Raw genomic sequence first — 461,373 nt, 5'->3', positions numbered from 1 at the left:
GCACCAAATCTGCCGCGTTGTTCGTGGCGGTGTCCATCGCTTGCATGCGCGCGCTGTGCTCGGCGGCGAGTGAATCGAGCAGGGCGTAATACATGTTAAAGTGTATGAATTTTCTAGCCAAAGAGTCTAAAATCACGCCTTCTTCATCATCGGGTTCGACCACAATTCCCTCACTCTCTACCTTAGCCTCCTCAATTTGAGCGCTAAAATCTAAAGGCAGGATTGTTTGCACCTTCATCTCTTGAGAGATCATGTTTTTAAAGCCATTATGCACGATGATGACGCTATCGGTGAGCCCATTTAAGTAGTCTTGCACGGCATTATCCACAAACGCCGCTGCCCTGTCGGCATCAGGCGATGAGCTCAAATCCGCCGCCTTGTCTAATAGGTCAATCCCATTATAGGTGAAGAAAGCGATGCCCTTTTTGCCCACGCCCCTTAAACGCACCTTGACATTCTTGGTTTTGTAGCGGTTGATGAGACGCACCACTTCTTTAATGGTGGCGGCGTTAAAGCCCCCACAAAGCCCCTTGTCCGCCGTAACAAAGATGATGTCGATCTTTTGCACTTCGGGCTGTTCGAGCTTTAAGAAATACTGACTCTCAATGCTCTTAAGCCCCCTTGTTTTGATTTTGGCGCAAATGTCGGCAAAAACCTCGTTGAGCTTGGTCGCAAAAACCTTCGATCGGCGCGCCACTTCCTCAGTTTTTTTGAGCTTAGACGTGGAGACGAGCTTCATGGCCCTGGTGGTTTTTTGCGTGTTTTTGACACTGGCGATTTTCTTTCTAATGTCCTTTAAATTGCCGCCCATGCCCTGCCCCTAGAGAGAAAAGCCTAGCTTAAATTCTTCAATGGCACTTTTAAGCATGGATTCTAAATCCTTGTCAAGGGCTTTTTTTGTGCGGATGTCCTCTAGGATATTAGGATATTTAGACTCCAAGAAAGGATAAAGGCTAGATTCAAAATCCACAACTTTTTTAGCGGGGATGTCGTCTAAAAAGCCCTTAACCCCCGTATAAATCATCACAATTTGTTTTTCAATGGGTAGGGGCGAATAGGGGGGTTGTTTCAACACTTCCACCATGCGCTGTCCCCGTTCAAGTTGCTTACGGCTGGCCTCATCTAAGTCGCTGGCAAATTGTGAGAAGGCTTGCAATTCGCGATATTGCGCGAGGTCTAGGCGTAAAGTGCCCGCGACTTGCTTCGTACCTTTAATTTGTGCCGCCCCACCCACACGTGACACCGACAAGCCGACATTAATTGCCGGGCGGATACCGGAGTAGAAAAGGTCGGTTTCTAAGAAGATTTGCCCGTCTGTGATCGAGATCACATTGGTGGGGATGTAGGCGGACACATCGCCGGCTTGGGTTTCAATGATAGGAAGTGCTGTGAGCGACCCGGCCCCTTTGTCATCGCTCATTTTAGCGGCACGCTCTAACAATCTAGAGTGGATATAAAAGACATCGCCGGGGAAGGCTTCACGCCCGGGGGGGCGGCGTAAAATCAAGGAGATTTCGCGATAAGCCACAGCGTGCTTACTCAAGTCGTCATAAATGATTAAAGCGTGCCGCCCTTGATCTCTAAAATATTCCCCGATGGTAACACCGGCATAAGGGGCGAGGTATTGCATGGCGGGCGAGTCGGAAGCGGGGGCATTGACCACCACACTGTACTCCATCGCGCCGTATTCCTCTAATTTACGCACCACTTGGGCGACGGTGGATTCTTTTTGCCCGATCGCCACATAGATACAGATCACATTTTGGTCTTTTTGGTTGATGATCGTGTCGATCGCCACGGTCGTTTTTCCGGTTTGTTTGTCCCCAATGATGAGCTCCCTTTGCCCGCGCCCGATGGGCACGAGCGCATCGATGGCTTTAATGCCCGTTTGCAAAGGTTCATGCACGGATTTTCTATCCATAATACCCGGGGCTTTTTGCTCCACGAATCTAAAGGTGTCCGCCTCGATCGCGCCACGCCCATCAATGGGTTCACCCAAAGTGTTGATGACCCGCCCCACAACGGCATCGCCCACGGGGACTTTCATGAGTTGTTTGGTGCGTTTAACCGAAGTGCCTTCTTTAATGTTTTTGCCTCCGCCTAGCACGATCACTCCGATACAGCCCTCCTCAAGGTTGGAGGCAAGCCCGCGATCGCCCGTGTCAAATTCCACGACCTCATAGGACATCACATCTTTGAGTCCATAGACTTTTGCCACACCATCGGCGTAGGCGATCACCCGCCCCACTTGGGTGATGTTGATGTCTGGGGTGAAGTTTTCAATCCGCTCTTTAATGATCGCGCTGATTTCTTCGGCTTTGAGTTTTAGCATTTTCTCTCCTTTGTAGTTTACACCGCTTGCATGATGTGCTGTCTGAGCTGGTTAAAGTAATTCTCTTTGTAAAAGGCGATCTCCACTTCTAAATCGGGGATCACCAAACGCACGCCCTCTTTGGCTTGGCGCAAGGCTTTCAACTTAAGTGTGATGTTAAAACGGGCGGACACTTGCCCGGCGAGTTGTTGTACCTGTTCTAAAGACAGCTCTTGGTTGCTGTAAAGATAACCTTGGTAAATGTTTTCCTCTCTTTGGGCTTGGGCTTTTAGCGTGTTGTAAATGAGGGGCAACAATTCTAGTCGTTTATGTAAAACGAGTAAGCGCAACAAATTATGTAATTTGCCCCCCTTGTCCTCCAAAAAGCACTCCAAAATTTCTTGCTTTAGACTGTCGGGGTAGTGGGGGGAGTGGATCACCGCCAAAAAGTCGGGGTGGCTATACAGAGCGCATAAGGCTTCTAGTGTCTCCATGGCTCGGCTCAACTCTTGGGGGCTTAGGGCTTGGCGTAGGGCTTGGGTGTATTTGGCAGCGATCAACTCTAACATGGAGCAACTTTGTTGTGGATTAGGTGCATGTAAGTGGGGGTGGCAAGCTCGGCCTTAGCCCCTTCAAAGAGTTCGCTAAGCACTTCGGCAATGGCCTCTTGTTGCATACGATCGCCCTCTTTCTCTTGATTTAGCTGGTGGTTTCTGATCAACTTCTCGATGGTGGTTTTGGATTGCTGGTCGTATTTTTGGGCGAGTAAATACGCCTCTTGCTTGGCGTTGGAGATAATTTGAGTGGCTTGTTGCTTGGCTTCCTCTAGGGCTTTTAGTGCCTGTTCCTTCTGCTCTTTGGCGGCTTGGCGTTCCTCTTGGAGCTGTTCTAGACTTTGGGCGATTTTTGAGCGCCTTGTGGCTAAAATGTTCTTAAAAGCATTGCCCGTGAGATACCACAAAATCCCCATAAACAAAAGGAAATTGAGGATCCGCATCACAATGTCTGTATGCCCCAAAGGCGTAGCACTGGCGACACCTCCAAAAACCAAAACCCCAAGAAAAACGCGCTGTAACAAAGTCAACCTTAAATTTGAGATATTTTAAGTTTTAACAAAGCCTCTAAAGCGGGCAAATCACGGGCTAATTGTAATTTCAAATTACTTTTACTTTCCTTTAACTCTAGGCTGGCTTGCTCGGCTTGTTTTTCTAATTCCTCTTCCTTTTGTGCCACGACCGATTCGTAATTTGCCCTTGCGTTGTAAAGCGCATCCTGCAAGATTTTATCCGCTTGTGTGCGGGCATCTCTTAAGACGTTTTGGGCCTCTTGCTGGTAGCCTTGCACTTCCTCATGTAGTTGCTCAATGTTGCGCCTATCTTTAAGCATGGAGTCCTCCCGCGCGTCCATGTTGGCGAGCAAAGGCTTATACACCCCGCTATTAAGCGACACCAACAGAGCCAAAAAGGTGACGAAAACCACCGCCATTAAGTAGACATTGATTGAAATGCTCATGCGCCAAATCCTTTACCGATAAAAACTCTTATTCTAGCACGCTTAAGCTTGTTAGTGGCTTTAGCGCCGGGAGTAATAGACTTGCCCGGCAATCTCTAACCCGCCATCGGGGCGCATGGTGGCTTGAGATAGAGGGATTAGCCCACTTTCGTGCTTAAAAAACTGCCTGGAGTGCGTGTGCTTAAAGTCCTTTTTGTAAGCCTTAAAAATATCTGCCCACTTTGGAGCAGTTTCGATGCGCTCTAAAAACGCTTGCAACACCTCTTTAGCGCACACCGATAAAGCGGCGTGTTGGCTGGCGCAAATGTTTAGTCCAATCCCACAAATGACCATGTCTTTATGAATTTGGCTCATCACCCCGCCTACTTTGGCCTGCCCCACATACAAGTCATTGGGCCACTTCAGCCACACTTCTGTATGCCCCAGCGTGTGTAGGGTTTGCTTAAAAAGGTAACCAAAATACAAACTCAAGCTTTGTTTAGGGATGTTGGTGTCTACCATGCAAGCAAAAGAGAAAGTTAGAGCCTCATCTACACTCTCCCAAACCTGTCCACGGCTGCCTATGCCCGCACTTTGTTTTTTGGCCCACACACAAATGGGGGGTTTTAAATACCCGCTTTTGACCTGTTCGACTAAATAAATTTGCGTGGATGGTAAGCTCTCAAACTCTAACACTTGCACTAGGCTAAAATGTCCCCGACTTTTAGGCGTTTACCGCTTAAATACGCCCTAGCCCCGACTTTTTGCTTCCCAGGGGCTTGCAACTGGGCGATTTTTAGCACGCCCTTAGCACATCCGATCAAAACTCCCTCGCCATCTAAAGTCAAAATCGCCCCTGGTGGATGTTCTTCTTGAGTGCTTAAAAGCTCAAGTCCAAAGAGTTTGAGTCCGCTTTTTATAAACACCCCAGGCCATGGGTAGTAGGCAAGGTACTTTAAATAGATTGGGCGGGCATCGCTAAAATCCACCAGGCCATCGGCTTTGCTGATTTTTTTGCAATAAGTGGCTTGGCTATGATCTTGGGGTGTGGGGGTGATGTTTTCAAAGTTCTTAAGCACCTTTGCCATAAGCTCTGCTCCTAGCAAGGCTAACCTTGCACCCAAATCTTGCAGGTTATCGTCTTTCTCCTTTTCAAACGAAGCCACACCCAAGATGTCCCCCGTATCCATGTGTGCATCCATTAAAATCACGCTCACGCCCACGGTTTTTAAGTCGTGCAAAATCATTTCTTGCATGGGGCTTGCCCCCCGAAACTGGGGTAGAATCGAGCCGTGTAAATTCAAACACGGAACTAAATCTAGCAAGGCTTGGGGTAAAATCTTACCATAGGCCACCACCACGATTTTGTCGGGCTGCAAGTTGGCGATGGCCTGCAGAGTCTCTGCATCGATCTTGGCCGGCTCTAAAATGGGAATCTTTGGGTAATTTTCCAAAATAAAGGTTTTAGTGGCGCTGTCTTTAAGCTGGTGTTGCCGCCCAAAGGGTTTGCTAGGTTGTGTTACAAGCCCGACAATGTCAAAGCCCTCTAAAATGAGTTGGTGCAACACCACACGGGCAAATATGGGCGTTCCCATGAATAAAACACGCATTTTTAAAACTTAAAGTGGTTTAAAAGCCCTTTCTCAGATGGCTAAGGCACACAAGATATTTAAATGCTCTGCTGTGTTCCCACCCTGAAGCGTTGTCTAAATACCCCATTGCATAGGTCTAAGAAAAGGCAGACCGGATTATCTTATATGTTTGCTTACATTTTGATAAAATGACAAAAAGGTTTAAGGGTGCTGATGGAGAGATTGACGACTTGGATACTTGTGGTGATGGTTCTAGGCTTTTTGGCGGGTTGCACGGGCAATCGAGAGCAATTGCAGCGCTTCAACCAAATTTATTACAACGGCGCGCAGTTTAAAGAGGCCTACGCCTTTTCCAAAAAAATGGCACACAAAGACCACAGCAATGCCTTATTGTGGGACTTGCAACAGGGCATGAGCGCTTTAATGGCCGATCAATACCCGCAATCCATTAGAGCTTTAGACCTTGCTGAGTTGCGCTACGACCACCACCATAACCTCTTTAGCCGCTCTTTAGGCACTGTGGGGGCGGTGCTGGTGAACGACAATGTCAGGGCGTATACGGGTAATGTCTACGAGGGGGTGCTTCTTAACTACTACAAGGCGATAGACTACCTTTTAATGGGCGATCCTAAAGACGCACGGGTAGAGTTTAACCGCGCCAACGACCGCCAAAGACGGGCCAAAGAGTTTTACAATAAAGAGATCCGCAAGGCGGTTGAGAAAATGCAACAACAAGGCTCTAGACACCTAAGTGCCGAGCAATCCAACTCCCAAGTGCAAGAAATCCTAAGCAACGAATACTCCAACCTCAACGACTTCTATGCCTACAATGATTTGATCAACCCTGTGGTGTCCTATCTCTCTGGGCTGTTTTTCGTGGAGAACAACGACCTAGACAAGGGGCTAGACTACCTCAAAGAAGCCTATGGGATCAGCCACTCCACCACCATAGGCGAGGATTTATTGTTTTTCCAATACCCCTCTAGGCAAAGATTCACATGGATTTTTATAGAAGATGGCGAGCAGGCGACCAAAAAGGAGTTTAAAATCAATGTCCCCATACCCTTGCCTGATGGGATTTACGATGCGAGCCTAGCCCTCCCGCAGCTTAAAGATGGCGTAGACTTTAGAAGCGCGTTTAGCGTGCAAGTGGGCCAAAGACACAAAAAATTTGAAAACTTGCTGCTCTTAGATGCGCTCATCGCTAGCGAGTTTAAAAAGCAACTGCCCTACATCCTCACCCGTGCGCTCACCTCCACCGCCCTTAAAGTGGGGCTTGAAGCCGTGTCTAACCAATATTTGGGCGTGCTAGGCGGGTTGTTTTCCTCCATTTATGCGGCCGCCAGCACCTCTGCTGACATCCGCTCCCCCGCCCTCTTCCCCCATAAGTTTTATATCCTGCGCTTAAAAAACAGCACCAAAAAGCCCGTCCACATCCTAGCCGATGGACAGGAAATCTTTAACTTTAAGTTTGTGTCCTGCCAAGTAAGCATCCCCCCGCCCGAGTCTAAAGACTTTTGTGCCGGCCAAGACCACCTCTTATATATCCGTAGCTTTGAAGCTTCGGGGCGGGTGTGGAAGTTGTGGTAAATTGTCTATCTTGTGTTACAATGGACCTTTTGATGAAGGAGTTTTGCATGGTCTTTAAAAAATCTTGGATTGTGGCGTTTAGCTTACCTCTTTGTTTACAAGCCGTGCCTCATTGGTATGAAACCACCCCAAACAAACCGCAATTTTTCTATGGCAGCGGGGCAGGCAGCGACAAAGAGAGCGCCAAAGAAAAGGCGCTAAACGATTTAGCCAGCAACATCTCGGTGCATGTGTCCTCGCTGACCACCAGCACCACCACTAGAAACAACAGCAGGCTCGACAAAAAAGCCAGCCAACAGATTAAATTAGTGGTTGATTCGCTTAAATTGGTGCATGTAGACACCGACAAACAAGAGTGTCATAGGGACAAGTGCTACACCCGTGTGCGCATGGATAAAAACATGTTCTTAAATCTGCTCTCCAAGCGCTACGCCGACCTTTACAACACCCTAAGCCCCTTTAAGCCCGCCCAGGGCTGTGAGGGGATTTTTATCAAGGAAAAGCAGCAAATCCAAAGCCTCTTGGATAAAATGACCCCCATGCAAGAGATTTTAAGCGCCTATGGACGCGCCTCAGCCCCCTTAACCTCGTATCAAGAACTCATCAAGGCCAACAGCCCCAAACCTAGGGCCAACATCACCTTTGCCAATGGGGCAGATGCTGAAATCGCCGATGCGCTCACGGGGCAGTATGCCCGCTTTGTCAACCAAACCACCGCCCCGGGCTTTTACACCATCGACAATAGGATTTTCACCAGCCAGGGCGGGGGGCTCTTTCACATCGGGCTAGACATCAACATTAAAAACTGCCAAGGGGACATCATTTACTCCAAACACCTAAATGCCGACCAGCACAGCCGCGGGGATGCGATCGAGCGCATCAAAGCCCAAACCTTCAAACAAATGCGCAATTACCAAAACGGCGTGGGTGCGGGCACCGCCGATGTCAACTCTGACAACATGGACTTTTAGGGGGGGTCTTTCCAACTGGTCCTTTGCATTTTGAGCGTCTGCAAATAGCGGGCGTGGTTTTTAGACAGCAGGTTGCGGGCGTTTTCCTCGTGGTGCAAGTGGTAGGCGAGGGCAGAACTTCAGAGGCTTTAATGTGCCGTGGTTAAAGAGAAAACGGGCGACAAATTCGCTATCCTCCCGCCCCCAACCTACAAAGTTTTCATTAAAGCCTGCAATGTCTAAACAATCTTGCTTGCTAAAACCCATGTTGCAACTACGCACGCCCGGCACAATGGTGCGCGTGTTAAAAATTTTCTTTGTAACTTTGCGGTGCTTGTAGATGAGTTTGGCTAGGCTTAAAATGCGGCGGTTTTTCAAGGATTTTTTAGCGTAGGCCAGCGAAAAATCCCGGCACTCTAAAATTCTTTGGCTTTCTTTAGGGTTTAAGAGGATTCGCCCCCCTTGCGCTAAAACTTTAGGGCGGGCAAAGTGCATGTGGTCGTAGACAAACATGGGGGATAAAATCATGTCTGTGTCTATGACAATGATGTATTCACCCATGGCTTCTTCAATGGCGTTGTTACGATTTTTAGCGGCCCTAAAACCTAAATCCTCCTGCCAAACATGCCTTAAGGGCAAGTTTTTTTGAGCAAATAGGGGCTGGTAGCGCGCCATGAGGGCTTGAGTCCCTCTCCCCCCGTCATCGGCGATCAGCACTTCACTAGGCAAACAAGCGAGATTGAGCACCGAATCTAACACCATTTTTAAATGTTGCTCTTGGTTGTAAGTGGTGATGATGAGGGACACACTTTTAAAGTGGGTGTTTCTAAACGTACAAGCATGGCTCTTCATGTTCACTTTTTCGCCAATTATAAGGGAATTAAAGCTATAATTATAGCTAATTTTGTTGTAAAAAGGTTTCTTATGAATAAAGAGTTAGAGTCTCTAGGCAGCCACAGCGAGTCCAAAGAGTTTCAAGACTACATGCAAGAGTATATGCAAACTGAAGAGGTGGAACAAAAAGGTGTGCTTAGAGAGGGTGTGATCGTTTCTATCAACGAGCAAGAAGACTATGCAATGGTGAGCGTGGGGGGCAAGACAGAAGGGCGTTTGCCCTTAAGCGAAATTAGGGACACGCAAGGTGGGTTGCTCTTTGGGGTGAACGATACGATTCAGGTCTATGTGTCCCAAAAGGGGGAGCGCCCTAGCGTGTCTTATAAACGGGCGTTAGCCTTTGTCAAAAACCAAGAAAAAATCCAAGCTTTAGGGGAGGATTTTAAAGATAAAGTCGTAGAGGGGAGGATCGCTAGAGAAAATAAAGGCGGCTATATTGTTGCAGACAATCAAGGCGTGGAGTATTTCCTCTCTAAGGCGCAGTCGTCCTTAAAAAGGGATGCCAAGCACATCGGCAAGCATATTAAAGCCTGTATCACGGCGATCGACCCTGAAAACGCTTCGATTGCGATCTCACGCAAGCGCTTCTTTGATGTTTACAGCAAATACCAAAACGAGCAATCCCAAAAACTTGTCGAATCGGGGGCAATCTACACAGGTGTGGTTAAAAGTGTAACAAGCTTTGGCGTGTTTGTGGAAGTGGAGGGCGTAGAAGGCTTGGTGCACTACACTGAGATCACGCATAGAGGCTCAACCAACCCCGCCAAACATTTTAAAGAGGGCGATGTGGTGCAGGTGAAAGCCTTGTCTTACGATGAAAAGAAAAAACGCCTGCTTCTCTCCATTAAAGCCACCATGGAAGACCCTTGGGAGGAAATCCAAACCAAATTAAAAGTCGGTTACGCCATTAAGGTTGTGGTGAGCAACATTGAAAACTACGGCGTGTTTGTAGACATCGGCAACGACATTGAGGGCTTTTTGCATATCTCTGAAATCTCTTGGAACAAGGATGTCAAACACCCCAGCGACTATTTGGAACTCAACCAAGAGATCGATGTCAAAATCATAGAAATTGACAGCAAAAACCGCCGTTTGCGTGTGTCTTTAAAACAGCTCTCCGACAAGCCCTTTAATGAGTTCGTGTCTAAGCACCGCGTGGGCGATGTGATCGAGGGCAAAGTCACCACACTCACCGATTTTGGGGCGTTCATCAATTTGGGGGGCGTGGATGGCTTGCTCCACAATAAAGATGCGTTTTGGGAGAGCGATCAAAAATGCAAAGACCATTTTAAAGTCGGCGATGTGGTGAAAACCAAAATCCTTAAAATTGACAAAGACAATGAAAAAATCTCTTTGGAGATGAAATACGCCAAGCCCTCACCCACCGAAACTTTTAGCCAAAAACACCGTGTGGGCGACATTGTTGAGGGCAAGATCGTGGGGATGAAGGATTTTGGAATTTTTGTGAGTGTGGAGGGCATCGATGTTCTCATTAAGGCCGAGGATCTCTACCCCTTGAAAAAAGAAGAGCTCAAAATGGCGGATGTGGTGACAAGCGTGGTTGTGGCGATTGAAAAAGGCAATAACCGCGTTCGGGCGAGTGTGCGCCGCCTAGAGCGCAAGAGGGAGCAAGATCGACTCCACGCCTTCAATGCGGGTGACACCAAAATGACGCTAGGGGACAAACTCAGCGGGAAGTTCTAACTTGATCGATGAAGATCGCCAAGTTTCGTGCGTTTGTGCTGTGGTTTGTGGTGGCGGTGGCTCTATGTGTGGCGGGGTTTTTGGGCTATAAAATGTACCGCTCCAAGCACCATAAAACCCACGAAGCCTACGAGGAACACAGCATCCACACCCCTAAAGAGAGCACACATGTAAAGGCACATCCCAAGCAAGAACAAGAGCTAAAGGGGGTGTTTATCCAATCCTTGCACGAAACCCAACCCTCCGAAATCGAGCAAGAGGCTCCCCCCTACCTTTACCCATCCTTGCAAAAAAAGGTCGGCATTGAGTTTTTTGACAGCACCCCAACTCGCAAAATTTTGGTGAAAAACCTAGACAGCTATAAGCTCTTTTGTTTGCGTGAGATTTTAAAGACCGAACACATTGACTTTGCCCTAGATAAAAAGAAAACGGGGACGACTTTGATCATCTATTTGCCCCACGCCACACAGCAATTTTTAGAAGATTTGAAGTACTACCAAATCCCCTATAAACTTGACTAAAGGACAAACCATGCCAAAAATTGCCATTTGCGACCCCATCCACGAGGGGGGGGTAAGTCTTTTGCACGAACAAGCGGATTTAGAAGTTCTAGACTTTTCTACCCTTGATAAAAGTGCCCTACCCGAGACGATCAAAGAAGTGGACGCGCTCATCACCCGCAGCATGACCGCTATAAACGCCAATTTGTTGGCCCACGCTACGAAGTTAAAGGCCATTGTGCGCGCGGGCGTGGGCGTAGACAATGTGGACATTGATCTGTGCTCACAAAAAGGCGTTGTGGTGATGAATGTGCCCACCGCCAACACCATTGCCGCCGTGGAGCTCACCATGGCCCATATGTTAAACGCCGTGCGCCGTTTTCCCGGGGCGAACACGCAGCTTAAACACGACCGCCTATGGAAGCGGGAGGATTGGTATGGCACGGAGCTTTATGGCAAGAAACTGGGCATCATCGGCTTTGGCAACATCGGCTCAAGGGTGGGCGTGCGCGCACTTGCCTTTGGCATGGAAGTTCTCACCTACGACCCCTACATCCCCAAATCCAAAGCTACAGATTTAGGCGTGCTCTACACGAAGGATTTTAAAGACATCCTCGCTTGCGACATCATCACCATCCACACCCCAAAGAATAAAGAAACGATCAACATCATCGACAAGGAGCAAATTGCCCAAATGAAAGAGGGCGTGATCCTCATTAATTGCGCTAGAGGGGGGCTTTACAATGAAGAGGCGTTGTATGAGGGCTTGCAGTCTAAAAAAGTACGCTGGCTAGGAATCGATGTCTTCAGTAAAGAGCCGGGCATCAATAATCCCCTTTTAGGACTAGAAAATGTCTATGTGACGCCACACATCGGGGCAAACACCTATGAATCGCAGGAGCAAATCGCTAAAGAAGCTGCCCAAGCAGTGATCCAAGCCCTAAGAGGGAGTAGCTACCCCAACGCCCTAAACATCCCCATCCAAGAAAACATCGCCCCCTATGCCAAACCCTACTTACAGCTTGCCCAAAAGCTCGGCTTCTTTTGCGCCCAGGTGCATAAGGGAGCGTGGAGTGCCCTAGAGCTCACCCTAGCCGGCGCGATTTGTGAGTATGGCAATTCCTTACTCACCTTTGCACTTATGGGGCTGTTAAAACCTAGTTTGGGCGATAAAATCAACTATGTCAACGCCCCCCATGTCGCCAGTGAGCGCAACATCCATTTAAGCACCAAGACCCTAGAAGACGCAACCCCCTATACAAATCTCATCACCTTACAATTAAGTGCCCCAGGTTATGGCACCTACATCAGCGCAACCGCCTTTAGTGAGGACATTTTAAAAATCACCAACATAGACGGCTTTGAAATGGATATTCAGCCACAAGGCACCATGATTTTGTTTAAAAACACCGATAAACCCGGCGTGATCGGCAATGTAGGGCAGACTTTAGCCAAGCACAACATCAACATTGCCGACTTTAGGCTCGGGCGCAACGCAAAAGCCGAGGCTCTAGCCGTCATTTTAGTGGACACGCCCATCAGCTCCACCATTTTACACGACCTGCAAGAAGTCCCCCACTGCCTAGGCGTGTCCGTGGTTTCTATTTAGTTGCAAAAACTCGTTGCTAAACTCAAAGAGCGGGGAGATTTGCGGGTGTTTGACACACCCCTAGACATTTGCCTAGAAATCCCCCACATCGCCTACATTGAAGCCAAAAAGCCTAAAGGCGGGCAAGCGTTGTTATTCACACAGCCCAAAAGGGGCAACACGCCTTTAGACATCCCCGTTTTCATGAATGTCTTTGGATCAATTGAGCGCCTAGAGTTTATCATCAACCGCTCCATTGAGGACTGCCAAGCGCAACTAGAAAGCCTATTAAATTTGCAAAAGCCCAAGAGCTTTAAAGACCTTGTCCATCTAGTTAAAGACCTTTGCAAGTTGCGTTTCAGCTTGCCTCAAATTTGCAAGAACCCCCCACAAAGACAGGTGTTTCAAGGCGATCAAGTAGATTTAAACAAATTGCCCATTCTCACCACTTGGGAGCACGACGCAGCCCCCTTCATCACGATGGGGCAGATTTACACCAAAAGCTTTGATGGCAAGCACCACAATTTAGGGCTTTACCGCTTGCAAGTGCAGGGCAAAAACCGCCTAGGTTTGCACTGGCAAATCCACAAGGACGCAAACCACTTCTTCCACGCTTACCAAAAGGCCGGGGCGAAAATGCCCGTGAGCGTGGCGATCGGCGGGGATGCCCTTTACACTTGGTGCGGACAAGCCCCCTTGCCCTATGGGGTGTTTGAGCTCGCCCTGTATGGCTTGATTAGGCGAAAGCGTGCCAAGCTCGCCCCCTGCTTGACAAATCCGCTAGCCGTGCCCATGGATGCGGACATTGTGCTTGAGGGGTGGGTGGGAGCAGAGCGTTTAGAAATGGAGGGGCCTTTTGGCGATCACACGGGTTTTTACACGCCTAAAGAGCCCTACCCCGTGTTAGAAGTGCAGGCGATGCACTTGAAAGACAATCCCATTTACTTAGCCAGCGTGGTGGGTAAGCCCCCCCTAGAGGACAAATACATGGGTTACTTCACCGAAAGGCTGTTTTTACCCCTGCTTAAAAAAAGTGCGCATGGGTTACTGGATTATCACATGCCCGAAAATGGGGTGTTTCATAATCTAATCCTCGCCCAAATCGCGCCCAGCTACCCCGGACACGCCCACCAAATCATGCACCACTTTTGGGGCACGGGGCAAATGAGCTTTGTCAAGCATGCCATCTTTGTTGGCAAGAATGCGCCCAAACTCACCGATTACCCCGCCCTTTTTCGCCACATTTTAGACCACCTAGATTTAAGCCAAAGCCTATTTTCTCAAGGCGTGTGCGATGCCTTAGATCACGCCAGCCCCACCTACGCCTTTGGGGGCAAGTTGGGGCTAGTTGCCCTAGAGCCCACCCCACATCCTAAGACCCCCTTAAAAGACCTTGAGCTTTTAGCCCGCCTAAAAGAGCTCATGCCCCAAGTGCAGGATTTAAGGCAATACGGATTAGAGAGTAAAAACCCCATTGCCCTCGTGGGCGTGGCTAAAACCACCCCCCTAGTGCCCCTGTTTCACGGATTAGAGAGCTTAGCCCCTTTTGTGAGTGCCTTGATTTTTGTAGACAGCCACAAGAACGATTTAAACAACCCCTACATGCTCCTTTGGCGTGTCGTCAACAACATAGACGCACACCGCGACATTTGGCTAAACCCCCCCTTAATTTGCATAGACGCGACCGACAAGGGCGCGCTAGAAGGGCATATGAGAGAATGGCCTAAAGAAACAGATTGTTCTTTAAGCGTTTTAGAAAGCCTTGCTAAAAAGGGGCTCATCCCCCCTTTAAGCGACCCCTTGTATCACAAATACCACATTTACCACTCCCCAAAGGGCGCAAATGGAGCTTAAGAAACGCTTAGATCATCTCTTAGAGCGGATCGAAAAGGCACGCCTTGCTTACAGCCGCCACCACATTGTGCGTCTTGTGGCCGTGTCTAAATACGCCAGCCTAGAGCAGGTGCAAGGGCTTTATGCGTGCGGACAAAGAGCCTTTGGGGAGAATTACATACAAGAGTTTGGGCGCAAAGCCACAAGTTTGCAAGACTTGCCCCTAGAGTGGCACATGCTAGGGCACTTGCAACACAATAAAATCAACAAACTCCTAGAGCTAAAGCCCGCCCTGTTACATAGCCTGCACTCTTTGGAGTTGGCTAGGGCGATCAACACTAGGGCAAAAGAACCCCTAAATGCCTTGTTGCAAGTGAATATTGCAGGGGAAGTGCAAAAAAGTGGCGTGCCCCTAGAAAACGCTCTTGAAACCTACGCCCAAATTTGCCAAACATGCCCTAAAATCCATTTGCAAGGTTTAATGGCGATGGGACCTGTAAATGGCGATGAAGCCCAAATAGAGAAGGCTTTTAGCTTGGCTAGAAATTTGTTTGACAAACTCCCCAATGCCAAAACTCTATCCATGGGCATGAGCGGGGATTTTGAACTTGCCATCGCCTATGGGGCAAATTTGGTGCGTGTGGGGAGTGCCTTATTTAAAGACTAAAGGATATTTCATGTTAAGTTACGACTCGGCTCTTACAACCCTAGCCCACTACATTTTAGACGGCAAGATTCCCAAACACGCCACCCAAAGCGCAAGCCTAAGTTTAATCGACTCCATTGCCTGCGCTTTAATGGCGTTAAAAGACCCCGAATGCACGAAGTTATTAGGGCCTAGTGTCCCGGGGGCGGATTTTAGAAATCTTGGGGCCAAGGTGCTAGGCACGGCTTATCAGCTTGAGCCTGTAAGCGCGGCGTTTAATGTGTCTTGTATGGTGCGCTGGCTAGATTTTAACGACACTTGGCTGGCTAAAGAGTGGTGCCATCCTAGCGACAATTTGGGGGCGATTTGGGCGTTGGGCGATTATGTGAGTCGCTTGCGCCTTAGCAGACAAGAAAAGCCCTTAAAGGTTAGGGATATTTTGCACGCCATGGTGCAGGCCTATGAGATACAAGGGGTGTTGGCGATGGACAATTCCTTTTACGATGAAGGCTTGGACCACACGCTTTTAGTGCGTTTAGCCAGCGCGGGCGTGGGGGCAAAACTGCTAGGCGGGGGCAAAGAAGAGATTTTAAGCGCGCTCTCGCATGCCTTTGTGGATGGGGGGGTGCTTCGGGTGTTTCGCCACGCCCCCTTTAGCGCCACTAGGCAAGCGTGGGCGGGGGCGGATGCCACAAGTCGGGGGGCGCAACTTGCGCTAAGAGCCATGAGCGGGGAAATGGGCTGCGTGAAGGCTTTGAGCGCGCCTAAGTGGGGCTTTGAGGCGGTGTGTATGCCCCACACCAAAGACGGATTAGTGCTGAATAACTTAGGCGCGCATGTCATTGAAAATGTTTTGTATAAAATCTCTTACCCTGCCCTCTTTCCCATCCAAACCGCTGTGGAGTGTGCCCTCATTTTGCATAAACAAATTGCCCCCCGCTTGGAGGAAATCTCTAAAATTGTCCTCACTACCCAAGAGGGCGTGGAGAAAATCATGGCAGGCGGAGGGCAGGCTTACAGCCGTAAAGACCGCGAGTATAGCCTTGCCTACCCCATTGCCTACGCCTTGCTTAGGGGGCATTTAAAGGCGGATTCTTACAGCGACACGAACGCCAAGAACCCCTTTTTACAACAGCTCATGGACTTAGTAGAAGTGCAAATAAGCCCCACTTACACCAAAGAAGCCAAAGAACCCCATAAAAGGGCGATCCCCAACGCCTTGCAAGTCTTTTTTAAAGACGGCACAAGCACACAAAAAATTGAAGTGAAATACCCCCTAGGGCACCGCTTTAGACGCGAAGAGGGGCTCAAAGCCTTGATGCAAAAATGCCAAAGTGCTCTCAAAGAAATCTATCCCCCAAAAAAGACAGCCCAAATTGAAGCCCTTTTGGGCGATCTAGAGAGTTTGGAGAACATGGACTTTAATGGTTTTTGTGATTTATTAGCCTTTGTGTAGGACAATGGACCATTTCCTTTACAAGGATGTCCATGAAAAAGGTAGCACGGATTTACAAAGCCCCTCCTAAGCATTGGATGGGTAATGGCTTTTATGTGGCCACCATGTTTTCTTACAAAGAAACCTACAAAAATGTTGACCCCTTTTTGCTCTTAGACTACAATGCCCCCTACACCTTTAAGCCGAGTGCAGAGTGTTTGGGCGTGGGCCCACACCCGCATCGGGGTTTTGAAACCATCACTTTGGTCTATCAAGGGGAGATGAAACACAGCGACTCGCATGGCGTGGAGAGGTTGGTGCCTTCGGGAGGTGTGCAGTGGATGACGGCTGGCTTTGGAGTCTTGCACCAAGAGTTGCTCTCCAAAAAATTTTGCCAACAAGGGGGGGTGTTTGAAATGGTGCAAATTTGGCTGAATTTACCCAAAGCCCATAAAATGACCCCGCCCAAGTACCAAGCCATCAATCCAGAGCAAATCCCCGTAGCCCCTTTTAAAAAAAGCCAAGTGCGCGTGGTTGCAGGTGCGCTTAATGGGGTCGAGGGTGCGGCGCAAACCTTTAGCCCCGTCAATGTATGGGACATAGAGCTTAGGGGGTTTTTATCTTTGCCTATACCCCAAGAACACAATATTTTGATATTAGTGCGTGAGGGGCTGGTGTCCGTAGATCAGCAAGAGGCCAGCGCGCAACACCTCATCACTTTCCAAAAGGGTGGGCAGGGGGTGCACCTTGAGGCTTTAAAACCTTCCCAAGTGTTGGTGCTGACAGGCTTACCCCTAGATGAACCCATCGTGGGGCATGGCCCTTTTGTGATGCATAACAAAGCAGAGATCGAGCAGGCTCTAGAGGACTTTAACGCCGGCAAATTTGGCACACTTAAAGCAGGGCATGGAGACTAACAACAGCCCCTTAAAAGACGCGATTGTCGCCGAGTTGTGGGCGAAAATCCAAGCCGAACAAGACAAATTCCAAAAAGACATGGAGAGCAAAATTGAGAGTTTGGCGGCGCAGAATTTGGACTTAAACAGCGTCTTTAGGGTAGAAAGGCGTAATAGCGCACTGGCGTATAAATTAGTCGTCTTGCTAAGTTTCATTAGTTTGGCGTTGATTGTCGCCTTAATCATGCTCTTACCCCTAAAGAAAACCGAGCACCATTTTATAGACTTCGCCAACCAAGACAAGCACTACGCCATCATCCAAAAGGCAGACGGCAATTTGGCAAGCAATGAAGCCCTCGTGCGCTCTTTAGTGGGGCAGTATGTCCTAGATAGGGAGTCGATCAACCACATAGACGATCAAGAGCGTTATGAAGTGGTGCGCCTGCAAAGCAACCCACAGGTGTGGCAAGTCTTTGAAAGTTTAGTGGCCTCTAAAAACAGCATTTACACCGCCCAACAACTCACAAGGGACATCCACATCATCAACATCTCTTTACTCAAGCAGAGCAAAGAGCAGAACATCGCCCAAGTGCAGATCGTGGCAAAGCTCTTTAGGGCGGGCAGTCCCCTCACAGAAAAACGCTATAACATTGTGTTGAGCTTTTCTTTTAAGCCCCTGCCCGCCTTTGACACCGCCATGATGCCTAAGAACCCCACGGGCTTTGAAGTTACCCGTTACAGCGTGACTGAAATGCAAAATCTCAAGGCTCTAAAGCCCTAAGCCCCACTAGCTTTTAATGCCTCAGCTCGCCTTTGGCTACTTAAGACAGCTCTTGTTTGAGTAGCTGGTTGACGACTCCCGGATTGGCGTTTTTGAGTTTTTTGAGCACCTGTCCCACAAAGAAGCCAAAGAGTTTATCCTTCCCGCCTTTGTATGCGGCAACCTTGTCGGCGTTGTTCTCTAGCACCTCAGCAATGGCTTTTAAAATCGTGCTCTCATCGCCCACCTGCGCTAACCCTAGCTTATCTATTAAAGCATCTATGTCTTTGGGGCTTGCGCTTGTTTGTTTCATTAAAGCATCTAAAATCTCTTTACCTGCTTTGCCTGAAATGCGTTTGTTTTCAATGCGGAGCACCAAATGGGCGAGAGTGTCGGGTTTAATGGGGCAATCTTGCAAGGTTTGCTCGCCCTCTAAGCGCCCCAACAGCTCCACACACAGCCACGAGCAAGCCCCCTTCGCACTCGCTCCAAGCTCTAGCATTCTTTCAAAATAGGTCGCTAGCTCCAAACTCCCCACTAAAGTGCTTGCCTCTTCGGCTTTTAAGCCCAAACTCTCTATGTAACGCGCCTTTTTAGCCTCGGGCAGTTCTTTAATTTTGCGTCCTTCTTGTAGTAGGCTTTCTGGGATATATACGGGGCGCAAGTCGGGGTCGGGAAAATAGCGGTAATCGGCGGACTCTTCTTTGTTGCGCATAGACTGCGTGATCCCCTTAGCGGTGTCAAACAAGCGGGTTTCTTGCACGACTTCGTGCGCATAAGTCCCCCTTTCAAACGCCTCAATTTGGCGCTCCACTTCATACTCAATCGCCTTTTGGATAAACTTAAAGCTGTTTAAATTTTTAATCTCCACTCTTGTGAGTAACTTACTTTCCCCTTTAGGGCGGATAGACACATTGGCATCGCACCTAAAATTGCCCTCTTGCATGTTGCCATCGCAAATGTCTAAAAAGCACACAATGGCGTGCAGCTTTTTTAAATAGCTGATCGCCTGCTCGCTGTTGCGCATGTCCGGACAACTCACAATCTCTAAAAGGGGGGTGCCCGCTCTATTTAAATCCACTTGAGAGTGGTGGCTGGCGTGTATGTTCTTGCCTGCGTCCTCTTCTAAGTGTGCCCGCTCGATATGGATGCGTTTGAGCCCCTCTGGGGTTTCTATGTCTAAATACCCATTGGCGACAATGGGGCGATCGAATTGTGAGATTTGATAAGCTTTAGGCAAGTCGGGGTAAAAGTAATTCTTGCGGGCAAAGACGCTCTCTTGCGTGATGGTGGCGTTGATCGCCGTGCCAAAGGCGATCGCCTTTTTCACCGCCTCCACATTTAACACGGGCAAAGCCCCGGGCAGTCCTAAACACACGGGGCAGGTGTTGCTATTGGGCGTGTCCTTAAAACTGGTGGGGCAGGCACAAAAAATCTTGGTTTTCGTGTTGAGTTGGGCGTGCACTTCTAGCCCGATAATGGTTTCAAACATGGCAATCCTTGTTAATGGCATAAAGGCGCATTTTACCATGCAAAAATGACAAATCATGGCATAATAAGGGCTTATGTCAATGTTAGAGCCTAAAGAAGCTGTTGTTTTGTTGAATATGGGTGGCCCGAACAACCTTTACGAAGTGGAAGTGTTTTTAACAAACATGTTCAATGACCCCTATATTTTGGCGATTAAAAGCCCTTTTTGGCGCAAACTGCTCGCCTCTTTTATTGTCAAAATGCGTCAAGAAAAGTCCAAAGCTATTTATGAAAAAATCGGGCAAAAATCCCCCATAAACGAACTGAGTGCCAAACTCACACAACGCCTAAACACCCTTGATGCCACCCACCACTACACCTATGCCATGCGCTACACCCCCCCTTTTGCGCCCATGGTCTTTGCTGAGTTGCAAAAACAAGGCTTTGACTCGTGCTTGCTTTTTTCTATGTACCCGCAATACTCCACGACCACCACAAAGTCCTCCCTAGAAGACGCATTAAATGCCCTAAAAACCCTAAACTTCGCTCCCACTCTAAGCTGCATTGATCGCTTTTACACCCACCCCCTATAACCAAGCCGTGGTCCAAAGCATCACAGACACCATAAAAGGGCATGATGCAAAAGAGTTTGTGCTGATTTTTAGCGTGCATGGCTTGCCTGAAAGCGTCATAAAACAAGGCGACCCTTACCAAGCCGAATGTTTGCACCATGTAAGCCTGTTAAAACAACAACTCTTGCCCCTGCACTTTAAAAAAATCACCTTGAGCTACCAATCTAAAGTGGGGCCCATGAAATGGCTAGAGCCTAGCACTCAGCAAGCCATAGAAGCGCACCGCAAGGATAAAATCCTCATTTACCCCCTAGCTTTTAGCATTGACAATTCAGAAACCATTTACGAGTTGCAAATGCAATACCGCCTAGAAGCCATGCGCCTTGCTGTGCCTGAGTTTCTAGTCTGTCCGTGTTTAAATGACAACCTAAACTTCGCACAGGCGATTTTGGATTTGGTCCATAACGCCCCTAGAAAGCCTCTAGGCCCATGATTTATCTAAAAAAAGTTACAATGCCCCATTTTCTTAAAAAGGTTTTTTATGCGCCCGTTTTTTTTGCTCCCCCTGTTAGCTCTCTTTTGTCATTGCGCCCTCGCCGATGATAAGGTGGATGAGAGCATGCTAAGTTCAGGGGCCACTTCTCCTCAAAGCACTTTTAAAGAGAGCAACAACTTTGACAAACAAAGCTATGCCGGTCTAGAAGACATTTTCCAAGACACACAGGACATCCGCACTAAGGGCAAATACATGCTGCTTGTCTTTGGCAAAAATGGCTGTTCGTATTGCGAAATGTTAAAGCAAGACTTGAAGCACTACGCCAATCTGCGTGGCTACATTAAAGAGCATTTTAGCGCCTACTACATCAACATCAGCTACTCTAAAATGCACCATTTTGTCATCGGCCCTGCCGAAAAACCCAAAGAAACCATGCTAAGCACACAGGATCTCTCTTCCATTTACGATGTCAACTCCACGCCTACGCTCGTGCTGGCTGACCCGACAGGCAAGACCATTTATGAGTTGCCCGGCTACATGCCCCACGTGCAACTCTTGGCGGTGTTGGAGTTTGTCGGTAAGGGACTGTATAAGGACTTGAACGACAAGCAATTCATTGAGAAACTCAGGGCGTATATCCTTAAGAAAACACAAGAAGCTCGACATGCAAGTTAAAAAGATTTTTGGATTTTTCTTTGGCTCTTTTTGGGTGGCGATCCCGCTGTTGGTGGTTTACGCCACCGCCTGCGCTCTAGCGACTTTCATTGAAAACGACTATGGCACGCCGGCAAGCCGCGCGATTGTCTATGACACTTGGTGGTTTAGTGCGTTGCATGTGTATTTGCTCTTGGTGATTGTCGGCACTTTCATCACTTCTAAGGCGTGGCAAAGAAAACGCTACGCCAGTCTATTTTTCCACAGCTCTTTGGTGTTCATCATTTTGGGGGCGGGGGTTACCAGATTCTTTGGCTTTGAAGCGACCATGCACCTACGCACCAACCAAACGAGCGACAAAATCACCACCACCGACAGCTATTTAAATTTAACCCTCAGTAAGGATAATGCCAAACCCTTGCACTTCTCTTTAAAAACCACGCTTTCGCCCTTTTCGCGGTATTTACCCACCGCTGAGGTGATGGCCTATGGCAAGCCCTTACGCCTTGAGCCCATCAGCGTGCATAAAATGTCGCCTGAAAAAAGGGACAACAAGGCGTTGTTAGAGATCAAACTCAGTTATGGGGAGGCAAGCCACACCCTGTATATTTTGGGCGGACATGGCGTGGTGAGCCAAGATGAAACAACCACTTTAGATGGCATGCACATCGCGCTCAACTGGGGTGTTACTGAGCGCATTTTGCCCTTTAAACTGCATTTAAAGCGTTTTGAGTTGGAGCGCTACCCCGGTTCTATGAGTCCGTCTTCCTACGCCTCCCAAGTGGAAGTGTTAAATGCCAAGGGGCAAGTTGTCATGCCCTTTAAAATTTTTATGAACCATGTCCTAGATTATGGGGGGTATCGCTTTTTCCAATCCTCCTATGACACAGACGAGCAGGGCACGATTTTATCGGTCAATCGCGATCCGGGCAAGAATTTAACTTACTTTGGCTACGGCTTGCTCATGTCTGGGGCGTTGTTCCTGCTCTTTAGCCGACAAGGGCGCTTCCAGCGGCTTTCACGTTTTTTAAAAGCCCAGCACATTGTGTTGTTTTTATGTGTCTTGTCTTTAGGCACACTCGCGCACGCCAAAGAGGGCAAAATCGACATGCACGGGGGCAAAAGCACCCCCATCGCCCCCCCCATTGACAAAATGGCAAAGATTCAGCCCACGACCGCCCAAATGCATGCCAAAATCTTGCAACGTTTTAAAGATTTAAGGGCACACGCAAAAGGGCAGCTCACCCCGCTTGCCCGCCTACAAGTGCAGGGCTTTGAAGGGCGCATTAAACCCCTAGACACTTTGAGCATGGAGTTGATTCACAAAATCACCAAAGAAGATGGCTTTAAGGGCATGGACAATTTGCAGATGATGCTAGGCATGATGCTCTATCCCGATGATTACAAAAGCATTAAAATGATCTACACCTCCACGCCCAAACTTAGGGCACTCCTAGGCACACCGCTTAAAGATAAACGGGTGGCTTTTTTAGACCTTTTTGGGCCGCATGGCTACAAACTCCAAAACTTCGTGGAAGAAGTCAACCAAAAAGCCCCCAAAGACAGGGACGAATTTGACAAGGACATTTTAAAGCTGGATGAGCGGGTGAATCTTGTTTATTTGATTTTCAGCGGGAACATTTTAAAGATTTTTCCCGATCAAAGCGGCAATACATGGCTAAGCCCCGCCGATGCCGTGAAGAATGCCAACATTAAAATCTCCACAGAAGCCACACATTTTTTAAGGGATTTATTCAAGGGCTTTGATTTGGGCGTGGATCAAAACCAATGGGCGGGCGTGCATAAAACCCTAAACGACTTGCTCGCCTACCAACGGGCACACAGCAAACTCGCCCTAAGCCCGGGGCGTGTGGATTCTGAGATTCTCTTAAATCACAGCAATTTTTTCAACACGCTCATGTTCCCCTATTTGCTTTTAGGCGTGGTGCTTTTAGGCGTGGTGCTGGTGGCGATCTTTAAAAATAGAGCGGTGCCTAAATGGCTGCACTTGAGCTTTTATGGCCTCTTGTCGCTTTGTTGGTTGGCGCATAGCGTGGGGCTAGCCTTGCGCTGGTATGTGAGCGGGCATGCCCCCTGGAGCAACGCTTACGAGTCCATGCTCTACATCTCTTGGGCGGCGATGCTCTCAGGGCTCATTTTACGCTCCAACTTGGCGTTGTGCGCCTCTAGCTTTTTAGCCGGCATTGCCTTGTTTGTGGCGCATTTGGGCTTTATGGACCCACAGATCAGCAATTTAGTCCCCGTGTTGAAATCCTATTGGCTCAACATCCATGTATCTATTATTACAGCAAGTTATGGCTTTTTGGGGCTATGCTTCATACTAGGGCTACTCACTCTGCTTTTATTCTTGCTAAGAAGCGAAAAACGCCCCCACATCGACTCGAGTATTTTAGCTCTCAGTGCGCTCAATGAAATGGGGATGATCATGGGGCTTTTATTGCTTGCGGTGGGTAACTTCCTTGGCGGGGTGTGGGCGAATGAGTCTTGGGGGCGTTACTGGGGCTGGGATCCTAAAGAGACATGGGCTCTGATCTCCATTGCTGTGTATGCGATCATTTTGCACTTGCGCTTTTTGCGCTTTGAGTTCATGCCCTATGTGTTTGCGAGTGCCAGCGTGATCGGCTTTTACTCCATTTTAATGACCTATTTTGGGGTAAATTACTATTTATCGGGCATGCATAGTTACGCCGCGGGCGACCCCTTGCCCATCCCCACATTTCTTTACCCTCTAGTGGCGAGCACTTTTGTTTTAGTCTTTGTGGCTGGCTTGAAGCGCAAATTGCCGATGGCAAAGGTTTAAAACCTTGACTTTTAGATTTTTTTACATTAGAATTTAGGCTTTTATTCCTCTTTTTTGTGTTTGGCTTCCCTAAAATGAGGCTTGTAATTGTTGAAATAACCAAAAAGCATAAGGACCGCAATGGCGCATGAACACCATAAACAAAAGACCCACACCCCTGTGAGTGGATACCGCATTGAAGAATTGCGCGCTCAGCCCACAGAACGGCTATTAGAAATCGCTAATGAACTCAAAGTAGAAAACCCCCAAGAGTTTAAACGCCAAGATTTGATGTTTGAAATCCTTAAAAATCAGGTGTCTCAAGGCGGCTACATTCTCTTTACAGGGATTTTAGAAACCGCCGGGGATGGGTATGGGTTTTTGCGTGGTTTGGATGGGAGCTTTTCGGATAACCAAAACGACACTTATGTCAGCCACTCGCAAATCAAACGCTTTGCTCTGCGTAATGGCGACATTGTAACGGGGCAAGTGCGCGCGCCCAAAGATCAAGAAAAATATTACGCCCTGCTAAAGATCGAGGCGGTGAATTACCTGCCCCTAGATGAAATCCGCCACCGCCCACTCTTTGATAATCTCACCCCCCTATTTCCTACAGAACAGCTAAAGTTAGAGTATGAGCCGACTAAAGTGACAGGGCGCATGCTCGACTTGTTTAGCCCGATGGGTAAGGGGCAAAGGGCTTTGATTGTCGCCCCACCGCGCACAGGTAAAACGGAGTTGATGAAAGAGTTGGCGCATGGGATCACCTACAACCACCCCGAAGTGGAGCTCATCATTTTATTAGTCGATGAGCGCCCCGAAGAGGTGACAGACATGCAAAGAAGCGTGAATGGGCAAGTTTTTAGCTCCACCTTCGATTTGCCTTCTACAAACCACATACGCATTGCTGAGCTAGTCCTAGAGAGGGCAAAGAGGCGGGTAGAAATGGGTAAGGATGTGGTGATTTTGCTAGATTCGATCACCCGTTTAGCCAGAGCTTACAATGCGATCACGCCCTCAAGCGGGAAAGTGCTAAGCGGGGGTGTAGATGCCAATGCCCTGCATAAGCCCAAGCGCTTTTTTGGGGCAGCTAGAAACATTGAAGAGGGAGGGAGTTTGACGATCATCGCCACCGCCTTGATCGAAACGGGCTCGCGCATGGATGAGGTGATCTTTGAAGAGTTTAAAGGCACGGGCAATAGTGAAATTGTCTTAGCCCGCAGTATCTCCGATCGGCGCATTTACCCCGCCTTTGATGTCTTAAAATCAGGCACCCGTAAAGACAATATCTTGCTAGGCAAGGACACCTTAACGAAAGTGTGGGTGCTAAGAAATGTGATGCAGCAAATGGACGATGTGGAGGCGTTAAACTTCATTTACTCCAAAATGCAGACCACCAAGGACAACCAAGAGTTTTTAAAACTCATGCAAGAGGGTTCTTGAGAGTTGGGGTTTTTGACAGCGGGGTAGGGGGCTTAAGTGTTTTAGAGAGCCTGCTAAAAGCCCGTTTATTCGAACACATCATCTATTACGGCGACACGGCGAGGGTCCCCTATGGGCCCAAAGACCCCGCCACGATCGCCAAATTCTCTTTAGAAGCTTTAGACTTTTTCAAACCTCATCACATTGACATGTTGGTCGTGGCGTGCAACAGCGTGAGCGCGTGGGCCCTGCCAGCCATGCGTGCCAAAACGCAAATCCCCATTGTGGGCGTGATTGAGGCTGGGGTTTTAGCCATCACCCAAAGCACGCCCAAAGACACGCCCATTTTAGTGCTGGGCACCAAGGCGACCATCAGATCTGGCCGCTATGCAAGGGAGCTTAAAGAGCAGGGCTATGACTTCGTTGATAGCCTAGCCACGGGCTTGTTTGTCCCCTTGATTGAGGAGGGGGTGTTAGAGGGCGCGCTCTTAGAGGCGTGTATGCAGCATTACTTCGCCCCCTTAAAAAGTGCCCCTTCTGTCCTGGTTTTGGGTTGCACCCACTTCCCGTGGATTGCCACTCCCTTGCAAAACTACTTCACAAACCACTTCAACACCCCTGTGCGTTTAGTGCATTCCGGTGAGGCGATTGTGGCGCGCCTAAAAATCGCCTATGGATTATCCACAAAGCCTGACAACAGCACCCTTTTAGAGCTTCACGCCAGCGGAGATAAGGTGCTTTTAGAGCATTTGGCAAAGCCCTTGCATGCGCTGATTTAAATTCTTGGAGTCCTTTAAGCCTCTAATCCACCTTCAAGATCGCTAAAAACGCCTCTTGGGGCAGGTGGACTTTGCCAATGGCTTTCATGCGCTTTTTGCCCTCTTTTTGTTTTTCTAAAAGTTTGCGCTTTCTCGTGATGTCGCCCCCGTAGCACTTGGCGGTTACATTTTTGCCGACTGATTTGACCGTCTCCCTAGCGATGATTTTATTGCCGATGCTGGCTTGAATCGCCACTTCAAAGAGCTGGCGCGGGATCAGGGTTTTCATCGTTTCAACTAGAGCTTTGCCCTTTTCATAGGCTTTAGAGCGATCCACAATGATCGAGAGCGCATCCACCACCTCATTAGCCACGCGGATATCCAGCTTCACCAGTTGTCCCTCCCGATAGCCGATGGGCTCGTAATCAAAACTCGCATAACCCTTCGTGCAAGATTTGAGTTTGTCGTAAAAGTCCATCACAATTTCGTTGCTGGGTAAATCGTAGGTGAGCATCACGCGGTTTTGGTTTAAATACTCCATCTTGTCTTGTATCCCGCGCCTTTGGTTGAGTAAGCCTAACAAATTGCCTAGATACTCACTAGGCGCGATGATGCTCGCTTTGACATAGGGTTCTTTAATGTGGGCTATTGTGTTTTCAGGTGGGAGTTGGCTAGGGTTTTGCACCAACACCACTTGCCCGTCTGTCAAATGCACTTCATACACCACCGTGGGGGCTGTGGCGATCAAATTTAAATTAAACTCCCTTTCTAGGCGTTCTTTGATGACCTCCATGTGCAACAAACCTAAAAAGCCCACCCGAAAGCCAAAGCCTAGTGCCACGCTGCTTTCTGGCTCAAATTGCAAGGACGAGTCGTTGAGCTGGAGTTTTAGCAAGGCTTCGCGCAGTTCCTCAAATTGATCGCTCTCTATGGGATAGAGCCCAGCAAAGACAAAGGGTTTAGCTGGTTTAAAGCCCTCTATGGGCGCGGCTGTGGGGGTTTTGGCATCGGTGATGGTGTCGCCTACGGCAATGTCAGTGAGGTTTTTAGAACCCAAAGACACAATGCCGATTTCACCGCATTCAATCGAGTCGGTGGGGATTTTGTGTAGGGGATTTGGGTAGTACAGCCCTAAGACTTGGTGGGTTTTTTGATCGCCCATCACTAAGACCTCTTGATTGATGCACAGCCGCCCTTCTTTTAAGCGCACAAGAGCCAAAGCTCCTAAGTAGTTGTCAAACCACGAATCGTAGATCAACGCCTTTGTGGGGGCTTGTGGGTTGCCCTTGGGGGGGGGGACTTTAGCGATCAAGGTTTCTAAGAGTTCAGGGATGCCTAAAGCAGACTTAGCGCTCACGCAATTAGCCTGAGAACAATCTAACCCGATGGTGTCTTCAATGTCTTGTTGCACCGCCTCCACCTCAGCGTTAGGCAAGTCAATTTTATTGATGACGGGTAAAATCTCTAAATGGTTGTCTAGGGCAATGTAGACATTGGCGATGGTCTGAGCTTGCACGCCCTGGGTGGCATCCACGACCAACAACGCTCCCTCACAAGCCGCCAAAGACCTAGAAACTTCATAGCTAAAATCCACATGCCCGGGGGTGTCTATGAGATTTAAAATATAATCCTGCCCTTGATGGCGGTAGTTTAGACGCACGGATTGCGCTTTAATGGTGATGCCTCGCTCTTTTTCAATGTCCATGGTGTCGAGCACTTGGCTGGTCATTTCGCGTACGCTTAGTGCCTTACAGGCTTGGATCAAGCAATCAGCGAGCGTGCTTTTGCCATGGTCGATGTGGGCGATGATGGAAAAATTGCGGATATGCTCTTGCATAGACTCCCTTAAAAAGCGTTTTTAAACTTAGGATATGCAATAATACCCTATTGTGCCGAAAACGGAGTTCTCAAAGTGAAGATTTTTATCAGTTGCCGCTCTTTATTGCTCGGGCAAGTCTTAGAAAGCTACCTGCAAGAGTTCTTAGCCACTGAAGAAAATTGCGACTTTATCCTAAGCGACCACCCCGTTAAAAACCCCTACAAGGCAACCTGCCTCATCGGTTCAGACTCGAGCGCACACATTTTAACCCCCTTTACCAAAGCCGAGTTGCTTGAAAAGTTGCAAGAGTTTTACGCCAACAAAGCCCAAAGCGAGAGTTTGGAGCACAAGGTGCAATCTTTGTTGCAAGAATACACCTATAAACTGCTGGACTTGTTGCAGGATTACAAACGCTGATGCGCTTAAAAATCTTGGGCGGAGCGTGCAGGGGGCTATCCTTACAAATGCCAAGCAAAGCCACCACCCGTCCCACTAAGACGATCATCAAAGAGTCCTTTTTTAATGTCTTGCAAAACTCTGTTTTGCAAAGCACTTTTATCGAAGCCTTTGGGGGCAGTGGATCGATGGGCTTAGAAGCCTTAAGCCATGGGGCGCACGAAGCTCTAATTTTTGAAAAAGATCAAGAAGCCTTTTTGGTGTTGCAAGCAAACGCTAAGGCATTGCAAGAGCGCTTGCCAACCGCCTGCCTAAGTGCCATCCACGCAGATGTGTTTAGTACTCTAGCGGGGCATTTAAAGAGCCTAGAGCCAAAGGGTCTAGTGGTGTTGTATTTGGATCCGCCTTTCATACAGGGCATTTATGAAAGATGTTGGGCGTTGGTGGGAAGTTTAAAGGATTTGGAGCGGTTTTTGCAACATGGCTTTTTGTTGGTGTTCGAGCACTTGAGCGGGGCGTGTATGCCAAATGTGGCAAGCTTTAGTATAATCAAAGCGAGGACGTTTGGCAGGACGACTTTAAGCTACTATCTTTACACAAAGGAATAAACATGGCAGATGAGGTCAAAGAGCCTAAGAAAAATAAAGCTCTTTTGTTTGTGATCGTGGGTACGATTGTGGTGATGATCGTTTTAATCGGGGTGATCGCCATTTTGTTATTGAATAAGAACAACGAAAAAGGCGGGGCAAGGGGCGTTGTGAACGGCAAAATACGCCAAATGAGAGAAAACTCTAGATTAAACGAAAGTGGGGGGCAGTCGGATATCATGGTGCGCTCTTCGGACTACCTGACTTTGGGTCCACTTTTCTCCATAGAATCCCCCTTTATCGTGAATTTAATCACACAAAACGGACGGCGTTATTTAAAAACAAGCATCACTTTGGAACTTAGCGATCCTAAATTACTCCAAGAAGTTAAAGTCAAAGAAACGGCGATTAAAGACACCATCATCGAAATCTTGTCTTCTAAATCCATTGAAGAAATCAGCACCCTAAAGGGTAAAAATAAGCTCAAAGAGGAGATCCGCAACAACATCAACAGCTTTTTGATCGATGGCGTTGTGAAAAATATCTTTTTCACCGGCTTTGTGATTCAATGATTGGGCTTGACATTGTCGCTATTGAACGCGTAGCGTGCAGTGTCCGCCGCTATCAAGACCGCTTTTTAAACCGCTTTTTATCCCCGCAAGAGCAAGAACTTTTTCTTAAACCCGCCAGCATTGCTGGGGCGTGGGCGGCTAAAGAGGCTTGCTCTAAGGCGTTGGGGGTGGGTATAGGCTCTAGGCTTAGTTTTTTAGACATTAAGCTTTCTAAAAGCCCTTTGGGCGCGCCTTTAATCACTCTAGTCCCCTCAAAACTCGCCGCCTTTCACGTGAAAAGTTTGCATGCAAGCATCGCCCACGATGGCGGGTTTGCCGCCGCAGTGGTGTTTGTAGAGTTTCACGCTTAACCCCCTTCTTTTCCCCCATGTGCCAAAAGCCCACGATCTAAATATATTTTAGTCGTAGTAGTAGGGCATGTGAATTTGTGCCAAAAGCCTTTCTAACCCCGCTGTGAGCGGGCTTGCTGGCTCGGGAAAAAAATCACTTTCATGCACATGGCGGCACAAAAAAATAAATTTAAAGGGCTAAAACACCCCTAAAACCCCCCTTTTTCACACCATTTAGGCACATGGACACACCGCTTTAAGCACATGTGCACAAGACATGTGCTTAATTTCATCACATGCATGTGCCTAAAGCTTTTAAAAACCCCCACAAATCCCGCACACAAGGGCGTTTGCACATGTGCCTAACATGTGCCTAACATGTGCCTAAATGGTGACGGACATGTGCATTAAAAGTGCACAAAAGGGGGATTAAGCACATGGAGGCTTGCGTTGGTGCTTGGGGTTACCCACTCAATTTAAACTTGAAAACAAGAGGCCTTAAACGCCTTTTGGGGGCAAAAATTGAGGATTTGAGGGACTAAAATTTCTCTGAGGGCTTTCAAGGAATGCAGCTTTTTACCCCCCTTAACCCTGAAAAATCTCAGGGCGTGATGGTAGAACCCCACGCAAATTTTTCTTTGAGGATTTTAAAGTAATTGCGATCTAGCGGCTGGAGTAAGGTGGCGTGGCGTTTGGCGGCGTAGATGTTTAAGGCCTGTTTGGGCTTTAGGGTGTGGCGCACCTGCCCGTCTGCCACCACAATGCAAGCCTGGGTAGACAGCACCCTTAAACGCGCCCCAGCCCCTAAAATCAAGGGTCTTTCGCTTAAAGAGTGTGGGGCGATGGGGGTGATGAGGATGTTTTGGCACAAGGGATCGAGCACGCTCCCGCCCACACTGATGTTATAAGCCGTGGAGCCCAAAGGTGTGGCAAAGATGAGCCCGTCTACCTTGTAGGTATTGGCCAACACCCCGTCAATGAAGAGTTGCAATTCCAACATGCCATAGTAATCTTTCTTACTCACCACCAAGTCATTGGCGGCCAAAATGCGCTCTCTACCCATCTTACCCTCCAACATCAAATGCCTTTGGGCTTTGTAATCCCCCCTTTTTAAGGCTTTTAAAAACTCCAGCGCACCCTCTAAGTTCGTGGCGGTCAAAAAGCCTAAATGCCCCACATGCACGCCAAAGCAGGGCAAGTTCAAGGGGTGGCGCAGGGCGGCTAAAAGCGTGCCATCTCCGCCTAGGCACAGCAGAGCCTCGCTAGGGTTGTAGGCGGTGGGCGGCTCAAGGCTGTAGGGCATCTTCGCTTCGTTAAGGCAGTGTTCTAAAAGATTTAAGAGTTTGGGCTCTAGAGCAGGTTTTAGCAAAACATAAACATGGTTTATGGGTGTAGGGTGCATTGGATAACCACCGAAACCTTAAAAATGAAGAAGATCCCCAAGGAAACCCTAGGGGCTAAAAAGGAGGAGGTCTTGTGTCCTAACACGAAAGAACCTAAAAAGCGGTTAAAAAAGGTGCTCTGCAAAAACGAGAAAGCCCCAAGAAGCCTAAGCCTCTTGGGACCAAAAAGGAGGGGGACTTCGATATTAACCCACGAACGCTTAAAATTAACTTAGAAGGCATAGCGCATCCCCACATTGCCCGTGATGTTGATGTCTTGATAATCCAGCCCAAAGCGTGCCCCGATGCTGGCATTGATGTAAAAGGATCTAAATAAGCGAATCTCGCCCCCGGTGGTGAGCCCCGCAAAGGTGTTATACATCCCCCCATTGCGGTAACTCAGCATGTCGTCCCCGATGAAGCGCACAACCTTATCGCCCATGGAGTGCACGAACAAATCCCGCCCGATGCTCGCCAAGACAAAGTAGTAAGAATTTTTGTTGAAGTAATGGCGGCTCTCTAGGGCTAAATTCAAAGTCAGCACGGATTTATTGGCTGGATCGGCGTTGGCTCTAAATTGGTTGTAAAAGGGGTTGTTCATCGTGCCCTGCAAGCCAGATAGGCCAATGTAGTAGTAGGCCAAGCCGATTTGGGGTTTTAAAATCACCCTTTTGTTTCTAAAGAAAAAGTCGTAGCCGTAGTTGGCGCGTAGGTTGGTCGTCCATGTGCTGTAGCCGTAGCGTTGGTTGACAATGGAGAGAATGGGGTCTGTGGCGTTGATGTAGGCGTTGTTGTAGCCCCAAGTTTCGTTCGCACTGCCCGTGATCTCGTGCCGCCCTTTTAAGAACGCCCGGCTGTAAACCCCCACATTGACATTGTTGGACACAGAGTTGGTGATGTTGCCGTAAAAGCCGCTGTAACCATAGGCCGCATACCCGCCCACAATCACGCCCTTGATGAAGCGATCGTAACCCATGTTCACCCCATAGAGCGTGCCCGTGCCTCCAGCCACAAAGCTCGCCCCCCCCACGCCGGTGATCCATAGGTTATTTTTAAGCTTATTGCGCTGCGAGTAGGCCGTGATGATGTCCATGTCATTAGGCACGGCACTGGCAAACTTTTTGCCCTTCAGGCTCACTAAAAAGTCGTGGAAGTCGGGGAGTGTGTCGTTGCTTGCAAAGCTGGAGAGCTTGGCTAAGCGACTCATTTGCTGGGTGAAGGTGTTGATTTGCAAGAGCCTAGAGGTGGTGGCTTTGAGCGTGGGGCTTGCCACTAAGTCTATGCTGTTGGCGATGTCCTTAGCGATTTTGACCAATTGTGCTTGGGAGTTGTCCTCTAAGTAGTAGGCGGCAAATAGGGGCGTGTTCTTGGTATCGATGAGCAGTTGGTTCAGCCAACCCATCACCCCAGGACCTCCAGCATCGTAAACGGCACGCACACTGCCCTCACCCTGGATGTGGGCAATGTATTTTTCAATGTTGGGCATGCCGACATTTAAATTTTTATTAACCCCTAGTTTGATGTTGTCAAAGGCGATGGAGGCTTGGATGGTTTGGCCCTGGGCGTTTTGATAGCTCACCAACAAGCCCCGATCGGCGATCTTCACCGCCTGCCCATCGTAAACCAACCCATCGCCCTGTTTGTTAAGCTGCATGCTCTTGCCATTGATGTTTAGATAAGTGTAAAGGGTGAGATAATCCTTCCAGCTGTTGGGGTTAAAGTCTTGTTGGTATAAGCCATAGCGCATCCATTTTTGGCTGTCTAGCAGGGTGTAGGTGTTGGCCGCATCGCCTTGGAAGGTGATCATCGTGTTGCTGCTGGCATCTAGTGTGGCGACACCCTGCACTTGCACTAAGGGCGTGTTGGGGTTTGCGTTGGCACTATTGGCGCCATTAGCCCCATTTGTCCCGTTGCTTTGATTGCTGGCACTGCTGCCACTTATGCCATTATCTGCGCTTTGCGTGCCGCTATCTGCGCTTTGGTTTTGCGTGTTGCTGGTGTTGGCGATGGCACTAAAGCCCGCGTCTTGGATGGCTGCGTTGGTGCTTGCGCTTGGTGTGCCGCTGGCACTGCCTGGGCTTTGGCTATTTATGCTGCTGTTGGTGTTTTGTGCGCTTTGGCTATTGGCGTTATCCGTGCTTTGTGTGCCGGTGTCGGTGCTTTGGCTGTTGGCACTGCTGTTATTTGCGCTTTGATTTTGGACTTGATTTTGGCTATTGGTGCTGCCACTGGTGCCGCTGTTGGTGCCATTGTCTGCGCTTTGTGTGCCGTTAGCCTCCCCGCTGCTGGTGTCGGTGCTTTGGCCACTGGTGCTGTTAGTGCCACTGCTATTGCTATTGGGGTTAAGATTAAAGACATAGTCACCCTGGCTGTTTAACACCCCGCCGATGTTGATGCCCTGGGCTTGGGTGGTTAAGGTCGCGCCCGAATAAAGGGTCAAATCACCCCCGACATTGATCGCGTTGGTGCTTTGGTTATCAAGGGCTTTAACGATGCTTAAGTTATTCGTTTTTAAGGTGCTTGCCCCTTGCAAGTTCATGGTGCCGATGACATTAGCCCCCGTGATTCCCGTAAGGTCGATGAGCCCGCCTGTGTCGTTGATCGTGCCTAAGAAGTTGAAGTTTTGCGCGCTCACGGCCAGCGACTCGTATTGGTTGAGCGCGATCGTGCCCCCGGCGATGCTAAGATTTTCAAATTGGGCATTTAAGTTCAGCCCGTTTGTGGCGTTGAGGCTGGTAAGATCGATGTTGGATTGGTGGTTGGAGAAGAAATTGAGTGTGCCCTGATAATTGCTAAAGTTGATGTTGTTTTTGCCACTGAAGATGATTTGGTTGCCCGCAATGAAGCTTAAAGTCCCGCCCGTTTCGTTGCTGTAATTGCTGTTGTTGCTCAGCACATTTTCGTGGGCGGCGAAGTTGAAATACCCCTTCTCCCACAGCGCGCTAAGCCCCTTGGGTGCTAAGAGAGCCCCCACACCCGCTTTTTGCAGGGCTTTTTGGATATTAGAAGGCAGCACACTGCCTAGCCCATTGGCCCACAGCGCGCTAAGGCCCTTGTTGTCAATGATGCTGTCTAAGATATTGCTGACGGCTTTTTGGTTGGCTAGGTTTTTAAGGGTGTCCATCGTGTTCGCGCCTAGGACTTGATCCAAGACCTTGATCCCCACATCTTCAGCCATGTTTTGCAGGGCTTTGGGGGGGTTGAGCGCGTCCGCGATCGCCATGTTCATGATGTCGGTTAGGATTTGTGGGCCTAGCCATGACACGGTTTTGTTGATGAGCCCGCTGTTTTGCACAATTTGGCTAAAGATTTGCCCGAAGGTTGTGTCGTTTAGGAATTTTTGCATGGCCGTGGTGGCTTGCGGGGAGTTGGCCTGAGCTAGGGCCTGATTCAAGGTCATGCCCGTCATGGGTGCGATTTGATCGATTAAAGTTAAAAGCGTGTCTTTGGAGTAGAAGGTGTTGATGAGATGTTGCGCCCCCTGCACGCCCCCAGCAACGCCAAGCCCGGCTTTGGCTGCGGCTTTGGCTGCGGGTGATAGGGTGTCTAGCCCCTTGTCGATTTCGTTAGAGAGCATGCCATAGATCTTATCCTGCTCGCTCTGACTCAAACTGCTGATGAGCCCCCCGCTGCCAAGCAGCGAGCCCACGGTTTTGGAGCTCAAAATGTCTTTTAAGATGTTTGCCATGCCAGGGATCGTAAAGACCGCTCCCAAATCTTGAGCACTAAAGATTTGCCCCAAAGTTTCGTTAGCAATCGAGCCGGGCAAGGACAGCCCTTTAGGCACAAGACCATCTGCGCCTAGGCTTTTTTGGTAAATCAAATTGCCTAAAACTTCGCCAAGTCCGGGCTGGCCTAGGATTTTATCCAAGCCCTGCACGCCAAGCAGGGGGAAGATTTGATCCGTGCCCTGCGCTTCAATGTTGGCTTGGTTAAGCACTAGGTTCGTGGCGCTGTTAAAGCTCACCTCAGCAGAGCCCCCAATCTGCCACGCATTGCCACTGCCCACAGTCCCTGTGATGTAAATGTTTTTGGCATTAAATTGCGCCTCAATGTAGCCCAAATCCACCGCCGTTGAGCCAAATAACTGCCCTAAATAGGTGTTTCTAAGCTCTTGACAGCTAGGCCCGCTCGTGCAAGTGCCAGCATACCCATTGCCCCCAAACCACACCTTGCTGGTGCTGTTGACCTGCCCTAACTCTGTGCCCCCCACGACCAAATTGCCGTTTTGAAAAGTTTGGTTGATCTTGCTGTCAAAGCCGGCAATCACACTAAGCAACTCTTGCTTTTGCGCGGGGGTTAAATTGACTTGCACGCTGCCTAAGGCCTGCATCACCTTGGCCGGATCGCTCAAGTCGTTGAGCACCCCAGAGGCCAAGAGTTTTTCTAAGGTGGGCCATAGGGTGGAGGCGATGTTAAGCAGAGGCCCAAAATCCGCTTGGCTGATCCCCGCGTTGTAGATGTTGAGCGGGTCTAGGGGTTGGTTGTAGCCATTGAAAGTGCCCGGGATCTCTGGCTGGATTGGGTTGATTTTGGAGGTGGCGGGGGGGATAAACACCCCTTTAAAATTGCTGTCTAAAAAGAAAGTCCCCACGCGATCATCGCTGTAATCGTAATCGGTACCCACGATATTCTGCTTGGATTGTTTGTAGTAGAACAACTCGGGCGCGATGTTGAAAAGGTTGGTGGCGACAGGGTTGGGGTTGCTTGAGATCGTCACACTCAAATCCCCGTTTTCAATGCGCTCTGTGATGAGTTCGGCTCCATTTAAGGGGTTGGCAAAGCTCCAGCTGTTGTTTGCGGCGTTGTAGGTGGCGTTTTGGATTTGCATGCCATAAAAGTCAATTTTTTGGTAACCATCCGCCCCGCTGATGCCTTGAATGCTCTTAGCGTCCACGATGTTGTAGACTTTGGGCGCAGCCCCCAGAGCCGTAGACAAGTCCACATTAGAGAGGTCTAATAAGCCTGTTTTACTTAAATCAAACGTGCCCCCCACTTTGACCAGTGGAACGCTAGAGGGGCTGCTCACCCCCTTGAAGTTTAAAACCCCGCTCACGCCAAAGTTTTGGCCCACACTGAGCGGGTCTGTCCCATACAGGCTTAAATTGGTCGTCCCGCTGCTGCTAGCCCCCCCGCTGATGTCAAAGCTAGATGTGCCTTGCAGGGCGAAATTGGCGCTGTTCAAGGTGGCACTGCCCCCCACCTTTAAAGCGCTGTTGTTGAGGTTGACATTGCCCCCATTGAAGGTCGCATCGCCTGTTATGCTCGTGCTCGCCCCGCCATTTAAGATCATGTGTGTGCCCGCATTGAAAGTGGCCGCACCCAAAGTGGCACTTGCCCCTGCCCCGTTGACATTTAAGCTGGAAGTGTCGTTAAAGGTAACCGCGCCGCTGAAATTAGCCTGAGAGCCTTGATCGACATTGACATTCGCATTGTCAGCGAAAGTGGCGGTTTGTAAATTTGCTATCCCGTGGTTGATGAGGCTTAGCACCGCTCCATTGCTAAAGCTGGCATTGCCACTGACGCTTAGGGTGCTGTTGTCGGCATCTAGGGCACTATTGCCGGCAAAAGTGCCCCCATTGCTAAAGCTGGCAGTCGCCCCATTGTTGAGCAACACCGTACTGTTGTTGAAATTGGCATTTGTGCCAAATTTGGCATGGCTTTGTTCATTGAGGCTAAAGGTGCTGCCTGTGGCACTGAGAGTCCCCCCGCCCCCTTGATTGCTGTTTTCAATGTTTAAATTGCTACCCCGCCCCAAATAAAAATTGGTGTTGGTGAGGGCCACATTGGGCGAGTCTAGCGTTACCGCCGTTGCACTGCCCTGCACTTCACTGCCCGTGAAGCTCAAATTGCCATGTTGGGCACTGAAGCTAAAAAGTCCCCAGCTCGCATCGCTGAAGTTGGAGTTGAGGATGGACATGTTTTTGTCGGCAATGAAGTAGGCACTGGAGTGCTGGCTACTATTTGTTTGTATGCCCGGGAAGGCTGTGGCGATTTGGTCGTAGTTGAGCCCATCGGCGGTGAGGTTGTTGCGGGCGGTGTAGGTCATGCTCGCCCCCCCGCCTAGAGCAAAATGCCCCACTTTAATGGTGTTGGTGAGGTAAACATTGTAGGCGTCAAACGTGTCGGTGATGTAGCCCACATCGGCGATTCCAAACCAAATCGTGCCCCCCGTGGCCGCTGCGTTGGTGTTGTTGCCAATGATTAAAGTCCCCTCGCCTTCAACATTGTAATGTCCCCCATTGCCAAAAGACGTGTAAGTGCTTAGTTGGTCGCCATTGGGGTTGTTATAGGGGGAAGCCCCGATTTTTAAATTTGGGTCAATGTAGGCGACATAGTTCTGGGCGTTGTTCGTGTTGTAGTTGTAGGTCTTAAAGCCTGTTTTGATGCCATCGTCCCAGTATGTGCAATAGGGTGGTCCCTTTATAGGGATGGCGTTATAGGCACAACCCGGGGTCATAGTGTAGACATCTGGCCAAATATCTTGGATTTGGCTTAACAAGGTGAGTTGGATTTCATTATTGTTAAAGGTTTCTTTAACCTTAATGGGCGTAGCAAGGCTGCCAAACTCCACCGTCCACGAGTTATTGCCATCGCTCTGCGCGCTGATCGCATTCATCCCCTGGTATTGTACCAAGCCCCACAGCTCCTTGGCGTAGCTGTCATCGTTCCAGTTGATGTGGCTGCCCTGAAGCAGGGTATAGGCTTTGTTATAGGTCAGAGGGCTGCCAATATCAAAACGCGCATTAGAACCCAAAGTAACATTGCCGCCCAACGACTGAAACGGGCTGTTGGGGTTGTTGCTTAAATCCGTGGTGGCAATCGTGTTTGTGCCTAAAAAGGTCGTGTTTTGTGTGCCCGTGAAGCTATAAGTGCTGCCGATCCCCTCAAAGGTGTCGTTGTTAAAAGTGAGGTGAGAGACCTTAAAATGCGAAGTGGTGTCGCTTGTGGGGTCTAGAGTAAAGCTGGTGTCGTTGAAAGTCGCGGTGTTGGCGGTTACATTGAGAGATTGAGCGTTGATCGCGCTGGCAGGAGTCCCAGCCGTGCTAGGTGCGCCGTTTGCACTTGTCCCCATTGTGAGGGTGCTAGCCTGCATATTAATGGTGCTCATGCCATTGTTTAAGTTCGTGTTGGCGAGGCTTAAAGAATTGCTGGCATTGATGTTGATTTGGCTGCTATCCCCCGAAAAGGTGGAGTTGGTGAAGGTGTCGTTTTGGCCGTGGAAGTTAAAGACCCCCCCCGAATTATCTACAAAATTGCTATTAGTAGCGGTGATGTCCGCGCTTGCTTGAAAGTTGGCATTGGAGTGTTGGGTCCCGGCCTTGAGGTTTTGGTAATTGAGTCCGTCTAAGGTGATGTTATTTGTAGCGGTGAAGCTCACATTCGCCCCACCCCCCGTTTTCGCCGCATTGCCCGTTTGGAAGGTGTTTGTCATAAAAATATTAGCGGCGTTCAAGGTGTCTGTGATGTAGCCCACATCGATTTTATAAATCCCGCTAATCCCCCCCAAACGCACAATGCCCCCTGTGGCCGCTTGCTTGGTGTCGTTGCCAATCACTAAAGTGTTGTCGCTGCCTTGCACCTGCAAGTGCATGCCATTGCCTGCGCCTGTGTAGGTGCTTAAAGTGTTGCCATTGCTCCAGCCCTCTGCCTCTTTCTGTGTCGGGTCAATGTAGGCGATTCCATTAGTCCCTACATTTGTACTATAAGTTTTATAACCCCCATGGACGATGTCATCCCAATGAGGCCAACCGACACACCCCCCCCCAGCTGCTGGAGAACACCCGGGGGTCATGGTGTAGACATCCCACCAAACATCTTTTTCTTGGTTAAGCAGCGATAAGGTTAAAGACTTCGCTCCGAAAGTTTCCTCAATGGTCTGCCCGTCTAAGGACACATAATAAATGCCATTTTGCCCTTGTGTAACGCCTTGGGGCAGGCCTTGTGTCGCTAGGGTTGCGCTCTGTCCGCCAAATTGCACCATTTGCCATAGATTTTTGGCATAAGTGGCATCGCTTTGATAGTTGATGTCTTGGCCGCTTAAGAGGGTGTAAGTGCCCCCCTGCAGGGCGCTTATGATCTCTTGAGTGTTGCTTAAATCTAACAGGGCTTTAGAGCCAAAGCTGACATTGCCCGCATAGGTGCTAAAGGGCGAAGTGGCGACATTGCCCCCATTGAGGTAATTATTCGTAGCAATGGTGGTCGTGCCGCTAAGGGTCAAGCCCTGTGCGTTGAAGTGGTATTGCGAATAGCCTTCAAATTTATCGTTGTTTAGGGTGATGCTTTGCCCGCTTAAACTCATGCTTTGCGGGCTGTTGGCGTTGTTGAGCGGATCGTTAAAGAGCGTGTTAGAGACGCTTAAAGCCTGCGTGGCGCTTAGGCTGATGTTGGTGTTGTTGCCGACAAATTGGCTTGTGTAAGAGCTGTCGCTGGTGGGGTTTGCGCTGTTGGCACCGATGGTGAGGTTTTGCCCGCTTTTTAAACTGATGTTGCCCCCCGCCTGTTCTTTAAAGCTGGTGTTGTTGGCACTGATGTTGCCAGTCGTGGAGGCGATGGAAATGTCTGTGTTGTTGCCGCTAAAGCTCACCGCCCCGCTGACGGAGGAAACGCCGGTGTATTTTGTGCCTTGAGTGCTGCTGCCTAAGTTGATGCTGCTGCCATTGATGAGGATATGCCCCGCCGCTTGTTCGCTAAAGGTGGTGTTGGCAAAACTCATTTGCCCGGGGGTGATGTTGTTGGTGTTGGGGTTACCCGTTTCTGAATCTGTGCTGACAACACTAGGGTTTGTCTCATGGAACGCATTAAAACCGATGGTCGTGCCATTGCCGTTAAATTGGGCGTTGTTAACGCTGACCGTGGGGGTGCTGAAGTAGAGCGACCCGCCATCTGCGCTAAACTTGGAGTTTTGGATATTTAGGCTGCCTAGGGTTTTAAATTTATCCCACGAGTATTTATAGATTCCCGCCGAAACTTCCCCTCTATAGGTGGTGAATTGTAAGCCATCCATCGTGAAGGTTTTGTTCGCCATAATCCCAATGTCGCCCGTGCCATGTAGGTTGAATGCCCCTACACTTTGAGGTCCAATGGTGAAATTGTTGGTCATGAAAACATTGTCGGCGGTGAGGCTGGTGCTGGAGTGCTCAGTGCTGCCTTCATTTTGATCGAGCCAAACAATAGAGCGGGGGTCGTTTAGCCCCACAGCCTTAATTTGGTCATTGCCAATGACTAAAGTCGCATTGGCTGCCTGCACATCTGTACTAGAGCCTGTATTTGCCCCTGTGGCGTTAGCGGTTAGGGAGTTTAGGGGCAGACCGGGGAAGTTATAGCCCTTATCGCCATGGTTGTGAGAGGGGTCAATGTAGGCAATGCCATTTGGTTGCACAGCGGTCGGCACTTGCACGCCCCCAGGCCACATGCCATAAACATCTTGCCAAATGTCGTAACTGGGTGCATTTTGTGCGGGAGGCTGGGGCGGCGTAGTGCCGGGTGAACTTTGCGCAGTGTGCGTGCCGCCCTGTCCTTGTGTCCCTGAGCCTTGCCCGCCTGAATTGCTCCCCTGCCCTGAGTTGCCCGCCATGTTGTGCTGGTCTTGCCCTGGCGCGCCGCCTGCTGAGCCCCCTGGTGCGCCGCTGTCTGTGTGGGTCTTATTGCCTGAATCGCCGCTGCTTTGCGTGGTGTGGGTGTTGCCACCCGAATTGCCAGAACCCGCGCTAGAAGTGCCCGAACTTGCGGTGTGGCTGCCCTGTGTCGTGCTGCCTGTATTGCCGGTAGCTTGCCCTGTGCCACTGCTGGCTGTGGGGTTAGCTGGTTGCCCCGAAGTGGTCGTGCCTGTGCCTTGATTGCCCGCCGTGTTGTGCTGGTCTTGCCCTGACGTGCCGCTGTCTGCGTGGGTGTTGTCCCCGGAATTGTCCGTGCCTGAGCTAGAACCTGTGCCAGAGCTTGCGGTGTGTGCACCTTGCGTGCCCCCTGCTTGCCCTTCGCCGCTGTCTGCCGTATGTGTGCCCGGCGTGCCGCTGTCTGCTTTGTGGTCTGTGTCCCCTGTGCCTGCTGTGTGGGTGGTGTTGCCTTGTGGATTGCCCCCGCCCGTGCCGGCGATGTTGGGGCCACTTTGTCCCGAGCTAGGCGTGTTTGCGCTGGGGGTTTGGGGCTTATCTTGGGGTTTGGGTTTGGGGGGAGGGGGGGGACATATAGCGAAAAGGTGAGCGCATTTGCGCCAAAACTTTCCTTGATCGTTTCGCCGCCTAATGAAACATACCAAGTGTCGCCGCCTTGAGTGGCACCTCCCTTAAGGTTTTTAGCTAAAGTGGTGGCGGTGTTGCCAAATTGCACCATTTGGTACAAACTATGGGCGTATTGGGCATCGTAATCGATCTTGCTACCGCTTAAAAGGGTGTAGGTTTTGCCCCCTTTTAAAGCGTTTAAAATCTCGTTCTCATTGAGGCTTAAAAGCGACCCTTTGCTAAAATCCACATCTCCTAAATTCTTGGCAAAGGTGGTGTCGCCACTGATTCCAATACTGGTTATGCCGCTAAAGGTTGTCTGGGTGTTGCCGCTGAAATTATAGGCAGAATGGGTGTTAAAGGTCGCCCCGTCAAAAGTGGCGTTGGCGATTTTAAACACATTGTCCGTGCTGCCTGTGGTGTTAAAAGCCGTGTCCTCAAAATTGGCCGTGTTGGCGGTGATGTTGATGTTTTGGGCTTTTGTGAAATGGCTGTTGTTTTCAAAAGTGGCTTTGTTGTGGGCGGTGATGTTGACATCGGCAGTGGTGTTAAAATTTGTGCCGTTGAAGGTGTCAGTGTCGCCGGCGTTGATGTTGATGTTGCCTGCGGTGTTAAAGTTGGTGCTGTTGAAATTGCCATCGCCACTAGAGGCAATGTTGACATTTTGGTCTTGGCTAAAATTGCCATTGGTGAAAGTGGCGCTGTTGGCACTGATATTGACATCTTGGCTGTTGTTAAAATCCGTGTCGGTGGCGTTTAAGCTGTCAGCGGCTCCACTGCCCCCCGCCCCTAGGATTTTCACAGAGTTGCCATTGCCGGCAAAAGTGGCGGTGTTTAAAACGACACTTTGGCCCTGTAGTTGGATCGTCCCGTTTGTGTCGTTAAAGCCCGCTTGCCCCGCCTGGCCTGTGATATTTAGGGCTTTAGCGGCGTTTAAGGATATGGCGGTACCACTGCCCTCAAAGGTGGTGGTTTGATCGAGGCTGAGATTTTGCCCGCTGCTTAAGCTGATAGACCCCCCATTTTGGGCGCTAAAAGTGGTGTTGGCGGCATTGAGGGCCCCTGTGGCGGCGATGGAGAGGGCGGTGTTGTTGGTGGTGAAGCTGACTGCCCCACTCACCGCACCGCTCACGCTTTTATCATAAAGCGTGCCCTGTGTGCTCGTGCCTAGGGTGATGTTTTGGGCGTTTAACTTAACAGAGCCCCCGCTGTCCTTAAAGTCCGTGTTCGCGGCATTGATTTGTGTAGGGGTGTTGGAGCTTTGGCTGGAGGCATTGAGCGTGATTGTGGCATCGCTTTGGCCCGTGAGGTTGGCGTGGTTGAGCTGGATGTTTTGAGAGTTTAAAGAGAGAGCCCCGCCATTGGCGTTTAAGTTGGAGTTTTGGATGTTTAGGCTTTGCGTCCCTGTGAAGGTGTTTTGGTTGGTTTGCTGCGAACCTGTGGCGTTAAAATCTAGGCCATCCATGGTCATCGTGTTTTGGGCACTGATGTTTAAATCGCCCGAACCGCCTTTGCTAGAGCCGATGTTTAAATCATTGGTGAGTAGGACATTGGGGGCACTTAGGGTGGTGCTGGAGCTGTTGCCGGTCTTTTCGCTGGGGTCTAAATTGACACTGGCGCGCTGCTTAGCGTTTAAGCCGATGGCCTGCAGTTGGTCGTTGCCGATGACTAAGGTCGCGTTGTTGCCAATGATGGTGGTGTCAGTCGCCCCGCCGCTCACTTGAGAATTGGCACTTAAAGAATTGTCGCCTGGGTTATAGCCCGGGTCGTTGTGGTTGTGGGCGGGGTCAATGAAGGCCACACCATTGATCCCCACATTGTAACTTTGGGGAACATTAGGTTCGTTTTGCATGGGGTAAACCGACTTCCACACATCGGCGGCTTGCGACACATATTGCAAGGCCATGCTGTTGTTGCCAAAGGTTTCTAAAAAGCGCGCTGTGCCAAAGCTCACCATGTAGGCCTTGTCGGCTGCGGGGATATTGTAGGTTTGGTTGTTGAAGATGAACGCACCTGTCACTTGCTGTGCACTGCTCGCACTCTGCCCTTGGTAGTGGATGAGTTGCCACAAACGCCCGGCGTAGGTGTTTAAATAGTCTTGATTGCTAGCTTGGATGGCGTTTTGTGTGTCTAAGATCGTGTACGCTTTGGCGGGGTTGTTGAGCGTGTTTTGGATGTTAAACACCGCATTAGAGCCTAAAATGACCTGCCCGCTTAAAGCGGTGGCAAAGGGGCTTAGGGCTTGGTTGCCCTGTGCGGTGTCTAGGGTCGTGGTGCCTTCAAAAGTGGTTACTTGCCCCCCCTTGTTGTCAGCCTGAAAACTAAAAGTGTTGTCCCCGCTAAAGGTGGTGTTGTTGAAGGTCAAATTGTTGGTTGAAAAGGCGGCATTTGCCCCACTCACGGGGTCTATGTTTAGCGTGGTGTTGGTGAAAGTGGCGGTTTGGGCGTTTACCAAGAGGTGTTCGGCGTTGATGCCGCTAAAGCCACTGGCCCCAAAGGGGGGGTTATTGTTAAAATCTGGGGCACAGCTGCCATGTTTGCCATCGCAATCCATGTTGAGCGTGCCGGCATTGAGGCTAATGGTAGACATCCCATTGTTGATTTGGGTGTCTGTGAGGGTGAGGGTTTGTGTGCCGGTTAAACTGATTTGGCTTTGATCCCCGCTAAATTGACTGTTGTTAAAGGTGGTGTTTTGGGCGTTAAACTTCATGTTTCCACCGATGATGGCGCTAATGCTTCTTGTGTTGTCTATAAAAGTGGAGTTGCTGACATTGATGTTATTTGTGGCATTAAAGGTGGCAGAGGATTGCTCATCGCCAGCGATGCGCTCCCAATAGCGCAAGTCGTCCATAGTGAGGTTGTTAGAGGCACTAAAAGTGATGGTCGTCCCATGCCCGCCGTATTGAGCGGTGAAAATATTATGGGCATTTGCGGCAAGATTGTTGCCCGTTTGGAAGGTGTTGGTCATATAAATATTGTAGGCGTTAAACGCTCCCGTGATCGTGCCCACCGTGTGTGTATTCCCGCCGATAGAAATCGCCGCTTTGCTGGTCTGCCAATTTATGGGGTTTGCGGTGTCATTGCCTAAAACTAAGGTGTTGTCATTGCCTTTAATATTGACCCCAAAAGACGCGGGCAACCCATTGGGTGTTGTGTCTAGGATTTTGTAGCCATTGGTGGGGTTGGCCGCATTGGGGTTGATGTAGGCGACACCACCCGGGCCTACAGAAAAATCATGGGAGCCATTGAGGGGCAAAACCCCCGTGCCCCAAACATTGGTGGGTTGGAGCGAAAAAATCGAGATGGACTTAGGGCCAAAGGCTTCGCCAAAGATGTATTGTTTGCCCCCCTCATTGAAAGCGACATGGTAAATCGTTTCCCCATTGCTTTGGATTTCACTGGCCCCATCGCCACTATAAAGAGAGGCACTTTGATTGTTATAGCGGATGAGATTCCACAGAGCTTTGCCATAGCTTGAGGTGTTGATATTTCCTGTGGTGTTGAGGATACTATAAGAAGACCCCCCGGTTTGGCTGATATTACTTAAATTCTGTGTGATGTTAAAAATCGCGTTAGGGCTTAGAGTGATGGTGCTGGCGAGCTTGGTTAGAGGCGAATTATGGGTCAAAGTGATGGTGTTTTGGATGTTGAGGGTGCCGGTGTTGGTAACGCTGGTGTTGGCATCGTTGAAAGACACGTTATTGAGGGTGAGATTGCCAACATTAATGTTGATCGCACTGCCCCCATTTAAGGAAGTGTTGCTAAAGTTGCCATTTTGCCCCTTGAGTGCTAGAGTGTAACCATTTGAATTAAGCGTGGCGTTGTTGGCACCGATGCTTTGGCTGGCACTGATGCTTAAATTTGTATCCCTTTCAAGGTTTAGAGTTTGGGCTAAATTGATGTTGCGGGCGTTGATGGTGTCGTTAAAGGTCGCCGTGTCGTAATAATTTGTAAAGGTGTTGCTCCCTTGAGTCCCTACATTTAAAGTGGCGTTGTTAAGCCCAATGTTTAAACTACCCCCTTTCCATGTGAGTTGTGAGAGCAGATAAGTTCCGCTATTGTTGCTTGTGAGGCTTGCACCATCATTACACCAATAGCTGCCGCAATAATAGCCGCCACTGCCATAGTAAAACTCGCCGTTGTGGTGATTCCACATATAACCCACGATGTGTGTTTGGTTGCCTAAATCATAGGCTGCTAGAGCGTTGTAAGAAGTTATCGCCCCCACTACAAACGCCCCTTTAGAGAGAGCTTTAGACATGGGCGAGCTAGGGCGGGGCACAATTTTAGGGGCTTCTTTAAACGCAAAAACGCCGGCGCGCTCAGCTTGATTGGCCTTAATGCGCCTAGCGATGGCATGGCTAATTTTGAGAGAAAGTTTGCTAGGTTTTTTCATGCGCACCATTCTATCTAAAATTGGCTTGGCAAGAATTAACAGAATTTGGACGGATTTGCAAGGTTTGGCGCGGGGTTTAGCCAAAACGGGTTTAGTCCCCTCAAGAGATACCCCCTTTTTAGCTTGAGTGGGTGCACTGCCACGACTACCACAAGGGCTGTGGGTGTCTTTGTATGGGCTTCTTCCTGACAAGAAGGGCACCCACCACCTCCTCTAAACCCTAAGCTTGCGCCATGTCCCAAATGTTTTACAAATTTTACCGCCAAACCCCCATAAAAACCCAAAATTTGGAATAAACTTTGCTTTGGACTAGGCAATTCATCTAAAGGATCACCATGCTCCGCTCTTTATGGTCTGGCGTTAACGGGATGCAAGCACACCAAATCGCCCTAGATATTGAAAGCAACAACATCGCCAATGTCAACACCACCGGCTTTAAATACTCCCGTGCATCCTTTGTAGACATGCTCTCTCAGGTTAAGCTCATCGCCACCGCCCCTTACAAAAACGGCCTAGCGGGGCAAAATGACTTTTCTGTAGGCTTGGGCGTGGGCGTGGACGCGACCACTAAAATCTTCTCACAGGGCAATTTACAAAACACCGATGTGAAAACCGACCTAGCCATTGAGGGCGATGGATTCTTTGTCATCAGCCCCGATCGGGGGGTGACTCGTAACTTCACCCGCAGCGGGGAGTTTCTTTTTGACGCACAGGGCAGCCTAGTCACCACCGGGGGGTATGTGGTGCAGGGTTGGGTGCGCGATCCTAAAGACATGGGCTCTAAGGGGAGCGAAACCGACCTTTTGAAAATCGACAACACCAAACCTTTACAAAATATCCGCATCGACCCAGGGATGGTGATGCCCGCACGCTCCAGCACCAAAATTTCTATGCGGGCGAATTTAAACGCCGGCCGCCACGCCGATCAGATGGGCAACATTTTCATGCTCGACTCTTCTAGCCGCACCCCCTCTGATGGTGTGAAACCCCAGTACGACTCTTCCACGAATTTAACCCAAGTCGCCGAAGACATGGGCTCTTTGTTTAACGAAGATGGGGATGCCTTCTTGCTCAATGAAGATCAAGGCATTTGGGTGAGTTATAAAAACGCCACGATGAAAAGAGACATTCTAGCCACCAACCAAAACAGCACGATCGAGCTCAATGGGACCAAAATCTCTTTCACCAACGACTCGGCTGTGTCTAAAATCAGCACCCTCTCCGCCGCCCAAAACGCGATCAACGCTGTAAAAAATAAAACCGGCGTGGAAGCTTATATTGACAACGGACAATTACGCCTAGAGAATAAAAACAATCTAGAAGGCGACAAACATGTAAAAAACATCGTCATCACGGGAGCGGGCACGGGCGCGTTTGCGAAATTCGTCAAGGGCGATCAAGACATCACTGCCTTTAGATACCGCTACACCAAGGGCATCGATGCCGATTCGGCCACCGGGCAGTTTAAAACCACAGAAGATCTGCGGGCGTTGATGCAACACGATGCCAACATCGTTAAAGACCCCAGCCTCAAAGCCAACTACAAAGACTCTACTGCGTCTGTGTCTGTGAAAATCAACAAAAACGGCATGTTTGAGATCACCAATAAGGACGATGGCAAACCCCAAAAAGACAATTTAAGCATTTTTGTCACGAACTACACCTCCGCCAAAGTTACGAAAAATGTCCTCTTTGGCAAGACTATGGGGGCGCTCAACACCGCTTCACTCATTGAAGGCGGGGTGTCTACCTCCACTTCCAAACTCACCCACGCCACGCACGCCAGTAGTGTGGATGTCGTGGATAGTCTAGGCACCAAGCACACCATGCGCTTAGAATTTTATAAAACAGGTGGGGCGGAGTGGAGATTTAGAGTGGTTGTGCCTGAACCCGGGGAGATTGTCGGCAGCTCGCCCGAGCGCCCCAATGTGTTTGAAAATGGAGTCTTGCACTTCAATAAAGACGGCTCTCTAGCGGGCATGAACCCCCCCTTGTTGCAATTCAACCCCCACAATGGCTCGGATTCGCCCCAACGAATCACGCTCAACTTCGGCTCAACTGGGGCCTTTGATGGAATCACCAGTGTGGATAAAATCTCCGAGACCTATGCCATTGAGCAAAATGGTTATGTGGCGGGGGATTTAATGGATGTGCGCTTTGACAACAATGGGACCTTGCTTGGGGCCTTTAGCAATGGCAAGAGTTTAGCCCTAGCGCAAGTGGCGTTGGCAAACTTTGCCAACGATGCGGGCTTGCAAGCCGATGGGGGCAGCGTGTTCTCAGAAACCAGCAACTCAGGTAAGGCCTTGATCGGAGCGGCCAACACGGGGCGCAGGGGCGGGGTGTCTGGCTCTAAGCTGGAGTCGAGCAATGTGGATTTGAGCCGCAGTTTGACAAATTTAATCGTGGTGCAACGGGGCTTTCAAGCCAACTCTAAGGCCGTTACAACCTCAGATCAGATCCTAAACACCTTGTTAAATCTCAAGCAGTAGTTAGGGCATGCACGAGTATTCCGTCGTTTCTTCTTTAATGGATTTGTGCGAAACGCATGCTAAAAAGCACAACGCCACTAAGATTGAAAAAGTCGTGGTGAGTATTGGCGAACGCTGTGGCATGGATAAACAACTCTTCATGAGCGCGTTTGAAACCTTTAAAGAAGAGCTAGACATTTGCAAGGAAGCTGTTTTAGACATTGTCGATGAAAAAGTCGAGTTGGAGTGTTTAGACTGCAAGAAAACCTGCACGCCACCCAATTTAGAGTATGGGGTGTGTACGCATTGCGGTTCGCAAAGTGTGCGTCTAATCAAGGGCACACAAATGCAACTGCTGTCTTTGGAGATGGTGTGATTGATGCGATCTTTCAGGAATTCATCAAAAAAGCCCCGGACATGAAAGAGAGTTGGGAGGTGGTGCAACTTTTTGAGGAGGAGCGGCAGAAATTTCAAGAGGAGTTGCAAGCCTATGAGGAGGAGATCGAGAACGCGCGGGCGGTGCTGAGGGACTTGCGGGCCCAGATGGTGCAGACCAAAGAACGGGTCAAAGAGTTGCAGACCCTCCAAAAGAGCAAGGAAGAGGAAATCCAAGAGATCCGCCAAGAGTTGCTCTCGCATAAAATCAAGCGGGATTTATGGCAGCTAGAAAAAGACAAGCCCGAGCTGCAAGACACCGATGAGCCCCTGCCCCAGGCAGTGGAGGTCGTGGAGATTTATTTAAAAGACCACTCCATCGCAAGGGCGCGCCCAGCTAAACGCTACTTTAGCGACCAACTCTACCGGCAATACAGAGTCCTTTTAAGAGAAAACCATGTCCTTAAAGATCGCGTGTTTGGGCTAGATTTAGAAAACAGCACGCTTAAAATCGAATTGAGAGACCGCCAAACCCAAGACAAATTGCGGGCCCAAGACAAACCCGAAAAGCCCGATAAAGCCGAATGAAAATCTTAGTCAGCGCGCTAGAAGTGAGCTCCAACATCCACTTAAAAGCCCTGCGTCCCCATTTGCCCGAGGTGGAGTGGCTAGGTGTTTATGAACCCCTAAATGCAAAGGACAAGCCCATTTTATCGCCCCAAAATTTTTCTGTGATGGGTTTTAAAGAAGTCTTTGGCCGGCTCTTTTTTTTCTATAAAGCCCTTAAAAATATGGCACACTTGGCCGGACAAGCCGACCTCGTGCTGCTCATGGACTCGTCCTCTTTTAACATCCCCCTAGCCAAACGCATTAAAAAAGCCCATCCAACTAAGCCCATTTTATACTACATCTTGCCCCAAGTGTGGGCATGGAAGGCGTATAGAGCCCCGATCATTGAAAAACATTGCGACAAACTCGCCGCTATTTTGCCCTTTGAAACCAGCTATTACAAAAACAAGGCGCGCTTTGTGGGACATCCACTCTTAGATGAGATCAAGTGCCGAAAAACTGAGGTGGGGGGTGAGAGTGTGGTGTTCATGCCCGGTAGCCGTAAACAAGAGATCGAGCGCATTTTGCCTATTTTCGTGCAAGTGGCGCAAAAAATCGGGGGCAAAAAGGTCTTGGTTGTGCCCGCGAGCTTTCAAGGGCAGGATTTAAACGCCTTGTATGGCACAGATTTAAAGCTGTTTGAAGTGTCCTTTGATGCACATAAAAGCTTGTATGAAGCCTCATTTGCTTTCATTTGCAGCGGGACAGCCACCCTAGAGGCCGCGCTCATTGGCGTGCCCTTTGTGTTGGCTTACAAAGCCCGCCCCTTAGATTTTTTCATCGCTAAAAACTTAGTGCATTTAACCTGCATTGGGCTTGCCAACATTTTTTATAATGCCCTACACAATGAGAACCCGGGGCGGGGACAAACCATGTTGCACCCTGAGATCATCCAAGACGACCTCAACGCCCCCAAGCTCTTAGAGCTTTACAACACATTAGATCGGGAGAGATTCTTACAAGAGTCGCAAAAGGTCCGGACATATTTGCAACACGGGAGCGCGCAGGTTGTGGCCGCGTGGATTAGGCATGGTCTTAAGGATTAAATTTTTGTATAATCTCTTCTTCAGCAATCGTTAGGAGTCCGTATGGCCATCGCCCCCAAAAAACCCGTCAAAGCAGCCCCCCAAGATGCCCCCAAGAAGTTGCGCCGCGTGGGGCTGTTTGAAACCGCCCAAAACACGCAGATTGTGCCGGCGCGGGGATTGTTGCAAGGGATCAATGACATTGGGCAATTCATTGTTAAAATGAAAAAGCATGTCAAAATGGGCGAAAAGCCCGAAGTGGAGTGGATCATTGACCAAATTTGCGACCACTGCGGGGGCAAACTCCAGCACAACAAAGACCTAGCCACTTGCCCTTATTGCCATTGGTCGCTGCACATTGAGAGCCTGACTTACCGAAATGGCACGCCCAAAAAGCCCTTAAAGTGTCGTGTGGAGGGGCGCTCTTTGGTGGTCGACACTTCCATAGACCTAAACAACCCCTACCAATCTAGCTTTAAGGGAGATTTTAAAATCCGCTACCTAAACCACGCCTGCTTATACATTGAGGCAGGGGGGGTGAGCTTGATCACCGACCCGTGGCTTTTAGGCCCTAGCTTTTTAGGAAGCGGGTATTTAGAAAAGGCCAGCTGCAAAGAAGCCGTGCACTTGCTTGTGAAGGCAGATTTTATTTTTATTTCGTCTAACCGCTCCAGTTGCTTACACCCCCAAACTTTGGCCTTTGTGTCAAAAACAAAACCCTTCATTGTGCCTAATTTTGCGTCTAAGAGTGTGGAAAAGAGCTTAAAGGGCCTGGGCTTTAACAACATCCACCCGCTAGAATTTGCCGAGATTTACGAGTTTGGCTCGTTCTTCCAGTTTAGCGTGTTTACTCCCCCCGATGGCACGGAAGAGAGCGGGCTGTATCTGTGCTTGTCCGGGCATGACGTTATTGTCAACGCCTATGGGGGGTATCTCAATTCCTTTAATTTGCCTAGCGATCTCACTTTGCTTTGCACTGCTTTTAGTGGGGGGACTTCCGGCTTTCCCTTTTGCATCAACAACTACAGCGAAACCACGCAAAAGAGCCTACACGCCAGCCATTTAGAGGGGTTTAAAAACCAGCTAGGGCTTTTGATTGAGAACACTAAACCTGCCTATGTCATGCCCATTGCCACCCCCTACAACCAGGACGCCACGAGAGACAGCGCCATTAAAACCCTGAATCTCAAAAACCCCTTTAAAGAGGGGCAACAAATCTGCGAAACCCACAGCCGCAGCCACAGAGAGCAGCCTGTTAAATGGTTGCCCCCCGAAGACAGCCTAACTTTAGAGTTTAAAGAAAGCGACTTGGTGCAGTGGAGGGAAGATATCCATCCCCTTAAGAAAGAAACTCCACAGGCCTATGTCAACTTTTACATAAAAAAATTCACCTATAACCCCACAGAGCTGATGGAGTATTTAAAAGCGGCGGGCTACAAGGCTAAGCAAATTGTAACTTTTGTGCCGATGAATGAAACCTTTGAGCGGGTGGTTGCCCCCATTGTGCAGGCCAACTTTTCCACGCAAAACTTCCGCATTGTGCCTGTTAGAGCCATCGTTAAAGAACAAGAAGGCTACCGCACCTTGGTGTTAAGGGTACGGCCTGAGATTTTAGCCTGTGTGGTGGCTAATGGACTCCCCTTCGCTGAAATGGTTAGGGGCTTTCATTGCCGCATGGAGCGTAGCCCCAACGCCTACGAAGCCCATTTTTGGCACCACTTCAGCCATAAATACATCGCCCCCAAACCCTACACCATTGAACTTGCCAAAGGATAATGCATGTTTTTAGCCGACACAAGGGGCGGGCGTGAACTGCCCCTACTTAAAGCCCTAGCCCACCCCGCTAGCCCCACCAGGGGGCTTTACACCCTAAAAACAATCCCCAAACTTGATTTTGCCGCATGTCTGAATCATAGCTACCAAGAGCTCGCCGCTTACATTTGCGCTGCTTTGGGCTTAAGCGGGGACATGCTGCAACACGCCCTAGAGCGCTACAATAGTTTTAGCCAAACCCATGCGATTGCCCCCTTAAGGCTTTTAACACCCCACCTAGCGGTGCAAGAGCTTTACCACGGCCCCACGCTTGCGTTTAAAGATATGGCACTGCAACCTTTGGGGGCTCTGCTTGGTTCTTTAGCGAAAGACAGCCAAGAGAAGTTTTTAGTTTTAGTGGCGACCAGTGGGGATACAGGGCCGGCAACTTTAGCCAGTCTAGCTGGGCTTGAAAATATTAAAGTTGTATGCCTATACCCCGCCAAAGGGACAAGCCTAGTTCAGGCTTTGCAAATGCAAACCATGGACGCGCCCAATTTAAAAGTCTATGGCATTGAGGGCAACTTTGACGATGCCCAAAGCGCGCTTAAAAATTTACTGGGCGATGCCAAGTTTAACGTCCAACTCAAAGAAAAGGGCTTTTCTGTGGGCGTGGCTAATTCTGTGAACTTTGGGCGGGTGTTGTTTCAGATCGTCTACCATGTTTGGGGTTACTTGGAGTGGGTGCGCTCCCAAAACATTAAGTACGGAGATTTGATTAGGATTGTTGTGCCCAGCGGCAATTTTGGCAACGCTTTAGGGGCGTTTTATGCTAAAGAAATGGGGCTACCGATCGCAAAAATTGCCATTGTGTCTAATGCGAACGATGTCTTAGAAGAGTTTTTTAACACGGGGGTTTATGACATTAGCCATAGGTCTTTACAAAAGACTTATGCTCCCGCGATGGACATTTTAAAAAGCTCTAATGTGGAGCGTTTGCTCTTTGCGCTTTTTGGCTCTGAGCGCACCAAAGAGTGTATGCAAAATTTAGACATCCACAAACGCTATACACTCAGCGCAAGCGAGCTAGAGACATTGCAAGAACATTTTCAAGCGATAAGCTGTATGGATCACGAGTGCCTTAGCTATATCAAACAAGTTTACGCAGAGTTTGATTATCTCATTGACCCGCACACAGCCACCGCCTTTAAAGCCCTAGATTCGCTAAAAAGCCCCCTGCCTAGCGTGGTTGTTTCCACCGCTTCGTGGGGCAAATTCGCTCAAACCACTTGTTTGGCTTTAGAAAACAAGTCCACCGCAGATGATCAAGAAGCGCTGGAAGTGTTGGCTCAAAAAGGGATAACCCCTCCCAGCTGTGTTACAAGCCTACTACAAAAACCCCCCATCCATATAGAAGTGTTAAAAGTTCCTGAGATTGCGCGCCACATTCAAGCGTGGCTTTAAGAGAGAAGGTAAGGCCGTTATGCTAGGGGAGCGCAAGATGCCCCCTTAAAGTGTTTTTAATGTACCTCTCTCCACACTTTTTGTTTCCAAACGTAGGCGAGTAAGGTCATCACGGCAAAGAAAAGCATGATTTGGATGCCTAGCCCGTGGCGTTGGTGGCGTTTGCTATCGCCTGTTTGCTCTAGGTAGTTGATCACTTGTTCTTGGGCCTGTTTGGTTAACCCTATGCGGGGCATGGCTGTGCCGTGCAGGAGTTTTTGCGGATCGTTGATAAACACTTCTAATTTTTCACGCCCGAGTGAGCGGATCATCATCGACAAGTCGGGAGCGTTAGAACCTAAGTAGCGGTGCAAGTCTTTATGATCGGTGATCGCATAAAGTTTATCGTACTTGATGTCGTGGCAGCGTTGGCAGGCTTGCATAAAGACTTGTTGATCGGTGAGTTTCTTAGGCGCGATGGAAGTTAAATACGCCACAATGTCGGCTAGGTCTTGATCGCTAAACTGCGCGAAAGCGGGCATGGGATAGGGGTGGTCGTCTTTGTATTTATGTGTGAGTTTTGCTGCCTTTGTGGGGTCTTTGATGAAGTGGGCTAAGAACTGCGGATTTAGCACGCTGGCGATGTGCGACAAATCGGGGGGCACCACGCCAAAGCTCGCCCCGGCGCTGGCGTGATCCATGGGGGCGGGGATTTTTTGGCTCTCAAGGCTGTGGCATGCCACACAATTTTGCGCCACCAAGTCTTTACCCTTGCTTGCCACACCCTTGCTTAAATCAATGGGCTTTAAGTCTTTAAAGGCAAAGTCCGCGGGGGCGGTTTTTGGCTCCATGATCGAGTGTGCATAAGGCTCCACTCCATAGTAGAGTGCGCCGATCACCACGATGAGGATCGCTAAAATTTTCAACTCTTTCACTCTAGACTCTTTCTTTTCAGCCCGACTAATCAAGGGCAAAATGACAAAGAAAAGGGCCAAGAAGATCAAGGAAGCCACCAAGCCCACATATTTATTGTTCCCCACGGGCGGGAGCTTGCCATAGATCGTGAGCACCACCATATCCACCACCAACAACCAAAACCACACCTGAAAGGCTTTGCGTTGGTGGGCGGGTTTGACCACAGGGCTGTTGTCTAAGAAAGGCAATAAGAAAAAGATGATTTGCGCCACACCAAAGACCACAAGCCCCAAATTGCCGTTGAAAAAGAAGCCTCTCAACACTTCATAACTCCACAAGAAATACCATTCGGGGTAAATGTGTGTGGGGGTTTTTAGGCTGTTGGCGCGCTCGAAGTTGATAGGGTCCATCGCAAATTCGTAGTGGTAGCACACCAAGTAAAAGAAAAACACCATGAAAGCGCACACCACGAAAATGTCTTTTGACAAGAATACAGGCCAAAAGGGGATGACTTTAGATTCTTTTTTGCGCCCTTCCTTATATTTTTGTTCTTCGGCTTCAAAGTCCAACACCTCGCCCTCTTGATTATTGACATGGGGGATACGCAAAGAGTAGAAGTGCATGCCTATGATCATGATGATCACCACGGGCAACAAGAATACATGCAACATGAAGAAACGGGTTAAAGTCGCGTCCGCCACGACATAGTTGCCCCGAATCCACATTAAAAGATCGGGGCCGATGACAGGGATTTTGCCAAAGAGTCCGGTGATCACCGAAGCCGCCCAGTAACTCATCTGCCCCCAGGGCAACATGTAGCCGCTAAAGGCTTCTGCGCTAAAAATCACAAACAAGAGCATGCCGCTGATCCAAATCATCTCCCGTCCTCTTTTATAAGAGCCGTAGTAGATCGCCACGAACATGTGGATATAGATGATGACAAAAATCATGCTCGCAGCCGTGGCGTGGATGTGCCGCCACAACCAGCCAAAGGCGACTTCTTGCATGATGGTGAAGTTCACGCTGTCGTAAGCCAATTTCGCATCGGGTTTGTAATACATCAAAAGAAAAATGCCCGAAACCACAAGGACGGTAAAGAGTGTGAGTAAGATCACCCCCATTGCCCATAGGAAGTTGATATTTTTAGGAATCCAATACTCGGTCATCAAAACTTTAGTGAGTTTTTTAACCCCGAGTCGTTGGTCTAGCCAATCCACAACGCCCTCTGCTTTTTTAATTTCTGCCATATGCGATCCTTATGCTTTCATCATTGCTTGGTACTCAGGGCCCACTTCACCAAAGGTGATCTTGCTCCCGGCCAGCTTAAAGGGGGGATTTCAAAGGGGCGGGGGTGGTGTGCCCGGGATATTCACGCCATCGCTTGTGAAACGTCCCCCATGACAGGGGCATAAAAAGCCCTTGTCAATGGATTCAAAATTGGGGATACAACCCAAATGCGTGCAAATCTGCACCCCCACGGTAAAAACTCCGTCGTTGATCTTAAAATCCCGCTTGGCATCAAAGGGCATGCCCGCTTTCTTTTTGATGATATAAACCGGCTTGCCCCGCCACTCCACCGTGCTAAACTCACCCTCTTTCATTGCGCCCACATCGACACTTGTAAAACCCGCCGACACCACGCTGGGTAAGGGGTCCCATGTTTTTTTCATGGCCACTAGCCCCGCAAGCGCACCCGCTCCCGCCACGCCTGCAAGTGCCATGCTCAAAAAATCCCGCCGATTGATCTCAGCCATCATCGCTCCTCTAGCATTTTTACAAAACATGCATTTTACACTGCAAAACTTAATATTGCGTGTAGAATAGGGGTTTTAGGCCTTTAAATCCGCCCAGTTTTGCGCCAAACGCGCATGGCATTCTAGGGGGACTTTCAGCGGATAAACATTTTCCATGAGAGTTTTTAGCTCTGTGGCTAGGCTTTGGGCTGATTCTTTGGGCACTTCCAAAATGAGTTCGTCATGCACTTGCACGAGCATTTTAAGCTGTGGATAGTGCTCTTTTAGCGCCAACATGGCAAGTTTCATCAAATCGCTCGCACTGCCTTGAAATAGAGTATTTGCGCCCTCTCTCAAATAGTCGGCGACAAGTTTAGGACTTGCCCCCTTAAAGCCAAAAGCACGCACATGCCCTAGCAAAGTTTGCACCTGCCCCTCTTGTAAAATCCGCTCTTTGAGCTCGGTTAAAAAATCTTGAATCGTGGGGAAGGCTTGAAAGTAACGCTGTATGTGCTCTCTAGCTTCTTTTAGGCTAATGTCTAGCGTGGCGGCGAGCCGGTTAGCCCCCATGCCATAAATGAGCCCAAAATTAATCGCCTTAGCCAAAGGTCTTTGTTTAGGGTCGTTAAAAAGAGCTAGAGCGGTGTTGGTGTGGATGTCTTGACCTTCTTTAAAGGCGGCAATTAAATGGGTGTCCTTGCTAAAATGGGCGAGCAGTCTAAGCTCCATTTGCGAGTAGTCCAAACCTAGCAACACAAAGCCCTTTGGGGCGATAAAAGCCCGGGCAATTTGTTGTCCTAAAGGGGTGCGTATGGGGACGTTTTGTAAATTAGGCTTGCTGGAGCTTAACCTTGAAGACGCAGTGGTGGTTTGGTGAAAAAGGGTGTGGATTTTGCCTTTTATTTGGCGTTCTAATAGGGGCTTGACATAGGTGCTTTGGAGTTTAAAAATCTCTCTGTATTCTAAAAGCGTGCCTAGCAAACTAGACACACAAATGCCCTTGATGCTCTGCCCTGTGTAGGCTTGTTGCAAGGCTTTTAGGCTCGCTTCGTTGGTGGATAGCCCGGTCTTGATCTTCGTGGCGTGCTTGCTTGCGAGCTCTAAATGGGTGTAAAGAAATTGTGCCCATTGTTTGGAAGAGTTGGGGTTAATGTCCGTGTGGGCTCCAGCTTGTATGCGCTGCTCTAGCTGTGCTAGCGTCTGTTTAAACTCTGCGTCTAAAGCTTGCAAATAGTCTAAATCTAACAAAAACCCATGCTCTTGCATTTGGGCTAAAAGCGTGAGTAGGGGGTATTCTAGGTTATGGGCTAACTCCCACAAAGGGGGGTTTAAATTTTCTTTGTAGTGCCGGTAAGCCTTTAGGATCATTGGGGCGTTGTGGCGCATAGCCGCCGCGATTTGCGTTAAGTTGCCCTCTAGGGGGGCGGGTGCGCCCAAATGTAGGCTTAAAGCTAGGGCATTCAAAGAATTGTCTAAATAGCAATCCTTAAGCCACGCCAATAAGTGCACATCTTCAAAGCTCCCCCCCTTAAACGCCCCAAAACGCCCCAAACAGCTAAAAACCTCCTTCATGTCGTAGCCGATGAGTGAACAAGTGTAAAGCTGCTGCACTAAAGCCGGCGCAAGCAAATCGTTTAACAGCACCGCCATAAACTCCCCACCCAAGGGCAACACCCCGAGCAACACGCCCCCTTTAAGCTCTTTGGCTTGCACCACACAGGGGGGGCTTTTGGCGAGTTTGTCTAACACCTCTTGGCTGGAGTTTAAGGGCGTGCTTTGGGGGCTAATGGCGGCTTTGGGCTGGATTTGCTCTAACAGGCCAAACATTTCAAACTCCGCCAAAGCGTCTTGTATTTTTAATAGGGGATTTTCTGTGGGAAAATCGGGGGGCACTTTAAAGTCTAGTTTTAAATCACTTTTAAGCGTGGCAAGCTCTCTACTCAAAAAGGCCTGGTCTTTGTAGGCTCTTAAGGCACTTTGTAATTTGGGGGGGAGCTTGTCTAGGTTGGCATAGATGCTTTCTAAGTCCCCCCACTCTTGCAAAAGGGCAGCCGCCCCCTTTGCGCCAATGCCCCTAACCCCCTTGTAGCCATCGCTGCTATCGCCCACCAAGCCCTGATAGTCCGTGAATTGTTTGGGGTGTATCTTGTATTTTTCTAGGCAAAAATCCACGCCCCTCATGCTCTTGTTGCTTAAATCAAAGAGCACCACCCGCTCGCTCACAAGCTGGAAAAAGTCCTTATCTGCGCTAAAAATGCGGATATGTGGTGCACTAAAATGGCGGCACAAGCTGGCGATGACATCATCGCTCTCATAACCCGCCACGCTTAAAGCGCACAGCCCCATGCGCTCCATCCACTCAAAAATGATGGGGAGCTGTTCCTCCAAATGCGGGGGGGCTTGGCGGTTAGCCTTGTAGTCTTGGTGCAAGTCTTTGCGGTGGTTGCTGCCCCCCTCTAGGGCGAAAATCAAACCCTCGGCTTTTTGGTTGTAGAGTGTATGCACGATTTTGGCAAAGGCATTGAGCCACGCGGTGTTCAAGCCCTTTGAAGTGTGTAAGTCCTTTAAGGGGTAGTAAAATTTAAAGAGCAGACTAAAAGTGTCAACAAGGTGTAGGGTTTTCATGTTTTAGGCAATGGGTGAATAAATAGCGGTGTTCTTCAGGCAGGGCTTCGTAAATCTTTAAAGCTAGGGCGCGAATCTCCCAAAGGGCTTTGCTGTCTGTGCGTAGGTTTAAGAAGTTTTGCAAACTGCGGGCATTCAAGCTAAAGGCGAGGCTGGTTTTATAACTCTCTGGCATGGCAAATTTGGCGTAATCGTTTTTAATGTTTTGCACGATGAGGAGGCGTAAATTTTCTAAGGCTTGCACGCTCGCCCTATCCACCGCCTCCACTCCCGTAAAGACTAAAAACTTTTTGGCCCGCTCTAAATTTTGTGGCTCTAGGGGCAAAAAGCTCTCTTCGCTTTTGAGTTCTCTTAGCGTGTAACGGCTGGATTTGACAGAGAAACTAGCCATGCGATGGCGGGCTAACTCTTGCAAGCAACCCCGAGAAATGCCCTGTATGTCAAAGTTATAAAATAAATGCTCCAAAGTGGAGTTGTGGCGGTATTTGTTCGCCACGCGGTCGATGAGTTCTAAATCCTTGCGTCCCCCATTGTCGCTATAACCAAAACTCTGGTAACAAGTCCTGATGGCTTCGTAGCAACAAGATAGCGGCGTGGCGTGTTTTAAAAGCACTTGCATAAAATACCTTAGTTTTGGTTGAGTGGTTTAAAGCCTAGATATTTAGGCGTGTAAAGGGTGTTGGTGTAGGTGATCTGCTGGTCTTGCAAGGGTTCTTTAAAGTAGCGTTGCAAGTGGGGGTAAAAGCGTGTGAGCATGTGTTCTAAACAATCTACACTTGTGTAGCCCACCCAGTCGTATTTTAAATTGCTGTTTAATAAAGCCGCGGTTTGGCTCAAATAGGGGTTCAATGCGGCTAGGGCGTTGGTGATGTAAAGGTTTTGGCGGTCTTGTGGCTGGGTCAGCATGAACATGGATAAATTGAAGTTGATTTGCGAAGAGAGCAGCATTTGGGGGCGCTCACGGCTAGAGAGCATGCCTATTTGGCTTAAGAGCATGCCTGTTTTGACAATGGAAGTGTTGAAAAGCACCACGCCATTTTTTAGATAGCGGCGTTGTTTCCCAAGATCCTTGCCAAAAGTGCTCGCCTTTTTAAAAGTGATGGTGTCTTCATAGACCACATTGGCCCCCAAGTCTTTTAAGCTTTTGCTAAGCATCTCCCCCCGAAAGCTGTCATCGTTATAGACAACTAGGGGCCTGTGCTGGCTAAACTCTAAAAGCATCGCCACTTGTTTGGGAAAGTCAATCCCCCCAAAAATGAGCGTGGAGGGCAAGTCCATGCGCTTTTCTAGCTGGTGTTTATTCACCGTGGGGACAATGGTCGGCAGGTTTAGGGGCGTTTTAGCCACTAAATTTTGCACCCCCTCTTGGGTCAAAAGGGCGATGACAAAGGGAAACCCCTCTTTGGCAATATTTTGGTAAGTTTTTTTGAGGCTCTCAGGGTCTTCTTTTTGGCTGTCAAAGACTTTGAGCGTGAAGTCGTGATTTTTGAGAGACAGGTAAGCCAAAAGGGCGCTTGTGGAAGTGTCGGCGTAACGCCCTATGACTTTTTTAGGCACTAAAAGCGCGACTTTATACACCTCTCTGGCATTTTGCGCGTCCTCCACCTGTGGGTTTTGTGCACTCAAGGTGGGGTTTAAGAGGTCGTCTATGATGGTGTAATTGTCTTGCAGCTGTGCATCCTCTGTGTCTGCGGCGTAGTGCGCCATGAACGAAAATATCTGTCCGCTGGCATAGAGTTTATACAAACAATCGGGGCTACACGCCTCTAAGCTCACCACGATTTGGCGGGCGGGGGGATGGGCGATGGCAGGCGAGGGCGCGCCTTAGCTCCCAAAGTGCCTAGAAAAACTAGGCTTAAGAGCAAGCCCAAGGGGCTAGTCTTTGTGCTTTTTAAAGACATGGGGGCTTAGCATGTTGGCGGGTTGGAAAATCTCGTCTAGCTGTTCTTGGGTGAGGTATTTGCGCTCCAGCACAATTTCGTGGATGGATTTGCCGGTTTCTAGGGCTTCTTTGGCAATGGAGGCGGATTTTTCATACCCGATGTGCGGGTTAAGGGCTGTCACGATGCCGATGCTGTTAAACACATAGTCTTGACAAATTTTTTCATTAGCGGTGATGCCTAAAATACATTTATCCACCAAAGTGTGGATCGCCCGATCGAGCATTAAGAAAGAATGGAAAAGTTTATAAGCGATCACGGGCTCAAAGACGTTGAGCTGTAATTGTCCGCCCTCAGCCGCCATCGCCACAGAGAGGTCATTGCCAATCACAGAGAAACACACTTGGTTGACGACCTCGGGGATCACGGGATTGACCTTGCCGGGCATGATGGAGCTGCCCGGTTGCATTTTGGGTAGGTTGATTTCATTTAGGCCCGCTCTAGGACCTGAACTGAGCAAGCGTAAGTCATTGCAGATTTTAGAGAGCTTGATAGACACCCTTTTAAGTGCCCCGCTCACTTGCACATAGGCCCCAGTGCTTTGGCTGGCTTCAATGAGGTTTTGGGCGATGGTGAAAGGGCGGCCCGTAACCTCTTGAATTTTCTTTTCCACAATGCCCTTATAGTCGGGGTGGGAGTTGATGCCCGTGCCAATGGCCGTGCCGCCTAGATTAAGCACCCTAGTCCAGTTACGCGCATCTAGGACGTGCTGGATGTCCTTTTCCACCATGCACATAAAGGTTTCAAACTCTTGGCCCAAAGTCATGGGCACGGCATCTTGTAGCTGTGTGCGCCCCATTTTAAGGATATGGGAAAACTCTTTGGCCTTCACGGCAAACGCGTCTTTTAAGACTTTAAGGGTTTGAGTGAGTTTGTCTAGCCTTTCATAAATGGCAATTTTTAGGGCTGAGGGGTAGGTGTCGTTGGTGGATTGGGAGCGGTTGACATGGTCGTTGGGGTGGCAGTATTGGTACTCGCCTTTTTTATGCCCCAAGAACTCTAAAGCGAGGTTAGCGATCACTTCGTTGACGTTCATGTTAGTGCTGGTGCCCGCTCCGCCTTGGATCATGTCTACCACGAATTGATCTAAATATTCGCCGGCAATGATCTTATCGCAAGCGTGGCAAATCGCGTCTTTGATCTTTACATCGATCAAGCCCAATTCGGCGTTTGCCAAAGCCGCCGCCTTTTTCACTTGCGCGAAAGAGCGGATAAACACGGGGTAGTTGTAAAGGCGATCGTGCGTGATGCTGAAGTTCTCCACTGCTCGTATGGTTTGGATGCCATAGTACAGCTCATCATTAATTTCCATTTCGCCGATAAAGTCGTGCTCTCTTCTGGTAGCCATAAACTCTCCTTTGCTTAAAAATAAAGCGGTATTCTACCCACTTAAAATTAATATTAACACCAAAATCATGTTATCATAGCCCAAAAGCTAACCAATTCACTTTGAAGGATTTATTAAAATGCATGTAAGCGACATTCAAGAGCTCATGGCTGTCTTTGACAAGAGCCAAATCAGTTATTTTAAGCTCAAAATGGAAAATGTGGAATTGGTGCTAGACAAGTCGGGCAAAAGAAACGCCACCGCGATCGCTGTTGAAAGCACCCCGGTTGTCCCCCTACAAACCCCCACCGCCAGTGCTTGCGCGATCAACACCACAACTGGGGCTGCCAGCGTGGGGCAAAAAAGCAAAGAAGATTACATTTTATCGCCCATGGTCGGCACTTTCTACCACCGCCCCAGCCCCACCGCCAGCCCCTATGTGCAAGTGGGCGACACGATCAAAAAGGGGCAGGTGATCGGCATTGTGGAAGCGATGAAAATCATGAACGAGATCGAATCCGAGTGCGATTGCAGAATCCTAGCCATTGAAGTGGACGATGCGACCGCCGTAGAATACGGCACGCAGCTCATTAAAATTGAGAAACTTTAAGGCGTGGCATGGAGAAAGAGATTCAGCGCATTTTGATCGCCAATCGGGGGGAGATTGTGCTAAGGGCGGTGCGGACCATCGCCCAAATGGGCAAACAATCCATCGCCATTTATTCTAGTGCTGACAAAGATGCCCACTACCTCAACACCGCTGATGCTAAAGTGTGCGTGGGCGGACCTAAATCTGCAGAAAGTTATCTTAATATTCCTGCGATCATTAGTGCCGCCGAGCTCTTTGAGGCGGATGCGATTTTCCCCGGGTATGGGTTTTTAAGCGAGAATCAAAACTTTGTGGAGATTTGTACCCACCACGGGCTAGAGTTCATTGGCCCCAGTGCTGAGGTGATGGCTTTAATGGGGGACAAGTCCAAAGCTAAAGCGTGCATGCAAGCTGTGGGTGTGCCCGTGATTGAGGGTTCTAATGGGATTTTAAAGAGCTATGAAGAAGCGCTAGAGGTAGCTGAGCGCATCGGCTTTCCCATCATCATCAAGGCGGCCAATGGTGGGGGTGGGCGGGGCATGCGTGTGGTGGAGAAAGCCAGTGCGCTTAAAAATCTCTACCTAGCCGCTGAAACCGAGGCACTAAGTGCCTTTGGAGATGGGAGTGTTTACATTGAAAAATTCATTAAAAACCCCAAGCACATCGAGGTGCAAATCCTAGCCGACAAGCATGGCAATGTGATCCATGTGGGCGAGCGCGATTGCTCCACGCAACGCCGCCAGCAAAAGCTCATTGAAGAAACCCCAGCGTTGGTGTTGCAAGAAGAAGTGCGTCAACGACTCTTAACAACAGCGATCAACGCTGCCAAACACATTGGCTATGTGGGGGCGGGGACTTTTGAGTTTTTGCTAGATGCCAATGGACAGAATTTTTACTTCATGGAGATGAACACGCGCCTACAAGTGGAGCACACAGTGAGCGAAATGGTGAGCGGCTTAGATTTAGTGGAGTGGATGGTTAGAATCGCTCAAGGGGAAACGCTCCCCCCTCAAGAATCGATTGTCTGCAGGGGGCACGCCATAGAGTGCCGCATCACAGCCGAAGACCCTAAAACCTTCACCCCAAGCGCGGGTAAAATCACTTCTTGGATCGCTCCCGGGGGGATGGGGGTGCGCTTTGACACCCACGCTTATGCGGGTTACAATGTCCCGCCTTATTACGATTCGATGATCGGTAAATTGGTCGTGCACGCCCCCGATCGAGAGCAGGCCATCGCTAAAATGAAGCGGGCACTCAAAGAGTTTTTTGTGAAGGGGATCAAGACGACTAAGGATTTTCATTTAAGCATGCTAGATAACCCCGATTTTAGGCGCAATACCATCCACACGAAGTATTTAGAAACCCAAAACCAACCAAAGGAATCCTGATGTATGCGGATAAAATTAAAAGCATCGCTCCTTCACAAACCATCGCCATCACCACGCTGGCGCAGGAGTTGAAGGCGCAAGGCAAGGATATTTTAAGTTTCAGTGCGGGTGAACCCGACTTTGACACCCCCCCTTGCGTGAAGGAGGCGGCCAAAGCAGCGATCGATGCGGGCTTTAGCAAATACACCCCTGTGAAGGGCATCCCCGAATTATTGCAGGCCATCGCTAAAAAATTCCAAAATGAAAATGGCTTAAACTACGGGGCCGATGAAGTCATGGCAAGCAATGGGGCGAAACAATGTTTATTCAACGCTTTTCAGGCCCTCATCAATCCTGGCGATGAGGTGATCATCCCCGCCCCCTATTGGGTGAGTTACCCCGAGTTGGTTACTTATAGCGGGGGTAAAAATGTCTTTTTACCCACCGATGCCGCCACAGGATTTAAAATCACCCCCGATCAACTCCAAAAAGCTTTAACCCCTAAGACAAAAATTTTAGTCCTAACCAGCCCTTCAAACCCCACAGGCATGATTTACACCAAAGCCGAGCTGCAAGCCCTAGCAGAGGTGTTGGAAAACACCAAAGTTTGGGTTTTAAGCGATGAAATTTATGAAAAGCTGGTCTACGAGGGGTCTATGTGCTCTTTTGGCGCACTAGAGGGGCAATTAGAGCGCACCATCACCATTAATGGCTTAAGTAAGGCGGTGAGCATGACTGGCTGGCGCGTGGGTTATTTGGGCACTAAGGATAAAACCTTGTTAAAACACATGCTTGCCTTGCAAAGCCACAGCACCTCTAACATTAACTCAATCGCCCAAAAGGCTGCCCTAGCCGCCCTACAAGGTTGTGCAGATCAAGATATTGAAAAGATGCGCCTTGCTTTTAAAGAACGCCGCGACATCGCCTACGCGGGGCTTAATGAAATCAAGGGCTTAAGTGCCTTAAAGCCACAGGGGGCGTTTTATCTGTGGATACAAATCCCCGGACAGAACTCCATGCAGTTTTGCCAAACACTCTTGGAAAAACAGGGCATCGCACTCGTGCCGGGCAGTGCCTTTGGAGTTGAGGGCTTTGTGCGCATGTCCTATGCTTGTTCGCTAGAACAAATCAAAGCCGGGCTAGAGCGGCTTAAAAAGTTTATGGACGCATAAGTTTTCGCATTTATAAGAGAATCACTAAGCCTGGTTGTTTCAGGGGTGGCACCAACAGCTCCATAAACCCTAAACCCTAACAAGCATACAGTTCCCACGGAATTGTTTTTCCACTTGCCCCGCATTTGCGCGCATGCCAGTGCCAAACTCTTTTAACGATTTAAAACTTTTCTTGTACCGTAACAATTTTGCAGAATCGCGAGCATGGTTTCTCATTTTTGGACTTTTTTATTCAAACAATTCTTTGATTATCTAATTTTAATTACAATGAGCGCCATGTGGTTTTCAATGAGGAGTTTTCATTGCAATTCTTAAATCGTTTAAAGTTACAGGGCAAGATTATATTGATCATCTCCATCCCTATGGTTATCTTGTTGTTCTTCATGGGTTGGCAACTACACAGCACTTACAATGAGCTCAGCCTCAATAAGGATTTGGCACGCCAAATAGAAGTGTCTAAATATATATTTGCACTGGTGCACGAGATGCAAAAAGAGCGGGGGATGAGTGCAGGGTTCTTGTCCAGCGGGGGAGTGCAATTTGCCGACAAGTTGCCCGAGCAAAGGCAAAACACAAATGTTAAGTTAGAGGCACTTAAAAAATTTCTAGGCACGGTTTCTAGTCTAGGCGCGCATTACAGGCAGGCTGTGCAAAGAGGGCTTGATTTCTTAGATCAATTGCCCCAAAGGCGCGATGCGATGGAGACTAAGGACAAAAAGGCACTTGTCAACGACACAATCGCCTACTTTACAAAGGGCATTGACATGTTTTTGGACACTGTGCTCAATTCCATTAAAACCATCTCCAACCCTAAAATCTCTCACGCGGCGATGGTATATATCAGTTTTCTTTACGCCAAAGAGATGTCGGGACTGGAGCGCGCCACAGCCAACCGCATTTTTATTGCCAACGACCCTGCCGATCCGCAATACGCACATTTCATCGCCCTCGTCGCCAAACAAGAAGTTTTTGAAAAATATTTTCTATCCTTTGGGGACACGCAGAGCATCGCGCTTTTTCAGCGTATTTCCACAGACCCGAGCTTTAAAGAGGTGGAGAAAATGCGCCACATCCTTATGCAAAAATATTTAGTGGGGGGATTTGGCGTGAATCCCACACTTTGGTTTAACACCATCACCAAGAAAATTGATCTATTAAAGAAGGTGGAGGATAGCGTCAATGCGCACATCACAAAGCTTGATAAGACGGAGATTCTCAAAGAAACCCATTATTTTGAATTGTTGGCGATCTCTGAAACGCTGATCATCCTTGTAACAACGATCCTGGCTTTCTTGATGATGCGCTATATCTCCAAGAGATTGCAAAAGGTCAACAAGACATTAAAATACATCGTAGATAACAAGACTTTTACAGACAAAATTAGCATCGCCACCAACGATGAGATCGGGTTTATGGCCCACTCTGTGAATACTTTTATAGAAGACATGCGCGACATTTTACAACGAATCTTCCAGCAAGTGCAGAGCAACACCGCTGTTTCTAAGACCCTAAACACCATTTCCATAGGTCTAGACTCCAATTCCAAACAAATCGAACAAATTAGTCAAAACAACACAGATTTAAGCCACTCTAGCCGCCAGGCTTTAGACGATAGCTTGGCGATGTCTATCTCCACTAAAGAGCTTTTAGAGGGAGTTCTTGATAATGTGAGCGACACTAAAACGGCTGTGGCGGCCATCAACAAACATGTCCAAGACAATATGGCTAATGAAGAAAACGGCGTGGCACAAATGCAAGCTTTATCCGCAGAGGCACAAAACATACGCAGCATTTTAGACACCATCACAGACATCGCCAAGCAGACAAACTTATTGGCCCTCAATGCGGCCATTGAAGCGGCGCGCGCGGGCGAGCACGGGCGTGGCTTTGCGGTGGTCGCGGATGAAGTGCGGGCTTTGGCTGAGAGAACCAAAAACAGCACGACAGAGAGCGAAGCCATCGTGACAAATATCTTGGAGTCTATTGAAAAGATCAATGGGGAGAGAAAAAATAGCCTCCAATTAATGCATGCCCTCACCAAGCAATCAAGCGACATGCAAACCCATGTCCAGCAGCTGGCAGGTGTGATCGTTAATGTTGTGGATCAATCTTTGGCGAATCTAGACAACATCAATAAAATCAATAAGCACACGGCAAGCGTCCTTGAAAATGGGGACAAGATCGCCTCATGCGTGCAGGATTTGTTAAAAATCAACGATTCTATGCAAACGTCTTCTAACGAGCTCAACCAACAAACCAACGATTTAAACAGCTTTTTGAGCGTGTTTAAGATTTAAGCGAGCACCTGCTCTTAGTCTTGTAGGGCAAATAAGTACACGTTTCAAGCGAGCACTTCACAAACCATAACCCCCTTAAAATAAATGGGTGAGTAATAAGGCGCAAAACCCGCCACAAATCCCCGCTAGGGCATCATCGCCCACCACCCCAAGCCCCCCACCCACATCTCTATCGATCTTGCCAATCAAAGAGGGTTTGTAAATGTCAAAAAGGCGGAAGAACACAAAACTAGCGATCACGCCCAGCCAACTAAGGCCCGCAATCGCCATTGCCATCCACATCCCCACCAACTCATCGATCACAATTTGTTTGTCATCGTGGCTCTTGGTTTGGGCCTCGTAAATGTCAATTTGTTTAATGGCAATGAGCCCGATCAAAAGGGCGCATAAAAATAAAGTGTTGGCTGAGAGATATAAGATGGGTAAACCTAAAACCACTGCCACGACACTGCCCGCTGTGCCCGGCCCTTTGGGAAATTTGCCCGCGTAAAACAAGGTCAAAAAACATTCACGGCTAAAGAAGTTCAAGGTTTTCTCCAAATTTTAGACCCATTGTAGCATGTTTATGAAAAACATGCTACAATGAGGGGGGATTCATTTTCATAGGAGCTTGTATGCACAACCTAGCCGACACAGACTGGGGGGGGGGGGGTAACTTGCCAGTGTTGCCCCCATCTCTTCTCTCTCTTGCCTCTCCAGCATGTTGTTCTTGGCTATCTTGCCGTTTCTTGGTTGCCAGCTGTCAGTTCTCTAAATCTTGTGCTGTTCGATTATCGATTCTCTTTCTGTAAATTTTTCATAAAAAAGGATTAAAAATGTTTTTTTTGCCCTCAACCAAGCAAACACCTGAGCAAACACCTAAAAACAAAAGACACGCAGAATGCACAGAAAAAATCAATGCATTGACTGAGAAAAACCGAGAATTACGCGCTGTCTACAATGCCCTCGACCATTCTCTTGCCATCATTGAGTTCGATACGGAGGGCACAATCCTCAATGCAAATGACAATTTTCTCAAAATCATGGGCTACACCTTAGAGGAAATCAAGGGCAAACACCACTCTATGTTGTGCGATCCCAAATTGGTGTCTTCAAATGACTACCAAAATTTTTGGTATAAACTCAGAGCTGGACAATTTCAGAGGAGAACTTTTAAACGGATCAAGAAAGATGGTTCAGAAGTGTATTTAAAAGCCGCTTACAGCCCTGTCTTGGACGATCGGGGTGAAGTGGTTAAAATCATCAAAACCGCCATTGACATCACGGCAGGCGTTTTAGAATTAAACGATTTGCGTGCTGTTTATAAGGCCAACTTTGCTTCTATGGCCCTCATTGAGTTTGACATGGACGGCCATGTGATCAACGCAAACAAAAATTTCTTAGATCTCATGGGCTACACCTTGGAGGAAATTAAAGGCAAACACCACTCTATATTTTGCGATCCAGAGTTTGTCAAAAGCCCGCAATACGCAGAGTTTTGGGATCACTTAAAATCGGGGGAATTCACCAAAGGGACTTTTAAACGAATCACCAAGGCGGGTAAAGAGATCTATTTGGAGGCGACTTACAACCCCGTTTTTGACAGCGAGGGCGAGATTTACAAATTCATCAAGTTTGCCTTAGATGCCACCCACAAGGAGGAGAAAATCCACATGGTTTTGGAGTTGATCAAAGAAAACCAGCAGCTCACCAGCGATGGTAACCGCATGATTGAAGAAACCACAAGCAATATCCAAAATGTGGCTAGCACCATGAAAAACAATGTGCAATTAGTGGATACCCTAAGCACACAATCCGACTCGATCTCTTCCATCACCCAAACTATTAAAGACATTGCCGATCAAATCAACTTGTTGGCCTTAAACGCCGCCATTGAAGCGGCTAGAGCGGGCGAGCATGGGCGGGGCTTTGCGGTGGTGGCCGATGAAGTGCGTAAATTAGCCGAGCGCACCGGTAAATCTGTAACCGAGATTGCAGCGATCATCAGCTCCATCCGTGAGATCACGCAACAAGTGGTGGAGAACATCAGCAGCGGTGCAGATGAAGCAGAAAAGACCTGTGATCTTTCTTGTGAAACCCAAAATTTGATGGAAAAAATTAAAGCCGCCAGCGACCGGGTAGCCCAGGGCATGGGGGTTTCTGGCAAATAAGGGATAGGCAAGCGGTGGTATTTCTTTAGTATTTTTAGCCCATCATGCCCGGGCAATACGCCCTCCATTGGGACTGCACCAGCGTATGCGTGCCCCCAGAGTAGCGCAGTAAAAACCCATGGGATAAGCCCGTAGGCATTTGGCTGAAAGACCCCAACAACCCAGCTTTGCCAAACGCCACATTATGATACACATAGGCAGTGATGCCATCGACACGCTGGGCTGTATTCTGCTAGGCAAAAGCTACAACGACAAGTTGGGCATCATCCTTTCTTAGGGTCTTTGTCTGCAAAGGCGTTAAAGAAGTTCTTGGCTTGGGCAATGTTGCTTAAGAGGGCGTAGTCGTGTTACAGCTCTTTGGTGATGGTCTTAGCCCTTGTTTGCTCTTGTGTTTGCTCTTGGTAGTCTTGTAAACGCTCTTGCTCTTTGGCAAATTGCGCCTGAGCGTAGTTGTTTGTGAATAAGCTGGATAATAATCTCTCTTCGTCCACGAATTTACGCTTTAGGTATTTCTTCACATTCTCGGGCAAGTCCTTAAAAGCGATTTGGCTGTGTAGGGCCTTTTGTAAGAGATTTTCTAGCTTGAGTGTGTGGAGCTTGTAGGCTTTGGCATTTGTGTCTAGGATTCCTTGCTCGTTCACGTTGAAGTGGTCGAACTCTTGGGTCTTCTCTTGCAGCTCTTGTAGGCTCAATCTTGGGGGTTCTGGCTTTAATTTCTCTTGGCCTGCTTGGATGGCCTTCAAGTCGGCTAATTGCTGTGCCTGCATTGTGGTCTTCGTGTCCTCATTGGGGGCTATGGGCTTCACTTCTTGGGGCTCTTAGAGGGGCTGTGTGTGCCCGTGCGTATCTTCTGCTTGGCCGATCGGCTGTGCTAGGGCTGTTTGGGTTGTTTGTGCTGGGGGCTTGGTCTCTTGGGGGCTAGAGCTTGGGGCTTCTATGTTGTGGGTGAAGTCAAAGCCCTTAAAGTTATGGACTTTCTAGGGGTCTTGTGTCTATACTTAAGGGTTTATGGACTTTTTAAAGGATTTATATGCGTGTTGCTGTGAAGTTGTGGGTCTTGGTTTGCGTATTGTCTGTGTCTCTGTGGGCGGAGAAGAACGGATTTTTCATCGGTGGGGGGTTTGTCTACAACTACTTTAGCCGGACTTTAAACTTCACCATCCCCATTGACGGCACGCACACCTTAGAGCCCGTGGCCGACGAGAGCGCCACACACAGCCAGCAGCACAGCGGCACGCTCTATGGGGGGGAGATTGTGCTGGGCTACAAACAATTCTTTGGCAAGCCCAAACTCTTTGGGCTACGCTACTTTGCCTTTGCCAATGGCATGGGCGGGGGGTATGATTATTTGGGCTTTGATCGCCACGCCCAAAGGACAACAGCCACGCAAAACGCCGCTACATTTTTCTATGGGGCGGGGATTGATTTATTGACGAATTTTTACAATAGGGGCGATCACAGCTTGGGGCTGTTTGTGGGGGCAATGATCGGGGGGCAAAGCTGGCTTTTAGGCAAGGCGTATGTGGGCAAACTCTGCCAAACCCAAATCCCCACCCAGCCTAGAGATTGTGTGGGTGCGGATGCAGTGTGGAAAAACAACGCTGCGATCGCCAACTCTATGGGCAATGATGCGAAGTTCTATGAAATGCCCAGTTTTCAAGTGGCGGTGCAAGGGGGCTTTAGGGTGTAACTCTCTAAGCACCAAAGCTTTGAAATGGGAGCGCGCTTTCCCTTTTTAGAGCACACCTACTACACCGAGGAAGACAAAAACAAGTGGGGTATTTATGGCAAAAATGGCAAAGCCCGCATTTTTTTAAAGCGCGGGATCGCCCTTTTTGCGCATTATTTCTACACTTTTTGAGCAAAAACACGCCTAAAATACCTAAACTTTTTGAGATTTACCCCCTTGTGCTAGACTTTAGCTTTTGCTAAAGGGGCAGTATGCAACAACTAAAGGCTTTGCTTTGGGGTTTAGTGGCTGTTGTGGGGGCGGGGGCGGTGGGGGTGCTGGTACCTGCATAGGGGCGAGAGCATCAACACGCTTTGGCTGGTGTGTGCGGCGGTGTGTATTTATAGTTTGGGGTATCGCTTTTACAGCCATTTTGTGGCTTATCGGGTGTTGCGACTCAACGACAAGCGCGCCACGCCCGCATGTGTGATCAACGATGGGCGCGACTTTGTCCCCACACACAAGGTGATCACTTTTGGGCACCACTTCGCCGCCATTGCAGGGGCTGGGCCTTTGGTAGGGCCTATTTTAGCCGCCCAAATGGGTTATTTGCCCTCCATTTTGTGGATTTTGATCGGCAGTGTGCTGGGTGGCTGCGTGCACGATTTTATCGTGCTCTTTTGCTCCATGCGCCGCAATGGGCGTTCCTTGGGCGAAATGATTAAAGATGAAATGGGGTCTTTTGTGGGCTGGTTTGCCATGTTGGGGACTTTGGGGATCATGGTCATCATCATTGCCATTTTGGCGATGGTGGTGGTCAAAGCCCTCGCCCACTCGCCATGGGGGCTTTTTACGATCGCCTGCACGATCCCCATCGCTATTTTTATGGGGCTTTACATGCGCTTTTTGCGCCCCCAAGTGCTCGAAAGCTCGCTGATTGGCTTTGCGCTCTTGCTCTTAGCAATTTATTATGGCAAGGTGGTGGCTAATGACCCCACTTTGGCCTCTTACTTCACCCTTCAAGCCAGCTCTCTAGCGTGGATCATCATCGCTTACGGCTTTGTCGCCTCCATTTTACCCGTGTGGTTCTTGCTTGCCCCCAGAGATTATTTAAGCACCTTTTTAAAAATCGGGGTGGTGCTGGTTTTGGCTTTAGCCCTTGTCTTTGTCGCTCCGCCTTTGCACTTGCCTAGACTGACACATTTTATCGATGGGAGCGGGCCTGTTTTTGCGGGCGCGCTCTTCCCCTTTTATTCATCACGATCGCCTGTGGGACGATCAGCGGTTTTCACGCCCTCATTTCCTCGGGCACCACGCCTAAGATCATCGCCAAAGAGAGCCATGCCCGTTTAGTGGGCTATGGTTCGATGCTCATGGAGTCCGTGGTCGCCTTAATGGCACTCTTGATGGCAGGCATTTTGCACCCCGGGCTGTATTTTGCGATCAACGCCCCCCAAAGTGCGCTAGGCACGGACATCGCCACAGCCGTGCAGGCCATCAATTCTTGGGGTTTTAAAATCACGCCCCAAGAGATCGAGGACATCACGAAACACATCGGGGAGCAGAGCATTTTAAGCCGCACGGGGGGTGCGCCCACTTTTGCCATCGGGCTTAGTTTGCTCGTGTATAAGGTCGTGGGGCACCCTAGCGTGATGGCGTTTTGGTACCACTTTGCGATCCTCTTTGAAGCTTTATTTATTTTAACCGCCGTGGACGCGGGCACGCGCACCGCCCGTTTCATGATCCAAGACATACTAGGGCATGTCTATAAACCTTTAGGCGACACCAATTCTTACACAGCCGGCATTGTGGCAACCTTGCTAGCGGTGGGGCTTTGGGGGTATTTCTTGTACCAAGGCACGATCGATCCTAAAGGGGGCATTTACACTTTATGGCCGCTCTTTGGCGTGAGCAACCAAATGCTTGCAGGCATGGCACTCTTGCTTGGGACCACGATTTTATTTAAAATGGGGCGCTTTAAATACGCTTTGGTGAGCGCCTTGCCCGCCGCCTTCATTTTATCCATCACTTTTTACAGCGGGATTTTAAAGGTGTTGCCTAAAGGCACAGACCCTATTTTAAACAAAGTGTCGCATGTCGCGACCGCCCAAATTTTAAGCGCAAAACTCGCCCACGCTACAGACCCTAAGCAAATAAGCCTGTTCAAGCAAGCCATTTTTAACCACAGCATCGATGCCGTGCTTTGCGTTTTCTTCATGCTCGTGGCGCTCTTGGTGTTGGGGGCAAGTGTGCGCATTTGCGTCAACGCCTACAAGGGGCAGGTACAGCCGCCTTTAGCCGAAAGCGCGTTTGTGGCTGTGTCTTAATGCTAGGCATGTTAAAATAAACGAAAAATTTAAGGGATAGCATGGACATTCATAACAGTGATTCAGACATTGAGCAGTTTTTTGCCTTCTGCAAAGAAAAGGAAGTGGAGTTTGTGGATTTCAGATTCACCGATGTCAAGGGGACATGGAATCACATGGGCTATTACATCGGGGGTGTGGATAAGGACTTGTTGCAAAAGGGAATCCCCTTTGATGCGAGCTCCATCAAGGCGTGGCAGAGCATTGACCGCTCGGATATGATCTTAAAGCCCGACTTGATTCGCTACTTCATTGACCCCTTTAGCGCAGACATCACCGTGGTGGTCTTTTGCGATGTGTGGGACATTTACAAGGAACAAGATTATGAGCGCTGCCCTAGAAGCATCGCCAAGCGGGCACTAAGGCATTTACAAAATCTAGGCATCGCCGACATGGCTTACTTTGGGGCGGAAAATGAGTTTTTTATCTTTGACTCCATTAAAATCAAAAACAGCGCAAATTGCCAATATTATGAGATCGACAGCGAAGAGGGCGAGTGGAATCGGGATCGCAGTTTTGAGGGGGGGGTGAATTTCGGGCACCGCACGGGGCATAAAGGCGGGTATTTACCCACACCCCCCACGGACACGATGATGGATATTAGGGCAGAGATCGTGAAGGTTTTAAACCAAGTGGGGCTAGAAACCTATGTCGTGCACCACGAGGTGGCGCAAGCGCAGGGCGAGATCGGTGTGCGCTTTGGGGAGTTGGTGGAGGCCGCCGACAATGTCCAAAAGCTTAAATATGTGGTGAAAATGGTCGCCCACTTAAATGGCAAAACCGCCACCTTCATGCCAAAGCCCTTGCACGGGGACAATGGCAGCGGCATGCACACGCATGTGAGTTTGTGGAAAAATGGGGAGAATCTCTTTAGTGGCGATGTTTACAAAAACCTAAGCCAAATGGCCCTGCATTTCTTGGGCGGGGTTTTGCGCCACGCGAGAAGTTTAGCAGCCTTCACCAACGCGTCTAGCAATTCATATAAACGCTTGATCCCCGGCTTTGAAGCCCCTTCTATCTTGACCTATTCGGCGCAAAATAGGAGTGCGAGCGTACGGATCCCCTATGGGGTGAAAGGCAAGGCGGCGCGCTTTGAGTTTCGCTTTCCTGACAACTCGTCTAATCCCTATTTGGCCTTTGCCGCCATTTTAATGGCAGGCTTGGACGGACTAGCGCAAGAGATGGATCCGGGTGCACCTATGGACATCAACCTCTTCCAACTCACCCTAGATGAGATTAGAGACAAGGGGATCAAGCAACTCCCCCACACCTTAAGAAGTGCGTTAGAAGAGATGTTGGTGCATAAGGAGTATTTGAAAAAAGGGGATGTCTTTACCGAGGAGTTTATCCAGGCCTACCAAAGCTTTAAATTCCGCTCTGAAGTGTTCCCCTGGGAGAGCCGCCCCCACCCCTTTGAGTTTAAAACCACTTACTCTTGCTGATGCATAAAAGGCGGGGCAGGTCGTTTTACGATAATTTTAGAAAGTTTAAGGCAGTTATCCGCCTACTCAAAAGCCTTTGGCATTTGTTAAAAAAACATTGAGGGAGAACATGAAAAAAACTTCACTTTTATTGTTAGTGGGCTTGCTTGGACTTGGCTGTGCGCCTAAAGTCGTCGACAAACACGAACAGGGACCCCTTCCCTTTTCTTATTATGAAGAGCATGAAAAACCCCAGCCCAAAAACCACCTCTTGGTCTTGCTCCCGCCCTTAACGATCACCTTTAGCAAGACGGTGCCCGCCAGCATGCAGCAGGGCTTTAAAGATTCGATGCGCGATCAAATCCAAGAAATCCTAGAAAAACGCGGCTTTAGCGTGCAACAGGTGAAGATGCCCCTAACGCCCACTGAAAAAGAGCGGGGTTATGCGTTAGTGGAGGTGAGCGGGTTTGTCAAGGTGTTGGAGGACATTAGCCTACGCGAGGATCGGTTAAGAAATGGGGGGTTGGAGGGCAAAAACTCTAATTTATCCATGGGCTATTTGACCTTAAAGGTGCTCGAACCTAAGAGCCAAAAGCCTTTAAACATGACAAGCTTAGAGCTGCCCGGTTATCAAGTGCGCACCCCTGTAACCGTGCGTCAAGAGCGCGGCGTTTCTGGGGGGTATATGCCTACAAGTGTCGTGACCCCCATCCGTGGCGAGGGCTTTGACAGCAATGTTTACCAAATTTTAACGCAAATTTATGCGCAAGGGGTGCATAAAATCAGCCAGGCTCTAGACCCCGACCAGCTCATGGATTACCGCTATTTGGTCGACAAGTTTAAAAAGGGTCATTAGGAAAATCTTCGCGCAAATGGAAAATTTGCGCCCCAAAGTCTGTGTCTATCTCCACCCTTAAGCGCCCCTCGCAAAAGACCTCATAATCCATCTTTTCGCCCTGTGTGAGCACGAAGCTAGGCAGAATGGGCAAGAGGGCGCAGCGCCCCCGATTGAGGATGATTTTATTGATATGCACCCGCCTGCTTAGGGCTTTGATCTCTAAAATGTGTTTGGTCTGCCACACACCATAATCCCTGCTCCAAGAGGTGTAGGGCTGTTTTTGGCTAAAAAATGTGGCGCTTAGGGGGACTTTAGGCAACTGCACTTGCTCTTCTCTTAAGAGTTGCTCGCCGGTGGGTAGAGCCAAAAGGGGGCTTAAAAGCAAGCTAAAGGCTAGGGCTTTCAATCGTTGTTTCCGCTGATATTGTGGTCTAAAATGGAGTGGATTTTTTCCACATTTTGTTTATTGGTGTAAAAATAAATTTCTACCCGGTTGTTGTGCATGCGATCTTCTACGCTGTCATTAGGCATGATGGGGTTGTTTTGGCCATAGGAAGTGAAGGAGAGTTTTTGCGGGCTAATGCCATCCCTGAGTAAGGCGTGCATGACCTTGTAAGCGCGGCTTGCTGCTAAAGCGTAGTGGTCCTTAAAGCCGCTGGAGGCAGGTAGGGGGGTGTTGTCGGTGTAGCCACGCACATTCACCTCCACTTGATCAGGCAAACGTTGGATGATTTTGGCAAAGTTTCGGATCTTTTCGCGCATGGTGGCGTTGATCTTGTCGCTGTAGGGCTCTTCAAAGAGCAGGCTAGAGGGCAGTTTCAACACCGCCCCTTGATCGGTTTGCTCTAAAATCGAGCCCTCACCCACTTTGGTGATCGTGATTTGCGAGCGGCTGGAATGCTCTTTGGATTCCTTCTCTTGAGCCTCTACCGTGTTTTGGGTTTCACCGGGGGCGGGGGGATTGGGATCACAGGCTGCATGGCATCGGGCACGGGGGCGTAGTCAAAAATCTTGATAAATTCTTTCTTAAGGGCTTTGACTTTAGCCTTGTTGATCACTGAGATCGCATAAAGGGCGATGAAAAGCGCAAGCAACAAGGACAAAAAGTCCGCATAGGGCACCGCCCAGCGCTCCCCAGCGGGGCATTCTACTTTTTTTGCTTTCTTTGCCATTATTCAAACTGCGATTTTTTAGGCTCACCAGGAGCGATGTAGTTGAGTAACTTCATTTCTAAATCCCTAGGGTTGTCTCCATTGGCGATCCCGATGATGCCCTCTAAGATCACCACTTTTTCTTTCAAGATGTCCTTAGATTTGTTTTTAAGTTTATTGCCAAAGGGCCCAAAGAGGGCGTAAGAGCACATGATCCCCGTAACCGTGGCCGTGAACGCCCCCGCGATCCCTAGCGCCATTTCTTGGGGGTTGTCTAGTTTTTGCAAAGCCAACATCAGCCCCAACACCGCCCCCACCAGCCCAAAGGTGGGCGCGCTCTCGCCGGCGGTGATCCAATAGTGTGCCGCCCCGTGGTAATACTCTTCTAACTCTTCGATCGCCACATCTAGGCTCTCTTGCACGGATTTGATGTCCTTGCCATCCACAATCATAGAAAAGCCGTTGCGGGTGAAGTCGTCCTCAATCTGCGCCACCCGCGACTCTAAAGAGAGCACCCCGTCCTTTCTAGCCATGGTGGAGAGTTCCACGATGTTTTTGATCGTGTCTTGTAAATTCACCTTGGGGTTTAAAAACACAATCTTGATCTCTTTAAAGGCCGCTTTGACATGGTGGGCGTGGGTGCTCACCATTGCTGCGCACAAGGTCGTGGGGATGATGATGATTAAAGAGCTCACATGGATCACGTGGATGGGGTTGCCCCCCTCCAAAATATCCCCCACTGCAATGGATGTGATCGCCAAAAGCACCCCTAAAAGTGATGACAAATCCATGAAACTACCCTTTCTGTTTTTTTGCTATTGTGGATAATCCGTTAAGGTTTGTATGCCATGTTTGCCACACACCCGGCACTCTTCATGGCGTTGGACGGCGATTTTTCTAAAGTCCATGTTCTTGGTGTCCACGTGCAATAGCTGGTTGGTGAGTAGGGGGAAACCTAGAAAATATTTGATCGCCTCAGAGGCCTGAATGCAGCCCACGATCCCAGGCACCACCCCAAATAACCCCGCTTTAAACACGCTGTTTAGCTCCACATGCGGGGGCTTGTCAAAAATACAGGCAAAACACGCGCTCTTTTTAGGCAAGATCGTGATCGTTTGTCCGTGGTGTTTGAAAATCCCGGCGTGGCTTAAAGGTTTATTTGCTAAAACACAAGCATCGTTGATCAAAAACTTGCTGGCAAAATTATCGGTGGCATCGATGACAAAATCATACTCTTGGATTAACCCTAAAGCGTTGGCGGCGGTGAGTCTCTCAAAGTGGGTTTCTACTTGCACTTCGGGGTTTAGTGCCAACATTTTGCGCTCAGCAGACTTGACCTTGGCGCTGTGAATCTCGGATGTGGTGTGTAAAATTTGGCGCTGCAGGTTGTTTAACTCAATGATGTCAAAGTCCAACACCCCAATGCGCCCAATGCCTGCTGCCGCCAAATAAAAACAATTGGGCGAGCCTAGCCCGCCCGCTCCGATCACAAGCACACTCGCACGCAACAACCTTTCCTGCCCCTCCTCGCCCACATCTTCTAACATCAAATGCCGTTTATAGCGTTCTTTTTGACTCTCTGTCATGGCTTTCCTTAAGAAGTGATGTGTGCAATCCACGCAGGCATATGGGGCTGTTCGGCCTTAAGACTCGTAGCGCGCCCGTGCCCGGGGTAAATGGGGCAGTCTGGCCTCTTTAGTGCGTAAAAACGCTCTAAAGACTCTTTCATGTCTTTGGGGTTAGAGTAGGGGAAGTCGTAACGGCCGATGCTCCTATGGAAGATAAAATCCCCGCTAAAAAACACCCCCCACTTCGATGACACTACACCCCGGGGTGTGCCCGGGAAAGTGCCAATAAGTGATCTTAACCCCCTCCACCTCAAAAGAATGGCTCTTTTTATGCCCCTCAATGGGCTGGATGTCTGCCTCTTTGCAAGTGGGTTGTCCTAAATGGAAGCAATCCGTGGTGAGCATGAAAATGTCCTCTTTAGGCGCATACAAGGGCACATCCGTCCACTGCTCTTTTAAAGCGGCTGCGTCCCAAACATGGTCGTAATGCCCGTGTGTGATTAAAATCGCTAGGGGGTTTTTGGCCTGCTCTTGCACCCACGCGCCCGCCCCCACGCCCGGATCGATCACCAAATCGCCCTGTGCTAATTGCAAGACATAACAATTTGTCTGTGTGTTGCCAAAAGCCTGCACTTTGATTTTAAACATTTTTCCATTTTAGCAAAATTTGCCTAAAGTTCGTCCTAGCTGTTGCTACAATTTTAAACCCTAAGCGCGCTTTTAATCTGCCAAACACCCATTTTAAACTGCACCGCAAGATTCTTGCTTTAAACTCTTGAAAACTTGCCTTAAGGATTTGTCCGTGTTTAAATGGATGCTTCTAGTCTTGCAAAATTACTTCCTCTCGCCCTTCATTTTCGCCATTGCCTTGACTTTGGTTGCCATCATCGGCGCGTTTTTAAGCACGGGTCTAGGGTTTTTTGTGGTGCTTGGCAAGTGGGGGGAGAGTCTATTTTTGCTTTTAAAGTTCTCCATGCAAATGCTCTTGTTGCTGGCTACGGGCATCGCCCTAGCCAGAGCCCCGCTTGTCAACAAGTGTTTTAATGCCATAGCAGACAAAATCCATACCCCTAAAATGGCAATTTGGACCATCAGCTTTGTTTCGCTCTGTTGCTGTTGGCTTAGTTGGGGCTTTGGGCTGGTCGTGGGGGCGGTGCTCTCTAGGGTGTTAGGACGCAAGGTTAAAGGCGTGGACTACCCCTTACTGGTGGCGAGTGCTTACTCGGGCTTTTTAATTTGGCATGGCGGGTTGTCTGGGAGCATTCCGCTCAAAGTCGCCACAAATGACGGGGATTTAGGCAAACTTAGTGGGGGTGTTTTAAGCCAACCCATCCCCTTAAGCCACACGATTTTTTCTAGCTACAACCTTGCCATGGTCCTACTACTCTTGCTAGGGCTGCCCCTCATCAATGCCCTCATGCACCCCAAAATCCCCACCCCAATGGACCCCGCTAACCTCAAGGACACGCCGCCTAAACCCACCCGCATTGAGTGCTTTGCGCATCGCTTAGAGCACAGCCCCTTGTTGGGGTCGTTTTTAGGGCTCTTGGGTGTGGCGTATTTGGGGATTTACTTTTTGAATAAGGGCTTTGCACTCAACCTCAACACCTTGATTTTGCTGTTCTTGTTCTTAGGGCTATGCGCGCACGCAAGCCCGCATCAATACTACGCCACAATGGAGCAGGACTTAAAAAGCACGACCGGCATTGTGCTGCTGTTTCCCTTTTATGCGGGCATCATCGGGGTGATGGGGCTTAAAGGCGCAAATGGAGTGAGTTTTGCTAATGTCCTAGCCGATGCCTTCTCAAAAATTGCCACCCACGACAATTTCGCTCTGCTTAGCTATCTAAGCGCAGGGCTTTTAAACATTTTTATCCCTAGCGGTGGGGGGCAGTTTGCCGTGCAAGGACCTGTGTTGCTCCCTAGCGGGGCGGCTTTGGGCGTTGATCCCGCTGTAACTTGCATGGCAATCGCGTGGGGGGATGCGTGGACGAATATGATCCAACCCTTCTTTGCGCTTCCGCTGCTTGGCATTGCCAGCTTAGATGTGCGCCACATTGTGGGCTATTTGCTTGTGGCGTTTGTCTATGCGGGGGCGGTGAGTGCGGGCTGTTTGTATTTTTTGACCTAGGGGACTTTCTTGATGGATTTATGAATTTTGCCTTGATGTCCTTGAGCTTGCTTAAAATTGTGAAAGCCTGGCTCGACTCATTGTAGGGTAACCCTACACAATTGGTTGCCTTGCATTAGAATTTTGCATTTAAAATTACCATTTAAACATAGGCGTAGAGCAGAGTTAAAAAAGCAGGAGTGAAAGGCATGGCTTATGAATTTATCTAATGTCAGGATTGGCACAAAGCTCGTTGGTTTAATCATTGGGATTTTGCTGGTCATCTTTGTTATTCTAGCCTTAGTGATCACGCATAAGTCTTCTAAAACCTTACAAGAAGAGGCTTACAAAACCCTCTACAATGTTGCTGAGAGGCACGCCAATCGCATCATCCCCGCCTTTGGCCAAAGTTTTACCCTGCTAGAAACCCTGAGAGAGACGATTCAAACCTCCATTGCCGATCATTCCTTATATAAAGATGAATTATCTAATTTTACGCGCACTGCCTTTGACGAGGCCAATTGGTCAAATTATTTATTCCTCTACCTCCCGCGCGCGGTCTTTCAAGATCACGCTAAAATTCCCCCCCAGTCAGAAGGCACAAAACACCTTGATCCCAAAGGTCTCTATTTGGTTTTTGAGGACACCGATATGGCACACACAGGAGGGGTGATTTCCCTCTCTGCCCAACAGAGTGCCAGTCTTTTTAACAGCGCTCACATCCAAGAAGTGTTGCAGAAGAATCAAGACGCGGTGAGCGAGCCGATGCACATCAACGTTGCGGGCAAGGAGATAACCACCGTCATCGCCACCGTCCTCATTAGAAATAAACAAAAACAAGCGATAGGGTTTGTCAGCATTGCCATCGATCTTGCGAGAATGCGCCAAGAGATCATCTTAGACAAAACCAGCTCGGTTTATCGGGGCGACATCATTGCAGTGCTCTCCTCTACGGGCAGAGTCGCTGCTTTCCCAGACACCAAAATGATTGGCAAACCCTTGATTGAAGTCAATCCGGGCCCTTTGACAGAGGCCATTTTAAAAGCCGCAAAAGAGCGCAAAGAAGGGGTGTTCCCTTATGTCAATATTAGACACCAAGAATCCTTCATTGGATTGGTGAATTTTAAGGTGTGGCGTAGCATCGATCAGTTTTGGTCGGTCTTTATTGTCGCCACGAAAAAGGTCATTTTTAAGCCTAGAAACGAGCTTGCAAGACTCGTCATCGTGACCGCTGTTTGTTCTCTCATTGCCGCGGGGGTGTGCGTGGCGTTTTTGGCCAATAAAATCATCTCTGCGCGCCTCTCTGTCGTGTTGGAGGGCTTGGTTACTTTTTTTAGGTTTTTAAACCACGAAAAAGTCTCCCTGAAGCCCTTAAAGACGCAAAGCAATGACGAATTGGGGCAGATGGTGAGTGTCATCAATGCCAATATCCAAAACATCCAAAAATCTTTGCAAGAGGACGAGCAGGCAGTGTCCCAATCAGTCAGCACGGCTAAGATCATCGAGTCGGGCGATTTGAGCGCAAGAATCACACAAATCCCTGCTAACCCCCAGCTTAAAGAACTTAAAAATGTACTCAACACCATGTTAGACACCCTAGAGCGCAAGGTGGGGCGCAACATGGACACCATCAACGCCGTTTTTGAAGCTTACAAGAAATTTGACTTCACGGCTGAAATTCCAGAGGCTAAGGGCGCGGTGGAGATCACCACGAATATGCTAGGTCAAGACATCCGCGAGATGCTGAGTGCTTCTTTTGCTTTTGCCAAAGAATTGTCCTCCCAAAGTGCCATCTTAAGAGAATCCATGCAAGCTCTCTCGCAAAGCAGCGTGGAGCAATCCAACTCCCTAGAGGGGACGGCCAAACAAATTGCCCAAATCGCGGCTTTTATGCAAAACACCAGCACCCAAACCACAGAGATCACCAAGCAGGCTCAAGAGATCAAAAACATCATTGGCATCATCCAAGACATCGCCAATCAAACCAATCTTTTGGCCTTAAATGCCGCCATTGAAGCCGCTAGAGCGGGCGAGCACGGGAGGGGTTTTGCGGTGGTGGCCGATGAAGTGAGAAAATTAGCCGAGAGGACCGGGAAATCTTTAGGCGAGATCGAGGCCAATGCCAACTTATTGATCCAAAGCATCAATGAGATTGTTGCCAATGTCCAAGAGCAGGCCAGTGGGATTGAAGCGGTCAATGAAACGGTCGAGCAATTAGAAGTTGTGGTGCAAAAAAACGCCCAAATCGCCCAAGACACCGATCAGATCACCCAAAAAGTCAATGACATCGCTAAGGAAATTTTTGATGATGTCAATAAGAAGAAGTTTTAAGGCAGGAATGGGGCGACTTGAATGAGCCACTTAAAGACTTGCACCTAAGTCTAGTCTGTGGCTCTGTTTGCCCTCACCTAGTGCCTTGTGCGCGGGAGAACTTGGCCTTAATTTGTGTAAGTTTGCTTAAAAAGCGGTGGGCTTGCTTTGAAAGGGGGAGTCGGTGCAAGTGCTGCTTAGTTTAGCCAACCAACAAATGGCTTGGTAGTAAAGGGGCACGCGTAAATAGCGATCGTTAAACTCTAGCTCATCAAAGCCCATGCCAAAGTCGTAGACATTAAAGTCAATGCGCTCGTTTTCACCTGTGTGCCCCATACGCTTTTGGGGGAAGTCCAAGATACTTCTAAAAAAATGATACCCCTCTTCTCTAAAAGAAGTGCCAAAAACCACAGCACAGGAGTCTTCGGGTTTTGTGGTGAGCGTGATGTCGTATTGAGTGGCTAAAATGTGGTAGAAAAACCATGCCTTAAAATTTTTTAAGTTTTCTAAAGCATTTTTGCCAAACCAAAGAGAAACCCCGATTGTGAGAGGACTTTTAGTGGGTGGGGGTGGGGGCAAGCGGCTAGACTCAATAAGGCATCTAAAAGCGGGGCAAAAACGGGTAACCTTAAAGTTTTGCCGAGTATAGCATGAGTTTTGATAGGTTTTTGTTATAATGGGGGCTTATTTAGCCAAAGGATGGATATGCAAGTCTTCATCAACGGACAGGCCAAAGAGTTTGACAAACCTCTAAGCATCGATTCTGTCATTAAAGAGCTAGGCATTGAAGCGCAGGTGTGTGCGGTGGCTTTAAACGAGTCGGTGGTGAGAAAAGAGAAGTGGCACAGCACCCCCCTACAAGAAAACGACCGCCTAGAGTGTTTGCAGTTTATGGGAGGCGGTTGATATTGTTAAGCCCCCTTAACCCTTGGTTTAGCGTTATTGATCGCCTTGGCATGATGGTGTCGGCCTCTCTATTGTTGCTTGTGTTTGGTGATGGTGTCGGCTATCTTAAGCTTGGCTTATTTGGTCGCCCTTTAGAAATTTAGGGTTAATGGCTGTCTGCCTCTAAAACTTGATTGACGCTTGCCTTGGAGGAGTTGTTGGTTATCTTAGGGGAATCATCCCCTTTTGGGTCAGGTGTCGTGTTGAGCATTGCCTTGTTATCGCCCCCTTTCAATGGTGTTGAAAACCAGCTTTGTACTCGTTAAACTCCGTCGCTAAACCTATCTTTGAGCTTGGTTTGCTTGCCCTTTGTGGGGAATTGTGCGCCCTTTTTGGCGGGGTTTAGGCTAGCCGCTTGTATTGTTGCTGATGTGGCCCACAATTTTAGAAAACGCCCTGTTTGTTGCCGATGCTCACCACAAGACGGGCATGCACGATTTAGCCCATTTTTTAGAGCAGCTTAGGGCGCACCCGCCCAGCCAACTTTTTTTAATGGGCGACATGTTCCAAATTTTCGTGGGCAGCATTAAACACACCCACACCCCCCATATTTTGGAACAAATAGAGCACCTAAGTCGACAAATCCCCGTGTTTTACTTTGAGGGCAATCATGACTTGGGCTTAAGTGGTGTGCCCCAGCTCAAAAACACGACGATCTATCCCAGAAGTGCACAGCCGGTCATTTTCAGCCACAAGGATCAACTTTACGCCCTCGCGCACGGGGATCTATTTTTGGGCTTTGGCTATGGCCTGTATATCCGTTTGCTTTCAAACCCATTAAGTCTAAAAACCCTAGGGCTTTTGGCGCACATCAAGCCCCTTTACACGGCCATCAGTGCTCCCATTTATGCCAAAAGGATTAGAACTTACCCCCAAAGTGCTCTAGATTTCACCCACTTTGCCCAAGCGCGCCTAGAACGCTATGCCAAACAAAGCCCACAGACCTTAAGCGGTGTGATTGAGGGGCATTTTCATATCGGGCGCATGGACAAAGACTCTAAAGGCCCGCTGTATGTGTCTTTGCCCTCATTTTATTGCACTAAAGAGGTTACCAGATTAAGCAATGGAGGCTGGATCATTTGCCCTGCCCTAAGCCAAATACATCAATGCACGCTAAACTAAGAGAAAATAGGCTAAAATTTAAAGCCCTTTAAATTTTGTGAAATGGGGATGCACTTGACAGAACAAAATTTAAACACCGCCCTAAATTTAGGCGAGATCGAGCTGGTGGACTTTAGAATCTTCGGCTTGCAAGGCGATCAACCCTTCGAGGGCATTTATGGAATCAATGTGTCTAAGGTGCAAGAGATCATCATGATGCCTGAAGTTTTTGAGTGCCCCACGAATTTGGATTATATTTTGGGCGTTTTTGATCTGCGCTCTACGATCCTTCCCTTGATCGATTTGTCGCGATGGCTAGGCATTGTCGAGGATGAAAGCCGTGTGGTTGAAAAAGTTGTGGTCATCACGGAGTTTAGTGGTGTGAAAATGGGCTTTGTGGTGCACGCGGCTAAACGCATTCGGCGCATCGACTGGAGCAATGTGGAGCCCGCTGCTTTCAGCAACCAAAGCACGCTAAGCAAGGATAAGATCACAGGCACAACCAAGATCGATGGCGATAAAACGATGTTGATTTTAGACTTAGAGAGCATTTTAGACGACTTAGACTTGCATAGCCCAAAAGCTTCCAAACCGCCTAAAGAAAAGCAGGTCAGGCAGTTTGAGGGGATTGCGATGTTTGTGGACGACAGCAAGTCCGCCCGCACGATCATCAAGCACACTTTGTTAAAAATGGGTTTTAAAGTCGTGGAAGCGGTGGATGGCAAGGATGGGCTGGCTAAATTAGAGATGCTTTACGAGCAGTATCAAGACAAGTTGGATCAAAATTTAAAGCTCATTGTGTCCGATGTGGAGATGCCCAAAATGGATGGTTACCATTTTTTCTCTAAAATCCAAGCAGATCCTAGATTCTGCCAAATCCCCGTGCTGTTTAACTCTTCGATCTGCGATGATTACAGCGCGCAAAAGGCCTTGGATTTAGGGGTGAAGGGGTATTTGGTGAAGTTTGATGCCGATCGTTTCATGGACGAGGTCGCTAAGATTTTAGGGTAATCTTAAGTATAATAAAAGAATTTAAGAAAGAGGTGTTTTATGGATGATATGAAAGAGATCATGGAAGACTTTTTAGTTGAAGCCTTTGAGATGAACGAACAGCTCGATCAAGATTTGGTGGAGCTGGAACACAGCCCCGAAGACTTGGACTTGCTTAATCGCATTTTTAGGGTCGCCCACACCATCAAGGGCTCAAGCTCTTTTCTTAACCTAGACACCCTAACCCACTTGACTCACAACATGGAAGATGTCTTAAACCGGGCGCGCAAGAACGAATTAAAAATCACCCCCGATGTGATGGATGTCGTCTTGCGCTCGGTGGACATGATGAAAACTTTACTGGTGAATATCCGCAACACAGGTACAGATGCTAATGCCGGCCTAGACATTGAGGGGATCACTAAAGAGTTGCAGGCAATCGTGCAAGACCCCGAGCAAGCCGCTCCCACACAAGAAGCTAGCCCTGCGCCAGCTCCACAAGAGCAAGCTAAAGCAGAACAGCCCACAGCAGAGCAACCCAAAGAAGAGGCCAAGGCTGAGGATCAGACAGAGACGCAAGTTGAGGCGGGCCACGATGGCGAGCCTGACTACTCTAATATGAGCCCACAAGAGGTGGAGCAAGAGATCGAGCGACTCTTAAAATTGCGCCAAGAGGCGGATAAAGCCCGCCGGGCAGAGAAAAAGAAAGAAGAAGCACAAAGCACCACAGCCCCAAGTGCCCCCGCACAAAATGCACACCCCCAAAGCGCGCCTACCCCAAAAGCCGCCCCAAGCGCCCCTGCGCCTAAACCCGCACCAGCAAAACCCGCCCAAGCAGCCGCGAAGCCGGGCGCGCCTAAAAAAGAGGGTGAAAAGTCAGTAGCCATCGGGGTCGAGCAGACGGTGCGCGTGGATGTGGGGCGCTTAGACCACTTGATGAATTTGATCGGGGAGTTGGTGCTGGGTAAAAACCGCTTGATTCGCATTTACGGCGATGTGGAGGAACGTTACGATGGAGAGAAATTCTTAGAAGAGTTGAACCAAGTCGTGTCTTCGATCTCCGCTGTAACCACAGACCTGCAGCTGGCGGTGATGAAAACAAGGATGCAGCCCATTGGCAAGGTCTTTAATAAATTCCCCCGCATGGTGCGCGATTTGAGCCGCGAGCTGGGTAAAAGCATCACTTTGGTGATTGACGGGGAGGAAACCGAGCTAGACAAATCGATCGTCGAAGAAATTGGTGATCCTTTGATCCACATCATTAGAAACTCTTGCGACCACGGGATTGAAAAACCCGAAGATCGCAAAATGCTAGGCAAGCCCGAAACGGGACGGGTGGAGCTGAGTGCCTACAATGAGGGCAACCACATTGTGATCAAGATCAGCGATGACGGCGTGGGGCTAGACCCAGAAAAATTGAAAGCAAAGGCCATTGAAAAGGGCGTGATCACTGAGAGAGAAGCCGCCACCATGACGGACAAAGAAGCCCTAAATCTCATCTTTAAGCCCGGCTTTTCCACTGCCAAGACCTTAAGCAATGTGTCTGGACGGGGTGTGGGCATGGATGTGGTGAAAACCAATATTGAAAAACTCAATGGGATCATCGAGTTGGAGTCTGAAGTGGGCGTGCGCACCACACAAAAGCTCAAAATCCCCCTCACTTTGGCGATCATTCAGGCCTTGTTGGTGGGTGTGCAAGAAGAATACTACGCCATCCCCCTATCTTCGGTGTTAGAAACCGTGCGCATCAGCCAGGATGAGATTTACAGCGTGGATGGTAAAAGTGTGTTGCGCCTGCGCGATGAAGTGCTTTCACTTGTGCGCTTAGCAGATATTTTTAAGGTAGATGCGATTTTAGAGAGCTCTAAGGAAGTGTATGTCGTCATCATCGGGTTGGCCGATCAAAAAATTGGGCTGATTGTGGATTATCTCATCGGGCAAGAGGAGGTGGTGATTAAATCTTTAGGCTATTATCTCAAAAGCACGAAGGGCATTGCGGGGGCCACGGTGCGCGGAGATGGCAAGATCACCTTGATCGTGGATGTCGGCACGATGATGGAGATGGCAAAAAATGTCAAAGTCAATGTCAATAGTTTGATCAATGAGGCGCAAAACTCCAACGTCAAAAATAACCCCAGCGACTACATCGTCTTGGCGATCGATGACAGCAGCACGGATCGCGCCATGATGCGTAAATCTTTAAAACCTTTGGGCGTTACGGTGCTAGAAGCGACCAATGGCATGGAGGGCCTAGAAATGGTCAAAAACGCCGACAAAATGCCCGATGCCGTGTTGGTGGACATTGAAATGCCCAAAATGGACGGCTACACTTTCGCAGCTGAGGTGCGTAAATACAATAAGTTTAAGAACTTGCCCCTCATTGCGGTAACCTCAAGGGTTACAAAGACCGATCGCATCCGCGGCGTGGAGAGCGGCATGACCGAATACATCACCAAGCCCTACAGCCCCGAGTATTTGGCAAATGTGGTGAAACGCAGCATCAAATTGGAGAACTAAGGAGCGCGCATGCAAAAAGATACAATGACCTTAAAAGAGCTGTTTGAGAAGCAGAAAAGGGGGGGGCAAGATGAAAAACCCGAGGACAATGAAGAGGTCCTGCAATTCATCGGGTTCATCATCGGCAATGAAGAGTATGCGATCCCCATTTTGAATATTTTAGAAATCGTCAAGCCCATCGGCTACACCCGCGTGCCTGAAACGCCTAATTATGTGCTGGGTGTGTTTAACCTTAGAGGCAATGTGTTTCCTTTAATCAGCCTGCGTTTGAAATTTGGCTTACCCGCCGAAAAGATGAATAAGGACATGCGCTACTTGGTGGTGCGCCACAACGATCAAATCGCCGGCTTTTTCATCGACAGGCTTACCGAGGCGATTCGAATCAAACAATCCGACATCGACCCCGTGCCTGAAACTCTGTTAGAAAACAACCAACTGATCTTTGGCATTGGCAAAAGGGAGGATAAATTGGTTTCAATTCTTAAAGTAGAAGAGATACTCAAAAAGGATTTTTAGGTCGATGTTTGGAGTTGTGCTCGAGAAAGGGATGCCATGTTTTCTAAATTAGGGATTGCCGCTAAGATCATTGTGGGTGTGTGCGTGGTGGTGGTGTTGGGTATTACAACCATGGGGGTGGTGATCAGCAAACAGGTGAGGACTGTTACGCGTAACACCACCATTCAAACCATGCAGAGAAATGTCGATGAAAACGCCGCCCGCCTGCAAAGGGTGATGAATCGCATGTTTGAATCCATGAGCACTTTAGCGGAGAATCTCGCCTCCATTGATTTAACCCACAATGAAAGCGAAAGACAGCAGTTGATCCGAAAGTTTTTAAATAGCACCGTACGTGTGAAACTGGTTAGCGTGTCCGCTGTGGGTGATCCTAACGGTTCTTATATTACGAGCAAAGTGGGAGATACCCTAGAAACTTCCATTAAAAAGGATTTTTACAATCCTGGAATCACGCGTCAAGTGCTACAAGATGGCAAGATTCTTAAAACAAAACCCTATTTTAGAGAGATTGGTGGGCAAAGAATCTTCGGCTTTGAATTGGCGGTGCCTCTTGACAAGAATGAACATGGCAAAACTAAATTAGTGGGGGTGATGATCGCTTTTGTCAGCATTGATGGTTTTGCTGATATTGTCATGCGTAGCAAAAACGACACCTTTGTGATGCAACAAAACGGCTATTTATTGCTGACATACAACAAAAGTATTCAAGGCAAACTCTTGAGCGATGTCAATCGTGATCCTACGGCGGCACACTTAGTGGCGATGGTGCGTGAAAACCGCTCTGGGGCTATGGATTACCACGCCATCAGCACCAATAAAGATAGTTTTTTAGTGGTGAAATCCTTTGACATATTTAGCAAAATTGGTCCCGATGATTTTAAATTCAATTGGGCTGTCGCGCGGTTTGCAAGTAAAAAAGAAATCTTTGCAGCAGCCAGTTATTTGCAAAAATTGATTTTGGTCATGGGGTTAGTTGTGGTGGTGGTGCTGGTGGTGATCGTCTATTTTCTTGTGCGTTACCTCGTGGGCGATCGTATCGGAGTGGTTTCTAACACCCTGAGCAGTTTCTTTAGACTGCTTAACGACCCTAAAAACAATAAAGATGTGCACATTGTCGAACCTAGAATGCTCGATGAAATCGGGTATATGCAGCAATCCATCAACGAGAACATCTTAAAAATTCACGAAAGCACGAAAACGGATAGCGCCACGATTGAGAACATGCTTGCTGTGGTGCGCCACATCAAGGGGGGCAACTTCACACAACAGATCACCGCCACGCCCAACAACCCCGATCTCTTGCAGCTAAAAGAACTCTTTAACGATGTCGTGCTCTATTTGCAACAGCACATCGGTGCACACATGCAAACCATCAACGAGGCGTTTGAACGCTACAAAGCCCTAGACTTCAGCAAGGGCATCGTCAACCCTTCAGGCGATGTGGAAAAGTCCATCGATGCTTTAGGGGCTGAGATCACCAAAATGTTGCGCACTTCTTTGGACTTTGCCAGTGCCTTAACTAAGGAGTCGCAGGGCTTAAAAACTTGTGTGGATCAGCTCACCAACAGCGCCAACCAACAAAATAAAAGTCTGCACCAAACCTCTCAAGCTATTGAGAGCATCACAGAGAGCATTACAGGCATTAGCCAAAAAAGCGAAGAGATGATCGCCCAAGGCCAGGACATTAGAAATATTATAGAGATCATCAAAGACATCGCCGATCAAACCAACTTGTTAGCCCTAAACGCTGCCATTGAGGCCGCCCGCGCAGGCCAACACGGGCGGGGTTTTGCGGTCGTGGCCGATGAAGTGCGTAAACTTGCCGAGCGCACCCAAAAATCTTTGGGTGAAATTGAGGCAAACATCAATGTGTTGGTGCAAAGCATTGCCGACACTGCAGAATCCATTAAGGCGCAGAGCCAAAGCGTGGAGGGAATCAACGCCTCTTTGCAAGTCTTTAAAGAGGACACACAAAACAACCTTGATGTCGCCACCACTTCCTTAGAGGTCGGCAACAACATCGATCGCATTTCTAAAGACATCTTAGAGGATGCAAACAAGAAGAAATTTTAATGCAGATTCTCAAAAAGGTTCTTTGGGTTTTGTTCATTTTGCCCGTGGTTTTGGGTGGGGTCTTTGGGGGCGGGTATGTGTTTTACTTATGGCAGGAAGCAGACACCGACCTTAAAAAGGTGGTGGACTACAAGCCAGATCTCACCACCAAGATTTTAGACACCAAGGGGCGACTCATCGCCAACATCTACGACAAAGAGTTCCGCATTTACGCCCACTTTAACGAAATCCCGCCGCGCATGGTCGAAGCCTTGCTGGCCGTTGAGGACACCTTGTTTTTCGAGCACAATGGCGTGAATTTGGACGCGATCATGCGCGCCTTCATCAAAAACCTACGCAACCAAAAATACGCCGAAGGGGGCAGCACCTTAACCCAACAGCTTGTAAAAAACATGCTCTTAACCCGGGCAAAAACTTTGGATCGCAAACTTAAAGAAATGGTGTTGGCTTTAAAATTGGAGCGGGTTTTAACCAAAGAGCAGATTTTAGAGCGCTACTTTAACCAAACTTTTTTTGGGCATGGCTTTTATGGCATCAAAACGGCGGCTTTAGGCTACTTTAAAAAACCCCTAGCCCTTTTGAGCCTCAAAGAGATCGCCATGCTTGTGTCTTTGCCTAGAGCCCCCTCCTTTTACGACCCCACAAGGCGGCTAGAGTTTTCGCTGGCACGGGCTAATAGCATCATCAAGCGCATGTACGATCTAGGCTGGATCGGAGGTGAAGAGATGGACACGGCTTTAAATGAAGTGCCCAAGGTCTACCACACCACCACCACGCAAAATGTCGCCCCCTATGTGGCCGATGAAGTGGTGCGGATATTGGGTTTCTTGCCCGACCTTAAGACTGGGGGCTACACCATTAAACTATATGTAGACTTGGATTACCAAAAATTTGCCCGTGATCCTTGAAATTGGGCTACAAAAACATGCTCAAGCAGTTGCGCGAACAAGAGGACAGCACCCTTAATGGTGCGATGGTCGTAACAGATGTCAAAAGCGGGCACATCTTAGCCCTCGTGGGGGGCGTGGATCACAACAAGAGTGCCTTTAACAGAGCCACCCAGGCCAAGCGCCAACTGGGCAGTGCTGTAAAGCCCTTCATTTACCAAATCGCCTTTGACAATGGACTCTCTAGCGCATCTTTGATCCCCGATGTGGCGCGCAGCTTCAATAACCGCAATGGTGCGACCCCCAAACAACGCCACTGGCAGCCTAGAAACTACAACCGTAAGGTCAACGGCCTGGTGACTCTAAAAGACGCTCTCACCCACTCGCTTAACCTCGCCACCATCAACCTTGTGGACTATGTAGGCTTTGACACCATTTATCGGGATCTTAGCTCTTTTGGGTTTGAGGACTTGCCTAAAAACATGTCCATCGCGCTAGGCAGTTTCAGCATTTCGCCCTTGGAGGCAAGCATGCAATACTCGCTCTTCTCCAACTACGGCAACATTGTAGAGCCGGCCTTGATTGAGAGCATCACAGATTCTAGCGGGCATGATAAACCCTTAAAGCTCATCACGCCCAAAAGCGTTTTAGGCCCCTCTAAGGCCTTTTTGACCTTAGCGGTGCTCAAAAATGTTGTGGAGAGGGGCACGGGGCGCAAGGCACAGGTGCCCGGGCTAGAGGTTGCGGGCAAAACGGGGACTTCTAACAACAATGTGGACGCGTGGTTTTGTGGCTTTAGCCCAAGCTTACAGACCATTGTGTGGTTTGGTAGGGACGACAACACGGGCATAGGACACGCGATGACGGGGGGGATGGTGGCCGCGCCTGTCTTTGGCGACTTTATGAAAAAGGCCTTGAAGTTTGATCCAAATTTAAAACGGCATTTTGAAATTCCCGAGGGTGTGGTTGCCCAACGCATCAATGGAGAAACTTACTACACCATTAAAGGCACAGCACTTCCTAGCCAAAGTCAGGGCAACACGCCGCTTTTGTTCTAAAAATTTGGGGGCTTGACAAAGCCCTTAAAATAGTGTATCATTACACTTTTTGCGAATGACCCGTTAGCTCAGCAGGTAGAGCAATTCCCTTTTAAGGAATGGGCCGCTGGTTCGAATCCAGCACGGGTCACCAGGCTCCTTCATCTAGTGGTTAGGATACCACCCTTTCACGGTGGTTACAGGGGTTCAAATCCCCTAGGGAGTCACCACCCGGTCGCTTAGCTCAGTTGGTAGAGCGCCACCCTTACAAGGTGGATGTCATAAGTTCGAGTCTTATAGCGACCACCACGGAGCGGTAGTTCAGCTGGTTAGAATACCTGCCTGTCACGCAGGGGGTCGCGGGTTCAAGTCCCGTCCGTTCCGCCACTTCATTTTAAACCCCCTAAACTTTAGTAGACCCCTTCATCTAGTGGCCAAGGATACCACTCTTTCAAGGTGGAAACGGAAGTTCAAATCTTTCAGGGGTCGCCACCCCTATCAGCCCTTAAAACACCAATAAAAACCCTTTGTGGATTTTAGTTGTAGATGCTGTGCCTAAAGCCTGCCTACCAGGGGCATTCTAAGAATAAATCAAAGCCCGCTTTGTTGCGCAGTTCCCTTTTAAAGTCTAAATTGATCATGACTTCCTTGCTGTGGGCAAACGTGTCGATGAGTTGTTTTCTCACCACAATCCTACAACCCTGTGTGTCAAACTCATAGGGGATTTTGTCAATATCAATTTCAAAGCGTGTGGGGGTCTTTTGTCGCAAGACATAGCGTTGGTAGGGGGTGTTGATGCTGTGGTCTTTTTGCTTGGTTTGGGTGTATTCGTAAGTCTTTATACGCCCTTCGATATTTGTGATTTGGGTGGAGTTGTTGTTGAGTGCAAAGATTTGGGTTTGTCTTTTAGTTGAAAAGTCTTCGCCGCGCATGAATTTTTGCAGTTTGTAGGAAAAAATGTCTAAATACAGCTTGCCATGCGACTCTTCAATGCCGACTTCGCGCCCATTTAAGGGGTAGTAGTTTTCTTGTGAGAACACCACTTTTTTAGGCCCATTTGTCTTCAATTTGACGATCTGCGTGGTGTGGGTTTGGGTTGGGGCGGGGGCGCTTGCCCTTGTGCTTTGGAGATGGTTGTGGTTGACGGTGTTGGTGATGTCTTCTTTGTAGTTGAAGTTGTAGTTGATGGGCGCACCGCCATTTGGAGGTTGTCCGCATCCCACAAACACCCCCAAGCAACACGCCAACAACCAGTTCCCCCTTTGCGCCCAAATCCGCTCCATAAAAACCCTTTTTATTGCGCCAAACCCCTCGAATAGGGATGCAAGCGTTCTTTAAGTCAAATGCTACTAATATCGCCCCATTTAGTGGGTTTTTAACCCAACCGGCAACAACCTGCCATTTTATCATAATTTGCATTGTAAAAGGGTGGAGTAGAAGCGGTGAAAAGGTTTTAAAGCTTTTGGGGTCTATCAAATATCAAAAGGGGCAACATGCTTAAAATCGCCATTTTAGGCATGCCAAATGTGGGTAAAAGCTCGCTGTTTAATTGTTTTTTAAAAAGCCGCAGTGCCATCACTTCCAACATTGCCGGAACAACTAGGGACATTAAAAAGCAAACCTTTTTGCTCGCCGGGCATGGCATAGAGCTGTGGGACACAGGGGGCTTTGACCCCGCCCATGTCTTTGGGGACAAGATCGCCTCTTTCAATATGGGGGCGGTGCAAAACTGTGATTTAATCTTGTATGTCGTGGATGGCAAAGTCCCCCCCCAAGACGCGGACAAACGACACATTTTAAGTGTCCAAAAGCAAAATTGCCCCTGTTTTTTATTGATCAATAAAATAGACAACGACAACGAAGCCCTGAATGCCTATGAGTTTGTAAGCCTAGGTGTGCAAGATATATTCTTTGTGTCGGCCAGCCACAACAAGGGGCTTGACAAGCTCACCCAAGCCATATTAAAACACTTCAAGCTCAAGCCCCTAGAAGCCCCCCAAGTGCAAGAAACTCCCGAAAGGATCCAAGTGGGCATCATCGGGCGGGTCAATGTCGGCAAGAGTTCGCTTTTAAACGCTCTAGTCGCCAAAGAGCGATCTTTAGTTTCCAGCGTGGCGGGCACGACTATAGACCCTGTGGATGAGAGCATAGAGCACCAAGGACAAGAGATTTGCTTTGTAGACACGGCGGGGCTGCGCCAACGGGGCAAGATTGAAGGGCTAGAAAAGTTCGCCCTCGATCGCACCCGCAAAGTGCTAGAAAAAGCGCACATCGCGCTTTTAATCCTAGATGTGAGCGCGCCTTTTGTGGACCTGGATGAAAAAATTGCGTCTTTAGCCGAGGAGTTTCGCCTAGGAGTGGTGGTGGTGCTGAATAAATGGGATGTCCGCCACGCCACTTTTGAGAATATTTTACAGACCTTCAAGCACAAGTTTAAATTCTTGCAACACGCCCCCGTCATCACGGCAAGTGCCATTTCTAAACGCCATATTTCCCAAATCAAGGACAAAATCCTAGAAGTGCACCGCTATTTTTCCATGCGTATCAGCACCAGCACCCTCAATAAGGTGATTAGTGAAGCTACAGAAAGACACCCTCTGCCTAGCGATCATGGCAAGATTGTGCGTATTTACTACAGCACGCAATTTGCCTCTTGCCCGCCCCAAATCGCCCTTGTCATGAACCGCCCCAAAGCTCTGCATTTTAGCTACAAACGCTACCTTGCCAACACCTTGCGGGCGAAATTTGGCTTTCTAGGCACGCCCATTATTTTACTTGCCAAGGGCAAGGAAGACTCCATTAACCCATGAATACAAACTACTTTTTGGACTTTATCCACGCTAAGGACATTTGCAAGGCCCGTATTTTTTACGCCCTCAAGTGTAGCCCTAAAGAAGGGCGTATTTTGCAATACTTAGCCACGCAATATCTCAAAGGGCAGAGCGATATAGAAGTTGCCGACTTGCTAGAAACCCTGTTTAAGGCCAAAGAAGACAAAGCCTTGCCCTACTTGTCTTGCGTGAAAAATCTTTTAGATTTGGAGTGGGTGGTGCAAGAGAAGCGGGCAAGACGGCAAGAGGTGTTGCTCTTAGAGTTGTTTGACAGCGCGCTCTCTTTGAGCCACCACTTTTTTAAGCTTGCTGAAAACGGGCACACCAAGCACGCCTTTTTAGAGATCACGCCTTATAGCGACCATTTAGACTACTTCAACGATTGGTTTTTAAAGATTGAGATTTTGCAAAAAATCCAAAAGGTGGGCTTAAGGGGGCAATCCAAACTCCAAGAAGATTTATGCCTTTTGGAGCATAAAATCAACGCCCGTACCCAAGCCACGCAAAGCCCCCTAGCCGTGCAAAAGTTTTTAAACAAGCACCATTTAAATCCTAAAGAAACCTTGCTGTTCTTTGCGCTCTTAAAGGATGCTTACAATGCAAGAGACTTTATTAAGGATGAGGACACCCTCAACCAACACCAAAATCTCATGCAACTTTTGAGCGCAAATGGGGGTAGCAGTGTGGAGAGTGCGTATTTACTAAGCCCACTAAGCCCGCTGATTAAAAAAAAGATTATGGACTATGAAGAGCTTTTAGACCCCTTTGAAAATGGGCTCGTGCGCCAATTTTTTTTAAAAGACATCGTGCTTGAGACCATCACCGCCCCCACGCCCCCACGCACGAACACCACTTTAAAACATATCCTCAAAGACAGCGACATATTTGAGGTCCTTGAGCCTAAAGAAGGCTTAGACGCGGTGGTTTTAAGCCAGAAGACTAAAGAAACCCTAGAGATTTTACGCAAGCAAATAGACCCGCAAATGCAACAACGGTTAAAAGAGTGGGGGATTGAAAAGAAAAACCATAAGGACGTTGATGCCAAAATCATTTTCTATGGACCGCCGGGCACGGGCAAGACCATGAGCGCATTAGCCCTTGCCAAAAGCCTGAAAAAAGAAGTGTTGGGCTTTGATTGTTCTAAAATCCTATCTATGTATGTGGGCGAGTCGGAGAAAAATGTGCGTAAAATCTTTGACGACTACCAAAAAATCGCCAAGCAGTGCAAGAACCCCCCTATTTTGTTTTTAGACGAAGCCGACCAATTCTTAAGCACCCGCACCACCGCCAGCAGTGGGGCGGACAAAATGCATAACCAAATGCAAAATATCTTTTTGCACCAAATTGAAAAGTTTGAAGGGGTGCTCATTGCCACCACGAATTTATTAGAAACCCTAGACACCGCCTTCTCCCGCCGCTTTAACCACAAGATTGAGTTTAGACTCCCCACCTTCGAGCAACGCGTGCAACTATGGGAGAAGTATCTACCCAAGAACGCCCCCTACGCCCCGCCTGAAAATGCCAAGAGCCTAGCCAAAGAGCTCGCCAAACACGCCCTAAGCGGGGGACAAATCGCCCTAGTGGTGAAAAACACCGCCTACAAGGTCGCCACCTACCAAGATCCCAAGTTTAGCCTAGGGGATTTTGTGGGCGAGATTGTCAAAGAAAAGCGGGGCAATTTTGACACAACGAAAAATATCGGCTTTGGAGTGGGGCGGTGATTGAGAGTTTAGAAATCCTAGGTGGGCTTGTTTTTGCCAGGGCAAAACTGGAGTTTAGCCCGCATTTAAATGTCATTAGCGGGGCGAGCGGGAGCGGTAAAAGCGTGCTGGTGGGGGGCATTCTTGCTAGTGTGGGGCTTAGACCCCTGCAGGCTAAGAGCCTTAAGGCCAAGTGGAAGCAGGGCAAAATCCACGCCACCAAGGACAAAAAGAGTCTCTACACCCTAGATAACAAACCCACCACCAAAAAGGCATTACAAGAGAGTTTCACCCCCCTGATTTTACATATCTCCAGCTACAAGCAAGCCCAAGAGTTGCAACCCCATTTTCTTTTAAGCCTGCTTGATAGCTACAGCCCCCCCGACTTATTAGAGAGCTTTCAAAAGGGGTATGCTAAGTACCAAGAAGCCCAAGCACAGCTAAAGACCTTGCAAGCTGCGGGCGCGAACCTAGACCTGCAAGCCGAGTTGGCCCGCTTTGAGCTGTCTAAGTTGCAGTCGTTGGACTTGAGCGATGGGGCGTATGAGAGGCTATTAGAGCGCAAAAAAGCGCACCAAATGCAAGAAAAGCAGAGCATAGAGGTCAGAGATGCCCTAGAAGCCCTAGAGCAGGCGAGCAAAATCTCTAAGGCATTGCCTGAAAGCCAAGCCAACGCCCTAAACCAACTCTTAAGTGAAGCGCAAGACTTCTTGCTAGACACCCAGCACGCCCTGGAAGAGTTGGAGGCCCTAGACATTGAAGCCCTATTAGATGAGATCAGCCGTCTAGGGGGGGTGGTGAAAAAGTATGGGAGTTTGGCTAGGGTTAGGGAGAGATTAGAGCAACTTCGGGCAAGTTGCAAGGATTACAGCCGGCATCAAGAGTTGTTGCAAGAAAGCCAGCAAAATTGCGCCCAATTAGAACAAGAGAGTTTGCGTTTAGCCCTGCAACTTAAAGAGCAACGCCAAGCGCATTTAGCCCAAATGCAAGTGGATTTACAAAGCTACACCAACAAGCTCTTGTTAAAACCCCCCACCTTAGAGCTCAAAGCCACGCCCTTAAGTGCAAGCGGACTTGAAAGCCTAGAGCTCTGCCTTGCAAGCACCAAGAGCGCAAATATCAGCGCGGGCGAGTACAACCGTTTGCGTTTAAGCCTATTAGCCCTCAAGGCGCACAAAAGAGCCAAAGGAGGGCAAACGATTTTTGTAGACGAGCTAGACACGAATTTAAGCGGGCAAGAGAGTGCATGTGTGGCGGAGATTTTAAAGGAGCTCAGCAAGAATTACCAAATCATTGCCATCTCACACGCCCCCCATTTGCCCGCTTTGGCCGACAAGCATTTTTTAGTCTATCCTCACAACAAGCAGACTTGCGTAAAATCCCTCAATAAAGAGGAGCAGACCCTAGAGATCGCCCGCATGGTGGATGCCAACCTGGGTAAGGAGGCCATCGCTTACGCTAAAATGAAGTTAAAGCCAAGGCCATGATCTCTTATGCCTTGTTATCTGCCTTTGCAAACCTGCTAAAAGCGCAGCCCAAAATCACCATCCGCCACGCCCAACAGACTTTAAGCCTAGACACCCCAAACCACCCCTTTAAAGCCTGCATGCAAAAGGGCACTAGCCACATTTACCTAGACCCCACGCCTTTAGAGCTCTCAAAGACCCCTTTTAACCTTGCTTTAGAGCGTTATGCCAGCAATGCCAAAATCCTAGATTGCTTTTTAGAGAATGAAGACCGCATTTTAAAGATTGTCTTAGAGTGTGCCACAAGCTATAAAAAAGTCCAAAGCGTGCTGCATTTAGAATTTACGGGCAAGCACAGCAACGCCATTTTACTAAGCCCCCAGGGTGTGGTGTTGGAGGCCTTGCATTTTGTGTCGCTAGAGCAAAGTGTGCGCCCTGTGCTCAAAAACACCCTTTTAGCCCCCTTGAAAAACGCCCCTTTAAGCGCCCCCCCAAGAAGCCCTAGACACCCCCGCGTTGCTACAAGCCTTGCAAGACTTACACACGCAAACCACAAACAAACAATTAGAGAGCCAAAGAAAGAGCCTCAAAAACACATGGCTTAAGAAACAAGAAAGCTTAAAAGCCATTTTAAACACCCTCTCAAGCCCCAAAGAGCTAGAAACTTTAAGCCACCTCAAGCAACGCCAAGCGTCCTTAATCTTGTGCCACCTGCACGCACTAGAGCCTCAAAGCTTGTATCAAGGCGTGCTGTGTTTAGAAAATGAAAATATCCCCCTGCCTAAAAACTCTAGAAGCTTGAGCGATGCCGCCAATAAACTTTTTAAAGAAGCCAAAAAATGCCAACAAAGGGCACGCCACATTGCCACCCAACAAGAGAATTTAGAGTCCAAAATCGCCTTTTTGCAAGCCAAAATCGCCCTATTGCCCCAAAGCAACTTAGAAGATTTAAAAGTGCTTACCCCCAGCAAACAGAGCAAGCACAAAAAGCCGAGCAGTTGGGAGAGTTTTGAGATTGAGGGGGTCAGAGTGGGGATTGGGCGCAATGAAAATGAAAACCGCGCCTTGCTCAAGGCGGGGCGCAGTGGGGACACTTGGGCGCACATTAAGGACAAGCCCAGCGCACACATGCTGCTTTTCAACCACCCTAACCACCCCTCAGCTAGCCTACTTCACAAGGCCTGCCACTTGCTTGCCAAACTCGCTTACGCCAACGAGAGCCAGCAAGCCCTAAAAGTGGCGATCGACTACACGCAAAAAAAGCATGTCAAATTCGCCCAAAAGGGGGGCAATAAAGCCTTTGTGACCTACACACATTTTTCTAGTGTAGTCATTGCCCTTTAGGACACAAAGGGCATGATCAGGGTCTTAAAACCGTCTTTTTCCACCAAAAAAGGGTCGGTGTTTTGGTTGAGTGAAAGCGTGAAGTTCGCGCTTGTGGAGGTGTTTAAAGCGTCTAATAAGTGGCGGGCGTGGGCTTGTAACTCAAAGCCCTCTAGGGGAGTCTTGGCCTCTATGGAAGTGCTAGAAAAGCTCGGGCTCTCGTTTTCTAGCGACTCAAATTCTATGCGCTCGGGGTAAAACACAATTTTAGTCGTGGGGCTGAGCGCGCTTGTGATTTGGATGGCTTCTTTAAAGCTTTGGGTTTCTAAATCAAAGCTATGGGCGAACTCTTTAGGGAAAATCGCCTCGTAGTTGGGGTATTTGCCCCCAATGAGCTTAGAGTAAAGCACCATTTCGTCATTTTTAAAGAAGAGCATGCTTGGGTCTTTGGGCTCATAAAACATGTCAAAGTCGCTTTCAAAGAGCTTACTGATCTCTAGCATCGCCCGCTTAGGCAAAATGTACTCTGTCATGAGAGCTTGTGCGGGCATGTTGTCGGCATCCATGTGCACCAAGGACAAACGTCTCGTGTCTGTGGCAGCTAACTCTAAATTTTCTTTCAGCACCATTAAAACCCCACCAAATTCGTATTTGGAGGCGTTGGTTTTAATCACAGGGGCAAGCTTTTTAAAATACTCGCTAAGAGTACTGTCGCCAAAGTGCAAAAAGGGCAGGTTTTCGTGGCTAGGAAAGGCCGGAAAGTCGTTGCGGTCAAACAAGGGGAGTTTGAATTTAGAACGTTTAAAGCGCACATGCACAAAGTCGCTGTCCGCTTCTAAGCACAAATCCCCATTTTCTAGTTTAGAGGCAATGTCTAAAAAGTGCTTGGCGTTAAAAGTGGCGCTCCCTTCTTGAACAATGGCGGCTTCTAGGTGTAGGCAAAGCCCCATTTCTAGGTCGTTGGCTTCTAAACGCAGTCCCCCATTTTTGGCTTCTAAGCAAACGTGGGAGGCGATGTTGGCAAGGTCTTTGCGGTCCGTGAACGCCACCAAATGTTGCAATGCCCTTTCTAAACATGTCTTGTCAATGGTTAATTGCATCAATGTCCTTTATGTGAAAAGGGCCTATTGTAGCATAGATAGCTTAGGGTTGCACTAACTTTTGCGCCTCCAGGGCATGGTTGCAATTCACCCTAAATGAGTTGGTGATGGTGTTGATTCTAGCAGTGGAAGTGAACGCTTCGTGGCAGTGTCTCAGCGTGCGTAGGCGGGCTTTGGGGTGCTTTAAGAAGTGATCCACCGAGCGCACAAAGTCAAAATGAAACTCCATAGGGGCGAGCCTTTCGCTTGGTGTGCCTTCGCAATTGGAGCTACAATACCCACTTTGGGCGTGTGAAACACTAAATAAGCCTAAAAAAAGCCAAATGTAAAATCTTTGCATGTGTTGCCTTTCTCTTATTCTAACGCAAGTTTATGCACCAACAGCCAACGGGTGATGGCATACAGCAACCCTGCCTTGAAAAACTCTAGCCCCAAGAAAAGAGCGGTGGTGGAGGTATCTAGGAAAAAGAAATTCGCATAAAAGGCCAGGTAGCTGTCTTGCAAAATCGCATTTTTGGGGCTTAGAAGTAACTTTTGCAAGATTTGCGAGGGCAAAGAGAGCGCAAAGCTGATCCCCACAAAGAACACCAACCCCGTGAGCTTAGGGAGGCGTTTAAAATGCCCTATGTTTAACAAGGTCAGCACCAAGAGCAGTTTTAAATACAAGAGCAGCCAAAAGAGCAAGAACAGCCCCAAAGCGTTTAAGACATAGGGCAAACCCTGCGGGCTTAAATCGCTAAGAGAGGGGGCTTTGGTGTGGCATAAATACGCCAAAAACAATGCCAAAAAAAAGCCCACTATGCTTAAGAGCACCCAAGTGAGGTTGACCGCAATTTTTGCCCCCAAAATCGCGTCTATGCTTAAAGGCAGGCTAAAAGTAAAGTAACCTTCAGCCCCAAAGAGTTTTTGTTGGGTGGAGCGCACCGCAGCGGTAAAAATCAGCACAAGCAAGACCCCACTACCCAAGAACAACAAGAAGTTTGCCATGAGAAACACCAAAACATTGCCTTCTTTTTGACTCAAAAACACCCAACAAAGGACGAGAAACGCCAAAGTCCCCACAATGGGGGTGTAATTCTCTAAAAAGTCGTACTTAAAGATTTTAAACATGCATCAAATCCTTATAGGCCCGCTCCACGCTTCCATGCCTACTTTTAAGTGTGGCAGCATCTTCAAAGGCGATCAACCCCCCATTTTGTAAAAACAACGCCTTGTCTAGGCAATCTTGTATGTCATGCACTAGGTGCGTGGCAATGAGTATGGCACTCTCTTGCCCCTTTTCTTGTGTGATTAAATCCAAAACCTCTTGCCGCCCGAGGGGGTCAATCCCGCCTAGTGGCTCATCAAGTAAAAAGAGTTGTGCCCTACGGCTCAAAGTAAAGATGAGTTGCAAGCGTTCTTTTTGCCCTTTAGATAGGGACTTAAAGGGTGAATCTGGGGGCAATTTAAAGCGCTCCATCAAGCCTAGTGCCTTGTCCTTGTCAAAATCGCTAAAGAAGTCGGCGCATAAATGCAAGAGATTTAAGGCAGTGTGGCTTTGCGGGTAAATGGGGCGATCGGGGCAATAGGCGGTGATTTTCTTGCTCTCTAGCCCTATGGGCTGCCCATGTAGGCTCACAGACCCACCATGTTCTCTCAAAAGTCCTGCTAAAATCTTTAACAGCGAGCTTTTGCCTGCCCCATTAGCCCCGAGCAAACCGACAATCTGTCCACTTTCAAGGTTAAAATTTATGCCATGCAACACGATCTTAGAGCCATAGTTTTTACTCAAATTCTCAACAACTAACATCAGTAGGAAAACTTTGTGAAAAGCACAAAAGATGAGTTGCCGATCGTGTTTTTCACTTTATTTGAGTAAGAGTAGACATAACCCAGCCCCGCATCTAAAATCATTTGTTTAGACTGCCACACCTTGTAATTTGTCATCAGCGAATACTCTTGATAATCTCCAAAGGCGACCATCGCATCCATCCGCACCCGATTGGTCTTTAGTCCGCCAAAGATGTAGCCCGTGACGGTGGCGTTGGCAAAATAAATGGCGGGCACACCCATCGCATTAATGCCACGGCCATAGAACTTCGTCTTGTCGTTGAAGGACCAAAAAAAACCCTTTTTATTCGGGGCAGGCACGCCATAAGCCCCCAGGCCAAAGTTGAGGATTTTGTACATGAAGGTTTGATCCACCATCACCAAACCCGCTTCATTGTTGCCCCTAACCGCGTCCGTGTTGCCATGCTGGTAAATGCCATGCACGATGGTGTAAGACTTAAAGCCCTTAGGCAGCTGTGCAAAGTACTGGAACTTAAAGCCCACTTGGATGAGGGGTGTGCGGGTCATGGGCAAATGCGAGTCGGCAAGGAAAAAGGGGGAGATTTTAAAACCCTTGTGTTCGTAGCTCGTGCCAAACGCCACAACCTCTCCACCCACATATTTTTTCTTAGACACAGGGTCGTAGGACGCTAGAGCGTTGATCCCCGTGGCGATGCGTGGGCCTTGTAGGTCATTGCCTTGATAGCCATTGTAGAGCATGGAGTCCATGAAAATGCCCCAATAGGTCCAATCGTAGCGGTGCATATACAAGCTCGCGCCTTGAATATTGCCCTGTATCCAATCAAAGTCCACAAAGTTGGTGTCAAAGCGCCCCAAAGCGAATTTGAGCCTTTTGGTGTCGTATTTAACATACGCGTCTGAAATGTCGCCCATGCTAAGATAGGGAAGCATGCTGCCTCCTACACTGCCCAGGACATTGCCGATACTGACAATGGGTTGGAACTTCTTGTTTTTGCTCCACACATTCCATGCCCCTATTGCGCCAATCCCAAATGCCCAACCATTGTTGAAAGCAAAGTTTGTCCCCACCCGGGCATCAAAGCCCACATACCCATGCCCCTTGTGCTCTAACCCTTGGCTGTAAATCATCCCTAAATACCCAAAGGGATCGAGCCGTATCTCTGTCGACAATAAGGGGGACATTAAAAAAGACAAACCCAAAAGACAACGGCGCATACACCATCCCAACATAAAATGGCTCATTATACCTAAAAAGTGGGGGTAAATGGGTTTTTTTGTATAATGCAGATTTTTAAAGGATGTTTATGCGCCGTTTTTTCTCTATGCTTTTTTCTTGTGCTTTATTTTTACAAGCCAGCCCCACAAACACACTTAAAAGCTGGCTACAAGAGTTTTTAAACGCCAAAAGCCCCGAAAGCTTACAACGCTTCCACGCCGATAAATTTGAATTTGCGCCCTATGTCCTTATATCCGCTCTAGGACAACTACACGCCAACAAGGGGGCTTGTGTGGGGGTGCTCTTTAACGGACAACTCTTCAAGGGCTTTTGTGTGCATGGGTTTAATGTCTTAAAACTCTTTAAAGAGCAGGGCAAATTGCGCCTAGAGTTGGTGCAGAGCACCCCCGCCACGCCCACCACCGCCCCTAAGAACACGGGCTACACACTCAGCTTTGCCCTCAAACAAGGCACTTTTTATTTAACAAGCCTAGCTCCTCTCAATCAGCCTAAAACTTATGAAACCACCGCCCCCACCTACGCTATGGGGGCGGTTAATGACACGCTTTTAGCGAAATTAAGCGCACAGCCAAGCAAAAGCGTTGCTTTTGCGCCACAGGCGCAAACAGCACAGCCACAAGCCCAAGCCATGCAGCCAAGCAAAAGCGTTGCTTTTGCAAGCGATTACACCATAAGCACCACCCACAGCCCCAAAGAACAATGCATAGAGATACAGAAATTTCAGCGCACAAGGGGGCGTTTTTGCATACAAGGGGCAGGGTTTGTAGACTTTAGTGCCCACACCCCTTATGTGGAGTTGCATTTTAGGCCCGCCAACGCCCCAGCCATCGCTTTAGACTTTGAGAGTTTCGGGGGGGATTTGGAGCTCAAACGCTACGCTCAGGGCGGGCAGGTCTTTTATAACCAAAGCACAAATGACCCGCACAACACCTACCCCCTGCCCTTAAGCACGCTCACACCTAAATTCCTAGAGAGTTTAAGGCTTAAATGATTTTCTCCCAAATGGTGCCATTTGGCGTGTCCATGAGCGCAATGCCATGCCCGCTTAAGGCTTGTCTAATGGCATCTGCTCTGGCGAAGTCCTTTGCCTTTTTGGCCTCTTGACGCAGGGCGATTTGGGCGTTTATGTATTCTTTGAGCGCGCTATCCACGCCTAGCTGAAAATACGCTTTAGGGTCTTTGCCCCCAAGCCCTAGCAAGCTCTCTACAAAGAGCAAATCCGCGAGAATCTGAGCCGCCGTGTGCTTTTTATCCACTTTGTTTGTGGTGTTGTCTAATCTCTCATTGCTTAAATGCAAATGCTCTTCAAGCACGCTTAGCGCCCTAGAAATGTTTAAATCATCTTGCATGCTCTCTAGCAGCGTGTGGGTGAAAGTGGCGTTGGCACTGCTTGGGGCGTAGGCGAGTTCTAGGGCCCGTTTTTTGAGCCGGTAGAGTTTGTCTAGGCGTTTTTTTTGGCTGGCTAAATCCTCTTCGCTGAAGTTTAAAATCGCCCCATAATGCACGCCCAGCAAATAATTACGCAAGACCTCGCCATCATAGACCTTTAAAGCGTCTTTAATGTAAAAGCTGTTGCCTAAACTTTTACTCATCTTTTCGCCTGAAATATTGACAAAACCATTGTGTATCCAAAATTGCGCCAACTCTTGGTTAAAGGCACAACGGGTTTGGCTCGCTTCATTTTCGTGATGGGGGAAGAATAAATCGCTTCCCCCCCCGTGTATGTCGATTTGAAAGGGCGTGTCCGTGTAGGCCCCGCTCTCTCTTACCATCGCCGAACATTCGATGTGCCAGCCGGGGCGGCCTTTGCCTAAACTACTGGCATAGCCCAAATCCCCCTCCCCCTTGTACGCTTTCCACAGGGCGAAGTCTTGGGGGTGCTTTTTCTCCGGGTTGTCTTCAATGCGGCTCAAGCTCTCCAGCTCTAAAGAATGTCCGCTCAAAGAACCATAGGCCTTGTCTAGGCTCGTGTCTAAATAAACATCGCCACTCTTGGTTTGGTAGGCAAAGCCCTTTTGCATTAAATCCTGCACCAACTGCACGATCCCCCCCAAATGCACGCTAGCCCTTGGCTCTAGCTTAGGTCTTTGTACGCCCAAAGCCCGCATGTCTTGCAAATAGCTCTTGATAAAATACTCCGTGAGCGTGTGTATATCCGTGTTCTTTTGCAGGGCCTTGGCGATGATTTTGTCGTCAATGTCGGTGAAGTTTTTCACCAAATGCACCCGATACCCACTCAAAGTCAGCATTCTAGCGAGCAAATCAAAAGTGATCGCACTTCTGGCGTGCCCTAAATGCGAGTAGTCATAGACCGTGGAGCCACAGACATAAATCAGCACATCGGGGGCTTTTAGGGGCTTAAAGGGGCATTTTTGTTTGCGGTGGCTGTCAAATAAATAAACCATAGAAAACCTTTGGGTGTTAAAATAAGTGGTGTAAAAAAATCCACGCCTTGAGGGTTTGCAACACCCCCACAAACAAGGCGAGAACCACAGCTTCTAGGGCTAAAAGCAAACCTAAAAAGACGCATTTAGAAAGCGAAATCATGCCTAAAAAACGCTTAAAACCAAAAGCCCTAAGATACAGCCCACAGAGCAAAAATCCCGAGAGCGAGCTGGAGAGGGCTAACCCACTGGCGTGCAAATAAGGCATCAAGGCTAGAGAGCAAAGCGTGCCAAAGATCAAAGAAATGAGCGCAATTTTGGCCGCCTTGCCCTGCTCTTTGTGGGCATATAGCCACAGCGCAAAAATCTTTGCCACCCCAAAGGGCGTAAGCCCCACTAAGTAGGCACAAAAGACCTTAGAACACTGCGCCACATCTTGCGCCCCAAACTGCCCCCTTCCAAACAAAAGCGCAATGATGTCTTTAGACAAAACCACTCCCCCCAGCGTGCAAACCAAGAGCATGGTGCTTAAAAAATCAAAGGCTTGTTGTAAATGGGCGGTTGCTTTTTGTGTGTCGTTGTTTTTAATCGCCCTTGCAATGGTGGGAAACAGAGCCGTAGAAGTGGCGATCGCAAAGAGAGCTAAGGGCAGTTGAAAAATGCGGTTTGCATAGTAAAGGTAGGAAATGCTGCCTGTGGCTAAAAAGGACGCTAAAAGCGTGTCGATAAACGCCGAGATTTGGGCGGTGGAGTTGCCCAAAACGCTAGGGAAGAATTGCTTAAAAAAGCGTTTTCTCTCTTGTTGCATCACGGCTTTTTGGCAAGGCTTGGCTTTTAAAAGGCTATGCGCCCCAATGGCAAAGAGTCTCAAAAAGCCCAGCTTATAAAGGGGGTAAAAGTGCAAACACACCTGAGCGCACCCCCCACAAAGCACCCCATAGCTCAAAGCCCGCACCACTTCTAATAAATTTTCATCTTGATGCCACACAAGGGCGGCAATCATCGCTAAATTCAATAAAATCGTGTGGTAGCCACTCACCCAAAAGTGGTTTTTAGACTGCAAGAGCGCGCTAAAAAAGGTCGCCCAAAAGATCAAGAGCAAGTAGTAAAAATTGATCGCCACAATGTCCTTGGCTAAGTCTATGGCATGTGGGCTAAAGCCATAGGCGAGCAACTTCGTAAAAAATAAGCGGAAATGTGCCACCACCAGCACAAGGGCGCACAAGAACAAGCTAAACACTCCAAAAATGCCAAACAAAAACGCTCCCTTGTAGCGGCTAGAAATGAAGGCAGGCAAGAAGCTTTGGCTAAACGCCCCTTCGGCAAAAATGCGCCGAAAGAGATTGGGGAACTTGAACGCCACAAAGAAAATATCGCTGTAAAGGCCACTGCCCAGCACGGACGCACTGAGTAAATCGCGTGCAAACCCGGCTACCCGAGAGCATAAAATCCCCGAACTTGTCGCTAGAAAGAACTTTTTAAGCACTAAAAAACCTTTAGATATATTGCCTTTATTCTACATAAATTCTCTTCTACTGCTCTTTTGCGGGTTTGGGCTAGGGGTCGCTAGACAGGATCGATGGATTTTAATCCATTGTAGCCATATTGTGGGGTTTTCATTGTATGCTAGTCTAAATAGTTAAGGATGATAATGAAACTAGCCCCTTTTTTGCTTTGTTTATCGCTTTTGCAAGCCGCGCCGCTAGACTTTGCTAGGTTGAGGGCAAACTACACGCAAACGCTCTTAGAAGACAGCACATCCACGAAGGCAGCGAAGGCAGTGCGCCTACAACCCCTGCCCTTTAAGCCCAGCGGCAAGGATTTATTGTATCAACTAAGAAGTATTTTAGAGTTGCTCAAAGCCCACACTTTAAACAACACCCCCTTAAACAAGGCAGAGATCATCAACGCCCTGCAAGACTTTAACCAGTATTATGGCGTGGGTGGACTAGAGCGGGGGAATTGGTGGCCCTATGAAATTGGCATCCCCAAAGCCCTCAATGCAATTTTAGCCCTAGCGCACTTTTTGCCAGAAGACCTACAAACCACTCTGTTACAGGCGCAAGAATACTACCAACCCAACCCCAAATACTCAGGGTTAGGGGCGGGAGCAAGGGCGAGCACCAAACCAGAAGCTAGGGAGAGTCAGGGGGCTAATCGGGTGGATACGGCGTTCATTAGCTTGGCTCGAGGGATCATCAAACACAATGAAAAGGAAGTGTGGCAGGCCATAGAAGCGGTCAAAAGTGCGTCTAAGATCGTTACAGGTGGCAATGGATTTTATGCCGACGGCTCGTTTATCCAGCACGAACATGTGCCCTCTAATGGCTCGTATGGCTTGGTGCTTTTAAAGGGTTTGGCGCAATTTAAGGCGACTTTAGGCGATGGCCCCTTAGCGCAAAATCTCATAGACCCCGCGCTGTATGTCAGCGTGTTGCAGGGTTACCCCTACTTACTCATTCAAGGTGGGTTAAACGCTTCTGTGTGTGGGCGCAGCATCAGCCGGGATCAAGAGAGTGATTTTAGCCGTGGCAAGACTCTATTAAAGGCTTTGCGTGCTTTTGCTAACCCCGCCTTAGAGCCTTTGTTAAATGGGGATATCAAGAACCTAAACCTAGCCCCCGTGCATGTCTTTGGGGCGATGGATCGCGCCGCGCAGGTGGGCGCACATGGCGGACAGGTGGTGCTTGCCATGCACTCTAGCCGGATTTTGGACTACGAAACCATGAACGGGGAGAATTTAAAGGGCTTTGACACTTCCGATGGCATGACTTATATTTACGGCGATCCTAGGGCGTTTGTGGATTTTTGGCCGCTTGTCAACCCCACTAAACTCCCCGGCACCACAGAAGTGCAGAATCAAGAGGTGGTGGTGTGGCGTAGGGGGTCTTTGGGCTTGAACGACTTTGCGGGGGGGGGGCAAGCGATGGGCACTTTGGCTTTGTGGGCTTTGATTTGCAAAAGCCGGAGTTTAGAGCGCAAAAGTCCTATCTCTTTTTGGGCGATGAGGTGGTGGCTTTAGGCAGTGTGGTGGGTGATAAACCCACGACCACTATTTTAGACAACCGCAAACTAAGCCCCAATATGCAGGTTTCCATCAACAACGCCCCCTTTAGCCAGCAAGCACAGCTAACCCACAAGGGCGACTTCATTAACTTCACCAACCCCAACGCCCGCACCAACATAGGTTACATACTCTTGCAAGACGAGAACACTACGCTACAAGAAGTCGCTAGAAGTGGCAATTACAAAGCCATCGGGGGCAAGAGTTATAAAAACTTATCCGCGCACTTCTTAGAAATGCAAATTTTGCACCCCCTAAAAGCCCACTACGCCTATGTGATTTTGCCAAATTTTAGCCCCAAAGAGGTGCAAAGCTACCCTCTAGAGGATTTACAAATCCTAGCCCAAACCCCCGCTCTGCACGCTGTGTTTGTGGCCTCTAAACATCTCTTGGCTATCAATAAATACGCCCCCGGGTGGGCTAAGGTGCAAGGCTTAAAACTTAAAGACCCCCTATCTCTCTTGCAGGTGCAACGCCCAAATGGACTGGCTTTAAGCGTGGCTGACCCCACACAAACTCTGCAAGAAACGAGCATCGTTTTAAAAGGGCATTACAAACTCGCCCATCCCAACCAAAAAGTGCGCCTAAAAATCAAGGGCCACAGCACGCATTTAACCTTGACCTTTCCCCCCTTAGGGGCAACTTTGGCTGTAGATTTAACAACGCTCTAGGGGTTTGTTTGAAATTTGGCTTAGAGTTTTGGCAACAGAAGGCTCTAAATTTCTTAGCCGGGGCTTTGCCAAAAGTCCATTCCATGGTTGAGGAAAACAACATTTTAGGCCTTTACAATAAGCGGTTTTTATGCACCAAAAGTGAACAGCTTGTAGGGCTGTTAAAAGTAGAGGGACTAAGTGCAAATGCCCTGCTTCAAGAGGATTTGCAAACCCACTTTGCCAGCAAACAAAATGCCCTAGAGCAATTAGAAGGTGTGATCTTACGTATCCACACCAAGCGCGCTAAAATTAAACTAGAACCCCCCATAAAACCGCCAAACCCCCAAGTGCAGGCCCTGTTAGACTTATCCCAACCCAAAGACCTATACGAGAACACCTACACTTTGATTTTTGAAACCACCCAAAGCCCCCTAAAGGATTTTTTAGAGCAAAAGAAATTAGAACTCACCACAGACCAAGCAACACATCAGCATCTAGCCCTGCTTTTGGGTGAAAACATGGCTAAAGTGGCACACGCCTTGCACGCCTTCAAACCCACGCCCCTCAGTGCCAAAGAAGCCCTAAACTTTTACGCCACTTTCATCAACGGACACCCCACAAGCTTAAACCCCACACTAGGTTTTTTAGAAGACAGCTACATCGCTGCAAACATCCATTTTAAAAAAGACTATTTTATTCAAGAGCACGCCAGCCACACCACCTACAACCGCATTTTGGGCGTGAAGGCCTATGCCAGCAAAACCCTAAGCTCGCTCGCTTTGCTCTCTCTCTTGCACCAAGAGTTAGAGTGTGAAGTGTTTTTAAGTCTTGAGCCTTTAAGCACGCCAAAAGCCCTAGCCTTCGTGCAAGAGAAAATCCGCCTAAGTTTGGTGCGTCTTGTGCGCCAAGAATTGCAAAGCTACCATGAAAAAATCCAAGCCAAACAACTAAGCCTACAAAAAGTCGCTCTCAATGTCTTTTTAAAAGCCCCCGATTTAGAGAGTCTAAACGCCCACACCAAAGAAGCTTTAAGCGTGCTGTCTAACGCCCACTTAGTGGGCGTGGTAGAAACTTTAGGCTTAAGACCCGCTTATTTTTCAATGTTTCCCGGCCGCCTGCATCTAAACCCACGCCTGCGTTGCCAAAGCGCGCAGGCTCTAGCCTGTTTAATGCTCTTTGAAAGACCCAATCAAGGGTTTAAAAGCAATCCATGGGGCAACCAGCCTTTGAGTGTGTTTAAAAACCTAGACCACTCCCCCTATCTCTTCAACTTCCACAACCAAGAGAGCCAGCCAAGCCCGAGTAGCCCCCGCACCAACGGGCACACGATGATTATTGGGGCAACGGGGGCGGGTAAGACGACTTTAATGGGCTTTTTAATGGCAAATGCCCTCAAATACGACAAGCTCAACATTTTAGCTTTAGATCGCGCCTATGGGCTGTTTTCGTGCATCCATTACTTCGGCGGGGCGTATAACTTTGGCAAGGATTTTAAAATCAACCCCCTCACTTTAGAGCTCACCCCTAGCAACCAAGACTTTTTACACAGCTTCTACTCTAGCCTATGCCATCTACCCACCCACCCACAGACTCCAACTGATATACAAGCCAGCCACGCCCTTTTAAAAGCCCTAAAAAGCCTTTATGCCACCTTGCCCCCAAAAGCTTTTGCCTGCAAGACTTTAAAGAAGCCCTGACCCACGCCCCCACTTTACACCTAAGTCTAGAGCCCTACTTACAAAACCCCTTATTTAACTCCCTAGAAGACAGCCTAGAGTTTGACACCCCCTTAGCGGCGATCAACATGGACGCGATCAGCGCAAACCCCAAAGACTTAGGGCTTTTGGCATATTATATTTTCTATAAAATCTTGCACCGCGCCTTAGAGAAACAAGAAGGGTTTTTACTCTTTGTGGATGAGTTTAAAAGTTACGCCACGAACGAAACCCTAAACACGCACATCAACACCTTAATCACCCAAGCTAGAAAGGCGAATGGAGTCGTGGTGCTCGCCTTGCAAGACACTAACCAGCTAGCCAGTATCCCCAATGCCGCTAGCTTCGTCAAAAACATGGGAACTTTGATTTTTTATCCCCAAAAGCACATAGACAGCACGCAACTGAGCCAAGATTTAGGCATACAACTTAGCTATATGGAGACGCATTTTTTAGAAAACACCCCCCTAACCTCCCAACAAGTGTTGGTGAAAAACATGGCAGATGGCAGCTCTAACATTATCCATGTGGGTTTGCAAGGCTTAGGCACGCATTTACGCATTTTTAACTCCAACGCCGCACATGTCAAACGCTTGCAAGCTCTCATGCAAGCGCATCCAGACACTTGGCGGGAAGTCTTGTTGCAAGAGGGCTAAAAGTTGCTAAAATAGGCATTTTGCAAAGGATTTCAAGCGTGCAACTTTCAAACAAGAGCATTTTAATCACCGGGGGGACAGGCAGTTTTGGCAAAAAATGCGTGGAGGTGTTGCTAAGAGAGCATAGCCCCCAAAAAATCATCGTTTATAGCCGTGATGAGCTCAAGCAATGGGAGATGGCACAGACCTACAACAACCCGTGTATGCGTTATTTCATCGGCGATGTGCGGGATAAAGAGCGGCTTTTTAGTGCCTTGCAGGGGGTGGATATTTGTATCCACGCCGCCGCCCTTAAACAAGTCCCCACTGCCGAGTACAACCCCCTAGAGTGCATAAAAACAAATATCCTAGGGGCAAGTGCCGTGATTGAAGCGTGCTTGCAAGCGCAAGTAAGCCATGTCATTGCTCTTAGCACCGACAAGGCGAGCAACCCGATCAATCTCTATGGGGCGACCAAATTATGCAGCGATAAACTCTTTACGAGTGCAAACAATATGAAAGGCAAGGCGCACACAAAATTCAGCGTGGTGCGCTATGGCAATGTGGTGGGCTCTAGGGGCAGTGTCGTGCCCTTCTTTAAAGACCTAGCCGCCAAAAATGCGCCCTTCATCCCCATCACCGACAAGCGCATGACCCGCTTTTGGATCACCTTAGAAAAGGGCGTGGGGTTCGTGCTAAAGAGTTTGGAGCGTATGCACGGGGGCGAGATTTTTGTGCCTAAGATCGCGAGCATGGAGATTGTGGATTTAGCCAAAGCCCTAGCCCCGCATATCCCCCTAAAAACGATCGGGATCCGCCCAGGCGAGAAACTCCACGAGGTGATGATCAGTGCTGATGACAAAGCCCTAGAATTTGAGGATTTTTATATTTTAGAGCCCACCATCACCTTCCAAACCCCGATCAACTACACGCAAACCTTGCTAGGCGAGTGTGGCACGCCCACGCCAGAGGGCTTTAGCTACAACAGCAAGGACAACCCCCAAAGGCTCACCCCCCAAGAGCTCTTAAAGATGGTGCATGCTCTCTAGCCTAAGCCAAATCCCCCTATTAGAGGGTAAAAATATCTTGCTCTTGGTGAGTGGCTCAATCGCCGCCTACAAAGCCCTAGAGTTGGTGCGCCTTTTTAAAAAAATGGGAGCAAGCGTTAGGGTGGTGATGAGTAAGGGGGCGTGCCAATTCGTGCAGCCCTTAAGCTTTGAAGCCTTGAGCCATTTTCAAGTGCTGACAGACACCAATGAAAAATGGGCGTTGAGCGAGGGGGATTGTGCCAACCACATTAGCTACGCCCAAAGCGCCGACCTAGTCCTAGTCGCCCCCGCCAGTGCCAACACTTTAGCCAAATTAGCGCACGGGCTTGCCGACAACGCCTTAAGCGCGACCTTTTTAGCCAGCAACGCCCCCAAAATCCTAGCCCCCGCCATGAACACGCAAATGTTTTTAACCAAGCAAACCCAGCACAATTTAAAACGCTTAAGGGCATTAGGCTGTGAGGTTGTCGCCCCCCAAAGTGGACTTTTGGCGTGCAATTCCACAGGCGTGGGGGCGATGGCAGAGATTGCAGAGATTGCCGCCCTTTGCACCCGCAAACTTCTCTTTAATGCTTTTTGGGCGGGCAAAAAGGCGGTGGTTACAGGGGGGAGCGTCGAGGCGATCGATGCGGTGCGCTGCATTTCTAATTTTTCTAGCGGCTTGCAGGCGCATTTTTTAGCCTTAGCTCTGTGGCTTAAGGGGGCGCAAGTGGTGTTGATCTCTAGCAAAAACGCTTTAGAGCTGCCCAGTGGCATTGAGCGTGTCAAGGTGCAAAGCGCAAACGACTACCTAGAGGCTTTAAAAACGCATGAAAACCCCAGCGACCCCCCCTTTTTATTCATGCTCGCCGCCATCAGCGACTACAAACCCAAAAACCGCCATGAGGGCAAGCTCAAAAAGCAGGATTTGGGGCAATTTTGGGATTTAGAATGCGTGCAAAATACAGACATTTTGCAGTCTGTCAGCGGATTTCACAAAGTGGGCTTTAAAGCCGAGAGCGACCCTACCCACGCCCTAGCAAACGCCCAAAAACTCTTAGAGCTCCCCCCACAGGGCAAGGGCTGCAAATTCGTGTGCTTAAATGACACAAGCACGCTAGGGCAAGACACCAACCAAATCACCCTTCTAACCCCCCACACCCAGCACACCACAATCAAGGGGCATAAACTCCAAGTGAGCTTTGAGGTTTTAGAAAAAATAGCGGAACTATTTTAAGCGGAGCATTGTTAAGAGGTGTCGCCTTTTTATGTGGCTTTTTCCCCAGCCACGCCCTAATATCTCCCCAACCTCTGCTTTTTTAAATCCTCATACCCCGGTATGGCGTAATTGGCAAAGGGCTCGATGGCGATACTGCCTCTTTTGGTGAATTTGGCTAAGACTTCTAGGTATTTGGGCTCAAGCAAGGCGATTAAGTCGTTTAAAATCTTACCCACGCAATCCTCCCCAAACATCCCCTCATTGCGGAAACTGAAAAGATAGAGTTTGAGCGATTTGCTCTCGACCATTTTAGCCCCGGCGATGTAGTTGATATAAATCGTGGCAAAGTCTGGCTGGGCGGTGATCGGGCATAGACTGGTGAATTCGGCGCTCACTAAACGGGTGAAAATGTCTAGGTTGGGGTGTGGGTTGGCAAAAGCCTCTAAAAGCGTGGGGTCGTATTTGTCAATGTAGGGGGTTTTAGCCCCCAAGTGGTGCAAGTCGTAACTAGGCATGGCCAAGCACCTTCGCGCAACGCTGACAAGGCTCTTGCACGCTGTGGCTGGCAAATTGCCAGCAACGGGAACATTTATGCTGGCTGGCTTTATAGAGTGTAAAGGCGGGGGTGTCTAATAGGGCGTTTTCTTTAGGCCCACACACGCTAGAAACCATCAGCCACTCAGCGTAATGCTTAAAGCCATCGGGCTCTTTTAAGTGGATTTCTAACTCTAAAGAAGTTTTAACCTGCTTGTCTTTTTTAAGGCTGTCTAAAGCTTCGCTAAAAAGGGTGCGTAGGTGCAAGGGGGTTTTAAACTCTTCAAGCAAAGCCTCGTTTGGGTGCAAAGCGGGCTGTTTCAAATCAAAAACACCATCCCCACTCAACGCCACTTCTTTAAATAGGGGACTAGCGTGGCTAAAGACTTCTTCAATGGTGTAGGTCAAAATGGGAGCTAGGGTGAAACTTAATTGGTGCGCTAGGTGTAACATGGCGGTTTGTATCCCCCGTCTTTTGGGGCTATCCTTGTCATCGCAATACAAGCTGTCCTTGCAAATGTCTAAATAAATCCCGCTGAGCTCATTGGCGATGAAGGCTAAGAGTTTTTGTAAGCCCTTGACAAAGTCGTAGGCTCTAAAATGCTCTTGCACTTGGTTAAAAACCTGCGTACTTTGGGCTAAAATCCATTGATCTAGGGGACTTAAAGGGCTTAAACTCTGTAAATCCGCCATGTTTGCCAGCAAAAAGCGTAGGGTATTGCGGATTTTTTTATAACTCTCGGCGGTTTGCTTAAAGAAGGCATCGCTCACGCTTAGGTCGTTTTGGTAGTCGTTGAGCACCACCCATAAGCGCAAAATGTCGCTGCCATAGGTGTTTAGGATATGCTCTAAAGAGATCACATTGCCCTTAGACTTACTCATCTTATGCCCCTTCTCATCGACCGTAAAGCCGTGTGTCAAAACACCTTTAAAAGGGGCTTTAGAGTGGGCAATACAGCCTAAGAGTAGGGAACTTTGAAACCACCCTCTGTGCTGGTCGCTGCCCTCAAGCACCACGTCGCTGGGGAATAATTTTAGCCTCTCTTCACACACCGCCTTAAAGGTGCTCCCGCTGTCAAACCACACATCTAAAATGTGGGGGTTTTTCTCTAATTTGGGGGCTAGGTGCTTGGAGTCTTCGGGCAATAAGTCGGCAATGTCTGCCTCCCACCATGCATTGCACCCCTTTTTAGCAAAGATATTTTTGACATGCTCTAAAACGGCGGGCTCAAGTAGGGGCTCTTGGCTCTCTTTGTCAATGAAGAATGCCATCGGCACGCCCCAGCTTCTTTGGCGCGAGACACACCAATCGGGGCGTTGCTCGATCATCGCTTTGAGGCGGTTTTTGCCCTGTGGGGGGGTAAATTGCACCTTTTCAATCGCCTCTAGGGCAACTTCTCTTAAAGTTTTCTTGCTCCCATCGGGTTGCAAAAACGGCTCGTCCATTAAAATAAACCATTGTGTGGTCGCTCGAAATAAAATGGGCTCGTGGCTACGCCAACAATGCGGGTAGGAGTGCGTGATGACGCTGTGGTGTAAGAGATGATCGCCTAAGAGCTCTAAAATTTTGGGCTGTATTTTGAGCACATGCGCACCTAAGAACTCTTTAGGCAACAGCTTTTTATCCAAAATCTCTTGATCGTAACAGCCCCGATCGTCTACGGGCATCAACACCTCTAAGCCATAATCCAGCCCTAAAAAATAGTCCTCTTGCCCGTGCCCGGGGGCGGTGTGCACCGCTCCGCTGCCCTCCTCTAAGCTCACATGGCTACCTAGCACCACTAAAGAAGTGCGCCCATTTAAAGGGTTGATTGCCTCTTGTTTTTCTAAAAGATCGCTCTCAAAGCTGCCGACAATTGCGCCCTTTAAAATCCCCTTTTCTAAGAGTTTGGGGGCAAGCTCTAAAGCAGCGATTTGCCCCGCTGAAGTGATCGCATAAGTGGTTTTAGGCTTTAGGGCGATGGCGGCATTGGCGGGCAAAGTCCAGGGCGTGGTCGTCCAAATCACTAGGGCAAAATCTGTCGGGGTTTGCTCCACGCTAAAATGCGCCTCTTGGGCTAAAAAGGCGGCACTCTTAGGGTCTAAGTTAAACGCCACAAAAATAGAATCCGATTGCTTGTCTTGATACTCCACCTCAGCCTCAGCCAGCGCACTTTGGCACGCCCAGCTCCAGTACACGGGCTTAAAGCGTTGTTTAAGTAGCCCCTTTTGTGCCACGATGCAAAGCATGTCGTAAATGCTCGCCTCAAAGGCGTGGTCTAAGGTTTCATAAGGGTGGTCATAATCGCCCACCACGCCCAGTTGCAAAAACTCGTTTCTTTGGATGTCTATGAATTTTCTCGCGTGGTTGTAGCAGCGGTTGCGAAACTCCAGCACTTGGCTTTTGTCCTTAAACTCTTTCTCCACTTGTTGCTCAATGGGCAAGCCGTGGCAATCCCAGCCGGGGGTGTAATCTACAGCGTAACCTGCAAAATAGCGGTGCTTCACCACGACATCTTTTAAGATTTTATTCAGGGCATGCCCGATATGCAAATGCCCGTTGGCATAAGGCGGTCCATCGTGCAGATTAAAACTCTCTTGCCCTTTTCTATTGGCCTGCATGCGTGCGTAAACGCCCTCCTCCTGCCATTTGGCATAAACCTTTGGGGCGTTTTGGCCCAAATTCGCCCGCATGGGGAAAGTCGTAGTGGGTAAAATCAAAGTGTCTTTGTAGTCCATGTTTAATCCAAATTTTTGATGTATAAGTGGCTTTGGGCTTTGGGGATGGTCTTTAGCGTGGGGATCGCCAAGACCTCGTAACGCTTGGTTTTGTCTAAATAGGTGATGGCGATGATGTCCCCCACCTTGACCTCTTTACTCGGCTTGACCTTGAGCCCATTTAGGGCAACCACGCCCTCATTTAGCATGTCCAGCGCAACAGCGCGTCTTTTCGTGATGTTTGTGGCATTCAAAAATTTATCAATACGCATCTTCTCAGTCTAGCAAAGTGTGGCTAAAAATGGGCTTTTGAACCCCTGGTGCATATAACACTTTGAAGGCTTTCATGGTAGAATAGGCAATTTGTTAGGAGAACCGCTCATGTTTTTTAAATGGACTTCTGCCCAAAAAACCCAAAAAGCAAGCCCCAAGAACACCCAACTCACCCTAGCCCCTACAGATTTGTCTAAAGCCAAGCTAGAAGGTGTCCTGCTCTTAGCCTTTGTGCCCGCCACTTTGGACTTTAACACTATTGTGCGCACCCTTGAGAATCAATTTAGCCACATCCCCGTGCGCTTTGCGATCCAAACCGCCGGGCAAGTCGGGGGCTCAAACACGGATTTTTACAACCTGCAGAGCCAGGAGCGTATTTTGCTACACACGCTGGACACGGATTTGCTTGAGAGTGTAGAGGGTTTTATGCTAGACACCCTTTGTGGCGACTTGCAAAAAGGGCAAATTTCTATGGACCTACCCAGCCGTAAGCAAAAACTTAAAGAGCTGATCGAAAGACAGGTGCGCCCCCAAATGCCCGTCCGCCCCATAGACACTTTTATTTTAAGCTACTTCCCGGGTTTGACTGCCTCCGAGAGTTTCTTTTTAGAAGCCTTTGTGAACGCGGATGTGCCCCTCACCAACTTAGTGGGCGGGAGTGCTGGGGGTAAGCTGGACTTCAAAGAATCGTTGTTGGCTTTCAATGGCAGGGTGAGTGCCACAGAAGCGGTGTTGATATATTGCAAGCTGGCTCAGGGATACCATTACGACATCTTCACCACACATAATTTTGAAAAAACCCAAACTTCATTTTTCATCGGGGAGTGCAGCCCTGAGCTACGCATCGTCAAGTCTTTTCTCATAGATGGCCAGCTGGTGAGTGCCGTAGATGCGCTTTGCGCACATTTTCACTGCACCCCAGAGAATCTACCCAAAAGCCTAGAGGGTTACACCTTCGCCGTAGAAGTGGGTAAGCAACTTTATATCCGTTCTGTGGGGACCTTCAATCCCGATAAAAGCATTTTATTTTTTTGTGATCTGTATTTTGGCGAAACTTTGCATCTCGTCAAGGCCACAAATTTTATGAAGAACACCATGCAAGGCTACGAGCAATTTTCTAAGGGGCGTAAGGCAGTGGCGATCTTAGCCAATGACTGCATTTTGCGCCGGGCAAACAACCCACAAGATTTGGCACAATTTAGTGCCTTTGACACCTGCCCTATCAGCGGATTCTCCACCTTTGGGGAGGTGTCTAATAATTTGCACCAAAACCAAACCCTCACGGCACTGTGTATCTTCGAGGGTGTGCCTAGACCAACGGCTTTTAAAGAGTTTTTCACCCACTTTAGGGGCACTCTAGCCTATTATGAGCAAATCAAAACCAACCGCCTGCAAAAGACCATCGCTATTAAAAATGCTCTGCTGGAACAATACCAGGGCTATAACCAAATTGTGGGGGCGAACAATATTTACTTAAAGAACATCGCCACAAAAGCCACGGCCAATAACGAGTATGTCAACGCCGTGAAAGAAGAGGCTCTTAAATTGCAAAACTCCATGGCAATGCTTAAAGAGCTTTCCAACACCCTATCTCTCACCGTGAGCACCATCGATGGCAACATCAACGAGGTGTCCGAGGCATTAAAGAAAATCGATCGGGTGTCTTACCAAACAAATTTACTAGCCCTCAATGCGGCCATTGAGGCAGCCCGGGCCGGCCAGCATGGACGGGGCTTTGCGGTGGTGGCCGATGAAGTCGGCAATTTAGCCAATGGGGTGCAACAGAGATTAGAAGAGATTGGGGTGACGTTCACTTCTATGAACGAGGCGGTGAAGAAGATCGATGGCTCGTCTAAGGCGGTTTTGGACTCGGCCAATGAGAACAACACAAGTTTGGACGCGCTTGGCAAGGTCATGGCAGCGTTGCAGGATCAATCGCAGGAAATGGAGCAAATGGCGCAAGAAAGTTTGCGCGATTTGGAGCGTATCCAAGGGCAGATTGAAGATGTTAAAACCCACATCAACGCCAATCAAGATCTGATCTACAAGCTCAACCTCACGTAAAATGCTTTTGTAGCTAAGTCGCATTAAAGATTTTTAATGTTATAATAACCCTTTTATCATGCAAAAATTACAGATAAAGGACAAGAGTGCCAACCATCAATCAGCTCATCAGAAAGGAAAGGAAAAAAATCCTTAAAAAAACCAAGTCTCCCGCCTTGGTTGAGTGCCCCCAAAGAAGGGGCGTTTGCACCCGGGTTTACACCACCACCCCTAAAAAACCTAACTCCGCTCTAAGAAAAGTCGCCAAAGTGCGCCTGACTAGCAAATTTGAAGTGATCAGCTACATCCCCGGCGAGGGGCATAACTTGCAAGAACACTCCATTGTGTTGGTGCGTGGCGGACGGGTGAAAGACTTACCCGGGGTGAAATACCACATTGTGCGTGGCGCGCTAGACACAGCGGGCGTGAATAAACGCACGGTTTCTCGCAGTAAGTACGGGGCAAAAAAGGCTAAAGCCGGGGCAGCCGGGGCTGAAAAGAAGAAAAAGTAAAGGGAAGAGATGAGAAGAAAAAGAGCACCCATTAGAGAAGTTCTAGGCGATCCGGTCTACAACAGCAAGGTCATCACTAAATTCATCAATAAAATGATGTATGACGGCAAACGCAGCGTGGCAGAAAAGATCATTTACGCTGCCTTGCAAAAAATCGAGGAAAAAAGCGGGGAAAAGGGCATTGAGGTCTTTGAAAAGGCGTTAGAAAATGTCAAACCTTTGGTGGAAGTGCGCAGTCGGCGTGTAGGGGGGGCGACTTACCAAGTTCCCGTAGAGGTGCGCCCCGCAAGGCAACAATCCCTATCGATCCGCTGGATTTTAGAGGCGACTAGAAAACGCAACGAGCGCATGATGGTGGATAAGTTGGCTAACGAGTTGATGGATGCATCCAGCGACAAAGGGGCGGCGTTTAAGAAGAAAGAAGACATCCATAAAATGGCAGAAGCCAATAAAGCTTTCGCCCATTACCGCTGGTAGGAGTTGTCAATGGCACGCAAAACCCCTTTAGACAAGATTAGAAACATTGGCATCGCCGCCCACATCGATGCGGGTAAAACCACAACCTCCGAGCGGATTTTATTTTACACGGGCGTGAGCCATAAAATCGGCGAGGTGCATGACGGGGCAGCCACGATGGACTGGATGGAGCAAGAGAAAGAAAGAGGGATCACCATCACCTCCGCGGCGACCACCTGCTTTTGGAAAGATCACCAAATCAATTTGATCGACACCCCCGGACACGTGGACTTTACGATCGAAGTGGAACGCTCCATGCGTGTGTTAGACGGAGCTGTGGGCGTGTTCTGCTCTGTGGGCGGGGTGCAACCCCAAAGCGAAACCGTGTGGCGGCAGGCGAATAAATACGGCGTGCCCCGCATTGTGTTTGTCAATAAAATGGACCGCATCGGGGCAAACTTCTACAATGTCGAAAACCAAATTAGAGAACGCCTAAAAGCCAACCCCGTGCCCATCAATATCCCCATTGGGGCAGAGGACACCTTTATCGGCGTGATCGACCTAGTCGCCATGAAAGCCATTGTTTGGAACAACGAGGCGATGGGGGCAAAATACGAAGTCCAAGAGATTCCTAGCGACTTGCAAGCCAAAGCCCAAGAATACCGCGACAAACTCTTAGAAGCAGTCGCCGAACAAGACGAAGCTCTTATGGAAAAATACCTTGCTGGTGAGGCTTTGAGCGAAGAAGAGATCAAAAAGGGCATTAAAACCGGGTGCTTGAACATGTCCTTAATCCCCATGCTCTGTGGCTCTTCCTTTAAAAATAAAGGCGTGCAAACTCTCTTAGATGCCGTGATCGACTACCTACCCGCCCCTACGGAAGTGGCGGACATCAAGGGTGTGGACCCCAAGAGTGAAGAAGAAATCCATGTGCAAAGCAGCGATGAGGGCGAATTTGCCGGACTTGCCTTTAAAATCATGACCGACCCTTTCGTGGGGCAACTCACCTTTGTGCGGGTGTATCGGGGCAATTTAGAATCCGGTAGCTACATTTACAACTCCACGAAAGATAAAAAAGAGCGCGTAGGACGACTCTTAAAAATGCACTCCAATAAACGAGAGGACATTAAAGAAGTCTATGCCGGCGAGATTTGTGCCTTTGTGGGCTTAAAAGACACGCTCACCGGCGACACCCTTTGCAGCGAGAAAAACCCCGTGATCTTAGAGCGCATGGAATTTCCTGAGCCCGTGATTCACATTGCCGTAGAACCCAAAACTAAAGCCGACCAAGAAAAAATGGGCGTGGCTTTAGGCAAACTTGCCGAAGAAGACCCCAGCTTTAGGGTGATGACTCAAGAAGAAACCGGGCAGACCTTGATCGGCGGGATGGGCGAATTGCACCTAGAGATCATCGTGGATCGCTTGAAACGGGAGTTTAAGGTCGAAGCTGAAGTGGGCCAACCCCAAGTTGCCTTTAGAGAAACCATCCGCAGTGCGGTGCAAAAAGAGCATAAATACGCCAAACAATCTGGCGGACGCGGGCAATACGGGCATGTCTTCATTAAGCTTGAGCCTAAAGATCCGGGTACGGGCTATGAGTTTGTCAATGAAATCAGCGGGGGCGTGATCCCCAAAGAATACATCCCGGCGGTGGATAAGGGCATCCAAGAGGCGATGCAAAGCGGGGTGCTCGCCGGCTATCCGGTCGTGGATTGTAAAGTTACCCTATATGATGGCAGTTACCACGAAGTGGACTCTTCAGAGATGGCGTTTAAAATCGCCGGCTCTATGGCATTTAAAGAGGCGTGCCGTGCGGCTAATCCTGTGCTTTTAGAGCCCATGATGAAAGTGGAGGTGGAAGTGCCTGAGGAGTACATGGGCGATGTGATCGGGGATTTAAACCGCCGCAGAGGGCAGATCAATGCGATGGACGATCGCCTGGGGCTTAAAATCGTCAATGCGTTTGTGCCCCTGGTAGAAATGTTTGGCTACTCCACCGATCTGCGCTCCGCCACACAAGGGCGGGGGACTTACTCTATGGAGTTCGACCACTACGGCGAAGTGCCCGCCAACATCGCTAAAGAAATTGTAGAAAAAAGAAAAGGATAAATCCGCAAGGATTAATGTGTCGCGTTGATGAGGGCTTTGGGGGGGGGGTTAGCTTTTTAATGCTCTACTTATACGCGTGGGGTTCTTGTAGCTCCTTGCCTTTAGCACTTTAAATGTGCTAAAGAGGTTTTTGCGTTAAGTGTCTTAGTAATTTAAGACACTGCGTGTTAAAATGCCGCTCAGCGTTTGTTAAAACAGCGTTTAAACAACGCCTACATAGCCAGTTCGGCTAGCACGCTTACATTTACGGCGTATTCTTTCTCTCTAGGGTTTTTCGTGCGTACTTTTTTCACACAGCGATGGGGGTTTGTGCCCTGTGTTTTAACTCTCTCTGTGGCTTCTGTGTTTTACTTTGGTGTGGTTGGCACTTATTGGGCGGTTACGGGGGAATTCACCCGCTGGAGTGGGGCTCTTTTAGGCTGGCTGGGTGTGGATACAGTCCACTTAGGCTATTTTCAAATCATTGGACTGAAGGGCAATATCTTAGAGCGCATCGATGGAGTGATGATTCTTGGCATGTTTTTAGGCATGCTCTGTGCGTCTAGTTTGTCGGGGCGCTTGGGATTAAATGTCCCTACAAAAACGCAAATGGGGCGGGCACTCTTGGGTGGGCTATTGGCGGGGCTGGGGGCGCGCTTGGGACTGGGGTGTAATTTAGCCAGCTTTTTAACGGGAATCCCGCAGTTTAGCCTACATGCGTGGTTTTTCACCATTGCGACCTTACTTGGCATGGGGCTTGCTTTTAAGGTTTTGTCCCAAAGTTGTTCTAAAGCTACCCCACAAAAACCCCCCAAAATTTTAAACCACACCTTAGTCCTTTGTGCTGTGGTGGGCTTTTTGGGCCTGGCATGGCATTTGCACCATAAGCTTTTTTACGCCCTGTGTTTTGGGGCATTCTTTGGCTTTGTCGTCTCTAAGGGGCAAATTTGTTTCACCACCGCCTTTAGGCATTTGTTCGTGCATAAACAAAACGCACAGGCACAGGCTTTGGTGTGGGCGATGGCGGTGGGGAGCGTGGGAATTTTTGTGTGCTTGCAACTGGGCGCACACTCCAAGATCATGTGGGCGAGTCCGGGCATTGCGCTAGGCGGGTTGCTCTTTGGGGTGGGGATTGTGCTGGCTGGAGGGTGTGAGTGTGGCTGGATGTACCGCTCTATGCAAGGGGATTTGGGGGCTTTTTTGGTGGGAGTGGGCAATGTGGTGGGGGCTGGGCTGGTACTTTAGCTGGGATTTTTACGCCCCCCTTTGGGTCAGCTTTGCTAAAGTCAATCTCTTGGATTTTCAAGGCGGGCTGCTTTTACAAGGGTCGCTGCTTGCGGGGCTGTGGTTTTTAACAAGGCAAGTGGGGCAAGGCCCCGCCAAAGACGGGTGTGTCCCCCTAAAACGCTAGTCCTTAGACTGTGTTGGTTGTGGGTGTGGGGGTTGTGCGGATTCTGTGAGGTGATTTTGGTTTTGGGGGTCAAAGCCTTGCGCTTGGGGAGCAAGATCACTTTGCGGACCAAAGCCCCCTTGTGGATGTTGGGGGTCAAAGCCTGGTTGGGGGTGTTGCGCTTGGGGATTAAAGCCCTGCGGGTTAAAGCCCCATTGGGGGTTGTGGGCATGAAAACCCATAGGGCCAAAGGGCATGGCCTGCGGCCCAAGGCCTTGAAAACCCTGTGTTTGAGGGTTAAAACCTTGTTGGGGGTTTGCGCCTCGCGGACTTTGTGCGCCAAAGGGGGCATGAGCACTAAAGGGGTGTTGCGCTTGGGGATTAAAACCACTTTGCTGACTGAAACCCTGTGGATTGTGCGGGTTAAAACCTTGTGCTTGTGGACCAAAGCCCTGTTGTTGATTTTGTTGGGGATTTGGTTGTTCTTGCGCTGCGGCTTCTTCACCTAAAAGGGCAATGAGCGCATCGCGGATGCCCTCAAAATTTTCAAGGGGGTTAGGGAAGGCAAGGTTAAAGATTTTCTCTTTCCCCTCTTTGCTGTAGCCGATTTGCAACCCTGACAAATCAAGGTCTTTCACGCAAATATCCGTAGCTCCAAACACTTGGGCGTATTTCTCAAACAACTTCACCACATTGTGTAGCTGTTTTACTGTTCAACACATTTAAGGCATGTTGCTTATCCATCTTAAGCTCCCTTACTAGATTTTTCAAAAACGCTTGATTTTAAAATCATAAAACTTAATTATAGCTTAAATATTAGATAAGTTGATAGTCATCATCGTATATAGAATTCGTGTTAATAAAGTTGATAGTATATATATAAACTTTATTGCGTAATTGAAGTAGAAGTCTTCACTTGTAAAAGACTTTACTTGCCAAAGTTGTGGGGCAAACCACTTTGAGGGGGTTGGTGGCTGGAGTCTTGTTGGGGTGTTGGTGTTGGGGGTTTATGCGCCAAAGTGGACATGGGTGCTAAAAAAAGGGGTTGGGGCTTCAAGCCCCCTATCAAATTTGGCTTGCTGGGAGCATAAATTGCCACAAGAAAAGGGCGTATTTTAAAACGCCTGTGCTATAATTTGGCAAAAAGGCTTTCTATGTTGCGCTTTGCCCCCTCCCCCACAGGTAGCATGCATATTGGGAATTTGCGTGTGGCCTTGTTGAACTTCATTGTGGCTAAACGTCTCAAACTCCCTTTAATGTTACGCATTGAAGACACTGACACACAGCGTAACATTGCAGGTAAAGATACAGAGATTTTTAAGATTTTAAAGCAAATGGGGGTAACCTGGGATCAGCTCGTCTACCAAAGCGCAAATTTTGGCACGCATTTAGACTACGCCCAAAAACTCTTAGACAAGGGCGAAGCCTTTTATTGCCACTGCACGCCCGAGTTTTTAGAGAAAAAAAAGCAAGAGGCCGTGCAAGCTAAAAGGCCTTTCCGCTATGACGACTCATGGGCATTGCTGGAGAAAGAGAGCAACCCTAGCCCCGCGGTGCGCTTAAGGGGGAGCGCAAAGGATATGGCGTTCAACGACCTCGTGAAAGGCACGATCCATTTTAAAGCGAGCGAGCTAGACAGCTTTGTCATTGTGCGCTCAAACCAAGTCCCTACCTATAACTTTGCCTGTGCGGTGGACGACTTTAACTACAAAATCACCCACATCATCCGCGGAGAAGACCATGTCAGCAACACGCCTAAGCAAATCCTCATTAAGCAAGCCCTAAGCCGTGTGCTAGACACCCCCGAAATCCCCACGATTTACGCCCACTTACCCATCATCTTAAACGAAGACGATGGCAAGAAAATGAGTAAGCGCTATGAAGCCTCCAGCGTGCAGTGGCTCTTAAAGGAAGGCTTTTTACCCGCTAGCATCGCCAATTACTTAGCCACAATGGGCTACAAAGCCCCCAAAGAGATTTTTAGCCTAAGCGAGGCTTTGGAGTGGTTTGAGCTAGAGAGGGTCAGCGCATCTAGCGCACATTTTAGTCTGTCCTACCTGCGCCACTTGAACCACGAGCATTTAAAAAATTTAGATTTAAACAGCCTTGCCAAACTTTTAAACATAGAAACCGCTAAAGCCCCCCTAGCCCAACTTTTCTTAGAAGAGTGCAGCACCCTAAATGAGTTGCAAGAAAAAGTAAATGCCATGTTTAGCCCCAAAGACATCGCTAAGGACTATGAAGGACAGAACTTCTACGACAAATGCCACACACTCTACACCGCCTTAAAAAGTATGGAGGTCGTGGCAGACTTCAACGCCTTTAAGCACGAAGCCATGCAAAAAAGCCAGCTGAAGGGCAAGGATTTTTTCAAACCTTTGAGGATTTTACTCACAGGACAGGCACACGGCGTGGAGCTCGCCCTGCTTTACCCCCACCTTGCCCCCTTTTTAGAGCAGATTTTGGTCTTAAAGACAGAACATGGTTGCTAGCACCCTTTTAAGCGCCACCGCCACCATCCTACACAGCCTCATCACGCTCTACATTTGGATCATCATCATCGCTGCGCTTTTAAGCTTTGTGCGCCCCGACCCCACTAACGCCATCGTGCAAATCCTTTACCGCCTCACTGAACCCACTTTAAACAAAGCCAAGCAACTCGCCCCCTTTTTAGTGTTTAATGGCATTGATTTATCGCCTTTGGCGGTGGTTTTGGTGTTGAAATTCTTTGACATGACCGCCGTGCAGCTCATGTTTAATTACGCACAAGGTTAACTTTGTTGCGGCTACTCTTGCTTGTCCTTTGCTGTGTGTCTTTAAACGCCCAGCACATCAGCCTAGCCTACCTAAAGAGCAAACCTAGGGGCACGCCTAGAGATTTTTTCATTTGGCTTTATTTGCAAGAGCCTGGCACGACGGCTAAGCAAGCCAAAGCTGCCTATAATCTCATCGCCCACAAGACCCCAAAACTCATAGAATTGGCTAGGCAAAAGGGGGCGTTAAACTTAATCCCCCACCCTTGTCAAGGCTTGCCCCTAGAAGTTTTGAGTGATAAAGACAGCGCGTGCATTGCCAAAGCTCTCAGTCTTTCTAGCATTTTTGCCAAGGCGCAAGAACCTAGAAGTGCAGCGATTTTGCGTGCACTGCAGCCTAAACTTAAAAGCCACTTCAAGCTCTACAACGCCCTACAAATCGTGCTAAACCCCACAGATCAAGGCATCTTTTTGCAGGCAGGGGCGGGGGTGATCGCCGCCCTTTACAATGCCCTAAGTTACGAGCAGAAGCAAGACTTTTTTGATCGCCCCTTTGACCCCGAAGTTTTGGCTGCGCTTGCCAACGAGAATAACCCCGCCTTCAACGACATTTTAAGACGGGTGGTTTTAGACAGCCACTTTGGCGTGTTTAAAAAAGCTCTAAGCCATGCAAGCATCACCAACTCCGATGCTAAAACCTTTTTTCTTTTAGGCATCAACGCCCTTTTGCACCAAGAGGAAATCACCGCTTTCACTTACTTTGACCGCGCCCAAAAGCAGGCAAACAAGGCTTTCATGCGCGATAAAGCGGTGTTTTGGAAGTATCTGCTCAGCCAAAACAGCACTTATTTAGACATTTTAAGCCAAAGCACCAACCCCAATCTCTTTAGCTTATATGCCAACTTCAAACGCAAGAGCCTGCCTAAATACAAGATTGTCACTTCGCTGGGCTTGTTGAGCCACAAATCCCCAAAATTTGACATCAAAGACCCCTTTGCGTGGCAAACCTTAAGAGAGAAAATCCTCTCCATTGACAACCGACACGCTTTTTTAAAAGCCCTAAAACCCCTACGCACTGAGCAGAGCATGGCGCATTTGGCCTACTTTTTAGAGCGTTATTACAGCGATGATCGGCATTACTTTTTAACCCCTTATGTCAGAAACGCCCACTTTAAAAGCCTAGAAGAAAAGGCAATGGCCTATGCCATTGCCAGGCAAGAAAGTTTATCGCTGCCCGCTTTGGTGTCGTCCTCTTACGCTTTGGGGCTGATGCAAATCATGCCCTTTAATGTCGCTCCCTTTGCTAAGGCACTGGGCTTAAGCAAGGTGCAACTGACCGACATGTTTAACCCCCACTTGTCCCTAACCTTTGGTAATTACTATTTAAACACGCTCAAAGAAGAATTTAAAAATCCCCTTTTTGTGGCGTATTGTTACAACGCAGGGCCAAACTTCTTTAGAAAGCTTTTAAAAGAGCGGCACTTTTTCACTAAAGGCAGGTTTGAGCCGTGGCTGAGTATGGAGCTGATCCCCTATGAAGAAACCCGCCTTTACGGGCAAAAGGTTTTGGCAAACTACATCATCTACCAAAGCATTTTTAGACACCATCCCCACAAAATTCACTTTGACATGCAGGGCTTTTTCAACACGATTTTAAAGGACAGACCATGATCAACAAATGCCTTTTTCCCGCCGCCGGCTATGGCACGCGCTTTTTACCCGCCACAAAGGCCATGCCAAAAGAAATGCTCCCCATTGTCAATAAACCGCTGATTCAATACGGCGTAGAAGAGGCGATGGAGGCGGGTTGCACGGGGATGGCGATTGTTACAGGGCGGGGCAAGCGCGCCATTGAAGACCATTTTGACATCAGCTATGAGCTAGAACACCAAATCAATGGCACGAACAAAGAACAGCAATTAGAGGGCATCCGCGCTTTAATGCAAAATTGTAGCTTCTCTTACACAAGGCAACACGAAATGAAAGGTTTGGGGCACGCCATTTACACCGCGCAAACTTTGATTGGCAACGAGCCTTTTTGTGTGCTTCTAGCCGATGACCTGTGTATCAACACGCAGGGCAAGGGGGTGTTGACCCAAATGGTGGAGCTGTACCACAAATACCGCTGCTGCATTGTGGCGATTGAAGAAGTGGCGATGGAAGAGGTGCATAAGTACGGTGTGATTTTAGGCCAAGAGATGGCAAGCGGGGTGTATCAAGTGCAAGATATGGTAGAAAAGCCCCAAGCAGAGGAAGCCCCGAGCAACTTAGCCGTGATCGGACGTTATATCTTAACCCCTGATATTTTTGAGGTCTTAAAACACACGCCCCCGGGCAAGAATAATGAAATCCAAATCACAGACGCGCTTTTGCAGCAAGCGCGAGATAAGTTAGTCTTAGCCTATAAGTTTCAAGGCAAGCGCTACGATTGCGGGAGTGTGGAGGGCTTTATCCAAGCCACGAACGATTTTTATCAACTGCAACACTAGCCATGTACGATTTGTGGTTTTATGGCATTTACTGGACGGCGGGTTTTCTCTTTGCCTTCCCCATGCTTTTGGTGGGCTTCACTTACACCTACTTAAAACCCCCACCCCCACCCCCTAATATCCCCCTTTTAGGAGACTTAGTCATCCAGCTAGACAAGGTAGACAAGGAAAAAGATCAAGAGGGATACAAGGCCCTCTTTCAAGACTTTGGCAAACACTACACCAGTCTACCCAAACACATTAAAGAAGGCGATTGGCTCAACGCCATTAAAAAATTTGCCGAGTCTGAGTTGTTAGACATCGATTCGACCGTGAATTTTGGGCAGAGTTTAGAAGACGCAAATCCCAAGATCAGCAAGGCGATCGCCAACACCGTGGGGCTCGCGCTTAAACACAAAAAGAAGGATTGATGTGGACTACTTAGAGATCAAGGGGCAGCAGACTTTAAGTGGAGAGGTGCAAATCTCTGGGGCAAAAAACGCCGCCCTGCCCCTTTTAACCAGCACGCTTTTAGCCAAAAATTCTGTGTGCCTAGACAACGTGCCCCATGTCGCCGATGTGCGTGCCTTAGTGGAGCTCTTGGAGCATTTAGGCGCACAAACCACATGGCACACGCTAAATAGCCTTGAGATCAGCACAAACCCCACACATTGCACGAAAATGAGTTGCACCGCTCCCTATGAGATTGTGCGTAAAATGCGCGCGTCTATTTTGGTGCTAGGCCCGCTTTTAGGGCGTTTTGGCAAGTGCCAGGTGAGTTTGCCCGGGGGGTGCGCGATCGGGGCTAGGCCCGTGGATTTGCATTTAAGCGCACTGGAAAAAATGGGGGCTGAAATCACCATCGATAAGGGCTACATTGTAGCCAAAGCTAAGAAGGGCCTAAAGGGCTGCGATCTCATCTTTGACAAAATCACGGTAACGGGCACAGAGAATATTTTAATGGCCGCAAGCATGGCAAAGGGACAGACAAGGATCATCAACGCCGCCAAAGAACCCGAAGTGGTGCAGCTGTGCGCTTTCTTGCAAGCAGGGGGCGTTAAGATTAGCGGAGTGGGTAGCGGGGAGCTTTTAGTGCAGGGCACGGACAGACAGGCTTTAGACTTTAAAGAAATCAGCATTATCCCCGATCGCATTGAGTGCGGGACTTATTTATGCGCCGCGGCGATCACCAATTCTGCCTTAACGCTCACACACACCAACGCCCACCACTTAGAAGCGGTGCTCGCCAAATTGCAAGAAATCGGCTTTAGTATCGACACCATAGAAAACACCCCCACCACCCACACGCTTAAAATCCACGCTGCCGCACACAAAAAAGCCTTTAGCCTCACCACCACAGAATACCCGGGCTTTCCCACCGATTTGCAAGCGCAGTTTATGGCACTAGCGACACAATGTGAGGGCTCAAGCCTCATTGAAGAACGTTTATTTGAAAACCGCTTCATGCATGTGGGCGAATTGCAGCGCATGGGAGCGCAGATCAGCCTTAAAGGGGCAATGGCGCAGATTCAGGGGACAAGTGAGCTCATCGGAGCGGATGTGATGGCGACAGATTTACGGGCTTCTTCGGCGTTGGTGCTTGCTGCCCTCGTGGCTAAGGGCAAGAGCCGGGTGCACCGCATTTACCACTTGGACCGCGGCTATGAAGCCCTAGAACATAAGATGAACGCCCTAGGGGCACACATGAAACGCCTACGCGAAAAACCCTAGCATTTGGTGGTTTGGCATTCAAAAGTCGATAGAGGGCAAAAAGCCCTAGGGGCGGGGCGGATTTAGGGGGTGGCAGACTAGGGGGTTGCTTGAAAAGCCCTAACGGGTTTAGAGGGGTGATCTAGGCAGTGTGGACCTTTAGCGTTGGTGTTGAGGACTTAAAGGGCAAGAGCCCCCCTAGCGGGGCAATTTAAAAGGCTAAGAGCTCTAGCGGGCGATGGCTTTGGCGTGGTTTTCGCGGATGACATGCACCACGACCTCGCCAGGGTATTGTAGATTGGCTTGGATGTCTTTGGCGATGTCGCGGGCAAGCAGGGGGACTTTGGCATCGCTCACTTGCTCAGGGCGGACAATCACGCGCACCTCTCGCCCCGCATCCATGGCAAAGACTTTTTCCACCCCGCTTTGTTGGCTGGCGATGCGCTCCAAATCGTGCATGCGGACTAGGAAGTTTTCGTTTTCCTTGCGGCGTGCCCCGGGTCTTGCAGCAGACAAGGCATCAGCGGCGCACACGGCAGCGCACTCTACACTCTTGATCTCTTGGCGGTCATGGTGGGCGTAAATAGCATTGATCACCACAGGGTGCTCGTGGCAGCGCACACACACCTCAGCCCCCAGATCTACGTGATCGCCCCCATGTTCTTGTGTGAGAGCCTTGCCGATGTCGTGCAAAATCCCCGCCCGGCGGGCTAGTTTAGAATCGCCGCCCAGTTGCTCGGCGATCATGCCGGCTAAAATCGCCACCTCTATGGAGTGGGTGAGCGCATTTTGCCCGTAGCTGGTGCGGTATTTCATGCGCCCCAAGAGCCGTTTTAATTCCTCGTCCATGGAATCTAATTGCAGGTCTAAAATGACTTCTTCGGCTTCTTTTAAAATGCTCTCTTCCATGTTCGCTTCCACCCGTTGGTACACGGTTTCAATGCGCGAAGGTTGGATGCGCCCATCTTGAATCAACAACTCCAAAGTTTGTGTGGCGATTTGCCGCCGGTAGAGATTAAAGCAACTCAAAGTGATGGTCTTGGTTTCCTCATCGATCATCAACTCCACCCCGCTGATGCGCTTAAAGGTGTCGATGTTCTTGCCCTCTTTGCCGATGATGCGCCCGATAAACTCGGCATTGGGTAAAGAAACCACGCTGGTTAAATTCTCCATGGCAAAAGAGCTTGCAAAGCGTGAAGTCGCCTCGGCTAAGATGAAATGTGCGCGCTCTTTGGCTTCCTTCTTGGCTTGGCGCTCATAGCGGCGCACCAAAGCCGCCTTTTGTAAAATCAATTCTTCTTCAAGCAGGCGCAAGAGCAGGGTTTGGGCTTCCTCTTTGGTGTAGCCCGAGCACTCCATGAGGGTTTGCATGGCTTGTTCCTTGAGCTCTTGGTACTCTTGGCAAAGCTTATCTTGGGCGTACTTGCCCTGCTCTAGTTCACGTCTTAGTGTGTCTAACTCGCTTTTATGCTGTTCTAGTTGTTTATGTTTGTGGTGCCAATGCTGTTGTTGTTGTTTTTCTCTATTTTTAAGTTCATCTAGCTTGTGTTGGTAGGCGGATTCTTGAGTCTTTTGACGCTCATCGTGTTCTTGCTGCAGTTGCAAAGCTAGGGTTTTAGACTCTTCTTCTTTGCTCTTGTAAAGCACTTGGGCTTGGTAGATGAGCATGTCCGCTTGGGCTTTGGCTCGGGCGATGAGATTTTGGCTAGCGGCGCTGTAATTTTTCTTGGTGAAGTAAAACACGCCGATACCGGTGAATAAGCAGGGAATTAAAATGCTTAAAGCCTCTTCCATTGATTGTCCTTTGGTGCGTAAAATCGTTGTTTTGCTCTAGGCAGGCGTGGGCTGTGATGTCGTGTGGCGCGCCTAGAGTGTGGGGGGATTTTAAAATTTGGCGGGCGATGAAAATCGTGAAGGGCTTTTTAGCTAAGGTGGCAAAAAGTCGATCGTAAGCCCCTAGCCCAAAACCCACCCGCCTAAGGCCACAATCCACCCCCAAAATGGGGACTATGGCTAGGTCTAAGGGTGCTTTCAAAAAGCTCGGTTTGGGTTGTTTGATGTGTTTAAGGGTGTCTAAAGGCAAGCGGTAAGGCACATAGGTGCAACAGGGCGGATGGATTAAGGGGGCAAACAGGCGCATTTGATGCCTTCTAGCCCACTTGATGAAGGGGCGTACATCTACCTCGTGGGCTAGGGGACAATAGATCAAAACCTTTAACCCAGCCCTAGGGCGCACCCATTTTTGCAATAGGGCATTTGGTTTGTGGTCTTTGATGTCAAAGCCCCGCTTGGCGTATAAAATGCGCTTGCAAGCCGTGCGGAATGCGTCTTTTGTGTCCTTGTCTAGTGTCTTGATGTTTTGCCTTTAGAGAGTGCCAACAACCCATGGGTGAAACCCAAACAACAAACTTTAGGTCCATATTATTAGAACATTTAACTTAGGACGCAATTAATAGGGGGGGGATTTGGCGGATTTAGGGCGTTTTAACCATGCATTTTATATAATCCTAGCTTTATTTTAGGAGTCGCAATGAAAGAGCCGATGAGTGCCTATGGTTATGAAAAGATTTGTGCCGAATTGAAAAAACTTAAAGAAGTGGAAAGGCCACAGATCGTTAAAGAGATCGATCGGGCAAGAGAGCATGGAGATTTAAAAGAGAACGCCGAATACCACGCTGCCAAAGAAAAGCAGGCGTTTATCGAAGCACGGATCAACGATTTGAGCCGTATTTTAGCCAACGCACAAGTGATCGACCCCTCCACTTTAAGCCATCAAAAGGTGAGCTTTGGCAGCACCGTGAAAATCTTAAACCTAGACAACGACAAGGAGTTTTGTTACACCATTGTGGGGAGCATGGAAAGCGACCCCACTAGGGGGCTCATCTCCTTTGGCTCGCCCATTGCCAAAAGTTTAATGGGCAAGAGCAAGGGTGATGAAGTTACGGTGGTGTTGCCCTCTGGCGAGAACGAATTTGAAATTTTAGACATTTACTACAAAGACATTGACTATGCGAAAAGTTAGGTTGCAAAAGCTCCACCCACAAGCCCGAATGCCTGCCTACCAAAGTGCAGGGGCGAGCGGGTTTGATTTATGCGCTCTAGAGAACTTAGAGATCGCCCCTAAGAGTGTGGGCTTGGTAAAAACCGGGATCGCCCTTGAGCTAGAAAAGGGCTATGAAGTGCAAGTGCGCTCAAGATCAGGGCTAGCCCTCAAGCACCAAATTGTGGTCTTAAACTCCCCGGGCACGATTGATAGCGACTATCGGGGCGAATTGCAAGTGATTTTAATGAATTTAGGCAACAGCCCCTTTCACATACAAGCGGGCGATCGGATTGCGCAAGGGGTGCTCTGCCGCGTGTTTCAGGCGGAGTTTGCCCTAGCCCCTGAACTAGAAGCCACGCAAAGGGGTGCCAAGGGCTTTGGGAGCAGTGGGGTTTAATGGAAATTAAAGAGAATTTAACACAGGTCAAAGAAGAGTTTAAAAGCGATGAAAAGCTTTTAGAAAGTGCCTTTCGGCTAGAGAAGTTTTACAACAAGTATAAATATGTGCTGTGGGCATTGGTGGTCTTGGCGTTGGCGTGGTGGGGCTACACAAAGTTTAAAGCGGTGCAAAAGGACAAAAGGACACAAGAGATCACCGCCCTTTACAACGAAGTGTTGGCAAACCCCAACAACACCGCCCCATTAGAAAAATTACAAGAGCAGGCCCCCCAGCTTGCCGAGCTTTACAATTACGCCCAAGCGTTAAAGAACAAGGACATCAAAACTCTAGACAGCCTAAGCCACGCCAAAAACCCCATCGTGAAGGCCCTAGCAGGCTACTACACTGCGTCTTATCATCGTGATTTAAAGGCCCTAAAAGCCCTAGACCTGCCCGCTTTGCAGGATTTGATCCATTTACAACAAGCCTACTTGTTGCATAATGACCCCAAAGCGGCCAACGAGATGAAGGCCTTGATCGCCACCATCCCCCCCACTTCAGGCATTTACCCCATCGCCTCTTTACTCAAACACTACCCCGCCACCGGCATGCAAAAGGCGGCACAATGAGGCATGCATGGCTGTTGGGGTTGGCACTCTTAGCGCTTTTTAGTTTTGGCTGTGGCGATCGCAAGAACTTTAAACCGCCTAGATCCAAGATCGTGCGTCAACTCACCTTCCACGAGCAACTCAAAGCCCCCATCATTTTCACCAACCGCTACGGGGCAATTTTATCCAATGGCGGGGTGTTGGATAGACAGGGCTTGACACAGCTAAAGATTGAGAAGAAGGAGGACAAGGAAACTTCCTTTTTGAACCAAAGCCAAGATTACTACATTTTGGCGCACGATTGCTGGCGCGCCCACAAGCGCAATGGCCCCAAGGTCAAACACAAGAAACACACCACCCTCACAGACAAGCAGGCCCAAGAGGCGATCATCGATAACATTGAAGAGACCGATCAAAATGTGCAGTTGCACGATCACTGCCACAAATTAGAGCTCATCAGCACCGCTCTAAGTGCCGCCCCCTCCATCACCATTCCCCTAGACACCTACCCCTTGAGTGCCAGCATTAAGGGCAACCAATTAGCGGTGGTGATGGCCGACAACTCCGCCAACATCTACGACATCAAAACGAAAAAACTGCTCTTTAATGAAAAGGGCTCATCTAGCCCGGCGATCAACTCCTTAGTCGCCGCGCCGGTGTTCTTAGACACGGTGGTGGTCTTTCCCATGCTCGATGGGCGGCTCTTGGTCGTGGATGTGGCATCTAAAGAGCCTAGGGTCGTGCGCAATATTGTGCTCAACAGCGAGAAGTTTTTTAACAATGTGATTTATCTCAAAGTGGATGATGAAAACATGTTTGCGGCCACGGGCAAAAGGCTCGTGTCGGTGATCTCAGGGCAAGAGTTTAACTTTGATGCGGACATTGTGGATGTGCTTTATAAGCACCACCGCCTATACGTGTTGACTTTAGATGGGCGCATTTTAGAGATGGATCAAACCTTAAACGACCAAAGCATGGGCGTGGTGAAGTTACCCTTTGCCATGTTAAACACTATTGTGGTTACGGATAAAAAGCTCTACACCCTAGAAAAGCGCGGCTACCTAGTGGAAGTGGATTTGGAACACTTTGATGACTACCGCATTTATCCCCTTAAAAGTGCTTCTAAAAGTTTCATGGGGAATTTAGATCGGCCCAGCTTTTACACCGACGACAAGATTTATTACGACCGCTATTTCTTCGATTTGAGCCACAACCACCCATGATTTTATGCGACATCGGCAACACCCATTTACATTTTTACAAAGCAGGACGGGTGTGGGCGTGCACGCCCCAAAATTTAGCAACCCACCAAGAAGCCCTACAAGGCGAAGTTTTCTATATCAGCGTGAACCCCGAATCCACCAACGCCCTATTAGAGCTTTGCCCCAGTGCCACAGATTTAGCCCCCAAAATGCAGCTAAAAAGCAAATATGAAGGGCTGGGGGTGGATCGCATTGCGGCGTGTTTGGGGCTTTGTGGCAAAAGCGGGGTGGTGGTGGATGCGGGCAGTGCGATCACCATTGATGTAATGGAGAGTAGGGTGCATTTGGGGGGCGTGATTTTACCCGGCTTTGAAAGCTACCGCCACGCCTTTCAACACATTTCGCCTGCTCTAGACTTGCCTTTAAATTTGCGGGTGGATTTGCAGAGTTTACCCAACGCCACCGCAGACGCGCTAGGCTATGGGGCCTTGCAAAGCGTGCTTTTAACTCTTAAACACCTTGTGGGGGAGCGTAAGGTGTATTTTACAGGCGGAGATGGCAAGTTTTTAGCCAACTTCTTTAGCCAAGGCATTTACGATGGGCTTTTGGTCTTTCATGGCATGCTAGCCACTCTAGGGGCTTGATGGAGCTGGTCTATCTCTTTTTCAGCGCCTCTTTAATGGCACTCTCTCATTGTGTGGGGATGTGCGGGGGGGTGGTGCTCGCCTACTGCCAAAATAAATTTGCCCCCCAAATGCCCTTAAAAGCCCAACTGGCCGCCCACACGCTCTACAACTTGGGGCGGGTGAACATGTATGTCTTTGTGGGCTTCTTAGCCTTTTTGGGCTTTCATGGGCTTTTAGCGGTTTTAGCAAAGTCTTTGAATCTGCCTAGAGCGCACTTGCAAGGAGCGGTGCTGGTGGGCGTGGGGGTGTTGATGGCTCTGTTTGCGTTGGGTTTTATCTTACGCCTTAAAAACCCCCTAGCTTTAAGTGGGGGGCTCTTTGCTAGGGGTTTTAAAAGCCTTTTTAGCACGCCTAGCTTACCTAGCTTTTACGCCCTAGGGCTTTTAAATGGGCTCTTGCCCTGTGGGATGGTTTATTGGTTTGTGTTAAACGCCCTGGCGCGCCCGAATTTAATGGGTGCGCTTGAAGTGATGGTGGTTTTGGGTCTAGCGACTTTTGCGCCCATGTTTGTTTTTGGCGCGCTTTTTGGCAATTTTTTAAACTCCAAATGGCGCGCATGGTTTCAAAAAGCCGCCTTTGTGCTGCTTTTAGGCTTTGCCGCCCACACCATTTATATGGGCGTAAAAATGTTAGGACATCTATGAAGGCTCTCTTTTTAGACAGGGATGGCGTGGTGAATGTCGATAAGGGCTATGTCTATTTAGCTAAAGATTTTGAATTTGTGCCCGGCATTTTCACGCTTTTAAGGGGGGCTAAAGATTTGGGCTACTTGCTCTTGCTGGTGACTAACCAATCGGGCATAGGGCGCGGTTTCTACAGCCTCAAGGACTTTGAAGCCTTAAACGCCTACATGCAAGCCAAATTACAAGAGAAACTAGGTTTTGGGCTAGATAAAATTTACTTCTGCCCCCACGCCCCTAACCAAAATTGCGCTTGTAGAAAACCCAAAGTGGGCATGTTAGAGCAAGCCCTGCAAGATTTCCCCCTTGATTTAGCCCAAAGCGTGCTTGTGGGCGATAAGCCAAGCGATGTGGAATTTGGGCTAAAAGGGGGGGTTGGCATCAATTTACTTTTCGCCCCGCAAGAGCAAGATGTTAAAGCACAAGCGTTGCTGACGCGCGTTGCACGCCTAGAGCAGGTGTTGGACTTTTTAACCCCACAGAAAGGACACTTTTGTTTACCCCAAATACCCTAGAGAACAAAACCATTGTCATCACCGGTGGAGCGGGCTTTATCGGCAGCAATTTAGCCATGTATTTTCAAACCTATCACCCCAAAGCGCGGGTGGTTGTCATCGACAAATTTAGAGAGCAAACCCCTCCCACTACAAGCTTAGGGCATTTTAAAAACCTCTTAGACTTTCATGGCGAAATCATCACCGCAGACATCACCAAAGATCTAGGCGTGTTGAAGAAACTGGACTTTGACTATTTGTTTCACCAAGCGGCGATCTCCGACACCACGAATTTAAATCAAGAGTTGGTGATGAAAACCAACCACCAAGCCTTCATTAGGCTTTTAAAAATCGCCCTTAAAAAGGATGCAAGAGTCATTTACGCTTCTTCAGCGGGCGTTTATGGCAACACCCCCGCCCCAAACAAGGTCGGTTTTGGGCAAAGACCCGAAAATGTCTATGGCTTTTCTAAACTCTGCATGGACAAAAGCGCGCTAGATTTTGCCCTTGAGAGTTTCATGCCCATTGTGGGCTTGCGTTATTTTAATGTCTATGGCCCGGGAGAGTTTTACAAGCACAAAACCGCTTCCATGGTCTTGCAACTGGGCTTACAAGCCCTGCAACACAAAGAAGTCAAGCTCTTTGAATTTGGAGAGCAAAAACGCGACTTTGTTTATATTGATGATGTGATCCAAGCCTGCGTGAAGGCGATGAGCGCGTCTGTCAGCGGCGTGTATAATGTGGGCTATGGCAAGAGCCGTAGTTACAACGACATTGTGCGCTTGTTGCAAGAACATTTAGGCGACTTCAAGGTTACCTACATTAAAAACCCCTACGACTTCTTCCAGGAGCACACTTGTGCCGACATTGCCCCCACGCATGCCGATTTAAACTACGCCCCCGCCTACGACCTAGAAAGGGGTGTGTCAGCCTATATCCCCACGATTAGAGAGCTCGCCCGGTGTTAGAAGCTTTTTTAACCCCGCCCAAAAACCCCCCGCATGTGTTGGTGGTGGGCGACATCATCATAGACCACTACATTTGGGGGCAAAGCGAGCGGCTCTCTCCTGAAGCCCCCGTGCAGGTCGTGGATGTCAAAGAGGAGAGCCGCCGCCTTGGGGGGGCGGGCAATGTGGCGGATAATTTAATTGCCCTGGGCGCAAGCGTGGATTTGTGTGGGGTGGTGGGGGGGATGGGGGCAAAGTTGGTTGTTTGAAACCTTGCAATCTTTGGGCGTGGGTTCTAGTGGGATTTTGGTGGATGCCAAACGCCCCACGAGCCAAAAATCGCGGGTGATGATTTCTAAACAGCAAGTGTTGCGGGTGGATCGCGAGCGCAAAGACCCCATTGACAAGGATTTATGTGCCGCCCTGCTAGAAAAGGCGAGTGGCCTCTTAGAAAAAGCCGATGTGTTGGTGTTGTCCGATTATTTAAAGGGCGTTTTAGACACGCATTTATGCCAAGAGCTGATTAAACGCGCCAAAGCGCAGCAAAAGATCGTTTTATGCGACCCCAAGGGCAGGGACTACTCCAAATACGCCCACGCCGATTTAATCACCCCCAATAAAAAAGAAGCCCAAATGGCGACAGGGGTGGAGATTGCCGATGATGCAAGCCTAGCCCAAGCCTTGAGTTTCTTTAAAGAAAATTTGCAAATCGCCACGCCTTTAATCACCCTAAGCGAGCAGGGCATGGCGTTTTTGGATCAAGATTTACACAAAATCCCCACCATTGCCAAAGAGGTCTATGATGTGAGCGGGGCAGGCGACACGGTGATCGCCGCTTTGGCCTTTTGTTTAGGGCTAGGCTATCCCATAGAGCAAGCGTGCCATTTTGCCAATGCGGCCGCGGCGGTGGTGGTGGCAAAAGTGGGCAGCGCTCAGGCAAGCTACGCTGAAGTGCTCAACTTTTTGCAAAAGCACTACCACAAGGGGCAAAAGGTGTTAGACAAGACGACACTCTGCGCCCTGCTAAAAGCCATGCACCCACCTAAGATCATCTTCACCAATGGCTGTTTTGATTTGTTGCACAGAGGGCATGTAGAGTATTTACAAAAGGCGAAGGCTTTGGGGGGACTCTTGGTCGTGGGGCTAAATAGCGACTCTTCGGTGCGCCGTTTAAAAGGCAAGAGCCGCCCCATTTGCAGCCAAGACGCGCGGGCGTTTGTGCTCGCAGGGCTAGAATGTGTGGATTTTGTGGTGCTCTTTGAGGAGGACACTCCCCTGGAGTTGATTAAAGCCCTAAAGCCCCATGTGTTAGTCAAGGGGGCAGACTATGCGGGCAAAGAGGTTGTGGGTAGCAGTTTAGTGAAGGAAGTGGTGTTGATAGACTTTGTCAAGGGCTACTCCACCACAAGCACACTAGAGAAAATCCAAAATTTACATTAAGGAAGCAAGATGCACGCACTGATTCAAGCCGCGTTTTTAGAACACAGCCAAGTAACACAGGATACTTTGGCACATTTAGCCACAAACCTAGCGCAAAGCGGGGATTTTTTACTAGACACGCTCAAAAACGGCCATAAGATTTTGATTTGCGGCAATGGGGGCAGTGCCGCCGATGCACAGCATTTTGCGGCCGAACTTACAGGGCGTTACAAACAAGAAAGACGGGGCTTGCCTGCCATTGCCCTTAGCACGGACACCTCCGCCTTAACGGCTATTGCCAATGACTACGGCTATGAGCGGGTATTTGAGCGCCAAGTAGAGGCTTTAGGGCAGGCGGGGGATTGTTTGGTGGGGATTTCCACAAGCGGCCATTCACAAAATGTCCTGCTCGCCCTACAAAAGGCGCAAGAGTTGGGCTTAAGCACGCTCGGGCTTAGCGGACGGGGGGGCGGGGCGATGCGCGCTTTATGCACGCATAATTTAATCGTGCCAAGCACCAACACCCCCCGCATTCAAGAGATGCACATCCTTTTAATCCATCTGCTTTGCGATCATGTAGAGCGGGGGTTTGTGGGTGCTTAAGCCAAAGGCTTAAGCTCTAAGAGCCAAAGGCTTAAGCTTTTGTAAGCCGGAGGGATTAAGATTTAAAGCTGAAAGCTTGAGCTCTTTAAGCCAAAGGCTTTAAGATAGGTTTTAAATGCGCTCTTTAGGGCTCTCTTGGATGAGGGCAGACATGGACTTTGCCATGAGGGCGAAAAAGACAAACAGCCCAAAGACAAAGAGCGCAAAAAACACCGCCACCACCAAGCCTAAATCGTTCAAGAGAAAGAAGCACAACCCCCCACAGACAAGGGCAATGCCGACAAACAGCCCTGCAAAGAAGTCTAAGAGCGATGCGATGGTGTCCTTTTTCATAGGGGCTAGTGGCTCTCATCCACTAAAACCGCCCCCGCCAAATAGACATAGGTTAAAATCATAAAGACAAAGGCTTGTAAAATCCCCATGAAAAAGAGCACCATGAAAGGCGCAACGGGGATCGCCCAAGGCACGAGCAAGAGCATGATGAGCAAGAACATGTCATCGCCCTTGATGTTGCCAAAGAGACGGAAAGAGAGCGAAATGATGCGGGAGAAGTGGGAGATGATCTCCACGGGGAACATGATGGGCATGAGCCATTTGACGGGCCCTAAGAAATGCTTGAAGTAGGGGACGACTCCTTGATTGCGGATGCCCTCAAAGTGGTAGTAAATGAAGACAACCAAAGCCAAAACCAGCGTGAAGCTCCAATTTGCCGTGGGAGCTTCAAAGCCCGGGATGATGCCTATCATGTTGCAATAAAAGACAAAGAGCGCAATGGTGCCGGTGAGGGGGAAATATTGACGGGCGAGCTCCTCGCCGATGACATCTTTTGCCACATGCAAAATGCCCTCCACAATAGCCTCATAGACATTCTGTAAACCCATAGGCACGATTTGCAACTTTTTCACCGCTATTTTGCTGATGACAAGCGTGAATAAGGCGCAAAAGACAGCGTAAAACCCGATGATGAAATCGTGGTTATGGCTGATTAAACCTGCAAAAGTAAAAACCCGATGCTCCATATCCTCTCCAAAAAAGCCCTATTATACTACAACTCCCCTAAAATGGCAAAATATTAGGGGCAAAAAAGGGGAGTTCGTGGGGTTAACAATGTTGCCAAACTTTAAAAACGTGTGGGGGCGTTGCGCGCATACAGTTGCTCCACCCCTTGCACCCAAACAACTCCAAGCCCCAACCAACAAGGGGCCTAAAACTTGTTAAAGCCCCTTTTGTCTAGAAATTGTAAACATAGTTGATGTAAACCGCCACATTGCGTTTATAAGTGATGGCTTCACTGTAGCCATCAACATGGCCCTTAAAGTAATAGTTGGTGGCAAGGGGGATACGCAAACCTACCTCAAACCCGTGGTGTTTGCTGACATTGGTTCTAAAGCCAATGTTTAAAGGGATTTGGAAGTAGGTGGTGTTCATGTGTGCGCTGCCCCCAGCGTTGTTAAAGTCGTGCATCATTGCTATGGTTTGGCTTGCCCCCTTAGCTAACCAAGTCGAGCCGGTGAACATCAACCCTGCAAAGAGCCCTGTGGTGTATTTGCCATCTTTGCTCTCATAGAAGTTGTAAAGAGCATCCACCCCCGCCCCATAGACGAAGTTATCCACAGCGGCGGTGTCGTTCAAGTAGAACAAGCCGTGCTGGTAGCTAAAGGTGCCGTAGTAACGTAGTCCCCAGCGTTTGCTTTTGCCAAAGAACTGCTTATACCCGATTTGTGCGTCCACGCCGTACATGTTGCCGTTTTGGCTTTGGGGGGGCAAGTTGTAAGTGCCCCCCTTAGCAGGTGCACTAGCTGTGGTGACCTCTTTATTGTCCTTCATGTAAGAGGCTAGGCTAGTTTGTGTGGCTTTTAAGTAGGCGAGCAAGGCGTTTAATTGCCCCACAGCCGCGTTGATTTGATTGGCTGTGGCGGTGTTGTTCACCGATAAGTCGGTTTTGGGCGAGTCAAATTTTGCCAAGAGTATCGAAGCCTCAGCTTTAGAAAATTCAGCTGCCACGCTTGTGAGTGGGGTGTTGGGGTTAAGCTGCGCGAGCGCATTTTCACGGGCTTGTTGCACCTGTGTGATGAGCCCATTGAGGTTTTGTTGCACTTGGTAGAAGTTGATTTGTTGGCTGTCAAGAGAAGACACCACCGCATTGAAGTTGTTGGCAATGCTCGAGCTGACATAGCCGCCACTTTGCAAATCTTGCATGATGGAGGCGTTGTTGTTCCCTGGAGTTGTGAAGTAGTTATTCATCCCATAAACAAGGTTCACCAACATTTGGCTGTCTACATTGTTGCCATTGCCCACTTGGCCCAGTAAGTTGCTCTCGATTTGGCTTGCAAAGCTGTTTTGACTATCCACATAGTTGGTGTAAGCACTTTCTTTGGCTTGCGCTGTGGCGGTGCTGCTGCCCAAAGTGGCGATGTCTTGTTGCATTTGCTGTGCGGGGGTGAGCTGTTGTTGGGGCTGGTTGTTCCCGCTTTGTGTGCCATTGCCACTAGAATTTGGAATCCAGTCGGGGATGCCACCACTGCTACCACTGTTGCCACTGCTGCCGCTCACTCCAGCGGCTTGGGCTAGAGCGTTGATTTTTGAGCTGTAGTTGCTAAGAGCAGAAGCGACGCTATCCATGGAGGTGCTTAATTGCGTTAAACTGGCCTTTAACCCACTGTCGCCATTGACACCGCTTGTAATTTTTGCGATTTCAGCAGTTACTTTGCTGTAAGCCGTCTGTGCTGCTTGCACTTTTGTTCGCGCAGGTGCAATAGCGGCTTGGGCATCTTTTAAACTGATTTCATCGGCGGCGACTTGCTTTTGGGCCAACACAAGGCGTTGCATCGCCATCATGCGTGCGGCTGGAGTGGCCGCTGCTTGCACGGCTTCTCTAGCGCTTACAAGATTGTTGAGAGATTGTTGGAGGCTATTGATCGATGTCTGTAACGCACTAGCAATGTTCTTGTAAGTCGTTTGCGCATCTGTTAAGAGTCCGGCAGTGCTTTGCGCAAGGCCCTCGATGGTTTGCACGCTTGAAGCCATAGAACTTGCATTGGTTTGGAAGCTCTTAAGATCGCTGATGAGGGTGTTGATGAGGCTTGAAGCTGTGGTGCTAGAGGAGCCGGTGTTTCCAGTTGAACCAGTTGAGCCTGTTGAGCCAATGCTGCCCGTACTTCCAGTTGAGCCTGTTGAACCAGTGGTACTGCTTGTTTTGCCAGTGTCTCCAGTTGAACCAGTGTCTCCAGTGTTGCCGGTAGAACCTGTGGAACTGCCTTTGTCAGCGGAACCTGCGTTTTGCCCTTGTCCGTTTGAGCCGGTCGTGTCTTTTTGGTTGCCAGAACCTGTGGTTTGTCCTTCTTTTCCTTGTTCTCCGCTGGTTTGTTGATCTCCTTTTCCTTGATCCGCGCCGGCTTGCTGTTGATCCTGAGCCTTTTGACTTTTGCCGGCTGTTTGCTGACCATCACTCTGTCCGCCATTAGAAGTTTGTTTGTTTTGGCTTCCTTGATTCCCGTTTTTTACATCTTTATTGTCCGTCTGTGAAGTCTGTGAATCTTTGGAGTCTTTAGCTAAGCTGGCCAACACCCCATCATTCATAGCGAAGGCTTTAGAATCTTGTGTTTTTACACTCTTGCCATCTGTGGGGCTTTGTGTTTCAGTCTTGGCTGTCGATTCAGTCTTGGTGGACTCAGTCTTAGCGGAGTCGGTTTTAGGCTCTGGGTCGGTTTTAGGTGCGGTGTTTTGGCTAGGTTTGTTTGTAGAAGCTGAGTGAGAATCGCCACTGCCACTTGGATTGCTGTCTGCAGTTTTGCTTTTATCGGGATTTGTAGGGGCGGCTTGTCCTCCGTTTGAGCTGGTCGTGTCTTTTTGGTTGCTAGAACTTGTGGTTTGCCCTTCTTTTCCTTGATTCCCGCTGGCTTGCTGTTGGCCTTTTCCTTGTTCTCCTCCAGCAGCTTGTTGGTTTTTATTGCCTTGCTGATCTCCGCCTTGCGCTGATTGGCTTTGATTTCCTTTTGATCCAGTGTTACCGTTTGAACCTGCGGTTTGATCTCCTTTTCCTTGTTCTCCGCCGGTAGATTGATCTCCTTTTGATCCAGTGTTACCGTCTGGACTTGTGTTTTGCCCTTGTCCGTTTGAGCTGGTCGTGTCTTTTTTGCTGGTTGGGGATGTTGTGCTGTTAGGACCACCGCTGCTCGAACTGGAGCTTGAACTGCTTGAACTGCTACTGGGGCTACTGCTACTTGGATTGCTTGAACTAGGACTACTTGAACTAGGGCTGCTGCTGCTTGAGCTGCTAGAGCTCCCTAAATTAGGATCATATTTTGCAGCACTATTCATTGCGGTTTGCATGCCTTGGGCGGTTTTAAGAAAGCCAGCTATGCTGCTAGCCGCTGTTGTGTAGCTGTTATAGACAGTGCCTAAATTGCCGATCACCCCCGTGCCGCCACTTCCATCACTGCCAGCAGTGCCCAGTAAACTCAATTCTGTAGTTAATTGCGCCTGTATCCCTGTGCTGGCTGTGCTGATTTGCGACTCGGCTTGTTGGAGAAGACCTATCGCATTATTAATGTCCTGATTAGAAACAGAACCATCGTTAGTGCCTAACGCAGTTACTGCCTTTCCAAGCGTTGTGACTAGCGTATCGACGGCTGTGCCATAATTTCCATTACTCCCCAAATCGCTGTCAATGTTGAGAAGATTATTGATCGCACTTGATGTTTTGCTGTTTGCAGTTTGCAAAGTGCTTTGTAAATTGCTGACATGCGTATTCATCTGCCCGATTTGGTATTGCAAGCTTTGGTAGGTGGCTGTGCCTAGATTATCGCTGGTTGCACCAGGCAGACCACAGCCGGCAGTGGGGCAGGTGTCGCTAGTGCTGCCCGTACTTCCAGTTGAGCCTGTTGAGCCAGTGCTGCCAGTCGAACCTGTACTTCCTGTACTTCCTGTACTTCCTGTAGAACCAGTGTTGCCGGTAGAACCTGTAGAACTGCCTTTGTCAGTAGAACCTGCGTTTTGCCCTTGTCCGTTTGAGCCGGTCGTGTCTTTTTGGTTGCCAGAACTTGTGGTTTGCCCTCCTTTTCCTTGATCCCCGCTGGCTTGCTGTTGGCCTTTTCCTTGTTCTCCTCCAGCAGCTTGTTGGTTTTTATTGCCTTGCTGATCTCCGCCTTGCGCTGATTGGCTTTGACTTCCTTTTGATCCAGTGTTACCGTTTGGACTTGTGTTTTGCCCTTGTCCGTTTGAGCTGGTCGTGTCTTTTGGATTGCCATTTCCTGCGGCTTGTCCTTGTTTATTTCCTTGATTCCCGCTGGCTTGCTGTGGGTTTTTATTTCCTTGATCTCCACCAGCTTGCTGTGGTTTTTTCCCCTGTTCTCCTCCAGCAGCTTGTTGGTTTTTATTGCTTTGATCTGCGCCTTTAGCATTTTGATCTTTAGCTTGTGAAGTCTGCAAATCTTTTGTGCCCTTAACATCCGCAACAGAAGCTTTAAAAATCATGGGCTCTAACTCTAAAGCGTGGCTGGCAAGTAAGGGGCCTTGCTTGTCTTTAGCCATCTCCTCTAAATCCACATTTCTAGCTTCTGTGGCCGCTAACCCCGGGGCAAAAAACGCTCCTGCTAAGGCTAAATTTAGGGGGACTTTGGAGCATTTTTTAAAAACAGGTTTGGTCGTTTTAACAAAGTTGGGTTTTTTCATGAGTTTGTCCTTTAGAGTTGTGGTTTATTGATTGTTTGGCATGTTGGGGATGGTGTTGTTGCCGATGGTGGGGCTGATGCCACCATTAGTGGGCTGCACGGCTGTGAGCGGGTTGTTTTGGGGCTGTATGGGCTGGGCTGGGACTTGTTGGCTTTGCTGGGTGGCTTTGGTCATGTTCGAGTATTGAAACCCGACTTCTCCATAAGCTCCGCTGTTTTCTGCAAAGAGGGCAGACACGCTCAAAAGACTGAGGGCACAAACAAAGGGGCGTAAACGCATAGGTTTTCCTTACATCAAAAAATGGGAGCAAAGTTAGAGGATTAAGTGGAGATGTATGCAGATAGGGGGGATTATGCGGGCCTTGTGCCCGCTAGCAAGCCCCCCTAAACCCAAGGGATAAACCCAAGGGATAAACCCAAGGGATAAACCCAAGGGATAAACCCAAGGGATAGTGAAACAATCCCTTAAGGCTCTAAAATTGTCATAGCTATTCTAGCACAAAAAAGGGTAAAGTGGGCAAATTTTTTGCGGTACTGACAGGGGGGGGGGGTGAAAGCGCACCACAAGGGGATTTTAAAGCAAAATTCGGGTGGCTTCAAGGGTGCATTGGGTGCTTCAAGTCTTAAAATGCTGGTTATGTGAAAGTTGCCAGGGGTGGGTGTGGGATTTAAGGGGATTTGGGATAGAATACGGGCCTGGCACTTTGGTTATCTCTTGATCTGCGAACTTGGCGCACTGCAAGCTAGAAGTTCATTTTTAGTTTGTGTACGGGGGTCGGGTAGAAAGCGGGTTACTCCCGAGAAAGGAGATAACCGATGCACAAGTTGCTAATAATCCTAGCGTTTGTGGTTGTTTTCGCAGAACAACTACATTAGGCCAACCAACAAGCACACAGTGCTTGCCTCGCCAAAAGGCGGGGGGCTAACGCTGGGGCTATTGTGCCACAGCCAAACTTAAAAATCACACATCACAGAAATTTTACATTTTCACTTGAGACAAGAGGACTAACGCAGCACGTAACCTTAAGGGGACTTAGGATAGAATGGGGGCTTGGCACTTTGGTTATCCACTAATCCGCTATTTGGAGCACTGCAAGTTTTTAGCTTGTGTAGGGGTCGGGTAGGTGTGGGTTGCCCCCAGTTAGGAGGTAACCAAAATGAGAAAACTAATGATAGTTCTAGCGTTAGTGATCGTTTTAGCGGAACGATTGCTTTAGGCCTCTAACAAGCACATAGTGCTTGCCCCGCCAAGAGGCGGGGGGCTAACGCTAGGGCTATTGTGCCACAGCCAAACTTAAAAATCACAAACGCGCCACAAACCCCAAAAGCCCAAGCAAGACCTAAAACAAATACGCGTAACTCACATAAAATTGGCTTTGGCGGGTGATGCTTAGGGATTGCTTGATGGTTTGCTGGGTGCCTGGGTTGGTGTTGCCGTAGTTATACCAGTTGTGGGCGGTTATGGAGTAGTAGGGCAACTTCCACCCCAAGTTAAAGCGGTTGTGTTGACCTAGGTAGAGTTGGTAGCCCACATTGACATAAAAGCCATTGCCTGCGGCAAAAAAGCGGGTCTTGTCAATGTGCCCCTTGCTAAGGGAGTTGCCCCCTAGAGCACTTAGAGCTTCGTTGTTGAAACGATCGCTCCAAAGCATGGCATACTCCACGCCCCCGCCCACAAAGACTCCCATTTTAAAGAAAATCATCTTGGGGTGGTGTTTTCTTAGCCAAATGTCTATGGGGATGTTTAAGAAAAAATCCACATTTAAGCCCAAAGTTACCATGTGGGCGGGGCTTGAGAGCAGGATCTCTTGGGGGTGGGGGTGGGGCATAGTCCTAGGGGATTAGCATTCGTTAGGGCGGCACAAGGGGAGCTGTAGCCTTGTGGGGTGCTGTAGGTGACTTGTCCGGTGTTAGGATTGGTGGTGGCGGTGGGGATGACTTGTCCCGTGTTGGAATCGATGGCTTTGATGTTTTGCGGATTGTAGTTGAGTCCGCCCCTATTTTGCACCTTGTAACGCTCGCCTAAGTTGGCATTGGCGTATTCAATGTCCCCATAGACACGAATCCCGCTAATGCCAAATTTATCAAAAAACAGCTCGTCGCCCAGCGTGTAGGTGAAGGCAAAATTGGCGCTCTTGCTGGCACTAGGCCTATAAAAGCCCACAATTTCGTTGTTTTTACACAAATTGTCCGGACAGGCATAGACGCTGTTGTTGCCTGGTAGGGTGCTCGGGTTATTCATGCTCAGCTGGTTGGCAAAAGTGCTTTTGAAGTTTTGCACCATACCAAAGCGTGCACCCGTGAAGATGTGGTTTTTTACCGCCCACAAGGGGTGCATAGCTAGCCCCACTAAAAGGAATTTCTTTAACATTAAATGCTCTTATTGTTTAGGGTTACAAGTTGGGGCAGGGGGCTTAGGGGTGTGGGCGTGCTGAAAAACTCTTCAATTCGCGCCCGTGCCTCCTTAGATTCTTTCATATTATTGACCGCCGTTTTAAACACACTGGCGTTGGCATGCCCCTTAGCGTAGGCGTGTAGGTTTTTGCGAAACATGATCACCCCCCGATCTCCATAAAAGGCGACCATTTTGTCAAAATGCTCTAAAACTAGGTCTTTTTTCAGCACGGCGGGCAATTCCTCTGTGTTGTTTTTAATCTGCCAAAAAATCCACGGCTGGGTGAGGCTTGAGCGCCCGATCATCACCCCATTTGCCCCCGTGTAAGCCAGCACCTCTTGCGCTTTTTTGGGGCTGTCGATTTCGCCATTGGCGATCAGGGGCTTGTTTAAAATTTGGCGCATGCACCGCACGCTTTCATAATCTATGCGCTCTTTTTTGTAGCGATCCGCCCTAGTCCTTGCATGCACCACCACAAAATCCACGGGGGCATCGTTGAGGGCGTGGGCGATTTCTAGCGGGATTTTGCTCTCAAAGCCTAGGCGTACTTTTACACTGCTGTAAGGCTTGTTGCTCTTTTCTTTAATGAGACGCAAGAGTTTAACAAGGTGGTTTAAATCCTTTAAAAGCCCGCTGCCATTGCCATGGTTAGCCACTTTAGGGGCGGGGCAGCCGCAATTAAAGTCTATAATGTCAATGCCCTCAAGGGCGTTGATTTTCTCCACCGCCTCAGCCACGATTTGCTCTTTAGAGCCGGCGATTTGCACGCTAAAGGGCTTTTCCTCGGGCGATTTCTCTAGCATTTTGGCGGTTTTGTTAAAGGCATACACGAGGGCGTGGCTACTCACCATTTCGCTCACCGTAACATCCACACCAAAGCGTTTCACCACGCTTCGAAAGGGCAAATCCGTATAACCCGCAAGGGGGGCTAAAAATAATAATTTCTCAAAAACTAATTTTTCCATAAACCTTATTTTAACGCATTTTCTCTTAAGTTTTTCGCCCACAGCTTGGCAAAGTTTAGTAAAATGCTAGGGTTGTTGGCTAGCCTCTCTTGCACGACTTCTTGCAAACACGCTTGCAAACACGCCCCGATTTCTGCCTTTTTCAACCCCACGCCCTTTAAACTGCGCCCATCGATCGCCAAAAAGCCCAAAGTGTAGACCTCTTTTTGCGCCCCGATTTGCTTAAAATGCGCCCTTAACACCGCCCATTTAGAGGGTTCATAGGCCTTAAGCCAGCCTAGCCATGCCCTAACTTGGCTTAAGTGCAGGTTTTGCATTTGTGTTTTGAGCCACACCTTGGAAGTGGGGGGGCTTTGGCGGGCGTAGGGGAGCAGTTTTTCTATATTCTTTGAGAGTTTTTTCGGGGGCTTTAGCATCGCTAAAGCATTTAATGGGTCTTTGCTCGCGGCAAACAAGCCTAAAAAGCGGGTGGTTAAATTCAAGGGGTTTGGCTTAGGGGGCTAGAATGTGGGGGTTTAGAGGGGTGTTTAGCACGCATTCTAGTACTTTTACATAAATGGCACACACCGCCCCCGCATTTGTGCCCATAAGAATTTGACACAGCTCGGCAAAAATGCGCTCTTTGCTGATGTGTTTGAGTAGGGGGGCGTGCTCTAGCACGGCCTGTGCACTGACGGGCTCTAGCTTAAAACCTAAAACGCTCGCAAAACGCAAAGCCCGTAAAATCCGCAAAGCGTCCTCGCTCACCCGCGCGCTTGCCACGCCCACAAACCTTAAACGCTGGGTTCTTAAATCCGCCAACCCCCCATGCAAGTCTAAGAGCCCCTTTTTAGGGTGGCAAGCTAGGGCGTTGATGGTAAAATCCCGCCTTTTGAGGTCGCTCTCTAGCGTGGCGTTAAAGCGCACTTGGGGGTGGCGGTGGTCGGTGTAGCCGCTCTCTTCTCTATAAGTGGTGATTTCAAAAACTTGTTTGTCAAAGCGTGCACCCAGCGTGCCAAAGGCAAGCCCTAGGGGGATGGTGGGGATTTTATGCGCTTTTAAAAGGGGGATCAACTCTTTGGGGGTGGCGTTTGTGGCTAAATCGCAATCTTTAGGGGGGCGGCCTAAGAGATAATCACGCACACAGCCCCCCACCACGACCGCTTCAAACCCTTGAGCCTCTAGGATTTCTATGAGCCGCAAAATGGGGCTAGGCAGGTGAAAATGATAATGTATGTCCCAAAACACACCAAGCCTTTTGCTATAATGGGCGGTATTTTAGCAAAAGAAAGCCCGATGATTTTAGAAAAAACCTACAACGCCTCTTGTGTGCTTTGCTTTAGTGGGGGGCAAGATAGCACCACGCTAGCCCTATGGGCGAAACAAGCCTTTAAAGAGACCCATTTACTGGCATTTAACTACGCCCAAAAGCACGCCATAGAGCTTAAGCAAGCCCAAAAAATCGCCAAATTGCTAGGCTTGCCCTTAAAGGTCCTAGATTTAAGTTTTTTGCAAGAAATCACTTTATCCGCCCTTTTTGCTAACAATCCGCAAAAATCCAGCACCCCCCACCCCACCAACCCAAACTTGCCCGCCTCGTTCGTGCCCGATAGAAACGCCTTGTTTTTCACCCTCGCCCACGCTTACGCCTTTAATTTGGGGGCCAATTTTGTGCTTGTGGGGGTGTCGCAACAAGATTACAGCGGATACTTTGACTGCCGTAAAGAATTTTTAGACAGCTTGCAAACTTCTTTAAACTTGGGAGCGTTTGGAATACAAGAAGGCATTAGCTTTTTAGCCCCCTTCATGGACATGTCTAAGGCACAAGAATTTGCCCTAGCACAGGATTTAGGCGCTTTGGAGTTGATCCTAGAGCACACGCACACATGCTATGAAGGCGTGCGGGGGGTGCGGCATGCCTATGGCTATGGCTGTGGGGCGTGCCCCTCTTGCCACTTACGCCAAAGTGCCTATGAAGAATTTTTAAAAGACTATAAACAAAATTGATAGTTAAAGACTAAAGTTTTATGCTATAATGGGCTTTATTTTTTAATGGAGTTTGCATGAGTAAGAGTTTATACAGCACTTTAGAAGTGGCCGAAGGGGCAAGTCAAGAAGAGATTAAAAAATCTTACCGCAGGCTTGCCCGCAAATACCACCCCGACCTCAACAAGGGCAAAGAAGCCGAGGAGAAGTTTAAGGAAATCAACGCCGCCTATGAAATCCTAAACGACCCGCAAAAACGGGCGCAATACGATCAATTCGGGGACAATATGTTTGGCGGGCAGAATTTTAGCGACTTCGCCCGTTCACAAGGACGGGGGAGCTTGGACGACATTTTGGCCTCGATCTTTGGGCGGGGGGCTTTAAGAGCGACTTCATGGGTGGGGGCTTATTCCAACATGGGGGCATGGGCGGGTTTAATGGCTTTGGCTTTGCCCCTGATTTGGATTTGCAAGTGGAGTTGCAAATCACTTTGCAAGAAGCTGTTTTGGGGGGCAAAAGGCGGGTGCAATTAAGCCATGACAGCTTTGAAATTAAAATCCCTGCCGGTGTGCGCGATGGCGAAGTGTTGAGAGCGAAAGGGCGGGGACGCAGACAAGGCGGGATGATGGGCGATGTGCTCTTAAAAGTGCGGGTGCTTGAAGATGGTGTTTATACTCAAAAGGGCGATGATTTGTATAGAAACTTTGACTTGCCCTTAAAAACCGCCCTCTTTGGCGGACGGGTGCAGGTGGAGACCCTCCATAAAGAAGTCGCCCTAAAAATCCCGCCCAACACCAAGAACGCCCAAAAGTTTCGCCTAAGAGAGCTCGGGGTGAAAAACCGCAAAACGGGGAGCATGGGGGATTTATACTTAATGGCAAATGTCATTTTGCCCCACACGGACACCCTCAGCACACCCTTTAAGCAAACCCTGCAAGAGCAGTTGCCTTAAGGGGGTTGTGATGGTGGATTACGATGCACCCCTTTATTTAATCAGCGTGGTGGCAAAAATCCTAGGCGTGCACCCGCAAACCCTACGCCAATACGAAAAAGAAGGGCTCGTAGAGCCCAAGCGCACGGGGGGTAAGATGCGCCTATACTCGCAAAGGGATTTAGACAAAATCAAAACCATTTTACGCCTCACTAGGGATATGGGCGTGAATTTAGCCGGCGTGGATATTATCTTGCGTCTCAAAGAACGGCTTGATGAGCTAGACCGCCTCAACGAGCAGTTACAAGCCCACATGCAACAAAACGCCCAAAACAAACCCGAAACCAAGCAAATCACTAAGACCTCTTATGAATTGATTTTATTTAAAAAGCCCTAATGGGTAGATAGAGTTTAAGGGCGTGCCCCTAAATCCCTAAGAGCTTGCCACAATCAGCCCCTTAAAGCGTTCGCCCAAGCCCTCGGGGCTAATCAAGGCGTGGGCTTTAAAGGCCTCTCTTTGGTAAGTGGCGTAAGGGACATTTTGGGCGAATAAGTCTAAAAGTTTAGCAAAACCCATTTCTAAAAGCGTGGCACACTGCGTACCATAAAATACCAAGCATGCCCCCTGTGCCTTAAATAAACCCTCTAGCAATTTAAAATCTATGTCATAGGTCAAATCGATTTGTTGATAAAGCCCCCTAAGATCGCTTAAAATGTCCTCTAGTCCTAAAACTTGGTGTGCCTTGTAGCCTCTAAGACTCATGGGCTCAAAGCCATATTGCCCGTAATCAAAGCTGGCAAACACCCACCTAGCCCCCCTTAAATTTTGGCATAATTTAGTGATAAACCCCTCCCAAGCAAAAGGCACACACCCCCAAAGGGTAAAAGCCCTCAAGGCGTTTTAGCTCGCTGTCCTCTAAAGCCCGCCAAATGGGTTTAAAATCTTGGACGCTTAAAATCTGCCCGGCTTGCACCAGCTCGCACGCAAAGCTGTCCCAAAGTTCATTGCTGTAGATAAAGGCATTTTTTAGCCCCTTTAAGCCCTCAACACTTGCCACATGTGCTAAATGTACGCCCTCTTTTTCTAAGCGTCTTTTTTGTAGGGCGGCTAGCTCACATAAAGGCTCGACACACACAAAACGCACACCCTTTAACACCTCCCCAACGCTTAAATCCCTTAAAAAACGCCCCAAATCCGCCATTAACTGCCCCGATCCCGCCCCAATCTCCACCACGCTTAAGGGCAAGTCCAGCACCCCCTTTTCTAAAAGCCCCAAAAGATAAAAGGCAAGAGTCCCCCCTAAAAAGCCGCTCGCGCTCACAGAAGTGTAAAAGTCCCCTTTTGTGCCTATGCAAGCGTGGCGGTAGTAGCCATTTGCACCATACAGCCACTCGTGCATGAAGGGCGCAAAGCTGTGAAACTCCACTAAAGCCCCCTAAGTTTGGCGATTTCATCGCGTAATTTTGCCGCCGCCTCAAAGTCGAGCACCCGCGCCCTCTCTTGCATTTGCTGCCGTAATTTTTTAATCAACTGCTCTTTTTCTTTTTTAGGCATTTTGTCTGTGGCTTTGGGTTTTTGGGGAGTGTAGTCTTTCAGCTCATCTTCAAGGGGGCGACTTGTGCTTTTAGGCGTGATGTTGTGGGCTTGGTTGAAGGCGATTTGAATCGCACGCCTGTTGTCAGTGGTTGTCATTGCCTCTTGCATGCTCGCGGTGATTTTATCGGCGTAGAAAATCACTTTGCCATGGATGTGGCGCGCCACCCGCCCCATCGTTTGAATTAGGGCGGTGGTGCTGCGTAAAAACCCCTCCTTATCTGCATCCAAAATCGCCACTAAGGACACTTCGGGCAAGTCTAGCCCCTCTCTCAGCAGATTAATGCCAATCAAAATGTCAAATTCACCTAAGCGGAATGAGCGGATTAAGTGGTTGCGCTCAATCGCATCGATGTCGCTGTGTAGGTATTGCACCTTTAAGCCCCCCTCTAAGTAGTGCTTACACAGCTCTTCAGCCATTTTTTTAGTCAGAGTCGTGACCAACACCCGCTCTTTGCGTGCCACCACTTGTTTAATCGTGTCGTATAGGTCTTGCACTTGGTGCTTAGTGGGGCGGACTTCATACTCGGGGTCTAGTAGTCCTGTGGGGCGTACGATTTGTTCGGCAATGTGCCCTCTTGAGAGCTCCAACTCTAGGGGGTTTGGCGTGGCGGAGACAAAGAGAAAATGGGGGGGCTTGCTGATAAATTCTTCATACTTTAGGGGGCGGTTGTCTAGGGCGGAGGGCAACCTAAAGCCATAATCCACGAGAACCTGCTTGCGGCTGTGATCCCCGGCATACATGCCCTTAAATTGGGGCAAGCTGACATGCGACTCATCGACAATCACCAAAAAGGGGCGTTTCTTTTGGGCGAAATAGTCTAGCAAGGTGTAGGGGGTGTCGCCCGCTTGTTTGTCGGTAAAATGCCTTGAGTAGTTTTCAATCCCCTTGCATATACCCGTGGCTGCCATCATCTCTAAGTCAAATTCTGTGCGCGTTTTTAGCCTCTCATATTCTAGGGGCTTGTTGTGTTCCTTAAAGAATTTAAGCCGCTCGGCTAACTCGGCTTCAATGCTATCTAGAGCACTTTTAAGGCGGCTTTGACTCACAATGAAAGCGTTTGCGGCGTAGAGAATGTAGCTTTCTAGGGATTTAAGGGGTTTGTTCTCCAAAGCATCAAAGCTGTAAAGGCGCTCGATCTCATCGCCAAAAAACTCCACACGGATAAAATTTGTGTCGTTGTAAGCGGGGAAAATATCCACACTCTCGCCCACCACCCGAAACTTACCCCTCTCTAATATGTCGTGGCGTTCATAGCCCATGTCTATGAGTTTTCTTAAAAACTCTGTATAAGCCACGCTTTGCCCGACCTCTAACTTTGTGAGCATGCTTAAATACTCCATAGGGTCGCCAAAGCCGTAATTTGCTGAAACGCTTGCCACGACAATGACATCGTCATAGCCTAGTAGCGAAGTGATGGCGCTCAGACGCAAGCGTTCTAAATCTTCATTGATCGCGCTGTCCTTTTCAATGAATAAATCGCGTCTTGGGATATAGGACTCGGGCTGGTAGTAGTCAAAGTAAGAGATAAAATACTCCACATGGTTTTTGGGGAAAAAGCCTTTAAACTCGCTGTAAAGCTGGGCACAAAGGGTTTTGTTGTGCGACATGACTAAGGTCGGCATTTGCAATTTGGCGATGAGTTGCGCCATGCTAAAGGTCTTGCCGCTGCCTGTAACACCCAGCAAGGTTTGGTAAGTGGCCCCTTGCTTAACGCCTTGTAAAAGCTGTGACACCGCTTTTTCTTGCTCCAAGCTTGGTTGGTAGGGGGCTTGTAGGATAAAGTCCATTTTGCTCGCTTTTGTTAAAATCAAGGCTCTATCATAGCTAAAAAAGAGAAGGATTTTTATGCCAAAGTATTACAGCGTAGCCGTGCTAAAACACAATCTAAAGCCTTTGACTTACCAAAGCCAAAGCCCCTTGCAAGTGGGCGACATCGTGCAAGTTCCCTTAAATGAGCGATCTTGCAAGGGCGTGGTGTTAAGCGCATGTGAGGAACCTAGCTTTGAGTGCAAAGAGGCAAGCCCCACTAACTTTTATCTTAATGCCCCCCAAATGCTGCTTTTAGAGTTCATTGCTGCTTATTACTGCTCCACACCCTCTTTGGCTGCCACGCTTTTTACCCCCTTTAGCAAGAGCCAAAAGCCCCTAGCCCCTCTTAAGCCCAGCCCCAATCTAAGCCCCTAAGCCCAGCCCAACAAGAAGCCCTAAACGCCTTAAAGCCCTTAAAAAGTGCCCTGCTCTTTGGCGACACGGGCAGCGGCAAAACCCACATTTACAGCCATTTGATTTTAGAGACATTGCAAGAGAATCAAAGCGTGGTGGTGCTTGTGCCTGAGATTGGGCTTACCCCCCAAACACAACGCCTTTTGCTTAAAAATTTTGGCACACAAGTGGGGCTGTGGCACAGCAAATTAAGCCCCCTAGAGAGAAAGCAAACCCTAGCACACATTGCTAGCGGACAAACTAAAATCATAGTCGGCACAAGAAGTGCCTTGTTTTTACCCATGCCCAATTTGGGGCTAGTGCTCGTGGATGAAGAGCACGATCAGGCTTATAAGGCTAGCCTTGCCCCTTATTACAACGCCAGAGATTGTGCCTTGTATTTAGCCAGCAAACTGCCCATTCAAGTCATTTTAGGCTCGGCGACCCCACATTTACGCTCGTATTATAGAGCCAAAGAAAACCACAGCCTTGTGCGGCTAAGGGGGCGTTACTTTGAAAGCCCCCAAGAAATCATCTTTGAAGAAAGCAAAACCGCCCTCACTCCGCTTTTATTAAACCATTTAGCCCAAAGTTTGCAAGCACAACAACAAAGCATTATATTTTTACCCACAAGAGCTTCGTTTAAAAAGCTCATTTGCCTTAGCTGTGGGGGGGGCGTGCGTTGCCCCTTTTGCAGTGTAAATATGAGTTTACACCTTAAGGACAAGCGCATGCGCTGCCACTACTGCCAGCATGAAGAGCAAATCCCCAAAATCTGCCCCGTTTGTAAGCAAGACAGCCTAGCGGGCAAGCGCATCGGCACACAGCAGTTAAAAAGCGAGCTAGAGCAACTCTTGCCCAGTGCGCGCATCGGGGTTTTAGACAAGGACCACACCCACACAAATAAGCAAATACAGCGCATTTTAGACGACTTCAACACCCACCAAATAGATATTTTAATCGGCACGCAAATGCTCGCCAAAGGGCATGACTACCACAGGGTGGGCTTGGCGGTGGTTTTGGGCTTGGATGAGGTGCTTAACAATGGGAGTTACCGCAGTTATGAAGAGGGAGTCGCCTTAATGCACCAAATTGCGGGGCGCAGCGGGCGTAAAGAGAGCGGGCGGGTGTTGATCCAAAGCTTGAATGCCCCTTTTTTACAGCAATACACCGCCGATTTTGAAGACTTTTTAAAAGCCGAGTTGCAAATGAGAACGCCGTGCTTTCCCCCCTTAAGGCGTTTGGCACATATTGAGTTTAGGGGCAAGGATTTAGAAAGTGCTGCAGCGCACATGCAAGGGGGGTTAGACATCTTAAAACCCCTTTTAGAGCAATATCAGGGCGTGGAGATTTTAGGTGCGGGGGTGGCTAGGGTGGCAAAAATTGCCGGACAACACCGCTTGCAAATCTTACTGAGCGCGGCTTCCACCAAAGATTTGCACCAAGTTTTAAACGCTTTGCAAGCACAGGCTAAGGGGGTGTTTAAAATTGACATTGACCCGCAAGACATTTAAACTTTGCTATAATAGACGCTTAATTTTGTTTAAAGGACACGCATGGGGGCTGAGATTTTAGACAAACTGCAAGAAAAAGTAGAAGAGTTGCTCCTCAGGCTCACGCTTTTAGAAGAAGAGAACAAAAACCTACGGCTGGAGAACGCCACGATCGCCACGCAAAACGAAGAGCGCGACCGCCAAATCGCCAGCCTCTATGAAGACATTGCTGCCAAAGACAAGCGCATACAAGACATTTACGACACGATGATCAAAGCCTTTGAGGAAAGATGAATTCTGTTGAGCTGATTGAAGTGAGCATTGGGGGTAGACGCTATAAAATCACCCTAAACGAACGTTTCAACGCCCAAACAAAGGCCCAAATTAAAGAGAGTTTCCACAATAAAGAAATCACCCCCATTGAGCTTTTTAAACTCCATCTAAACAAAATCCAAGAAATCGCCGACTTGAACGCCAAACTCGGGCAACTGCTCGCTAAAATCCCTTAATCACTTCAAGCTCCCCATGTCCGTCACCTTGCCCCACATGAGGCGGTATTTGCGTTTCATAAACTCCACTTCCTCACGCACGCGGTCTAATTCCTCTTGCAGCAAGGCGATGGTCTTTTTGTCTTCATCATAAATTTCTTGCATGGAGATTAGGGCTTCTTTGAGTAGGGTGTTTTCGTTTTTATAGGCGGCGATGGTTTCATCTTTAGCCCCCACGACCTTATCGTGCAAATTTAAAATGGTGTTGATGGTTTTTTCCACATAGGCGGGGTCTGTGGGGGTGTTTTCTAGCAGGGTAGGATAACCTGCCTTAGCCGCCACGAGGCTTTTGCTGCTCCCCCTTTTGGCTAAAATTTGCGCCGCGCTGTGTAAATCCACCCAAATTTTCTGGGCGTCATGCTTGCTGTCTATGCTCTTGTCTTGTATGAGTGCCAACACCCGCTCTTTAGGCAGTTTAGACACGGCGACAAATTCGTCTAGCTCAATCCAAGTTTTCTCGGGTTGTTCGTCCATCTTTAACCTCCACGCAAAGTTTTAATCGCCTTTTGGAGTCTGTCTAAGAGATGGTCTATGTCTTCAAGGCTGTGGGTGTAGTGCAGGCTCACACGCAACCAGCCCGGGGTTTGCCCCTTGGCTTTAAGCGTGCAAAAGCGGCTGTCTTGTAACCCTAATAAATCGTGTCCGTAGGGCCCTGCGCACGAGCAGCCCGCCCGTGTTTCAATGCCGTAGTGATGACTAAGCAGGGGGGCTAAATCGTAGCAACTCACCCCGCTTGCGTTAAACGCCACATTGCCCACCCTCTTAGCCTGCAAAGACCCGTAAATGTTTAAGGCGGGGATGTTTTGCAAGCCTTGTAAGAAGACTTTAGTCAGCATGCTCTCTCTGCGGCTGATGTAGCTTGTGCCTAGCTCGTTTCTTAGCTGCAAAGCTAAAGCTGCTCTTAAAAGGGGGATGAGCGCATAAGTGCCGACTTCTTCGCGCATGTGGGGGTCTAGGATATACTCGTGGGTGCTGCGGCTTACATAAGACACCACGCCCCCACCGCTAAAGCTGGGGGGTAAAGTGGTGTCGATGAGCGATTTTTTGAGTGCCAACAGCCCACAGCTACCCACCCCCCCAAAATTTATGCGCCGCGATAAAACAAGCGTCTAAAGGCACGGAGCTTAAATTGTCATGCGGGGCAAAGGCGGCCAAGTCAAAGGCTAGTAGGGCATTGTGTTTTTTGCAAAGCTTGGCAATCTCTACACAAGGCACAACCAGCCCCGTAACATTAGAAGCTGCCCCCACAGACACGATGAGGCGGTGTTTCTTAGAGTGTTGTTCTAAAAGCCTGCCGAAGTGCTCGATCGAAAATAGCCCCCTTTCATCCAGTCCCACACGCACCACTTCGCACAGCCCCTCTCTCCAACTCACTTCATTAGAGTGGTGTTCATAAGGTCCCACAATGACCTTTGGCAGGTCTAGCCCCTGCAAATCGCCTAATCTTTGGCGGCTCTTGGGGGGCAAGTAGATGCCTAAAATCTCTTGCAGGCGTTTAATGGCGTAACTTGCCCCAAAGCCGGCACTCAGCACCAAAAAGTCCTCATCAAACCCTAAGAATTTACGGATGTTTTCCTTGCAGTGTAAATAGACCAAGTCCATTAAATGGGCGTGTTTAGACATGCCAGAGTGGGCGTTGGCATAGTAGGGCAAGAGCTTAGCCACCCGTTTTTCCACTAAAGTAGAAGCTAAGCCCGAAGCCGTCCAGTCAAAGTAGCGCGCCCCACTTTTAAGCACCACGCTTTGGCGGATGTGCTCCAGTTGTTCTTGTTTGCTCCCTTCAGGTAGAAGGGGGGCAAAAATGCTGTTTAAAAACCTATCTTGGGCTTTGTCTAAAAGAGTTTTGGCCATGCAAGCTTTGCGCCCCCTAAAATGTGAAAATGCAAGTGGGGGACTTCTTGTCCCCCATCGCTGCCAACATTGGTGATGAGCCGATACCCGCTCTCTTTGATCCCTAGTTTTTCTACGACCTCTAAAATAAAGCCGCTCATTTGGGCCAAGAGCTCGGGGCTAGCGGCGTTAAAATCCTTTACGCAAACCTTGGGAATCACCAGCACATGCACGGGGGCTACTGGGTTGATGTCGTGAAACGCCAAAAATTGGGCGTTTTCTAGGACTTTTTGGCAGGGGATTTCTCCAGCCACGATTTTTTCAAACACATTAGACACACAAAACCTTTAGAATTTTTGTTTATTATAGCTGATTTTGCGCTATTCTTGCGCTTTAAAACTCGTAGCTCAAATACGCCGTAACTGAGCGGCCAGGTGCTGGCTGGTCGCCTGTGGGGCTGGTGCCAATGCCCCTAAAGTAGTATTTCATGTCAAAAATATTATTCACTTGCAAGCTGCCCACAATCTTGTGCCGTCCGCTTTTCCAAAACACTTGGCTGATTTGGATGTTCCACACCCAATACCAAGGCAAGAGCCCCACGCTGTTACAGCCATAGCTCACGCCCCCCGTTTTAGCCCCACTTAAGGGAAAGCACGCCGTCTGCGCGTGGGCTTGGTTGAGCATAGACGAATAGGCACGGCTATAAAAGTAGCTAGACAGCCCGATGGTGGTGTATTTATAGGTGTAGGTCGCCCCTAAAATGAATTGATGGGGGCTCACATAGGGCAGTTGCTTGCCCTTGATGTTGAAGGGGTGATTGACGATGCCCTCAAACCACTTGGTTTCATCTAGGGCGTTGTTGGTAACCACCGCATTAATGTAGGTGTAGGCCACATGCAAGTTTAGCCCCCTTATGGGGGAGTAGTAAGCCTCTAGCTCCACGCCCTGACTTCTAGCATCCACGGGTCCGGGGCTGTAGCCGCCTGAGTAATAATTTTTGGCAAAAATTAAGAAGTAATTGGCGTTAAAACTGAGCTTATCTTTATAGCTGTAGCGGCTGCCAAACTCCATTTCGTCAAAAAGTTGGTTGTAATTGCTCGAATACAGCGCAATCATGCGATTTTGCGGAGGGATAAAACTGCGGCGGTAGTTGCCATAAAAGAGCCAATCATCCATAGGCTTGTAACCGATGTTTAAGGCCGGACTCCACTCGCTTTGGTGGGTTTTGATGGTTTGCATGCTTGTGTAATCGGGCTTAAGGGGCACTTTGCGCTCATAGTTTAAAAAGGTGTAGCGCAGGCCCGGTGTGATGACAAACTTGCCCTTGAAAAACTCTAATTTGTCGCTCAAATACAAAGCGGTGTAGTTATTGTCCATGTCTTGGCTAGATTTTAAAAGGGGTGTGGCGGGGGGCATTTGGCATTTGCCACTAACTAAAGTTTTACAAGTAGATTGCATGGGGGCCATGACAATGTCGTTGGTCATGAAACGCAAACCGAAGTTTAAATGTTGGGTTAAGTGCTTGGTGGCGATGTGTAAATTGACATTGGGTTCGATGGCGTTTAAGAAAAAGTGGCGGGCGTGGTTGACGATGAAAAAGCCGGGGTAGTTGTCGTTGGTGTAGACAAGCCCCCTAGTGGGGTTGGTGTTGACATTAAGGTAGTTGGAGTCAAATTGGAAATCGCGACTCATGGCATGGCCGTAGTAGGTGAGGGTGAAATCTCCGCCTAGTTTAGACTCATCGCCGAAGAAGTTTTTATACACCACGCCCCAGCGGTTTGCGTCCCCGCTCTTGGTGTTGTGGGGGCGGTTGTTTTGGAAGCGATTGGTGTCGTAGGCACTGGGGGCTAAGGACCCGGGGTCGGTTAGGAAAAATTTATAGTATTGGTAGTAAGTCGTGATTTTGTTGTTCTCATTGATTTGGTAAAGCCCGTCAAGCATGTAGTTTTGGATGGTTGTGGGGCTGTTGTAACGGAAACCCTGCCCCGTGATGTAATTCGCCTGCGCTTGGATGCCCACGTATTTGTTAAACATGCCCCCCGTTTTTAGGTAGGTGTTGTATAAAAAGTTGTTGCCTATGCTTTTATTTGCCGGGCCGCTGCTAGAAGTGATGAAGCCCCCGTTAGAGCGCCCCCAAAAGGTGGTGCGCTCAGCGATTTGGTTGCTCCATTTTGTGGGGATGGGCTTGGTGATGATGTTGATGACCCCCCAAAGGCATTAGGTCCATAGCGCACACTCTCCCCCCCCTTTGTAACACTGATTCGATCCACAGATTGGAAAGTTACGGGGAAAATAGAAATGCCGATGAGTGCATAGGGGGCAACATAAACAGGGATGCCATTGACCAAGACTAATCCGGTGTTGCTATGCCCCGGGCTGCCCCCTCCAAAGCCACGGATCGAAAAGCTAGGCATCGCTCCTGTTCCGGTGAAGTTACGGATATGCACGCCAGGGACATTTTGTAAGGCTTCTTCAATGCTCTGATTTGCCTGCTGTGTGAGCTGCTTGTGTGAGATCACCGTGCGGCTGCCTAGATAATTCTTCACCCCCGGGCTTTGCCAGCTTAGGGGGGCTTCTTCATGACGCATGGTCTGTGTGGTTTGGACTCTTTGTAGCCGTTTTGTGGGGATGGCATGTAGCATGAGAGCTGTGCTACAACACAGAAAAGCTAATTTTCTCAAAATAGCTCCAAAATGGGATTTAGCTATTCTAACATCTCTTGCCTTAAAACCTATATAGATACACCACATTAAACATTTGGGAAGTTTCAAAGCGTTGGGAGGCTAAAAGGGTTTTATTAGTCGGCAAGATTTTAAAACCCACTTCAATGCGGTGTTTAGAAAAGAGGGTCAAAGCCGCGCCCGCTTGGATGATGACCCCAAAGGTCTTGATCTCTTGTTTGTTGCGCATTTGGAATTGGTCGTTGTCCATATAGATCACTGCCCCTCCACCCACGCCCGCATAAAAGCCCAAAAAGTGCTGGTAAGAGGGGGTGAGACTAAACTCAATGGGGATTTCTAAGCCTGCCGAGGCCACGCCGTAAAAAGAATTGCTGGGAGGTTTGTTAAAATCCCAGTTGACCACAGAAGTGGCTAAGTCCAAAGCCGCAAACACCTTGAGCCCGATGAAACTTGAAAAGTAGCTTTGATACCCCCCCTTAAAGCTCAACACAATGGGGAAGGTCTGACTCTTGCCCTGTTTGCTGTCTTTTTTGATGTCGATCATGCCAAAGCCCATGCCAAAAAACCCGCCATCTTTTGCTTTATGCTGTTTTTGCTTGTTTTGCAGGCGCTCGTATAGCCGCACTTCTTTTTGTAAGGATTTTAAAAATTTTTTAGTGTCTGTTTGTGCTTGCAGGGGAGAGGCTAGCCAAACAACACCCAAACACACCAACAACCCCAAAGAACGCATACGAACTGATATTTACCCCGAATAGTGTATAATCGCCTATCATAACATAAAATGGTGGTTAAAATGCTCGGGTTCTTAGCGCACAAGGGGGTTTTTTGCTAAACCAAAGTACAGCCTACATCCAAGCCCAAACCTTAGTTTTACAAGGCGATTGGGATTTTAAAACTTCAGCGCGTGCGCTCTCCCACTTGAAGAGCATTTTAAAAGACACGCCCCCCATCGAGGCCATTGACTTTCAAGGGGTGGGGAGTTTGGACTTCGTGTTTTTAATGTTGCTCTACGACTTGCTAGGACGGCGTAAACCTAGATTCATCAACCCCAGTGCCTACAACGCCCGGGTGTTGGAAGTGGTGGAGAGCTGGGTTAGGGCTAATCCTAGTATCTTACAAGAAGAGCATGTTTCGCGGGTGTTTAAAAACCCCCTAGAGAAGCTGGGGCGGGGTGTGGCGACCTTTTACAACACTCTTTTAAACACTTTTAACTTCTGTGGCATGGTGATTTATTTTGTGGGGTTGGGCTTTATCCGCCCCACGTCCATTTGTTGGACTCCGCTCTTCTACCACATCAACGAGAGTGGGTTTAAGGTCTTGCCGGTCAGCATTTTAACGGTCTTTGTGGTGGGCTTTGCGATCGCACTGCAGGGAGCGATGCAACTACAACAAATGGGCTTCCCTTTAATGAGTATTGAAATGACAGCCAAATTGGCCCTTAGAGAAATGGGACCTTTTATTTTAGCTCTGGTGGTGGCAGGGCGCAGCGCATCCAGTTTTACCGCCCAAATCGGGGTGATGAAGATCACCGAAGAGTTGGACGCGATGAAAACCATGGGGCTTAATCCCTTTGCTTTCCTGGTTTTACCCCGAGTGCTGGCCTTGATGATCGCCATGCCCTTGATGGTCTTTTTGGCCGATGTCTTTGCGCTTTTGGGGGCGATGATCGCCATTAGGTACCAATTAGGCGTGGGTTTTGGTCACTATGTCGCCCGCTTACACGACAATGTCGGGGTGTCGCACTTTTTTGTGGGGCTGATCAAAGCCCCCTTTTGGGGTTTTGCGATCGCCTTAGTGGGGTGTATGCGGGGCTTTGAGGTGAAGGGCGACACCGAGTCCGTGGGCAAGCTCACCACGATCAGTGTGGTGAATGCGTTGTTTTGGATCATTTTCTTGGATGCCGTCTTTTCGGTGATTTTTAGCAAACTCAATGTCTAGCCCTTTAATTTCGGTCGAAAACATCCACACTGCCTACGGGGATCGGGTGATCCATAGAGGGGTGAGCTTTAGCGTGGACAAGGGGGAGGTGATGGCGATTTTGGGGGGAGTGGGAGTGGCAAAAGCACGCTTTTAAGGAGCATGATTTTATTAAACAAGCCCATCAAAGGCACGATCAAACTTTTTAATACAGACATTTGGAAGCTCAAAGAAAGGGAGCGCAACAAGATTTTTCAGCGAATCGGGGTGTTGTTTCAGTTCGGCGCGCTTTACAGCTCGCTCACGGTCTTAGAAAATGTTGGGGCGATGTTGGAGGAGTACAGCCATTACCCACAGCACAATGTCATCGAGATCGCCAAAATGTGGCTGGAGCGCGTGGGCTTAAATAAAAACACTTACTACCTTTACCCCTATGAACTCAGCGGGGGGATGAAAAAGCGCGTGGGGCTGGCGCGGGCGATGGCAACCAACCCGGACATTTTATTCTTAGACGAGCCCACGAGCGGACTAGACCCCTACTCGGCGGACAAATTCGACGATCTGATCCATTCACTCAAAGAATCTTTGCAACTGACCGTGGTGATGATCACCCATGATTTAGACTCGGTGAAAAACACGGTGGATCGTTTTATCATGCTCAAAGACGGTCTCATCGACTTTGACGGCACTTTGCAAGATTTTGTGGCGCGCGCCCGAACACGCCCCCTTGAAGAGGGCAATTTATTTAATTCTACACGAGGAGAGAAATTTTGGAAAGGCATGTGAATTACACACTCATCGGGGGGCTTTTTTTGGCCTTTGTGGTGTGTATGGTGTTTTTCATTTTATGGCTAGGCCATGTCAATTTAGAGGATAAAAACTACTTAGACTATGTGGTCTATACCGATAAGAACTTGGGCGGGATCAACACAAACACCCCTGTCAACTATAAGGGCATCCAAGTGGGCTCTGTGCGGCAGGTGGGCTTTGACAAAGCGCATTTAGGGGTGGTGAAGATCACTTTACGCATTTTGGGGCGTGTGCCTGTGCGCAAGAACTCTTCGGTCAAGGTCGAATCACAGGGCTTGGTGGGGATGAAGTATTTAAGTTTGATTCAAAGCGACTCTAAAGAGTTTTACACCGAAAATGACAGTGAACGCCCCCTAAACTACCAGCAAAGCTTTTTAGAACAACTTGCGGGCAATGCGGGGCACATCTCTAACGAAGTGCTCTACATTATCCGTGCCATCGACAAAATCCTAAACCCCCAAAACATTGAAAATGTCAGCAAAACCATCGCGTCTATCCAAAAGGCGACACAAGGGCTAGATGCCACCCGTCTTGCTTTAGACACCGTGCTAAGAAATGTCAGCAACACCCTTAAAAAAGGCGACACTCTCGTGGATAATGGGGATGTGCTGGTGAAACACACCGACCAGCTCATCCAAGACATCGATGCCAAAGTGCGCGACAAACAATACGACTTTAAAACCATGCTCTCTCCTCTCATCATGCAAATGCAACTGAGTTTGCGCCACATCGATAACTTCGTGCAAAAGGGTTCTAGTTTGATAGATAAATTCGATGCCAACCCCTATAAAACCATCTTTGGGGATCGCAAATGAAGGCAAAATTTGGACTTTTTGGGCTGCCCCTGCTCTTTACGGGGTGCTTGAACCTTAACCTTAAGCAGGTCTTGCCCGTTGTCAAGGACTACGACTTGAGCGTGGGAGCGATAGAGGCACAGGTGTGTAAGGACAATTTTAGTGTGGGTCTATTAGAAGTGTTGAGTGCGGATTTATACAACACCAAATCCATTGTGCGGCGCACAGCTGGGGGGCAAATCATTTACAGCAAGGGGCAAAGATTTGCCGACTTGCCGACCAAAATGCTTAAAAACATGCTCTTGTTGCAAGCCCCTAAACATTGCGTGTCGGTTTCGCTCACCCCTTATGCTGAGACCTCAGCCACGCTCCAGCTCAACATCTTGACCTTTGCGCTCTTAGATAACAAGGCCGAGATTGTGCTAGATTACGCCTTAAACGAGGGCACAAAGAGCAAGCACGGACGCATCATCCAACGACAGCAAACCGGGCAAGAAGAGTTGTCTCAGATTCAGGCCTTGCAAAGTGTGGCGTTAAAAGCCATTAGCCAGCTTTTAGAGCAAATCAAGCCACTAAAGGAATGACATGCCAAAGGCTTTTGAAGACGATCGCAATGAAGAGGAAACCCTAGGAGAAGAGCTAGACTGCCAAATCCAAGAAAAAGAGAGTTATCAAGAATATTTAAACAAGGCAAGCCAAGCTTACAAAGAGCGAGACTATTCCACAGCCTTAGAGAACTTTACCTACGCTGCGAATTTAGGCAGCGCACGGGCTTTAGTGGGCTTAGGCGTGATTTATGCAGGGGGTAAGGGCGTAGAGGCCAATGATAATAAAGCCTTACACTATTTCCAAAAAGCCGCCGAACTAGGCGATAGTCAGGGGTATGTGAATCTAGGTGTGATGTATGACCTAGGGCGGGGGGTCAAAAAAGACTCCAAAAAAGCCCTTCACTACTTCCAAAAGGGGGCGGATTTAGAGGACACCCACGCCCTTAACCACATCGCCTTAATGTTTCGCACGGGTAGAGGAGGCGTGGGAGTGGATTATCAAAAATCCATTGAGTGTTACGAAAAGGCAGCAAAATTAGGCAGCATCAAGGCGTTGGTGAGCTTAGGCACGATGTATTACGAGGGGCAGGGGATGGCTAAAAACAGTGCTAAAGCCCTAGACTATTTCAAAGAGGCGGCAAAATTAGGCGATGCCAAAGCGTTTTACAACTTAGCCATCATGTGTGAAAGTGGGGAGGGGGTTACCAAAGACAGCGCAAAATCTAAAGAGTTTTTAAAAGAGGCGGCGAAATTAGGCTTTGCTAAAGCCACCTATACCCTAGCCACAATGTATGAGAGCGGGGATGGGGTGGATCAAAACATGAAAGAGGCGATCAAACTCTATCAAGAGGCGGGCAGCATGGGCGACTCTGAGGCGCTTTGCAGTTTGGCCACGCTCTATCGCACGGGTAAGGGGGTGGAGCAGAACAAATTTAAAGCCCTTGCCTACTACCAGCAAGCGGCGGATTTGGGCGATGCTAAGGCGATGGGCAATTTAAACGCGATGGAAGATCAGACGATCGCACAAAAGGCACAAACTCTCTATAATTTGGGCGTGGTCTATGCCAGCGGAGATGGCATGCCAAAGGACGAAAAGAAAGCTCTAGAATACTTTTTAAAATCCGCAAACTTGGGTTACGCCAAGGCTTACTACAACTTAGGCGTGATTTACAGCGGGGGGCTTGGGGTTAAGAAAGACTATCAACAAGCCTTTGAATACTTTCAAGAAGCTGCAAAGCTGGGCGAAAACAAGGCTTATTATAGTTTGGGGCTGATGTGTGAATACGCAAGGGGGGTGGAAAAGAGTGTTTCTCAAGCCATTAGGTATTATGAGCAGGCCGGAACACTTGGCAATGCGGCGGCGATGCACCACTTAGGCGTGCTCTACCATGTGGGCAAGGTCGTGCCTAAAGACCCTCAAAAGGCCTTTGAGTGTTTTTGTGAAGCGGCTAGGCTAGGCTCTGTGAAAGACTGCTACAATTTGGGTGTGATGTATAGCAAGGGCGAGGGGGTCCAAAAGGACATACGGCAAGCCCTAGAATATTTTGACAAGGCGGCGAATTTAGGCAGTTCAGATGCGATGTATAACATGGGTGTGATTTACTACCAGGGCGAGCACGGGGGGGTGCAAGACTTAGAAAAGGCGATGGAGTGCTTTAGACGGGCGCAAAAAATGGGAAACGTACAAGCGCGCCAAACCTTAGCGTCTCTGCTCTCTAGGAATTAAAATACACCTTAAAGACATTGCAAAATTGGTGGGGATCATCAGTGGGCTGGCTTATGATCTCTAATCCAAGATTGTAGCGCATACAAATTTGTTGCACCAAGTCTAACCCAATCCCATAGCCCTTTTGATCATAATCTAGGCGGCTGTAACGCTCAGTTAAAGCCTTGATTTTGGACTCTGGAATGGCTGCCCCGCTATTGCTCACTTGCAAACAATCATCCAAGACCACTTCCACGAAGCCCCCGGGCTGGTTGTATTTGAGAGCGTTCATTAAAAGATTACTCACTAAAGTGGCGATGTCTTCTTCACACGCTTTAAAGGTCTTGGATTCTAGCTGACTGCTTAAGCGCACATGGTAAAAATGCGCCATTTGCTCTAAGGCGGTGATTTGTTGTGCCACTAGGCTTTTTAGGTCCAGTAATCTAGGCTCTTCTTGACGCAATTCTTGAAAGTAGAGATAGGCTAGGCGCCCATAAAGGTGAGAAATTCGTTTAGCGCTAGCTAAAATCCCTAAGATTTTGGGGTCATTTGTTTGTTTATACAACGCCTTAGCGGCGATTAAAAGGGCGGTAATGGGGGTGTTGAGCTCGTGAGCGATGTTTTGGCTAAAGGTGTTGATGCGGCTGCGCTCACTGGCTAAAGGCTGTAAAAACAGGCGGGCTAAAAAGAAAGAAAGGATTCCCACACAGGCAAACACCCCCAAAAACACCAAAAACACGCGGCGGTAAAGGGCGGCGAACAAATGCGTGGGGTGCTGCTCTTCTAAGATCACCAAATCCACGCCCAAATGCCCAAAGGTCTTGTTGTCCACTAAGTAAAAGGCGTTGTCTTGGTCTAAAAACACGGGAAAGGGCCCGTCCTTGCCAAAGAAAGCCAAACTTGTGGCGTCGCCAAAGTCGTGGTTGTAAAGCACATGTTTAGCCGCATCTAAAAGCACGAAGTGCACATGGCTGTATTTATGTGCTAGGGTCTTAAAGGGCTCGTCCAAGTGGTGCATGTGCGCTTGGATGATGTCTTGGGTGAGCTGGTTGCTTTGGCTTTGTAGGCGGGCCTCAGTGCTCTCTAAAAAAATGCTCTTGGCGTTGTGGAGGAACAATAGGGCGATGAACACAATGAGCACAAAAGACGAGCCCAAATACAGCCCCACAAAACGGCGCAAGGACTGCTTTTCATAGGTGTTGAGTTTCATGGAATTTTTAAACAATAGCCTAACCCCTTGATGTTTTGTAAACACTCTTTGCCTAAGAGTTTGCGTAAATTCTTAATGTGGCTACGCAGAGTTGAGCTGTCCACGCCCTCATAGTCCCAGACATTGGCGATGATTTGCTCGCTGGCCAAAACTTGGTTTTTATGGTGGATAAAAAACTCCAACAAGCGTTTTTCTTTGGGGCTTAAGAAGTGGGGTTTGTCGGTGTGCAAGACCCCGTTTTCATAAAAGCACTCGGGGTTGATCTGCAGCTTGGGGGGAGTGAGCAAGCGCTCCATACGCAGGCGCAATTCTTCTAGTTCAAAGGGCTTTTTGAGGTAGTCGCTCGCCCCCACAGCAAAAGCCTTGCGTAAAGCGTGGATGTCGCTACGCACACTGATGAAAATCGCGGGGGTGTTGATGCTTAAATCCCGCAAAGTTTCTAACAGCCCAAAACTATCGCCCTCGGGCAGCTGGACATCTAAAAGCAAGAGATCAAAGCTCTGTTGGCTCAAAATCTCTAGGGCTTGGGCTTGGTTATACGCCCCCACCACTGCAAAGCCTGCATGCTCTAAAAACTCCGCTAGGGCCTTATGCAATAAAAAATCATCTTCTAGCAAAAAAAGCGTTTTCATAGCGGGTATTCTAACATTTTTTGTTATATAGCGGGGGTTTTGTGTTAAAATATCGATCTGCCTTGCAACAAGATAAACAAAAGGAAAAAGGATTTTTATGCCAAACGTTTTTAAGCTTTCTCTCTGTACCTTGCTTGCCCTAAGCGCGCCCTTGAGCGCGCATAAGAAAATGGATAGCATGGGGCTCATTAAAAAAGCCCTAGAAGCGAATTTAGTCCCCATGCCCACAGGCAAGGATTTGGAGAAATATTTAATCCAAAGGGTGAAAGAACTGGGTTTGAAGTATCAAGGAGCGGTGATGACAAAGGCGCAAATCGAGCTGGGTAAAAAGCTCTACTTAGATCCGCGCATCTCCACTTCTTACTTGATCTCTTGCAACACTTGCCATAATTTGGGTTTAGCTGGGGTGGATTTGGTGTCTAGGGCGGTGGGCGAGGGCTGGAAACCTAATCCGCATTTTTTAAATTCCCCCACGGTGTATAACTCTGTTTTTAATGCCGTGCAGTTTTGGGATGGGCGGGTGGCGCACTTAGATGAGCAGGCTAAGGGTCCCATCAGTAACCCCGTGGAGATGAATGCAAACCCTAAAGTTGTGGAGGAAAAAATCAACTCCATGCCCGGCTATGTCAGGCCTTTAAGCGCGCCTATGGCAATAACATTAAAATCGATCTCAATCTCATCACCGACACCATCGCTATGTTTGAGGCGACTTTAGTCACCCCAAGCCGTTATGACGACTTCTTAAGGGGCAATGTCAAGGCGATAAGCCGGCAAGAACAAGAAGGTTTAAAGGTTTTCCTAGATAAGGGCTGTGTGGGTTGCCACAATGGCATTAATTTAGGCGGGATGATGCAACCCTTCCAAGTGGCTGCTCCCTATAAATTCGCCAATGTGGGCGACTTCAAGGGAGATAAAAATGGCATGGTAAAAGTCCCCACTTTGCGCAACATTTTAGAAACCATGCCCTACTTCCACAATGGACAATACTGGAACATCAAAGATGCGATCAAAGAGATGGGTGCGATTCAGCTAGGCACCACTATCAATGACGAGGAGGCAACAAAAATCGCCACCTTCTTCAACGCCTTGACCGGTAAAAAGCCCACGATCATTTACCCGGATTTGCCTGTGATGAGTGCAAGCACGCCCAAACCAGAGGGCATTATGGAGGGCGATGTCAAACCCGCTAAACAACCCACGCACTAATTTAAGCGCAACTGGGGTATAATGCTCGCTTTATTTTGCAAAAGGAGAATCGATGGCAAGAAGATGCATGCTAAGCCACAAGGGACCAATGGTGGGTAACCGCGTGAGCCACGCCAACAACAAAAACAAAAGGCGTTTGTTGCCTAATTTACACACCATCCGCATTACCCTAGAGGATGGCACGAAACAAAAAATTAAAGTCGCCACTTCGACTCTAAGGACCATGCGCAAGAGCAAATAGGTGGGCTTTAAGCCGCCCTCCGATGTTACAAAAAGTCAAGGTATTTCTCTCTGCTGTTAAGAAAAAGAAGGTCAAGGCAGACTACAACCTAAACGCTGAGATTTACGAACAATTCGAGGCTTTCCGTCTCCCCTTAGTTTTGATCCAATGTTTTGTGTTGGTGGGGACTTTGGGCTATTTGGCCTTAGAGGATTACACCCTTATCCAGGCCTTTTTTCAGACCACTTACACCTTCACTTCTACGGGTTTTGGCGCGCTCAATGAAAGCCACTTTGGCACCATCAGCGTCTTTTTCACTTCCATTATCATGTTCTGTGGCACGGGGGTTGTAACCTTTAGTGTCGCCGTTTTGATCAGTGTCATCAACAAGGGCGTTTTATCTAGACTCATTCGGGAGAAGAAAATGATTTATAAAATCGCAAGACTCAAAAACCACTATGTCATTTGCTACCACAATGAATATACGATAGAACTGAGCAAACAATTTAGAAGTGCACAAATCCCCTTTGTGGTGGTGGATAACAAAGAGGGCTTTGAAGAAGAGGCGATCAAGCACAAATACCCCCACTACATTGTGGGCGACCCACACACGAATTTAGCTATGTTAAAAACCCATTTAAGCAGCGCTAAGGGGGTTGTTACTTTCTCAGAGATTTTACCCGTCAATGTGGCACTGATTGTGAGCGTGAGACTCTTTGAGAAAGAATTGAAGCGCAAGCCCTACTATGTGATCGCCAGTGCACACACCGATGAGGGCTTGGAGAAGTTAAAGAAACTCGGGGCTGATAGTGTAGTGTCGCCCACAAAGCTCATGGCGCAACGGGTGAGCGCGATGGCGATTCGCCCCGATATGGAAAATATCCTAGAGAAATTCATTTACAAAAAGGACACTTTACTAGACCTAGAAGAGGTGATTGTGCCTAAAGAGAGTTGGCTGGTGCAACGCAAGCTTAAAGAGGCACATTTTAGGGAAATCACCAAGGTTTTCATCATCGGCATCATCCAAAAGGACGGACGCTACATCCCCATGCCCGATGGGGAGGCGATCATCGCCAGCGAGTCCAAACTGCTCATGATAGGCACTTCAGAGGGTGTGGAAAAATCCAAGTCCTTTATTTTGCAACACCAACGCCCCATGGAAATGGACTACATCACCCTATAAGCCCCTGCTAGGGTTTTTTGGCTATAATAGACAAATGAAATCGCGCTTGCCTCTTTTTTGTGTCCTCTTTTGCTCCTTAAAGGCCCTCACGCCTTATCATAAGCAATACATACAGCTGGTTACAGAAGACGATGGCTACATCAACCCCTACATTGACCGCTATTACACTGCCGGCACACGCATCGGCTGGGTCAGCAAAGAGTACGATTTTCAAAAGAAATCGCCCATGTCGTGGGCGCGCTTTGTGAGTTTGCAGGGCAAAAAAGAGCGCGAAACCCGCTTTAATATCTACCTCACGCAAGACATGTACACCCCCACTCTAGCCAACCGCAAACTGCCTATGCCCCTTAAAGGTGAGCACCTCTATGGGGGCTGGTTGCGCCTAAACTTTGGCATTTTTCAAAGAAGCGCACACTCTTTAGAGCACACGAGTGTGTCCTTTGGGATGGTCGGCCCTGCGTCTTTGGCCGCGCAAACGCAAAATCTCATCCACACATGGGGGCATGACCCAAAGTTTCTAGGGTGGAATAGCCAAATTAAAAACGAATTTATCTTTGAGCTGAACTACACTTGGATACAAAAGCTTGACTTTTATAAAAGCCGTTTTTTCAGCATAGACATGCTCCCAGCGGCAAGTTTCAGTCTAGGCAACGCCTTGACAAACTTCAACTTAGGCACGACTTTAAGGGTGGGCTATAATTTAGATGCCGATTTTGGGCCTAACCAAATCCACAGCAATTTTGCCGGCGGTGAGCCTTACAGCAACCGCTTTTCTTTTTATGTCTTTGCCGGGGCGATGGGCTCGTTTCAGCCTTTAGACATTTTCGTGCAGGGCAATGACCCACAGACGCATGGCATCACCCAGCTGCCCTATTTTCTCTACGATGCCCAAGTGGGGGTGGCGATTCTTTACAAGGGCTGGCGTTTTGCCTTTAGCGCCATTGACCTTAGCAAAACCTTTAAAGATCAACGCCAAAACCACAACATTGGCAGCATAGAACTGGATATAGCTTTTTAACATGCGTAAAAAATTAGTCTTCATCGCTTTAGGTATGGGTGGGCTTTTGTGTGCAGTGCTTTTGGGCGTGGGCTTGAAATTAAGTGCAGATGTCAAACACAAATTAGAACAGAGTTTAGACAGACTGGCTAAAAACATCCACGCCAAGCCCTTTAAATGCCATGGCTTTAAAAATATTGAGTGCCAAAGTGCGGGCATTCCTAACCAAACCGGGCTGATTAGAGTCGCCCTAGAGGAAGTCAAGGCAAACGCTTTGCGTTTTAAACTCGATGTCCCCAACATCCACACCAAAGAGGCGTGGCAACCCACCCAGGCACATTGCCTTTTAGACTTGAGTTTAAAAGACACCTTAATCGGCCAAAACTCATGCCAACTTTTAAATTCTAAAGCCGCCTACCAACTCTCTTTAAACGCCCGCTTTAAAGAGGGCAACAAGCCCGTGAGTCTTAAAAATCTCTTAGGCAAAGAGTCTCCCACAAAAGACCTAGAAGTCTTGGTCGATCAAGTGGGGGTTAAAGTCTCTTCCAAAGATATGCGCTCTTTACTCTACCCCATTTTGCAAAAAAGCGGGGACATTAAAAACCCCCGTTTTGACGCACAAGCCTACAATAAGGCATTAAAAGAAATCGCCCGCTCGTTCAAAGGCACGATTTTAGTCGGGCTATTGGTGGCGGGCTTGCAAGATGAAGTGGCGAAAGCACAGGATTTGTCGCAAAAGTTTTTAGACTTTGCCAACAACAAGCGGGAGTCTGTGGGCTTTGAGCTTGTCAATAAAAATGCCCCGTTTAAACGCTGGCAAGATTTGAGGCAGCCCAAAGAATTATGGGCACTCTTGCCCCACTTTTCGCTAAAGGTCTTGCCATGAAACGCCTTTTACAAGCGTGGCTTTATTCCAAAGAGGGCTTGAAAGCGGCGTTTGCAGATGAGCCGGCGTTTAAGCAAGTTGTGTTACTCGCACTTTTGGGTTTTGTAGGCGCGTGCTTTGTGGCGCATAGCTTCAGCCATTTTGTCTTACTCATCTTGCCCGGTGTGCTTTGTGTAATTGTAGAGCTTTTAAACAGTGCGATTGAAAATGCGGTGGATTTTACCGGCACCCACAAACACCCCCTAGCCAAAAAGGCAAAAGACATGGGCAGCGCGGCGCAGTTTGTGGCTTTAGTGTTTTTTATCCTTGTGTGGGGGGGTTATTTTGTCTTTTAGGAGAGTGAATGGAAGTTAAAGATGTCAAAATCGAGGAGTCTTTACAAGAGAGTTATTTAGACTACTCTATGAGCGTGATCGTCGGGCGTGCCTTGCCCGATGCCAGAGACGGGCTAAAACCCGTACATCGGCGCATTTTATACGCCATGCATGATTTGGGCTTGGGGGCGAAAGTGCCTTATAAAAAGAGTGCACGCATTGTGGGCGATGTGATCGGTAAATACCACCCCCATGGCGATAGTGCCGTGTATGAGGCTTTGGTGCGTATGGCACAAGACTTTTCTATGCGCTTGCCCTTAGTCGATGGGCAGGGCAATTTTGGCTCAATCGATGGCGACAACGCCGCCGCCATGCGCTACACAGAAGCACGCATGGCAAGTGCAAGCGAGGAATTGCTAAGAGACATTGAAAAACAGACCGTGGATTTTAGCGACAACTACGACAGCACACTTAAAGAACCCGACATTTTGCCTAGCCGCCTGCCTAATTTGCTCATCAATGGCTCTAGTGGGATCGCCGTAGGCATGGCAACTTCCATCCCCCCACACCGCCCCGATGAGATCATAGACGCTCTAATTTGTGTGTTAGAAAACCCCCAAGTGGAGCTCTTAGACATTTTAGACATCGTGCAAGGTCCAGACTTCCCCACAGGAGGCGTGATTTATGGCAGGGCGGGGATTTTAGAGGCGTACAGCAGTGGGCGGGGGCGCATTAAAGTGCGTGCCAAAACCCGCTTTGAAAAAACGGGCAGCCGAGAAAGCATCATCATAGAGGAAATCCCCTACCAACAAAACAAGGCTAAATTAGTGGAGCAAATCAGCGAATTAGCCAAGGATAAGATCGTGGAGGGAATCGCTGAGGTGCGCGATGAATCCGATCGCGAGGGGGTTAGGGTGGTGATCGATTTAAAAAAGGACGCAGTGGCGCAGATTGTGCTGAACCACTTGTATAAGTCCAGCAACATGGAAACCACCTTCAGCATGATCATGCTTGCCATTTACAACAAAGAGCCTAGAATCTTTAATCTTTTGGAGCTCTTAAGACTCTTTTTGCTCCATAGAAAAACCATCGTGATTAGACGCACCATTTTTGAGCTAGAAAAGGCAAGGGCAAGGGTGCATATCTTAGAGGGCTTATTAATCGCCTTGCAAAACAGCGAGGCGGTGATCGCCTTGATTAAGGGCAGTGCTGACACTTTGGGGGCTAAAGAGGCGTTAGCTAAAGCGCATCATTTGAGCGAAGAGCAGAGCAAGGCGATTTTAGAAATGCGTTTGCAACGGCTCACGGGGCTAGAGCAAGAGAAAATCCAGCAAGAACATACAGAGTTGCAAGCACAGATCGCCTATTTGCAAGGCATTTTAGAGCATGCCGACAAATTAAACGCCCTCATTAAAGAGGAGCTTTTAGAGGTGAAAGAGAAATTTAGCACCCCACGAAAAACCCAAATTGAAGAGGACTATGAGGGACTAAGTGCCGAGGATTTGATCGCCCACGAGGACATGGTCGTGACGGTGAGCCACAGAGGCTATGTCAAACGCATGCCCTTAAAAGTCTATGAGCAACAAAAGCGGGGTGGTAAGGGCAAAATCTCGGGCAACACGCATGAGGACGACTTCATTGAGTTTTTCTTCAGCGCCAACACCCACGACACGATTTTATTTGTTACCAACATGGGGCAACTCTATTGGCTTAAAGTCTATCGTATCCCTGAAATGGGACGCAGTGCGATCGGCAAAGCCTTAGTTAATCTCATAGACTTGCAGCCTGGCGAGCGGATCAAGGCGACTTTATCCACCGCCGACTTTAGCCCCGATAAATCTTTGGTCTTTTTCACCAAAAAGGGCTTGATTAAGCGCACGAATTTAAGCGCATTTGGGCGTGTTAGGGGCGGTGTGCGTGCGATTGTGCTCGATGAGGACGATGCGCTCGTGACCGCACAAATCCTAAGCTCAGGCACACAAGAGTTGTTTATGGCAAGTTCACAAGGCATGTGTATCCGCTTTAGCATAGAGGGGGTTAGAGAGATCGGACGGGTGGCTAGAGGGGTGATTGGCATGCGCCTAAGAGCCGGCGATGAGGTGATCGGGGGGGCGTGATCTCTAGCGAGCAAGAAAGACTCTTAAGTGTCAGCTCTAAGGGCATGGGCAAGCAGACTTTAGCGGGGGCTTACCGCTTACAAGGGCGGGGCGGTATGGGGGTCATTACCATGAAAATTACCCAAAAAACGGGCGACTTGGTCGGTATTGTGAGCGTGGATGAGAGCCAAGATTTAATGCTTTTGACCAAGAGCGGTAAGATGATTCGCATGCCTATGGATAGCATCCGCGAAACGGGGCGCAATGCCAGCGGGGTGAAACTTGTGAGCGTGGAGGGCGATGGCGTGGTTTATGCGAACACTTGCCCGAAAGAAAATGAAGTGGAATAGGGTTTTTTTTACCCTATTTCTTGGTGTGGGGCTGTGTGTGGCTAAGGAGTTTGTACTCAGTTACCGGGTGCAAACACATAATGGGATCGCCACAAACGAGGCGTTTGGCTTAAGCCGTGCGCTCAAGAAACACCCCCACGATTCTAGCTACACTTGTGATATTCCCGTGAGTGAGCCCAAATTAAGCCCCCTACAAAAGCCCTATTTACTCGACATCTTGCTAAAAAGTTACCAAAATGCGGTCGTGGATTGTCTGTATAAGGGCGAGGTGTTGGTGCAAGCCAGCGGTTTTAACAGTAAACTACAAAACCAAAACCAAGCCAGCCTAGACATACACGCCCCGGCCAGCGTGCATTTGGAGGGGGGGTTGTTGGTGCTAGAAATTTATGAGAAGGGAGAAAAATGAAAATCGCCATTGTGGAAGACGACATCAACATGCGTAAGAGTTTAGAGCTCTTTTTTAGCGACCATGAGGACTTGGAAGTGGTGGCTTACAAAAGCCCTAAAGACGCGCTCAAAGGCATCGATGACAGCTTTGAGCTCATCATCACCGACATCAACATGCCCCAAATGGACGGACTGGAGTTTTTACGCAAATTAGAGGGGCGTTTTGAGGCGATTGTCATCACGGGCAACGCCACGCTGAATAAAGCCATCGAGTCGATCCGCTTAGGGGTGAAAGACTTTTTCCAAAAGCCCTTTAAGCCCGAATTGCTTTTAGAATCGATTTATCGCAGTAAAAAAGTCCTAGAGTTTCACAAGATACACCCCGTGAATAAATCTTGCAAAAAAGAGTTTTTCATCGCCACTTCAAAGGCCCTAGAGGCGGTGCAAAAACAGGCTCTCAAGGCGGCAGCCACAGATGCGAGCGTGTTTTTACAAGGCCCTAGTGGGGTGGGTAAGGAGGTTTTCGCCCACTTCATCCACGAAAACTCTAAGCGCAAGGGCGCGCCCTTTGTGGCGATCAACATGGCAGCCATCCCCGAGCATTTATTGGAGTCTGAGCTCTTTGGGTTTGAAAAGGGGGCTTTTACAGACGCCACGAGTGCAAAGGCGGGGCTGTTTGAGAGCGCCAACAAGGGGAGTGTGTTTTTAGATGAAATCAGCGAAATGCCCCCGAAGTTGCAAAGCAAGCTCCTAAGAGCGATCCAAGAAAAAGAGATTGTGCGGCTAGGCAGCCACAAGCCCATTAAGATCGATGTCCGTTTTATCTCGGCGACCAATACGAATATCCAAGAGAAAATCCAAGCCAAAGAGTTTAGGGAGGATTTGTTTTTTAGGTTACACACCATCCCCCTTAAAATCCCCCCCTTGAAAGAACGCAAGGAAGAGATTTTACCCTTAGCGGAGTGGAAGTTGCAAGAAGTTTTATGCGCCTATGATTTGGGAGCAAAGAGTTTTAGCGATCAAGCTAAGGAGTGCATGCTAAGTTACACATGGCATGGCAATGTCCGCGAATTGCTCTCTGTCGTGGAACGCGCGGCGATACTAAGCGAGGGGACACAAATTAGCGAGAAGGATCTCTTCTTAGAGCGGAGTTAAACTTTTTATGTTAAGGTGAGAGCCCATTTGATTTTAAGGAAAGTTTATGGAATTTGTTACTTTGAATAACCAGATTAAAATGCCTATTTTGGGCTTAGGGGTGTTTCAAATCCCCGATCATGAATGTGAAAAAGTCGTGTTGGAGGCGATCGAGAAAGGTTACCGCTTGTTCGACACCGCCCAAATGTATGGCAATGAGGCGGGCGTGGGGCGAGCTGTCCATAAAACCAGTGTCCCCCGCGAGGATCTGTTCATCACCACAAAAGTTTGGTTTAGCAACGCCGGCGAGCAAAAGGCAAAGATTTCAGTTGAAAAGTCCTTGCAAAAAATGGGCTTAGATTATTTGGATTTAGTCTTAGTGCACCAACCCTTTAACGACTACTACGGCACTTACCGCGCCTTAGAGGCACTGCATAAGGAGGGTAAAATCCGCGCCATTGGGGTGAGTAACTTTTATCCGGGCCGCCTAGCCGACATAGCGGCTTTTAACGAAATTGCCCCCGCGCTCAATCAAATTGAACTGCACCCCTTTTTCCAAAGGCAACACGATCAAGAGTTCATGCAACAACACCAAGTGCAACTGCAAGCGTGGTCGCCCTTTGCTGAGGGGTTAAAGGACATTTTTAACCACCCTGTGTTGCAAAAGATCGCCCATAAACACCATAAAAGCCCCGCCCAGGTGATCTTGCGCTGGATCACCCAGCGGGGCATTTCTGTGGTGTTTAAATCCGCTAAAATCGATCGCATCGTGGAGAACGGGCAGATTTTTGATTTCCAATTAGACAGCGAGGACTTTGCTAAAATCGCCACCATGGACACACGCCAAAGCGTGTTTTTTGACCACAGAGAACCTAGTGGACTAGAATATTTAAGGACCATCCCCTTCAACGCATAAGAAAGGACATGCATGATTTACAACAGCACTTTAGACCTGATTGGCAACACCCCCATTTTAAAGACCAGTAAGCTTTTAGAAGAGGGGGCGGCGGATTTATATGTCAAATTGGAGAAATTTAACCCCGGGGGAGTGTGAAAGATCGCGCGGCTTTGGGGATGATCGAGCAGGCAGAGAAAAATGGCTGGCTCGCCCCGGGCACAACCATAGTCGAGCCTACAAGTGGGAATACGGGCATTGCTCTAGCCTTAATCGGTTTGCTTAAAGGTTATCGGGTGATCATTGTGATGCCAGACACCATGAGTGTTGAGCGCCGGGAGTTGATCAAGGCGTATGGGGCTGAGTTAGTCCTGACCCCTGGGTCTTTAGGCACCAAGGGGGCGATTGATAAAGCCTTAGAGATTGGTGCCGCTCCCGGGTACTTCATCCCCCAACAGTTTGAAAACCCAGCTAACCCGAGCAAGCACTACAGCACGACTGCTGAAGAGATTTTACGGGATTTACCCGATGCAGATGCACTAGTGCTAGGTGTAGGCACGGGGGGGACGATCGCGGGTGTGGGGCGCAAGTTTAAAGAGAGCGGGCACAAGGCGCGGGTCATTGCCGTAGAGCCGGCACAATCGCCGGTCTTAAGCGGAGGGCGGCACAGCCCCCATAAAATCCAAGGGATCGGTGTGGGCTTTATCCCGGGCAATTACGATAAAAGCGTGGTCGATGAGGTGATCGCTGTGGATGAAAAGGATGCGATCCGCACGGCTAGACTTTTTGGGCAAAAGGAGGGGATTTTAGTGGGGATTTCCTCGGGTGCGGCGATCTTTGCTGGCATGCAAGTGGCGCGTAAACTAGGCAAGGACAAATCTGTTTTGACTCTTGCTCCCGATGGGGGGGAAAAATACATCTCCACCGGGCTTTACGATGATTGATCTTGCCTATAGTCTAGAGCGGGCACTGCAACAAGACCCGGCCGCACGCAACAAGTGGGAAGTGTTGTTGCTTTATCCAGGCGTGCATGCCCTGATTTTACACCGCCTATCCCACGCCCTGCACCAAAAGGGCTTTTATTTTCTTGCCCGGGCACTCTCACAATTTGCCCGTTTTTTAACTGGGATAGAAATCCATCCAGGAGCTAAGATTGGGCGCGGACTTTTCATCGACCATGGCATGGGGGTGGTGATTGGAGAAACCACGCAAATTGGCGATGATGTAACGATTTATCACGGCGTTACATTGGGAGGGACGGGTAAACTCAAGGGTAAGCGCCACCCCACTTTGGGCGATCGCGTGGTCGTGGGGGCTGGGGCAAAGGTCTTAGGGGCGATCACGATTGGCGATGATGTCAAGATCGGGGCAAATGCCGTAGTGGTGGGCGACTTGCCTAGTGGCTCTACTGCTGTGGGCACCAAGGCTAAAACTATTCTTAAGGGAGGTTATGGCTGAAGAATTGACGCAGTTTGTGCGCTGTGCGGGTTGAGCGGCTAAGGTGGGTCTGGAGGACCTCAAACAAATCACAGCTAAGCTCAAACAACCTCGCTTAAAGGGCGTGCTCTTAGATTTTAGCGATGGCGATGATTGCGGGGCGATCGAAGTGGGGGGGTCTTTACTCGTGCAAAGTGTGGATGTGATCCCCCCGGTGGTCGATGACCCCTACATCTACGGGCAGATTGCCACGGCCAATGCCTTAAGCGATGTCTTTGCAAAGGGGGCTAGGGCACTCAGTGCACTTAGTGTCCTTGCGTGGGATCAAGAGCATGTGAGCGCTGAGAGCATACAAGCGATCATGCAGGGTGCGCTAGACAAGCTCAATGAGTGTTCTTGTGCGCTTTTAGGTGGACATAGTCTAAGCGATGTAGAGCAAAAATTTGGCCTAAGTGTTACCGGGCTTGTAGAAAAATCTTTATGGCCTAAGAGGGGAGCTGGTGTGGGCGATGTGTTGATCTTAACCAAGCCCCTAGGCAGTGGGATACTCACCACCGCCCTAAAGCGCAAGGTTTTAAAAGAAGCTAATGAGGCCCTAGAGAGCATGGCAAGCTTGAATTTAAAAGCCATGCAGGTTTTGCAAGATTTTAGCGTGCATGCTTGCACGGATGTAACCGGCTTTGGGCTTGTGGGGCATTTGGTAGAAATGCTAAATCCTCACATCTCTTTTGAGATAAATACTGCGCAGATCCCCCTTTTAAAGGGGGCGTTGGAGCTTGCCAAAGAGGGGGTGTATCCAGGGGGGAGTGTAGCAAACAAAAAAGCCTTACAAGCGCGGGTGTTAAGCCAAGCAAGCTTACCCGATATTCTCTTTTATGATGCGCAAACTTCGGGGGCTTGTTGGCGGCAGTGGAGGCAAAAGAGGGGGTGGAGTGTGTGCGAAGATTACAAGATGAGGGGATCAAGGCGGAGATGATCGGGCGGTGTGTGCCCGGGGGGCGCAAGATCGCCCTGCTTTAGGTTATTCCCAGTCGGAGGGGGCTTTACCTTCTTTGATTCGCTGTAATTTGCTTTCGTAGCGTTTGATAGAGGTGAGGGTGTTGTTGTGTGTGCGCCTAAACTTCTCAAAAGATTCACGGATGGACTGCATGCCGATTTTGCATTGTTTAGACAAGGAGCGCAAGCGCATGTAAACATCGCTTAAAGGTTTATAAGCTTTGCAACGATTCACAAAGAAAGCATGCCGCTCTAAAATATCTTTGCACCCATAGAGCTGTTTCTTACTTTCTCTTAAGTAAGTGGCGTAAGCCACTTCTTGACGCACATACTCCTGCTTCAGCTGGTTAAATTCGTGGCTTGGATCGAGATTGTTTTGTTTTTGTTTCAAGTTTACCCTTTGTTAATAAAGTTGGCTCTAATTCTAAGCTCAAATTGCTTAACAATTTTTTAAAGACTTCAACGTGGAGTCTTTTCTGACAAAAAAGCCGCAAAAAATCAGTGAATGCTCTCCAACAGCACTTTTTGTTGGACAATGGAGGTGTCGGCCAAAGAATCTTGTAACAAGGTGTTGGAAGCCGTCATCTCTAAAATCTTGTCAAAACTGTAACGGCGGTGGTTGTAGGCAATGATGGTGATGGTGTCGCCCTGTTGCAAAAAATGCTCTTGGGCAAAGGGCATGTAGGGTGTGGCTCCAATGGCGATTAGGAGCTTAGAGGGGTAGTTGTAAGTCTTTAGAATTTCTTGGAGGTTTTCTAAAGTTCCTGTGTCTTGCTGGGTGTTTAACATTTCCACGATCCAGTCCATGAGTTTGTCGTAAAAATATTCATATTTGACGAGTTTAGAGTTCTCGCCATAGACATGGGTCTGTCCTTCTCTAGTTAGAAATGAGGCGATGGAAAAGTCATTACACACCCCGCCATAGACAAAGCGGTCGATGGGCAGCTTTGCCCCCATGCCCTTAGAAGCCCTAGAAAAATTCTTTTTAGCTGAGAGTCTTTTAACGGGCAGGTTGCGGATAGAGCCATCGTTGAACGCCATAAAATAGTGAGGTGTGATGCGCTCCACTAGCTGCTTGTCGTTATAGACCACTTCGCATTCTAGGGCGATCTCTGGTTCGGCTTGTGCGCGCAAACTCAAATCATCGGGCAAAACCATGACTTCATTATCCATACAATCACGCCCTAAATAGCTCGGATCGTTGGGTAAATAAAAAGGAAAAAGCCCTTTGGGTGCGTCCTTTTCAATGTGCTTCATATTGATAAAGCTGTGTGCCTCGCCCGCCTGTTCTAAATGCTTTGCGAAGTTACCCACAACCCCTAAGCCGATAAAGTCCTGCATTTACTCTCCTTTGGTTTAAGTTAAAAACAAATAGCTTTGCGCCTTTGCTCTCTCAAGGGGGCTAAGGTTAAAGGTCTTCTCGCCCACTTGCACGCCATAATCCCGACCACTCTCGCTTTTGGCATAACTCAGCACAATTTGGGCGGCTAACTTTTTCTCATCTAGGCTAGCACTCTTCTCTACAAGCCCCAAGGGCCCCTTGCAATCGAGCAGGGTGATTTGCTCCATTAAGGGGTGGGGGGCTTCTAGTTTGGCGTTTTCTAACTCATTGCGCCCTACGATTAAACGGGTGTTGCCGACCACCATATACCGTCCGACTTTTACCAAAACATTATCTTGCACCACTAAATCTTGTTGTGTCTTTTGGCGGTGCACTTGCAAGTCTTTAAGCTTGCGGCTCACACTTAAGTCTGTCAGCAAGCACCCTCCGCTGGGGTTTTCATAGTGTTCTAACCCTAGCTCTTTGACCTTTTCTAATTGAGTGGTACGCCCCCGCCCCTGCACACTTAAGAGTTTCGCCCGATCCACCCACCCCTGTTTTTCTGCAAAGCTAGGCTCTAAGAGCTGCGCGCTCATGGGGCGCAACAACAGCTCATCTAAAGTTTTGGGCTTACTAGGGTCGTCGCCCTTTCTATCTAGCAAGCCATCAAAGCAACTTTCCTGTCCGAATGCACGCACGAGCTTTTTCACTTGGTCCATCGCTTCGCGTCTTTGGCTCTTGGGGCGCTGGCCTAGCACCTCTCCGCTGATGACAAAATCCGCCTTCAACTCTAAAAGTTTGTAAAAGGCTTGGCGGAACATATTGGCGTGGCAATCAATGCAAGGATTAAAATACTTGCCATAGCCATACTGGGGACTAAATAACACTTCGTTAAAAAATTGCTCTTGGATGTCGCATAAAAGCAACTTTGCCCCCACTTGCGCGCTGGCCTTCTCTAAATATTCTCTCTTGTCCTTATTGCCCCCAAAGCCGATGTTAAAATGCAAGGCAATGACTTCAACCCCTTGTGAGGCAACAAGTTGCATGGACAGCAAGCTATCTAACCCCCCGCTAAACAACGCTAAGGCTCTCATACTTTGACTAATTCTCCTTGGTTGGATTGGTATAATTTTGCCCGCCATAAAGACAGCATTTCCAGCCTTTGGCTGATCTCTAAGTGGGGATAAAGGTGGTTGATTTGCTCTATTTGTGTCGCGCAGTGGCGTTTGATAAATAAGGCCAAATGTGCGTCAAAATCTTTGTTAGGAGGCGTGGCTGTCGGCAATCTGTCGTCTAGCTTAATGGCGGCAATTTGTGCGTCTTCGGGTTGGGCGTTGCATAAAAGTGTAAAGGCGTGGGCACAATGCCTAAAAACTTGAGGGGTGCTGATGTAGGTTTTTGCCCGCTCTAGTAACTCAGGATACAACACCATGTATTTAATCAACAACTCTTCTAGAGGGTCGCTGATGGGGCGCTGGGCTAGAGGCTGTGGGGGGTGGTGTCTAGGTTTTTGGGGGCTAAAAAAGCGTAAAGAGGTTTGCAGTAAGCTTGCTGCCATCGGTTTATAATCTTCTTGCACTATAGGGGGCAGCTCGTGTAAAAAGGCTTGGACTTGCTCGAAAGCTTGCTTTTTTTGTAAGGGGTCGTTGAGGTTGCACTCTTTAACAATCCCTTGCAAGACAAACTCGATGAAGGGGATGGGACGGGCTAGGAGGGCTTTTAGGCTGTCTATGTGTCCTTGTGTTACCATGTCGGCTGGGTCAAGCGGGGGGGTTAAAAGCACCACGCCCCCACTTTTCAGCTCTTTGGCTAATAGTTGGCTGGCCTTAAATGCCGCCGCCCTACCTGCCTTGTCGCCATCGTAGAGTAAAATGATGGAAGGCTCGCCCCGACTTAAAGCGGGCAAATGCTCGGGGGTTAGGGCTGTGCCTAGGGTAGCTACCGCTGTATTAAAGCCCGCTTGGTGCAACAAAATCACATCTAAATAGCCTTCAGTCAAAATGAGTTGCTTGGTTTTTAAGATATGTTGGCGGGCTTGGAAGTAGCCATAGAGCAGTTTAGACTTGTTGAACAACGCGCTTTGAGGAGAGTTGATGTACTTTGCCACTTGTGCGTTTTCTTGCAATGTCCGCCCCCCAAAGCCCACCACCTTGCCATTGGGGTTGTGGATGGCAAACATGAGGCGGTTAGCAAAGCGCACAAAGGTTTTTTGGTGGCCGTCTTGACCTAAAACCCCTAAGTCTAAAAGGGTTTTGATGTCTAGCTTGTGGGCTTGGATATAGCCTAGCACGCTTGAAGGGCTGCAAAAACCCAAAGAAAAATCTTTGAAGCTTTCAGGGCGCACCCCCCTTTGGCGCAGGTATTCAAGGGCATGGGGGGTTTTGGCAAGCTGGGCTTGGTAACCCTGGGCGATTTTCTCTAAAAGGTCTACGCTGGCCGTGGGCTCTTTGTTGTGGGTGAATTGTAAGGGGACATTAAACATGCTGGCGAGTTTTTGCGCCGCCGTGGGGAAGTCCACCTTTTCATATTCCATGACAAAGGTAAAAGCGTTGCCCGACTTAGAACAACCATAGCAGCGGAAGGAATTGCGCTGCGGGGTGACGACAAAACTAGGGGTTTTTTCATCGTGGAAAGGACAAATGGCCTGGTAGTTGCTCCCCACTTTTTTAAGCGTGATATAGCCTTGTACCACCTCCACGATGTCGGCGACCTGCTTGAGTTGCTCTAAGGATTCTTGCGTGATCATGCGTAGGAATTTAGCATAGGTAAGTTTGATTTTGCCTAAAGGTGCACGCAGAGCAATTAAACCCAGAACTTTATAGCTTTACTCATAATTAACTTTAGTCTTTTACTATAAAGTTTTTTAAGTAAAATATTTTAGTATTGCCTTAAGTCTTGACTTGCTCACAAATTTTTGCTAGAATCGTGGCACTTAAATTTTTTAAGTGCTAATTTTCGTAACTTGAGGAGACCCTATGTTTAAACCATTAGGTGAAAGAGTGCTGGTTGAAAGACTAGAGGAAGAAAAGAAAACTGCTTCAGGGATCATCATCCCCGACAACGCGAAAGAAAAACCCCAAATGGGTGTAGTGAAAGCCGTGAGTCACAAGATCGGTGAGGATTGTAAATGCCTTAAAGAAGGCGATGTCGTGGCTTTTGGTAAATACAAAGGGACTGAAATCGTGCTCGAGGGCAAGGAATTTATAGTTTTAGAGCTGGAAGATGTGCTGGGCGTGGTGGATTCTTGCTGCCACGGGCATGAGCATGGACATAAAAAGGGCGATCACAAGCACGAAGGCAACTGCTGCCACAACCACTAAAAGACAGCGCGCCTAAGGCGCGCCAACCACTATTATAAAATTTTAAAAGGATTAGACAATGGCAACTAAAGAAATTAAGTTTTCAGACACTGCGCGCAACAAGCTCTTTGAAGGCGTGAAACAACTCCACGACACCGTGAAAGTTACTATGGGCCCTAGAGGGCGCAATGTGTTGATCCAAAAAAGCTACGGCGCGCCTAGCATCACCAAAGACGGCGTGAGCGTGGCTAAGGAAATCGAGCTTTCTTGCCCTGTGGCAAACATGGGTGCACAACTCGTGAAAGAAGTGGCGAGCAAAACCGCTGATGCCGCCGGCGATGGCACCACCACCGCGACTGTGCTCGCTTACAGCATTTTTAAAGAGGGCTTACGTAACATCACTGCAGGAGCCAACCCCATTGAAATCAAAAGGGGCATGGATAAGGCCAGCGAGGCGATCATTGCAGAACTCAAAAAAGCGAGCAAAAAAGTGGGTGGGAAAGAGGAAATCACCCAAGTCGCCACCATCTCCGCCAACTCCGATGAAAAAATCGGGAAATTGATCGCCGATGCGATGGAAAAAGTGGGTAAAGACGGCGTGATCACCGTGGAAGAAGCCAAAGGAATCGAGGATGAATTAGATGTGGTTGAGGGCATGCAATTTGATCGCGGCTATCTCTCCCCCTACTTTGTCACCAATGCTGAAAAAATGACCACCCAGCTAGAAAACGCTTACATTTTGCTCACCGATAAGAAAATCTCTAGCATGAAGGACATTTTGCCCCTGCTTGAGCGCACCATGAAAGAGGGCAAACCCCTTTTAATCATCGCTGAGGATATTGAGGGCGAAGCGCTCACAACTCTAGTGGTGAATAAACTAAGGGGCGTGTTGAATGTCGCTGCCGTGAAGGCTCCCGGTTTTGGCGATCGCCGTAAGGAAATGTTAAAAGACATTGCGATTTTAACAGGCGGACAAGTGATCTCTGAGGAACTTGGCAAAACCCTAGAAAATGCTGATGTGAGCGATCTGGGTGTGGCTGTGCGTATTGTCATCGATAAAGACAACACCACGATCGTAGATGGCAAGGGCAAGGCCCATGATGTGAAAGATCGCATCGCACAAATCAAAACCCAAATCGAAGCCACCACTAGCGATTACGACAAAGAAAAACTCCAAGAACGCCTTGCCAAACTGAGCGGCGGCGTGGCGGTGATTAAAGTCGGGGCGGCTTCTGAAGTGGAAATGAAAGAGAAAAAAGACCGCGTAGATGACGCTTTGTCTGCTACCAAAGCCGCCGTAGAAGAGGGCATTGTGATCGGTGGGGGTGCGGCTTTGATTCGCGCCGCCCAAAAAGTGCATTTAAACCTAGAGGGCGATGAAAAAGTGGGTTATGAGATCATCATGCGCGCCATCAAAGCGCCCCTAGCACAAATTGCGGCAATGCAGGCTACGATCGTGGCGTGGTGGTGAATGAAGTGGAAAAACACAAAGAAGCCCATTTTGGTTTCAACGCGAGCAATGGCGAATATGTGGACATGTTTAAGGCAGGGATCATTGACCCCCTTAAAGTGGCGCGCATCGCCTTGCAAAACGCCGTATCCGTGTCTAGCTTGCTCTTAACCACAGAAGCCACCGTGCATGAAGTGAAAGAAGACAAACCCGCCCCCGCTATGCCTGATATGGGAGGCATGGGCGGTATGGGAGGCATGGGCGGTATGATGTAGCCCTCGCCTTTGCTTTTTGCCTTTTTTTGGAGGGGGCTTGGAGGGGGGCAATTCACTTAGGTGGCACGCTTTGTACTAACTTAAAAAATCGTGTTTTTTAGAAAAACTCAAATCCCAAAACTTGTGCTACAAACATCATAACCTAGCCCTTTGATTTTTAAGCCCTTGTATAGTAATAGTATGGGCTAAAGGATTCCCATGCAAAACTACACCCATTTACACCTACACACCGAGTATTCTTTGCTCGATGGCGCAAACAAGATCAAAATCCTAGCCAAGAAGATCAAAGAGCTGGGCATGACCAGTGTGAGCATGACCGACCATGGCAATATGTTTGGCGCGATTGACTTTTACACTTGCATGAAAAAAGAGGGGATCAAGCCCATCATCGGCATTGAAACCTATCTACACAACGCCGAAATTTTAAATGACAAACAATCCAGACAACGCTTCCATTTGTGTTTATACGCCAAAGACCAAGAGGGCTACCAAAATCTCATGTATTTGAGCTCCCAAGCCTTTTTAGAGGGGTTTTATTACTATCCCCGTATCAATAAAAAGATTTTGAGAGAGCGCGCTAGGGGGCTCATCTGCTCGAGCGCATGCCTACAAGGCGAGATCAACTGGCATTTAAACGACCAAAACCCCCGTAATAAGAAATTCGGCGCAAAGGGCTATGAGGAGGCTAAACGCATTGCCCTAGAATACCAAGACATTTTCGGGGACGATTTTTATATGGAGATCATGCGCCATGGCATTGCCGACCAACTCGCCATTGACGAACAGGTGATTAGACTCTCCAAAGAAACGGGCATTAAGCTCATCGCCACAAATGACACCCACTACACCAACAAAGAGGACGCGAGCGCCCAAGAAGTCGCCATGTGTGTGGCGATGGGCAAGACCCTTAATGACGCCGAACGGCTCAAACACTCTGTACATGAGTTTTATATCAAGACTCCCCAAGAGATGGCAAGGCTCTTTGCCGACATCCCCGAAGCCCTAGAGCACACCCAAGAGATCGCCGACAAATGCCATTTAGAGATCGATCTCAAAAACGACACCAACCCCCCCCACCCCCCCCGTTTTAAATTCACCAAAGAATACGCCCAAAATGAAGGGCTGGACTTTGAGGACGATAAAGCCTACTTTGCCCACAAAGCTAGAGAGGGGCTTAAAAAACGCCTAGAGATCGTTGAGCCCAGCCAACACGCCAAATACACCGAACGGCTAGAATACGAAATTAAAATCATCAGCGACATGAAATTTGCGGGCTACATGCTGATTGTGTGGGATTTTATCCGCCACGCCAGAGAGAGCAATATCCCCGTAGGTCCCGGGCGGGGCAGTGCGGCGGGCAGTTTGGTCGCCTTTTGTTTGCAAATCACGGACATCGATCCGCTCAAATACGATCTACTCTTTGAGCGCTTCTTAAATCCCGAGCGGGTGAGCATGCCCGATATTGACACCGACTTTTGCCAAAGGCGGCGGGGCGAAATGCTCGATTATATGATCGCCAAATACGGCAAATACAATGTCGCCCAAGTGATCACCTTCAACAAAATGCTGGCTAAGGGCGTGATTAGAGATGTCGCACGGGTGCTGGACATGCCCTACAAACAAGCCGATGAGATGGCAAAATTGATCCCCAATCGGCTAGGGATCACCTTGCAAGAAGCCTTCGAGCTAGAGCCTAAAATCCAAGCCTTGATTGAGAGGGATCAGCTAGCTAAACAAGTTTGGGATTTTTCCTTGCGTCTAGAAAATTTGAATCGCTCGGCAGGTAAGCACGCCGCCGCTTTGGTGGTGGATAGCGAAAGGGAACTTTGGTATAAATCCCCCCTTTACACGAGTGAGCGCACGGGGGGCATTGTCACGCAATACTCCATGAAATACCTAGAAGCCATTGATCTCATCAAGTTTGACTTTTTGGGGTTAAAAACGCTCACGGTGATCCACGATGCTCTAAAGATCATTGAAAAATACAGCCACAAAAAGATCGACTTTTTGAGTGTGGATATGGACGACCCAAAAGTCTATGCCACGATCCAAGAGGGCAACACGGTGGGGATCTTCCAAATCGAGTCTGGCATGTTCCAAACCTTAAACAAACGGCTACGCCCTTCTAGTTTTGAGGACATCATTGCGATCATTGCGCTGGGTCGCCCCGGCCCTATGGAGTCTGGCATGGTCGATGACTTTGTCAATCGCAAACATGGCAGTGCCCCGATCACCTACATGTTTGACGCACTAGAGCCCATTTTACGCCCCACTTACGGCACGATCGTGTATCAAGAGCAAGTCATGCAAATCGTGCAAACCATTGCGGGCTTTTCTTTGGGGGAGGCGGATTTGATCCGCCGTGCGATGGGCAAAAAGGACGCACAGATCATGGCGGACAATAAAGCCAAATTCGTGCAAGGGGCGATCAAAAATAATTTTGACAGCCAAAAGGCGGGCGAGTTGTTTGACTTAATCGTGAAATTTGCTGGCTATGGCTTCAACAAGTCCCACTCCGCCGCCTATGCGATGCTGACTTTTCAAACCGCCTATTTAAAAACCCACTACAAGCACGAGTTCATGGCGGCGATGCTCAGCAGCGAGTGCCGCCACATTGAGTCGGTGGCTTACTATGTAGAAGAGGCAAGCTCTATGGGGATCAAGGTGGAACGCCCCCATGTCAATACCTCCGATGTGCAGTTTAAGGTGGAGGATGCAAAGGGCGAAAAGGTCATTGTTTTTGGGCTGGAGGCGATCAAGGGGGCGGGCGAGGGACCGCTAGGCACTTTGGTGGAAATCCGTGAAAAACACGGCAATTTTAGTAGCCTAGAGGATTTGATTAGCAAAATTGATTTTTCTAAGTTCAGCAAGCGCATTTTAGAGCCCTTAGTCAAATCGGGGAGTTTAGACGGGCTGGGCTACAACCGCCGCACCATGCTGGAGAATTTAGACGCGATTTGTGATGAAGGACGTAGGAAAGACAAGAGCAACGCCCAAATGAGTGTGGGGCTGTTTGCTAACATGTCTAGCGAAGAATTAGAAAAGGCGCATTTGGATTTAAAGATTTATGAGGAATTTGATGCCAACACGCTTTTAAACCACGAATACGAGTGCATGGGGCTTTATTTTTCAGGGCACCCTTTAGACGCGTTTAAAGATGCGATCAAGAGCCTGAAAAATGTGGCTAAGAGCGTGGATATTGCCCGCATGGAGATCGGCTCGTCAGCGGTGTTTATCGGCAAGGTCTTAGATGTCAAACGCAAAATAGGCAAAAACAGCGGCAAGCCCTATGGCGAGGCGGCGATCGTGGATTTCTCGGGGCGTTTTGAGTTGATGTTGTTTGAAAAACAACTAAACGCCCTAGACCAGCTAGACATGGAATTGCCCCTCGCTTTTAAGTGTAAGATTGAGGAGCAAGAGGAAGTTGCCCGCTTGCGTCTTTTAGAGATCGACACCTTTGAGAACATCAAACAGGTCAAAATCCCCAAAGTGCGCTACAAAGCCCAAAAAGAGGACACAGAGGACACACAGCCCGTAGACATCGTCAAGGACTTTAGCGATAACCCGAGTTCTTGCGTGATCGGACACCAAGACGAACAGCACATCCCCCTATCCATTGTGCTCGACACCAGCGTGTCTTTAGACTTGTTTTCTAGGCTCAAAGAAGCGGCCACAAGCCACAAGGGCAACCGTGCGCTGTCCGTGGTTTTCTACGAGCAAAACAAACGCCTACGCTTCAACACCGCCTTTAAAGTCAACACCACGATCAAAGAGAATTTTAAAACCTACCAATGGCTGGATAATTAATGCGTTTAAACCAATTCTTAGCCCACAACATCCCCTGTTCGCGCCGTGTTGCCGATGCTTTGATCGCCCAGGGGCGGGTGAAAGTCAAACACACCAAAGCCACTTTCACCACACCCTTTCACCCCCACGATAAAATCTTTGTAGATGACAAGTTGCTAAAGATCAAAAAGCAAGAGCATTACACCGTAATCGTCTATCACAAGCCTAAAGGCGAGCTGGTGAGCCGCATAGACGATCGGGGGCGCAAGGTCATTTTTGACAGCCTAGAGGGCAAGTTTCAGCACTTCACCCCCATAGGACGGCTAGATTACGCGTCTATGGGGCTGTTGCTTTTGAGCGACAGTAAAAAGGTCGTGGATGCTTTGATGCATAGCCACTTAGAGCGTACCTATTTGGTGAAAATCAATGGGAGCATAACACAAGCCATGTGTGATGCCTTTGAAGAGGGCTTAGAAACCACCAGCAAAGAGGGCGCACACCAAAAGAGTCGTGTAGAAACCATCCACATTGCCCCCATGCAAGCCAGCGTGCTTAAAAGTGGCCGCAATTACTCCAAGCTCAAGCTCACCTTGCAAGAGGGGCGTAATAGAGAGTTGCGCCGTTTTTTCGGGCATTTTAAACGAGAGGTTTTGGACTTAAAGCGGGTGAGCTTTGGCTTTGTGTCTTTAAACGCCTTGCCCGTAGGCAAGACCCGCTATTTAAATGCGAAAGAGTATAAGCATTTACACGCCTTTTTAAACCAACTAGGAGAAGAAAATGGATAAAACTTTATTGTTTAGCCCTTGGAAAATCAAGGATTTAGAGTTAAAAAACCGCGTGGTGATGGCACCTATGGATCAGTACAGCGCGCGCGATGGGCATGTTAATGACTGGCACACTTACCATTATGTGAGCCGGGCGATCGGACAAGTGGGCTTAATCATCTTTGAAGTGGCGGCGGTGAGTGCCAATGGGCGCATTTCTAGCGAAGATTTAGGCATTTATGAAGACAAGCACATAGAAGGTTTAGCTAAGATTGTCAAAGAGTGCCACAAATACGGCTCTAAAGTGGCTTTGCAAATCGGGCATGCGGGCAGAAAAGGCACTCTTAAAGACACACCCCTTTTAGCCCCGTCTGCTTTGCGTTTTAACGAATCTTACGCCACACCTAAAGAAATGGATACAAGCGACATAAGGCAAGTGATCTTGGACTTTAAACAAGCGGGTTTAAGGGCAAAGCAAGCGGGCTTTGACGCGTTAGAAGTCCACGCCGCACACGGCTATTTACTCAGCAGCTTTTTATCCCCCTTAAGCAACCATAGAAATGATGCCTATGGCAAAAATCGGGCATTGATTTTACAAGAAATCCTAGAGAGCCTAAGAGAGACCATAGACCTACCCCTCACTGTGCGCGTGTCTGCCACAGACTACCATAAACAGGGCAACACCCCTGAAAAAATAGCCCAACTTTTAGAACCTTTAGACTCTCTTTACGATGCCCTCAATGTCAGCAGTGGAGGCGTGGTGGAAGCGCCTATTAAAGTGTATCCGGGCTACCAAATTTCTGGTGCTGGTTATTTAAGAGACGCTTTAGGCAAGCCCACCATCGGAGGTGGTGCTCTTGAAGAGCCCAAAATGGCGCAAAGATTAGTGGGTAGTCAGGTCGTGGATGCCATCTATTTAGCGCGGGCTTTGTTGAAAAACCCCTTTTGGTGCTTTAATGCGGCCCTGAGCTTGGGCCAAGAGATCGAAATCCCCAAACCCTATGCTAGGATGGTGCATTTGTAGTGAAGATCATCTAAAATTTAGATCATAGGTGGTTGCGCCGTTTTTGAGCGTTTCGATCGTGATGCTCCTGAGTTGTGTGGGTTTACAGGGGTTGGGTGTCTCAAAGGCTTGCCATGTTTTTAGGGGGCGCCAAAATTGGATGCGGTTGTTTTGCGCATGATTTGTCTGCAGTGCTTGGTAGGTCTGCTGTAGGCGCAAGAGGTGTTGTTGGTGCTCGAGAACACCTTGTTGGTAGAGATCAATAAGTCCTCTAAATCTGTGGTAATCCTCCTCTGTGTCTTGTGCCTCTGTGTTTGCGTCGATGTCTTTTCTTGCCCCCTTTATTTCTTCGCCTAAAGCCTCAAAATCGTTGGGTAATTTGCAAGAACTGCCCCCGTTGAGTATGATGTTTGTGATGATCACGGGAAAATTGTTCTCAGAAACAATTCTGAGCTGCCCGGGCTTAAAAAATGTGCTGTGTGTGAGTGATACGGCAAATTTTAATGGTTGGGCATTGGCATAGGGTGTTAGAGCAAAAGCGACCAGTATGTTTAACCAAATGGTACTATTTTTTTTCATATCAATTTCCTTATGGGGTTTAGTGTGAAAAATTAACAAACATTTGTGTAAAATTACGCTGATTCTTTTGAGTCTCAGTGCTGTGGCAAATTGGCGTGCTTATAAGCCAAATCTACAGTCTTATGAGAGTCCAAAATCTAAACGGATTTGATTTCAATATATTTTTTATCCATAGCCTCAAAATGGGCGATACCCATGGGAAGTTTTAGAGGTCATTTTTTTATTGGCAATAAAAAGAGAGCGTTTTACTTAATGAAACAGATATATTGAGAATTAGTGCTATAGGATGCATTAAACAAAAGACAAAATACTTAAAAACCGCTTTTATGCTTTGGTTGTGGGTTTCTTTAGCAAGAGAACGGGCGGGTTTGTGGTGTTTAAGATTTTTGCCTTGCAGCACCAGCACCCAAAGCAAACGTATAAATTCAGCCCAAGCGCAAGTTTGCGCCTCTAGTCTTCTGTTGCAGCACTCTATGTGATGAGTGCACGTCCCTTAAGAGCGGTAAATGTCTTGGATGTTATAAAGCCCAGGTTTTTGGACGGAAAGCCACTTGGCCGCTTCTAGTGCGCCCTTAGCAAAGATGTTGCGGTCTGTGGCGGTGTGGCTGAGCTCCAAATACTCCCCATCCAAGTAAAAGCCTACGGTGTGCCTGCCCACGACATCGCCCGCACGTAGGCTTGCGAAGCCGATTTCGCTCTCTTTTCTTGAGCCCTCTCTATGTTCTTGGCACACTTCTTTAAAGTCCACACCCCTAGCGTGGGCGCAGGTTTGCCCCAAAGTAAGGGCCGTTCCACTGGGCGCATCTTTCTTATAACGGTGGTGGATCTCTGTGATTTCAATGTCGGCGTGCTCTAAATTCTTAGCCACCGCCCCAACCACTTCGTTTAAAACCGCCACGCCCAGCGACATGTTAGATGCGTATAAAACGGGGACTTTTTGGCTCAGTTCTGCTAAAACTTGCCATTGCTCTTGCAGTCCCGTTGTGCCGCACACAAGGGGCAATGGGTTTACCAGCAAGGCAGATAAAAGCATGTCTAAGGCTTTGGGCGAAGAGAAGTCTATGACAAGCTGGCAATGCTCGAGAAATTGTTCGGCATTGTTTGTTACAAAAGTTTCTTGCGGCAAGACTTGAGCGAGTTGCAGGCTCAAGTTTTGACGCAAAAAGACGCTGGATAGGGCCAGGTGGGGGTGTTTGTGTATCTCTTTGGCGAGCAAGCCCCCGACTTTTCCACTCGCCCCAAAAATCCCTACTTGTAATTGTTGCACTAAGAATGCTCCTCCAAATAAGCAAGGGCCGAGAGCGCAGCAGTGGCACCGTCCCCAGCCGCACAGACCACTTGTTTGGCCGCTTGTGTGCGTACATCTCCGGCGGCAAACAACCCCTTCACGCTTGTTTTCATCGCTAAATCCACTTCAATGGCCCCATAAGGATCGCATGCACACAGCATGTCTTGGTCGTCTTGTTTCAACACTTCGTTGTTGATCTCATAGCCCACAAAGATAAAAACTCCAGACACGGCAAGTTCCTTCACCACGCCCGTGTGGGTGTTTTTAAACACAACGGCACTGACTCCACCTGAGCTGCCCTTGATTTCTTCAATGACAGCTGGGGTCAAAAACTCAATCTTAGGGTGTTTTTTGGCTTTTTCTAGGGTGATGGGGGCGGCGCGGAAGGTGTCGCGGCGGTGGATGAGATAGACCTTGGCACAGAGTTTGGTTAGATACAAGGCTTCCTCTAGGGCGGTGTCGCCCCCGCCCAAAACTGCCACCTCTTTATTTTTGTAAAAAAAGCCATCGCAGGTCGCACAAGTGCTCACCCCATTGCCCCAAAATGTGTCCTCGCCCTTCACGCCCGCCTTTTTAGGCCTACCACCCGTGGCCACAATCACGCTTTTGGTGTGAAAAACTTTATTTTCATCGGTGTGAATCGCAAAATGCGCCCCATGTGGTTTGATTTGTGTAACCAAAGCCATTTCGTGTTTCAGTCCAAAGCGGAAACACTGCTCTTGCCAAGGCTGCATGAAGTCCAAACCACTCACCACTTCACGCACCCCGGGGTAGTTTTCAATCTCACTGCTAAAAGTGATCTGCCCTCCAGGTGCGCCCTTTTCAAACAACACCACCTCCTTAAGCCCCCCCCTCGTGGCGTAAAGCCCGGCACTTAGCCCCGCAGGACCCCCACCGATGATCGCTAGATCTAGCAGTGTGTTAGAGGAGCTTGTCAATGTGGTCCTTTAAAGATTGTTTAGAGAGCGCCCCCACGGTTTGATTCACGACTTCGCCATCTTTCATGTATAAAATGGTGGGGATGCTGCGGATGCCATGTCTTGCGGCCAATTCCTCTTGTTCGTCTGTATTTACTTTACAAACTTTCGCCCGGCCGGCATACTCCCCAGTAAGCTCGTCGATGATGGGCGAGAGCATTTTACAAGGGCCGCACCAAGGTGCCCAAAAGTCTACGATCACCGCCCCCTCTTTGGTTTCTATATCAAAATTTTCGTTTGTTAATTCAATGTAACCAGACATCAATTCTCCTAAATTTTTAAGTTGGGCCTGTATTATAACATGGATTGTTGCGCTTGCCTTTAAACTCAAAATCCAATGTTTTGTAGCCATTCAATGTGGCAGTTTGGTAACTCTCCCTGCAGTGTGAGCGCGTCTATGCAAAAGGGCAGGTCGCTCGGGTTCTCTTGTAAATACACGGCGATGGTCTTTTGGATTTTCTCTAGTTTCTTGGGCGTGATGGCATAAATGGGCACGTCTTTACGGCGGCATTTGACCTCTACAAAGTGCAACACCCCATCTTTGGTGGCAACAATGTCGATCTCACCAAAAGAGCTGTAAAAGTTACGGCAAAGAATCTTGCACCCCTGCTTTTGCAAATAGACACACGCCAAATCCTCGGCAAGTTGCCCTCTTGTGTTCATGCCAAAAGGGGGTAAATCTGCACCTGCGCCCCTAAGTGTGCTAGGCTTGCTTGCAATTCTTGCGTGTGCGTTGGCTGTGTGGTGTAAATGTGCTCTTGCCCTGCGCAAAAGTGTAAAGTCGCGGGGATATTTTTAGGCATGGGCCGCCCTAGGCGGACATAGTGGGGTTTTGGGGCTTTTTTCGCTAGGGCGATTGTTGGCAAGGTTTTTAGCTTTAAGGCGTGTTTTTGTCTGCAAAAGTCTAAAATGTCGCTCACCACTGCACTGGCTGTGGCAAGGCCGCCCGCCCCCGCGCCATAGTAAAAAGTTTCCCCCACACTATCGCCCACAAAAACCGCCCCATTCATCACGCCTTGCACTTGGGCAAGCATGTGCTCTTGTGGCAGCAAGACGGGACCCACGCTTAAAGTCAACCCCTCTGCACTCTTATGCGCTTGGGCGAGGAGTTTTAGGCGGTAACCTAGACGTTTGGCATGCATTAAGTCGGTGTTGCTGATCCCCTCAATGCCCTGTACCGCCACACCTTCAAACGCAATCTGTCCCCCAAAGGCTAGGGAAGAGAGAATCAATAGTTTATGCGCGCTGTCTTGCCCGCTGGTGTCTAGATGGGCGTTTGCCTCGGCGTAGCCCAAATCTTGGGCTTTTTTTAGCGCATTTTCAAAACTCTGTCCTAAGTCCATTTGCTCTAAAATGAAATTACAAGTCCCATTGATCACGCCCTGTATGCCAAGAATGGCATTGGACGCTAGCCCCTCTTTAAGGGCTTTGATGAGGGGGATGCCCCCCCCCACGCTTGCCTCAAACCCGATCGGGCTGTGGATGAGCTCTTGGTGCTGAGCGAGCATGGCTTTATTTGCGGTGATGAAGCCCTTGCCCCGCTTAAGAGCTTTTGTGGCGAGTTTGTAGGCCAGCTCCACTTGTCCGCTCAACTCCACGATGAGATTGATGTCCGGGTCGTCTAAAAGGGTGTTTATATCCGTGCTTAAAGCAAAGTCCACGGGGCGTTTTTTGGATAAATCCTTAACCACCCCCTTTTTTATCATGAGCTGATGTCCACACCTTTGCACCAACAGATCAGCATGCTTGTTTAAAATCTCCACCACGCTTAAGCCCACACAGCCCAAGCCCACAATCCCAATTTGCAACATGATTTCAACTAAGCCTTGTTTTTGCTAAATTTACTGGTTAAAAAATCCACAAGCGTATCTAGGTATTTCAAAATAAAGGGGGTGATGAGCATGGAAAAGATGATCATCAACACTAAGAATTGTTGGATGTCGTTTACCCCGACATGGATAATGTCGTGGTCGCGCAAGAAAGCCAAAATGCCCTCATGTTTTTGCAAGGTCAAGAGTTTGTGCTTGCTCGCGCTTAAAAACACCACTAGGGCAAATTCCCCAATTTGTGCTAAAGATAGGGCGGCCTTTAAGGAGCTCTTGCTGTCCCTAAAGATTCTTAAAATCCCAAATAAAAACCCTGTTTTTAAGAACATGGCCACAACGAGCAAGAAAATCACCGCAAAGAGGTTTTCAAACAAAAAGCCTAAGTGGATTTGCATGCCCACTGTAACAAAGAAAAGCCCCAAAAAGATGTTTTTAAGCGGGGCAAACTCTTCTTGCACACGGATGCGGTAACGCGATTTAGAGATCGCCATGCCTGCCACAAATGCCCCAAGCGACATGGAGAAACCAAAGAAGTGGCTAAGGCTCGCCGCCCCGAAGACAATTAAAAGAATCGTGCCCATGAAAATCTCAGGCAGGCGGCTCTCAGCAGCTAGGCCTAAAATCCTTGTGGCAGCAAGTTTACCCGGCAAGAGCAGCAGGGTTAAAATGATCGCTGCCGACACAATGGTTTTGATCACCAAACCTAAAAAGTGGTTGCTCCCCCCACCCATGAGCATTAAAATCAAGAGCATGGGGATCGCAGCGATGTCTTGAAAGATCAAAATCCCGACCACGATCTTGCCCACAGAGGTGTTTAGTTGTTTGCTCTCTTCAAAGAACTTCAGCACAATCGCCGTAGACGAGAGCGAAAAGCCCATCGCTACAACTAGAGAAAAGCCCCAAGACGAGCCCATCACAAAGTAGCCAAAGAGCAACAGCAAAGCCGAGGTTAAGACCACTTGCAGTCCCCCAAAGAGCAGGACTTCTTGCTTCATGGTCTTTAACTTGTCAAAGTTAAACTCCAGCCCGATCATAAACATGAGAAACACGATCCCAAAGTCTGCGATTTCTGAAAGCGATTCGAAGTCTTGAATATGAAAAAGGGCGGCGATGACAAGTCCGGTTAAGATGTATCCGATGATGACGGGCATTTCTATTTTCTTTAGCAATAGACCGCTCACCACACTCAGCCCCAATCCTGCAACAACCACATACAGCGCATGCGCTTCCATTTCGCGCTCTTATCCACCCTTTCCAACTGAATTTAAAAGCCACTAAAAGCAATTATTAAAAGGGGCTATTATATAATAAGTTGAATAAACAATATGAGGTTTTTGCGTGGAACAAGCGATTGCGTTAGCGGGCGTGTATGAATTACAAGGGCGTGTGTTGGAGGCTTTGCAGATTTATAAAACTATTTTAAAAGATGATCCGCACCACAAGCAGGCCCTACAAAGCCACAAACGCCTCAGTGCGCTCGGGCCAAAAGCCCCCCAAAAGCCCATTTCTGCCAAGCCCAAATCGGAGGCAAATTTGAGCCAATACGCCCCCCTGCAGCGCTTTCAGATCCAAAACATGCAGACTTTATTTAGCCAGGCTGCCACCACGGCTGAACTTGCAACAATCGAACAATGGTTACTCAAATGGAATTAAAAACATCATCTCCCAAGCCCTAGACGAGATCGAACAAGTGGAGCAAAAGCCCAAAGCGGTCAGTAAAACCCCGCCCCCGCCAAAGCCCCAAGGTCTTGCAAGAAGAACAACAATTCTTAAAGGATTTGGAGCAAAAAACGCTCTTGCTCTTTGAGGGCTTAAAATCCCCCCAGACCAAGAATTTGCCCATGAAGTTGGATTTAGTGGTGAACTACCTACAATACCAACTTTACATGGTTCAAGAACGCTTAAAATCGTTCAAAGATTGAGGTTGTTTTCATTGATTTTGTGTTAATATTTGGTTTTCGTTAACTTTCTGTTGAGGTGCTTATGATCAAGATACTCATGATAGAAGATGATGTGGAGTTGGCTGAGATATTGAGCGAATTTTTAAGCCAACACGGCATAGAAGTAGTCAATTGCGATGAGCCCTACACCGGCATCAGTGCCGCCACCACCCAGCAATACGACCTACTGCTCTTAGACTTGACCTTGCCTAACTTAGACGGGCTAGAGGTGTGTAAGCGCATTTCTAAACAAAAAGACATCCCCATCATCATTTCTTCGGCAAGAAACGACTTGAACGACAAAGTGGAAGCCTTGGAGTGCGGGGCAGACGACTACATCCCCAAACCCTACGACCCCAAAGAACTTCTCGCGCGCATCCAATCTCTCTTGCGCCGCTACAATAAAAAACCCGCCCAAGAAGGGGGTTTGTCAAGCAAGAGCAACCTTTTTAGAATTGACCATGACGCTAGAGAAGTCTACATGCAAAATAGAAAACTTGAGCTCACAAGAGCGGAGTATGAAATCCTCACGCTTTTAATCAGCAAAAAGGGTTATGTTTTCTCCAGGGAGTCCATTGCCATCGAGTCCGAGTCCATCAACCCTGAAAGCTCCAATAAGAGCATCGATGTCATCATCGGGCGTTTGCGCTCTAAAATTGAGCAAGACCCCAAGAAACCTAAGCACATCATCTCTGTGCGGGGAGTTGGCTACAAGCTAGAGTTTTAGATTGCCCTTTTCTATCTTTAGCAAGATTGTTTTTTTATTTGTGATTTCAATCACGAGTTTTGCGGCGTTTTCTTACTACTTCATCCGCTCGCAAATCGATCATGAGAATTTCCAAACCCAAATCCGCCACCAGCAATTCATCACCACGATTAACCAAGTTTTGGCCGACAAGAGCAACCGCTACTCCGCTGAGGTTTATTTACACGAGCTAGGGTTTCAAGAAATCACCCAACAAGAGTTGCGTGAAATCCTCTCCAAACAACAGGGCAGTAGAATTGAAAACGATGAAAACCCCCTAGCCCACATCATCAAGGTCGGCAATAAAATCTTCATTTCGCTCAAAAGTCAGGGCGACACGGTATTGTATAAAGAGATTCAAAAGACATCTTATCGTAACTATTACTTTGCCATCTCTGTGGGGGCGTTTTTGATCACCATGATTTTTATTTTCATGTTGCAAGGCTTTGTCCCCATCAATGAGTTGCGTAAAAAGGTGCATTTGTTTTCTAATGGCGAAATGGACATTGAGTGCAAACTAGAACAACAAGACGAGATCGGGGATTTGGCCCTCGCCTTTGACAACGCCATTAAAAAAATCAAGGGCATGAACGAGTCGCGCATTTTGTTTTTAAGAGCCATCATGCACGAGCTTAGAACCCCCATTGCTAAGGGCATGATTGTCGCTGAAATGGTGGACAATAGCGTGCAAAAAGAACGCCTCATCACGACCTTCAAACGCCTGAACGCCCTCATCGAGCAGTTTGCCCGCATCGAGCAACTTTCCTCCAAGAACTACAAAATCACCAAAGAAATGTTTTTAATGGACCGCTTGTTAGAGCATGTCAAAAACATGTTGCTCTTAGAGCATGGGAGTACCTGCATTGTGGCAAGCTTGCCAAACTACACCTTTGAAACCGACTTTGAGCTTTTTAGCCTTGTGATTAAAAACTTGCTAGATAATGCCTTAAAATACAGCCCCGATCGGCAGGTGAAACTTGAGGTGAGCGGTAAGGACTTGTCGATTTCCAATCGGGGTGAACCTTTAAAAGAAGACCTAATGCACTACTTCAAGCCCTACTTCCACCACGAAAACCCCAGCGAAGCGCATGGTTTTGGGCTGGGCATGTATATCATCAAAAGTGCACTAGACACTTTAGAACTGCGTTTAAGCTACGCCTATAAAGATGAGCGCAACATTTTTACGATACACGGATGCATTTTGCAAGAATTTGGGCCGCTCTTTTCTAAAGTGCCTAAACGGGGGGCAAAGGTCTAATGTTCGGCCTGTTTGCCTGCGCCACCCCCGCCCTAGCCCACCAAGCCCTGCTCTCTTTGCAACACCGCGCCCAAGAGGGCATCGCCCTTGCCACCGCCAACACACACATAGAATTTAAACAATCAAGGGGCTTACTCAGCAGCACCCCCCCCGATTTTTTCCCCAAAGCCCCCCATGCTTTAGGGCAAGTCTTAGGCACCCACCACGACTTTTACGCCGATTCTAACCTAGCCATCGCCTTTTGTGGCAATTCACACAACACTAAAACCCCTGCTAAATCCATTGCCAAAGCCCTAGAGCAAGCCAAATCCCCAAATTTAGAATCCAAATTAAAAGAGGTGATCCCCACGCTTAAGGGGGCTTATGCGTTTTTGCTTTTAACCCCCGATAATTTAATCGCCATGCGCGACCCCTTTGGCTATCGCCCTCTATTTGTGGGGGATTTAAAAGGCGGTTATGCCCTAGCCAGTGAAAGCAGTGTCTTGCAAGCGTTGGAGGCGCAAAATATCCAAGAAGTCCCCCCAGCCACGCTTTACACCAAAGCAGGCACAACTCTCCTAGCCCCACCCACGCCTAGCCCTTGTGTGTTTGAAGCCATTTATTTTAGCCAACCTGGCAGTTTTATGTTTAACCAAAGCGTCTATGCCCTGCGTGCCAAATTAGGCCAAGCCCTAGCCAAAGAACACCCCTTAAAGGCGGACATGGTTGTGCCCATCCCAAGCAGCGGCACTTTAGCCGCTCTGGCTTATGCCAAAGAACTGAACCTAGACTTTGCCCCGCTTTTGAGCCTTAATCCCTATGTGGGGCGCTCTTTCATAGAAAGCACCCAAGAAAGCAGGGAGCGCAAAGCCCGCCAAAAATTTAGCCTAGTGGCCGAGCCCATTAAAGGCAAGGACATTATTTTAATAGACGACTCTTTAGTTAGGGGAACGACAAGTAAGGTTGTGGTGCAAATGCTAAAAGAAGCGGGGGCAAGGCGTATCCATTTATTGTTGAGTGCCCCGCCCATCCTTGCCCCTTGTTTTTGGGGCATTGACATCCCTGCAGAAAACGAACTTTTAAGCGTGCAGGGGGGTGAGGCGGAGGCTATTGGGGCAGCTAGCGTGGGCTTTTTGTCCCTAAACGCTCTAAAGGCCGTCATCCACGCCCCCTTTTGCCAAAATTGTTTCATCCCAACACATAAGGATTGCCATGTTTAAACGATTGCGCCGTCTTAGAGCCACCCCCACTTTGCGTAACTTAGTGCGTGAAACCCGCTTGAGTGTTGCCGACTTCATCGCTCCGCTCTTTGTGCGCCAAGAGGGCAAGAGTGCGCCCATCGCGTCCATGCCCGGGGTGTTGCAAATGGACTTAGAGGACTTACTCAAAGAATGCGCCCTATTGCAGGAATTAGGCATTAAAGCACTCTTGCTTTTTGGGCTGCCCGCACACAAAGACGCGACAGGTTCGAGTGCGCTGTGTGAAAGCCACCCCGTAGCCACAGCCACAAGAGCCATTAAAGAAAACTTTCCCGATTTGTGCGTCGTGGCGGATTTGTGCTTTTGCGAATACACCGATCACGGGCATTGCGGGATTCTCAAAAACGGGATACTAGACAACGATGCAACCTTAGAAATCCTAGCTAAGCAAGCGATCCTTTTAGCCCAAAGTGGCGTGGATATCCTAGCACCCAGCACCATGTTAGATGGCATGGTGATCGCTTTACGCCAAGCTTTAGACGCTAAGGGCTTTAGCCACCTACCCATTATGAGCTACTCTACAAAGTTTGCCAGCAGTTACTACGGGCCCTTTAGAGAGGCGGCTAACTCCGCCCCTAGCTTTGGCGATCGCAAAAGCTACCAAATGGATTTTTCCAACCGCAGGGAGGCGATTTTAGAGAGTTTAGAGGACGAAATTCAGGGGGCGGACATCCTCATGGTAAAACCTGCCCTCGCATATTTAGACATGGTGCGCGACATTAAAGAGCGCACCCTCTTGCCCCTAGCCCTTTACAATGTGAGCGGGGAGTATTCCATGTTTAAGCTGGCGCAAGCACACAATCTTATAGACTACGACAATTTACTTTTAGAAACCATGACCGCCTTTAAAAGGGCGGGAGCGGACATCATCATCAGTTACCACGCCAAAGAAGTGGCTCAGCTACTACAGAAAGGATTTTAATGGGACGGGCTTTTGAATATAGACGGGCAGCCAAAGAAAAGCGCTGGGATAAAATGAGTAAGGTGTTTCCTAAACTTGCCAAAGCCATCACTTTGGCAGCCAAAGAGGGCGGAGGCGATCCAGCCAGCAACGCCAAATTACGCACCGCCATTTTAAACGCCAAGGCGCAAAATATGCCTAAAGACAACATAGACGCGGCGATTAAGCGGGCGAGCAGCAAAGAGGGGCAGTTGGTGGAGGTGAGCTACGAGGGCAAGGCTAACCACGGCGTGTTGCTCTTCATTGAGTGCATGACAGACAACCCCACGCGCACCATCGCTAATTTAAAAAGCTACTTCAACAAAACCCCGGGGGCGAGCATTGTCAATAACGGCTCTTTGGAGTTCATGTTTTCTAGAAAAAGCGTCTTAGAAGGACATTTGGAGGATTTAAAGCCTTTAAATCTATCTTTAGAGGATTTGGAGTTAAGTTTAATCGACTATGGGCTAGAGAGCCTAGAAGTGGAGGGGGAGAGCTTTTTTGCCATCGGCGATTACCAAGACTTCAAACAGCTAAATGAGGGTTTTGAAACCCTAAAAATCCCCGTGCAAAAGGCAAGTTTGCAGCGCATCGCCAATGCCCCCATTAGCTTAAGCGAGCAAGCCCTAGCCGAGAGCGAGAAACTCCTAGATAAGATTGAAGAGGACGACGATGTGATCGCCCTTTACACCAACATCTCTTGATAGCGTTTTAAAATTTCACAGGCGGCCAGGCTGTCTAGCTTGCCGTCTTTGCGGGCGTTTTGGCGTTTTTGCACTTTTAGGTGGTGGGTGTTTTCTAGGGCATCTAGGCTTGTGTTGCACTCATTGACAAACACAAGGGGCGCAAAGTTTAATAGCCCCACAAAGTGCAAAATGCGTTTGCGGGTGTCAGCGTAGTTTTCGGGGGGCAAGCCCACTACAAGGGTGCTAGGATTTTTACTCTCTAGCAGGGCTTGCAACTCTTGGCTGGCTTGTTTGCGATTGATACGCAAAATCGGCTCTAGGGGTAAAATAATGTCTTGCACGCACATGGCTAAACCAATGCGTTTTAATCCAATGTCGCACGCCACAATCACAGCAACACCACCCGTCCATGCTCTCTTTTCACCACGCCTAAGAGCTCTTGCTCGAGCAGCAAATCCCCAAACACCGCGTAAGCCTCTTCAAAACTCGGGGACTTTTGGCAAAACGCCAAAAAGTCGTTTGGGACTGGGGCTGTGGGGGGCGTGGTGGGGGCACTTAAGCCAAACTTGCGCGCCAAATCCCCCACAAAGGCGGCAATGTCGTAAATCGCTGTGGCTTTATTTTGGGCGAGTAGAGCGTTGGTACCCGGACTCTCAAACAGCCTTTGGGGCAGGACAAATAGGGGCTTTTTTAACTCCAGTGCGAGCCTTGCACTTGCCATTGAACCGCTGGTTTCCTGTGCCTCTGGGATAATGACAAGATCGCTCAAGGCAATGACTAGGCGGTTTCTCTCTAAGAATGTGGAGCGGTAGGGCTGAAAATCTTCAGCATATTCGCTCAAAATCAGCCCCACTTTAGCAATTTGCTGGATAACTTCAGCGTTGCTGGGCGGATAAATGCGTTTTAAAGAGCAGGGGGCAAACATGATGGTTAGGGGTAGGGCGTTTTTTTGGGCGATGATGTCTACGCCCAATGCCCCCCCACTCACCACCACCGCCCCGATTTTAGCTAGCTCTTTGGCGAGTGTGGCGGTGATTTGCTGGGTGTAGGTGGTGGGCTTTCTTGTGCCGACAATGGCGACTTTCAAAGGGGCTTGCAGGTGCTTGAGATCGCCCACATAGTGTAAGAGTTTGGGGGGCTTTTTCAGGGCTTTAAAGCTTAAGGGTAGAAAGTCTAGAGGGCTTGGTGTGAAAGGGCTTAACATTTAAGAAGTGGGGGTTTGTTTTTCCAACACAATTTCCACTTCTAGGGTGTCTATGTCGTGGTTGGAGTTTGCCCTAACATCGATTTTGCTTGTTTGGGTGTATTTTTGCACCACGGCTAAAATCTCTTTTTTCATCTCTTCCATGTAGGGTAGGCGGACACTGCGCTCATAGGCAAGCACAAATCTTAGGCGGTCTTTGGCAATGTGTGCGCTGTTTGCGCCCTTAAACCATTTGGTGAGTAAGGTCATGCAAACAAGCCCCTTAAAGCCCCCATTAAGCCCCGTTTGGCTTTAAACTCCGCAAAGGGGACGTCTTCACCCAAAATGCGCTTGGTGATGCGCTGAAACGCCAAAGCGCTCGGGCTTTGGGTGTAAATGATGGGTTCACCCGTGTTTGTGGCAGAGATGATCTTAGGGTCTTCGGGCACAAGCCCGATCAAAGGCAGGGCGAGGATTTTTAGCACATCCTCATTAGAGAGCATTTCTTGTTTCTCCACAAGCTCAGGCTTGATGCGGTTGATTAAAATGTGTTTGACCATCTCTTGCCCTTCCTTGACTTTTTGGCTTTTAGCATCCATGATGCCGATCACGCGATCGCTGTCTCTCACACTACTCACTTCAGGTGTTACCACCACAATTGCCTGATCAGCAAAGAGCATGGCGTGTTCAAACCCGCTTTCAATCCCAGCGGGCGAGTCGATCAGCACATAATCAAACTGCCCTCTTAAATCTGCAATCAGAGCTTGCACTTTGGCCTTTTCTAGGATATTTTTATCCTTGCTCTGAGACGCGGGCAAAAAGAAAAGGTCTTTATTCTTCTTGTCGCTAATCAAGGCTTGGGGCAGTTTGCAGTTGCCCTCCATCACATCCACCACATCATACACGATGCGGTTTTCTAAGCCTAAAATCATGTCTAAATTGCGTAGCCCTATGTCAAAGTCGATCGCCACGACTCTCTTGCCCTGTCGGGCGAGCCCAATGGCTAAATTCGCCGTAGAAGTGCTTTTACCCACCCCGCCCTTGCCTGAAGTGATCGTGATAACCACAAATGCCCCTATTTAAACAAATATTGACGCAAATGCGCCCCTGTTTGCTCTAAAAGCTCACTCTTTAGAGCCTTTCTATTGCTGTGGATTTTAGGGTAGCCCTGTTCTTTCTCTTCTAAGAAACTTTTAGCAAACGAGCCGTCTTGGATTTTATCCAGCACCTTTTGCATACGCTCTTTAATGGTGGGCTCAATGACCTTACCCCCACTCTCAAGCCCCCCATACTCGGCGGTGTTGGAGATGTGCTCTTGCATGCGCACCAGCCCCTTAGCATAAATCAAGTCGGCAATCACCTTGAGTTCTTGCACACACTCAAAATAGGCGACTTCTTTAGGGTAGCCTGCCTCCACTAAGGTGTTGAAAGCGTTGAGCAATAGGTGCTCCACCCCTCCGCACAGCACCACCTGCTCGCCAAAAAGATCGCAATGGGTTTCGTCTTTAAAAGTGGTTTCCAAAATCCCCGCCCGTCCACAGCCCAACGCGCAGGCGTAACTTAGGGCAATGTCTTTAGCGTTGTGGGCGGTGTTGTCCTGTTGCACGCCCATGAGCGCAAAGACTCCCCGCCCTTCTTTGTAATTCTCCCGCAAGGCATAGCCCGTACCCTTAGGGGAAACAAGGACCAAACCCACCCCCTCAGGGGCGGCCACTTGCCCAAAGCACACGCTAAAGCCATGGGCGAAGATGAGAGTTTGTCCGGGTTTGATATGGGGCGCGATTTCTTGCTTGTAAATGTCGCCATGGATTTCATCGGGCAGAAGTAAGGCCAAAATGGCGCACTCTTGCACGCATTTTTTTAAGGTGTAGACCTCAAAGCCGTCTTTCTTAGCAATGGCAATGCTCGGGCTGCCATCATATAACCCGATTTGCACCGCCACCCCGCTGTCTCTTAGATTAAGTGCGTGAGCCCGTCCATGCGCCCCGTAGCCCAAAATAGCGACCTTTTGGCTCAAAAGCGTTTCTAAATTGCCATCTTGATCGGTGTAAATGGGTAAATCGCCCATAAATTACCCTTCTGTTTATGATAAGCCTTTATTGTAGACGAAAACAACTTAAGTTTTGTTTTTAGGAGAGCGCATGCCACAAAACATACAGGTTGAGTTGGATTTTTTGCAAGACTTGCTGCTAGAGATTTTGCAAGAGTTTAGCCCTAAAAGCACGGGCTATTTCAGCACCCTAAAACATTTATTTAAGAGCTACGCCCCCCCCACACAATTAGCCCACGAATTGCAAGCCACGATCGAATCCGACCAAATTTTAGACGTGATTAAAGCCTTTTCGCTCTGCCATATTTTGGCAAATCTTGTAGAAGAACACTATAAGAACAAGCAACCCTCCACAATGGGGCTAGATAAAACCCACAACGATCTAAGCCATGCGGGCTTTAGCCCAAAAGAACTTGCCGATAAACTGCAACACATCCACTTTTACCCCGTCTTCACCGCCCACCCCACGCAGTCCATGCGCCGCACCTTTTTAGAAGCCATCCAAGAAATGTTTAGCGACCTTGCCACGATTTTTGACCGCCCCTGCGACCCAGCTGCCATGAAAAAGGCCAAAGAGAGACTGGCCTACCGCCTGCGCCTACTGTATAAAAGCCACCTTGTGCGCCAAGAAAAACTAGAAGTGCTCTTTGAGCTAGACAATTTGCTGTATATTTTAGAAAACTCTTTTTTACCTAGCTGTTTAGATTTATGCCAACAAATCCAAGCCGCATTTAAAACCCCCCCACCCCCTCCCCTTAAAACTGGGCAGTTGGATCGGCGGAGATAGAGATGGCAACCCCATGGTTACCAACGCTCTCATGCGTGAAGTCATCGCGATCCAACACCACTTTGTCATCGACCTCTACCTCAAAGAGCTAGACAAATTGCGCCGCGAACTCTCCATCTCTGTGGATTTTTGCCCCATCTCTGTTGCCCTGCAAGAGGATTTAAAAGAATCTTACCACAAACTAGACCCCACCAGCGCGAGATTGCACCCTAAAGAGCCCTTTAGAGCGAAATTGCTTTTAATGCAAACTAAGTTAAAAAACCGCCTCATCGCCCTAAATTCGCCCACCCCCATCGACTTTAGCTACCAAAATGCCAACGAACTTGCCGCCGACATAGATTTGCTCTTAGAAAATTTAGAGCCAAGTTTGCAGGGCTCTATGTTGCGTTTTAAAAATCTCGTCTTACTTACGGGGTTTCATTTACTCAGTTTGGATTTTAGAGAACATAGGGCAGTGTTTGTCAATGCCCTTAGCGAGGTCTTTTCCCTGCTTTCTCTTGCCACCGATTTTTACGCCCTGCCTGAAGAGCAAAAGCTAGAAGCCCTAAACCACGCCCTAGAGCTAGAGCCCATCTCTTTTTGGCCTTTATTGCCCCAAGTGAGCTTAGAATGTAAACGATTGCTTGAAGCCTTTTTAACCATGCTTTGGGCACAGACCAAGATCGCCAAAGAAACCTTTTCAAGTGTGGTGATCTCCATGACAACACAGGCGAGCGACTTGCTCGCCGTGCTGTGGTTGGCAAAACAAGTGGGGCTAGAAAAAGACCTTTACATCACCCCGCTGTTTGAGACCATTGAAGATTTAAACCACGCCCCCGCGATTTTAAAAGCTCTGCACGCCAACCCCCACTACCAAGCTTATTTACAGGGCATGCAAAACACCCAAGAAATCATGGTGGGTTACTCAGATTCAAGCAAGGATGGGGGGATTTTTGCCAGCAACTACAATCTACACATGGCGATTTGCCAATTAGTTGCTTTAGGGCAAGAATTAGGCATGGAGTTTATTTTGTTCCACGGGCGGGGAGGGAGTGTGAGCCGGGGCGGGGGGAGTTTAGAGGACGCGCTCCTAAGCGCCCCGCTTTTTAGCGTGCAAGACACCTTGAAGCTCACCGAACAGGGGGAGACGATCAGCTCAAGGTATTTAAACAACACGAGTGCGCTCAATAACCTGTCTAACATTGTGGGGGCGTTGCTGAAAAAGTCGCTCTATGACAAACAAGGTCTGTCTAAAAACCCCATCAACCCCGCTACTAAGGAGCTCATGCAAGCACTCTCGCAAATCTCTTATACCACCTACCGCCAACTCTACACCATGCCCGGCTTTTTAGAGTACTTCAAACAGGCCACCCCCATTGCCTTCATCCAAGAGCTGAATTTAGGCTCACGCCCCGCCAAGCGCAAGGAAAGCACAAAGCTAGAAGATTTAAGGGCGATTCCGTGGGTGTTTGCTTGGACGCAAAACCGCAGCATTTTGCCTGCGTGGTTTGGGGTGGGCAGTGCGCTTAAAAGCGTGGATTTAAAAGACTTACAAGCCTGCTATCTTGAGGGCGGGTTTTTTAAGGTGGTGCTTGATAACATCGCGCAGGTGCTTTTAAAAGTGGATTTAGGCATCGCTAGGCAATACCACGCCTTTGCTCGCAGTGTGCCAAATGCGGCAAAGATTTGGACGCAGATTGAAAACGAATTTGCCACAAGCCTAGAGTGCATTTTAGCCATCCGCCAAGAAAACGCCCTGCTGGAAAAAGACGCAATTGTTAGGCAGGGGATTTTGTTTAGAACGCCCTACATCAATGCGCTCAGCTGCTTACAAATTGAGCTCATCAAGGCCTTCAAACAAGACCCCAAAGACCAAGTGAAACTCGCCATCCAAAGTACGCTTATCGGCATCGCTCAAGGGTTACGCAATACAGGCTAGGGGGTGTGTATGTTTTGGTTTTTATGGTTTCTGTGTGCGCTGTGTCTACAAGCCCTCACCATCCAAACCCTAGAAGATTTGCCCTTAAAACAAAAGGGTGGGGACTTTAGCGGGGCTGTTGTTTATAAAAACACCGCTCAAAAGCAACTCATCATAGAGGGGACCTACCAACTTAAGGGTAATCAGATCACTTTGCAGGCCCTATGGCTTAAAAAGTTGCCTCTAAAAAAATCCAAAAAGAGTACGCAAACCAAAGCCAAATCCACCACCCCCCTAAAGGATCTAAAAGCCACCCAGGATTTAGGGGCGATTTTGCCCGATAAAATCCACAAACACACCCGCATTTATTTTAAAGATCCTAGCCCCGCCAAAATGGCGCAAATATTAGGGATAGAGTACCAAGACTATATCCGTTTTTCACCCCAAGAAAAGAGTGCTTTTTTAAACCCCATTGCCCCTCAAAGCATGTCTTTACAAGCAAGAGAAGAGAGAGAACAAACCCTCCAAGATAGAGAAAGCAAAACCAACCCAAGAAGCTATGCCACCACGCCCAAAACCTACAGCACCCGCACCCGCAGTACAAGTTCAAGGCGTACAAGAAGCACGAGAGCAAGAAGCCGTTCTAGAAGTGCTGCAAGCTCACTAAGGAGCACAAGAAGTACAAGCTCAAGGACTAGAGGTACAAGTGCACGCAGTACACGCAGCACTGCTAACCCTAACGCTGCTAACCCCACCACCACAAGGGAGCGCAGCATAAGAAGCTCTACAAGTTCCAGACGTACCGCAAGCTCCAGTACAAGGAGTAGAAGCCGCAGCACAAGGCGCACACACAGCACAAGGCGCACAGCCAGCACACAAGAGTATAGCCAAAACCAAAACTTTAACCAACCTTACAACCAAGCCCAAAGCACACAGCCCCAACATGATAACCCCTATGGTCCAAGCTATAATCCCCCAAGCCAACACTATCCTTCAAGTACAAGTGCACCCACTTACAATCCAAGCCCCACCTATAGTCCAAGTTACATGCCCCTGCCTCTAAACTATCCACAAACCAGCACCTCCCCCATGCCAAGCCCCACAAGCCAAACCCCAAGCACCTCCACCACGCCTAAAGCCTTGCAACCTACTCCAACCTCCCAAACCCCGACAAGCACTCTTATGGAAATTTCCAAAGAAACCACCAAACCCACAGAGAGTCAAGATAAACCCACAGAACCCACAGAAAAGAAGGCGGTACTAGAATCCACAGAAGGTAAGAAGGAGCAACCAACTAAGCCAAGCCAAGAACCCCCCACAGACAAAGAAGCTACCAAAGAAGGTGCAATTGAGGGGAAAAATCTAGAATTAAAACCCCAAGCCAGGCTAGAAGTGCCGGCAAATTTAGGCATGGGTGGGGTGCAAGAGGAGGCTTGCGGAGTGTGGAGCTATGATGATGAAAAATTGCAGGCCAAACGGCCGAGCGTGATGCATGTGTTGGATAAAGCCAGCGGGCAACTTTTAAGACTAGGGCCTTGTGATTTTAACGCCGATAAGAGCAGTGGCAAGGGGGCGGGGATCACCCTGCCCTATACAGAGTTGCCCCCTAGGGTGGAGGTGCTAGGCCCCACCACAACCACGCATACCTTTATCTTGAGCAAGGCCAATTACAGCGAAAAGCTGTGTTACAAGGCTAAAACCCGCCAGTGCTTACACATTGAACCCAACACCACCACAGAATGGACCAGCACTTACTCCACCACCACCACAAGGACCATTAGGACCTACCAACGCCCCCCAAGTGGGACAAACCACCCCCACAGAGTTCAGCACCACCACCGATGAGGTCAAAGCCGAGAGAAAAACCGACATCAAGAAGAACGACTTGCACTTAAGCCCTAAGTTTTTGGAGTTTGTGGAGGTGTATGAAAAAGAGTATTTGGACAGCCAAGTGGCGCACTCTAAGGAATATTTGGAGTGGCAAGATAAGTATATCCGCCCAAATCAGGGCACTTGCAAAGAATACCAAGTGGAAGAATTGATTAAAAATAAAAAGGTGCGCCCGAGCATCCACAACACCCGAATCCTTTGTGTCAAAAGCGAGGATTATTTACTAGAAGAAGAAGATAAACAAAAAGTTAATTGAGCTGAATTTTTTAGAAAATCTTAAGTTTATTAGAATACAATACGCCATATTTATTAAAAAATTTTAATTTTTATTACCAAAATACAGGCAGTTATACCAGTGGAGTCTTTTAGATTCTACCCACTCATCTGTTTTTAAAGTTTAGAGCAAGGAGTTTTCATTGCGTAAGAAATTGTTGTGGGCCTTGACGGCGAGTCTAGCTTGGCAGGCATCTCTTGTGGCTAAGGATAAAACCTACACTTTAGGCAAGGTGTCTACCGCCGGACAAAGAGATAAAACCGACTACTCCGGACATGTCAATTTGGGCTATAGCGGAATCACCGCTCCTAAAAGCTGGCAAGATGAAGAGGTGAAAAAATACACGGGTAGCCGCACAGTGATCTCGCATAAAGCACTCAGCCAACAGGCTAACCAAAGCATCGAAGAGGCCTTGCAAAATGTCCCGGGCTTACAGGTGAGAAACGCCACTGGCGTGGGGGCGATGCCCAGTATCCAAATCCGCGGCTTTGGCGCGGGCGGCTCAGGGCACAGCGATGCCACCTTGATGCTGGTCAATGGCATCCCCGTTTATATGGCACCTTACTCGCACATTGAGCTGGACATCTTCCCCGTAACTTTCCAAGCAATCGATCGCATCGATGTGATTAAAGGCGGGGGGAGCGTGCAATACGGACCTAACACCTATGGCGGGATCGTCAATATCATCACCAAGCCCATCCCCAAACATTGGGAAAACCAAGTGGCGGAGAGAACCACCTTTTGGGCTAAGGCGCGCAATGCAGGATTTGCTGCGCCTCCTGGCAAAACCGGTAATCCCTCTTTCTTAAAATCTTTGGGCAATGACATCCTTTACAACACCTATGTGCGCAGTGGAGGGATGATCAACAAACATGTTGGCGTGCAGGCGCAGGCTAACTGGGTCGATGGGCAGGGCTTTAGGGACAACAGCCCGACCAATATCCAAAACTACTGGCTCGATGGAGTCTATGACATCAACGAGAAAAACGGCATCAAGGCCTACTACCAATACTATAAATTCAACATCGCCCAGCCCGGGAGCCTAAGCGCAGAGCAGTACCAAGAAAACCGCTTTGCCAACATGCGTCCTTTGAACTCCAAAGGCGGGCGATCCCAGCGCTTTGGCATCGTGTATGAAAACCGCTTTGGCGATCTAGAAAAGGTGGGCGGTACTTTTAGCTTCACCTACTATGGGCAGTTCATGACGCGTGACTTTCAAGTGAGCTCTAGTTATAACAGTGCTAACATGGTTACCTGCTACAGTGCAGCCTCCTGTGCAGCCCAGGGTCTTAATGGCTACAATTTGGCCGTGCCCTACTACGCCACAAACTACAATGGCTGGGGCGAAGTGGAAAACCCCGTGCGCTCCATCAACAACGCCTTCGAGCCTAAGGTGAATTTAGTGGTGAATAGTGGCAAGGTCAAACAAACTTTTATCATGGGCTTGCGCTACATGACCACCACCTTTTTACAACGCCAATACATGAACACCAACGAGTGTGCCACTAAAACGAGCGGAGAGGGGGCAGGCTTTTTATGTGAGGGCGCAAATGTGATGAGTGGCTGGCAACCCCACATCAAGCATGGTTTGTATAAGAACTGGAACGACTGGCGCAACGACTACACCGCCGTGTATTTGAGCGATCGCATTGAGACTTGGAATGGGCGCTTTTTTGTGGTGCCCGGACTGCGCTACGCTTTGGTGCAATACAACAATGAAAACGCCGCTAACTGGGCCTCCATCCCCAAAAAAGATCTAGAAAAGATCAAAAATATGAACAACTGGATGCCCTCGACTAACATAGGCTTTATCCCCGTACAGGGTGATCACACGCTGCTCACCTACTTCAACTACCAACGCTCCTATGTCCCGCCACAATTGGATGTTTTGAGCTATGGCGGGGCGGAATACTTCACCCAACATTTTGACACCGTAGAAGTTGGGGCGCGCTACACCTATAAGAGTAAGGTTAGCTTCAATGCCGACTTTTTCCGCATTTGGGCGCGGGATTTTGCGACCGGGCAATATTCTATCTACACAAGCGGACCTATGAAGGGCAATGTGCGCCCCGTCAATGGCTATTCTCAGGGTGTAGAGTTAGAGGCATACTATAGACCCATTCAGGGTTTACAGCTCCACGCCGCCTTTAACTACATTGACACGCGTGTTACCAGCCACGAGCAATTAACAGATTTAAATGGCGGTGTTTTGCCCGGGACCAGCTACAACAAGCACTTCCCCTTTGTGAGCCCTTACCAATTCATCTTAGACGCGCGCTACACCTATAAAAAAACCACCTTTGGTTTGTCTAGCTACTTTTACAGCCGCGCTTACAGCGGAATCAGCAACAGCGCAGCGGGGGGCTACTATGGAACCCAGCGTTACACTAATTCTGGTCCAAATGCCAATGGCGGACAATGTGCGGCGTGGTGTATGACCCAACACGAGGGGATGTTGCCCTGGTATTGGGTATGGAATATCCAAGTGAGTCAAGTCTTTTGGGAGAGTGGGCGGCATAAAATCGTGGGCAGCTTACAGGTGAATAATATTTTCAACATGAAGTATTACTTCACCGGCATCGGTTCTAGCCCAGCAGGTTTGCAACCCGGCCCCGGGCGCTCGGTTACGGCGTATTTGAGTTACACTTTCTAAACTTTAGATTGGGTGATTTAGGCTATAATGTGGTTTTAATTTTGAATAAAGGCTAGCCATGTTGCGATCTCTTTACAGTGCGACCACAGGAATGCTCGGGCAACAAACCCACATCGACACCACTTCTAACAACATTGCCAATGTCAACACCGTGGGCTTTAAACGCCAACGGGCAGACTTCAACGATCTCTTCTATCAGGCTTTGCAATACGCCGGCACTTCCACCTCGGACACCACCAAATCGCCCAATGGCATTGAAGTGGGCCTAGGTGTGCGGACTTCTAGCGTGACAAAAATGTTCTCTCAGGGCAGCCCTAAAGAAACGGAGAACAATCTAGATTTAGCCATCACAGGCAAGGGGTTTTTCCAAGTGCAAATGCCCGATGGCTCTACGGCTTACACCCGCGCGGGCAATTTTAAAATTGACGATCAGGGCAATATGGTGACCACCGAGGGCTACCCCATCATCCCCCAAATCACCTTCCCCCAAGACACCACACAAATCAGCATCGGCGTGGATGGCACGGTGAGCATCACCCAGGGCAATGCCACAACTTCTAATGTGATCGGACAGATCACTTTAGCTAATTTCATCAACCCTGCGGGCTTGCACGCTTTGGGTGATAATCTTTTGGCTGTAACCTCCGCCAGCGGTCCAGCGATTGTGGGTAATCCTAACGCCGATGGTTACGGGCAGTTGCGCCAAGGTTTTTTAGAGCTTAGCAATGTGCGCCTGGTCGAAGAGATGACCGATCTCATCACCGCCCAACGCGCTTACGAAGCCAATTCTAAGACGATCCAGACCGCAGATAACATGTTGCAGACGGTCAATAGCTTGAAGCGCTAGGGTTTTAGAAAGGAAGGGGTGCTTTCTTGGTTTTGTTTTGTCCCTCTGCGCTAGAGCATAGGGGTCGCTTGATTTTGTGTGATTTGCATGTTTTATGTCTTAGGAATTTTACTCATCTGTTGCCTTCCAATCGCAGCAAGCCCTTCGCATCCCTCTTTGCTGGATGTCCCCTCGCCTTTAGTTCCGTATAAAAAGCAATACATTAACCTGCTCTCTGAAAACGATGCCTATGTCTATCCAGCCGATCGCTATTACAGCGCGGGAAATCGTCTCAGCTACACGAGCAAAGAGTATAATTTTTGGGGTGCGGCTTACGCGCACTCTTGGATGGCTTGGAGTCGTTATTTAACCTTGATGATCCACTCCCCTAAAATGACTCGCTTTAGTGTGAGCATGACTCAGACCATGTACACACCGCACTTAGATAGCCATACGAGCAAAGCGATTGTGATGGGCGATCACCTCTATGCGGGCTGGTTGAGAGCCAATTTTGCCCTCTTCCAACGCGCCCCGCATGCTCTCGAGAAAATCTTCATTTCTCTAGGCACGGTCGGTCCCGATTCGATGGCAGGACAAACCCAAAATTGGTTGCATGGGCTATAGGGCGATAAAACCTTTCAAGGTTGGCATAACCAATTGCGCAATGAATTCATCTTCCAATTCAATTACCAGTGGTTGTATCAAGTCTATATCCTCAAAACGCGCTTTTTTAGCATGGATATTTTGCCCGGTGTGGATCTTGCCCTGGGCAATGCCATCACCCATGTACGCTTGGGTTCGCTCCTTAGATTTGGGTATAACTTAAGCGCAGATTTTGGACCCAATAAAATTGGCACTCTTTTTAGCGGAGGGCAGCCTTTTAGCAACCACTTTTCTTTTTACTTTTTTATAGGGGCCAGTGGCAGTTACCAACCTGTCGATATTTTTATCCAAGGTAATAGCCCGCAAACTAGAGGAATCACCCACCTACCCGATGCACTCTACGCTGTTGAGGGTGGATTTGCTCTGCTTTATCGAGGATTTCGCCTCTCTTTTATTGCCACTAACTTAAGCAAGGGATTTGAGGAGCAACCCTTAAGCCACAACATCGGTACCGCTGAACTGGATATTGCCTTCTAAAGACACTCATTGAATTGAGTTAATCTCTTCTCTTCAAAGAAGGGTGTTTGGGTAAACTTAATATATCACGCCATGCCTGGTATTCTCTTAGCCAAACTAGTAGGATCGATCTGTAAAGATTGTTCCACTAGGGTAGTGTTGCCATGTGCAGGGTATAAGTCAGCGATTTCAAAACTCTCGACACACACCCACCCCCACAAACTCCAACAAGGCACTAGCCACGCCCCCCATTTGGTACGAATCGCTGAAGACATAGATTTTAGAGTAGCGGGGCAGAATTTCTTTAAGCGCGCCATCTAAAGGTTTTAAAAAACACAAATCCAAGAGAGCCACCTTTAGACCCTGTGCTTCGACTAACTTTAAAGTTTCATACGCCCGCCCCACGCCATTGCCATAGCCCACAAATAAAATATCCCCCTCTGCTTTCAACAGCTCACATTTGCCGTAGACATACTCTTTAGGCGCAAAAACCCCTTCTTCTAATAAAAACGCTCCCCTAGGGTAGCGGAAAGCACAAGGTCCTTGGGTGTGCTCTTTGGCAAAGTGTATTGCCCTTTGGAGTGTGGCGTTGTCTCTAGGAGCGAGCAAGGTCATGTTAGGGATAGGGCGCAAATAGGCGATGTCTAGTAGCCCTTGGTGTGTTTCGCCATCCTCACCCACAATCCCCGCCCGATCGATGGCAAACTTCACGGGCAAGGACATGATGCCTACATCATGCACGATCTGATCGAACGCTCTTTGTAAGAAGGTGGAATAAATGCTCACAAAGGGTTTAAAGCCCTCTTTGGCTAGGGCAGCCATAGAGGTTACGGCGTGCTGCTCGGCAATGCCCACATCCCAAAAGCGCCTAGGATAGCTGTCTATGAGTTTGCCAAGCCCCGTACCCCCGGGCATGGCCGCTGTAACCCCCACGATTTTATCATCAAGACTAGCCAACTCAAAGAGCGTGTCTGAGTAGATTTGTGTGGGGTTGGCGACTTTGGGCGCGCTTTTGAGGCTTTGTCCGGTTTTTAAATCAAAAGGCCCCACGCCATGCCACTTTTCATACTTGCCCTCCGCCATTTTATAGCCCTTACCCTTGGTGGTTTGGGCGTGGATGAGTAGGGGGGTTTTGGTGTCTTTAGCTAGTTTCAACGCTTGCGTGATTGCCTCTAAGTCGTGCCCATCAATGGGTCCTAAGTAGCTGATGCCTAGCTCTTCAAAGAAAATCCCCGGAGTGATGAGTTTTAAAGACTCTTCAAAACGATTCGCGAGATAATTCACGCCTTCGGGCATGGACTTTAAAACGCCCTTGATTTTGTCCCGCAAAGACTGGTAAAGCGGGCGTGCCATCAAGTGGGACAAAGCGTTGCTGATCGCCCCTATGGGTTTGGCGATGCTCATTTCATTGTCATTGAGCAGAATGACTAAAGGGTATTTGCGATCGCCTAGTTCATCTAAGGCTTCATAAGCCAATCCTGCGCTAAGGCTTCCATCGCCGATCATCACAACCGGCACTTCTGTTTTACCTGCCAGTGCATAAGCTTTAGCCACACCCACACCCACAGATAAAGCCGTGGAGCTGTGCCCGGCGATGAAGTAGTCATAGGGCGACTCGCTAGGGCGCACAAATCCGCTAAGTCCGCCCATTTGACGCAAGGTATCAAAGGCTTCGAATCGTCCTGTTAAAAGTTTATGGGCATAGGCTTGGTGGCTGGTGTCGAAGATAAAGGGGTGCTTATCCTTATCAAAGACACTGTGCAAGCCCACAATGAGCTCAATCGCGCCCAAAGAAGAGCTCAAATGCCCCCCGTGCGCACTCACCACTTCTAAAATCCGCCCTCTAAGCTGGGCACACACCTGCTCTAAATGGGGCAAATCTCGCTCATAAACTTCTAAATCCATGCTCTGTTGTTATGCCTTTAGATTGTCTAACACGCTCTCTTTGAGGTTTTTATAGCGCGCCATTAAGTTGCCATCGATGTTGCCTTGTGAACTGGTGATCAAAACCCCCCCCTTAGCGATCGCATCGCTGGGTTCTAGCTTGATTTTGGGCAAATCCTTGAGATTTTGGGAGAGATAGGGGTAGTCTAGGGTGTTGACTTTCACGCAAATGTCTGTCGCATCCATGATATTTTTCAACAATTCTTTGGCTAGGGCTAAAGCGACTTCTTGACTCTTTTCCTCCACTTCTTTGACGATCACCTCTTTGGCGATCTCTACGGCGATCGCGCTGAGTTCCTTTTCTAGGGCTTCTAGGTGGCTTTGGGATTGTTGCATTTTTTGGTCGATGGCGGTGAGTGATTGCAATAAATGGGTCTTTTCCTCATCTACGCTGGCACTTAACTCCTCTTTAGCCTTTTGCTCACCCTCTTTAAAACCTATTTTGTAATTGTCCTCTCTAGTTTGCTGCAAGAGAGTTTGGTTTTCCTCTTGGCTCTTTTCAAACTGCATTTGGAGTTTGGCAAGCTGGCTAGAGAGCTCATCGGTTTTTTTTAACAAACACTCAATGAGATCGTTTTCTAATTGGATGGATCGCTCAAGGTGTTCATCTTCTTGGGGGGCTCGGGTTGCTCTTTTTGGGCTTTTTCTCTTCAGGCTGTTCGGCGGCAATTTCAGCGAAAGATTTAAAGGTGTAGCGTTTGATTGTATGTTTGTCAAGGTCTTCTTTGGGGATTAAATTTTCATCGCTAAAATTATTCAACGACGTCTTCCTCTCCGCCCATTTGGATCACGCCTTTTTCTGCTAGAGATTGGACGATCTCAATGATTTTTCTTTGCGCCGATTCGACATCTTTGATTTTCACCGCTCCCAAATAGGCCATCTCTTCGATGAACTGGTCGCTCGCCCGGCTACTCATGTTGCTTAGGAATTTTGTTTTTAACTCTTCTGTAGAAGTCTTGAGCGCCAAAGTGAGGTCTTTTTTATCCGCCACTTTAAGGATTTCACGAATGGCGAAGTTGTCGAGGGTGCTGATGTCTTCAAAGGTGAACATCATCTCTTTAATGTCGTTGGCGAGTTTTGCATCGATGTTTTCAATGCGCGCTAGAGTGGTTTTGGCCGCTTTTTGGCCTAAGCGGTTAAAGATTTCAGCCACCGCACGCGTGCCGCCCACTTCGACTTTATAGCTCGTCAAGGCTTCTAATTTATTCTCAAGCACGGTGGAAACCCTTTTGACCACTTGTGGGGAGATGTCGCCTAAACTTGCCATCCTAATACTCACTTCCGCCTTCATGTCATCGGGGAAAAAGCTTAGAGTCTCAGCGGCGTTGGCTGACTCCATATGCGCCAAAATTAAGGCGATGGTTTGGGGATGTTCGTTGATGATGAAGTCGGCGAGTTGCTGGGGTTTGATGCGCCCTAGATAAGAAAAGTTTTTTTGGGTTTGTAGACTACGGCTGAGTTTCTCTAATATGACCTTGGCCTGCTCGGGACCCAAAGCCTTGATCAAAAGCTCCCTAGCGTACTCCAACCCCCCGCTGTTGATGTACTGGTTGGATTGTAAAATGGCAAAAAATTCTTCTAAAACCGCCGCCCCAATGGCCTTGTCCGTCCCGTTGAGCTGGACGATCTGCTTGCTGATCTCTGTAATGGAGTCCACATCTAAATGGCGTAAAATCCCGGCGGTCGCTTCCTCACCCACTTGGATGAGCAAAATGGCGATCTTTTCAGACATCGTAAATTCATCGAGTTGTGTCTTTTGCCTAGGGGTTAATTTTGCCATCTACTTTCCTTTTGTGCTGGTCATGCTGGTCGCCACCTCATCCTTAATCAAAAGTTTAAACAAGGAGGCGATCTCCTCGGGTTTCTCCTTAATGGAGTTGCTCACCCTTTCAAGCATAATATCATACTTGACATCCTCTTCATTAAAGCTCGCACTAAGGCCCAACTGATCCTCCACTTTTTTGCGTATTTCGCCGAAGCGATCGACCTCTTCATCATCGTCTTCATCAACTGCAAAGAGGGATTGTACTTTTTCTTCCTCGTCAGGATGAATCTCAAGCATGCGCTGGCTGAAAGGCGTGATGACCCTTTTGTAAAAGACATAGAGCACCAAGCCCACAATCAAATATTTCAGCAAAGATGAGAAGGGTCCTAGGATTTTTTCCGTAGTTGCCACGACTTTCTCATACGCGCTCATGGGCACATATTTAGCCGACTTGCCATTAAACTCAAAGTTGCTCACAGTGACGGCATCGCCCCTAGCTTGGTTATAGCCGATGGCTTGTTTCACTAAAGCGTTGATCTTCTCCATTTCATCGGCACTTAAGGCCACATACTCGATGCTCTCTTTGCCATTTTTATTGACTTTTTGGTACTTGCCATCCACCACCACCGCAGCATTGAGGCGAGTCAACACTCCAAACTCACCCTTGATTTCGCTCACGGTCTTACCCACTTCGTAGTTTGTGGTGTTGGTGGACTTCTCGTATTTCTCTTTTTCCGCGCTGTTTAAACCTTGTACAGGGCCAATGTTGCTCACCACCCCGGGCACGCCGCCCACTTGCTTTTTGGGTAGGCCTTCCTTTTTCTCTTCCATTGTCTGCTCGCTGCGCACGACATTGTTGGGATCAAAGGTTTCTTTGGTGCTCTTCTTTTGGCTAAAGTCAAACTCCGCACTCACTTTAGCCACGACCTTGTCATGCCCGCCCACAATGGGGGCTAAAATGTTAGCGATTTTGCTTTCTAAGATATTTTCAAAGTTTTGTTTATAGTGCAACTGGGCTTGGGCCAACTCTCTGGTGGTGTCTAGCTCATCGTTTTCTCCCAAAGGCTCGCCGTTCTCATTGACCAGCTTGACATTTTCCACCGTGAGCTTGGGCACAGAGGCGGCGATCAAATTCTTAATGCCTAGAATTTGCTTAGGCAACAGACGCATGTTGGGCTTGATTTTAAGCATCACCGAAGCCGTGGGGGGGATTTCACGACTCACAAACACACTGTCTTTGGGGATGGCGATGTGCACATCGGCTTTTTCAATGGGGGTTAGGCTTTCAATGGTGCGGCTAAGTTCCCCCTCAATGGCGCGGATGTACTTGATGTTTTGATCAAAGTCGGTCGCCCCAAAGTCTTTCACATCAAAGATTTCATAGCCCACCTTGCTAGTCTTTGGAATGCCTTGAGAAGCCAAAGTGATGCGCTCTTCATAGACCTTTTCTTTGGGGATCAAAATGGTGTCGTCTTTGGGGATTTTATAGGGGATGTGTTTTTGTTGTAGGTGCTGTAAAATCAGCGCGTTGTCGCTCGCATCCATGCCCTCAAAGAGCACCCCATATCCACTCAAATCCCCCCGATCTTTGGTGGGGTAGAGCAACAAAAAGACCAAAAAGGCCACAATCAAGGACATTGCCACTACGATGGTGATCTTTTGTGCCCTATTGAGTCTTGAAAAAAGGCGGATAATTTGTTGTAGTAAGCCCTTAAAATCCACGAGCCATCCTAAAAGCCATCAATATAAGGTCGTTTTAAACATCCAAGGTAAAATCCCATAGAGCAACACACAAAGCCCAACCCCATGCAAAACCCCCCAAGCACATCCGTGGGGTAGTGCACCCCCAAATACACTCGATCGTACATCATCAGAAAAATCCACAAAAATAAAAATACAAAACCCCCTGCTTTCACGTTTACGCTGGCTTTAGAAAAGCAGAGCAAAAGAGCCAACAAGCCATAAAAAAGCGCGGCCGCTAGGGCGTGACCACTGGGGAAGCTAAAGCCATGCGCCAAATACAGCTCTCCATTAGTGGCTGGGCGTGGGCGTGCCACGAGCTGCTTTAGCCCCTTAAGCGCCACCTCCCCCACAAACACGGTGCTAAAAAACCAAACCCCTAGAGCGGTGCGCTTTTGAAACACCCACCAAGCGGCGATGAGTAGAGCTATAGGCGTGGTGAGTTTAGATTGGGCAAACCAAGTGCTCACAAGCACAAATTTTAACCAAATTCCTTGAGTGGGGGCAGGATTGCGGATCAGGTCAATAAAAAAGGCATCTAAACCTTGCACCCACTCTTGCTTTTGGACGACCCCAAGTGCATCTAGTCCTAGCAGCACAAAAAAGAACGCTCCTAACATCCACAATAACTTGACCGCTGAGTTTTGCCCATTTTTTGCGTCCATTAACCCTCCATAGGGAGTTGCCATGTAGTATCTCCATACCCTAGTTATAAAGGGCAATGATAACTAAAAATTGATAAAAAATAGCCATAAGCCCCGGCCATTTACCCAACATTTGCCCTAAAAACGCATAAATTCCACTATAATGTCTCTACAAAAGTACAAAGGACAGTCCATGACAACAAATCCCTCAGAAGATGTAACCCCCCAAAATGAGAGCCGCCGAGAGTTTTTAAAATCAGCCGCCTTAGCCTCTGCGATGGGCAGTGCAGGGCTCTTAACCCCTCCCGCTTTGCAAGCCAAGGCCGAACATGCCCAAGAAGGCTGGAAGTGGGATAAGGCCGTGTGCCGTTTTTGTGGCACAGGCTGTGGGATCATGGTCGCCACCAAAGACGACAAAATTGTCGCCACCAAGGGCGACCCTTTGGCTCCGGTCAATCGTGGCTTGAACTGCATTAAAGGCTACTTCAACGCCAAAATCATGTACGGGGCGGATCGCCTCGTAGAGCCCCTTTTAAGGGTGAATGAAAAGGGCGAGTTTGACAAAAAAGGCAAATTCCAGCAAGTTTCTTGGAAACGCGCTTTTGATGAAATGGAGAAGCAGTTTAAAAAATATTATAAAGAAATGGGCCCCACTGGCGTGGGGATCTTTGGCAGCGGGCAATACACGATCCTAGAGGGTTATGCCGCCCTTAAATTGATGAAAGCCGGCTTTAGGGGCAACAACATCGACCCCAACGCTCGCCACTGCATGGCAAGCGCGGCTGCCGGGTTTATGCAAACCTTTGGGATCGATGAGCCCAGCGGGTGCTATGACGACATCGAAGCCACGGACACCATCATCACTTGGGGGGCAAACATGGCAGAAATGCACCCCATTTTATGGTCAAGGGTGAGCGATCGAAAGCTTAACAGCCCCGACAAGGTCAAGGTCATCAACTTAACAACCTTTTCTAACCGCACTTCTAGCGTGGCAGATGTAGAGATCATCTTCACGCCCAACACGGACTTAGCCATTTGGAATTACATTGCCAGAGAGATTGTCTATAACCACCCCGAGGCGATCGATCAAAAATTCTTAGACGATCACATTGTCTTTGCCACCGGATACGCCGACATTGGCTATGGCATGCGCTCCGATCCCAACCACCACGGCTTTAAAGCGAGCGAAAAGGACACCGTCGCCAAACAAAACGCCATCACCTTGGATGAAGATGAGGCGATTGCCCTCAAACACTTGGGCGTGAAAGCGGGCGAGGTGTTCAAAATGGAGCACCAAAAAGAGGCTGGCAAGCACTGGCAAATCACTTTTGCGCAATTTAAAGAAGCCTTAGAGCCCTACACTTTGGACTATGTCGCTCAGGTGGCTAAAGGTGATAGCAACGAGTCGATGGAGAGCTTTAAGCATAAATTACAGCACTTGGCTAAACTTTACATCGAGAAAGACCGCAAGGTGGTGAGCTTTTGGACGATGGGCTTTAACCAACACACAAGGGGTTCTTGGGTGAATGAACAAGCCTACATGGTGCATTTCTTGCTCGGCAAACAAGCCAAGCCCGGCTGTGGGGCGTTCTCACTCACCGGCCAGCCCAGCGCATGTGGCACGGCTAGAGAGGTGGGGACATTTAGCCACCGCCTGCCCGCAGATATGGTGGTGAATAACCCCGAGCATGTCAAAATCGCCGAAAAGCTTTGGCATTTGCCCAAAGGCACGATCAACCCCAAACCCGGCTACCACTTTTTAGCGATGATGCGTGCCCTTGAAGATGGCAAGGTGAAATTCATTTGGGTGCAGGTGAATAACCCTTGGCAAAACACCGCGAATGCCAACCACTGGATCAAGGCGGCTAGAGAAATGGATAATTTCATCGTGGTGAGCGATTGCTACCCCGGGATCAGCGCGAAAGTGGCGGATTTGATCTTGCCCACGGCGATGATTTATGAAAAATGGGGGCTTATGGCAACGCCGAACGGCGCACCCAACATTGGAAACAACAGGTTACGCCCGTGGGATCTGCCATGAGCGACACTTGGCAGATTTTAGAGTTTGCCAAACGCTTTAAACTCAAAGAAGTGTGGGGTGAGCATAAAATTGACGACAAGCTCACCTTGCCTAATGTCTTGGCTGAGGCACGCAAAATGGGCTACAAGGACAACGACACGCTCTACCATGTGCTCTTTGACAACCGCTTCAGCCGTAAGTTTTTAGCCAGCGACCCTATCGGTAGGGGTGCACCTAACTCTGAGGTATTTGGGGACAGACGCCATGTCATTGGCAGCGATGGCAAGCCCTTTAAAGGCTATGGCTTCTTCATCCAAAAATATTTATGGGAGGAGTACCGCAAATTCGGCAAGGGGCACGGGCATGATTTGGCCTACTTTGATGACTACCACAGAGCACGGGGCTTAAGATGGCCGGTGGTCAATGGCAAAGAAACCCTTTGGCGTTTCAACACCAAATACGATCCTTACGCCAAAAAAGCCGCCCCCAATGGCGACTTTGCCTTCTATGGCAAGGCGGGTAAAAAGCTGGTGAGTGGGGATTTAAGAGGCCCACAGGGCACAGAGGCCAAAAGCCTAGCCAACAAGGCTAAGATTTTCTTTAGACCTTTCATGAAAGCCCCTGAGCGCCCCAGCAAAGAGTATCCCTTTTGGCTGGCAACTGGACGGGTGTTGGAGCATTGGCACAGCGGCACGATGACCATGCGCGTGCCCGAACTCTTTAGAGCCGTGCCTGAGGCTTTGTGTTACATGCACGAGGAAGATGGTAAAAAGCTAGGTCTAAATCAGGGCGATGCCGTGTGGATCGAATCGCGTCGGGGCAGCGTGAAAGCGCGGGTGGACATGCGCGGACGCAACAAACCGCCGGCAGGGCTGGTTTATGTGCCTTGGTTTGATGAAAATGTGTTCATCAACAAGGTTTGTTTGGACGCGACTTGCCCCATTTCTAAGCAAACGGATTATAAAAAATGTGCGGTGCGAATCACCAAGGCATAGATGCAAAGACGGGTGTTTTTACAAACAGCCCTTAAGGGGGCTTGTCTGTGTGCTGGCGGGGGGCGTTTTTGGGGGCAATGCTGAAAGCCAAAAAGCAAGATCGTTACAGCTTGAGACCCCCGGGAGCGGAAAATGAAGACCGCTTTTTAAGCTTGTGTATCCGCTGTGGGCTGTGCGTGAAAGATTGCCCCTACAACACGTTGAAGCTCGCCACTCTACTAGATCACGCTAGGGTGGGCACGCCTTTTTTTGAAGCCCGTAAAGTCCCGTGTTATCTTTGCCCTGACATTCCCTGTATCAAGGCTTGCCCTACAGACGCGCTTAATAAAAAGCATTTAGAGAAAAATCAAGGGGTGGGTTCGCTCAAAATGGGCGTGGCGGTGGTTGATCCCATCTCTTGTGTGGCGTTTTGGGGGATTCGCTGCGATGTGTGCTACCGGGTTTGCCCGCTCATCGATCGGGCGATCAAGCTAGAGATGAAACACAACACACGCACAGGCAAGCACGCCTACATGCTGCCCGTTGTCGAAAACGATGTGTGCGTGGGCTGTGGGCTGTGTGAGCGGGCTTGCATCACCAAAGAGCCGGCCATTCGGGTTTTGCCCGTGGCGTTTGTGAGCGGGGAGGTGGGGAATCACTATGTCAAAGGTTGGGACCCTAAAGATCAAGAGCGGGTGAAAAATGCCAAGCCCAACACCCTAAATCCCAAAACAGACAACCCTCTAGATTATCTTAACAAAGGGCTTTAATGCGCTATTTGGTGCTAAGACGGCTCGTACAGGTGGGCATTTTAGCCCTGTTTGCTGCCAACACTTTTGTCTTAAAGGGCAATTTAAGCGCGTCTAAGTTGTTTAACACCATCCCCTTAAGCGACCCCTTTGCAGTCTTGCAGGTGTTTTTAGCCAGTTTGCATATAGAAATCACCGCCCTTTTAGGGGCACTGCTTGTGCTTACCGTTTATGGTTTGTTTTTGGGGCGGGCATTTTGTGCGTGGGTGTGTCCGGTGAACATGGTTGTGGATTTTGCGGCGTGGGTTAGACGCAAGTTCCAGTTTAAGGGCGTGCACTTAGGTTTACCTAAGAACTTGCGCTACATTCTCTTAGTCCTAAGTTTAATCCTCTCCTTTGTGCTTGCCACGCCTGCGTTTGAGAGCGTGTCTTTTATCGGGGTGATTCAAAGAGGGGTCATTTTAGGCACGGCTTCTTGGTTTTTTGTGGCGTTCTTGCTCTTTTGCGTGGACGCGTTTTTGGGCGAGAAGATCGTTTGTTCTAAGCTTTGTCCCTTGGGAGCGTTTTACGCTTTAACAAGCCGCTATGCGCTTTTAAAAATCAAGCACGATGCCATGCGTTGCACCAAGTGCGATCTGTGTTTTGAGATTTGCCCAGAACGGCAAGTGCTGTGGATGGTGGGGCTTAAGAGCGTGTCGGTCAATTCGGGGGAGTGCACCCGTTGCGGACGCTGCATTGAGGTCTGTGGCGATGATGCCCTAGAATTTAGTATTTTGGACTTGAAGGGCAGTTTTAAGAAAAAGGGCTTAGACTAAGGCTTTTGGCAAAACCATGTAGTCTTTTCCCCCTTAAAGTCCGTTTGTATCTCTTTTATGGCTTTAAAATACTGCCATTTATCATTGCCTTGTAACACCACATGCCCTGCCATGCTTAAACCCTTTTATCACTGCCTAAAACTTCAAATTGCCCCGCTATCCATTCTCTGGTTTTGGCTGGGTAGATGTCTATGAGTCGCACTGCCTTAAATAAGTGTTCTGGATGGTCTACACGAAGTTTTCCCTGTGTGTTGATTAAGCCCTTCAAGGTCTTAACATCCTCTCTGCTAAAGTGGCGATGATAGGCTTTATTCTCTTTATGGTCTTGTATAAGGGCATCTAACACTGCGCTTTTAGTGTTTCTAGCCTTTAGGACATTTTGGCGTGTCTCTTGCTCGGCAATGGTTTTGGGATTAGGGGCGACTTCAAAGATGATCCCTGTAACTTTACCCCCTCGTCCTGTTCTAATTTTTCTGTAGTGAATGGCACTGTAAATGCGCTGGTCTAGCAACTGCATTTTTTCAGCGTGTTCTTTGATCTCATCTTGGGTGTAGGCGAGTTCTTTGCAAGCGGGGGTAAGTACATAATGTTGATAGCACGCATTTCGTAGTTTTTAGGTATACCCATATATTCGCAAAAGCCTTTAAAGTCGTTTTTATAAGTGTTAATAGTGATGTAACCATTGACCACTTTGTCTTTAAAACGCTCAATGAGACGAAAAAGACCTTTAGCGTATTTGCCTTTAATGCTTAAAAATTTTTTGAGCTGAAAGGCCGTGAAGTTGCCTTTTAGGGCGTTTAACAAGTAGGTGAAGTGGGGGTGATTTACTTGTATCTCTATATCTTTGACTTTGGTTTTTGCATCATCATAGTAGTTGATGGCAAAGGTTCTAAAAAGTATATGGTTCTCATCGCGCCTTGGGAGCAATATCCAAAAGTTAGCTCCTCCGATCTTTTTCCACACCCCTTTAACAATCTTAATCAATTCACTATTTTTGATATTTGGATAGCCAATGATAGCCTTGAGCTCTTTAGGGTTAAAATGGACTATAGTATCCCCTTGTTCTTTAATGATATTGAAGATTGAAAAGAGCAAATTGCTTTCTAGTGCCCCTAAGTTGCCTAGCTTAACTTTATACATGTCGTTGTGAAGTGCCACTTGCCCGGGGTTATGGACTCGGATATTTTCGTATAAAACGGAAGCCTTTTGGGGTTCTTGTGTTGTAAAAGCTAAAGCTCTGTGTGGCTCTTGCTGTGGAGGCGTTTTAGACACTTCTTGTGGAGTTTCTTTAGACTCAGATTGTAAAGATTGTGTTTGGAGTGCTACTTGTGGACTATCTATTCGAGTTGTAGCAACTTCTACAACTTCTGTTGCAATCTGTGTGGTGTGGTTAAAGGACACCATCTCCTCTGTGTCTACCCGCTCTGTCCATGTAGTTAAGATGGTTTGTATGTGTTCAATGCAGTCTTTGATGCTGTCTTCTATGTTCTTTTGTAAAATAGGACGGATCGTGTTGTCCAACTTATCTTGTAAACTAGATATTGACTCCGTGAGGTGTTTTAGGTGCTTGATTGCATCCTGTGATGTGTTGATGCCGCTTGTGTTGTTGCTATCCCACTCGTTAGCGAAGATTATTTGGACTATTTCTTTAAGAATTACCCTCTTTTCTTCAAATAACTCAGCTAGTCTAGCTGGATTATTGCTGTTTTGAATCTCTAAAACTATAACAATATCTAAGTCGTCTCAATGTAAGCCAAGCTGACGCTTGGCATCTATATTGCTCTTGGGGGCAAGCCCCCAAACCCCCAAGAGAGGGTTTTGAAGTGAGAGATGAGTTTGTTTTCTTGGCTTTATGATGCCATTGCAGTAAAGGGAGCCTTTGGTTTAAAACGAGAATGAGCGTTTAAAAGGTCATAGGACGCTTTCTTGGGTTAAAGGGTTTTGATGGGTTAGGGGTAAAGTGATGGTTGTAGACGTGACATGGCGTGAAGAAAGGCGTAAAGAAAGGGGAATAGAGGGAAGGGGCGAGCTAGACAAGTTGGTAAGATAGCCATAGAACGCTCTAAAACGCTCTAAAATCGATTTTGTGGGCTTTGTAATGGGTTGACTCTTTTTGCAAAAGTCGCGCTGTATGGCCAGTTTATAGTTCTAAAAACGCTATTAATTTTATAGGTTGTGTTGGTTGGATTTTGTTTTATCCTTCCTTAGCCTTTGGCTTGAGGAAATCATCTTGTTACGAAACACCATTCAAAAAAATAATAGAAACTCTAATCTCTCTATAGCTGCGCAGCTTTTTTAGGAAACAGTCAAAAACTCTGACTTTGTCCTGGATACCTTTATCACCCTCAACGTACATCAGACCCAATTTGCGGTATTTCCTAGCGTATTCATCTTTCTCAGTCTTTGTGTAGCACTCTCTAGCTTTGCTGTAATCCTAGCTAACCTGCGCTATTGCAGCCATGTTTAAAATGCGAAGCCATGTTTCTTAAGACACATGCCAATCTTCTAGCTCTTCAAAACAAACTAATCAAACTCATTTTGGCAATTCTTATGACTCTTATCAACCATAATAAATAACCGTAATAAATAATTTTTTTAAGTAAAATATCAACACTTTAAATATCCTTTAAGTATTTTTAAGCAATTTTAACTCAAGCCACAGATTGTAGCCTCTAATTTATTAGCTACAGGCATCCCTCGCTGCGCTTTTGATTTTTGGGCTATTTGGTGGCTTTAGGATGTTTTGGATTCCTCAGCCTTTGATTTAAAGTTCATTGTGTTGCCTCTTCTTTTTTGCTGGCAATTTTTGAGAGCTTACACACATTTTTTAGCTAGATACGCTCATTGTGGGCTACCTCTCATGCTGCGCTTGCAAAGCAGTTTGCCACGTCCTTATGCTTTTGGTTTTAGAGTGGTCATCTACAGGCGAGGTAAACATAAGTAAGAGAGAGTGAAAGGTGAAAATATAATCCTAAAAATCTCGTGTATATTTACTTCTAAGCTCCATCTTCAATCACTCTACACGCTTTTTAAAAAGTAAAAACTAACTTAATATTAAAAACTAACTTAATATAATGTGGTAGGTTACAGCAGGTGGGTTTAGTGTTGCACCGGACAGCTCTAGGTTTAAATCTGCAAATGGAGAATTATGGAAGAAACCATCGCTGATGCAGCTAAATGGGGAGTTTACTGTTTGGGTTTATGGGTGTTTTTCTATTACGCTTATGAGTGTTTTTCTCAAAACTCTTTTAAACCTCTCATGTTCGTGGGGACAAGCATACGCCTATGCATAGAATTGTTGTTAGTCGCACTCACACTGCTAGCTATTGCGTCATTTTCAACACATTGGTATTCTTTAGGACAAGCGATCACGCTTTTAGTGCAAAATGTTCTCGCTCTCAATCAAGCGTGGGAACGCATAGAAAATTATCTGTCTACGATGTGGCACGAAACCCTGCATTTCACACCCGTACAGATTTTACTAGGTGTATTGGTATTTTTCAACCTCTTAATTTCTTTGAAGTTGCTCTTTACACAACGCTTGGCTAATCAAATCAGAAAAATTGTTTTTAAATCCAGCAAGAGTTACCAAGACATTGTACGCACAGAAGCGAAGTATATGGCCTCTTTTACCGTTTCTACAGTTCTCTTATTTGGGCTTTGTTGGCTCAAATTCAACAGACTACCCCCCACAATCCATTGGCATGCAGAAGTTCTCTGGGGCTATTTTGCCCTCTTTATGCTCCTGCGCCTATACTTTAGTCCATCTGTAAGGGTGCGTGTTGATATTGCACCTTTTTTAATGGCCTTTGAGACCCTTGATCGCGCCTTGACTCTGTTTTTAGTCTCCAGTGTGCATCTCAAACTCCAAGTCAAAAAAGACAAATACACCACCCTAGCCCATCAATTGCAAAAAGACTTGCTTGCATATCAGATGGATTTGAGAAATTTGAGTGTGTTAAAAATCCCCAATAACCAAGAATTATTGTTCTATGGTAGTGTATTAGGCTTACTTGCTCAAAGCGTAGAAAATATCATCCGCGTAAAGGGCAAATGCAATGCAAAAGATATATTCAAAGCTTTTAGTCAAGAACCGTTTTTAGAAGTGGCATGGCAACGCACAAAAGATGTGTATTTAAAACAAGCCTCTCAAGAAGCCCTGCAGCACCTCAAAAGAACCTACACCACTGCTTATAAAGAAGACCACAATTCTTTCGTGGAAATCCTAGCCCAAAGCATACCGGATTTATGTTTTGCGCAATATGCCATAGAAAATCAATGCTACTACCTTCACTTTGAAAGATTAAAAAGTTACAGCATGTGTAGCTCTTGCGGTAAGCTCATGCCAAGAAATACTGCAAAGAACGAATACTTCTGCTCTCAAGAATGCGCACAAACAGAGCAAATATGCACACAAATTAGCAATATACTCAACCCCTACCTTGAAAACCAGGACATCATGGCCTTTTATAAAAAGCTTAGACACGATCAAGAAGCTAGGTTTCAGCGTATTACAGAGCTTTTAAGCGGTGTAAGTATTAACAACATTGTAGTGGCACAAAATTGGGTAGAACTTTACAAGTCACTTTCTCATGTACAGCCCCTTTTTAAAGTGGAGATAGGCCATGATGACATGGCCAAAATCCTGAATAACTACGCAGATTTAAGTGCGGGTAAGAATGCGAGGATTGTTGAGGATGATCGCCTTAAAGGTGGAGCGGACCGCCTTATAAATGGAGTAGAAGTTCAAAGCAAGTATTACAACACACCAAAGAATAGCCTTGATGCCTATTTTTACAACGAAGATAGGCAGGGCAATCATGTCATGTATTTAGATAGAGATGGTAAGCCCATGTGCTTAGAAGTCCCTAAAGATCAGTACAACAATGCTGTAGAGCTTATTAGAGAGGGAGCGTATGATGAAAGGCTAGCAAAACTTAGAATGACAAGAGAGGAATTTATTACAAAAAAACTAAGAGCCGGCAATGTAACCCTTCAAGAAGCCAAACACGCCACGAAGTTTTGCACTAAAGAAAGTCTCAAGTTTGATGCACAACGAGGGGCTGTGGTGGCGATTAGTGCCTTTGGGGTGTCTTTCGTGTGCAACAGTGCCTTTTTACTCTTTAGGGGCAAAAGTATTCAAGAATCCCTTAAAAGTGCACTTTTTGCGAGTACGGCTAGTGCAGGTAAGGCCTTTTTAGTGTCTATGATCGCCATGCAAGCCCAAAGAACTGTTCTTAAGAGCTTTTTAGAGCGCACAATCAACTTTAACTTCCATGGAAATTTCATCGGGCGAGGTTTGGCAGAGTTGGGCAGAAGGGGAGCAGGGGCTGCCTCCAAGAATGTGATCAATTCAAGTGCCAACTCTGTTATTCGAAGCAACGTTATTGTGGCGGGGGCAACTATGCTTGTAACAAGCGGGATTGAAGTCACACAGATGGCACGAGGTAAAATTTCAGGCATGCAGTGCATGAAAAACATTGCAACCAATGCAGTGGGGGTAACAGGGGGCATGAGTGGTGCTATGACGGGGGCCACCTTGGGAACTATGTTGATGCCCGGGATTGGTACTGGTGTAGGGGCGTTTGTGGGTGGAATTACTGGGGGGCTAGTAGGTACAAAGCTTGGCAAGAGCTTCATGGATAAATTCATAGAAGATGATCTTGTGAAAGTTTATCGCCTTTTTTTCTGGTATATCCAGTATTTAGCCCTTTTGTTTCGCATGAATGAAAGGGAGATGCAAGCATTCAAGACCATGATTGATATTACGATTGAACGGCATGGACAGGAGGCCTTTTTTCGAGCGATTCGTGCAAAGGCACAACAAACACTCCCTCATATCAACGCTATTTTAAAACCTATGGCAGTGATTGTGGTTTCTAGTCGCCCCAAAATCCCTCCTATGATTTTTGATAGAGCCCATGCAGAACAAGTAAGCATGGAATTATTGCAAGAAATGGTGTGATTATGAGATAATGCAAAGTCGAAAATTAAAAATAAATTTGTGTAATGAAATCTTAAACTAATCAGTTAGAGCGGTCGCAGGGCTTATGAAAGCACAGAAGTCAAATGGCCGATTCTCCAAGATTGCAACCCCAATCAGCAAGCTCTACCAATCTCCATCGAGCTCTTGTGTTCTTGTTATGTTTTTGTAGTAACGAAAAGACTGACTACAGAAAACCACCCAGTAAAAAAGGAAAGAAACCCTAACCCCTCCCTCAAACAAAGAAAGGGAAAATGCAAACTTTAGAGACTAAGAGCGAGACCTTTCTCGTGAATCTTCACGCGTCTCTCGTCTGTCTTCTCTTTCTCTCATATCCTGCCTATCTTCTTCCCTTCTTTCTCGCCTATCTTCCCTATCACACCTATTTCGTGAATCCATGAAAGCTCCTTGTATGTATTTTATAAAAGGCAATCCGATTTTAGCAATACTTAGCAATACATAGTTAACCTTACTCTTAGCCCTTAATTAAAAGCGATTGTAGGGGTTTGCAGGAACAATTACCTTACAAGCATTTCTAAATCTCCAAATCGTAACTCACCGAAGTCATCACATAACTACGATCCTGTGTCGTGGGGGCAAATTTAGGATTGGGTGCACCAAAGTAAGCGACTTTATAACCTCGATGCATCATCACTTCGTAGCCATTGAGACGCAACATTAAGTGGATGTGCTTGCCTAGGTTGTATTCGCAAGTGATCCCTAGACTTTGGGCGTTGGCTCTAGGTGCAAAGGTGAGTTTGCCGAGCAGATACCACGAGAAGTTACGAAACTTGCCCCCCACTCTGGCGTGCACGGTTAAGGCATTGGCATCATAAAGGTTGGTGTAAGCGTCCTCATAAGGGGTGTCATCCGTGGTGTCAAAGGATACAGGCGAGCCATTCCAGCCTAACTGGGCATTAGAGTTGCCAAAATTCTTATACACCCCCCAGCCAGCGTAATAATTTTTGTAATACAACCTTTGGCGCACGAGCAACGTGGCGGTGGCTGTGCCGATCAAATTGCCCCTGTAATAAGTCTTGGCTAGAGCGTGGCTATAAATGGGAAACCACGCATAGACATCGCTTTGGAGTTTATACTGCCCCCGCTCAAATACAGCGCTCGCTTGGATGCCCGGGGCGTTGAAGTTCTTAGGGTAAAACCAAAAGAAAGGCATGAGGGTGTAGTGCTTGGTAGTGTAGGCTAGACTTATAGCGTGCATGCCATAATTCACCCGTCTGCCATCGCTAAACGCATAGCTCACGGGGGCGTAGAAGTCGCGGATAAACTGGATGTTGGCTAAACCCCGCCCATAGGTGCTAAACCATCTAAGCTTGAATTGGCCTAAATGCAAAAAGAGGGTAAAGCCTTGATTGTATCCACGCAAAAACAAAGCTTCGGGGCTTAAGTAACGTCCCGCCTTGATCCCAAATATGTCTTTGTAGGTGTAGCTTAGATAGGCGTTGTATAAAATGTAGTTTTTAGCATGCGATTCGTCTTCTTCACGCACATGCCGCCAAGGAGCGTTCATTAAATAGCCCTCCCAACGCCCCATGTAATACCAGTTGGCTGGCTGAAGCACTCCGTTTTGATCTCTAAGACCCCTAGTGGAGTCGTAAGCCAGCCCGCCGATCTCCCCCCCAAGCCCCACTTCTAGTTTTTGATTCTCCACAGATTTTGGCAATAAATTGGCATTCACTTCTAGTGCCCCGATGGTGGTTACATAGCTGCCTGTGGGGTAAAGTCCTTTGTCTGTATTGATGGGAGCATTGTTAAAGCCGATGCGCGAGAATGAGCCGACACGCCCTGAGATTTTGTAATCTAGGGCTTGCAGGTGCATTGTAGTTAGACATACAATCAAAACTTTAAAAGTAAAACACTTTGGAGTCAAGTGAGCTCCTTGGGAAAAGCTAGAGGAGAAAGAATATTCTCTGGAGTCCTAAATGAACTCCAGAGAATAGAGCTTAGAGCCCATTCTCCATATAAATCTCAGTGGCCTGCTTTCTTGATCTGTTCAATCGCATCTTTGAATTGGTTAAGCTTATCATCCGTGAGTTCAGAAACCAATTTTTTCATTACGATCTTGTACATGCTGTTAGCGATTCTGCGGACTGCATCATCGTTATTTTTGTCTAGCTCATCGTGGCTTGTTCTCTCGTTTCCTAGAAAACCGCCCGAGTCTGTGGTTTGGTAGGTGTAGGTTTTGGTGATGGCCTGTTCCGTCCCCACTTCTACTCCAAAGTTGTGGACAACGCGCCCTGTTTCTGGTTCGTAGAGCTTAAACCACACCGATCCCGAGCTTTGATCCACCATCACATCCATGTTGGTGCTCTTTGGATTGTCGGTGTTCATTTTGATGTCTTCTAAGATGCCTACCCAACCCCCAATATCTAGAACAGACCATATTTTGTGCTTTTGTTCGGGTGTAAGAGCTTTAGCATTTGTAGCATGCACAACCTGGTAACCCATTCTTTGAAAAATGTCTTGAATTTGCTTGGCTAAGGCATCTTGGAATTGATCAAGATAAGGCTGGAGATTACCACTCACTTGTATGTGAGGATCTAAGAGAGCGATGGTGCGGCCATTAGAAGGTTCTTGTTGGGCACTAATGGGGTAGTTGAAGTCAAGGGGAGTGAGCCCCTCTCCCTTCTTAGGCAACACATGCTTTTTTATCTTATTGCTATCACTACTACTATTGCTAGAGGAGTTAGCTTGTGACACCCCACTTATGGCACAACCTGAGATGACAAACGCTACACTTACTCCTGCCCATAAAAAACCTTTTGCTACTTTTCGCATAGAACTTCCTAAAAAAATAAACTGATGAGATGAAAACGAACAATTCTACAATAAAATTTATTAAAAAACTTGGAATTCAACAAAAAAACTAAGAAAACTCTTCAAAATGTGCTAGGATTTTAAAAAACTTAAAGGATTAGCCATGCATTGGGTGTTTTTATTAGCCGCTCTTGGTGGGGCGTTTGGAGCCACTTTGCGCTATTTTGTAAGTAAAATCACTCCCTCACGCTTTTTAATGTGGGAGAGCTTTCCTTTAGGCACTTTTAGTGTGAATTTAATCGGATGTTTCGTGATCGGATTTGCAGGGCATTTAGTTGTCAAGTCTATGCTAGGAGACAAGATGAGTGTGTTTTTCATCACAGGGGTTTTAGGCGGATTCACCACTTTTTCCTCTTTTGGACTAGACACTCTAAAACTTCTCCAAAAACAAGCGATCACAGAAGCCCTGGTCTATATCTTGGGGAGCAATATTTTGGGTCTGCTGTGCGTGGCTTTGGGGTGGGGACTGGCTAAACTTGTACATTATTAGTTCATTGTTGTATTTGTTGTAAGTAAAAAAGAACAAGCTTGCTGGGCTTGTAGGCTTATCCGTGTAGCTTTCATGGAGTTGCACACTTTCTGATACTTTTTAAAAAAAAGAATATACTCTTGTATAATTAAAACAAAAATACAAAATTTTTGGATAAAATGGTATCACCTAGTTGTAGCCTAGGGATATTTTAATCGCAAAGGATGCACAATGTCACATCATACTGATGAATGTTGCCACGAACACGACGGGCATGCAGAACACGGGGAACACCACCATCATCATCACCACCATCATTACTATGGAGGTCATCACCACCATCATCACCATCACCATGGGACTGAGCATCATCATCACCATGAGCACGAGGAACACCAAGCCTAGCTTTCATCTCCTGCTATGCCTGGGCATTCCAACTTTCTACCCGCGATTTTTTAATCCGTGGTTTTTATGTGTTTTTAACTAAGGTAGCGCACACAGCACACGCATCCTTAGCTAAATAAACCTAGCCTTACACTCCAAAGCTACCCGCTCCAGTTTCTGTGCTGCTTGCTAAGAGTCTAAAACCACAGAAGAGCTCGCGCCCACTCCCAAACACTTCGCGCATTAAAGGTTCTGAAGGCGCGCGCGTTTCCCACTCTTTTTCATCCACTAAAGCTTGCAAAATCCCCTTTTTAGCATCTAAGAGGAGCATGTCTCCGTCTCTAATTTTAGCAATCCCTCCCCCAAGTAAGGCTTCAGGAGTGACATGGATAGCAGAGGGGACTCTACCAGCACCTCCAGGTACACGCCCATCAGTAATTAAAGCCACTTTAAACCCTTGGTTTTGCAGAGAACTTAAAATAGGGGTGAATTGGTGCAGTTCTGGCATCCCATTAGCTCTAGGGCTTTGGTAGGGTAGAACCGCAATAAAGTCCCTTTGGAGCTCTTTGTTGTTGAAACGATCGATCAAGTCTTGTTGGGATTCAAAGATGATTGCAGGGGCTTGGACAACTAGGTGTTCTTCTTTAAGGGCTGAAACCTTCATCACTGAACGCCCGATATTGCCTGTTAGAATTTTAAGCCCTCCGTTGGGTGCAAATGGGTGATCCACTCCCCTAATAATCTCTGTATCTTGACTGACCTGCACTCCCTCTTGATAAACCACTTTGCCATCGATCAAGAAGGGGTTTTTTGTATAAGCTTGTAACCCTGGACCCATAATAGTGTCGCAATCTTCATGCAAAAGTCCAGCATTGAGCAATTCACGCACCACAAGGGCTAATCCCCCTGCGGCTTCAAACTGATTCACATCTGCCTCACCATTGGGATACATTTTTGTTAAAAGAGGAGTGATGTTGGAGATGGCATTAAAGTCATCCCAGTTAATGATAATCCCAGCGGCTCTGGCAATGGCAATGAGATGGATGGTTAGGTTGGTAGAACCCCCTGTAGCCATCAGGCCTACCATCGCATTGACAATACTTTTTTCACTAACGATCTCTCCAATGGGTTTGGGTGTCTTGGTGGCCATCAAAGTGGCGGCTTCATGGACTAAGGCTTTTCTAAGAGAGGTGTTGGGGTTAATAAAGGCGGAATTGGGTAAGTGTAAACCCATCAACTCAACCATCACTTGGTTAGAATTGGCTGTGCCATAGAAAGTACAAGTACCTGGAGAGTGGTGGAATTTCATTTCACTCTCTAATAAAATCTCCCTAGAAACCTTACCTTGGGCAAAGAGCTCGCGCGTTTCAGCCTTTTGTGCGTTAGCTAGACCACTAGTCATAGGACCAGAGGGCACAAAGATAGCAGGCAAGTGTCCAAAACTCAGTGCCCCAATTAGCAGTCCAGGGACAATCTTATCACACACTCCTAAGTAAAATGCCCCATCAAAGATATTGTGTGAGAGGGCAATGCTTGTGCTCATAGCAATCACATCACGGGAGAAAAGATTAAGCTCCATCCCCTCATAGCCCTGTATGATCCCATCGCACATAGCGGGCACACCACCAGCAAATTGGGCAAAGGCATTGTGTTTGAATAAAGTTTCCTTAATCCAATCAGGATAATGCTTTAAGGGCTGGTGGGCAGAAACGACATCGTTGTAGGCAGAAATGATGGCGTAGTTGGGCTTGTCGTTATCTTTAATCTTAGTCTTGATATGATCGGGCAAGCTTGCGTAGCTATGGGCCAAGCTGATACAACTTAAATCCTTGCGTTGGATTTTACCTCGGGCTTTAGCAATGCGTTGTAGATAGGCTTGTCTAGTCGCGTGGCTTCTTTCAATGATGTCTTTAGTGATGTCTTCTAGGGCTTTCTGGGGCATCTCTACCTCCGTATTGGTGTATGGTTTTGTAAGGATTAAAAAACGCACTATTTTACAATAGGATTTTGTTTATATAGATTAAAAATGAGTGTATGTGAATATTTGTTGTTTTATTAAAAAGTTTCTTTGCAAGTGTATTGCTATGACTTATAACTTATGACTTATAACTATAGAAGTATATAGAAGTATTTTTTACCTCAAAAACCCCCGTTTCTATTCCTAAAAGCTAGAATTTTTGTTTGATTTTAAGTGTAGATTTTCAAAAATCTTTAGGATTTAACCAGTTTTTGTAATTAATTATTCTTTATAAAAATATGGAGACCTATGCTTTCATTTAACGCTTATCATTCTCTTTAGAGTGGTTTAGAGTGGTCACACAATTAACATCAAACTAGGCTTGTTCTTTATGGCTTTAAGTGCCCTTAGTTTGGGTGTTATGGGGGCATTGATTAAAATAGTCAGCGCCTATTACTCTCCATTAGAAAATGTCTTTTGCCGTTCTTTATTTATTTTTTCTCAGTAGTTCTGTCATTTTCTGTCTTTACTGAAAGTTAGTTGGCTGATTGTAGTCTAATTAAGTGTTAAAAATTAAATTATTTAAATATTATAAAAAATTTGTAATTACCTTTTAATTTTTGCGTATAGGATTTGTAACTAGCATCCCTGAGATGACAATGAGCACCATGCCTATACATCCCCAAAATCCTAATCACGGATCTCCTAGCATAGTTCCAAAAATCACACCCCAAAATAAATTGGTGTAGCTTATCGGTAAAATAATCCCTACTAGGGTAGTCATGTAAGTCTTAGTTAGAACGTATTGATCTAAAAACTCCTGTTAGTCCTACTCCCATGAGTATCCATAAATCCTATTCCCACCAATACCCATTAAAACGCATAGGATGGTAACCAGTAGCAAAAGGTGGGAGACGCATAAAAAGACCGTTTGATAGGGGTTTAAAAGTTTTATTAAAAGGATTGTGTTTTGGTAGTTTCACTATTGTTATAGTGTTCTTTAAAACAAAAGCTGTATCAAACCTGTCTAGTGATGTTAATGTAGACTTTGACTGTTAAATTCTCATCCTCATTTGTTTCTTTCAGTTCAACAAGCCTTTATATGTGTTTTGCCATAATGACCCCCAATTCGTAGGGCGGAATTTCGCCAACCAACTGCTTGTCTTACAAGCGGTTGGAGTATTTCAGTAGATCTTCGCTAAAAGCTTTCATTAGGTCATCTAGGAATCTTTCTGTTCTATCTGGATATATACCTATGTAAATGTTGAAGATTTTCGTTGTTATCCTTGGATAGAGTCTCCTCTCTTTTGTCTGTCTTGTCTTTGTGTTATTCTCCCAGTGGTAACAGCGGTTACGTAGTGTGTGAAATAAGTTCAGAGCCACTTCAGTCTTGTTATAGTGGCCCAAGTAACCTTTCTTACCTTTGATGAAAATCCTTTTTTGTTGATAGCTTGAATCATAGCGTTCAAACTGAATCTTTCTGCATTAAAAACGCGTGCAAACAACCCTTCTCGTTTAATGATGTGGATGACCGTACCTAGAGTCATTTTAGAGAGGTAGCTATCGTTACTAAGAGTTGTTTCTCCACTACTTTCAAGAGCCTTTTCTCTTACTTGGATCACACGGGAGTCTGTAGAATTGTTGATCCAATCTGCATCTTTGGCACTGAGCAAATAGTCTAAAGAATTGCGTAGGGCAATCTCTATCAATGCAATTTTATGCGTGTATTTGCCTATGAGCTTTAGATTCTCTAGATGTGTTTGTAGGTCTCCATCATAAGAATCTAAACGCCTCTTGGATAACAAAGTTTCTATATCTATCATCTTGCTAACCCCATTGCTCTAATCCTTTTCTCAATCTTTAGCATCTTTTGCTTGGTTTAGTTTATTGTGGGTGTGTCTTTAGTGTCCAAGCCTACTTATGATAACCCCCACCCCCTTTTGCTGTTGCTCTTGGATTACTTTCACTTGCGCCAAGACTCTAGATTACTTGCTTTAATTTCTAATGCCTGAGCCACTTCTGGGCTTGTCTTGCTTATTTCAGCAATCTTTGCATACACAACACCCTAGTGTCTCCAAAGCCCCCAATCGCCCTGTGTATTCTCAACTTTGGTTAAAGTGCTAGTGTTAAATGCCCCGCCTAAACCTTCATCTTGTTCTTGCTGGTAAGGTTTTATGTTTTTAAAAGCCATGCCAAGATTTTTACAAAAATTATATTCAAATTAAACCGGTGCGCAACAAGTTATACAAGTAACAATGAGTCGTTAATGTATTAGGAACATTTGTATTTTGTGTGCTTGTGTCTGTCAATGCTTATCATACTTAAACAAGTATATTAAATACAAATAATCAATGTTTTAAACACTATTAAACATATTGAATATTATTAAAAAATAACGTCTAAAGTTTTTCTTAAAACAAAATGTTATGAATAAAATAGACTTTCATCTAATGCCGTGTTCTGTGAGTACAGCTGGAGGCAGTTTTAAGTATCCTTGAAAGTTTTGATTCTAGTGGGCTTGGGCTTTATGGCAATTTGTGTTATAATGGCGACCATTTCTAGGCGGGTCTTTTCCGCCACTTTTCATATCTTTTATTCTGCGTAATTAACAAGTTCAGGATTAAAACTTTCTAGAAGGTCATCTAAAAATAACTGGGTTTTATCAGGTTGCAAGGTCACATACAGCTCTTGTGGTTTTTCTAATTGTGGTGCTTGGTTCTTGTTGTGGTGTTTATCGTCTGTGATCTTAACACTCAGTCTAGGGTAGCCCTTGGGAGTGTATTTATAGAGATTTTCAAAATGAAAGCGCGGTTTCTAAGGGCGTGTAAGAGTTGTAAAATCAAATCTGCTTTTTCATAGCGCTTTAAATGTGCTTTTTTGCGGGGCTTTAAAGATGTTCTATTGCCAAAGCGGTTTTTGTTTTTAAGACAATATCTCTTGAAATTTAAGCGGTCTAAAAAATCTAGATCAAAGAGTTTGTCATAGATTTTAAAACACTCCACCACTTTTAGCCAAAAACCCATACTCTGTTTGGAGACTAAACTTTCTTTGTATGTGGGATCACCCGTGGTGTGAATATTGGGGGGTAAGTGTTGCCACCAATCACCCCTCTTTTCTAAAAGCACAGAGTCTATTTTATTGCGAATCGCAACTTCTAAAATCCCTATCTTAATGGCTGATGCTAGCGATGAGGGTAAAATTGGCCTCATGTTCTTTAAGGCTCGCATAACCTTTTAAACGCTGGGCTGAAAATAATTTTTTCTGTGTGTCTTCTGTCATCATTTTCTCCAAAAGTTCAAATCCTTGATTTTGACAAATCCATCTCTAAATCTTATTGAGACTCTATGCCTTGTTGCTGTAAAACTTCTAGTGCGCTTCGTGTAGATTCTAGTTCTCTTTTTGTCGCCTCTAGCTCTGCCTTTGTGGTCTCAAAATCTTTCTGTGTGGTCTGTAGCGTGGTTTTCGTGGTCTGTAGCACTACCTTTGCACTCTTTAAGTCATTTTTAAGCTCTGTATTCTCAATCCCTTTCTGTTTAAGGGCTTCTTTATTTGCTTGGGCTTCTCGCAACTCTTGCCTAGTGTTTTCTTGTTCTTTTTCTAAGGCACTCACTTTACCTTGCAAACGCTCTTTATCTCTTTCTAGACTGTCTATCTGCCTTTTAGCCTGATTGAGTTCTGCCCCATACTCTGCACTGCCCTTAAACTCTGTGGCAAGCTTGCTAATCCCATTTTTGACACTTTCCACAGCTCCTAAGATAATAGTGCAGGCTTGATTGTTGATGGCTTGCACTGCTTGGCTGTGTTTTGTAAGAGTGTCTGCTAACTTCTCCTTAATATCTCGCTCTCGCCTGTTAAACTCTCTGTAATGTATTCCGCCTTGCTTGACATACTCGTAAGGTACGGGGTCTTTAACCCCCTTGCCAAAAAGTTTTTTCACATTGTTAAAAGCTTTAAACTTACCCGCCTTCAACTCTTCACCCAACACCACGCACACGCTCGCCTGTTGGATCATCTCTTCTTGGCATTGTTTGTGGATTTCTGTGATCTTTTCACCACTGGCTTGGATGTGTGCCACTACACCTGTGGTAACGGGGGCTACATACTTTCTAATAAGATTAACGGCTTCTTTTTCAAAAGTCTTGATGTGTGCTTGACTCTTGGCTTCTGCTTTGGCTGTCTTTAACTCATCTTTAAGGGCTTGGGTTTCTTGTTCTAGGTTAGCATTGGTGTTCTCTAAGCTTTCAATATAGCTGGGGGCATACTTAAGCCAAATATCTAAAATACGCTCATCTAATTGTGCTTGGGTCAATTTCTCATCATCTAAGGCACTCAACTCTCTAAAAGCTTCTTTAGGACAGCCTTTACCCATAAGTTCTTGTCTCTCTGCTAAACGCCTTGCTCTGATCTGTGCTTTTGTGAGATACACTGGGCTTGAGCTTTAGATTCTCTTGTTGGAGTTGTTGGTTCGTGGTTTTGAGTGTGGCAAGCTCGGGTTTCACCTTATCAAGCTCTTGGGTGTATTGAGTAATCTGTCCCTCTAAACCATTAATGTTTTCATCTTTTTGGGTGTTCTCGTTCTTAAGGGCATCTATCTCTTTTTGTTTTTCTTGTAAGGTTTTAGTGTGTTCTGTGTCTTTGGTTTCTAAAGCCTTAGCATGGTTTTGCTCTTTCATCACAAGCTCTTGTGCGTGTTCTTGTTTGAGCTCTTGCACGGCATTAGGGCTTAGATAGTCCTTGTATTTGGCTTCAGCAATGCTTATCTTGTTTGCCACCTGCTCGGGGCTTAAGTGGTCCTTGTATTGCCCTTGCAAGGCTTCATAGCGTTCTCTCGCTTCTTGTTCTATCTGTGTAATGCGCTCCTTTGAATCAGCAATACTCAAGCCATCATCTTTCAAGGCTCATAAAGCTTTGTAATCTTCTTGTGTGAAGAGCTTTAAATCACCAAACCCTTGATTAATGGCAATCATTTGCTTTCTCACAATTTCAAGCAAGGGTTTAGCTTCTTTGAGTGTGAGCTTCTTGTTCTGTTTGTCTTGTGGAGCAACAAGACTTGCTAGGTCTATGAGTGTGGTTTCTAGCTCTATTCTATGAGCTTGGAGCTCTTGGTTCTCTTGTGTTAGTGTTTGCTTCTCTTGGGCTAAAGTGGTGTTGTCTTGTTGCAATGTGGTGTTGGCTTGCTCTAGTTCAGTCTTTTCTTGTTTAAGTGTGTTTAACTCTGCTTGGGTGTTCTTGACACTAGCTTGTAAGTCTTTGATTTGTTCTTGGTAGGTTGAAACTTCTTTAGTAAGTGAGTTGTTGCCATTTTGTAGTGTTGCATTGTTGTTCTCTAACTCAATCCGCTTGGCTTTTTCTTGCTCCATGAGCTGTGCGTAGGCTCTAGGCTCAATGCGTTTAGCTCCACTGATGCGTTTTTTTACACCCCTTTGCATGTTTAAGATATCAGCCACTTCTTGTTGTATTTGTCCTAACACCGCATTTGTAATCAACGCTTTTCTAAACATGCTCTTGCCTGTATTCTCATCAAGTGTTACAAACTCTAAGTGGGCGTGGTGATTGATCTGTGTGTTGCCAGATTCATCTATATGCCCTTCATCTCTATGGATGGCAATTTGGTAGCATTGAAAATGGTATTTAGTTTTAAAATTGTCGGCTAGGGTTTCTAGCTCTTGCATGGTGGTTGTGTCTTTGATGTTGACAACGGCACTTTGCAAATAGCTCTTGGCTTGAAACTTCTGTCCTATCCTTGCCACATAGACAGCGATGGCCTTATCCACGATTTGTTTTCTTAAAGCCCTTGCCTCTATCCCACTTCTATTACACTCAAAGCCGATTTGTCGCTCTTTGGGTAAAAGATAATTAGGGGGTGTGGTGCGCGCAAATTACCACCCCTTAAAAAAAGGACGCTTGCAAGCTCACTTAGTAATTTGCCACTCAAACGCCGTGGGGGCTTAAAGGCATTATAGAAAGATAGACTTATGTTAAGTTGATGTTCTTTTAGTTTTATTGAGTGTGAGGTGTGGTTTTACCTAGCGTGTGTTTGTAATTTTTATCGCTATTGCTACATAGAAAAAGTGAATTAATCTATCGATGTGGTTATGTGTGTGAGCGCATAGAACACAAACTACTCACTGTTAAAGTGAGTGAGTAAATCTACTTTTTCTCTTGTATTTAGTTGGTTTATGCTGAGTTTAAAATGTTCTAGGATTGTTAAGGTGGTGCTAGAGTGTTGGTTTCGAGTTAGATTGCGGTTATAAGCGATTTTAGCCGATGGCTTTTTGGCTGTATTTTTCTATCCACTGATGCAAGTCTTGCATGCTCTCAAATACATGGACAAAATAATCAGGAGCATCACATTTGGGTACAGATTTTTTAAAGTAGTCTATGTAACTTTTTTCTTGGTAGAGTTTGGCGTTTTCTAAGTCTTGTGGGCTAGGCTCAATGAGTTTAAACAAGGCACCCACTCTTTTAGTGTTAGGGCTTTTGATGTAAGTGATTAACTCTGCGGTGTTGAAAGTGTGGATTGTGCCTTTTTTACCTTATCTCTTTGGGCTGTTGTGTTTGTTTGGTTTGTTATGGCTGTTGCTGTGCTTGCAAATCCACGATTTGGTAACCTCTCTTTGCCATAGTTGTTAAGAAAGTTTCTTTATTCTATTGAGAATGAATAAAAAAGCAAACAAGCCCAAACACTATAGAAAAGATGACTAAGATTTCCATTATAGCTCTCCTATTTCTTTGATTAATTTTTTGATTTTAAATTGCAAAACTATAATTGCAATCCCAAGTAGGATGATGCTTAGACAGCTGATGATAACTATGACTATATTGCTTTGATTATATCGAGTAAAAACAAAAGTAATCAGGGCAATTAGAGAAGTAACGGTATAGCTGCGCCAAGTTTTTAATCATCAAGTTCTGCTTTCTTTTTATCTAATTCTGGCATTGCTTTGTTTTCACTTCGCCCCTTTCACAAACTCCCTAAGCAAGCTCTCGTGATCTTCAAAGAAATAGATAAAGCAATCAGAAAATCCTTTAGGGATAAATTTTAGATAGACCTGGTTTAAAGAGCGCAGACGCTCGGCATAGCTACGGTCCGTGTGATCGGTTGTGTTGATCTTAAAGACACCCATCAGCTTAGCATTATCACCTCCAAAAGAAGCGACCATCAAGAGCTTAACACTTTTAAAGTGGTATTCAAAGTCTTTGGCAAACAAAGGACCACTAAGCCCTATAAAACTATTAAGGGTTTTTAACTCTTGTTTGTTGTAATGATCTCTCTTACTTCTTACCTCTTCTCTAGCTTTCTTTTCTTGTTTCTCTTTCTCTTCTTTTTGGATTTGTGCCATGGTGTCTTTAAAGCGGTTTTGTGTGTGGCGTTTGAGAATAGCTTTTTGCATATCAAGGTGGGGGTGAGGCATAAAGTGAAAGGTGATGCCCACAACTTTATTGCCCTTGCCTTTTTTGATTTTTGTATAAAAGATGGTTTCATAGGGTAAAGAGCGATCGGGGTTTTCAGGGTTGTAGCCTTCATCAATGGGCACACCTAGCTCTCTGCAGGCGGGTTTTAGTATCGTATCTGTGTCCTTAATTGACAAACTCCTAGGTATCCCCATAAACTCTTTAAACCCCTCAAAGTCACTCTTATAAGTAAGCACCTCACACATGCAATGCTTTTTCACATCTTCAAAGCGCACCAGCAGCCTATAAAGAGCTTTAGCGTATTTACTTCTTAAAGATATAAAAATCTTTAATTGCAAAGAAGTAAAATTTGCACTGAGGTTATTGAGTAAATGGGTGAAGTAGGGGGTATTGATACCGACTTCTATGTAGCGAAGCTTGGGGGTTTTGTCTGAAACGATTGTGAAATGCTTGAACAGAAAGTAGTTTGTTTCTTCAGTCAATTCTTCTCCGTTTTCCACAAAACGCATGATTTTCCAAAAGTTAGCCATTCTTATATTTTTCCAAAGTGTGCGAACCACCCTTAATAAATTGTCTCCATCGATTTTGGGTGTGCCGATCATCTCTTTGACTTCGTGGGATTCAAAGCGTATACAAGTGTCACCCTGATCTTTGAGGCGGTTGAATAAAGCAAAGAGCAAGTTACTTTCCCATGCCCCTAACTTGCCTAAATTAACCTTGTAAATATCATTATGCAAGGTTACTCTAGTTGAATCGGCTATGCGTATGTCTTTAGCAAGCATAGCATTTTTAGACACATTTTGGGGAGCTTGTGCTGTGTTTTCTTGTTGATTCTGCTTTGTGTCTTGGTTTAAAGGTGTGGCTAGCTGTGAGTTTTCAACTTGTGGGATAACTTGCTCTTGTTTGAGAGTTTGTTGCACTTGAGCTTGTGGTGCATTTGTAGGTGTTTGGGGTAAGCCTTCTTTGACTGGCCTTTGTTCTTGGTTTTCTTGGGGGAATTGGGGGCTTTGCGTTGGTGTTAAGGCTAAAAGTTTTTTTACGCATTCAGTTTTTTCCTGTTTTAAAATATCTTTAAGTGCTTGATTTGTTTCAACATCTATTAGAACTTGGAGTTTTACGATCTCATTACTCAAAACTTGTTTTTGATCCTGAATAACCATTTTCTACACCTCTTTTTTGCCGAGCTCACTGTGTGATTGTAGCATAAAGTAAGGATTTTATGTAATTTACCCCTTAAATATGCCGAATTTACCCCTTATTAAGGTTAATTTAAGCACTAGAACCCCCGTGTGCAACGCAGTTCGCAAAGCCCACAAGACCGCCGTACAAATGATTTACAAAGTGGTTAACAAAGTTCTTACGCACGCACGAGAAAATTTCGGTTAAACTAAGTTTGCAAAAAACAAACGTAAGAGACATAAAAGGTAAGCCAAGCTGACGCTTGGCATCTATATTGCTCTTGGGGGCAAGCCCCCAAATCCCCAAGAGAGGGTTTTGAAGTGAGAGATGAGTTTGTTTTATGGGTTTATGATGTCATTGCAGTAAAAAGGGCTTTCGGTTTTAAAACACCAAAAACGCCCCTACAATAAAATGGCTTGAGAAGTTTTAAAATGAGAATCAGCGTTTAAAGGCTCATAGAACGCTTTCTGGGGTTAAGGGGTGTTGGTATGGGTTAGAGGTGTTGTGATGGTTGTAGACCACTCTATGGCTCTAAAAACGCTATTAGTGCAAATAGGTAAAAGCACAAAACACTTTATGCCACACAGAAAAGCTTCAAGTTAGTTTCTAGTTTCAAATTCTCGTTTCAAAAACCAAAGAAAACCTAGAATGTGTGTCTTTTGTGTTTAAACGCCCCTAGAGCATTGAGAGTGTTTAAAGAGTGTCAAGCTATGGGTCAAGGGCATTGTGTTAGTTTTAGTTGTAGGGGCTTCTAGGGGGCTAGAAAGGGTATTTACGCAAATACGATACAAAAAACCACAAAATACATTGGCAACGCATTAGCTTGGTATTTAAAATCAATACTTGGATTGGGGTACTTCAGTGGTGTTGTTAATGTCCGCCCATATTGTAACACCGCCCACAGCTCTGTTTAGCTGCTCTCAAACATCACGCTTAATCCCCTTATAGCACCCTGTAGTAGGTGTTTTTGCGCTAAAATGGAGTATGGAGATACAGACATCGAGCGAATTTGAAAAGTGGTTAGAAAAGCTCAAAGATGACAAGGGTTATGTGGCAATCACACGGCGCATTGATACTTTAAGAGAAAGTGGGCACTTTGGCGATCATAAGCACATCACGGGTCAAATCTTTGAAATGCGTATCCATATGGGTGCAGGCTACCGCCTATATGTGGCTAAACGGGGTAAGGTGTTGGTGATTTTGCTCTGTGGAGGCGATAAAAGCACACAGCAAAAGGATATAATCAAGGCACAAAAAATCTTAGAGCAGGAGTTTTAGCATGGCTTTTAAACCTTTTAGCATACCTAAAACTTTAAACACAGAAGGGCGGCGTTTGGCGTACCTGAGTGCCGTTCTAGAGGATGGCGACATGGCAGAGCTTAAGCGTGCCCTTGCATATATTGCTGAGTCTAAAAACATCGACTTACCTCCTTTTGAGGGGGATGCTCTTGAATTTGCAAGAGTTTTAAAAAAATTGGGTTTTACTCTACAAACTTTAGAGATGCCAAAATGCCACACTGCTTGAAACCTACAAATCCCAAACTCCGCAAGTACTATGTGGTAGGGGGGTTAGCCCTTTATAACGACAAATTGCGTAGGCATTGAGTGGGTTGTGACACCCAAAAGCCCCCAAACCCCCAAGAGAGGGTTTTGAAGTGAGAGATTGTTGTGCTGATTGGGAATCAAAGAGCCTAGGATAAGGCGAGAGTCTGTGGGGAGTTGCCAAAAGACAGATATAGCAATTTGAGCGGTTTTGAGGGATCATAGAGCAACACATAGAGGGCGGGGATTCAAACATTGTTTTTGTGTTAAAATAGCCATATGAGCCGTATGGTTATTAAAAAATCTAGTATATTCCAGCGGTGGTTGCATGACCTCAAGGATGTGAAAGCACATGGTGTGATTTTGCGCCGCTTGCGGGCTTTGGAGCAGGGGCATTTTGGCGATTGCAAGCATACCACAAAGTCTATCTTTGAGTTGCGTGTCCATGTGGGACCGGGCTATCGCCTCTATTGTTCCAAGCAAGGCGACACTTTGGTGATTTTGCTCTGTGGAGGCGACAAAAGCACGCAAAAAAGGGATATTGAAAAAGCCCAAGAGATTTTAAAGGAGTTTCCATGGAAGTAACTTTTAGCCCCTTTAGCGTGGTGGAATTTTTGAATAGCGATGAAAAGCGTTTGTCTTATCTCAATGCAGTTTTAGAGGATGGGGACTTAGTGGAATTGCAAGATGCTTTAGAGGTGATTGCCAAATCTAAGGGGGTGGAGCTTCCCAAGAGAGATAGCCTTTTGGAGCTAGTGAAGTATTTGGGCTTTAACTTGCAAGCACAAACCAAGCCAAGTTAAGTTAACAAAGTTCCAAAATAAGCACTCTTATATACGATTTTAAATGTAAAATACAAGTCTTAATTCCAAACAAATACACAGGAGAACAAAATACCAAATCAGATCACTAAATGCTGTTTTTCAAAAATAAAAGAAAAACTTCAAAAACTTGCCAAAAAAGCCGACTGGACAAACCCGTTTTGGGGAACGATACTACTTTTTATTATAGAAACAATTATAGTCGCTATTTTTTTAAAAAACCCCGATAAAACACTCTTTATCAACATTACCGTCTTTTTTGCTTTTGTTAGTAATTTAGCGGCACTTATGTCTGCCTTATTTGCTAATTATGCAAGAATTAACTCCAAAAAAAATGCAGCTATACAAGTTGAATCTCTCCTCCTAAACGCTTACAAAGAATACATAAATGCCAACCACAATTGTTTCTCAGAAAAACATAGAAAGGATACACAAGCATACTTCCTCATAACAATGAATACATGTTGCAAATATATTATTGATGGATTTGTAGAACAAAAACTTTGCAAAGACAACTTAAAAGAATTCATTGAAATTTTTGAGAACACCATCAGAACAGAAACAGAAAATGACAACTATCACAGTATCAAGGACTATATTAAGATTCACTATCCCGAGTTTGATATTAACAAAAAATCAACAAAACCCCACAGAAAACCCCAAAAATAGCGGACTTACAAGCCCCAAAAGACACAAAATCTAATCCTCTAATTGTTTCTATAGTATACATTAAAGTAAAATGGTGACAACGAGCTCAAGAGAGTCTTAGTATCTAAACCCAGTTTTTGTAAAAAACTTGTAAAATACCTCCAATAAGGAGTAAGAATGTATGCTTTGGCCTTTGATCTTAAAATTGAATTGCTCAAAAAATTGAATTGCTCAAACAAGAGTATGATACACCTTATAACAAGGCCTACGATGATGTGCGCCAAGAACTAGAAGTCTTGGGATTTAAGTGGACACAGGGGAGCTTATATCTTAGTCCTGATAAAAATGCCCTGGCTGTGGTTTGTAAAGCTATTGCCAAACTCTCTAGCATTGATTGGTTTAAAAAGAGTGTGCGAGATATTCGTGCTTTCAAGGTAGAAGATTTTAGTGCTTTTACAGAGATTGTGAAGGGATAGAGTACCTTTGACTTATCTACGGTCTGTTGGTGATTTTTTACGTTTTTTGTAATCAAAAGTATCGTTAGAGGGCTCTGTGTTTTTTGGAGTCACCACTATAGTGCCTTCCACTTTGTCTAGATTAGTTGAAGGCAATGTAGCCATTAAATTTGGATACACTCTAGCTATTAAGCAGTTGGTTTAAGGAGAGATAATCAAAAAACATGCTTTGCCAATACTCGAATCTTTTTTACAGTATTGTGATGTTTTTTGATCTCTGGGAAGGTCTTGACCTTTTTTCTATATTTCAAGTGATAAGAGTTTGAACATTTCTCACATTTGTAGTTTTTGGAAGTATTTAGGTTTTAGCATAGGTCTTGAGGCGTACTATATTCGCTACGGTATGTTTCCTAGGCCATCGTAAGCATCTAAATTTCCCATTTTTATAGCTTTTTGGAAATATTCTTTGGCTTTGGAGTAGTTCCTAGAAACACCCTGACCTTTTCTATACATCTCACCCAAGTTATTATAAGCTGCGGCATTCTCCATTTCTGCAGCTTTTTTGTAGCATTCTAGGGCTTTAGAGTAGTCTTTGAGGATACCTCGACCATCATTGTACATAACTCCCAACTTGTAATAAGCTTCACTAACTCCTCTTTCAGCAGCCTCATGGTAATACTCAATAGCCTTAAAATAATTCTGAGAAACACATTCACCGTTGGCATACATGGAGCCAAGCTCAAAAAAAGCCTTAGCATGTCCCATGTTGCACGCCTTCTCATAATATTTCACAGCCTTTAAACAATCTTGCGGAACACACTGGCCGTTACGGCACATAAAACCTAATTTCACATAAGCTTCAGCATATCCCATATCACCAATTTTTCTGTAGTATTCAATAGCCTTAAGATTATCCCCATCATCGCAAGCCTTTTTGGCTATATCAAGATATAACTGCTCTCTCTCGTTTTTGTGAGTTAGTTGTTTTTGCTTTGTTCTGCTAAACATGCATACTAAGAAGCATATTAAAAGGACAACAAGAATAGCAAGAAGAATATCAACTATCATTTTTTGTTTTCTCCACTTCAGTAGCCGTCAATCAAACAAACAGAGGTGAATGGTTAACCATCACGATTCTTTCTCTGAAGCATTAACAACTAAAATGTCCGAGGCTTTTGAAAATGCTTCCATAACAGCAATAAAAATTTTAGACCGTAATTCTAAAGTCTTGTCAGGATTAGTAATATCAGTGATATAGGATATACAAAGGCGCACCCCTTCTTTTTCTGATTTGATAAATACTTTTGGGTCTGGATTCATGTATTGCATAGCATAGGCACGTGATTCTTGGTATTGTTGTTCTGCAGTTTCTCTGTAAGGTGTTGAGTACGATTTAGCGATGCTCTCAGCGATATTCATAGCTTTTCTACAATTCGAATCAAAGGTGAGCAAAAAGTCTAGACTATCCCAAGTAATTTTACCATGTCGGCAATCGTATATCGCAATTGAACTTGTAAAAATGCGATAGATAGGCACATTAAAAAAACGACCGGCTTTGCCATCATTTTTAAGATAAGTATCTAGTGTGATATCCTCATACAGCACGAAATGAAGTGTGCAGATATCAACCACATAACCCATGCTTGTGCTCCCATCTTTGTTAAAAACTTGTAGGTGATCGCCTATATTGATCCCTATGATAAATTGCATAGCTAGCCATAGTAAGAATTTGATAAGAGTTTTGATTATAAAGAGTCCAGCACTGGCGGAAACTCCTTTAAATAAAATGGATACAGAATCATAGAAGAATAAAAAAAACATTATTGAGATAGTGATGAATAGTATATTTAAAGCAATACCAAGCCCCTTACGAATTTTATACGAGTAGTTCCACCCACACTTTTTGGCAACCCATTCTGCGAACGATTGAATGAGTAATGCGACTATTAAAGGAGCAAGCATGCCCATAAAAATCCATGCTGCAATAATGAACATCCAAAGTGCAAACTTCCATGCCCGTTCATTAAACCGAGATAAAAAACTCTGGGCGGTTTGTCCTATCTCTTCTTCATAAGTCTCTATATTTTTTTTTAAAAGATTCTGTGCGTCTCGGAGTGTTGCTTGTTTAATTCGTTCTCGGTGGATTTCTTCAGAATATTTGTGATCTAAAGATTGCAGCTTCTCAAGTATTTCTAGTTCTTCTTTTAAAAGGTTTAATGCTTCCTCTAAAGATTTTTGATTTGCTTGCATGGCAGTAAGCTTAGCTTTGGAATCAGAAAAGGAACACACCTTAGAAATGTAAGGCATAAAACAAATGGTACTTTGGAGATCTGGTGTAGGAGGTTTTTGCACAAGATTTCCAAATAAACCGCTTTCTTCAGATTTTAAAACCTTTCCCTGTTGTTTGGGCGTTTGCGAAGTATGATTTAAAATCGTAATTTGACATTTGTTATTTTGATGTGTTGGAAATTTGTGTTGGTTAAGTTTTTTAAGCCAAATGTTACTGTTGTCTTGCAACTGTTTTTGGATAACGTCTAGCTTATTCTGCAAATCTTGTTGAGTAGGACTTGCTGAAAGGGACATACACACAAGTGCCAATGCTAGTAAACGTACGACATCCATTTATTTGACCTCCAAAAATTATTTTCCTAGTTACCGTTAATATACCTCCAAGCAAACTATCATTATTTAGAGAAGCTATTTATTATGTAATAAATTTAATAAGGATTTTATAAGGATACACTACATATTCCCACAACTCCATCAACACTGCCAAACTCCTATGGTTTAGGCATATTTTTGCCATTTTGTGGTGCCATCCCCGGTGTTTTTTCTGATATTTTTTCTTCTGCTGATCCCGCCAACTCAACACTTGCATCCTTAGTTTCTGCCAGTTTTTTAGATTCTAAGTCTTTAGCTTCTGTGCGTGGTGTGTAATCTAGTGGAGTTTTAGATAGAGTTTCTTGTGTGTTTTTAAGTGAGGTCTTTAATCTAAAAACCTCACCTTCCAGGTCTGCAATACGCTTCTTATTTTTCTCAAGGGTCTCCTCTTGGATTTTTACCTTGTTTTTGAGTTGTTTGTTCTCATATCTGAGTAGATCATTGTCCTTCTCACTCTCTGTGAGCTTTTGGCCATAGGTATCAGAGTTCTTAAACTCTGTTGTGAGTCCCTCTAGGGCTTTTTTTGTTCCCTCATAGATAGATGAGAAGCTCTCAAGTGCTTCTTCTCTGCTTTTTTCAATCTTCTGTAATGCAGGGGTAAATACATTGGCTACCTTATGATTGAGCTCTGCTGACCTTCGCTTGGATACACTCAAATGTTTTGCCATGTCATGTGGAAGGGGCATCGGTCCATTTAACTTTACTGCCTAACAAGCTTTTACCTAATTTGACTATCCCTCCTAAAGTAGAGTATTTCCCGGCGATGACATCTTGAAGAATGGCCTCGTATACTTCTGCTTGAGTTGTGAGGGCCTCCTCGTGTTCTTTTTTTGCAGAGATGAGGGCAGCATCTCTTTGTGTGATGGCATGGCTGTATTGTTCTTGTAAGGACTTGAAGTGATTCGGTAAGCCAAGCTGACGCTTGGCATCTATATTGCTCTTGGGGGCAAGCCCCCAAACCCCCAAGAGAGGGTTTTAGAAATGAGAATTTGATTTTGGTCTTGAAGTATCTACGATTGTGGAGCAATCATGTCCTTGGAGAGAGAGTAAAAAAAATAACTAAACAGAGCAATCATGCCTTTGGAAGGTAAAACAAAGCAAAGCGGTAAATCAAAGATAGCGTTTTAAGAGCTTTTAAAGGGTCGTAGAGCGAAAGATTAGGGGTTTGGAGTATTTAACTATGGTTTGGGGGGGGTTGAAAGTGGTTTGTGGGGGCTTGTAGAAGCTTTAAAAAACAATAGCTTGAAAAAACTCAAAGACAAGAATAGCTGACAATAACTTTGAGTTACCAAACATCCTCGTACAGATGACGGATGATAGAGTGGTTATAAAGATTTCAAAAATACCTGCAAACAGTACTAGACACAGCAAATCAGGCAACCATCCTAAAAAATTTAAGTGAAAACTAATATTCTTTGCAATAGAATCCAAGCGAATTCGGTGTGGATTTCCACTCACCTCTCGGGTCTGCCCGGAGGTCCCTCTCCGTTCGTTCTCTTAATTGTTCTCTTTACTGTCCTTGATCTCTATCTCCAGCTCTGGATGGATTGTCTCCAATAAATCCTCTAAAAATACCTTTATCTTGATAGGATTCAAACCTGTTTTAATGCCTTTGAGTTCTGTTGTAATGTGTGGAAACACGCCTTTTCTCTTTCCGTATCTGACCTTCAAGATATTTTCCCAATGGTAGCATCTGTTGCGTAGAATCTGCAACAAGTTTAACATCGCATCCACTTTGTAAGCATTCACATTTTCAACCTTTTTGCGCTCCAAATACGCGTTGCTTGCATTGCTCTTGTCGTATTTGCTAAAGTCTATACTGCTCAAATCGAGTATTGTATTCTGCAGTTTGCTCTCTTTGATGATGCGGATAATAGTGCCTAGTGAAAAGCGCGAAAGATATTGGGAGTGTTTCAATCCTTGATTAACATCTTTTTTACCTTTTTCTCTCTTTTCTATCTCAAGCCTTGCGTGTTCTATTATCACAGTTACTCTTTTTTCTTCCTCGCTCTCATTGAGTGGATTTACAATCCAATCTAGATTTTTCTTTTTCATCTCAATGTCTAGGATATTTCTCAGACAAATCTTAATAGTTACTAGATGTGGAGTGATTTGAGCAATGAGTTGTAAGTTTCTAAAATGCTCCTCGGTGCTTGTATAAGACTTTAAGCGTTCTGCAGACAGAAGATTTTGGATTGTTCGTTCTATGATAGTATCCTTTGTTATCTTATGTTGGCAATTGAGTGTTTAGCCTGTTTTAGGCAGAAGATCAAGATTTTGGAGTAGAATGAGTGTCTAAAAGATAACTCTAATACTTTAAAAACACAGCACTACCCCACTTTCCCCCTACCCCCTCACCAAATTCTTTAACACATAGCGTTTGACAAAGAAGCCCACACTATCAGCCTCCTTGTCAGCTAGAGCTTTTAGGGTGTTGTATTCCTCTTGGGATAAGTAAAATGTAACGATGTGGTTTTGTTTTAAATGAGCGGGCAAAGGTTTTCTACCTGGTTTGGCTTTGTCTTTAGCACTGAAAGTGTTTGCTTGGGGGTTGTGGGTGTTTTTCAAAGCATCTTGGATAGATTTGGGGGTGTTTTTGTTTTCATTCATTGTTTACTCCTTTTGTTAAAGTGTCTAAAAGGCGTTGGTATTCTGTCATGAAAGTCTTGTATTGGATTCTAGAGAGTGGGGTTTGCAAAGACAACTCTTTAAAGCTCAATCCCTTACGCATAGAGTTTTCTATAATCTTAGAGTGTTTAAAAAGAAAAAGTTTAAATCTGTGAAGTTAGATTGTAAGGTAGAACTTGTTTGTTCTTGCTCTTCTAGGCTTTGATAATCGGTGACGAGCACCATTAAGGGCACTTTTAAAACTTGTAACTCTTGGATGGTTTCAATGGTCTTTAGTAGGGAGTTGTAAAGGGGAGTGCAGGGGATGAGGATGGCTTGACTGGCTTTAGCAATCTCTAAAACCCCACTTTGGATAAAGCCTCCAAAGTCATAGACACAATTGTTGATTAAAGAAAGGCGGGTGCTGATTTTAGCTTTATCAGGGTAAATGCTCTCAATGATGGAAGAGTCGTTGCTTTGCAAGAACAAATCTAAATCTTTAGCAATGGAGAAACTAAAGGCGGTCTTACCCACCCCACCTTTTTTGTTGATAATGGAGAAAATCATAGAGAACCTTTGTTTTTGGTTTTTGGTTGGTTTTTGGTGCTGTGGGTTGATGGGCATAGACACACTGCTTGACATTGCTGACATCACTGACTAGATTAGTGTAGAATGCGAAATCTTGAATTAGCATGATATTCAATTAGTGTAAGATTTAATCCATTAAAAAATGTTTAAAATTTTGATTAATCAAATGAATAATGTTTGTGATTGGGTTAAATATGGATAAGTAATGTTTTGAAATAGTGTTAAATATAAATAGATAATATTCTATATTGTGTTTAATACAAATAAACAATATTATATATTTTAATAAATATGAATAAACAATATTTGAAATTGTATTTAATACATTGAATATTATTAGAAATTGGATTTAATGGTGTTGTAAATTATTTTGGAGTAATGTGAAGGTGATGGAGCAAGATAGTGTTTAAAGCATTTTAAAGGGTCGTAGAGTGCAAGGTTAGGGGTTGGGGGTTTCTAACTATGGTTTTGGGGTTGTAGGAGATTGTAGGAGATTGTAGGAGTATAAAACTACTCAGTCTAACTAACTGCTACTATTACTACGGTAGCAATGGCTAACTCCGACATATCCTCTGTTTTACTACGGAGACAAGCGGTAGGTAGCAAGAAAGGGTGAGGCAAGCTTTCCAGAATGATGCATGGACAGCAACCCCCAAAGAGTATTATGACAAGTGAAAATTCTACGAATTACAACTGATCTTTGTGCTACAATAGTCACTGTTATTGTACATGGGATCATAAAAAAGGTCTGGGCTATGGTAGGTGATGGTAGGTCTTGGGTATCTAGACAAATCAGTATCTTAGCCGGTGTGCTTATGCTCTTTCCTCTATACTTCCTGAAAGCAGAAGGAAGTGGCGGGTTTGTAGAAGGTGGTTTTCAGTATTCACGCATGGTGGGAGTGAATAACTATAGCCAGCCAAAGCTTCGTTTTATACATAATGGCAGTGTGTTTGATCAATACAATTTTAGCCAGCCTGGTAAGGCATTGGGTAATCTTTACGGTGGGGATTTTCAGTTTGGCTATAAACAGTTCTTTGGACAAAATAAACGCTTTGGATTGCGTTACTATGGATTTTTTAGCGGACAAACAGGAAATGTGGTCTTTTCTATAGAAGCTGCCACTCCTTATAAAAATTGCCCTTATGCTTGTGGGGCATCTAAACGGGAAGGGCCTGCTACAAATTTGTTTTATGGAGCGGGCATCGATGTGTTTTACAACTTCTACGACAACTCCAATCACACTTTTGGTATCTTTGGGGGAGTTATGGCTGGAGGCAGTTCTTGGCTGATTGGTAAGGTTTATATGCAGGGAACGCATATTTGTAGCCCTAATTCTACCAACAATAATGGTCAGTGCGTTACCTATAATGAGTCTTATCTACAAGAACAAGCATATACACGAAAACTAGGCAACAAGGCTAACTTTATTCCTACTTTTGTGCAATGTATCGTGAATGTAGGATTTAGATTAAATTTTACAGAGCATCAAGGGATAGAAGCGGGTGTACGCATCCCCATTTTTACTGATCCCTACTATACGGAAAGGGACACTTTAATGCAAGGCAAAGACAAATACACCATCAATTTTAAACGCACGATAGTCGCCTTTGCTAATTATGTGATTAGTTTCTAACCTGTACGGCGACGTGGCTTGCTAGTAAAACTAAAACGAGTATGAACTCCGCAGACTCGCTCCCCGCGGCATTCGAAAGCTCTCTTAGGACATACTTTGTAAGCTAGTTGGTGTGTTTAGACAATAATCGATTTTGTGGTGTGGGTAATGGTGGGCTCTTTTGTCAAAGTCGCATTGTATGACCCCTTTATCTGTCATCACTAAGAGATTAGACATGTTGGGCACAAACGGACATTTTGGCGATCACAAGCACATCACGGGTCAAATCTTTGAAATGCGTATCCACACGGGTGCAGGCTATCGGCTGTATGTGGCTAAACGGGGCGAGGTGTTGGTGGTTTTGCTGTGGCGCGCCGTGCAGTGGCGCGCTTAAGGCGATAAAAGCACGCAACAAAAGGATATAATCAAGGCACAAAAAATCTTAAAGGATTATCCATGTCCGTAACTTTTAAACCTTTTAGACTAGCTGAATTTTTAGATACAGAGGAAGTGCGCTTAAGCTATCTTAACGCCGTTTTAGAGGATGGCGACATGGCAGAGATCAAAGATACTCTAGCGGTTATTGCTGAGTCTAAAGGCATTGACTTACCTCCTTTTGAGGGGGATGCTCTTGAGTTTGCAAGAGTTTTAAAGAAATTGGGTTTTGGATTGCAGTCTTTGGATGAGATGCAAAAACGCAACACGGCTTAAATCCACCAAACCCCCAAGAGAGGGTTTTGAAGTGAGAATTTGAGTTTTGGTCTTGAAGTATCTATGACTATGGGGCAATCATGTCTCTTTGGAGAGAGTGAAAACTGATTGATTTAGAACAATTATATCTTTGGAGGACAAGATAGAGAGAAGCCATCAAACAAACATAGCGTTTAAAGGGCTTTTAAAGACTCGTAGAGCGAGAGTTTAGGGGTTGGAAGTATCAAACTATGGTTTTAGGGTTAAAAACGGTTACAGAGGCTTATAGGTAAAAAAGATTAGCATGATGTACGAGAACAAAGACTTATATCAACATCAAGGTGTTTTTTACGAATTCATGTGATATTGTGTGCGAAGTTAAATCGGGGGGCTCCCCCGACTCTCTTTGAAGGTCCCCTTTCTCAGTCTTTTCGGTTCCTTGGTACTTGTTTGACTTGACTGACTTAAAAATCGATGCTCTGAGTCCTTCCTAAGTGTTGTAACAGAAACTCTAGAAAGTATTCAATCCTCTCTCGTGTGCAAGACTTACAATCTGTTCAGGATGATTTGTGCCACTACTTAGCGCGCAAGCAGAAAGCCTAGGATAGACGATGCCTTCTTTGATCCTTCTTGTCTTTCCTAGATTCTCCCAGTAAAAACAAGCGTTCCTAAGATTAGAAAACAATCCGAGACAATGTTGACCTTATGGTAGTTAGGTAGTTTTAAATCTATTTGCTTGATTTTCTTGTTAAACATACAGAAGTCTCTAAAATCCAATCTGTATTTCCTGTCAAATTAGACAGCAAGTAAGAGTTGTAAGCTTTTGCATCGGTTCTTTGTGTATAAGCCACATGCCCTTGAATAAGTCCAGCCCAGCCCACACGTTTGCTGATCTTCTCTATCTCTTTGCTTAGGTAAGGTTCGTTCATAACCAAGCTGCACTGCCAACGACTAACTGCATGCAAAAACCCACAATGTTTCTTAGACAAATTTCTGCTTGAGCAATCTTGGGAGTGAGCCTAGCATTGAATTCTAAACTGACATAAGGATATGAGATTTCTCACATCTCTTTTGAAAGCTTGCACTTGTGTGTAATAGACTTCTATGTTTGTGTTGTCTTTCATAGCTGGTGAGTGAGAATATCTAGGTTTATTAAAGACAATTTTGACCCTTTGAAGGGTGATTGACAAAAGTTTTTGAAGATTGTCAACACAAAACAACCCTCTTTTTTCTAATCTAGTTCTATTTTCGATTTAGTTTCATCAACTTCATCCATTTTAGCTTTAGCAATCTCTGATAGATTAATAATTACCGCTGAGTATTTATTTTTAAGTTATTATTAGTTTTATTTAAGTATTATTAAGAACGGATTTTTTATCGTCTATTTGCTTACTTAGTAGTTCCAAAGGAAACGGAATGAATAAAATTGCACTTCTCTTCTGTGGAAGCTGTTTGGCTGTAAATAGTTTGTATGCTGCTAAAAGCAATATCAAAACACATCGCTTACAAAGAATAGAAACTAAAGGAACATTTGTCAGCGAAGAAGCCCCGGAAAGTTGGCGCAGTTCCGGAGTAAAAAACTACATAGGTAGCCGCACGGTTATCTCGCACAAAGCACTTACTCAGCAAGCCAACCAAAGCATTGAGGAAGCTTTACAAAATGTGCCTGGTATCCACATTAGAAACGCTACAGGGATTGGAGCTATGCCTAGCATTCAGGTGAGAGGTTTTGGGGGGAGTGGGTTTATGGGCAACAGTAGTACCGCCCTAATTTTAGTCAATGGTGTCCCCATCTATGTCGCTCCATATGTTAACATTGGTATGTCCATCTTCCCCGTGACTTTCCAATCTGTAGATCACATCACAGTCACTAAAGGCGGGGAGAGTGTGCAGTATGGACCCAATGCCTTTGGTGGAGTGATTAACATCATTACCAAACAAATTCCACAGAAATGGGAGAACCAAGCCGCTGAAAGAATGACCTTTTGGGGGCGTTCAAATGGGGGATTTGTAGGTCCAGTGCCAAACAATGAACCCAAAAGTGATGAGAGTAAGACGATAGGAAACAACATCCTTTATAACACCTATGTCCGTAGCGGTGGGATGATTAACAAATACTTTGGAGTGCAAGCACAGGCTAATTGGATGAATGGACAAGGCTTTAGGTATGATAGTCCAACCAATATCCAAAACTACATGTTGGATTTGCTTTACCAAATCAACGACAACAACAAGATCACGGCTTATTACCAGTATTACAAGTTTTTTCTCACAGATCCGGGTTCTTTGAGTGAGCAAGATTATGAACAAGATCGTTTCCAAAATGAACGCCCGGATTACAACAAAAGCGGTAAAGCGATGCGTTGGGGAGCGACTTATCAAGCATTATTTGGCGATACCTCAAAAGTAGGTGGAGATTTTACTTTAACCTACTATGGACATGACATTGCACGGGATTTTCAGGTCGATTCCAACATGTTCAACGTAAACATGAATATGTCTATTCTTTATTTTATGTAAAAATCGCAAATTTCATCTATGTTCACAAAACTAAACCCTTTATTCTTAAGAAAATTAATAAACGAATCTAAAAATATTGTTGAGATGACTAGATTATCTGGAAGTTGGTCTTGACTTCTTTCATGCACCATGCCGTGTACAACACGGTGAAGTATAAAAATTAACCTCATCTCATCCTGATTGTTCACGACAAAATCGTACAACCTACAACACTTTTTGTAAAAACTAGACACCCCGCCATACAGTCGCTCAAGCATACCAAACCCCTGCACTACGAAAGATGAATAAACTTAGGTAACCGTTATACCAAAAAGTGGAGATCATCCCCCAATTTTATGAGAGCAATTATGACCGAATAAAAAATTTCTTGGGTGGTACTAATCCCCTAACATCCTCTCCACGATCTCTACATGCTTTTGCATGCTCTCTTTAAAATCAAAGAGTTTAGCCCTCTCTAGACCTTTTTTAATGCATTCTTGGCGTAGAAATTCATCTGTTAGGGCAATCTCTAATTGTCTAGCGATGTCTGCGACACTATATGGATTGCAATAAACTCCGGCATCGCCTAAAATCTCGGGCATGCAAGAAACATCGCTAGCTAAGACCACACAAGAGGCGCGCATCGCCTCCACCATAGGCAAGCCAAAACCCTCAGCAAAACTCCCCCACCACAGCAAGCGGGCATTGGCGTATAGGGTTTGCAATAAACCATCAGAAACATAGTTTAAATTGATGATGAAGTCTTGACTAAAATATTGCTTATCATATTCATCTATGTCGTTGGGTGCGCCTGTGAGGACAATTTTAAAACGACTTTGCAATTCCTGCGACAAGAGTCTAAAGGCATCGATGAGACCACGTACATTACGCCGTTTGGCTTTGGCTCCCACCACCAAGATAAATTCTCCTAAATGCGGTGGCAGTGGTTCTAAATGCTGTTCTCTATATTCTCTTGAGCCATGGTAGATCACATGCACCTTTTCTTTAGGAAAGCCAAATGTTTTTAAAATATCTGCTCTCACACACTCGCTAAAACAAATCGCCTCTGTGTAGGTGCGCATGATGGGGAGGACAGCTTCCCTCCAGAATATTTTCATCTCTTGGCTAATGAGCCATGCTTTTTCATCGCATAAAGGTAAATCGTGGATACAGCCCAAAGTTTTTTGGGCATTGAAAGAAACCCCTTCATACGAGGGTTCTATGTAGAGATCAAAAAACCTTTTTCTATTGCGTTTAGCTCTTTGTTTTTTTAAAAAGTTCAAAAAACAATACTTTAAAGATAAATAGAGCTTTTGATTTAAAATAACTTTAGATGGTTTGATTAAAGATAGTTTAATTAAATGAATAAATTTACGAATAAATTTCTTTTTTGGTCGTGCGTAAGAAGAGCCCTGTTCACTTAACCATGCTTGTAGGTTTGGATAAAATTTGCCATCACCATAAATCGTGACATTGACATCTTTTTTGCCCTCGAAATGCTTTTCCAAAGTTTCAATAAAGGTTAGAGCATACACACCTAAGCCTGTTAAATCCCCCTTGATAACCGATGCATTAAAAACAATCTCTTTCAAAAAAACCCTATAACCCTCTAGGAAAACTCGCAATTCTAGTATAAATAACTAAAAAAGCTGAACTCAAACTGAATTCTTATAGCATGGCGCGGTTTTATTGGCTTGGAAGTGAAAGTTTACATGTTTGATTGCACTCGTGTGCAACCTTGTAAATACAATAAAATCTAATTTGAACAAAATGAACAAAATGGACTAAAAATTATCGTAAAAATCATGCGGATGCAAAAAATAGAGTGTCTTTCAGCTTCTTAGTTTTTCAAAATTGATTCCAAAGATTGGGAGGTTGTGCTAGGTGTTCAGACTTATACAAAATGGCTACAATAGCGTGCAAAAATTACAAAAAAGACAGAGGATGTGTTATTTATTTCTTCATGTGCGCTCGCTGAGGGCAGTGCGCCCTATTTGGAAACAAAAATTGTAAATTGTTTTTAGGATTTTTTAAGCAAAGACACGCCCTCGCCGATTGCAGGGGTGTTTTCGAGCTATGGTATAATATCGTGGGTTTACCAACTCTAAAAGTTTTTGTCAGTTTAACAAGGATTTCTATGGTGTTGCCTATTTATTTCATTTCTCTCAAAGATCACCCTAGGCGTAAGCATTGCCAAGCCATCATTGATAACCCACCTGTTCAAGAAGGCGATCTTAAACTTGAATTCCATCTTTTTAATGCGATCGACAAGCGCAGCCATTACTTCAGAAAGGATTTGGGCTACAGCGGTTTGATTGAAAATTCTTATTCCCTAGAGTGGCTTAAAGAGAGTGAATGGTTCAGGGGCATGCATGGGAGGGAGTTGTTGCCTGAAGAATTGGGTTGTTATGCGAGCCACTACATGTTATGGCTTAAGTGCATTGAGTTAAATTGTCCTATAGTTATCTTGGAAGATGATGTAATGCTCAAATCCAATTTTTATGAAAGCTTGGTGCACTGCGTGCAAAGCCCCTTTGATTTTGTGCGTTTATTTGCCACCTTTTGGGAGATCAAAACTAAAAAATCAGTCATCGCTCATACTGGCGGATTACAGGTATTGCCCACAGATCCCAGAATAGAAATCATTTTAAAGGAGCATTTCTATCTCTCATGTTTAGAAGTCTTTGCTGCTGCTGCTTATTACCTCACTCCAAAGGCAGCGAAAGCCTTTGTGAGCGCAAGTCTACACTTTACTGAGCCAGCGGATAATTTGCTCACTCTAGTACATACGCATAAAATTCCAAATTTGACCTATATTCCCATGAGTGTTGGGTTTAACAAAAACCAACTTTTTTCTACTATTTCCACGGATGATCCGACTAATTTACGGGAAAGTGCTCAGAAATTCCGTTCCAAACGCCTGTTTACACGCCTTGCTAATTCTACTTTCTTTGTAGTCCGCCGTTACTATTATTATCGCCTTTTTCTCAGACGCTATGCCCATTTACGTTAAGAACCTCTAAAAATTGTGGGATGATTTGGTCGTAAGTGTAGTCTTGAATAGTGGCATGTAGAGTCTGGGCCACTTGGTTGTAGTGATTCGGATTGTTTAGCAAGAAGTCCATTTTATGCGCCATTTCCTGAGGGGTTTGCACTACTAAACTAGCGCAGAGTTGCTTGACACAACCTACATCCATGCATACGAAAGGTAGCCCGTACTGCATGCTCTCCAAAATCACCATAGGATAACACGGATGGGGAGCAGAGTGCAAAAACAAAGTGGCATGAGTAAAGAGTGCCAAGACTTGTGGGCGCTCTAGTGAGTGGAGAAACAATACGGGTTTGAAACCATGTTTGTTGTCTAATTCTTGCTTGAGTGTTTTGAGGTAGCCTAGGGCATGCCCGGTATTTAAGGAGCCTACAAAGACTAAGGGAATTTTTGTTTGGCTTAAATAATAGGCTTGCAAAATCTGGTCGTGGTTCTTAACGGGGTGGTAATAATTGGAAACACTGAGCAAATAGGGACCTTGCATGAGGGTTTCTAAATCATTATCATTGGTTTTTTCTAGGAGTGTGTCTAAGGGTGTTTGCAGTGTTTTAGGCGGATAGATCTCAAAAATCCCACGGGGCAAGATACCTATCTTAGAGCAAAAATGTGTAAGGACACTGTAAGCATATGTGTTTTCGTTTAAAAAGAATACATAATCAAAGTCTTTTAAATGAGTTCTCAGTGTGTGTTTGAGCCACTCAAAATACCTAGTTTCTTTGTTAAATTTTGATTTGATTTTAGTAAATTTTGATTTGATTCGGCTTTTCCACGAGTGATTCTGTCGTATGTCAAATGCTTCGTGGACGTTCAAAACCTTTTTAACTTTCATAGTAGGGAGCAAATCATAGAGCAGATTACACGCCCAACAAACTCCTCCATAAACTCCTGTGATCCCAGAGCAGAGTAACAGATCGCACTCAAAATACGCTACAAAATCCTTATAGGCCACAACCTCACCTTTTGTCAAGCAACCTTCCGTATAAATGTGAAATCCGATGACAAGGAGATTAGGAGCGATTTCTACGGCCTCTTTGGTGGTACTCCCACTAGTGATGGTGTGTTTTTGACCTTGCCATTGGAGGGTTTGCAAATTAAAAACATCACAAGTGCATACAAAAACTCTATGTTCAGCCCTAGCAAGGGCTAAGCTTAAATTATGATCAGCAACTGCTAATCCTAATTGCAAGGGATAATATTGATTAGTGCAAAAAAGAATGCGCATAGGAGCCTCAAGAAAGATTTTAAAAATAGATTTTAAAAATTAAAATCGAAGCGTGAAGTATAACATGATACGAAAGAAAACAAAACCATTAGTTGACGGACCTCGGTAATGTGGAACTTTTTAATTTTCGGTTACGGAAAACATGTTAGACTTAGAAGACGATTTAGGAATTTTCTAGTGTTGCGTATGGAATTTTAAAAGTTTTAGGTAATTTAAGTGAATATTTGAGTAACGAATAAAGATTTAAAGAGTGAATGGAGGGTGTTGGGGTGAAAGTGGGTTGCTGTTCGGGTGTTTTGCAGTTTTTAAGGATGCGTAGGTTTCTTTGGGTATATAGGTATATGGGTCGCCGTTTGAGTGACCGCTCGACTAACAAAGGGAGGATACCTCAAAGTAGGATGATTGGGAGGTTGTACTTTGGAGGTGGTGGCAGTTTTTATGGAAATCGGGTGGGCTTATGAAACGCGTAGTAATCGGTGTGACTTCGTTGTTAGATAATCTCAGTGGTATTGGTGTCTATACTTTGACCTTAGTACAAGCACTAGAAAGGCATTTTAAAGATAGAGATGATGTGGAATTGAAACTTTTTGTGCGATATAGACTTTTTGATAGTCTTGAGGACTTCCAAAATCGCAACATTGTCAATTTTTCAGATGTTATACCACCACGGGTTGAGTCGTTGTCCTCGCCACCAAGTAGGTCTTTCTTTGAACGCTTTAGGTCTCTCACGCCTAGAAAGTTTATTACGTATACAAAACATCGCTTGTTAGGGATATTAAGGTTTTTTTATTCACCTCTAGTCAAAATACTCTTACCAGAAAAATTTTATTATTTCCTGCAATACCGTTTTCTTATGGACATAGCACATAAGAGAGCTTGTAAAAATTTCTCATGGGAAGTGCCCGATCTTTACATCGAGCCAGGTGGTGCTTGTATTCCCATGGAAGCCAAGAAGCTGTTAGGATGCATCCATGACATGCCGTTGTGTGATGAAGCGACATGGTGCATGACAGAAGAGGAACGATCCGTGTGGCAACATTACCATCTTCAAAAAATCTCCCATTGTGATCAAGCTATTTGTTTTACGGAAACTGTCAAAAAAGACATTTTAAAAACATTTGGATGGTCTGAAACTAAAGTGCATGTGATATACCATGGCATGAGAGCTTATAGACAGACTTCAGAAGATCTACCACCAAATTTAGGGGAGTTCATTTTAGTGGTAGGCAAGGCACGGCGCAAAAACATCCGACGCTTGATTCAGGCCTTTGAATTGTTGCCTACAATTTTGCAACGGCGTTTTAAAATTGTAATTACAGGACTATACAATAGTCGCATAGACAGAAAAGAAGATGCCGTTATTAGTTCTAAAAATTTTGTAGTTAATCTAGGCTATGTTTCTGACTCTTTGCTCTCTACCCTTTATGCCCATGCTAGATTGTTGTGGTGGGGCTCTCTCGCTGAGGGTTTTGGTTTACCTATGTTAGAAGCGATGCACGCGGGTTGTGTGGTGCTTTCTAGTGATGTGTCTTGCATGCCAGAAATTCTAGGCGATGCAGGGATTTATTGCAACCCCTATAACGCGCAAGATATAGCCAAACAACTAGAAAAAGCCTTGATGGATGAAGCGTTAAGAACTGAATGCATTGCCAAAGGCTTTGAAAGAGTGAAACGCTTTGATTTTGAAGAAAGTATGCGCAAGCATATTGAGATCGTGGAAAAGATGTTGGATTGATTTTTCGCGGTGTCACTGTCATCAACTGGGTACTATTTTCTCCCCCCTCAAAATAAAAGGAACAACCTAGTGGAGTCCATCAAGGGTTTGACACAGCAACATGAACCACCCCTCCCTAAAGGGAGGAGCTTCCTAACTAACAGAAACCAGCGTTTCTTAAGCTCGAAAGGCTTTGTATTTTAGAGTCTGCAAGGCTAGTTCCTAACCCAAAGCGACAGCTTCTTTAGTAAAAGACTTTAACCCCGCTCTTAAGATATTCTTGGCGGCATTGATGTCTCTATGCTCTGTGTATCCACATACAAGGCAGCAATACTCTCGATGACTTAGCTTAAGTTGGTGGTTGATATTTCCGCAATGATGACAAGTTTTACTCGTGTATTGCGGAGGGACTTTCACAAAAGGTTTGCCATTGTGCTGTTGTTTGTATTCTAAGAATTTAGTGATTTGGTAGAATGAGGCATTGAGGATAGACCTATTCAAGCCACCCTTTTGTTTCACATTTTTGAGTTTAGCTCGCTTTGTCATATTCTTGACTTGCAAGTCCTCAACGACTGCCAATTCAAACTTGTCAGAAAGTCCGCTTGTGATTTTGTGATACCTATCCTCTTTTTTGAGATTTGGATTTAGTAAAAATGGCATTCAAAGAATTTTGGCATTTGTAAAAATTCCTTCCTAGTTTTGTTTTGGTCTGTTTGGACTTTAAACCCTACGGCTCTGTTTTCTTTGTAGTCTTTAAAGGCTAAATCGTATTTGGCTAAGTTAAATGTCTTAGAGTATGTGGGGATGAGAGTCCCATCACTTAAAGCAATGTCATGGATATTCAAATCTAAACCTATGGCTTTGTCTTGTTGGTTTAAAGTCTTTAAAGGTGTGATGTCCTTATGGTATTCCACACCAAAGCTCACAAAATAGCGTCCATTCAAACAAGAAAAAGTGATTTGTTTAATGGTGCAATCTTTGGGCAAATCCCTAGACTAGCGCACCTTAAAGTCTTGGCGCATGAGTCTTAAAATCTTAAAGCGTGTGTTTTTGTCCTTGATAGAGTAGCCTTGGTTATTCCAATTAAAACTTTGTTTGGCAATCTTGGAGTTTTCAAACCTAGAAAAGTCTCTATCTTTGAGAGTTAAAGCACTTTTGAGGAGTGAACGGAGCTGTCTAACGAGTTTTATAATGCAGATTTTTGTAAATTAACTCACCTCATAAGTTATACATCCGCTTAAATGCATTTAAGCGTTAACAGATTAAGCCTTTAATGCAATGTTCTTAGTGTATATTCACCTAGATTGTGCGAAAAACTCAGTCTTTTAGGCGGAGATGTAGTACTTAGCTAATTTAGCCATGTACAAACCACCATGTTCACCATGTTTGCCGTTCACCATGTTTGCCGTTTGATGCAGTGGATGATTTGTGACATTAAACACAAAGCCCTCCTGTTAGTGTCCACTGTAATACTTTGGCTAGGACCCACAAGGGAGATATATTTAATTTGAGCTTAGATATATCTAAGACCCTATTATAATCTCTATAAATTATGATATTTGGGGATTCTAGGGATTTTATAATTTAGTACCAACTGTCGTAATGCGTCTGTATAGATTGACACATTAGAGAAGTTAAGTTGATATTTTTTACTAGCTATGGCCTCTAGGACAACATCGCTATAACCAAAATCAAAATGTGTAGGATCGTTATAGGCATTGAGATTACTTACCATAGGCATTGTCCTTAAATCATGGAGTTCGACATTAGGGTAATTCAAAAGCCGCAAACTAACAGCTTGTGGGGTTTGTAAGAACATCTCTTCTAAGGAATCTTTAAAGGGTGTATTCTTAGCCTTGTAGACATAGTAATACAAGACACTATGGGGCACATAGTAAAAAATCTGCCTAAACTTATAACAAGGACAATGGTTAAGCCCTAGTGCCTTAGATAAGAAAATCAAATACCATCTCAAGCAAAGGAGGTTTAAGTTTTTCCAGTGTTGTGGCGCAACAAAGCCGTATCAACGCCCAAAAAGCCTTGAGCAGAAAGAAGTTCCCCAGCGTTGCCACTACTTTCAGCCTTTTCATAGTATTTTGTAAAATTGAAGAAGGAGTGACTATGCTAGTTGAAATTTCTGATTTGCTTGCTCAAAGGTTGCAAGCTGCCCTGGGTGCTAAGAATTTGCAAGAAGCTTTGGAGGAGTTTGTGTACCAGTGTGAGCACACCCCTAACCAAGAAACAATTGAGGCAATGTTAGAACTAGAAAGGGACCAAGGGTGTACTTTTAGTTCTTTTGAGGAGTTTAAGCAATACCTAGAGGAAACACATGTCTTTGCCCATTAAAACTTCCAGGCAATTTTACAAGGATCTTAAAATGTGGGGTTGGATACAAGGCTTCTAGAGGCAATTTTGATCTTGGCCAAATCTTAATCTATCGTTATCACGGAGATGTCTTAGAGTTAGTCCGTCTGGGAAGTCATAGTGATTTGTTTGGTGGTTGATATAAATTACCTCTCCGTTTGGTTCTCACCAACGACTTTTTAGTTAGGTGAAATGAAGGCTTTTTCTCATTATGGGCAAGACACAAGCCAAAAGGCGTGTTAGATCGTGTGTGTTCATGTGGACTACCACTTCGCTACGCTTCGTGGGGCTAACCACGCCATCACGCGAGCGACTTTATGGGGTTGGTTTGGCAGGCGTGGTTAGCGTGTGGGTGTTATATAAAGCTCTGTTAAGTAACATATTAAATTAATTTATAAAATTATTTAATTAAATTAATATTAAATATTAATAAATTATTAAATTATTATAATTAAATAAAACAATAAAAATACTAAATTAAAATTGTTTCAATTATTGCCATAAAGTCCAACAAAATAGGCATTTTGTGTTTGTTTTTCAAGGTATTTATTGAAGTTTTTCTGTGCGTTAATTTTATGAATTTGCTCCCTAAAAATATGCAAAATTAGATTAGATTTTGATTAAAATTTTGCCAAAATTTGAGCGATAATTTCAAAATTATATAAAATTATTTGCATAATTTTTGCAAATAATTTAATTAAAAATTGACATTAAAAATACATATAGAAACCTATTTATGATAACCCCCATCCCCCTTTTGCTCTTGCTCTTGATCTTGGATTGCTTTTACTTGCGCCAAGATTCTAGGCAAATCTTCTTTGAGACTAGCAAGGTCATTTAATACATTGCTTGCTTTAATTTCTAATGCCTGAGCCACTTCTGGGCTAGTCTTGCCTATTTCAGCAATCTTTGCATACACAATACCCTCTAGTATCTCCAAAGCCCCAAATCGCTTTGTTCGCTCTCTAACTTCGCCTTTGTCGCCTCTAGCTCTGCCTTTGTGGTCTCAAAATCTTTCTGTGTGGTCTGTAGCGTGGTTTTCGTGGTCTGTAGCACTACCTTTGCACTCTTTAAGTCATTTTTAAGCTCTGTATTCTCAATCCCTTTCTGTTTAAGGGCTTCTTTATTTGCTTGGGCTTCTCGCAACTCTTGCCTAGTGTTTTCTTGTTCTTTTTCTAAGGCACTCACTTTACCTTGCAAACGCTCTTTATCTCTTTCTAGACTGTCTATCTGCCTTTTAGCCTGATTGAGTTCTGCCCCATACTCTGCACTGCCCTTAAACTCTGTGGCAAGCTTGCTAATCCCATTTTTGACACTTTCCACAGCTCCTAAGATAATAGTGCAGGCTTGATTGTTGATGGCTTGCACTGCTTGGCTGTGTTTTGTAAGAGTGTCTGCTAACTTCTCCTTAATATCTCGCTCTCGCCTGTTAAACTCTCTGTAATGTATTCCGCCTTGCTTGACATACTCGTAAGGTACGGGGTCTTTAACCCCCTTGCCAAAAAGTTTTTTCACATTGTTAAAAGCTTTAAACTTACCCGCCTTCAACTCTTCACCCAACACCACGCACACGCTCGCCTGTTGGATCATCTCTTCTTGGCATTGTTTGTGGATTTCTGTGATCTTTTCACCACTGGCTTGGATGTGTGCCACTACACCTGTGGTAACGGGGGCTACATACTTTCTAATAAGATTAACGGCTTCTTTTTCAAAAGTCTTGATGTGTGCTTGACTCTTGGCTTCTGCTTTGGCTGTCTTTAACTCATCTTTAAGGGCTTGGGTTTCTTGTTCTAGGTTAGCATTGGTGTTCTCTAAGCTTTCAATATAGCTGGGGGCATACTTAAGCCAAATATCTAAAATACGCTCATCTAATTGTGCTTGGGTCAATTTCTCATCATCTAAGGCACTCAACTCTCTAAAAGCTTCTTTAGGACAGCCTTTACCCATAAGTTCTTGTCTCTCTGCTAAACGCCTTGCTCTGATCTGTGCTTTTGTGAGATACACGGGCTTGAGCTTTAGATTCTCTTGTTGGAGTTGTTGGTTCGTGGTTTTGAGTGTGGCAAGCTCGGGTTTCACCTTATCAAGCTCTTGGGTGTATTGAGTAATCTGTCCCTCTAAACCATTAATGTTTTCATCTTTTTGGGTGTTCTCGTTCTTAAGGGCATCTATCTCTTTTTGTTTTTCTTGTAAGGTTTTAGTGTGTTCTGTGTCTTTGGTTTCTAAAGCCTTAGCATGGTTTTGCTCTTTCATCACAAGCTCTTGTGCGTGTTCTTGTTTGAGCTCTTGCACGGCATTAGGGCTTAGATAGTCCTTGTATTTGGCTTCAGCAATGCTTATCTTGTTTGCCACCTGCTCGGGGCTTAAGTGGTCCTTGTATTGCCCTTGCAAGGCTTCATAGCGTTCTCTCGCTTCTTGTTCTATCTGTGTAATGCGCTCCTTTAGATCAGCAATACTCAAGCCATCATCTTTCAAGGCTCGCAAAGCTTTGTAATCTTCTTGTGTGAAGAGCTTTAAATCACCAAGCCCTTGATTAATGGCAATCATTTGCTTTCTCACAATTTCAAGCAAGGGTTTAGCTTCTTTGAGTGTGAGCTTCTTGTTCTGTTTGTCTTGTGGAGCAACAAGACTTGCTAGGTCTATGAGTGTGGTTTCTAGCTCTATTCTATGAGCTTGGAGCTCTTGGTTCTCTTGTGTTAGTGTTTGCTTCTCTTGGGCTAAAGTGGTGTTGTCTTGTTGCAATGTGGTGTTGGCTTGCTCTAGTTCAGTCTTTTCTTGTTTAAGTGTGTTTAACTCTGCTTGGGTGTTCTTGACACTAGCTTGTAAGTCTTTGATTTGTTCTTGGTAGGTTGAAACTTCTTTAGTAAGTGAGTTGTTGCCATTTTGTAGTGTTGCATTGTTGTTCTCTAACTCAATCCGCTTGGCTTTTTCTTGCTCCATGAGCTGTGCGTAGGCTCTAGGCTCAATGCGTTTAGCTCCACTGATGCGTTTTTTTACACCCCTTTGCATGTTTAAGATATCAGCCACTTCTTGTTGTATTTGTCCTAACACCGCATTTGTAATCAACGCTTTTCTAAACATGCTCTTGCCTGTATTCTCATCAAGTGTTACAAACTCTAAGTGGGCGTGGTGATTGATCTGTGTGTTGCCAGATTCATCTATATGCCCTTCATCTCTATGGATGGCAATTTGGTAGCATTGAAAATGGTATTTAGTTTTAAAATTGTCGGCTAGGGTTTCTAGCTCTTGCATGGTGGTTGTGTCTTTGAGATTCACGACAGCACTCCACAAATAACGACTCGCCTTTGCTTTAAAAGGTTGGTTACAATACTGCTTGTAATTAATTTTAGCTTGCTCTATAAGGCTATCTCTTAAAGCCCTTGCTTCCTTGGCATCTCTATTACATTCTATCCCTAATCCTCCACTTTTTAGCACATAACTAGGTTTAACTGAGCGGTCGTTGTGTTTTTCTTGGATACTCAACTTCGTGGGCTTGAAGTTGATGGATGCAATAAAACCCATTAATGAAGCTTGTTTGTGGAGTGTGCTTGTGATAAATCGGTAAGCCAAGCTGACGCTTGGCATCTATATTGCTCTTGGGGGCAAGCCCCCAAACCCCCAAGAGAAGGCTTTAAAGTGAGAATTAGATTTTTGGTCTTGAAACATCTGCAGACTGTAGGGTAATCATGTCTTTGAGGAGAGAGTAAAAAAACGACCAAATAGAGCAATCATGTCTTTGAAAAGCAAGATGAAGTAAAGTAATAAATCAAACTTAGTATTTTAAGCGCTTTTAAGGGGTCATAGAGCGCAAGGTTATGTGTTGGGAGTTCCCCCAACAATGGTTTTGGGGTTGGAAGCGGTTGTGAGGGCTTATAGAAACAACTACCTTTTGTTAAAAAAGACACTAGAAAACTTGTTCAGTGATTGTCCTTCACTTGGATATACTGTTGCTAGAATTATGGAAGTGTGTAATCCTTCAAAGAAAGGTCGAGAAAAAGTCAGTTGAAAACTCAGAAATAACGGGCATAAGGGAGAGAGCGAAAGCGGAGATTGACATTTTTAAAACAGTGTTAATCACGACATTGACTGCCATCTTCAGTATTTTTGGGTTCATTGTGATCCATTACAGCAAAATGGATTTGTTTCAATGGAGTGCATCTCTCATAGGATTTGGTACTTTGCTAAGGATTGTGTTCTTTTGCATTAAGAACACAATTGCTGACCTTAACAAGATTGAAAGGGGTGTGCAATGATGTCGTTTATGTCTTTTCTTCTTGCCCTATTTGGATTGTTTTGTATGGTCTACCCCATTTATTGGCTCGATAAAGAAATTGAAAAAGATCGCCAACGGAGTAAACAAGATAAAAATGCTGTTAGATAGCTGTTGTAGCATGCAATAAAATGTTTTTACGGTTGAGAAACTAGGAGTTGTTGGGGTACGGGTTACAAGACTTCGCTATCTTTTTTGGGGTTGTTCCAAAGAAGTTAGGTTGTGCTTTTGCTACATCTAAATGGCCCCTACTTTGTTAATGAAAACACGGTATGACAAGGTTGGTACTCTTTGGTGCTCCGTAGAAGGCACCGTGTCCATTTTTTATGGGTCGCCGCTCTCTCAAAATCTAAGATATGCCAAATATGCCAAAAAGACAGAAGTTTTAAGAAGAAAAGTTGTCAAAGCTCATCTACACACAAGCAATACCCTAGCTTATTACTACCCCCTCACCAAATTCTTTAACACATAGCGTTTGACAAAGAAGCCCACACTATCAGCCTCCTTGTCAGCTAGAGCTTTTAGGGTGTTGTATTCCTCTTGGGATAAGTAAAAGGTAACGATGTGGTTTTGTTTTAAATGAGCGGGCAAAGGTTTTCTACCTGGTTTGGCTTTGTCTTTAGCACTGAAAGTGTTTGCTTGGGGTTGTGGGTGTTTTTCAAAGCATCTTGGATAGATTTGGGGGTGTTTTTGTTTTCATTCATTGTTTACTCCTTTTGTTAAAGTGTCTAAAAGGCGTTGGTATTCTGTCATGAAAGTCTTGTATTGGATTCCAGAGAGTGGGGTTTGCAAAGACAACTCTTTAAAGCTCAATCCCTTACGCATAGAGTTTTCTATAATCTTAGAGTGTTTAAAAAAGAAAAAGTTTAAATCTGTGAAGTTAGATTGTAAGGTAGAACTTGTTTGTTCTTGCTCTTCTAGGCTTTGATAATCGGTGACGAGCACCATTAAGGGCACTTTTAAAACTTGTAACTCTTGGATGGTTTCAATGGTCTTTAGTAGGGAGTTGTAAAGGGGAGTGCAGGGGATGAGGATGGCTTGACTGGCTTTAGCAATCTCTAAAACCCCACTTTGGATAAAGCCTCCAAAGTCATAGACACAATTGTTGATTAAAGAAAGGCGGGTGCTGATTTTAGCTTTATCAGGGTAAATGCTCTCAATGATGGAAGAGTCGTTGCTTTGCAAGAACAAATCTAAATCTTTAGCAATGGAGAAACTAAAGGCGGTCTTACCCACCCCACCTTTTTTGTTGATAATGGAGAAAATCATGAGAACCTTTGTTTTTGGTTTTTGGTTGGTTTTTGGTGCTGTGGGTTGATGGGCATAGACACACTGCTGACATTGCTGACATCACTGACTAGATTAGTGTAGAATGCGAAATCTTGAATTAGCATGATATTCAATTAGTGTAAGATTTAATCCATTAAAAAATGTTTAAAATTTTGATTAATCAAATGAATAATGTTTGTGATTGGGTTAAATATGGATAAGTAATGTTTTGAAATCATTAATTTATAGTCATTGATCGCCTCTGTATAGTCTTGTGCCACCCCTTGCCCGTCTTTATACATGTTGCCAAGCTCTGCATAGCCACAAGAACTTTTTATAAATGGTGCCCAACATATAGTCTGCCACTCCGCTTATCATATTGCTACCACCACTTATTGTCTCTAAATATTGCACAGCCTGGACATAGTCCTTTTTAACCCACAAGCCATTAGCATACATGTTTCCTATGTTCAAGTATACCGCTAGTGAAAGTCTGCCATCTTTATCTTTTTTACTCTTTTGGTAATACTTCATTGCCTTCGCGTAGTCCTTCTTGACTCCCCACCCATTTTGATACATGGCCCCTAATTCCAAAAACCCTAAGGCATTCCCCTTCAGCGTAGCTTTTTCAAAGTATTTAAATGCTCTGTGGTGGTCTTTGGCAACCCCAATCCATCTACACATATAATCCCTAATTGCACCATCGCGTCACCATCCCCCTTGTCTGCGCTTTTCTGGTAGGCTTCTAGGGCTTTTTTGTATTGTTTGGTTTCTTGGTACAAATTTCCTAAATCCATATAGGCGGTGTTCATTCCTGCTTGCGTAGCCGCTTTAAAACACGCGATTGCATCTTCTGCGCTCGTTCCAACGCGGCTTAACCCCGCAGATACGGCATTGCGCATTATTCCATAAGCCACATAACCCACACCGGGCACTTCAGTAGCACACACGCGTGGATCAAATTGTTCTGCTCCTAAAACACCTACCCCCACCCCCAATGCGCAGAGCACAACTTTTATTCTTGTTTTCATATTTTCTACCTTTGTTTATTTGATTAAAGCGGCGCAAGCTTGTTCAGAGCCTAAGTCGCAGGCTTTTTTGACATATTCTGCGACTTGGTTTTTATCCACCAACACGCCCGCCCCGTTGTGATACATGATTCCTAAATCATAATAAGTCATCGCATTTTTCCTTTTGATGCCATTTTCAAAATACTCTTTGACTTTGTTATAGTCTTTAGCTACACCTAATCCAGCGAAATACATTTCTCTAAAATAAGCATAAGCATCACTAGATCCATCAGCAGCAGCCTTTTCGTAGTACTCTTTAGCTTTGACAAAGTCTCTAGATGCACCCTTGCTAGTGGCATACATGGCACCCATAAAGCGGAGGGCTGCGGGCCATCCCTTTTCAGCCGCTTTGTTAATGTACTCGTAGGCTTTCTTATCATCTTTAGGTACACCTTGGCCATTTTTATACATCGCGCCCGCGTCAAAATAACCATGCGCGCTCCCCTTATCCGCTGCCTTTTGGTAGTACTTCATCGCTTTAGTGTAGTCTTTAAAAACACCTTGCCCGTACAAATACAACGAGCCTATATCAGCAAGGGCATCGGCACTCCCACTCTCCACAGCATCTTGGAAATATTCCATCGCTTTTTGATAATCGCTTCCTGAATATCGTTGTCCTGAAAGCTCTCCATTGAGGGTCATGATGCCTAAATACCGGTAGACCTCTGCACTGCCCTTTGCAGCAGCTTCCGTGAATGATTATTCGGCATCTTCTAAATGCAGAGGATCGCGTTCGTTTTTATCTTGAATAAGGCCTTGTTGGAAAAGGCTCTCTGGTGAATTGTGCTTGGCCTCTTGTTCTTCTTTGGTTTTTTTTATCTGCTCCTTTTTTTGAGTTTCTGCAGCTTATTGCCTTTGGCGTATCTCTTGCGTTATTTTTTATAGGTTGTCTTGGGGCGTTTCTGAGTTTAATGCCTGTGTCAGCGCTTCACCGCACCCACCAAGCAAAGAAGCCAACAAGCACCCACTAAGGACAAACGGACATGATTTTAAGAGTTTCATAAGAGCCCCTCTAAACAAAGGGCTAAAGAAGCGAAAGAAGAAGAGGTGAAAGAATTAGAGAGTGTTACCCCCCCCGCACAGGGCGCACAAGGTTGGAGACATAGTTGTCCTTTCTACAAAAAATAAAAGGTGCATTCTAACACATTATGGTAAAAACAAGCTGAAGGGTTTAATTCTTGCCCCCCGACTCGTTAGCCGCCCCGTAGGCGAATTTGACATAAATGGCTAGGCTGACAAGCAGGGCTGAAACCGCACCGGCCAAATACACGGCGTAAATGATTTTATTGGGTGCGCTGATGCTGAATTTAAAGACCAACATCAACGCCTCAATGGCTAAGGCGATGATGATCGAGCCTAAGAAGCGGATCATCGTGCGGTGGATGGCATGGTGGCTATCCCCGCTGTTCTTGCCCAGCACTTCCTCTTCAAAAATCGCCTTGACTAGATCCACGGTGGCTAAGGCCAAAGTCAACAACACAATGGGGTGGAACACCTCTTTAACATCAAAACTGCTAAAGTGGGTTAAAGCGCGGTATAAGCTGGATAAACTTTTAACGAATAGCAATAAAGATACAAGGGCAAGCGTGATGGAAATACCAAAATACATCACCACACTGCCCTCAGCAAAGGCACTGTAATGCTTAGAGGACGAGCTTAAAGCCACAGCAACCCTTAAAGGGATGTGCATACACACCACATAAAACAACTCTTCTTGGTCGTTGTAAATGGGGTAGGCGGCTGTAACCACAAGCCCCCGATTGCTGCGGGTGGGGTAGGGGTTGGTGAGGATGCAGCGGCGCTCAGCGATGGCCTCATAAAAGTAGCTCCGCTCCAAAGAATTTTGCGCAAAAGAGTTTTTGACATTGCCCTCCCCATCGATCAAGTTGCCATTGACATCTAGGATAAAAATGTCCTCTTTAATGCGGACCTCTTGTTTGATGCGCTCCATTGCCAGCTGTATATATTTTAGAGTCGGTTCTTTCAGGTAGTTTTTAATGTTTTGGGTCAGCAGATAGGACACATAGGCGTAAAGCTCGCTCTTGACTTTGGCGTATTCGGTCACATCTTTAGATAGCACGGCACTCTCCTAGGATTTTATGGGTTTAGGATAAAGGTTTGCCCCCCCCTTAAATCGTTTTGCAACGCCTGCATGCTCTTTTTAAAGATTTTATTTAGGGCTAAATTCAGGGCGTGGTTGTAATTGGCATTGGGCCCGCTGCGCTCATTGGGGTCGCTATCTAGCGGGTTGGCGCGCAAAATCGGTTGTTGTATCTGCACGCTGACATGGCTTAGGCACTTGGGGCTGTCTTTAGCACATAGACGCAAACTAAGATCCGCCCTAGCCTCTAGCATTTGCAATACTCTAGATGGGTCTAGCGAGTTGTTGTGGCTTGCTTTGAGCATCTTGGCGATCTCTTTTAGGTCTTTGGGGGTGTTTTTGAAATCTAGGCTGATTTGGGCTTGTAAGTTGGTGTTATAGCCCTGCGGGCTTAGAGGGTAGCCTAAGTGCTGTAATAGCCCTAAAGTCGCTTTCTGCAGGGCTTTAGCAAATTGGGCTTGATCGTATCTAGGCACAAACTCAGCGTTGAAAACCACATCGGGGGGGTTTAAGAATAGGGGCTTTAAGGCGGGGTTGAGCTTGCTTGGGGTGAGCGGATAGCTTAAATTCAGGCTAAAGGGCGAGAACACATTGTTACACCCTAAAAATAACCCCGCTAAAAACAACCAACGCCACATACAAACCCCTTTAAAAAATGGGAACATTATAACACTAGAAGGGTTAATTTAGGGTGGGCTTTGGCTTTCTTAATGTTATGATACAGCTGAGTTGAGCATCTAAGAGAGAGGCGGACATGTGGCACGCTTGCCAAGAATAGAATGCGCCCCCACGCCTCGCATGTGGTTTGCTCTAAAGACAAAGGCAACCCTTCTAGGACGTTGCTGTGGTGTGCGAGTGCAACCTACAGGTTTGCTAAAAGTTGCTCTTGTTGCAGAGAGGATAAACTGTTTAATTTCAGTGCTCTTAGAATCTTATAACACATGTGTTGCCCCAAATACAACACCTTTTGGCTTTGTTTTAAATGGGTTTGGGATTGATGGACTCATAGATCAAAGGCTCAATGGAAAATATTTTAATGTGAGTTGGATGCCATCCGCACTAAATGGCTCACTCGCCTTAAAATCTCGTGTAAAATTTCTATATAAATAACTCTGTACTTGAATCAAACCCACATAGTTTTGGGTTTTTAGGGCGTGCTTATTGACGAATCGTAAAAATCGATGGTTGTTAGAATTTTCTTTGCTTGATTGCTGAGGACCATTTGGAGAGTGCTTATTAATCTGCTTAAGCAAATCCAAAAGATCATCGGTGATTTTCTCTAGTGTGTTTTTATCTTTTGGGTCAGAATACCCTTTGCAATCCCAATCAACTCCTTTCACTTCAAGAGAGCATGTAGAACGCTTAGACTTACCCCATCTTGAGCTCCCACCTTGCCACTTATCATCGCATTCTCATATGTTTTCCATCACAACACCCTTTCTTAAGAATAATGTCAAGAATTAATGCAGAGTGAGTCCCCAGATCCAAACAAATTACTGATGAAAGAAACCACCCAAATGTTCAATTTCTCAAAAATATATAATCTGCATAGCCTATCTTTTCAACCATTTTATAGCCATAAGAGCGCAGAATATCGCTCACTTCACTATATTTCTCAACAAAAATTTCTATTTGTATAGCAGGGCTATGCTGCTCTAAGAACCCCCCCCCCGCAAAACATGGCTTTCAAAAGTCTCGACATCAATTTTTACAAAATCAATCTTGTCTGCAAATTTACCTTCTTTTTGCAATTCATCTAAACTTATGATGGGTAAATTCCCATGTTCATCATTTTTTAAATGAGTCCCACCCGTATTGCAAGCAGAAAAACTCTCTATACTTGCTCTACCTACCTGCTCTCCCAATGCGACATTGTGTGGGATGATCACATCTTGCAGGGAATTAAGTTCAATGTTTTTGCATAAAATTTCATAATTTTCCTTTAATGGTTCAAAAGCATAGACTTTTTTTGCATTGCGCACAAGAGCATAATAAAGAGCGTTATTGCAGATATTTGAGCCTATATCTAAAACATTAGCCCCATCTTTGAAATATTTATCTGCTTGCTGTATGGTACAAATATCGTAAAAATTGTCGTCCATTACTATATAATTTTGAATAATATCAACTGAGACACTGGGTAGGTACATAGCAATTTCCCTAACACCTGGATATTTGTGATTAAGGACATCTTTATTAAATGTAAAAATCTTGTCTTTGGATTGTCTTAGTTGTTCTACTCTTATCCTTGAAATCTCTTTCTTAAGTGAAGCAGCTAAAGTCGCCAATCTTGGCTCTAGGTATCTATCCAACACGCGCCCAGCTTGTCTTCTTATTCCTTTGAGTAATCGATGAAACATCTCAGACATCATTTTTCTCCCTAATACAAAACACTTTGAAAGTGCAATACTACCCAAGTCATGTTAAAACTTTACTTGTGGTTCAACGACCTTAGCAGTGGAAAGACTATGTTAATCGCCTACAAGCAGAAACTCTACCATGCAAGCAAGCACAAGCACATCAGCAAGCTTCTACGCTTTTATGGCATTTGCTACAACCATGGTATGGCTTGGCATAAGAGATATGAAGGCTCTACAAGAAACACTTAAATCTCTACACTCTGCAAAGCACATCACCAAACTCAATGAAAACAACACACTTTGCTTTTTTAAAACTTTGGGTTCTCAAACCTTGCAGGAGTTAGTAGAGAGGATAGACAAGGCTTATCAAAGATTTTTTTAAAAACAAGGCAGACCTCCTAGATTTAAAAGAGTGGCTCTATATCAATCTTTCACTTTTAAAGGGAAAACGGGTTATAAAATCCAAGACAATATTATTTCTTTTAGTGGTTGTTGCTTTAAGTTTGTTAAAACCTACGAGTTCAATGGCAAACCTAAGACCTTAACCATTAAAAGAGATAATCTAGGCGATGTTTTCTTGTGCCTGGTGTGTGGAGAAAAACGCCAAGCGTTTTCCCCTAAACCTGCAGGCACTAACAGCGTGGGGCTTGCTGGGTTAAAAACATTTCTCACCTGCTCTCATGGCGCACAAATCCCCTTACCTTTATTTTTCTCTAAATATTGGCCTTTGATGAAATCTTGTTCTAAATCTCTAAAAAGAAAAGAGGCTCGAATCACCGCTTGAAAGCTAGATGAAGGCTTGCTAGATTGCACAGAAAAATCAAAAACCTGAGAACAGACTTTTTCTACAAGCTTGCCAATAGTCTAGCCAGACAATACGCCACTATTTTCATTGAAGACTTGAACTTGAAGGGTATGGTTAAACTTTGGGGGTGCGCAAGCCGAAGGGTTGCGCGTCTAATGCCAAACTGCGAGGACTGTTATAATGCAAGGGCTATCCTCTAGAGAGAAAAACCCAAGTGGTTATAGGTCTCATCAAAAGCGTTGCTTTTGTTCCCAGCTCTAAAACTTGTTCTAGCTGTGGAGCACTTAAAGAGGATTTGAGCCTAAAAGATAGAGAGCGGGCCTATGGTGCCCGCCAAAATTATCTCTCTTGTGGCTTTTCTTTGGATAGAGACTTCAATGTAAGCATTGATGTTCATAGAGAGCGGGCTTGCTCTTGGAGTCAAGGCTGTAAAACATGCCTAGTGGGCAAACCTTGATGATTCCACACTCCCCCTAGCTTTAGCTAGGGGGAGTGTGTCAAAGAGCTTTTAGATCGCCGTTTAAAACCTTTTCAAAAGGAGTTTATCGCGCACGGGAGTACCCTAGAGTTTAGCCAAAACGCCAAACAGGCGTCGGTGGAGAGTGCTTTAAATGAAGACATCGGCATGAGTGGGTTAGATCAAAAATTGCACGAGATTTTAATGCCCCTGCGTTTTGATTTGGAGGACTTAGCAGGGTTTAATGCGTCATCACGCAAAGCACGCCAAGAAGTGGCCGGGTGCACAAGTTAGAGCTTTAGCCCCCTTTTTTGACTTCTTGCATCACCAAGTCAAAGGCATCCTTTGTCCCCGGGCGCACGGAACTTAAAAGACTAAAAACCACAATCACCACAGAGCTGGCTAAAAAGCCGGGCACAATCTCATAAATGTCTAAAAAACTTTTGCCAAATTTGTCGTATAAAATCACCGTGCTAGCACCAAAGATCATCCCTGCGATCGCCCCAAGCCTTGTCATGCGCGCCCAAAAGAGAGAGAATAAAATCACCGTGCCAAAACTTGCCCCAAAGCCCGCCCACGCATAGGACACGATTTTAAGCACGCTGGCGTTGCGATCGGTGGAGATGAAAAAGGCGATGGTCGCCACCGCCAACACCGAAGCCCGACTCACCATCATCACCGTCTTCACCGGGGCCTCTTTATTAAAAATCTTAGAGTAAAAGTCCTCAGCAATGGTAGAAGAGCTGACGAGAAGCTGCGAGCTAGCAGTGCTCATCACAGCGGCCAAAATGGCGCTTAAAAGAACCCCGCTGATCCACGGATTGAAGAGAGTCTCGCTCATGTGGATGAAGATTTTTTCAGGGTCAGCTAGACTTAAATGAAACTTCGCCACATACGCCACGCCAAGCAGCCCGATTAAGCAAGACCCGATTAAGCTGATCCCCATCCACGAAATACCCACGGTTGTGGCCTGCGGAATCTCTTTAATGGAGCGGATAGACATGAAGCGCACCAAAATGTGCGGTTGCCCGAAGTAGCCAAGCCCCCACGCCAAACTAGAGATCACCGCCACTAAAGAGCTGCCCTCAAGAAAAGTCAGGTTACCGGGTTTAACATGGGCGATGATATTAAAACTTTCTTGTAGCCCACCCAAATGATAAAGCATCATGCAAGGCACCGCCACCAAAGCCCCCATCATCAAGAGCCCTTGGATCAAATCCGTCCAACACACCGCCTTGTAGCCGCCCAAAAAAGTGTAGGTTACGATGATGAGAGTCCCCGTAATGAGGGCGTGATTGTACTTCACTCCAAAAGTCGCCTCAAAGAGTTTCGCCCCACTCACGAGCCCTGAGGACACATAAAAAGTGAAGAAAATCAAGATCACCACTGCCGAGATCAGGCGCAAAATGTGTTTGTCATCACTGAAGCGGGTTTCAAAGTAATCGGGGATGGTGATCGAATTGTCGATCACGCTGGTGTAGACCCGCAAGCGTTTAGCCACTAAAATCCAGTTGATCGTGGCTCCGATGGTGAGCCCGATGGCGATGTGGGTGTTGATGAGCCCACCCACATACAAGGCCCCGGGCAAACCCATTAAAAGCCATCCACTCATGTCGCTTGCCCCCGCGCTTAAAGCACTCACCACAGGCCCCATAGAGCGATCCCCTAAAAAATAATCCTCTGTAGTTTCATTATTCCTATAAAAATAAAACCCAATGGCGAGCATCAATAACGAGTAAAGAACGAAAACAATCACAGCCTGGTAACTAATTTGCATGGATCTCCTTGATTTTTTAAGTCCCTGCACCAAACTACCATAAAAGTAAAAAAAGTCAAAATCACAACCGCCAACCCCCCCCCCCCAAATCATGGCTTTATCCTGCGTGTGCTTTGGCTTTAAGCCCCCTTGCGCCTAAATTGCCGTAGCGGTGGTAGGAAATGCTGATAGACTTTTCTAGGTGGTAGTTTAAGAGCTCAAAGCGCCCACAGCACAGAGCCTTAGCATTTGCCACCACAATCCCTAAAGCCCCGCTGGCTTCATAAAGCGCATCCAACTCTTGGCTAAAGTAGCGCACCCGCCCAAAACTGCCAAGTTTTTGGCTAAACTCCTCCAAACTCTCGTAAATAATGGTGGGGTTGAAGTGGTGTTTTAGATAGTCCACGCACTCTAATAAAAGCGCAGCGTGGGGGTTATCGGTCTTGCTCGCTAAGCTAATGGTGAGCGGGATTTGACACACGGCCGCTGCCATCAGCACGCTAAAGACATCGATCAAACTATCCTCAGCACGCATGCGGTAGCCAATGCTAGACACCTTGGTGTAGGTGAACCAATTTTCCTCGCCGCGGATTTGCACATAGTCTTGCTTTTGGCTGAACTCGGCGGCGTGGTAGTGGGCGTAGTTGCGCGCCATTTGCACGATCTCTTTGAGCGTGTCGCTGTGGTGTTGGTTGAAGGACTCTAGAGCTTGGATGAAGGGCGTGTTCCCGCTGTGGGTGTTCTCTGCGGGGATTTCCTCAATGTGGACGAATTGTGTGATGTAGTTGTAAATCCCCACCTTGCGCCCTAGCCCCACCGCCGATTTTTTGATCCCACCAAAGGGCTGGCGCAACACAATCGCCCCTGTGGTGGGTTTGTTGATGTAGAGATTGCCCACTTCAATGTTGTTGATGTAATACTCCCACTCGCGCTCATCTAAAGACTCCAAAGCTCCCGTGAGACCATAGCCCGTAGCATTAGCGATCTCTACGGCCTCCTTTAAGTCTTTGGCTTTCATCACAGACAAATAAGGCACAAACAACTCGGTCATGTGCGTGTAGTCGCCCTTTTTAGTCCCGTACTTGATGCAAGGCTTCATTAAATAGGCATTTTCGTTCAAAAACTCGGGCTTGATGGCCCATTCCTCGTGGGCTTCGATGTTGTTTAACGCCTTTTGCACTTTAGGGCTAGGCGTGTCGGCTAAAGCTCCAATTTTATTCCACAACGCCAAAGGATCGCCCACGCTCATGGATTGAGTCGCGTCCACGAGAGTGCGCTTAAAGTCAGAGTCGTTGTAGACCTCTTCTTCTAAAATCAAGAGAGAAGTGGCGGAGCATTTTTGCCCCGAATTGCTAAAGGCAGAGTGCACTACATTGCGAATCGCCTGGTCCCTGTCTGCCATTTTGGTAACGATGGTGGCGTTTTTGCCCCCTGTTTCGGCACTGAGTGCCAAAGTGGGGCTAGCCTCTAGCATGCGCTGTGCGGTGTCCTCCGAGCCCGTTAGGACAGAAAACTTAATGTCGGGGCTTTTTAAAAGGAATTTACTCACATCCTCACCTTTGCAGGGCAAGTAAATTAAGGCATCCCTTGGCACGCCCGCATCCCAAAAGCACTCACACAAGCGGTAACCCACCACTGCGCTAAGGCTGGAGGGCTTGTAAATCACGGTGTTGCCTGTGGCCAAAGGGGCGGCGATGGTGCCCACTGAAATGCCAATGGGGAAGTTCCACGGGGCGATCACCACGCCCACGCCCTTAGGCTTAAAGCGCACTTCAGGGTGTTGCTCTAAAAGTTTTTGCAAGCTGTGGGGGTAGAACTCCAAAAAGTCGATCGCCTCGCTCACTTCAGCATCGCTCTCCACAAAGGTCTTGCCCACTTCAAGCGCGCTAAGTCCGATCAAATCCCCCCGCCTGTCTCTAAAATTTTGCGCCACTTTGCTTAAAATGGCGTGGATTTGACTAAAGCTTTGGTGCCCGAAAGTGCTGGCTTTGGCGGACTCTAGGGCTTGTTGCATCACCGCTTCGTTGGCTTGGGCGATGGTGGCAATTTTTTGGTGCGCAATCTTACCAAAGACTTGCAAAGTTTTACAGCCCTCTTTGTCGTAATCGCGCCCAATCACGGGGAAGAGCTCCACAATGGCGGCGTTCTTTGTCTTGTCGACGATTTGATCCGCCCAGATGCGGTTTGCTCTTAAAACAAAATCTGTGTCGCTCTCGTTTTTAAAGGGGTGGTTGGGGTAGGTGCTTTGCGCGGGCTGGTGGGTGTTGCGATCCTGGGTACGTCTAGGGTTGTTGTCTAAATCCTCAATGCCCGCAATGCTCTTTAAAAAGCGGTCTTCTTGGTCCTTCCACGCAGGCGAGTCCACTTTTAGGTTAAAAAAGGCTTTCATGAAGTTATCCGCGGCGGTGTTTTCATCGAGGCGGCGCACGAGGTAGGCAATGGCGTTGTTGAAGTGCTTTTCATCGCACACGGGGGCATACAAGATGAGTTTATGCATTTCTTTGAGTTCAAAACTGGCTTGCAAGCTCATGCCCTCTAACATTTCAAAGGTGAAGTGGTCTAAAGCGATGGGGTCGTTTAGGGTGTGTATCCTTGTGTAGGCGTAGGCGATCTCAAAGAGATTGTGCGAAGCGATCCCAATGTGGATGTATTTGTAATTTTCCTCGCTGAGCACATACTCTAACATTTTGTTGTAGTTGGAGTCGGTGTCTTGTTTGCGTTTAAAGGTCGGCAACGCCCACCCACGCATGGAGGCGATCGTCTCTTCGCTCTCCATGTTTGCACCCTTGACAAAGCGGATTTTAATGGGGGGCAGGTTGCTAAGCACTCTCTCTTTAGAGAACGCCACCAAGTCTTTGAGATACTCGTAAGACTCGGGGATGTAGGCTTGCAACACAATGCCCGCTTTTAAGGGGAATTTAGAGATAGACTCTTTAAACGCCGCCACCGTGAGCTCTAAATCCTTATACTCCTCCATGTCTAGGTTAATGAATTTATCCATGCCTTGTTTTTCTTGTTCCTCCAGCGCAAGGCCATAGAGTTTGTCTAATCTTTTCACCACCTCTGCCTTGGACTGCTCGAAGTCTAGGATATTGATTTGGGAAAAAATCGTGGTGATCTTGATCGAGATGTATTCAATGTAGTCAGACTTGATCGCCTCCTCGTATTTATGCATGCGATAGGACGCTTCAGCCTCGCCCAGCACTTCCTCCCCGATGAGATTGATGTTGAGTGTGATTTGGGCTTGTTGGCGTTTTTCAATTTTGTCTTTTAAGTTATCGCTGCTCTCATCTAACACCAAACCTTGGGTGTCTTGGCGGATTTTGTGCACAAAGAAAGGCACACTCATAGAAGGGGCAAGCTTACCTACGCTCAAAAAGCCAAAGAGTAAAAACTTCTCAAACCCGCTGAAAAAGTCGGCAATGCCGTATTTTTTTAGGGTGTGTTCGATCAAGTTAAAGCGCGCGCTGTTGTCCTGGCAGCGGAAAGAGCGATCTAAAAGCTCGATCAACATGACCTTATTCTCAGGATTGGCTAGGAGCTTTTGCATTTTATTGTGGAAAGAACGCTCTTCTAAGCTTAGGTGGTCGCTGATTTTGCTTTGTAGGGTGCGGGCCAAAGTTAGGCTGGAGTGGATCACTTCCTTATCGGGTTGGACTGGCATACAAGTCCCCTTTCTATAAAAAACTTAAAATAAGCCCGCAGTATAGAGCAATAAAGTTAATAAAATAAGAAGTGCGCTAAAGAATGCAAACAAAGCGTGGCAAGGGGCATGTTTTTTACGAGAACGTGGTGCGCTTGACAGGACTTGAACCTGTGGCCTACGGCTTAGAAGGCCGTTGCTCTATCCAGCTGAGCTACAAGCGCGTGGTGCGCTTGAAGGGAGTCGAACCCCTAACCCCCAGATCCGAAGTCTGGTGCTCTATCCAATTGAGCTACAAGCGCTTAAATCCTAGTGTAAAAAAGTAATGGGGAAATGGGGTGGGTGATGGGGCTTGAACCCACGACCCCCAGGACCACAATCTGGTGCTCTAACCAACTGAGCTACACCCACCATAAAAAACTTTCGCTGGTCGGGGCGAAAGGATTCGAACCTTCGACCCCTTGGTCCCAAACCAAGTGCGCTAACCAGGCTGCGCTACGCCCCGCTACTTCATAAAAACGGGTATTTTAGCCAAAACTATGTTAATTGTCAAGGTGCGCCAAAAAGACTCTAGTGCCCTATAAAAGCTCTAAATAGCTGTTTTAGCCATATCTTACCTAGATTGTGGTATATAATCCCCCCGCAAAAGTGCATTTATGGGATTTAAAATCCAAAAAAAGGAGCTTGGATGCTAAAAGAAAAACTAAAACAGCTAAGAAACGCCAACAATCTCACGCAAGAAGAACTTGCGCTCAAGTGCGGTGTGAGTTTACAGAGCATCAAGCGCTACGAGAGTGAGCAAAAGAGCAACATCACTTTAGACACCCTAGAGAAGCTTGCCAGTGCATTAAACACCGACTTGCACTTTTTCACTTCCACCCATCACGAGATGGAGGACATCATCATGGTGCCTTATCTTAAGGACATTAAAGTGAGCGTGAATAGAGACACCCACAACGCCGAAACCATGACCTTCTTACCCCAAAGTAAGTCGTTCTTGATTCGGCGTTTTGGGCTGTCTTCTACCGAGCATTTGGGTTTCGTGCAGGCAGTGGGTAACTCTATGGAGCCACGCATTAAAGAGAACGACCTGTTGCTTTTCCAAAGCGATGGGACGCGCTATGAAGGGGCGGTGTATGTGGTGAACTTGGGCGGGGAGTATTACATCCGCCGCTTAAGCAAACGCCCCGAAGTCTATTTAATCAGCGACAACCCTGTATATAAACCCATTGTGGTGGATAACCTAGATGAGCTCACAATTTTAGGGCGCGTTGTAGGTGTGTTACACACCTTTAATATTTAACATTATCTTAGGAGGTGGGATTTGTTAACTTTTTTGTGTCATTCTACAAAAAGGCAGATTTGAAAGCAGATTAATTTAAGCAGGTCGCGATGGGTTTTTTGCGTGCGTTGCAAGAGAAGCGTTTCTTTTTGTTTTGGCTTTTTTGCGGAGGGTGTGTGCTGGGCGTGGTGTTGACAGTATTTACCGTGCAGGCGGTGGAGTGGACGGGGGATGACAAGTTCTGTGGCATGTGCCATATCATGACCCCTGAAGTGGATTCTTACCACTTAGACAAGCATGGAGGCCATAACCATGTGGGGATGAAGGCCGAATGCGTGGATTGCCACCTGCCCCACGACAACATCGTGCATTACTTCGTAGAAAAAACCTTACTTGGCATTGAAGATGTCTATGGCAATACGATGAAAAATCCCCGCAAATTTGACTGGGAGATGAATCGCCGCGAGGCTAAGAATTATGTCTTTGACTCGGGCTGTTTGCGTTGCCACACCAACCTAAAAGATGCCACACAATCTAACATGAAAGCCTTTTTACCCCACAGGGATTACTTCGCCAAACTCACCAAAAAGCATTGCGTGGAATGCCACTTGGATGAGGTGGGACATCAAAACTTAGGCATACACCTAAGGAAGTTCTTAAAAGATGACTATAAACCAAGTGTGCGTGCCTTGATTGGCACGGGCCAAAAATAAAGGAGTGAAAATGTTGATTTTACCTAAAGGAGAGAAGCATGCGTGCTAGCTTGGCTGGATTCTTGGCCTTTGTGTTCTGTTTAGGGTGGCTTAGCGCACACCCGCCCAAGGGGGGGACGAGCATAGACAATGCGATGGACACACAACTGCCTTTAAAGACTTTTAGGGGAATGAAAGCAGAGGCGAAGGGCTGTATTGAGTGCCACGCCAAGAAAAATCCGGGGATCGTGGCCGACTGGAAAATGAGTCAGCACGCCCACGCAGGGGTGAGCTGTATCGATTGCCACGGCGTTACCAAAGACAGCCCCATGCTCACCATGGATGGGCATGAAGGCTCTAAGGTGCCCATCTCTGTGCTGGTGTCCACCAACACCTGCGCCAAATGCCACGAAAAGGAAGTGACCGAGTTTCGCCACAGCGGGCATGTGAGAGGTGCGGTGCAGATGTGGGCTAAAGCAAACATGCGCGATTTAATGATGATGGTGGAGGGCAGAAACCACCCCGATTTAAAACACGCCCCCGCAGCTACGGGTTGCCAACAATGCCACGGCTCCATCATCCAATTGAATAAAAACCACCGCCCCACTCCTGAAACTTGGCCCACCTATGGCATCGGCACCGCCTTTCCCGATGGCTCTGTGGGTAATTGTGCCAGCTGCCACAGCGCGCATAAATTCAGTCTAGAAGAGGCAAGAAAACCCGCTGCGTGCGCGAGCTGCCACCTAGGACCCGATCATCCCGACATTGAGATTTACAACAACTCCATGCACGGGCACATCTTCAACGCTGAGGGGCAAAATGGAACTTTAATGCGGCTCCCGGTACGTGGAAAGTCCCTGACTTTAGAGCCCCCACTTGTGCCACATGCCACATGAGCGGGAATGTCAAAAGTGCGGTTACACACAATGTGAGCCGCCGCTTAAAATGGAATCTCTTCATGCCTGTTAGCAAACTGCGTACGGGAGGGTATGAAACCGCCAGCGATGACTTCAAATATGAAAATAAGATCACCAAAGGCAATCCATTAGCGGGCAACCCCAAAGGCCCTGAAGCCGCCCGCGCAGAAATGAAAGCGGGTTGTGTGGACTGCCACAACAAACAGCACATCGACAACTTCTTCATCATGGCTGATAAAAACATCATGCTCTACAACGAGTACTGGAAGGAAGCGGTGCAAATGAAAGACGAACTTGCCAAAAAACATCTGCTTGGCAAAGACATGTGGAGCGATGACTTCCAAAACACCATGTATCATATGTGGCATCACGAGGGACGGCGCATGCGTCAGGGCGGCATCATGGCTGCACCTGACTACTCACACTGGCATGGGGTCTTTGAAGTGCAGCAAGATATCAGAAAGCTTAGAAAAATCTACGCTAAACGCCTCAAAACCAACAAAATTGAGGACTAAACCCCAAAGCACCCCCGCAGTGGGGCTAGCCCCGGCCACTGCAGACACCCTCACTGACTTTTTAAGAACCCAAGCCGCCCGAAGGGGCTTTAAGCGGGTGGTCTATGGCCTAAGTGGGGGGTTAGATAGCGCAGTGGTGGCCCTTTTATGCCAAAGGGCGTTTGGAAACAACGCCCACGCCTTGTTAATGCCATCCTTAAGCACCCCCCCAAGCGCGCTCACACACGCCACAGAACTTTGTAAACGCTTCCACATCTCCTTTAGCCACCACTCCATAGCCCCCCACCATGCCCTTTTTAAAGACAACCATAAAGACGCGAGCTTGATGAGGCAGGGCAATTTCTGTGCGCGCTTACGCATGGCAACTTTATATGACTACGCCCTAGAACACCAGGCCCTCGTGGTCGGCACCAGCAATAAAAGTGAGCGGCTTTTAGGCTATGGCACCATCTTTGGAGATTTGGCATGTGCGATCAACCCCATAGGCGATCTCTACAAAAGCCAAATTTACGCTTTAGCACGGCTTTTACAAGTCCCCCAAAACATTTTAGACAAACCCCCGAGTGCCGACTTTTACGCCGGGCAAAGCGATGAGGCCGAGCTAGGTTTTAGCTACGCTGAAATTGATCCCCTGCTTTTTGCCATAGAGCAAAACCCGCATTTAGACAAAAACGCCCTTGTAGCCCTAGGCTTTGCACCCGCCCTAGTTGCAAGCGTGCAAGAGCGCATGGCCAAAAACGCTTTCAAGCTAGAAATGCCGGCAATTTGTGTTCTATGACTTGGCTTGAGCGTTATTTTTACGCCCCCACACTCTGCCAAAAAGCCCTAGCCTACGCCCTACGCCCCCTATCTCTCGTGTATGAAACAATCGCCACGCTCAAACGCCAAAGCGCGCCCTTTGAGGACTTCAAAATCCCCATTGTCAGCGTGGGGAATTTAGTGGCGGGGGGCAGCGGCAAAACCCCGTTTATTTTGGCTTTGGCGCAGGTGCTCGCCCCGCTTTATCAGGTGGTGGTTGTCAGCCGGGGCTATGGGCGCACTTCTAGAGGGCTTGTAGTGGTGCGGGCGTGGGGGGAGATTTTAGTCAAACAAGAAATGGCGGGCGATGAGGCGTTTTTGCTAGCGAGCAAATTGCCCACTTGTGGCGTGGTGGTGAGTGAGGAGCGCAAAATGGGGGTGCTTAAGGCTAAGCAAATGGGCGCACAGGTGGTGCTCCTAGACGATGGATTCCGCTTTAACTTTAAAAAGCTCAACATTTTGTTAAAGCCACAACTCAAACCCTATTTTGACTTTTGTTTGCCTAGCGGCGTTTATAGAGAAAGCCCCAAGTGCTACGCCCTAGCGGATTTAGTGCTGCAAGAGGGGCTAGATTACACAAGACACACCAAAGTGCTAAACCCCACAGAGCGTATGCTCTTAGTCACCGCGATCGCAAGCCCTAGCCGCCTAGAGCCCTTTTTGCCCCCCGTGGTGGGACGACTCTACTTCAAAGACCACGCCACTTTTGATATGAAAGCCCTAGAGTGTGCCTATAAAAAGCATGCCGCCACTTCCTTATTGGTGACCGCTAAAGACGCAGTCAAGCTCACAAATTGTCCCTTGCCCTTAAGCCTTTTGGATTTAAGGCTAGAGATCGCGCCTAAAATCCTCCAACAAGTCTTAGAGTATCTCGCCCATTAGCTGAAATCTGCTAGAATGCCTTTTATTTTCATAAAGGAGTGCTTATGTCTGTCAGTTTAGTCAAAGGGGGACGGGTGTCTTTGAGTAAGGAAAAACCCGGCTTGTCTAAAATCGTTGTGGGCTTGGGCTGGGATGTGAATAACACGGACACGGGTGCGGATTTTGACCTAGACGCTTCGGTGTTTTTGACCGCGGGCAATGGCAAGGTGAGCGATGACGCAAACTTTGTGTTTTACAACAACCCTAAAAGCAAGGACGGCGCAGTGGTGCATACGGGCGACAACCGCACGGGAGCGGGCGAGGGCGATGACGAGCAAATCAAAGTGGATTTAGCCCATGTAGATAGCGGGGTGCAAGAAATCCACATTGTTGTTACGATCCACGAAGCCGACACCCGTAAACAAAACTTCGGCATGGTGCGCCACGCTTTCGTGCGGATTGTGGATGAAAGCGACAACCAAGAAATCTTGCGCTACGACCTAGAAGAGGACTTTTCGGTAGAAACCGCCTTGATGTTTGGGAGGTTGTATCGGGATGGAGCGGATTGGAAATTTGCCGCTGTGGGCACTGGCTTTAAAGAGGGCTTGGCGGGCTTTTGTAAGCAATTTGGGGTCAATGTTTAAGGGGGGGTGATGGCGGTTAGTCTAGTTAAGGGGCAGAAAATCTCGCTGAAGAAAGAGAGCGGAGAGAAGCTTAGTGCCTTTTGTGTGGGGGCGAATTGGGGAGCGATTAGCAAAAAGGGGTGGTTTGGCAACACCAAGAGCGAGGCGGTGGATTTGGATTTGAGTGTGGGGCTATTTACCGAGCAAAAGTTTGTGGATTGTGTGTATTATGGCAAACAAGCGGCGAGTGGGATTAAACACAGCGGAGATGACCGCACGGGCGATGTCAGCGGTGATGATGGGCTAGACAATGAGGTCATCAGCATTGCCCTAGATAGCCTGCAGCCGGAAATCACGCAGTTGGTCTTTGTGCTCAGTTCCTACACCCACATAAAATTTGATGCCATCCCCTTTGCCAGCATCCGCCTGTATGAGGGCACGCCTAGCCAAGTGAAGTCTATTTTTGCGACCTACAATGTGGCAAACGATGCTGCCTTTGCTGGCAAGGAAGCCATGATTTTAGGCAAGCTCTACCTACACAATGGGGAGTGGAAATTTAGTGCGATTGGTGAACCCACCGCCGACTCTAAGCTTGAAGACTTGCTTTTAAAGTCTGTGCCTAGGTATCTATGACTCCCCCCCACTTAAGCAAAGCCCTCTTAGAGCGGCTCTTTGTGGCCGCGTCGATCCGTCGCTGGAACGACCAGGCTTGCCCCATTGAGTTTAGCGAGTTAGACAAACAAGCCCACAAGGCGATGGTGGTTGTCTTGTTGGCTAAACACCATGTGGGCGTGGATTGGGACAAGTTGCTCTCTTACTTTTGCTTTGAGTTTTTAAGCCGTGTGGTGCTGACCGACATCAAGCCCCCCATTTATTACGAGCTGCTAGAGCAGCACCGCAGTGCCCTAGCTGCCTATGTGTGGGGCGTGTTTGAGCCGGAAGTGCAAGGCTATGCTCTCTTTGACACCTTTCAGGATTACTTTTGTAACCCCCCTAAAGATTTAGAAAGCCAATTGCTTAAGGCTGCCCACGACTATGTGTCGGCGTGGGAGTTTGGCTTTATCTACCGCTTTTACCCCGAGGGCTATGGGGTGCAAGACATTAAAGACAGCTTAGACAAGTCTTTAATACAGCACGAGTCGCTGTTAAAGAAGGTAGAGCATTTAAAATTACTCACCTCCATGTTCGGGCAGTTGCGCTTCCAAAAACGATGGAGTCAAACCCCAAGAGTGCCGCCCACAAGCGTGCTAGGGCATGCGCTCTTTGTTGCCTTTTGTGCTTTCTTGCTTAGCTTTGATTTAAAGGCGTGTGCTGCCATGCGCCTAAACCACTTCTTAGGCGGGCTGTTTCACGACCTGCCCGAAGTGCTGACTAGAGACATCATCTCCCCCATCAAGCACGGCGTGGCAGGACTAGATGCCTATTTAAAGCGGCTAGAAAAGCGCGCCATGCAAGAGCACATTTTGCGCTATGTTGATGCCAAGCTGCAAGAGGATTTGCGCTACTTCACGGAAAACGAGTTTGCCGACCGCTGCATTGACCCTAAAACCCAAGAAACCCTAGAGTTTGCCGACCCAAGCACGCTTTGGCAGCGCTACAATCACGACAGCTACAAGGGAGTTTGCGGGCGGTTGTTGAAGTTTTGCGACCAACTGAGTGCCTTTTTGGAAGCCAAAATCTCTATAAAGCATGGCGTTACAAGCGGTGTTTTAGAGAGCGGAGCTAAGAACATCCAGGACAAATACCAAGATATTTGTTTGCAAGGGGTGCATTTGGGGGCGTTGTTTGGGGAGTTTGCCTGAAGTTTTTATGCCTGTGCCTTTTTGGCTTGCTGTCTTTGCAAGCGGCGGCAGTGATCACCTTAGACCTGCAAGCCAACGCTAGGCTTGCCACTTCTAACGCTAACGAAGGCACGATGATCGCCAAAATGCAAGAGCATTTACACCTTTTTACACAACTGCTAGAAAGAGCTAGAGCGCAGGCTACTACCTTAGAGAGCATGCGCCACACCTTAGAGCAAAGCCACGCCCTAGCGCAAGCCAAGATCGCCCCCTTAGAGCCCATGCGTGCCTATTTGGAGCAAGAGCTGCAACATGCCAAAGCACAAGAGCAAGAGTTACAAGCGCGTTTAAACGCCTACAAACAAGCCCAAATGGCCCAAACAGCGCGCCTACAACACGCTTGCCCGTGGCTAGACTTTGACACCGCCACGCTTAAAGAGCCCAACGACAACGCCCAAGAGATTTTAAACAAACTTAAAGCCCAAAACCCCCCCTAGCCCCCAAACCCTTAAGTGCGCTTGTTTGTCAAAAGGTGCAGGCTAAAAAGCCCAAGAACAACACCAAGAGCGGCTAAAAAGCATGCAAGAAGCCCTGCTTAGGGGGGATTTTATCCACTATGAAGAGCTGCAGACTAGGGACTTTCAAGAGCTCTCAAATTTTCAAGAGAGTGCCCCAAAGCCCCCCACACACGCCCTAGAAAAACGCCTAGAAGAGCTACAAACTAGGTTTTCTAAAAGCCCCCTAGAGCAGCAAATCAAAACCCTCAACGAACAACTGGCCGCCCACTTAAAACAAGCCAAAGACCCCAACACAAGGGCATTAGCTTACGCCGCCTATAACCAACAAGCGCAGGGCTTAGAACTCAAATTGCTTTTAGAGCTCACACGGCATTTAGCCTTTTTAAACGAAACGATGGCCATGCAGGCGGGGATTTTGGCTAAAAGCGCAGGCGCGTCTTTTGGCGCGCCCCTTAAACCCTACACCCCTTTAAATGCCTATGGTTTTCCTAACTAACCCTTGGGTGTTTAGGGCGGGCATAGGCCGGGGGTCATAAAGCCAAATGGGGGTGGTTAGCCCCTTGTATCTAGTAAATTCTCTTCAAAGCTAAAGAGCGGTTCGGGTAGGGGCTTGGCGGTGTAAATCTCTATGTGGCTAAAGCCCTTAAGGTTTTCGGTTTGCCCCCTTAAAAGGGTTGCCACACTTTCATACGCCACACCTAAGGACAGACAAACCCCCCCATCTTGCTTGTAAAGCACGCCCTGCAAGGGGCCTAAATGCGGATAAAGGGCGTAAAATTCCAGCCGTTCTTGCTTGCCGCCCTTTTTAAACTGCACTAGAGACTCTTTATGCCCGTCCGTAACAACAAAGCTTGCCACTTCGTGCTGTAAAGAGAGTAAGAGATTGCCAAAGAATAAAAAGTCTTGACGGGTGGAGGCGTGGGTGAAGTGCTGTAAAATCTGCTCGTGGTAGTCTTTAAAGACTTCCTTGCTCTCGTGGCTTAAAAGCTTGTGTAATTCTTGCAAGTCTAGTTTTAGGGGGGCGTTTTTGAGCTCTGCTAGGATGGGCGGTTGGGGGATTAAATTAGAGAGCATGGTCGCGCCCACTGAGCTTTTATGCACCAACGCCCAATAGGTTTTGCCTAAAACAAGGTTCTTTTGGCTCTTGCTCTCGAGCACTTGGTTGCCTAGTTGCAACAGGTATTGATCCGCCCCCTTTTTTTCTAAAACCTTTAAGAGCAGGGGCAGCGTCCCGTTGAAGTTTTGCGCTTGTGGGTGGTCTTTTAAGAGCTCTTGGAGCAAGCCGAGTTGTTGCAACGCACTAATGGGGTTTAACATGGTTACAATTCTAGCATAAAGCCCTTTTGGGTTAAGTCAGTGTTAAAATGTTTCACAATAGAATAGAGGCATGTTGAGTCATTTTGATATAGTCGTGGTGGGTGGCGGACACGCCGGCATCGAGGCATCCATTGTTGCAGCGAAAATGGGTGCGAAGGTGCATTTACTCACGCTTTTAGTGGAAAATATCGGGCTAGCCAGCTGTAACCCCGCCATAGGCGGGCTTGGCAAGGGGCACTTAGTCAAAGAAGTGGACGCGCTAGGTGGGGTTATGGGGGTGCTCACCGATATGAGCGGGTTGCAATTTCGCACCCTAAACGCGTCTAAGGGCCCGGCCGTTCGAGGAAGTCGGGCGCAAATTGACATGGACGCTTACCGCATCAACGCCCGCAATTTGGTGCTAAACACCCCAAATTTGAGCGTGTCGCAAGAAATGGTGGAAGGGCTTTTAGTAGAAGATAGGGCTGTAGTGGGCGTGAAAAGCGCGCTAGGCAAGGAGTATCGAGCACAAAAAGTCATCTTAACCACGGGGACTTTTTTACAAGGTTTGGTGCATATTGGCACGCACCAAAGCCAAAATGGGCGTTTTGGCGAGAGCGCAGCGGTGGCTCTATCTTTAAATTTGGCAGATTTGGGCTTTGAAATGGGGCGGCTAAAAACGGGCACTTGCCCTAGACTAGCGGGTGCTAGCATTGACTTTAGCCAACTAGAGGCACATGGTGGCGATTTGTTGCCCCCTAAGTTTAGCCATCACACCAAGGGTTTTAACCCCCAACAGCTGCCGTGTTTTATCACCTATACGAACACAAACACGCATGCGATCATCCGCCAAAACTTCCACTTGGCCCCCATGTTTAGCGGGCAGATTGAGAGCGTGGGGCCACGCTACTGCCCGAGTATTGAGGACAAGGTCTATCGCTTCCACGAGAAGGAACGCCACCAGCTCTTTTTAGAGCCGCAAACCCGTAGCTGTAGCGAGTATTATGTCAATGGCTTAAGCACTTCCTTGCCCTTTGAGGTGCAAGAGCAGGTCATCCACTCCATTAAGGGGCTAGAGCACGCCCAAATCACCCGCTATGGTTATGCCATTGAATATGACTTTGTCCCTCCTACACAGCTCAAACACACCCTAGAAACAAGGTGGATTTCTAATCTTTATTTAGCCGGGCAGATCAATGGCACCACGGGCTATGAAGAGGCAGCAGCGCAGGGACTCATGGCGGGCATCAATGCGTGTTTAAGCCTACAAAATAAACCCGAGCTGGTGTTGCGCCGTGATGAGGCCTATATCGGGGTGATGATTGACGACCTTGTGAGTAAGGGCACACAAGAGCCTTACAGAATGTTCACTTCAAGGGCAGAGTACCGCCTTTTGCTTAGAGAAGACAATGCCCGCTTAAGGCTTGGCGGATACGCCCACGGACTTGGACTTATGGGCGATGCCGAGTATGCAGAGCTTCGCGCTCAAAAAGAGCAAATCCAAAGTGCATTAGAGCGGCTAAAAAACACTGCGATCACGCCCACTAAGGAAGTGCTAAAATGCTTGAAAGACGCAGGCCAAGCCCCCCTTAATGATAAATGCGATGGGGTGTTTTTAATGGGGAGGGAGGGCTTTAGTCCCAATGTGTTGCCTGAGTTTTTAGGCTTTTTGATGGAGCTTGCACCTTTTATTTTGGAGCAGGTTAAAATTGAATGCAAATACCACGACTACATTGCCAAACAAAGCGCGTCCATTGCCAAAATGGCGCAAATGCTAAACACCCCCATACCGCTAGATTTTAACTACCAAAGCATCACGGGTTTGGGGTTAGAAGCGTGCGAAAAGCTAGAGAAATTCCGCCCCAAAAGCCTTTTTGAAGCTTCACAAATCAGTGGGATCACCCCTGCAAATTTAGAAGTCCTGCAACTTTACCTACACCTACACCAAAAACTCAAGAAAACCCCCATGAATCCCGCTAAAATCGCCCAAAAACTTATAAGCTACAAAACCATCACTCCCAAAGAGGAGGGGATTTATAAGTACATACAATCTTTATTGCCTGATTTCACACCCTTAAGGGCGGATAAAAATGGGGTGAAAAATCTCTTTTTGACAAAGGACTTTGGGGGGGCTGATCCCTTGCACTTTTGCTTTGTGGGGCATGTAGATGTCGTGCCTGTGGGGCAGGGGTGGCGTTTTGACCCCTTTGGTGGGGAGATTTTAGAGGAGTTTTTGTATGGGCGAGGGGCGCAGGATATGAAGGGGGGGGTGGCGGCGTTTGTATGCGCCTTGCAAGAATTTTGCGCCAAAGTTGCCCCCGATACGCCCTTAAGGCTCTCTGTTTTACTCACAAGCGATGAAGAAGGCCCGGCGGAGTTTGGCACAAAATACATGCTAGAGGTGTTGCAAGAGAAAGACCTACTGCCCGATTTTGCGCTTGTGGCAGAACCCACTTGCGTCAAGTATTTGGGCGATAGTGTGAAAATCGGACGGCGTGGCTCAATTGCGGGCAGGCTCACCATTTACGGCGTGCCCGGGCATGTTGCCTACCCTAAGACTTGTTTAAATCCCATAGACATTGTCGCCGACAAGCTGAGTTTGATTGCGGGGGCGTTCTTAGACGAGGGCGATGCGTCCTTTGAGCCCTCCCGCCTTGTCATCACTTCTATGAAAACCGACTCGAGTGCAGAAAATGTTACCCCAAAGACCTTAGACATCACCTTTAATGTCCGTAACTCGCCCAGCACAACCCTAAAAGATCTTGAAAACTTCTTAGAAATTGTCCTTGCTAAAGTCCCCTACGACTTGAGCCTAAAACAAAACTCCATACCCTTTCTCTCGTCTAAGAACTCGCTGTTGGTGGGGTGTTTAGATCAAGCCATTGGTGAAGTTTTAAACACCACACCCACACTCAACACAAACGGAGGGACAAGCGACGCACGGTTTTTACACGCTTTCGGGGTGGAGGTGGTGGAGTTTGGACTCACCAATGAGCGCATACACGCCATCGATGAACACTTAGAGATCGCCCAACTTGAGAAACTGAGCCTTGTCTTCTTAAGACTCTTGGAGCTCATCGCTCAAAAAGGCCTAAAGACTTAGTTATCTGCGCTGCCCTTAGGGTAGCAAAAGCGATAACCCCTACGGCGCACGGTTTCCACCGTGGAGATGCCTAAAGGCTTATCCATTTTTTGGCGGATTTGGTTAATCGCCACTTCGATCACATTAGGTGTCACAAGTTCGGGTTCTTCCCAAATCGCATCTAAAAGCTGCTCTTTTGACACAATTTGATCCCTATGTCTAGCAAGGTGTGTCAATACTTCAAAGGGTTTACCCTTCACTTCAATTTCCTTGCCCTTATACACGATCTTTTCTTCATCGGGATTAATGATTAAATCCTCAATCTCAATGATACTAGAGCCCCAAAAACGCAAACGCGCCTCAATCCTTGCCACCAAAACCCCCATGTCAAAGGGTTTGGCGATAAAGTCGTCCACGCCCTCTTTAAACGCCTTGATCTCTTGCTCGCTCGAGTCATGCTCGGCCAAAATGATGCTGACAATGGAGGGGTGTTTGGCTTTGGCGTAAGGCACGAGGCTTAAACCATTGCCATCTTTGAGTTCAAACCCAATCAGCACCAAATCATAGTTGCGGATACTGATATAATATTCCCCATCCTCAAGATTTTCGGCGACATCAACTTGAAAACCCTTTTCGTTGAGAAAGGTGCTGATCTCTTTACTCAAGTCCCCATCGTTTTCTACTAACAAGATACGCATTTCAATCCTTTACCTAAAACTTAAACTTAAAGAATTATAACATAAGTTTTTAAGCTCTTGTAAAGTTTAAGAGAAAGATACAAGTTTTTTAGGTATAATGCGTTTTGGTTGGTTTTCCAACCGGGCACGGGCGGGGTAACCTCCCCCTCCTTATCCCCGCCCACCCTTGTCTACATTTTCTTTTTGGCTTCGATTCCTAGCAATTTTAACCCGATTGTCAAACTCGAACTCACCATAAGGCATAATTTCAAATAGGGCAGCTCTTGGGGTGTGTCTAAAATCCTATAGGCATTGTAAAAGCTGTGTAAATCCGCTGCCAGGGCTTTTAAGTAGTCGCAAATTTTTTGCAGTTCCTGATCGTTAAATGTCCCTTGCAAGACTTTAGGCAAGTTGAGAGCATTAAAAAGCAAGTTCTGCCCTGCAGGGGGCAAGTCTAATAAGGCACTTTGGCGCACTTCTTCTAAACTTCCCCCCTTTTGGGCGAATTTGTCAAGCATGGTGTGGATACGGGCGTTGGCGTAGTGTATGTAAAAAATGGGGTTGGTGCTGTCTGTGTTTTGCAAGCTCGCCACATCAAAGTCTAAATGCGTGTCTAGTTTTTTAGACAAGAAAATAAAACGCAAAGCGTCCTTACCCATGTCTTGCAAGACATCCTGCAATAGCACGAAATTACCCGCCCTTTTACTCATTTTATAAGGTTGCCCCCCCTTTACCAAAGCCACCATCTGCACCAACAAGACCTTTAACTTAGACGCATCGTAACCCAAAAATTGCAAGGACGCTTTAATGCGGGGGACATAGCCGTGGTGGTCTGCCCCAAAGATATTAATGTAGTGGTCGTAGCCTTGTTGAAACTTATAGTCGTGGTAAACAATGTCGGGGGCTAGGTAGGTGAAATCCCCATCGGCTTTACGCACCACACGATCTTTTTCATCGCCAAAGACGCTAGATTTGAGCCACAGCTTGCCCTCTTCTTCATACACCCCCCCGCTTGCTTCTAGACGTTGAAACACTTTAGCGCTGTGCGCAAACACCGCCTTTTCGCTGACATAGCCATCCATGTGAATGCCGACATTTGCCAAAGTTTCTTGGATCTCTGCTAGCATTAAACCCTTAGCAAAGTTGCCAAATTGCACCACCAACGCCTCTTCATCCACCCCTTCCAAACTCTCTAGGTTAAAATGCTCTTTAGCCATTTGGGCGAGCTCATAGACATAGTCGCCTTTGTAGCACGCATCGGGGTAATCCACCTTGTCGCCAAACTTTTCCTTCAAACGCAAGAACACAGATAGCCCTAAAGTTTTGATCTGCGCACCTAAGTCATTGATGTAATACTCGCTATGCACCTTGTAGCCCAAAAAGCGGGCAAGTTTACAAAAGCTGTCGCCAAAAATCGCCCCCCTCGCATGCCCGATATGTAAAGGTCCCGTGGGATTTGCACTCACAAACTCCACATAATAACTCTCCTCTTTGTCTGCCTGTCTGCCAAAGTCCGCCCCCAAAGACAAAGCCTCGTTGCAAAGGCTGTTTAAAAACCCTTCCTTGAGTGTGAAATTGATATACCCATTGAGCGGGGCGATTTGGCTAAACACTTCTTGACACTCGGGGTGTGTGCTTAAAGTCTGCACCAATTCCTCAGCAATGAGTTTAGGGGCTTTTTTACGCACCTTGGCTAGGGGGAAGGCCACCACGCTGGCGTAATGCCCTAAAGAGCGATCTTTGGGGTGCTCTAGCACCACTTCAGTTTGTAACACCCGTTCTAATAACTCCTTGACTCTGCGGTGCATGGCTAACTTTGTTGTTCTTTCTGTGGAGTGGTGTGCGTGGGCTGTGTGGATTGCTGTGGGCTTTGCATCGTTACACTCTCAGGCTTTTTACCCTCCTCCTCCTCATCCTCTTTAACCGCCTTTTTGAAGTTTTTAATCCCACTGCCTAGTCCCTTTGCCAGCTCGGGGATTTTCTTCGCCCCAAACAAAAGCAAAATCACCGCCAAAACAATCAACCAATGCCAAACACTAAAAGTACCCATTTACATCCTTCTTTTTAATGACTCGCCCCCCACGCCTCGCAAAACTCCTCTTTGGGAAACATTTGCTGTTTGTAACCCAAGGTGTGGGCGACCTCTAACACCATTTTTTTAGACAATTCCAAATCCTCATTAACCAACACATAGTCAAACAACTCGACCTCTTGAATCTCCTGCAAGGCGGTTTGTAAACGCCGCTCGATCACCTCGTGGCTATCTGTGCGTCTTTGCTCTAGGCGTTCTTTTAAGGTGTGGATATTCTTTGTGGTGATAAAAATAGAAGTCGCCTTTTTATAAACTTCCTTGACACTGCGATGCCCCTGCACATCGATGTCAAACAAGATCAACTTGCCCACCTTTAGAGCCTGTTCAATGGGGGTGATAGAAGTGCCGTAGTAATGCCCGTGCACCTTCGCCCACTCTAAAAATTGCTTGTTATCTATGCCCTTTAAAAACGCCTCTTGGCTCACAAAATAATAATGTTGCCCCTCCACTTCACCCGCTCTTTTGGGGCGGGTGGTGGTGGAGATAGAGAAATAAATATCGGGGCAATGCTTGAGTAGGTGGCTGATTAAAGTGCTCTTACCAGAACCACTAGGTCCTGCCAACACCAACATGCGGTAAGCGTGGTTAGGCATCTTTGTCTGCTAAATTGACTCGTATATTCAGAGTTTTGCCCTCTAAAAGTTTAGGGTCAATGGGCAAATCTTTCAACAAGTCTTTTAAATCAAAACTCAAATGCAAGGGTGTTGCCCCTCCTCCTACTGTGGGTGCGCTCTCTTGGGGGTTTCTTGCTCTTGGGGGGCTTGCTTTAGGCTCTCTTTGGGGGCTTCTTCAGGGTCTTTTGTGATTTCAGGTTTTGGGCTTTCGCCTTCTACAAGGGGCTCTTCTGCCGCCAGGTCTTCTAACTCTGTGGGGATTTGCTCTATGTCTGCTCGTGGGGCTTTGGGGCTTGGGGTTTGGGGGGCTTCATACGAGCCATCCACCACACTAGACATCACCGGTTCGGGGATGTCTTCAATGTGTTCGTACTCTTGTGGGTCTTTTTCTAATTCCACTTGGGATTCTTGTGTATCCTTTTTTGTGGGGACGGTTTCTAGCTCTGCTTGGGGGGTCGGGGGGGGTCGATCTCTTGGGGTTCTAGCTCTAGCTCTGGACTGCCTTGTGGATTTTCTGTTTCTAGGTTTTGTGTCTCCAACTCAGGGGCTTCATCAAGCTCCAATTCTAGTTGTTCTACGCTTTCTTGCGCTTGAGGCCTGGTTTCTAGCTCGGGGATTTGTGTGCTTTCTTGCGCTTGAGGTTCTTGCTCTGTGGGCTCTGTCCCTTGTGGGGTTTTTGTTTCTAATTCTATGGATGCTTGTTCTAACTCGGGTTCTGTGGGGGCTTCTTGGGCGGATTCTTGAGCTATGGATTCGGGCTGTGGTGTGGCCGCGGGTGGTTCTAGCTCTAAATTGTCTAGATCTTCCGAGTCCTTTAACTCGGAAACTTGTGGATTTTCTGTGGGTTGTGAATCGGGTTCTACAGGTTCAGCTTTGGGTTCTTCTGTGGATTCCGCGCCTTTTTTTGCATCTGATTCTAGCACCTCTATGGGATCTTGGTCTAAACCACTCTCTTTGGATGCGGGGGATTCTTGAAAGGTTTGCAAATCAGACTCTGTTGTCTCCTCAATCTCGTGCTTGGCAGACTGCATGAGATCGCCCATGGCTTGCATGTTATCCATCAAATCCTGTGCTTTGGGGGAGTCCTCTTGCACCAAATCCTCTAACATTTCATCGTGTTCTAATCCGGCATGGGTTTCGTCCTCGCTGTCGTCCACAGGCAACAAATCGTCTAAATTCAAAGCTAAGGGGTCATGCGCCTCTTGTGGTGGTGTGTCCTCTTTTAGGGCTTCTTTTACTGTTTCTTCTTTTGCTGTTTCTGTGGTCTGTGCTGCCTTGGATTCCTCTGCTGTGTTTTGGGGCTGTTCTGTGGGCTCTGTGATGGCGGTTTCTTGTGGTGGTGTTGGGGGTTCTTCCTTGCTCTCTTCTTTGGGGGGCTCTTGGGAGGTGAGGGCGATGGGGTCTAACAACCCCTCTAGCTGGTTCAAGCTCGAGTCGATGTCTTTAAAAAAATCCGCATCCGACTCGGCCGACACCGCCTCGATGTCTTTTGGGAGCGAGGGAGAGCTTTGCGGCATGGCAGGACCCATGCTTCTTTGCAAGATATGCAAAATGTCTGTGGGTAGAAAGGGCTTTTTGATGTAGTGGGTGAACTCCCCAAACTCCTCAATGCCTTTACGCAACAACAGCCCGCTGAGCTGTACCCCCTCTAGATGCGATTTTAAATGCTCGTATTCCTCGCCATCCACCGCCGTGTCGTCAGCGAAGAAAAAGCATTCCTTGCTTTCCTCAAGGGTGGGTAAAATCTTTTCCACATGTTCTTCAGCCACAAGCTCCAAATCTAGCTTTTTGGCGATGTTCTCAAAAAGTTTGCCCACCATTTTATTTTGGTTCACTAACAGAATTTTCAAGGACACTCCTTAAGCTGGGCTAACTAAGCCGTGGATTATAATATAAGTTCCCTATGTTTTGGATTAACAATAATTTTAAAGGACTTTAAAGATGCGCTCGTTCAAATCTCTTTTATCCCTCTGTTTGCTCGCTGCCACAATGCACGCCGCCCCCACTTTATACATGCTCCCCTACGAGCAACACGAGGCTCTAAAGAGCCTCATTAGTGGGATCAACGCCGCTAAAAGCCAAATCAACATCTCCATTTACAGCTTCACACACAAAGACATCGCCAAAGCCCTGAAAGACGCGGCTAGCCGGGGCGTGAAGGTGAACATCATTTACGACACCGGTGGTGCGCATGGCAAATACTCCACAATGGGTTACCTGGCTAAATACCGGGGGATTTCCACTTGTATGCTTAGCGGCAAAGAAGCCCGCTATTTTGGCAAAGGCAAAGAACATAGGGGGATCATGCACCAAAAGCTCGCCATCATCGACAACAACACGATCTTTTTAGGCTCGGCTAACTGGAGCAAAAACGCCTTTGAGAACAATTACGAATTGCTGGTCAAAGACAACGACCCCTCCATGATCCAAAAAGCCCAAAGTTATTACAAAAAAATGTGGAGTGAGTGCCGCTAAAAGTGGTAATTGTAGCCAATGTAAAAGGCAAAGGTTCTGCGGAAAGTAACACTGCAATCGCCCCCGCTGTAGTAAATATGGTTAATGGTGGGGATTTTAAAACCAACATCGATCCCGTGTTGGCCCACCACCAAAGCTCTAACCCCGATGTTAAAGAGGAATTGGAACGCACTTGTACTGGGGTTGGCGTAACTGGGTAGACCCATTGCTTTTTGTCCACTCGCGCCCACAAGCCACGAAGTCCCAGCAATGGCGACCCCCACATAAACGCCCAAATCTAAAGAAATGTCGTTGCGGTAAAACGCCCCCTGAAAAAAGTTATAGAAAAAGTCGGCGGCTGCACCATAGGTGAGTAAATCATTGCCCCCGTAGTACTGCCCTCCGCCATAGGGGGTTTTTGGGTAGCGTGCCCCAAAGCCTTGCCAATCTAAAAAGGCGTAGTAGCGTGCCCCGAACATTTGATCTTTTCTAAAATAGCCCGTGTAACCTACATTAAAGCCTAGCCCATTTGCCCCCACATTCATGTCATCGCGCCCGGAGCGGTGGGTACTCATTGCTGTGGAATTGCTGGTTAGGATCGTAACGGTACCTGTTTGGTAGCTTGCGCCCACAAAGAGCCCATCGGTCCAAGAATCGTGATGCCTGAATTGATCGCTGCTCTGCGCCCCCAAAGCCCCCAACTACAAATCCCCCAAGCACCCACGCTTTCCATTTTTTCATCTTGACTCCTAAAATTAAAAAAGACCTGATAGGCTTAAAATAAACCGCTATTATAGTATAATTTACATCTAAAATGTGCCAATTTTATAAGGATGTTTCATGGCTTTGCAAGGGATTTTAAAAATTTGGGGTGTGTTTTTGGCGGGGGGATTTTTGTGGGCGGTCGAGCCGGGGATGAAGTTCGATCCCCCCGACTATGTAGAAGACATGCCCTCTAAAGAGTTTATCCCCCAAATCGCAAAGCCGGGTAGCTTGTTCGGGCAGGGCGAGCGCCCCCTATTTGCCGACAGGCGGGCGATGAAACCCAATGATCTTATCACTGTGATTGTGGTCGAGAACTCCAGTGCCAATTACAACACCGCCAAAAACTACGCCAGCACCTCTAATGGCACCGCCACAGCCCCGCGCCTCACCTACAATGGCACGAACCTCAACAAGCGTAACCAAACCCAGTTCTTAAACGACAACACCAACTATAGCCTCACGCAATCAACAACCAACAACACCTTTAAAGGTGGGGGTTCGCAAAAGAAAAGCGAGGATCTAAAACTCACCCTCACCGCCCGCATTGTCAAAGTCCTAGAAAATGGCAACTACTTCATTTATGGCAGCCGCGAAGTCTTGGTGGATGGGGAGAAACAAGTCATTAAAATCAGCGGAGTGGTGCGCCCCTTTGACATCGCGCGCGACAACACGATTCAATCCAAATACATCGCCGATGCCAAGATTTCTTACACAAACCTAGGGGCACTTAGCAGCAGCAACAAGAAAAAAGTGGGCGGGGATGTGCTCGATTCAAGTTTTCCTTACTGATGATCGCCCTTATCCTAGCCCGCGGGGGGTCTAAGCGTGTCCCGCTTAAAAATATCGCCCCCTTTTTAGGCAAGCCCCTTTTAAGCCATGTCGTGCAAACCGCGCATGCCAGCCAGCTTTTTAGCCAAGTCTTTGTAAGCACCGACCACCCCGAAATCGCCAAAGTGGCCCAAGAAAATGGGGCAAGTGTGCTAGAGCGCCCCGCCCACCTAGCGGGGGATTTTAGCACGACCCTAGAAGTCGCCGCTAATGCCGCCTCGACGCTTAAACTGGAAGCAAACACTGATCTTTGCGTGCTTTACGCCACAAGTGTGCTTTTAAAAGCAGAGTATCTTAAAGAAGCCCTGCAGGCTTTGCAAACAAATCCTCTGAAAAAATACGCCTTTGCCTGCAGCATTTATAGCTCCTCGCCTTACCGCAGCTTTCACATTCAAGACAACACCCCCACCCCACTTTTTAACGACAACATGCAAAAACGCTCGCAGGATTTGCCCCCCCTTTATCACGATGCAGGGCTTTTCTACCTAGGCCAAGTCAAGCACTTTCTTGCCAAAGAACCCCTGCTTGCCCCCCACTCTTGGCCCCTTATCTTGCCCCAAGTGTGCGTGCAAGATATAGATAGCTTTGAAGATTTGACCCTCGCCGCCTTGAAATACACCGCCTTGCATGAAGACGATTCACCTCTTTGCTGACGCACACCCGCAAAGCGGGCTCGGGCATTTAAGGCGCATGCAAAAATTAAAAGCCTTGCTAGAGCCCATGGCACAGGTGCGCCTCTTTGCCCCACACCCCTTAGCCGACATCCCCATAGAGTGGCTTAAGAGCAAAATCTCAGGGGCCCATTTAACGATCATAGACAGCTACCTAGCCCAGCCCACCGATTACGCCCAAATCCAAACGCCTTTAATCATCTTTGAAGATTTATTTGCCAAAGAGCGCCTTGTCCCCACAGCAAAAAGCAACGCTTGTTGCCCCATTTACATCGTTAACCCCGCCCACCACGCCCACACCGCCTACCCTAAAGAGTTGCAAACCCACCCGCATTATTTTCTAGGCAGCGGGTATCACCCCATTGACCCCGTATTTTGTGCCCACAAACCCCTACAACCCACACCTCAAAAGATTTTGCTATGCTTGGGGGGCAGCGATTTGGTCTTGACACCGCTAAAGCGTGCCCTAGAGCTGTTAAAACCCACCACCCTACAAATCCACACCATCGCCCCCAAGCCCTTACTACCCCACTTGTCAACAGCCCCCAACTTTTCCTTTGAGCCGCTGGTAAGCCCCATAGAACTTGCCAAGCGTTTAAAGCAAGCCGACCTTGCCCTTTTTAGTGGGGGACAAATGGTCTATGAAGCGATCTTAAGCCAAACCCCCCTAGTGAGTTTACCCATTGCCTCTAACCAACTCCCCCAAGTGCAGGCGTTGGCAACAGAAGGGGCGCTGCTGTGTGCCAGTTTAGACAACTTGTTAAACGCCCTACAAAGCCTTTTAGATTTAAAGGATCGAGAGCGCATGCAGGCCGCCCAAAGGGGGTTAAAACTCGGGGGCAAACTCTTGCCCGCCTTGCAAAAGATTTTAGCCCATGCTTAATCTCTTAAACCAAAGCTTTGAAATCCCCAGTCAAGATTTTAAAGACAGCCAACCCCTGCACGCCTGCCACTTCTGCCACGCCACCAAAGCCGAAAAAATGCAAATTTTGGCCTTCCGCAACCACCCCTCCACCACCGCTTGGATGTATACCCAGCACATTTCTAAAGAAGCACATTTGCACTTCATTGAGCAACTGCAATTTAGCCAAAACTCCGCTTACTACCTTTTTAAACAAGGGCAAGAGCTGCTCGGTGTGGGCTCGCTCACCCGCATAGATTTTGCCCACAGCCACGCTTTTTTAGGCATCTACAAAAACCCTAGCTTAGAGCGTGTGGGGGCCTTGATCTTAGACGGGCTAGAGTTCATCGCTTTTTTTAAGTTTGGCTTGCACGCCCTGCACCTAGAAGTGATGGCGACCAACGCCCGCGCGATAGGTTTTTACGAGCGGCATGCTTACCGCAAGGGCGGTTTTTTGCGCGACTTCGTGCAACGTCAAGACAACTACTACGATGTGTGGCTTTTCTCCAAAATCTCCCCCCTAGACAAAGGCTTAAAATGACTCCTCTCATTGTTGCAGAATTGAGCGCCAACCACGCCCACTCCCTAGACACCGCTAAAAAATCTTTAATCGTGCTTAAAAACATGGGCGTAGGAGCGGCAAAACTGCAAACTTACACCCCAGATTGCCTGACCTTGTCCCTTAACAAGCCCCCCTTCGTCATCGAAGGCACACTTTGGGACAAACAAAGCCTGTATGCGCTTTACCAAGAAGCCGCCATGCCCCTAGAGTGGCACAAGCCCCTCTTTGGGCTTGCCAAAAGTTTGGATTTATGCCTCTTTAGCTCGGTGTTTAGTTTCAAGGGTTTAGAGCTGTTAGAGAGCCTAGATTGCCCCCTTTATAAAATCGCCAGCTTTGAGATCACGGATTTAGAATTGTTGCGCTTGGTCGCCAGCACCAAAAAGCCCTTGATCCTCTCTACGGGCATCGCCACACATGAGAACATCTTAGACGCGCTCGAAGTGTGCCACAAAGCGGGCAACACCGACATCACGCTGTTAAAATGCACCAGCGCCTACCCCGCCCCTCTCAAAGAGGCAAACTTGCTTGCCATGCCCCAACTCAAAGAGCTTTACCACACCCCTTATGGCTTAAGCGATCACACCCTGGGGCATTTAAGCGCGATCATCGCCACCTCGTTGGGCGCTAGCGTGATTGAAAAGCATTTCATGCTCGATAAAAGTTTAAAGACCCCCGATAGTGCCTTTAGCTTAGACACGAAAGAGTTTGGCGCGCTTATGCAGGCTGTGCGTGAAACCAAAGAAGCCCTAGGCAGCCCAACCCCTCACGCAAAAGAGATCAAAGGGGCGCAATTTGCCCGCTCACTTTTTGTGGTAAAGCCCCTTAAAAAGGGCGAAACGCTCACAAGAGAGCACATCAAAGCCTTGCGCCCAAATGCAGGGCTCGCCCCCAAATACCTAGATAAAGTCTTAGGCCAAAGGGCGGCTGGAGATTTAAAAGTGGGGCACCCTTTAAGCTGGCAGGATTTACTCGGCCCCCAAAGCTAGGCATTTGGGGCAAACCACAAATAATTTCATGTCGTGGCTGACTAATTTGGCCTGGTGCTTTTTGGCGACTTGGCTTTGCCGCTCTTCAATCTCAGGATCCACAAACTCAATGATCTCTCCACAATGCAAACAAATGATGTGGTCGTGGTGCTCTTTAGCCGCGATTTCATAGCGTCTTCCATTTTTGTTTGTTTCTAGTGTGTAAATAAAGTTTTCTTTTTCCAAGAAATTTAAAATGCGGTAAACGGAAGAAATGCTGGTGTTCTTGTCGTTTTGGCGGATACTTTGCGTGATCTCTTCAGGGCTTAAATGCGTCCCGCTCTTGTAAAGCACGCTCACCACCTCCTCGCGTTGTTTAGAGTTTTTCAGCCCATTTTTGCGAATCGCCAAGCGCAAACGCTCTAAAATGGATTCTAAAGTTTCTAGTCGGTTCATGCCAACTCCTTATAAAATCACCCCCTTATAAAAAGAGAGCCAAAGGTGCTATTATACACTAAATGGGGTATATGAAACACACGCATGGCGCATAAGATTAAAATTAGGGTATAATCAAAAATTCTTGTTTGAAAGGATGTGGTGTGTTTTTTGGCAATAAGGACTTGGCAAAGAAATTGGAACTTAAAGACGCGGAGATCAAAACCTTAGAAAAGAAGTTGGATTTTTACCAGCAACTCGTGGATTTGTGTAGCCATATGGGCTTCATCGGGGTGAAAGATCACAAGATTGTGTTTAAAAACGGCGATGTTGTGGACCTGACGGGGATCGACACTAAAACCAGCGATTTGAGTAACCCTAACCAGGATTTTAGCCTGAATAACCGCCTGTATAAAACCAAAAGTAAACGCATCGATGACACTCTCTACCATTCCATCACAGAGACCATAGACTTGCTCGCAGAGTGCGGCAAGAACCCTATTTTTAGTCTTTATTACACGGGCATGCGTGAAGGGCTAGAGAGCTTGCAATCTAACATGCAAGACATTTTTAAGGGGACCGATGAACTCTTTAGGGCAGCTTCTACTGGGGGCCAACATGCCAAAACGATGATCGACAAACTCACACAGACCAGCAACAACATCAACAGCTTGTATGAAAAAATGCAAAACGCCACTTCTTTAGCCGATTCTCTCAACCAGCGCAGCAGTGAGATCACGCAAGTGATTTCTCTCATCGATGACATTGCTGAGCAAACCAACTTACTCGCCCTGAATGCGGCCATTGAGGCGGCACGGGCGGGCGAACACGGGCGCGGCTTTGCCGTGGTGGCCGATGAAGTGCGCAAACTTGCCGAAAAAACCCAAAAGGCGACTAAAGAGATCGCCGTGGTGGTCAAATCCATGCAACAAGAGGCCAGCGACATCCAAACCAACACCCACGACACCAACACCACGGCTGAAGTGATTAAAAACGATGTGGATGACATTAAGAGCATCGCCCGAACTAACTTAATCGGTGCCAACGCAGCCGAATACTCCATTGAAAATGTCAATAACCTTGTGTTCTGTGGCTTGGCTAAAACCGACCATGTCGCATATAAGGCGAATTTATACGGTGTGATCTTTGACGCGCCCCATAACTTTAAAATCGTGGACGGGCATAATTGTCGCCTAGGTAAGTGGTATTATGAAGGCAATGGTAAGGAACACTTCAGCAACACGCCCAGCTACCGCTCTTTAGAACCCTTCCACAACAGCCTACACGATGAGGCCAATAGTCTAGTTAACATGCTTAAAGACCGCACCAGCATCACAGAAGAAGTGATTGAAAAATCCATCGACTCTATAGAGCAACACTCTAAGAATGTCTGCGACACCATTGACAAAATGTTAAAGGAAAAACAAGAAGAGTTGCAGAAAAATATTAATGAGATCAGAAGCCAGCAGCAGCAATAATTGCCTAGCTATTTTTTTGAACTCAATGCCTTAAAAAAGGCGCGTTTATACAGAGAGCGCCGCCTTTACCCCGCAGATCTAGCCGACTTTGCCTCGAATGACTATTTAGGCTTAGGGAGACGTAAAGACTTATTGCAAAAAGCCTTTGAGATGCTGCAAACCCAGCCCACCCACGCCCCTAAAGCATCCATGCTTGTCAATGGTTATCACTCTTTGCACCGCGCGCTGGAAAATGATTTATGCGCCTTGCTGGATTTTGAGGCATGCGTTTTAGTGGGGAGTGGGTTTTTGGGCAATGTGGCTTTGATCGAGGCACTGGTGCGTAAAAACGACCTGCTGTTTATAGATACGCACTACCATGCCAGCGGACAATTCATCGCCAAAAAATCCCCCAACACGATTTTCTTTAACCACAACGATGGCCAAGACTTACAAGCCAAATTAGAACAGCATCAACCCAAAGGGCGGGCGATCATCGCCATTGAGGGGGTTTATTCAATGGATGGCACTATCCCACCTCTAGAGATTTTAGAATGTGCTAGAGAGCACAACGCCTATTTAATTTTAGACGAAGCCCACAGCTTAGGCAGTATCGGGGCAAATTTAAAGGGGGTTTTAGATCATTACAATCTAAAGCCCACAGACAAAACCATCATTTTAGGCACTTTTTCTAAAGCTTATGGGAGTTATGGGGCGTTCATCGGAGCAAGTGGGGAAATCATCGATTTTTTATGCAACCGCGCTAAAAGCATCATTTACACGACAAGCTTGTCCGTGCTCGACACTGCTTTAAGCCTCATCAACATTCAAGAGATTTATCAAGACCCAAGCCCCTTTGTGGAGTTACTGGCACAAATGCGTGCTTGTGTGGCGGGCTTTGGCTGGCACACCAAGAGCAGTATTTTAACCCTGCCCTTTGACAACATCAAAGACCTGTTAACAACTCAAGAGGAGCTATTAAAAGAGGGGTTCATTTGTGGAGCGATCCGCCCCCCCACGGTAAAGAGATCCCTATTGCGCGTGGGTTTAAACATCCAACCTACAAACACCCTAGGGCTTTTAAAAAGCCTGTGCGGGTGCTTGCAAGGGTTTTATTTACCGAACCGCCCGCCGGTGGTGGGATAGCCGTAAATGGAGCCGTCTTTGATTTTCATGTGATCTTCCCAGGGCAATTTGTATTTGCCTGCGGCTAGATCCTTGATGTAGGTGAGTCCTGCATCGCTCTCACCACCGGGTTTAGCCACATAACCGCGGTGGCCGAGGTTGTAAATGTTGTTTTCTAGACCCCAACTTAGGCGGGCGTTGTCTGCCATTTTGGGATAGATTTCGCCGGTAACGATCTCCCAAGGGTTGCGATGCCCTTGCACGAGAGTGGTGCCATCAAAGTTACAGATTTGCCCTTCGCCGAAGTAGTAAAAGACATTGTCATAGCCGGCGAGATTCACGCTCACGGTATACATCAAGTTGTGCCATGCATTGGAGCGGTTGGTGAGAATCCATTGGTCGTTGACCTGCGTGCTGTAGCCAGAGATGCGGATATAGACATTGCACCCTTTATAGGCGGCTTCTCTCGCGAGCTCAGGGATCATGCCATCGTGGCAGATACACACGGCAAGCTTAGAACCACCAGGACCATCGCACACGGGCATGCCTAAATCTCCAGGATACCAGGGCTCAATGGGATTCCAAGGGAAGAGTTTGCGGTATTTTAAGATGATTTCGCCCTGGGGATTGATGATGATAGCGGTATTATAGGGGTTTTTGTTCGAATCAGGATTACGCTCCATAATGGAGAAGACCCCATAGACTTTGGCTTCTTTGCACGCTTTGGCATACATCTCGGTTTCTTTGCCCGGCACATCGAGCAAAAATTCTTCAGTGAGCCATTTAGCGGTGTTTAGCCCTTGCGTGCTGTATTCGGGGAAAATGACGAGCTCTACGCCCGGATAGCCCGCTTTCGTAGCATGTAAAGTTTTAATAATGCTTTCAATGTTGTGGTCAATGTCCTTGCGGCTGTTGACAACGGGGACTGGAAATTGGATGGCAGCGACCAAAAACCCTTCAATGGGTTTACCCATACTACCGATGCTTCCCATGAATGCTCCTTTTGCTGTTGTTACTTTATTGTGTTTTGCAACACGGGGGTATGCTAGGACTGGATATTTAACGCTGGGTAAATGTAAAAAAGGGGAGGATTGGAGTGTAAAGGGAGGCAGTGCCTCCCTTTACAAGTGGTGTTACTTCTTGGCGATGTTGCGGATGTACTGGTCGGCAAGGTATAGGCCATGCCCACTTTCACCCATGAGTTTAATTTTGTCTAAAATGTTCTTAAACAAGACCTCTTCTTCGTGTTGCTCGGCGACATACCATTGCAAGAAGTTGAAAGTGGCATAGTCTTTGTGGGCGAGCATGTGATCCACTAAGTTGTTGATGGAGTGGGTGATGTGTTGCTCGTGTTTGTAGGCCTTCTCAAAGATTTCCACCAAGCTTTTAAACTCATGTTCGGGGGCCTTAACTTCCTTTAAGCGCACACCCACTTCGTTTTCGTTCAAGTAGGTGATGATTTTTGTGGCATGCGCATACTCATCGCTGGCGTGGTCGAATAAGAACAAGCCAGAGCCATCAAAGCCATGGGTGTAGCACCAAGAGCTCATGCTCATGTAAAGGTTGGCTGAGTAGAACTCATCCATCACTTGTCCGTTGAGTAATTTTACAGTTTCTTGAGGCAACATAAAAACTCCTTTTGTTAGTTTGTATCATTATTATAGCCTAAATGAGAAAATAAAGTCAAGGTTTTTAGCCCATAATTTCTCAAAATATATAGTATTTTAAGAAATAATAAATCTAGTGAGCCCATAGGCGATTAACGAGAACACATACGCCACCGCTGTGGTGAAAACAAAGAGATACACCACGAATTTAAAGCCACCCGCTTCCTTACCAAAGGTGATGGTCGCTGCAAAACAGGGGATGTAAAACACGATAAACACGATGAAAGCGATAGCCGAGGGCAGACTCACACTTTGCCTCAGGGCAAGTTTGGGATCTTTCTCCCCTGCATACAGCACCGCTAAGGTCGAAACCACCACTTCCTTAGCCATAAAGCCTGCAACCAAGGACACGCTTAAACGCCAATCAAAATCCATAGGCTTAAACACCCCATCGATGCCCCGCCCAATGCGCCCCACGAAGCTATACTCCAAATTCTCCTTGTCTAGCTTGTCTTGCAACGCTTGCAGGGCTTGCTCTTTGGCTTGAGGGCTGATATGGCTTGCTTGGATTTGCACTCTTTGGGTTGCATAAGGGGCTAGGTCGGGCTTAGGGTATTGCGAGGCAAACCAAATTAAGAGCGATCCGCCTAAAATATAGGTCCCCGCCTTTTTGATGTAGGAGAGGCTTTTGGTGTAAATGCCAAAGTAAAGCACCTTTAGGCTTGGCAGGCGGTATTTTGGCATTTCCATGACAAAGGACTCCTGCTTGCCCCTAAAGACGCTCAAATTTAAGAGTTTTGCCATTAGTAGAGCCACCACAGCCCCCAAAATATAAATGGCAAAGAGCACAACGCTCGCGTATTTTTGGGGGAAGAAGGAGCCGACAAAGAGGACATAAATGGGTAGTCTCGCGCTGCAACTCATAAAGCCGATGACAAATAAAGTGATCAACCTTTCGTGTTGGTTTTGCAAAGTGCGGGTTGCCATGTAAGCGGGCACAGAGCAGCCAAAGCCCGTAACAAGGGGGATAAAACTCTTGCCATGCAGGCCAAACTTATGCAAAATCCCATCGAGCAAAAAGGCGACACGACTCATGTATCCCGTGCCCTCCAAAAGCCCGATGCCTAGATACAAAATGACGATGAGGGGCAAGAAGGAGAGCACTGCTCCCACCCCCGCCACCACACCATCGCTGAGCATGGAAGCGATTTGGGGGTTAGTAATGTGCTCTTTTAAACTTTGGCTTAAAAAGGCAAAGAAATTATCCACTAAGTCCTGCCCGAGCCCGCCCACAAGAAAGCTTAGGGTGAAGACAAGAAACATCAAGCCTAAGAAAATAGGCAAGCCATAGTATTCGTGCAAAAAGAGGCGGTCGAGCTTGCGGGTGGGGGTGGGCTTGGTTTGTTTACTCACTTCTTTGGCAAGCTGTCTACAAAATTGTAAGTCGGCTTGGGTGGGCTTTAGGTTTGAGGGGTTGGCACTCTTGGTGGGCAGGGGGCGTTGTGCAGGTCAATGATGGCATCGAGCAGAGCGGTGATGTTGGTGCGCTTGTAGGCGGAGGTGGGGATGCAGGGGGCGTTTAGTTTGTTAGATAGGGTGTAGGTGTTTATCTCTAGTCCTTCTTGTTGGGCTTCGTCAAACATATTCAAGGCAAGCAGGGTTTTATGGGGGAGTTTGAGTAGTTGGGTGCTTAGGGCCAAATTGCGCTCTAAATTCGTGCAATCCAGGACATTTAAGATGAGGTCGTAGTGCTCGGTGTCTAAAAACTCTCTTGTGAGCTTTTCTTCTAGGGTGAAGCCATTGAGGGCATAAATGCCAGGTAGGTCGATGATGGTGATTTGAGCGTCTTTGTAAGTGGTTTGCACTTGGGTTTTTTCTACGGTAACCCCCGCAAAATTACCGACCTTTAAATGCGCGCCGCTCAGGGCATTGATCAGTGAACTTTTACCCACATTGGGTTGCCCCACAAGGGCGACAATGATTGTTTGCATGGATTGCCTTAATGACTGTGAAAATGAAAACCTAAATTGTATCTAAAGTTTTGCTAAAATTAGAGGTTCAGCGAAAGGACATTATGGAGCAGCGATTTAGCGTAACAGAGGCGGGGCGTTTAGATCACTTTTTGGCTACGTATTTAGGTGTGGCAACCAACCAAGCCTTGCAGTGCATCAAGGCGGGGTGTGTGCGGGTGAACTCTAGGCCTTGCGGCAAGGGGGGAGTCAAGCTTAAGGCGGGGGATTTGGTGGTTTTTACCCCTTTAAGGGCAGCAGAATTACCCGCTTATGCGCCTTTAGATTTTGAGGTGATTTACGAAGATGCGGACATGTTGGTGCTCAATAAACCGCCCAACTTGGTGGTGCACCCGGCTAGTGGCGTGTGTGGGCTAACCTTATTGGATCACTTAAAGGCAAAGGGCTATCGCTTGTCTAGCCTTAGCGGGGAGTTGCGCTGTGGGATCGTGCACCGCCTAGACAAGGACACGAGCGGGGCGATCGTCATTGCCAAAACCAACCACGCTCACGCTAAGTTCGCCGAGCAACTTAAGAACCGAGAAATGGGACGCTACTACCTAGCCATTTTAAGCACCCCCTTAAATACGCCCACAAAAGTGGAGTGCCGCTTAGGCCGCCACCCCAACAACCGCCTAAAGATGACAAACTTAAATGCTCTGCGCCAAGATGTTAAGGGGGGCAAGTGGTCTAAAAGCGCATTTATGCCCCTAGCCACCAATCCCAAAGGGCAACAACTCATTGCTGTCAAGCTTTATAGCGGGCGCACACACCAAATTCGGGCGCATTTGGAGAGTGTCGGAAAACACATTTTAGGCGACCCCTTGTATGGGCGGCAGATTGAGCCTTACAGCGGACGGATTTTACTCCACGCTTATTTGCTTTATTGCACGCACCCTAGTACGGGGCAAAGCTTGTTTTTTAAAGCCCAAATTTTGCCTGATATGCTAGAATATTTACAAACTAATTTTCAAGAGGTTTCGTGGGATGGGTTTTTACAAGAACGTTATATTTTTGATTTGTTCGGGGCTGATTTTTAGCAGTTGCGCCCACACCCAAAAAAATGACACCCTGTCTTTCAACCAGCAACAAGAAGCGATCAATGCGAGTTTACCCGTAGTGCAGGGCATTAGGACGATCAACGATGTGGAGTCTGTAGGCTTTGAGTGGCAAGCAGTGGATAATCCGGGGCTTATCGATGGCTTTGCGATTTATCGCATGCAAAAAGACCAAACCTATCGGCGGGTGGCTACCATTAAAAACCCCCTAGCCACGCACTACTACGACGATGGGCTGACTCCCCAAACCGATTACACCTACGAAATCGCCACTATTGGCAAGAATGGCGGGATTTCACAAATGTCGGCGGCTATCCCCGTACACACTTCCTACATTAACCCCGTTGAAAAGGTCTTTGCCAGCCAAGCCAGTCCCCAAGAGATCAAGATTTTTTGGAGTCCACACCCCAACCCCAGCATCGCCCGCTACATCGTGCAAAGGGAGAACGCTGATGGCAAGTTTTCTAACATCGGGGTGGTGAAAAACCGCTTGTATGTGGAGTATTTTGACAAGAATTTACCCAATGGATCAAAACAACGCTACCGCGTGATTGCCGAGAACTTTGATGGGGCAAAGTCTCTGCCTAGTGCTGTGGTGGAGGGGCAAACCAAGCCTCTACCCCTGCCCCTTATTAATTTGCAAGCCAGCACGAACTTAACCCGCAAGGTGGAGCTGTCGTGGACACCATCAAACCAAAGTGATATTGCGGGTTACAAAGTCTACGCCACAAACAGCATAGACGGGCATTTTAAAAACATCGCTGAAACCAAAGAACCCCACTACACCGATGAGGTGGACATGGATGGGGTGAGCCGATTTTATAAGGTTGTGGCAGTGGATCGCAGCGGTTTAGAGGGGGTCTTGCCTAGCGAGGCGGCTAAGGGCATGACCTTACCTCGCCCCGCCACGCCGGTGATCACTAAAGGCACAATTGAGGATGGACGAGCGATCATTGAGTGGCAAGGCATAGGCGATGGGCGGGTCAAATCTTATGCGGTTTACCGCTTTGATGGCAATTCTAATTCTAGCCCCCTGCGCTTTGGCAATTTAACCACCACCCAATTCATCGACAAGCACATGGCAAATGGGCAAAAATACCGCTACCAAGTCGTGAGCATCGACTCAGCAGGGCTAGAGTCACGCCCAAGCAAAGAAGTAGAACTGCGCCTAGACCGCTAATGCCCCATTTTTACGCCCAAGAGTTGCACCTACCTCCCATGCCTTTTGAGCAAGAGGGCTTTAGCTTTTGCTACGAGGCACAGAGCCTAAGAGATTCAAAAGTCAGCCTAATTCGGGTGAAACACCATTTAAGCGATTTTTGTTTGCTAAAAATAGAGCAACAAGGGCGGATTTTATGCAAGGGGGAGAAGTCCACCCGCCCGATCCCTGTGGGGATTTTGCAACATGCCCTAGAGATTTTAAGCCACTATGGCAAAGAAATCAAGGGCAATTTAGCCTTAAGCCATTGCCCCAGCAGGGCGTTTTTGGTGGCCTTTAACCATTTTAACTTTGAGAGTTTTTATCTTGAAATTGGCTTTGGCTCGGGGCGGTTTTTGCTCCAAAAGGCACAGGCAAACCCTAAGAATCTCTATATCGGTTTGGAGGTGCATACCCCCTCCATAGAGCAAGTCTTGCGCCAAATTGAGCTCTTAGGGCTAAAAAATCTTTACATCGCCCACGCCGATGCACGCACACTTTTAGAGGTTTTACCCCCAAATTGTGAGAGATTAGACATCCACTTTCCCGTGCCATGGCCAAAGCACCCCAATCGGCGCATTTTCACCCCCCAAACTTTAGAGAACATGCTTTCTGTATTGCGCTCACAGGGAGAGATTTGGCTAAGAACGGATAGTTTAGAGTATTTTAAGGACAGTCTAGAATTAGCCTTAAATCTATCCACTTGTCAAGCCACAATCGCTAAGAACGCTCCACAAGAGGGAGTCGTCAGTAAATACGAGGCGCGTTGGGTGCGCCAAGCAAAAGACATTTACGACTTGCGCCTAAAATCTGCCACATCTAGCCACCGCCCAAAGTTACCTCTACTACTGCCAACCACCCAAAACATCAAGTACAAGGGAGTCAAAGCTTCTAGTTTATGGCAAGAAAAGTCCAAAATGGGGGAGGATTATTTTTTAAACATCCAAGATGTGTTAGAATATAAGGACTTATGGTTACTCGCAGTGAGTTTGGGCGATGTGCGCTCCCCCTTAAATAAAATCCTTAGTTGGGATCGCAAGGGTGGGGGCTTGGAGTATGTGGGGGGTGCGCCCTTCAACACGAAAGCGCAACGCCACGCCCACGAAGCGTTGTGCGCCCTTTTACAACAGGAGGTCTTTGGTGGGTAGCATCATTTTTGCGCGGGATTTGTCCTTGGGCTACAAAAAAGACGAGTGGGTGATTAAGGGGGCGCATTTTAAAATTGAGCAGAAAGACTTTGTTTTTATCTCGGGAGCGAGCGGGAGTGGGAAAAGCACGCTTTTGCGCTCTTTGTATGGAGATTTACCCATCTTGGGGGGGGATTTAGAGGTGTGTAACATCAGTGTCAATCGGGCTTCTAAGAGTTTCATCAATGAGCTTAGGCGCAACATCGGGGTGGTGTTTCAGGACTATAAACTCATTGAAGAATGGACGGTGGAGCAAAATATCAAGTTGCCCATGATCATCAATGGCTACAAAAAAGAGGAGTGCAACATTCAGGCCGAAAAACTCTTAGCCCATGTGGACTTGCTCTATAAATCTAACCGCTACCCTTTGGAGTTGAGCGGGGGTGAGCAGCAACGGGTGGCTATGGCTAGAGCGATCGCCCATAAACCCTTTTTGATTTTAGCCGATGAGCCCACGGGCAATTTGGACGATTACTCCAGCGACATGATCTGGAGTTTGCTAAAAGGGGCAAACAAACAATTAGACATCACCATCGTGGTCGTGACGCACAGAATCCCTAGCAATTTCAACATCCCTTATCGCAAGCTTTATATCAAGGATGGAGAGGTGCATGAGTACACTTAAGGAGCATTTAGCTTTTTTGTTGCCCCTAATCGCCCTTTTGTTTAGCCTAGAGAGCATTTTATTTATCCAGCGGGCGGTGCATATCCGTGAGGAAAAGCTGTATAAGAATTACGCCATCACCATCGTGAGCCACCAAAAACTCTCTTTACAATTCATCCGCCAAAACATCCCCAACAGCGCATCCTTAAACCTGATCAGCCCCGATGCGCTCTTAGAGCGGCTAAAGCAGAATTTGAGCGCGGCTAGCATCGCCAATCTTAAGAAAAATCTCCCCTTTTTCTATTCGCTCAAGTTATCCTTATTCCCCACTTTAGAACAGTTGCACCAAATCAACCAAAGGCTCTTAAAAATCCCGGGCGTGGAGAAGGTGGAGGTCTTTAGCAAAACCCACGATCAGGAATACCGCTTATTGCTCTTACTGAAAAAGAATACCCTCATTTTTGCGTCTATTGTGGGCGTGCTCTCCATTCTCTTGCTTGTTAAACAAATCAGTGTGTGGCATTTGCAATACGCCAAACGCATTGAAATCATGGACCTTTTAGGCGCGCCCATGCGGATCAAAAATGGCTTTTTGTTTAGGCTTGCCTTGATCGACTCGGTGATTGCCAGTGTAGCGGTGTTTGTGGGGAGTTTGTATTTGTCTTTGCAAGATCGCTTCCAAACCATCGCCCAAGTGTTAGAGATCAATGGCCGCTTGTTTGTGTGGCAAGAGGACACCTTGATCTTTTTACTCACTTCGGTTGTGGTGTCCTTGGTCTGCGTGTGGATCGTTGTTATCCAAAGGAGAGTGGCATGAAAAAAAGAGCAATGCTTTTAGGGTGTTGTTTGGCTTTGGGGGTGTTAAACAGCCAATCGGTCGCAGATATTGACAAAAATATTAGTTTGAACCAAGATAGGCTCAAGGCCACAGCCCTAGAAAAGAGCAAAATCAGCAACCACTTAAATCTCTTGGGCAACGCCATTAACCAAAAGTACCGCCAAAGCCAAGAGCTCTCTAGACAAATACAGGGCATCCAAAGGGACATTGACAAGAACCAAGCCCAAAACCTTGCCCAAGAAAAATCTCTAGAGGAAAACCGCCTATTTTTGGAGAATCTGCAAAAGAGTCGCAGTAGAATCCAAGACTCGGTAACGAGCATTCTCTTAAAGGACATCTTGTTTGTGATGATCCTAGACAAACAGGATTTAGCCACGACTGAGGACATCATGCTCCAAACTGCCTTTAAGTATTTAAATCACAACTCGCGCGCACGCCTTGCCAACTTAAACGCTCAAGAGGAACAGATCAACGCCCGCATTGCCCAAATCACAAAAAACATTGATCAGATGGGCGCGACCATCACCGCCCAAAAAGACCGCAAGCGCAATTTGCAAAACATGGTCGCCACCCAACAGAAGTTGATCGCCAAAATGCAAGAGGAACTCGCCCTTTACAATAAAAAGCTAGAAAATTTAGACAAGGAACGCAAGGGGTTAGACCAACTTTTAGCGTCTCTAAACATTGTCAAGCAAAAGGAACTAGAGCGTCAAAGACATCCTCAAAGAGAGGAAACTCACACCACCACAGGCTTACAAGCCCCCTTAGAGGTGCGCCAAGTGGCAAGCTCTTATAGGGACATCACGACTGTCGCCTACAATGGACCAAAGACCATCGCCCCTTTAGCCAGCTATAGAATCGCACAAAAATTTGGACCTTATTTTGACCCCGTGTATAAGCTCAAGGTTTTCAACGAGTCGGTAACTTTGGTATCCACCAAGCCCAACGCCGTGGTGCGTAGCATTTTTGATGGGCGGGTGGTGTATGCTAAAGAAGTGCCGATTTTAAAAAAGGTCATCATCATTGAGCATAAGGATGGCATGCACACCATTTACTCCCAGCTAGACAAAATTGCCCCCACAATTAGGCATGGCTTGCGGGTGCAAAAGGGCTATGTGATCGGGCGCATCGACCAACGCCTAAGCTTTGAAGTGACTCTAAAAGACAAACACATCAACCCTTTGGAGATCATTGCCCGCACCCAATGACCCCTAAAACATAAAGAAAAACAGAGCTATGCCGATTTAGGGGTAAAGGAGTGTCTATGTCTACAGAGATTGCAAGCGTCACCCCGCATGTCAACACTACACAATTCAACACTACACAAAACACTACACAGTTAGATGCACCCCGCACTGCCCATACACCCAATCTAAAAAACCCAGAGGTGTCTTCTGTCAACGAAAGCAAGTTAGAGCACAGCAAAAAGGACGAAGAAACCCCTTTAGGGGAACAGGATTTGCAGAAGCTGACGAAAGAGCTCAACGAGAAGATGAAGCGTATTGAGTCGAAATTGACCTTTAGTTACAACGAGGTTTTGCATAGCCTTGTTGTAACAATTAAGGACAGCAATGGGGATCGGATCATCCGTGAAATCCCCTCGCAGGAGGTGATTAAGCTCACCGAGAAAATGCGCGATATTTTGGGGATCATCTTCGACAAAAAGGGCTAGAGCGCACCGGAGCAACACATGGGAATTGGAAAACTTAGTTCGTTAGGAATTGGCAGTAAGGTTTTAAACTACGATGTGATCGACAAACTCAAAAAAGCCGATGAACAAATGATGGTTGCCCCCATTGAAAAAAAAATGGAGGCGAATGTTGAAAAACAAAAAGCCCTCATTGAAATCAAAAGTCTCATCTCCAATCTCAAAGCCCCTGTAAGTGCTCTTACCGACTACTCCACTTACACGAGCCGCAACAGCAGTGTGAGTGGAAGTGCCGTTAAAGCTACAGTGAGCCCGGGCATTCCGATGCAAAATATTAAGGTCGAAGTAGAAGACCTAGCCCAGGGCGACATCAATGAGGTAACCACTCACTTTAGGGACCGAGACGATGCCTTTAGCGAAGCCAACACCAAATTGCACTTTTACACCAATGGCAAGAACTACACCATCGACATTAAAGCCGGGATGAGCCTAGGCGATGTGGCGCAGGCGATCACAGATGCGACCGATGGCAATGTTTTAGGCATTGTGATGAAAACGGGGGGAGACAAGCCCTACCAGCTCATGCTCAACAGCAAAAACCCTGGGGCAAATAGCCGCATTTACTTCGGCACGAGCGTGATCTCCCATTTGAGCAGCGATGCGCCCATCACTTTGGTGGCGGGCAGCAAAGACCCCACCACGGGTAAAACCACCGAGGATGATTTTTTCATTAAGGTGAAGGATGCACAGGGGCAAGAGGTAAAAATCCCCATCACCCTAACCATCGGCACCAAAACCCCTGTACAGAACAAAAATCAGGCCTTGCAAGAGGCGATCAAAAAGGCATTAGAGGCTAACCCTCAAACCAAATCCCTTCTAGAGAACGGACAGCTCAACGTGGGGCTCATCAACGATGGTAAGTCTTTGATCCTCAATGACAAAAGGGGGTTTGGCGTAGAAGTGGGCGGGGCTAAGGCAGCAGAGCTCGGTTTTGTGAAAACCACTTCTAGCACAGACGACCTTGTTAAGGGTAAAACAGGTATCCCCTCCGGGCAAATTAAAGGGGTGGTGAACTTCAATGGACATGCCATTGACCTTTCTAAAATCACTTTTTTAGCCAACTCCAGCGATGACAATGGCAAGGCGATCGTTAAAGCCATCAATGCCATCAGCGGCTTGCACGCCTCTTTGGGCGCAGATGGGAAGTTAGTCTTAAACAGCGACAGCGGAGAGCTGCGTATTTCGGGCGTGGGGGCAGCGGGCAAGGCGGCGGTGTCTAGCTTGGGCTTAAGTGAGGGCTTGAGCCAGTCCTACGCCAAAATGCACGATCTCTTTGGGTTTAAAAATCTGCAGCGTGCTTCGGATGCGAAATTTACCTACAACGGCGCGACCATCACCCGCCCCACCAATGAGGTCAACGATGTGATCAATGGGGTGTCTTTAACTTTGCTCGCCAAAACCGATCCGGGCAAGCCCGCCATTGTGAGCATCACCAGGGATAGCAAGGCGATCGTAGACAACATCAAAGCCTTTGTCAAAGCCTACAATGAATTGATGCCCAAATTAGACGAAACCACCCGCTACGACCCAGACACCCACATCGCCGGGGTATTCAATGGGGTGAGCGACATCCGCACAATTCGCTCCTCCATCAACAACGCCATCGCCTTTAGCATTACAAGCGCGAAGGGGGTGGATAGCTTAATGAAATACGGCATTAGCCTAGATGAGCATGGCAAAATGAGTCTAGATGAGGCTAGGCTCACAAATGCGATCGAAACCGACCCCCAAGCCGCTCAAGACTTCTTTTATGGCAGCGATGTCAAGGGCATGGGAGGTAAAGAAATCCACCAAGACGGGATTTTTATCCGCTTAGATAAAGTTTTGGCGGGTTTGGTCGATGGTGGAAATGCGCGTTTGAAATTATACGAAGATTCGCTAGAACAAGATGCCAAAGACCTTAAAAAAGACAAGGATAGTGCGATGGAAATGCTCAAGACTCGCTATGACACGATGGCAGAGCGCTTCGCCGCTTACGATGAGCGCATTTCAAAAGCGAATAAATCCTTTGATGCGGTGCAGATGATGATCGATCAGGCAGCCGCTAAAAAGAACTAAGAAAGGGAGAGAATGTTTAAAGCCAACGCCTACAACATGTATCAGCAGAATGCGGTTACCGTGGAGTCGCCTGCCAAGCTCATTGAAATGCTCTACGAGGGGATTTTAAAGTTTGCTGCCCAAGCCAAACGCCATATGGAAGCTGGGGACATTGAAAGGAAGATCGTCTACATTAACAAAGTTACAGATATTTTTACAGAGTTGCTGAATATCTTAGACTATGAGCGGGGTGGAGAGGTCGCTGTGTATCTCACTGGGCTCTACACCCACCAAATCAAACTACTCACCCAAGCCAATGTTGAGAATGACAGCGAAAAAATCGATTTGGTGATGCGTGTGGCGCGGGGGCTTTTAGAAGCGTGGAGAGAGATACACCCTCATGAACTGGGTCGATGAGCTTAAAGTTGCGCTTTTGGAAAACAACCTAGAGCGTGCTTCTTTTTTGGTCGAAACTTGCCCCTTTCTAAGTAGCCCTTGCACTGATTTAGAAACCTTGCAAAGCGCAAGAACTCTCATTGCCACTACCATTGAGCGTCTACAAGTAGAACAACGCACTTTAGGCGCGCAAATGCGCCAACTCAAAGCTGCCCAAAAATTCTTAGAAGTCTCGTAGACGTTAAACAGCATTAAACTTAAAGCGTTACAATGCCCTAAAAAAGGGGTTTTAAGTGGATAAAGTTATGGTTTTAGCGACAGGGGGGACAATCGCGGGTACAGGAGAGGGTGGGGCTTATACGAGTGGGCAGGTCGGTGTGGGGGATTTGCTTAAAGGGGTTGTGCCAAAGGGCATAGAAATCGAGAGCATGCAAATTTCTAATGTCGGTTCACAAGACATGCACAGCGGCATTTGGCTGCAACTCTTAGAAAAAATCCACACCCTAAGCGCACAAGAGGATATACAAGGTTTTGTCATCACGCATGGCACGGATACAATGGAAGAGACGGCTTACTTCTTGCACTTGAATGCGCAATCTTGTAAACCCGTGGTGCTCACAGGGGCGATGCGCAACTCCACGAGCCTAAGTCCCGATGGGCCGCTAAACCTTTACAACGCTCTAGCTGTGTGTGCCCACCCTGGAAGTGTGGGGCTTGGGGTTTTGGTGGCCATGGATGAGAGTATTTATAGCGCACGTGATGTCAGCAAGACCCACACTAGCCATTTAGGTGCCTTCAAAGCCCCAAATGTGGGGTCCATCGGACATGTCTACTATGGTCATGTGTCCTTTCACGCCAAGCCCACCAAAAAGCACACCCTGCAAAGCCAACTAGTCTTAAAGGACACAGCAGCACCCCTACCTAAAGTGGCGGTGGTTTACACCCATGTAGATTGTGGGGATTTTCTATTGAAAGCCGCTCTACAAGCGGGCGTGCAAGGCGTGGTGGTGGCAGGGCTAGGCAATGGCAATGTGAGCCAAACCCTCTTAGAAGCGATGGCACAGGCGGTTAAGCAGGGTGTGGTCGTGGTGCGCTCGAGCCGTGTGGGCAGTGGGTGCGTTTTACTTGGCGAAGTGGACGATGTCCGTTATCGCTTTGTGCGTGCCGGGGATTTAAACCCCCAAAAAGCAAGGGTCTTATTGCAATTAGCCCTACTTAAAACCACAAACCCCGAGGTCATTCAAGAGTTTTTTAACACGCATTAGGATAAGGGGGCTAAGCCCCCTTTGCCTAAACCTAGCTTGCCCTAAAATTTAGCGTAATAAAACAGCGTGTATTTTTCGTAAGTTTCGCCATCGTTGCTAGAACTGCTAAAAATGCCCCCTTTTTTAGAACTGCTTGCCTTATTGGCAAAACTCTTGACATAATGTTTAGCCCCCTCGCTTATACCAGCACTGATCTCGCATTGGATTTCCGTGGATTCTTTAAGGGTTTTTTCCATTTCAAAGCAACTCACAAACTCCGCTCCACTTTGGATACTGCCCCCATTACGCTTAAAGGCATCCACCACAGCCCGTACGCCCAAATTGCCTAAATCGGTGTCTGTAACTTGTTGCTGACTAAGCCAACTGTCTAACCCCGATGCAGACTCTTTATAGCCATAATTGCCTGATCCACGCGTAAGAGATGTGTTGTTGTGGTTTTCGGCATAATTGCGTGCCTGTGTGCCCACTTTAAAATCGCCAAGACCCACGCCTAGGGATTTTTTGCTTTCACTATAGGCACTGCTTGTTTTGCTCATGTGGATATAAAATTTTTCTTTCCCCATTTTAGAAAAGAGCATGTCTAAGAAATCCGCCACATCGAGCCAATAGTCTTGCTGATAAGTTTCCAATTTGTAGTAACGCCCCGGGAAAATGTCTGACTCGAGCAGTAAAAAACTTTCATCGCTAGAGGGGCTCAGTCTTTCGCCAAATTTTGTAACCAAAGATCCACCGCCATAGGTGATTTTACCAAAACCAAAAGACTTGCCAAGTTCCTGATCTTTTTTAAATTCTCTTAGTTTGTTCTCGCCCAACAATAGATACTTTTGCATGTTTATCCTTTATGTGTCAATGTGTGTGTGGCAAAAGCCACCAAAGCCCCAAGTCCTCCCATCAACGCCGCTAAAAGAGAAACCTTTTTAATCTTTAGCCCCTTTTTGGCGTGTTGGTCTAGGGCTTTTAGGCGTTCTAAAATATCCCCTCCAAACCCAAGCACCAATGCACTTGCCCCCACCGCCTCCAAACTCTCGTTTTTGTCATAGACAAAGACCGCAAAGCACGCCCGCCCGATATTGTCTTGCTTAGGGTGCTTGAGATAGGCTAGGTGCATGCCCCTCACAACATAAATGCCCTCTTTGTCAAGATCGCCCTTGAAGCCCAAGAGCGTTTTGTTGAGGATTTGCAAAGCTTGATCGGCTGACGCACCCTCTAGCAAGTACGTGTCTTGTACCACCAAGAGCGCATCGTTGCTAAGGCTTTGCATTTGGGCATAAACGCTCATCACATGCCTTATAGCTTTAAAAAGCTACAAATGTCGCTATAAGGAGCTTTTGTGAGATCAAAGATATTGACAGCACACACGGATTGCAAGTCCTTAATCCACCTGTTGAACTCCTCTTGGCTAATTTCGTCTAAATGCGTACCCAAACAATAAAACTCGTTTGCATGCCTTTTGTGGCTGTCTAAATCGTAGCGATCGCAAGTGCTGGGCTTGTTTGCATCAAAGACATACACGCTTTTACAATCCGAGTCGTCTAGACTATATTGCTTTTTCACTTCGGCGATTGTGGCTTCGTTTAGGCTGTGGTTCTCTCCCGTGCAATCCACAACGACAAAATTTTCACCCCACCATCTCTTCTTCTCACGCGCCTTAGCTTGTGTTGTCTGTTTGTAACCCCCCTTAAATTTTTCCTCAACCAACACATTGCCTAATTCCGTTTTACCCACTCCCGGCGATCCATACAGAAAAACCGCTTTAGCCATGTTTGTCCTTTTTTAAATTGACTTTGCAAAACATACAGACCTACCCAAAAATGGATTCCCAAAACCCTTTTTGGGGCGATTTCTCTAAATTTTGTGGCACGGCTCTCGTCCCGCTTTTTACAACCCAAGAGGGGTCTTTGGCTCTAGGGGGGTTATGGCTAGAACACACAGGCACGATATAGTATTTATTGCCAATGCGATCCACTTTAACATGTGCGCCTATGCTCGCACTTTCATTACATTCCGCGTTGCAACAAATGGGGTTGGAGTCGCCCGAATAGGTTTTGTAAAACTCAATCCAAGTTCTAGCCTCAGGATTTGGTATATAGTCGCTAGTCCCACTAATGTGCTTTACTTTACAATACTCACCTTTCAATGTTTCATAGATCAATTCCGTATCAGCCATCGTTTCCTTTCTATAAAAAATTAAAAAAGACAAAAGCATTTTAACGAGAGAGAGAGAGAGTCAAGGGGATTTTAAAACATAGGGTTAAAAAGTTAAAAAAGGGGTATAGAGGTAACACCAGCCCCCAACACACCCCAATACAAGAAAGCTAAAGGACTCTAAAGGGGCTAAAAACTATAGACGTAGTTAAAAAACACCTAGTTAAAAAACACCGCAATAAGGACAAGTGGCCAAGCTCTCAACGCCATGCCGTCTATTTTTTCTGTCTTAGCACAAAAAATTAATTTATACTTTTAACTAAAAGTCATGCTTTAATAAACTTATATCAACAAACTCCGCCGCGCTGTGCTATAATGACTCCCCTTTAATTTAATTTAATTTAGGCTAGGGCGGTGATCGCTTGCGTAAAGTCTTTGGCATGATCGTGGGCAGCTATGTACTTTTAGCCCTTGTGGGGGCCCTTGTGCTTGATTTGGCCCCCATGCACACTAAACCCGTCGCCTTTTTAGACTTGTTTTTCACTGCCACTTCTGCAGTGTGCCTAACAGGTCTCATCACCACAAACCCCGCGACAGATTTTAGCGTCTATGGGCAGGCGGTGCTCTTGGGGTTGATACAGGCAGGGGGCTTTGGCTACATGGGGCTGGCGGGGTTTTTGTTCTTGCTCTTGGGGAAGAAAATGGGCTTTAAAGGGCGTTTAATGCTTAAAGAGTCGCTAGATTACCCCAACATGCAGGGCGTGATCTTGTATCTTAAAAAAATCCTGCTTTTCACTTTGGCAATTGAGGGCGTGGGGGCCCTGCTTTTGAGCGTGTGCTTTGCACTGCATTTACCCCTTAAGCAAGCCCTCTGGGCGGGGCTGTTTCATGCCATTTCTGCCTTCAACAACGCCGGCTTTAGCATTTTTGCCTCTAATTTGGTGGAATATCAAACAAATGTCCCGATCAACCTCATCATTTGCGCCCTCATCATCTTGGGCGGTTTGGGCTTTTTGGTCTTAAGCGAGTGTTATAACTACCGCAAAAAAGCCCGCCTAAGCGTACACACGCGCATTGTGCTGTGGGCGACTTTGGGTTTTCTTTTGCTTGGCGTGGCGGTGGTCTTGCTCTTTGAGTGGGACAACCCTAAGAGCATAGGGAGTTTGAGTACATGGGCGAAAGTGATGGCAGCGTTTTTTCTCTCGGTGAATTTACGCACAGCGGGCTTTAACAGCATAGACATAGCAAGTTTGCACGATGAGAGTCTATTCTTTTCCTCACTGCTGATGGTGATAGGGGCAGCACCAGCCAGCACAGCGGGGGGGATTAAAATCACCACACTAACAATCCTTCTAGCCTACGCCTACCATGCTCTAAAAGGGCAAGAAGTCGTGCTGTTTAAGCGCACCATCCCCCAAAGTGCGGTGAAAAAATCCTTTTTGATTTTCATTGTCGCCCTGTTTTACATTGTCGTTTCTGCCATGATTTTAAGCGCAACTGAAGACCGCCAAAACAAATTCTTCTTACATTTGTTCTTTGAGATTTGTTCGGCGTTTGGCACAGTGGGGGTGAGTACGGGCAATGGGGGCGATCTCTCATTGGTGGCGCAGTTTAACAGTTTTGGGAAGTTGTATCTAATGCTCTTGATGTTTATGGGGCGGGTGGGCGTGTTGGTCTTTAGCATGGCGTTGGTGGGTAAGAGCAAAACGCACCATGTCCACTACCCTGAAGAAGAGGTGGTTTTATGAAAACTTATGCGGTTTTGGGTTTAGGCAAATTTGGCGGGCATGTCGCTAGGGGTCTCATTGAAAATGGGGAGCAAATCATCGCTGCCGATGTCAATGAAGAGCGGGTGAAGCTCTTTAAAAGCGTGTGCGATAATTTGTTTATTTTAGACACGACCGACAGCGTAGCCCTCAAGGAAACGGGCATCAACGAAGCCGACATTGCGATTGTGAGCATAGGCCAAAGCGTGGAAGCCTCCATTTTAACCGTGATGGCACTCAAAGAGAGCGGGGTTAAGGAAGTGATCGCCAAGGCCTCTACACTTATCCATGGTAAAATTCTCGCCAAAATCGGCACGGACCGGGTGATTTACCCCGAAAGGGACGCAGCTAAACGCCTTGTTAGAGGGCTTAGCCTGAATCCCCATTTAGACATCATAGAGATCACCACGCACATGCGCCTTGTGCGCCTACTCATCACCCCCGAACACGCCCAAAGGACGTTGCAGGATTTCTTAGACATTTCTAAAGCGGATTTAGAGGTCGTGGCGCTCAAGCACGGGGCGCAGTGGGATTACCAAGTCCCTATGGGCACACTCCTAGCCGAGGGGGACATTTTGCTTTTAATCGGGGCAGCTAAGGAAGTGGATGTCCTTTTAGCCAACAAGCCTAAAGGCTGATTTGCTCTAAAATCTCCAACGCCCCTTTTTCTATAAAGCGCTCTAAGAGCAGCTGCAAAAGTTCATCCGCCTCTTGCACATGCCCACTCACCCGCTCCTCCACCACTTGGCTTGCATCCACCAACCCCACAACAGCGCGCATGTCTAGCACCTCCCCCTTCAAGGACGCATGCACGCCTAGAGGCACTTGACAGCCCCCATTGAGTTTAGCGATAAAAGTCCGCTCTAGCCCACATAAAAACGCGCTTCTTGGATCGTTTAGCTGTGTGATGGTGGCAAAGAGCGGGTGGTCGCTTGCCATTTCCACGCCCAGTGCCCCCTGCCCCATGCACGGGAGCATTTGCTTGAAGCTCAAAGGCACGCAATAAGGCATGCGTATTTGCAGCCGCTCCACCCCCGCATAGGCTAAAATGATCGCATCAAACGCCCCCTCTTTTAGGCGTTGCAAGCGGGTTTGGACATTGCCCCTAAGGCTCAAAGTGTCTAAATCGGGGCGCAGTCTCTTTAGCTGCATGCAGCGGCGCAGGGAAGTGGTGCCCACTTTTGCGCCTGGGGGCAAATCCTCTAAAAAGGGGTAATGCACGCTCAAAAAGCAATCTCTAGAATCCGCCCTTTTGCTGACACAGGCTAGGCTTAAGGGGGGGGGCAAATCCACAGGGACATCTTTAAGCGAATGCACGGCTAAGTCTAACGCCCCCACGAGCAAAAGCTCTTCGAGCTCTTTGGTGAAAAGCCCCTTGCCCCCGATTTTAGCCAAAGGGACATCTAGGATTTTATCCCCCCTGGTTTTGACGACCTCAATGCGGCTTTTTAAGCCCAAAGTTTCTAATTGCGTTTGTATGTAGCGGGCTTGCCACAGGGCTAACTGGCTGCCCCGACTCCCGATCACCAATTCCCTCATTTTTTCTTATCGCTCACTTCCACATCAATGATTTCGGGCCCATTGGGGTCTGTTGTGGGCTCTTTCTTACGCACACTAGCCACCAAGAGCAAGAGCAAGCCGAAAATGTCGCACAGCACTCCGGGCAAGAGCAACAACACCCCGCCCACCGAGCGCAAAAACAGCCCTTCAGCCCACGACAAGGGGTTTAGCCGCTCATTGACAAGCTCGGTTAGGTTGTGAAAGGGGCCTCTTAACAGCACCACGCCCCCTAAAAACGCGCTCGCCGCCACCTCAAGCAAAAAGGAAAAAACCCCGAAGCGATTCACCACCTGCACCACTAAATAAATTTCAAAGGCCAAGTAGCCAAGTCCAAGCAAGAACACAAAGGGCATTACACACCCTTAAGGAAGTCTAGGACCTCTTGTTGGCTCATCTCTTGTTTGCTTAAGCCGTGGCGTTTGATGATCTCAAACACCCCCTCTTTGGCCTTGTTGCCTACAATGAGCGCATAAGAGCAGCCCATCAGCTCAAAATCCGCCATTTTTGCCCCAAAACGTTCGGCTCTGTCGTCTAAAAGCACCTCCACTTTAGCGTTTAAAAGCTCCGTGTAAAGAGACTCGCCTAAGTCATCGAGCGCGTGATCTTTAGTGTTTGCCACAATCAGCACCACCTTGAAGGGAGCGGTGCTACCACTCCACACACAGCCCTTTTCATCGGCATTTTGCTCCAAAATGGCGGCAAGCAGACGACTCACCCCGATCCCATAGCAGCCCATTTCAAAGCAACACGCCCGCCCCTCTTTGTCTAAAAACTGCGCCCCCAGACTCTTAGAGTATTTGTCCCCGAGTTTGAAAATGTGCCCCACCTCTATGCTCTTGTGGTGTTCTAGCACCCCTCCACACAGAGCGCACGCCTGCCCTGCCCCAGCAGTGGCGATGTCTTGGTAATTTAGCCCGCTAAAGGTGGCTAAATCCACGCCCACAAAATGCATCCCCTCTTCATTCGCCCCACAAATTAGGCTGTCGGCTTCTTGTAAATCCGTGTCAAAGAAAACTAAAGCATTTGGCACAAGGTGCTGCAAGCCATAAGGCCCGATGTAGCCGGCAAAGAGCCCATATTTTCTTAGCTCTGCGCCCTCTATGTCTTCTAAACTTAAAGCGGGCACCTGGCTTTTGCAAGCGTTTAAAGCTTTGGTTTCCTCTAAGCTGTCATCACCCCGCACAAAGAATACCGCCAGTTGGCTTTCTGCATTGTCTAAAAGCACTTTTTTTACAACCGCTTTTAAGATAAAAAAGGGCTCCACCTTTAAGTAGGCACTCACCGCCTCAATGCTGGGGGTGTTGGGGGTGGGGAATTTGGCAAAGGCGGCTTTAGGGACATTGTCCGGCTCTGCTCTCTTGGCTCTCTTGGCGACCTCTATATTTGCCACATAGGCGCAACTGGCACAGGCCACCAAAGTGTCCTCCCCACAGGGGGCTAAGAGCACAAACTCTTTGCTCTTGCTGCCCCCAATCGCCCCGCTGTCGGCTTCAATCGCACGCACTTTAAGCCCTAGCCGTGTAAAGATTTCATGGTAGGCTTGATGCATGTTCTCAAATTCTCTATCTAGGTCGGTGGTGTCGGCGTGGAAGCTGTAAGCGTCCTTCATGATAAATTCTCTAGCACGCATGAGCCCAAAGCGGGGACGAATTTCGTCCCTAAATTTGGTGTGGATTTGGTAGAGATTGATGGGGAGCTGCTTGTAGCTTTTAATGTGGGCTTTGGCGATCGCTGTCGCCACTTCCTCGTGGGTGGGGCCTAGCACAAAATCGTTGTCTTTGCGGTCTTTAAAGACTAAAAGTTCCTTGCCATACTTGTCAAAACGCCCGCTCTCTTGCCATAAACTAGCGGGCGTAACAAAGTTAAACAAGCAGCTTTGCGCCCCATGCGCTTGCATGACCTCATCTATGATGCTGATGATTTTTTTAAGCACCCTCTGTCCCAGGGGCAAAAAGCTATACACCCCACTGCCAATTTGTTGGATGTAGCCCGCTTGCACCAAAAATTGGTGGCTTTTGAGCACCGCGTCTTTGGGGGGTTCTTTTAAAGTGGGGGCAAAGAGTTTGGAGTAACGCATTAAAGTCCTTTAGAATGTTCGCAGCGGTAAGCGTTTAAAAACAACGGGTCGCTTCCTAGACTAAAAAGGGTTTTTAGCGCCTCGCCTAGCATGTCGCCCTCCTCTTTGTGGGCGTTTTTCTTTAGGGTGGCGGTGGGTTGGTGTAAAAAGGTGTTGAAAGCGTTGTGTAGGATTTTGGCGACATTGTCTTGCAACTCGGGGGGGATGTAGCCCTTTTTCACCGCTTTATTGAGCTCTTTAAGGGCGGCTTGTTTGGCAAGGTCTCTAAGCCCCTTGATGAGTGGGTCTAGCTCTAAAGTCTGCAGCCATGCAAAGAATTGCGCCGTGTCCTCGGCGATGATGGCATGCGCTTTGGCGGTGTCTTTTTGGCGTTTTTCTAAATTGTCGGAGACGACTCCTTTTAAATCATCCACGCTGTAAAGCCACACGCTAGAGTCTTTGGGGTCTTGGATGTCTCTTGGCACGGCCAAATCAAACCAAAAGCGCCTAAAGGGGGTGGGCTCTAGCATGTCGGGCGTGATGAGGGGGTTTGGGGAGTGGGTGGCGCTGAAACAAAAGGGGTGGGTGTTGATGTGTGTTTTTAAATTCTCTAGGCCATCAATGCGCATGTGGGGTTCATTGAGGGTGTCCATGAAATTTTGGGCGTTTTCTAGGCTGCGGTTACACAAAAGCACTTCAAAGCCCTTAGCAAGCAGGTGTTTACACACAAGTTGCCCCATTTGCCCCACACCCACCACCACCGCCTTTTTAGGCAAGTTTTCGCTTTCTAGCACCTCTAGGGCTTGCTTGACTGCCATGGACGCAATGGATACAACTTGCGAAGAAATGGCGGTAACACTCCTTACCCGCCCCGCACATTTAAAGGCAAAATGCGTCAAGCGGCTTAAATGCTTGCCGCAAAGCTTTGCCTCAAAACACGCTTTATACGCCTCTTTGAGCTGCCCCGTGATTTGGGTTTCGCCCACGACTAAACTATCAAGGCTGCTTGCCACGCTAAAGCTGTGATAAACCGCCTCCGTGTGGGTGTATTGCGTGCTTTTTTCTTGCAAAAGGGCTAGGGGCAAGCTCTTGGCGTGGGCGAGTGCCTCCAACACCATGCCAAAATCCACCGCCCCATAGCAGTAAAATTCCACCCGATTGCAAGTGCAAAGCCCGATGATTTCCTTAAGGCTGGGCTGTTGGTGCTTCAAGTCTTGCAAGAAGTGCAACAGGGCGGCGTTGTCCTTAAAAGCCAACTGCTCGCGCAACTCAATGGGTAGGCGTTTATATGTGAAACTAAGGACACTGTAATACGAATCCACTCTAGCCCCCTAAAATTGTCTTTCTAAAACCCGCAAGGCCATCGCCTCCAGGGCTTGGTTGTTCTCGCCCCTGATCGCTTCTAGGGCTTTGTAGGTGTAAGCTTTGGCCTCTTGCAAAGTGGCTTGGACGATGTTGTGTTCTTGAAATTTTTCGCTGCACCACAGCTTTGCCTCCTCTTTGGGGCTTTTAAAATGCCCCTTCAAAATGCCCTGCTCTGCGGGGTTTAGGCGTTGGTGCAAGAGAATGTAGGGTAGGGTGCTTTTGCCCTCTTTAAAGTCGCTAAAGGCGGGCTTGCCTAGCACCTCTTTGGGTTGGGTGATGTCTAGCAAGTCGTCAATGATTTGGAAGGCAATGCCAAAGTTGCGCCCAAAGGCAGCGTATTTCTCAAAGTCTAAGCCTGCCAACAGAGCCGCCCCCCCGCTGCTCGCCACAATCAGGGCTGCGCTCTTGTCGGCAACCATGTCTATGTAAAAATCTTGATTGGGGTTAAAGGCTTCAGCCATTTGGGTGTCTTTGATTTCGCCCCTTGAGAGAGCCACCACACTTTGGGCGACCACTTCTATCACGGGTTTAGCAAAGTCGGCTAAGGCGCAAAAGGCTTTGGAGTAAAAAATGTCGCCGAGCATGATGGCGTTTGTGTTGCCAAAAGTGTAGTTTAGCGATTCGTGTCCGCGCCTTGTGGCGGCGTTGTCGATGACATCATCGTGGAGCAAGGATGCGGTTTGGATCATTTCTATGATGGCGCAAAAGTCCACGAGCTTAGGATGTTTGGCGCAAATGGTTAGGATAAGGCGGCTTCTTAGCATTTTACCCACGCCTAAGTTTTGTGCCATATGCAGGGCTTGGGGGCTTTGCACTTCCTTTAAAAATGCCCCGATTTTTTCTTGTATGCGCTCTAACATTAGGGCTCGATCCATTTAAGTTGTGGGGACGCTTTGACTTTTAAGGCCGCCACACCCCTTTGCATGTCAAAGTTTTTGAACGTTACCAAAAAATAGGGGCGTTCTAAATTGTTTGCACCCTCATTGTTTGCAACCTCTTGGGGAGGGGTGGTTTCTTTGAAAATGTCCGCCCTAAAGGTGTTGCGCTGAAAATCTTTATATAAAATGAACTGATAGGGGAAGTGGTTTAAGTTCAAATGCACCACCAACCCGTGGTCTTTAAACAAAGTCCAACGCAAACTCAAGGGCTTTTTAATTTTGCCTAGGCGCAACTCCCCGCTAAAAACTTCGTCTTTTTTAAGCGTGAGCGTGCGATCCAAAGGCTTAGTAGATAAGATAGAGGCGAGCAGCAACACGAGCCAAAGCCTACTCATGCCCGCTAAGGACATGCGCCATGGATTGTATGGCTAAATCCACCTTTTTGGCGTGCACTCTTTCTTGCAAGGCAGGGTCAAATTTGAGCTGTTTTAACAATGTCTCAAATTTGTCCTCTAAGCCCTCTTGCTCTAAAAACAGTGTGCCTAAAGCCCGCCACTCCAAAAACCGCTCCAGTTCTTCCAAAGAACGCTTGGGACTAGCGTGCAGTAGGATTTCCCCCCATTTTTCGAGGGGGTCGCCCTCCAAGACCTCTAAATCTTGTCGCATTAGGCTAGGCTAGCCTTGAGCATCCACACAGATTTTTGCAATTTGGCAAGCTGTTCGTCAGCGTAGGCGGCGGTAACCTTATCGCCCGCTTCATCGGCAAATTCCGAGAGTTGGGTAAAGTGTTTTTCTAAATGCTCGTAGTCGTGCAAAACGGCTTCAAACACTTCTTTAGAGTGGAAACTGTGCTTGCTCTCCTCTTTAATGTGGGCGACTTTCAACGCCTCGGCAAGGGTTACCACGGGGACATGCCCTAGTTGCGCCACCCTTTCGGCCAAATCGTCAAACATGTCGGCAAACTCTTCGTACACGGCTTGCGTGAATTTATGTACGGCGTGGAAGTCATGCCCTTTCACATTCCAATGGAAATTGTGTAACTTCATGAACAAAACGATGCTGTCGGCTTGAAGTTGTCTCAGTAGATCAAGTGTCTTTGTTTTCATAAACTCCCTTTTTTATAGTTTTTTGCTCACTAGTCTTAAAAAACTAGCTGCCCATTTTAGCCTAAAAATGGTTAACGCAAACTTTTGGCCGCGCAACGCTAAGGATTTTTAAATGAAATTAGTTTACAATGGCGGCTTTACACGCCTTAGCGCACTTGCGGATTTTTAAGTATAAATGAAGGTCTTAAAAATGCTCTCTAAAATTTTTCTAAAATCCATGTTTAAAAAGTGGAAAAATGGGGATTACCGCGTGGTGTTTTGGGACAAGGAAGTCTACCAAAACGGCACCAAAACCCCACAATTCACCATAAAAATCAACCGCCCCTTAAAAATGAGCGACATTAAAAAGGACATGTCCTTAACCATTGCCGAAGCCTACATGGACGGGCTGATCGACATTGAGGGCTCGATGGACGCTGTGATGCGGGTGTTGTATTTACAAACCAATTACGACCACTTACACAAGCACGACAACGCCACACCCATCCAGCCCGCCGACAAAGAAAAGTCCAACATCAAAAGCCACTACGATTTAGGCAATGACTTTTACGCCTTGTGGCTAGATGAAACCCTTAGCTACTCTTGCGCTTACTTTAAAAAAGAAAGCGACACTTTGTACCAAGCCCAATTGCAAAAGTTAGATCACACCTTAAAAAAATTAGACCTCAAGCAGGGCGAAAAACTTTTAGACATTGGCTGTGGTTGGGGTTATCTCTCCATTCGGGCAGCGCAAGAATACAATGTGGAAGTGATGGGAATCACCATCTCTGAAGAGCAATTTAAGCAGGCGAGCCAACGGGTGAAGGATTTAGGATTGTCCGATCGGGTTACGATCAAGCTGTTAAATTACCAAGATTTGGACGGCTTGCATTACCGCTTTGATAAGGTCGTGAGCGTGGGGATGTTCGAGCATGTCGGCAAGGCGAATCTGCCCTTTTACTTTAAAAAAGTCAAGGAAGTGCTGAAAGTGGGGGGCATGTTCTTACTGCACTCCATTTTATGTTGCTTTGAGGGCACCACCAACGCATGGATCGATAAATACATTTTTCCCGGCGGGTATCTGCCCTCTTTGCGTGAAGTGATTTCTGTTGCCAGTGAAAGCGATTTTCACTTAGTCTTAGCCGAGAGTTTGCGCTTACACTACGCCAAAACCCTGGACCTTTGGTATAAAAACTTTTGCGACAAACAAGAGCAAATCTCCCAAATGTATGATGCCCGCTTCATCCGTATGTGGTCGCTCTACTTAAACAGCTGCGCCTCCGCCTTTAGGGTAGGTAGCGTGGACCTCTACCAACTGCTTTTAACCAACAGTGTAGACAACACCATCCCCTTGACAAACGCCTATATTTACCAGTAAACCAGTAAAGGACTTTGATGCAATTAGACCCAAGCATTTTTAGAGAATACGACATTAGGGGGATTTTCAACAAGAATTTAAACGAGCCTTGTGTGCGCCAAATCGGGCTAGAGTTAGGCAAAATCATGGCACAAACCTGCCCCAAAGTGGCTTTAGGCTATGACGCTAGGACTCACTCGCCCATCTTATTTGAGTGGCTTAAAAGCGGGCTTGAAAACTTTGTAGAAGTTTATGATATGGGGCTTGTCCCCACGCCTGTGGCTTACTTTGCCACCTTCAATCCCATTGACAACACCCACACCCCCCACTCTATCATGATCACCGGCTCGCACAACCCCCCCAATACAATGGCTTTAAAATCACCCTAGACCAAAAGCCCTTTTACGGGCAGGCCCATCCAAGAGCTCAAAGACAAAATCTTAAAAACCCCCACGCCCTACACCCCCAAGCCCACGCCCGCCCACAAACTCCACGCCAAAGAAGCCTACCACGCTTATTTAATCAACGCCTTTTCGCATTTAAAAGACTTCCCCTATAAAATCGCGTTAGATTTTGGCAATGGGGTGGGGGCGATCGGCTTAGAGCCCGTGCTAAGGGCGCTCAATGTCAAGTTTGACAGCCTTTATGCCGCCCCCGATGGGACTTTCCCCCACCACCACCCCGACCCTAGCGAGTCTAAAAATTTAAAAGACTTGCAAGCGCACATGCAAACGCACCAAATCCCCATAGGCATCGCCTTTGACGGGGATGCGGATCGGGTAGCCTTACTCACACCTAATCACATCTATGCGGGCGATGAGTTGGCGATTTTATTTGCTAAAAGTCTCTCCAAAAAGGGCATTAAACCTTTAGTGATTGGTGAAGTCAAATGTTCGCAAGTCATGTACAACGCCATCAACGCCATGGGGCGAGCAATCATGTATAAAACGGGGCACAGCAATTTAAAGGTCAAGCTCAAAGAAACCAACGCCCACTTTGCCGCTGAAATGAGCGGGCATTTATTCTTCAACGACCGCTATTTTGGCTATGACGATGCGCTTTACGCCTGTTTGCGCCTCTTGGAGTTGTTTTTAGAACAAAGCCCCACTGCCCTAGAAGAGAGCTTAAAAACCCTGCCTTACTCGTATAAAACCCCTGAAGAAAAAATTTCTGTCGAAGAAGAGGAGAAGTTTCAAATCATTGACAAGCTCAAAGAAAGTTTAAAAGGGCGACTGCCCCAAAACTTCCCCCCCATTGTGGATTTGATCGACATTGACGGGGTTAGAGTGGTGTTTCAAGACGGCTTTGCGCTGGTGCGGGCGAGCAACACCACCCCCACCTAGTAACGCGCTTTGAAGGCAAAGATCAAGAGAGCGCACAGACCTACAAACAAGCGGTGCTCGGCTTGCTCGGCTTTTAACCGCCCAAATTGCGGGCTTTTAAATTGCGCTTGTAAAAATGCAGCCATGCTTTAAGCACAGATGCGGGCATGTGGGCTGTATTTTTAGGTTTTAGGTTTTTTGGAGCATAAAATGTTTAGCATGGTTTGCGTTTGTGCCAAAAATGTGGGCGTTAAGTCTGCTCTTGGATTTCTTGGGTTTTGGGTTTGGTTGTTAGACTTGGCACAATTTAGCGGTTTTGCACCTGAGCTACAAGGTGGGCTTAGGCTATGCAGGCGGTTAGATTTTAAACTCAGTACGGCGTTAAAATCGCTCTTAGGGCTTTCAGGCTCCAGTTTCACAAGGGGTTCTTAAAATGGGCTAGGAAAATTCTCAAGGGATCCAAGGAACTCCCTCCCCCCACAAGGGGGAGAGGGGCAAGCACAACTTAGTCTTGGTTGTTGCTGTTATTGCTGTTGTTGCTGTTATTGCTGTTATTGCGGTTGCTGCTGCTGCTGTTATTGCTATTGTTGCTGTTCCTGCTGTTGCTGCTGTTGCTGCTGTTGCTCATAACATTCTCCTTCCAAAAATTTGAAAACCCTCTAGATCAAGCTCTCGCCTAATCCTTGGTTTTCATACCGCAGACTATACCAAAACTCTTGTTTACTTTGGTAAACGAAAGTTTTTTGATGCGATCACCTAATGGGCTTAAAGTTCCTTGGCAAATGCTTTAAGTCCATTGAATAAGGACTTCGAAGTCTAATGGGTTACTGATTTACCCAGTGGTGTTTGTTAAAGCCCCAATTCTAGAGCCAGGTACTTGCCCGTGAAACTCCCCGTTTTGGCGTGGTTTTTGGCTAAAGTGGCGGGGCTGCCTACCGCCACCACCTGCCCTCCGCCACTGCCCCCCTCAGGTCCCATGTCGATGACATAATCTGCATTTTTGATGATGTCTAAATTGTGCTCGATCACGATCATAGAATTGCCCAACGCCACCAACGAGTGCAAGACATTTAAGAGCAATTGTATGTCTTCAAAGTGTAGCCCCGTGGTCGGCTCGTCTAAGATATATAAAGTCTTGCCCGTGTCCTTGCGGCTCAATTCTTTGGCAAGTTTAATGCGTTGCGCCTCCCCCCCGCTTAAAGTCGTGGCGTTTTGGCCCAGCGTGATGTAGCCCAGCCCCACGGCGTTTAAAGTCTGCAATTTGGCGGCGATTTTGGGGATTTTAGAGAAAAACTCCAAAGCCTCCTCCACGCTCATGTGCAACACATCGGCAATGGACTTGCCCTTGATTTTTACGGCTAGGGTCTGCTCGTTGTACTTGCTCCCCTTACAACTGCCACACTGCACCAGCACATCGGGCAAAAAGTGCATTTCAATTTTAATTTCCCCCTCCCCGTGGCACTTCTCACACCGCCCCCCCGCACATTGAAGCTAAAACGACTCGCGCTGTATCCGAGCATTTTTGCGTCCTTGCTTTGGGCAAAGAGCTCTCGAATGTCGTCCATCACCCCCGTATAAGTGGTAAGGTTGCTCCTTGGGGTCTTGCCTATGGGGGCTTGATCTAGGTAAATCACTTTATCTAAATGCTCCAAACCTTGCACAACCCCCACTCCCCCCGCCCTTTTTGGCGTGGTTCAACTTCTCTTGGGCGATGGGCAGCAAGGTTTGTAAAATGAGAGAGCTTTTACCGCTCCCACTCACCCCCGTCACACACACAAACTGCCTAAGCGGGATTTTCACCTGCAGGTTTTGGATGTTGTGGATAGAAACGCCCTTTAATTGCAAATAAGGCGGGTTTTTAGGCAAGGCGCGTTTCGCCCTTGTGATGTTTTTTAGCCCTTGCAGGTATAAGGCCGTGGGGTGCTTGCTTTGCAAGAGCTTTTGAACACTCCCGCTAAAGACCACCTGCCCCCCGTGCTTGCCCGCTTTAGGGCCAATATCCACAATAAAATCTGCTTGCCGGATCGTTTCCTTGTCGTGTTCCACCACAATTAAAGTGTTGCCCTTTTGTTGCAAGTTCTTTAGGGTCCGTACAAGTTTGGCGGTGTCGCGCTCGTGCAAGCCTATGCTAGGCTCATCAAGCACATACAAAACCCCGGTTAAACCGCTGCCAATTTGGCTGGCGATTCGGATGCGCTGACTTTCACCCCCGCTTAAGGTGCGCGCGTCTCGCCCCAAAGTGAGATAGCCCAGTCCCACATCCACTAAAAAAAACACCCTTTCGCAAATCTCTTTTAAAATCGGGGCGGCAATGCGCTGCTCTTGGGGGCTAAAATAAGCAAAGTGTTTAGAGTCTTGAAAAAAGGCGTGCACCGCGTTTATAGGCATGTTTAAGATCTCAGCAATGCCTAAGTTTGCCACCCGCACGGCTAAGGCTTTGGGGTTTAGGCGCTGACCCTTGCAACTGGGGCAAAGCTTTTCGCCCATATACTGACACAAGTCCTTTTTATCTTTAAACAAGTCGTAGACGATTTGAATCAGCCCCATCCACGGGCGGCTGATGGGCTGTTGTCTATAAATGAAGTCGACTTCCTTGCCATTGCCATAGAGCAAAGCCTCTTGTTGGTGCTTGTCTAGACTTTCAAAAGGGCTGTTTAAGTCTAGCCCATTTGTGGCGCAAAAACCCTCGAACAAAGCGCTGTAATAGGCACTGTTGTAAAAAACTCTTTTCATGTCTGCGATGGGCAAATGAAAGTCTAAGAGTTTTTGCAGATCTAAACTCACCTTCGCCCCAAGCCCCGCACACTCATCACAAGCCCCCCTAGGCGAATTAAACGAAAAGCTCACGGGTTCTAAGGGCTCAAAACTCACTTTGCAAGCAAAGCAGGCTAAATGCTCGCTGTAATGGCGGGTTTTATTCGTGTCTAAGTCCAACACCTCCACCCGCCCATAGCCTTCAGCCAGTGCCCGCTCTAAGGCACTGGAGAGTCTTGCCTGGTTGCCTGCACTCACTTCAAGGCGATCGGCCACGGCTTTAATGCTGTGCTTTTTATTCTTTGCCAGTTCTAAGGGCTCATCTAGGCGGGTTAACACCCCGTCAATTTGCGCCCGCACAAAGCCCTTTTGGCGTAGCCCTTGTAAAATGTCGTTAAAATGCCCTTTTTTGTTGTCTACAAGGGGGGCTAGAATTAAAACCTTGCGCCCCGCACACTCTTGCAAGACTTGGGCGATGATGTCGCTAGCTTGCATGGACGCGACCGGCGTGCCACACAAGTGGCAGTGTTGCCGCCCGACTCTCGCAAAGAGTAGGCGTAAATAATCGTAAATCTCTGTAGTGGTGCCCACCGTGGAGCGGGGTTTTTAGAAGTGGTTTTTTGATCAATGGCGATGGCGGGGATGAGCCCCTCAATTTTGTCTACGGCGGGTTTACCTACCTTGTCTAAAAATTGTCTGGCGTAACTAGAAAGCGATTCTAAATAGCGGCGCTGCCCTTCAGCGTATAAAGTGTCAAAAGCGAGCGTGGATTTGCCCGAACCGCTAAGCCCCGTAAAGACGATGAATTGGTTTTTGGGGATTTCCAGGTCAATGTTCTTTAAATTATTTTCTTTAGCGCCGTGGATTTTAATGCTGTTTGGCAAATGCAACTCTTTTTTGGTAAGATAGCGGGCTATTATACTTAAATTCTTGGGGGGGCGTGCAATAAAAAAAGATAAAATTCTTGTTTTATGAGTTTAAACATGCTATGATTGTGCTCTAATTTCACTTTTTATGATGAACTTTAAAGGATTGCGATGAGAAAGTTTTTACTAGGTGTGCCCCTAGCCTTCGGGGTTATGGGGAGTTTAGCGGCCGAAGAAAACGGGGTTTTTATTGGGGCGGATTATCAAATCGGACAGGGCAGGATGAATACGAACCTATATAATGTAAAGGGCGACTACCCTCCCGGCACGGGTCCTGATTACAAAAACTGGCAAGGCACCAATGTTAGTTGGCATGCTAAATACGCCAATGGGGCGATGAATGGCTTTGGGATTTTAATTGGGCAAAAATTCTTCTTTAAAATCCCCCATGCCAAAACCAAATGGCTGGGCGTGCGCTACTACGGCTTTTTAGACTATGGCTTTAGCGACTTGGGACCGCAATACAGCAAGGTGGGCTATGACCAAAATGTCCGCTTGAGCATGGTCGCCTATGGGATCGGGGCGGACATCATGGGCAACTTCATCGACCGCAAGAATGCGAGCGTGGGTGTGTTTGCGGGCTTTGCCATCGGGGGGAACGCGTGGCAGGTCAATGCCGCCACTTTAAACGCGTGGAAAGCCGCCATTTTAGCCCAAGCCTCTAATTCTAACCTCTCAGGTCTGCCCCACCACGGCAATTTCAATGTGTGGTTGAACTTCGGCTTTAGGACCAATCTTTACAAACACAATGGTTTAGAGCTTGGCATTAAAATCCCCATGCTCGTCAATCCCTTCTTCCCCTCCAAAAGTACGAACACAGCAGGGTATTATTACAGCTTGAAGCGCGACTACTCCGTGTATGTGCGCTATCTCTACACTTTCTAGGCTAGCTTAGGGGGTCTTTGTAAAATTTTAATGAGCGTGGTGAAAAGCACCCCCTCAAAGACCGCCGCTAGCAAAAACGCATAGTAAGTTTCTTCATTGATCGCCCCCACCCTTAGCCCCACGCTGGCGGTGGTTACTAAGAAAGTTAAGGGCATGGACGCGCTCATGGCAAACATGGCCGTGTTTTTCACGCTTTTTAACTCCCCCTTAAACACAGCAAAACTACTAAAAAGGTGCAAACTTGCCATGCACGCCATAACTAAGGCGGCGTGGGTGAGAAACCTAGGATGGCTTAAGATCAAGTGCAAATCCAAAGTCGAGCCGACATGGATAAAAAATAGGGGGACAAAGAAACCAAAGCCGATGTCATTGAGCTTGTCGAAGAGTTCGTGCTTGTGGGGGAAAAAGGTCGAAATGAGCGTGCCGGCTAAAAATGCCCCCAAAACGAGTTCTAACTTCAGCCACGCCACAATCCCCACCAAGAGAAAAAAGAGCATGAGCGCAAAACGCATGTCTTGATTTGCCTCATTGCTTGGCATGATGAAGGCTTTAAGTCTAGGAAACCACCAAAACAAGACCCTAAAGGTGCGTACCAAGCGCGCCATGATGAGTAAAAAGGCGAACAAAATCCCCAAAACCTTCGCTAAATCCGCCCCCAGTCCGTGCAAGTAAATCCCATCCACGACCACGAGCAAAATGATGCTGGTAAGCTCACCGAGCACCCCCACTTTGAGCACAAGAGCCAGCCAAGCCTTGTCCTTGCCATAGTCGCGCACGAGTGTCATGATCATCCCCAAGCTCACAATAGGCAAAGCGATGATGTAGAGGGCGGGCAGGTGTGCGCTTAGGGTGATCGTGCTAGATAGGGCATAGAGAATCCCAAAGTAGCTTAGGATTTTTTGCAGCAGGGGGCGATCCATTTGTTTAAAGACATACAAATCCACCTCCATGCCACACAAAAACATCAAAAACAAAAACCCCACTTCAGCCAGCGCGCTAAAGCCCTCATTGGGTTTTAACAGCCCGAAGTAAACCCCCAAAGTGCCTAAAATGATCTCCAGCACCGCCACGGGCATTTTCAACAACCGACTCGCATAGGGGGCTAAAACGATCAAGGGCGTGATGGCGACCAAAATAAACAAATCGTGCATTAGGTCAGCCCCAGTGCTCTAAGCACGGCCTGCGGGTAAAGCCGATGCTCTAGGGCATGCACCCTTTGGGTGTAGCCTGCTAAGCTCTCCAAAGGCTCTAGGTTTAAACGCTCTTGCAAAATCAGCTCCCCACTATCTAGCTCCTCACTCACCCAATGCACGCTCACGCCTAGCCCGCTTTGGCTTTGAAAACTCCTTTCTAGGGCTCTTGCCCCCTTGTGCCTTGGCAAAAAAGAGGGGTGGATGTTTAGGGCTTTAAAGTGGGCTAGAAACTTTGGGCTTAAAATTTTATTGTAGCCGGCACATAAAATTAAAGCACAGCCCTTAAAAGCACAGATAAAATCCTCTTCTGTGCCTACGATGCAGGGCATGTTGAGTTTTTGGCAACGCTTTAATCCTCCTGCTTTGGGGTTGTTTGTGGCGCACAACACGACTTCTAATTTGACAGGCGTGTCTTGTTGCCAATAGACTCGTTGGTGCAATGTCTCCACGAGGTTTTGCAAATTAGAGCCCACGCCGCTAAATAAAATGCCTAAGTGTAAAGAGTGCATGCCGGGCATGTTAGCATGTTTTCTTAAGGGGGCAAAAGCCCCCATTTTGCTATACTAGGGGTTTATCTTGCAACTGGAGTTTTAATGTCCCAAAAACACACTTTCCAAACGGAGATCAACCAACTTTTGGATTTGATGATCCACTCCCTTTATTCCAATAAAGAGATTTTTTTAAGAGAGCTCATCTCTAACGCCTCCGATGCCCTAGACAAGCTCAACTATATGGTGATCAGCGATGAGGCTTATAAATCCCTAGAATTTCGTCCCCAAATCAGCTTGAGCTTTAACGAAAAAGCCAAGAGTCTCACGATCGCTGACAATGGCATTGGCATGAGCGAGGAAGAGCTCATCTCCAATCTAGGCACGATCGCCAAGTCCGGCACGAAGAGCTTCTTAGCCAACTTGAGTGGCGATCAAAAGAAAGACAGCGCGCTCATCGGGCAGTTTGGCGTGGGCTTTTACTCAAGCTTTATGGTCGCAAGCAAAGTCGTGGTGCAGAGCAAAAAGGCTTTGAGCGAAGAGGCTTTTGCGTGGGTGAGCGATGGCAAGGGTTCTTATGAGATCAGCCCCTGCGTGAAAGAAAGCTTTGGCACAGAGATCACGCTGTTTCTCAAAGACGAAGAGGCGCAATTTGCCAACCGCTGGGAGATCGAGCACATCGTGAAAAAATACTCCGAGCACATCCCCTTCCCCATTTTCTTAAGCTACACCGAAACTAAAAGCGAGGGCGAGGGCGAGGCAAAAAAGGAAGTTACAGAGGACAAATGCACCCAAATCAACAGCGCCAAAGCCCTTTGGCGCATGCCTAAAACTGCGCTCAAAGACGAGGACTACAAAGAGTTTTATCAAAGTTTGGCGCACGACAACAACGCCCCTTTAGCGTGGATACACAATAGGGCTGAGGGGGTGCTCGAGTACAACACGCTTTTTTACATCCCCAGTGTCGCCCCTTTTGACATGTTTCGGGTGGATTACCAATCAGGCGTGAAACTCTATGTCAAGCGGGTGTTCATCACCGACAACGATAAAGAACTCTTGCCCCAATATTTGCGTTTTGTGCGGGGGATCATTGACAGCGAAGACTTGCCCCTAAATGTAAGCCGTGAGATTTTGCAACAAAATAAAATCTTAGCCAACATCAAAAGCGCATCCACCAAAAAGATCCTAGCCGAGATTGAGAAACTGAGCCAAAATAGCAAAACTTATGAGAAGTTTTATAGCCAATTTGGGCGGGTCTTAAAAGAGGGCTTGCACAGCGACTTTGAAAATAAAGATAAAATTTTAGACTTGTTGCGCTTTACCAGCTCTAAAAGCGAAAAACCCCTGTCGCTCAAGGAGTATAAAGCCAGCATGCCCGCCGCACAAAAGAGCATTTACTACATGGTCGGCGAGAGTTTAGACCTGCTTAAAGCCTCTCCCATTTTAGAGAAATACGCCCAAAAGGGCTTTGATGTGCTCTTGATGGGCGATGAGGTGGATGCCTTTGTGATGCCCGGGGTGAGTGAGTACGACAAAACCCCCTTTAAGGACGCGAGCAGCAGCGAAACCTTGAAAGAGTTGGGGCTAGCAGAAATCAGCGCAGCGGAGAAAGAGGAATTTAAGGGCGTTTTAGAGGCGTTTAAAGAGGCGTTGAAAGATGAGGTCAAGGAGGTTGCGCTGTCTAAAGATTTAAATTCGGCGGTGGCTCTTGTGGGCGATGAGCAAAACGCCATGATGGCCAATTTAATGCGCCAAATGGGCCAAAGCGTGCAAGAACAGCCTAAAACCCTAGAGCTCAACATCGGGCATGCCATCATCCAAAAACTCAAAGGCGTGGAGGACAACGCCCTTTTAGCCGATGTGGCGCACCTGCTCTTTGACAGCGCAAAACTCTTAGAAAACGGGGCCTTGAAAAACGCCAAAGCTTTTAACGACCGGCTCAGCGCCACGATTTTACGCGCCTTTTAATGCGCCTTGCCCCCTTGCTCTTGTGCTTGCCCTTGTGCGCTAAGTCCTTGAGCGTTGCTAGCGATGTCGGCAATCAAGAGGGGTTCTTAGACTTTTTGGGCTTTGCCATCGCACAAGACACGGGGCTTAAAATCCTTTGGCAACCTTTAAGGGACACCAAACGCCTTTGTGGGGTGTCTGCCTATTTGGTTTCTAAAAGTGCGCTGGGCACGAGGCATTTTTTTAAAAACAAGAAAGCCATCCCCCTTTTTAAAGAAAACTTTGTGCTTTTAGGCGACTCTGAACTTGCCCCGCTCTTTAAAGACAAAAGCCCTAAAGCGGTGCTCTTAGAACTTGCCCGCCCTGCCCTAGCCAAACACCTAAAAATTATCCGCACACATTTAACTCCCTACAAAAACACGGACTTAGTCTTAATGAGCGAGAGGCTGTATTTACAAAAGGCACAAACCCTAAGCGTGCTTTACAAGCCCCTAAACATGCACTATTTTTGGCTCAACCCTTGCCACAAAAAGGACGCACAACCTATCTTAAAATGGCTACAAACCCATAAAGAGATTTTTACAGATTTTCGCATCAACTACCAAAACATTTTCACCCCCCTAGAGGACGGAGCGCATGATTGAATTGATTGTTTTAGACTTTGGGAGTCAATACACCCAGCTTGTCGCACGGCGGTTGCGTGAAGTGGGCGTTTATACCGAGATTTACCCCTACTTTACCCCCGCTAAGGACATTTTAGCCAAGAACCCCAAGGGTCTTATTTTAAGCGGGGGTCCGGCAAGCGTGTATGCCAAAGACGCTTACCGCTGTGCCCCCGAGTTGTTTGACACGGATTTACCCATGCTCGGCATTTGCTATGGCATGCAACTTTTAGTGGATACCTTTGGCGGGGCGGTTGTGCCTGCCAAAGCCCAAGAATTTGGCAAGGCGCATTTAGAGCTCTTAGAGCCACACCCTTTATTAGAGGGCGTGGAAAATGCAAGCGTGGTGTGGATGAGCCACGCCGATAAAGTGGAGAGTTTGCCCCCTGATTTTAAAACCCTAGCCAAGAGCGCGAACGCCCCCTTTTGCGCCATCGCGCACAGCACCAAGCCCCTTTTTGGCTTACAATTCCACCCCGAAGTGGTGCACAGCACACAAGGGGCGCAAATCTTAAAGAACTTTGCGTTGAAGATTTGTGGGTGTAGCCCGTCGTGGAACATGCACGCTTTTGCCACACAAGAGATCGCCAAAATCAAAGAGCAGGTCGGCAAGGATAGAATTTTATGTGCCGTGAGTGGGGGTGTGGATTCGAGCGTGGTCGCCAGCTTGTGCTACAAGGCGGTGGGGGCGCAAACGGAAGTGGTGTTCGTGGATCACGGGCTTTTGCGTTTAGGCGAAAAAGAGCAAGTGGTCCAAATGTTTGCGGATTTAAAAATCCCCCTGCATGTGGTCGATGCCTCTGATTTGTTCTTAGAGAGGCTAAGGGGGGTGAGCGCGCCTGAAGAAAAACGCAAAATCATTGGCTGGACTTTTATCGAGGTCTTTGAAAAAAAGGCAAAAGAATTAGAACAAGGGGGTAAGATCAAGTATTTGGCGCAAGGCACGCTTTACCCCGATGTGATCGAGTCGGTGAGCGTGAAGGGCCCTTCTAAGGTGATTAAGTCGCATCACAATGTGGGCGGACTGCCAGAAAGAATGGACTTTGTGCTCTTAGAGCCTTTAAGGGAGTTGTTTAAAGACGAGGTGCGCGCACTTGGCGCACAGCTAGGCCTGCCTGAGAAGATGCTCAAACGCCACCCCTTCCCCGGCCCAGGTTTGGCGATTCGCATTTTAGGGGCTGTGGGTTATGACAGCCTAGAGTTAGTCCGCCAAGCCGATCATATTTTTATCCAAGCCTTGCACGAGGCAAAACTCTACGACTCGGTGTGGCAAGCCTTTTGCGTGCTTTTAAATGTGCATTCTGTGGGGGTGATGGGCGATAACCGCACCTATGACAACACGCTAGCCTTAAGGGCGGTGTGTGCCAGCGATGGCATGAGCGCGCACTTTGCGCCCCTGCCCTTTGACTTCTTAGAGAGTGTGGCCAATCAAATCATCAATGAGGTCAAGGGGATCAACCGGGTCGTGTATGACATCACTTCTAAGCCCCCGGGGACGATTGAGTGGGAATAGCCTTAAAGGGGGTCTATGCCTTGAGCGATGAGGTTTTAACCCCCTATGATCAATTGCCCAGCATGTTAGAGTGCGCCATACAAGGGGGGGTTAGGCTCTTCCAGCTAAGAGATAAAACGCATAGCGATGGCGACTTGCTCCCCCTGGCCAAAGACTTAGCCCAAATATGCACGAAACACGAGATAGGTTTTATCATCAACGACCGCCTAGAGCTTGCCCTAGAGTGTCAGGCTTACGGCTTGCACTTAGGGCGTGAAGACACCCCTTTAAAAGAAGCCCGCACGCATTTTAAGGGGGTGATCGGGGTGTCTTGCTATGGCGATTTAGACAGAGCCAAAGAGGCCCAAAACTTGGGGGCGGATTATGTCGCCTTTGGGGCGTGCTTTGCCTCGCCTACCAAGCCCAAAGCCCCCACCATTGCCAAAGAAGTTTTTACCCAAGCGAGGGCGTGTTTAAACCTGCCCCTTTGTGCTATCGGCGGGCTCACCCCTAGCAATATCCCCACTCTGCCCCCCCTTGATTTAATCGCGGTGATCTCTAGCTTATGGCTAGGCGACATCACCCAAAACGCCAAAGCCCTCAAGAAAGCGATGGGGGCTTAAGTCTAGGGGGTTGTAAAAAAGAGGGGGGAGTGCTTAAATCACAATCTTTTTTTAATGTGCCCAAATCTTGCTAATTTCCCCTCTTATTCACGCTTTATTCACGTGTTATTCACATGTTTGGCACATGCGCGAATGCCCATGTACACGGGGTTTGTCAAGGGTTTTTAGAGCTTTAGGCACATGCATGTGAAAAGTTTAGGCACATGTTTTGTGCCCATGTGCTTAAAGTGATGTGAAAATGTGCCTAAAACGCCCCAAAAACCTGTTTTTTAGGCGTGTTTTCGCCCCCTTTTTTCATTTTTTTGTGCCGCTATGTGCCTGAAAGTGATTTTTTTCCCGAGCCAGCAAGCCCGCTCACAGCGGGGTTAGCAAGGCTTTTGGCACAAATTCACATGCCCTACTACTATGACTAAAATATATTAAGATCATGGGCTTTTGCCAAACAAGAGTATAAATGCAAAATGGCTCGGTGAATGTTGGGTTTAGTTTGGGCGGTTTGAAGACAACTTGCGTTATAATCACCACTTCTATGGCATGAGTGGTTGCCTCTTTTGGGCTCTTGGCAAACGGCTAGAGTTTTCTAGATCGTGGGAAAAAGCGTAGTTTCAGCTGCGTTTTGGGAATAGGAGAAACGGGTGCACTCCGGAAAGGAGGCACACCATGCGATTATTGCTAATTCTAGCGGTTATAGTGGCCCTGAGCCAGCCACTACACTAAACCTTTAGTGATCCGGGGATGACCCCGGGGGAGGTTGTTCGCCTCCCTCCGCCGGGATTATTGTGCCATAGTTGCCTTAATAGTTAGCTTACAAAACTTATAAATTTTAAATTTTCGATTTTAAGAGTGGGTAGGGGTGTTTAAACCCCTTTAAACTTTGATAAAGTTTTTAGTGTATTGCCTAAGTCAAGGGCAAACGCGCAGCGTTTGCTTCCCCTAGCTTTCAAACTAGGAGTCAAACACCGTTAGGGTTAGTTGCTTTACGCTCAGTTTTACCCTTAAAGCAGGGGCAATCACCCGAGCTTTTGCGCTTAAGGCTCACTTGTAAACCTAAAACGCTAATTTTATCAAAAGCGTTAGACTTAAGATTTTTGCAAATGCTACGCATTTGCTCCCTTAATCAAGACAGGCTAGCCCCATTAATCAATCTAAATCTTTAACCCCTAGATTTTTAACCCCCCTTAGCTCCTCCTCTAACGCCCGCACAAAGCCCTCATTCTTTTTGCCTAGCACGCTAAAGGTGCTGAGGATGTGCCTAAATTGCTCGGAGGTTAGGGGGTAAATCTTTGTGGCAATGAGAATGTCTAACTGGGCTCTTTTTTGGACGAGTTGCTCGGGGGTTTTGGGCACACTTAAAGGGGCTAAAGCGTGTAAGCCTTCGTAAATGCTGCCTTGGGGTTTTTTAGTGGCGCGCAGTAGGTCGGTGAAGTGGGCTTGAGTGTCGTGGAAAAGTTGGCACTCTAGGGCAAGTTTAGCCACTTGTAGATAACTTGGGGTGGTTAGGATTTCTTGGGTGGTGGGCTGGGGCATAGGGAGTTGCATAAGGTAGATTTTAGACATGTTGATTTGGGTTAAGTGGCGTAGGTAGTAGTCAATCACTAAAGAGTTCAACAGCCCTAAAGCGAATAGCACCCTTAAAAGGGGGATAGGCTCTATGCCCTTAGCGGTGTAGTTGTAGGGGACGCTCAAATACATACTATACCCGGCGGTGCAATGTGGGGGCAATAGCGACATGATTAAGCTCCGCTCGTTGGTGTCGCTGGCAATGCCACGATACCCTAGCCTAAAATACCTGTGCTCGTGGGTGATCTCGCCTGTGTAGCCCGCCTTTTGGGCTCGGCTTAATTCTTTGCTCGCTAAACGCTCTTCTAGGGCAACCTTTAGCACCTCGTAGCGGGGGGGGGCAAACTCAGCGTTAAACTGGTGTATGTGTTTGCCCTCCAAGAGTAAAAAAGTTTCGGGCTTGGGCTCGGGCGGGGGCGTTTGCGATGCTTTTTTGCCTTTTTTGGGCGTTTGCGAAAGCTTCGCTTTCGTGGGTATACCCGTGTGCGGGTGGGTCGCCCACTTTTGCCCGATGGGCGTGAATAGGTCGCTATCAGCGGTCATGTGTAGCTCAGCTCTAAAGTCCAGCCAGTTCTTATTTAGTCTAGGGTAGCTCAAGTTTTCTAGGATGTCTAGGATTTCTAAATCTAGGGCGGTGCGGATTTCTTTTAGGGACTTTTTGGGGCTGTTTAAGACGCTGGCTAGGGGGACTTGCAAGGCGGGGGGCTTTAAGTCCTCTAGGCTGGTAGCGTAAAAGCGGGCGTGGATACAGGGCTGGTCTTTTGTGCCCTCTATGGTGGGGTAGTGGTTTGGCTTAGCGTGGATACACACTAGGGCGAATTTAAAACAGCTATGCACGCCTTTAAAAATCTTTTGGCGGTTTTCAAAACTCTCAAAGCTCTCTAGGCTGTGCTGGGTTAAAAGGTGTTCTCTCAAGGCTAAAGAGCCCTCTTCAAACATTAAGGCACTGGGCACGACAAGGCACAAACGCCCGCTAAGCAAGCCCAAATTGCGCTCCACAAAAAAGCGGAAGAGATTGCTATCCCCCGCTCCCTTGTTTAGGGGGTAGCGGGCTTTGTAGTGCTCGGTTAGGGTTTTGGCGTGGGCTTGCTCTTTTTCTAGCTGGGCTTGTAGGCTCTTGTCCTTAGCTTTGGCGTTTTCTTGGGCTAGGCGTTTTTCTTGGGGGCTTAGGCGGCAGTAGTTGTCTATCAAGGGGGCGAAAAACTGGGCTTCGTCAAATTTGGTTTTCTCCCATGGGGGGTTGGTGGTGATGGCACAAAAGCCTTGAAAATTGCCCTCAGTGTCGGTGCAATCGGCAAATTCTAAATCGTAGTGGAAAAATCTAAATTCGTGGGCTAGGGCTTGGACTTTGTGGCGGACTTTAGCGTAGGGGTCGCCTTGTTTTTGTAGCTCGGGCTTGGTGCGCTCACTTGGGGCTAGCAACATTTCTAAATCTAGACTGGCTAAACCCTCGCCCGTTTCACGCCACTCGTTGCAATCTAGGCTCTCTAAGCCCTGCTTGGTTTCACGCCACTCTTGCAAGGCTTTGGGGTCTTTGGGGACTTGGGGGTCTTTAAAGGCACTGGACTTGATGAAATTGTCGGCGGTGTAGTAGTCTAAAAAGAGTTTGAGCCTCTCTAGTTTGGGCGTGATTTGGTGGTAGTAAAGGTGTTTGGATTTTTCTATGTCGGGGGCGGTGGTATCAGGGGTGTTGGCAAGGGTGCTAAAGCTTTTTTGCAAGTCCTCTAAATCGCCTTGTAAATTTTGCGTGAAAAGTAGCCCTTGTGCTTGTTGTTTATACCACGCCTCGAACTCTTTTAGGCTCGCTCCCATTAAAGCGTCTCCGCATTTGATGTGGTGCTCTAAAAAGCTTAAAGGCGTGCCAAAGATGAAGCTGTCGATCCATAGGGATAACTTGGCTAACTCCACGCTAAAGGGGTTTTTATCCACGCCGTAAATCATTTTCTTTAAGAGAAAACGGCGTAACACCTCGTATTCGTCTGGGGTGTGGTCTTTTAGGTATTTTTGGATTTCCTTTGTGATATTCTCTCTTTCTACCTCAAAGTCTGTCTCAAATGCCTCAAGTTGTTTTTCAGCTTCGGGGCTTAGGACGATGTTCTCGATGTCCTCCTCTTTAGAGTCGCCCTTTTTCTTTTTAAGAGCTCGTAAAAAGCCTAATGCCTTTTGGCTCACTTGGTGCAAACCCTCCACTAAGAACGCCCCACTCCCGCAAGCGTTGTCTAGGATTTTAAAGCCATTGAGATTTTCGGGGGTTAGGTCTTTTAGGGCAAGTTGGACTAGGTGTTGGGTGATTTCTTGGGGGGTGTAGTAGCTCCCGCTGGCTTTTCTGGAGTTGTTGTTGTTTTTAAAGCAAAGGTCGCCTTTGTGGTAGGTGGTGAAGTTGCCTTTTGTCGGCTTGGTGGGGGTGAAGGTGGCGTTTTGCTCGGTGCTTAAATAGAGTTCTTGGGGGGCGATGATGAATTTAAATTCTAAGAGATTTTCATACACCCGCCCGAGTTGAGGCACGCCTAAGTTGGTGTAGTCGCGTTTGGTGTCGCCAAAGTAGAGCAACTGGGCTAAGATTTGATGCAATTCTTGGTCGCTTAAGATTTGCCCGACTTCAAAAAGGGCGGTTTTGCTGGGGTCAAACAGCCCGCCGTTAAACACGGGCATTTTGTAATTGCGGTTGCCCTCGTTGTAAATTTTAAACAGGTCTTCTAGAGCTCCCATGCCGCTAAAACTCTCGGGGTCTTGGTCGGCACTGAGTTGTAAAATGCGTTCCAAGCTCAAATATTTTTTAAAGTCCTTACGTTTGGCTTTGAGCATGGTTTCGTATTTGTCCTCAAAGTAGCCGATGAAGAGCAATCTAAAGATGAAGTAAAGGGTGTTTTCAAAGATTTCTTGGGGGGTGGCTGTGGGGTTTCTTTGGTATAACGCCACGCCGATTTGCTCAAAAATGGGAGCGGTGTCTGTGCGGGCGAAAATCACCCGCTCTAAGTCCTCCCTCTTGGCGGTGATGGCTTTTTCTTCGGTGTCTTTGATTTCTTGGGTGTTTTCAGCGAAGTTCTTGGCGTTGAAAAGGTGGTAAAAGAGCTCGAAGGCTTGCTGGGCTTGTTGGCTAAAAAGTTGGGGGTTTAGCATGCCCTCTAGGTCAAATTCTAAATACGCCTTGTCTTTGGTGCGTTTGTGGGTGTCATAAAATCTCCACAGCTTGCCATTGGTTAAAAAGCCGTGCTTTTTGTCTAGGGTGTTTAGGTAGTTTAGGATTTGGTGGTGGGGGTTGTCTTGCACCTTGCGGGTGTCTAGCTCTTGGCTGGGCTTTTTGCTCTCGGCGATGACGCTAAAGCCTAGATTTTCGTGGCGTTGGGCTTTGTCTAGGGCTTGGTAGCTTTCTAGCTCACTAGGGCTAGCAAATAACAAGAAGTCTGGTTTTAGGCTCTTGCCTTGAAAAACCTTTTCTTCTTGGCGTAAAAATTGCCAGCCTAGAATTTCTAGGACTTTTGAGATGAAGTTGTCCTCTAATTGGTGCTCGTTGTCGCTTTGCTTGGCTTGCTCTAATTTGGGGCTTAGGGCTTTAATTTTTGCTAGGGCTTCTTGCATTTCTTGTTTGTGGCTGTCAAAGGCGTAAATGCGGGCAAATTCTCTTAAAGTCTGGGGGGTGTAAAGGGTGTTGGTGGCGAAGGTGGGGGTTTTTGGATGTCGTTGGTCTTCTAGGTCGGACATAGTTTACGCTTTCGGTTGGGGTTAGAACAATCAAGGGGTATTGTAGCGTAGTTTGGAAAAGTAGTTTGGGAAAAGGGGACAAGGGACGGTTGGGTGGTTTTTGGGTGGAACTTATGTAAATGCTAAAAATAGATTTTTAAAGTTTAAAAAAGGAGGTCGAGGCAGCACCCCCCCTGGTTAATCTTAGTGCAATAACTCCGTTTGCACGCCATAGAGCAGGTGGTCAAATAAGTGCCAGTGCTGGGTGGAGAAGCGGTATTGCGTGTGCATGAGTTGGCGGATTTGTTCGATCACTGCACTATCCACAAGCAACACCACTAAAGTTTTGTTGTAGCGGGCGAGGGAGACTAGGGTTTTTTCTTTGTAAACTTGGGGGCTGTCTATGGCCTTGTCGATGGTAAACAGCAGGACATTGCGCAGGTGCTCGGATTTTAAGTGGTGTGCGCTCAAGGCTTGGCTTAGGCGGTTGTAAAGGGCGAAGGTGAGTTGGCGTCTAGCGTTGAAGTAGGCGCTCTCTCTAGCATCTTCGGGGGTTTTTGCACCGATGTCGCTCACCCCATAGCCCACCAAAAAATGCCCGCTTGTGTGTATGGCGGCACTCTTGGGTTTAGGGGCTGGGTGGGGGTGTTGGGATTGTGTGTGTGGTTGTGGCTGGGGTTGGTGGGCTTGGGATTTTGCTTCCGGTTTAGGCTGGGGTTTTGGTTCTGGTTTTTCCTGGGATTTTGGTTTTTCCTGGGATTTTGGTTTTTCTTGGGGTTTTGGTTTTTCTTGGGGTTTTGGGGGTGGTGTGTTTAGCTTGTTATCCAAAGCGTTCATTTTGCGCTCGTTTGTGGCTACGGCGTTTTTAAGCTGCTCAATTTGTTGCTCTAGGGCGCGAGTCTCTTTGGCTTGCTCTTTGGCTTGTTTACTGGGTTTTTCTTTTTTTGTGGTGGAGGGGTGGTGTCGGGGTCCGCGCTTTGGTACACACTGCAACCCAAAAACACAGACCCACACAGCATCCCCGCTAAAATCGCTTTCTTTGACAAAATAGCCCCTTGACTTTAAAATAAATAGGCATTATAGCACAGAATAAAACATGCTAGAATAGGGTTTATTTTTCAAAGGAGTTTTTATGGGAAGTAAAGAAGCGAAAGATTTAGAACACCGATGGGATTTGAGCGCGCTTTTTAAAGACCAAGAAGCCTTAGACAAGCACTTGGCCGCTTGGGATAAAAAGGTCGCAAGCTTTGAGAAAAAGCATGCGGGCAGTTTTGCCAACATAGAGCCTGAAAAGTTTGGGGACATTTTGGCAGAGTATGAAACCTTGAGTGAGGGCATTTCGCGCGCGATGAGTTATGTCTTTTTGATTTTCTCTGTGGATGCCAAAAGGAGCGACCTTTACGCCAAATACCAACTCTTGTGCGCCGACATGGGCAAGCATTTGCTCTTTGTGGAAAACGAGTTTTGTGCCCTAGATAGTGAAAAGCAAGAAGCGTTGATCGCCGCCACACCCAAATACGCCTATTACATGCGCCTGCTTTTGCGCCAAAAGCCCCATATGTTGAGCTTGCCCGAGGAAAAGGTGCTCTTAGCCACTTGTGGCGTGGGCGTGGAGGCGTTTTCGAATTTGTTCGATCAGGTCATCACTTCCTTAAAAATGCCCTTCCAAAATAAAATGCTGAGCGAAGAGGAGATTTTATCTGAGCTGCACAACCCTGATAGGAAACTACGCAAACAGGCACAAAAGGCCTTGACGAAGTCGTTAAAAAAACAGGAGTTGGTGCTGACCTATGTGTTAAACATGGTGCGCAAAGACTTACACATTGACACCAAATTAAGGAATTACGAAAAGCCCGAAACCTTTAGGCATTTATCAAACCAAATCCCGCAAGCCAGCGTGGACAGCATGATCGAGATTGTGCAGGAGCACTACCCCCTCGTGCACCGCTACTACAAAAGCAAGGCAAAAATCCTGGGCTACAAGCTCAAAGACCACGACCGCTACGCCCCCATTGAATCCAAAGAAGCCCCGTTAAGCTACAAAGAAGCCCTAGATTTGGTGTGCAAGGCGTATAAGGAGTTTTCACCCAAGTTCTATGAGATCGTGCAACAAGGCATTGATGGAGGGTGGGTCGATTCGCACCCTAGAGCCGACAAAAGGGGCGGGGCGTTTAGCGACAGCACGGTGCCCAGCGCACACCCCTTTGTGCTCTTAAACTTCACGGGCAACCGCCGCTCCGCCTTCACCATCGCCCACGAGTTTGGGCACATGATCCACCAAAGCCTAAGCCGTCAAGTAGGCTATTTAAACACCAACACCCCCCTAACCACGAGCGAAACCGCCTCTGTCTTTGGGGAAATGCTTTTGTTTGAAAACCTTAAAAAAGACCTAGATAAGAAGGAACTTAAGGGGATTTATGCGGGCAAGTTAGAAGACATTTTTTCGACCATGTTTAGGCAGGTGGTGATGACGAACTTTGAAAGGCGTATCCACCAATGTGGGGAGCATTTTGAGGAGTTGAAGACCAAGGACTTTGACAAGATTTGGCAAGAGGAAAATGAAAAGATGTTTGGCAAGAGTTTGAAGCTTAGCAAGAATTACGCCCGCTGGTGGAGTTATATTCCCCACTTCATCCACTCACCCTTTTACTGCTACTCTTACAGCTACGGGCAGTTGTTGGTTTTGGCACTCTTTGGGCTTTACCGCTCTAAAAAGACGCAAAAAGAGAAACAAGAATTTGTCGACACCTACACGACCTTTCTAAGCAAGGGGGGTAGCCAAAGCCCTGAAGAGTTGGTGGGCATGTTTGGTTTAAACATTGCCGATAAAGAATTTTGGAAAATCGGCATGCAGGAAGTGGAAAAGATGCTCAAGGAATTTGAGGACTTGCTTTAATGGATATTTTGCAAAGATACAAGGCAATGACAAACCAACATTGTTTGGATTGCCTGTCTTTCTTGCACCAAACCCACACCCATTTTAGTGTCTTCTGTGCCCTAGAGCATGTGCGCTTCGATCCCCCCATCCCCGAGGAACAAATTGCCGACTTTGGCTCTTTTGTGCTCTTTGTGCTGGCGGGCTACACCTTTGAAAGCTTGAAAATTGCCAAAGACCCCCCCCATATTAGCTTTGAGGCGGGGCTAGGGGACAACTTTGAAACCACCGTGAGAATCGCGCTTGAAGGGGTCGTGCAAATCATCGTTAAGGACAGAAACGACTCCAATGTGGTGCTCTTTAACCGCTGCGATCCGCACAGCATTTTTGCCGACAGCACCGCTGAGGCCCTGCAAAGCTCGAAGGACGCAATTTTATCCGACCCTAGAAATCAAGAAACCATCGCCACTTTACAGAAAGAACCTTAAATGAGTCTACTCACCTTAAAAATCCGCGTCTTTAAATTCAACCCCAAGCTGGATTACAACCCCGCCTATGTGCTTTACAACGTGGAGTATAGACCCGATGGGTGTTTAAAGGAAGTGTTAGAGAGCATTCCCGACCTTGCCTACGATTCACGCATTTGGGGCTCAAGATCAACCAAATCGCGGTGTTTGAGAATTTAGAACTCAGCGCGCTCATTGCCCGTTTTGGCAAAGAGTGGGTGCTGGAGCCTTTAGCCATTGCTTATGCTAAGCAAGATTTGCTTTTAAATGAGGAGGCATTGTTAGAGCCTTATGCCAACTTTTTTAAAAGTGCGCCTTTTTTAACCAAGGAAGAGAGGGCAGAGCTTGCCAAATACACGAACATCAACACCCTAACACCCAAAGAGCATGCGGGCTACTTTGGGGATGGGTTTTTCTTGTACGCCAAGTGGCTGATGGGGCGTTATCCGCACAGAAGCCCCGAGATTTTAAGCAGCATTGCCGACAAACAGCATGGCGTGATGCACTTTGTGCCGCTCAAGCACCGCATTTACCCCGAAAGTGATGCCCTCGATCTTGAGATTTATGGCCTGCAACAAATGCTGCTCAATGACTCTAAATGCCCGCTTGCCAATAACCCGTGGGCCAAACTTGGCAACATTGTCTACAATTTCCCTAAGCCCGATGCGAGCAAACAAGCCCCCTACTTGCTCTACACCGCCTACCCCCAAACCTATAACTTCGCCCCCCTGCTTATGAGCACACGCCTCTTGCTGCAGAAGTTGAACCTGCACTTTGTGGAGTTGCCCTGTGTTTTTGATGGCGGGCATTGGGGGCGTTTGGCGGATTTAGAAAAGTTTTTAAGTGCCAACGCCTATAACCTTGCTTTGGCGCATAAAGTTGGAGGGGTCTTGCTGTGTGCTGAGGAGGACGTTTACCAAAACGCCACCTACACCAAAGCCCTGCTGGGTAGCGAGCCTAGCCTATTAGAGAGCGTCAATAACAGCCTTGCCGCCTATGACTTAAGTTACAGCCCCAAAGCGCAGGTGGTCTTTTTAAACGACTTGTTGGCAAAAGAAGTCTTGCAGCTTGAGCCCATCACCCCCTTTAAGGGCTTTAGTGCCGTGTGGTTTAAAGAGAGCGCACAAGAACACCCCGCTCTCTTAAGGTGGCTAAATCTGCACACGCACAGCCCCCTTTTTAGCAAAGAGTCTTACGCCCACTTGCTAGACATTGACCGCGAAATGGCACTCAAGGAGTCGGCGCGCATCCGCTATGCGGGCATTGACCTAGGCGTGGATTTTTTAATGGTGGATGCGCTCAGCCAGTTCCATATGTTTGACACCCTAGCCGCGCAAGGCTCAAGCGCCTACCAACGCGACCACGATAGCACGAGCGCGCTGTTTCTGCCCCAAGTGGTGCTTTTGGCATTGGGTGAGAGGGACATGAAGGCGTTAGGGTTAGACAGCCACAAAAACGCCTTTAACTTCTTATAAAGGGGTTTGATGAAAACGGGGCTAAAACTTCTCTTCGCCATAGCGCTGGGTTTAGCATGGTACATTGTCAATGGCGAAACTTCGGGAGATTTAGCCCTGATGATTTTCTTTTTTGTGGCCTTTTTATTACTCATCAAGCCCATATCCTTTCAACCCCCCGAAAAACGGGAAGACTACATACAACAACTCAAAAGGAGCTACGAGCGCAAAATGGATTTACGGAAGAAAGAGAGAGAAGAGAAGCGGCGTTTGAGCCAAACTGTCAACGAGCGGGACTTTAAAAAACGCGACAGCAACACGAGTTTGCTTTAATGTTGGAAATGGTGTTGATTGTGGGGGTGGCGGTGGTGTTGATCTATTTATACTACACCTTGCAAGAGTATTTGAAAAATCCGCTTAAAAGCCCTCCCGAGCCCAAAAAGCAAGAGTTTAGCCCGCCTGAACCCCACGCCCTACCCACGCCTCTAGACACACTCAAAAATAGCGAGGCGGGGTTGTTTGCGGCTCTAATGGGGGTGTTTAGTAAACACATCAAAGAAACTCCCTTGAGCCTTGCTTTAAGCCAAGTGTTTTTACAAGACTTAAGCCAAGTGTTTAACAAGGATATAGAACCGCTCACCGACATTTACAAAGAAGCGGACCGCCCGCTTGAAGAGCTCTGTAACGAGCTATCAAGTCTCGCGCATGGGGAGTATAAAAAGCGGGTGAAGTGGGTAGAGCTCTTGTTCGTGCTCGCCTACAGCGATGGGGTGTTGGGGGCTGAGGAAAAGGAAGCCCTGCTAGACATCGGCGCATTTTTGGGGCTAGAGAATGCCGATTTTAACCAACTTTACGAGGGCTTTGCAGGCTTGACATTTGAGCCATTGGAGAGTCTAGAAGTGGCAGATTTTGAGGGTTTTAAGATGCAAGTGCAAGAAAAACATCTAGATTTATTTAACCCTAAGAACTGGAATAAAAGCTACTTGCCAGATCGTATGCTAGAGTTGTGGCAACTTCTTAAAAATCCACAAAGCGGGAATTGAAAATTTTAAAATAGCTTTGTAAACAAAAAGAAAACATGTTAAAATATCCCTTTATTTTTTATGAAGGAGAAATGGCGGTGAAGAAAACCTTAGTTTGGTGTGCCCTAGCGTGCAGTGGCGTGGAGGGGCTAGAGTTTGGCGAAATGGGGAACACCAGCTTTGGCATGGGGGGCGGGCGTACTTTGAAAACTCCGCTTGGGGGCTGTATTACAACCCCGCCTTGCTAGACATGGACGATCGCACTAAATTGGGCTACAGCTTTGGCATGGGCGTGCGCGATAAAAATATCTTGCCTTTAGCCTCCAGTGCTTTGCAGGGCTTTAGTCTAGATGATGTCAGCCAAATGGCAAGCCAACTTTCTCTATCGGACATGCAAAAGTTTTTAAGCGGGGGGAGCATCAGCGTGGATGCCAACCAAAGTCCAGAAGCTAGGACACTTGTCGATGCGGGCAACGCCTTAAAAGACTTTTTGGGTTTAAACGGCTTGCATCTCAATTCTCAAAATGGCATCGTGGTGCAATTTAGCCCCAAAGTTAAAAAGGTTAAGGGCTGGATTGGGTCGTTTGGGGTGGGGATTTTTGGCAGTCTTTTTGCGGGGGCAAGTGGGGTGGCTGACCCACGCTACAACCAAATCATTTTACCCATTTCTGTAGGTGGGTACAATATTTACGCAGGCGCACAAATCAACCCCAACAGCATCACCTTCCAACAAAGCACCCAAGGCGCGTATTTAAATTCTTCTTTACTTTCTCCCAACGCCAACAACGCTTTAAGGGTGCAGGCTCTTGGTATAGGCAGTGTGCCGATCGGCTACGCTAAGGGCTTTGACTTAAAAAAGGCGGGGCGAATCTCTGTGGGCGTAACCTTTAGGTATCTATACACCTTGAGTTATGGCTTTGGGGTGAATGGGGGTGGGAGTGCTTTTTTACACAGAGCCGAACAATTGGTGGACAATTTCTCTTTTAGCATGCAAGACATGGTGCGCCAAAGCCACTTTGGGCTGGATTTGGGCGGGGCTTACCGCATCAAGGGCTTTACGGTGGGGCTTGTGGGCAAATACTTAAACGCCCCCAAAATCCGCTACGCTTATCTACCCAGCATGCGAATCGATCCGCAGGTGCGGCTAGGGCTGGGCTATCGCTGGAAATGGCTCAATTTGGCGATGGATTTTGACTTGACTTCCAATAAAATGCTGATGTTGGATAAACGCAGCCAAATGATTGGTGGGGGTGATGTTTAATTGGAAGTGGTTTGGCTTAAAACTGGGGTACTATGGGCAATGTGGCTAAAGAGGGCTTGCACCAAGGCGTGATTTTAACGGGGGGGATACGCCTATTCAAGGTGATCGACATTTCTGTGCAATCGAGCCTACAAATGGTGGCTTTAGGGGGCGCAGGAGCACAAGGACTGCTAGGCAGCCTTTCTCATCTTAAAATCCCCAATTACCTTGCCATGCGCATAGGCGGGGGCTGGGAGTGGTAGCTTAAAGCCCCTTAACCACTTGCACGGTCGCTTTAGCGATCGCCAGCTCTTCGTTGGTGGGCACTCTTAAAATGGGGAGTTTGCGCGCTTGGCTTAAAAGCGCAATGCCCGGGCGTGGGTTGGCGTTCACTTTTTCATCTAAGAAAATCCCAAAGTTTTCCAGCCCACGACACACGGCTTGGCGCAATTTGGCACTGTTCTCTCCCACGCCGCCCGTGAAAATGATCGCATCTAAAGCCCCGAGCACAAAGGCGTAAGCCCCGACATATTTTTTAATCCGGTGGGCGTAGATGTCAAAGGCGAGTTTGGCTTTCTCATCTTTGTCTGCCATGCGCTTTTCAATGGAGCGCATGTCGTTGTCCCCACAAAGCCCCTTTAGACCGCTCTCGTGGTTGAGCATGTGCACCACACCGGCGGTGTCCTTGTGGGTGAGCTGCCCGATATAGCCAAGCAACGCCGGGTCTAAATCGCCAGAGCGCGTGCCCATCACTAGCCCCTCTAGGGGAGTGAGCCCCATCGAGGTTTCTACACTCTTGCCGTCTTTAATGGCGCACACACTCGCCCCATTGCCAAGGTGCAAGGATATAGCGTTGAAGTTACGATAAGGGATGTGTAAAAAGCGGGCGGCTTCCTGCGCCACGAAGTCGTGGGAGGTGCCGTGGAAGCCATAACGGCGGAGTTTATGAGTCTCATAAAGCCCATAGGGCAAAGCGTATATAAAGGCGTGGGGGGGGATGGTTTGGTGGTAGGCGGTGTCAAACACGGCGACCTGGGGGAGGTTTGGCACTTGCGCTTGCATGGCCTTGATCCCGGCTAAGTGGGCGGGGTTATGCAAAGGGGCCAAAGGGCATAAGTCTTCTAAATGCCCGATCACCTCCGGCGTGATTAAAGTGGGCTTGATGAATAAATCCCCCCCTGCACGACTCGATGCCCCACGCCATCGATGTGCTCTAAACTTTTTAAAACCCCCATCACTTGCAATTTTTCTTGCATTTTTAACAACCCATGGGCGTGATCGGTGATTTTTAGGGTTTCACTCTGCGAGGCTTTGGTACTGGTGCTGATGCTGATTTTGCCTTCAGGCTCGCCTATCTGCTCCACAAGGCCCTTAGCCAAAACCATGTGTTTGTCCATGTTGAATAACTGGAACTTAATGGACGAGCTGCCTAAATTTAAAACGAGCACACGCATTTACAGCCCCTGCGCCTGGATGGCGGTGATGAGGATCGTGTTGATGACATCCTCCACTAAACAGCCCCGGCTCAGGTCATTGACCGGCTTTTTAAGCCCTTGCAACACGGGGCCTATGGCTAGAGTGTTGGCACAGCGTTGCACGGCTTTATAGGCGATGTTGCCCGCGTCCAAATCAGGGAAGATGAAGACATTGGCGTGTCCGGCCACTGGGCTACCCGGCATTTTCTTAGACCCCGTGGCCATGTCCACGCTGGCATCAAATTGCAGAGGGCCATCTAGGGCAAGTGTGCCATCCATCTCTTTGGCGATCTGCACGGCTTTAGCCACTTGATCCACATCTGGACCCTTGCCTGAAGTGCCCGTGGAGTAAGAGAGTAGGGACACTTTAGGGTCAAAGCCAAAGGCTTTGGCGGTTTTTGCGGAGGCTAGGGCGATTTGGGCGAGCTCAGCACTGTTGGGGTTGGGGTTGATCGCACAATCGCCAAAGACATAGACCTTTGTTTCCAGACACATGAAAAACACACTGGAGACTAAATTATTGCCCGGGGCAAGTTTTATGATTTGTAAAGCGGGGCGCACGGTGTCGGCGGTGGTGTGGGTGGCCCCTGAGACCATCCCATCGGCATGCCCTAAGTGCACCAACATCGTGCCAAAGTAGGTCGGGGTTTTCACCAGCTTTTGCGCCTCTTCTAAGCTTAGTCCCTTGCTTTTACGCAATGCGTATAAAGTGTTGGCAAACTCGTCCAAATAGGCAGAAGTTTCGGGGTTTAAAATCAAGGTGTTTTGTAAATCTAGCCCCAAATCCTTCGCGTCCTTGTGCACCTTGTCCTTGTCGCCGAGCAAGACCAACTTTGCTGCTTGTAATTGCAAAATGGCATGCGCCGCTTTTAAAATCCGCACATCGCCGCTTTCGGGCAACACAATGGTTTTTAAACTGCTCTTGGCCCGCTCTAAAATTTGTTGCTGGAAGGCAAGTGGGCTTAAGCAAGTGGGCTTTGCACCCTCAAGGGTATCAAAAGCTTCTTTGGCCTGCTCTGGGGGGGTGCTTAAATCTAGGGTTGTGGCTGTGCTTGTCTTGTCTTTGGTGAGAAATAGGGGGCTTAAAATCCCGGCTTGTTGCCAATACAAGTTGGCAAAATTTATTTGTGCTCCTCCATTCTCTAACACCTGCACCACAACTAAATTTAAGTGTCTTGCCAAATCCTCTTCAAGATTCGAGTAGAGTTTTTGCGATTCTGTGAAGTGTTTTAGGCGATCCTTGAAGGGGCATGCCCCCATCAACACATAATCGTGGGCCGCACGCAAGGGGGCATAAAGATTTAAAATATGCGTAAAAAACGCCTCTTTGTTGGTGAACAACAGCTCACACACCCCATGTTTTAAATCCTTTGTGGGTGCAAACACGCACACACTTTTACCATAATGCTTACAAAGGGCTTGTAAAAACTCCAACGCCTCTTGCTCCAACTCGCTGGGGGCTAAAACCAAAATACCTTTTGCCATGCAACTCCTTTAGTAAAAGAGATATTATAACCCACACACATTAACAAGCTTAGTTGTGGGGAGAGTGTGGCCGTAAAAGTGTGATGAGCTGTAATGCCAAATCTTTAGGCGCACCCCTAGCGTCTAAGCTTAAGGTTGCCATTTTTGCATAAAGGGGGGCACGCTGTTGATAAAGGGCGTATAAGCTCTCTTTGTCTTTAAAGAGGGGGCGGGGGTTAGGGTCGTTAAGTAGCCTAGCGTGCAAACTTTCAAAGTCCAAAGACAGATAAACAATTGTGCCCTTGAGTGGAGTATAAAGGGGCAAGCCCCCCCCTGTGGCGATGACTAAGGGGCTAGGCACTTGCTCTAATTGAGCCACTAAATCCCCTTCTAAACCCCTAAAATGTCCCTCCCCCTTTTCTTGAAAAATGCGCTCAATGCTTAGGCCCGCCTCAGCGGCGATTTGTAAATCCGTGTCTAAGAAGTGGTAGCCCAACGCCTCAGCAAGCACAGCCCCCAAAGTGCTTTTCCCACAGCCCATAAACCCAATGAGCCAAATTTTATTTATTTTATTTAAAGAGAGTGGGGCCGGCATAGGGGGCATGGCTTGCCATTTCGATCTCTAGCAAGCGGTTGTATTTGGCGGTGCGTTCCCCCCTTGTGGGCGCGCCTGTTTTGATCTGTCCGGTGTTGAGCGCCACGCTAAAATCGGCGATGAAGCTGTCCTCACTCTCCCCACTTCTGTGGCTCATCACACACGCATAGCCCGCTCTTTGCGCCAAACGCACGGTTTGCATGGTTTGACTCAAACTACCGATTTGATTGGGCTTAATCAAAATGGCATTGGCTAGGTTTTTCTCTATGCCCTCTTTTAGCAACGACTCGTTGGTTACGAACAAATCATCGCCCACTAACTGCACTTTGTCGCCTAGTTTTTGGGTGATCTGGGCCCACCCGCTGTAATCCTCTTCGCCCAAAGCGTCTTCAATGGATACAATGGGGTATTTCTCCATCAATCCTGCGTAATAGTCAATCAGCTCGCCTGCCTCTAGCTCTTTGTTCTCCCCTGCCAGCACATAATGCCCCGCTATGTTGATGAGCTCGCTGCTGGCGATGTCTAAGGCTAGGGCGATCTGCTCCCTGGGCTTGTAGCCCGCTTTTTCAATGGCTTTTAAAATCCACTCTAGCGGCTCGGCGTTGTCCTTAAAATCGGGCGCAAACCCGCCCTCATCGCCCACGCTTGTGGGGTGCTTGGCATCAGCGAGCATCGTCTTTAGGGTGTGGTAAACCTCCACACTTGCCCTTAGCGCCTCTTTAAAGCTCTCAAAACCTAAGGGCATGATCATGTACTCTTGGAAGTCTAGGCGGTTGTTGGCGTGCACCCCGCCATTGATGATATTTAGCATGGGAGCGGGCAAGACATTGGCGTTGAGTCCGCCCAAATAGGCATAAAGGGGCAGGTTTAAAGAGCGCGCCGCCGCACGCGCTAGAGCCATAGACACGCCCAGCACGGCATTAGCCCCTAAGTGGCTGTAATTTGGGGTGTTGTCTAAACTTTGTAAGAGTTTATCTATTTTGCTTTGATTATAGGGGTCTTGCCCGATCAAGGCTTCTTGAATCGCCCCATTGACAAAGCCACACGCCTTTGTTACCCCCTTGCCTAAGAAACGCCCCGGCTCTTTATCGCGCAACTCTAGGGCTTCTTTTTTGCCCGTGCTTGCGCCGCTTGGCACAATCGCTGAGCCCAAAACCCCCCCACTTAAAGCCACTTGCGCCTTGAGCGTGGGGTTGCCCCGACTATCCAGCACCTCATAAGCCTTCACCGATTCGATTTTCATATTTTTCCTTGTCTTAAATCTTGCATTTGAAAATAAACATGTTAGCAGAATATGGGAAGTTTTGCGAGGCAAAACTTAAAGCGAGGCAAAACTTAAAGCGAAGCAAAACCCACAGCAAGGCTTCAATTTAGGCAAATCTAACGCCCTTGTTAAATATCTTTGACAGATAGAGCGGCGGTGCAAGGGCAAGGCTTAAGGGCACTAAATCACATGCGTGTTAAAGGGCATGGACGCTCTACGCCCAATAAATAGGCTTTTAAAGAGTTGCCCCTATACACTTGGGGATAGCCCCACTTTTGGGTATCCCCTTATATCCCCCCTTTCTCATACCCCCCATTTTTTAAGGTTAGGATTGTGGGGGAGAGATTGCCCCCATTTTTGGCTTTGGGGGGGCGGTTTTAGGGGGCGATCAACGCTGGGCAAAGACGAGCCCTATTTGTGGGGGCGTTGGGGGTTAGCGTTATAAGTCTTCGGCTCTTAAACCCGATTCAACTTCCCCTTCAGCATTTATTCTTGTATAACCCCTATCATAGGGTTTTGCAAACACTCTAAGACTTGTGTAATACGCAAAAGCGTCAAAACGCCATTGGTTTCGCCCTAAACTTTTTGCAAACCATGCATTGGGATAAGATAAGGCATCAACAATATCATCAATTTCAAGCTTTAACAAGGGTCGATAACGCTTAACATTGTATAAGCCGATACGCTCATTGATTGCCTCTGCTAAACTGAGGTTTTCCAATAGTCTTAAAAACACTCTGTGGTGTCGGCAGTGCAAAGCGACAAATTTTTTTGGATTTTAAGACACTCCATGAGTCTATCCATGAACTCTACGGCTTGCTGGGCTGCTAGCTTAAAATTGTCTAAATCATCTCTGCCTTCATAGGGTAGATTGTCGGTTGAAGGGCGTAAAAATTCAGCACATTTGCCACTGCCTAACCTAGCCCCTTGTTTGCGGTAATCATCTGCTCGTTTATAGTCCAAATTTGCCAAATGGTCGTAAGCATCTACATAGCCCAAATCAATGGCTTTTTGGAAAAGTTGCATGGCTTCTTGCTTGCCACGATAACCACTAACCTCTTTTAAAGCCTCGCCCCACAGAGCGTAAGCCTCCCCATCGCCTTTTTCGGCTTGAGATTTTAAAGACTGCATGGCTTGGGTGTAATAGGTTTTTGCCATTTCATCATCATCCTTATAATACAGAAACATCTCAGCTAACCCCACATACCCCCTCCCCTCCCCTAAGCCCACCGCTTTTTCAAAAAGCTCTTTGGCTTTTTCTTGGCAATTTGTGAGCGTTTTATCTTTAAAGACTTGGCAATGTTTGAAAATTGTTAAATAATCCTCGCTCTCTAGGTCATCTTTTAAAGGGTTTAAGGCATTTAGCACCTCTTGCCCGCTAATCACCTCCCCACTCCCATACTCTGTAACTTGTATGTCCCCATTCTCCATATACACCTTACCCAGCTCCACCATCGCTTGCACGGAGCCTAATTCTATGGCTTTTTCAAAACAACGCATGGCTGTGTTGTTATCTGGGTATAACACAATCCCCTCATACGCCATTTTACCCAGCTCTAGCCAAGCCCCAGCACTGCCCGTATCTTTGGCTTGCATGTAATCTTTAAAGGCTTGTAAGGTGTTCGCCCCATATTGCCATAGGGGCTTAACTTCAGGGGCTGTTGTGTTTGGGGAAGGACGCAACGCGTCCGCATTTGTGGCTTGTGTGGGGTTTTGGCTAGAGTTTGCCCCTTGTAATAAATCTGTGTGGCTCTCTTGCAAGGCAGTTAACAAGACTTCTAAATCCTCTAGGGATTTGGCGAGGTTGTTAGCTTGCTCTAAAGCTTGGGGGCTTGCTGTGGCGTTTATGAGAGCGTTTAAGTGGGTGGCTGTTTTCACCTTGCATTTTTTAAATTGTGCCAAAAAAGAAGTTTCTAATTCTGTGTCGTCCTCTGTGCTTTGATTGTAGGCATTTTCTAAAGCTTTGCTGAAACTGCCTAGAGTTTCTAAAAGCTGGGTGAATTTTGCGCTTAAACCCTCTAACTCTTCTTTGAAAGGGGTTAAATCACCCCCCCCCCCATATCCTCCAACACCGATAAAAACAATCTATGGGCGCGTTTCGTGGCTTTTAACTCTTGGCTTAGGTGATTGTATGCCTGTTGCATGCTTGTCCTTTTGTTTGGAATAAAAGGGGATTGTAGCATGGATAGGTGAATGGGGTTATCTTTTTTGCTCAGCTATACCCTCGTAACTCTTTTGAGGAATCTTGTGGGTTTAGAACAGCTCCTCGCTCTTTAAATTCCACACACGCCAGTTGTCAAAGTAAGTGCCCCGAAACTCGGCTTCAATGTCTAATAAAGTCCATTTTTGGCTGTCATGTGCACCCGTGAGGCACTCATAGACGAAACAATGGCAGTTGTGTTCATACTTTTCTGTGGGGATGCCCATTGTGGGGTAGTCTAGGGTTTTGCCCACAAGAGCCCGGGCACGCTCGGCGGCTTTGGCAAAGCCCACAGCCTCACTCCCCTTACAAGACACATAAATGCTCACCGCTTGCGTCCCACTGATGAACTCTTTAGGGCTAGAGAGCTTGACCTCGCCCGAGCCTAGCAGCTCTACAATCTGTTGGTCGCCCACATAAATTCCCGTGTGGGTGGTGGGACCCACAAGGCGGCAGTATAAAATGCTCCCTAGTTTAGGAGTAACCTTGTCCCTCAAAACATTGTCCACGAAAGATTCGGCAAGATTCAAGGCAGCGGGCAAACCAAAGATGAGCGGCAACATGGCAATCCTTCTTAGCTTAGCTTATCCTCTACAATGTCAATGATGGTGTTGGCGACTTTGCGTGCGGTTTTATCTAAAAACTCAATGGGAGTGGTGAAACCCACGCAAGAGCAGTTGATTTCGCCTAAAATGTATTTGTCCTTGCCCTCTTCATCGGTGTCTAGGATAAAATCCGCCGTCCAAATGAGGGGCAGGTCGTAATTGCCTAGCTTTGTTTGGATATGGGGCAGTTGCCTTAAGAAGTAATGCACCAAGTCGTCCCATTGCTCGGGTTTGTCGTAGCGGTATTTCGCCCCACTAAAGAGAGTGGCACTAAAGGCATCTGCCCCTTCAGCCGGCTTTTTATGCACCACATAAATGGGGTGCTTGTAGAGCATTAAAATGCGAATCTCGCCCTCTTTAATGCGGGGCAAAAAGGTCATGTCCACCAGCATGCCATTGTCCCCAACTAAGTATTTTTCACAAAAATCCATAAATTCGCCTAGGTGTCTATGCTCCACATGGTTATCCACCGCTTCAATGCACTTAATTTTAGCGTTTAAAGGCACTTCGCTAGTTCCCGCAGGCAAAGGTTCTTCCAATTGCACATGCCAAATGCCCTCGCCGGTGGAGCCGCGGTTTTGTTTCAACACCCGCTCACCTTTGGCTAGAGTTTTGGGGAAGGTCTTTTTCAAATCGTGCGTATCGTCCCAAGTTACCCCGATGCGTTTAGCTTCAGCAGGGTCGTAGTAGGCGTAGGTGTCATCGGGGACTAATTCTGTATCAGCGAGTTTCGTGAGCGCGTCCTTAGCTCCATAGCCGATCATGGCATCGGGGTGAGGCATGCCAATCACGCCATGATCACAGAGTTTGCGCAAGAGATCAAAATAGAGTTTTTCTTCCTTCAAGTTACCCGGATTGACGCGGGAGACATAGGCATCGGCGGCCTTTTGCACATATTCATAAATCCCTTTAGTTTTTTCACTATCTTTTAAAAGGGCATCGGTGAGTTGCACCACCTCAGCGTGCCAACCCATTTTTTTGAGGTAGTCCATCATGGGCATGGTGTCGCGTCTATGCCCGTCTCTACCCTTGTCCGTGCCACCCACAGCCTCAAAAAACACTACATGTTTTTTCATCAGATCCTCCAAAAGATTTATTGCGGCTAGTCCGCTAATGGTATTGTAGCAGATAGATTCAACAAAAAGGGATTTTGCTTAAAATTAGGTTGGTAGACTATAATAAACGCTATTGCCAATTTTTAAGGAAGTGTTATGCTGATCCAATCCATGGGTGCCATCATCGGCTCTACCCCTATTTTTAAATTCACGCATAAAGACCATCCCTTGCCTAAAAACTCTTGCATTTACGCCAAGTTAGAGCATTTAAACCCGGGTGGGAGTGTCAAAGACCGCCTAGCTAAGTATCTCATCAGCGAAGGTTTCAAGACGGGTGCCATCACAGAGAAAACGACCATCATTGAGCCCACAGCGGGCAATACAGGGATCGCCTTAGCCCTTGTGGCATTAGAGCATCGGCTTAAGACCATCTTTGTCGTGCCTGAAAAATTCAGTTTAGAAAAACAGCAACTGATGAAAGCTTTGGGGGCAGCTGTCATCAACACCCCCAGCGAGCAGGGCATTAAAGGGGCGATCGCCAAAGCTAAAGAGTTAGCCGCAAGCATCGAACACAGCTACTTGCCCCTACAATTTGAAAACCCCGCCAACCCCAAAGCCTACACCCACAGCCTAGCTCCTGAGATTTTTAACGAGTTGGGCACAAAGATCACGAGCTTTGTGGCCGGAGTTGGCAGTGGGGGGACTTTTGCGGGCGTGGCTATGTATCTTAAAGAGAAAATCCCTAGTGTCCGCTTAGTGGGCGTAGAGCCCGAAGGCTCTATTTTAAACGGGGGTCAAGAACACCCCCACGAGATCGAGGGCATCGGCGTGGAGTTTATCCCCCCATTTTTTGAGGGTTTAAGCATCGATGGCTTTGAGACCATCAGCGACAAAGAGGGCTTTGCCTGCACCAGAGAGTTAGCCAAAAAACACGGGCTTTTAGTAGGCAGCTCTAGTGGGGCAGCCTTTGTAGCGGCTTTAAGGGAGGCACAACGATTGCCTGAAAATAGCCACATTTTAACGATTTTCCCGGACATGGCAGATCGCTACCTGTCTAAGGGGATTTACAACGCTTAAAGGAGAACTATGCGCTTACAAACAAAATTGATCCACGGGGGGGTCAGCGAGGACGCTCTAACGGGGGCGGTGAGTGTGCCTATTTACCAAACTTCCACCTACCGCCAAGAAAAAATCGGGCAACACAAGGGCTATGAGTACTCGCGCTCGGGCAACCCCACGCGCCACGCCTTAGAAGAGTTGATCGCTGAAATTGAGGGGGGGTGAAGGGCTTTGCCTTTGCTTCGGGGCTAGCGGGCATCCACGCTGTTTTTGCACTCTTTAAAGCGGGGGATCACATCTTGCTAGGCGATGATGTTTATGGGGGAACTTTCCGGCTCTTTAACCAAGTCTTGGCTAAAAGTGGACTTGCTTACACTTTAATAGACACAAGCGATCCTAGCCAAATTAAAAAGGCGATCACACCTGCCACCAAAGCCCTTTACTTAGAAACCCCAAGCAACCCGCTTTTAAAGATCACAGACATCGCAAAATGTGCCCACCTCGCCAAAGAACACGGCTTAACCACGATTGTAGACAACACCTTTGCAACCCCCTATTTGCAAAACCCCTTAAGTTTAGGGGCGGACATTGTGGTGCACAGCGCGACGAAGTATTTAGGCGGGCACAGCGATGTTGTGGCAGGTTTGGTTGCCACAAACAGCCCAAAATTAGCCCAAGAAATCGGCTTTTTCCAAAACGCAATTGGGGGGGTGTTGGGTCCACAAGATAGTTGGCTGGTCCAAAGGGGCATCAAGACTTTAGCGGTGCGTATGCAAGCGCATGAGAAAAATGCCCTAAGTGTGGCTAAGTTTTTACAAGAGCACCCTAAAGTTGCAAAAGTCTATTACCCCGGGCTAGAAAGCCACGCAAACCACGCCCTAGCCAAAGCGCAAATGCGCGGGTTTGGCGGGATGCTCTCTTTCACACTCAAAGACGAGAGCCTGGCCATCCCTTTTATAGAACGACTCAAATTGTTTATTTTGGGCGAGAGTTTGGGCGGGGTGGAAAGCCTAGTGAGTGTGCCCGCCCTCATGACACATGCGTGTATCCCTAAAGAGCAGCGCCTCAAGGCAGGGGTTGCCGATGGGCTGGTGCGCCTGTCTGTGGGGATTGAAGATGCCGATGACTTAATAGAAGATTTAGATCAAGCGTTAAAAGGGTAATCATGAAAATGAATGTTGAGAGCTTTAATTTGGACCATAGAAAAGTCAAAGCCCCTTATGTGCGGGTGGCGGGGCGCAAAGTGGGCACAAAAGGCGATGTCATCGTAAAATACGATGTCCGTCTTAAACAGCCCAACAAAGCGCATATGCAGATGCCCAGTTTGCACTCTTTGGAGCATTTAGTGGCGGAGTTGATCAGAAACCATGCGGATTATGTTTTAGACTTCTCGCCGATGGGTTGCCAAACGGGGTTTTATCTCATGGTGCTAAACCACGACAACTATGATGAGATTTTGGACTTGTTGGAAAAAACCATGCACGATGTCCTGCAGGCTAAAGAAGTCCCTGCTTGCAACGAAGTGCAATGCGGCTGGGCGGCGAGCCACTCTTTAGAGGGGGCACAAACTTTAGCTAGGGAGTTTTTGGATAAAAGGGGGGAGTGGAGCGAGGTGGGTGTATAACGGCGCGTAGGGCATTGCATGGTGGCTGGCACATTAGCCTAAAACGATGCAAAAACAGGTTTAGAGAGCAGACCCCTTAAATTGCGCCTTTGAAGAGTCAAGCAAAGCCCTAAAAGCACATAGAGTCAAAATACTTCTTATAAACACACAAAAGGGTAACGCTCTAAGATAATGGTTGTGTCCAAAAAGCAGCCCATCGCTAGGAGGTGATAAGACTCTGTGTGCTGGTGCGTTGCTCCAAGGCAAAGAGAAACTCTAAAGCGAGGGAACCCACAAGGGCTACACTCCAAGCCTAAATACCCTAAACATGTGCGCTTTGGGATAGAAAAGACCACTCTTTTTAGAATCCCTGCGACAACATTGGAGGGGGTACGGGGTATGTGCCTAATTTCTTAAAAGTTTGAATAACACTAAATCACTCAAGGCCCGCTTGCCCATGACAATCTCTATCGCTTCACAATCTCTATCGCTTCCATAGCTTTCTCATAGTCAAAATTGCCTTCAAAAACACTTTTAGGCAAACACTCCCAAATGGCTAAAAACCCCACTTCTTGACTGGTAAAAAGCGGGCAAGTGCTAAACCTTTCATCATCTGTGTGCTCTAAGCCATAAACCACACAATCTAAACCCATAGCTTGTGTGACTTGGGGCATATAGTATTCACATAAAGGCTCTTTGCCCCGTAATAAGCTGATTGCATCCACTTCGTCCGCCCCTTTGACTAACTCAATGCCCTTAGAAGTCTTGCGCCAATACTTTTTAAGCATTCCATCTGTGGTGGGCTCGGGGCTTAGGATTTGTCCTTGTGTCTGCCCCCTACCCCCATTAAAAGCCACTTCTTGCAAAATGGGGTTAAACGCATTTTCAAAAAGATTGACATGAGCCCACGCATAAAGGTGCGCCTTGTCTGTAGGCACAACCCAAAAGCTGTCCTTTAAAGACAGGGCTAGCGTTGTATTTAAATAAGCTAGGGGATTTTGTAAATCTGCTACAAGTCCCCCCTCCAAAGCATCTAAAATTTCTTCAACATAACAACGATTTTTAGGGATTTTGCGCTCTATGAGCCATTTTAAAATATGTTTTTCATCTATGCCATTAAGGCGGATATAGTGAGGCAATAGAGTCTCACTTAGCACTTTAAAGTGTAGGTTCTTCCCATCGTTAAAAACTTCAAATTCTAAAACATTGCGGTCTTTGTTTTTGAGGGTGTAGTGCATGGGTGCTTGCCTCTACTTCAAGGGAGCGTAGCATACAAATGCACGCTAATGCCCTTATTACCAACTTTTTAGTCTTCCCACCATTCTTTGTCATACCACTGAGGCCATTCTTTCAGTGAATCACAACCAGAAAAGATGCCCTCCATCCAATCTATATGCGCTGCATCCCAACTCTCTAAAGGTTGGTTAAAACTGCTACAGCCCCAAAACATCTGAATCATTTCCTCTGCTTTAGAAACATTCCATTTGTCTAAAGGTTGGTTAAAGTTCTTGCATGCATAAAACATCAAGCCCATTTTTGTAACACTTGATACATCCCAACTCTCTAGGGGTTGATTGAAGTTTTTACAGCCAAAGAACATCTCCCGCATGCTTGTAACTTTTGACACATCCCAACTTGAGATATTGTGGTTGAAGTGGATTGCCATACAGAACATGCCTGCCATGTTTTTTACACGGGATACATCCCAGGTTTCTAAGCCCTCAAAGTTTTGGCGTTGGCTATTAACAAGTCATCTAAGAGTTTTTCATACTGCTCGGGTGTATACCCATTAAGGTTGTACGATAGTCGTTTAAGTATAGAAATGCAACCGTAGGCAAAGAGCTTTGGGGTTAGTTTTTTGATTCCTATGTAAAGCTCAAAGCATTTTAGGGTGTGTGTCGATCAGTTTCAATGTTTCCAACACTCCGATCTTGATAGGGTTCTGTGCCTTCAACATCTTGACAACCAAATTGGTGATTCAAATCGCAAGCTTTTTGGAAAAAGTGTTGCGCCATTTTTTTGTCCTGCCCAACTCCGGTGCCATAAATCCCATTTTTGTACATCATCGCTAAGTTGTAATAACCCCTAGCATCCCCTAGCTTTGCTGCCTCTTGAAAGTTTTGTAGAGCCTTTAAGTGGTTGTTGTTCTTGCGCGCTTCTAAACCAGCCTTAAGATACTGATCTACTTTTTTTCATTTGCATAAGCCCAATTCAGGCACAACAACATTGCTAGCACCACTTGACTTGCTTTTTTCGATAACCCTTGCATTGCCTCTCCTTGAAAAAAAGAAATACAAATTGTATTGTAGCTGAAGAAAGAATCAAGAAGGTAAATTGTTAGACAATAAAACCCCAAAAGACCACGCACATGTAAACTTTGGCGTGAATTTGTCAAAATCGACGTTTCAAGACCTTACAAACCTAATCTAGTCCGCCCCTTTCTCTTTGTACCTGACCACACCTTATTCTTTGCACTATATTACCCTCTAAAGTCGCCCGAGATTCAGACCAAATCTCGTCTCGAACTTTAAACTTAAACCCCGTAAAAACCTCTAAATCTTGCCCTAAACTTCAAGCTATTTTTTGAAAATCCCAGCGACCAGTGAAAAAATCCTAAAATCGTCTTACATTGTATTAGGACACATTGTTTAGAAGCTGACCACATAATTAATGAACGCCGCTACATTGCGTCTAAAAACAATGGCGTCTTTCTCGTCGACTTTGAGAAATCGCCCCACTGCATAAGTCCCCTTGTTGGTGTAGTAGGGATCATTGATAATGGGGATACGCACCCCCATTTCAATGCCTTGATGTTTGTTAACATTAAATCTAAAACCCAAATTAACGATGACTTGCACGAAGTTGGGTGAAAAGGAGGATGTGAGACCGGGGTAGTATTTGTTGTTGATATTTGCTTGCTTGTCAAAAAATTGATTCAGTGTTACACATCCACTAGGTTCCCCGTGTTGATAGATACCAGCCCAACGACAATTTCTATCCTTGCCCATCGACCAAGAACTTCCTCCAACCATCGCGCCCACAAAGATCCCAAACGAACTCTCATCATTGTCATAGAAGTTGTAGAGCATATCTATCCCCCCTCCATAAAAGAAATTACGGACATTTAAATCATCCACAACAAAACGGGGATCGGCATTACGGCTACTGATAGAATTGGCATGCCCTCCTTGCCCACTAAAGAACCCATAAAAGCGCAATCCAAAACGCTTTGCTTGCCCAAAAAACATTTTGAACCCCGCTTGGACATTTCCCCCATAGAGATTGCCTCGATAGAGATTAGTGGTGTTGGTTGTGATGCTAGGCATCCCCGGGATCGTGTATGACATTGATGAGAATTGCCCAAAACTCCCAGAAGCATACGAATACTGAAATCCACCTCCGATGAACACGCCGCTTTTCTCTGCGTCTAGTGGGGCACAAAAAGCCCCAATCCCTAGAACAAGAGTTCTAAGTGAAAATAGGATATTGGGTTTTTGTTTAGATACCATCATAAAATCCTCCGATCCACCTTGCAAAACTCTTGCCAATCTAAAGGCAAAAACTAGGTGCAAAAATAAATTAAAGTATGGAGGATAATACCAAAATAAGATTATATCCTGTCTTAAAATCTATCTTGTTTAAAATCTATTTTATAACCTTACTTGTCTGTGTTTTATCTGTAAAAGTCAATCCAACTGTGACACACCATTTATAAGTTTTGTTAAGTCTTTCTGTGGCGTTTTTAACCCCTTAATTAAAGCTAGTAGAGTGTGATGGAGTGCAAGATCAACAAGAGTATGGAGTGTAAATAATAAAGAAAACGCACGCCACCCTACGTAAACTACGTGGCGGTCTGCCCTATGGGGCTTATCTTAACACAAACCAAACCTACCCACAAACGCCTCCCTAGTGTCTAGTTTATGGCTTAACAGTGCGTTAAGCAAGTAGAACCCCTGGCTTGGCGAAACCACTCCAAGCGATCACAAATGGCTAAAGATTGGAATGTCCCGGCACAGCCGGGGGTATAGAAACTAACCTTGGTGTCCCTCATGCCCATGGTGATGATGGTGTTCATCTCCATGATGGTGGTGATGGTCTCCACAACAATGGTGGTGATGGTTTTCTTCGTGTTGTGCATGCCCTTCGTGATTGTGGCAACATTTGTCAGCATGTGTCATTGCGTATCCTTTGCAATTGAAATATTACCTAGATTTCAACTAGGCAAGGGTATTTTATCTAAAAAAATCTATGTATTTTCTAAAAGAGTCTCTTCTGTTTTAACACAACAGTGCATTCTTATCTTGAGATTAAAAACACCCGTACTAAATCAAGATTAAGCATTACCGTAGCCACTCTTTAAATATAGGGTTTAGATAGGAGGGTTTAGATAGGGATAGTAACGAGGAACCGCGTGCTGTTTAATTCACAATTAAAATAAAAGTTACACGAACAAGGCCACAAGAAAAGAATCGAGAAAAGACGAGAAAAGGGTAAATTGAGCTAACTTGTGTACAATAATGGAGCTTGATCAAATTGCTAGAGAAGGAGTGAAGATGGCAAATAAGTTTCCTAATCGACATCCTTTTATCAAAAAAATTGTCCAAGAGAATGAGACAAGTCTAGCAGAGATGGCAACAAGTCCCAAAATCGCAGCAGAGAGGGCTGTTGCTATCGAATTGAGAACTATTCGCGAGTTAAACAAAATCAAAAAAGGTTTGGCACGCCAAAGAAAATGGTTTGGTAGAGTCATTGTCAGCAATTCCCATTGCTTTCAATGTGGTGGCATGAAGCTTTGTATGTTAAAGAGGTGTCTTCACTGCCAAAAATATATGAGGAAAATTCCTAGACAGAGGTAAGACACCTTTTTGGTTCTAGGTAGGGAGGGGGTTGTGGGTGGGTGTGTCGGAGGTGTTTAGGGGCTTTTAGTCCGGTGGCTTGGAAGTGGTTGCACGAGAAATGCACCTGGCACTTCGGTGCACGCCGTTAGACCAACTTTTTAAAGCTAAAATAAGATTAGGGGGCTAGGAGTTCAAGCTGTGTTTTGGGTTAAAAGCGGTTGTAAGGCATTGTGGGAGTATTTTTAGACTTTTCGCCTGCACATCGAGTTCAGTGTTATTTAAAATCAGCTGCGATACAATCGGCTCGGTTTGTTGTTTATTTGAACAAAGGGCTTTTTGTGTCTAGCTACCTTGTGGCAGTCTTACAAAGTGTAGGTCTTTAGAAGTATTTTAAATTTTATATAGGTTGGCTGTGGTATGGGTTTTGTGCATTTAGTTCGGCATTACACACAGAGTTTTCCTAGATTGCAGGCAGTCTTAAGGAATGTATATCGTTGTATTGGGCAACCAGGAGGAGATCGAGTTCTAGGACCTCTTAAAATTTCCCATCCCCAAAAATCTCGGGTGTTTAGACGGATCGAAAGTTTAAGCAATGAAAAATTTATCGATGCCAACAGAGCGATCGCTACGGGGGGGGGGGGGGGGGGTAGGTAATCCCTTTAGCGACAAACCAACCCACCATGGTTATTTCGAATATGATGAAGAGAGCAAAGACCCCACAAGTCCTCTTAATCCATGGGCTTTTATTCGGGTGTGCAATGAGATTTGCACCCTAGAAGAATGTCTACACTCAATGCTCCCAGCAATCCAACGGGGAGTGATTGGCTATAATGACTGCGACGATGGAAGCGCAGAGGTGATTTTAGACTTTTGCCAAAAATTTCCTAGTTTTGTACCCATTGCCTATCCCTATAAAGTAGCTCATTTTGGTCAGGAAGCCAAACATCTGTACAACACATTCTATCACTACACCAGTTATGTCTTTTCCTTTATCCCCAAGAATCAATGGGTGGTGAAGATCGATGTGGATCACATCTTCGATGCCAAGAAACTTTACAAAAGTTTTTATACAGTGCGCAATACTTATGAAACTTTAACTCACGCTAGAGTCCATTTTCTAATAAAGGATGGGCGGGTCTTTGTGTGGCATGTAAATGTTCCTGGCGAAGATGACTTTGGGTTTATAAATTCTGGAGGAGGACATTTTTTCTACAATCAAGGTTGTTGGTTTGCGGAGCACTGGGAACATGATTGGATAGAGGAAATATATTACAATCGCCCTGCAAAAGTTATTAACGATCTAGAGTTAGCAAACTGGCATTTTCCTTATGTCAAACTCAGGCGAGCTGCTGAAGCTGAAACTCTCAAGTTGGTGCCCTTGGCTGATTTTAAGGAATACCACAAGAAGTTGCTGGGCAACAAGATCCCTTATGACATGGTAGATGAAAAGAAGATTTTGGAGATTTATTCAAAGTTTAAATCTCCCCATTTATCCACTAAGTAGGGTGGAGCCACTTGTGTTCTACGCCGATGTGTGCACAAACTTTATGCTCACTAGGTGTAGCAAAAAGCCTCCATCCTTATTCTCAAGCTGTAAAGAACTGCTAAAAAGTGGCTGAATTGGGGAATGCTGGCATTTATCACAACTTGGGAATGATATATGGAAATGGTTTAGCCAGAAATTTGGTGCTATATGCGCTAAAACAAGCAGAAGAATCGCGTTTTCAGTGTTTTTCAAGGGAAATTCTGCAACATTCGTAGGTTTAATGCTTTGTATCACTGGGCAATTTATGGTCCAAAGGGTTGTATCTTTTTTAGTGGAGTTTTAAGTGCGGGCACAAGCGCTGTTGCAACGTTGTGTAACTCGATTGATAGAAATGATGGCTTACTTTATCGCGCTCATCGTGGTATATGGTTTGCGCAAAGTCAAAAAACAAAGCATCCGTCCAAAGACCTTATTGCTGATGAAACTTGATACACTGGGCGACTATGTGTTGTTTAGAAATTTCTTACAACCCTTAAGAGAAGCTTATGCCGATTATGAAATCACATTTTTATGCAATATGGACTTCTTAGAGATTTTGCATGCTTGCGATAGATCGTATGTAGATCATGTCATACCCTTAGACACACGCAAATGGTCGGATGCGCACAAGTGGTTCTCTTTCCAACGCTGTTTTTATCGTTCTAAAATATTATATTTGTTGAATCAACAAACTTACGAAGTCGTCATTAGTCCTGTGTTCCATCGGTTTTCTAGAAGAGACGACTTTTTAGTTAGGTTCATCAATGCCCAGCACAAGATCGGCAGTCAGGGGTTTGAGCTAGTTGAGCAATGGCACATGAACACGACCAGCCTAAAACCCCATGACAGAGTATACACCACATTGTTAGACGCCACCTTTGAAGTTTTGTTTGCATTTGAGCGTAATCGAGAATTTTTTAGCCAATTATTGCAACGACCCCTAACAGAAGTTAAATACCATCTCTGCCTCCCTCCTTTGCCAGCCAATTCCTCTCTCTTGTTTCCTGCTAAAAATTATGGGGTCTTTTTTTTAGGTGCTAGTGATCGGAAGAGACAATGGGCTCTAGTCTCGTGGGTGGCTCTAGCCCAAAAGATTTCTCCTCAGATCCAAATCGTGTTATGCGGGTCTAAGAAAGAAATTCCAGATGCCATGCAAATCATAGCGGAGATACCCCAAGCACTCAATCTAGTGGGTAAGACCACTTTTGTTGAACTCTTGCATGTGCTCTCCAAAGCACATTTTATTGTTTCTAATGAAACAGCGATCCCCCATTTTTGCGTAGCTCTAGGTCTAGGACCCATTTTTGTGATCAGCAATGGCAACACTTTTGGGCGCTTTGTTCCCTATCCTAAGCACATGGATGCCAATTACCACGTTGTCTACCATCCTAAAATTGAGGCACTCTTACAATCCCCCCATGGTTTCGGGCGTTGTCTAGAAATTTACAAACGCGGGGTGCCCAATTTGCAATTTGCAAATCCCCCATCCCCAATTCGCCCAAATGGTGGCTGATAAAATGGCGACAATTAACCCTGAATTCATCAAAGATGGAAACTAACCGAAACTAAGAAAAATAGATGTCCAAGACATCACTAAAACAACTAGAAAGGGAATAAACAGAATGGTGGGCGCGTGCTGCAATTCTTGTTTAACAAAAACTCTTGATCGAACTACTCTACAAGATCAAAAAGAAAATAAAAAGTCTTTTTAGCACTGGTGGGCACACAGATCTTTCCAAAAATCCCTAGCACCCCAATTGACATCCCCCATCGCTAAAACTAGGGATGGAGGGTTTCAACAAGGCTCGCCCGTCTTAAGTGGGTCTTAGCACCCCCTGTTCTTTAGAGTAGAGCCCGCTCTCTGCGTATATTTATACTTACGTCCAAATCTTTATCCATGGTTGTATTGTTTGGCTAGACTATTGACGCATTTATAGAAAAAATCCATTTTAAGGTTTTTGATTTTTCCGTGTGGCCAATCTAATCCTAGCTTTCAGATCAATCCAACATCTTTTCCACGATCTCAATATGCTTGCGCATACTTTCTTCAAAATCAAAACGTTTCACTCTTTCAAAGCCTTTGGCAATGCATTCAGTTCTTAACGCTTCATCCATCAAGGCTTTTTCTAGTTGTTTGGCTATATCTTGCGCGTTATAGGGGTTGCAATAAATCCCTGCATCGCCTAGAATTTCTGGCATGCAAGACACATCACTAGAAAGCACCACACAACCCGCGTGCATCGCTTCTAACATAGGTAAACCAAAACCCTCAGCGAGAGAGCCCCACCACAACAATCTAGCATGGGCATAAAGGGTAGAGAGCAAAGAGTCAGAAACATAGCCTAGGTCGATCACAAAATCGCTAGAAGCGATGACATCGTCTTCTTCTTTGTCCACTTGTCCATTATTCACCCCCGTGATCACGATCTTAAAACGTTGTCTAAGGGTGATGGGCAACAATTCAAAGGCTTTGATGAGATTTTTAATGTTTTTACGCCGTGCTTTGCCCACCACCAAAATGAATTCCCCTAAATTTGGTGGTAGATCTTCCGAGGCTTGTCTATAGACTCTGACTCCATGGTAAATCACATGCACTTTAGTTTCAGAAAATCCAAAGGTCTTTAAAATATCTTTTTTGACAGTTTCCGTAAAACAGATGGCTTGATCATAGGTGCGGATTTGTGGATAGACAAAAAATTTCCAAAGAATCTCATATTCTGGTTCATTGCGCCATGCTTCTTTATCGCATAGGGGTAGATCGTGGATACAGCCCAAAGTTTTTTTAACTTTGCCATTGATGCCTAAAATACCCAAAACGCCCGGTTCGATACACAGGTCGTAGGTTTCTTGGAACAATCTTCCATTCATGATTTTGTGAAGCACATTATAAGAAAAATAACATGCCAACAAAAAAAGCCATTTGGGTAACCATTTTTTTAAAGTGTCTTTAGACGATTTGAGAAAACTATTGGGTGTGGCAAGTGATTGGAATTTTTCCAAACTAGGTAAATCATTAAAGAGCTTGCCATTAGCATAATAGACCAACTTTATATCTGTGCCTTGAAAATGCTTGTCTAAGGCATGGATCAGAGCAAGACTATACACGCCAATTCCTGTTACTTTACCCAAAGTATAAGATGCATTGACAATAATCTTTTTCAAATCATTCCTCCAGACTTACACCTTTTCCTTGATCTCACAAAATCTACACCCAATCCCTATCTACGCGCAACCGTAAACTGAAAGGCGGAGCTGAGACCACCTCTGCTGTGCTCTAACGTTGTTTCTATTTTGCAAAAACACCCGATGCTAAAGCGTATTGTAGCATATTTTCTTTAGAAGCCCCAAGAATCTCTTGTGGACGCAAACTAGGCAAATATGTAGACTCCCTAAAGATCGACTCTTCTATTAAGACACATTGGGCTAAAAGGAAAGGCTACAGCCCTGAGCGTGTTGGTTACCTAGAGAGCACACTAGAGAATATCCAAAACGACACCTACTACCCCACGCTTGAGGATAAATGCGCCCATTTGATGTTTGCATGCATTAAGTTCCACCCCTTTGCCGATGGCAATAAACGCTCTGCCATCTACCTTGCCGTGCATTTTTTAGAAGCTAACGGGGTGGATACCACAAATTTTGAAAAAGACTTTGAGGACCTTGTGGTGTTTGCCGCTGAGGGCAGAATTGATAAGGCAGAATTGGGTAAAAAGATCCATCATTACACAGAAAATAAAAAGGTTAATTCGCTCTTTTAAGCAACAATAATGTGATCTAGTGGTTATCGATGAAGCAGGCAAGGAAGTCTTTAGATGCCACACGATGGAAAATGCCGGCGAACCCACGCATGAAAGTGGCAAAGACAAACCTATCATGCCCGGCACATATACCCTCCACTGGGACTGCACCAGCGTATGTGTGCCCCCAGAGTGGCGCAATAAAAACCCATGGGATAAGCCCGTAGGCATTTGGCTGAAAGACCCCAACAACCCCAACTTTGCCAAACGCCGCATCATGATACACGTCGGCAATGATGCCATCGACACGCTGGGCTGCATTCTGCTAGGCAAAAGCTACAACGACAAGCTAGGCATCATCCAACACTCCACCAAAGCCGTGAGCGAGTTCTACGACCTAGTCGAAACCCACCGCGCCCAGAACTTTAGTTTAACCATTGTGGACGCAAGAGAATGACGAGAAAAGACAAGCTTAAGGCAGGGGTGGTGGTGTGCACCAGCGGCTTTATTTGCATGTGTGTGTTTGCCATGCTCAGTTCCACCAACCTACCCTACATGGCCAAAGTGGGGCTGTCGGCCAGTGTGGGCTACTTTGGCATCGACCGCACCATTGAAGTCGTGCAAAAAATCCTTAGCTTAAGAAAGTGAATGCCCTATATCCTTATCGTGGTGGTGGCCTTGAGTCTAGGCCTAATGGGCGCACTTGGCGGGCTAGCCCACTTACTCAAGGCCAATGGCGCGCTCAAAGAAAAGCTAGAGTTAAGCCAAGCCCACTTACAAGAACAAAACCAGCACATCCAAGCCTTAGAGCTTGACAGCAAGAAGTACCTTGAGCAAAAGCCCCAAGAAGTCAAAATCATCAAAGAACGCTACAAAGATCCCAAGAGTCTCAAAGACCTTAAAACCTGCCACGAACAATTAGCCCACATCCAGCACTTACTGCAGATATTTAAGGAGGGGGAAATCCCCGGGCGTTACTCTCCTTACCCTTGTTGGAAATCCTCAAGAGTTCATCGGTGATCATCTCAGTGTCATCGTTGGTGATCGAGCTTTGGACTAACGCCACATCCTTGCCACATCTTGTTAGGCAAATGCCCTAGAGATTTTGCCCGCTTGGCAGAGCTCCTGCGCTTTGTCGTAAAGGCGATTGGGGCTGATGGGTTTGGATCGCCTTAAACACTTCTAGGACAATGTCTATCTCTGCTTGTTTCACTTCACAGCCATAAATTGTCTAAAAGTCTTGTAGTGCCGACTTTGACAGCGGTTAAAATGAGGCTGTTGTTGGGCTCAATGCGCTCTAAGGGCAACAGTTGCCGATTGACTAGAGCTAAATACTGCACTTCAAGGGGGCTTAACACTTCCTGCCCTAGAGTTAAAAGGCTCGCCCTCTGCGTGATGCCCGCTTCATAGGCTTCTTTGATGGTGGTTAGGGCTTTGGGGATTTTTAGGGCAAGTTGACGCTCTTTAGGGCTTAAATAGGCATTTCTTGAACTTAAAGCCAAACCATCGCTATCTCTTAAGGTGGGACAAGCGACAACCTCCACGGGCAAGAATAAATCAGCCACCGCGCGTTGGATGATTAAAAGTTGCTGTGCGTCCTTTTGTCCAAAGTAGGCTTTTGTCGGGCGCACAAGGTTAAAGAGCTTCAACACCACTTGCAACACGCCGCCAAAATGCCCGGGACGTATATCTGCCTCAAAGCCTAGTAAATCCTTAGGGGGGGTTAGACTAACGGCTTCTTTAAAGGGGTAGAGCGTGTCCGCCTTTGGGGTGAAGAGGGCATCAACCCCCACCTTAGCACACAGCTCTAAGTCCTTTTCTATGGGGCGGGGGTATTGGCTGAAGTCTTCATTTGCGCCAAATTGTGTGGGGTTGACAAAGATAGACACAACCACAAAAGCGTTTTCTGCTTTGGCGCGCTCTATGAGGCTTAAATGCCCGGCGTGTAATGCGCCCATAGTCGGCACAAAGCCGACATTTTGTGCTTTTAGGGCTTGTAAATCTGCTGGACTTTCACAAATTTGCATGTTCTAGGCTCTCTAAGATTTGGATGGTGGTGGCAGCGGGGTCTTTAGCTTGGTAAATGGGCCTGCCGATGACAATAAAATCCGCCCCAGCGTTTTTTGCGTCTTGTAGAGTACCCACGCGCTTTTGATCCTGCACGTCTTGCAAGTTGGGGCGTATGCCCGGGGTCAAGGTTAAGAATTGTGGGCTTGTGGCTTTTTTAATGGCTAGGCTTTCAAAAACCGAACACACCACGCCATCCAACCCACTGTTAAAACACAACTTGGCTAGGTGCAGGGCGTGTTGCTCTAAGGGGGCGTTATACAAACTTTGGCTTTGGGCTTCATCTAGGCTTGTTAGCAAGGTAACGCCTAAGATTTTGGGGCGTTGTGTTAAGCCCTGTACTTGCTCCATGACCGCTAAAAGGGCAGAACTGCCACTGCTTGCGTGCAAGGTCAGCAACTCCACGCCCAAATGGGCGCACTCTAAGACGGCACCCGCCATCGTGTTGGGGATGTCGTGCAATTTTAAATCCAAGAAAATTTTAAAGCCCATGTTTTGGATTTCTTTAATAAAACTAGGGCCTTCGCGCACAAACGCCCTCAAACCCACTTTGACGAGCAACTTTAAGCCCCTTAAGCTTTCTAACAAATCTAAACACGCCCGCTTGGAGCCCAAGTCCAAAGCCAAACAAAGTTGCATAGCACCCCTTCAGCCAAATATTAAGACAAAACGCTATTATAACACACTCCAAACAAGGATACTATTTGCAAAAAAGCGTTTTAATTGCCGGTCCGTGCGTGATTGAGAGCATGGAAGTCTTAGAAGAAATCGCCTTGAAACTGCGCCCCATCGCCCTAGACCCTAAAGTGGATTTTTATTTTAAAGCCAGCTTTGACAAGGCGAACCGCACGAGCCTAGAGAGTTATAGGGGCCCCGGGCTTGCTAAGGGCTTGGAGATGTTGGCGGGCATTAAATCCAAATTTGGCTATAAAATCCTCACCGACATACACGAGAGCGCACAAGCCGCCCCAGTGGCTGAAGTTGCCAATGTCTTGCAAATCCCCGCTTTTTTGTGCCGCCAAACGGATTTAATCGTGGCGGCTGCCAAGACCAAAAGCGCGATCAATATCAAAAAGGGACAATTCATGCACCCAAAGGACATGCAATACAGTGCCCTAAAAGCCCTAAACACGCGGGCTAAAAACAAACACGAGAAAGCCACTTACCAAGCGTGCTTAGAACATGGGATTTATTTGTGTGAGAGGGGGGCGAGTTTTGGTTACAGCAATTTAGTTGTGGACATGCGATCTTTGGTTGTGATGCGCGCCTTTGCGCCCGTGATTTTTGACGCGACGCACAGCGTGCAAATGCCCGGAGCTGCAGGGGGCAAGAGCGGGGGAGAGCGGGGCTTTGTGTCTTATTTAGCCAAAGCAAGTGCGGTCGTGGGCGTGGACGGGTTTTTTATGGAAACGCACATTAACCCTGAGGGGGCGCTAAGCGATGGGCCCAACATGATCCCTATCTCTTCTCTCTTGCCCTTAGTGCAGGATTTATTGGTGTTGCAAGAAATCAACGCTTCATTAAACAACGCATAAAGGATCATCAATGCATCAAGTCTTAGAAGGGCAACTTGTCTTAAAGGGGGGCGAAAAGGTGGCCATTTTGGCCGCACGCTTTAACCACTTAATCACAGATCGCCTCGTGGAGGGTGGCATGGATAGTTTTAGGCGGCATGGAGGGGATTTAAAAAATCTCACCCTAGTGAAAGTCCCCGGGGCTTATGAGTTGCCCTTTGTGCTAGACAAACTCTTAGACTCACGCAAATACGATGGAGTCTGTGTGCTGGGGGCGGTGATTCGAGGCAGCACGCCGCATTTTGATTATGTGAGCGCAGAGGCGACTAAGGGCATTGCCAACACGACTTTAAAATACGGCTTGCCTGTGAGCTTTGGACTGCTCACCACAGACAACATCGAACAGGCCCTAGAGAGGGCCGGCACGAAGGCGGGCAATAAAGGGGCAGCGGCGATGGACACTCTCATCGAACTTCTCAACTTGTATAGTGCTTTTTAATGGCGACTCGCAGCCAAGCAAGGGAAGCGGTGGCGGGCTTGCTCTATGCCTTTGATAGCGGCAATACAGAGATATTCAAAGCCGCCCCCACGCTCTTAGAAGAAAAGAAAATTAGAAACGCCCAACAACGCTTTGCCCTAGGGCTTTTGGGTGGGGTGTTAGAGCAAATGCATGCCTTAGACGCTGCCTTGCAACCGCTTTTAAAGGATTGGGATTTAAAGCGCATCGGGCGCATGGAGCGCGCCATTTTGCGCCTAGGGGCGTATGAGATTTTACACACCCCAACCAAACCTGCGGTGGTGATCAATGAGGCCATTGAGCTTGCCAAAGTCTATGGGGAGGACAACGCCCCAAAATTAGTCAATGCCGTGTTAGACCATTTGGTAAAGGCAAGTCGCTAAGACTCGCTAAGAGTCGCTGATGGTGCAGGCATACATGCCAAAGAGCAAGAGCAACCACGAAATATAAACATAAGACATTAAAAACCACAGAATCGACACCGAGCCGTACAATTCGTGGTAAGTGTCGCTAAACAGGACATAGTAGACAAAGCCCCATTTCATTAAGCTCCAGCAAATGCTTGTAACAAAGCTCCAAAAGAGGGGGGTGATGGGGCGTTTAAAGGTTTTATTTGTGGGGATGATGAAGAGTAAATAAAAGAAAAGATAAGCACCTAGCCAGTGCAACAATGAGAGTAACCAGCCCTGCACTAGGCTTTGCATCTCTAGGTCGTAAAATAAAATCAAGGGCAGCACCAAAATAAAGACAATGCCCGTGCCAAACCCCCAAAAGACAAAAATCTGCCTTCCCCTAAAGTTGAAGTAATCCCTAGGTTCGGCGTTAAAAATCTTAGAGGCGATGTAGCGGTAGTTTTCACAAAATAGAAAAAAAGCGATGGCGATGGAGGCGATTTCCACAACTCCGAGCGCGCTGTCATTTTGGGTGAAAGACTTGAATAATGAACGCGCCATTTTCATGAAGTCAGGGCTATCGGGCAAAAAGAATCGTTCGACAGGGAAGGCTTTGGCAAAGGGGTCGACAAAAGCAAGAGCGATGAACAATAAAATGGGCGAGAGGGATAAAATCGTGTAAAAGCTTAAAGAAGAGGCGTAGTAAAAGACGATCGCTATTTCTTCAAAACGGCATTTCAGGCGTGGACTTACGAGGTGACTACATGCGTAGCCAAAACCCAAAATCCCCGCCCATATTTGTGTAAAAAACTCTAAAAGCCTTTTACCCATCGCAACTTGTGGCGATGGCAAAGCCGTAGTTGGCAAGCATGTCTAAATCTTTCTTGGGCGCATCCCCTTTAGCGGTCAAGTAGTCGCCCAGCACAATCGCATCCACCCCACAATCAAAGATTTCTCTCTGATTTGCGCCAAAGACCACTTCCCTACCCCCAGCCACCATGAGTTTCGTCTTGGGTAAAAACTCTTTAGCAAGGGTTAGACACTCTAGGGCTTCTTGGGCGCCCATCACGCTTTCTTTAATGGGGAGGCTAGGGCTTGGGATGAAAAAGTTAATGGGCGTGGTGGCGGGCGTTAAAGACTGCAAAGTGCGTAGCAGTTCAACACGATCGTTAAAACTCTCGCCTAGCCCAAAAATCCCGCCTGAGCACAAGAGCAAGCCCGCTCTTAGGGCATTCTCACAAGTTTCAAAGCGTTCCTCCCACGGGTGGGTGGTGCAGATGTTGGGGAAGAAGTTTTGGGAGGTTTCTAGATTGTGGTTGTAGCTATCCACACCGTGCTTTTTTAGGTGCTTGAGACTCTCAATATCTGCACGTCCACAGCAAGCGATCAAGTGCAAGTGGGGCACTTCCTTTTTAATGCTTTGGGCTAGGTTAGCGATGTATTCGCATTTTTTATCGTCTAAACCCCGCCCAGAGGTTACTAGACAAAAGCCCAAAGCCCCCAGAGAGTGCAAATACTTGGCTTCTTCTAGGACATCCTCGGGCTTTTTGTATTTATAGCGGCGGATTTTGCCTTGGTGGTGAGAACTTTGCGTGCAATAGGCACAATCTTCGGGGCAATCCCCACTGCTGACATTAGAGATGGAACATAAAAAAATTTCTCGCATAGATGACCTTTATTGTGGCGAGAGAGCCAAAGAATCGAACTTTGCAGCGCTTAGAACACCTAAACGCTCTGTGGGTTTGAAGCCCAAGGCACACACCAGTGTTGCACGCTCTCCACTTGCCCCCCTTTTTTTCTGTTCAAGGGAAGTAAGCACCAAAGGAAGCTTAGGCTTCCTTTTACAAAAAGGGGGTTAAACAAACTAAAAGCTCACCAAATAGCGCCAGTAGAAGACAAAGTTACGTTGCAAATTGGCTCTGTAAGGTATGCCAGCTTGAACGGAAGAGTGGTAATTTAGAGTGTAGTAGTTCGTGGGGATTGTGGGGACTTTAATCCCAATCTCAAAGCCATTGTGTTTCGTGCCAAAACGAATCCCGCCATTAAAAAAGAAGTTAAAGCTAGACACCCTAATATGTCCGCCGTAGTTTTCCATTAAGCTTTGGTAATAGCGGTTCATAGGTCCCCAAGAAGTCCCCCCAATCGCCACACCCGCAAAAAAGCCAAAGTGGAAGTTCTCTTTATTGAATCTCTTGGGGTTAAAGAGAAAATCCGTGCCGACCCCATAAGCGAAAATATTCGTGGGTTTGTAAATGCTTTGCGCCCAATCACCATTGGAATTTAAATTTTTAAAGTAGCGGTAATCCGTGCCCGCATAGTCAAAAAACCCGTAGTAGCGCAAGCCAACTTCGGGCAATTTTTTAAAGAAGTGCTTGTACCCAACCATGATGCCAAACCCATTGGTGACATGGGAGCGGCTGTTTAAAGTGCCCATAAAGTCGTGGCTACCCATGTTGCCCCAGTCGCTGGTGCCGGCCCCAGTCCCCGAATAACAATGTGAACCAAGCGCACAAGCCTGTTCGTTGGAGGTCATCATGCCCAGTTGGTAATCCGCCCCTACAAAAAAGGCATTTCTTTCCCCACGTGGCGCTGCACCTATGCGCACCCTAGCGGGGACGGCTTTTTGTGCCGTGGGGGTGAGGGGTTTTTGCACCTGTGTTGTTTGGCTAGGCGCGGGCGTTGGACTCTGTGTTGCTGCAGGGGCGGAGGACTTTTGTGTTTGCACCGCTTGGCTGGGGGTGGGCGTTGGGTTTTGCGCCGGTTTGGGCTCGTCCGCTGCACTTAACAAAGTTGCCGCTAAAGGGATAGCCACGATCGTTCTTTTCATTGAGATTCCTTGCAATTTTAATGGATTTATAGACTCACCATTGTAGCACAATGGCGTTAATAAAAAACATAAAAATACAAAAAAATAAGCAATAAAATAATATTACAGAAACAATTTTTATAGCAATGGCTTTAACGCCATTGCTAGGGTTTGCTAAAGATGGGTTTTGACCTGTTCAAACAAGGCATCAAAGGCGGGCGCGTCGTTCATCGCCATGTCGGCTAAGATTTTGCGGTCCAGCTCAATGTTTGCGCTTTTTAGGGCATGCATGAAGCGCGAATAACTTGTGTTGTGCATGCGGCAAGCGGCGTTGATACGCACAATCCAAAGACTTCTAAATTCGCGTTTTTTCTGTTTGCGATCCCTAAAGGCGTAGCATAAACTGCGCTCTAACTGCTCTTTAGCTTTTCTAAAGTGCTTCCTGCGTCCGCTGTAAAAACCCCGCGCTAATTTTAAAATTTTCTTGTGGCGGCGGCGGCGCACCACACCGGTTTTAACTCTCATAACTTTCCTTTACCTTTTAGGTGTTTGTTAAACTTGCCCTTTTTGCTTTTTGCTGAAGGGGGAAAACTTAGGCCTTACACAAAAGCCCGGCCACAGAATGCATATTTGTCGGATGCACGTAGTGGGGAGCGTTTAAATTTGCTTTTCTCTGTGGGCTTTTTTTGGTCAAAATGTGGCTTTTAAACGCACTGCCCCGCTTGATGAGATTTTTTTTCACCTTGAAGCGTTTAGCCGCTCCGCGGTTGGTTTTCATCTTTGGCATATTTCTCCTTTCTTAAAATTTACTTCTTTTGGGGGACAAAAAGCCACATGACAAAACGCCCCTCCGTTTTGGGCTCTTTGTCGGCGTTGGCGATGTCGCTCATCATCTCGCCCACTTTTTGCAAAACGGCTAGCCCTGCTTTAGGGTCGTTGTTCTCCCGCCCCCTAAGCACGACTTTAAACTTCACATGCTTGCCCGCCTCGATGAACTCTCGAGCGTGCTTGACTTTGTAATTGATGTCGTTTTGGGCGATCTGTGTGGAGAGTTTGATCTCTTTAATTTCAATTTGCTTTTGCTTTTTTTTCGCCTCTTTTTGCTTCTTCTCGCTTTGGTAGCAAAACTTGCCATAGTCCATGACTTTACACACGGGAGGTTTTGCGCTCGCAGAGATCAGCACCAAATCCAGCCCTCTGCTATGCGCGATTTTTAAAGCTTCCGCTGAAGAGATGATCCCAAATTGCTCGCCACCATCGCCCACACAGCGCACTTCTTTAAAGTGGATCGCCTCGTTTAACAGCGCATCTTTACTCAAAAACTGACCTCTTGCATTTTAGCCTCCATTTGTTGTTTAAATTCTGCCTTGCTTAGGCTGTATTGTTGCCCTAAAGCGCGATCGCGCACCGCCACGCTCTCTTGCGCCACCTCTTGTTGTCCCAACACCACAATGAAGGGGACTTTCTGCTTTTCAAGGGTGCGGATGCGTTTGCTTAAAGTTTCGTTTTTATCCGCCAACTGCACGAAAAAGCCCTTTTCCACCAACTCGGCTTGTAAGGTCTTGGCATACGCCACTTGTTCGGGCGATACAGGCACTAAGGCGATCTGCACGGGGGCGATGAAGAAAGGGTAATTGCCCCCGTAGTGTTCAGTTAAAATGGCGATAAAGCGCTCAAAAGAGCCCAAGATCGCGCGGTGGATCATCACGGGCCTTTCCTCTTGGTCTTGCTCGTTGGCATAACTCAAGTTAAAGCGCTCGGGCAAGTTCATATCCACCTGCACGGTGCCACATTGCCATTTGCGCTTGATCGCATCGGTGATTTTAATGTCGATTTTAAGGCTGTAAAACGCCCCCGCCCTCATCGATGCCAAAGGGGATATTCTGTTCTTCTAGGGCTTCTTTTAGGGCGTTTGTGGCTTGCTCCCAAATGTGCGCCTCCCCGATGTGCTTTTCTGGCTTGGTCGAAAGCTCCATTTCATAGCTAAAACCAAAGACCTCCATGACTTTTTTTGTAAATTCTAAAATCGCCAGCACTTCCGTCTTGATTTGGCTAAAACGGCAAAAGATATGTGCATCGTCTTGCGTAAATTCGCGCACCCTTAAAAGCCCGTGCAAGACCCCGCTTTTTTCGTGGCGGTGCACCACGCCGTATTCATAAAAACGCAAGGGCAAGTCTTTATAAGAACGTAGGGCGTGTTCATAGACTTTAATGTGCCCCACGCAGTTCATGGGTTTAATGCCATACTCCACTTCATCGATCGTGGTGAAGTACATATTTTCTTTGTAGTTTTGGTAATGTCCGCTGGTTTGCCACAAAGAGCTTTTTAAAATCTCGGGCCCACGCACAGGCTCGTAGCCGTATTTTAAAAGGGCTTTGCTTAGCAAATTTTCAATCCTTTGGCGCAAGCGCATGCCATTAGGTAGCCAAATGGGTAGCCCCGCCCCCAAATCTTCGTCAAAGCAAAACAGCCCCAACTCCTGCCCTAATTTGCGGTGATCCCTCTTTTTCGCCTCTTCTAATTGAAACAAATATTCTTTTAAGGCTTCTTTGCTCGCAAAGGCGATGCCATAAATCCTTTGCAACATTTCAGCATTCTCATCGCCCCCCAAATACGCCCCGGCGAGTTTGGTGAGTTTAAAGTGCTGGAGTAATCCCGTGTGGGGCAAGTGCGGACCCCGACACAAATCCTCAAATTCACCCTGAGCATAGACGCTAAAGCTATCCCCCTCAATCCTTGACATGACGGCGTGCTTTAAAGGGTCGTCTTTAAACTTCTCTAAAGCTTCTTTACGGGTCATGGTGCTTTTAGTGATGGGGTGCTTATTTTTAGCAATGGCACGCATGCGCTCTTCAATACGCTCCAAATCCTCTTCACTGATTTTCGTGGAAGTCTTAAAATCGTAGTAAAAGCCTTCCTGCACCACGGGACCCACAAAAAACTGCGCATCGGGGTAGAGTTGTTTAATGGCTTGCGCCAGTAGGTGGGCGCAAGAATGGCGGATGATCTCTAGGGCTGGATCGTTGTCGCCAAAGTAGATCGCCTCACCCTCTTGTGTTGCCAAACTCTGTAAATCGTAAATCTCCCCTTCTTTCTTAATGCCTATCTGTTCTGCCAAATCAATCCTTACCTAACACCCACTCGAGCCAAAACCGCACTGCACCTGGCGATCCACTTTCTCCGCTTCAGGACCTTTCATGGGTTGCAAACACCCACACAAATACAATGCAAAAAAGATAAAGCTCAAGTAAGCGCGCATATCCGCCTGAAATTTTACAAAAAACTGCCCTGATTCTGCCACATGAAAGTTAAACCTTTGTTTAAAGCCAGCCCCCATTCTAAGTTGATTTTAGCCATTGTTTTGTTAGAATCCAGGCTAAATTTTTAGAAGGGGTTGTTGATGGATGAACAAAAACAAAAGGCGATCGAGTCTGCCATTAAACAAATCGATAAAGCCTTTGGCAAGGGGGCTTTAATGCGCCTTGGCGATCGCGAGGTTGAGCACATTGAGGGCATTTCTACGGGGTCTTTGGGGCTGGATGTGGCTTTAGGCATTGGGGGCGTGCCTAGGGGGAGGATTGTGGAAATTTATGGGCCTGAATCGAGCGGGAAAACGACTTTAACCCTGCATGTCGTGGCGCAAGCGCAGAAAAATGGAGGAGCATGCGCATTCATCGATGCCGAACACGCCTTAGATGTGCAATATGCTAAAAAGTTGGGAGTGGATACAGATAACTTACTCATTTCTCAACCCGACACGGGCGAAGAAGCTCTAGAGATTTTAGAAACTTTGGCACGCACGGGAGCGGTGGATGTGATCGTGGTCGACTCTGTGGCGGCTCTCACCCCCCGCGCTGAGATTGAGGGGGATATGGGCGATCAGCACGTGGGTTTGCAAGCCCGCTTGATGAGCCAAGCCCTACGCAAGATCACGGGCATTTTACACAAGATGAACACAACCTTGATTTTCATCAACCAAATCCGCATGAAAATCGGCACGATGGGCTATGGTAGCCCGGAAACCACCACGGGAGGCAATGCGCTTAAATTCTACGCGAGTGTGCGAATCGACATTCGGCGCATCGCCACGCTCAAACAGAACGAGCAACCCATCGGCAATCGGGTGCGGGTGAAGGTGGTGAAAAACAAAGTCGCCCCGCCCTTTAAAGAGGCCGAATTTGATGTGATGTACGGCAGCGGGATCAGCTTTGAGGGCGAACTCATCGATTATGGTGTGAAGTTAGATCTTGTTGAAAAAGCGGGGGCGTGGTTTAGTTATCAAGATAGAAAACTCGGGCAGGGCAGAGAGGCGGCCAAGCTCACGCTCAAAAACGAGCCCGAACTCGCCTATGAGATCGCCGAAAAGATCCGAGGCAAGTTCTTTGAGCGCCCCGCTTTGGCTGAACCTAGTGTCCCTAACAGCCCAGAAGAAGTGGATTAAGGGTTTTAGTGTGGCAAGTGTGGCAGTGGCTCTACGCTTATCGGGGGCTTTTTATTGTTTTCGGGTTGGTTGTGGCATTGGGGGTGTATGTGGGGTGTTTGCTCTTTGGGGACAATTCTTACGAGGTGCTGACAAATCTTAAGGTCCAGCAAGCCAAATTATACGAAAGGGTGCAAAACTTGCAGTACGAGAATGCCAAATTGCAAAAACAGCTTTTTGAGCTCAAAGAGTTAGAACCCCCAAGAAATGGGCGGTCTTGATGTCTAAGTGGTGGGTGTTTTTATTGCTCGGGGCCTTGATCGCTAGAGAAGACCCCTTTGAGCCGTCTAAAAATGGCAAGTACTTGGGGGTGGGCGAGGGAGTCCCCGATTACTTCCGCTATATCAATGTTAATTTACCCAGCACCGCTCGGGTGTTGACCAAAGTTACCCTAACTTATAAGAGCGTGGATGCGTCTGTGCACTCTAAAAGCGTGGACATCAACCAACAAATCGATTGGCACTACCCCATCAAGGTAACCCAGCAAGCCGCCATTTTAGGCAAGGAGGACAAGATTTTTCGGGTGGGCAAGTTTGACTTTTGGAGATATGAGAACAAACTCTACCTACGCACCGCCGATAAAATCCAACGCTCCTTCGTGCTGACCGAGCCTTACCGCATTGTGTTAGACACCGACCGCGATGCGCAGGACTTTAGGCAAAAAGTGCAGGTGGATGAAAAATATGTCAACAACGTTGCCATAGAAACCCACGACAATTTTTACCGCTTTTTTATTGTGCTAGATGGGCAATACCAATACAAGATCGAGCAAAAAAACAACTACTTAGTGATCGTTTTACACTAATTTTTACAAGGATTTAACCAAATGTCTGTCGCGACTAAATTTGTTTTTATTACGGGGGGGGTGCTTAGTTCCCTAGGCAAGGGTGTGGCATCTAGTTCTTTGGCGCATTTGCTGAAGTTGTGCCATTTTGAAGTGGATATGTTGAAAATCGACCCCTACATCAACATAGACCCGGGCACGCTCAGCCCCTTTGAGCATGGCGAGGTGTTTGTGACGGCTGATGGGAGCGAAACAGACCTAGACATTGGGCATTACGAGCGCTTTTTGAATAAGGACTTTTCTAAAGAAAACAATTTCACCACCGGGCAGATTTATTTAAGTGTGATCGAAAAAGAGCGTGAGGGCAAATACCTAGGCAAGACAATTCAAGTGATCCCCCACATTGTGGAGGAAATCAAAGAGCGGATTTTAAAACTAGGACAGGGTAAGGACTTTTTAATTGTGGAGGTGGGCGGCACCGTGGGCGACATTGAGGGTATGGTCTATTTAGAAGCCATAAGAGAGCTCAAAAGTGCTTTGGGCTCTAAACAAGTCGCCAATATCCACGTAACTTTAGTCCCCTTCATTGCCACCAGTCAAGAGCTCAAAACCAAGCCCACACAACACTCCATCATTGAATTGCGCCGTTTGGGTGTGAGCGCGAACATCATTTTAGCCCGTTGTAGCCAAGATTTGGGGGCGGATTTAAAAGCCAAAATTGCCAGCAGTTGCGATGTGCCCGTGCAAAATGTCATCCAAGCCAAAGACGCACCCACCATCTACGCCTGCCCCACCAATTACTTCCAAGAGGGCTTGCTCGATGCACTTTTCGAACATTTTGGCATCCAAGCCACGCTAGACAAACGGCAACTAGATTTGTGGGCGGGGTTGGTGCATAACATTTTAACCCCCCAAAAAACCCTAAGAATCGCCTTTGTGGGTAAATATGTGCATTTGAGCGAGTCGTATAAGAGCTTTTTAGAGAGCATGGTTTGCGTGGGGGCGCATTTAAAAGTCAAGATCGAACCTATCCTGATCGACAGTGAGGAACTTGAGCTTAAGGGGGATGAGAGCGAGACAGAGCTTAAAGCTAGGGTGGCGCATCGCTTACAAGACATGGATGGTATCTTAGTGCCCGGGGGCTTTGGCTCAAGGGGTGTTGAGGGGATGATCAACGCCATCACCTACGCTAGAGAATCTAAAAAACCCTTCTTTGGAGTGTGCTTGGGGGCACAGATGATGGTGATCGAATTTGCCCGCCATGTTTTGGGTTTAAGGGGGGCGCACTCTAGCGAATTTGATCAAGATGCCCCCCATAAAGTCATTGACCTGCTAGAAAGCCAAGCCAACACCACCCACAAAGGCTCGAGCATGCGCCTTGGCGCACATAAAATCACACTTAAAGAGGGCTCGCCCATCGCCAAAGCCTACAACGCCCTAGAAGTCTATGAGCGCCACCGCCACCGCTACACCATCAACCCCGCCTATTTAGAGGACTACGCCAAACACGGCTTAGAGGTCGTGGGACAAAGCTTTGACCACAGCCAAAACCTAACGGAGGCGATGGCCCTCAAAGATTACCCCTTCTTTATAGGCGTGCAATACCACCCCGAGTTCACTTCCCGTTTAATCGCCCCCAATCCGCTCTTTAAGGCGTTCGTGCAAGCCTGCATGTAATGCCCTTTGTTGCCGAGGTTTTCACCCCAACAGCCCCCATTAAGGCAGCTAAGTTTGTCGCTTTAAGCCTAGCCTGCTCTTTAAAGCAAGCCCAAAGCTACATCGATCGGGGGCGTTTAACCACCTTGCAGGGACAAAGACTCAAAAAAGCGCAAATCTTAAACGAACCTGTGCGCTTGCTCTTTTTTAAGCCCACCCAAAACCCCGAGTTTGCTCCCATCTTCACCACCCCTATTTTGCCCTTTACCACAAGCCCAAAAACCTTTACAGCCACCCTAAAAACTACACCACGCATAGCCTGTATGAAAGCATTTACGCCAACAACCCCCACGCCCGCCTGATCCACCGCCTAGATTATGAAACCAGCGGATTGATTTTAGCCAGCCAAGACAGGGTACACGAAAAACCTTTAAGGGAGCTGTTTAGTTCCAGGCGCATCCAAAAAACCTACCACGCTAGCGTGGTGGGGGATTTACGCGCGTATGCCCAAGGGGCGTTTAGCGTGGTGTTGCCGATTTTAGAGCCTTCTAGCATACGGGGGGATTTAGGCGTGCGCTCCAAAATTGACAAACAAGGCAAATTCAGTGCCACCACCATAGAAATCCAAAACTACGACCCCAAGACCGACCAAACCCACTTAAAAGTTACCCCCCTAACGGGACGCACACATCAAATCCGCTTGCATTTAAGTGCGCTGGGTTACCCCCTTGTGGGCGAACCACTTTACATTGATGATAGCCACGCAAGGGCGTATTTAGACGCGAAAAAGGCGGACTTTTTGGGCGCATTTGGGCGTTATAAAACTGAGTTAGCCCTAGAAGCGGTGGGTTTAACTTTTAGCCTGTATGGCTTGCACTACGCCCTGTGGCTAAGCTAGGTGCTTTTCTAACCCGCTCAAATGCCAAATGCCAAAGGACACCCCCCACACCAGCACAAACAAGCCCACTAAGTAAAACCCCAAATCCCCAAAGTCCAAATGCTGAATAAAACCCAAAACCCCGCTAAGCTCCCAGTGCAATTTTTCGCTTAGCACTTGAAACAGCTCGATCAGCCCGATGAGCAACGCCACCAACACGCCTAAACTTGTGATCGTGATGTTGTAGTAAATCTTACGCAAGGGGGTTTTAAACGCCCAGTCGTAAGCCTTCACCATAAAGACCCCATCGCAGGTGTCAAACAAGCTCATGCCCGCCGCAAACAAGATAGGCAGGGCGAGCATGCCTAAAAAACTCACTTTAATCGCGCTGCTAGAGAGGGCGAGCAGGGCAATTTCGCTTGCTGTGTCAAAACCTAACCCAAATAACAGCCCAATGGGGTAGATGTGCCAGCTTTTGGAGATGAAGACAAAGAGGGGCTTAAAAAAGCGGTTTAAGAGTCCGCGCTCTTGCAAGAGTTTTTCTAGGGCTTCTTGGTCGTGGTGGGCGTTGTGGCGAGTATGTTTAAAGACTTTAAATAAGTCAATTAAAATCACGCCATTTAACACCCCCACCACCAGCAAGAATAAGCCAGACACCAAAGTCCCCACCACCCCGCCGATCTGCGCGAGCATGGGCGTGTGCTCTTTCGCCCAATGCAAAGCCAAAGCCGTAACGATTGTCATCACAATCACCACGCTAGAGTGCCCCATAGAGAAGTAAAAGCCCACCCCCATAGGGTTTTGCTTTTGTTGGGAGAGTTTACGGATGGTGTTGTCGATGCAGGCGATGTGGTCGGCATCAAAGGCGTGCTTTGTGCCTAAAAAGTAAGCCGTGAGAGCCGCGCCGTAAAAAACGGGGTTGTGCGCCAAAACCAGCAACACCAGCCCCAAAATGTGTAAAAATAAAACCGCTAGAGCGTAGGGTAGCCACAAACGCACAAGAAACCTTATTTTTCTAAAATCAGTAATGTTGCCATTGTAGCACAGGATTGGGTGCATTTCAGCTAAATTTTAGAAAAGCTAGGATAGAATGCCCGTTTTTAGGTTGAATGACTTAAAAGGGCTTATAGCTCAGGTGGTTAGAGCGCACCCCTGATAAGGGTGAGGTCAGAGGTTCAAGTCCTCTTAAGCCCACCATCTTTTGGACTCTCTTTTGGGGGATTAGCTCAGCTGGGAGAGCGCCTGCTTTGCACGCAGGAGGCCAGCGGTTCGAGCCCGCTATCCTCCACCATTCCATCAATCAAACAAAAAGTGTTTTATCGGTTTTAACTTCAAAACTTCGTAAGTCTTAGGTGTGGCGATACGCCCTTTAGCCGTGCGCTCTAAATAGCCATTGGCCAACAAAAAGGGCTCAACGACTTCTTCAAGCGTGCTTTCATCCTCGTGCATGCTCGCGGCAAGTGTGTTTAGCCCCAAAGGCCGCCCCTTAGTCCCCACAAGTAGGTTTAAATAGCGTAAATCTAAGCTGTCTAGTCCGTGTGCATCCACGCCTAGGGCTTCCAAAGCGTGTTGTGTGGTCTTTAAATTGATTTGTGCTTCGTTAAAGCTGTCGGCGAAGTCGCGCACCCGCTTTAAAAGGCGTAGGGCAATTCTAGGCGTACCCCGACAGCGTTTGGCGATTTCTAAACTTGCGGGCGGTTCAATGGGTTTTTTGAGCTTCAAGCTGGCTTGCGTGATGATGGCTTGCAATTCTTCAATGCTGTAAAACTCCATGCGAAAATGCATGCCAAAGCGATCTCTCAGCGGGTTACTTAGCATACCCGCCCTTGTGGTCGCCCCGATGAGTGTGAAGGGGGCTAAATCGATCTTGATCGTCTGTGCCGCCGCCTTAGAACCGATGATGATGTCTAGCCTAAAATCCTCCATCGCCGGGTAAAGCACCTCTTCAATCGCTGGGCTTAGGCGATGGATTTCGTCAATGAATAAAATTTCTTGGGGTTTTAGGTTAGTAAGCAGGGCAGCTAAATCCCCGGTTTTTTCAATCATAGGGGCGGTTGTGACCTTAATGGGGGTGTTTAATTCTTGGGCGATGATGTGGCTTAAAGTGGTCTTGCCAAGCCCGGGCGGTCCAAAAAATAAGATGTGATCTAGCGTATCTCCACGCTTTTTTGTGGCGTTGATGGACACCTGTAAGAGTTTTTTTAAAGGCTCTTGCCCGATGTATTCCTGCCATAAATGCGGTCTTAAGTTCGTGTTCTCTTGCTCTTCAAACTCCAACTTTTCTAAATTGACAACCCGATCCATTTTAATAACTCTCTTCAGGGCTAGGGAAGTTGCCCTCTTGGATGTCGGCAACATAGCGTGTTAGGGCTTCTTGGATTAAATTTGCTCCCTCTAAATAGGTGCGTACAAACTTAGGCTTAAAAGCACTAAATAGCCCTAGCATGTCGCTAAAGACCAAAATCTGCCCATCGCAACCCGCCCCACTGCCTATGCCGATGGTGGGGATTTCTAATTTTGCACTAATTTCTTGTGCCACGCGCGCCACCACGCCCTCTAAGACGACTAAGCTAGCCCCTGCCTCTTGCACGGCTAAAGCGTCCTCAAGCACTTTTTGTGCGCTTTGCGCGTTTTTACCCACGATCTTATAGCCCCCCACGCCCCGCACACTTTGGGGCAATAGCCCCACATGCCCGATGACTGCCACGCCTTCATCAACCAAGGCTTTAATGATGGGAGCCTTTTTGACTCCCCCCTCTAATTTCACGGCATCGGCTAGGCTCTCTTGATAAAAGCATAGGGCGTTTTTCACGGCTTGTTTTGTTGTGGTGTAGCTGCCATAGGGCATGTCTGCCACGATAAATGCCCGCTTCGCCCCATTGCACACCGCTTTGGTGTGGTAAAGCATTAAATCCATGTTGGCACTTAGGGTGTCGGGCTTACCATTAAAACTCATGTTTAAACTATCGCCCACTAAAATAAAATCAATGATGGGATCAAAAATGGAAGCAAAAAGGGCATCGTAAGCCGTGATTGCGCTGATTTTGCTGGCTGGATTGCCCTCTTTGGGGTGTTTTTTGGCATGCAAGGCGTTTAAGGTGATTTTTTTCATAGACAGCCTAGTTTTTAGGACATTTTACCTTTAAAATGCTATGATAGGGCTAAAAATGCATGCACGCTTTGTAGCTGTTTTGGAGTGATGATTTGAAAATGAGTTGTGGGGCTTTTGCCCCCTTTTTGCTTTTACCGCTTTTTTTATGGGGTTCGGAGAGCGTGGATTACGAGCATTTAGACCCCAAATATTACAAATACATTAAGTTCTACGAAGCCTACAGCGATAAACAGGTGAAACAACTCATCACCGACATCCAGGACGCTGAGAAAAAAACAGGCCTCATGATTGGGCTTAGCACCGGGTTTTTTTACAACAACCAAATCAGGGAGCGCACGGGCAGCGCGAGCATCACGGGCAATAACCTCAACTACCTATGGGCAATCGGGGTGCGCTTTGGCTACCAAACCTACCGCCCTTCTTTGTTTGCCAAAACCTTCCGCCCCAATGTGGTGGGCCGACGCATTTACATTGAATACATCGGGGGCGTGCCTAAGCAATCACGCTATGGACGGATCGCTTACCAAAGCGCGATGCTCAACGCAGATTTGATGATCGACCCTGTGCTGCCCTATGTGGGGCGGTATTTGTCTGTGGGCTTTATTTTAGGCGTGGGTGTGGGGGTGATTGCACAGGGGCTTAGCACCAACTCGTTTTTTGGCATGATGGCAAATACAGGGGTGGCGTTTAACTTCTTTGGACATAACCGCGTGGAATTAGAATTTAAATTGCTGGCCAATAAAGACATTTCATGGTGGGGGGGGATTGTGCATGTCGGGTACCAATATGTTTTTTAAGCCTCTTGTTTTATGCGCTTGTGCGGTGTGTATGCTTGGCGCTAGGTCGGCTACGCAAGAAAAACAATTCACGATCTACATGCTCAAGGGGCAGCTCTATGAAGCCAAACAAGCCAAGTTGGATCAAAAAATGGCAAAGAAAAAGAGCGGTGTATTTTTGGGCTTTGTGCTGGCGGAGACGAATTTAAAGGTCAATGGAATCACCAACAAGGGCTTTCCCTTGATCTATGGCGTGCGTGTGGGGTATCAAAAGTATTTAGGCCGTAGCGAAGTGGCGGGGCTGCGCCTGTATGGCGAGTATTTGGGCGGAGTGGCACAAAGTGTGCTGCAACAAGGACAAACCAGCACCTACCAAATCGCCACAATGGACTTAGACCTCGTGATGGACAAGCCCGTAGACAAATATAAAAAATACGCGGTGGGGGTCTTTGGCGGGCTGGGCTTGGGTTGGAGTGGGTATAAGGACTACGCAAGTGCCAAGAACAACCCCAATGGCTTTGGCCTCGTCATCAACTTGGGCGTGGCACTCACCTTAAACACCCGCCACAGAATCGAGCTGGCGCTGAAAATCCCGCCGATCAAATACAGCCACGCCTTTTCGTATTCGTTTGCAGGCGGGAACATCTACTACATCAGCTATAACTTTCTACTCTAAGGGATTTGATGAGAACTTTTTTGGCAATGGGTCTTGTGTGGGCTTGGGTGCAAGCCCAACCTTTGCCCGCTTTAATGGCCGTTTCCGACATGCTTGAAGAAGACCCACACATGGGCGGCCCAGAATACAATTTACAACCCTATTTATTCCCAGAAGGTGAGTTGCAACAATCCGAGCCACAACCTCAAAAAACCCAGCAACCCAAACAATCCCAGCAGCAATCCCGGCAATCCTCCCATGCCACACAAAACCCTAAAGCTGTCCCTGTGATTGTCCCTAGAAAATCCGCCCCCTCAAGTAAACCTACACAGGCCACAGAAGATAATTTGCATGTTACACCTTCCAAAGTGCCCGAGAACACCGATGCCGAAGATACGGAGCACTTAGACGACCTAGACAGGCAAATAAAAACTCTAAAAAAGAAAATCACAGATTTGGGCGGCAAACCTGAAACCAAGTTTGAATACGCCAAAGACTATTTAGACAAGCACTTTAAACACGCTAAAAAGGGCGTGCGCGCCAAGAAGGCAGCCAACTATAAAATCGCCAAAGAAAAGAGCGGGTTTTTCTTAGGCGGGGGCTATGGTTGGGGGCTCATCACCGAATCTTACAACAGCCAACAGGCCAAAAGCGTGGCGCTAGGCATTCCAGAGCAGCAAATGATTTTTAGCACCTTGCCAACTTTAAGCGGGGCAGCGAACATGATGAATGTAGAGTTGGGTTACCAGCAGTATTTCAACCCCTATTTTGGGACTCGTATTTACGGAGACTTGCTCTTCATCCCCGGATTTGGCAAATACGCCACGCTCAATGGCAGCACCACAGCTAATGGCTTTGGGGGGTTCTTTTATGGCCTAGGTTCTTTAAACATGGACATGCTCTTTGATGCGCCCCTTGAAAGGCAAAAAAAGCACTTTTTAGGAATATATGCGGGCTTTGGCGTGGGGCTTATGGTCTTAAAAGACAAGCGCTACAACGCTTTTAGTCAAGTGGTGCAGGCCGGTTTTAGCAGCCCCGACACCCTATGGCACACGCTAGTGCAGGTGGACTACACGATCAACTTAGGCGTGGCATTCACCTACAACCGCCACTTGCGCTTTGAAGTGGGGACAAAAATCCCGCTCACTTACTTGCGGTTGGGTTTTGAAACCCCCGCCACTTACACCAGCAAAAGCAATAGTCAGCAGCTCATCAGCGAGGACACAGGCTTTAAGCGCAGCAGCTTGCTTGTGATGAATGTTTTATATGCGTTTTAAGGGGGTTTGATGTTGTGGCGTGCAAGTGTAACGGCTTTGTTGGTGGCGGGGGGGTATTTGAGCTACAACTACGTGATCACCAAGAAAGACACCGCGCATATTTCTCTCACCATGCACGTGGCCGCTCCGCAGCCCAGTGTCATAGAAAACCCCACGCATTGGAATTTAAAATCCAACATCCAAGTGAATTTAACCACGCCAGCCAAGATCCGCTCTTACCACATCAAAACCACCACCAGCGACCACTTGGTCGTGTATGAAAAAGACCAAATCGTCTTGGACGAGCCTACGAGTTTAAGCTTTGAGTTGCCTAAGCCCACAATCCAATTAAACGACCAAACCCATTTACGCTATGAGATTAAAGTGGTGGATTGGAGTTACGCCAATTTCTTCAATGGCAATGTCAGCACCAAGTCTTTTGATTTGATGCTGGATGCCACCCCCCCCAAAATCCAAATGATCGCCCAATCGCACCGCATCACCTATGGCGGGAGTGCTTTGGCGATCTTTAAAGTACAAGAAGACGCGTTGGATCGGGTGTGGTTTAACAATGGCTTTGAGGATTTTAAGGTGTTTTCTTTTATGAAAGACGGCTACTACATTGTGATCTTCCCCTGGTCCTTGCGCCACCGCACCTTTGATGGGAGGATTTTTGCTAGAGATAAGGCCTATAATTTCACCAGCTTGCCCCTAAAACTCATCAAAAATACCAAACGCACCATCCGCGAATACACCACAGATTTAAGCAAGGATCATAAAGACAAACAAGCCGCCTTAGAAAGCCTAAAACACTTACCCGGGCTAGATCGCTTAAATGCAAGATTGGGGATTTTGCAAACCATTCAAGAGGATTTAAAAAAGGATTTTGTCTATGAGTCCACCCTCTTTAAACCCTTTAAACCTTTAGGCAACAGACCCCGCATCTTAGCCCTTTTTGGTGCACACAGAACCTACACCTTTGGCAAGGAAAAGATCGGCGAGTTCACGCACTATGGCGTGGATTTCTTTGGCAGGCATTCTAAAATTGTGGCGAGCAACCCGGGGCGGGTGATCTTAGAAGAGGAGATCGAAAGCTATGGCAAAAGTGCGTTGGTGTCGTATGGTTTGGGGGTGTATGCGATGTATGGGAGCTTGTCGGAGTTTTTAGCCAAGAAGGGAGACGCTTTAGAGCCAGATAGCGTGTTGGGTTATAGCGGCAAGAATAAAACAAGCAAATACGACCATGTGCACTTCAATCTTTTGATCCAAGGGGTGCCAGTTTACCCCAATGAGTGGATGGATGCCCGTTTCATCAACAACCTGAACGACACCATCCAAGAGGCACAATACAAAATCCGGGAGAAGTGAGGCGATGCTAAGGACAAAACAAAAGCAGATTCGTTGTTTTGAGTTAGGCGAGGCAGATAGTCAGGAGTATTTAAATTTCATTGACAAAAACGCCCCCCTGCTTAAAAATTATTTGCTCTTGTTTAAAAATCCCATCCCCCCAGAGGTGCAACAGAGTTTGCAAAAACACGAGCTTGCTTACAGTTTCAGTGCCAAAGAGCTCAGGGGCAAGACGGGCGATCAAGTTGTGCTGTATGGGGCACTAGAAAAAGAGTCAGAGCCCCCCCCAAAGTCCCAGAAACCCCCCAAAGTCCCCAAGTGCAAATCTACGAACGGCACATCCGCAGCGGAGAAGAGATCGACAGCCCTTACAGCCTAGTGATCCTAGGCAATGTTAACCACGGGGCGAAGATTCACACCGCGCAGAACATCAGCATTTACGGCAAATGTGAGGGGATCATCATTTGCATGGGGGTGTATATGGTGCTTCAAAATGTCTACTCCCCCCACCTTGTTTTTCAAGGTGAAATCCTAAGCCAAGCGCACCTAGCGCGCATCAACGAGAACACCAAATTAAAACTGATTACCAAAAATGGCGATATAGTCAGCATAAAGGACATTGCATGAAACAACGAACAATTGCTAAACAGGTTGAGTTAGTCGGCATCGGTTTACATAAAGGCGTGCCGGTCAAAATGGTTTTAGAGCCCATGCCAGCGGGCAGCGGGGTTGTTTTTAGACGATCGGATTTGGGTGTGGACATCCCTTTAGAGCACGCAAATGTGATCGACACCACGATGGCGACCACTCTAGGTAACCACACCAACCCGCAAGCTAAAATCTCCACGGTCGAGCATCTGCTCTCTGCCATCAGTGCCTATGGGATCGATAACTTAAAGATCTCTGTGGACAATGAAGAGATTCCCATCATGGACGGCTCTGCCATCGCCCATTGCATGCTCTTAGATGAAGCGGGCATTGCTGAATTAGAAGTCCCTAAGCCTTTCATGCGAATCACACAAGAAGTCAAGGTGGAAGAGGGTCCCAAGTTTGTCAAAATCAGCCCCGCCCCCTTGCTCTCTTTTGATTTTAGCATTGACTTTACCCACCCGGCCATCAGCAAACAGCGCTACAACTTCGTTTTCTCCAGACATGCCTACAAGGAACAGATCGCCAAGGCTAGGACTTTTGGCTTTTTGCAAGAGGTGAACTACCTACGCTCCATCGGACTGGCAAAGGGGGGCAATTTGAATAATTGTATCGTGTTGGATGAACATGGCATTGTCAATAAAGAGGGTTTGCGCTATGAAGAAGAATTTGTGCGCCACAAAATCTTAGACGCAATGGGCGATTTAGCCTTTTTAGGCATGAATGTGGTCGGGGCTTACCAAGCTTGCATGGGCAGCCACAAGCTCAACGCCCAGCTCGTGCAAAAGGTGCTTGAGGCACAAGCGTACGAGGTTGTCCACCTTGCCCTAACCCCAAATCCGCAACAGGTGCAATCTTTGGAAATGGTGCACGCCTACCATTAAACGGTCCAACGACGCGCCTAAAGGTTGCCAAGTCCTGATCCTTTCTTTGCAAGAGCCCGTTAAGGTCGGGGTTTATGCCTTAGAGGGAGGTTTGTTGCGCGCCTTTGAGGTGCATAAACGCACAAATGCCGCCCTGATTGAAATCTTTGAAAACTTACTAGAGTGGCTAAGGGTGCAAAATTTAACGATCCAAGCCCTTTACTATGCTAAAGGGCCGGGCAGTTTTATGGCGATGAAACTCACGCACATTTTCGTACACGCGTGGGTGCTCTTAAACCCCACCCCTTTGCACTCTGCCCTAGGCTTTGCTTTCAATGAAAACAGCCCCATTAAAGCCTTTGGCAAGTCCTTTTATGTGTGTGAGGGGGGGCAAGTGGCACTAAAAACCTTTGAGAGCCCCCCTAAATGCGCTCAAATGGACTTACCCCCCGTGTTAAACCCCCACATTTTCACAACAGACAACGAACCGCTGTATTTTTTACCGCCCATTTAAGGAATTTAGGTATAATGGGGGGCATATACTAGAAAATCAGGAAGTGGATTGGTCGTTAGTGTACCTGCTACGAGCGCAAATTTGGGTCCGGGCTTTGATTGTTTGGGTTTAGGTCTGTCGCTTAGAAACCGCTTTAGCGTGATCCCTGCCACCTTTACGAGCATTAGAATCCAAGGCGAGGGTGAGGGGTTTTCCAAATTCTTAGTGGATAATATTTTCGTCAAGATTTTTAAGGAATCCCTAGCACAACATGGGATCAAAGAGAATTTTGAGTTTTCTTTTTACAATTCCATCCCCATTTCTAGGGGGCTTGGGAGCAGTTCAGCGATCATTGTGGGGGCGCTGAGTGCCCTTAGCCACTACTTGCACGGGCAACTTGATAAAGAAGCAATTTTGGAAGAAAGCCTTGTGTATGAGAACCATCCAGACAATGTGACACCCGCCGTCTTTGGGGGGTTTAATGTGGCGATGGTGGAGAAAATCAACGGGCGGCTCAAAGCCTACCATCTACGCACGCAAATCCCCGACTATTTAAAAGCCGTGGTGGTGATCCCCACACATTCGATCTCCACGAAGTTTGCCCGCCAAGCCCTGCCTAAGCGTTACAGCAACACCGATGCCATTTACAACCTTTCCCGTTCTAGCTTAATGGCGATGATCTTTTCACAGGAAAAATGGGAATTGTTGCGGCTAGCTTCCAAAGACCGTTTGCACCAAGATAAGCGCATGCGGCTTTACCCCGTTCTCTATGGAGTGCAAAAGCTCGCCCTAGAAAACGGGGCACTGATGAGTACACTCTCGGGCAGTGGCTCGTCTTTTTTTAATCTCTGTTACGCCGAGGATGCGTCTGATTTGCAGGCAAGGTTACAAAAAAAGTATTATAATTTTAGAGTTGTGGTTTTAGATTTTGACAATGAAGGAGTGCAGGTTGAGGATTAGTGCCTTTTGTTCTAAAAATGCCATGCGTACTTGTGTGTGTTGCCGCCGAAGTTTTTCACAGGCGGTCTTGTTGCGCTTTAGCGTGCAAGAGGAGCGCATTCTACCCTTTAGCGGTGCGGGGCGCAGTTTTTATTTGTGCCGTGCGTGTTTAGACAACAAAAACCTTTTAAAACAGGTGTTGAAGACCAAAAACACCCCCAAAGATAAACAATATTTGCAAAGCTGGCTAGAGGAGATCAGGACAAAATGAGCGGCATCACTTTAAAAGATTTTGCCCTAGAGTTGGGGCGCACCGATGTGAAAATGGTGATTGAAGAAGCCAAGGGCATGGGACTTAGCCTTAAAGCCAATTCTAAATTAGATGCAGAAACCGCCGGCAAGCTCTACGAGTTCATCACCAACAAGAACGCTCCCCGCGCACCCAAAGCTCCGCCTAAATCTGCCGCACCCAAAGCTCCGCCTAAAAAAGAATCTGCTAAAGAGGTTCAAGAGAGCAAACCTGCCAAAGAGCCAGCCTCCAAAGATGTGCTCCAAAAGCCCCAAGTGCAAAAAAAGCGCAGCATTGAGATTGTCAGCACCGGCGAAAAACCCAAACCTGCCCCCAAAAAAGAGTCCGCCTTAAAAACCCCCCTAAAAAAGTGGAGGCAAGGGTAGAAAAAAAGGTAGAAAAAGTAGAGAGGGTGCAAGAGACAAAAGCCCTAGAGCCCAAAGCACAGCCCCAGGCCCTGCACCCACGCCCCCACCGCCCCCACCCACCACAGAGCCGCTTTTAAGGCGCACGAGGGGGATTCGCATTGTCAAGCGCACCGAGCAAGAGGAAGCCGCTTTGGCTAGAGCTGCCGCCAGAGCGAGTGTTTTAAATGCTGAGTCTAAAGAGCAGCTCAAACCCAAAAAATCCACCAAGCCCACCAAAAGCACCGCCAAGCCGGGGGCAAAGAGTCGCGCACACAAGCTAGATTTCTCCCAAGAGAGGGGCTTTAACGACTTGTATGAGGATGAGCAAGATGAGGTCATGCTCTTTGACTTCCATGTCAAGGACTTAGAGGAAGAGGAAGCCCCTGAAGAAATTGCGCCCAAACCTTTAACCGATCGCGTCAAAATCCAGCGCAAAAACCCGTGGATGAGCGAGGGGGGGATTCGCCGCTCCACGAAAAAAAGGCGTGTCTATCGCCCCGATAACGCCCAAAAAAGCGTGCAAGCAAGCATCACTATTTCCGAGGAAGTGCGGGTTTATGAGTTTGCCGAAAGCGCCAATCTCAACCTTGCCGATGTGATTAAAACCTTGTTTAACCTAGGCATGATGGTGACAAAAAACGACTTCTTAGACAGAGATGCCATTGAGATTTTGGCGGCGGAGTTTGGCTTAGAAGTGGTGGTGGAGAGCACACAGGTGTTTGTGGAGGAAGCCACACAAGCCGAGCAAACCGATCAGGATTTAAGCGAGCGCGCCCCTGTTGTTACGATCATGGGGCATGTGGATCACGGCAAAACTTCTTTGCTGGACAAAATCCGCAACCAACGGGTGGCGGGCAGTGAGGCGGGGGGGATCACGCAACACATCGGGGCTTACATGGTGCAAAAGGGGGGTAAAGAGATCGCCTTCATCGACACTCCCGGGCACGAAGCCTTTAGCCAAATGCGTAAGAGGGGGGCGCAGGTTACGGATATTGCGATCATTGTGATCGCCGCCGATGACGGGGTCAAACCCCAAACGATCGAGGCGTTTAAACAAGCCAAAGAGGCGGGCGTGCAAATCATCGTGGCGATGAATAAAATCGACAAAGAAAACGCCAATGTGGATAAACTCAAAGCAGAGTGTGCCGAGCTGGGCTTTAACCCTAGAGATTGGGGCGGAGAGCATGAGTTCATCCCCATTTCGGCCAAAACGGGCGAGGGCATCGACAATCTCTTAGAAACGATCTTGATCCAAGCTGAGATCATGGAGCTTAAGGCATCGCCTAGTGCCACGGCTAAGGCGGTGGTCTTAGAGGGCAGCGTAGAGAAGGGGCGGGGGGCGGTGGCGACCGTGATTGTGCAAAATGGGACGCTCAAAGTGGGCGATCCCGTGGTGGCCGACATTGCCTTCGGTAAGGTACGCACCATGACAGACGATCAAGGTAAGCACATTAAAGCCCTAGGACCTTCTCAAGTGGCGGTGATCACGGGGCTTAGCGAAGTGCCGATGGCGGGCTCTGTCTTGGTGGAGGTGGATAGCGAAAACACCGCGAGAAGTTTGGCGCATAAAAAGGCGACTTACTTACGCCAAAAAGCCTTAAGCAAAAGCACAAAGGTGCATTTAGACGAGCTGGCTTCGATGGTCGCCAATAAAGAGTTGCAAAACATCCCCATTGTGCTCAAAGCCGACACGCAAGGCAGCCTAGAGGCGATCAAACACAGCCTACTGGCTCTCAACAACGAGGAAGTGAGCTTGCAAGTGATCAGCGCTGGGGTGGGCTCGATCAGCGAAAACGATTTGAGTTTAGTCGCCAACAACCCCCACGCTTTGGTGTTGGGCTTTAATATCCGTCCTACGGGTAATGTCCGCATTAAAGCCAAAGAGCTTAAAGTGGAGATCAAAACTTATAGCGTGATTTACGCCTTGATTGATGACATGAAAGCCCTTGTAGGCGGACTGATGAGTCCGGTTGTGGAGGAAGAGGACACAGGCCAAGCTGAGGTGCGAGAAACCTTTGTGATCCCCAAAGTCGGCACGATCGCCGGCTGTATGGTGGTCGATGGGGTCATCAACAAGGGCATCAAAGTGCGCTTGATCCGTGAGGGTGTGGTGGTGCATGTGGGTAAAATCGTGTCTTTAAAACGTTTCAAAGACGATGTGAGTGAAGTTTCTAAGGGCTATGAGTGCGGGATCATGCTCGATCACCACAACGATGTACGGGTGGGCGATGTCTTTGAGAGCTTTAAAGAAATCCACAAAACAAGGGTGCTTTAATGGAGAACATACATGCCAAACGCCTAGATGCCGGGCTTTTAGAGTATCTGCAAGAGGCGTTGAGCGCGTTAGACGATCCCCGTTTAAGTGGACTCACCTTAACCAAGGTGCATTGCTCTAAGGGCAAATACCACGCCCAAGCTTACATAGATGGGGCATTTTTAAGTCAAGAGGAAAGGGCTACATGTTTAAAAGCCCTTAAAAAGGCGACCCCCTTACTCAAGGTGCATGTCTTGCAGGTGAGTGGGTGGTTTAAATGCCCGAACTTTGCCTTTGCCATTGATGAGAGTCTAGAGCAACAACAAAGACTCGATGCCCTATTTGCACGCATAAAGGCCTGAAGTGATGGACACCCTAGAGCTAGAAAAACTCTTAGAAAAGACCCTAGAGGGCATCGACTGCGCCCTTTACGATGTGGCGTTTTTAAAAGAAAACCAAACCGACATTTTGCGTATCAGCATTAAGGCATTGAACGCCGCCACAAGCCTAGATGTGTGCCAAGAGGCAAGCCAACTGATCTCCCCGCTCTTAGATGTACATGCCCCTAATTTAGAAAGTTACACTCTAGAGGTGAGCTCTATGGGGCTAGAGCGCACTTTAAGCAAACCTAGACATTTTGCCCTGTCTATCGGGGATTTAATCGAGTGTAGGCTCAGCAACAACACGCGCATAAGGGGTGTGCTAGAGAGCGCACAAGGGGCAGAGATTATGCTAAACATTGAGGGCACACCAACCCCCCTAAGCCTAGAGCAAATTAAAAAAGCCAAAACGATCTTTGAATTTGGCAAGGCTAAAAACCCCAAAAAAGCGTAAATTTATCTTGCCCCATTTGGGGCTTTGGCTTCACTTTTTGGCGTTTTGGCGGATTTCTTGCACGCTTTGCCCGCCTATGCCCCAACTATCGGGAGTCACTTCTTCAATGATGACAACCGTTGAAGCCCTATTTTTATTGAGCACTTTCACCAATAAATCTGTCGCCCCTTCAATGAGGGCTTTCTTTTGCTCGGGAGTGACGGGGGTGTCTTCTTTGGCAAGTTTGATATTGATAAGAGGCATTGAGAGTCCTTTATTTGAAATTTGTCCCCCATTTTAGCACAAACCACCCCCAAAAACTAAGCAAAGATTAGTTATAATCGGCGAAAACTTTGAGGAGAATTTAAGTTGAAAAAAGGCATCCACCCTGAATACGTACCCTGCAAGGTTACTTGTGTTACCAGCGGTAAAGAGATCGAGGTTTTAAGCACCAAGAGCGAGCTACGAATCGACATTTCCAGCTTTTGCCACCCTTTCTACACGGGTAGCGACAAGATTGCCGACACCACCGGGCGTGTAGAACGCTTTAAACAAAAATACAAAATGCAATAAATCTTGCTTACGCTCAGCGCAACCCCTATTGGCAATCTCAAGGACATCACTTGGCGGGCTTTAGAAGCTCTAGCTAGCTGTGATGTGTGCTTGTGCGAGGATGTGCGGGTGGGTAAACGGCTCTTGTTTCTACTCAAGCAACAAGAGTGGGCGACTCCCCTAAGAAGTGCCCAAGAAAAGCAGTTTCTACCCTTCCACTCCCACAACCAAGAGGCGTTTTTGCGCCAAACACCCCCTAACTTCTTCACAGACCAAGAAGTGGTGTTTATCAGCGATGCGGGCATGCCCTGTGTGAGCGACCCAGGGGCTAAATTAGTCGCCTTCGCCCAAGAAAATGGCATTGCTTATCAAGTCTTGCCCGGGGCGAGTGCGTGCGTGGGGGCTTATAGTGCGAGCGGGTTTGAGAGTGCGGGCTTTAACTTCGTGGGCTTTTTGCCCCCAAAGACACAAGAGCGGCGGGCTTGTTTGGCAAAATTAAAGGGGCAGGGAGGGGTGTTTGTGTTTTACGAAAGCCCTAAGCGGCTTTTAGACACGCTAGAGGATTTAAATGCCCTTTTTAGCCACTCTAGCTTGTTTGCTATCAAAGAACTGAGTAAATTACACGAACAACGTTTTAAAGGCTCTGTGTTGGAAGTCGCCACACAGCTAAAAGCCTTGCAGGGCTCTAAGGCACTCTTAGGCGAGTGGGTGTTGGTGCTACATTGCCAAGAAGAGGCGGAGGCGAGCCTATCTTACACGCAGATTAGCCAAATGTCCTTACCCCCTAAAATCAAGGCGAAGTTGCTCGCCCAACTCACAAACACCGCCCCTAAAACCCTTTACGCCCAAACTTTAGAGGGTTAAATGATCGTTTTTGGTAAACAAGTGGTCCTACACATGCTTAAAAACCACCCAAATAAACTCCAAGAGCTTTATCTAGCTAAGGACATAGACCCCAAAATCTTTAATCTGCTTAAAAACGTAAACGCCCCCCTAATGCGCCTAGACTTTAAAAAAGCCCAAGCGATGGCTAAAGGGGGCAACCATCAAGGCTTTTTGGCTAAAGTTGCCCCCCCCACTTTGAGCGATTTAGCCACGTTAAAGACTTATGACCGCTTGTTAGTGTTGTGTGGACTTAGCGACATAGGCAATGTAGGGGCGTTGTTTAGGAGTGTGGCAGCACTTGGCTTTGAGGGCGTGATTTTAGATCGCCCCTTGCCCTATGAGGGTTTGGTGAGGGCGAGTTTAGGCGCGCTCTATAGTGTGCCTTTTTGCGTGTGCTCCAATCCTTTGGATGTGGTTTGTGAATTGAAGGGGGTTGGGGTGGTGTGTTATGGGGCGCATTTAAAGGGCGAGGATGTGCGTCTAGCACATTTTGCGCCCCGTTTGGCAGTGTTTCTAGGGGCTGAGGGGGAGGGGTTGGCGGCAAAAATCATTAAAAAAATGGATGGTTTACTACACATTTGCATGCAAGGGGGTAACAACTCTTTAAATGTGAGTGTCGCGGGAGCCATTATCATGGACAGGGCAAGGAAATGAACGAAGAAGAAAAAAGCAAGAAACTAGACGAAACTTTGGCGTTTTTGGCCCAAAAGGGCATGGCAACCATCGCACAGGACACCAAGCTTTCAAACCCCAAAATCAAGGCGATTTTGGAAAAGGATTTTGACTCCGTGCAAAGGGTGCACGCCGTGGGCTTTGTGCAGATTTTAGAGAAAGAATATGGGGTGGATTTGAGTCAATGGCTTGTGGAGTACGACCAAAACCTCTTTGGGGCTAAAAAAGAAAGTGGGCTTTCTAAAGAGCCCTCCCAAGGAAAGCCAGGAATCTTAAAAGCACAAGAGATTCAAGAGGAAGAAAAGCAAAAGAGTTCCAAGCCAGACAAGGCAAAACCAACAAAGAGCAAACAAGAGAGCCAAGAACCCCCAAAGAACAGATTCAAGAACAAGCACAAGAAAAACCTAAGGAACCGCTGCAAGAGCCACACAAAGAACCCCACGAATCCAAAGAGGCTTCAGGACAAGAAAAGCCCAACAAAGAGCAAACCGAGTCCACACAAGAGTACAATTCTCCCTTTTTAGACAATAAAAGAGTGGGAAAGCCCATCACTCCAACTCCAGAGCCCAAAAAATCTAAGGCGTTTTTTGTGTTGCCGGCGGTGCTGGTGGTGGGGCTTGGGGCGTTCTTTTATTTACACCACTCCACAGGCGACACACAAACAATAAATCAAGAAGACACAGCTAAAGTTGGAAAACCAAGCCCAAGTCCAAACAACTCAGCCAAAGATCAAACCAAGGACCAAGCGACAAACGCAAATGGAGGTGATCAGGCTCAAGAAAGCCAAACATCCCCCGACTCGGCGCTAAAAGACAACCCTAAAGACCCCACACAAGCTAAAACAACGCTAGATGCCACACCCAAACCCACAGAAAGCAAAGCCCCCCAAAGTGCTTTAAAACCCCCGCGACCCCCACGACCACAGAAACAGCCAAAGCCACAACCCCACCCACGGAGGTTAAAGAATCGGAGTATCCCCAAATTGTCGTTACCCCCACCAAGGGCGACCTTTGGATGGAAACCATCGATCTAAAAACCAAACACAAAAGCCAAACGGTCCTAAAAGAGCCCTTTAGCTTTGACACACAAGGGCATAGCTGGCTTTTAGCCTTTGGCAATGGACATTTATCCATTGAGGCGGAGGGCAAACGCATGGATTTCAATAGGGACCGCTCTGTGCGCTTGCTTTACACCCCTAAGAGAGGGTTTGTCCGCTTGAGCCTAGCCCACTATAAAGAACGCATCCAGTGAGAATATTTTTCTTCGGCGCGTTTCTATGCGCCCTTTTAAGTGCCGATGCGCTCGATTCTAAAATCAAAAACTTGATGGACCGCTCGTTTTACCAAATCAACAAAAATTTTATCCATAGGGTGTTTCAGGACCGGGCAAGCTTTTACGATCGAGGGGCGCTGCAAATTAGAAAAGTCTTAACAACCCTTAAAGAAAATGGGCTCTTGCCCTTGAAGTTCAACCATCCTTCTTTGTTGCAGGTGCGTTTTGTGGCTAAAACCTCCCCCTTGCTTTTGCTCAAAACCGTCCAAAGCGTGCTCTCTTCTATGGGCTACGCTTATTTTAGTGTCTTGCAAGTGCAACATCAAGCAAACACCAGCAGCGCAATCTTTACACTGAACACGGAATACGCCCTAGACCCCACACTCGCAGCAAGGCTCTTTGCCAAGTATGGCTTTGATTTGGTGGATTTGGGGCGCAAGAATGTTAAAGAGTGGACCTATGCCTTTAGAGTGCTGACTCCCCGTCTTGCCCACGCCACGCCCTTGATCCCCACAGGGCACGCCCTAGAGCTCAAAGAGATCAGCGGAGAATATTGGCTAGACATCACCAGCCCAGGGCATTTGGTGGTCTTTGCCCGCAGTGCTGAATGGCAGCCGCAAGTGAGCTTGTTTGATTCGTCCTTACACATCTTAAAATACATGGCGGCTGAGAATCCTACAGAAAAAGTCAGCCTACACATCGGCGATGAAGTCCGCTTTGTGCGGGTGAGCGATGTCAATAATCCCCTCGTGCTAAAGGGGGGGATTAAAGTTTTATTACAACCCACAAGACGGTGAACCCCCCTTATTTCCTCTTAGGCACTTGTGGGCATGTTGACCATGGCAAGAGCGCGCTCATCAAGGCGTTGACGGGCTTTGAAGGGGACACAGGCGTGCACGAAAAAGAGAGGGGGATCACCATCGATCTAAGCTTTAGCCATTTAAAGGTTGAAGGGCGCACTTTGGGCTTCATTGATGTGCCCGGGCATAAAAGCCTCGTTTCTACGATGGTGGGGGGCAGTTTTGGTTTTGACGCGGGGTTGTTTGTGGTGGATGCGCACGAGGGCGTGAAAGAGCAGAGCTTAGAACACGCTTTGGTGCTCTCTTTGTTAAAAATTCCCTGTATTTTGGTGCTCTCTAAGACGGATAAGTGCCAAGACATTGAAGCGAGCAAAGAGGCCATTTGCACCGCCCTAAAGCCCTACCCCTTAGACATCTTAGGCGTGTTGCCGTGCAGCACCCACGATTTAAAAAGCATACAAAAGCTCAAAGACTTTTTAAGCACCTACCCCTTTAAAAAACGCCAAGTGGGCTCAGACTTAGAACAGCTCTTTAGGCTGTATGTGGATCGGGTGTTTGTGTTGCCCGGACGAGGGGTGGCGGTGAGCGGGAGCGTGTGGGGGGTGCGTGCAAAAGGGCGATCGGCTCTTAGTTGCCCCCTTAAACCAAGTGGTGGGCGTGAAGACCTTACACCAACACGGCCAAGAAGTGCAAAAGGCCGGCTTACACGAGCGAGTCGCCATGCAACTTCAAGGGGTCAAGGCGCAGGATTTAAAAGTGGGCATGCTCTTAAGCGCAAAGGGTTATTTGCGCGGCTTTGACAGATTAGACATTGAGCTGTGTACCTATGATAAAGACCCCTTAAAGCACAACCAAAGCGTGGGCGTGCAAATCGGCACCCACAGACTCAATGCCAGAGTGCTTATGTTGGAATACCCTTTTGCCACTTTAGTGCTGGACGCGCCCGTTTTTGCATGTTATTTAGACACAGCCATTATCAGCATTAACCAAAGGGTGTGGGGGGCGGCGAAGGTCCTAAACCCCATCGTAGATTTGCTTAAAAAGCCCGTGAAGCTGCCCCTGCTTGAAGCCCTAGCTAAGGGGGATTTAAAAGCGGCCTTTAGTCTGCTTGTGAGGGCGCATAAAAAGGGCTTTGGCCTGCTCTCTTCGATGCAACGCTTTGGCTGCACCCACCAAAGAGCTCTAGAGATCGCCAATACCCTAGAGGGCGTTTTGGTCGATTCAAAAGACTTTGTGCTTTACCCCAAAGAAACCCTTAAAAGCGTGATTCACACCCTCAAAAACATTTACACCCAAAACCCCCAAGCCCTGCTTAGCCCCAAAAGCCTCAACTCTAAACACAGCTACATCAGCCCCCACTTAGCCAACTTAGCTTTTGAGGTTTTGGCACAAGAGGGGTTTTTAAAGCAAGAGCGGGGGCTATGGCTCTTAGCACACCTCAAATTAGACAAACTCCAAAACACTCTGCAAGACAGGCTTTATAAACTTCTCTTAGAAGGGCAACTCACCCCACAAGCCCCCTATAATCTCTATGACCTATTAGACATAGACCGCCAAGTGGGCGATACGGCACTAAAGACCCTCTGCCAGCAAAAGAAGGTGATTAGACTTTGCCATAATGTCTTTATTGCTAAAAGTGCTTTAGACAAAGTCTTAAATGCAATGTTAGAGATTTTGCGCACCAAAGGTTGCCTAGATGTCCAGCGGCTCAAAGAAAAGCTAAACCTCTCACGCAAATACGCCATCGCCTACCTAGAACACCTAGACAAGCTGGGCTACACACACAACCAAGACGGCAAACGCAGCCTTAAAAATCCTCCCCAAGCCTAAAGACATACAGATTAGAGCCAGAGGTGACAAACAACAACGCTGGACTATCCTCTGCAGCAAAAACGCGGTGCTGTTGCAGGGTTTGTAAGGCTTTGGGGCTAAGGCTAAAGGCTAAGTTACTCACCACTTGAGGTAAAATGATCTCGCCTAACATGTTGCCCTTGGGATTAAACACTGCAATCCCATGCCCATTGCTCACCCATAAATTGCCGTGCGGATCAACCTTGATGCCATCGGGAAAGCCCGGCTGGATTGTAGCAAAGACGCGCGGGTTGGACAGGTTGCCCTCACCATCGAGGTCGTAGGCGAGGATTTGGTGCTTGAGGTTTTGATCCTCGGGGTTGTGGGCAAGTTGGCTGTCGGCGACATATAAGGTTTTGTTGTCCGGGCTTAAAGCGATCCCGTTAGGGGTTTTTAAAAGTGGGGTGCTTAGGCGTTTGATCTCGTGTGTAGCGGGGTCGTAGCGGTAGACATACTCGCCCCCCTTTTCTTGTGTGTTGTGCCCAAATTTGGGGTCGGTGAAGTAAATGCGCCCCTTGCGATCGATGCATAAATCGTTAGGGCTGTTAAACTTCTGCCCGTTGAAGCTGTCCACAAGCACTTTCCAGTGCCCCTTTTCTAGCCTTTCAATCCCCTTTTTACCATAGTTGGTGGCGAGCAAGTGCCCCTGCCAGTCTAGGGCGTGTCCGTTTTGTGGCCCGGCGGGGGTGAACCACGGGCGGACCTGAAAATGTGTGCCGTTTCTTTGTACCAACAGGGCTTCATTGGCGCGTACATCGCTGATCGCCACATCGCCATCGGCCAAGACCTGCGGGCCTTCTAGCCACTTGCCCTTATCGTAGAGAAGTTGGGGCTGTTCTTTGGTGTTGACAAGCCCGCTAAAGGCTTTGTTGTAAACCTTATAAGCCGCCTCTTGCGCTTGCAACAACCCACACAACAACCCGGCTAAGGGCAACAAACGCCATTTTTTGAAAGCCATGGTTTTCCTTTATCATTTGTAAAACCCCTATGATAACACAGATCGCATAAAGGCATAGCCCTTACTTGCTCTAAGGGTATAGCGGGGTTAAGTGGGGGTTGCCATAGACTTAAATTAGTTTAACTCCCCAAGCAGACATAATGAGCCAAACCAAAGAACCTGTTAAATAACACAACATAACTATTAACAAGAAAACTGACGGGAGCAACATCAAGTATTGCATATTGCTAAAACTTTTAAAATTTTTAACATTAAAAACGGTTGCAGTAGCCGACAAACATGTTACAAGAAAAATAAATTCAAACTTAAAAAAATTCACTGAAAAATTCACTTGACCTGCTTTAACAAAATTAGAAAAATTGATGGTGCTGTCCATGGCGTGCTGTGGTTTAAAGAGGGACGCACAAAGTCCTTTTGGATCGGCAGCGGCGTAATGCAAAAAGATGAGTGTTACACAAACAGCCCCCACAACGCTTAAGAGCAACATCACAAAGGCTTTGATGGAAGGGTTACACTCCTTTTGATCAAAGAAAAAATTTGTGAGTACCACGGCTAGTCCGCCAATGCATAGCTGAAGTAAAGTAAAAGAAAAGAGAACTACAACAAGAAAAATAATAGGACTATCGTCAAAAACTTCTATCAAATATGATGATTTTATGACTGTGATTAAACACGCCACCATCCCTATAAAGAGCCACTTTATTTTTGTTTCTCGATCCATTTGATTCACTTGAACGATCACTTTTTTAAACACACTCACTCCTTTGGTATTTTTAAATTCTCTTGCCCCCAACCCCGCCTTTTGCTAAAGTCTTACTCTCACTCATAGGTGTAGGTAACATTGCCTAAATGGGTTTGAATTTCCACAGAGAGGATTTTGTAGGGCAAGCAACTCACCCCAATCATATACCCCTGAGAGTATTTTAAAACATACCCCCGTCTATTCCCTCTAGCTGGTCTGCCATCTGCCATAACCTCATTCCAGTCATTGCAAGAATTGCCCTCATTGATGATGATTCCCTCTAAACGCACGGGGTCTCTATTTTTAGAAGTGATTTCAATCAAAGTCCCCAGCCCCTCCCCAAAGAGATCAACCTCTTTTTTTTGAATATCAAAATTGAGTTTGTAGGCAACATGTTTAGGGGCTAGGGCTTTAAGATTGTTGCAACCTACTTGATTCCCCAAATCACAGGCTTTTTTATAATACCGCCGTGCGGCTTCTGTGTCCTGCCCCACACCCTCGCCCTTTGAATACATCACCCCCAAATTGTTATAAGCCCAAGCATCCCCCATATCCGCCGCTTTTTGGAAGTATTGCAAGGCTTTAGAGTAATCTTTTTCAACGCCCTCGCCATTGAGATACATATTCCCCAAATTATAATAAGCCGTAGCATCCCCCATATCCGCCGCTTTTTGGAAGTATTGCAAGGCTTTAGAGTAATCTTTTTCAACGCCCTCGCCATTGAGATACATATTCCCCAAATTGTAATAAGCCGTAGCATCCCCCATATCCGCCGCTTTTTGGAAGTATTGCAAGGCTTTGGATATATCTTTGACAACTCCATGACCATAGTTATACATATACCCCATCCCATTATACCCCCGAGCATCCCCCATGTCTATGAGCTTTTTCCAATAGGCAATGGATTTGCTATAGTCTTTGCTGTCATTGTAAGACTTTGCCAGTTTATAGTATTCATCTGCTTGGCTGTTGGCATAACAAACCCCTAAAGCCACTGCCCACAACAAGACCACTTGCCACACACGCTTTTTAACAAACACGAACATTTTCACTCCTTGTCAAGTTTCTTTAACTTTCTTTGCTGGGGTTGTCCGTGTGCCACACTACTTCCCTATGTAGTGAAAGACAACAAGCAGTGTAACCACAAAAACCCCTATGGCAATGGGCGACTTTAAAAAGTTTTCAAAAGTCTTCCCCACAGCTGTAAAAAGCTCTATAATGATCCCAATTGCAAGAATGCCAAACACGGCAATAATCACAATCAACACAATGCCCGCAGTGCTCATCTTAAGCCTTTCCACACATCCAAAAATTTAACCCCATGCTTTCCTCCAAACCTTCAATCCTATTTGCCCTCGTATTTGCTCACTTTGTCTAAGTCAGCTGAGGGGACCAACACCTCATAAAACACCCGCTCATGCTCTTCTTGATCCTTTTGACTCTTGATAAAATCAATGGCATCTTGGGTGAGTAATTTAGAGCTATTGAGCACGACAATGTTTTTAAAGAAACATCGCTTGTATTGCCCATAGTCATCTCTCAACAAATGGCTTTTATAGCTGCGGCAATCCTCTAAAAACTTTTCTAAACGCTCGCGATCGACTTTGTGTGTGCCCTCTGGATTCTAGTTGATGCACTGCACCAAAACAATTTGTTTGTCTTTTCTCAAAACCAAATGAATCCTCGTGAAGGCTAAAATCTCGCCTTCGCGCGCCTTGCTTGCGCTATAGTCTTTGACGCTAAACCCCTCGCCCGCATAGTGCGCCTTAACAGCCGTTTTGTATTTTTTTGCATAATCTGTGTCCATTTCAACGCCTTTCTTGTGTTCTATGATTTTAAAATCCACCCGCAAATCTTGGGCGTGATCCTTGATAAATTGCCACGCCTCTGTTTCTAGCACAGGGCTAGAGAGCACCAAAAGTCTTTGGCAATTTTTGCTTCGATACTGGGTTTTCTCTAGGGCATCGCAACTTGTCAAAAACGATTTGACATAGTCCAAACCAACACGATAACCCGTTTCTAAATTCCAGTCTTTGCACTGGATCAAAAGCACCTCATCGCCCTTCGTCAAAATGAGATCGATTTTTTGATCGTTCTTGCCTAAATCGCGGTGAAAAATGGGGTCATAGCCATCTTTGGCATATTCTTTAGCGATAAACTCTTCGTATGTGCTGCCTTTTTGCATGTTTTTAGTTCCTTGATTGTCTCTTTCATCAAAATACCCATGGGGTTTTTCGCAACTAAACTTTGCCAAATCATTGAGCGCATGCTCTGCGTGCGCGTCTTGAGGGTTGTTTTCAATGCATGGGGGTTTGTCCTCCTTTGTCGTTTCTATCAAGGCGCTTTTGTTGCGCTCAACTCTATCGCTTGGGGTATGCTTTGTGCGGGCGTTTTGGGGGGTTTCTTGTGTAGGCTTGGGGCTTTGTGGGCTAGGTGTGGGGGCTGTGTTTTTAAATGGTACTGTTTATTCAAAAAGATAAAGACAACGCCTAAAACGCCTCCTGCAAGGATGAGCCAAATCATAGGCACACCCTAAGGGCTGGAAAATAAATAGGGGGGCATTGGTTAAAAGTTTTAGCACAAGGGTTTAGTCTATTGTATGGCTGTGTGTGGGGGGGGGGGGGGGGGTGAAAAAGGCAAAGGCTTTAAAAAGCATACAAAGTCCTAGAGTCAATTTTAAAAGCCATGGTGCTAAAAAACAAAGGCATGTTTTAGCACATTTTTGAAAAAGGGTTAGCCCTTTTACCGATCCTTTGAGTTCGGCCCTGAATCCCTTAAGCCAACCGCCTTAGCCAGCCCTCAAACTAGACCCTAGCATTTTGCCATCCACCCCACTTTTTTAAGGCTGACAACCCTTAATCTTAACCCCCTTTTTTGCCTAAATCCCCTATAATGCCCCCTTTTATCACCAAAGAGGAACGCATGCCTAGCCAAGAAGAAACCATAGAAGATCAGACAAAAAGAGAGCTAGAAAATCTCAAGATCCCCTACTTCGCCAAAACCGCCCCCATCAACGAAGAAACCCAAAGGGCGTTAGAACAAGCCCCTTCAAAGAGCGGGGGGAGTGGCAAGAATTACCCCGATCTCAAATTGTTTTTAAACACGCCCAGCGCGCGCCATTTGCCCGTGATGATCGAGGTTAAGGGGCTTAAGGGGCGTTTAGCCAAGTTTGGCAAGGATCACAGCCCAGATTTAAGCACCAACGCCATTAAAAATTACGCCCTCAATGGGGCGTTGCACTACGCCAATGCGATCTTAGACTACAGCCACAGCTACAACGAGGCGATCGCCATAGGGATCAATGGCTATGAGAATGAAGGCAAGATTTACAAAGAATACGCCCTTTACTACCTACACACCAAGCACCTAGCCGTGCCCCAAAAGATCGGGGAATTTCACGATTTGGGGATTTTGGCGGATTTAGAAAAGTTAGAAAAAACCTTAAATGAACTCACTTTAAGCGAGGAAGAACGCAACAAGGCGATTGAGGACTTAGAGAGCGAAACAGAAAAGCAACTCAAAGACCTTGATCAATTCTTATTTGAAAGAGTCGAGGGGCTTAACCCTAATAACCGTGTGGCTTTGTTTGTGGGTATGATCATGGCGGCAACAGGGGTTGCTGATGTGATAGAGCCCCTAAGAGTAGAGGATTTAAAGGGCACACAAGACGATGAGGTCAATGACGGGACAATTTTTTTAGGTAGGATTAAAGCTTTCTTAAAGAGCAAGAAATTACCCAAAACCAAGATAGGCCTTGTGATGAACGAATTGGAGCGTGCCTTTCTCCACTCCAATCTGTGGTCGTTTCAAAAATACAGGGGAGGTTACAGCAGTGCAGAAAGTCCGCTTAAAAAAACTTATGGGTGGCTTTTAGAACACATTTTTCCCTTAGTGAAAAAGCTCGGCAGTGCAGACATTGCGGGCAGACTTTTTAATTGTCTGACTCGGTGGTTAAAAGTGCAAAATGACGATTATAACGATGTCGTTTTAACCCCCCGTGAGGTGGTGGATTTAATGGTGGAACTCGCCCAAGTCAATCAAGATTCTTACGTGTGGGATCACGCTGCAGGCTCTGGGGGGTTTTTGATCTCTAGCATGAATAAAATGATTAATGATTGCAAGGAAAAAATCACCAACCCCAAAGAGAGAGAGGAAAAGATCGCCCACATTAAAGCCTACCAACTTTTAGGCATTGAAAAAAGACCGGATATCTACTTGCTGGGCGTGCTGAACATGCTTTTATTTGGCGATGGGAGTGCGAATTTTTTACGCAAAGACAGCCTTAAGGAATTTGAGGGGTTTTACGAACAAGGGGAGGGCAAAGAGAATGAACGCTTCCCTGCCAATGTGTTTTTACTCAACCCCCCTTACAGCGTTGAGGGCAAGGGTTTTATTTTTGTAGAGCGGGCGTTGGAAAAAATGTCTAGTGGGCGCGCGGTGGTGATCATCCAAGAAAATGCCGGAAGTGGCAATGGCGACATTTACACCAAAAAGATTTTAGAGCACAGCAGCCTAGTGGCGAGCATTAAAATGCCCCTAGATTTGTTCGTGGGTAAATCTAGCGTGCAAACGGCGATCTATGTTTTTGAGGTAGGAGTGCCCCACGACCCAAATAAAAATGTCAAATTCATAGACTTTAGCAACGATGGCTACACCCGCGCAGCGCGCAAAAAGGCAAGGGCGCACACGAATTTACGCGACACCGACCACGCTAGAGAACGCTACGCCGAGTTGGTCGCTTTGGTTTTAGGTAAGAAGCGAGAAACGGACTTTTATAAAGATTGCTACATAGAGGACACGATCAACACTGAGGGCAAGGACTGGACCTACGCCCAACACCAAAAGATCGACACCACGCCTAGGTTGGGCGATTTTAGCGGGAGTGTGGCGGAGTTTCTCGCCTATGAAGTGTCCTTAGTGCTCAAAGGCACAGAGGGAAAGCCCTTAACCCACGCCTAGCAAGCTGGCAAGCCTTGCAAGCTTTAAAGTGGCGTGGGGTGCCATTAGGGGAGATTTTTGAGGTGCGTTCTAGCCGCAAGATTTTCCATGCCAACACCTTAGACATTGAGGAAAACCCTAAAGAGGGTTTTTACCCCTATGTGGTGCGGAGCAGCCGCAACAACGGCATTAGGGGGTTTATCAAGCAGGATACCGCCTTTTTAAACCCGTGCAACACTCTAAGTTTTGCAATGGACACCTTTAGCGTGTTTTACCAAGCACGCCCCTATTTTACGGGCAATAAAATTAAAGTTTTATTGCCAAAATTTACGTCTTTTCAAAGGACGCATGCCCTTTTTATCATGGCTTGTTGCCAAAAGGCGTTTGAAACCTTGAGTTGGGGGACTAACTCAACAGAGGACGACATTAGACAATTTCGTATTTCTTTGCCCCATCAGCCCACCGGCAAAATCGCTTTTGAAGCGATGGAAGCTTTTATAAGGGAACTTCAAGCATATCTTAAAGTTACAAATTTAGAAAACACCGCCCTAACCCCTTTAGAACAAGAGGCGTTAGATTTATTTAGCGGGTATTTGACTGGGGGGGGCGAAATGTAGCTTTGCCTTTAAGCTAATTTGGAGGGAGTTTAAGGTGGGGATTTGTTTAAAATCCAAAGCAACCCCCAACTCAATAAAGACAGCTTCATCTTTGTAGAACCCCCCGCTTTTTTTCAAAGTAAGCAGAATACTTACCCTACAGATAAGCCTAGTGCTTACTCTTACTTCACTCGCATTTGCATGAATAATGGCATTGCGGGGTGGGTGGCGTATTTGGACGCAGAACACAAGATTAAGGGCAATTCTCTAGCAGTAGGGATGATAGGCATGCAATTTTTCTATATGAAGCAGGATTTTTACGCCGGGCAATTCACCAAAACCTTACACCCCAAATTCGAGGGCTTTAATCGGCGTGTTGCGCTGTTTATGGCAACTTGCCTTAACAAGTTTCAAAGGATTTTACAAGGCGTTTTTAGTGCGTGATTTTGTCAAAACCCTAAGTAGCCTTAAAATCTCTCTCCCCGCCTATGAAGACGGCACAATTGCCTACGATCTTATGGAAAACTTTATGAAAGCCTTGGAGAAACAGCACATTGAGAGAGTGAAAGCCTTGTGGGCTCAAAAGTTAAACGCTTATGGCAAAGCTTTAAGCACGCCTTAGTGTGCCTTTTAAGCCAACCCCTAAGGCTAGCTTTTAGTATTTAAACACATACATCAACTCTTCAAAGAGCTTATTTTGGGCGAAAAACATGGTTTCTAAGAGATTGTCTAGCTCGCTGTCGATCCTTAAGAGCCGTCCGCCCTCTTTGGCTTTGAAATAGTGGGGTTTATTATGAAGATAGTTTGACATTTGGGTGTAGCGGTTGAGTAAAAGCTGGGTGTTGTTGTCTAACAACAGTTGCTTTTCTTTGGGAAGGCTCACATTGAGACAATAATCGTAAAGGCGGTAACTGCACGTGTCGAGCATGTCTATGGATTGTAATCCCCTTAAGAGAGCGTCTAGGGTGTTGGTGTCCGAGGTCTCCGCCCTTGCGCTCTTTAAGCATAGTCTAAAGGCATCTAATTGTTTTAAAAAGGTGTTTTGGGTGCTTAGGGCGTGGGTCTTGTGCTGGCTCGCGTCTTCAAGCAAGCAGCGCAAAGTGGCGACCAAGTGGCGCATGTGCTGGATGAATTCGTCCTTATCGTATTTGGGCCACACGAACAAGAACACCACATAGACAATCCCAATCCCCAAAGCCAAATCCGCCACTCTAAAGGCGACCATATCCACGAAGTCCTGCCTAAGCAAAGAAAAGCACAGCACGAAGGCAAACATGAGCGCAGCCGACCATATCGCGTAAGAATACACCCTAAGATAGATGAATAAAAACACGCCCAACACCAAAAAGCCGTCAAACACCACGCTTTTGGAAAAGAGCCACACCACAAGCAAGCCCAAAGCTAGCCCCACCGCCGAGCCTAGCACCAACTCCACTTGCACTTCTTTGGTGCTGCCTAAACTAAAGCGCGAAACTAAAAGGGTTGCCATGGCGATCCACATGCCGTGGTTAAAGCCAAAATAACGGGCAATAAAAACAGAAATCCCCATGGCCAAAGCGTATTTGGAGGCGTACTGAAAAATGGGGTTTTTCGTGTTTAAGGCATCCACGATGTGCTTTAAAGAGGGTTTATGTATAGGGTCTGTTTGCTTGGGTTGCTTCTCCCCGCCCAGGATAAAGATTTGCATTTTATTGTAAATAATGGCAATGGAGTGCTGCAAGACTTTATCAAGCTCTGGGCTTAGGGCATTGAGGGCTTGCTTTTGGATTTGCAGGTCTTGCTTGGTGAAAATGTTGGATAGAATTTGTAGGTTTGTGCGGATCTCTTGGCGCACCGCATCCAAAGAGCTTAACTCCCCATAGATGGAATGGATGGAGTGGTAAATCTCTTCTAGGGCGTGTAGTTGAAATAGGGCGCGTTGCAGGTTACGCACAGCAAGGGGGTCTTTAATGCGCCCCGAGCGGGAGGTTAAAATAATTTTTGTGTTGTGGATTTGGGCCAACACTTGGGTTTTAATGTGGGTGTAGTCGGCGGGGCTGTCGATGTATTGCAGCATTAAATCCATGCTTGAGAGCAAGGTGGAAAAGCGTTTTTTGATGAAGTAGCTGTATTTAGACACCAAAACAAAAGATTGGATGAGGACACTTAAAGTGCCGAGCATTAAAATCATCAACAAGGTTTGTTGTAGGTCTATGGAGGCGTGTGCATCCACATACAGACAGGTTACAAGCCCATTAGACAAGGCGGCGTTGCAGACCTTATGCAGGTCTAGGCTGTAGGCGGTGGACATCCCAACCAAAAAGGTCATAATAGAGATGGGCACGCACAGCCACACCCCAAAATGCGCCATCGGATAGAATAAGAGCACATTGACACAGCTGATGGCGATAAACACGATAAAGTAATAGATTTCGTGTTCCTTGTCGCTAATCACTAGACTTAGGGCGTAGATAAAGACGGTTTGAAAGCCTGCCCAAATCACAATCGCATGTCCAAAGAGAAGCACCCCTAGCCCCGCACAAAGGAAGGTGGTTAGGGTGGTCTTTAGGGCAAAAATGAGGCTGAAGTAGCCCGGGTCGTAGAGGTGAACCGTCCGTTTGAGCTGGGCTAAGAGGGGCATTTAGTGGATGGTGGGCTGTATGCTCTTGTTATCTGCAAGATTTTGCGCCTTCACTTGGGCTAAAAAGTCTAGTAGCTTGCTAGCGGCTTGGCTGTAAGCTTGGCTGATGACAGATTTAGGGCTTGCCACGCTAATAGGCATGCCGCTATCCCCCCCTTCTCTCACTTGCACTTCTAGGGGGATTTGCGCCAAAATTTGGGTTTTATACTGCTTGGCTAGAGAGGCTAAGGTGTCCTTGCCAAAAATGTGGCTCTCGTGCGCACAATTAGGGCAAATGAACCCACTCATGTTCTCTACAATCCCGGCAATGGGGATTTGTAGGCGTGAGAACATGTCTAGGCTGCGGCTGGCATCATCAAGGCTCACGGTTTGGGGCGTGGTGACGGTAATACCGGCACTAATAGGCACGGCCTGAGCGAGGGTGAGCTGGGCATCGCCTGTGCCTGGGGGCATATCCACCACTAAAATATCTAGCTCACCCCAAATGATATCGGTAAGCATCTGCTCGATGGCGCGCATGAGCATCGGCCCGCGCCAAATCAAACTCTGTCCCTCTTCATACAAGAGCCCCATACTCATCACTCTAACCCCAAAGGCTTCTAGTGGGATGAGCTTTTTACCGCTAGGATCGGTGGTGGGGTTGGTTTGCATAAGCCCTAGCATTCTAGGCACATTAGGGCCATAGACATCCGCGTCTAAAAGTCCGACTTTTTGTTTTAAGCCCGCCAAAGCGATGGCTAAATTCACGCTGGTGGTGCTCTTGCCCACGCCCCCCTTGCCCGAGCTTATCATCACCACATGTTTAATGTTAGGGGCTAGGTTTTTTGTGGCTTGTTCGGCTTGTTGCGCCCTGTCCCTTTTGGCGGGGGTTTTAATGTCGATGTGGCAAGTTAATCCTAACTCTTGCATTTTGCTTGTAATTTCTGTCTTTAGTGTGTCTGCCACCTGTGGGGAACTTGAGGGGATGTCTAGCAAAAGGGCTAATTTATTCTCGTGTAAAGTGATGTTTTTCACAAAACCAAAACTCACAATATCCTTTTCAAAATTGGGGTAAATGACCTTTTTTAAGACATCTAGCACCGCATCTTGTGTAACCATTTCTATCCTTAAAATAAGATTCGTATAAAAGCCACTTATACCTAGTTTTTCTTAATTTTGCCACAACACGGCAATGGCTAGTGCTTGACTAGGGCTTTTGTAGGGGTGAGGTATTGGTTTTTCACCAACATTTGCACGACCTGTCTAAAAATGGGGGCGGCCGTCTGTGCGGCGTAATATTCCGTGCTGCCCAAAGACCCAAAAACCACCACCCCGATGACAAAGGTGTTTTCCTTGTCCTTGGCAAAGCCAAAGAATGAGCTATTGTAGGCATCGGTGTACTTGCCCTTTTTCACAGCGCGTGCCGTGCCCGTCTTGCCCCCGATGACAAGGCCTGCCACCTGTGCGCTTTTGCCCGTGCCCTTAGTCACAACTTTGACCAACAAATCCTGCATTTCTTGTGCGCTCTTGGGAGCGATGACCTGCTTGTTTGGGGGGTATTGTGTGGCGTACATCTCCCCATTGGGGTATTGTATCACCCTTTGTACCAAGTGGGGGGTGGCAAGCTTGCCCCCATTGATAAAGACCCCATAGGCTCTCAAGAGCTGTAAAAAGGTCGCCCGCATTCCATAGCCATAGGATACTGTGCCCTTATAAACATCGCCGTTAAGTTTTTTGACATCGGGCAACAAGCCCGTTTTTTCATAGGGCAAGTCAATGCCCGACTTTTGGGCAAACCCGAAGTCCCTTAGCCCCGTGTAAAGCTCTTGCCCACTTAGGCGTTTGGAGAGTTTAATCATCCCTATGTTGCTGGAGCGGATGAGGACATCTTCTATGGTGGTGTGCTTGGTGGGGATAAAGTCGTCTCGGACGATGTATTTGCCGAGTTTATAAAAGCCATGCCCTAGGTTAATGGGTTGGCTGGGGTCAATGCGCTTTTTATCCACAAGCAAGCTGTAGACAATGGGTTTAATCGTGCTGCCCGGCTCAAAAGACAGCTCGATAGCATCCACATTGAGGGAGGGGTAGTCGCGCTTTTGGATGTTGTTGGGGTTAAAGCGGTTGGTGGTGGCTAAACTCAAAATCTCGCCATTTTGGGGCAAATACACCCCCGCGATGATTTGGTGCGCGCCGTAGTGGGCTTTGGCTGTGTCTAGGATTTTCTCTAGCTCTCTTTGGATTTTTAAAGGGATGCTAAGAACAATGTCTGAGCCATCGATTCTAGGGACATTTTTAAAACTGCGGTCTTCAATGAGATTAAAGCCCAAATCCCGCCTACCTGTCATCTGTCCATCGTTTTTGGGGGTTAAAATGGCGTTTTTGGACTCTTCAATGCCCTTCACACCCCTAATGGAAGTGATTTTACCCGTATCTACCTTTTGGATGTAGCCCACAAGGGGTTCAAAATTGTCCTTGTAAAGGTAGTTGCGGGCAATCCCGCTCACTTCAATATTAAGGCCGATTTTGGGCATGACCTTTTTATTCGTGTCTTCATACTCTTTAAAGACATTGTAGGCGAGGAATTTGGCGTTTAATTGTCTTAAGCTCGCGGCGGTGTTGGCGTTGATGTTGTAAGAAAGCGTCACAAACCCGCTTTGGTTGAACTTATCGATGATGACGCTTTTAGGGATATTTGTGTAAATGGAGAGCAGGTCTATAAAAAATTGCCTTTTATTGGGGTTGATGGATAGGGTGTTGAAACTCACTTTAAAGAGTTTTTGGCTGTTGGCAAGGCTAAAGCCGTCTTGGCTGTAAATTTGCCCCCTTGTGGCGATGTCGGTCTTGGTCACCACGAGGGCGGGCATTTTGCGGGGCAACACAGCTTTAAAAAACATCACCACCAAAAACAACATAAAACACCCCCCCACGACAATGAAAATCATCATCAGACGCTCGGTGCGTCTAGGGTCGCTATCGGGTCTGTCGGGATTTTGCGGGGGGGTAGCTAAAGGGTGATCCACACGCCCCCCTAAACTAGAGCACTGTTACAGAGAAACTAGGAGAGAAACCAAACACAAGCCTAAAAACCTTAGATTTGTGTCCTTAACAATTCCTTGTAGGCGCTGATCGCCTTGTTGCGGACTTCCAGCATGAGCTTCATGCTCGTTTCTGCCTTACCGATGGCGATGGCAGCTTGGTGTAGGTCTTTGATCTGCCCTGTCGCCATGTCGGCTAAAGCGCGGTCGGACTCCATTTGGGTGTTGTTGAGTTCATCGATCGAATGCTTGAGCATCTGAGAGAACTCCCCCTTCTCCATTAGATTCTCATGCGATTTTGAATCTAAAGGAGTGCTTGTTTTATTTAACCCTATATCAGTGTATAAAGTCTTCATACTGACTCCTTGCATCGTATTCACCTATATCGCCTCTTTTAGATAATCTTTTAGTCTTAGTCTAAAGAAACAACCCTTTCTTTTGTAATCTTTTTATGCTTGTAACATGCTAATAGCGTTTGCCGCCATATTCTTTGTGCTTTGAAACGCCGCTACATTGGCTTGGTACGCCCTTGTGGCTTCGATCAAATCCGCCATTTCTACAACAGGGTTGACATTAGGGTAGGACACATACCCATTTGCGTCTGCATCGGGGTGGGTAGGGTCGTATTTCAACAGCGGGGCTTTGTCATCTCGAACGATTTTATCCACATACACGCCCATGATAGGGGGTTGGGTTTTTCAATGTCATCGCTCTCATCTAAAGGATCTTCATAACCCATTAGATTGTTGTCTTCGGCTAATTTTTCGTTTAAAATCTTGTTGAAGTCAAAGGACTTAAACACCGCCTCTTGGCGGCGGTAAGGCCCACCTTCATCCGTGCGGGTGGTGTTGGCGTTGGCAATGTTGGAAGAAATGAGATTGGCGCGCACTCTTTGGGCGGACAACCCATAACCGCTGATGTCAAAACTTGATAAAAACATGCACGCTCCTTAAATGTTTTTCGCCGCGTCTATGGCGTAATTGACGATGCCTCTATGCTTTTTCAAGGCGGTGGTTAGGGCAAGGTACATCGTGGAGTTTTTCCCCATTTCGGAGGTTTCAATGTCTAAATCCACGCTGTTGCCATCGTTTTTCGCCAAATGCCCATCCCTAAAAAAGATTGTCGCCTTTTTGCTCTCATCCAAATTAGGCTCTAAATGTCTAGAGTCCGTAACCGCCAGCTCCAAAACCTTGTCCTCTTTGTGGTCAAAAACCTCGGCCTTTTTTTGGGCCAACACCGATTCAAAGTCCACATCCTTCGGGCGGTAAAAGGGGGTATCCACATTTGCCACATTGCTGGCGATCAAGTCCTGCCGCAAAGAGCGGTAGTCCATCGCCTTGTACACGAGCGGATACGCTTTTGACAAATCCATGCTTGCCCCTTTCGCTTGCGCCTCACGAGATACATGGCTTTAAGCAACGAGTATTCCAAAACACCCAGCCCACAAGCCCAAAATCGCAAGTGTCGCGCTTGATAAATAGGCTATAATTATAGCACATTTATAAACACTTTGGGCGGTCTTCATGGCGTATCGGTATCTCTTTACCTTGTCTAGTTTTTTAATGATTTTTAGTGTGCTCTTAAGCTACTCCCTCTCCACCTACACCACACTCATCTACCATTACAGTGAGTTCCATTTCTTTGTCCGTCAGCTAGCCGCCGCCCTTGTGGGGATTTTTCTCATGTGGGGGCTGTCGTGGCTTGATCCTGACAAATGGTTTAGCAAAATCGGCTTTACCATCTTGTTAGGCTCTTTGTTTTTAATCCTCATCATGGGCTTTTTGCCCGAGAGCATGTCTAGCAGTGCGGGAGGGGCAAAACGATGGATTCGCCTGCCCTTTTTCTCCCTAGCCCCCACCGAATTTTTTAAAGTCGGCTTTGTGTTCTTCCTTTCGTGGAGCTTGTCAAGGACCTTCTTTAACAAGGAAAAGTCGGGCGTGCGCGAGGAGCTGGCTATCCTCATCCCCTATCTAGTCGTGTTTTTGGCAGTAGCGTTTTTAATCGGGGTCTTGCAAAACGACCTAGGGCAGGTGATTTTACTTGCCATTGTGCTGGGCTTCTTGCTCATCTTTTCAGGCGGGAGTTTTAAGCTCTTTCGCATTTTCTTAAGCATTGCGATTGTCATCGGGGTCGTGGCCATCAGCACCAGTGCTCACCGCATTTTGCGCATGAAACTTTGGTGGGCAAACATCCAAAGCTCGATTCTCTCCATTTTGCCCTCTAAACTTGCCAGCAGTTTAAAAATCGAGCATCTGCCCGAGCCTTACCAAATCTACCACGCCGGCAACGCCATCAAACATGGCGGGATACTCGGGCAGGGCTTGGGCGATGGCTTAGTCAAGCTTGGATTTTTAAGTGAAGTACACACCGACATGGTCTTGGCAGGGCTGGCTGAAGAATTGGGCTTTGTGGCGGTGGCGGTGTGTGTGGGGGTCATCTTAATCATCCTGCATGCCCTATTTAAAATCACCAACCGCCTAGACAATCCCAAGCACATGCTTTTTTGCCTAGGCGTGGCACTACTCATCGCCTTTTCTTTTATCATCAACGCCTTTGGGGTGAGTGGGATCATCCCCATTAAGGGCATCGCCGTGCCCTTTTTAAGCTATGGGGGCAGCTCGCTTTTAGCCAACTCTGTGGCCTTAGGGCTAGTGCTTAGCCTCTCTAAACAGGCGCATTAAGGCTTTGTAAAAACTCCGCATACACGCTAGGCTCTTCAAACGCCCCGAGCCGACAGCTGGTTTTTAACACGCTCTCTTGCTTTTGCACCCCTTGCATGGCGACACATAAATGCCTAGCCACGCAAAACACCCCCACCCCCCTAGGCTCTAAACACTCTTGCAGGCTTGTGGCGATCTGTGTGCTTAACCTTTCTTGGATTTGCAGCCGCCTAGAAAAGCACTCCACAAGGCGCACAATCGCCCCTAAGCCTACAATCTTTGCCCCCGGCAAATACCCCACGCTCATCCGCCCAAAAAAGGGCAATAAATGGTGTTCGCACACGCTGTAAAACTCTATATTTTGCAGCACCACAAGCCCGCTTGAGGGTGCACACAACGCCCCGCTTAAAATCTCTTTGGGGTCTTGCTTGTAACCTGCTACCAAATCCGCCCATAAGGCTTTCACCCGCTTTGGCGTGTGGACTAGCCCTTCTCTCTTGGGGTCTTCGCCCACGCTTAAAAACAACTCTTCTAAACACTTTTTAAACATCGGGGTTAAACAACTCTTGACGGGCGATCTCTTCTAAAAAGATTGTGGCGTAGGCCCCTTTGGGCAGGAAAAACTTTAATTGTCCTTGCGCCTCTTGGGACAGATACAAAAAATCCACTTCTTTAGGGTACACCAACGCAAACCGCCGATCTCCACTGGAATGGATTTCTTGTTTAAAAGGCTCTTCAAACGCCTTAGCCAAATCCTTAGCTTCTAGGACTTTATCGCCGGGGAGTAACCCCGTTGCCACAAGGCTTTGTGCTTGCAATCTCTTTAAATTCGTGTCTAAATCTTGAGTGCTGTGGTGAAAATACTTGCCAAAGGGGTAATGGCACAGCACATCGCCTTCTAAGAGTTTAAAATCTTGGGGCTGGGCTTTGAGGGCTTTGGCTTGCTCTAGGCTGATTTGAGGGTATTCTCTCACAATTTCAAGGGGGCTAAAGTTGTTGACAAAGGCGTTTAAACGCGCCCTACCACTTAACCACTGGTTGAAACAAAAACTTTGCTGGCTGGAGAGCAAAAACTTATCTAACTTCTTTTTGCCCGTGTGGGCTTGTTTAAAATTATCCCCCCTACGTCCAAAGCGTTGGGCCCCAAAGTAATTCAAAAACCCCTTTTCTTGCAAAATTCCTAACACTTCGGCGATTTTTTGGGCACTTAGGGGGGTGAGTTTTTTTAGGCGCATGGCAAAGTGGTTGCCCTTTAAGTGTCCTAAGCGGATTTTATGCGTGTGGGTCGTGGTGTCTAGGATTTTCACGCCTTGTTCGTAGAGAGTTTGGGCGTGTTGGGATAGGGCTTTTTCATAGGCTTTAGGCATGGAAATGTATTGAAAGGTGAGGGCGTTCTTATCCTTAAGCCCGGCGTAGCCAAAAACAGACATTTTACAGCCCAGCACTTGCGAGAGCAGGCCTAGCATCTCCCAAGTCGTTTTGTCTTTTTTACGCACATGCACAATCAAATGCTCCCCACTTTGGCTAAAGGGGTAAAGAGGCTCTTCTTGCACCAAAAAATCGCGGGCGCACTTTTTAAAGTAAAACTCAATGGGCGCATGGTTTGCGCTGAAAAAGCGGGGGAGTTGGTTTTCATTTTGCATGCGGGCATTATACACCATAATTTTGGAGCATTTTTTGCTTATTAGGGTTGAAATCGATTGAAAGGGTCTTGTCATGGAAGTTAAAGACATCAAAAACAATCCGTCCTTATATGCGTTGTTAGGCTCTGCTAGTCTAGGGCAGGCAACAGCCCCCAAGCCCCCAAGCCCCCACAGAGAGCAAGCCTGAAGCGGTGGTGGAAATCTCTAAAACAGAGACCGCCCCCAATGGGCTTAAACGAGAAACTTACGGCTTTTTAGTTTTAGAGTTGATGAGCGATAACGAGTACGATGCGTTTTTGCGCGCCACGGCCGGCATGAATGAAAATGAAAAACGCCTAGCCGCCCAGTCTCTTTATAGCCTCACAAGCTTTTATGGCGGGCAAATCCAAGAAGATAAACAGGCGCGAGAAAAAATAGATGGCCTGAAGGCCCTGCAAGAAATGCAAGCCAAACGCGCCTTTGGGATCAACAACGACTTTGTGCAACGCTACAAAAACGCCTATAACCAAATCTACCAAACGATGGATTTGCACCTTTAAAACAAAGTTTAAGCAAAGTTTTTCTAAAATGGGCGTTTTTCGTGTCAAGGTAGCTCAGCCGGTTAGAGCGCTGGTCTCATAAGCCGGAGGTCGGGGGTTCAAGTCCCCCCTTTGACACCATCTCCTCTCAACTTTCTTATACATAAATAAATAGATAGAATACATCACGAGGTTTTTATGGCGCAGATTTTACTACTCAATGGGGCTAAAGCATTTGGGCATTCAAACGGGCGTTTAAACACCACTTTACACAACCACGCCGTGCAGATTTTACAAGATTTGGGGCATGGCATAGTGCAAACGCACATCGATCAGGGCTATAACGTTGAAGAGGAAATTGAAAAAATTTTAAACGCCGATACGCTTATTTGGCAAATGCCCGGGTGGTGGATGGGCGCGCCGTGGGTGGTGAAAAAATACATGGATGAGGTCTTCACCACAGGGCATGGCAAGCTATACAAAAACGATGGGCGCAGCCACACCGCCCCTACCAAAAATTATGGCAAGGGTGGGCTCTTGCAGGGCAAAAAATACATGTTTTCACTCACTTGGAACGCCCCCATTGAGGCTTTTACCGACAAAGAGGAATTTTTTGGGGGCGTGGGCGTGGATGGCGTGTACTTGCACCTACACAAAGCCCACGAATTTTTAGGCATGCAAGCCCTGCCGACCTTCATTTGCAACGATGTCATCAAAAACCCTCAAATCCCCCATTACATACAAGCCTACACCGCCCATTTACAAAGGGTTTTCACCGCCCTTTAAGCTGGGCTTTAAGCCGCTCTTTTTATAATCGCCCTTTATTTTTTATAGGCGTGATAGGAGCGCACATGTTTATCCAAAATTTAAACCCTAAACAGCAAAAGGTGTTTTTATACTTAGCTAGAAAGGTCATTGAGGCCGATGGAGTCTTGCACGAATTACAACTGGGTGCGCTGGATATGTTAAAAATGCAGTGTAAGCCGGGCATTAGCGAAAAGGAAGTTCCCCTAAATACTTTAGGCAAAATCTTTGACACCAATTACACCAAGCACGCCACACTTTTAGAGTTGGTGTCTGTGGCATTGGCAGACAGTAGGTGGCATGAAAACGAGCGCGACACCATTTACACCTACGCCAAAGAAATGGGTGTGTCTACTGAAAAAGTCGAGCAGCTCAAGGAGTGGGTGTTGAAAAACTTTAGGCTCTATGAAGAAGCCTTAGAACTCCTAGCTTAGGGGGCGGCATGGCAGACAAACCCCAAATGCCTAAAATCCCCAAGGCCGCCGCGGGCTTTGCCATTGGTGGGTTTTTAGGCTCTATGATCCCCGTTGTGGGGACGATTGTCGGGGCGGGCGTGGGCGCAGCCATCGGGGGGGTGTTGAGCCTTAGAGAGAAAGAGCACAAAAACACCGACCAATAAGCCCCCTAAGCGCACATTTGCCTATGGTTTTCTAAAACAAGTTACAGTAGCCCCCTTACAATCCTAGTTAAAGGACATGCATGCAAACACAAACCTTGACCCCCGAAACCATGAACAGTTTTTTACACCGCCGTTTTGCGTGTAAACGCTTTGACCCCAACGCCCCCCTGTCTAAAGAGATTTTAGAGCAAATCCTAGAAGCCGCTCGCCCTGCCCCAAGCTCTTATAACACCCAACCTTGGGAGTTTGTCGTGTTGCAAGGCACCATGAAAGACAAGCTGCTGCCCTATGTTTACTTCAACACCGAGCTTGTCAAAAGTTGCACCGCTTTGGTGGTCGTGGGCTACATGCACTCTAGTGAGCTCAACCCCGCCTACTTGAGTCAATTTTACAGCAAAGAATATCAAGAGAGGGTGGCTAGTGGGGTGCAGGTCTTGTTGAAAGAACGGCTCAAAAACGATCAAACCCTGATTGAAGCCTACATGAAAGAGCAGTGCTACATTGCGGTGGGGCAGATGACTTTAACCGCCACTTTAATGGGCGTGGATTCGTGCATCATCGGGGGCTTTGAGGCGCAAAAGGTGCAGAGTGTGCTAAACGCCTACTTCAACCCCCCCAACATTGCCTGTTTGGTGGCACTAGGCAAGGCGGCCATGCCCACAACCGCCAAAGCCCGCAAAGAAAAGGGAAGTGCCGTTAGGTTTTTGTGAGTTTTACGTCTTAGGGAGATTGTGTGGAAGTCGTGCAGAATGAAAGAGAGTTGCAAAAAGCGTTGGAGGGCGATCTTGAAGACATCGGCGTGCAGGGGCGGCTTGTCGCTAAAATCGCCCCCCTGGTGAGTGCCAACGACGCTTCGTGGTACGTCGCTATGGTCGCCATCACCACCGCTTTTATTGAGTCCACAGAGGCGACTGGCATGGATGCGGCCATCCCGCAGCGCATCATGGCGACGGAGGATGCAGCGGGAGCAGTGGATATTTTAGGCGCAGAGGCAACCTACACCGCCATCTCTATGGCTGTGGCGGCAGGGAGCGTGGAGGTCTTGGAGCATTTGCGCGCCTACCGCCTAGAAAAATACGGGGAAAACAAGGCAGTGTTGGTTAAGAGGTAGCCAACAAGTAGAAGTTTTTCTGCTCGAATACCTTAGAATAAATCTCCACTTCAAGCACCTCCCCCACGAGGGCATTTAGGTCTTGTACGATAAAAATCGCCTGCACGCTCTCAACCCCTGCGATTTTCTCCCTTAAATACAACTCTTGCTCGTAGGTGAGCTTCAAGTCTTTTAAGGGAGTTTGTGGGGTGTTTAACAAAAGGGCAATGCTGGCAGTGTCTATAAACAAACTATCGTCTTTAGAGCTAAAGCCTAGGGTGATAGAGGTTTGGGGCGCACACACGCCTAGCCTAGCACAGAGCATTTCTTCAGCTAGGGTGGGCTTTAGGGGGGTGGTGGCGGTTTGCAAATCCTTGATTTTCACCTTTTTGGGGTTGGAGTGGGTAAGAATATGGCTAGGGATGGTGCGCTGATTGGTGCTAAGCCGCCCCCTTAAGAGCAAATAGGTTTGCAGGTTTTGTTGCAAGAGGTGGTAGTTTTGCGCTTTAGACTCCAACTCTTGGCGCTCTTGAAACAATTCTAGGCGGCGGGCGACACTGGCCGGGTGCATTTGGCGGCTTAGGGGGCTGATGAGTTCTATGCATGGCTTGTCTTGCGTTTGGTGTTGCTTTTCAAGAGCGAAGATACAGCCGCAATAATTCTGCCGATACAGCTTGTCTTTTTTGGCGAGTGCATTTTGCTTTTCCACTCCCCCACAAGCGCGCACATTTGTGTAGATGAACTCTAGGCCATATTTTTGTGCTATGGCTTGCCCCTGCTCTTTGAGCACCGCCTGCTCTTTCATGGGGCTTGAAAGCAAGGTCGTGCTGAATTGTTTGAGCCCCAACATCAACGCCATTTGTGCGCTCACCTCAAGGCGCGCATCAAAGCACACGCTGCACCTTTTGCCCTTCTCTTCCTCTTGCTCTAGCCCCCTAACGGCCTGCATCCACGACTCTAAGGTGTAATCGCCCTCAAGCAAGGGGATTTTTAACGCCATACATGAGCGTTTGACATCCAACAAGCGCAGGTCGTATTCTTCTTTGGGGTGTATGTTGGGGTTGTAAAAAAAGCCTGTAAGGGGGGTGTTAGGGTAAAGCTTTGTTAACTCTTGTAAAAAATAATGGCTATCCACAGAACAACAAATATGCACTAGCATGCGCACTCCATTTTTGCGCCATTGTAGCTAAATTTGCTTTTCTTAGCTAAAATGCCTCTTATCTTTAGCTAAAGGCATTTCATGCAAATTTTACGCTTTTTAGAGAACCCCAATTTTCAAGCCCTAGACATCCAAAAACTCTTTGAAACCCCGCAGAGCAAAGAAATCCGCATTTGCATGCCACAGGGAGCGCAAATGCAAGAACACCAAGCCCCCGGAGCGATTGTGGTGCGGGTCTTACAAGGGCGCATTTGGTTTGAGGTAGAGGGGCAAAAACACACCCTAGAGAGCGGGGATTGCATCGCCTTAGAGGCAAACATCCCCCACAGCCTAGGCGGCCTAGAAAACAGCGTGATTAATTTGACATTGAGCAAATTAGACAGCCTGCAAAGGGTGCTTAATGTCCCACAAAAGTAGAGCTTAAGCTCTTGTTTGTGGTTGTCTTTGCGGTGCTGTAATCCTTTTGCTTTTTGCAACAAGAGGCGAGCCCGTGCGAACGCATGCAATAACCCAAGCAATAGCTTAAAGCCACAAAACGCACAAACCCTAGAGCGTGCCAACAATCCCGCTAAATCTTTAGAGATTTAGAACATTTGTTGCGAGTTTTACAGAAGAGCCACGCCCCACTATTGCAAGGTGCAAACACGAGTCAAAGCCCCATCCAAGTAGCTCAAGCCGCACAAGCCCTAAACGCTGCTTAAAACATGAATGCCCCTGAAGTAAAACTAAAAGGCTTGGCAAACCCGGGCAAACAACAATGCCAAGGCTTGGAGGTAGATGAAAAATTGCCTACTGGCCGAACAAGGCCATGGACCTTAAAAAAGGCTTTGTAAAAACACTTAACAACCTAATCTAAAGTTTAAAGGAAGAAGAAAGTCCTACAGGTTTAATGAAAAACCTTGTCGAGTTTGACGAAAACCCTTTGGGATTAACGAAAACCCTTTGGGTTTTCACCACCAAGGTCCATACATCATGGGCATGCTACCCATCATGGGATACATGCCCATGGGGTACATTCCCATAGGATACATCCCCATAGGGTAGCCATAGGGGGACATGCCCATCATAGATGGATACATCATCGGGCCGTAGGGGATGTAGCCCGCCCCTGTGGGGGGCAAGACAGATAGGGCGAACTTTCCGCCGTGCGCGAGCTTGACTCCTGCTAAAAAGATGTCGTGGAAAGATCCATAATGCACGGGCTTAGACTCTTTGGCAATGTCGCCGTCTTTATTGCCCACGCACTCGTTTTTCATTTCACCACATTCGTTTAAGGTGTCTATGTCTGGCAGTTTAGCGTCCACATCTTTAGGCACACCCACCCAACAGCCCCCCAAAAACGTAGCGATACCAAGGCATTGAAAGGCTTTAAAAGCACTCATTTAGAATTTGTCTTGCTTTTGTTGGTCCTAGTTAAATCCTTGACCCCCACATTCACGACATCCATAAAATCCGAGCGGAACTCGAGCTTTTTATTGCTAAACACGGGTTTGAAGTTGTTTTTCACCAAAGGGGCGGCATTGGCCTGGGGAGCGTGGCACTGCGTGCAGTTAAAGCGGGCATCGCTCACACTGTGGTTAGGCGTGGGGCGGTTGTGCCTAAAGTCGAACAAATGCGAAGCGGGCACGGGGGTTGCGCCCACCGTGGGGGCGACATCGGGCATGTGGCAACCTAGACATTGGTTATTGTCCTTGGTGATGGGGAGCAGTCCTGCGGTGTCGTGTGGGATCATGGGCGGGGCATTTTCATAAGCCCTTTCAAAGCGTTGGCTCTCGCCTGGAGGGTTTTTATGGAAGTTGTAGTTTTGCAATTTTAGGTCGTGCTCATCCTCTAAGGGAGTTTTTCTTAGGCCAATTTGTGTGTCGCTCAGCAGAGCCTCCTCTGTTCTTTCTTTGGGCTTGTGGCTTGTGTGTTCTAAGGCGTAAAGACCACCGACAAGGACCACAGCCACTAACAAGGCGCGTATTTTCATGAAACATCCTTAAGTTTTTTGAGATTATACCATAATCAAAGTAACCTTATGGGTGGTAATAAAAATGCATTTGTCCCACTTTCTTGGTTTGCAAACCCTCCACCTCTTGTAACTCTTGTAGTTGGCTTGCGCTCAAATAACAACGCGCCTCTTCTACGCTCAAAGGGCGGCATCTTAACAACTCCAAAAACGCCTCTTTGCTGCTGGGGATTTGGACTTGCTCCAACACCCGCTTAGGCAAACTTAGAGGCAAGCCTTGAAAATGGGCAGTCAAATCCTGCAATTTGGCGGGCCCTAGGGGCTTGGCTCCGTGTGCGGGGGGGCGATCGATCGTGCTTAAATCTATACGCCCTAAATGGGGCACTTGCCTTAAAAAGTCTGCTAAGTCCTTGATATGCATAGGGTCGTCATTGACCCCCTCGACTAGCAGCACCTCCGCCACCAAAAAGCCTTGATACTTGGGGGCGAAGTCCAAAATCCCCTCTAAGATTTTTGCTAGGGACAGATCTTTATGCGGGCGATCCACACGGCTAAAAACTTTAGGCCAAATGGCATCTAAGGAGAATTTGACAATGTCATAGTGCACCAGTGCCTCTTGCACCTCGGCCACACCTAGCCTTGAGCCATTGCTTAAAATCAAGGTCTGTACCCCCTTGGGAATCAAGTCTCGCATGCGCACAATCAGCTCTTTTAAATGCGGGTATAAGGTCGGCTCACCATTGGCGGTGGTGGTGCAGACACTTAAGGGGGTCTTGAGCTTGTCTAGGGCGGACTTTAGAGCGTTTAAAATGAAATCAGGAGTTAAGATGTCTTGCATGGTGTCTAGGGGCTTTTTAGCGGCAAGTTCACAATACAGACAATCAAAATTGCACTGCTTGGCTTGCCCGGACACATCAATGCCTAAAGACCACCCGAAGCGGCGGGATTTGAGCGGGCCAAAGATGGGATTAAACAAGTTGCGCCACTTCCTCGCTGAACTTGCATTTTAAGCAGGTGTTGACGCTGGGCTTTTTCTTGTAGGCTTTATAGACCATGAGATACCCACATTCAGGGCAGAGCTTATCAATGGGCGGGTAACTGGTTAAAAAGCGGCAAGTGGGGTAGTTGTTGCAGCCATAAAACACCCCCTTCTTGCCCCTTTTTTGCACGATTTGCCCCCCACACTCAGGACATTTAAAGAGCGTGTCCTCTTGTTTGGGGGTTTCTTGGCGGATGTTCTTGCACTTAGGATAGGCACTGCACGCCAAAAACTGCCCGAAACGCCCCCTTTTAAGTACCATGGCTGAGCCGCATTTTTCACAAGGGGGGTGTTGTTCTGCGCTTTCTTGGGGGACTTGGATGAACTTGCACTTAGGATAGGCACTGCACGCCACAAACGCCCCAAAGCGGCTCTTGCGCTCCACGAGCGGGGCCCCACATTGGGGGCAAAAAAGTCCCGTAGGCACGCTCACCTTTTGGGAGACAATTTGTTCCTTGCCCTCTTGGATTTGGTGCATGAAGGGGGTGTAAAACTCCATGAGCATTTGCTGCCACGAAGTTTTAGAGCTGGCGATCGCGTCTAATTTGTCCTCCAAACTGGCACTAAAGGCCGCATCCACGATATTGGTGAAGTGCTTTTCTAAAATATCCACCACCACGAAGGCACTCTGTGTGGGGGCAAGTTGCTTTTTCTCGAGCACGACATAGCCGCGGTTGATGAGAAGGGCGATGGTGGGGGCGTAGGTGCTGGGCCTGCCGATGCCTAAACTCTCTAGGGTTTTGATTAAAGAGGCCTCCGAATAGCGGGGGGGCTTTCAGTGCTGCACTCTTTGGCGTTGATGTGGCTTAAGCTTAGGGGCTGTTGCACCTGCAGGGGGGGCAAGAGTTTGTCCTCGCTCTTTTCTTGCAGCACCTTTAAATAGCCCTCAAAGACCATTTTGCGCCCACTGGCTTTAAAGGTAGCGCTCTCACAGCCCACACACACGCTTTGTTGTTCAAACAGCGCATCCGCCATTTGAGAAGCCAAAAAGCGTTGGTAAATCAAGGTGTAGAGTTTATGCTCTTCGGGCCTTAGATAGTCTTTCGCCACTTGTGGGGTGAAATTTAAATTTGTAGGGCGGATGGCTTCGTGGGCTTCTTGGGCGGCTTTATTTTTAGAAGTGTAAGTTTTGGGGGTTTTGGGGAGGTATTTATCTCCATAGGTGGCCTTGATGTAGTCTTTGGCCGCGTCTTTGGCTTCTTTGGCGATGTTTAGGCTGTCTGTGCGCATGTAGGTGATGACCCCACTTGTGCCCTCAGGGGTCGCCACACCTTCATAGAGTTTTTGCGCAATGCTCATCGTTTTGGAGGGCCCATAGCCTAAGTTTGTGGATGCGCTTTGTTGTAAGGTAGAAGTCATGAAAGGGGGTGGGCTTGGGGAAGTTTTATTTTTCTGCACCACTTCTTGCACAAAGTAGCTCTGCTCTTTAAGGAAGGCGCACATTTTAAGAGCCTCTTCTTGATCTCTAAGGCTTTGGCTTTTAACCTTTACGCCCTTGTAGGTGTCTAGGCTGGCGTGGATGCCCTTAAAATCGCCCTCAATATTGTAGTAAATGATGGGCTCAAACGCCCTGATCTCGCGCTCTCTGTCCACCACAATTTTTAGTGCCGCGCTTTGCACCCGCCCCGCGCTCATGCCCCTTGAGATTTTATGTGCCAAGAGCGAACTCAAACTAAAGCCCACAATACGGTCTAACAAACGCCTAGCTAGCTGCGCGTTGATTTTATAGATGTCTAAGGTCTTGGGATTTTCTAGGGCGCGCAAAATAGCTGACTTGGTGATCTCGTGGAACACAATGCGTGGCAGGGTGAAAACGGGGTTATCGGTAGGCTGCTGGGTTTGGCTCTCCAAATCGGCGATCTCTTGGGCAGTGCTGGATTTTTTGCTTTTGTTTTGCTGTTCTTTGATCAAATAGGCGATGTGATAGCCGATCGCCTCACCCTCTCTGTCCTCATCGGTGGCGATGTAAATCTGCGCCGCGCTCTTGGCTAGGTTTAAGATTTGGGCGACAATGTCCTCGTGATCCTTACACACGGCGTATTTGGGGTAAAACTTGCCTTCTTGAATGCTGATCCCCATCGTATATTTACTCAAATCCCGCACATGCCCTTTAGACGCGATGACTTGGTAGCTGGAGTCTAGGAAGTTGGCGATGGTCTTGGCTTTAGTGGGGGATTCTACAATGATGAGCTTTTTTTGCATGCAAAACTCTTTAATGTGGAATTTCTAAATTACTCGCAGCATTATAAAACATTTTTAAGGGGTTTATTGCTTAAAATCCGTGCTCTCAAAAGTGGAACAGCCCTTGCTTAGTTGTGGGCATAACAATTAGCAAAGGATGCAAAGATGAGTTTTCGGATCAACACTAATGTCGCGGCTTTAAACGCACACACCATCGGGGTGCGTAACAACAGAGACCTAGCTAGCTCTTTGGAGAAGTTGAGCTCTGGGTTACGCATCAACAAAGCAGCGGACGACGCTTCAGGGATGGCGATCGCCGATAGTTTGCGCAGCCAAAGCGCGAGTTTGGGACAAGCTATCCGAAACGCCAACGATGCGATCGGGATCGTCCAAACCGCCGACAAGGCGATGGACGAGCAAATTAAAATCCTAGACACGGTGAAAACCAAGGCCGTGCAAGCGGCCCAAGACGGACAAACCACCGAAACTAGAAAAGCGTTACAAAGCGACATTTTGCGGCTCTTAGAGGAGTTAGACAACATCGCCAACACCACCAGTTTTAACGGGCAACAACTCTTGGCAGGCAGTTTCTCCAACAAAGAGTTTCAAATCGGGGCATACTCCAACACCACGATTAAAGCTTCCATTGGACCTACAGGTTCGGACAAAATTGGGCATGTACGCTTTGAAACCTCGGCCATGGATCGCGATGGCATGGAGGTGAGCGCGGGCGCACACAATCTACAAGAGGTTACCCTAAACTTCAAACAAGCCAATGGTGTGAATGACTTTAAATTAGAGTCGGTGAAAATCTCCACAAGTGCGGGCACAGGATTAGGGGCCTTGGTTGAGGTCATCAACAAAAACTCCAATACTTTAGGCGTGCGCGCCACGGCCACAGTGATTGGCACAGGGGGGGTGGCCGTACAATCGGGCACGGTAAGGGGGCTCACCATCAATGGAGTGCTCATCGGCACTATCAATGATGTGAAGAAAAACGACCGCGATGGACGACTCATCAACGCCATCAACTCCGTAAGAGAGCGCACGGGTGTAGAAGCCTACATCGACATTGCAGGGCGCATTAACTTAAAATCTGTCGATGGACGGGCCATTGCTGTGCATGCCGTGAGTGCTTCTGGCCATGTCTTTGGAGGAGGGAATTTTGCGGGCATTTCAGGCAATGCACACGCCATTGTGGGGCGCTTGACTCTAGTCAAACAAGACGCTAGAGACATCGTCATCAGTGGGGTCAATTACAGCCACATTGGGTTACACTCTGCGCAGGGTGTCGCCGAATACACCGTGAATTTGCGGGCTGTGCGGGGAGTCTTCGATGCCAATGTGGCGAGTGCGAGCGGGGGCAATGCCAATGCCGCCCAAGCCAAGTTAAACTTCAAGGGCATTGGAGCGGGTGTTACAAGTCTGCGGGGGGCTATGGTGGTGATGGACATGGCCGAGAGTGCACGCACACAGCTAGATAAAATCCGCTCAGACTTGGGTTCAGTGCAAATGGAGTTGGTGACCACCATCAACAACATTTCGGTAACACAAGTCAATGTGAAAGCCGCTGAATCACAAATCCGCGATGTGGACTTTGCTGAAGAGAGCGCCAGCTTCTCCAAATACAACATCCTGGCGCAATCAGGCAGCTTTGCGATGGCACAAGCCAATGCGGTGCAACAAAATGTCCTACGGCTCTTGCAATAGTGGGCATGCCATCGCTGTATGAGCGCAACTTAGAGGTTCTCAAGCTAAAAGACCCCCTTTTAGCCGCACGCCTTTTAAGGGTGCAGGGCAATCACAAGTATGAAGTCTTCATGCAACAAGATGACTTCAACATCATCGACACAGACACCAATACCCCGATTTTTTTAAACAAACCCCTAGAGGAAAACCTACAAAAATTTAAAGATTTAAGCCCTTACGCTTACACCCCCTATTTATACTTTTATGGTGCGGGCAATGGCGTTCTGTTTCGGCTCTTGCTCGCTTATGAGCAGATCAAACGGATTGTCATCATTGAGCCCGAGATCGAAATTTTATTCATCATTTTCAATCTTTTAGACTTTAGCGAAGAGATCAAGAGCGACCGCCTGATTTTTCTCTTACAAAGCGCGTGTTCTTACCAAATGCTCGCCTCTTTGTTTAACATGGATAAAAAGGCGTGTTTGTATGCCAAAGTTTTTGAGTTGCACATCACCTATCCCTACTACGACCGTTATCTACAAGATATCCAACGCATTAATTTAGACTTCACTAAAGCCCTAGAAAATGCCGCCATCGGCGTAGGCAATGATGCGAGGGACGCGATCATCGGCATTAAACACCATGTAGAGAATTTGCCTTTCGTTTTGCAAAGCCCGACTTTGTTAAACTTGCTTGCTGCCCTAAAAACACGCAACACCACACACAACACGGCGATCATTGTATCCACGGGGCCTAGCCTTAACAAACAACTCCCCTTGCTGAAAGAAATCGCGCCCTACACCACGCTTTTTTGCATAGACGCGTCTTTTCCTATTTTGGCAGCACACGGCATTAAGTCTGATTTGGTCTTTTCGTTAGAAAGGGTGGAAGCCACGGCAAAGTTTTACACCGACACCCCAAAAGAAGCCCAAGAGGGCGTGATCTTTGCGATCACTTCCATCGTGCACCCCAAATTGCATCAAGCCATCACAAGGGGCATTAAGCAATTTAGCCTACGCCCCTTTGGCTACACCAGTTTATTTGGTTTGCACGCGTACGGCTATTTAGGCATTGGCATGAGTGCGGCGAACATGGCTTACGAGTTGGTGGTGCATGCCCGTTTTGCCCGTTGCATTTTTATCGGGCAGGATTTGAGCTTTGGCAAGGACGGGCACAGCCACGCCGATGGAGCTTTATATGGGGCTGATGAGATCGCCCCTAAGGAGGCGGGCTCTAAGGTGTTTATCCCGGCTTACGGGGGGCGTGGGGTCGTGGAAACCACAAGAATATGGAAACTCTTTTTAGACTTCTTTGAAAAGGACATTTACCACACCCCCTACAAGTTAGAGGTCATCAACGCCACAGAGGGTGGGGCACGCATCCAAGGGACGCTAGAATTGCCCTTTAAAGAGGCGGCAGATAGAGTGCGGGCTGATTGCAATCTTGTGCCTAAATCTCCTTTAAAGCTCACCCCCCCAAGCCCTGAGGTCAGCGCAAAGAACTTAAAAGAGGCGCATGAAATGTGTCTAGATGTCCTGGATTACTCCAAGCGGTGCAAAGAGCGCATTGAAGAGCTGTTTTTAGAAGTCGCCCCTTTTTTAGAGCATGTGGAAGAGTTGAATAAAAAAGGCGATCTAGAGAGTTTGGATTTAGACAAATTAGAGGAGCTGAGCCAAAAAATCAACGACATTAAAAGCTTGTTTGACGAGCCGGAGTTTAATTATTGTTTCAACGATGCGATCCAATCTTATATCTTCCACCAAGAGCTAGACATTGCTAAAATCGTGGTGAAGCCCACGCCCACAAAGGAAGAGTTGCAAGCCAAACAGCTAGACTGGATTTACGCCCATAAATACTGGCTCTTTTCTTTGGCAGGCGGGATCGACTCGGTGATGGAGGTGATTAAGCAGGCTTTGCAAACATGGCCACCAAGTCATTAAACAGCCCGAGCCCTAAGAGTGTGCCTAAAAAGGCAAGGCCCAAAGCATTGAGTAGGCGTACTTGGGGTTCTTTAAAGGTGTAGTGGCTAAGCTTCTCCACCCACAGCAACACAAGCTGTCCGCCATCAAGCAAGGGGACGGGCAGTAAGTTGAGTATTCCCAAATTGATAGAGATAAACCCCACGCTAAGTAACCACATTTCTAGCCCGCTTTGTTTGGCTAAAAACCCCACAATGCCGACCACCGAGCTGACATTAGACAGGGGCAAAACCCCTGTGATGAGTTTTTCTAAGCCTTGACAAGTGAGCGTAAAGATGCGTACACTTTGCTCTAGGGCGTGTTGTAGGGCCTGTATTAAGTTGTCGTGGGTGTAAAAGGTTTGTTGGCTGGGTTTAATGCCTAAAACTTTGATTAAAATGGGCTGGTTAAATGCGTCTTTGGCTTGCACTTCTTTAAGGGTTAGGGGCAAGTCTAAAGTCTCTGCCCCCCTTTGCAGGCGCACCACAATGGATAAACTTTTAGAGTCGCGCACCGCCTTTTGCAGGTCTGCAAAACTTGTTATGGGGGTGTTGTCAATGGCTAAAATGCGATCGCCCACTTGAAGTTTATTTGTGGCGGGCATGTCGGGCACAACTTGTCCAACTATGGGAGTTAGGCGTTCTTGGGGCAAGAGGGCTAAGAAGACGCATAAAAGAAAGGCGAGCAAGAAGTTAAAAAACGGACCACCCAGCAAAACCAAACTTTTTTGCCAAAACGGCTTGCTTAAATAGCCCCTATCGCCTTCTTGTTGTAAGCTCACATACCCCCCAAGCGGGATTAAAGACAAAGTGTATTCGGTGTTTTGATAAGTTTTTTTAAAGATTTTAGTGCCAAAGCCTAGACTAAAAACTTCTACGCTAATCCCACAAGCTTTAGCCACCACAAAGTGCCCAAATTCGTGGAAAAGCACCACAAAACCCAACGCCACTAGGGCTTCAAATGTCCCCATTTTGCACCATTTTATAATACTTTAGGATGTAATCCAGGCCTGAATAAAGGGTCGCGAACACCGCCAACGCCATTAAATAATCGCCCAGCACCACCCCGCCTAGGTGGATGTTTAAAAACAGCACAACAATGGCACACATTTGTAAAAAGGTTTTGTACTTGCCCCACAGACTCACGGGGATACTCTGCCCCCGACGAGACACCGTCACTCTAAGCCCGGCGATGAAAAACTCCCGTCCCAAGATCACAAACACCACCCACGCATTGATGCGCCCTAGTGCCAAAAGCCCTAAAAAAGCTGCAAGGATGAGGATTTTATCGGCGAGCGGGTCAAAGATTTCGCCAAATAAAGTCTTTAAGTGGTAGTTACGGGCGATGTAGCCGTCTAAAAAGTCCGTGCAGCCCGCGAAAGCAAACAGACACGCACTGCTGTAGTTTAGCCCTGTGGGCGAGATTTTAAACCACTGACTTGCGTGCAAAACCAAAAAGAGCAGGCACACGGAGAGCAGAATGCGTAAAATCGTCAGGGTGTTGGGGATTTGTTTGGTCCATTTCATGGGGTGTTGATTTGTTTTAGCCTAAAGAAACCCACAAAAATCATGCCCCATCCCACAAGCATGCCCACCAAGAACAAAAAACTAAAGAGAATCAAAGCCCCCCGCCCAACCCCCACAATGAAGAGCAAGAGTGTCAAACTGAAACCTAAAAGCAAAATCCCCTGTCTAAAATAGTGGTCCTCTGTAACGCGGCTGAGTTCATAAAAGAGTTTGTAAGAGTAGTAGGCGTAGAGAAAGAAAGTGATGATTTTAAAGTTAAAAATTTGGGTGATGCTTGCCTTGGGCATGGCGAGTAAAAGAAACAAAGAGAGCAGAGCATCAACGATGTAAGGAAAGGCGATGCAGCGGAAAATCAATAAATTGCGCCCCACTTTGGCAAGCTTGTAATAGCCAAAGATTTGGCAAATAAACATGCCAAGCCACAGTATGGAGTAAAGTCCCACCACACTAGGGCTTAGGGTTTTAAAGTTAGGGGTGCTGCCTTTTTGTAAAAACACCATTGCCCCAAAGGCCGTCAGCCCCAAGAGCAAGACTAAGAGGGCATGGGCGGACAAAATGGCTTTTCTAGCCACCTGCAATTCAGCATTTTCGTGGAGATGGATGGTCATTAGACTTCATTTAAAAGTGGTGCCCCCATCCACCACAATAGTCTGTCCGGTCAGCCATGCGCTCTGCTCAGGGTCGCATAAGAAATACACCGCCCCGGCGAGGTCCGTGGCGGTGCCCATGCGTTTTAGGGGGGATTGCTCTTCCACTTTGGCCTTGATCTGGGCGTAGTCTGGAAAGGCCTTGAGTGCGTCTGTGTCAATGGGCCCCCCACTTACAGCGTTGACCCGAATGCCAAATTCGCCCAAATCCACCGCAGCGTATTTCACCATGGTTTCTACGGCGTTTTTCGAGTTGCCATGCCCGGCGTAGTTAGGCATATAGACCAAATTGCCCGTGGAGCTTAAGGACACAATCGCTCCTCCGCCTATAAGTTTCATGCGTTTGGCGGCTTCTTGTGCCCCCACCACGAAGGCTAACACCGTGGCGGTGTAGATGTTATTAAGCCCCTTAGGTTTTAAGCGCATAAACGGGGCAAAGCCACCCACCACAGAGCGCCCGTAGATGATCGCGTTAGACACAAAACAATCCACCCGCTCAAAGTCGTTGTCAATTTGTTTAAACAGTTCAATGTACTGCTCGGGTTCTAAGATGTCTAGGCGGTAGTACTTGGCTTTAACCCCATGGGTTTTTTCAATGTCTGTGGCGATTTTGGCGGCTTCTTCCTCGTTCTTATTGTAGGTGAACGCCACATTGACCCCATTTTGGGCGAATCGGTATAAAATCGCCTTGCCAATGCCCCTTGTCGCTCCGCTGATGACTAAAGTCTTGCCCTGCATACTCATTTCAATACCTCATAATTTTCTAAGATCGTTTCTAAAAAGCGCATGTTTTCTCGGCTGGGCGGCACTAAAGGCAAGCGGTAAGTCAAATGCTCTAGCAAGCCCGCCATGTGCATTGCCGCCTTGATGGGGATGGGGTTGCTCTCACAAAAGAGAGCTCCATTGATTTGATAGAGTGTGTCGTGGATTTGTTGTGCTGTGGCAAAATCGCCTTTTAAATCTGCCTGCACTAGGGCAGAAAGTTTATCGGGCAAGAGATTGCCCGTTACAGAGATCACGCCCACGCCGCCATTTGCCATAATGATGTGGTTGAGCTTGTCTTCGCCGCTGTAAATTTGCATTTTGGGGGCAAGGTGGGCGAAGTCCACAAGCCGCCCTGCCTGCCCGGATGCCTCCTTAATGCCGACAATGTTGGACACTTCTTTAAAGAGTTTCACGGCGGTCTCCACGGCAATTTGTGTGCCTGTGCGGGCGGGGACATCGTATAAAATCAAAGGGATTTCAACGGCACTGGCGATGGCCTTGTAGTGCGCGAACAAGCCCTGCTGTGTGGGGCGGTTGTAATAGGGGCTCACACAAAGAATCGCATCCGCGCCTGCTTTTTGGGCGAATTTAGCCAGCATGATCGACTCGCTCGTGGCGTTGCTGCCCACCCCGGCTAAAACTTTCACGCCTTTAGGCTTACACACCTCTAAGGCGATTTGAATGCAGCGCATGTGCTCCTCGTGGCTCAAGGTCGCCGACTCACCGGTCGTGCCCGTAGGCACACAAGCGTCCATGCCATGCCGAATCTGCCTTTCCACTAAAGAAGCATAGGCACTTTCGTCCACGCTCAAATCGGGCTTAAAGGGGGTGATGAGTGCGCTTAGGGCGTGCATGTTAGGGCTTTAGCGTAACAACGCTGTAGGCTTCATCTCTAAAATACTCGTTCGCCACCCGCACAATGTCTTTAACCTCTAGGGCTTCAAACTCTTCCTCGTAGCGGGCAATGTCTTCAATCTTGTCTTGAGTCAAATACTCCGCAAACATTTCGGCAACATCAGACGAGTCCTCTAACCCTGTAATGAAGTCTACACGGTTATTGATTTTGACCTTGTCTAATTGTTGTTGGGTAACCCCGCCATGCTTAATGTTGTCTAAAATTGCTAGGATTTCCTTTTTGATTTGGGCGGCTTCAACATTTTGGTTTGCCCCCGCAATGAATAAAAACACGCTCGCATCTTTAAGCTCCATGTTTTGGGCGAAAACTTGGGATGCGAGGCGTTTTTGATCCACCAAAGTTTTACGCAATAAACTGCTATCCCCCTCGGCTAGTAGCTTAGCAAGGGCGTTTAGGGCGACTTGGTCCTTGTGGGCAAAGGGGGGGACTTTCCAGCCGATCGCCAGCCACTCCAAAGACAAATCTTTCTTGTGGATCACGGTTTCTCTCAAGCCATTTTGGATGGGCTCTTGCATGTAAACTTCGGGAATGGGGGCTTGGCTCTTGTTGGGGATGTTTGCAAAGTGCTTTTTGGCCTGTTCGAAGACTTTTTTAGGGTCAATGTCGCCCACGACTAACAAAATGGCGTTTTTGGGTTGGTAATAGGTGTCATGAAATGCGCGGATATCCTCAATGGTCCAGTGTTGTATGTCTTGCATGAAGCCGATGGGAGTCCAATGGTAGGGGTGGTAGACAAAGGCGGTGTTGAAAAAGCGAAAATACAGATAGCCCAGCGGAGAGTTGTCCGTGCGCCACAATCTCTCTTCAGCCACGACCTGTCTTTCGGGCAAAAACTCGTCCTCCTTGAGCTGTAAAGAGCCCAGCATTTCGGCAAATAAGTCTAAAGACTTGTCTAGATTGGCATTGCTCGCCTTGATAAAATAACGGGTGTTGTCAAAACTTGTAGAGGCGTTGCTGACCCCCCCAAAACTTTTCACGATGGTGTCAAATTCGCCGTCTTTGAGGTGCTTGGTGCTTTTAAAACTCATGTGCTCGAGCATGTGGGCGATCCCGCTCTTTCCCATGTGCTCGTTGCGTGAACCCACCTTGTAGAGCAGGTCCACCTCAATCACCCCGCTTTTATTCGCCAAAGGCACGGCGACCACCTGCAACCCATTTTCCAAAGTGGTGCTTTCATAGTGGGGCAAATATGTGCGTACATCTAGCTTTTTCATTGCTTGCATAAAACCACCTAGTATTAAAATTAAAACAAAAAAACGACCCACGCGTTTCATCTTTTTCGTCCAATCCCAACAGCCTCATGGATTGAGCCCAACCCATCTTGTTGGAGCAATTTTACTATATCTTGGTTTATTTGTCTACAAATTGAAGGTCCTTGGTAAATAAATGCGGTGAAGATTTGCACGAAATGCGCCCCCATTTTGATCCGCTCGTAAGCTTCTTTAGCGTACTAATCCCCCCCACTGCCACTAGGATTGCCTTGCCAAAAAACGCCCTTGCCACCTCTTCAAACACCGCCCTTGCCTTGTCTTGCAACACCCGCCCGCTAAGCCCCCCACTTGCGCGCGCCCCGGGCAGCAGCGCATAATCTATTGTGGTGTTTGTGGCGATGATTCCCTTTGCGCCCGCTTCTATTGCCTTTTCACACACGGCTAAAAGCCCATCGCTTGGCATATCAGGGGCAACTTTTAAAAACAAGGGCTTGTGGGTGCGCTCTTTTGCCATGTGAAAGAGATCACTGACAAAGGCTTCATTTTGCAAATCCCGTAAATTCGGGGTGTTGGGCGAAGAGAGATTGAAGACATAATAATCCCCCACGCCCAAACTTGCATTAAGTGCCTTTTCATAATCGCTTAGGGCGTTTTCTAGGGGAGTGTCTTTGTTCTTGCCTAAATTCACCCCAACTAAGCTAGGCAGGGGGGGTAAATTCTCCAGCCTTTGCACCGCCTTTAACACCCCCGCGTTGTTAAAGCCCATGCTATTTTGCAGGCTCTGCTGCTCAATATAGCGAAACACTCTAGGTTTAGGGTTGCCCGGCTGGGGCTTTGGTGTGAGCGTGCCCACCTCTATTGCCCCAAAGCCCAAATGGCTTAAGCCCGCCACCATTGTAGCGTTTTTATCAAAGCCGGCAGCTAGCCCTATGGGGTTAGGCAGGCTTAAACCCAAAATCTCTTGCGCCAAAGCGGGGTTTGGCATTTTTGGGCTGTGGGGCAACTTGCCCCAAATTTTTAAACCCAGCTCCACTAAAGCGTGTGCCCTCTCAGCCTCTAGGGCAAACAGCCACTTAGGTGTCATCGGCAGCACTCACAATCTTTTCATACAGCAGTTGGGCGTTTAAGGGGTGTGTGTGGGGCTTAAGCGCACATACTCGCCACCTGCCTGCAGGGCGTAGGTTTGGGTGTTGTCTTTAAGCTGTAGATGCAAGATATGCAATATTTTGCGCTGAATCGCCTTAGAAGTGGCAGGCACTAACAACTCCACCCGTTTTTCTAAATTGCGGGGCATCATGTCGGCACTGGAAAAATACAGCTTATGCGTGTCGTGGGCGAAGTAATAAATGCGGGCGTGTTCTAAATATTTGCCGACAATGGAGAACACCCGAATATTCTCGCTTAAGCCTTTCATCTGTGGGCGCAAACAGCAAATCCCCCGCACTAACAAATCAATCTTCA

Annotated in this window: 410 protein-coding genes, 13 tRNA genes, 1 other RNA gene and 43 pseudogenes (2 of these 467 running past the window's edge); 255 read left to right on the top strand and 212 right to left on the bottom strand. The window is 47.4% G+C overall.

Annotated elements, in window-relative coordinates; all coding sequences use genetic code 11:
- The 8 genes from atpG to ffs form a co-directional block, all read right to left on the bottom strand.
- Nucleotides 1-811 carry the 5' portion of an ATP synthase F1 subunit gamma gene (gene atpG, locus QUE23_RS02620; protein WP_286349110.1) on the bottom strand. Its footprint begins 92 nt before the window's first position, so the window shows 811 of its 903 coding nt (coding positions 1-811); the start codon lies at nucleotides 809-811; its stop codon lies off the left edge, out of view.
- 9 nt (nucleotides 812-820) lie between these two features.
- A complete protein-coding gene (gene atpA / locus QUE23_RS02615; protein ID WP_286349109.1) occupies nucleotides 821-2,332 on the bottom strand; it encodes a F0F1 ATP synthase subunit alpha in 1,512 nt (503 codons plus the stop codon).
- A gap of 17 nt (nucleotides 2,333-2,349) precedes the next feature.
- Nucleotides 2,350-2,880, bottom strand: a complete 531-nt coding sequence (locus QUE23_RS02610; RefSeq protein ID WP_286349108.1) for a F0F1 ATP synthase subunit delta — start codon at nucleotides 2,878-2,880, stop codon at nucleotides 2,350-2,352.
- A complete protein-coding gene (locus QUE23_RS02605; RefSeq protein WP_286349107.1) occupies nucleotides 2,874-3,389 on the bottom strand; it encodes a F0F1 ATP synthase subunit B family protein in 516 nt (171 codons plus the stop codon). Before QUE23_RS02605 ends, QUE23_RS02610 begins: the two co-directional genes overlap by 7 nt.
- An 8-nt stretch (nucleotides 3,390-3,397) precedes the next feature.
- Nucleotides 3,398-3,823: a F0F1 ATP synthase subunit B family protein gene (locus tag QUE23_RS02600; protein ID WP_286349106.1), complete on the bottom strand. Its 426-nt coding sequence runs from the start codon at nucleotides 3,821-3,823 to the stop codon at nucleotides 3,398-3,400.
- A gap of 60 nt (nucleotides 3,824-3,883) precedes the next feature.
- Nucleotides 3,884-4,504: a biotin--[acetyl-CoA-carboxylase] ligase gene (locus tag QUE23_RS02595; protein WP_286349105.1), complete on the bottom strand. Its 621-nt coding sequence runs from the start codon at nucleotides 4,502-4,504 to the stop codon at nucleotides 3,884-3,886.
- Entirely contained in the window at nucleotides 4,504-5,412 is a 909-nt protein-coding gene (fmt, locus tag QUE23_RS02590; protein ID WP_286349104.1) for a methionyl-tRNA formyltransferase, read from the bottom strand. The genes QUE23_RS02595 and fmt overlap by 1 nt, the downstream gene beginning before the upstream one ends.
- A 27-nt stretch (nucleotides 5,413-5,439) precedes the next feature.
- An RNA gene (gene ffs, locus QUE23_RS02585) (signal recognition particle sRNA small type) lies at nucleotides 5,440-5,537 on the bottom strand.
- Nucleotides 5,538-5,607: 70 nt separating this feature from the next.
- On the opposite strand from ffs, the gene QUE23_RS02580 reads away from it, so the two are divergent.
- On the top strand, nucleotides 5,608-6,984 hold the full coding sequence (locus QUE23_RS02580; RefSeq protein WP_286349103.1) for a COG3014 family protein: 1,377 nt from the start codon (nucleotides 5,608-5,610) through the stop codon (nucleotides 6,982-6,984).
- A 47-nt stretch (nucleotides 6,985-7,031) separates the two neighbouring features.
- A complete protein-coding gene (locus tag QUE23_RS02575; RefSeq protein WP_286349102.1) occupies nucleotides 7,032-7,955 on the top strand; it encodes an LPP20 family lipoprotein in 924 nt (307 codons plus the stop codon).
- 60 nt (nucleotides 7,956-8,015) lie between these two features.
- On the opposite strand, the gene QUE23_RS02570 is transcribed toward QUE23_RS02575, so the two are convergent.
- Nucleotides 8,016-8,786 (bottom strand): glycosyltransferase, encoded by a 771-nt coding sequence (locus tag QUE23_RS02570; RefSeq protein ID WP_286349101.1) that lies wholly within the window; start codon nucleotides 8,784-8,786, stop codon nucleotides 8,016-8,018.
- Between the two features lie 72 nt (nucleotides 8,787-8,858).
- Here QUE23_RS02570 and QUE23_RS02565 point away from each other — a divergent pair, with 72 nt between their 5' ends.
- Genes QUE23_RS02565 through QUE23_RS02530 form a run of 8 tightly spaced genes read left to right on the top strand, consistent with a single transcriptional unit; the run spans nucleotide 8,859 to nucleotide 18,211 of the window.
- On the top strand, nucleotides 8,859-10,532 hold the full coding sequence (locus QUE23_RS02565) for a 30S ribosomal protein S1 (protein ID WP_434801996.1): 1,674 nt from the start codon (nucleotides 8,859-8,861) through the stop codon (nucleotides 10,530-10,532).
- An 8-nt stretch (nucleotides 10,533-10,540) separates the two neighbouring features.
- Nucleotides 10,541-11,053: a hypothetical protein gene (locus QUE23_RS02560; protein WP_286349100.1), complete on the top strand. Its 513-nt coding sequence runs from the start codon at nucleotides 10,541-10,543 to the stop codon at nucleotides 11,051-11,053.
- 10 nt (nucleotides 11,054-11,063) lie between these two features.
- Nucleotides 11,064-12,641 (top strand): phosphoglycerate dehydrogenase, encoded by a 1,578-nt coding sequence (gene serA / locus QUE23_RS02555; protein WP_286349099.1) that lies wholly within the window; start codon nucleotides 11,064-11,066, stop codon nucleotides 12,639-12,641.
- Nucleotides 12,642-14,474, top strand: a complete 1,833-nt coding sequence (locus tag QUE23_RS02550) for a menaquinone biosynthesis decarboxylase (protein WP_286349098.1) — start codon at nucleotides 12,642-12,644, stop codon at nucleotides 14,472-14,474.
- A complete protein-coding gene (locus QUE23_RS02545) occupies nucleotides 14,464-15,120 on the top strand; it encodes a YggS family pyridoxal phosphate-dependent enzyme (RefSeq protein WP_286349097.1) in 657 nt (218 codons plus the stop codon). Before QUE23_RS02550 ends, QUE23_RS02545 begins: the two co-directional genes overlap by 11 nt.
- A gap of 10 nt (nucleotides 15,121-15,130) precedes the next feature.
- Nucleotides 15,131-16,555 (top strand): 2-methylcitrate dehydratase, encoded by a 1,425-nt coding sequence (gene prpD / locus QUE23_RS02540; RefSeq protein WP_286349096.1) that lies wholly within the window; start codon nucleotides 15,131-15,133, stop codon nucleotides 16,553-16,555.
- A 32-nt stretch (nucleotides 16,556-16,587) separates the two neighbouring features.
- Nucleotides 16,588-17,451 carry a pirin family protein gene (locus QUE23_RS02535; protein WP_286349095.1) on the top strand — a complete coding sequence of 288 codons (864 nt, stop codon included), beginning with the start codon at nucleotides 16,588-16,590 and terminating at the stop codon, nucleotides 17,449-17,451.
- Nucleotides 17,441-18,211, top strand: a complete 771-nt coding sequence (locus QUE23_RS02530; protein WP_286349094.1) for a type IV secretion system protein — start codon at nucleotides 17,441-17,443, stop codon at nucleotides 18,209-18,211. Before QUE23_RS02535 ends, QUE23_RS02530 begins: the two co-directional genes overlap by 11 nt.
- A gap of 40 nt (nucleotides 18,212-18,251) precedes the next feature.
- Here QUE23_RS02530 and gatB read toward each other — a convergent pair whose 3' ends face one another.
- Nucleotides 18,252-19,682 carry an Asp-tRNA(Asn)/Glu-tRNA(Gln) amidotransferase subunit GatB gene (gene gatB, locus QUE23_RS02525; RefSeq protein ID WP_286349093.1) on the bottom strand — a complete coding sequence of 477 codons (1,431 nt, stop codon included), beginning with the start codon at nucleotides 19,680-19,682 and terminating at the stop codon, nucleotides 18,252-18,254.
- Between the two features lie 73 nt (nucleotides 19,683-19,755).
- On the opposite strand from gatB, the pseudogene hemH reads away from it, so the two are divergent.
- The 5 genes and pseudogenes from hemH to murI all read left to right on the top strand — a co-directional run bounded on the left by hemH (nucleotide 19,756) and on the right by murI (nucleotide 26,383).
- Nucleotides 19,756-20,725 (top strand): annotated as a pseudogene (hemH, locus tag QUE23_RS02520) (ferrochelatase).
- A 48-nt stretch (nucleotides 20,726-20,773) separates the two neighbouring features.
- Nucleotides 20,774-21,403 (top strand): SoxW family protein, encoded by a 630-nt coding sequence (locus tag QUE23_RS02515; protein WP_286349092.1) that lies wholly within the window; start codon nucleotides 20,774-20,776, stop codon nucleotides 21,401-21,403.
- The gene (locus tag QUE23_RS02510; RefSeq protein WP_286349091.1) at nucleotides 21,393-24,203 is read left to right on the top strand and encodes a cytochrome c biogenesis protein; all 2,811 of its coding nucleotides are present in this window, start codon (nucleotides 21,393-21,395) and stop codon (nucleotides 24,201-24,203) included. Before QUE23_RS02515 ends, QUE23_RS02510 begins: the two co-directional genes overlap by 11 nt.
- Nucleotides 24,204-24,323: 120 nt before the next feature.
- Nucleotides 24,324-25,625 carry a transcription termination factor Rho gene (gene rho / locus QUE23_RS02505; RefSeq protein ID WP_286349090.1) on the top strand — a complete coding sequence of 434 codons (1,302 nt, stop codon included), beginning with the start codon at nucleotides 24,324-24,326 and terminating at the stop codon, nucleotides 25,623-25,625.
- A complete protein-coding gene (gene murI, locus QUE23_RS02500) occupies nucleotides 25,622-26,383 on the top strand; it encodes a glutamate racemase (RefSeq protein ID WP_286349089.1) in 762 nt (253 codons plus the stop codon). The genes rho and murI overlap by 4 nt, the downstream gene beginning before the upstream one ends.
- Before the next feature lie 22 nt (nucleotides 26,384-26,405).
- Here the strand turns inward: murI and lepA are convergent, their stop codons facing one another.
- Nucleotides 26,406-28,199 (bottom strand): translation elongation factor 4, encoded by a 1,794-nt coding sequence (lepA, locus tag QUE23_RS02495; protein WP_286349088.1) that lies wholly within the window; start codon nucleotides 28,197-28,199, stop codon nucleotides 26,406-26,408.
- 75 nt (nucleotides 28,200-28,274) lie between these two features.
- Here lepA and QUE23_RS02490 point away from each other — a divergent pair, with 75 nt between their 5' ends.
- From QUE23_RS02490 to acpS, 4 genes are read left to right on the top strand one after another with little or no spacing between them, the layout of a single operon-like run.
- Nucleotides 28,275-28,598 (top strand): hypothetical protein, encoded by a 324-nt coding sequence (locus QUE23_RS02490; RefSeq protein WP_199766257.1) that lies wholly within the window; start codon nucleotides 28,275-28,277, stop codon nucleotides 28,596-28,598.
- Complete coding sequence (gene rsmD / locus QUE23_RS02485) at nucleotides 28,598-29,185, top strand: 16S rRNA (guanine(966)-N(2))-methyltransferase RsmD (RefSeq protein WP_286349087.1); 588 nt, start codon at nucleotides 28,598-28,600, stop codon at nucleotides 29,183-29,185. The genes QUE23_RS02490 and rsmD overlap by 1 nt, the downstream gene beginning before the upstream one ends.
- A 2-nt stretch (nucleotides 29,186-29,187) precedes the next feature.
- Nucleotides 29,188-29,736 (top strand): flagellar basal body-associated protein FliL, encoded by a 549-nt coding sequence (fliL, locus tag QUE23_RS02480; RefSeq protein WP_286349086.1) that lies wholly within the window; start codon nucleotides 29,188-29,190, stop codon nucleotides 29,734-29,736.
- The gene (gene acpS / locus QUE23_RS02475; protein ID WP_286349085.1) at nucleotides 29,733-30,086 is read left to right on the top strand and encodes a holo-ACP synthase; all 354 of its coding nucleotides are present in this window, start codon (nucleotides 29,733-29,735) and stop codon (nucleotides 30,084-30,086) included. Before fliL ends, acpS begins: the two co-directional genes overlap by 4 nt.
- Nucleotides 30,087-30,666: 580 nt before the next feature.
- Here the strand turns inward: acpS and QUE23_RS02470 are convergent.
- The 3 genes and pseudogenes from QUE23_RS02470 to QUE23_RS02460 all read right to left on the bottom strand — a co-directional run.
- The gene (locus QUE23_RS02470) at nucleotides 30,667-31,467 is read right to left on the bottom strand and encodes an NAD(+)/NADH kinase (protein ID WP_286349084.1); all 801 of its coding nucleotides are present in this window, start codon (nucleotides 31,465-31,467) and stop codon (nucleotides 30,667-30,669) included.
- Between the two features lie 212 nt (nucleotides 31,468-31,679).
- Nucleotides 31,680-41,705, bottom strand: a complete 10,026-nt coding sequence (locus QUE23_RS02465; protein WP_286349083.1) for a vacuolating cytotoxin domain-containing protein — start codon at nucleotides 41,703-41,705, stop codon at nucleotides 31,680-31,682.
- 2,828 nt (nucleotides 41,706-44,533) lie between these two features.
- Nucleotides 44,534-44,635: pseudogene (locus QUE23_RS02460) on the bottom strand (hypothetical protein); the annotation flags it as partial.
- 1,763 nt (nucleotides 44,636-46,398) lie between these two features.
- Between QUE23_RS02460 and flgE the strand changes: the two are divergent.
- The 6 genes from flgE to thrC are packed head-to-tail and all read left to right on the top strand — an operon-like array spanning nucleotide 46,399 to nucleotide 53,759.
- Nucleotides 46,399-48,555, top strand: a complete 2,157-nt coding sequence (gene flgE / locus QUE23_RS02455) for a flagellar hook protein FlgE (RefSeq protein WP_286349082.1) — start codon at nucleotides 46,399-46,401, stop codon at nucleotides 48,553-48,555.
- Nucleotides 48,556-48,562: 7 nt separating this feature from the next.
- Complete coding sequence (gene hypA / locus QUE23_RS02450) at nucleotides 48,563-48,910, top strand: hydrogenase/urease nickel incorporation protein HypA (RefSeq protein WP_286349081.1); 348 nt, start codon at nucleotides 48,563-48,565, stop codon at nucleotides 48,908-48,910.
- The gene (gene mua, locus QUE23_RS02445; protein WP_286349080.1) at nucleotides 48,907-49,497 is read left to right on the top strand and encodes a nickel-binding protein Mua; all 591 of its coding nucleotides are present in this window, start codon (nucleotides 48,907-48,909) and stop codon (nucleotides 49,495-49,497) included. The genes hypA and mua overlap by 4 nt, the downstream gene beginning before the upstream one ends.
- On the top strand, nucleotides 49,494-50,564 hold the full coding sequence (lpxB, locus tag QUE23_RS02440; protein ID WP_286349079.1) for a lipid-A-disaccharide synthase: 1,071 nt from the start codon (nucleotides 49,494-49,496) through the stop codon (nucleotides 50,562-50,564). The genes mua and lpxB overlap by 4 nt, the downstream gene beginning before the upstream one ends.
- 42 nt (nucleotides 50,565-50,606) lie before the next feature.
- Nucleotides 50,607-52,319 carry an MBL fold metallo-hydrolase gene (locus tag QUE23_RS02435; protein ID WP_286349078.1) on the top strand — a complete coding sequence of 571 codons (1,713 nt, stop codon included), beginning with the start codon at nucleotides 50,607-50,609 and terminating at the stop codon, nucleotides 52,317-52,319.
- A gap of 3 nt (nucleotides 52,320-52,322) precedes the next feature.
- Nucleotides 52,323-53,759: a threonine synthase gene (gene thrC / locus QUE23_RS02430; protein ID WP_286349077.1), complete on the top strand. Its 1,437-nt coding sequence runs from the start codon at nucleotides 52,323-52,325 to the stop codon at nucleotides 53,757-53,759.
- A gap of 56 nt (nucleotides 53,760-53,815) precedes the next feature.
- On the opposite strand, the gene QUE23_RS02425 is transcribed toward thrC, so the two are convergent.
- The 7 genes and pseudogenes from QUE23_RS02425 to aspA all read right to left on the bottom strand — a co-directional run bounded on the left by QUE23_RS02425 (nucleotide 53,816) and on the right by aspA (nucleotide 62,299).
- Nucleotides 53,816-54,673: a c-type cytochrome gene (locus QUE23_RS02425; RefSeq protein WP_286349479.1), complete on the bottom strand. Its 858-nt coding sequence runs from the start codon at nucleotides 54,671-54,673 to the stop codon at nucleotides 53,816-53,818.
- Nucleotides 54,674-54,679: 6 nt separating this feature from the next.
- A pseudogene (locus QUE23_RS02420) lies at nucleotides 54,680-55,900 on the bottom strand (cytochrome b); the annotation flags it as partial.
- A 9-nt stretch (nucleotides 55,901-55,909) separates the two neighbouring features.
- Nucleotides 55,910-56,407, bottom strand: a pseudogene (locus tag QUE23_RS02415) (Rieske 2Fe-2S domain-containing protein).
- Nucleotides 56,408-56,482: 75 nt separating this feature from the next.
- On the bottom strand, nucleotides 56,483-59,011 hold the full coding sequence (locus QUE23_RS02410) for a DNA polymerase (protein ID WP_286349076.1): 2,529 nt from the start codon (nucleotides 59,009-59,011) through the stop codon (nucleotides 56,483-56,485).
- Complete coding sequence (gene thyX / locus QUE23_RS02405; protein ID WP_286349075.1) at nucleotides 58,989-59,630, bottom strand: FAD-dependent thymidylate synthase; 642 nt, start codon at nucleotides 59,628-59,630, stop codon at nucleotides 58,989-58,991. Before thyX ends, QUE23_RS02410 begins: the two co-directional genes overlap by 23 nt.
- 8 nt (nucleotides 59,631-59,638) lie before the next feature.
- Nucleotides 59,639-60,790 carry a type 1 periplasmic-binding domain-containing protein gene (locus tag QUE23_RS02400; protein WP_286349074.1) on the bottom strand — a complete coding sequence of 384 codons (1,152 nt, stop codon included), beginning with the start codon at nucleotides 60,788-60,790 and terminating at the stop codon, nucleotides 59,639-59,641.
- 96 nt (nucleotides 60,791-60,886) lie between these two features.
- Nucleotides 60,887-62,299: an aspartate ammonia-lyase gene (gene aspA, locus QUE23_RS02395; protein ID WP_286349073.1), complete on the bottom strand. Its 1,413-nt coding sequence runs from the start codon at nucleotides 62,297-62,299 to the stop codon at nucleotides 60,887-60,889.
- 118 nt (nucleotides 62,300-62,417) lie between these two features.
- Between aspA and accB the strand changes: the two genes are divergently transcribed.
- The 4 genes from accB to QUE23_RS02375 all read left to right on the top strand — a co-directional run bounded on the left by accB (nucleotide 62,418) and on the right by QUE23_RS02375 (nucleotide 67,703).
- Complete coding sequence (gene accB / locus QUE23_RS02390) at nucleotides 62,418-62,888, top strand: acetyl-CoA carboxylase biotin carboxyl carrier protein (protein WP_286349072.1); 471 nt, start codon at nucleotides 62,418-62,420, stop codon at nucleotides 62,886-62,888.
- Nucleotides 62,889-62,896: 8 nt separating this feature from the next.
- Nucleotides 62,897-64,255, top strand: coding sequence for an acetyl-CoA carboxylase biotin carboxylase subunit (locus tag QUE23_RS02385; protein ID WP_286349071.1), 1,359 nt, complete (start codon nucleotides 62,897-62,899; stop codon nucleotides 64,253-64,255).
- Nucleotides 64,252-65,406 carry a pyridoxal phosphate-dependent aminotransferase gene (locus tag QUE23_RS02380; RefSeq protein WP_286349478.1) on the top strand — a complete coding sequence of 385 codons (1,155 nt, stop codon included), beginning with the start codon at nucleotides 64,252-64,254 and terminating at the stop codon, nucleotides 65,404-65,406. Before QUE23_RS02385 ends, QUE23_RS02380 begins: the two co-directional genes overlap by 4 nt.
- A gap of 302 nt (nucleotides 65,407-65,708) precedes the next feature.
- On the top strand, nucleotides 65,709-67,703 hold the full coding sequence (locus tag QUE23_RS02375; RefSeq protein ID WP_286349070.1) for a methyl-accepting chemotaxis protein: 1,995 nt from the start codon (nucleotides 65,709-65,711) through the stop codon (nucleotides 67,701-67,703).
- A gap of 75 nt (nucleotides 67,704-67,778) precedes the next feature.
- Here the strand turns inward: QUE23_RS02375 and QUE23_RS02370 are convergent, their stop codons facing one another.
- A complete protein-coding gene (locus tag QUE23_RS02370) occupies nucleotides 67,779-68,231 on the bottom strand; it encodes a phosphatidylglycerophosphatase A family protein (protein ID WP_286349477.1) in 453 nt (150 codons plus the stop codon).
- A gap of 287 nt (nucleotides 68,232-68,518) precedes the next feature.
- Here QUE23_RS02370 and QUE23_RS02365 point away from each other — a divergent pair, with 287 nt between their 5' ends.
- Together QUE23_RS02365 and QUE23_RS02360 are read left to right on the top strand one after the other, a co-directional pair.
- A complete protein-coding gene (locus QUE23_RS02365) occupies nucleotides 68,519-69,853 on the top strand; it encodes a methyl-accepting chemotaxis protein (RefSeq protein ID WP_286349069.1) in 1,335 nt (444 codons plus the stop codon).
- Nucleotides 69,854-69,992: 139 nt separating this feature from the next.
- Nucleotides 69,993-70,130, top strand: a complete 138-nt coding sequence (locus QUE23_RS02360) for a DUF5675 family protein (protein ID WP_286349068.1) — start codon at nucleotides 69,993-69,995, stop codon at nucleotides 70,128-70,130.
- A 70-nt stretch (nucleotides 70,131-70,200) separates the two neighbouring features.
- Here QUE23_RS02360 and QUE23_RS02355 read toward each other — a convergent pair whose 3' ends face one another.
- On the bottom strand, nucleotides 70,201-70,659 hold the full coding sequence (locus tag QUE23_RS02355) for a hypothetical protein (RefSeq protein WP_286349067.1): 459 nt from the start codon (nucleotides 70,657-70,659) through the stop codon (nucleotides 70,201-70,203).
- A 224-nt stretch (nucleotides 70,660-70,883) separates the two neighbouring features.
- Here QUE23_RS02355 and QUE23_RS02350 point away from each other — a divergent pair.
- The 4 genes and pseudogenes from QUE23_RS02350 to QUE23_RS02335 all read left to right on the top strand — a co-directional run bounded on the left by QUE23_RS02350 (nucleotide 70,884) and on the right by QUE23_RS02335 (nucleotide 76,165).
- A pseudogene (locus QUE23_RS02350) lies at nucleotides 70,884-71,714 on the top strand (outer membrane beta-barrel protein).
- Between the two features lie 80 nt (nucleotides 71,715-71,794).
- Nucleotides 71,795-73,849 (top strand): annotated as a pseudogene (locus tag QUE23_RS02345) (carbon starvation CstA family protein).
- Between the two features lie 41 nt (nucleotides 73,850-73,890).
- A complete protein-coding gene (gene glnA, locus QUE23_RS02340; RefSeq protein WP_286349066.1) occupies nucleotides 73,891-75,330 on the top strand; it encodes a type I glutamate--ammonia ligase in 1,440 nt (479 codons plus the stop codon).
- 109 nt (nucleotides 75,331-75,439) lie between these two features.
- A complete protein-coding gene (locus tag QUE23_RS02335) occupies nucleotides 75,440-76,165 on the top strand; it encodes an HpaA family protein (RefSeq protein ID WP_286349065.1) in 726 nt (241 codons plus the stop codon).
- Here the strand turns inward: QUE23_RS02335 and QUE23_RS02330 are convergent.
- The 5 genes and pseudogenes from QUE23_RS02330 to QUE23_RS02310 form a co-directional block, all read right to left on the bottom strand.
- Nucleotides 76,149-76,553 (bottom strand): hypothetical protein, encoded by a 405-nt coding sequence (locus tag QUE23_RS02330; protein ID WP_286349064.1) that lies wholly within the window; start codon nucleotides 76,551-76,553, stop codon nucleotides 76,149-76,151. The genes QUE23_RS02335 and QUE23_RS02330 overlap by 17 nt on opposite strands.
- Nucleotides 76,550-77,319 (bottom strand): annotated as a pseudogene (motB, locus tag QUE23_RS02325) (flagellar motor protein MotB). The gene QUE23_RS02330 and the pseudogene motB overlap by 4 nt, the downstream one beginning before the upstream one ends.
- Entirely contained in the window at nucleotides 77,319-78,089 is a 771-nt protein-coding gene (gene motA / locus QUE23_RS02320) for a flagellar motor stator protein MotA (protein WP_286349063.1), read from the bottom strand. The pseudogene motB and the gene motA overlap by 1 nt, the downstream one beginning before the upstream one ends.
- A gap of 24 nt (nucleotides 78,090-78,113) precedes the next feature.
- Complete coding sequence (locus QUE23_RS02315) at nucleotides 78,114-78,884, bottom strand: HesA/MoeB/ThiF family protein (protein ID WP_286349062.1); 771 nt, start codon at nucleotides 78,882-78,884, stop codon at nucleotides 78,114-78,116.
- Between the two features lie 8 nt (nucleotides 78,885-78,892).
- Nucleotides 78,893-79,514, bottom strand: a pseudogene (locus QUE23_RS02310) (MBL fold metallo-hydrolase).
- A gap of 154 nt (nucleotides 79,515-79,668) precedes the next feature.
- Between QUE23_RS02310 and QUE23_RS02305 the strand changes: the two are divergent.
- Nucleotides 79,669-80,997 carry a TIGR00366 family protein gene (locus QUE23_RS02305; RefSeq protein ID WP_286349061.1) on the top strand — a complete coding sequence of 443 codons (1,329 nt, stop codon included), beginning with the start codon at nucleotides 79,669-79,671 and terminating at the stop codon, nucleotides 80,995-80,997.
- 195 nt (nucleotides 80,998-81,192) lie between these two features.
- The gene (locus QUE23_RS02300) at nucleotides 81,193-83,307 is read left to right on the top strand and encodes a methyl-accepting chemotaxis protein (RefSeq protein ID WP_286349060.1); all 2,115 of its coding nucleotides are present in this window, start codon (nucleotides 81,193-81,195) and stop codon (nucleotides 83,305-83,307) included.
- A gap of 126 nt (nucleotides 83,308-83,433) precedes the next feature.
- On the opposite strand, the gene QUE23_RS02295 is transcribed toward QUE23_RS02300, so the two are convergent.
- On the bottom strand, nucleotides 83,434-83,865 hold the full coding sequence (locus QUE23_RS02295) for a hypothetical protein (RefSeq protein WP_286349059.1): 432 nt from the start codon (nucleotides 83,863-83,865) through the stop codon (nucleotides 83,434-83,436).
- Between the two features lie 126 nt (nucleotides 83,866-83,991).
- Between QUE23_RS02295 and thiS the strand changes: the two genes are divergently transcribed.
- From thiS to QUE23_RS02235, 12 genes and pseudogenes are all read left to right on the top strand, one after another.
- The gene (gene thiS, locus QUE23_RS02290) at nucleotides 83,992-84,192 is read left to right on the top strand and encodes a sulfur carrier protein ThiS (protein WP_286349058.1); all 201 of its coding nucleotides are present in this window, start codon (nucleotides 83,992-83,994) and stop codon (nucleotides 84,190-84,192) included.
- A 408-nt stretch (nucleotides 84,193-84,600) separates the two neighbouring features.
- Nucleotides 84,601-85,353: a metallophosphoesterase gene (locus tag QUE23_RS02285; RefSeq protein ID WP_286349476.1), complete on the top strand. Its 753-nt coding sequence runs from the start codon at nucleotides 84,601-84,603 to the stop codon at nucleotides 85,351-85,353.
- A 54-nt stretch (nucleotides 85,354-85,407) separates the two neighbouring features.
- Entirely contained in the window at nucleotides 85,408-86,343 is a 936-nt protein-coding gene (locus QUE23_RS02280; protein WP_286349057.1) for a chemotaxis protein, read from the top strand.
- Nucleotides 86,344-86,382: 39 nt separating this feature from the next.
- Complete coding sequence (locus QUE23_RS02275) at nucleotides 86,383-88,839, top strand: hybrid sensor histidine kinase/response regulator (protein ID WP_286349056.1); 2,457 nt, start codon at nucleotides 86,383-86,385, stop codon at nucleotides 88,837-88,839.
- A gap of 24 nt (nucleotides 88,840-88,863) precedes the next feature.
- Nucleotides 88,864-89,355, top strand: a complete 492-nt coding sequence (locus QUE23_RS02270) for a chemotaxis protein CheW (RefSeq protein ID WP_286349475.1) — start codon at nucleotides 88,864-88,866, stop codon at nucleotides 89,353-89,355.
- A gap of 36 nt (nucleotides 89,356-89,391) precedes the next feature.
- Nucleotides 89,392-91,428: a methyl-accepting chemotaxis protein gene (locus QUE23_RS02265; RefSeq protein WP_286349055.1), complete on the top strand. Its 2,037-nt coding sequence runs from the start codon at nucleotides 89,392-89,394 to the stop codon at nucleotides 91,426-91,428.
- 5 nt (nucleotides 91,429-91,433) lie between these two features.
- Nucleotides 91,434-93,373: pseudogene (locus QUE23_RS02260) on the top strand (transglycosylase domain-containing protein).
- Nucleotides 93,374-93,430: 57 nt separating this feature from the next.
- Nucleotides 93,431-93,506: transfer RNA gene (locus QUE23_RS02255), tRNA-Lys, on the top strand.
- Nucleotides 93,507-93,582: transfer RNA gene (locus tag QUE23_RS02250), tRNA-Glu, on the top strand.
- A gap of 3 nt (nucleotides 93,583-93,585) precedes the next feature.
- Nucleotides 93,586-93,661 (top strand) — tRNA-Val (locus tag QUE23_RS02245).
- Nucleotide 93,662: 1 nt separating this feature from the next.
- Nucleotides 93,663-93,739: transfer RNA gene (locus QUE23_RS02240), tRNA-Asp, on the top strand.
- 29 nt (nucleotides 93,740-93,768) lie between these two features.
- A tRNA-Glu gene (locus tag QUE23_RS02235) sits at nucleotides 93,769-93,844 on the top strand.
- A 74-nt stretch (nucleotides 93,845-93,918) separates the two neighbouring features.
- Here QUE23_RS02235 and QUE23_RS02230 read toward each other — a convergent pair.
- On the bottom strand, nucleotides 93,919-94,635 hold the full coding sequence (locus tag QUE23_RS02230) for a cell surface protein (protein ID WP_286349054.1): 717 nt from the start codon (nucleotides 94,633-94,635) through the stop codon (nucleotides 93,919-93,921).
- A gap of 210 nt (nucleotides 94,636-94,845) precedes the next feature.
- Here QUE23_RS02230 and der point away from each other — a divergent pair, with 210 nt between their 5' ends.
- The 5 genes from der to QUE23_RS02205 are packed head-to-tail and all read left to right on the top strand — an operon-like array spanning nucleotide 94,846 to nucleotide 100,693.
- Entirely contained in the window at nucleotides 94,846-96,162 is a 1,317-nt protein-coding gene (gene der / locus QUE23_RS02225) for a ribosome biogenesis GTPase Der (RefSeq protein WP_286349053.1), read from the top strand.
- Entirely contained in the window at nucleotides 96,159-97,904 is a 1,746-nt protein-coding gene (locus QUE23_RS02220; protein ID WP_286349052.1) for an ATP-binding protein, read from the top strand. Before der ends, QUE23_RS02220 begins: the two co-directional genes overlap by 4 nt.
- Complete coding sequence (locus tag QUE23_RS02215) at nucleotides 97,901-99,370, top strand: DNA repair protein RecN (RefSeq protein WP_286349051.1); 1,470 nt, start codon at nucleotides 97,901-97,903, stop codon at nucleotides 99,368-99,370. Before QUE23_RS02220 ends, QUE23_RS02215 begins: the two co-directional genes overlap by 4 nt.
- Complete coding sequence (locus QUE23_RS02210) at nucleotides 99,367-99,954, top strand: NFACT family protein (RefSeq protein ID WP_286349050.1); 588 nt, start codon at nucleotides 99,367-99,369, stop codon at nucleotides 99,952-99,954. The genes QUE23_RS02215 and QUE23_RS02210 overlap by 4 nt, the downstream gene beginning before the upstream one ends.
- Nucleotides 99,866-100,693, top strand: coding sequence for a putative RqcH family protein (locus tag QUE23_RS02205; RefSeq protein WP_286349049.1), 828 nt, complete (start codon nucleotides 99,866-99,868; stop codon nucleotides 100,691-100,693). The genes QUE23_RS02210 and QUE23_RS02205 overlap by 89 nt, the downstream gene beginning before the upstream one ends.
- On the opposite strand, the gene dnaN is transcribed toward QUE23_RS02205, so the two are convergent.
- The 5 genes from dnaN to QUE23_RS02180 are packed head-to-tail and all read right to left on the bottom strand — an operon-like array spanning nucleotide 100,690 to nucleotide 104,778.
- Entirely contained in the window at nucleotides 100,690-101,772 is a 1,083-nt protein-coding gene (gene dnaN / locus QUE23_RS02200) for a DNA polymerase III subunit beta (RefSeq protein ID WP_286349048.1), read from the bottom strand. The genes QUE23_RS02205 and dnaN overlap by 4 nt on opposite strands.
- Nucleotides 101,773-101,815: 43 nt before the next feature.
- Entirely contained in the window at nucleotides 101,816-102,112 is a 297-nt protein-coding gene (locus tag QUE23_RS02195; protein WP_286349047.1) for a hypothetical protein, read from the bottom strand.
- A gap of 14 nt (nucleotides 102,113-102,126) precedes the next feature.
- On the bottom strand, nucleotides 102,127-102,882 hold the full coding sequence (locus tag QUE23_RS02190; RefSeq protein WP_286349046.1) for a hypothetical protein: 756 nt from the start codon (nucleotides 102,880-102,882) through the stop codon (nucleotides 102,127-102,129).
- Nucleotides 102,875-103,561 carry an ABC transporter ATP-binding protein gene (locus QUE23_RS02185; protein WP_286349045.1) on the bottom strand — a complete coding sequence of 229 codons (687 nt, stop codon included), beginning with the start codon at nucleotides 103,559-103,561 and terminating at the stop codon, nucleotides 102,875-102,877. The genes QUE23_RS02190 and QUE23_RS02185 overlap by 8 nt, the downstream gene beginning before the upstream one ends.
- Nucleotides 103,561-104,778 (bottom strand): hypothetical protein, encoded by a 1,218-nt coding sequence (locus QUE23_RS02180; protein ID WP_286349044.1) that lies wholly within the window; start codon nucleotides 104,776-104,778, stop codon nucleotides 103,561-103,563. Before QUE23_RS02180 ends, QUE23_RS02185 begins: the two co-directional genes overlap by 1 nt.
- Nucleotides 104,779-104,867: 89 nt before the next feature.
- On the opposite strand from QUE23_RS02180, the gene QUE23_RS02175 reads away from it, so the two are divergent.
- Nucleotides 104,868-105,791 carry a hypothetical protein gene (locus QUE23_RS02175; protein WP_286349043.1) on the top strand — a complete coding sequence of 308 codons (924 nt, stop codon included), beginning with the start codon at nucleotides 104,868-104,870 and terminating at the stop codon, nucleotides 105,789-105,791.
- On the opposite strand, the gene cysS is transcribed toward QUE23_RS02175, so the two are convergent.
- Entirely contained in the window at nucleotides 105,784-107,205 is a 1,422-nt protein-coding gene (cysS, locus tag QUE23_RS02170) for a cysteine--tRNA ligase (protein WP_286349042.1), read from the bottom strand. The two genes, QUE23_RS02175 and cysS, sit on opposite strands and share 8 nt — an antisense overlap.
- Nucleotides 107,206-107,221: 16 nt before the next feature.
- Nucleotides 107,222-108,670, bottom strand: coding sequence for a murein biosynthesis integral membrane protein MurJ (gene murJ / locus QUE23_RS02165; protein WP_286349041.1), 1,449 nt, complete (start codon nucleotides 108,668-108,670; stop codon nucleotides 107,222-107,224).
- A 159-nt stretch (nucleotides 108,671-108,829) separates the two neighbouring features.
- Here murJ and QUE23_RS02160 point away from each other — a divergent pair.
- The 5 genes and pseudogenes from QUE23_RS02160 to coaBC all read left to right on the top strand — a co-directional run.
- Nucleotides 108,830-110,505, top strand: a pseudogene (locus QUE23_RS02160) (polysaccharide lyase family 8 super-sandwich domain-containing protein); the annotation flags it as partial.
- A complete protein-coding gene (locus tag QUE23_RS09930; RefSeq protein ID WP_353622252.1) occupies nucleotides 110,485-110,919 on the top strand; it encodes a polysaccharide lyase beta-sandwich domain-containing protein in 435 nt (144 codons plus the stop codon). The pseudogene QUE23_RS02160 and the gene QUE23_RS09930, both read left to right, overlap by 21 nt.
- Nucleotides 110,920-110,927: 8 nt before the next feature.
- Nucleotides 110,928-113,272, top strand: a pseudogene (locus QUE23_RS02150) (VirB4 family type IV secretion/conjugal transfer ATPase).
- A 38-nt stretch (nucleotides 113,273-113,310) separates the two neighbouring features.
- Nucleotides 113,311-114,300: a UDP-N-acetylglucosamine 4,6-dehydratase (inverting) gene (gene pseB, locus QUE23_RS02145; RefSeq protein ID WP_286349038.1), complete on the top strand. Its 990-nt coding sequence runs from the start codon at nucleotides 113,311-113,313 to the stop codon at nucleotides 114,298-114,300.
- Nucleotides 114,290-115,516 carry a bifunctional phosphopantothenoylcysteine decarboxylase/phosphopantothenate--cysteine ligase CoaBC gene (coaBC, locus tag QUE23_RS02140; protein ID WP_286349037.1) on the top strand — a complete coding sequence of 409 codons (1,227 nt, stop codon included), beginning with the start codon at nucleotides 114,290-114,292 and terminating at the stop codon, nucleotides 115,514-115,516. Before pseB ends, coaBC begins: the two co-directional genes overlap by 11 nt.
- 56 nt (nucleotides 115,517-115,572) lie before the next feature.
- Here coaBC and queF read toward each other — a convergent pair whose 3' ends face one another.
- The 3 genes from queF to QUE23_RS02125 are packed head-to-tail and all read right to left on the bottom strand — an operon-like array spanning nucleotide 115,573 to nucleotide 119,001.
- Nucleotides 115,573-116,013, bottom strand: a complete 441-nt coding sequence (queF, locus tag QUE23_RS02135; protein ID WP_286349036.1) for a preQ(1) synthase — start codon at nucleotides 116,011-116,013, stop codon at nucleotides 115,573-115,575.
- On the bottom strand, nucleotides 116,006-118,750 hold the full coding sequence (gene ileS, locus QUE23_RS02130) for an isoleucine--tRNA ligase (protein WP_286349035.1): 2,745 nt from the start codon (nucleotides 118,748-118,750) through the stop codon (nucleotides 116,006-116,008). Before ileS ends, queF begins: the two co-directional genes overlap by 8 nt.
- A 2-nt stretch (nucleotides 118,751-118,752) precedes the next feature.
- Nucleotides 118,753-119,001, bottom strand: coding sequence for an RNA-binding S4 domain-containing protein (locus tag QUE23_RS02125; protein WP_104741913.1), 249 nt, complete (start codon nucleotides 118,999-119,001; stop codon nucleotides 118,753-118,755).
- 109 nt (nucleotides 119,002-119,110) lie between these two features.
- Between QUE23_RS02125 and QUE23_RS02120 the strand changes: the two genes are divergently transcribed.
- The 6 genes from QUE23_RS02120 (at nucleotide 119,111) to QUE23_RS02095 (ending at nucleotide 125,512) form a co-directional block, all read left to right on the top strand.
- Complete coding sequence (locus QUE23_RS02120; protein ID WP_286349034.1) at nucleotides 119,111-121,066, top strand: methyl-accepting chemotaxis protein; 1,956 nt, start codon at nucleotides 119,111-119,113, stop codon at nucleotides 121,064-121,066.
- An 86-nt stretch (nucleotides 121,067-121,152) separates the two neighbouring features.
- Nucleotides 121,153-121,557 (top strand): 30S ribosomal protein S12, encoded by a 405-nt coding sequence (gene rpsL, locus QUE23_RS02115; protein ID WP_053828667.1) that lies wholly within the window; start codon nucleotides 121,153-121,155, stop codon nucleotides 121,555-121,557.
- A gap of 9 nt (nucleotides 121,558-121,566) precedes the next feature.
- Nucleotides 121,567-122,034 (top strand): 30S ribosomal protein S7, encoded by a 468-nt coding sequence (gene rpsG / locus QUE23_RS02110; protein ID WP_053828666.1) that lies wholly within the window; start codon nucleotides 121,567-121,569, stop codon nucleotides 122,032-122,034.
- Nucleotides 122,035-122,043: 9 nt separating this feature from the next.
- Nucleotides 122,044-124,122: an elongation factor G gene (gene fusA, locus QUE23_RS02105; protein ID WP_286349033.1), complete on the top strand. Its 2,079-nt coding sequence runs from the start codon at nucleotides 122,044-122,046 to the stop codon at nucleotides 124,120-124,122.
- Nucleotides 124,123-124,398: 276 nt separating this feature from the next.
- Nucleotides 124,399-125,346, top strand: coding sequence for a selenium metabolism membrane protein YedE/FdhT (yedE, locus tag QUE23_RS02100; protein WP_286349032.1), 948 nt, complete (start codon nucleotides 124,399-124,401; stop codon nucleotides 125,344-125,346).
- Complete coding sequence (locus QUE23_RS02095) at nucleotides 125,318-125,512, top strand: hypothetical protein (protein ID WP_286349031.1); 195 nt, start codon at nucleotides 125,318-125,320, stop codon at nucleotides 125,510-125,512. Before yedE ends, QUE23_RS02095 begins: the two co-directional genes overlap by 29 nt.
- On the opposite strand, the gene QUE23_RS02090 is transcribed toward QUE23_RS02095, so the two are convergent.
- The gene (locus QUE23_RS02090; RefSeq protein ID WP_286349030.1) at nucleotides 125,509-126,180 is read right to left on the bottom strand and encodes a polyadenylate binding domain-containing protein; all 672 of its coding nucleotides are present in this window, start codon (nucleotides 126,178-126,180) and stop codon (nucleotides 125,509-125,511) included. The two genes, QUE23_RS02095 and QUE23_RS02090, sit on opposite strands and share 4 nt — an antisense overlap.
- Before the next feature lie 465 nt (nucleotides 126,181-126,645).
- Between QUE23_RS02090 and gltX the strand changes: the two genes are divergently transcribed.
- The 6 genes from gltX to murA are packed head-to-tail and all read left to right on the top strand — an operon-like array spanning nucleotide 126,646 to nucleotide 132,443.
- Nucleotides 126,646-127,983 carry a glutamate--tRNA ligase gene (gltX, locus tag QUE23_RS02085; protein WP_286349029.1) on the top strand — a complete coding sequence of 446 codons (1,338 nt, stop codon included), beginning with the start codon at nucleotides 126,646-126,648 and terminating at the stop codon, nucleotides 127,981-127,983.
- Complete coding sequence (locus tag QUE23_RS02080) at nucleotides 127,973-128,266, top strand: YggT family protein (protein ID WP_286349028.1); 294 nt, start codon at nucleotides 127,973-127,975, stop codon at nucleotides 128,264-128,266. The genes gltX and QUE23_RS02080 overlap by 11 nt, the downstream gene beginning before the upstream one ends.
- Before the next feature lie 2 nt (nucleotides 128,267-128,268).
- On the top strand, nucleotides 128,269-129,915 hold the full coding sequence (locus QUE23_RS02075) for a lytic transglycosylase domain-containing protein (RefSeq protein WP_286349027.1): 1,647 nt from the start codon (nucleotides 128,269-128,271) through the stop codon (nucleotides 129,913-129,915).
- A complete protein-coding gene (gene galU / locus QUE23_RS02070; RefSeq protein ID WP_286349026.1) occupies nucleotides 129,912-130,733 on the top strand; it encodes a UTP--glucose-1-phosphate uridylyltransferase GalU in 822 nt (273 codons plus the stop codon). The genes QUE23_RS02075 and galU overlap by 4 nt, the downstream gene beginning before the upstream one ends.
- A 2-nt stretch (nucleotides 130,734-130,735) precedes the next feature.
- Complete coding sequence (locus QUE23_RS02065) at nucleotides 130,736-131,143, top strand: hypothetical protein (RefSeq protein ID WP_286349025.1); 408 nt, start codon at nucleotides 130,736-130,738, stop codon at nucleotides 131,141-131,143.
- A gap of 1 nt (nucleotide 131,144) precedes the next feature.
- Nucleotides 131,145-132,443 carry a UDP-N-acetylglucosamine 1-carboxyvinyltransferase gene (gene murA, locus QUE23_RS02060; protein WP_286349024.1) on the top strand — a complete coding sequence of 433 codons (1,299 nt, stop codon included), beginning with the start codon at nucleotides 131,145-131,147 and terminating at the stop codon, nucleotides 132,441-132,443.
- 207 nt (nucleotides 132,444-132,650) lie between these two features.
- On the opposite strand, the gene rny is transcribed toward murA, so the two are convergent.
- Together rny and QUE23_RS02050 are read right to left on the bottom strand one after the other, a co-directional pair.
- The gene (rny, locus tag QUE23_RS02055; RefSeq protein WP_053830430.1) at nucleotides 132,651-134,216 is read right to left on the bottom strand and encodes a ribonuclease Y; all 1,566 of its coding nucleotides are present in this window, start codon (nucleotides 134,214-134,216) and stop codon (nucleotides 132,651-132,653) included.
- The gene (locus tag QUE23_RS02050) at nucleotides 134,128-134,658 is read right to left on the bottom strand and encodes a 5-formyltetrahydrofolate cyclo-ligase (RefSeq protein ID WP_286349474.1); all 531 of its coding nucleotides are present in this window, start codon (nucleotides 134,656-134,658) and stop codon (nucleotides 134,128-134,130) included. Before QUE23_RS02050 ends, rny begins: the two co-directional genes overlap by 89 nt.
- 294 nt (nucleotides 134,659-134,952) lie before the next feature.
- On the opposite strand from QUE23_RS02050, the gene greA reads away from it, so the two are divergent.
- The 10 genes and pseudogenes from greA to gmhA all read left to right on the top strand — a co-directional run bounded on the left by greA (nucleotide 134,953) and on the right by gmhA (nucleotide 142,483).
- Nucleotides 134,953-135,444, top strand: coding sequence for a transcription elongation factor GreA (greA, locus tag QUE23_RS02045; protein ID WP_053830546.1), 492 nt, complete (start codon nucleotides 134,953-134,955; stop codon nucleotides 135,442-135,444).
- A complete protein-coding gene (gene dut, locus QUE23_RS02040; protein ID WP_286349023.1) occupies nucleotides 135,431-135,862 on the top strand; it encodes a dUTP diphosphatase in 432 nt (143 codons plus the stop codon). Before greA ends, dut begins: the two co-directional genes overlap by 14 nt.
- On the top strand, nucleotides 135,862-136,473 hold the full coding sequence (locus tag QUE23_RS02035) for a hypothetical protein (RefSeq protein ID WP_286349022.1): 612 nt from the start codon (nucleotides 135,862-135,864) through the stop codon (nucleotides 136,471-136,473). The genes dut and QUE23_RS02035 overlap by 1 nt, the downstream gene beginning before the upstream one ends.
- On the top strand, nucleotides 136,470-137,675 hold the full coding sequence (locus QUE23_RS02030) for a PQQ-binding-like beta-propeller repeat protein (protein ID WP_286349021.1): 1,206 nt from the start codon (nucleotides 136,470-136,472) through the stop codon (nucleotides 137,673-137,675). The genes QUE23_RS02035 and QUE23_RS02030 overlap by 4 nt, the downstream gene beginning before the upstream one ends.
- Entirely contained in the window at nucleotides 137,672-138,298 is a 627-nt protein-coding gene (locus QUE23_RS02025; RefSeq protein WP_286349020.1) for a type III pantothenate kinase, read from the top strand. The genes QUE23_RS02030 and QUE23_RS02025 overlap by 4 nt, the downstream gene beginning before the upstream one ends.
- On the top strand, nucleotides 138,298-138,984 hold the full coding sequence (locus QUE23_RS02020; protein ID WP_286349019.1) for a sulfite exporter TauE/SafE family protein: 687 nt from the start codon (nucleotides 138,298-138,300) through the stop codon (nucleotides 138,982-138,984). The genes QUE23_RS02025 and QUE23_RS02020 overlap by 1 nt, the downstream gene beginning before the upstream one ends.
- The gene (locus tag QUE23_RS02015; protein WP_286349018.1) at nucleotides 138,981-139,535 is read left to right on the top strand and encodes a D-glycero-alpha-D-manno-heptose-1,7-bisphosphate 7-phosphatase; all 555 of its coding nucleotides are present in this window, start codon (nucleotides 138,981-138,983) and stop codon (nucleotides 139,533-139,535) included. The genes QUE23_RS02020 and QUE23_RS02015 overlap by 4 nt, the downstream gene beginning before the upstream one ends.
- Entirely contained in the window at nucleotides 139,514-140,482 is a 969-nt protein-coding gene (gene rfaD, locus QUE23_RS02010; RefSeq protein WP_286349017.1) for an ADP-glyceromanno-heptose 6-epimerase, read from the top strand. The genes QUE23_RS02015 and rfaD overlap by 22 nt, the downstream gene beginning before the upstream one ends.
- Nucleotides 140,476-141,901 (top strand): annotated as a pseudogene (rfaE1, locus tag QUE23_RS02005) (D-glycero-beta-D-manno-heptose-7-phosphate kinase). Before rfaD ends, rfaE1 begins: the two are co-directional and overlap by 7 nt.
- 9 nt (nucleotides 141,902-141,910) lie before the next feature.
- Nucleotides 141,911-142,483 carry a D-sedoheptulose 7-phosphate isomerase gene (gene gmhA / locus QUE23_RS02000; RefSeq protein WP_286349016.1) on the top strand — a complete coding sequence of 191 codons (573 nt, stop codon included), beginning with the start codon at nucleotides 141,911-141,913 and terminating at the stop codon, nucleotides 142,481-142,483.
- Nucleotides 142,484-142,594: 111 nt separating this feature from the next.
- Here the strand turns inward: gmhA and QUE23_RS01995 are convergent, their stop codons facing one another.
- The 9 genes from QUE23_RS01995 to QUE23_RS01955 all read right to left on the bottom strand — a co-directional run bounded on the left by QUE23_RS01995 (nucleotide 142,595) and on the right by QUE23_RS01955 (nucleotide 152,742).
- Nucleotides 142,595-142,816 (bottom strand): hypothetical protein, encoded by a 222-nt coding sequence (locus QUE23_RS01995; RefSeq protein ID WP_286349015.1) that lies wholly within the window; start codon nucleotides 142,814-142,816, stop codon nucleotides 142,595-142,597.
- A gap of 5 nt (nucleotides 142,817-142,821) precedes the next feature.
- Nucleotides 142,822-143,502 carry a F0F1 ATP synthase subunit A gene (locus QUE23_RS01990; RefSeq protein ID WP_286349014.1) on the bottom strand — a complete coding sequence of 227 codons (681 nt, stop codon included), beginning with the start codon at nucleotides 143,500-143,502 and terminating at the stop codon, nucleotides 142,822-142,824.
- 211 nt (nucleotides 143,503-143,713) lie between these two features.
- A complete protein-coding gene (locus QUE23_RS01985; RefSeq protein ID WP_286349013.1) occupies nucleotides 143,714-148,156 on the bottom strand; it encodes an outer membrane beta-barrel protein in 4,443 nt (1,480 codons plus the stop codon).
- Nucleotides 148,157-148,180: 24 nt separating this feature from the next.
- Entirely contained in the window at nucleotides 148,181-148,435 is a 255-nt protein-coding gene (locus QUE23_RS01980; protein ID WP_286349012.1) for a hypothetical protein, read from the bottom strand.
- Between the two features lie 1,060 nt (nucleotides 148,436-149,495).
- Nucleotides 149,496-149,984, bottom strand: a complete 489-nt coding sequence (locus tag QUE23_RS01975; protein ID WP_286349011.1) for an outer membrane beta-barrel protein — start codon at nucleotides 149,982-149,984, stop codon at nucleotides 149,496-149,498.
- Nucleotides 149,930-150,526, bottom strand: a complete 597-nt coding sequence (locus QUE23_RS01970; protein ID WP_286349010.1) for a hypothetical protein — start codon at nucleotides 150,524-150,526, stop codon at nucleotides 149,930-149,932. Before QUE23_RS01970 ends, QUE23_RS01975 begins: the two co-directional genes overlap by 55 nt.
- On the bottom strand, nucleotides 150,526-151,515 hold the full coding sequence (locus tag QUE23_RS01965) for a tRNA dihydrouridine synthase (protein ID WP_286349009.1): 990 nt from the start codon (nucleotides 151,513-151,515) through the stop codon (nucleotides 150,526-150,528). The genes QUE23_RS01970 and QUE23_RS01965 overlap by 1 nt, the downstream gene beginning before the upstream one ends.
- Before the next feature lie 5 nt (nucleotides 151,516-151,520).
- Nucleotides 151,521-151,997: an HD domain-containing protein gene (locus QUE23_RS01960; protein WP_286349008.1), complete on the bottom strand. Its 477-nt coding sequence runs from the start codon at nucleotides 151,995-151,997 to the stop codon at nucleotides 151,521-151,523.
- 10 nt (nucleotides 151,998-152,007) lie between these two features.
- Nucleotides 152,008-152,742, bottom strand: coding sequence for a CCA tRNA nucleotidyltransferase (locus QUE23_RS01955; RefSeq protein WP_286349007.1), 735 nt, complete (start codon nucleotides 152,740-152,742; stop codon nucleotides 152,008-152,010).
- A 48-nt stretch (nucleotides 152,743-152,790) separates the two neighbouring features.
- Here QUE23_RS01955 and queC point away from each other — a divergent pair, with 48 nt between their 5' ends.
- From queC to QUE23_RS01940, 3 genes and pseudogenes are all read left to right on the top strand, one after another.
- A complete protein-coding gene (gene queC, locus QUE23_RS01950) occupies nucleotides 152,791-153,501 on the top strand; it encodes a 7-cyano-7-deazaguanine synthase QueC (protein ID WP_286349006.1) in 711 nt (236 codons plus the stop codon).
- A 56-nt stretch (nucleotides 153,502-153,557) separates the two neighbouring features.
- Nucleotides 153,558-154,432, top strand: a pseudogene (locus tag QUE23_RS01945) (DnaJ C-terminal domain-containing protein).
- Between the two features lie 10 nt (nucleotides 154,433-154,442).
- Nucleotides 154,443-154,808 carry a heat shock protein transcriptional repressor HspR gene (locus tag QUE23_RS01940; protein ID WP_053828059.1) on the top strand — a complete coding sequence of 122 codons (366 nt, stop codon included), beginning with the start codon at nucleotides 154,443-154,445 and terminating at the stop codon, nucleotides 154,806-154,808.
- A 36-nt stretch (nucleotides 154,809-154,844) separates the two neighbouring features.
- Here QUE23_RS01940 and QUE23_RS01935 read toward each other — a convergent pair whose 3' ends face one another.
- Genes QUE23_RS01935 through uvrB form a run of 3 tightly spaced genes read right to left on the bottom strand, consistent with a single transcriptional unit; the run spans nucleotide 154,845 to nucleotide 157,796 of the window.
- On the bottom strand, nucleotides 154,845-155,279 hold the full coding sequence (locus tag QUE23_RS01935) for a hypothetical protein (RefSeq protein WP_286349005.1): 435 nt from the start codon (nucleotides 155,277-155,279) through the stop codon (nucleotides 154,845-154,847).
- Entirely contained in the window at nucleotides 155,248-155,838 is a 591-nt protein-coding gene (locus QUE23_RS01930; protein ID WP_286349004.1) for an SAM-dependent methyltransferase, read from the bottom strand. The genes QUE23_RS01935 and QUE23_RS01930 overlap by 32 nt, the downstream gene beginning before the upstream one ends.
- Nucleotides 155,838-157,796: an excinuclease ABC subunit UvrB gene (gene uvrB / locus QUE23_RS01925; protein ID WP_286349003.1), complete on the bottom strand. Its 1,959-nt coding sequence runs from the start codon at nucleotides 157,794-157,796 to the stop codon at nucleotides 155,838-155,840. Before uvrB ends, QUE23_RS01930 begins: the two co-directional genes overlap by 1 nt.
- A 58-nt stretch (nucleotides 157,797-157,854) precedes the next feature.
- Between uvrB and QUE23_RS01920 the strand changes: the two genes are divergently transcribed.
- From QUE23_RS01920 to QUE23_RS01905, 4 genes are read left to right on the top strand one after another with little or no spacing between them, the layout of a single operon-like run.
- Nucleotides 157,855-158,193, top strand: coding sequence for a primosomal protein N' family DNA-binding protein (locus QUE23_RS01920; RefSeq protein WP_286349002.1), 339 nt, complete (start codon nucleotides 157,855-157,857; stop codon nucleotides 158,191-158,193).
- A gap of 50 nt (nucleotides 158,194-158,243) precedes the next feature.
- Nucleotides 158,244-159,725: a replication restart helicase PriA gene (gene priA / locus QUE23_RS01915; protein ID WP_286349473.1), complete on the top strand. Its 1,482-nt coding sequence runs from the start codon at nucleotides 158,244-158,246 to the stop codon at nucleotides 159,723-159,725.
- Nucleotides 159,726-159,767: 42 nt separating this feature from the next.
- The gene (locus QUE23_RS01910; RefSeq protein WP_286349001.1) at nucleotides 159,768-159,998 is read left to right on the top strand and encodes a cell division protein ZapB; all 231 of its coding nucleotides are present in this window, start codon (nucleotides 159,768-159,770) and stop codon (nucleotides 159,996-159,998) included.
- A complete protein-coding gene (locus QUE23_RS01905; RefSeq protein WP_286349000.1) occupies nucleotides 159,995-160,213 on the top strand; it encodes a hypothetical protein in 219 nt (72 codons plus the stop codon). Before QUE23_RS01910 ends, QUE23_RS01905 begins: the two co-directional genes overlap by 4 nt.
- Here the strand turns inward: QUE23_RS01905 and QUE23_RS01900 are convergent, their stop codons facing one another.
- The 5 genes and pseudogenes from QUE23_RS01900 to QUE23_RS01880 form a co-directional block, all read right to left on the bottom strand.
- Nucleotides 160,214-160,726 (bottom strand): DUF3972 domain-containing protein, encoded by a 513-nt coding sequence (locus QUE23_RS01900; RefSeq protein WP_286348999.1) that lies wholly within the window; start codon nucleotides 160,724-160,726, stop codon nucleotides 160,214-160,216.
- 2 nt (nucleotides 160,727-160,728) lie between these two features.
- Nucleotides 160,729-162,103 (bottom strand): annotated as a pseudogene (locus QUE23_RS01895) (aminotransferase class V-fold PLP-dependent enzyme).
- Nucleotides 162,085-162,420: a histidine triad nucleotide-binding protein gene (locus tag QUE23_RS01890; protein WP_286348998.1), complete on the bottom strand. Its 336-nt coding sequence runs from the start codon at nucleotides 162,418-162,420 to the stop codon at nucleotides 162,085-162,087. Before QUE23_RS01890 ends, QUE23_RS01895 begins: the two are co-directional and overlap by 19 nt.
- Nucleotides 162,421-162,475: 55 nt before the next feature.
- Nucleotides 162,476-164,724: pseudogene (locus QUE23_RS01885) on the bottom strand (TonB-dependent receptor family protein).
- Nucleotides 164,725-164,806: 82 nt separating this feature from the next.
- Nucleotides 164,807-165,493 (bottom strand): outer membrane beta-barrel protein, encoded by a 687-nt coding sequence (locus QUE23_RS01880; RefSeq protein WP_286348997.1) that lies wholly within the window; start codon nucleotides 165,491-165,493, stop codon nucleotides 164,807-164,809.
- A gap of 95 nt (nucleotides 165,494-165,588) precedes the next feature.
- Between QUE23_RS01880 and QUE23_RS01875 the strand changes: the two genes are divergently transcribed.
- From QUE23_RS01875 to QUE23_RS01855, 5 genes and pseudogenes are all read left to right on the top strand, one after another.
- The gene (locus QUE23_RS01875; protein ID WP_286348996.1) at nucleotides 165,589-166,701 is read left to right on the top strand and encodes an MlaE family lipid ABC transporter permease subunit; all 1,113 of its coding nucleotides are present in this window, start codon (nucleotides 165,589-165,591) and stop codon (nucleotides 166,699-166,701) included.
- A pseudogene (locus tag QUE23_RS01870) lies at nucleotides 166,694-167,466 on the top strand (ABC transporter ATP-binding protein). The gene QUE23_RS01875 and the pseudogene QUE23_RS01870 overlap by 8 nt, the downstream one beginning before the upstream one ends.
- Entirely contained in the window at nucleotides 167,451-168,305 is an 855-nt protein-coding gene (locus tag QUE23_RS01865) for an MlaD family protein (protein WP_286348995.1), read from the top strand. The pseudogene QUE23_RS01870 and the gene QUE23_RS01865 overlap by 16 nt, the downstream one beginning before the upstream one ends.
- On the top strand, nucleotides 168,302-168,868 hold the full coding sequence (locus tag QUE23_RS01860; RefSeq protein ID WP_286348994.1) for an ABC-type transport auxiliary lipoprotein family protein: 567 nt from the start codon (nucleotides 168,302-168,304) through the stop codon (nucleotides 168,866-168,868). The genes QUE23_RS01865 and QUE23_RS01860 overlap by 4 nt, the downstream gene beginning before the upstream one ends.
- A 1-nt stretch (nucleotide 168,869) precedes the next feature.
- Nucleotides 168,870-170,558, top strand: coding sequence for an SEL1-like repeat protein (locus QUE23_RS01855; protein ID WP_286348993.1), 1,689 nt, complete (start codon nucleotides 168,870-168,872; stop codon nucleotides 170,556-170,558).
- Here the strand turns inward: QUE23_RS01855 and QUE23_RS01850 are convergent.
- Together QUE23_RS01850 and crdR are read right to left on the bottom strand one after the other, a co-directional pair.
- Nucleotides 170,548-171,762, bottom strand: a complete 1,215-nt coding sequence (locus tag QUE23_RS01850; protein ID WP_286348992.1) for a sensor histidine kinase — start codon at nucleotides 171,760-171,762, stop codon at nucleotides 170,548-170,550. The genes QUE23_RS01855 and QUE23_RS01850 overlap by 11 nt on opposite strands.
- A complete protein-coding gene (gene crdR / locus QUE23_RS01845) occupies nucleotides 171,744-172,379 on the bottom strand; it encodes a copper response regulator transcription factor CrdR (protein ID WP_286348991.1) in 636 nt (211 codons plus the stop codon). The genes QUE23_RS01850 and crdR overlap by 19 nt, the downstream gene beginning before the upstream one ends.
- A gap of 169 nt (nucleotides 172,380-172,548) precedes the next feature.
- Between crdR and QUE23_RS01840 the strand changes: the two are divergent.
- The 14 genes and pseudogenes from QUE23_RS01840 (at nucleotide 172,549) to selD (ending at nucleotide 184,460) form a co-directional block, all read left to right on the top strand.
- Nucleotides 172,549-173,585: pseudogene (locus QUE23_RS01840) on the top strand (cytochrome-c peroxidase).
- Between the two features lie 52 nt (nucleotides 173,586-173,637).
- Entirely contained in the window at nucleotides 173,638-173,826 is a 189-nt protein-coding gene (rpmB, locus tag QUE23_RS01835) for a 50S ribosomal protein L28 (RefSeq protein WP_104691825.1), read from the top strand.
- 22 nt (nucleotides 173,827-173,848) lie between these two features.
- On the top strand, nucleotides 173,849-174,988 hold the full coding sequence (locus tag QUE23_RS01830) for a potassium channel family protein (RefSeq protein WP_104691824.1): 1,140 nt from the start codon (nucleotides 173,849-173,851) through the stop codon (nucleotides 174,986-174,988).
- 34 nt (nucleotides 174,989-175,022) lie between these two features.
- Nucleotides 175,023-176,006: a lipid A deacylase LpxR family protein gene (locus tag QUE23_RS01825; RefSeq protein WP_286348990.1), complete on the top strand. Its 984-nt coding sequence runs from the start codon at nucleotides 175,023-175,025 to the stop codon at nucleotides 176,004-176,006.
- Nucleotide 176,007: 1 nt separating this feature from the next.
- Nucleotides 176,008-176,871: a hypothetical protein gene (locus QUE23_RS01820; protein WP_286348989.1), complete on the top strand. Its 864-nt coding sequence runs from the start codon at nucleotides 176,008-176,010 to the stop codon at nucleotides 176,869-176,871.
- Complete coding sequence (locus QUE23_RS01815; RefSeq protein WP_286348988.1) at nucleotides 176,868-177,206, top strand: diacylglycerol kinase; 339 nt, start codon at nucleotides 176,868-176,870, stop codon at nucleotides 177,204-177,206. Before QUE23_RS01820 ends, QUE23_RS01815 begins: the two co-directional genes overlap by 4 nt.
- An 8-nt stretch (nucleotides 177,207-177,214) precedes the next feature.
- Nucleotides 177,215-179,631: pseudogene (gyrA, locus tag QUE23_RS01810) on the top strand (DNA gyrase subunit A).
- On the top strand, nucleotides 179,594-180,037 hold the full coding sequence (locus tag QUE23_RS01805; RefSeq protein WP_286348987.1) for a hypothetical protein: 444 nt from the start codon (nucleotides 179,594-179,596) through the stop codon (nucleotides 180,035-180,037). The pseudogene gyrA and the gene QUE23_RS01805 overlap by 38 nt, the downstream one beginning before the upstream one ends.
- On the top strand, nucleotides 180,034-181,173 hold the full coding sequence (locus QUE23_RS01800) for a sigma-54-dependent transcriptional regulator (protein ID WP_286348986.1): 1,140 nt from the start codon (nucleotides 180,034-180,036) through the stop codon (nucleotides 181,171-181,173). The genes QUE23_RS01805 and QUE23_RS01800 overlap by 4 nt, the downstream gene beginning before the upstream one ends.
- 46 nt (nucleotides 181,174-181,219) lie before the next feature.
- The gene (locus QUE23_RS01795) at nucleotides 181,220-182,068 is read left to right on the top strand and encodes an aldo/keto reductase (RefSeq protein WP_286348985.1); all 849 of its coding nucleotides are present in this window, start codon (nucleotides 181,220-181,222) and stop codon (nucleotides 182,066-182,068) included.
- Nucleotides 182,069-182,080: 12 nt separating this feature from the next.
- Nucleotides 182,081-182,206 (top strand): hypothetical protein, encoded by a 126-nt coding sequence (locus tag QUE23_RS10115; RefSeq protein ID WP_434801995.1) that lies wholly within the window; start codon nucleotides 182,081-182,083, stop codon nucleotides 182,204-182,206.
- On the top strand, nucleotides 182,203-182,991 hold the full coding sequence (gene cysK, locus QUE23_RS01790) for a cysteine synthase A (protein WP_434801994.1): 789 nt from the start codon (nucleotides 182,203-182,205) through the stop codon (nucleotides 182,989-182,991). Before QUE23_RS10115 ends, cysK begins: the two co-directional genes overlap by 4 nt.
- On the top strand, nucleotides 182,984-183,505 hold the full coding sequence (epsC, locus tag QUE23_RS01785; protein ID WP_286348984.1) for a serine O-acetyltransferase EpsC: 522 nt from the start codon (nucleotides 182,984-182,986) through the stop codon (nucleotides 183,503-183,505). Before cysK ends, epsC begins: the two co-directional genes overlap by 8 nt.
- Nucleotides 183,506-183,548: 43 nt before the next feature.
- Nucleotides 183,549-184,460 carry a selenide, water dikinase SelD gene (selD, locus tag QUE23_RS01780; protein WP_286348983.1) on the top strand — a complete coding sequence of 304 codons (912 nt, stop codon included), beginning with the start codon at nucleotides 183,549-183,551 and terminating at the stop codon, nucleotides 184,458-184,460.
- 45 nt (nucleotides 184,461-184,505) lie between these two features.
- Here the strand turns inward: selD and QUE23_RS01775 are convergent, their stop codons facing one another.
- From QUE23_RS01775 to dnaG, 4 genes are all read right to left on the bottom strand, one after another.
- Complete coding sequence (locus QUE23_RS01775) at nucleotides 184,506-184,871, bottom strand: serine protease (RefSeq protein ID WP_285758099.1); 366 nt, start codon at nucleotides 184,869-184,871, stop codon at nucleotides 184,506-184,508.
- 107 nt (nucleotides 184,872-184,978) lie between these two features.
- Nucleotides 184,979-185,821 (bottom strand): DUF5718 family protein, encoded by an 843-nt coding sequence (locus QUE23_RS01770; protein ID WP_286348982.1) that lies wholly within the window; start codon nucleotides 185,819-185,821, stop codon nucleotides 184,979-184,981.
- 15 nt (nucleotides 185,822-185,836) lie between these two features.
- Nucleotides 185,837-186,895: an argininosuccinate synthase domain-containing protein gene (locus QUE23_RS01765; protein ID WP_286348981.1), complete on the bottom strand. Its 1,059-nt coding sequence runs from the start codon at nucleotides 186,893-186,895 to the stop codon at nucleotides 185,837-185,839.
- Complete coding sequence (dnaG, locus tag QUE23_RS01760; RefSeq protein ID WP_286348980.1) at nucleotides 186,892-188,547, bottom strand: DNA primase; 1,656 nt, start codon at nucleotides 188,545-188,547, stop codon at nucleotides 186,892-186,894. Before dnaG ends, QUE23_RS01765 begins: the two co-directional genes overlap by 4 nt.
- A 229-nt stretch (nucleotides 188,548-188,776) precedes the next feature.
- Here dnaG and groES point away from each other — a divergent pair, with 229 nt between their 5' ends.
- The 5 genes and pseudogenes from groES (at nucleotide 188,777) to QUE23_RS01735 (ending at nucleotide 196,399) form a co-directional block, all read left to right on the top strand.
- Complete coding sequence (groES, locus tag QUE23_RS01755) at nucleotides 188,777-189,121, top strand: co-chaperone GroES (RefSeq protein ID WP_286348979.1); 345 nt, start codon at nucleotides 188,777-188,779, stop codon at nucleotides 189,119-189,121.
- Between the two features lie 58 nt (nucleotides 189,122-189,179).
- A pseudogene (groL, locus tag QUE23_RS01750) lies at nucleotides 189,180-190,825 on the top strand (chaperonin GroEL).
- 198 nt (nucleotides 190,826-191,023) lie between these two features.
- Nucleotides 191,024-194,632, top strand: a complete 3,609-nt coding sequence (gene dnaE, locus QUE23_RS01745; RefSeq protein ID WP_286348978.1) for a DNA polymerase III subunit alpha — start codon at nucleotides 191,024-191,026, stop codon at nucleotides 194,630-194,632.
- Nucleotides 194,632-195,396 carry a pseudouridine synthase gene (locus tag QUE23_RS01740; protein WP_286348977.1) on the top strand — a complete coding sequence of 255 codons (765 nt, stop codon included), beginning with the start codon at nucleotides 194,632-194,634 and terminating at the stop codon, nucleotides 195,394-195,396. The genes dnaE and QUE23_RS01740 overlap by 1 nt, the downstream gene beginning before the upstream one ends.
- Complete coding sequence (locus QUE23_RS01735; RefSeq protein WP_286348976.1) at nucleotides 195,389-196,399, top strand: oxidoreductase; 1,011 nt, start codon at nucleotides 195,389-195,391, stop codon at nucleotides 196,397-196,399. The genes QUE23_RS01740 and QUE23_RS01735 overlap by 8 nt, the downstream gene beginning before the upstream one ends.
- A 6-nt stretch (nucleotides 196,400-196,405) precedes the next feature.
- Here QUE23_RS01735 and QUE23_RS01730 read toward each other — a convergent pair whose 3' ends face one another.
- The 7 genes from QUE23_RS01730 to QUE23_RS01700 form a co-directional block, all read right to left on the bottom strand.
- Nucleotides 196,406-196,957, bottom strand: coding sequence for a hypothetical protein (locus tag QUE23_RS01730; RefSeq protein ID WP_286348975.1), 552 nt, complete (start codon nucleotides 196,955-196,957; stop codon nucleotides 196,406-196,408).
- 493 nt (nucleotides 196,958-197,450) lie between these two features.
- Complete coding sequence (gene dapB, locus QUE23_RS01725) at nucleotides 197,451-198,224, bottom strand: 4-hydroxy-tetrahydrodipicolinate reductase (RefSeq protein WP_286348974.1); 774 nt, start codon at nucleotides 198,222-198,224, stop codon at nucleotides 197,451-197,453.
- Nucleotides 198,224-199,162, bottom strand: coding sequence for a thioredoxin-disulfide reductase (trxB, locus tag QUE23_RS01720; protein WP_286349472.1), 939 nt, complete (start codon nucleotides 199,160-199,162; stop codon nucleotides 198,224-198,226). Before trxB ends, dapB begins: the two co-directional genes overlap by 1 nt.
- A gap of 4 nt (nucleotides 199,163-199,166) precedes the next feature.
- The gene (gene trxA / locus QUE23_RS01715; RefSeq protein WP_286348973.1) at nucleotides 199,167-199,484 is read right to left on the bottom strand and encodes a thioredoxin; all 318 of its coding nucleotides are present in this window, start codon (nucleotides 199,482-199,484) and stop codon (nucleotides 199,167-199,169) included.
- Between the two features lie 65 nt (nucleotides 199,485-199,549).
- Nucleotides 199,550-199,885, bottom strand: coding sequence for a YraN family protein (locus QUE23_RS01710; protein ID WP_286348972.1), 336 nt, complete (start codon nucleotides 199,883-199,885; stop codon nucleotides 199,550-199,552).
- Complete coding sequence (locus tag QUE23_RS01705; protein ID WP_286348971.1) at nucleotides 199,882-201,033, bottom strand: homoserine dehydrogenase; 1,152 nt, start codon at nucleotides 201,031-201,033, stop codon at nucleotides 199,882-199,884. Before QUE23_RS01705 ends, QUE23_RS01710 begins: the two co-directional genes overlap by 4 nt.
- Before the next feature lie 8 nt (nucleotides 201,034-201,041).
- A complete protein-coding gene (locus QUE23_RS01700) occupies nucleotides 201,042-202,280 on the bottom strand; it encodes a cation:proton antiporter domain-containing protein (RefSeq protein WP_286348970.1) in 1,239 nt (412 codons plus the stop codon).
- 106 nt (nucleotides 202,281-202,386) lie between these two features.
- Here QUE23_RS01700 and QUE23_RS01695 point away from each other — a divergent pair, with 106 nt between their 5' ends.
- The 7 genes from QUE23_RS01695 (at nucleotide 202,387) to QUE23_RS01665 (ending at nucleotide 207,873) form a co-directional block, all read left to right on the top strand.
- Nucleotides 202,387-202,701 (top strand): hypothetical protein, encoded by a 315-nt coding sequence (locus QUE23_RS01695; RefSeq protein WP_286348969.1) that lies wholly within the window; start codon nucleotides 202,387-202,389, stop codon nucleotides 202,699-202,701.
- A gap of 95 nt (nucleotides 202,702-202,796) precedes the next feature.
- Complete coding sequence (locus QUE23_RS01690; protein WP_286348968.1) at nucleotides 202,797-202,970, top strand: CiaD-like domain-containing protein; 174 nt, start codon at nucleotides 202,797-202,799, stop codon at nucleotides 202,968-202,970.
- A gap of 61 nt (nucleotides 202,971-203,031) precedes the next feature.
- Complete coding sequence (gene arsR, locus QUE23_RS01685; RefSeq protein ID WP_286348967.1) at nucleotides 203,032-203,715, top strand: acid response regulator transcription factor ArsR; 684 nt, start codon at nucleotides 203,032-203,034, stop codon at nucleotides 203,713-203,715.
- A 1-nt stretch (nucleotide 203,716) separates the two neighbouring features.
- Nucleotides 203,717-204,991: an ArsS family sensor histidine kinase gene (locus QUE23_RS01680; RefSeq protein ID WP_434801993.1), complete on the top strand. Its 1,275-nt coding sequence runs from the start codon at nucleotides 203,717-203,719 to the stop codon at nucleotides 204,989-204,991.
- Complete coding sequence (locus QUE23_RS01675) at nucleotides 204,991-206,190, top strand: amidophosphoribosyltransferase (protein ID WP_286348965.1); 1,200 nt, start codon at nucleotides 204,991-204,993, stop codon at nucleotides 206,188-206,190. The genes QUE23_RS01680 and QUE23_RS01675 overlap by 1 nt, the downstream gene beginning before the upstream one ends.
- Complete coding sequence (hemB, locus tag QUE23_RS01670) at nucleotides 206,183-207,151, top strand: porphobilinogen synthase (protein WP_286348964.1); 969 nt, start codon at nucleotides 206,183-206,185, stop codon at nucleotides 207,149-207,151. Before QUE23_RS01675 ends, hemB begins: the two co-directional genes overlap by 8 nt.
- Nucleotides 207,151-207,873, top strand: coding sequence for a YebC/PmpR family DNA-binding transcriptional regulator (locus tag QUE23_RS01665; RefSeq protein WP_286348963.1), 723 nt, complete (start codon nucleotides 207,151-207,153; stop codon nucleotides 207,871-207,873). Before hemB ends, QUE23_RS01665 begins: the two co-directional genes overlap by 1 nt.
- Here the strand turns inward: QUE23_RS01665 and ruvX are convergent.
- Genes ruvX through ilvC form a run of 5 tightly spaced genes read right to left on the bottom strand, consistent with a single transcriptional unit; the run spans nucleotide 207,855 to nucleotide 211,106 of the window.
- Nucleotides 207,855-208,247, bottom strand: a complete 393-nt coding sequence (gene ruvX / locus QUE23_RS01660; RefSeq protein ID WP_286348962.1) for a Holliday junction resolvase RuvX — start codon at nucleotides 208,245-208,247, stop codon at nucleotides 207,855-207,857. The two genes, QUE23_RS01665 and ruvX, sit on opposite strands and share 19 nt — an antisense overlap.
- Nucleotides 208,244-209,059, bottom strand: a complete 816-nt coding sequence (dprA, locus tag QUE23_RS01655; protein ID WP_286348961.1) for a DNA-processing protein DprA — start codon at nucleotides 209,057-209,059, stop codon at nucleotides 208,244-208,246. Before dprA ends, ruvX begins: the two co-directional genes overlap by 4 nt.
- Nucleotides 209,060-209,308 carry a cell division topological specificity factor MinE gene (gene minE / locus QUE23_RS01650; RefSeq protein ID WP_286348960.1) on the bottom strand — a complete coding sequence of 83 codons (249 nt, stop codon included), beginning with the start codon at nucleotides 209,306-209,308 and terminating at the stop codon, nucleotides 209,060-209,062.
- Entirely contained in the window at nucleotides 209,305-210,105 is an 801-nt protein-coding gene (minD, locus tag QUE23_RS01645) for a septum site-determining protein MinD (RefSeq protein ID WP_286348959.1), read from the bottom strand. Before minD ends, minE begins: the two co-directional genes overlap by 4 nt.
- An 8-nt stretch (nucleotides 210,106-210,113) precedes the next feature.
- Nucleotides 210,114-211,106: a ketol-acid reductoisomerase gene (gene ilvC, locus QUE23_RS01640; RefSeq protein WP_286348958.1), complete on the bottom strand. Its 993-nt coding sequence runs from the start codon at nucleotides 211,104-211,106 to the stop codon at nucleotides 210,114-210,116.
- A 73-nt stretch (nucleotides 211,107-211,179) separates the two neighbouring features.
- On the opposite strand from ilvC, the pseudogene QUE23_RS01635 reads away from it, so the two are divergent.
- From QUE23_RS01635 to QUE23_RS01610, 6 genes and pseudogenes are all read left to right on the top strand, one after another.
- Nucleotides 211,180-213,793, top strand: a pseudogene (locus QUE23_RS01635) (phosphoenolpyruvate carboxylase).
- 9 nt (nucleotides 213,794-213,802) lie between these two features.
- Nucleotides 213,803-215,617: a hypothetical protein gene (locus QUE23_RS01630; protein WP_286348957.1), complete on the top strand. Its 1,815-nt coding sequence runs from the start codon at nucleotides 213,803-213,805 to the stop codon at nucleotides 215,615-215,617.
- Entirely contained in the window at nucleotides 215,574-215,918 is a 345-nt protein-coding gene (locus QUE23_RS01625) for a hypothetical protein (RefSeq protein WP_286348956.1), read from the top strand. Before QUE23_RS01630 ends, QUE23_RS01625 begins: the two co-directional genes overlap by 44 nt.
- Nucleotides 215,919-216,078: 160 nt before the next feature.
- Nucleotides 216,079-218,589 (top strand): TonB-dependent receptor family protein, encoded by a 2,511-nt coding sequence (locus QUE23_RS10110; RefSeq protein ID WP_286348955.1) that lies wholly within the window; start codon nucleotides 216,079-216,081, stop codon nucleotides 218,587-218,589.
- 58 nt (nucleotides 218,590-218,647) lie between these two features.
- Complete coding sequence (gene flgG, locus QUE23_RS01615) at nucleotides 218,648-219,436, top strand: flagellar basal-body rod protein FlgG (protein ID WP_015107017.1); 789 nt, start codon at nucleotides 218,648-218,650, stop codon at nucleotides 219,434-219,436.
- Between the two features lie 87 nt (nucleotides 219,437-219,523).
- A pseudogene (locus QUE23_RS01610) lies at nucleotides 219,524-220,555 on the top strand (lipid A deacylase LpxR family protein).
- A gap of 65 nt (nucleotides 220,556-220,620) precedes the next feature.
- On the opposite strand, the pseudogene dxs reads toward QUE23_RS01610, so the two are convergent.
- From dxs to QUE23_RS01585, 5 genes and pseudogenes are all read right to left on the bottom strand, one after another.
- Nucleotides 220,621-222,439 (bottom strand): annotated as a pseudogene (dxs, locus tag QUE23_RS01605) (1-deoxy-D-xylulose-5-phosphate synthase).
- A gap of 9 nt (nucleotides 222,440-222,448) precedes the next feature.
- Nucleotides 222,449-223,238: pseudogene (gene fliH / locus QUE23_RS01600) on the bottom strand (flagellar assembly protein FliH).
- Nucleotides 223,231-224,259, bottom strand: coding sequence for a flagellar motor switch protein FliG (gene fliG / locus QUE23_RS01595; protein ID WP_286348954.1), 1,029 nt, complete (start codon nucleotides 224,257-224,259; stop codon nucleotides 223,231-223,233). Before fliG ends, fliH begins: the two are co-directional and overlap by 8 nt.
- Nucleotides 224,260-225,966 (bottom strand): flagellar basal-body MS-ring/collar protein FliF, encoded by a 1,707-nt coding sequence (gene fliF / locus QUE23_RS01590; protein ID WP_286348953.1) that lies wholly within the window; start codon nucleotides 225,964-225,966, stop codon nucleotides 224,260-224,262.
- A gap of 8 nt (nucleotides 225,967-225,974) precedes the next feature.
- Nucleotides 225,975-226,649, bottom strand: a complete 675-nt coding sequence (locus tag QUE23_RS01585; RefSeq protein ID WP_286348952.1) for a phosphatase PAP2 family protein — start codon at nucleotides 226,647-226,649, stop codon at nucleotides 225,975-225,977.
- Nucleotides 226,650-226,821: 172 nt separating this feature from the next.
- Here QUE23_RS01585 and napA point away from each other — a divergent pair.
- From napA to napH, 3 genes and pseudogenes are all read left to right on the top strand, one after another.
- Nucleotides 226,822-229,643, top strand: a pseudogene (gene napA / locus QUE23_RS01580) (periplasmic nitrate reductase subunit alpha).
- A pseudogene (gene napG, locus QUE23_RS01575) lies at nucleotides 229,644-230,392 on the top strand (ferredoxin-type protein NapG).
- Entirely contained in the window at nucleotides 230,392-231,186 is a 795-nt protein-coding gene (gene napH / locus QUE23_RS01570) for a quinol dehydrogenase ferredoxin subunit NapH (RefSeq protein ID WP_286348951.1), read from the top strand. Before napG ends, napH begins: the two are co-directional and overlap by 1 nt.
- 115 nt (nucleotides 231,187-231,301) lie before the next feature.
- Here napH and QUE23_RS01565 read toward each other — a convergent pair whose 3' ends face one another.
- A complete protein-coding gene (locus tag QUE23_RS01565) occupies nucleotides 231,302-231,703 on the bottom strand; it encodes a hypothetical protein (protein ID WP_286348950.1) in 402 nt (133 codons plus the stop codon).
- On the bottom strand, nucleotides 231,691-232,707 hold the full coding sequence (locus QUE23_RS01560; RefSeq protein WP_286348949.1) for a replication initiation protein: 1,017 nt from the start codon (nucleotides 232,705-232,707) through the stop codon (nucleotides 231,691-231,693). The genes QUE23_RS01565 and QUE23_RS01560 overlap by 13 nt, the downstream gene beginning before the upstream one ends.
- A 1,627-nt stretch (nucleotides 232,708-234,334) precedes the next feature.
- Between QUE23_RS01560 and QUE23_RS01555 the strand changes: the two genes are divergently transcribed.
- The gene (locus QUE23_RS01555; protein WP_286348948.1) at nucleotides 234,335-237,151 is read left to right on the top strand and encodes a YeeR family protein; all 2,817 of its coding nucleotides are present in this window, start codon (nucleotides 234,335-234,337) and stop codon (nucleotides 237,149-237,151) included.
- A gap of 553 nt (nucleotides 237,152-237,704) precedes the next feature.
- Here QUE23_RS01555 and QUE23_RS01550 read toward each other — a convergent pair.
- Nucleotides 237,705-239,057 (bottom strand): outer membrane family protein, encoded by a 1,353-nt coding sequence (locus QUE23_RS01550; protein WP_286348947.1) that lies wholly within the window; start codon nucleotides 239,055-239,057, stop codon nucleotides 237,705-237,707.
- Nucleotides 239,058-239,155: 98 nt separating this feature from the next.
- A complete protein-coding gene (locus QUE23_RS01545) occupies nucleotides 239,156-239,965 on the bottom strand; it encodes an HpaA family protein (protein WP_286348946.1) in 810 nt (269 codons plus the stop codon).
- A 142-nt stretch (nucleotides 239,966-240,107) separates the two neighbouring features.
- Here QUE23_RS01545 and crcB point away from each other — a divergent pair, with 142 nt between their 5' ends.
- Nucleotides 240,108-240,494, top strand: coding sequence for a fluoride efflux transporter CrcB (crcB, locus tag QUE23_RS01540; protein ID WP_286348945.1), 387 nt, complete (start codon nucleotides 240,108-240,110; stop codon nucleotides 240,492-240,494).
- 226 nt (nucleotides 240,495-240,720) lie between these two features.
- Entirely contained in the window at nucleotides 240,721-240,960 is a 240-nt protein-coding gene (locus tag QUE23_RS01535; RefSeq protein ID WP_286348944.1) for a hypothetical protein, read from the top strand.
- Nucleotides 240,961-241,005: 45 nt separating this feature from the next.
- Here QUE23_RS01535 and edd read toward each other — a convergent pair whose 3' ends face one another.
- The 9 genes from edd to QUE23_RS01490 form a co-directional block, all read right to left on the bottom strand.
- Complete coding sequence (gene edd, locus QUE23_RS01530) at nucleotides 241,006-242,799, bottom strand: phosphogluconate dehydratase (protein WP_286348943.1); 1,794 nt, start codon at nucleotides 242,797-242,799, stop codon at nucleotides 241,006-241,008.
- A gap of 1,388 nt (nucleotides 242,800-244,187) precedes the next feature.
- The gene (locus QUE23_RS01525; RefSeq protein ID WP_286348942.1) at nucleotides 244,188-244,637 is read right to left on the bottom strand and encodes a hypothetical protein; all 450 of its coding nucleotides are present in this window, start codon (nucleotides 244,635-244,637) and stop codon (nucleotides 244,188-244,190) included.
- Nucleotides 244,638-245,567: 930 nt separating this feature from the next.
- The gene (locus tag QUE23_RS01520) at nucleotides 245,568-245,939 is read right to left on the bottom strand and encodes a hypothetical protein (protein ID WP_286348941.1); all 372 of its coding nucleotides are present in this window, start codon (nucleotides 245,937-245,939) and stop codon (nucleotides 245,568-245,570) included.
- 43 nt (nucleotides 245,940-245,982) lie between these two features.
- The gene (locus QUE23_RS01515; RefSeq protein ID WP_286348940.1) at nucleotides 245,983-246,105 is read right to left on the bottom strand and encodes a hypothetical protein; all 123 of its coding nucleotides are present in this window, start codon (nucleotides 246,103-246,105) and stop codon (nucleotides 245,983-245,985) included.
- Between the two features lie 40 nt (nucleotides 246,106-246,145).
- Entirely contained in the window at nucleotides 246,146-247,183 is a 1,038-nt protein-coding gene (locus tag QUE23_RS01510; RefSeq protein ID WP_286348939.1) for a hypothetical protein, read from the bottom strand.
- A complete protein-coding gene (locus QUE23_RS01505) occupies nucleotides 247,176-247,694 on the bottom strand; it encodes a hypothetical protein (protein WP_286348938.1) in 519 nt (172 codons plus the stop codon). Before QUE23_RS01505 ends, QUE23_RS01510 begins: the two co-directional genes overlap by 8 nt.
- Nucleotides 247,695-247,712: 18 nt before the next feature.
- A complete protein-coding gene (locus QUE23_RS01500; protein ID WP_286348937.1) occupies nucleotides 247,713-248,588 on the bottom strand; it encodes a hypothetical protein in 876 nt (291 codons plus the stop codon).
- A gap of 486 nt (nucleotides 248,589-249,074) precedes the next feature.
- Nucleotides 249,075-249,266 (bottom strand): hypothetical protein, encoded by a 192-nt coding sequence (locus QUE23_RS01495; protein ID WP_286348936.1) that lies wholly within the window; start codon nucleotides 249,264-249,266, stop codon nucleotides 249,075-249,077.
- 498 nt (nucleotides 249,267-249,764) lie between these two features.
- Nucleotides 249,765-251,390 (bottom strand): replication initiation protein, encoded by a 1,626-nt coding sequence (locus QUE23_RS01490; RefSeq protein WP_286348935.1) that lies wholly within the window; start codon nucleotides 251,388-251,390, stop codon nucleotides 249,765-249,767.
- Between the two features lie 1,003 nt (nucleotides 251,391-252,393).
- Between QUE23_RS01490 and QUE23_RS01485 the strand changes: the two genes are divergently transcribed.
- From QUE23_RS01485 to vapD, 6 genes and pseudogenes are all read left to right on the top strand, one after another.
- Nucleotides 252,394-252,687 carry a type II toxin-antitoxin system RelE/ParE family toxin gene (locus tag QUE23_RS01485; protein WP_286348934.1) on the top strand — a complete coding sequence of 98 codons (294 nt, stop codon included), beginning with the start codon at nucleotides 252,394-252,396 and terminating at the stop codon, nucleotides 252,685-252,687.
- A 1-nt stretch (nucleotide 252,688) separates the two neighbouring features.
- The gene (locus QUE23_RS01480; RefSeq protein WP_286348933.1) at nucleotides 252,689-252,934 is read left to right on the top strand and encodes a helix-turn-helix domain-containing protein; all 246 of its coding nucleotides are present in this window, start codon (nucleotides 252,689-252,691) and stop codon (nucleotides 252,932-252,934) included.
- Between the two features lie 359 nt (nucleotides 252,935-253,293).
- Nucleotides 253,294-253,536, top strand: a complete 243-nt coding sequence (locus QUE23_RS01475) for a type II toxin-antitoxin system RelE/ParE family toxin (protein WP_286348932.1) — start codon at nucleotides 253,294-253,296, stop codon at nucleotides 253,534-253,536.
- The gene (locus QUE23_RS01470; RefSeq protein ID WP_286348931.1) at nucleotides 253,527-253,754 is read left to right on the top strand and encodes a helix-turn-helix domain-containing transcriptional regulator; all 228 of its coding nucleotides are present in this window, start codon (nucleotides 253,527-253,529) and stop codon (nucleotides 253,752-253,754) included. Before QUE23_RS01475 ends, QUE23_RS01470 begins: the two co-directional genes overlap by 10 nt.
- 306 nt (nucleotides 253,755-254,060) lie before the next feature.
- Nucleotides 254,061-254,441, top strand: coding sequence for a hypothetical protein (locus QUE23_RS01465; protein WP_286348930.1), 381 nt, complete (start codon nucleotides 254,061-254,063; stop codon nucleotides 254,439-254,441).
- A gap of 156 nt (nucleotides 254,442-254,597) precedes the next feature.
- Nucleotides 254,598-254,896 (top strand): annotated as a pseudogene (gene vapD, locus QUE23_RS01460) (endoribonuclease VapD).
- A gap of 375 nt (nucleotides 254,897-255,271) precedes the next feature.
- Here vapD and QUE23_RS01455 read toward each other — a convergent pair.
- The 7 genes and pseudogenes from QUE23_RS01455 to QUE23_RS01425 all read right to left on the bottom strand — a co-directional run bounded on the left by QUE23_RS01455 (nucleotide 255,272) and on the right by QUE23_RS01425 (nucleotide 260,710).
- Nucleotides 255,272-255,943 (bottom strand): tetratricopeptide repeat protein, encoded by a 672-nt coding sequence (locus tag QUE23_RS01455; RefSeq protein WP_286348929.1) that lies wholly within the window; start codon nucleotides 255,941-255,943, stop codon nucleotides 255,272-255,274.
- 60 nt (nucleotides 255,944-256,003) lie between these two features.
- Nucleotides 256,004-257,497, bottom strand: a complete 1,494-nt coding sequence (locus QUE23_RS01450; protein ID WP_286348928.1) for an MFS transporter — start codon at nucleotides 257,495-257,497, stop codon at nucleotides 256,004-256,006.
- 158 nt (nucleotides 257,498-257,655) lie between these two features.
- Complete coding sequence (locus tag QUE23_RS01445; RefSeq protein ID WP_286348927.1) at nucleotides 257,656-258,204, bottom strand: hypothetical protein; 549 nt, start codon at nucleotides 258,202-258,204, stop codon at nucleotides 257,656-257,658.
- Nucleotide 258,205: 1 nt separating this feature from the next.
- Entirely contained in the window at nucleotides 258,206-258,502 is a 297-nt protein-coding gene (locus QUE23_RS01440) for a hypothetical protein (protein ID WP_286348926.1), read from the bottom strand.
- Nucleotides 258,503-259,033: 531 nt separating this feature from the next.
- The gene (locus tag QUE23_RS01435) at nucleotides 259,034-259,591 is read right to left on the bottom strand and encodes a hypothetical protein (RefSeq protein WP_286348925.1); all 558 of its coding nucleotides are present in this window, start codon (nucleotides 259,589-259,591) and stop codon (nucleotides 259,034-259,036) included.
- A gap of 291 nt (nucleotides 259,592-259,882) precedes the next feature.
- Nucleotides 259,883-260,146, bottom strand: coding sequence for a ribbon-helix-helix domain-containing protein (locus tag QUE23_RS01430; RefSeq protein WP_434801970.1), 264 nt, complete (start codon nucleotides 260,144-260,146; stop codon nucleotides 259,883-259,885).
- Nucleotides 260,139-260,710, bottom strand: a pseudogene (locus tag QUE23_RS01425) (P-loop NTPase family protein). The gene QUE23_RS01430 and the pseudogene QUE23_RS01425 overlap by 8 nt, the downstream one beginning before the upstream one ends.
- 692 nt (nucleotides 260,711-261,402) lie before the next feature.
- Between QUE23_RS01425 and QUE23_RS01420 the strand changes: the two are divergent.
- The 3 genes from QUE23_RS01420 to QUE23_RS01410 all read left to right on the top strand — a co-directional run bounded on the left by QUE23_RS01420 (nucleotide 261,403) and on the right by QUE23_RS01410 (nucleotide 263,055).
- Complete coding sequence (locus QUE23_RS01420) at nucleotides 261,403-262,365, top strand: outer membrane protein (protein WP_286348924.1); 963 nt, start codon at nucleotides 261,403-261,405, stop codon at nucleotides 262,363-262,365.
- A 178-nt stretch (nucleotides 262,366-262,543) separates the two neighbouring features.
- A complete protein-coding gene (locus QUE23_RS01415; RefSeq protein ID WP_286348923.1) occupies nucleotides 262,544-262,738 on the top strand; it encodes a type II toxin-antitoxin system RelE/ParE family toxin in 195 nt (64 codons plus the stop codon).
- Nucleotides 262,739-262,800: 62 nt separating this feature from the next.
- Complete coding sequence (locus QUE23_RS01410) at nucleotides 262,801-263,055, top strand: helix-turn-helix domain-containing transcriptional regulator (protein ID WP_286348922.1); 255 nt, start codon at nucleotides 262,801-262,803, stop codon at nucleotides 263,053-263,055.
- A 707-nt stretch (nucleotides 263,056-263,762) separates the two neighbouring features.
- On the opposite strand, the gene QUE23_RS01405 is transcribed toward QUE23_RS01410, so the two are convergent.
- On the bottom strand, nucleotides 263,763-263,963 hold the full coding sequence (locus QUE23_RS01405; RefSeq protein ID WP_286348921.1) for a hypothetical protein: 201 nt from the start codon (nucleotides 263,961-263,963) through the stop codon (nucleotides 263,763-263,765).
- A 487-nt stretch (nucleotides 263,964-264,450) separates the two neighbouring features.
- On the opposite strand from QUE23_RS01405, the pseudogene QUE23_RS01400 reads away from it, so the two are divergent.
- Nucleotides 264,451-265,530, top strand: a pseudogene (locus QUE23_RS01400) (TonB-dependent receptor plug domain-containing protein); the annotation flags it as partial.
- Between the two features lie 401 nt (nucleotides 265,531-265,931).
- On the opposite strand, the gene QUE23_RS01395 reads toward QUE23_RS01400, so the two are convergent.
- Entirely contained in the window at nucleotides 265,932-266,816 is an 885-nt protein-coding gene (locus tag QUE23_RS01395; protein ID WP_285602506.1) for a glycosyltransferase family 4 protein, read from the bottom strand.
- Nucleotides 266,817-267,670: 854 nt separating this feature from the next.
- Between QUE23_RS01395 and QUE23_RS01390 the strand changes: the two genes are divergently transcribed.
- Nucleotides 267,671-268,546 carry a glycosyltransferase family 25 protein gene (locus QUE23_RS01390; protein ID WP_286348920.1) on the top strand — a complete coding sequence of 292 codons (876 nt, stop codon included), beginning with the start codon at nucleotides 267,671-267,673 and terminating at the stop codon, nucleotides 268,544-268,546.
- Here QUE23_RS01390 and QUE23_RS01385 read toward each other — a convergent pair.
- Nucleotides 268,521-269,531: a glycosyltransferase gene (locus tag QUE23_RS01385; protein ID WP_286348919.1), complete on the bottom strand. Its 1,011-nt coding sequence runs from the start codon at nucleotides 269,529-269,531 to the stop codon at nucleotides 268,521-268,523. The genes QUE23_RS01390 and QUE23_RS01385 overlap by 26 nt on opposite strands.
- Before the next feature lie 730 nt (nucleotides 269,532-270,261).
- On the opposite strand from QUE23_RS01385, the gene QUE23_RS01380 reads away from it, so the two are divergent.
- Nucleotides 270,262-271,539 carry a glycosyltransferase family 4 protein gene (locus QUE23_RS01380; RefSeq protein WP_286348918.1) on the top strand — a complete coding sequence of 426 codons (1,278 nt, stop codon included), beginning with the start codon at nucleotides 270,262-270,264 and terminating at the stop codon, nucleotides 271,537-271,539.
- 136 nt (nucleotides 271,540-271,675) lie between these two features.
- On the opposite strand, the pseudogene QUE23_RS01375 reads toward QUE23_RS01380, so the two are convergent.
- Nucleotides 271,676-272,717, bottom strand: a pseudogene (locus QUE23_RS01375) (RNA-guided endonuclease InsQ/TnpB family protein).
- Between the two features lie 805 nt (nucleotides 272,718-273,522).
- Here QUE23_RS01375 and QUE23_RS01370 point away from each other — a divergent pair.
- Nucleotides 273,523-273,864 carry a hypothetical protein gene (locus tag QUE23_RS01370; RefSeq protein ID WP_286348917.1) on the top strand — a complete coding sequence of 114 codons (342 nt, stop codon included), beginning with the start codon at nucleotides 273,523-273,525 and terminating at the stop codon, nucleotides 273,862-273,864.
- Nucleotides 273,865-274,612: 748 nt separating this feature from the next.
- Here the strand turns inward: QUE23_RS01370 and QUE23_RS01365 are convergent.
- The 11 genes from QUE23_RS01365 to QUE23_RS01320 all read right to left on the bottom strand — a co-directional run bounded on the left by QUE23_RS01365 (nucleotide 274,613) and on the right by QUE23_RS01320 (nucleotide 284,961).
- A complete protein-coding gene (locus tag QUE23_RS01365) occupies nucleotides 274,613-274,801 on the bottom strand; it encodes an abortive infection protein (RefSeq protein WP_286348916.1) in 189 nt (62 codons plus the stop codon).
- A gap of 8 nt (nucleotides 274,802-274,809) precedes the next feature.
- A complete protein-coding gene (locus QUE23_RS01360; protein WP_286348915.1) occupies nucleotides 274,810-277,401 on the bottom strand; it encodes a hypothetical protein in 2,592 nt (863 codons plus the stop codon).
- A gap of 1,189 nt (nucleotides 277,402-278,590) precedes the next feature.
- Nucleotides 278,591-278,740, bottom strand: coding sequence for a ribbon-helix-helix domain-containing protein (locus QUE23_RS01355; RefSeq protein WP_286348914.1), 150 nt, complete (start codon nucleotides 278,738-278,740; stop codon nucleotides 278,591-278,593).
- Nucleotides 278,725-278,853, bottom strand: coding sequence for a hypothetical protein (locus tag QUE23_RS01350; RefSeq protein WP_286348913.1), 129 nt, complete (start codon nucleotides 278,851-278,853; stop codon nucleotides 278,725-278,727). Before QUE23_RS01350 ends, QUE23_RS01355 begins: the two co-directional genes overlap by 16 nt.
- Complete coding sequence (locus QUE23_RS01345) at nucleotides 278,846-279,418, bottom strand: P-loop NTPase family protein (protein WP_286348912.1); 573 nt, start codon at nucleotides 279,416-279,418, stop codon at nucleotides 278,846-278,848. The genes QUE23_RS01350 and QUE23_RS01345 overlap by 8 nt, the downstream gene beginning before the upstream one ends.
- 294 nt (nucleotides 279,419-279,712) lie before the next feature.
- Nucleotides 279,713-280,102, bottom strand: coding sequence for a tetratricopeptide repeat protein (locus QUE23_RS09915; protein WP_353622234.1), 390 nt, complete (start codon nucleotides 280,100-280,102; stop codon nucleotides 279,713-279,715).
- Entirely contained in the window at nucleotides 280,033-280,449 is a 417-nt protein-coding gene (locus QUE23_RS01340) for an SEL1-like repeat protein (RefSeq protein ID WP_286348911.1), read from the bottom strand. Before QUE23_RS01340 ends, QUE23_RS09915 begins: the two co-directional genes overlap by 70 nt.
- 15 nt (nucleotides 280,450-280,464) lie before the next feature.
- Entirely contained in the window at nucleotides 280,465-281,130 is a 666-nt protein-coding gene (locus QUE23_RS01335) for a tetratricopeptide repeat protein (RefSeq protein WP_286348910.1), read from the bottom strand.
- A 529-nt stretch (nucleotides 281,131-281,659) separates the two neighbouring features.
- Nucleotides 281,660-282,568 (bottom strand): PDC sensor domain-containing protein, encoded by a 909-nt coding sequence (locus tag QUE23_RS01330; protein WP_286348909.1) that lies wholly within the window; start codon nucleotides 282,566-282,568, stop codon nucleotides 281,660-281,662.
- Nucleotides 282,569-282,585: 17 nt separating this feature from the next.
- Nucleotides 282,586-283,227 (bottom strand): hypothetical protein, encoded by a 642-nt coding sequence (locus QUE23_RS01325; protein WP_286348908.1) that lies wholly within the window; start codon nucleotides 283,225-283,227, stop codon nucleotides 282,586-282,588.
- A 1,017-nt stretch (nucleotides 283,228-284,244) separates the two neighbouring features.
- Nucleotides 284,245-284,961: an FkbM family methyltransferase gene (locus QUE23_RS01320; protein WP_286348907.1), complete on the bottom strand. Its 717-nt coding sequence runs from the start codon at nucleotides 284,959-284,961 to the stop codon at nucleotides 284,245-284,247.
- A 48-nt stretch (nucleotides 284,962-285,009) separates the two neighbouring features.
- Here QUE23_RS01320 and QUE23_RS10105 point away from each other — a divergent pair, with 48 nt between their 5' ends.
- The 4 genes from QUE23_RS10105 (at nucleotide 285,010) to QUE23_RS01310 (ending at nucleotide 286,505) form a co-directional block, all read left to right on the top strand.
- The gene (locus QUE23_RS10105; RefSeq protein WP_434801992.1) at nucleotides 285,010-285,198 is read left to right on the top strand and encodes a hypothetical protein; all 189 of its coding nucleotides are present in this window, start codon (nucleotides 285,010-285,012) and stop codon (nucleotides 285,196-285,198) included.
- A gap of 558 nt (nucleotides 285,199-285,756) precedes the next feature.
- Nucleotides 285,757-285,954: a transposase gene (locus tag QUE23_RS10100; protein ID WP_286349220.1), complete on the top strand. Its 198-nt coding sequence runs from the start codon at nucleotides 285,757-285,759 to the stop codon at nucleotides 285,952-285,954.
- Between the two features lie 14 nt (nucleotides 285,955-285,968).
- On the top strand, nucleotides 285,969-286,211 hold the full coding sequence (locus QUE23_RS10095) for a zinc ribbon domain-containing protein (protein ID WP_353622215.1): 243 nt from the start codon (nucleotides 285,969-285,971) through the stop codon (nucleotides 286,209-286,211).
- 138 nt (nucleotides 286,212-286,349) lie between these two features.
- Complete coding sequence (locus QUE23_RS01310; protein ID WP_286348906.1) at nucleotides 286,350-286,505, top strand: hypothetical protein; 156 nt, start codon at nucleotides 286,350-286,352, stop codon at nucleotides 286,503-286,505.
- Nucleotides 286,506-286,509: 4 nt separating this feature from the next.
- Here the strand turns inward: QUE23_RS01310 and putP are convergent, their stop codons facing one another.
- From putP to QUE23_RS01280, 6 genes are all read right to left on the bottom strand, one after another.
- Nucleotides 286,510-287,988: a sodium/proline symporter PutP gene (gene putP, locus QUE23_RS01305; RefSeq protein ID WP_286348905.1), complete on the bottom strand. Its 1,479-nt coding sequence runs from the start codon at nucleotides 287,986-287,988 to the stop codon at nucleotides 286,510-286,512.
- A gap of 97 nt (nucleotides 287,989-288,085) precedes the next feature.
- Nucleotides 288,086-291,631, bottom strand: a complete 3,546-nt coding sequence (locus tag QUE23_RS01300) for a bifunctional proline dehydrogenase/L-glutamate gamma-semialdehyde dehydrogenase (RefSeq protein WP_286348904.1) — start codon at nucleotides 291,629-291,631, stop codon at nucleotides 288,086-288,088.
- Nucleotides 291,632-291,757: 126 nt separating this feature from the next.
- Nucleotides 291,758-291,834 (bottom strand) — tRNA-Arg (locus tag QUE23_RS01295).
- A gap of 1 nt (nucleotide 291,835) precedes the next feature.
- Nucleotides 291,836-291,912 (bottom strand) — tRNA-Arg (locus QUE23_RS01290).
- Between the two features lie 32 nt (nucleotides 291,913-291,944).
- Nucleotides 291,945-292,021: transfer RNA gene (locus QUE23_RS01285), tRNA-His, on the bottom strand.
- A 16-nt stretch (nucleotides 292,022-292,037) separates the two neighbouring features.
- Nucleotides 292,038-292,115, bottom strand: a tRNA-Pro gene (locus tag QUE23_RS01280).
- Between the two features lie 183 nt (nucleotides 292,116-292,298).
- Between QUE23_RS01280 and QUE23_RS01275 the strand changes: the two genes are divergently transcribed.
- From QUE23_RS01275 to QUE23_RS01230, 10 genes and pseudogenes are all read left to right on the top strand, one after another.
- Nucleotides 292,299-292,913 carry an XRE family transcriptional regulator gene (locus tag QUE23_RS01275; RefSeq protein ID WP_286348903.1) on the top strand — a complete coding sequence of 205 codons (615 nt, stop codon included), beginning with the start codon at nucleotides 292,299-292,301 and terminating at the stop codon, nucleotides 292,911-292,913.
- A gap of 89 nt (nucleotides 292,914-293,002) precedes the next feature.
- A complete protein-coding gene (locus QUE23_RS01270) occupies nucleotides 293,003-293,605 on the top strand; it encodes a cytochrome c3 family protein (RefSeq protein WP_286348902.1) in 603 nt (200 codons plus the stop codon).
- A 38-nt stretch (nucleotides 293,606-293,643) separates the two neighbouring features.
- A pseudogene (locus tag QUE23_RS01265) lies at nucleotides 293,644-295,016 on the top strand (multiheme c-type cytochrome).
- Between the two features lie 19 nt (nucleotides 295,017-295,035).
- Nucleotides 295,036-295,794: an NAD+ synthase gene (locus tag QUE23_RS01260; RefSeq protein WP_286349471.1), complete on the top strand. Its 759-nt coding sequence runs from the start codon at nucleotides 295,036-295,038 to the stop codon at nucleotides 295,792-295,794.
- Nucleotides 295,791-296,696 (top strand): tetraacyldisaccharide 4'-kinase, encoded by a 906-nt coding sequence (locus tag QUE23_RS01255; RefSeq protein ID WP_286348901.1) that lies wholly within the window; start codon nucleotides 295,791-295,793, stop codon nucleotides 296,694-296,696. Before QUE23_RS01260 ends, QUE23_RS01255 begins: the two co-directional genes overlap by 4 nt.
- A 44-nt stretch (nucleotides 296,697-296,740) precedes the next feature.
- The gene (locus tag QUE23_RS01250) at nucleotides 296,741-297,319 is read left to right on the top strand and encodes a TerD family protein (protein ID WP_286348900.1); all 579 of its coding nucleotides are present in this window, start codon (nucleotides 296,741-296,743) and stop codon (nucleotides 297,317-297,319) included.
- Between the two features lie 9 nt (nucleotides 297,320-297,328).
- Nucleotides 297,329-297,931, top strand: a complete 603-nt coding sequence (locus QUE23_RS01245; protein ID WP_286348899.1) for a TerD family protein — start codon at nucleotides 297,329-297,331, stop codon at nucleotides 297,929-297,931.
- The gene (locus QUE23_RS01240) at nucleotides 297,928-299,100 is read left to right on the top strand and encodes an HD domain-containing protein (protein WP_286348898.1); all 1,173 of its coding nucleotides are present in this window, start codon (nucleotides 297,928-297,930) and stop codon (nucleotides 299,098-299,100) included. The genes QUE23_RS01245 and QUE23_RS01240 overlap by 4 nt, the downstream gene beginning before the upstream one ends.
- Before the next feature lie 50 nt (nucleotides 299,101-299,150).
- Nucleotides 299,151-299,576: a hypothetical protein gene (locus QUE23_RS01235; protein WP_286348897.1), complete on the top strand. Its 426-nt coding sequence runs from the start codon at nucleotides 299,151-299,153 to the stop codon at nucleotides 299,574-299,576.
- A gap of 82 nt (nucleotides 299,577-299,658) precedes the next feature.
- A complete protein-coding gene (locus QUE23_RS01230; protein ID WP_286348896.1) occupies nucleotides 299,659-300,093 on the top strand; it encodes a hypothetical protein in 435 nt (144 codons plus the stop codon).
- Nucleotides 300,094-300,149: 56 nt separating this feature from the next.
- On the opposite strand, the gene QUE23_RS01225 is transcribed toward QUE23_RS01230, so the two are convergent.
- On the bottom strand, nucleotides 300,150-300,914 hold the full coding sequence (locus tag QUE23_RS01225) for a hypothetical protein (protein WP_286348895.1): 765 nt from the start codon (nucleotides 300,912-300,914) through the stop codon (nucleotides 300,150-300,152).
- Nucleotides 300,915-300,984: 70 nt separating this feature from the next.
- Between QUE23_RS01225 and mnmG the strand changes: the two genes are divergently transcribed.
- Nucleotides 300,985-303,996 carry a tRNA uridine-5-carboxymethylaminomethyl(34) synthesis enzyme MnmG gene (gene mnmG, locus QUE23_RS09910; RefSeq protein ID WP_353622233.1) on the top strand — a complete coding sequence of 1,004 codons (3,012 nt, stop codon included), beginning with the start codon at nucleotides 300,985-300,987 and terminating at the stop codon, nucleotides 303,994-303,996.
- On the opposite strand, the gene hsrA is transcribed toward mnmG, so the two are convergent.
- The 6 genes from hsrA to QUE23_RS01185 form a co-directional block, all read right to left on the bottom strand.
- Complete coding sequence (hsrA, locus tag QUE23_RS01210) at nucleotides 303,993-304,673, bottom strand: homeostatic response regulator transcription factor HsrA (RefSeq protein WP_286348894.1); 681 nt, start codon at nucleotides 304,671-304,673, stop codon at nucleotides 303,993-303,995. The genes mnmG and hsrA overlap by 4 nt on opposite strands.
- Nucleotides 304,674-304,843: 170 nt before the next feature.
- Nucleotides 304,844-306,460 (bottom strand): arginine--tRNA ligase, encoded by a 1,617-nt coding sequence (gene argS / locus QUE23_RS01205; protein ID WP_286348893.1) that lies wholly within the window; start codon nucleotides 306,458-306,460, stop codon nucleotides 304,844-304,846.
- Nucleotides 306,461-306,462: 2 nt separating this feature from the next.
- On the bottom strand, nucleotides 306,463-306,702 hold the full coding sequence (locus QUE23_RS01200) for a twin-arginine translocase TatA/TatE family subunit (RefSeq protein ID WP_104691161.1): 240 nt from the start codon (nucleotides 306,700-306,702) through the stop codon (nucleotides 306,463-306,465).
- 14 nt (nucleotides 306,703-306,716) lie between these two features.
- A complete protein-coding gene (gene gmk / locus QUE23_RS01195; protein WP_286348892.1) occupies nucleotides 306,717-307,337 on the bottom strand; it encodes a guanylate kinase in 621 nt (206 codons plus the stop codon).
- Between the two features lie 123 nt (nucleotides 307,338-307,460).
- Entirely contained in the window at nucleotides 307,461-307,757 is a 297-nt protein-coding gene (locus tag QUE23_RS01190; protein WP_286348891.1) for a hypothetical protein, read from the bottom strand.
- Nucleotides 307,758-307,795: 38 nt separating this feature from the next.
- Complete coding sequence (locus QUE23_RS01185; RefSeq protein ID WP_286348890.1) at nucleotides 307,796-309,208, bottom strand: midas domain-containing protein; 1,413 nt, start codon at nucleotides 309,206-309,208, stop codon at nucleotides 307,796-307,798.
- Nucleotides 309,209-309,299: 91 nt separating this feature from the next.
- Here QUE23_RS01185 and QUE23_RS01180 point away from each other — a divergent pair, with 91 nt between their 5' ends.
- Nucleotides 309,300-309,833: a phospholipase D-like domain-containing protein gene (locus tag QUE23_RS01180; RefSeq protein WP_434801991.1), complete on the top strand. Its 534-nt coding sequence runs from the start codon at nucleotides 309,300-309,302 to the stop codon at nucleotides 309,831-309,833.
- On the opposite strand, the gene QUE23_RS01175 is transcribed toward QUE23_RS01180, so the two are convergent.
- Entirely contained in the window at nucleotides 309,830-310,513 is a 684-nt protein-coding gene (locus QUE23_RS01175; RefSeq protein WP_286348889.1) for an outer membrane protein, read from the bottom strand. The genes QUE23_RS01180 and QUE23_RS01175 overlap by 4 nt on opposite strands.
- Before the next feature lie 139 nt (nucleotides 310,514-310,652).
- Here QUE23_RS01175 and flgH point away from each other — a divergent pair, with 139 nt between their 5' ends.
- The 5 genes from flgH to pseI are packed head-to-tail and all read left to right on the top strand — an operon-like array spanning nucleotide 310,653 to nucleotide 314,525.
- A complete protein-coding gene (flgH, locus tag QUE23_RS01170; protein WP_434801990.1) occupies nucleotides 310,653-311,366 on the top strand; it encodes a flagellar basal body L-ring protein FlgH in 714 nt (237 codons plus the stop codon).
- Nucleotides 311,366-312,058 carry a pseudaminic acid cytidylyltransferase gene (gene pseF / locus QUE23_RS01165; protein WP_286348888.1) on the top strand — a complete coding sequence of 231 codons (693 nt, stop codon included), beginning with the start codon at nucleotides 311,366-311,368 and terminating at the stop codon, nucleotides 312,056-312,058. The genes flgH and pseF overlap by 1 nt, the downstream gene beginning before the upstream one ends.
- The gene (locus QUE23_RS01160) at nucleotides 312,033-312,959 is read left to right on the top strand and encodes a hypothetical protein (protein WP_286348887.1); all 927 of its coding nucleotides are present in this window, start codon (nucleotides 312,033-312,035) and stop codon (nucleotides 312,957-312,959) included. The genes pseF and QUE23_RS01160 overlap by 26 nt, the downstream gene beginning before the upstream one ends.
- Complete coding sequence (gene pseH / locus QUE23_RS01155; protein ID WP_286348886.1) at nucleotides 312,952-313,518, top strand: UDP-4-amino-4,6-dideoxy-N-acetyl-beta-L-altrosamine N-acetyltransferase; 567 nt, start codon at nucleotides 312,952-312,954, stop codon at nucleotides 313,516-313,518. Before QUE23_RS01160 ends, pseH begins: the two co-directional genes overlap by 8 nt.
- Nucleotides 313,515-314,525, top strand: coding sequence for a pseudaminic acid synthase (pseI, locus tag QUE23_RS01150; RefSeq protein WP_286348885.1), 1,011 nt, complete (start codon nucleotides 313,515-313,517; stop codon nucleotides 314,523-314,525). The genes pseH and pseI overlap by 4 nt, the downstream gene beginning before the upstream one ends.
- On the opposite strand, the gene fur is transcribed toward pseI, so the two are convergent.
- Nucleotides 314,505-314,960 carry a ferric iron uptake transcriptional regulator gene (fur, locus tag QUE23_RS01145; RefSeq protein WP_286348884.1) on the bottom strand — a complete coding sequence of 152 codons (456 nt, stop codon included), beginning with the start codon at nucleotides 314,958-314,960 and terminating at the stop codon, nucleotides 314,505-314,507. The genes pseI and fur overlap by 21 nt on opposite strands.
- 143 nt (nucleotides 314,961-315,103) lie before the next feature.
- Here fur and QUE23_RS01140 point away from each other — a divergent pair, with 143 nt between their 5' ends.
- The gene (locus QUE23_RS01140) at nucleotides 315,104-316,417 is read left to right on the top strand and encodes a methyl-accepting chemotaxis protein (protein ID WP_286348883.1); all 1,314 of its coding nucleotides are present in this window, start codon (nucleotides 315,104-315,106) and stop codon (nucleotides 316,415-316,417) included.
- Nucleotides 316,418-317,542 (top strand): aminotransferase class I/II-fold pyridoxal phosphate-dependent enzyme, encoded by a 1,125-nt coding sequence (locus QUE23_RS01135; RefSeq protein ID WP_286348882.1) that lies wholly within the window; start codon nucleotides 316,418-316,420, stop codon nucleotides 317,540-317,542.
- Here the strand turns inward: QUE23_RS01135 and QUE23_RS01130 are convergent.
- The 3 genes and pseudogenes from QUE23_RS01130 to feoB all read right to left on the bottom strand — a co-directional run bounded on the left by QUE23_RS01130 (nucleotide 317,509) and on the right by feoB (nucleotide 321,119).
- Entirely contained in the window at nucleotides 317,509-318,513 is a 1,005-nt protein-coding gene (locus QUE23_RS01130) for a formamidase (protein ID WP_286348881.1), read from the bottom strand. The genes QUE23_RS01135 and QUE23_RS01130 overlap by 34 nt on opposite strands.
- Nucleotides 318,514-318,654: 141 nt before the next feature.
- Nucleotides 318,655-319,149 carry a ferritin gene (locus QUE23_RS01125; protein ID WP_104741643.1) on the bottom strand — a complete coding sequence of 165 codons (495 nt, stop codon included), beginning with the start codon at nucleotides 319,147-319,149 and terminating at the stop codon, nucleotides 318,655-318,657.
- Between the two features lie 96 nt (nucleotides 319,150-319,245).
- Nucleotides 319,246-321,119 (bottom strand): annotated as a pseudogene (gene feoB, locus QUE23_RS01120) (ferrous iron transport protein B).
- 83 nt (nucleotides 321,120-321,202) lie between these two features.
- Here feoB and QUE23_RS01115 point away from each other — a divergent pair.
- The 11 genes from QUE23_RS01115 (at nucleotide 321,203) to QUE23_RS01065 (ending at nucleotide 331,428) form a co-directional block, all read left to right on the top strand.
- On the top strand, nucleotides 321,203-322,177 hold the full coding sequence (locus tag QUE23_RS01115; RefSeq protein WP_286348880.1) for an RluA family pseudouridine synthase: 975 nt from the start codon (nucleotides 321,203-321,205) through the stop codon (nucleotides 322,175-322,177).
- On the top strand, nucleotides 322,125-323,375 hold the full coding sequence (locus QUE23_RS01110) for a fibronectin type III domain-containing protein (protein ID WP_286348879.1): 1,251 nt from the start codon (nucleotides 322,125-322,127) through the stop codon (nucleotides 323,373-323,375). Before QUE23_RS01115 ends, QUE23_RS01110 begins: the two co-directional genes overlap by 53 nt.
- Nucleotides 323,375-324,541 carry a tRNA (guanosine(46)-N7)-methyltransferase TrmB gene (gene trmB / locus QUE23_RS01105; protein ID WP_286348878.1) on the top strand — a complete coding sequence of 389 codons (1,167 nt, stop codon included), beginning with the start codon at nucleotides 323,375-323,377 and terminating at the stop codon, nucleotides 324,539-324,541. Before QUE23_RS01110 ends, trmB begins: the two co-directional genes overlap by 1 nt.
- Nucleotides 324,534-325,205 (top strand): cell division ATP-binding protein FtsE, encoded by a 672-nt coding sequence (locus QUE23_RS01100; RefSeq protein ID WP_286348877.1) that lies wholly within the window; start codon nucleotides 324,534-324,536, stop codon nucleotides 325,203-325,205. Before trmB ends, QUE23_RS01100 begins: the two co-directional genes overlap by 8 nt.
- Nucleotides 325,192-326,001, top strand: coding sequence for a cell division FtsX domain-containing protein (locus QUE23_RS01095; RefSeq protein ID WP_286348876.1), 810 nt, complete (start codon nucleotides 325,192-325,194; stop codon nucleotides 325,999-326,001). Before QUE23_RS01100 ends, QUE23_RS01095 begins: the two co-directional genes overlap by 14 nt.
- Complete coding sequence (locus QUE23_RS01090) at nucleotides 325,998-327,230, top strand: murein hydrolase activator EnvC family protein (RefSeq protein ID WP_286348875.1); 1,233 nt, start codon at nucleotides 325,998-326,000, stop codon at nucleotides 327,228-327,230. The genes QUE23_RS01095 and QUE23_RS01090 overlap by 4 nt, the downstream gene beginning before the upstream one ends.
- Nucleotides 327,231-327,286: 56 nt before the next feature.
- Complete coding sequence (locus tag QUE23_RS01085; protein WP_286348874.1) at nucleotides 327,287-327,694, top strand: flagellar protein FlaG; 408 nt, start codon at nucleotides 327,287-327,289, stop codon at nucleotides 327,692-327,694.
- Nucleotides 327,695-327,712: 18 nt separating this feature from the next.
- The gene (gene fliD / locus QUE23_RS01080; RefSeq protein WP_286348873.1) at nucleotides 327,713-329,788 is read left to right on the top strand and encodes a flagellar filament capping protein FliD; all 2,076 of its coding nucleotides are present in this window, start codon (nucleotides 327,713-327,715) and stop codon (nucleotides 329,786-329,788) included.
- A gap of 12 nt (nucleotides 329,789-329,800) precedes the next feature.
- The gene (fliS, locus tag QUE23_RS01075) at nucleotides 329,801-330,184 is read left to right on the top strand and encodes a flagellar export chaperone FliS (protein WP_286348872.1); all 384 of its coding nucleotides are present in this window, start codon (nucleotides 329,801-329,803) and stop codon (nucleotides 330,182-330,184) included.
- The gene (locus tag QUE23_RS01070) at nucleotides 330,168-330,401 is read left to right on the top strand and encodes a hypothetical protein (RefSeq protein ID WP_286348871.1); all 234 of its coding nucleotides are present in this window, start codon (nucleotides 330,168-330,170) and stop codon (nucleotides 330,399-330,401) included. The genes fliS and QUE23_RS01070 overlap by 17 nt, the downstream gene beginning before the upstream one ends.
- 67 nt (nucleotides 330,402-330,468) lie before the next feature.
- On the top strand, nucleotides 330,469-331,428 hold the full coding sequence (locus QUE23_RS01065) for an asparaginase (protein WP_286349467.1): 960 nt from the start codon (nucleotides 330,469-330,471) through the stop codon (nucleotides 331,426-331,428).
- A gap of 41 nt (nucleotides 331,429-331,469) precedes the next feature.
- On the opposite strand, the gene QUE23_RS01060 is transcribed toward QUE23_RS01065, so the two are convergent.
- From QUE23_RS01060 to QUE23_RS01045, 4 genes are read right to left on the bottom strand one after another with little or no spacing between them, the layout of a single operon-like run.
- Entirely contained in the window at nucleotides 331,470-332,258 is a 789-nt protein-coding gene (locus QUE23_RS01060; RefSeq protein ID WP_286348870.1) for a hypothetical protein, read from the bottom strand.
- 2 nt (nucleotides 332,259-332,260) lie between these two features.
- Nucleotides 332,261-332,707, bottom strand: coding sequence for a hypothetical protein (locus QUE23_RS01055; protein ID WP_286348869.1), 447 nt, complete (start codon nucleotides 332,705-332,707; stop codon nucleotides 332,261-332,263).
- An 8-nt stretch (nucleotides 332,708-332,715) separates the two neighbouring features.
- On the bottom strand, nucleotides 332,716-333,189 hold the full coding sequence (locus QUE23_RS01050) for a GTPase (RefSeq protein ID WP_286348868.1): 474 nt from the start codon (nucleotides 333,187-333,189) through the stop codon (nucleotides 332,716-332,718).
- 40 nt (nucleotides 333,190-333,229) lie between these two features.
- Entirely contained in the window at nucleotides 333,230-333,595 is a 366-nt protein-coding gene (locus QUE23_RS01045; protein ID WP_286348867.1) for a hypothetical protein, read from the bottom strand.
- Between the two features lie 400 nt (nucleotides 333,596-333,995).
- On the opposite strand from QUE23_RS01045, the gene QUE23_RS01040 reads away from it, so the two are divergent.
- Both QUE23_RS01040 and QUE23_RS01035 read left to right on the top strand, forming a co-directional pair.
- On the top strand, nucleotides 333,996-335,321 hold the full coding sequence (locus QUE23_RS01040; RefSeq protein WP_286348866.1) for a TrkH family potassium uptake protein: 1,326 nt from the start codon (nucleotides 333,996-333,998) through the stop codon (nucleotides 335,319-335,321).
- On the top strand, nucleotides 335,318-335,977 hold the full coding sequence (locus tag QUE23_RS01035; protein ID WP_286348865.1) for a potassium channel family protein: 660 nt from the start codon (nucleotides 335,318-335,320) through the stop codon (nucleotides 335,975-335,977). The genes QUE23_RS01040 and QUE23_RS01035 overlap by 4 nt, the downstream gene beginning before the upstream one ends.
- Here the strand turns inward: QUE23_RS01035 and hemC are convergent.
- Genes hemC through QUE23_RS00995 form a run of 8 tightly spaced genes read right to left on the bottom strand, consistent with a single transcriptional unit; the run spans nucleotide 335,967 to nucleotide 342,304 of the window.
- Complete coding sequence (gene hemC / locus QUE23_RS01030) at nucleotides 335,967-336,878, bottom strand: hydroxymethylbilane synthase (protein WP_286348864.1); 912 nt, start codon at nucleotides 336,876-336,878, stop codon at nucleotides 335,967-335,969. The two genes, QUE23_RS01035 and hemC, sit on opposite strands and share 11 nt — an antisense overlap.
- Nucleotides 336,875-337,252: an FxsA family protein gene (locus QUE23_RS01025; protein ID WP_286348863.1), complete on the bottom strand. Its 378-nt coding sequence runs from the start codon at nucleotides 337,250-337,252 to the stop codon at nucleotides 336,875-336,877. The genes hemC and QUE23_RS01025 overlap by 4 nt, the downstream gene beginning before the upstream one ends.
- Complete coding sequence (locus tag QUE23_RS01020) at nucleotides 337,252-338,976, bottom strand: proline--tRNA ligase (RefSeq protein ID WP_286348862.1); 1,725 nt, start codon at nucleotides 338,974-338,976, stop codon at nucleotides 337,252-337,254. Before QUE23_RS01020 ends, QUE23_RS01025 begins: the two co-directional genes overlap by 1 nt.
- Nucleotides 338,976-340,277, bottom strand: a complete 1,302-nt coding sequence (gene hemA, locus QUE23_RS01015; protein WP_286348861.1) for a glutamyl-tRNA reductase — start codon at nucleotides 340,275-340,277, stop codon at nucleotides 338,976-338,978. Before hemA ends, QUE23_RS01020 begins: the two co-directional genes overlap by 1 nt.
- A gap of 9 nt (nucleotides 340,278-340,286) precedes the next feature.
- Nucleotides 340,287-341,195 (bottom strand): polyprenyl synthetase family protein, encoded by a 909-nt coding sequence (locus tag QUE23_RS01010; protein WP_286348860.1) that lies wholly within the window; start codon nucleotides 341,193-341,195, stop codon nucleotides 340,287-340,289.
- A complete protein-coding gene (locus tag QUE23_RS01005; protein ID WP_286348859.1) occupies nucleotides 341,180-341,608 on the bottom strand; it encodes a hypothetical protein in 429 nt (142 codons plus the stop codon). Before QUE23_RS01005 ends, QUE23_RS01010 begins: the two co-directional genes overlap by 16 nt.
- A complete protein-coding gene (locus QUE23_RS01000; RefSeq protein WP_286348858.1) occupies nucleotides 341,586-341,864 on the bottom strand; it encodes a DUF2018 family protein in 279 nt (92 codons plus the stop codon). The genes QUE23_RS01005 and QUE23_RS01000 overlap by 23 nt, the downstream gene beginning before the upstream one ends.
- The gene (locus QUE23_RS00995) at nucleotides 341,864-342,304 is read right to left on the bottom strand and encodes a Dps family protein (protein ID WP_221272193.1); all 441 of its coding nucleotides are present in this window, start codon (nucleotides 342,302-342,304) and stop codon (nucleotides 341,864-341,866) included. Before QUE23_RS00995 ends, QUE23_RS01000 begins: the two co-directional genes overlap by 1 nt.
- A 190-nt stretch (nucleotides 342,305-342,494) precedes the next feature.
- Here QUE23_RS00995 and QUE23_RS00990 point away from each other — a divergent pair, with 190 nt between their 5' ends.
- Both QUE23_RS00990 and QUE23_RS00985 read left to right on the top strand, forming a co-directional pair.
- Complete coding sequence (locus QUE23_RS00990; protein ID WP_286348857.1) at nucleotides 342,495-343,661, top strand: class I SAM-dependent methyltransferase; 1,167 nt, start codon at nucleotides 342,495-342,497, stop codon at nucleotides 343,659-343,661.
- Nucleotides 343,662-343,678: 17 nt separating this feature from the next.
- Nucleotides 343,679-345,060: pseudogene (locus tag QUE23_RS00985) on the top strand (phosphomannomutase/phosphoglucomutase).
- A gap of 84 nt (nucleotides 345,061-345,144) precedes the next feature.
- Here QUE23_RS00985 and QUE23_RS00980 read toward each other — a convergent pair.
- Nucleotides 345,145-345,381 carry a hypothetical protein gene (locus tag QUE23_RS00980; RefSeq protein ID WP_286348856.1) on the bottom strand — a complete coding sequence of 79 codons (237 nt, stop codon included), beginning with the start codon at nucleotides 345,379-345,381 and terminating at the stop codon, nucleotides 345,145-345,147.
- Nucleotides 345,382-345,473: 92 nt separating this feature from the next.
- Between QUE23_RS00980 and QUE23_RS00975 the strand changes: the two genes are divergently transcribed.
- Nucleotides 345,474-345,614, top strand: a complete 141-nt coding sequence (locus QUE23_RS00975) for a hypothetical protein (protein ID WP_286348855.1) — start codon at nucleotides 345,474-345,476, stop codon at nucleotides 345,612-345,614.
- Nucleotides 345,615-345,811: 197 nt separating this feature from the next.
- On the opposite strand, the gene QUE23_RS00970 is transcribed toward QUE23_RS00975, so the two are convergent.
- From QUE23_RS00970 to QUE23_RS00955, 4 genes are read right to left on the bottom strand one after another with little or no spacing between them, the layout of a single operon-like run.
- Nucleotides 345,812-346,393, bottom strand: a complete 582-nt coding sequence (locus QUE23_RS00970) for an ATP-binding cassette domain-containing protein (RefSeq protein ID WP_286348854.1) — start codon at nucleotides 346,391-346,393, stop codon at nucleotides 345,812-345,814.
- On the bottom strand, nucleotides 346,321-346,632 hold the full coding sequence (locus QUE23_RS00965) for a DUF1360 domain-containing protein (protein WP_286348853.1): 312 nt from the start codon (nucleotides 346,630-346,632) through the stop codon (nucleotides 346,321-346,323). Before QUE23_RS00965 ends, QUE23_RS00970 begins: the two co-directional genes overlap by 73 nt.
- Entirely contained in the window at nucleotides 346,598-348,211 is a 1,614-nt protein-coding gene (locus tag QUE23_RS00960) for a UvrA family protein (RefSeq protein WP_286348852.1), read from the bottom strand. The genes QUE23_RS00965 and QUE23_RS00960 overlap by 35 nt, the downstream gene beginning before the upstream one ends.
- Entirely contained in the window at nucleotides 348,151-348,600 is a 450-nt protein-coding gene (locus tag QUE23_RS00955; RefSeq protein ID WP_286348851.1) for a hypothetical protein, read from the bottom strand. The genes QUE23_RS00960 and QUE23_RS00955 overlap by 61 nt, the downstream gene beginning before the upstream one ends.
- Nucleotides 348,601-348,753: 153 nt before the next feature.
- Between QUE23_RS00955 and QUE23_RS00950 the strand changes: the two genes are divergently transcribed.
- Entirely contained in the window at nucleotides 348,754-349,527 is a 774-nt protein-coding gene (locus QUE23_RS00950; protein WP_286348850.1) for an outer membrane protein, read from the top strand.
- On the opposite strand, the gene QUE23_RS00945 is transcribed toward QUE23_RS00950, so the two are convergent.
- Together QUE23_RS00945 and QUE23_RS00940 are read right to left on the bottom strand one after the other, a co-directional pair.
- The gene (locus QUE23_RS00945) at nucleotides 349,524-350,678 is read right to left on the bottom strand and encodes a cation:proton antiporter (protein ID WP_286348849.1); all 1,155 of its coding nucleotides are present in this window, start codon (nucleotides 350,676-350,678) and stop codon (nucleotides 349,524-349,526) included. The two genes, QUE23_RS00950 and QUE23_RS00945, sit on opposite strands and share 4 nt — an antisense overlap.
- On the bottom strand, nucleotides 350,678-351,274 hold the full coding sequence (locus QUE23_RS00940) for a formyltransferase family protein (protein WP_286348848.1): 597 nt from the start codon (nucleotides 351,272-351,274) through the stop codon (nucleotides 350,678-350,680). Before QUE23_RS00940 ends, QUE23_RS00945 begins: the two co-directional genes overlap by 1 nt.
- Nucleotides 351,275-351,313: 39 nt before the next feature.
- On the opposite strand from QUE23_RS00940, the gene htpG reads away from it, so the two are divergent.
- From htpG to thiE, 4 genes are read left to right on the top strand one after another with little or no spacing between them, the layout of a single operon-like run.
- Complete coding sequence (gene htpG, locus QUE23_RS00935) at nucleotides 351,314-353,176, top strand: molecular chaperone HtpG (RefSeq protein WP_286348847.1); 1,863 nt, start codon at nucleotides 351,314-351,316, stop codon at nucleotides 353,174-353,176.
- Nucleotides 353,176-353,799, top strand: a complete 624-nt coding sequence (locus QUE23_RS00930; protein ID WP_286348846.1) for a hypothetical protein — start codon at nucleotides 353,176-353,178, stop codon at nucleotides 353,797-353,799. Before htpG ends, QUE23_RS00930 begins: the two co-directional genes overlap by 1 nt.
- Nucleotides 353,792-355,330: a glutamine-hydrolyzing GMP synthase gene (gene guaA, locus QUE23_RS00925; protein ID WP_286348845.1), complete on the top strand. Its 1,539-nt coding sequence runs from the start codon at nucleotides 353,792-353,794 to the stop codon at nucleotides 355,328-355,330. The genes QUE23_RS00930 and guaA overlap by 8 nt, the downstream gene beginning before the upstream one ends.
- Nucleotides 355,321-355,932: a thiamine phosphate synthase gene (gene thiE, locus QUE23_RS00920; protein ID WP_286348844.1), complete on the top strand. Its 612-nt coding sequence runs from the start codon at nucleotides 355,321-355,323 to the stop codon at nucleotides 355,930-355,932. Before guaA ends, thiE begins: the two co-directional genes overlap by 10 nt.
- A gap of 1,140 nt (nucleotides 355,933-357,072) precedes the next feature.
- Here thiE and QUE23_RS00915 read toward each other — a convergent pair.
- Both QUE23_RS00915 and QUE23_RS00910 read right to left on the bottom strand, forming a co-directional pair.
- A complete protein-coding gene (locus QUE23_RS00915; RefSeq protein WP_286348843.1) occupies nucleotides 357,073-361,194 on the bottom strand; it encodes an Eco57I restriction-modification methylase domain-containing protein in 4,122 nt (1,373 codons plus the stop codon).
- A gap of 183 nt (nucleotides 361,195-361,377) precedes the next feature.
- The gene (locus tag QUE23_RS00910) at nucleotides 361,378-362,166 is read right to left on the bottom strand and encodes a hypothetical protein (RefSeq protein ID WP_286348842.1); all 789 of its coding nucleotides are present in this window, start codon (nucleotides 362,164-362,166) and stop codon (nucleotides 361,378-361,380) included.
- Between the two features lie 139 nt (nucleotides 362,167-362,305).
- On the opposite strand from QUE23_RS00910, the gene QUE23_RS00905 reads away from it, so the two are divergent.
- The 8 genes from QUE23_RS00905 (at nucleotide 362,306) to QUE23_RS00870 (ending at nucleotide 368,533) form a co-directional block, all read left to right on the top strand.
- Nucleotides 362,306-364,069: a M3 family oligoendopeptidase gene (locus tag QUE23_RS00905; RefSeq protein WP_286348841.1), complete on the top strand. Its 1,764-nt coding sequence runs from the start codon at nucleotides 362,306-362,308 to the stop codon at nucleotides 364,067-364,069.
- Entirely contained in the window at nucleotides 364,069-364,536 is a 468-nt protein-coding gene (locus tag QUE23_RS00900) for a hypothetical protein (RefSeq protein ID WP_286348840.1), read from the top strand. Before QUE23_RS00905 ends, QUE23_RS00900 begins: the two co-directional genes overlap by 1 nt.
- Nucleotides 364,537-364,734 carry a hypothetical protein gene (locus QUE23_RS00895; protein WP_286348839.1) on the top strand — a complete coding sequence of 66 codons (198 nt, stop codon included), beginning with the start codon at nucleotides 364,537-364,539 and terminating at the stop codon, nucleotides 364,732-364,734.
- On the top strand, nucleotides 364,692-366,029 hold the full coding sequence (locus QUE23_RS00890) for a DUF5644 domain-containing protein (protein ID WP_286348838.1): 1,338 nt from the start codon (nucleotides 364,692-364,694) through the stop codon (nucleotides 366,027-366,029). The genes QUE23_RS00895 and QUE23_RS00890 overlap by 43 nt, the downstream gene beginning before the upstream one ends.
- Nucleotides 366,030-366,038: 9 nt before the next feature.
- On the top strand, nucleotides 366,039-366,341 hold the full coding sequence (locus QUE23_RS00885; RefSeq protein ID WP_286348837.1) for a hypothetical protein: 303 nt from the start codon (nucleotides 366,039-366,041) through the stop codon (nucleotides 366,339-366,341).
- A complete protein-coding gene (locus tag QUE23_RS00880; RefSeq protein WP_286348836.1) occupies nucleotides 366,341-367,051 on the top strand; it encodes a TerB family tellurite resistance protein in 711 nt (236 codons plus the stop codon). Before QUE23_RS00885 ends, QUE23_RS00880 begins: the two co-directional genes overlap by 1 nt.
- Nucleotides 367,052-367,148: 97 nt before the next feature.
- Complete coding sequence (gene traF, locus QUE23_RS00875; RefSeq protein ID WP_286349466.1) at nucleotides 367,149-368,291, top strand: conjugal transfer protein TraF; 1,143 nt, start codon at nucleotides 367,149-367,151, stop codon at nucleotides 368,289-368,291.
- Nucleotides 368,292-368,323: 32 nt separating this feature from the next.
- Nucleotides 368,324-368,533, top strand: coding sequence for a hypothetical protein (locus QUE23_RS00870; RefSeq protein ID WP_285652956.1), 210 nt, complete (start codon nucleotides 368,324-368,326; stop codon nucleotides 368,531-368,533).
- Nucleotide 368,534: 1 nt separating this feature from the next.
- Here the strand turns inward: QUE23_RS00870 and QUE23_RS00865 are convergent.
- From QUE23_RS00865 to QUE23_RS00830, 8 genes and pseudogenes are all read right to left on the bottom strand, one after another.
- Nucleotides 368,535-369,724, bottom strand: a pseudogene (locus QUE23_RS00865) (acetate kinase).
- A complete protein-coding gene (gene pta / locus QUE23_RS00860; RefSeq protein ID WP_286348835.1) occupies nucleotides 369,725-371,230 on the bottom strand; it encodes a phosphate acetyltransferase in 1,506 nt (501 codons plus the stop codon).
- A gap of 49 nt (nucleotides 371,231-371,279) precedes the next feature.
- Nucleotides 371,280-371,804, bottom strand: a complete 525-nt coding sequence (locus tag QUE23_RS00855) for a shikimate kinase (protein WP_434801989.1) — start codon at nucleotides 371,802-371,804, stop codon at nucleotides 371,280-371,282.
- Nucleotides 371,779-373,047 carry a phosphopyruvate hydratase gene (gene eno / locus QUE23_RS00850; RefSeq protein WP_286348833.1) on the bottom strand — a complete coding sequence of 423 codons (1,269 nt, stop codon included), beginning with the start codon at nucleotides 373,045-373,047 and terminating at the stop codon, nucleotides 371,779-371,781. Before eno ends, QUE23_RS00855 begins: the two co-directional genes overlap by 26 nt.
- A gap of 460 nt (nucleotides 373,048-373,507) precedes the next feature.
- The gene (locus QUE23_RS00845) at nucleotides 373,508-373,789 is read right to left on the bottom strand and encodes a hypothetical protein (RefSeq protein ID WP_286348832.1); all 282 of its coding nucleotides are present in this window, start codon (nucleotides 373,787-373,789) and stop codon (nucleotides 373,508-373,510) included.
- 5 nt (nucleotides 373,790-373,794) lie between these two features.
- On the bottom strand, nucleotides 373,795-374,946 hold the full coding sequence (locus QUE23_RS00840) for a tetratricopeptide repeat protein (protein ID WP_286348831.1): 1,152 nt from the start codon (nucleotides 374,944-374,946) through the stop codon (nucleotides 373,795-373,797).
- 375 nt (nucleotides 374,947-375,321) lie between these two features.
- A complete protein-coding gene (locus QUE23_RS00835; RefSeq protein WP_286348830.1) occupies nucleotides 375,322-375,831 on the bottom strand; it encodes a hypothetical protein in 510 nt (169 codons plus the stop codon).
- Nucleotides 375,832-375,842: 11 nt separating this feature from the next.
- Nucleotides 375,843-376,949, bottom strand: a complete 1,107-nt coding sequence (locus QUE23_RS00830; RefSeq protein ID WP_286348829.1) for a Cj0069 family protein — start codon at nucleotides 376,947-376,949, stop codon at nucleotides 375,843-375,845.
- Nucleotides 376,950-377,084: 135 nt separating this feature from the next.
- Between QUE23_RS00830 and QUE23_RS00825 the strand changes: the two genes are divergently transcribed.
- From QUE23_RS00825 to QUE23_RS00815, 3 genes and pseudogenes are all read left to right on the top strand, one after another.
- The gene (locus tag QUE23_RS00825; RefSeq protein ID WP_286348828.1) at nucleotides 377,085-378,005 is read left to right on the top strand and encodes a PLP-dependent cysteine synthase family protein; all 921 of its coding nucleotides are present in this window, start codon (nucleotides 377,085-377,087) and stop codon (nucleotides 378,003-378,005) included.
- Nucleotides 378,006-378,014: 9 nt separating this feature from the next.
- Nucleotides 378,015-379,150: pseudogene (locus QUE23_RS00820) on the top strand (cystathionine gamma-synthase).
- Between the two features lie 2 nt (nucleotides 379,151-379,152).
- Nucleotides 379,153-379,611, top strand: coding sequence for an S-ribosylhomocysteine lyase (locus QUE23_RS00815; RefSeq protein ID WP_286348827.1), 459 nt, complete (start codon nucleotides 379,153-379,155; stop codon nucleotides 379,609-379,611).
- A 446-nt stretch (nucleotides 379,612-380,057) separates the two neighbouring features.
- Here the strand turns inward: QUE23_RS00815 and QUE23_RS00810 are convergent, their stop codons facing one another.
- The 5 genes and pseudogenes from QUE23_RS00810 to QUE23_RS00795 all read right to left on the bottom strand — a co-directional run bounded on the left by QUE23_RS00810 (nucleotide 380,058) and on the right by QUE23_RS00795 (nucleotide 383,761).
- Nucleotides 380,058-380,828: a hypothetical protein gene (locus QUE23_RS00810; RefSeq protein ID WP_286348826.1), complete on the bottom strand. Its 771-nt coding sequence runs from the start codon at nucleotides 380,826-380,828 to the stop codon at nucleotides 380,058-380,060.
- A gap of 68 nt (nucleotides 380,829-380,896) precedes the next feature.
- A complete protein-coding gene (locus tag QUE23_RS00805) occupies nucleotides 380,897-381,274 on the bottom strand; it encodes a BspA family leucine-rich repeat surface protein (protein ID WP_286348825.1) in 378 nt (125 codons plus the stop codon).
- A 202-nt stretch (nucleotides 381,275-381,476) separates the two neighbouring features.
- A pseudogene (locus tag QUE23_RS09905) lies at nucleotides 381,477-381,665 on the bottom strand (SEL1-like repeat protein); the annotation flags it as partial.
- A 573-nt stretch (nucleotides 381,666-382,238) separates the two neighbouring features.
- The gene (locus tag QUE23_RS00800) at nucleotides 382,239-383,102 is read right to left on the bottom strand and encodes an outer membrane protein (protein ID WP_286348824.1); all 864 of its coding nucleotides are present in this window, start codon (nucleotides 383,100-383,102) and stop codon (nucleotides 382,239-382,241) included.
- Between the two features lie 413 nt (nucleotides 383,103-383,515).
- Complete coding sequence (locus QUE23_RS00795) at nucleotides 383,516-383,761, bottom strand: hypothetical protein (RefSeq protein WP_286348823.1); 246 nt, start codon at nucleotides 383,759-383,761, stop codon at nucleotides 383,516-383,518.
- A 382-nt stretch (nucleotides 383,762-384,143) separates the two neighbouring features.
- Here QUE23_RS00795 and QUE23_RS00790 point away from each other — a divergent pair, with 382 nt between their 5' ends.
- The 3 genes from QUE23_RS00790 (at nucleotide 384,144) to QUE23_RS00780 (ending at nucleotide 387,466) form a co-directional block, all read left to right on the top strand.
- Nucleotides 384,144-384,446, top strand: coding sequence for a hypothetical protein (locus tag QUE23_RS00790; RefSeq protein ID WP_286348822.1), 303 nt, complete (start codon nucleotides 384,144-384,146; stop codon nucleotides 384,444-384,446).
- Nucleotides 384,447-385,020: 574 nt separating this feature from the next.
- Nucleotides 385,021-385,932, top strand: coding sequence for a beta-1,4-N-acetylgalactosamyltransferase (locus QUE23_RS00785; RefSeq protein WP_353622232.1), 912 nt, complete (start codon nucleotides 385,021-385,023; stop codon nucleotides 385,930-385,932).
- 373 nt (nucleotides 385,933-386,305) lie between these two features.
- The gene (locus QUE23_RS00780; protein ID WP_286348821.1) at nucleotides 386,306-387,466 is read left to right on the top strand and encodes a glycosyltransferase family 9 protein; all 1,161 of its coding nucleotides are present in this window, start codon (nucleotides 386,306-386,308) and stop codon (nucleotides 387,464-387,466) included.
- Between the two features lie 485 nt (nucleotides 387,467-387,951).
- Here QUE23_RS00780 and QUE23_RS00775 read toward each other — a convergent pair whose 3' ends face one another.
- Nucleotides 387,952-389,115 carry a glycosyltransferase family 4 protein gene (locus QUE23_RS00775; protein WP_286348820.1) on the bottom strand — a complete coding sequence of 388 codons (1,164 nt, stop codon included), beginning with the start codon at nucleotides 389,113-389,115 and terminating at the stop codon, nucleotides 387,952-387,954.
- A 164-nt stretch (nucleotides 389,116-389,279) separates the two neighbouring features.
- On the opposite strand from QUE23_RS00775, the gene QUE23_RS09900 reads away from it, so the two are divergent.
- From QUE23_RS09900 to QUE23_RS00755, 4 genes are read left to right on the top strand one after another with little or no spacing between them, the layout of a single operon-like run.
- Complete coding sequence (locus QUE23_RS09900; protein ID WP_353622250.1) at nucleotides 389,280-389,711, top strand: type II toxin-antitoxin system death-on-curing family toxin; 432 nt, start codon at nucleotides 389,280-389,282, stop codon at nucleotides 389,709-389,711.
- A gap of 19 nt (nucleotides 389,712-389,730) precedes the next feature.
- On the top strand, nucleotides 389,731-390,147 hold the full coding sequence (locus tag QUE23_RS00765; RefSeq protein ID WP_286348819.1) for a DUF5675 family protein: 417 nt from the start codon (nucleotides 389,731-389,733) through the stop codon (nucleotides 390,145-390,147).
- Nucleotides 390,144-390,338 (top strand): phage holin family protein, encoded by a 195-nt coding sequence (locus QUE23_RS00760; protein WP_286348818.1) that lies wholly within the window; start codon nucleotides 390,144-390,146, stop codon nucleotides 390,336-390,338. The genes QUE23_RS00765 and QUE23_RS00760 overlap by 4 nt, the downstream gene beginning before the upstream one ends.
- A complete protein-coding gene (locus tag QUE23_RS00755; RefSeq protein WP_286348817.1) occupies nucleotides 390,339-390,710 on the top strand; it encodes a hypothetical protein in 372 nt (123 codons plus the stop codon).
- Between the two features lie 194 nt (nucleotides 390,711-390,904).
- Here QUE23_RS00755 and panC read toward each other — a convergent pair whose 3' ends face one another.
- A complete protein-coding gene (panC, locus tag QUE23_RS00750; protein ID WP_286348816.1) occupies nucleotides 390,905-391,717 on the bottom strand; it encodes a pantoate--beta-alanine ligase in 813 nt (270 codons plus the stop codon).
- Nucleotides 391,704-392,396, bottom strand: a complete 693-nt coding sequence (pyrF, locus tag QUE23_RS00745) for an orotidine-5'-phosphate decarboxylase (RefSeq protein WP_286348815.1) — start codon at nucleotides 392,394-392,396, stop codon at nucleotides 391,704-391,706. Before pyrF ends, panC begins: the two co-directional genes overlap by 14 nt.
- A 110-nt stretch (nucleotides 392,397-392,506) precedes the next feature.
- On the opposite strand from pyrF, the gene kdsA reads away from it, so the two are divergent.
- The 3 genes from kdsA to nusB are packed head-to-tail and all read left to right on the top strand — an operon-like array spanning nucleotide 392,507 to nucleotide 394,171.
- Nucleotides 392,507-393,292 carry a 3-deoxy-8-phosphooctulonate synthase gene (kdsA, locus tag QUE23_RS00740; RefSeq protein WP_286349463.1) on the top strand — a complete coding sequence of 262 codons (786 nt, stop codon included), beginning with the start codon at nucleotides 392,507-392,509 and terminating at the stop codon, nucleotides 393,290-393,292.
- 10 nt (nucleotides 393,293-393,302) lie between these two features.
- Nucleotides 393,303-393,770 (top strand): 6,7-dimethyl-8-ribityllumazine synthase, encoded by a 468-nt coding sequence (ribH, locus tag QUE23_RS00735; RefSeq protein WP_286348814.1) that lies wholly within the window; start codon nucleotides 393,303-393,305, stop codon nucleotides 393,768-393,770.
- The gene (gene nusB, locus QUE23_RS00730) at nucleotides 393,770-394,171 is read left to right on the top strand and encodes a transcription antitermination factor NusB (protein WP_286348813.1); all 402 of its coding nucleotides are present in this window, start codon (nucleotides 393,770-393,772) and stop codon (nucleotides 394,169-394,171) included. Before ribH ends, nusB begins: the two co-directional genes overlap by 1 nt.
- 6 nt (nucleotides 394,172-394,177) lie before the next feature.
- Here the strand turns inward: nusB and QUE23_RS00725 are convergent, their stop codons facing one another.
- From QUE23_RS00725 to thrS, 8 genes and pseudogenes are all read right to left on the bottom strand, one after another.
- Nucleotides 394,178-395,011 carry a YihY family inner membrane protein gene (locus tag QUE23_RS00725; protein WP_434802020.1) on the bottom strand — a complete coding sequence of 278 codons (834 nt, stop codon included), beginning with the start codon at nucleotides 395,009-395,011 and terminating at the stop codon, nucleotides 394,178-394,180.
- A complete protein-coding gene (locus QUE23_RS00720) occupies nucleotides 395,004-395,846 on the bottom strand; it encodes a biotin synthase (protein ID WP_286348811.1) in 843 nt (280 codons plus the stop codon). Before QUE23_RS00720 ends, QUE23_RS00725 begins: the two co-directional genes overlap by 8 nt.
- A 15-nt stretch (nucleotides 395,847-395,861) precedes the next feature.
- Nucleotides 395,862-395,960: transfer RNA gene (locus QUE23_RS00715), tRNA-Sec, on the bottom strand.
- 84 nt (nucleotides 395,961-396,044) lie between these two features.
- Complete coding sequence (locus QUE23_RS00710) at nucleotides 396,045-397,007, bottom strand: outer membrane protein (protein WP_286348810.1); 963 nt, start codon at nucleotides 397,005-397,007, stop codon at nucleotides 396,045-396,047.
- 153 nt (nucleotides 397,008-397,160) lie between these two features.
- Nucleotides 397,161-397,511 (bottom strand): 50S ribosomal protein L20, encoded by a 351-nt coding sequence (gene rplT, locus QUE23_RS00705; RefSeq protein ID WP_286348809.1) that lies wholly within the window; start codon nucleotides 397,509-397,511, stop codon nucleotides 397,161-397,163.
- Between the two features lie 67 nt (nucleotides 397,512-397,578).
- Entirely contained in the window at nucleotides 397,579-397,773 is a 195-nt protein-coding gene (rpmI, locus tag QUE23_RS00700) for a 50S ribosomal protein L35 (RefSeq protein WP_286348808.1), read from the bottom strand.
- A gap of 19 nt (nucleotides 397,774-397,792) precedes the next feature.
- Nucleotides 397,793-398,305 carry a translation initiation factor IF-3 gene (gene infC / locus QUE23_RS00695; protein WP_104691018.1) on the bottom strand — a complete coding sequence of 171 codons (513 nt, stop codon included), beginning with the start codon at nucleotides 398,303-398,305 and terminating at the stop codon, nucleotides 397,793-397,795.
- Nucleotides 398,302-400,105, bottom strand: a pseudogene (gene thrS, locus QUE23_RS00690) (threonine--tRNA ligase). Before thrS ends, infC begins: the two are co-directional and overlap by 4 nt.
- A 276-nt stretch (nucleotides 400,106-400,381) precedes the next feature.
- On the opposite strand from thrS, the gene recA reads away from it, so the two are divergent.
- The 6 genes and pseudogenes from recA to QUE23_RS00660 form a co-directional block, all read left to right on the top strand.
- Complete coding sequence (recA, locus tag QUE23_RS00685) at nucleotides 400,382-401,428, top strand: recombinase RecA (protein ID WP_286348807.1); 1,047 nt, start codon at nucleotides 400,382-400,384, stop codon at nucleotides 401,426-401,428.
- Nucleotides 401,429-401,436: 8 nt separating this feature from the next.
- Nucleotides 401,437-401,688 carry a hypothetical protein gene (locus tag QUE23_RS00680; protein WP_286348806.1) on the top strand — a complete coding sequence of 84 codons (252 nt, stop codon included), beginning with the start codon at nucleotides 401,437-401,439 and terminating at the stop codon, nucleotides 401,686-401,688.
- Nucleotides 401,688-402,272 (top strand): AMIN domain-containing protein, encoded by a 585-nt coding sequence (locus QUE23_RS00675; RefSeq protein ID WP_286348805.1) that lies wholly within the window; start codon nucleotides 401,688-401,690, stop codon nucleotides 402,270-402,272. Before QUE23_RS00680 ends, QUE23_RS00675 begins: the two co-directional genes overlap by 1 nt.
- A 21-nt stretch (nucleotides 402,273-402,293) precedes the next feature.
- Complete coding sequence (pyrG, locus tag QUE23_RS00670) at nucleotides 402,294-403,928, top strand: CTP synthase (RefSeq protein ID WP_286348804.1); 1,635 nt, start codon at nucleotides 402,294-402,296, stop codon at nucleotides 403,926-403,928.
- On the top strand, nucleotides 403,928-404,269 hold the full coding sequence (locus QUE23_RS00665; RefSeq protein ID WP_286348803.1) for a hypothetical protein: 342 nt from the start codon (nucleotides 403,928-403,930) through the stop codon (nucleotides 404,267-404,269). The genes pyrG and QUE23_RS00665 overlap by 1 nt, the downstream gene beginning before the upstream one ends.
- Nucleotides 404,224-404,805: pseudogene (locus tag QUE23_RS00660) on the top strand (pseudouridine synthase family protein); the annotation flags it as partial. The gene QUE23_RS00665 and the pseudogene QUE23_RS00660, both read left to right, overlap by 46 nt.
- Here the strand turns inward: QUE23_RS00660 and QUE23_RS00655 are convergent.
- Nucleotides 404,797-405,783 (bottom strand): HoxN/HupN/NixA family nickel/cobalt transporter, encoded by a 987-nt coding sequence (locus QUE23_RS00655; RefSeq protein WP_286348802.1) that lies wholly within the window; start codon nucleotides 405,781-405,783, stop codon nucleotides 404,797-404,799. The pseudogene QUE23_RS00660 and the gene QUE23_RS00655 overlap by 9 nt on opposite strands.
- 121 nt (nucleotides 405,784-405,904) lie before the next feature.
- Here QUE23_RS00655 and QUE23_RS00650 point away from each other — a divergent pair.
- Nucleotides 405,905-405,981 (top strand) — tRNA-Ile (locus QUE23_RS00650).
- 18 nt (nucleotides 405,982-405,999) lie between these two features.
- A tRNA-Ala gene (locus QUE23_RS00645) sits at nucleotides 406,000-406,075 on the top strand.
- A gap of 5 nt (nucleotides 406,076-406,080) precedes the next feature.
- Here the strand turns inward: QUE23_RS00645 and ruvB are convergent.
- Together ruvB and panB are read right to left on the bottom strand one after the other, a co-directional pair.
- Nucleotides 406,081-407,088, bottom strand: coding sequence for a Holliday junction branch migration DNA helicase RuvB (gene ruvB, locus QUE23_RS00640; RefSeq protein WP_104691023.1), 1,008 nt, complete (start codon nucleotides 407,086-407,088; stop codon nucleotides 406,081-406,083).
- A gap of 1 nt (nucleotide 407,089) precedes the next feature.
- Nucleotides 407,090-407,896, bottom strand: a complete 807-nt coding sequence (panB, locus tag QUE23_RS00635) for a 3-methyl-2-oxobutanoate hydroxymethyltransferase (protein WP_286348801.1) — start codon at nucleotides 407,894-407,896, stop codon at nucleotides 407,090-407,092.
- A 98-nt stretch (nucleotides 407,897-407,994) separates the two neighbouring features.
- Between panB and QUE23_RS00630 the strand changes: the two genes are divergently transcribed.
- From QUE23_RS00630 to rimP, 13 genes and pseudogenes are all read left to right on the top strand, one after another.
- Nucleotides 407,995-408,693, top strand: a complete 699-nt coding sequence (locus QUE23_RS00630; RefSeq protein ID WP_286349462.1) for a hypothetical protein — start codon at nucleotides 407,995-407,997, stop codon at nucleotides 408,691-408,693.
- The gene (locus QUE23_RS00625) at nucleotides 408,683-409,348 is read left to right on the top strand and encodes an outer membrane beta-barrel protein (protein WP_286348800.1); all 666 of its coding nucleotides are present in this window, start codon (nucleotides 408,683-408,685) and stop codon (nucleotides 409,346-409,348) included. Before QUE23_RS00630 ends, QUE23_RS00625 begins: the two co-directional genes overlap by 11 nt.
- Nucleotides 409,349-409,356: 8 nt before the next feature.
- Nucleotides 409,357-410,604 carry an outer membrane beta-barrel protein gene (locus tag QUE23_RS00620; protein WP_286348799.1) on the top strand — a complete coding sequence of 416 codons (1,248 nt, stop codon included), beginning with the start codon at nucleotides 409,357-409,359 and terminating at the stop codon, nucleotides 410,602-410,604.
- Nucleotides 410,605-410,613: 9 nt separating this feature from the next.
- The gene (locus QUE23_RS00615) at nucleotides 410,614-411,951 is read left to right on the top strand and encodes a M23 family metallopeptidase (RefSeq protein WP_286348798.1); all 1,338 of its coding nucleotides are present in this window, start codon (nucleotides 410,614-410,616) and stop codon (nucleotides 411,949-411,951) included.
- A 4-nt stretch (nucleotides 411,952-411,955) separates the two neighbouring features.
- Nucleotides 411,956-412,309 carry a hypothetical protein gene (locus QUE23_RS00610; protein WP_286348797.1) on the top strand — a complete coding sequence of 118 codons (354 nt, stop codon included), beginning with the start codon at nucleotides 411,956-411,958 and terminating at the stop codon, nucleotides 412,307-412,309.
- On the top strand, nucleotides 412,249-412,557 hold the full coding sequence (locus tag QUE23_RS00605; RefSeq protein ID WP_286348796.1) for a septum site-determining protein MinC: 309 nt from the start codon (nucleotides 412,249-412,251) through the stop codon (nucleotides 412,555-412,557). The genes QUE23_RS00610 and QUE23_RS00605 overlap by 61 nt, the downstream gene beginning before the upstream one ends.
- Complete coding sequence (gene lpxC / locus QUE23_RS00600) at nucleotides 412,554-413,462, top strand: UDP-3-O-acyl-N-acetylglucosamine deacetylase (protein WP_286348795.1); 909 nt, start codon at nucleotides 412,554-412,556, stop codon at nucleotides 413,460-413,462. The genes QUE23_RS00605 and lpxC overlap by 4 nt, the downstream gene beginning before the upstream one ends.
- A 46-nt stretch (nucleotides 413,463-413,508) precedes the next feature.
- Nucleotides 413,509-413,955 (top strand): hypothetical protein, encoded by a 447-nt coding sequence (locus QUE23_RS00595; RefSeq protein WP_286348794.1) that lies wholly within the window; start codon nucleotides 413,509-413,511, stop codon nucleotides 413,953-413,955.
- A gap of 48 nt (nucleotides 413,956-414,003) precedes the next feature.
- Nucleotides 414,004-414,894, top strand: a complete 891-nt coding sequence (thrB, locus tag QUE23_RS00590; protein WP_286348793.1) for a homoserine kinase — start codon at nucleotides 414,004-414,006, stop codon at nucleotides 414,892-414,894.
- A complete protein-coding gene (locus QUE23_RS00585; RefSeq protein ID WP_286348792.1) occupies nucleotides 414,884-415,144 on the top strand; it encodes a DUF448 domain-containing protein in 261 nt (86 codons plus the stop codon). Before thrB ends, QUE23_RS00585 begins: the two co-directional genes overlap by 11 nt.
- Nucleotides 415,141-417,844: pseudogene (gene infB, locus QUE23_RS00575) on the top strand (translation initiation factor IF-2). The gene QUE23_RS00585 and the pseudogene infB overlap by 4 nt, the downstream one beginning before the upstream one ends.
- On the top strand, nucleotides 417,844-418,185 hold the full coding sequence (gene rbfA, locus QUE23_RS00570; protein WP_286348790.1) for a 30S ribosome-binding factor RbfA: 342 nt from the start codon (nucleotides 417,844-417,846) through the stop codon (nucleotides 418,183-418,185). Before infB ends, rbfA begins: the two are co-directional and overlap by 1 nt.
- A gap of 4 nt (nucleotides 418,186-418,189) precedes the next feature.
- Nucleotides 418,190-418,657 carry a ribosome maturation factor RimP gene (gene rimP / locus QUE23_RS00565; protein ID WP_286349461.1) on the top strand — a complete coding sequence of 156 codons (468 nt, stop codon included), beginning with the start codon at nucleotides 418,190-418,192 and terminating at the stop codon, nucleotides 418,655-418,657.
- A gap of 30 nt (nucleotides 418,658-418,687) precedes the next feature.
- Here the strand turns inward: rimP and QUE23_RS00560 are convergent, their stop codons facing one another.
- A complete protein-coding gene (locus QUE23_RS00560) occupies nucleotides 418,688-418,900 on the bottom strand; it encodes a tautomerase family protein (protein ID WP_286348789.1) in 213 nt (70 codons plus the stop codon).
- Between the two features lie 105 nt (nucleotides 418,901-419,005).
- Here QUE23_RS00560 and rpmE point away from each other — a divergent pair, with 105 nt between their 5' ends.
- The 9 genes from rpmE (at nucleotide 419,006) to QUE23_RS09895 (ending at nucleotide 424,647) form a co-directional block, all read left to right on the top strand.
- Complete coding sequence (rpmE, locus tag QUE23_RS00555) at nucleotides 419,006-419,209, top strand: 50S ribosomal protein L31 (protein ID WP_006017939.1); 204 nt, start codon at nucleotides 419,006-419,008, stop codon at nucleotides 419,207-419,209.
- 3 nt (nucleotides 419,210-419,212) lie between these two features.
- A complete protein-coding gene (gene rsmI / locus QUE23_RS00550) occupies nucleotides 419,213-420,052 on the top strand; it encodes a 16S rRNA (cytidine(1402)-2'-O)-methyltransferase (protein WP_286348788.1) in 840 nt (279 codons plus the stop codon).
- Entirely contained in the window at nucleotides 420,053-420,727 is a 675-nt protein-coding gene (locus tag QUE23_RS00545) for a TrmH family RNA methyltransferase (protein WP_286348787.1), read from the top strand.
- Nucleotides 420,724-421,269 (top strand): hypothetical protein, encoded by a 546-nt coding sequence (locus tag QUE23_RS00540; RefSeq protein ID WP_286348786.1) that lies wholly within the window; start codon nucleotides 420,724-420,726, stop codon nucleotides 421,267-421,269. The genes QUE23_RS00545 and QUE23_RS00540 overlap by 4 nt, the downstream gene beginning before the upstream one ends.
- A 65-nt stretch (nucleotides 421,270-421,334) precedes the next feature.
- The gene (locus tag QUE23_RS00535) at nucleotides 421,335-421,778 is read left to right on the top strand and encodes a hypothetical protein (protein WP_286348785.1); all 444 of its coding nucleotides are present in this window, start codon (nucleotides 421,335-421,337) and stop codon (nucleotides 421,776-421,778) included.
- On the top strand, nucleotides 421,760-421,996 hold the full coding sequence (locus tag QUE23_RS00530; RefSeq protein ID WP_286348784.1) for a hypothetical protein: 237 nt from the start codon (nucleotides 421,760-421,762) through the stop codon (nucleotides 421,994-421,996). Before QUE23_RS00535 ends, QUE23_RS00530 begins: the two co-directional genes overlap by 19 nt.
- Nucleotides 421,993-422,814 (top strand): hypothetical protein, encoded by an 822-nt coding sequence (locus QUE23_RS00525; RefSeq protein ID WP_286348783.1) that lies wholly within the window; start codon nucleotides 421,993-421,995, stop codon nucleotides 422,812-422,814. Before QUE23_RS00530 ends, QUE23_RS00525 begins: the two co-directional genes overlap by 4 nt.
- Nucleotides 422,811-423,617, top strand: coding sequence for a GTP-binding protein (locus QUE23_RS00520; RefSeq protein WP_286348782.1), 807 nt, complete (start codon nucleotides 422,811-422,813; stop codon nucleotides 423,615-423,617). The genes QUE23_RS00525 and QUE23_RS00520 overlap by 4 nt, the downstream gene beginning before the upstream one ends.
- Nucleotides 423,538-424,647, top strand: a complete 1,110-nt coding sequence (locus QUE23_RS09895) for a SelB domain-containing protein (protein ID WP_353622249.1) — start codon at nucleotides 423,538-423,540, stop codon at nucleotides 424,645-424,647. Before QUE23_RS00520 ends, QUE23_RS09895 begins: the two co-directional genes overlap by 80 nt.
- Here QUE23_RS09895 and QUE23_RS00510 read toward each other — a convergent pair.
- The 6 genes from QUE23_RS00510 to QUE23_RS00485 all read right to left on the bottom strand — a co-directional run bounded on the left by QUE23_RS00510 (nucleotide 424,625) and on the right by QUE23_RS00485 (nucleotide 428,706).
- Nucleotides 424,625-425,626, bottom strand: coding sequence for an SMP-30/gluconolactonase/LRE family protein (locus QUE23_RS00510; RefSeq protein ID WP_286348781.1), 1,002 nt, complete (start codon nucleotides 425,624-425,626; stop codon nucleotides 424,625-424,627). The two genes, QUE23_RS09895 and QUE23_RS00510, sit on opposite strands and share 23 nt — an antisense overlap.
- A 109-nt stretch (nucleotides 425,627-425,735) precedes the next feature.
- The gene (locus QUE23_RS00505) at nucleotides 425,736-426,380 is read right to left on the bottom strand and encodes a hypothetical protein (protein WP_286348780.1); all 645 of its coding nucleotides are present in this window, start codon (nucleotides 426,378-426,380) and stop codon (nucleotides 425,736-425,738) included.
- Between the two features lie 65 nt (nucleotides 426,381-426,445).
- Nucleotides 426,446-427,414 (bottom strand): tetratricopeptide repeat protein, encoded by a 969-nt coding sequence (locus QUE23_RS00500; protein WP_286348779.1) that lies wholly within the window; start codon nucleotides 427,412-427,414, stop codon nucleotides 426,446-426,448.
- 57 nt (nucleotides 427,415-427,471) lie between these two features.
- Nucleotides 427,472-427,654 (bottom strand): hypothetical protein, encoded by a 183-nt coding sequence (locus QUE23_RS00495; protein ID WP_286348778.1) that lies wholly within the window; start codon nucleotides 427,652-427,654, stop codon nucleotides 427,472-427,474.
- Nucleotides 427,655-427,713: 59 nt separating this feature from the next.
- Nucleotides 427,714-427,911: a hypothetical protein gene (locus tag QUE23_RS00490; protein ID WP_286348777.1), complete on the bottom strand. Its 198-nt coding sequence runs from the start codon at nucleotides 427,909-427,911 to the stop codon at nucleotides 427,714-427,716.
- Between the two features lie 81 nt (nucleotides 427,912-427,992).
- Complete coding sequence (locus QUE23_RS00485; protein ID WP_286348776.1) at nucleotides 427,993-428,706, bottom strand: restriction endonuclease; 714 nt, start codon at nucleotides 428,704-428,706, stop codon at nucleotides 427,993-427,995.
- 584 nt (nucleotides 428,707-429,290) lie between these two features.
- Between QUE23_RS00485 and QUE23_RS00480 the strand changes: the two genes are divergently transcribed.
- From QUE23_RS00480 to QUE23_RS00465, 4 genes are read left to right on the top strand one after another with little or no spacing between them, the layout of a single operon-like run.
- Nucleotides 429,291-431,327 (top strand): HsdM family class I SAM-dependent methyltransferase, encoded by a 2,037-nt coding sequence (locus QUE23_RS00480; RefSeq protein WP_286348775.1) that lies wholly within the window; start codon nucleotides 429,291-429,293, stop codon nucleotides 431,325-431,327.
- Between the two features lie 38 nt (nucleotides 431,328-431,365).
- Entirely contained in the window at nucleotides 431,366-431,923 is a 558-nt protein-coding gene (locus QUE23_RS00475; RefSeq protein WP_286348774.1) for a restriction endonuclease subunit S, read from the top strand.
- Between the two features lie 42 nt (nucleotides 431,924-431,965).
- The gene (locus QUE23_RS00470) at nucleotides 431,966-432,346 is read left to right on the top strand and encodes a restriction endonuclease subunit S (RefSeq protein WP_286348773.1); all 381 of its coding nucleotides are present in this window, start codon (nucleotides 431,966-431,968) and stop codon (nucleotides 432,344-432,346) included.
- Nucleotides 432,339-432,524 (top strand): hypothetical protein, encoded by a 186-nt coding sequence (locus tag QUE23_RS00465; protein ID WP_286348772.1) that lies wholly within the window; start codon nucleotides 432,339-432,341, stop codon nucleotides 432,522-432,524. The genes QUE23_RS00470 and QUE23_RS00465 overlap by 8 nt, the downstream gene beginning before the upstream one ends.
- A 33-nt stretch (nucleotides 432,525-432,557) precedes the next feature.
- On the opposite strand, the gene QUE23_RS00460 is transcribed toward QUE23_RS00465, so the two are convergent.
- From QUE23_RS00460 to flgB, 6 genes and pseudogenes are all read right to left on the bottom strand, one after another.
- A complete protein-coding gene (locus QUE23_RS00460; RefSeq protein ID WP_286348771.1) occupies nucleotides 432,558-434,522 on the bottom strand; it encodes an FUSC family protein in 1,965 nt (654 codons plus the stop codon).
- Nucleotides 434,523-435,684, bottom strand: a pseudogene (locus QUE23_RS00455) (Mrp/NBP35 family ATP-binding protein).
- 13 nt (nucleotides 435,685-435,697) lie between these two features.
- Nucleotides 435,698-437,521: a peptidoglycan D,D-transpeptidase FtsI family protein gene (locus tag QUE23_RS00450; protein WP_286348770.1), complete on the bottom strand. Its 1,824-nt coding sequence runs from the start codon at nucleotides 437,519-437,521 to the stop codon at nucleotides 435,698-435,700.
- Between the two features lie 68 nt (nucleotides 437,522-437,589).
- Entirely contained in the window at nucleotides 437,590-437,892 is a 303-nt protein-coding gene (gene fliE, locus QUE23_RS00445; protein ID WP_015107557.1) for a flagellar hook-basal body complex protein FliE, read from the bottom strand.
- A gap of 93 nt (nucleotides 437,893-437,985) precedes the next feature.
- Nucleotides 437,986-438,476 (bottom strand): annotated as a pseudogene (flgC, locus tag QUE23_RS00440) (flagellar basal body rod protein FlgC).
- 9 nt (nucleotides 438,477-438,485) lie between these two features.
- Nucleotides 438,486-438,908 (bottom strand): flagellar basal body rod protein FlgB, encoded by a 423-nt coding sequence (gene flgB, locus QUE23_RS00435; protein WP_286348769.1) that lies wholly within the window; start codon nucleotides 438,906-438,908, stop codon nucleotides 438,486-438,488.
- Nucleotides 438,909-439,059: 151 nt separating this feature from the next.
- Between flgB and QUE23_RS00430 the strand changes: the two genes are divergently transcribed.
- Nucleotides 439,060-440,217, top strand: a complete 1,158-nt coding sequence (locus tag QUE23_RS00430; RefSeq protein WP_286348768.1) for an FtsW/RodA/SpoVE family cell cycle protein — start codon at nucleotides 439,060-439,062, stop codon at nucleotides 440,215-440,217.
- Here QUE23_RS00430 and folE read toward each other — a convergent pair.
- Nucleotides 440,201-440,746 carry a GTP cyclohydrolase I FolE gene (folE, locus tag QUE23_RS00425; protein ID WP_286348767.1) on the bottom strand — a complete coding sequence of 182 codons (546 nt, stop codon included), beginning with the start codon at nucleotides 440,744-440,746 and terminating at the stop codon, nucleotides 440,201-440,203. The genes QUE23_RS00430 and folE overlap by 17 nt on opposite strands.
- Nucleotides 440,739-441,857, bottom strand: a complete 1,119-nt coding sequence (gene truD / locus QUE23_RS00420; protein WP_286348766.1) for a tRNA pseudouridine(13) synthase TruD — start codon at nucleotides 441,855-441,857, stop codon at nucleotides 440,739-440,741. The genes folE and truD overlap by 8 nt, the downstream gene beginning before the upstream one ends.
- A gap of 55 nt (nucleotides 441,858-441,912) precedes the next feature.
- On the opposite strand from truD, the pseudogene QUE23_RS00415 reads away from it, so the two are divergent.
- The 7 genes and pseudogenes from QUE23_RS00415 (at nucleotide 441,913) to QUE23_RS00385 (ending at nucleotide 444,891) form a co-directional block, all read left to right on the top strand.
- Nucleotides 441,913-442,378 (top strand): annotated as a pseudogene (locus tag QUE23_RS00415) (HP1233 family protein).
- Nucleotides 442,379-442,421: 43 nt separating this feature from the next.
- Nucleotides 442,422-442,498: transfer RNA gene (locus QUE23_RS00410), tRNA-Met, on the top strand.
- A 57-nt stretch (nucleotides 442,499-442,555) separates the two neighbouring features.
- Nucleotides 442,556-443,143: an NAD(P)H-dependent oxidoreductase gene (locus QUE23_RS00405; RefSeq protein ID WP_286348765.1), complete on the top strand. Its 588-nt coding sequence runs from the start codon at nucleotides 442,556-442,558 to the stop codon at nucleotides 443,141-443,143.
- Nucleotides 443,144-443,208: 65 nt separating this feature from the next.
- Complete coding sequence (locus tag QUE23_RS00400) at nucleotides 443,209-443,595, top strand: tellurite resistance TerB family protein (protein WP_286348764.1); 387 nt, start codon at nucleotides 443,209-443,211, stop codon at nucleotides 443,593-443,595.
- An 8-nt stretch (nucleotides 443,596-443,603) separates the two neighbouring features.
- Nucleotides 443,604-443,780, top strand: a complete 177-nt coding sequence (locus QUE23_RS00395) for a glycine zipper domain-containing protein (RefSeq protein WP_156241273.1) — start codon at nucleotides 443,604-443,606, stop codon at nucleotides 443,778-443,780.
- Between the two features lie 80 nt (nucleotides 443,781-443,860).
- Nucleotides 443,861-444,490, top strand: coding sequence for an NAD(P)H-dependent oxidoreductase (locus QUE23_RS00390; RefSeq protein WP_286348763.1), 630 nt, complete (start codon nucleotides 443,861-443,863; stop codon nucleotides 444,488-444,490).
- Between the two features lie 23 nt (nucleotides 444,491-444,513).
- On the top strand, nucleotides 444,514-444,891 hold the full coding sequence (locus QUE23_RS00385) for a hypothetical protein (RefSeq protein WP_053827298.1): 378 nt from the start codon (nucleotides 444,514-444,516) through the stop codon (nucleotides 444,889-444,891).
- Here the strand turns inward: QUE23_RS00385 and QUE23_RS00380 are convergent.
- On the bottom strand, nucleotides 444,881-446,029 hold the full coding sequence (locus tag QUE23_RS00380; protein WP_286348762.1) for an epoxyqueuosine reductase QueH: 1,149 nt from the start codon (nucleotides 446,027-446,029) through the stop codon (nucleotides 444,881-444,883). The two genes, QUE23_RS00385 and QUE23_RS00380, sit on opposite strands and share 11 nt — an antisense overlap.
- A gap of 81 nt (nucleotides 446,030-446,110) precedes the next feature.
- Here QUE23_RS00380 and QUE23_RS00375 point away from each other — a divergent pair, with 81 nt between their 5' ends.
- Complete coding sequence (locus QUE23_RS00375) at nucleotides 446,111-446,446, top strand: cupin domain-containing protein (RefSeq protein WP_286348761.1); 336 nt, start codon at nucleotides 446,111-446,113, stop codon at nucleotides 446,444-446,446.
- 533 nt (nucleotides 446,447-446,979) lie between these two features.
- Here QUE23_RS00375 and QUE23_RS00370 read toward each other — a convergent pair.
- From QUE23_RS00370 to topA, 4 genes and pseudogenes are all read right to left on the bottom strand, one after another.
- Nucleotides 446,980-447,411, bottom strand: coding sequence for a U1 small nuclear ribonucleoprotein (locus QUE23_RS00370; protein ID WP_286348760.1), 432 nt, complete (start codon nucleotides 447,409-447,411; stop codon nucleotides 446,980-446,982).
- Entirely contained in the window at nucleotides 447,408-448,001 is a 594-nt protein-coding gene (locus QUE23_RS00365) for a nitrate reductase cytochrome c-type subunit (protein WP_286348759.1), read from the bottom strand. The genes QUE23_RS00370 and QUE23_RS00365 overlap by 4 nt, the downstream gene beginning before the upstream one ends.
- Before the next feature lie 46 nt (nucleotides 448,002-448,047).
- Nucleotides 448,048-448,956, bottom strand: coding sequence for a radical SAM protein (locus QUE23_RS00360; RefSeq protein WP_286348758.1), 909 nt, complete (start codon nucleotides 448,954-448,956; stop codon nucleotides 448,048-448,050).
- A pseudogene (topA, locus tag QUE23_RS00355) lies at nucleotides 448,949-451,221 on the bottom strand (type I DNA topoisomerase). The gene QUE23_RS00360 and the pseudogene topA overlap by 8 nt, the downstream one beginning before the upstream one ends.
- A 144-nt stretch (nucleotides 451,222-451,365) precedes the next feature.
- On the opposite strand from topA, the gene QUE23_RS00350 reads away from it, so the two are divergent.
- Together QUE23_RS00350 and QUE23_RS00345 are read left to right on the top strand one after the other, a co-directional pair.
- A complete protein-coding gene (locus QUE23_RS00350; protein WP_286348757.1) occupies nucleotides 451,366-452,910 on the top strand; it encodes a flagellin B in 1,545 nt (514 codons plus the stop codon).
- A gap of 5 nt (nucleotides 452,911-452,915) precedes the next feature.
- Nucleotides 452,916-454,829: a motility associated factor glycosyltransferase family protein gene (locus QUE23_RS00345; RefSeq protein ID WP_286348756.1), complete on the top strand. Its 1,914-nt coding sequence runs from the start codon at nucleotides 452,916-452,918 to the stop codon at nucleotides 454,827-454,829.
- Here QUE23_RS00345 and rseP read toward each other — a convergent pair.
- The 8 genes and pseudogenes from rseP to ppk1 form a co-directional block, all read right to left on the bottom strand.
- A complete protein-coding gene (rseP, locus tag QUE23_RS00340; protein WP_286348755.1) occupies nucleotides 454,792-455,817 on the bottom strand; it encodes an RIP metalloprotease RseP in 1,026 nt (341 codons plus the stop codon). The genes QUE23_RS00345 and rseP overlap by 38 nt on opposite strands.
- Complete coding sequence (gene pgsA, locus QUE23_RS00335) at nucleotides 455,804-456,373, bottom strand: CDP-diacylglycerol--glycerol-3-phosphate 3-phosphatidyltransferase (protein ID WP_221272232.1); 570 nt, start codon at nucleotides 456,371-456,373, stop codon at nucleotides 455,804-455,806. The genes rseP and pgsA overlap by 14 nt, the downstream gene beginning before the upstream one ends.
- Nucleotides 456,370-456,981, bottom strand: coding sequence for a phosphatidylglycerophosphate synthase (locus QUE23_RS00330; RefSeq protein ID WP_286348754.1), 612 nt, complete (start codon nucleotides 456,979-456,981; stop codon nucleotides 456,370-456,372). The genes pgsA and QUE23_RS00330 overlap by 4 nt, the downstream gene beginning before the upstream one ends.
- 6 nt (nucleotides 456,982-456,987) lie before the next feature.
- Nucleotides 456,988-457,764, bottom strand: a complete 777-nt coding sequence (locus QUE23_RS00325; RefSeq protein ID WP_286348753.1) for an enoyl-ACP reductase — start codon at nucleotides 457,762-457,764, stop codon at nucleotides 456,988-456,990.
- Nucleotides 457,761-458,639: a 4-hydroxy-tetrahydrodipicolinate synthase gene (gene dapA, locus QUE23_RS00320; RefSeq protein ID WP_286348752.1), complete on the bottom strand. Its 879-nt coding sequence runs from the start codon at nucleotides 458,637-458,639 to the stop codon at nucleotides 457,761-457,763. Before dapA ends, QUE23_RS00325 begins: the two co-directional genes overlap by 4 nt.
- Nucleotide 458,640: 1 nt before the next feature.
- Nucleotides 458,641-459,975 (bottom strand): M16 family metallopeptidase, encoded by a 1,335-nt coding sequence (locus QUE23_RS00315; RefSeq protein ID WP_286348751.1) that lies wholly within the window; start codon nucleotides 459,973-459,975, stop codon nucleotides 458,641-458,643.
- Nucleotides 459,972-460,996, bottom strand: a pseudogene (gene pyrD / locus QUE23_RS00310) (dihydroorotate dehydrogenase (quinone)). The gene QUE23_RS00315 and the pseudogene pyrD overlap by 4 nt, the downstream one beginning before the upstream one ends.
- A gap of 39 nt (nucleotides 460,997-461,035) precedes the next feature.
- Nucleotides 461,036-461,373 carry the final stretch of a polyphosphate kinase 1 gene (gene ppk1, locus QUE23_RS10090; RefSeq protein WP_434801988.1) on the bottom strand. It continues 772 nt past the right edge of the window, so 338 of the gene's 1,110 nt are visible here — the last part of the coding sequence; the start codon falls outside the window, past its right edge; the stop codon is at nucleotides 461,036-461,038.

The sequence above is a fragment of the Helicobacter felistomachi genome (assembly GCF_030296895.1).
Taxonomy (GTDB): Bacteria; Campylobacterota; Campylobacteria; order Campylobacterales; family Helicobacteraceae; genus Helicobacter; species Helicobacter felistomachi.
This window is presented reverse-complemented; position numbering and strand designations above follow the sequence as displayed.

What these genes read in the sequence shown, in the direction of transcription:
- atpA (WP_286349109.1), bottom strand. Translation starts at nt 2,332, where the DNA reads ATGCTAAAACTCAAAGCCGAAGAAATCAGCGCGATCATTAAAGAGCGG.
- QUE23_RS02610 (WP_286349108.1), bottom strand. Translation starts at nt 2,880, where the DNA reads ATGTTAGAGTTGATCGCTGCCAAATACACCCAAGCCCTACGCCAAGCC.
- QUE23_RS02600 (WP_286349106.1), bottom strand. Translation starts at nt 3,823, where the DNA reads ATGAGCATTTCAATCAATGTCTACTTAATGGCGGTGGTTTTCGTCACC.
- fmt (WP_286349104.1), bottom strand. Translation starts at nt 5,412, where the DNA reads ATGCGTGTTTTATTCATGGGAACGCCCATATTTGCCCGTGTGGTGTTG.
- QUE23_RS02580 (WP_286349103.1), top strand. Translation starts at nt 5,608, where the DNA reads ATGGAGAGATTGACGACTTGGATACTTGTGGTGATGGTTCTAGGCTTT.
- QUE23_RS02575 (WP_286349102.1), top strand. Translation starts at nt 7,032, where the DNA reads ATGGTCTTTAAAAAATCTTGGATTGTGGCGTTTAGCTTACCTCTTTGT.
- QUE23_RS02570 (WP_286349101.1), bottom strand. Translation starts at nt 8,786, where the DNA reads ATGAAGAGCCATGCTTGTACGTTTAGAAACACCCACTTTAAAAGTGTG.
- QUE23_RS02565 (WP_434801996.1), top strand. Translation starts at nt 8,859, where the DNA reads ATGAATAAAGAGTTAGAGTCTCTAGGCAGCCACAGCGAGTCCAAAGAG.
- QUE23_RS02560 (WP_286349100.1), top strand. Translation starts at nt 10,541, where the DNA reads ATGAAGATCGCCAAGTTTCGTGCGTTTGTGCTGTGGTTTGTGGTGGCG.
- serA (WP_286349099.1), top strand. Translation starts at nt 11,064, where the DNA reads ATGCCAAAAATTGCCATTTGCGACCCCATCCACGAGGGGGGGGTAAGT.
- QUE23_RS02545 (WP_286349097.1), top strand. Translation starts at nt 14,464, where the DNA reads ATGGAGCTTAAGAAACGCTTAGATCATCTCTTAGAGCGGATCGAAAAG.
- prpD (WP_286349096.1), top strand. Translation starts at nt 15,131, where the DNA reads ATGTTAAGTTACGACTCGGCTCTTACAACCCTAGCCCACTACATTTTA.
- QUE23_RS02535 (WP_286349095.1), top strand. Translation starts at nt 16,588, where the DNA reads ATGAAAAAGGTAGCACGGATTTACAAAGCCCCTCCTAAGCATTGGATG.
- QUE23_RS02530 (WP_286349094.1), top strand. Translation starts at nt 17,441, where the DNA reads ATGGAGACTAACAACAGCCCCTTAAAAGACGCGATTGTCGCCGAGTTG.
- gatB (WP_286349093.1), bottom strand. Translation starts at nt 19,682, where the DNA reads ATGTTTGAAACCATTATCGGGCTAGAAGTGCACGCCCAACTCAACACG.
- QUE23_RS02515 (WP_286349092.1), top strand. Translation starts at nt 20,774, where the DNA reads ATGCGCCCGTTTTTTTTGCTCCCCCTGTTAGCTCTCTTTTGTCATTGC.
- QUE23_RS02510 (WP_286349091.1), top strand. Translation starts at nt 21,393, where the DNA reads ATGCAAGTTAAAAAGATTTTTGGATTTTTCTTTGGCTCTTTTTGGGTG.
- rho (WP_286349090.1), top strand. Translation starts at nt 24,324, where the DNA reads ATGGCGCATGAACACCATAAACAAAAGACCCACACCCCTGTGAGTGGA.
- lepA (WP_286349088.1), bottom strand. Translation starts at nt 28,199, where the DNA reads ATGCAAGAGCATATCCGCAATTTTTCCATCATCGCCCACATCGACCAT.
- rsmD (WP_286349087.1), top strand. Translation starts at nt 28,598, where the DNA reads ATGCGCTTAAAAATCTTGGGCGGAGCGTGCAGGGGGCTATCCTTACAA.
- fliL (WP_286349086.1), top strand. Translation starts at nt 29,188, where the DNA reads ATGGCAGATGAGGTCAAAGAGCCTAAGAAAAATAAAGCTCTTTTGTTT.
- acpS (WP_286349085.1), top strand. Translation starts at nt 29,733, where the DNA reads ATGATTGGGCTTGACATTGTCGCTATTGAACGCGTAGCGTGCAGTGTC.
- QUE23_RS02470 (WP_286349084.1), bottom strand. Translation starts at nt 31,467, where the DNA reads ATGCACCCTACACCCATAAACCATGTTTATGTTTTGCTAAAACCTGCT.
- flgE (WP_286349082.1), top strand. Translation starts at nt 46,399, where the DNA reads ATGCTCCGCTCTTTATGGTCTGGCGTTAACGGGATGCAAGCACACCAA.
- hypA (WP_286349081.1), top strand. Translation starts at nt 48,563, where the DNA reads ATGCACGAGTATTCCGTCGTTTCTTCTTTAATGGATTTGTGCGAAACG.
- lpxB (WP_286349079.1), top strand. Translation starts at nt 49,494, where the DNA reads ATGAAAATCTTAGTCAGCGCGCTAGAAGTGAGCTCCAACATCCACTTA.
- QUE23_RS02435 (WP_286349078.1), top strand. Translation starts at nt 50,607, where the DNA reads ATGGCCATCGCCCCCAAAAAACCCGTCAAAGCAGCCCCCCAAGATGCC.
- thrC (WP_286349077.1), top strand. Translation starts at nt 52,323, where the DNA reads ATGTTTTTAGCCGACACAAGGGGCGGGCGTGAACTGCCCCTACTTAAA.
- QUE23_RS02410 (WP_286349076.1), bottom strand. Translation starts at nt 59,011, where the DNA reads ATGAAAACCCTACACCTTGTTGACACTTTTAGTCTGCTCTTTAAATTT.
- thyX (WP_286349075.1), bottom strand. Translation starts at nt 59,630, where the DNA reads ATGCAAGTGCTTTTAAAACACGCCACGCCGCTATCTTGTTGCTACGAA.
- aspA (WP_286349073.1), bottom strand. Translation starts at nt 62,299, where the DNA reads ATGGCTACCAGAAGAGAGCACGACTTTATCGGCGAAATGGAAATTAAT.
- accB (WP_286349072.1), top strand. Translation starts at nt 62,418, where the DNA reads ATGCATGTAAGCGACATTCAAGAGCTCATGGCTGTCTTTGACAAGAGC.
- QUE23_RS02385 (WP_286349071.1), top strand. Translation starts at nt 62,897, where the DNA reads ATGGAGAAAGAGATTCAGCGCATTTTGATCGCCAATCGGGGGGAGATT.
- QUE23_RS02365 (WP_286349069.1), top strand. Translation starts at nt 68,519, where the DNA reads ATGTTTTTTTTGCCCTCAACCAAGCAAACACCTGAGCAAACACCTAAA.
- glnA (WP_286349066.1), top strand. Translation starts at nt 73,891, where the DNA reads ATGGACATTCATAACAGTGATTCAGACATTGAGCAGTTTTTTGCCTTC.
- QUE23_RS02335 (WP_286349065.1), top strand. Translation starts at nt 75,440, where the DNA reads ATGAAAAAAACTTCACTTTTATTGTTAGTGGGCTTGCTTGGACTTGGC.
- motA (WP_286349063.1), bottom strand. Translation starts at nt 78,089, where the DNA reads ATGGATTTGTCATCACTTTTAGGGGTGCTTTTGGCGATCACATCCATT.
- QUE23_RS02315 (WP_286349062.1), bottom strand. Translation starts at nt 78,884, where the DNA reads ATGACAGAGAGTCAAAAAGAACGCTATAAACGGCATTTGATGTTAGAA.
- QUE23_RS02300 (WP_286349060.1), top strand. Translation starts at nt 81,193, where the DNA reads ATGAATTTATCTAATGTCAGGATTGGCACAAAGCTCGTTGGTTTAATC.
- thiS (WP_286349058.1), top strand. Translation starts at nt 83,992, where the DNA reads ATGCAAGTCTTCATCAACGGACAGGCCAAAGAGTTTGACAAACCTCTA.
- QUE23_RS02285 (WP_286349476.1), top strand. Translation starts at nt 84,601, where the DNA reads ATGTGGCCCACAATTTTAGAAAACGCCCTGTTTGTTGCCGATGCTCAC.
- QUE23_RS02275 (WP_286349056.1), top strand. Translation starts at nt 86,383, where the DNA reads ATGGATGATATGAAAGAGATCATGGAAGACTTTTTAGTTGAAGCCTTT.
- QUE23_RS02270 (WP_286349475.1), top strand. Translation starts at nt 88,864, where the DNA reads ATGACCTTAAAAGAGCTGTTTGAGAAGCAGAAAAGGGGGGGGCAAGAT.
- QUE23_RS02265 (WP_286349055.1), top strand. Translation starts at nt 89,392, where the DNA reads ATGTTTTCTAAATTAGGGATTGCCGCTAAGATCATTGTGGGTGTGTGC.
- QUE23_RS02230 (WP_286349054.1), bottom strand. Translation starts at nt 94,635, where the DNA reads ATGGAGCGGATTTGGGCGCAAAGGGGGAACTGGTTGTTGGCGTGTTGC.
- der (WP_286349053.1), top strand. Translation starts at nt 94,846, where the DNA reads ATGCTTAAAATCGCCATTTTAGGCATGCCAAATGTGGGTAAAAGCTCG.
- QUE23_RS02220 (WP_286349052.1), top strand. Translation starts at nt 96,159, where the DNA reads ATGAATACAAACTACTTTTTGGACTTTATCCACGCTAAGGACATTTGC.
- QUE23_RS02210 (WP_286349050.1), top strand. Translation starts at nt 99,367, where the DNA reads ATGATCTCTTATGCCTTGTTATCTGCCTTTGCAAACCTGCTAAAAGCG.
- dnaN (WP_286349048.1), bottom strand. Translation starts at nt 101,772, where the DNA reads ATGCAATTAACCATTGACAAGACATGTTTAGAAAGGGCATTGCAACAT.
- QUE23_RS02195 (WP_286349047.1), bottom strand. Translation starts at nt 102,112, where the DNA reads ATGCAAAGATTTTACATTTGGCTTTTTTTAGGCTTATTTAGTGTTTCA.
- QUE23_RS02190 (WP_286349046.1), bottom strand. Translation starts at nt 102,882, where the DNA reads ATGTTTAAAATCTTTAAGTACGACTTTTTAGAGAATTACACCCCCATT.
- QUE23_RS02185 (WP_286349045.1), bottom strand. Translation starts at nt 103,561, where the DNA reads ATGTTAGTTGTTGAGAATTTGAGTAAAAACTATGGCTCTAAGATCGTG.
- QUE23_RS02180 (WP_286349044.1), bottom strand. Translation starts at nt 104,778, where the DNA reads ATGCGCCGTTGTCTTTTGGGTTTGTCTTTTTTAATGTCCCCCTTATTG.
- QUE23_RS02175 (WP_286349043.1), top strand. Translation starts at nt 104,868, where the DNA reads ATGCGCCGTTTTTTCTCTATGCTTTTTTCTTGTGCTTTATTTTTACAA.
- cysS (WP_286349042.1), bottom strand. Translation starts at nt 107,205, where the DNA reads ATGGTTTATTTATTTGACAGCCACCGCAAACAAAAATGCCCCTTTAAG.
- QUE23_RS09930 (WP_353622252.1), top strand. Translation starts at nt 110,485, where the DNA reads ATGCAAATTTTGCACCCCCTAAAAGCCCACTACGCCTATGTGATTTTG.
- coaBC (WP_286349037.1), top strand. Translation starts at nt 114,290, where the DNA reads ATGCTCTCTAGCCTAAGCCAAATCCCCCTATTAGAGGGTAAAAATATC.
- queF (WP_286349036.1), bottom strand. Translation starts at nt 116,013, where the DNA reads ATGCCTAGTTACGACTTGCACCACTTGGGGGCTAAAACCCCCTACATT.
- ileS (WP_286349035.1), bottom strand. Translation starts at nt 118,750, where the DNA reads ATGGACTACAAAGACACTTTGATTTTACCCACTACGACTTTCCCCATG.
- QUE23_RS02125 (WP_104741913.1), bottom strand. Translation starts at nt 119,001, where the DNA reads ATGCGTATTGATAAATTTTTGAATGCCACAAACATCACGAAAAGACGC.
- QUE23_RS02120 (WP_286349034.1), top strand. Translation starts at nt 119,111, where the DNA reads ATGTTTTTTAAATGGACTTCTGCCCAAAAAACCCAAAAAGCAAGCCCC.
- rpsG (WP_053828666.1), top strand. Translation starts at nt 121,567, where the DNA reads ATGAGAAGAAAAAGAGCACCCATTAGAGAAGTTCTAGGCGATCCGGTC.
- fusA (WP_286349033.1), top strand. Translation starts at nt 122,044, where the DNA reads ATGGCACGCAAAACCCCTTTAGACAAGATTAGAAACATTGGCATCGCC.
- QUE23_RS02095 (WP_286349031.1), top strand. Translation starts at nt 125,318, where the DNA reads ATGTGGTGGGGGCTGGGCTGGTACTTTAGCTGGGATTTTTACGCCCCC.
- gltX (WP_286349029.1), top strand. Translation starts at nt 126,646, where the DNA reads ATGTTGCGCTTTGCCCCCTCCCCCACAGGTAGCATGCATATTGGGAAT.
- QUE23_RS02080 (WP_286349028.1), top strand. Translation starts at nt 127,973, where the DNA reads ATGGTTGCTAGCACCCTTTTAAGCGCCACCGCCACCATCCTACACAGC.
- galU (WP_286349026.1), top strand. Translation starts at nt 129,912, where the DNA reads ATGATCAACAAATGCCTTTTTCCCGCCGCCGGCTATGGCACGCGCTTT.
- QUE23_RS02065 (WP_286349025.1), top strand. Translation starts at nt 130,736, where the DNA reads ATGTACGATTTGTGGTTTTATGGCATTTACTGGACGGCGGGTTTTCTC.
- rny (WP_053830430.1), bottom strand. Translation starts at nt 134,216, where the DNA reads ATGGAAGAGGCTTTAAGCATTTTAATTCCCTGCTTATTCACCGGTATC.
- greA (WP_053830546.1), top strand. Translation starts at nt 134,953, where the DNA reads ATGAAAGAGCCGATGAGTGCCTATGGTTATGAAAAGATTTGTGCCGAA.
- dut (WP_286349023.1), top strand. Translation starts at nt 135,431, where the DNA reads ATGCGAAAAGTTAGGTTGCAAAAGCTCCACCCACAAGCCCGAATGCCT.
- QUE23_RS02035 (WP_286349022.1), top strand. Translation starts at nt 135,862, where the DNA reads ATGGAAATTAAAGAGAATTTAACACAGGTCAAAGAAGAGTTTAAAAGC.
- QUE23_RS02030 (WP_286349021.1), top strand. Translation starts at nt 136,470, where the DNA reads ATGAGGCATGCATGGCTGTTGGGGTTGGCACTCTTAGCGCTTTTTAGT.
- QUE23_RS02025 (WP_286349020.1), top strand. Translation starts at nt 137,672, where the DNA reads ATGATTTTATGCGACATCGGCAACACCCATTTACATTTTTACAAAGCA.
- QUE23_RS02020 (WP_286349019.1), top strand. Translation starts at nt 138,298, where the DNA reads ATGGAGCTGGTCTATCTCTTTTTCAGCGCCTCTTTAATGGCACTCTCT.
- QUE23_RS02015 (WP_286349018.1), top strand. Translation starts at nt 138,981, where the DNA reads ATGAAGGCTCTCTTTTTAGACAGGGATGGCGTGGTGAATGTCGATAAG.
- gmhA (WP_286349016.1), top strand. Translation starts at nt 141,911, where the DNA reads ATGCACGCACTGATTCAAGCCGCGTTTTTAGAACACAGCCAAGTAACA.
- QUE23_RS01995 (WP_286349015.1), bottom strand. Translation starts at nt 142,816, where the DNA reads ATGAAAAAGGACACCATCGCATCGCTCTTAGACTTCTTTGCAGGGCTG.
- QUE23_RS01990 (WP_286349014.1), bottom strand. Translation starts at nt 143,502, where the DNA reads ATGGAGCATCGGGTTTTTACTTTTGCAGGTTTAATCAGCCATAACCAC.
- QUE23_RS01985 (WP_286349013.1), bottom strand. Translation starts at nt 148,156, where the DNA reads ATGAAAAAACCCAACTTTGTTAAAACGACCAAACCTGTTTTTAAAAAA.
- QUE23_RS01980 (WP_286349012.1), bottom strand. Translation starts at nt 148,435, where the DNA reads ATGCGTTTACGCCCCTTTGTTTGTGCCCTCAGTCTTTTGAGCGTGTCT.
- QUE23_RS01975 (WP_286349011.1), bottom strand. Translation starts at nt 149,984, where the DNA reads ATGCCCCACCCCCACCCCCAAGAGATCCTGCTCTCAAGCCCCGCCCAC.
- QUE23_RS01970 (WP_286349010.1), bottom strand. Translation starts at nt 150,526, where the DNA reads ATGTTAAAGAAATTCCTTTTAGTGGGGCTAGCTATGCACCCCTTGTGG.
- QUE23_RS01965 (WP_286349009.1), bottom strand. Translation starts at nt 151,515, where the DNA reads ATGGAAAAATTAGTTTTTGAGAAATTATTATTTTTAGCCCCCCTTGCG.
- queC (WP_286349006.1), top strand. Translation starts at nt 152,791, where the DNA reads ATGATTTTAGAAAAAACCTACAACGCCTCTTGTGTGCTTTGCTTTAGT.
- QUE23_RS01940 (WP_053828059.1), top strand. Translation starts at nt 154,443, where the DNA reads ATGGTGGATTACGATGCACCCCTTTATTTAATCAGCGTGGTGGCAAAA.
- uvrB (WP_286349003.1), bottom strand. Translation starts at nt 157,796, where the DNA reads ATGGACTTTATCCTACAAGCCCCCTACCAACCAAGCTTGGAGCAAGAA.
- QUE23_RS01920 (WP_286349002.1), top strand. Translation starts at nt 157,855, where the DNA reads ATGCCAAAGTATTACAGCGTAGCCGTGCTAAAACACAATCTAAAGCCT.
- QUE23_RS01910 (WP_286349001.1), top strand. Translation starts at nt 159,768, where the DNA reads ATGGGGGCTGAGATTTTAGACAAACTGCAAGAAAAAGTAGAAGAGTTG.
- QUE23_RS01905 (WP_286349000.1), top strand. Translation starts at nt 159,995, where the DNA reads ATGAATTCTGTTGAGCTGATTGAAGTGAGCATTGGGGGTAGACGCTAT.
- QUE23_RS01900 (WP_286348999.1), bottom strand. Translation starts at nt 160,726, where the DNA reads ATGGACGAACAACCCGAGAAAACTTGGATTGAGCTAGACGAATTTGTC.
- QUE23_RS01880 (WP_286348997.1), bottom strand. Translation starts at nt 165,493, where the DNA reads ATGCGTTCTTTGGGGTTGTTGGTGTGTTTGGGTGTTGTTTGGCTAGCC.
- QUE23_RS01860 (WP_286348994.1), top strand. Translation starts at nt 168,302, where the DNA reads ATGAAGGCAAAATTTGGACTTTTTGGGCTGCCCCTGCTCTTTACGGGG.
- QUE23_RS01855 (WP_286348993.1), top strand. Translation starts at nt 168,870, where the DNA reads ATGCCAAAGGCTTTTGAAGACGATCGCAATGAAGAGGAAACCCTAGGA.
- crdR (WP_286348991.1), bottom strand. Translation starts at nt 172,379, where the DNA reads ATGAAAACGCTTTTTTTGCTAGAAGATGATTTTTTATTGCATAAGGCC.
- rpmB (WP_104691825.1), top strand. Translation starts at nt 173,638, where the DNA reads ATGGCAAGAAGATGCATGCTAAGCCACAAGGGACCAATGGTGGGTAAC.
- QUE23_RS01830 (WP_104691824.1), top strand. Translation starts at nt 173,849, where the DNA reads ATGTTACAAAAAGTCAAGGTATTTCTCTCTGCTGTTAAGAAAAAGAAG.
- QUE23_RS01825 (WP_286348990.1), top strand. Translation starts at nt 175,023, where the DNA reads ATGAAATCGCGCTTGCCTCTTTTTTGTGTCCTCTTTTGCTCCTTAAAG.
- QUE23_RS01820 (WP_286348989.1), top strand. Translation starts at nt 176,008, where the DNA reads ATGCGTAAAAAATTAGTCTTCATCGCTTTAGGTATGGGTGGGCTTTTG.
- QUE23_RS01815 (WP_286348988.1), top strand. Translation starts at nt 176,868, where the DNA reads ATGAAACGCCTTTTACAAGCGTGGCTTTATTCCAAAGAGGGCTTGAAA.
- QUE23_RS01805 (WP_286348987.1), top strand. Translation starts at nt 179,594, where the DNA reads ATGCGAACACTTGCCCGAAAGAAAATGAAGTGGAATAGGGTTTTTTTT.
- QUE23_RS01800 (WP_286348986.1), top strand. Translation starts at nt 180,034, where the DNA reads ATGAAAATCGCCATTGTGGAAGACGACATCAACATGCGTAAGAGTTTA.
- QUE23_RS01795 (WP_286348985.1), top strand. Translation starts at nt 181,220, where the DNA reads ATGGAATTTGTTACTTTGAATAACCAGATTAAAATGCCTATTTTGGGC.
- QUE23_RS10115 (WP_434801995.1), top strand. Translation starts at nt 182,081, where the DNA reads ATGATTTACAACAGCACTTTAGACCTGATTGGCAACACCCCCATTTTA.
- epsC (WP_286348984.1), top strand. Translation starts at nt 182,984, where the DNA reads ATGATTGATCTTGCCTATAGTCTAGAGCGGGCACTGCAACAAGACCCG.
- QUE23_RS01770 (WP_286348982.1), bottom strand. Translation starts at nt 185,821, where the DNA reads ATGCAGGACTTTATCGGCTTAGGGGTTGTGGGTAACTTCGCAAAGCAT.
- QUE23_RS01765 (WP_286348981.1), bottom strand. Translation starts at nt 186,895, where the DNA reads ATGAGAGCCTTAGCGTTGTTTAGCGGGGGGTTAGATAGCTTGCTGTCC.
- dnaG (WP_286348980.1), bottom strand. Translation starts at nt 188,547, where the DNA reads ATGATCACGCAAGAATCCTTAGAGCAACTCAAGCAGGTCGCCGACATC.
- groES (WP_286348979.1), top strand. Translation starts at nt 188,777, where the DNA reads ATGTTTAAACCATTAGGTGAAAGAGTGCTGGTTGAAAGACTAGAGGAA.
- dnaE (WP_286348978.1), top strand. Translation starts at nt 191,024, where the DNA reads ATGCAAAACTACACCCATTTACACCTACACACCGAGTATTCTTTGCTC.
- QUE23_RS01740 (WP_286348977.1), top strand. Translation starts at nt 194,632, where the DNA reads ATGCGTTTAAACCAATTCTTAGCCCACAACATCCCCTGTTCGCGCCGT.
- QUE23_RS01735 (WP_286348976.1), top strand. Translation starts at nt 195,389, where the DNA reads ATGGATAAAACTTTATTGTTTAGCCCTTGGAAAATCAAGGATTTAGAG.
- QUE23_RS01730 (WP_286348975.1), bottom strand. Translation starts at nt 196,957, where the DNA reads ATGAAAAAAAATAGTACCATTTGGTTAAACATACTGGTCGCTTTTGCT.
- trxA (WP_286348973.1), bottom strand. Translation starts at nt 199,484, where the DNA reads ATGTCTGGTTACATTGAATTAACAAACGAAAATTTTGATATAGAAACC.
- QUE23_RS01710 (WP_286348972.1), bottom strand. Translation starts at nt 199,885, where the DNA reads ATGAACACAAGAGGGCAACTTGCCGAGGATTTGGCGTGTGTCTATTTG.
- QUE23_RS01705 (WP_286348971.1), bottom strand. Translation starts at nt 201,033, where the DNA reads ATGTTGCAAATTGGGATTGTGGGCTTGGGCTGTGTGGGCTTAAGCGTG.
- QUE23_RS01700 (WP_286348970.1), bottom strand. Translation starts at nt 202,280, where the DNA reads ATGGAAGCGCATGCGCTGTATGTGGTTGTTGCAGGATTGGGGCTGAGT.
- arsR (WP_286348967.1), top strand. Translation starts at nt 203,032, where the DNA reads ATGATCAAGATACTCATGATAGAAGATGATGTGGAGTTGGCTGAGATA.
- QUE23_RS01675 (WP_286348965.1), top strand. Translation starts at nt 204,991, where the DNA reads ATGTTCGGCCTGTTTGCCTGCGCCACCCCCGCCCTAGCCCACCAAGCC.
- hemB (WP_286348964.1), top strand. Translation starts at nt 206,183, where the DNA reads ATGTTTAAACGATTGCGCCGTCTTAGAGCCACCCCCACTTTGCGTAAC.
- QUE23_RS01665 (WP_286348963.1), top strand. Translation starts at nt 207,151, where the DNA reads ATGGGACGGGCTTTTGAATATAGACGGGCAGCCAAAGAAAAGCGCTGG.
- dprA (WP_286348961.1), bottom strand. Translation starts at nt 209,059, where the DNA reads ATGTTAAGCCCTTTCACACCAAGCCCTCTAGACTTTCTACCCTTAAGC.
- minE (WP_286348960.1), bottom strand. Translation starts at nt 209,308, where the DNA reads ATGACCTTACTCACCAAATGGTTTAAGGGCGCAAACAGCGCACACATT.
- ilvC (WP_286348958.1), bottom strand. Translation starts at nt 211,106, where the DNA reads ATGGGCGATTTACCCATTTACACCGATCAAGATGGCAATTTAGAAACG.
- QUE23_RS01630 (WP_286348957.1), top strand. Translation starts at nt 213,803, where the DNA reads ATGTTTTGGTTTTTATGGTTTCTGTGTGCGCTGTGTCTACAAGCCCTC.
- flgG (WP_015107017.1), top strand. Translation starts at nt 218,648, where the DNA reads ATGTTGCGATCTCTTTACAGTGCGACCACAGGAATGCTCGGGCAACAA.
- fliG (WP_286348954.1), bottom strand. Translation starts at nt 224,259, where the DNA reads ATGGCAAAATTAACCCCTAGGCAAAAGACACAACTCGATGAATTTACG.
- QUE23_RS01585 (WP_286348952.1), bottom strand. Translation starts at nt 226,649, where the DNA reads ATGGACGCAAAAAATGGGCAAAACTCAGCGGTCAAGTTATTGTGGATG.
- napH (WP_286348951.1), top strand. Translation starts at nt 230,392, where the DNA reads ATGCGCTATTTGGTGCTAAGACGGCTCGTACAGGTGGGCATTTTAGCC.
- QUE23_RS01565 (WP_286348950.1), bottom strand. Translation starts at nt 231,703, where the DNA reads ATGCAGTTGCTAGACCAGCGCATTTACAGTGCCATTCACTACAGAAAA.
- QUE23_RS01555 (WP_286348948.1), top strand. Translation starts at nt 234,335, where the DNA reads ATGGAAGAAACCATCGCTGATGCAGCTAAATGGGGAGTTTACTGTTTG.
- QUE23_RS01545 (WP_286348946.1), bottom strand. Translation starts at nt 239,965, where the DNA reads ATGCGAAAAGTAGCAAAAGGTTTTTTATGGGCAGGAGTAAGTGTAGCG.
- crcB (WP_286348945.1), top strand. Translation starts at nt 240,108, where the DNA reads ATGCATTGGGTGTTTTTATTAGCCGCTCTTGGTGGGGCGTTTGGAGCC.
- QUE23_RS01535 (WP_286348944.1), top strand. Translation starts at nt 240,721, where the DNA reads ATGAATGTTGCCACGAACACGACGGGCATGCAGAACACGGGGAACACC.
- edd (WP_286348943.1), bottom strand. Translation starts at nt 242,799, where the DNA reads ATGCCCCAGAAAGCCCTAGAAGACATCACTAAAGACATCATTGAAAGA.
- QUE23_RS01525 (WP_286348942.1), bottom strand. Translation starts at nt 244,637, where the DNA reads ATGATAGATATAGAAACTTTGTTATCCAAGAGGCGTTTAGATTCTTAT.
- QUE23_RS01510 (WP_286348939.1), bottom strand. Translation starts at nt 247,183, where the DNA reads ATGGGTAAAGGCTGTCCTAAAGAAGCTTTTAGAGAGTTGAGTGCCTTA.
- QUE23_RS01490 (WP_286348935.1), bottom strand. Translation starts at nt 251,390, where the DNA reads ATGGTTATTCAGGATCAAAAACAAGTTTTGAGTAATGAGATCGTAAAA.
- QUE23_RS01485 (WP_286348934.1), top strand. Translation starts at nt 252,394, where the DNA reads ATGGAGATACAGACATCGAGCGAATTTGAAAAGTGGTTAGAAAAGCTC.
- QUE23_RS01480 (WP_286348933.1), top strand. Translation starts at nt 252,689, where the DNA reads ATGGCTTTTAAACCTTTTAGCATACCTAAAACTTTAAACACAGAAGGG.
- QUE23_RS01470 (WP_286348931.1), top strand. Translation starts at nt 253,527, where the DNA reads ATGGAAGTAACTTTTAGCCCCTTTAGCGTGGTGGAATTTTTGAATAGC.
- QUE23_RS01465 (WP_286348930.1), top strand. Translation starts at nt 254,061, where the DNA reads ATGTCTGCCTTATTTGCTAATTATGCAAGAATTAACTCCAAAAAAAAT.
- QUE23_RS01455 (WP_286348929.1), bottom strand. Translation starts at nt 255,943, where the DNA reads ATGATAGTTGATATTCTTCTTGCTATTCTTGTTGTCCTTTTAATATGC.
- QUE23_RS01450 (WP_286348928.1), bottom strand. Translation starts at nt 257,497, where the DNA reads ATGGATGTCGTACGTTTACTAGCATTGGCACTTGTGTGTATGTCCCTT.
- QUE23_RS01445 (WP_286348927.1), bottom strand. Translation starts at nt 258,204, where the DNA reads ATGGCAAAACATTTGAGTGTATCCAAGCGAAGGTCAGCAGAGCTCAAT.
- QUE23_RS01435 (WP_286348925.1), bottom strand. Translation starts at nt 259,591, where the DNA reads ATGAAAAAGAAAAATCTAGATTGGATTGTAAATCCACTCAATGAGAGC.
- QUE23_RS01430 (WP_434801970.1), bottom strand. Translation starts at nt 260,146, where the DNA reads ATGAATGAAAACAAAAACACCCCCAAATCTATCCAAGATGCTTTGAAA.
- QUE23_RS01415 (WP_286348923.1), top strand. Translation starts at nt 262,544, where the DNA reads ATGACCCCTTTATCTGTCATCACTAAGAGATTAGACATGTTGGGCACA.
- QUE23_RS01410 (WP_286348922.1), top strand. Translation starts at nt 262,801, where the DNA reads ATGTCCGTAACTTTTAAACCTTTTAGACTAGCTGAATTTTTAGATACA.
- QUE23_RS01405 (WP_286348921.1), bottom strand. Translation starts at nt 263,963, where the DNA reads ATGAACGAACCTTACCTAAGCAAAGAGATAGAGAAGATCAGCAAACGT.
- QUE23_RS01390 (WP_286348920.1), top strand. Translation starts at nt 267,671, where the DNA reads ATGGTGTTGCCTATTTATTTCATTTCTCTCAAAGATCACCCTAGGCGT.
- QUE23_RS01380 (WP_286348918.1), top strand. Translation starts at nt 270,262, where the DNA reads ATGAAACGCGTAGTAATCGGTGTGACTTCGTTGTTAGATAATCTCAGT.
- QUE23_RS01360 (WP_286348915.1), bottom strand. Translation starts at nt 277,401, where the DNA reads ATGGGTTTTATTGCATCCATCAACTTCAAGCCCACGAAGTTGAGTATC.
- QUE23_RS01350 (WP_286348913.1), bottom strand. Translation starts at nt 278,853, where the DNA reads ATGAATGAAAACAAAAACACCCCCAAATCTATCCAAGATGCTTTGAAA.
- QUE23_RS01345 (WP_286348912.1), bottom strand. Translation starts at nt 279,418, where the DNA reads ATGATTTTCTCCATTATCAACAAAAAAGGTGGGGTGGGTAAGACCGCC.
- QUE23_RS09915 (WP_353622234.1), bottom strand. Translation starts at nt 280,102, where the DNA reads ATGTGTAGATGGATTGGGGTTGCCAAAGACCACCACAGAGCATTTAAA.
- QUE23_RS01340 (WP_286348911.1), bottom strand. Translation starts at nt 280,449, where the DNA reads ATGAAAACAAGAATAAAAGTTGTGCTCTGCGCATTGGGGGTGGGGGTA.
- QUE23_RS01335 (WP_286348910.1), bottom strand. Translation starts at nt 281,130, where the DNA reads ATGACCCTCAATGGAGAGCTTTCAGGACAACGATATTCAGGAAGCGAT.
- QUE23_RS01325 (WP_286348908.1), bottom strand. Translation starts at nt 283,227, where the DNA reads ATGTGGCGTTGGTTGTTTTTAGCGGGGTTATTTTTAGGGTGTAACAAT.
- QUE23_RS01320 (WP_286348907.1), bottom strand. Translation starts at nt 284,961, where the DNA reads ATGATGTCTGAGATGTTTCATCGATTACTCAAAGGAATAAGAAGACAA.
- QUE23_RS10105 (WP_434801992.1), top strand. Translation starts at nt 285,010, where the DNA reads ATGTTAAAACTTTACTTGTGGTTCAACGACCTTAGCAGTGGAAAGACT.
- putP (WP_286348905.1), bottom strand. Translation starts at nt 287,988, where the DNA reads ATGCAAATTAGTTACCAGGCTGTGATTGTTTTCGTTCTTTACTCGTTA.
- QUE23_RS01300 (WP_286348904.1), bottom strand. Translation starts at nt 291,631, where the DNA reads ATGCCAGTCCAACCCGATAAGGAAGTGATCCACTCCAGCCTAACTTTG.
- QUE23_RS01275 (WP_286348903.1), top strand. Translation starts at nt 292,299, where the DNA reads ATGCTAAAAGAAAAACTAAAACAGCTAAGAAACGCCAACAATCTCACG.
- QUE23_RS01270 (WP_286348902.1), top strand. Translation starts at nt 293,003, where the DNA reads ATGGGTTTTTTGCGTGCGTTGCAAGAGAAGCGTTTCTTTTTGTTTTGG.
- QUE23_RS01255 (WP_286348901.1), top strand. Translation starts at nt 295,791, where the DNA reads ATGACTTGGCTTGAGCGTTATTTTTACGCCCCCACACTCTGCCAAAAA.
- QUE23_RS01250 (WP_286348900.1), top strand. Translation starts at nt 296,741, where the DNA reads ATGTCTGTCAGTTTAGTCAAAGGGGGACGGGTGTCTTTGAGTAAGGAA.
- QUE23_RS01245 (WP_286348899.1), top strand. Translation starts at nt 297,329, where the DNA reads ATGGCGGTTAGTCTAGTTAAGGGGCAGAAAATCTCGCTGAAGAAAGAG.
- QUE23_RS01240 (WP_286348898.1), top strand. Translation starts at nt 297,928, where the DNA reads ATGACTCCCCCCCACTTAAGCAAAGCCCTCTTAGAGCGGCTCTTTGTG.
- QUE23_RS01230 (WP_286348896.1), top strand. Translation starts at nt 299,659, where the DNA reads ATGCAAGAAGCCCTGCTTAGGGGGGATTTTATCCACTATGAAGAGCTG.
- QUE23_RS01225 (WP_286348895.1), bottom strand. Translation starts at nt 300,914, where the DNA reads ATGTTAAACCCCATTAGTGCGTTGCAACAACTCGGCTTGCTCCAAGAG.
- mnmG (WP_353622233.1), top strand. Translation starts at nt 300,985, where the DNA reads ATGTTGAGTCATTTTGATATAGTCGTGGTGGGTGGCGGACACGCCGGC.
- hsrA (WP_286348894.1), bottom strand. Translation starts at nt 304,673, where the DNA reads ATGCGTATCTTGTTAGTAGAAAACGATGGGGACTTGAGTAAAGAGATC.
- argS (WP_286348893.1), bottom strand. Translation starts at nt 306,460, where the DNA reads ATGCACCGCAGAGTCAAGGAGTTATTAGAACGGGTGTTACAAACTGAA.
- QUE23_RS01200 (WP_104691161.1), bottom strand. Translation starts at nt 306,702, where the DNA reads ATGGGTACTTTTAGTGTTTGGCATTGGTTGATTGTTTTGGCGGTGATT.
- gmk (WP_286348892.1), bottom strand. Translation starts at nt 307,337, where the DNA reads ATGCCTAACCACGCTTACCGCATGTTGGTGTTGGCAGGACCTAGTGGT.
- QUE23_RS01180 (WP_434801991.1), top strand. Translation starts at nt 309,300, where the DNA reads ATGCGCTCGTTCAAATCTCTTTTATCCCTCTGTTTGCTCGCTGCCACA.
- flgH (WP_434801990.1), top strand. Translation starts at nt 310,653, where the DNA reads ATGGCTTTGCAAGGGATTTTAAAAATTTGGGGTGTGTTTTTGGCGGGG.
- pseF (WP_286348888.1), top strand. Translation starts at nt 311,366, where the DNA reads ATGATCGCCCTTATCCTAGCCCGCGGGGGGTCTAAGCGTGTCCCGCTT.
- QUE23_RS01160 (WP_286348887.1), top strand. Translation starts at nt 312,033, where the DNA reads ATGAAGACGATTCACCTCTTTGCTGACGCACACCCGCAAAGCGGGCTC.
- pseH (WP_286348886.1), top strand. Translation starts at nt 312,952, where the DNA reads ATGCTTAATCTCTTAAACCAAAGCTTTGAAATCCCCAGTCAAGATTTT.
- pseI (WP_286348885.1), top strand. Translation starts at nt 313,515, where the DNA reads ATGACTCCTCTCATTGTTGCAGAATTGAGCGCCAACCACGCCCACTCC.
- fur (WP_286348884.1), bottom strand. Translation starts at nt 314,960, where the DNA reads ATGAACCGACTAGAAACTTTAGAATCCATTTTAGAGCGTTTGCGCTTG.
- QUE23_RS01130 (WP_286348881.1), bottom strand. Translation starts at nt 318,513, where the DNA reads ATGGGAAGCATCGGTAGTATGGGTAAACCCATTGAAGGGTTTTTGGTC.
- QUE23_RS01125 (WP_104741643.1), bottom strand. Translation starts at nt 319,149, where the DNA reads ATGTTGCCTCAAGAAACTGTAAAATTACTCAACGGACAAGTGATGGAT.
- QUE23_RS01115 (WP_286348880.1), top strand. Translation starts at nt 321,203, where the DNA reads ATGGAGCAGCGATTTAGCGTAACAGAGGCGGGGCGTTTAGATCACTTT.
- QUE23_RS01110 (WP_286348879.1), top strand. Translation starts at nt 322,125, where the DNA reads ATGGGTTTTTACAAGAACGTTATATTTTTGATTTGTTCGGGGCTGATT.
- trmB (WP_286348878.1), top strand. Translation starts at nt 323,375, where the DNA reads ATGCCCCATTTTTACGCCCAAGAGTTGCACCTACCTCCCATGCCTTTT.
- QUE23_RS01095 (WP_286348876.1), top strand. Translation starts at nt 325,192, where the DNA reads ATGAGTACACTTAAGGAGCATTTAGCTTTTTTGTTGCCCCTAATCGCC.
- QUE23_RS01090 (WP_286348875.1), top strand. Translation starts at nt 325,998, where the DNA reads ATGAAAAAAAGAGCAATGCTTTTAGGGTGTTGTTTGGCTTTGGGGGTG.
- QUE23_RS01085 (WP_286348874.1), top strand. Translation starts at nt 327,287, where the DNA reads ATGTCTACAGAGATTGCAAGCGTCACCCCGCATGTCAACACTACACAA.
- fliD (WP_286348873.1), top strand. Translation starts at nt 327,713, where the DNA reads ATGGGAATTGGAAAACTTAGTTCGTTAGGAATTGGCAGTAAGGTTTTA.
- fliS (WP_286348872.1), top strand. Translation starts at nt 329,801, where the DNA reads ATGTTTAAAGCCAACGCCTACAACATGTATCAGCAGAATGCGGTTACC.
- QUE23_RS01070 (WP_286348871.1), top strand. Translation starts at nt 330,168, where the DNA reads ATGAACTGGGTCGATGAGCTTAAAGTTGCGCTTTTGGAAAACAACCTA.
- QUE23_RS01065 (WP_286349467.1), top strand. Translation starts at nt 330,469, where the DNA reads ATGGTTTTAGCGACAGGGGGGACAATCGCGGGTACAGGAGAGGGTGGG.
- QUE23_RS01060 (WP_286348870.1), bottom strand. Translation starts at nt 332,258, where the DNA reads ATGCAAAAGTATCTATTGTTGGGCGAGAACAAACTAAGAGAATTTAAA.
- QUE23_RS01055 (WP_286348869.1), bottom strand. Translation starts at nt 332,707, where the DNA reads ATGAGCGTTTATGCCCAAATGCAAAGCCTTAGCAACGATGCGCTCTTG.
- QUE23_RS01050 (WP_286348868.1), bottom strand. Translation starts at nt 333,189, where the DNA reads ATGGCTAAAGCGGTTTTTCTGTATGGATCGCCGGGAGTGGGTAAAACG.
- QUE23_RS01045 (WP_286348867.1), bottom strand. Translation starts at nt 333,595, where the DNA reads ATGGCTGATACGGAATTGATCTATGAAACATTGAAAGGTGAGTATTGT.
- QUE23_RS01035 (WP_286348865.1), top strand. Translation starts at nt 335,318, where the DNA reads ATGAAAACTTATGCGGTTTTGGGTTTAGGCAAATTTGGCGGGCATGTC.
- hemC (WP_286348864.1), bottom strand. Translation starts at nt 336,878, where the DNA reads ATGAGGGAATTGGTGATCGGGAGTCGGGGCAGCCAGTTAGCCCTGTGG.
- QUE23_RS01025 (WP_286348863.1), bottom strand. Translation starts at nt 337,252, where the DNA reads ATGCCCTTTGTGTTCTTGCTTGGACTTGGCTACTTGGCCTTTGAAATT.
- QUE23_RS01020 (WP_286348862.1), bottom strand. Translation starts at nt 338,976, where the DNA reads ATGCGTTACTCCAAACTCTTTGCCCCCACTTTAAAAGAACCCCCCAAA.
- QUE23_RS01010 (WP_286348860.1), bottom strand. Translation starts at nt 341,195, where the DNA reads ATGGATCGAGCCCTAATGTTAGAGCGCATACAAGAAAAAATCGGGGCA.
- QUE23_RS01005 (WP_286348859.1), bottom strand. Translation starts at nt 341,608, where the DNA reads ATGTCCTTAGCGGGCATGAGTAGGCTTTGGCTCGTGTTGCTGCTCGCC.
- QUE23_RS01000 (WP_286348858.1), bottom strand. Translation starts at nt 341,864, where the DNA reads ATGCGACAAGATTTAGAGGTCTTGGAGGGCGACCCCCTCGAAAAATGG.
- QUE23_RS00995 (WP_221272193.1), bottom strand. Translation starts at nt 342,304, where the DNA reads ATGAAAACAAAGACACTTGATCTACTGAGACAACTTCAAGCCGACAGC.
- QUE23_RS00990 (WP_286348857.1), top strand. Translation starts at nt 342,495, where the DNA reads ATGCTCTCTAAAATTTTTCTAAAATCCATGTTTAAAAAGTGGAAAAAT.
- QUE23_RS00970 (WP_286348854.1), bottom strand. Translation starts at nt 346,393, where the DNA reads ATGCACTTTTTGCCCGATGTGCTGGTGCAGTGTGGCAGTTGTAAGGGG.
- QUE23_RS00960 (WP_286348852.1), bottom strand. Translation starts at nt 348,211, where the DNA reads ATGCAAGCTAGCGACATCATCGCCCAAGTCTTGCAAGAGTGTGCGGGG.
- QUE23_RS00950 (WP_286348850.1), top strand. Translation starts at nt 348,754, where the DNA reads ATGAGAAAGTTTTTACTAGGTGTGCCCCTAGCCTTCGGGGTTATGGGG.
- QUE23_RS00945 (WP_286348849.1), bottom strand. Translation starts at nt 350,678, where the DNA reads ATGCACGATTTGTTTATTTTGGTCGCCATCACGCCCTTGATCGTTTTA.
- QUE23_RS00940 (WP_286348848.1), bottom strand. Translation starts at nt 351,274, where the DNA reads ATGGGGGCTTTTGCCCCCTTAAGAAAACATGCTAACATGCCCGGCATG.
- htpG (WP_286348847.1), top strand. Translation starts at nt 351,314, where the DNA reads ATGTCCCAAAAACACACTTTCCAAACGGAGATCAACCAACTTTTGGAT.
- QUE23_RS00930 (WP_286348846.1), top strand. Translation starts at nt 353,176, where the DNA reads ATGCGCCTTGCCCCCTTGCTCTTGTGCTTGCCCTTGTGCGCTAAGTCC.
- guaA (WP_286348845.1), top strand. Translation starts at nt 353,792, where the DNA reads ATGATTGAATTGATTGTTTTAGACTTTGGGAGTCAATACACCCAGCTT.
- QUE23_RS00915 (WP_286348843.1), bottom strand. Translation starts at nt 361,194, where the DNA reads ATGTCCGACCTAGAAGACCAACGACATCCAAAAACCCCCACCTTCGCC.
- QUE23_RS00905 (WP_286348841.1), top strand. Translation starts at nt 362,306, where the DNA reads ATGGGAAGTAAAGAAGCGAAAGATTTAGAACACCGATGGGATTTGAGC.
- QUE23_RS00900 (WP_286348840.1), top strand. Translation starts at nt 364,069, where the DNA reads ATGGATATTTTGCAAAGATACAAGGCAATGACAAACCAACATTGTTTG.
- QUE23_RS00895 (WP_286348839.1), top strand. Translation starts at nt 364,537, where the DNA reads ATGAGTCTACTCACCTTAAAAATCCGCGTCTTTAAATTCAACCCCAAG.
- QUE23_RS00885 (WP_286348837.1), top strand. Translation starts at nt 366,039, where the DNA reads ATGAAAACGGGGCTAAAACTTCTCTTCGCCATAGCGCTGGGTTTAGCA.
- QUE23_RS00880 (WP_286348836.1), top strand. Translation starts at nt 366,341, where the DNA reads ATGTTGGAAATGGTGTTGATTGTGGGGGTGGCGGTGGTGTTGATCTAT.
- QUE23_RS00870 (WP_285652956.1), top strand. Translation starts at nt 368,324, where the DNA reads ATGGGCAATGTGGCTAAAGAGGGCTTGCACCAAGGCGTGATTTTAACG.
- pta (WP_286348835.1), bottom strand. Translation starts at nt 371,230, where the DNA reads ATGGCAAAAGGTATTTTGGTTTTAGCCCCCAGCGAGTTGGAGCAAGAG.
- QUE23_RS00855 (WP_434801989.1), bottom strand. Translation starts at nt 371,804, where the DNA reads ATGCCGGCCCCACTCTCTTTAAATAAAATAAATAAAATTTGGCTCATT.
- eno (WP_286348833.1), bottom strand. Translation starts at nt 373,047, where the DNA reads ATGAAAATCGAATCGGTGAAGGCTTATGAGGTGCTGGATAGTCGGGGC.
- QUE23_RS00835 (WP_286348830.1), bottom strand. Translation starts at nt 375,831, where the DNA reads ATGTTGCCGCTCATCTTTGGTTTGCCCGCTGCCTTGAATCTTGCCGAA.
- QUE23_RS00830 (WP_286348829.1), bottom strand. Translation starts at nt 376,949, where the DNA reads ATGAAAAAACATGTAGTGTTTTTTGAGGCTGTGGGTGGCACGGACAAG.
- QUE23_RS00825 (WP_286348828.1), top strand. Translation starts at nt 377,085, where the DNA reads ATGCTGATCCAATCCATGGGTGCCATCATCGGCTCTACCCCTATTTTT.
- QUE23_RS00815 (WP_286348827.1), top strand. Translation starts at nt 379,153, where the DNA reads ATGAAAATGAATGTTGAGAGCTTTAATTTGGACCATAGAAAAGTCAAA.
- QUE23_RS00810 (WP_286348826.1), bottom strand. Translation starts at nt 380,828, where the DNA reads ATGCACTACACCCTCAAAAACAAAGACCGCAATGTTTTAGAATTTGAA.
- QUE23_RS00805 (WP_286348825.1), bottom strand. Translation starts at nt 381,274, where the DNA reads ATGGCAGGCATGTTCTGTATGGCAATCCACTTCAACCACAATATCTCA.
- QUE23_RS00800 (WP_286348824.1), bottom strand. Translation starts at nt 383,102, where the DNA reads ATGATGGTATCTAAACAAAAACCCAATATCCTATTTTCACTTAGAACT.
- QUE23_RS00795 (WP_286348823.1), bottom strand. Translation starts at nt 383,761, where the DNA reads ATGCTGACAAATGTTGCCACAATCACGAAGGGCATGCACAACACGAAG.
- QUE23_RS00790 (WP_286348822.1), top strand. Translation starts at nt 384,144, where the DNA reads ATGGCAAATAAGTTTCCTAATCGACATCCTTTTATCAAAAAAATTGTC.
- QUE23_RS00785 (WP_353622232.1), top strand. Translation starts at nt 385,021, where the DNA reads ATGAAAAATTTATCGATGCCAACAGAGCGATCGCTACGGGGGGGGGGG.
- QUE23_RS00780 (WP_286348821.1), top strand. Translation starts at nt 386,306, where the DNA reads ATGATGGCTTACTTTATCGCGCTCATCGTGGTATATGGTTTGCGCAAA.
- QUE23_RS00760 (WP_286348818.1), top strand. Translation starts at nt 390,144, where the DNA reads ATGACGAGAAAAGACAAGCTTAAGGCAGGGGTGGTGGTGTGCACCAGC.
- QUE23_RS00755 (WP_286348817.1), top strand. Translation starts at nt 390,339, where the DNA reads ATGCCCTATATCCTTATCGTGGTGGTGGCCTTGAGTCTAGGCCTAATG.
- panC (WP_286348816.1), bottom strand. Translation starts at nt 391,717, where the DNA reads ATGCAAATTTGTGAAAGTCCAGCAGATTTACAAGCCCTAAAAGCACAA.
- pyrF (WP_286348815.1), bottom strand. Translation starts at nt 392,396, where the DNA reads ATGCAACTTTGTTTGGCTTTGGACTTGGGCTCCAAGCGGGCGTGTTTA.
- kdsA (WP_286349463.1), top strand. Translation starts at nt 392,507, where the DNA reads ATGGAAGTCTTAGAAGAAATCGCCTTGAAACTGCGCCCCATCGCCCTA.
- ribH (WP_286348814.1), top strand. Translation starts at nt 393,303, where the DNA reads ATGCATCAAGTCTTAGAAGGGCAACTTGTCTTAAAGGGGGGCGAAAAG.
- nusB (WP_286348813.1), top strand. Translation starts at nt 393,770, where the DNA reads ATGGCGACTCGCAGCCAAGCAAGGGAAGCGGTGGCGGGCTTGCTCTAT.
- QUE23_RS00725 (WP_434802020.1), bottom strand. Translation starts at nt 395,011, where the DNA reads ATGGGTAAAAGGCTTTTAGAGTTTTTTACACAAATATGGGCGGGGATT.
- QUE23_RS00720 (WP_286348811.1), bottom strand. Translation starts at nt 395,846, where the DNA reads ATGCGAGAAATTTTTTTATGTTCCATCTCTAATGTCAGCAGTGGGGAT.
- QUE23_RS00710 (WP_286348810.1), bottom strand. Translation starts at nt 397,007, where the DNA reads ATGAAAAGAACGATCGTGGCTATCCCTTTAGCGGCAACTTTGTTAAGT.
- rplT (WP_286348809.1), bottom strand. Translation starts at nt 397,511, where the DNA reads ATGAGAGTTAAAACCGGTGTGGTGCGCCGCCGCCGCCACAAGAAAATT.
- rpmI (WP_286348808.1), bottom strand. Translation starts at nt 397,773, where the DNA reads ATGCCAAAGATGAAAACCAACCGCGGAGCGGCTAAACGCTTCAAGGTG.
- QUE23_RS00675 (WP_286348805.1), top strand. Translation starts at nt 401,688, where the DNA reads ATGTCTAAGTGGTGGGTGTTTTTATTGCTCGGGGCCTTGATCGCTAGA.
- pyrG (WP_286348804.1), top strand. Translation starts at nt 402,294, where the DNA reads ATGTCTGTCGCGACTAAATTTGTTTTTATTACGGGGGGGGTGCTTAGT.
- QUE23_RS00665 (WP_286348803.1), top strand. Translation starts at nt 403,928, where the DNA reads ATGCCCTTTGTTGCCGAGGTTTTCACCCCAACAGCCCCCATTAAGGCA.
- ruvB (WP_104691023.1), bottom strand. Translation starts at nt 407,088, where the DNA reads ATGGATCGGGTTGTCAATTTAGAAAAGTTGGAGTTTGAAGAGCAAGAG.
- panB (WP_286348801.1), bottom strand. Translation starts at nt 407,896, where the DNA reads ATGAAAAAAATCACCTTAAACGCCTTGCATGCCAAAAAACACCCCAAA.
- QUE23_RS00630 (WP_286349462.1), top strand. Translation starts at nt 407,995, where the DNA reads ATGAGTTGTGGGGCTTTTGCCCCCTTTTTGCTTTTACCGCTTTTTTTA.
- QUE23_RS00625 (WP_286348800.1), top strand. Translation starts at nt 408,683, where the DNA reads ATGTTTTTTAAGCCTCTTGTTTTATGCGCTTGTGCGGTGTGTATGCTT.
- QUE23_RS00620 (WP_286348799.1), top strand. Translation starts at nt 409,357, where the DNA reads ATGAGAACTTTTTTGGCAATGGGTCTTGTGTGGGCTTGGGTGCAAGCC.
- QUE23_RS00615 (WP_286348798.1), top strand. Translation starts at nt 410,614, where the DNA reads ATGTTGTGGCGTGCAAGTGTAACGGCTTTGTTGGTGGCGGGGGGGTAT.
- QUE23_RS00610 (WP_286348797.1), top strand. Translation starts at nt 411,956, where the DNA reads ATGCTAAGGACAAAACAAAAGCAGATTCGTTGTTTTGAGTTAGGCGAG.
- lpxC (WP_286348795.1), top strand. Translation starts at nt 412,554, where the DNA reads ATGAAACAACGAACAATTGCTAAACAGGTTGAGTTAGTCGGCATCGGT.
- rbfA (WP_286348790.1), top strand. Translation starts at nt 417,844, where the DNA reads ATGGAGAACATACATGCCAAACGCCTAGATGCCGGGCTTTTAGAGTAT.
- rimP (WP_286349461.1), top strand. Translation starts at nt 418,190, where the DNA reads ATGGACACCCTAGAGCTAGAAAAACTCTTAGAAAAGACCCTAGAGGGC.
- QUE23_RS00560 (WP_286348789.1), bottom strand. Translation starts at nt 418,900, where the DNA reads ATGCCTCTTATCAATATCAAACTTGCCAAAGAAGACACCCCCGTCACT.
- QUE23_RS00545 (WP_286348787.1), top strand. Translation starts at nt 420,053, where the DNA reads ATGATCGTTTTTGGTAAACAAGTGGTCCTACACATGCTTAAAAACCAC.
- QUE23_RS00540 (WP_286348786.1), top strand. Translation starts at nt 420,724, where the DNA reads ATGAACGAAGAAGAAAAAAGCAAGAAACTAGACGAAACTTTGGCGTTT.
- QUE23_RS00530 (WP_286348784.1), top strand. Translation starts at nt 421,760, where the DNA reads ATGGAAACCATCGATCTAAAAACCAAACACAAAAGCCAAACGGTCCTA.
- QUE23_RS09895 (WP_353622249.1), top strand. Translation starts at nt 423,538, where the DNA reads ATGCAACTTCAAGGGGTCAAGGCGCAGGATTTAAAAGTGGGCATGCTC.
- QUE23_RS00510 (WP_286348781.1), bottom strand. Translation starts at nt 425,626, where the DNA reads ATGGCTTTCAAAAAATGGCGTTTGTTGCCCTTAGCCGGGTTGTTGTGT.
- QUE23_RS00500 (WP_286348779.1), bottom strand. Translation starts at nt 427,414, where the DNA reads ATGTTCGTGTTTGTTAAAAAGCGTGTGTGGCAAGTGGTCTTGTTGTGG.
- QUE23_RS00495 (WP_286348778.1), bottom strand. Translation starts at nt 427,654, where the DNA reads ATGAGCACTGCGGGCATTGTGTTGATTGTGATTATTGCCGTGTTTGGC.
- QUE23_RS00480 (WP_286348775.1), top strand. Translation starts at nt 429,291, where the DNA reads ATGCCTAGCCAAGAAGAAACCATAGAAGATCAGACAAAAAGAGAGCTA.
- QUE23_RS00460 (WP_286348771.1), bottom strand. Translation starts at nt 434,522, where the DNA reads ATGCCCCTCTTAGCCCAGCTCAAACGGACGGTTCACCTCTACGACCCG.
- fliE (WP_015107557.1), bottom strand. Translation starts at nt 437,892, where the DNA reads ATGAAGACTTTATACACTGATATAGGGTTAAATAAAACAAGCACTCCT.
- flgB (WP_286348769.1), bottom strand. Translation starts at nt 438,908, where the DNA reads ATGGATTTGTCAAAAGCGTATCCGCTCGTGTACAAGGCGATGGACTAC.
- QUE23_RS00430 (WP_286348768.1), top strand. Translation starts at nt 439,060, where the DNA reads ATGGCGTATCGGTATCTCTTTACCTTGTCTAGTTTTTTAATGATTTTT.
- folE (WP_286348767.1), bottom strand. Translation starts at nt 440,746, where the DNA reads ATGTTTAAAAAGTGTTTAGAAGAGTTGTTTTTAAGCGTGGGCGAAGAC.
- truD (WP_286348766.1), bottom strand. Translation starts at nt 441,857, where the DNA reads ATGGTGTATAATGCCCGCATGCAAAATGAAAACCAACTCCCCCGCTTT.
- QUE23_RS00405 (WP_286348765.1), top strand. Translation starts at nt 442,556, where the DNA reads ATGGCGCAGATTTTACTACTCAATGGGGCTAAAGCATTTGGGCATTCA.
- QUE23_RS00400 (WP_286348764.1), top strand. Translation starts at nt 443,209, where the DNA reads ATGTTTATCCAAAATTTAAACCCTAAACAGCAAAAGGTGTTTTTATAC.
- QUE23_RS00395 (WP_156241273.1), top strand. Translation starts at nt 443,604, where the DNA reads ATGGCAGACAAACCCCAAATGCCTAAAATCCCCAAGGCCGCCGCGGGC.
- QUE23_RS00390 (WP_286348763.1), top strand. Translation starts at nt 443,861, where the DNA reads ATGCAAACACAAACCTTGACCCCCGAAACCATGAACAGTTTTTTACAC.
- QUE23_RS00380 (WP_286348762.1), bottom strand. Translation starts at nt 446,029, where the DNA reads ATGCTAGTGCATATTTGTTGTTCTGTGGATAGCCATTATTTTTTACAA.
- QUE23_RS00375 (WP_286348761.1), top strand. Translation starts at nt 446,111, where the DNA reads ATGCAAATTTTACGCTTTTTAGAGAACCCCAATTTTCAAGCCCTAGAC.
- QUE23_RS00370 (WP_286348760.1), bottom strand. Translation starts at nt 447,411, where the DNA reads ATGAGTGCTTTTAAAGCCTTTCAATGCCTTGGTATCGCTACGTTTTTG.
- QUE23_RS00365 (WP_286348759.1), bottom strand. Translation starts at nt 448,001, where the DNA reads ATGAAAATACGCGCCTTGTTAGTGGCTGTGGTCCTTGTCGGTGGTCTT.
- QUE23_RS00350 (WP_286348757.1), top strand. Translation starts at nt 451,366, where the DNA reads ATGAGTTTTCGGATCAACACTAATGTCGCGGCTTTAAACGCACACACC.
- QUE23_RS00345 (WP_286348756.1), top strand. Translation starts at nt 452,916, where the DNA reads ATGCCATCGCTGTATGAGCGCAACTTAGAGGTTCTCAAGCTAAAAGAC.
- rseP (WP_286348755.1), bottom strand. Translation starts at nt 455,817, where the DNA reads ATGGGGACATTTGAAGCCCTAGTGGCGTTGGGTTTTGTGGTGCTTTTC.
- pgsA (WP_221272232.1), bottom strand. Translation starts at nt 456,373, where the DNA reads ATGAAATGGACCAAACAAATCCCCAACACCCTGACGATTTTACGCATT.
- QUE23_RS00330 (WP_286348754.1), bottom strand. Translation starts at nt 456,981, where the DNA reads ATGACCATCCATCTCCACGAAAATGCTGAATTGCAGGTGGCTAGAAAA.
- QUE23_RS00325 (WP_286348753.1), bottom strand. Translation starts at nt 457,764, where the DNA reads ATGAGTATGCAGGGCAAGACTTTAGTCATCAGCGGAGCGACAAGGGGC.
- dapA (WP_286348752.1), bottom strand. Translation starts at nt 458,639, where the DNA reads ATGCACGCCCTAAGCGCACTCATCACCCCCTTTAAGCCCGATTTGAGC.
- QUE23_RS00315 (WP_286348751.1), bottom strand. Translation starts at nt 459,975, where the DNA reads ATGAAACGCGTGGGTCGTTTTTTTGTTTTAATTTTAATACTAGGTGGT.